The organism is Micrococcus sp. iso_26, assembly GCF_056172975.1.
In genome coordinates, this window is the sequence record NZ_CM149652.1 from 56,485 (window position 1) to 509,385 (window position 452,901).

392 protein-coding genes, 15 tRNA genes, 3 rRNA genes, 1 other RNA gene, 4 pseudogenes and 1 riboswitch (2 of these 416 cut by a window edge) are annotated in these 452,901 nt (G+C 73.5%); of the genes and pseudogenes, 237 read left to right on the plus strand and 178 right to left on the minus strand.

Annotation, left to right across the window (positions count from 1 at the left end):
- On the plus strand, positions 1–85 hold the 3' end of the coding sequence (locus AC0VX0_RS00270) for an Lrp/AsnC family transcriptional regulator (protein ID WP_206481390.1). The gene continues 374 nt to the left of window position 1, outside the view; the window shows 85 of its 459 coding nt (coding positions 375–459); its start codon lies off the left edge, out of view; the stop codon is at positions 83–85.
- Positions 86–216: 131 nt separating this feature from the next.
- A complete protein-coding gene (locus tag AC0VX0_RS00275) occupies positions 217–1,056 on the plus strand; it encodes a glycerophosphodiester phosphodiesterase family protein (protein ID WP_357013024.1) in 840 nt (279 codons plus the stop codon).
- 11 nt (positions 1,057–1,067) lie between these two features.
- Here the strand turns inward: AC0VX0_RS00275 and AC0VX0_RS00280 are convergent, their stop codons facing one another.
- The 3 genes from AC0VX0_RS00280 to AC0VX0_RS00290 all read right to left on the minus strand — a co-directional run bounded on the left by AC0VX0_RS00280 (position 1,068) and on the right by AC0VX0_RS00290 (position 4,981).
- Positions 1,068–2,573, minus strand: coding sequence for an aldehyde dehydrogenase family protein (locus AC0VX0_RS00280; RefSeq protein ID WP_061867219.1), 1,506 nt, complete (start codon positions 2,571–2,573; stop codon positions 1,068–1,070).
- A gap of 193 nt (positions 2,574–2,766) precedes the next feature.
- The gene (gene pgm / locus AC0VX0_RS00285; RefSeq protein WP_119217637.1) at positions 2,767–4,485 is read right to left on the minus strand and encodes a phosphoglucomutase (alpha-D-glucose-1,6-bisphosphate-dependent); all 1,719 of its coding nucleotides are present in this window, start codon (positions 4,483–4,485) and stop codon (positions 2,767–2,769) included.
- A 67-nt stretch (positions 4,486–4,552) separates the two neighbouring features.
- Positions 4,553–4,981, minus strand: a complete 429-nt coding sequence (locus tag AC0VX0_RS00290; RefSeq protein ID WP_119217636.1) for a Fur family transcriptional regulator — start codon at positions 4,979–4,981, stop codon at positions 4,553–4,555.
- 161 nt (positions 4,982–5,142) lie between these two features.
- Between AC0VX0_RS00290 and AC0VX0_RS00295 the strand changes: the two genes are divergently transcribed.
- From AC0VX0_RS00295 to AC0VX0_RS00305, 3 genes are all read left to right on the plus strand, one after another.
- Positions 5,143–6,261, plus strand: coding sequence for an acyl-CoA dehydrogenase family protein (locus AC0VX0_RS00295; RefSeq protein ID WP_221844566.1), 1,119 nt, complete (start codon positions 5,143–5,145; stop codon positions 6,259–6,261).
- Positions 6,258–8,381 (plus strand): PIG-L family deacetylase, encoded by a 2,124-nt coding sequence (locus tag AC0VX0_RS00300; RefSeq protein WP_041103514.1) that lies wholly within the window; start codon positions 6,258–6,260, stop codon positions 8,379–8,381. Before AC0VX0_RS00295 ends, AC0VX0_RS00300 begins: the two co-directional genes overlap by 4 nt.
- A 98-nt stretch (positions 8,382–8,479) precedes the next feature.
- Positions 8,480–9,049 carry a DUF4190 domain-containing protein gene (locus AC0VX0_RS00305; RefSeq protein WP_041103506.1) on the plus strand — a complete coding sequence of 190 codons (570 nt, stop codon included), beginning with the start codon at positions 8,480–8,482 and terminating at the stop codon, positions 9,047–9,049.
- 9 nt (positions 9,050–9,058) lie between these two features.
- On the opposite strand, the gene AC0VX0_RS00310 is transcribed toward AC0VX0_RS00305, so the two are convergent.
- A complete protein-coding gene (locus tag AC0VX0_RS00310; RefSeq protein ID WP_101965660.1) occupies positions 9,059–10,570 on the minus strand; it encodes an amidase in 1,512 nt (503 codons plus the stop codon).
- Positions 10,571–10,653: 83 nt separating this feature from the next.
- Here AC0VX0_RS00310 and AC0VX0_RS00315 point away from each other — a divergent pair, with 83 nt between their 5' ends.
- Entirely contained in the window at positions 10,654–10,980 is a 327-nt protein-coding gene (locus AC0VX0_RS00315; RefSeq protein ID WP_002858251.1) for a rhodanese-like domain-containing protein, read from the plus strand.
- Positions 10,977–11,927, plus strand: coding sequence for a prephenate dehydratase (gene pheA, locus AC0VX0_RS00320; protein ID WP_036316234.1), 951 nt, complete (start codon positions 10,977–10,979; stop codon positions 11,925–11,927). Before AC0VX0_RS00315 ends, pheA begins: the two co-directional genes overlap by 4 nt.
- Positions 11,928–12,304: 377 nt before the next feature.
- Here the strand turns inward: pheA and AC0VX0_RS00325 are convergent, their stop codons facing one another.
- Positions 12,305–13,483, minus strand: coding sequence for a diacylglycerol/lipid kinase family protein (locus AC0VX0_RS00325; RefSeq protein ID WP_377635957.1), 1,179 nt, complete (start codon positions 13,481–13,483; stop codon positions 12,305–12,307).
- A 43-nt stretch (positions 13,484–13,526) separates the two neighbouring features.
- Here AC0VX0_RS00325 and serS point away from each other — a divergent pair, with 43 nt between their 5' ends.
- Together serS and AC0VX0_RS00335 are read left to right on the plus strand one after the other, a co-directional pair.
- Positions 13,527–14,810, plus strand: a complete 1,284-nt coding sequence (gene serS / locus AC0VX0_RS00330; protein ID WP_020625280.1) for a serine--tRNA ligase — start codon at positions 13,527–13,529, stop codon at positions 14,808–14,810.
- Positions 14,811–14,933: 123 nt separating this feature from the next.
- Positions 14,934–15,743: an HAD family hydrolase gene (locus tag AC0VX0_RS00335; protein WP_113914111.1), complete on the plus strand. Its 810-nt coding sequence runs from the start codon at positions 14,934–14,936 to the stop codon at positions 15,741–15,743.
- A gap of 27 nt (positions 15,744–15,770) precedes the next feature.
- Here the strand turns inward: AC0VX0_RS00335 and AC0VX0_RS00340 are convergent, their stop codons facing one another.
- Together AC0VX0_RS00340 and AC0VX0_RS00345 are read right to left on the minus strand one after the other, a co-directional pair.
- On the minus strand, positions 15,771–16,400 hold the full coding sequence (locus tag AC0VX0_RS00340) for a hypothetical protein (protein ID WP_376173741.1): 630 nt from the start codon (positions 16,398–16,400) through the stop codon (positions 15,771–15,773).
- Positions 16,401–16,489: 89 nt separating this feature from the next.
- Complete coding sequence (locus AC0VX0_RS00345) at positions 16,490–17,077, minus strand: inorganic diphosphatase (protein WP_113914112.1); 588 nt, start codon at positions 17,075–17,077, stop codon at positions 16,490–16,492.
- A 220-nt stretch (positions 17,078–17,297) separates the two neighbouring features.
- Between AC0VX0_RS00345 and AC0VX0_RS00350 the strand changes: the two genes are divergently transcribed.
- From AC0VX0_RS00350 to hpt, 4 genes are read left to right on the plus strand one after another with little or no spacing between them, the layout of a single operon-like run.
- Complete coding sequence (locus AC0VX0_RS00350) at positions 17,298–18,608, plus strand: D-alanyl-D-alanine carboxypeptidase/D-alanyl-D-alanine-endopeptidase (protein ID WP_233490709.1); 1,311 nt, start codon at positions 17,298–17,300, stop codon at positions 18,606–18,608.
- Positions 18,609–18,642: 34 nt separating this feature from the next.
- Entirely contained in the window at positions 18,643–19,875 is a 1,233-nt protein-coding gene (locus AC0VX0_RS00355) for a zinc-dependent metalloprotease (RefSeq protein ID WP_020625286.1), read from the plus strand.
- Positions 19,862–21,043 carry a tRNA lysidine(34) synthetase TilS gene (gene tilS / locus AC0VX0_RS00360; protein ID WP_102708240.1) on the plus strand — a complete coding sequence of 394 codons (1,182 nt, stop codon included), beginning with the start codon at positions 19,862–19,864 and terminating at the stop codon, positions 21,041–21,043. The genes AC0VX0_RS00355 and tilS overlap by 14 nt, the downstream gene beginning before the upstream one ends.
- A gap of 49 nt (positions 21,044–21,092) precedes the next feature.
- A complete protein-coding gene (gene hpt, locus AC0VX0_RS00365) occupies positions 21,093–21,644 on the plus strand; it encodes a hypoxanthine phosphoribosyltransferase (protein WP_002858265.1) in 552 nt (183 codons plus the stop codon).
- A 35-nt stretch (positions 21,645–21,679) separates the two neighbouring features.
- Here the strand turns inward: hpt and AC0VX0_RS00370 are convergent, their stop codons facing one another.
- A complete protein-coding gene (locus AC0VX0_RS00370; protein WP_036316222.1) occupies positions 21,680–22,744 on the minus strand; it encodes a type IV toxin-antitoxin system AbiEi family antitoxin domain-containing protein in 1,065 nt (354 codons plus the stop codon).
- 394 nt (positions 22,745–23,138) lie between these two features.
- Between AC0VX0_RS00370 and ftsH the strand changes: the two genes are divergently transcribed.
- Genes ftsH through AC0VX0_RS00415 form a run of 9 tightly spaced genes read left to right on the plus strand, consistent with a single transcriptional unit; the run spans position 23,139 to position 31,466 of the window.
- Complete coding sequence (gene ftsH / locus AC0VX0_RS00375) at positions 23,139–25,229, plus strand: ATP-dependent zinc metalloprotease FtsH (protein WP_101965658.1); 2,091 nt, start codon at positions 23,139–23,141, stop codon at positions 25,227–25,229.
- Positions 25,230–25,246: 17 nt separating this feature from the next.
- A complete protein-coding gene (folE, locus tag AC0VX0_RS00380) occupies positions 25,247–25,867 on the plus strand; it encodes a GTP cyclohydrolase I FolE (RefSeq protein ID WP_010079671.1) in 621 nt (206 codons plus the stop codon).
- A gap of 26 nt (positions 25,868–25,893) precedes the next feature.
- The gene (gene folP, locus AC0VX0_RS00385) at positions 25,894–26,808 is read left to right on the plus strand and encodes a dihydropteroate synthase (RefSeq protein ID WP_144819847.1); all 915 of its coding nucleotides are present in this window, start codon (positions 25,894–25,896) and stop codon (positions 26,806–26,808) included.
- Positions 26,805–27,185, plus strand: coding sequence for a dihydroneopterin aldolase (folB, locus tag AC0VX0_RS00390; protein WP_144819848.1), 381 nt, complete (start codon positions 26,805–26,807; stop codon positions 27,183–27,185). The genes folP and folB overlap by 4 nt, the downstream gene beginning before the upstream one ends.
- Complete coding sequence (folK, locus tag AC0VX0_RS00395) at positions 27,182–27,826, plus strand: 2-amino-4-hydroxy-6-hydroxymethyldihydropteridine diphosphokinase (protein ID WP_357191113.1); 645 nt, start codon at positions 27,182–27,184, stop codon at positions 27,824–27,826. Before folB ends, folK begins: the two co-directional genes overlap by 4 nt.
- On the plus strand, positions 27,823–28,350 hold the full coding sequence (locus tag AC0VX0_RS00400; protein WP_475451733.1) for a DUF3180 domain-containing protein: 528 nt from the start codon (positions 27,823–27,825) through the stop codon (positions 28,348–28,350). Before folK ends, AC0VX0_RS00400 begins: the two co-directional genes overlap by 4 nt.
- Positions 28,331–28,843: a PH domain-containing protein gene (locus AC0VX0_RS00405; RefSeq protein WP_020625296.1), complete on the plus strand. Its 513-nt coding sequence runs from the start codon at positions 28,331–28,333 to the stop codon at positions 28,841–28,843. Before AC0VX0_RS00400 ends, AC0VX0_RS00405 begins: the two co-directional genes overlap by 20 nt.
- Positions 28,840–30,519 carry a PH domain-containing protein gene (locus tag AC0VX0_RS00410; RefSeq protein ID WP_221844703.1) on the plus strand — a complete coding sequence of 560 codons (1,680 nt, stop codon included), beginning with the start codon at positions 28,840–28,842 and terminating at the stop codon, positions 30,517–30,519. Before AC0VX0_RS00405 ends, AC0VX0_RS00410 begins: the two co-directional genes overlap by 4 nt.
- Positions 30,516–31,466, plus strand: coding sequence for a Rossmann-like and DUF2520 domain-containing protein (locus AC0VX0_RS00415; protein WP_020625298.1), 951 nt, complete (start codon positions 30,516–30,518; stop codon positions 31,464–31,466). The genes AC0VX0_RS00410 and AC0VX0_RS00415 overlap by 4 nt, the downstream gene beginning before the upstream one ends.
- 94 nt (positions 31,467–31,560) lie before the next feature.
- Here AC0VX0_RS00415 and AC0VX0_RS00420 read toward each other — a convergent pair whose 3' ends face one another.
- Positions 31,561–32,037 carry a low molecular weight protein-tyrosine-phosphatase gene (locus AC0VX0_RS00420; RefSeq protein ID WP_070708525.1) on the minus strand — a complete coding sequence of 159 codons (477 nt, stop codon included), beginning with the start codon at positions 32,035–32,037 and terminating at the stop codon, positions 31,561–31,563.
- A gap of 262 nt (positions 32,038–32,299) precedes the next feature.
- On the opposite strand from AC0VX0_RS00420, the gene AC0VX0_RS00425 reads away from it, so the two are divergent.
- The 10 genes from AC0VX0_RS00425 to AC0VX0_RS00470 all read left to right on the plus strand — a co-directional run bounded on the left by AC0VX0_RS00425 (position 32,300) and on the right by AC0VX0_RS00470 (position 43,144).
- The gene (locus AC0VX0_RS00425; RefSeq protein WP_020625300.1) at positions 32,300–32,749 is read left to right on the plus strand and encodes a DUF3806 domain-containing protein; all 450 of its coding nucleotides are present in this window, start codon (positions 32,300–32,302) and stop codon (positions 32,747–32,749) included.
- 95 nt (positions 32,750–32,844) lie between these two features.
- The gene (locus tag AC0VX0_RS00430) at positions 32,845–34,989 is read left to right on the plus strand and encodes an alpha/beta fold hydrolase (protein ID WP_290151080.1); all 2,145 of its coding nucleotides are present in this window, start codon (positions 32,845–32,847) and stop codon (positions 34,987–34,989) included.
- 171 nt (positions 34,990–35,160) lie between these two features.
- A complete protein-coding gene (locus tag AC0VX0_RS00435; RefSeq protein ID WP_144860635.1) occupies positions 35,161–36,387 on the plus strand; it encodes a glycerophosphodiester phosphodiesterase in 1,227 nt (408 codons plus the stop codon).
- A 158-nt stretch (positions 36,388–36,545) separates the two neighbouring features.
- On the plus strand, positions 36,546–37,361 hold the full coding sequence (locus tag AC0VX0_RS00440) for a hypothetical protein (protein ID WP_036380841.1): 816 nt from the start codon (positions 36,546–36,548) through the stop codon (positions 37,359–37,361).
- A complete protein-coding gene (locus tag AC0VX0_RS00445) occupies positions 37,358–37,825 on the plus strand; it encodes a phage holin family protein (protein WP_036314802.1) in 468 nt (155 codons plus the stop codon). The genes AC0VX0_RS00440 and AC0VX0_RS00445 overlap by 4 nt, the downstream gene beginning before the upstream one ends.
- Positions 37,822–38,520 carry a DUF3618 domain-containing protein gene (locus tag AC0VX0_RS00450; RefSeq protein WP_036380847.1) on the plus strand — a complete coding sequence of 233 codons (699 nt, stop codon included), beginning with the start codon at positions 37,822–37,824 and terminating at the stop codon, positions 38,518–38,520. Before AC0VX0_RS00445 ends, AC0VX0_RS00450 begins: the two co-directional genes overlap by 4 nt.
- 154 nt (positions 38,521–38,674) lie before the next feature.
- Positions 38,675–39,706: a pantoate--beta-alanine ligase gene (gene panC / locus AC0VX0_RS00455; RefSeq protein WP_135019701.1), complete on the plus strand. Its 1,032-nt coding sequence runs from the start codon at positions 38,675–38,677 to the stop codon at positions 39,704–39,706.
- Positions 39,703–40,401 carry a DNA-3-methyladenine glycosylase gene (locus AC0VX0_RS00460; RefSeq protein WP_036314811.1) on the plus strand — a complete coding sequence of 233 codons (699 nt, stop codon included), beginning with the start codon at positions 39,703–39,705 and terminating at the stop codon, positions 40,399–40,401. Before panC ends, AC0VX0_RS00460 begins: the two co-directional genes overlap by 4 nt.
- 47 nt (positions 40,402–40,448) lie before the next feature.
- Positions 40,449–40,931 (plus strand): SRPBCC family protein, encoded by a 483-nt coding sequence (locus AC0VX0_RS00465; RefSeq protein WP_036380856.1) that lies wholly within the window; start codon positions 40,449–40,451, stop codon positions 40,929–40,931.
- A gap of 149 nt (positions 40,932–41,080) precedes the next feature.
- A complete protein-coding gene (locus AC0VX0_RS00470; protein ID WP_144819850.1) occupies positions 41,081–43,144 on the plus strand; it encodes a M13 family metallopeptidase in 2,064 nt (687 codons plus the stop codon).
- A gap of 39 nt (positions 43,145–43,183) precedes the next feature.
- Here AC0VX0_RS00470 and AC0VX0_RS00475 read toward each other — a convergent pair whose 3' ends face one another.
- Entirely contained in the window at positions 43,184–43,693 is a 510-nt protein-coding gene (locus AC0VX0_RS00475) for a MarR family winged helix-turn-helix transcriptional regulator (RefSeq protein WP_036314817.1), read from the minus strand.
- Positions 43,686–45,560: an MDR family MFS transporter gene (locus tag AC0VX0_RS00480; RefSeq protein ID WP_355504069.1), complete on the minus strand. Its 1,875-nt coding sequence runs from the start codon at positions 45,558–45,560 to the stop codon at positions 43,686–43,688. The genes AC0VX0_RS00475 and AC0VX0_RS00480 overlap by 8 nt, the downstream gene beginning before the upstream one ends.
- A 168-nt stretch (positions 45,561–45,728) precedes the next feature.
- Here AC0VX0_RS00480 and AC0VX0_RS00485 point away from each other — a divergent pair, with 168 nt between their 5' ends.
- From AC0VX0_RS00485 to AC0VX0_RS00515, 7 genes are all read left to right on the plus strand, one after another.
- Positions 45,729–46,718, plus strand: a complete 990-nt coding sequence (locus AC0VX0_RS00485; protein ID WP_135019548.1) for a 2-hydroxyacid dehydrogenase — start codon at positions 45,729–45,731, stop codon at positions 46,716–46,718.
- A gap of 32 nt (positions 46,719–46,750) precedes the next feature.
- Positions 46,751–48,265, plus strand: coding sequence for a lysine--tRNA ligase (lysS, locus tag AC0VX0_RS00490; RefSeq protein ID WP_044658626.1), 1,515 nt, complete (start codon positions 46,751–46,753; stop codon positions 48,263–48,265).
- 1 nt (position 48,266) lies between these two features.
- Positions 48,267–48,506, plus strand: a complete 240-nt coding sequence (locus tag AC0VX0_RS00495) for a hypothetical protein (RefSeq protein ID WP_036384193.1) — start codon at positions 48,267–48,269, stop codon at positions 48,504–48,506.
- Between the two features lie 164 nt (positions 48,507–48,670).
- A complete protein-coding gene (locus AC0VX0_RS00500; RefSeq protein ID WP_036314827.1) occupies positions 48,671–48,973 on the plus strand; it encodes a histone-like nucleoid-structuring protein Lsr2 in 303 nt (100 codons plus the stop codon).
- Positions 48,974–49,129: 156 nt separating this feature from the next.
- The gene (locus tag AC0VX0_RS00505) at positions 49,130–51,685 is read left to right on the plus strand and encodes an ATP-dependent Clp protease ATP-binding subunit (RefSeq protein ID WP_102708231.1); all 2,556 of its coding nucleotides are present in this window, start codon (positions 49,130–49,132) and stop codon (positions 51,683–51,685) included.
- A 326-nt stretch (positions 51,686–52,011) separates the two neighbouring features.
- On the plus strand, positions 52,012–52,194 hold the full coding sequence (locus AC0VX0_RS00510) for an Rv0909 family putative TA system antitoxin (protein WP_036339128.1): 183 nt from the start codon (positions 52,012–52,014) through the stop codon (positions 52,192–52,194).
- Positions 52,195–52,290: 96 nt separating this feature from the next.
- Positions 52,291–52,806: an amino-acid N-acetyltransferase gene (locus AC0VX0_RS00515; protein ID WP_036314832.1), complete on the plus strand. Its 516-nt coding sequence runs from the start codon at positions 52,291–52,293 to the stop codon at positions 52,804–52,806.
- A 37-nt stretch (positions 52,807–52,843) separates the two neighbouring features.
- Here the strand turns inward: AC0VX0_RS00515 and AC0VX0_RS00520 are convergent, their stop codons facing one another.
- On the minus strand, positions 52,844–53,776 hold the full coding sequence (locus AC0VX0_RS00520) for an HhH-GPD family protein (protein ID WP_169577770.1): 933 nt from the start codon (positions 53,774–53,776) through the stop codon (positions 52,844–52,846).
- A 41-nt stretch (positions 53,777–53,817) separates the two neighbouring features.
- On the opposite strand from AC0VX0_RS00520, the gene AC0VX0_RS00525 reads away from it, so the two are divergent.
- Positions 53,818–54,681 carry a hypothetical protein gene (locus AC0VX0_RS00525; RefSeq protein ID WP_036339123.1) on the plus strand — a complete coding sequence of 288 codons (864 nt, stop codon included), beginning with the start codon at positions 53,818–53,820 and terminating at the stop codon, positions 54,679–54,681.
- Positions 54,682–54,694: 13 nt separating this feature from the next.
- Here the strand turns inward: AC0VX0_RS00525 and radA are convergent, their stop codons facing one another.
- Both radA and AC0VX0_RS00535 read right to left on the minus strand, forming a co-directional pair.
- A complete protein-coding gene (gene radA, locus AC0VX0_RS00530; protein ID WP_036384198.1) occupies positions 54,695–56,131 on the minus strand; it encodes a DNA repair protein RadA in 1,437 nt (478 codons plus the stop codon).
- A gap of 88 nt (positions 56,132–56,219) precedes the next feature.
- Positions 56,220–57,389, minus strand: coding sequence for an FUSC family protein (locus AC0VX0_RS00535; protein ID WP_136939889.1), 1,170 nt, complete (start codon positions 57,387–57,389; stop codon positions 56,220–56,222).
- 226 nt (positions 57,390–57,615) lie between these two features.
- Between AC0VX0_RS00535 and pstS the strand changes: the two genes are divergently transcribed.
- The 4 genes from pstS to pstB all read left to right on the plus strand — a co-directional run bounded on the left by pstS (position 57,616) and on the right by pstB (position 61,868).
- Positions 57,616–58,728, plus strand: coding sequence for a phosphate ABC transporter substrate-binding protein PstS (gene pstS, locus AC0VX0_RS00540; protein ID WP_115165531.1), 1,113 nt, complete (start codon positions 57,616–57,618; stop codon positions 58,726–58,728).
- 134 nt (positions 58,729–58,862) lie between these two features.
- Positions 58,863–59,819 carry a phosphate ABC transporter permease subunit PstC gene (pstC, locus tag AC0VX0_RS00545; RefSeq protein ID WP_044658633.1) on the plus strand — a complete coding sequence of 319 codons (957 nt, stop codon included), beginning with the start codon at positions 58,863–58,865 and terminating at the stop codon, positions 59,817–59,819.
- 1 nt (position 59,820) lies between these two features.
- Positions 59,821–61,002, plus strand: coding sequence for a phosphate ABC transporter permease PstA (gene pstA / locus AC0VX0_RS00550; RefSeq protein WP_036384203.1), 1,182 nt, complete (start codon positions 59,821–59,823; stop codon positions 61,000–61,002).
- An 86-nt stretch (positions 61,003–61,088) separates the two neighbouring features.
- Positions 61,089–61,868 (plus strand): phosphate ABC transporter ATP-binding protein PstB, encoded by a 780-nt coding sequence (pstB, locus tag AC0VX0_RS00555; protein WP_041103590.1) that lies wholly within the window; start codon positions 61,089–61,091, stop codon positions 61,866–61,868.
- A 92-nt stretch (positions 61,869–61,960) separates the two neighbouring features.
- On the opposite strand, the gene AC0VX0_RS00560 is transcribed toward pstB, so the two are convergent.
- The 3 genes from AC0VX0_RS00560 to AC0VX0_RS00570 form a co-directional block, all read right to left on the minus strand.
- Positions 61,961–62,986: an inorganic phosphate transporter gene (locus AC0VX0_RS00560; RefSeq protein ID WP_041103591.1), complete on the minus strand. Its 1,026-nt coding sequence runs from the start codon at positions 62,984–62,986 to the stop codon at positions 61,961–61,963.
- A gap of 15 nt (positions 62,987–63,001) precedes the next feature.
- Complete coding sequence (locus tag AC0VX0_RS00565) at positions 63,002–63,628, minus strand: hypothetical protein (protein ID WP_098471078.1); 627 nt, start codon at positions 63,626–63,628, stop codon at positions 63,002–63,004.
- A 139-nt stretch (positions 63,629–63,767) separates the two neighbouring features.
- Complete coding sequence (locus AC0VX0_RS00570) at positions 63,768–64,442, minus strand: hypothetical protein (RefSeq protein ID WP_041103592.1); 675 nt, start codon at positions 64,440–64,442, stop codon at positions 63,768–63,770.
- Positions 64,443–64,600: 158 nt separating this feature from the next.
- Between AC0VX0_RS00570 and AC0VX0_RS00575 the strand changes: the two genes are divergently transcribed.
- The 3 genes from AC0VX0_RS00575 (at position 64,601) to AC0VX0_RS00585 (ending at position 66,394) form a co-directional block, all read left to right on the plus strand.
- Positions 64,601–64,673 (plus strand) — tRNA-Lys (locus AC0VX0_RS00575).
- Between the two features lie 62 nt (positions 64,674–64,735).
- Complete coding sequence (locus AC0VX0_RS00580; RefSeq protein ID WP_036383543.1) at positions 64,736–65,461, plus strand: alpha/beta hydrolase; 726 nt, start codon at positions 64,736–64,738, stop codon at positions 65,459–65,461.
- Between the two features lie 33 nt (positions 65,462–65,494).
- Positions 65,495–66,394: a hypothetical protein gene (locus tag AC0VX0_RS00585; protein ID WP_102708221.1), complete on the plus strand. Its 900-nt coding sequence runs from the start codon at positions 65,495–65,497 to the stop codon at positions 66,392–66,394.
- 127 nt (positions 66,395–66,521) lie between these two features.
- Here AC0VX0_RS00585 and AC0VX0_RS00590 read toward each other — a convergent pair whose 3' ends face one another.
- Positions 66,522–67,799: a DUF445 domain-containing protein gene (locus AC0VX0_RS00590; protein WP_002856110.1), complete on the minus strand. Its 1,278-nt coding sequence runs from the start codon at positions 67,797–67,799 to the stop codon at positions 66,522–66,524.
- Between the two features lie 100 nt (positions 67,800–67,899).
- On the opposite strand from AC0VX0_RS00590, the gene AC0VX0_RS00595 reads away from it, so the two are divergent.
- The 5 genes from AC0VX0_RS00595 (at position 67,900) to AC0VX0_RS00615 (ending at position 74,547) form a co-directional block, all read left to right on the plus strand.
- Positions 67,900–68,823: a glycerophosphodiester phosphodiesterase gene (locus AC0VX0_RS00595; protein WP_102708220.1), complete on the plus strand. Its 924-nt coding sequence runs from the start codon at positions 67,900–67,902 to the stop codon at positions 68,821–68,823.
- 154 nt (positions 68,824–68,977) lie between these two features.
- Entirely contained in the window at positions 68,978–70,660 is a 1,683-nt protein-coding gene (locus AC0VX0_RS00600) for an ABC transporter substrate-binding protein (protein ID WP_376173710.1), read from the plus strand.
- Positions 70,661–70,796: 136 nt separating this feature from the next.
- Positions 70,797–71,801, plus strand: a complete 1,005-nt coding sequence (locus tag AC0VX0_RS00605) for an ABC transporter permease (protein ID WP_069941074.1) — start codon at positions 70,797–70,799, stop codon at positions 71,799–71,801.
- Entirely contained in the window at positions 71,798–72,790 is a 993-nt protein-coding gene (locus AC0VX0_RS00610) for an ABC transporter permease (RefSeq protein WP_036341535.1), read from the plus strand. The genes AC0VX0_RS00605 and AC0VX0_RS00610 overlap by 4 nt, the downstream gene beginning before the upstream one ends.
- Positions 72,791–72,792: 2 nt before the next feature.
- Positions 72,793–74,547 carry a dipeptide ABC transporter ATP-binding protein gene (locus AC0VX0_RS00615; protein WP_119217611.1) on the plus strand — a complete coding sequence of 585 codons (1,755 nt, stop codon included), beginning with the start codon at positions 72,793–72,795 and terminating at the stop codon, positions 74,545–74,547.
- 128 nt (positions 74,548–74,675) lie between these two features.
- On the opposite strand, the gene AC0VX0_RS00620 is transcribed toward AC0VX0_RS00615, so the two are convergent.
- On the minus strand, positions 74,676–75,824 hold the full coding sequence (locus AC0VX0_RS00620) for an acetate/propionate family kinase (protein ID WP_041103599.1): 1,149 nt from the start codon (positions 75,822–75,824) through the stop codon (positions 74,676–74,678).
- Between the two features lie 20 nt (positions 75,825–75,844).
- Positions 75,845–77,920, minus strand: a complete 2,076-nt coding sequence (pta, locus tag AC0VX0_RS00625; protein WP_020625363.1) for a phosphate acetyltransferase — start codon at positions 77,918–77,920, stop codon at positions 75,845–75,847.
- Positions 77,921–78,081: 161 nt separating this feature from the next.
- Here pta and AC0VX0_RS00630 point away from each other — a divergent pair, with 161 nt between their 5' ends.
- The 5 genes from AC0VX0_RS00630 (at position 78,082) to AC0VX0_RS00650 (ending at position 82,638) form a co-directional block, all read left to right on the plus strand.
- Positions 78,082–79,422, plus strand: coding sequence for an Nramp family divalent metal transporter (locus AC0VX0_RS00630; protein WP_041103600.1), 1,341 nt, complete (start codon positions 78,082–78,084; stop codon positions 79,420–79,422).
- 80 nt (positions 79,423–79,502) lie between these two features.
- A complete protein-coding gene (locus AC0VX0_RS00635) occupies positions 79,503–79,862 on the plus strand; it encodes a thiamine-binding protein (protein ID WP_020625365.1) in 360 nt (119 codons plus the stop codon).
- Between the two features lie 151 nt (positions 79,863–80,013).
- Positions 80,014–80,508: a GNAT family N-acetyltransferase gene (locus AC0VX0_RS00640; protein WP_020625366.1), complete on the plus strand. Its 495-nt coding sequence runs from the start codon at positions 80,014–80,016 to the stop codon at positions 80,506–80,508.
- 126 nt (positions 80,509–80,634) lie between these two features.
- Positions 80,635–81,603, plus strand: coding sequence for a spermidine synthase (locus AC0VX0_RS00645; protein ID WP_020625367.1), 969 nt, complete (start codon positions 80,635–80,637; stop codon positions 81,601–81,603).
- A 60-nt stretch (positions 81,604–81,663) separates the two neighbouring features.
- Entirely contained in the window at positions 81,664–82,638 is a 975-nt protein-coding gene (locus AC0VX0_RS00650; protein WP_070708964.1) for a universal stress protein, read from the plus strand.
- 7 nt (positions 82,639–82,645) lie between these two features.
- On the opposite strand, the gene AC0VX0_RS00655 is transcribed toward AC0VX0_RS00650, so the two are convergent.
- Positions 82,646–83,041, minus strand: a complete 396-nt coding sequence (locus AC0VX0_RS00655) for a metallopeptidase family protein (RefSeq protein WP_002856128.1) — start codon at positions 83,039–83,041, stop codon at positions 82,646–82,648.
- A 125-nt stretch (positions 83,042–83,166) separates the two neighbouring features.
- Between AC0VX0_RS00655 and AC0VX0_RS00660 the strand changes: the two genes are divergently transcribed.
- The 4 genes from AC0VX0_RS00660 to AC0VX0_RS00675 all read left to right on the plus strand — a co-directional run bounded on the left by AC0VX0_RS00660 (position 83,167) and on the right by AC0VX0_RS00675 (position 84,284).
- Positions 83,167–83,239 (plus strand) — tRNA-Glu (locus AC0VX0_RS00660).
- Positions 83,240–83,355: 116 nt separating this feature from the next.
- Positions 83,356–83,429: transfer RNA gene (locus AC0VX0_RS00665), tRNA-Asp, on the plus strand.
- Positions 83,430–83,501: 72 nt separating this feature from the next.
- Positions 83,502–83,577, plus strand: a tRNA-Phe gene (locus AC0VX0_RS00670).
- Between the two features lie 92 nt (positions 83,578–83,669).
- Positions 83,670–84,284: a cysteine hydrolase family protein gene (locus AC0VX0_RS00675; RefSeq protein WP_041103605.1), complete on the plus strand. Its 615-nt coding sequence runs from the start codon at positions 83,670–83,672 to the stop codon at positions 84,282–84,284.
- Positions 84,285–84,291: 7 nt separating this feature from the next.
- On the opposite strand, the gene AC0VX0_RS00680 is transcribed toward AC0VX0_RS00675, so the two are convergent.
- The gene (locus AC0VX0_RS00680) at positions 84,292–84,558 is read right to left on the minus strand and encodes a hypothetical protein (protein WP_002856131.1); all 267 of its coding nucleotides are present in this window, start codon (positions 84,556–84,558) and stop codon (positions 84,292–84,294) included.
- A 202-nt stretch (positions 84,559–84,760) separates the two neighbouring features.
- On the opposite strand from AC0VX0_RS00680, the gene AC0VX0_RS00685 reads away from it, so the two are divergent.
- Entirely contained in the window at positions 84,761–86,620 is a 1,860-nt protein-coding gene (locus AC0VX0_RS00685; protein ID WP_073116245.1) for a BCCT family transporter, read from the plus strand.
- Between the two features lie 84 nt (positions 86,621–86,704).
- Here the strand turns inward: AC0VX0_RS00685 and AC0VX0_RS00690 are convergent, their stop codons facing one another.
- The 6 genes from AC0VX0_RS00690 to AC0VX0_RS00715 form a co-directional block, all read right to left on the minus strand.
- Positions 86,705–88,171 carry an amino acid permease gene (locus AC0VX0_RS00690; protein ID WP_036383523.1) on the minus strand — a complete coding sequence of 489 codons (1,467 nt, stop codon included), beginning with the start codon at positions 88,169–88,171 and terminating at the stop codon, positions 86,705–86,707.
- A gap of 208 nt (positions 88,172–88,379) precedes the next feature.
- Complete coding sequence (locus AC0VX0_RS00695) at positions 88,380–90,203, minus strand: glycoside hydrolase family 13 protein (RefSeq protein ID WP_036383521.1); 1,824 nt, start codon at positions 90,201–90,203, stop codon at positions 88,380–88,382.
- A 113-nt stretch (positions 90,204–90,316) separates the two neighbouring features.
- Complete coding sequence (locus AC0VX0_RS00700) at positions 90,317–91,219, minus strand: DUF8083 family protein (RefSeq protein WP_069941067.1); 903 nt, start codon at positions 91,217–91,219, stop codon at positions 90,317–90,319.
- 18 nt (positions 91,220–91,237) lie between these two features.
- Complete coding sequence (locus AC0VX0_RS00705; protein ID WP_049147818.1) at positions 91,238–92,065, minus strand: exodeoxyribonuclease III; 828 nt, start codon at positions 92,063–92,065, stop codon at positions 91,238–91,240.
- Between the two features lie 44 nt (positions 92,066–92,109).
- Positions 92,110–93,018, minus strand: a complete 909-nt coding sequence (nadE, locus tag AC0VX0_RS00710; RefSeq protein ID WP_144786333.1) for an ammonia-dependent NAD(+) synthetase — start codon at positions 93,016–93,018, stop codon at positions 92,110–92,112.
- Positions 93,019–93,076: 58 nt separating this feature from the next.
- A complete protein-coding gene (locus tag AC0VX0_RS00715) occupies positions 93,077–93,523 on the minus strand; it encodes a MarR family winged helix-turn-helix transcriptional regulator (protein ID WP_123244200.1) in 447 nt (148 codons plus the stop codon).
- Positions 93,524–93,581: 58 nt separating this feature from the next.
- Between AC0VX0_RS00715 and pyrE the strand changes: the two genes are divergently transcribed.
- A complete protein-coding gene (pyrE, locus tag AC0VX0_RS00720; protein ID WP_123244201.1) occupies positions 93,582–94,178 on the plus strand; it encodes an orotate phosphoribosyltransferase in 597 nt (198 codons plus the stop codon).
- Positions 94,179–94,204: 26 nt separating this feature from the next.
- Here pyrE and AC0VX0_RS00725 read toward each other — a convergent pair whose 3' ends face one another.
- Positions 94,205–95,290 (minus strand): magnesium and cobalt transport protein CorA, encoded by a 1,086-nt coding sequence (locus tag AC0VX0_RS00725; protein WP_036316798.1) that lies wholly within the window; start codon positions 95,288–95,290, stop codon positions 94,205–94,207.
- Positions 95,291–95,359: 69 nt separating this feature from the next.
- On the opposite strand from AC0VX0_RS00725, the gene AC0VX0_RS00730 reads away from it, so the two are divergent.
- Positions 95,360–95,728, plus strand: coding sequence for a hypothetical protein (locus tag AC0VX0_RS00730; protein ID WP_020626754.1), 369 nt, complete (start codon positions 95,360–95,362; stop codon positions 95,726–95,728).
- Complete coding sequence (locus AC0VX0_RS00735) at positions 95,725–96,366, plus strand: TrmH family RNA methyltransferase (RefSeq protein ID WP_197458576.1); 642 nt, start codon at positions 95,725–95,727, stop codon at positions 96,364–96,366. The genes AC0VX0_RS00730 and AC0VX0_RS00735 overlap by 4 nt, the downstream gene beginning before the upstream one ends.
- A gap of 134 nt (positions 96,367–96,500) precedes the next feature.
- On the opposite strand, the gene AC0VX0_RS00740 is transcribed toward AC0VX0_RS00735, so the two are convergent.
- Both AC0VX0_RS00740 and AC0VX0_RS00745 read right to left on the minus strand, forming a co-directional pair.
- Positions 96,501–97,397: an SMP-30/gluconolactonase/LRE family protein gene (locus AC0VX0_RS00740; RefSeq protein ID WP_102708215.1), complete on the minus strand. Its 897-nt coding sequence runs from the start codon at positions 97,395–97,397 to the stop codon at positions 96,501–96,503.
- A gap of 51 nt (positions 97,398–97,448) precedes the next feature.
- Positions 97,449–98,804, minus strand: coding sequence for a lipase family protein (locus AC0VX0_RS00745; RefSeq protein ID WP_063189672.1), 1,356 nt, complete (start codon positions 98,802–98,804; stop codon positions 97,449–97,451).
- A gap of 196 nt (positions 98,805–99,000) precedes the next feature.
- Between AC0VX0_RS00745 and fbaA the strand changes: the two genes are divergently transcribed.
- Positions 99,001–100,023, plus strand: coding sequence for a class II fructose-bisphosphate aldolase (gene fbaA / locus AC0VX0_RS00750; RefSeq protein WP_063189670.1), 1,023 nt, complete (start codon positions 99,001–99,003; stop codon positions 100,021–100,023).
- Positions 100,024–100,081: 58 nt separating this feature from the next.
- Here the strand turns inward: fbaA and AC0VX0_RS00755 are convergent, their stop codons facing one another.
- On the minus strand, positions 100,082–101,548 hold the full coding sequence (locus AC0VX0_RS00755) for a helix-turn-helix domain-containing protein (protein WP_020626749.1): 1,467 nt from the start codon (positions 101,546–101,548) through the stop codon (positions 100,082–100,084).
- Between the two features lie 269 nt (positions 101,549–101,817).
- Here AC0VX0_RS00755 and aceA point away from each other — a divergent pair, with 269 nt between their 5' ends.
- Both aceA and aceB read left to right on the plus strand, forming a co-directional pair.
- Positions 101,818–103,125, plus strand: coding sequence for an isocitrate lyase (gene aceA / locus AC0VX0_RS00760; RefSeq protein WP_020626748.1), 1,308 nt, complete (start codon positions 101,818–101,820; stop codon positions 103,123–103,125).
- Positions 103,126–103,158: 33 nt separating this feature from the next.
- Complete coding sequence (gene aceB, locus AC0VX0_RS00765; protein ID WP_082067554.1) at positions 103,159–104,922, plus strand: malate synthase A; 1,764 nt, start codon at positions 103,159–103,161, stop codon at positions 104,920–104,922.
- A 65-nt stretch (positions 104,923–104,987) separates the two neighbouring features.
- Here aceB and AC0VX0_RS00770 read toward each other — a convergent pair whose 3' ends face one another.
- Positions 104,988–106,202: a hypothetical protein gene (locus AC0VX0_RS00770; RefSeq protein WP_036341081.1), complete on the minus strand. Its 1,215-nt coding sequence runs from the start codon at positions 106,200–106,202 to the stop codon at positions 104,988–104,990.
- 174 nt (positions 106,203–106,376) lie between these two features.
- Here AC0VX0_RS00770 and AC0VX0_RS00775 point away from each other — a divergent pair, with 174 nt between their 5' ends.
- Positions 106,377–106,820 carry a DUF3151 domain-containing protein gene (locus AC0VX0_RS00775; protein ID WP_060774573.1) on the plus strand — a complete coding sequence of 148 codons (444 nt, stop codon included), beginning with the start codon at positions 106,377–106,379 and terminating at the stop codon, positions 106,818–106,820.
- 8 nt (positions 106,821–106,828) lie between these two features.
- Positions 106,829–107,470 (plus strand): thymidine kinase, encoded by a 642-nt coding sequence (locus tag AC0VX0_RS00780; protein WP_010079593.1) that lies wholly within the window; start codon positions 106,829–106,831, stop codon positions 107,468–107,470.
- A 178-nt stretch (positions 107,471–107,648) separates the two neighbouring features.
- On the opposite strand, the pseudogene AC0VX0_RS00785 reads toward AC0VX0_RS00780, so the two are convergent.
- A pseudogene (locus tag AC0VX0_RS00785) lies at positions 107,649–108,881 on the minus strand (short-chain fatty acid transporter); the annotation flags it as partial.
- Positions 108,882–108,974: 93 nt separating this feature from the next.
- On the opposite strand from AC0VX0_RS00785, the pseudogene AC0VX0_RS00790 reads away from it, so the two are divergent.
- The 7 genes and pseudogenes from AC0VX0_RS00790 to bioD all read left to right on the plus strand — a co-directional run.
- Positions 108,975–109,180, plus strand: a pseudogene (locus AC0VX0_RS00790) (transposase); the annotation flags it as partial.
- Positions 109,181–109,243: 63 nt separating this feature from the next.
- Positions 109,244–109,837, plus strand: coding sequence for a GNAT family N-acetyltransferase (locus AC0VX0_RS00795; protein ID WP_257997764.1), 594 nt, complete (start codon positions 109,244–109,246; stop codon positions 109,835–109,837).
- Positions 109,838–109,947: 110 nt separating this feature from the next.
- The gene (locus tag AC0VX0_RS00800; protein ID WP_102708213.1) at positions 109,948–110,340 is read left to right on the plus strand and encodes a hypothetical protein; all 393 of its coding nucleotides are present in this window, start codon (positions 109,948–109,950) and stop codon (positions 110,338–110,340) included.
- Between the two features lie 107 nt (positions 110,341–110,447).
- Positions 110,448–111,683: a biotin synthase BioB gene (gene bioB, locus AC0VX0_RS00805; protein ID WP_396829693.1), complete on the plus strand. Its 1,236-nt coding sequence runs from the start codon at positions 110,448–110,450 to the stop codon at positions 111,681–111,683.
- A gap of 7 nt (positions 111,684–111,690) precedes the next feature.
- Entirely contained in the window at positions 111,691–113,079 is a 1,389-nt protein-coding gene (gene bioA, locus AC0VX0_RS00810) for an adenosylmethionine--8-amino-7-oxononanoate transaminase (protein WP_122054884.1), read from the plus strand.
- A complete protein-coding gene (locus AC0VX0_RS00815; RefSeq protein WP_223247495.1) occupies positions 113,076–115,547 on the plus strand; it encodes an aminotransferase class I/II-fold pyridoxal phosphate-dependent enzyme in 2,472 nt (823 codons plus the stop codon). Before bioA ends, AC0VX0_RS00815 begins: the two co-directional genes overlap by 4 nt.
- Positions 115,529–116,236 (plus strand): ATP-dependent dethiobiotin synthetase BioD, encoded by a 708-nt coding sequence (bioD, locus tag AC0VX0_RS00820; RefSeq protein ID WP_020624969.1) that lies wholly within the window; start codon positions 115,529–115,531, stop codon positions 116,234–116,236. The genes AC0VX0_RS00815 and bioD overlap by 19 nt, the downstream gene beginning before the upstream one ends.
- 21 nt (positions 116,237–116,257) lie before the next feature.
- Here bioD and AC0VX0_RS00825 read toward each other — a convergent pair whose 3' ends face one another.
- Positions 116,258–116,809, minus strand: coding sequence for a hypothetical protein (locus AC0VX0_RS00825; protein ID WP_122054886.1), 552 nt, complete (start codon positions 116,807–116,809; stop codon positions 116,258–116,260).
- Between the two features lie 136 nt (positions 116,810–116,945).
- Between AC0VX0_RS00825 and AC0VX0_RS00830 the strand changes: the two genes are divergently transcribed.
- Complete coding sequence (locus tag AC0VX0_RS00830) at positions 116,946–118,235, plus strand: adenylosuccinate synthase (protein WP_098094805.1); 1,290 nt, start codon at positions 116,946–116,948, stop codon at positions 118,233–118,235.
- 117 nt (positions 118,236–118,352) lie between these two features.
- On the opposite strand, the gene AC0VX0_RS00835 is transcribed toward AC0VX0_RS00830, so the two are convergent.
- Positions 118,353–120,572, minus strand: a complete 2,220-nt coding sequence (locus AC0VX0_RS00835; RefSeq protein ID WP_122054888.1) for a catalase — start codon at positions 120,570–120,572, stop codon at positions 118,353–118,355.
- Positions 120,573–120,742: 170 nt separating this feature from the next.
- Between AC0VX0_RS00835 and AC0VX0_RS00840 the strand changes: the two genes are divergently transcribed.
- Positions 120,743–121,528 (plus strand): carbon-nitrogen hydrolase family protein, encoded by a 786-nt coding sequence (locus AC0VX0_RS00840; RefSeq protein WP_098093794.1) that lies wholly within the window; start codon positions 120,743–120,745, stop codon positions 121,526–121,528.
- Between the two features lie 137 nt (positions 121,529–121,665).
- Positions 121,666–122,205 (plus strand): hypothetical protein, encoded by a 540-nt coding sequence (locus AC0VX0_RS00845; protein ID WP_036315779.1) that lies wholly within the window; start codon positions 121,666–121,668, stop codon positions 122,203–122,205.
- Positions 122,206–122,319: 114 nt separating this feature from the next.
- Here the strand turns inward: AC0VX0_RS00845 and AC0VX0_RS00850 are convergent, their stop codons facing one another.
- Positions 122,320–123,033 carry an IclR family transcriptional regulator gene (locus tag AC0VX0_RS00850; RefSeq protein WP_041104426.1) on the minus strand — a complete coding sequence of 238 codons (714 nt, stop codon included), beginning with the start codon at positions 123,031–123,033 and terminating at the stop codon, positions 122,320–122,322.
- Positions 123,034–123,183: 150 nt separating this feature from the next.
- On the opposite strand from AC0VX0_RS00850, the gene hutU reads away from it, so the two are divergent.
- From hutU to hutH, 4 genes are all read left to right on the plus strand, one after another.
- Positions 123,184–124,881: a urocanate hydratase gene (gene hutU / locus AC0VX0_RS00855; protein WP_041104428.1), complete on the plus strand. Its 1,698-nt coding sequence runs from the start codon at positions 123,184–123,186 to the stop codon at positions 124,879–124,881.
- Between the two features lie 117 nt (positions 124,882–124,998).
- A complete protein-coding gene (locus tag AC0VX0_RS00860) occupies positions 124,999–126,375 on the plus strand; it encodes a YjiH family protein (RefSeq protein WP_119217593.1) in 1,377 nt (458 codons plus the stop codon).
- Between the two features lie 47 nt (positions 126,376–126,422).
- Complete coding sequence (gene hutI, locus AC0VX0_RS00865; protein ID WP_036384398.1) at positions 126,423–127,628, plus strand: imidazolonepropionase; 1,206 nt, start codon at positions 126,423–126,425, stop codon at positions 127,626–127,628.
- 29 nt (positions 127,629–127,657) lie between these two features.
- Positions 127,658–129,271, plus strand: a complete 1,614-nt coding sequence (gene hutH / locus AC0VX0_RS00870) for a histidine ammonia-lyase (RefSeq protein WP_041104432.1) — start codon at positions 127,658–127,660, stop codon at positions 129,269–129,271.
- A 125-nt stretch (positions 129,272–129,396) separates the two neighbouring features.
- On the opposite strand, the gene AC0VX0_RS00875 is transcribed toward hutH, so the two are convergent.
- On the minus strand, positions 129,397–130,707 hold the full coding sequence (locus AC0VX0_RS00875; protein WP_041104434.1) for an MFS transporter: 1,311 nt from the start codon (positions 130,705–130,707) through the stop codon (positions 129,397–129,399).
- On the minus strand, positions 130,704–131,366 hold the full coding sequence (locus AC0VX0_RS00880) for a flavin reductase family protein (protein WP_144861869.1): 663 nt from the start codon (positions 131,364–131,366) through the stop codon (positions 130,704–130,706). The genes AC0VX0_RS00875 and AC0VX0_RS00880 overlap by 4 nt, the downstream gene beginning before the upstream one ends.
- A gap of 103 nt (positions 131,367–131,469) precedes the next feature.
- On the opposite strand from AC0VX0_RS00880, the gene AC0VX0_RS00885 reads away from it, so the two are divergent.
- Positions 131,470–132,147: a GntR family transcriptional regulator gene (locus tag AC0VX0_RS00885; protein ID WP_041104439.1), complete on the plus strand. Its 678-nt coding sequence runs from the start codon at positions 131,470–131,472 to the stop codon at positions 132,145–132,147.
- Between the two features lie 40 nt (positions 132,148–132,187).
- Here AC0VX0_RS00885 and hutG read toward each other — a convergent pair whose 3' ends face one another.
- From hutG to AC0VX0_RS00920, 7 genes are all read right to left on the minus strand, one after another.
- Complete coding sequence (gene hutG / locus AC0VX0_RS00890; RefSeq protein ID WP_376173683.1) at positions 132,188–133,234, minus strand: formimidoylglutamase; 1,047 nt, start codon at positions 133,232–133,234, stop codon at positions 132,188–132,190.
- A 73-nt stretch (positions 133,235–133,307) separates the two neighbouring features.
- Complete coding sequence (locus tag AC0VX0_RS00895) at positions 133,308–133,823, minus strand: CoA-binding protein (RefSeq protein WP_020625718.1); 516 nt, start codon at positions 133,821–133,823, stop codon at positions 133,308–133,310.
- Between the two features lie 3 nt (positions 133,824–133,826).
- Positions 133,827–135,155, minus strand: a complete 1,329-nt coding sequence (locus AC0VX0_RS00900) for an O-acetylhomoserine aminocarboxypropyltransferase/cysteine synthase family protein (protein WP_020625719.1) — start codon at positions 135,153–135,155, stop codon at positions 133,827–133,829.
- A gap of 225 nt (positions 135,156–135,380) precedes the next feature.
- The gene (locus AC0VX0_RS00905) at positions 135,381–136,313 is read right to left on the minus strand and encodes a hypothetical protein (protein ID WP_144819654.1); all 933 of its coding nucleotides are present in this window, start codon (positions 136,311–136,313) and stop codon (positions 135,381–135,383) included.
- Positions 136,314–136,522: 209 nt separating this feature from the next.
- A complete protein-coding gene (locus AC0VX0_RS00910) occupies positions 136,523–137,059 on the minus strand; it encodes a metallophosphoesterase family protein (RefSeq protein WP_144819653.1) in 537 nt (178 codons plus the stop codon).
- An 8-nt stretch (positions 137,060–137,067) separates the two neighbouring features.
- On the minus strand, positions 137,068–137,874 hold the full coding sequence (locus AC0VX0_RS00915) for a DUF1648 domain-containing protein (RefSeq protein WP_475451756.1): 807 nt from the start codon (positions 137,872–137,874) through the stop codon (positions 137,068–137,070).
- Between the two features lie 9 nt (positions 137,875–137,883).
- The gene (locus AC0VX0_RS00920; protein WP_063189894.1) at positions 137,884–138,768 is read right to left on the minus strand and encodes an EamA family transporter; all 885 of its coding nucleotides are present in this window, start codon (positions 138,766–138,768) and stop codon (positions 137,884–137,886) included.
- A 197-nt stretch (positions 138,769–138,965) separates the two neighbouring features.
- Here AC0VX0_RS00920 and AC0VX0_RS00925 point away from each other — a divergent pair, with 197 nt between their 5' ends.
- From AC0VX0_RS00925 to AC0VX0_RS00950, 6 genes are all read left to right on the plus strand, one after another.
- Positions 138,966–140,354, plus strand: a complete 1,389-nt coding sequence (locus AC0VX0_RS00925; protein WP_020624946.1) for an acyl-CoA dehydrogenase family protein — start codon at positions 138,966–138,968, stop codon at positions 140,352–140,354.
- A complete protein-coding gene (locus AC0VX0_RS00930) occupies positions 140,351–141,757 on the plus strand; it encodes an MFS transporter (protein ID WP_070709836.1) in 1,407 nt (468 codons plus the stop codon). Before AC0VX0_RS00925 ends, AC0VX0_RS00930 begins: the two co-directional genes overlap by 4 nt.
- Positions 141,754–143,121, plus strand: a complete 1,368-nt coding sequence (locus tag AC0VX0_RS00935; protein WP_020621427.1) for an LLM class flavin-dependent oxidoreductase — start codon at positions 141,754–141,756, stop codon at positions 143,119–143,121. The genes AC0VX0_RS00930 and AC0VX0_RS00935 overlap by 4 nt, the downstream gene beginning before the upstream one ends.
- Before the next feature lie 109 nt (positions 143,122–143,230).
- Positions 143,231–144,109 carry a siderophore-interacting protein gene (locus AC0VX0_RS00940; protein WP_020621428.1) on the plus strand — a complete coding sequence of 293 codons (879 nt, stop codon included), beginning with the start codon at positions 143,231–143,233 and terminating at the stop codon, positions 144,107–144,109.
- A gap of 138 nt (positions 144,110–144,247) precedes the next feature.
- Positions 144,248–145,045: a hypothetical protein gene (locus tag AC0VX0_RS00945; RefSeq protein ID WP_377636338.1), complete on the plus strand. Its 798-nt coding sequence runs from the start codon at positions 144,248–144,250 to the stop codon at positions 145,043–145,045.
- A gap of 51 nt (positions 145,046–145,096) precedes the next feature.
- Positions 145,097–146,386, plus strand: a complete 1,290-nt coding sequence (locus AC0VX0_RS00950) for a M20 metallopeptidase family protein (RefSeq protein WP_070708486.1) — start codon at positions 145,097–145,099, stop codon at positions 146,384–146,386.
- Here the strand turns inward: AC0VX0_RS00950 and acs are convergent.
- A complete protein-coding gene (acs, locus tag AC0VX0_RS00955; protein WP_134416790.1) occupies positions 146,335–148,539 on the minus strand; it encodes an acetate--CoA ligase in 2,205 nt (734 codons plus the stop codon). The two genes, AC0VX0_RS00950 and acs, sit on opposite strands and share 52 nt — an antisense overlap.
- Positions 148,540–148,749: 210 nt before the next feature.
- On the opposite strand from acs, the gene AC0VX0_RS00960 reads away from it, so the two are divergent.
- Positions 148,750–150,006, plus strand: coding sequence for an acyl-CoA dehydrogenase family protein (locus tag AC0VX0_RS00960; protein WP_069941514.1), 1,257 nt, complete (start codon positions 148,750–148,752; stop codon positions 150,004–150,006).
- Positions 150,007–150,037: 31 nt separating this feature from the next.
- On the opposite strand, the gene AC0VX0_RS00965 is transcribed toward AC0VX0_RS00960, so the two are convergent.
- Positions 150,038–150,862, minus strand: coding sequence for an ABC transporter permease (locus AC0VX0_RS00965; protein WP_069941513.1), 825 nt, complete (start codon positions 150,860–150,862; stop codon positions 150,038–150,040).
- Positions 150,863–151,130: 268 nt separating this feature from the next.
- Between AC0VX0_RS00965 and AC0VX0_RS00970 the strand changes: the two genes are divergently transcribed.
- From AC0VX0_RS00970 to AC0VX0_RS00980, 3 genes are read left to right on the plus strand one after another with little or no spacing between them, the layout of a single operon-like run.
- Positions 151,131–152,552, plus strand: coding sequence for an LLM class flavin-dependent oxidoreductase (locus tag AC0VX0_RS00970; protein WP_357013256.1), 1,422 nt, complete (start codon positions 151,131–151,133; stop codon positions 152,550–152,552).
- A 58-nt stretch (positions 152,553–152,610) separates the two neighbouring features.
- A complete protein-coding gene (locus tag AC0VX0_RS00975; protein ID WP_205805017.1) occupies positions 152,611–153,321 on the plus strand; it encodes a Tat (twin-arginine translocation) pathway signal sequence in 711 nt (236 codons plus the stop codon).
- Positions 153,318–154,064 carry a hypothetical protein gene (locus AC0VX0_RS00980; protein ID WP_069941510.1) on the plus strand — a complete coding sequence of 249 codons (747 nt, stop codon included), beginning with the start codon at positions 153,318–153,320 and terminating at the stop codon, positions 154,062–154,064. The genes AC0VX0_RS00975 and AC0VX0_RS00980 overlap by 4 nt, the downstream gene beginning before the upstream one ends.
- Before the next feature lie 63 nt (positions 154,065–154,127).
- On the opposite strand, the gene AC0VX0_RS00985 is transcribed toward AC0VX0_RS00980, so the two are convergent.
- From AC0VX0_RS00985 to purS, 4 genes are all read right to left on the minus strand, one after another.
- Positions 154,128–154,508 (minus strand): YtxH domain-containing protein, encoded by a 381-nt coding sequence (locus tag AC0VX0_RS00985; RefSeq protein ID WP_069941509.1) that lies wholly within the window; start codon positions 154,506–154,508, stop codon positions 154,128–154,130.
- A 235-nt stretch (positions 154,509–154,743) separates the two neighbouring features.
- Positions 154,744–157,050, minus strand: coding sequence for a phosphoribosylformylglycinamidine synthase subunit PurL (gene purL / locus AC0VX0_RS00990; protein ID WP_101965634.1), 2,307 nt, complete (start codon positions 157,048–157,050; stop codon positions 154,744–154,746).
- Positions 157,047–157,841 (minus strand): phosphoribosylformylglycinamidine synthase subunit PurQ, encoded by a 795-nt coding sequence (gene purQ, locus AC0VX0_RS00995; RefSeq protein WP_145950558.1) that lies wholly within the window; start codon positions 157,839–157,841, stop codon positions 157,047–157,049. The genes purL and purQ overlap by 4 nt, the downstream gene beginning before the upstream one ends.
- On the minus strand, positions 157,838–158,104 hold the full coding sequence (purS, locus tag AC0VX0_RS01000; RefSeq protein ID WP_002856633.1) for a phosphoribosylformylglycinamidine synthase subunit PurS: 267 nt from the start codon (positions 158,102–158,104) through the stop codon (positions 157,838–157,840). The genes purQ and purS overlap by 4 nt, the downstream gene beginning before the upstream one ends.
- Positions 158,105–158,280: 176 nt before the next feature.
- On the opposite strand from purS, the gene AC0VX0_RS01005 reads away from it, so the two are divergent.
- Entirely contained in the window at positions 158,281–158,445 is a 165-nt protein-coding gene (locus tag AC0VX0_RS01005) for a hypothetical protein (protein ID WP_155395521.1), read from the plus strand.
- The gene (locus tag AC0VX0_RS01010; RefSeq protein WP_357013247.1) at positions 158,442–158,888 is read left to right on the plus strand and encodes a YchJ family protein; all 447 of its coding nucleotides are present in this window, start codon (positions 158,442–158,444) and stop codon (positions 158,886–158,888) included. The genes AC0VX0_RS01005 and AC0VX0_RS01010 overlap by 4 nt, the downstream gene beginning before the upstream one ends.
- Before the next feature lie 40 nt (positions 158,889–158,928).
- On the opposite strand, the gene AC0VX0_RS01015 is transcribed toward AC0VX0_RS01010, so the two are convergent.
- The 3 genes from AC0VX0_RS01015 to AC0VX0_RS01025 all read right to left on the minus strand — a co-directional run bounded on the left by AC0VX0_RS01015 (position 158,929) and on the right by AC0VX0_RS01025 (position 159,884).
- Positions 158,929–159,084, minus strand: coding sequence for a hypothetical protein (locus AC0VX0_RS01015; protein ID WP_165381373.1), 156 nt, complete (start codon positions 159,082–159,084; stop codon positions 158,929–158,931).
- Positions 159,085–159,170: 86 nt separating this feature from the next.
- Positions 159,171–159,374 (minus strand): helix-turn-helix transcriptional regulator, encoded by a 204-nt coding sequence (locus AC0VX0_RS01020; RefSeq protein ID WP_002856639.1) that lies wholly within the window; start codon positions 159,372–159,374, stop codon positions 159,171–159,173.
- A gap of 3 nt (positions 159,375–159,377) precedes the next feature.
- Entirely contained in the window at positions 159,378–159,884 is a 507-nt protein-coding gene (locus AC0VX0_RS01025) for a hypothetical protein (RefSeq protein ID WP_020621444.1), read from the minus strand.
- Positions 159,885–160,499: 615 nt separating this feature from the next.
- On the opposite strand from AC0VX0_RS01025, the gene AC0VX0_RS01030 reads away from it, so the two are divergent.
- Positions 160,500–160,862: a VOC family protein gene (locus tag AC0VX0_RS01030; RefSeq protein WP_020621445.1), complete on the plus strand. Its 363-nt coding sequence runs from the start codon at positions 160,500–160,502 to the stop codon at positions 160,860–160,862.
- Between the two features lie 221 nt (positions 160,863–161,083).
- Here AC0VX0_RS01030 and AC0VX0_RS01035 read toward each other — a convergent pair whose 3' ends face one another.
- The 3 genes from AC0VX0_RS01035 to AC0VX0_RS01045 form a co-directional block, all read right to left on the minus strand.
- Positions 161,084–162,076 carry a GNAT family N-acetyltransferase gene (locus tag AC0VX0_RS01035; protein WP_357013714.1) on the minus strand — a complete coding sequence of 331 codons (993 nt, stop codon included), beginning with the start codon at positions 162,074–162,076 and terminating at the stop codon, positions 161,084–161,086.
- 201 nt (positions 162,077–162,277) lie between these two features.
- A complete protein-coding gene (locus AC0VX0_RS01040; RefSeq protein WP_060973599.1) occupies positions 162,278–164,155 on the minus strand; it encodes an alpha/beta hydrolase in 1,878 nt (625 codons plus the stop codon).
- A gap of 95 nt (positions 164,156–164,250) precedes the next feature.
- The gene (locus tag AC0VX0_RS01045; RefSeq protein ID WP_357013718.1) at positions 164,251–165,330 is read right to left on the minus strand and encodes a 3-methyladenine DNA glycosylase; all 1,080 of its coding nucleotides are present in this window, start codon (positions 165,328–165,330) and stop codon (positions 164,251–164,253) included.
- A gap of 268 nt (positions 165,331–165,598) precedes the next feature.
- Between AC0VX0_RS01045 and AC0VX0_RS01050 the strand changes: the two genes are divergently transcribed.
- A complete protein-coding gene (locus tag AC0VX0_RS01050) occupies positions 165,599–168,583 on the plus strand; it encodes a S8 family serine peptidase (RefSeq protein ID WP_357013721.1) in 2,985 nt (994 codons plus the stop codon).
- Positions 168,584–168,709: 126 nt separating this feature from the next.
- Here the strand turns inward: AC0VX0_RS01050 and AC0VX0_RS01055 are convergent, their stop codons facing one another.
- On the minus strand, positions 168,710–169,996 hold the full coding sequence (locus tag AC0VX0_RS01055) for an aspartate kinase (RefSeq protein ID WP_095347647.1): 1,287 nt from the start codon (positions 169,994–169,996) through the stop codon (positions 168,710–168,712).
- A 228-nt stretch (positions 169,997–170,224) separates the two neighbouring features.
- On the opposite strand from AC0VX0_RS01055, the gene AC0VX0_RS01060 reads away from it, so the two are divergent.
- Positions 170,225–171,238, plus strand: a complete 1,014-nt coding sequence (locus AC0VX0_RS01060; RefSeq protein WP_119217573.1) for an ABC transporter ATP-binding protein — start codon at positions 170,225–170,227, stop codon at positions 171,236–171,238.
- Complete coding sequence (locus tag AC0VX0_RS01065) at positions 171,235–172,491, plus strand: ABC transporter permease (RefSeq protein WP_144861895.1); 1,257 nt, start codon at positions 171,235–171,237, stop codon at positions 172,489–172,491. Before AC0VX0_RS01060 ends, AC0VX0_RS01065 begins: the two co-directional genes overlap by 4 nt.
- A gap of 43 nt (positions 172,492–172,534) precedes the next feature.
- Here the strand turns inward: AC0VX0_RS01065 and recR are convergent, their stop codons facing one another.
- Both recR and AC0VX0_RS01075 read right to left on the minus strand, forming a co-directional pair.
- The gene (gene recR, locus AC0VX0_RS01070; protein WP_002856659.1) at positions 172,535–173,134 is read right to left on the minus strand and encodes a recombination mediator RecR; all 600 of its coding nucleotides are present in this window, start codon (positions 173,132–173,134) and stop codon (positions 172,535–172,537) included.
- Between the two features lie 115 nt (positions 173,135–173,249).
- Entirely contained in the window at positions 173,250–176,735 is a 3,486-nt protein-coding gene (locus AC0VX0_RS01075; RefSeq protein ID WP_144861897.1) for a DNA polymerase III subunit gamma and tau, read from the minus strand.
- 78 nt (positions 176,736–176,813) lie between these two features.
- On the opposite strand from AC0VX0_RS01075, the gene AC0VX0_RS01080 reads away from it, so the two are divergent.
- Positions 176,814–177,479: a malonic semialdehyde reductase gene (locus AC0VX0_RS01080; RefSeq protein WP_070709156.1), complete on the plus strand. Its 666-nt coding sequence runs from the start codon at positions 176,814–176,816 to the stop codon at positions 177,477–177,479.
- Between the two features lie 39 nt (positions 177,480–177,518).
- Here the strand turns inward: AC0VX0_RS01080 and gluQRS are convergent, their stop codons facing one another.
- Positions 177,519–178,505: a tRNA glutamyl-Q(34) synthetase GluQRS gene (gene gluQRS / locus AC0VX0_RS01085; protein ID WP_145951203.1), complete on the minus strand. Its 987-nt coding sequence runs from the start codon at positions 178,503–178,505 to the stop codon at positions 177,519–177,521.
- A 16-nt stretch (positions 178,506–178,521) separates the two neighbouring features.
- Positions 178,522–178,618: signal recognition particle sRNA small type (ffs, locus tag AC0VX0_RS01090), an RNA gene on the minus strand.
- Positions 178,619–178,773: 155 nt separating this feature from the next.
- On the opposite strand from ffs, the gene AC0VX0_RS01095 reads away from it, so the two are divergent.
- A tRNA-Ser gene (locus AC0VX0_RS01095) sits at positions 178,774–178,859 on the plus strand.
- Positions 178,860–179,077: 218 nt separating this feature from the next.
- Positions 179,078–180,640: an alanine/glycine:cation symporter family protein gene (locus tag AC0VX0_RS01100; protein WP_145951204.1), complete on the plus strand. Its 1,563-nt coding sequence runs from the start codon at positions 179,078–179,080 to the stop codon at positions 180,638–180,640.
- A gap of 87 nt (positions 180,641–180,727) precedes the next feature.
- Here AC0VX0_RS01100 and poxB read toward each other — a convergent pair whose 3' ends face one another.
- Complete coding sequence (gene poxB, locus AC0VX0_RS01105; RefSeq protein WP_145951205.1) at positions 180,728–182,443, minus strand: ubiquinone-dependent pyruvate dehydrogenase; 1,716 nt, start codon at positions 182,441–182,443, stop codon at positions 180,728–180,730.
- Between the two features lie 129 nt (positions 182,444–182,572).
- Positions 182,573–183,469, minus strand: coding sequence for an HAD family hydrolase (locus AC0VX0_RS01110; protein ID WP_102708206.1), 897 nt, complete (start codon positions 183,467–183,469; stop codon positions 182,573–182,575).
- 114 nt (positions 183,470–183,583) lie between these two features.
- Here AC0VX0_RS01110 and AC0VX0_RS01115 point away from each other — a divergent pair, with 114 nt between their 5' ends.
- Together AC0VX0_RS01115 and AC0VX0_RS01120 are read left to right on the plus strand one after the other, a co-directional pair.
- Complete coding sequence (locus tag AC0VX0_RS01115) at positions 183,584–184,516, plus strand: tryptophan-rich sensory protein (RefSeq protein WP_145951206.1); 933 nt, start codon at positions 183,584–183,586, stop codon at positions 184,514–184,516.
- Between the two features lie 150 nt (positions 184,517–184,666).
- Positions 184,667–185,677: a thermonuclease family protein gene (locus tag AC0VX0_RS01120; protein WP_122054945.1), complete on the plus strand. Its 1,011-nt coding sequence runs from the start codon at positions 184,667–184,669 to the stop codon at positions 185,675–185,677.
- Between the two features lie 20 nt (positions 185,678–185,697).
- On the opposite strand, the gene AC0VX0_RS01125 is transcribed toward AC0VX0_RS01120, so the two are convergent.
- The 3 genes from AC0VX0_RS01125 to AC0VX0_RS01135 all read right to left on the minus strand — a co-directional run bounded on the left by AC0VX0_RS01125 (position 185,698) and on the right by AC0VX0_RS01135 (position 189,421).
- Positions 185,698–186,795 (minus strand): YihY/virulence factor BrkB family protein, encoded by a 1,098-nt coding sequence (locus AC0VX0_RS01125; protein ID WP_223247500.1) that lies wholly within the window; start codon positions 186,793–186,795, stop codon positions 185,698–185,700.
- Positions 186,796–186,902: 107 nt separating this feature from the next.
- Positions 186,903–188,321 carry an L-serine ammonia-lyase gene (locus tag AC0VX0_RS01130; protein ID WP_119217569.1) on the minus strand — a complete coding sequence of 473 codons (1,419 nt, stop codon included), beginning with the start codon at positions 188,319–188,321 and terminating at the stop codon, positions 186,903–186,905.
- A 242-nt stretch (positions 188,322–188,563) separates the two neighbouring features.
- A complete protein-coding gene (locus AC0VX0_RS01135) occupies positions 188,564–189,421 on the minus strand; it encodes an NUDIX hydrolase (protein ID WP_475451767.1) in 858 nt (285 codons plus the stop codon).
- A gap of 179 nt (positions 189,422–189,600) precedes the next feature.
- On the opposite strand from AC0VX0_RS01135, the gene AC0VX0_RS01140 reads away from it, so the two are divergent.
- From AC0VX0_RS01140 to AC0VX0_RS01150, 3 genes are read left to right on the plus strand one after another with little or no spacing between them, the layout of a single operon-like run.
- Positions 189,601–190,383 (plus strand): electron transfer flavoprotein subunit beta/FixA family protein, encoded by a 783-nt coding sequence (locus AC0VX0_RS01140; protein WP_063189076.1) that lies wholly within the window; start codon positions 189,601–189,603, stop codon positions 190,381–190,383.
- Entirely contained in the window at positions 190,380–191,417 is a 1,038-nt protein-coding gene (locus AC0VX0_RS01145) for an electron transfer flavoprotein subunit alpha/FixB family protein (RefSeq protein ID WP_063189078.1), read from the plus strand. Before AC0VX0_RS01140 ends, AC0VX0_RS01145 begins: the two co-directional genes overlap by 4 nt.
- Before the next feature lie 52 nt (positions 191,418–191,469).
- Positions 191,470–193,176, plus strand: coding sequence for a cytochrome b/b6 domain-containing protein (locus AC0VX0_RS01150; RefSeq protein ID WP_240968585.1), 1,707 nt, complete (start codon positions 191,470–191,472; stop codon positions 193,174–193,176).
- 133 nt (positions 193,177–193,309) lie between these two features.
- Here AC0VX0_RS01150 and AC0VX0_RS01155 read toward each other — a convergent pair whose 3' ends face one another.
- Positions 193,310–194,257 (minus strand): PaaI family thioesterase, encoded by a 948-nt coding sequence (locus tag AC0VX0_RS01155; RefSeq protein ID WP_119217946.1) that lies wholly within the window; start codon positions 194,255–194,257, stop codon positions 193,310–193,312.
- 165 nt (positions 194,258–194,422) lie between these two features.
- On the opposite strand from AC0VX0_RS01155, the gene AC0VX0_RS01160 reads away from it, so the two are divergent.
- Positions 194,423–195,556: an acyl-CoA dehydrogenase family protein gene (locus tag AC0VX0_RS01160; RefSeq protein ID WP_119217566.1), complete on the plus strand. Its 1,134-nt coding sequence runs from the start codon at positions 194,423–194,425 to the stop codon at positions 195,554–195,556.
- 87 nt (positions 195,557–195,643) lie between these two features.
- On the opposite strand, the gene AC0VX0_RS01165 is transcribed toward AC0VX0_RS01160, so the two are convergent.
- The 4 genes from AC0VX0_RS01165 to AC0VX0_RS01180 are packed head-to-tail and all read right to left on the minus strand — an operon-like array spanning position 195,644 to position 200,100.
- Positions 195,644–196,831 (minus strand): enoyl-CoA hydratase/isomerase family protein, encoded by a 1,188-nt coding sequence (locus tag AC0VX0_RS01165; RefSeq protein WP_144861902.1) that lies wholly within the window; start codon positions 196,829–196,831, stop codon positions 195,644–195,646.
- On the minus strand, positions 196,828–197,625 hold the full coding sequence (locus AC0VX0_RS01170) for an enoyl-CoA hydratase (protein WP_041102790.1): 798 nt from the start codon (positions 197,623–197,625) through the stop codon (positions 196,828–196,830). The genes AC0VX0_RS01165 and AC0VX0_RS01170 overlap by 4 nt, the downstream gene beginning before the upstream one ends.
- Complete coding sequence (gene mmsB, locus AC0VX0_RS01175) at positions 197,622–198,539, minus strand: 3-hydroxyisobutyrate dehydrogenase (RefSeq protein ID WP_144861904.1); 918 nt, start codon at positions 198,537–198,539, stop codon at positions 197,622–197,624. The genes AC0VX0_RS01170 and mmsB overlap by 4 nt, the downstream gene beginning before the upstream one ends.
- 34 nt (positions 198,540–198,573) lie before the next feature.
- Positions 198,574–200,100 (minus strand): CoA-acylating methylmalonate-semialdehyde dehydrogenase, encoded by a 1,527-nt coding sequence (locus tag AC0VX0_RS01180; RefSeq protein ID WP_119217564.1) that lies wholly within the window; start codon positions 200,098–200,100, stop codon positions 198,574–198,576.
- A 179-nt stretch (positions 200,101–200,279) separates the two neighbouring features.
- Here AC0VX0_RS01180 and AC0VX0_RS01185 point away from each other — a divergent pair, with 179 nt between their 5' ends.
- Positions 200,280–201,053: an SDR family NAD(P)-dependent oxidoreductase gene (locus AC0VX0_RS01185; protein WP_070708774.1), complete on the plus strand. Its 774-nt coding sequence runs from the start codon at positions 200,280–200,282 to the stop codon at positions 201,051–201,053.
- 29 nt (positions 201,054–201,082) lie between these two features.
- On the opposite strand, the gene AC0VX0_RS01190 is transcribed toward AC0VX0_RS01185, so the two are convergent.
- Both AC0VX0_RS01190 and AC0VX0_RS01195 read right to left on the minus strand, forming a co-directional pair.
- On the minus strand, positions 201,083–201,640 hold the full coding sequence (locus AC0VX0_RS01190; protein WP_036316148.1) for a MarR family winged helix-turn-helix transcriptional regulator: 558 nt from the start codon (positions 201,638–201,640) through the stop codon (positions 201,083–201,085).
- Positions 201,641–201,718: 78 nt separating this feature from the next.
- Positions 201,719–203,500 carry an AMP-binding protein gene (locus AC0VX0_RS01195; RefSeq protein ID WP_119217562.1) on the minus strand — a complete coding sequence of 594 codons (1,782 nt, stop codon included), beginning with the start codon at positions 203,498–203,500 and terminating at the stop codon, positions 201,719–201,721.
- Between the two features lie 150 nt (positions 203,501–203,650).
- Between AC0VX0_RS01195 and AC0VX0_RS01200 the strand changes: the two genes are divergently transcribed.
- Entirely contained in the window at positions 203,651–204,859 is a 1,209-nt protein-coding gene (locus tag AC0VX0_RS01200; protein WP_475451771.1) for an acyl-CoA dehydrogenase family protein, read from the plus strand.
- Here AC0VX0_RS01200 and AC0VX0_RS01205 read toward each other — a convergent pair.
- Both AC0VX0_RS01205 and AC0VX0_RS01210 read right to left on the minus strand, forming a co-directional pair.
- On the minus strand, positions 204,834–205,574 hold the full coding sequence (locus tag AC0VX0_RS01205) for a YoaK family protein (RefSeq protein WP_049146719.1): 741 nt from the start codon (positions 205,572–205,574) through the stop codon (positions 204,834–204,836). The two genes, AC0VX0_RS01200 and AC0VX0_RS01205, sit on opposite strands and share 26 nt — an antisense overlap.
- A gap of 83 nt (positions 205,575–205,657) precedes the next feature.
- On the minus strand, positions 205,658–206,029 hold the full coding sequence (locus AC0VX0_RS01210; RefSeq protein ID WP_020624813.1) for an ectoine synthase: 372 nt from the start codon (positions 206,027–206,029) through the stop codon (positions 205,658–205,660).
- Between the two features lie 201 nt (positions 206,030–206,230).
- Positions 206,231–206,347, plus strand: a riboswitch (glycine riboswitch).
- 161 nt (positions 206,348–206,508) lie between these two features.
- On the opposite strand from AC0VX0_RS01210, the gene gcvP reads away from it, so the two are divergent.
- The 3 genes from gcvP to AC0VX0_RS01225 all read left to right on the plus strand — a co-directional run bounded on the left by gcvP (position 206,509) and on the right by AC0VX0_RS01225 (position 211,576).
- A complete protein-coding gene (gene gcvP, locus AC0VX0_RS01215) occupies positions 206,509–209,445 on the plus strand; it encodes an aminomethyl-transferring glycine dehydrogenase (RefSeq protein ID WP_144861906.1) in 2,937 nt (978 codons plus the stop codon).
- A 13-nt stretch (positions 209,446–209,458) separates the two neighbouring features.
- Positions 209,459–210,625 (plus strand): glycine cleavage system aminomethyltransferase GcvT, encoded by a 1,167-nt coding sequence (gcvT, locus tag AC0VX0_RS01220; protein ID WP_044659070.1) that lies wholly within the window; start codon positions 209,459–209,461, stop codon positions 210,623–210,625.
- Positions 210,626–210,742: 117 nt separating this feature from the next.
- Positions 210,743–211,576 (plus strand): thermonuclease family protein, encoded by an 834-nt coding sequence (locus AC0VX0_RS01225; protein WP_002856692.1) that lies wholly within the window; start codon positions 210,743–210,745, stop codon positions 211,574–211,576.
- Positions 211,577–211,587: 11 nt separating this feature from the next.
- On the opposite strand, the gene AC0VX0_RS01230 is transcribed toward AC0VX0_RS01225, so the two are convergent.
- On the minus strand, positions 211,588–212,271 hold the full coding sequence (locus AC0VX0_RS01230; protein WP_061867535.1) for a response regulator: 684 nt from the start codon (positions 212,269–212,271) through the stop codon (positions 211,588–211,590).
- 151 nt (positions 212,272–212,422) lie between these two features.
- Here AC0VX0_RS01230 and AC0VX0_RS01235 point away from each other — a divergent pair, with 151 nt between their 5' ends.
- Together AC0VX0_RS01235 and AC0VX0_RS01240 are read left to right on the plus strand one after the other, a co-directional pair.
- Positions 212,423–212,596 (plus strand): hypothetical protein, encoded by a 174-nt coding sequence (locus AC0VX0_RS01235; RefSeq protein ID WP_002856694.1) that lies wholly within the window; start codon positions 212,423–212,425, stop codon positions 212,594–212,596.
- A gap of 21 nt (positions 212,597–212,617) precedes the next feature.
- Complete coding sequence (locus AC0VX0_RS01240; RefSeq protein WP_044659069.1) at positions 212,618–213,877, plus strand: sensor histidine kinase; 1,260 nt, start codon at positions 212,618–212,620, stop codon at positions 213,875–213,877.
- Between the two features lie 250 nt (positions 213,878–214,127).
- Here the strand turns inward: AC0VX0_RS01240 and AC0VX0_RS01245 are convergent, their stop codons facing one another.
- The 3 genes from AC0VX0_RS01245 to AC0VX0_RS01255 all read right to left on the minus strand — a co-directional run bounded on the left by AC0VX0_RS01245 (position 214,128) and on the right by AC0VX0_RS01255 (position 216,661).
- Positions 214,128–214,613: a hypothetical protein gene (locus AC0VX0_RS01245; protein WP_044659068.1), complete on the minus strand. Its 486-nt coding sequence runs from the start codon at positions 214,611–214,613 to the stop codon at positions 214,128–214,130.
- 90 nt (positions 214,614–214,703) lie between these two features.
- A complete protein-coding gene (locus AC0VX0_RS01250; RefSeq protein WP_475451775.1) occupies positions 214,704–215,759 on the minus strand; it encodes a hypothetical protein in 1,056 nt (351 codons plus the stop codon).
- Between the two features lie 56 nt (positions 215,760–215,815).
- Entirely contained in the window at positions 215,816–216,661 is an 846-nt protein-coding gene (locus AC0VX0_RS01255; RefSeq protein WP_020624820.1) for a hydroxymethylpyrimidine/phosphomethylpyrimidine kinase, read from the minus strand.
- A 131-nt stretch (positions 216,662–216,792) separates the two neighbouring features.
- Here AC0VX0_RS01255 and AC0VX0_RS01260 point away from each other — a divergent pair, with 131 nt between their 5' ends.
- The 3 genes from AC0VX0_RS01260 (at position 216,793) to AC0VX0_RS01270 (ending at position 218,312) form a co-directional block, all read left to right on the plus strand.
- A complete protein-coding gene (locus AC0VX0_RS01260; protein WP_020624821.1) occupies positions 216,793–217,257 on the plus strand; it encodes a DUF4126 domain-containing protein in 465 nt (154 codons plus the stop codon).
- Positions 217,254–217,577, plus strand: coding sequence for a putative quinol monooxygenase (locus AC0VX0_RS01265; protein WP_010079505.1), 324 nt, complete (start codon positions 217,254–217,256; stop codon positions 217,575–217,577). The genes AC0VX0_RS01260 and AC0VX0_RS01265 overlap by 4 nt, the downstream gene beginning before the upstream one ends.
- A 99-nt stretch (positions 217,578–217,676) precedes the next feature.
- Complete coding sequence (locus AC0VX0_RS01270) at positions 217,677–218,312, plus strand: GNAT family N-acetyltransferase (RefSeq protein WP_020624823.1); 636 nt, start codon at positions 217,677–217,679, stop codon at positions 218,310–218,312.
- 10 nt (positions 218,313–218,322) lie between these two features.
- Here the strand turns inward: AC0VX0_RS01270 and AC0VX0_RS01275 are convergent, their stop codons facing one another.
- A complete protein-coding gene (locus tag AC0VX0_RS01275; protein ID WP_036384906.1) occupies positions 218,323–218,928 on the minus strand; it encodes a TetR/AcrR family transcriptional regulator in 606 nt (201 codons plus the stop codon).
- Positions 218,929–219,054: 126 nt separating this feature from the next.
- Here AC0VX0_RS01275 and AC0VX0_RS01280 point away from each other — a divergent pair, with 126 nt between their 5' ends.
- Positions 219,055–220,269 carry an acyl-CoA dehydrogenase family protein gene (locus AC0VX0_RS01280; RefSeq protein ID WP_020624825.1) on the plus strand — a complete coding sequence of 405 codons (1,215 nt, stop codon included), beginning with the start codon at positions 219,055–219,057 and terminating at the stop codon, positions 220,267–220,269.
- A gap of 100 nt (positions 220,270–220,369) precedes the next feature.
- Here AC0VX0_RS01280 and AC0VX0_RS01285 read toward each other — a convergent pair whose 3' ends face one another.
- The 8 genes from AC0VX0_RS01285 to AC0VX0_RS01320 form a co-directional block, all read right to left on the minus strand.
- Positions 220,370–221,311 carry an endonuclease domain-containing protein gene (locus tag AC0VX0_RS01285; RefSeq protein WP_078025373.1) on the minus strand — a complete coding sequence of 314 codons (942 nt, stop codon included), beginning with the start codon at positions 221,309–221,311 and terminating at the stop codon, positions 220,370–220,372.
- A 248-nt stretch (positions 221,312–221,559) separates the two neighbouring features.
- Entirely contained in the window at positions 221,560–222,903 is a 1,344-nt protein-coding gene (gene tgt / locus AC0VX0_RS01290; RefSeq protein ID WP_230260190.1) for a tRNA guanosine(34) transglycosylase Tgt, read from the minus strand.
- A 41-nt stretch (positions 222,904–222,944) separates the two neighbouring features.
- Entirely contained in the window at positions 222,945–223,904 is a 960-nt protein-coding gene (locus AC0VX0_RS01295) for an ornithine cyclodeaminase family protein (protein ID WP_129867090.1), read from the minus strand.
- A gap of 30 nt (positions 223,905–223,934) precedes the next feature.
- On the minus strand, positions 223,935–224,729 hold the full coding sequence (locus AC0VX0_RS01300) for a glutamine amidotransferase (protein WP_063189935.1): 795 nt from the start codon (positions 224,727–224,729) through the stop codon (positions 223,935–223,937).
- Between the two features lie 74 nt (positions 224,730–224,803).
- Entirely contained in the window at positions 224,804–225,376 is a 573-nt protein-coding gene (locus AC0VX0_RS01305) for a GNAT family N-acetyltransferase (protein WP_063189932.1), read from the minus strand.
- Between the two features lie 117 nt (positions 225,377–225,493).
- Positions 225,494–226,393: a DUF6707 family protein gene (locus AC0VX0_RS01310; RefSeq protein WP_230297492.1), complete on the minus strand. Its 900-nt coding sequence runs from the start codon at positions 226,391–226,393 to the stop codon at positions 225,494–225,496.
- Positions 226,394–226,395: 2 nt separating this feature from the next.
- Positions 226,396–226,935 (minus strand): NUDIX hydrolase family protein, encoded by a 540-nt coding sequence (locus AC0VX0_RS01315; RefSeq protein ID WP_036316089.1) that lies wholly within the window; start codon positions 226,933–226,935, stop codon positions 226,396–226,398.
- A 56-nt stretch (positions 226,936–226,991) separates the two neighbouring features.
- Positions 226,992–228,119, minus strand: a complete 1,128-nt coding sequence (locus AC0VX0_RS01320) for an NADH:flavin oxidoreductase/NADH oxidase (RefSeq protein WP_073117197.1) — start codon at positions 228,117–228,119, stop codon at positions 226,992–226,994.
- 125 nt (positions 228,120–228,244) lie between these two features.
- Here AC0VX0_RS01320 and AC0VX0_RS01325 point away from each other — a divergent pair, with 125 nt between their 5' ends.
- Positions 228,245–228,568 carry a hypothetical protein gene (locus AC0VX0_RS01325; protein ID WP_101966093.1) on the plus strand — a complete coding sequence of 108 codons (324 nt, stop codon included), beginning with the start codon at positions 228,245–228,247 and terminating at the stop codon, positions 228,566–228,568.
- 12 nt (positions 228,569–228,580) lie between these two features.
- On the opposite strand, the gene AC0VX0_RS01330 is transcribed toward AC0VX0_RS01325, so the two are convergent.
- The 10 genes and pseudogenes from AC0VX0_RS01330 to AC0VX0_RS01375 form a co-directional block, all read right to left on the minus strand.
- On the minus strand, positions 228,581–230,917 hold the full coding sequence (locus AC0VX0_RS01330; protein WP_102708778.1) for a hypothetical protein: 2,337 nt from the start codon (positions 230,915–230,917) through the stop codon (positions 228,581–228,583).
- Positions 230,918–230,919: 2 nt separating this feature from the next.
- Positions 230,920–231,525, minus strand: coding sequence for a DedA family protein (locus tag AC0VX0_RS01335; protein ID WP_044659054.1), 606 nt, complete (start codon positions 231,523–231,525; stop codon positions 230,920–230,922).
- Positions 231,522–232,571, minus strand: a complete 1,050-nt coding sequence (locus AC0VX0_RS01340; protein WP_044659053.1) for a pseudouridine synthase — start codon at positions 232,569–232,571, stop codon at positions 231,522–231,524. The genes AC0VX0_RS01335 and AC0VX0_RS01340 overlap by 4 nt, the downstream gene beginning before the upstream one ends.
- Positions 232,572–232,627: 56 nt before the next feature.
- Complete coding sequence (locus AC0VX0_RS01345) at positions 232,628–233,089, minus strand: AMP-binding enzyme (RefSeq protein WP_406924915.1); 462 nt, start codon at positions 233,087–233,089, stop codon at positions 232,628–232,630.
- Positions 233,087–233,650, minus strand: a pseudogene (locus AC0VX0_RS01350) (AMP-binding protein); the annotation flags it as partial. The pseudogene AC0VX0_RS01350 and the gene AC0VX0_RS01345, both read right to left, overlap by 3 nt.
- Before the next feature lie 73 nt (positions 233,651–233,723).
- Positions 233,724–234,203: pseudogene (locus AC0VX0_RS01355) on the minus strand (AMP-binding protein); the annotation flags it as partial.
- Positions 234,200–234,667: a MaoC family dehydratase gene (locus AC0VX0_RS01360; RefSeq protein WP_020625414.1), complete on the minus strand. Its 468-nt coding sequence runs from the start codon at positions 234,665–234,667 to the stop codon at positions 234,200–234,202. The pseudogene AC0VX0_RS01355 and the gene AC0VX0_RS01360, both read right to left, overlap by 4 nt.
- 21 nt (positions 234,668–234,688) lie before the next feature.
- A complete protein-coding gene (fabG, locus tag AC0VX0_RS01365) occupies positions 234,689–235,444 on the minus strand; it encodes a 3-oxoacyl-ACP reductase FabG (protein WP_020625413.1) in 756 nt (251 codons plus the stop codon).
- Between the two features lie 55 nt (positions 235,445–235,499).
- Positions 235,500–236,714 (minus strand): acetyl-CoA C-acetyltransferase, encoded by a 1,215-nt coding sequence (locus tag AC0VX0_RS01370; protein WP_020625412.1) that lies wholly within the window; start codon positions 236,712–236,714, stop codon positions 235,500–235,502.
- A gap of 46 nt (positions 236,715–236,760) precedes the next feature.
- Positions 236,761–237,963, minus strand: coding sequence for an acyl-CoA dehydrogenase family protein (locus AC0VX0_RS01375; protein WP_036316076.1), 1,203 nt, complete (start codon positions 237,961–237,963; stop codon positions 236,761–236,763).
- A gap of 177 nt (positions 237,964–238,140) precedes the next feature.
- Between AC0VX0_RS01375 and AC0VX0_RS01380 the strand changes: the two genes are divergently transcribed.
- Positions 238,141–239,403: a PucR family transcriptional regulator gene (locus tag AC0VX0_RS01380; RefSeq protein WP_020627988.1), complete on the plus strand. Its 1,263-nt coding sequence runs from the start codon at positions 238,141–238,143 to the stop codon at positions 239,401–239,403.
- Here AC0VX0_RS01380 and AC0VX0_RS01385 read toward each other — a convergent pair.
- The 5 genes from AC0VX0_RS01385 to AC0VX0_RS01405 all read right to left on the minus strand — a co-directional run bounded on the left by AC0VX0_RS01385 (position 239,393) and on the right by AC0VX0_RS01405 (position 247,836).
- A complete protein-coding gene (locus tag AC0VX0_RS01385) occupies positions 239,393–240,643 on the minus strand; it encodes a glucose-1-phosphate adenylyltransferase family protein (protein ID WP_044659051.1) in 1,251 nt (416 codons plus the stop codon). The genes AC0VX0_RS01380 and AC0VX0_RS01385 overlap by 11 nt on opposite strands.
- Positions 240,644–240,720: 77 nt before the next feature.
- Positions 240,721–241,662 (minus strand): DNA-formamidopyrimidine glycosylase family protein, encoded by a 942-nt coding sequence (locus tag AC0VX0_RS01390; RefSeq protein ID WP_044659050.1) that lies wholly within the window; start codon positions 241,660–241,662, stop codon positions 240,721–240,723.
- Between the two features lie 14 nt (positions 241,663–241,676).
- Positions 241,677–242,189: a VOC family protein gene (locus tag AC0VX0_RS01395; protein ID WP_069941965.1), complete on the minus strand. Its 513-nt coding sequence runs from the start codon at positions 242,187–242,189 to the stop codon at positions 241,677–241,679.
- A 137-nt stretch (positions 242,190–242,326) separates the two neighbouring features.
- A complete protein-coding gene (locus AC0VX0_RS01400) occupies positions 242,327–247,381 on the minus strand; it encodes an ATP-dependent helicase (RefSeq protein ID WP_336638551.1) in 5,055 nt (1,684 codons plus the stop codon).
- Positions 247,378–247,836, minus strand: coding sequence for a 23S rRNA (pseudouridine(1915)-N(3))-methyltransferase RlmH (locus AC0VX0_RS01405; RefSeq protein ID WP_170721451.1), 459 nt, complete (start codon positions 247,834–247,836; stop codon positions 247,378–247,380). Before AC0VX0_RS01405 ends, AC0VX0_RS01400 begins: the two co-directional genes overlap by 4 nt.
- Before the next feature lie 105 nt (positions 247,837–247,941).
- Here AC0VX0_RS01405 and AC0VX0_RS01410 point away from each other — a divergent pair, with 105 nt between their 5' ends.
- Positions 247,942–249,030 (plus strand): alpha/beta hydrolase, encoded by a 1,089-nt coding sequence (locus AC0VX0_RS01410; protein WP_049147910.1) that lies wholly within the window; start codon positions 247,942–247,944, stop codon positions 249,028–249,030.
- Between the two features lie 66 nt (positions 249,031–249,096).
- On the opposite strand, the gene AC0VX0_RS01415 is transcribed toward AC0VX0_RS01410, so the two are convergent.
- Positions 249,097–249,187 (minus strand) — tRNA-Ser (locus AC0VX0_RS01415).
- A gap of 74 nt (positions 249,188–249,261) precedes the next feature.
- The gene (locus AC0VX0_RS01420) at positions 249,262–249,768 is read right to left on the minus strand and encodes a nucleoside deaminase (RefSeq protein ID WP_069941747.1); all 507 of its coding nucleotides are present in this window, start codon (positions 249,766–249,768) and stop codon (positions 249,262–249,264) included.
- Positions 249,769–249,894: 126 nt separating this feature from the next.
- On the opposite strand from AC0VX0_RS01420, the gene AC0VX0_RS01425 reads away from it, so the two are divergent.
- Positions 249,895–250,902 (plus strand): IS481 family transposase, encoded by a 1,008-nt coding sequence (locus AC0VX0_RS01425; protein WP_069941746.1) that lies wholly within the window; start codon positions 249,895–249,897, stop codon positions 250,900–250,902.
- On the opposite strand, the gene AC0VX0_RS01430 is transcribed toward AC0VX0_RS01425, so the two are convergent.
- Positions 250,899–251,793, minus strand: a protein-coding gene (locus AC0VX0_RS01430; RefSeq protein WP_136940265.1) for an IS5 family transposase whose coding sequence is annotated in 2 segments (ribosomal slippage) — positions 250,899–251,435 and positions 251,437–251,793 — 894 coding nt in all. Because the reading frame shifts where the segments join, the coding sequence is not laid out codon by codon here. The two genes, AC0VX0_RS01425 and AC0VX0_RS01430, sit on opposite strands and share 4 nt — an antisense overlap.
- 120 nt (positions 251,794–251,913) lie before the next feature.
- Here AC0VX0_RS01430 and upp point away from each other — a divergent pair.
- The 3 genes from upp to AC0VX0_RS01445 all read left to right on the plus strand — a co-directional run bounded on the left by upp (position 251,914) and on the right by AC0VX0_RS01445 (position 254,407).
- Positions 251,914–252,549 (plus strand): uracil phosphoribosyltransferase, encoded by a 636-nt coding sequence (gene upp, locus AC0VX0_RS01435; RefSeq protein WP_069941749.1) that lies wholly within the window; start codon positions 251,914–251,916, stop codon positions 252,547–252,549.
- A 474-nt stretch (positions 252,550–253,023) separates the two neighbouring features.
- Positions 253,024–253,812 carry a winged helix-turn-helix domain-containing protein gene (locus AC0VX0_RS01440; protein WP_036316068.1) on the plus strand — a complete coding sequence of 263 codons (789 nt, stop codon included), beginning with the start codon at positions 253,024–253,026 and terminating at the stop codon, positions 253,810–253,812.
- Positions 253,813–253,882: 70 nt separating this feature from the next.
- Positions 253,883–254,407, plus strand: a complete 525-nt coding sequence (locus tag AC0VX0_RS01445; protein WP_002854135.1) for a SixA phosphatase family protein — start codon at positions 253,883–253,885, stop codon at positions 254,405–254,407.
- A 79-nt stretch (positions 254,408–254,486) separates the two neighbouring features.
- On the opposite strand, the gene AC0VX0_RS01450 is transcribed toward AC0VX0_RS01445, so the two are convergent.
- Positions 254,487–254,560 (minus strand) — tRNA-Arg (locus AC0VX0_RS01450).
- Positions 254,561–254,804: 244 nt separating this feature from the next.
- Here AC0VX0_RS01450 and AC0VX0_RS01455 point away from each other — a divergent pair.
- Positions 254,805–256,649, plus strand: a complete 1,845-nt coding sequence (locus AC0VX0_RS01455) for a phosphoenolpyruvate carboxykinase (GTP) (RefSeq protein ID WP_036316066.1) — start codon at positions 254,805–254,807, stop codon at positions 256,647–256,649.
- Between the two features lie 68 nt (positions 256,650–256,717).
- Here the strand turns inward: AC0VX0_RS01455 and AC0VX0_RS01460 are convergent, their stop codons facing one another.
- On the minus strand, positions 256,718–257,908 hold the full coding sequence (locus AC0VX0_RS01460; RefSeq protein WP_069941745.1) for a globin domain-containing protein: 1,191 nt from the start codon (positions 257,906–257,908) through the stop codon (positions 256,718–256,720).
- A gap of 95 nt (positions 257,909–258,003) precedes the next feature.
- Positions 258,004–258,462, minus strand: coding sequence for an RrF2 family transcriptional regulator (locus AC0VX0_RS01465; protein WP_069941744.1), 459 nt, complete (start codon positions 258,460–258,462; stop codon positions 258,004–258,006).
- 71 nt (positions 258,463–258,533) lie between these two features.
- Here AC0VX0_RS01465 and AC0VX0_RS01470 point away from each other — a divergent pair, with 71 nt between their 5' ends.
- Positions 258,534–260,729 carry a RecQ family ATP-dependent DNA helicase gene (locus tag AC0VX0_RS01470; protein WP_101966090.1) on the plus strand — a complete coding sequence of 732 codons (2,196 nt, stop codon included), beginning with the start codon at positions 258,534–258,536 and terminating at the stop codon, positions 260,727–260,729.
- Positions 260,730–260,739: 10 nt separating this feature from the next.
- Here the strand turns inward: AC0VX0_RS01470 and AC0VX0_RS01475 are convergent, their stop codons facing one another.
- A complete protein-coding gene (locus AC0VX0_RS01475; protein WP_063189907.1) occupies positions 260,740–262,215 on the minus strand; it encodes a phosphomannomutase/phosphoglucomutase in 1,476 nt (491 codons plus the stop codon).
- A 141-nt stretch (positions 262,216–262,356) separates the two neighbouring features.
- Here AC0VX0_RS01475 and AC0VX0_RS01480 point away from each other — a divergent pair, with 141 nt between their 5' ends.
- Positions 262,357–263,508 (plus strand): MFS transporter, encoded by a 1,152-nt coding sequence (locus AC0VX0_RS01480; protein ID WP_257963025.1) that lies wholly within the window; start codon positions 262,357–262,359, stop codon positions 263,506–263,508.
- A 45-nt stretch (positions 263,509–263,553) separates the two neighbouring features.
- Here AC0VX0_RS01480 and AC0VX0_RS01485 read toward each other — a convergent pair whose 3' ends face one another.
- Positions 263,554–264,624 carry a polysaccharide deacetylase family protein gene (locus AC0VX0_RS01485; protein WP_240756393.1) on the minus strand — a complete coding sequence of 357 codons (1,071 nt, stop codon included), beginning with the start codon at positions 264,622–264,624 and terminating at the stop codon, positions 263,554–263,556.
- Positions 264,625–264,819: 195 nt separating this feature from the next.
- On the opposite strand from AC0VX0_RS01485, the gene AC0VX0_RS01490 reads away from it, so the two are divergent.
- Entirely contained in the window at positions 264,820–265,671 is an 852-nt protein-coding gene (locus AC0VX0_RS01490; RefSeq protein ID WP_475451783.1) for a hypothetical protein, read from the plus strand.
- Between the two features lie 77 nt (positions 265,672–265,748).
- Here the strand turns inward: AC0VX0_RS01490 and AC0VX0_RS01495 are convergent.
- Together AC0VX0_RS01495 and AC0VX0_RS01500 are read right to left on the minus strand one after the other, a co-directional pair.
- Positions 265,749–265,840, minus strand: a tRNA-Ser gene (locus AC0VX0_RS01495).
- Between the two features lie 196 nt (positions 265,841–266,036).
- Positions 266,037–266,915 (minus strand): PRC and DUF2382 domain-containing protein, encoded by an 879-nt coding sequence (locus tag AC0VX0_RS01500; RefSeq protein ID WP_049146144.1) that lies wholly within the window; start codon positions 266,913–266,915, stop codon positions 266,037–266,039.
- Positions 266,916–267,206: 291 nt separating this feature from the next.
- Here AC0VX0_RS01500 and AC0VX0_RS01505 point away from each other — a divergent pair, with 291 nt between their 5' ends.
- Complete coding sequence (locus tag AC0VX0_RS01505; protein WP_101966089.1) at positions 267,207–269,162, plus strand: FAD/NAD(P)-binding protein; 1,956 nt, start codon at positions 267,207–267,209, stop codon at positions 269,160–269,162.
- A gap of 84 nt (positions 269,163–269,246) precedes the next feature.
- On the opposite strand, the gene AC0VX0_RS01510 is transcribed toward AC0VX0_RS01505, so the two are convergent.
- From AC0VX0_RS01510 to AC0VX0_RS01520, 3 genes are all read right to left on the minus strand, one after another.
- Positions 269,247–271,991 carry an ExeM/NucH family extracellular endonuclease gene (locus AC0VX0_RS01510; protein WP_180951256.1) on the minus strand — a complete coding sequence of 915 codons (2,745 nt, stop codon included), beginning with the start codon at positions 271,989–271,991 and terminating at the stop codon, positions 269,247–269,249.
- A gap of 27 nt (positions 271,992–272,018) precedes the next feature.
- Positions 272,019–274,283: a bifunctional metallophosphatase/5'-nucleotidase gene (locus tag AC0VX0_RS01515; RefSeq protein ID WP_101966088.1), complete on the minus strand. Its 2,265-nt coding sequence runs from the start codon at positions 274,281–274,283 to the stop codon at positions 272,019–272,021.
- Positions 274,284–274,425: 142 nt separating this feature from the next.
- Positions 274,426–274,513 (minus strand) — tRNA-Ser (locus AC0VX0_RS01520).
- A 137-nt stretch (positions 274,514–274,650) separates the two neighbouring features.
- Here AC0VX0_RS01520 and AC0VX0_RS01525 point away from each other — a divergent pair.
- A complete protein-coding gene (locus AC0VX0_RS01525; protein WP_081097720.1) occupies positions 274,651–275,712 on the plus strand; it encodes an NAD(P)H-quinone oxidoreductase in 1,062 nt (353 codons plus the stop codon).
- A complete protein-coding gene (locus AC0VX0_RS01530; protein WP_049145163.1) occupies positions 275,709–276,158 on the plus strand; it encodes a hypothetical protein in 450 nt (149 codons plus the stop codon). The genes AC0VX0_RS01525 and AC0VX0_RS01530 overlap by 4 nt, the downstream gene beginning before the upstream one ends.
- Before the next feature lie 74 nt (positions 276,159–276,232).
- On the opposite strand, the gene AC0VX0_RS01535 is transcribed toward AC0VX0_RS01530, so the two are convergent.
- Positions 276,233–276,306, minus strand: a tRNA-Thr gene (locus AC0VX0_RS01535).
- A 182-nt stretch (positions 276,307–276,488) separates the two neighbouring features.
- Between AC0VX0_RS01535 and AC0VX0_RS01540 the strand changes: the two genes are divergently transcribed.
- The gene (locus AC0VX0_RS01540) at positions 276,489–277,223 is read left to right on the plus strand and encodes an HAD family hydrolase (protein WP_036316046.1); all 735 of its coding nucleotides are present in this window, start codon (positions 276,489–276,491) and stop codon (positions 277,221–277,223) included.
- A gap of 29 nt (positions 277,224–277,252) precedes the next feature.
- On the opposite strand, the gene AC0VX0_RS01545 is transcribed toward AC0VX0_RS01540, so the two are convergent.
- Positions 277,253–278,443, minus strand: a complete 1,191-nt coding sequence (locus AC0VX0_RS01545) for a DNA polymerase III subunit delta' (RefSeq protein ID WP_036316045.1) — start codon at positions 278,441–278,443, stop codon at positions 277,253–277,255.
- Complete coding sequence (gene tmk, locus AC0VX0_RS01550) at positions 278,440–279,099, minus strand: dTMP kinase (protein WP_036316043.1); 660 nt, start codon at positions 279,097–279,099, stop codon at positions 278,440–278,442. Before tmk ends, AC0VX0_RS01545 begins: the two co-directional genes overlap by 4 nt.
- An 81-nt stretch (positions 279,100–279,180) precedes the next feature.
- On the opposite strand from tmk, the gene AC0VX0_RS01555 reads away from it, so the two are divergent.
- Positions 279,181–279,477 (plus strand): DUF2516 family protein, encoded by a 297-nt coding sequence (locus AC0VX0_RS01555; RefSeq protein WP_036384680.1) that lies wholly within the window; start codon positions 279,181–279,183, stop codon positions 279,475–279,477.
- Between the two features lie 25 nt (positions 279,478–279,502).
- Here AC0VX0_RS01555 and AC0VX0_RS01560 read toward each other — a convergent pair whose 3' ends face one another.
- Positions 279,503–280,345 (minus strand): SAM-dependent methyltransferase, encoded by an 843-nt coding sequence (locus tag AC0VX0_RS01560; RefSeq protein ID WP_101966087.1) that lies wholly within the window; start codon positions 280,343–280,345, stop codon positions 279,503–279,505.
- A 49-nt stretch (positions 280,346–280,394) separates the two neighbouring features.
- Between AC0VX0_RS01560 and AC0VX0_RS01565 the strand changes: the two genes are divergently transcribed.
- Positions 280,395–281,153: a phosphoglyceromutase gene (locus tag AC0VX0_RS01565; protein WP_063189350.1), complete on the plus strand. Its 759-nt coding sequence runs from the start codon at positions 280,395–280,397 to the stop codon at positions 281,151–281,153.
- A 61-nt stretch (positions 281,154–281,214) separates the two neighbouring features.
- On the opposite strand, the gene phoU is transcribed toward AC0VX0_RS01565, so the two are convergent.
- On the minus strand, positions 281,215–281,883 hold the full coding sequence (gene phoU / locus AC0VX0_RS01570; protein ID WP_101966086.1) for a phosphate signaling complex protein PhoU: 669 nt from the start codon (positions 281,881–281,883) through the stop codon (positions 281,215–281,217).
- Between the two features lie 163 nt (positions 281,884–282,046).
- On the opposite strand from phoU, the gene AC0VX0_RS01575 reads away from it, so the two are divergent.
- Both AC0VX0_RS01575 and AC0VX0_RS01580 read left to right on the plus strand, forming a co-directional pair.
- Positions 282,047–283,276: a sensor histidine kinase gene (locus AC0VX0_RS01575; protein WP_036384686.1), complete on the plus strand. Its 1,230-nt coding sequence runs from the start codon at positions 282,047–282,049 to the stop codon at positions 283,274–283,276.
- On the plus strand, positions 283,273–283,953 hold the full coding sequence (locus AC0VX0_RS01580) for a response regulator transcription factor (RefSeq protein WP_041104721.1): 681 nt from the start codon (positions 283,273–283,275) through the stop codon (positions 283,951–283,953). Before AC0VX0_RS01575 ends, AC0VX0_RS01580 begins: the two co-directional genes overlap by 4 nt.
- A 91-nt stretch (positions 283,954–284,044) precedes the next feature.
- Here AC0VX0_RS01580 and AC0VX0_RS01585 read toward each other — a convergent pair whose 3' ends face one another.
- Positions 284,045–284,596: a hypothetical protein gene (locus AC0VX0_RS01585; protein WP_036384688.1), complete on the minus strand. Its 552-nt coding sequence runs from the start codon at positions 284,594–284,596 to the stop codon at positions 284,045–284,047.
- Between the two features lie 201 nt (positions 284,597–284,797).
- Between AC0VX0_RS01585 and AC0VX0_RS01590 the strand changes: the two genes are divergently transcribed.
- The 12 genes from AC0VX0_RS01590 to rrf all read left to right on the plus strand — a co-directional run bounded on the left by AC0VX0_RS01590 (position 284,798) and on the right by rrf (position 303,131).
- On the plus strand, positions 284,798–285,280 hold the full coding sequence (locus AC0VX0_RS01590; RefSeq protein WP_036384689.1) for a CarD family transcriptional regulator: 483 nt from the start codon (positions 284,798–284,800) through the stop codon (positions 285,278–285,280).
- A gap of 132 nt (positions 285,281–285,412) precedes the next feature.
- Positions 285,413–286,711: a 2-C-methyl-D-erythritol 2,4-cyclodiphosphate synthase gene (gene ispF / locus AC0VX0_RS01595; protein ID WP_101966085.1), complete on the plus strand. Its 1,299-nt coding sequence runs from the start codon at positions 285,413–285,415 to the stop codon at positions 286,709–286,711.
- A gap of 73 nt (positions 286,712–286,784) precedes the next feature.
- On the plus strand, positions 286,785–288,242 hold the full coding sequence (cysS, locus tag AC0VX0_RS01600; RefSeq protein WP_060973913.1) for a cysteine--tRNA ligase: 1,458 nt from the start codon (positions 286,785–286,787) through the stop codon (positions 288,240–288,242).
- Positions 288,243–288,316: 74 nt separating this feature from the next.
- On the plus strand, positions 288,317–289,306 hold the full coding sequence (gene rlmB, locus AC0VX0_RS01605) for a 23S rRNA (guanosine(2251)-2'-O)-methyltransferase RlmB (RefSeq protein ID WP_036382443.1): 990 nt from the start codon (positions 288,317–288,319) through the stop codon (positions 289,304–289,306).
- 233 nt (positions 289,307–289,539) lie between these two features.
- Positions 289,540–290,550 carry an ABC transporter substrate-binding protein gene (locus tag AC0VX0_RS01610; RefSeq protein ID WP_101966084.1) on the plus strand — a complete coding sequence of 337 codons (1,011 nt, stop codon included), beginning with the start codon at positions 289,540–289,542 and terminating at the stop codon, positions 290,548–290,550.
- Positions 290,551–290,680: 130 nt separating this feature from the next.
- A complete protein-coding gene (locus tag AC0VX0_RS01615) occupies positions 290,681–291,670 on the plus strand; it encodes an ABC transporter permease (RefSeq protein ID WP_101966083.1) in 990 nt (329 codons plus the stop codon).
- The gene (locus AC0VX0_RS01620) at positions 291,663–292,454 is read left to right on the plus strand and encodes an ABC transporter ATP-binding protein (protein ID WP_036382449.1); all 792 of its coding nucleotides are present in this window, start codon (positions 291,663–291,665) and stop codon (positions 292,452–292,454) included. Before AC0VX0_RS01615 ends, AC0VX0_RS01620 begins: the two co-directional genes overlap by 8 nt.
- A gap of 103 nt (positions 292,455–292,557) precedes the next feature.
- Positions 292,558–294,657 (plus strand): alpha-1,4-glucan--maltose-1-phosphate maltosyltransferase, encoded by a 2,100-nt coding sequence (locus AC0VX0_RS01625; protein WP_101966082.1) that lies wholly within the window; start codon positions 292,558–292,560, stop codon positions 294,655–294,657.
- 40 nt (positions 294,658–294,697) lie between these two features.
- Positions 294,698–297,028, plus strand: a complete 2,331-nt coding sequence (glgB, locus tag AC0VX0_RS01630; RefSeq protein WP_136940052.1) for a 1,4-alpha-glucan branching protein GlgB — start codon at positions 294,698–294,700, stop codon at positions 297,026–297,028.
- A gap of 743 nt (positions 297,029–297,771) precedes the next feature.
- A 16S ribosomal RNA gene (locus AC0VX0_RS01635) occupies positions 297,772–299,294 on the plus strand.
- 436 nt (positions 299,295–299,730) lie between these two features.
- Positions 299,731–302,822, plus strand: a 23S ribosomal RNA gene (locus AC0VX0_RS01640).
- A 192-nt stretch (positions 302,823–303,014) separates the two neighbouring features.
- A 5S ribosomal RNA gene (gene rrf / locus AC0VX0_RS01645) occupies positions 303,015–303,131 on the plus strand.
- The 16S, 23S and 5S rRNA genes sit together here, the layout of an rRNA operon.
- A 136-nt stretch (positions 303,132–303,267) precedes the next feature.
- Here the strand turns inward: rrf and AC0VX0_RS01650 are convergent.
- The gene (locus tag AC0VX0_RS01650; RefSeq protein ID WP_119217533.1) at positions 303,268–303,696 is read right to left on the minus strand and encodes a hypothetical protein; all 429 of its coding nucleotides are present in this window, start codon (positions 303,694–303,696) and stop codon (positions 303,268–303,270) included.
- Positions 303,697–303,827: 131 nt separating this feature from the next.
- Here AC0VX0_RS01650 and AC0VX0_RS01655 point away from each other — a divergent pair.
- Positions 303,828–303,904: transfer RNA gene (locus AC0VX0_RS01655), tRNA-Pro, on the plus strand.
- A gap of 65 nt (positions 303,905–303,969) precedes the next feature.
- Here the strand turns inward: AC0VX0_RS01655 and AC0VX0_RS01660 are convergent.
- From AC0VX0_RS01660 to AC0VX0_RS01680, 5 genes are all read right to left on the minus strand, one after another.
- Entirely contained in the window at positions 303,970–304,332 is a 363-nt protein-coding gene (locus AC0VX0_RS01660) for a GNAT family N-acetyltransferase (RefSeq protein WP_020625720.1), read from the minus strand.
- Positions 304,333–304,389: 57 nt separating this feature from the next.
- Positions 304,390–304,824: a carboxymuconolactone decarboxylase family protein gene (locus tag AC0VX0_RS01665; protein WP_475451787.1), complete on the minus strand. Its 435-nt coding sequence runs from the start codon at positions 304,822–304,824 to the stop codon at positions 304,390–304,392.
- A gap of 154 nt (positions 304,825–304,978) precedes the next feature.
- Complete coding sequence (locus AC0VX0_RS01670) at positions 304,979–306,538, minus strand: DUF5129 domain-containing protein (RefSeq protein WP_475451789.1); 1,560 nt, start codon at positions 306,536–306,538, stop codon at positions 304,979–304,981.
- A 61-nt stretch (positions 306,539–306,599) separates the two neighbouring features.
- Positions 306,600–307,343, minus strand: coding sequence for an NADPH-dependent F420 reductase (locus AC0VX0_RS01675; RefSeq protein ID WP_242934430.1), 744 nt, complete (start codon positions 307,341–307,343; stop codon positions 306,600–306,602).
- Entirely contained in the window at positions 307,330–308,232 is a 903-nt protein-coding gene (locus AC0VX0_RS01680) for a fumarylacetoacetate hydrolase family protein (protein WP_129867108.1), read from the minus strand. The genes AC0VX0_RS01675 and AC0VX0_RS01680 overlap by 14 nt, the downstream gene beginning before the upstream one ends.
- A gap of 65 nt (positions 308,233–308,297) precedes the next feature.
- On the opposite strand from AC0VX0_RS01680, the gene AC0VX0_RS01685 reads away from it, so the two are divergent.
- The 4 genes from AC0VX0_RS01685 (at position 308,298) to treZ (ending at position 314,394) form a co-directional block, all read left to right on the plus strand.
- Entirely contained in the window at positions 308,298–309,341 is a 1,044-nt protein-coding gene (locus tag AC0VX0_RS01685) for an aldo/keto reductase (protein WP_129867107.1), read from the plus strand.
- A gap of 36 nt (positions 309,342–309,377) precedes the next feature.
- Positions 309,378–309,863 (plus strand): hypothetical protein, encoded by a 486-nt coding sequence (locus AC0VX0_RS01690; protein ID WP_063190217.1) that lies wholly within the window; start codon positions 309,378–309,380, stop codon positions 309,861–309,863.
- A 62-nt stretch (positions 309,864–309,925) separates the two neighbouring features.
- A complete protein-coding gene (treY, locus tag AC0VX0_RS01695) occupies positions 309,926–312,406 on the plus strand; it encodes a malto-oligosyltrehalose synthase (protein ID WP_129867106.1) in 2,481 nt (826 codons plus the stop codon).
- The gene (gene treZ / locus AC0VX0_RS01700; protein WP_355504805.1) at positions 312,403–314,394 is read left to right on the plus strand and encodes a malto-oligosyltrehalose trehalohydrolase; all 1,992 of its coding nucleotides are present in this window, start codon (positions 312,403–312,405) and stop codon (positions 314,392–314,394) included. Before treY ends, treZ begins: the two co-directional genes overlap by 4 nt.
- Before the next feature lie 13 nt (positions 314,395–314,407).
- Here treZ and AC0VX0_RS01705 read toward each other — a convergent pair whose 3' ends face one another.
- Complete coding sequence (locus AC0VX0_RS01705; protein ID WP_475451793.1) at positions 314,408–315,709, minus strand: DUF4032 domain-containing protein; 1,302 nt, start codon at positions 315,707–315,709, stop codon at positions 314,408–314,410.
- Between the two features lie 107 nt (positions 315,710–315,816).
- Here AC0VX0_RS01705 and AC0VX0_RS01710 point away from each other — a divergent pair, with 107 nt between their 5' ends.
- The 5 genes from AC0VX0_RS01710 (at position 315,817) to AC0VX0_RS01730 (ending at position 320,970) form a co-directional block, all read left to right on the plus strand.
- A complete protein-coding gene (locus tag AC0VX0_RS01710) occupies positions 315,817–316,689 on the plus strand; it encodes a DsbA family protein (protein ID WP_036315925.1) in 873 nt (290 codons plus the stop codon).
- 119 nt (positions 316,690–316,808) lie between these two features.
- A tRNA-Thr gene (locus AC0VX0_RS01715) sits at positions 316,809–316,885 on the plus strand.
- A 276-nt stretch (positions 316,886–317,161) separates the two neighbouring features.
- A complete protein-coding gene (locus tag AC0VX0_RS01720) occupies positions 317,162–318,613 on the plus strand; it encodes a S8 family peptidase (RefSeq protein ID WP_257746877.1) in 1,452 nt (483 codons plus the stop codon).
- Between the two features lie 200 nt (positions 318,614–318,813).
- Positions 318,814–318,887, plus strand: a tRNA-Val gene (locus AC0VX0_RS01725).
- Between the two features lie 166 nt (positions 318,888–319,053).
- Positions 319,054–320,970: a threonine/serine exporter family protein gene (locus AC0VX0_RS01730; RefSeq protein WP_144820254.1), complete on the plus strand. Its 1,917-nt coding sequence runs from the start codon at positions 319,054–319,056 to the stop codon at positions 320,968–320,970.
- A 13-nt stretch (positions 320,971–320,983) separates the two neighbouring features.
- On the opposite strand, the gene AC0VX0_RS01735 is transcribed toward AC0VX0_RS01730, so the two are convergent.
- Positions 320,984–321,661, minus strand: coding sequence for a uracil-DNA glycosylase (locus AC0VX0_RS01735; RefSeq protein ID WP_036382484.1), 678 nt, complete (start codon positions 321,659–321,661; stop codon positions 320,984–320,986).
- Between the two features lie 36 nt (positions 321,662–321,697).
- On the opposite strand from AC0VX0_RS01735, the gene AC0VX0_RS01740 reads away from it, so the two are divergent.
- From AC0VX0_RS01740 to groL, 3 genes are all read left to right on the plus strand, one after another.
- Positions 321,698–322,042, plus strand: coding sequence for a DUF3263 domain-containing protein (locus tag AC0VX0_RS01740; RefSeq protein ID WP_205805498.1), 345 nt, complete (start codon positions 321,698–321,700; stop codon positions 322,040–322,042).
- Positions 322,043–322,045: 3 nt separating this feature from the next.
- Complete coding sequence (locus AC0VX0_RS01745) at positions 322,046–323,068, plus strand: LytR C-terminal domain-containing protein (protein ID WP_036315919.1); 1,023 nt, start codon at positions 322,046–322,048, stop codon at positions 323,066–323,068.
- 318 nt (positions 323,069–323,386) lie between these two features.
- Complete coding sequence (gene groL / locus AC0VX0_RS01750; RefSeq protein WP_036315916.1) at positions 323,387–325,018, plus strand: chaperonin GroEL; 1,632 nt, start codon at positions 323,387–323,389, stop codon at positions 325,016–325,018.
- A gap of 110 nt (positions 325,019–325,128) precedes the next feature.
- Here the strand turns inward: groL and AC0VX0_RS01755 are convergent, their stop codons facing one another.
- From AC0VX0_RS01755 to AC0VX0_RS01775, 5 genes are all read right to left on the minus strand, one after another.
- Entirely contained in the window at positions 325,129–326,061 is a 933-nt protein-coding gene (locus AC0VX0_RS01755; RefSeq protein ID WP_129867178.1) for a DUF4031 domain-containing protein, read from the minus strand.
- A gap of 67 nt (positions 326,062–326,128) precedes the next feature.
- Complete coding sequence (locus AC0VX0_RS01760) at positions 326,129–326,419, minus strand: WXG100 family type VII secretion target (RefSeq protein WP_010079419.1); 291 nt, start codon at positions 326,417–326,419, stop codon at positions 326,129–326,131.
- Between the two features lie 55 nt (positions 326,420–326,474).
- The gene (locus tag AC0VX0_RS01765) at positions 326,475–328,280 is read right to left on the minus strand and encodes a sensor histidine kinase (RefSeq protein ID WP_355504811.1); all 1,806 of its coding nucleotides are present in this window, start codon (positions 328,278–328,280) and stop codon (positions 326,475–326,477) included.
- 1 nt (position 328,281) lies between these two features.
- Complete coding sequence (locus tag AC0VX0_RS01770; protein ID WP_041103075.1) at positions 328,282–328,992, minus strand: response regulator transcription factor; 711 nt, start codon at positions 328,990–328,992, stop codon at positions 328,282–328,284.
- 78 nt (positions 328,993–329,070) lie between these two features.
- Entirely contained in the window at positions 329,071–329,334 is a 264-nt protein-coding gene (locus tag AC0VX0_RS01775; protein ID WP_041103073.1) for a hypothetical protein, read from the minus strand.
- A gap of 211 nt (positions 329,335–329,545) precedes the next feature.
- On the opposite strand from AC0VX0_RS01775, the gene AC0VX0_RS01780 reads away from it, so the two are divergent.
- Both AC0VX0_RS01780 and AC0VX0_RS01785 read left to right on the plus strand, forming a co-directional pair.
- Positions 329,546–329,929, plus strand: a complete 384-nt coding sequence (locus AC0VX0_RS01780) for a cold-shock protein (RefSeq protein WP_020628350.1) — start codon at positions 329,546–329,548, stop codon at positions 329,927–329,929.
- A 3-nt stretch (positions 329,930–329,932) separates the two neighbouring features.
- On the plus strand, positions 329,933–330,454 hold the full coding sequence (locus AC0VX0_RS01785; RefSeq protein ID WP_144820270.1) for a DUF3027 domain-containing protein: 522 nt from the start codon (positions 329,933–329,935) through the stop codon (positions 330,452–330,454).
- Between the two features lie 19 nt (positions 330,455–330,473).
- Here the strand turns inward: AC0VX0_RS01785 and serC are convergent, their stop codons facing one another.
- Positions 330,474–331,601 carry a phosphoserine transaminase gene (gene serC, locus AC0VX0_RS01790; protein ID WP_020628348.1) on the minus strand — a complete coding sequence of 376 codons (1,128 nt, stop codon included), beginning with the start codon at positions 331,599–331,601 and terminating at the stop codon, positions 330,474–330,476.
- A 128-nt stretch (positions 331,602–331,729) separates the two neighbouring features.
- On the opposite strand from serC, the gene AC0VX0_RS01795 reads away from it, so the two are divergent.
- The 3 genes from AC0VX0_RS01795 to AC0VX0_RS01805 all read left to right on the plus strand — a co-directional run bounded on the left by AC0VX0_RS01795 (position 331,730) and on the right by AC0VX0_RS01805 (position 335,051).
- On the plus strand, positions 331,730–332,452 hold the full coding sequence (locus AC0VX0_RS01795) for a metal-dependent transcriptional regulator (protein WP_020628347.1): 723 nt from the start codon (positions 331,730–331,732) through the stop codon (positions 332,450–332,452).
- Between the two features lie 159 nt (positions 332,453–332,611).
- Positions 332,612–333,106, plus strand: a complete 495-nt coding sequence (locus AC0VX0_RS01800) for an HNH endonuclease (protein WP_036382503.1) — start codon at positions 332,612–332,614, stop codon at positions 333,104–333,106.
- 76 nt (positions 333,107–333,182) lie between these two features.
- The gene (locus AC0VX0_RS01805) at positions 333,183–335,051 is read left to right on the plus strand and encodes an ABC transporter ATP-binding protein (RefSeq protein WP_290151119.1); all 1,869 of its coding nucleotides are present in this window, start codon (positions 333,183–333,185) and stop codon (positions 335,049–335,051) included.
- A 26-nt stretch (positions 335,052–335,077) separates the two neighbouring features.
- Here the strand turns inward: AC0VX0_RS01805 and AC0VX0_RS01810 are convergent.
- From AC0VX0_RS01810 to AC0VX0_RS01820, 3 genes are all read right to left on the minus strand, one after another.
- Positions 335,078–335,151 (minus strand) — tRNA-Arg (locus tag AC0VX0_RS01810).
- Between the two features lie 52 nt (positions 335,152–335,203).
- The gene (locus tag AC0VX0_RS01815; protein ID WP_036317981.1) at positions 335,204–335,851 is read right to left on the minus strand and encodes a hypothetical protein; all 648 of its coding nucleotides are present in this window, start codon (positions 335,849–335,851) and stop codon (positions 335,204–335,206) included.
- A gap of 184 nt (positions 335,852–336,035) precedes the next feature.
- The gene (locus AC0VX0_RS01820; protein ID WP_355504817.1) at positions 336,036–337,223 is read right to left on the minus strand and encodes an acyltransferase family protein; all 1,188 of its coding nucleotides are present in this window, start codon (positions 337,221–337,223) and stop codon (positions 336,036–336,038) included.
- 261 nt (positions 337,224–337,484) lie between these two features.
- Between AC0VX0_RS01820 and pcrA the strand changes: the two genes are divergently transcribed.
- The 3 genes from pcrA (at position 337,485) to sucD (ending at position 342,348) form a co-directional block, all read left to right on the plus strand.
- Entirely contained in the window at positions 337,485–340,046 is a 2,562-nt protein-coding gene (pcrA, locus tag AC0VX0_RS01825) for a DNA helicase PcrA (protein ID WP_336633873.1), read from the plus strand.
- A 184-nt stretch (positions 340,047–340,230) separates the two neighbouring features.
- Positions 340,231–341,400 (plus strand): ADP-forming succinate--CoA ligase subunit beta, encoded by a 1,170-nt coding sequence (gene sucC, locus AC0VX0_RS01830; RefSeq protein WP_036339919.1) that lies wholly within the window; start codon positions 340,231–340,233, stop codon positions 341,398–341,400.
- 27 nt (positions 341,401–341,427) lie between these two features.
- Complete coding sequence (gene sucD / locus AC0VX0_RS01835) at positions 341,428–342,348, plus strand: succinate--CoA ligase subunit alpha (protein ID WP_044659020.1); 921 nt, start codon at positions 341,428–341,430, stop codon at positions 342,346–342,348.
- A 126-nt stretch (positions 342,349–342,474) separates the two neighbouring features.
- Here sucD and AC0VX0_RS01840 read toward each other — a convergent pair whose 3' ends face one another.
- Positions 342,475–343,605: a VIT1/CCC1 transporter family protein gene (locus tag AC0VX0_RS01840; RefSeq protein ID WP_159227922.1), complete on the minus strand. Its 1,131-nt coding sequence runs from the start codon at positions 343,603–343,605 to the stop codon at positions 342,475–342,477.
- 105 nt (positions 343,606–343,710) lie between these two features.
- On the opposite strand from AC0VX0_RS01840, the gene AC0VX0_RS01845 reads away from it, so the two are divergent.
- Together AC0VX0_RS01845 and AC0VX0_RS01850 are read left to right on the plus strand one after the other, a co-directional pair.
- Positions 343,711–344,130 (plus strand): YidH family protein, encoded by a 420-nt coding sequence (locus AC0VX0_RS01845; RefSeq protein ID WP_159227924.1) that lies wholly within the window; start codon positions 343,711–343,713, stop codon positions 344,128–344,130.
- A gap of 4 nt (positions 344,131–344,134) precedes the next feature.
- Entirely contained in the window at positions 344,135–344,458 is a 324-nt protein-coding gene (locus AC0VX0_RS01850; protein ID WP_020626411.1) for a DUF202 domain-containing protein, read from the plus strand.
- Between the two features lie 75 nt (positions 344,459–344,533).
- On the opposite strand, the gene AC0VX0_RS01855 is transcribed toward AC0VX0_RS01850, so the two are convergent.
- Entirely contained in the window at positions 344,534–345,727 is a 1,194-nt protein-coding gene (locus AC0VX0_RS01855) for an alcohol dehydrogenase catalytic domain-containing protein (protein WP_336633874.1), read from the minus strand.
- Between the two features lie 210 nt (positions 345,728–345,937).
- Positions 345,938–347,434: a sodium:solute symporter family protein gene (locus AC0VX0_RS01860; RefSeq protein ID WP_159227928.1), complete on the minus strand. Its 1,497-nt coding sequence runs from the start codon at positions 347,432–347,434 to the stop codon at positions 345,938–345,940.
- Positions 347,435–347,616: 182 nt separating this feature from the next.
- Here AC0VX0_RS01860 and AC0VX0_RS01865 point away from each other — a divergent pair, with 182 nt between their 5' ends.
- From AC0VX0_RS01865 to AC0VX0_RS01880, 4 genes are all read left to right on the plus strand, one after another.
- On the plus strand, positions 347,617–348,186 hold the full coding sequence (locus AC0VX0_RS01865) for an XRE family transcriptional regulator (protein ID WP_036339896.1): 570 nt from the start codon (positions 347,617–347,619) through the stop codon (positions 348,184–348,186).
- A gap of 75 nt (positions 348,187–348,261) precedes the next feature.
- Positions 348,262–349,278 (plus strand): agmatinase, encoded by a 1,017-nt coding sequence (gene speB / locus AC0VX0_RS01870; RefSeq protein WP_061866960.1) that lies wholly within the window; start codon positions 348,262–348,264, stop codon positions 349,276–349,278.
- Entirely contained in the window at positions 349,275–350,993 is a 1,719-nt protein-coding gene (locus tag AC0VX0_RS01875; RefSeq protein ID WP_144786324.1) for a thiamine pyrophosphate-binding protein, read from the plus strand. Before speB ends, AC0VX0_RS01875 begins: the two co-directional genes overlap by 4 nt.
- 275 nt (positions 350,994–351,268) lie before the next feature.
- Positions 351,269–352,276 (plus strand): dioxygenase family protein, encoded by a 1,008-nt coding sequence (locus AC0VX0_RS01880; protein WP_144862171.1) that lies wholly within the window; start codon positions 351,269–351,271, stop codon positions 352,274–352,276.
- A 55-nt stretch (positions 352,277–352,331) separates the two neighbouring features.
- Here the strand turns inward: AC0VX0_RS01880 and AC0VX0_RS01885 are convergent, their stop codons facing one another.
- Both AC0VX0_RS01885 and AC0VX0_RS01890 read right to left on the minus strand, forming a co-directional pair.
- Positions 352,332–352,856 (minus strand): pyridoxamine 5'-phosphate oxidase family protein, encoded by a 525-nt coding sequence (locus tag AC0VX0_RS01885; protein ID WP_080981685.1) that lies wholly within the window; start codon positions 352,854–352,856, stop codon positions 352,332–352,334.
- A 67-nt stretch (positions 352,857–352,923) separates the two neighbouring features.
- On the minus strand, positions 352,924–353,829 hold the full coding sequence (locus AC0VX0_RS01890) for an inositol monophosphatase family protein (protein WP_020621600.1): 906 nt from the start codon (positions 353,827–353,829) through the stop codon (positions 352,924–352,926).
- Between the two features lie 83 nt (positions 353,830–353,912).
- Here AC0VX0_RS01890 and AC0VX0_RS01895 point away from each other — a divergent pair, with 83 nt between their 5' ends.
- From AC0VX0_RS01895 to AC0VX0_RS01905, 3 genes are read left to right on the plus strand one after another with little or no spacing between them, the layout of a single operon-like run.
- Positions 353,913–354,359, plus strand: a complete 447-nt coding sequence (locus AC0VX0_RS01895) for a DUF6508 domain-containing protein (protein WP_020621601.1) — start codon at positions 353,913–353,915, stop codon at positions 354,357–354,359.
- 27 nt (positions 354,360–354,386) lie between these two features.
- On the plus strand, positions 354,387–355,607 hold the full coding sequence (locus AC0VX0_RS01900) for an App1 family protein (RefSeq protein ID WP_207476101.1): 1,221 nt from the start codon (positions 354,387–354,389) through the stop codon (positions 355,605–355,607).
- Entirely contained in the window at positions 355,604–356,050 is a 447-nt protein-coding gene (locus tag AC0VX0_RS01905; protein WP_002853740.1) for an acyl-CoA thioesterase, read from the plus strand. Before AC0VX0_RS01900 ends, AC0VX0_RS01905 begins: the two co-directional genes overlap by 4 nt.
- A 140-nt stretch (positions 356,051–356,190) precedes the next feature.
- On the opposite strand, the gene AC0VX0_RS01910 is transcribed toward AC0VX0_RS01905, so the two are convergent.
- The 4 genes from AC0VX0_RS01910 to AC0VX0_RS01925 form a co-directional block, all read right to left on the minus strand.
- Positions 356,191–357,249, minus strand: a complete 1,059-nt coding sequence (locus tag AC0VX0_RS01910; RefSeq protein ID WP_101965717.1) for a hypothetical protein — start codon at positions 357,247–357,249, stop codon at positions 356,191–356,193.
- A 193-nt stretch (positions 357,250–357,442) separates the two neighbouring features.
- Positions 357,443–358,783: an NADP-specific glutamate dehydrogenase gene (gene gdhA / locus AC0VX0_RS01915; protein ID WP_020621604.1), complete on the minus strand. Its 1,341-nt coding sequence runs from the start codon at positions 358,781–358,783 to the stop codon at positions 357,443–357,445.
- Between the two features lie 157 nt (positions 358,784–358,940).
- A complete protein-coding gene (locus AC0VX0_RS01920) occupies positions 358,941–359,999 on the minus strand; it encodes an aldo/keto reductase (protein ID WP_020621605.1) in 1,059 nt (352 codons plus the stop codon).
- Between the two features lie 74 nt (positions 360,000–360,073).
- The gene (locus AC0VX0_RS01925; RefSeq protein WP_049145616.1) at positions 360,074–361,291 is read right to left on the minus strand and encodes a glycosyltransferase family 4 protein; all 1,218 of its coding nucleotides are present in this window, start codon (positions 361,289–361,291) and stop codon (positions 360,074–360,076) included.
- Between the two features lie 160 nt (positions 361,292–361,451).
- On the opposite strand from AC0VX0_RS01925, the gene AC0VX0_RS01930 reads away from it, so the two are divergent.
- A complete protein-coding gene (locus AC0VX0_RS01930) occupies positions 361,452–362,816 on the plus strand; it encodes a cell division protein PerM (RefSeq protein WP_230277850.1) in 1,365 nt (454 codons plus the stop codon).
- A gap of 10 nt (positions 362,817–362,826) precedes the next feature.
- On the opposite strand, the gene AC0VX0_RS01935 is transcribed toward AC0VX0_RS01930, so the two are convergent.
- Entirely contained in the window at positions 362,827–363,264 is a 438-nt protein-coding gene (locus AC0VX0_RS01935; RefSeq protein ID WP_070709856.1) for a hypothetical protein, read from the minus strand.
- A 22-nt stretch (positions 363,265–363,286) separates the two neighbouring features.
- Between AC0VX0_RS01935 and purN the strand changes: the two genes are divergently transcribed.
- Positions 363,287–363,850, plus strand: a complete 564-nt coding sequence (gene purN, locus AC0VX0_RS01940; RefSeq protein ID WP_020621609.1) for a phosphoribosylglycinamide formyltransferase — start codon at positions 363,287–363,289, stop codon at positions 363,848–363,850.
- Here the strand turns inward: purN and AC0VX0_RS01945 are convergent.
- Complete coding sequence (locus AC0VX0_RS01945) at positions 363,837–365,258, minus strand: MFS transporter (protein WP_020621610.1); 1,422 nt, start codon at positions 365,256–365,258, stop codon at positions 363,837–363,839. The two genes, purN and AC0VX0_RS01945, sit on opposite strands and share 14 nt — an antisense overlap.
- A 119-nt stretch (positions 365,259–365,377) precedes the next feature.
- On the opposite strand from AC0VX0_RS01945, the gene purH reads away from it, so the two are divergent.
- The 3 genes from purH to AC0VX0_RS01960 all read left to right on the plus strand — a co-directional run bounded on the left by purH (position 365,378) and on the right by AC0VX0_RS01960 (position 370,912).
- On the plus strand, positions 365,378–367,072 hold the full coding sequence (purH, locus tag AC0VX0_RS01950) for a bifunctional phosphoribosylaminoimidazolecarboxamide formyltransferase/IMP cyclohydrolase (protein ID WP_041102975.1): 1,695 nt from the start codon (positions 365,378–365,380) through the stop codon (positions 367,070–367,072).
- 67 nt (positions 367,073–367,139) lie between these two features.
- On the plus strand, positions 367,140–368,492 hold the full coding sequence (gene mgtE, locus AC0VX0_RS01955; protein ID WP_049145605.1) for a magnesium transporter: 1,353 nt from the start codon (positions 367,140–367,142) through the stop codon (positions 368,490–368,492).
- Between the two features lie 197 nt (positions 368,493–368,689).
- Positions 368,690–370,912, plus strand: coding sequence for an NADP-dependent isocitrate dehydrogenase (locus AC0VX0_RS01960; protein WP_100058387.1), 2,223 nt, complete (start codon positions 368,690–368,692; stop codon positions 370,910–370,912).
- Positions 370,913–371,073: 161 nt separating this feature from the next.
- On the opposite strand, the gene AC0VX0_RS01965 is transcribed toward AC0VX0_RS01960, so the two are convergent.
- The gene (locus AC0VX0_RS01965) at positions 371,074–371,667 is read right to left on the minus strand and encodes a methylated-DNA--[protein]-cysteine S-methyltransferase (RefSeq protein ID WP_095353386.1); all 594 of its coding nucleotides are present in this window, start codon (positions 371,665–371,667) and stop codon (positions 371,074–371,076) included.
- A 72-nt stretch (positions 371,668–371,739) separates the two neighbouring features.
- Here AC0VX0_RS01965 and AC0VX0_RS01970 point away from each other — a divergent pair, with 72 nt between their 5' ends.
- A complete protein-coding gene (locus AC0VX0_RS01970) occupies positions 371,740–373,338 on the plus strand; it encodes a TIGR01777 family oxidoreductase (RefSeq protein WP_036338179.1) in 1,599 nt (532 codons plus the stop codon).
- Between the two features lie 43 nt (positions 373,339–373,381).
- Here the strand turns inward: AC0VX0_RS01970 and AC0VX0_RS01975 are convergent, their stop codons facing one another.
- Positions 373,382–375,229 (minus strand): glutaminase, encoded by a 1,848-nt coding sequence (locus tag AC0VX0_RS01975; protein ID WP_044659000.1) that lies wholly within the window; start codon positions 375,227–375,229, stop codon positions 373,382–373,384.
- Between the two features lie 66 nt (positions 375,230–375,295).
- On the opposite strand from AC0VX0_RS01975, the gene hrpB reads away from it, so the two are divergent.
- The 5 genes from hrpB (at position 375,296) to AC0VX0_RS02000 (ending at position 382,560) form a co-directional block, all read left to right on the plus strand.
- Positions 375,296–377,977, plus strand: a complete 2,682-nt coding sequence (gene hrpB, locus AC0VX0_RS01980; protein ID WP_144818784.1) for an ATP-dependent helicase HrpB — start codon at positions 375,296–375,298, stop codon at positions 377,975–377,977.
- Between the two features lie 86 nt (positions 377,978–378,063).
- Positions 378,064–379,365: an extracellular solute-binding protein gene (locus tag AC0VX0_RS01985; RefSeq protein ID WP_070708748.1), complete on the plus strand. Its 1,302-nt coding sequence runs from the start codon at positions 378,064–378,066 to the stop codon at positions 379,363–379,365.
- Positions 379,362–380,333 (plus strand): carbohydrate ABC transporter permease, encoded by a 972-nt coding sequence (locus AC0VX0_RS01990; RefSeq protein WP_070708749.1) that lies wholly within the window; start codon positions 379,362–379,364, stop codon positions 380,331–380,333. The genes AC0VX0_RS01985 and AC0VX0_RS01990 overlap by 4 nt, the downstream gene beginning before the upstream one ends.
- Positions 380,330–381,232, plus strand: a complete 903-nt coding sequence (locus AC0VX0_RS01995; RefSeq protein ID WP_080695955.1) for a carbohydrate ABC transporter permease — start codon at positions 380,330–380,332, stop codon at positions 381,230–381,232. Before AC0VX0_RS01990 ends, AC0VX0_RS01995 begins: the two co-directional genes overlap by 4 nt.
- Positions 381,233–381,267: 35 nt before the next feature.
- Positions 381,268–382,560, plus strand: a complete 1,293-nt coding sequence (locus tag AC0VX0_RS02000; protein WP_144826111.1) for an ABC transporter ATP-binding protein — start codon at positions 381,268–381,270, stop codon at positions 382,558–382,560.
- Positions 382,561–382,587: 27 nt separating this feature from the next.
- Here the strand turns inward: AC0VX0_RS02000 and AC0VX0_RS02005 are convergent, their stop codons facing one another.
- The 3 genes from AC0VX0_RS02005 to AC0VX0_RS02015 are packed head-to-tail and all read right to left on the minus strand — an operon-like array spanning position 382,588 to position 385,099.
- The gene (locus AC0VX0_RS02005; protein WP_241251982.1) at positions 382,588–383,583 is read right to left on the minus strand and encodes a D-isomer specific 2-hydroxyacid dehydrogenase family protein; all 996 of its coding nucleotides are present in this window, start codon (positions 383,581–383,583) and stop codon (positions 382,588–382,590) included.
- A 33-nt stretch (positions 383,584–383,616) separates the two neighbouring features.
- The gene (locus tag AC0VX0_RS02010) at positions 383,617–384,138 is read right to left on the minus strand and encodes a gamma carbonic anhydrase family protein (RefSeq protein WP_036314590.1); all 522 of its coding nucleotides are present in this window, start codon (positions 384,136–384,138) and stop codon (positions 383,617–383,619) included.
- Between the two features lie 55 nt (positions 384,139–384,193).
- Entirely contained in the window at positions 384,194–385,099 is a 906-nt protein-coding gene (locus AC0VX0_RS02015; RefSeq protein ID WP_061866944.1) for a formyltetrahydrofolate deformylase, read from the minus strand.
- 178 nt (positions 385,100–385,277) lie between these two features.
- On the opposite strand from AC0VX0_RS02015, the gene AC0VX0_RS02020 reads away from it, so the two are divergent.
- Complete coding sequence (locus AC0VX0_RS02020; RefSeq protein WP_020625389.1) at positions 385,278–386,834, plus strand: hypothetical protein; 1,557 nt, start codon at positions 385,278–385,280, stop codon at positions 386,832–386,834.
- Positions 386,835–386,937: 103 nt separating this feature from the next.
- On the opposite strand, the gene AC0VX0_RS02025 is transcribed toward AC0VX0_RS02020, so the two are convergent.
- Entirely contained in the window at positions 386,938–388,452 is a 1,515-nt protein-coding gene (locus AC0VX0_RS02025; protein WP_020625388.1) for a catalase, read from the minus strand.
- A 227-nt stretch (positions 388,453–388,679) separates the two neighbouring features.
- Between AC0VX0_RS02025 and glyA the strand changes: the two genes are divergently transcribed.
- The 4 genes from glyA (at position 388,680) to AC0VX0_RS02045 (ending at position 393,889) form a co-directional block, all read left to right on the plus strand.
- Entirely contained in the window at positions 388,680–389,960 is a 1,281-nt protein-coding gene (glyA, locus tag AC0VX0_RS02030) for a serine hydroxymethyltransferase (RefSeq protein ID WP_010079361.1), read from the plus strand.
- Positions 389,961–389,967: 7 nt separating this feature from the next.
- On the plus strand, positions 389,968–390,879 hold the full coding sequence (locus AC0VX0_RS02035) for a bifunctional methylenetetrahydrofolate dehydrogenase/methenyltetrahydrofolate cyclohydrolase (RefSeq protein WP_020624736.1): 912 nt from the start codon (positions 389,968–389,970) through the stop codon (positions 390,877–390,879).
- A gap of 97 nt (positions 390,880–390,976) precedes the next feature.
- Complete coding sequence (locus AC0VX0_RS02040) at positions 390,977–391,957, plus strand: ABC transporter ATP-binding protein (protein WP_070709516.1); 981 nt, start codon at positions 390,977–390,979, stop codon at positions 391,955–391,957.
- 3 nt (positions 391,958–391,960) lie between these two features.
- On the plus strand, positions 391,961–393,889 hold the full coding sequence (locus tag AC0VX0_RS02045; protein ID WP_020624734.1) for an ABC transporter permease: 1,929 nt from the start codon (positions 391,961–391,963) through the stop codon (positions 393,887–393,889).
- Between the two features lie 16 nt (positions 393,890–393,905).
- On the opposite strand, the gene AC0VX0_RS02050 is transcribed toward AC0VX0_RS02045, so the two are convergent.
- Entirely contained in the window at positions 393,906–395,408 is a 1,503-nt protein-coding gene (locus tag AC0VX0_RS02050) for an MFS transporter (RefSeq protein WP_377636486.1), read from the minus strand.
- Between the two features lie 102 nt (positions 395,409–395,510).
- Between AC0VX0_RS02050 and AC0VX0_RS02055 the strand changes: the two genes are divergently transcribed.
- The 8 genes from AC0VX0_RS02055 to AC0VX0_RS02090 all read left to right on the plus strand — a co-directional run bounded on the left by AC0VX0_RS02055 (position 395,511) and on the right by AC0VX0_RS02090 (position 402,282).
- A complete protein-coding gene (locus AC0VX0_RS02055) occupies positions 395,511–396,074 on the plus strand; it encodes a hypothetical protein (protein WP_192592964.1) in 564 nt (187 codons plus the stop codon).
- Positions 396,074–397,000 (plus strand): exodeoxyribonuclease III, encoded by a 927-nt coding sequence (locus AC0VX0_RS02060; RefSeq protein ID WP_060973412.1) that lies wholly within the window; start codon positions 396,074–396,076, stop codon positions 396,998–397,000. The genes AC0VX0_RS02055 and AC0VX0_RS02060 overlap by 1 nt, the downstream gene beginning before the upstream one ends.
- A gap of 26 nt (positions 397,001–397,026) precedes the next feature.
- Positions 397,027–398,109, plus strand: a complete 1,083-nt coding sequence (trpS, locus tag AC0VX0_RS02065) for a tryptophan--tRNA ligase (RefSeq protein ID WP_144825423.1) — start codon at positions 397,027–397,029, stop codon at positions 398,107–398,109.
- 188 nt (positions 398,110–398,297) lie between these two features.
- Positions 398,298–399,059 carry an ABC transporter ATP-binding protein gene (locus AC0VX0_RS02070; protein WP_049145557.1) on the plus strand — a complete coding sequence of 254 codons (762 nt, stop codon included), beginning with the start codon at positions 398,298–398,300 and terminating at the stop codon, positions 399,057–399,059.
- The gene (locus AC0VX0_RS02075) at positions 399,056–400,339 is read left to right on the plus strand and encodes an ABC transporter permease (RefSeq protein ID WP_102708604.1); all 1,284 of its coding nucleotides are present in this window, start codon (positions 399,056–399,058) and stop codon (positions 400,337–400,339) included. Before AC0VX0_RS02070 ends, AC0VX0_RS02075 begins: the two co-directional genes overlap by 4 nt.
- A 58-nt stretch (positions 400,340–400,397) precedes the next feature.
- Entirely contained in the window at positions 400,398–401,054 is a 657-nt protein-coding gene (locus AC0VX0_RS02080) for a hypothetical protein (protein WP_102708603.1), read from the plus strand.
- Positions 401,055–401,132: 78 nt separating this feature from the next.
- Entirely contained in the window at positions 401,133–401,747 is a 615-nt protein-coding gene (locus AC0VX0_RS02085) for a hypothetical protein (protein ID WP_186299912.1), read from the plus strand.
- Positions 401,748–401,754: 7 nt separating this feature from the next.
- Positions 401,755–402,282: a hypothetical protein gene (locus AC0VX0_RS02090; protein ID WP_336574952.1), complete on the plus strand. Its 528-nt coding sequence runs from the start codon at positions 401,755–401,757 to the stop codon at positions 402,280–402,282.
- A 179-nt stretch (positions 402,283–402,461) separates the two neighbouring features.
- Here the strand turns inward: AC0VX0_RS02090 and AC0VX0_RS02095 are convergent, their stop codons facing one another.
- From AC0VX0_RS02095 to sdhC, 4 genes are all read right to left on the minus strand, one after another.
- Positions 402,462–403,253, minus strand: a complete 792-nt coding sequence (locus AC0VX0_RS02095) for a succinate dehydrogenase iron-sulfur subunit (RefSeq protein ID WP_010079347.1) — start codon at positions 403,251–403,253, stop codon at positions 402,462–402,464.
- Complete coding sequence (gene sdhA, locus AC0VX0_RS02100) at positions 403,253–405,040, minus strand: succinate dehydrogenase flavoprotein subunit (protein WP_002856580.1); 1,788 nt, start codon at positions 405,038–405,040, stop codon at positions 403,253–403,255. Before sdhA ends, AC0VX0_RS02095 begins: the two co-directional genes overlap by 1 nt.
- A 77-nt stretch (positions 405,041–405,117) precedes the next feature.
- Complete coding sequence (locus AC0VX0_RS02105; protein WP_475432612.1) at positions 405,118–405,597, minus strand: succinate dehydrogenase hydrophobic membrane anchor subunit; 480 nt, start codon at positions 405,595–405,597, stop codon at positions 405,118–405,120.
- Positions 405,598–405,600: 3 nt separating this feature from the next.
- Positions 405,601–406,005 (minus strand): succinate dehydrogenase, cytochrome b556 subunit, encoded by a 405-nt coding sequence (gene sdhC, locus AC0VX0_RS02110; protein WP_078025777.1) that lies wholly within the window; start codon positions 406,003–406,005, stop codon positions 405,601–405,603.
- A 246-nt stretch (positions 406,006–406,251) separates the two neighbouring features.
- Between sdhC and AC0VX0_RS02115 the strand changes: the two genes are divergently transcribed.
- From AC0VX0_RS02115 to ilvA, 20 genes are all read left to right on the plus strand, one after another.
- A complete protein-coding gene (locus AC0VX0_RS02115; RefSeq protein ID WP_396829845.1) occupies positions 406,252–407,403 on the plus strand; it encodes a mannose-1-phosphate guanylyltransferase in 1,152 nt (383 codons plus the stop codon).
- Positions 407,404–407,464: 61 nt separating this feature from the next.
- On the plus strand, positions 407,465–408,721 hold the full coding sequence (locus AC0VX0_RS02120; protein WP_036314553.1) for an amidohydrolase: 1,257 nt from the start codon (positions 407,465–407,467) through the stop codon (positions 408,719–408,721).
- Between the two features lie 144 nt (positions 408,722–408,865).
- Positions 408,866–410,023, plus strand: a complete 1,158-nt coding sequence (locus AC0VX0_RS02125; protein WP_036313327.1) for a BMP family lipoprotein — start codon at positions 408,866–408,868, stop codon at positions 410,021–410,023.
- 126 nt (positions 410,024–410,149) lie between these two features.
- On the plus strand, positions 410,150–411,748 hold the full coding sequence (locus AC0VX0_RS02130) for an ABC transporter ATP-binding protein (protein ID WP_036313325.1): 1,599 nt from the start codon (positions 410,150–410,152) through the stop codon (positions 411,746–411,748).
- The gene (locus AC0VX0_RS02135; protein ID WP_376173874.1) at positions 411,745–413,160 is read left to right on the plus strand and encodes an ABC transporter permease; all 1,416 of its coding nucleotides are present in this window, start codon (positions 411,745–411,747) and stop codon (positions 413,158–413,160) included. The genes AC0VX0_RS02130 and AC0VX0_RS02135 overlap by 4 nt, the downstream gene beginning before the upstream one ends.
- Positions 413,157–414,464, plus strand: coding sequence for an ABC transporter permease (locus AC0VX0_RS02140; RefSeq protein WP_101965731.1), 1,308 nt, complete (start codon positions 413,157–413,159; stop codon positions 414,462–414,464). Before AC0VX0_RS02135 ends, AC0VX0_RS02140 begins: the two co-directional genes overlap by 4 nt.
- Positions 414,465–414,466: 2 nt before the next feature.
- Entirely contained in the window at positions 414,467–414,898 is a 432-nt protein-coding gene (locus AC0VX0_RS02145; protein WP_102708602.1) for a cytidine deaminase, read from the plus strand.
- A 75-nt stretch (positions 414,899–414,973) separates the two neighbouring features.
- Complete coding sequence (locus AC0VX0_RS02150) at positions 414,974–416,308, plus strand: thymidine phosphorylase (RefSeq protein ID WP_078025770.1); 1,335 nt, start codon at positions 414,974–414,976, stop codon at positions 416,306–416,308.
- Between the two features lie 4 nt (positions 416,309–416,312).
- A complete protein-coding gene (locus tag AC0VX0_RS02155) occupies positions 416,313–416,960 on the plus strand; it encodes a DedA family protein (protein ID WP_102708600.1) in 648 nt (215 codons plus the stop codon).
- A gap of 24 nt (positions 416,961–416,984) precedes the next feature.
- Positions 416,985–418,196 carry an adenosine deaminase gene (locus AC0VX0_RS02160; protein WP_036336747.1) on the plus strand — a complete coding sequence of 404 codons (1,212 nt, stop codon included), beginning with the start codon at positions 416,985–416,987 and terminating at the stop codon, positions 418,194–418,196.
- A 7-nt stretch (positions 418,197–418,203) separates the two neighbouring features.
- Positions 418,204–419,010, plus strand: coding sequence for a MazG nucleotide pyrophosphohydrolase domain-containing protein (locus AC0VX0_RS02165; protein ID WP_119217515.1), 807 nt, complete (start codon positions 418,204–418,206; stop codon positions 419,008–419,010).
- Between the two features lie 177 nt (positions 419,011–419,187).
- On the plus strand, positions 419,188–420,465 hold the full coding sequence (eno, locus tag AC0VX0_RS02170; RefSeq protein WP_377636396.1) for a phosphopyruvate hydratase: 1,278 nt from the start codon (positions 419,188–419,190) through the stop codon (positions 420,463–420,465).
- A 136-nt stretch (positions 420,466–420,601) separates the two neighbouring features.
- The gene (locus AC0VX0_RS02175; protein WP_101965734.1) at positions 420,602–421,426 is read left to right on the plus strand and encodes an FtsB family cell division protein; all 825 of its coding nucleotides are present in this window, start codon (positions 420,602–420,604) and stop codon (positions 421,424–421,426) included.
- 50 nt (positions 421,427–421,476) lie between these two features.
- Positions 421,477–423,075: a DUF501 domain-containing protein gene (locus tag AC0VX0_RS02180; RefSeq protein ID WP_144868923.1), complete on the plus strand. Its 1,599-nt coding sequence runs from the start codon at positions 421,477–421,479 to the stop codon at positions 423,073–423,075.
- Positions 423,076–423,128: 53 nt separating this feature from the next.
- Positions 423,129–424,544: an NAD(P)/FAD-dependent oxidoreductase gene (locus AC0VX0_RS02185; protein WP_101965736.1), complete on the plus strand. Its 1,416-nt coding sequence runs from the start codon at positions 423,129–423,131 to the stop codon at positions 424,542–424,544.
- 91 nt (positions 424,545–424,635) lie between these two features.
- Positions 424,636–424,712: transfer RNA gene (locus AC0VX0_RS02190), tRNA-Leu, on the plus strand.
- Positions 424,713–424,896: 184 nt separating this feature from the next.
- Positions 424,897–425,772: a Bax inhibitor-1/YccA family protein gene (locus AC0VX0_RS02195; RefSeq protein ID WP_101965737.1), complete on the plus strand. Its 876-nt coding sequence runs from the start codon at positions 424,897–424,899 to the stop codon at positions 425,770–425,772.
- A 121-nt stretch (positions 425,773–425,893) separates the two neighbouring features.
- Positions 425,894–426,865, plus strand: coding sequence for an aldose 1-epimerase family protein (locus AC0VX0_RS02200; protein ID WP_060973858.1), 972 nt, complete (start codon positions 425,894–425,896; stop codon positions 426,863–426,865).
- The gene (locus tag AC0VX0_RS02205; protein ID WP_070709173.1) at positions 426,862–428,079 is read left to right on the plus strand and encodes an AI-2E family transporter; all 1,218 of its coding nucleotides are present in this window, start codon (positions 426,862–426,864) and stop codon (positions 428,077–428,079) included. Before AC0VX0_RS02200 ends, AC0VX0_RS02205 begins: the two co-directional genes overlap by 4 nt.
- Positions 428,079–429,410 carry a threonine ammonia-lyase gene (ilvA, locus tag AC0VX0_RS02210; protein WP_070709175.1) on the plus strand — a complete coding sequence of 444 codons (1,332 nt, stop codon included), beginning with the start codon at positions 428,079–428,081 and terminating at the stop codon, positions 429,408–429,410. Before AC0VX0_RS02205 ends, ilvA begins: the two co-directional genes overlap by 1 nt.
- Positions 429,411–429,420: 10 nt before the next feature.
- Here ilvA and AC0VX0_RS02215 read toward each other — a convergent pair whose 3' ends face one another.
- From AC0VX0_RS02215 to AC0VX0_RS02225, 3 genes are all read right to left on the minus strand, one after another.
- Positions 429,421–430,059 (minus strand): GPP34 family phosphoprotein, encoded by a 639-nt coding sequence (locus tag AC0VX0_RS02215; RefSeq protein WP_036316333.1) that lies wholly within the window; start codon positions 430,057–430,059, stop codon positions 429,421–429,423.
- A gap of 97 nt (positions 430,060–430,156) precedes the next feature.
- Entirely contained in the window at positions 430,157–430,651 is a 495-nt protein-coding gene (gene greA / locus AC0VX0_RS02220; protein ID WP_060973861.1) for a transcription elongation factor GreA, read from the minus strand.
- A gap of 258 nt (positions 430,652–430,909) precedes the next feature.
- Complete coding sequence (locus AC0VX0_RS02225) at positions 430,910–431,356, minus strand: DUF4307 domain-containing protein (RefSeq protein WP_098093465.1); 447 nt, start codon at positions 431,354–431,356, stop codon at positions 430,910–430,912.
- Between the two features lie 115 nt (positions 431,357–431,471).
- On the opposite strand from AC0VX0_RS02225, the gene mca reads away from it, so the two are divergent.
- Together mca and AC0VX0_RS02235 are read left to right on the plus strand one after the other, a co-directional pair.
- A complete protein-coding gene (gene mca / locus AC0VX0_RS02230; RefSeq protein ID WP_101965738.1) occupies positions 431,472–432,464 on the plus strand; it encodes a mycothiol conjugate amidase Mca in 993 nt (330 codons plus the stop codon).
- Between the two features lie 48 nt (positions 432,465–432,512).
- Positions 432,513–432,917 carry a hypothetical protein gene (locus tag AC0VX0_RS02235; protein ID WP_101965739.1) on the plus strand — a complete coding sequence of 135 codons (405 nt, stop codon included), beginning with the start codon at positions 432,513–432,515 and terminating at the stop codon, positions 432,915–432,917.
- Between the two features lie 156 nt (positions 432,918–433,073).
- Here AC0VX0_RS02235 and trhA read toward each other — a convergent pair whose 3' ends face one another.
- Entirely contained in the window at positions 433,074–433,793 is a 720-nt protein-coding gene (gene trhA, locus AC0VX0_RS02240) for a PAQR family membrane homeostasis protein TrhA (protein ID WP_101965740.1), read from the minus strand.
- Positions 433,794–433,896: 103 nt separating this feature from the next.
- On the opposite strand from trhA, the gene AC0VX0_RS02245 reads away from it, so the two are divergent.
- On the plus strand, positions 433,897–434,670 hold the full coding sequence (locus AC0VX0_RS02245) for an isoprenyl transferase (RefSeq protein WP_041105013.1): 774 nt from the start codon (positions 433,897–433,899) through the stop codon (positions 434,668–434,670).
- Here the strand turns inward: AC0VX0_RS02245 and AC0VX0_RS02250 are convergent.
- Positions 434,649–435,290: a rhomboid family intramembrane serine protease gene (locus AC0VX0_RS02250; RefSeq protein ID WP_230297415.1), complete on the minus strand. Its 642-nt coding sequence runs from the start codon at positions 435,288–435,290 to the stop codon at positions 434,649–434,651. The genes AC0VX0_RS02245 and AC0VX0_RS02250 overlap by 22 nt on opposite strands.
- Before the next feature lie 227 nt (positions 435,291–435,517).
- On the opposite strand from AC0VX0_RS02250, the gene AC0VX0_RS02255 reads away from it, so the two are divergent.
- Together AC0VX0_RS02255 and AC0VX0_RS02260 are read left to right on the plus strand one after the other, a co-directional pair.
- Positions 435,518–436,966, plus strand: a complete 1,449-nt coding sequence (locus AC0VX0_RS02255) for a PhoH family protein (RefSeq protein WP_036316323.1) — start codon at positions 435,518–435,520, stop codon at positions 436,964–436,966.
- A gap of 344 nt (positions 436,967–437,310) precedes the next feature.
- Positions 437,311–437,814 (plus strand): prepilin peptidase, encoded by a 504-nt coding sequence (locus AC0VX0_RS02260; protein WP_036316321.1) that lies wholly within the window; start codon positions 437,311–437,313, stop codon positions 437,812–437,814.
- A 90-nt stretch (positions 437,815–437,904) separates the two neighbouring features.
- Here AC0VX0_RS02260 and AC0VX0_RS02265 read toward each other — a convergent pair whose 3' ends face one another.
- The 3 genes from AC0VX0_RS02265 to AC0VX0_RS02275 are packed head-to-tail and all read right to left on the minus strand — an operon-like array spanning position 437,905 to position 440,640.
- Positions 437,905–439,326: a class II fumarate hydratase gene (locus tag AC0VX0_RS02265; RefSeq protein ID WP_044659622.1), complete on the minus strand. Its 1,422-nt coding sequence runs from the start codon at positions 439,324–439,326 to the stop codon at positions 437,905–437,907.
- A gap of 55 nt (positions 439,327–439,381) precedes the next feature.
- Positions 439,382–440,053 carry a carbonic anhydrase gene (locus tag AC0VX0_RS02270; protein ID WP_475451818.1) on the minus strand — a complete coding sequence of 224 codons (672 nt, stop codon included), beginning with the start codon at positions 440,051–440,053 and terminating at the stop codon, positions 439,382–439,384.
- The gene (locus AC0VX0_RS02275) at positions 440,050–440,640 is read right to left on the minus strand and encodes a DUF4245 domain-containing protein (RefSeq protein ID WP_002854501.1); all 591 of its coding nucleotides are present in this window, start codon (positions 440,638–440,640) and stop codon (positions 440,050–440,052) included. The genes AC0VX0_RS02270 and AC0VX0_RS02275 overlap by 4 nt, the downstream gene beginning before the upstream one ends.
- A 107-nt stretch (positions 440,641–440,747) precedes the next feature.
- Between AC0VX0_RS02275 and glpX the strand changes: the two genes are divergently transcribed.
- A complete protein-coding gene (gene glpX / locus AC0VX0_RS02280; protein WP_010079310.1) occupies positions 440,748–441,770 on the plus strand; it encodes a class II fructose-bisphosphatase in 1,023 nt (340 codons plus the stop codon).
- Positions 441,771–441,793: 23 nt separating this feature from the next.
- Here glpX and manA read toward each other — a convergent pair whose 3' ends face one another.
- The 4 genes from manA to AC0VX0_RS02300 are packed head-to-tail and all read right to left on the minus strand — an operon-like array spanning position 441,794 to position 446,453.
- A complete protein-coding gene (gene manA / locus AC0VX0_RS02285; RefSeq protein ID WP_101965741.1) occupies positions 441,794–443,038 on the minus strand; it encodes a mannose-6-phosphate isomerase, class I in 1,245 nt (414 codons plus the stop codon).
- A 42-nt stretch (positions 443,039–443,080) separates the two neighbouring features.
- Complete coding sequence (locus AC0VX0_RS02290) at positions 443,081–444,694, minus strand: LCP family protein (protein WP_044659620.1); 1,614 nt, start codon at positions 444,692–444,694, stop codon at positions 443,081–443,083.
- Positions 444,694–445,251: a 5-(carboxyamino)imidazole ribonucleotide mutase gene (gene purE, locus AC0VX0_RS02295; protein WP_095353424.1), complete on the minus strand. Its 558-nt coding sequence runs from the start codon at positions 445,249–445,251 to the stop codon at positions 444,694–444,696. The genes AC0VX0_RS02290 and purE overlap by 1 nt, the downstream gene beginning before the upstream one ends.
- Positions 445,248–446,453 (minus strand): 5-(carboxyamino)imidazole ribonucleotide synthase, encoded by a 1,206-nt coding sequence (locus AC0VX0_RS02300; RefSeq protein WP_044659618.1) that lies wholly within the window; start codon positions 446,451–446,453, stop codon positions 445,248–445,250. Before AC0VX0_RS02300 ends, purE begins: the two co-directional genes overlap by 4 nt.
- Before the next feature lie 162 nt (positions 446,454–446,615).
- On the opposite strand from AC0VX0_RS02300, the gene AC0VX0_RS02305 reads away from it, so the two are divergent.
- On the plus strand, positions 446,616–447,176 hold the full coding sequence (locus AC0VX0_RS02305; RefSeq protein WP_044659617.1) for a GtrA family protein: 561 nt from the start codon (positions 446,616–446,618) through the stop codon (positions 447,174–447,176).
- A 27-nt stretch (positions 447,177–447,203) separates the two neighbouring features.
- Here the strand turns inward: AC0VX0_RS02305 and AC0VX0_RS02310 are convergent, their stop codons facing one another.
- A complete protein-coding gene (locus AC0VX0_RS02310; protein ID WP_044659616.1) occupies positions 447,204–447,827 on the minus strand; it encodes a hypothetical protein in 624 nt (207 codons plus the stop codon).
- A 171-nt stretch (positions 447,828–447,998) separates the two neighbouring features.
- Here AC0VX0_RS02310 and AC0VX0_RS02315 point away from each other — a divergent pair, with 171 nt between their 5' ends.
- Positions 447,999–448,520 carry a WhiB family transcriptional regulator gene (locus AC0VX0_RS02315; protein WP_065423800.1) on the plus strand — a complete coding sequence of 174 codons (522 nt, stop codon included), beginning with the start codon at positions 447,999–448,001 and terminating at the stop codon, positions 448,518–448,520.
- Positions 448,521–448,575: 55 nt separating this feature from the next.
- Here AC0VX0_RS02315 and AC0VX0_RS02320 read toward each other — a convergent pair whose 3' ends face one another.
- On the minus strand, positions 448,576–449,121 hold the full coding sequence (locus tag AC0VX0_RS02320) for a hypothetical protein (protein ID WP_227717921.1): 546 nt from the start codon (positions 449,119–449,121) through the stop codon (positions 448,576–448,578).
- Between the two features lie 62 nt (positions 449,122–449,183).
- On the opposite strand from AC0VX0_RS02320, the gene AC0VX0_RS02325 reads away from it, so the two are divergent.
- Genes AC0VX0_RS02325 through AC0VX0_RS02335 form a run of 3 tightly spaced genes read left to right on the plus strand, consistent with a single transcriptional unit; the run spans position 449,184 to position 452,359 of the window.
- The gene (locus AC0VX0_RS02325) at positions 449,184–449,486 is read left to right on the plus strand and encodes a DUF3499 family protein (RefSeq protein WP_222959233.1); all 303 of its coding nucleotides are present in this window, start codon (positions 449,184–449,186) and stop codon (positions 449,484–449,486) included.
- A 45-nt stretch (positions 449,487–449,531) separates the two neighbouring features.
- A complete protein-coding gene (gene ahcY / locus AC0VX0_RS02330) occupies positions 449,532–451,091 on the plus strand; it encodes an adenosylhomocysteinase (RefSeq protein ID WP_205812408.1) in 1,560 nt (519 codons plus the stop codon).
- Positions 451,092–451,138: 47 nt separating this feature from the next.
- Positions 451,139–452,359, plus strand: a complete 1,221-nt coding sequence (locus tag AC0VX0_RS02335; protein WP_144862091.1) for a TIGR01906 family membrane protein — start codon at positions 451,139–451,141, stop codon at positions 452,357–452,359.
- A 78-nt stretch (positions 452,360–452,437) separates the two neighbouring features.
- Here AC0VX0_RS02335 and AC0VX0_RS02340 read toward each other — a convergent pair whose 3' ends face one another.
- Positions 452,438–452,901: the 3' end of an AMP-dependent synthetase/ligase gene (locus AC0VX0_RS02340; protein WP_144862089.1), read on the minus strand. The gene runs 1,375 nt beyond the window's last position; only the last 464 of its 1,839 coding nucleotides appear in the window; its start codon lies beyond the right edge, outside the window; its stop codon occupies positions 452,438–452,440.

The window sequence follows — 452,901 nt, forward strand, 5'->3', positions numbered from 1 at the left end:
GGCGTCGGTGTCCACCCGGACCATCGTGGTGCTGCAGACCTTCTACGAGCACCGCCCCATGCTGGAGTTGCCGGCGGAGGACTGAGGGCGGGCGCGTCGGCCCCACCTGTCACGTGAGTGGTCGGAATGAGGGCGGGTCTGACGCTCATTCCGACCTCTCGCGTTCCCGGCTGCGGCAGCGGGCACTCGGCCGTCCGTCCCCGCTACGGTGATCCCGTGCGTCCGACCTCGCCCCGTCCCGCCCCCGCCTACCTCACCGACTCCGTCCCCGCCCGTCGCGGCCACCCGCTGGGGTTCGCGCACCGGGGCGCCGCCGTCGACCGGGAGAACTCCCTGGCCGCGTTCGTGGACGCCCACGCCGCCGGGTTCACCTACCTCGAGCTGGACGTGCGCACCACGGCGGACGGCGAGCTCGTCGTGTTCCACGACGAGACCCTGGACCGCGTCAGCACGGGCCGCGGCCGGCTGCGCGACCACACGTGGGAGCGGCTGGCGGACGTCACGGTCGGCGGGGAGCCGCTGCTGCGCTTCACCGAACTGCTCACGGCGCTCCCCGAGGCGCGCCTCAACGTGGACCTCAAGGACCGCGCGTCGGCCCCGGCCCTGGCCCGCATCCTCGCCGAGCACGGCGCGTGGGACCGCGTGCTCGTCGCCTCGTTCCACGACTCGCGGCGCCGCCTCTTCCGGCGCGCCCTCGCCCGCCTCGGCCACCCCGAGCGGGCGTACGGGCCGGAGCGGGTGGCGACGTCGGGCGGGGCGGCCGCCATCGCGGCGCTCGTGACGCTGGGCCCGCTGGGACTGACCCGCTGGCTGCGCCGGTACGCCCTCGACGTCGACTGCGTGCAGGTGCCCGTCCGGCACGGCCGCGTGCCCGTGGCCACCGCCGACTTCGTGCGGCGGTGCCACGCGGCGGGCCTGCCGGTGCACGTGTGGGTCGTGGACGAGCCCGCGGAGATCGAGCGCCTGCTCGACCTCGGCGTCGACGGCGTCATGACCGACCGCGTCGACGTCCTCGCTGAGGTCTACGCCCGACGCGGCTTCTGGCCGCAGCGCTGATCCCCGCCCCCTCAGAGCATCTTCGGCAGCAGCGCCCGCTTCATCCGCCCGTACGGCGGGTACGCGGTCTTGAGCGTGTCCACCTGGTCCGACTTCGTGATGGACGGGCGCAGGTGGGAGAACGTCTCGAACCCGTGGATGCCGTGGTACGCGCCCATCCCGGACGCGCCGATCCCGCCGAACGGCAGCGTCGCGATGCCGGCGTGCAGCAGGCCGACGTCGTAGCCGAGGCCGCCGGCCTGTACCTGGTCGTCGAACGCGCGGTGGTAGCTCGGCCGGTCCGTGAAGAGGTAGGCGGCCAGCGGGTGCGGGCGCTCCGCGATGAAGTCCAGGGCGTCCTGGAAGGTGTCCACGGTCAGCACGGGCAGGATCGGGCCGAACAGCTCCTCCTGCATGAGCGCGCCGTCGGGCCGCACGCCCGTCACCACGGTCGGCGCCATGTACCGTCCTGCCACATCCACGTCGCCGCCGACGAGCAGCTCGGCGCCGGCGTCGAGGTCCGTCTGGAGCATCTCCCGCAGCCGCTCCGCGTGCTCGGCGGAGATGAGCCGGCCGTAGTCCTTCGACGCGCGGGGGTCGTCGCCGTAGAACTCGCGCAGGGTTGCGGGGAGCTCGGCGGTCACCTGGCGCAGCGCGGCCTCGCCGACGGCCAGCACGTAGTCCGGGGCCACGCACGTCTGGCCCGCGTTGGTGAACTTCGCCCACGCGATGCGGCGGGCCATCGCTCCCGTGTTCCGCGACGGCGTCACCACCGCCGGCGACTTGCCGCCCAGCTCGAGCGTCACGGGGGAGAGGGTCTTCGCCGCCGCCTCGTAGACGATCCGGCCCACGCGCTCCCCGCCGGTGTAGAGGATGTGGTCCCACGGCTCCGCCAGCAGCGCGGTGTTGCACTCCTTGCCGCCCGCCACCACGGAGACCAGCGCGGAGTCCAGGTACTGCGGCACCAGCTCCCGCAGCGCCGCCGCCGTGGCCGGGGCCTTCTCCGACGGGCTGAGCACCACCGTGTTGCCGGCCGCCAGCGCACCCACGACCGGGGCGAGCGCGAGCTGCACCGGGTAGTTCCACGCGCCGATGACCAGCACGAGACCCTTGGGCCGCGGCCTGACCTCCGCGCTCGCGGGCCGCAGGGCCAGCGGCAGCTTCACGGGCCGCGGCTCCATCCAGTCGGTCAGGTGCAGCAGCGCGTGGTCCACCTCGGAGCGCACCGAGACGATCTCCGTGATCAGCGCCTCGGTGGCCGGCTTGCCCAGGTCCGTGCCGAGCGCCGCGACGAACCGGTCCGCGTGCTCGGTCAGCATCCGCTTCAGGCCCTTGAGCTGGCGCACCCGCACCGCGCGCGGGTGGGCGGCGCGGGAGCGGGCGGCGGCGCGCAGCCGCTCGACGGCGGCCCGCGGCTCCTCGGGTCGGGGCCCGGCCGGCGCGATCGGCAGGGCCTCGGTGGGCAACGGCTCGCGGACCGGATCGTCGGCGGGGGAGTCGGGGGAGTCGGTGGTCAGACCGGGGGGCTGCGTGCTCATGCCGGCCACGCTACCGAGCGGCCCTGTGCGGCGGCAGGGCGGGGCGCCGTCGTCGTCCTCCGGCCGCTGGTGCCGCCCCGACGGGCGCCACGACGTTTTCGTTCGGGAAACGGCGCGCGCGCCCGGCCGTTTCCCGAACGAAAGCGGTGCGACACGCCGCCGTTTCCCGAACGAAAGCGGGCGGGGGTGGGGGTCAGCCGATGACCGCGTCCACCAGCCGCTGCGCCTCCGCCTGCACCTGCGTCAGGTGCTCGGGGCCGCGGAAGGACTCCGCGTAGATCTTGTAGACGTCCTCGGTGCCGGAGGGCCGCGCCGCGAACCACGCGTGCTGCGTGACCACCTTGAGCCCGCCGATCGGGGCGCCGTTGCCCGGGGCGTTGGTCAGCGTCGCGAGGATGGTCTCGCCGGCCAGCTCGGTCACGGGGACGTCGTCGGGGGAGAGGGTCTTCAGCTTCGCCTTCTGCTCGGCGGTCGCGGGGGCGTCGATGCGCGCGTACGCCGGGTCGCCGTGCAGGGCCACGAGGTCGCGGTACCGCTCGGACGGGGACTGGCCCGTCACGGCGATGATCTCCGCGGCCAGCAGGCACAGCAGCAGCCCGTCCTTGTCCGTGGACCATGGGCTGCCGTCGAACTGCACGAAGGACGCGCCCGCGGACTCCTCGCCGCCGAACACGCCGGTGCCCGTCAGCAGTCCCGGCACGAACCACTTGAAGCCCACCGGCACCTCCACGAGCTCGCGGCCCAGGTCCCCGGCCACGCGGTCGATCATCGAGGAGCTCACCAGGGTCTTGCCCACGCCCGCGCTCTGGGGCCACTGCTCGCGGTGGCGGTACAGGTAGTCGATGGCCACGGCGAGGTAGTGGTTCGGGTTCATCAGCTCGCCGTCCGGGGTGACGATCCCGTGCCGGTCCGCGTCGGCGTCGTTGCCGGTGGCGACGTCGAAGGGCACCTGCCCGTCCGCGTCCGGGGTCATCCGCTCGATCAGCGAGGCCATTGCGTTCGGCGACGAGCAGTCCATGCGGATCTTGCCGTCCCAGTCCAGGGTCATGAACCCGAATCGCGGGTCCACCTCCGGGTTCACCACGGTCAGATCCAGCCCGTGGCGGTCGGCGATCTCGCCCCAGTACGCCACGGACGCCCCGCCCATGGGGTCGGCACCGATGCGCACGCCCGCCTCGCGGATCGCCTCCACGTCGATCACCTGCGGCAGATCGGACACGTACCGGTCCAGGAAGTCGAAGCCGCCCAGCTTCGCGTGGCCGGCGACGTCGGCGCTCGCCACCCGGTGCACGCCCGCCAGCCCGGCGGCGAGCAGCTCGTTGGCGCGGTCGGCGATCCACGTGGTCGCCTCGGTGTCCGCGGGGCCGCCGTGGGGCGGGTTGTACTTGAAGCCGCCGTCCGCGGGCGGGTTGTGCGAGGGGGTGATCACGAGGCCGTCCACGAGGCCGGCGTTGTCCCCGTCCACCGCAAAGCCCGACGGCGACAGCTCGCGCCCGGCGTTCAGGTGCAGGATCGCGTGGGAGACGGCGGGGGTGGGCGTGTAGCCGCCGCGGGAGTCGACGAGCACCTCGACGTCGTTGCCGAGCAGCACCTCGACGGCGGTGTCCTGCGCGGGCCCGGACAGGGCGTGCGTGTCCTTGCCGACGAGGACCGGCCCCGTGATCCCGTGGTGCGCGCGGTACTCGACCACGGCCTGCGTGATGGCGGCGATGTGGTCGTCGTTGAACGAGGTCGTGAACGCGGAGCCGCGGTGGCCGGAGGTGCCGAACACGACCTTCTGCGCCGGATCCGTCACGTCCGGGTGACCGGTGCGGTACGCCTCCAGGAGGGCGTCGACGTCGATGAGGTCCTGCGGCAGGGCGGGGGTGCCGGGACGCTCGGCGGCGGGCAGGGCGGCGGTGTTCTCGGTCATGTGCCTCACCTTGGCACGGGCGGGCGGACGGGGGAAGACGCGCGGCCCAGCGGGACGACGCCGGCGGTCACTCCCGGCAGCCGGCGCACAGCCCCCAGTAGTAGACCTCGGCCTCGTCGACCGCGAAGCCGTGGCCCTCGGGGGCGTCGAGGCACGGGGCGGAGCCGGTGCGGCACGGCACGTCGACGACCGTGCCGCAGCCGCGGCACACGAGGTGGTGGTGGTTGTCGCCCGTGCAGATCTCGTAGCGGGCCGGGGAGCCGGCGGGCTGCAGGGAGCGCACGAGCCCGGCCTCGGTGAGCGCGTGGAGGCAGTCGTAGACGGCCTGGTGCGAGGTGCCGGGCAGGGCCCGACGCACGGCGGTCAGCACGGTGGACGCGTCCGCGTGGGGGTGGTCGGCGAGGGCGGTCAGCACCGCCAGGCGGGGCCGGGTCACGCGCAGGCCGACGCCGCGCAGCAGCGTGCGCTCGTCCTCATCCCGCGTCGTGGTCTCCATGCCAGTCGATCCCATCCGGTTCTCTGGAACATGTCAAGAAAGAGCGGGCCGCTTCGCCCCCGGCGCATCGGCCATTCCCCGCCGTGCCCGTGCTGACTACGGTGAATCCTCGACCCCGGGGCGCACCGGCCCGGGCGCCGTCGACGAGGAGGTCCCCACCCATGGCCCAGCCCGAGCCCGTCCGTCTCGTCCCGGGTGGAGCCGTGGACCGCCCGGCCGAGCAGGCCCTCCTCGCGGCCGCCGCGGCCTGCGACGGGGACGTCGACGCGATGGTCGAGCTGCTCCGTGCGGCGTCCGGCGCCGCGTCCGGCGAGGACGCCGCCCCGCTCGACCTGCCGCTGACCGGCGCGGGGCGCACCCGCGAGCAGTGGGAGCTGCTCGCCTCCGTCGCCGCGCAGGACCTCTCGGCCGCCCGCGTGCTCGAGCCCCATCTGGACGCGCTCTCGATCCTGTCCCAGGCCGGCGTCCCCGCCCCGGCCGGGCTGCTCGGCGTCTACGCCTCCGAGTCCGGCGGCCGCACCCCGGCCCTGCGCCCCGCCCCGGACGGCCCCGACACCGCCTGGCTGCTCGACGGTGAGAAGCCGTGGTGCTCGCTCGCGGACCGGTGCGCGGCCGCCGTCGTGACCGGCCGGGAGGCGGACGGCACCCGCCGTGCTGTGCTCGTGGACCTGTCCCACCCCGGTGTGGCCGAGACCGACTCGGCCTGGCCCGCGCTCGGCCTCGCCCCGATCCGCACGGTGGGCCTGGCCTTCGACGCCGTCCCCGGCAGTGCCGTCGGCGGCGCCGAGTGGTACCTGCGCCGGCCCGGCTTCGCGTGGGGCGGCATCGGCGTGGCGGCGGTGTGGTTCGGCGGCGCCGTCGGCATCGCCCGCACTCTGCGGAACGCCACCGCCGCCCGCGCGGCCGCCGAGGCCGAGGGCCGCGGACCGGGCCCGGACCAGATCGGCCAGGCGGCGCTCGGCCGCGTCGACCGGCTGCTCCATGCGATGGCCGCCCTGCTCGCCCGTGCCGCCGACGACGTGGACGCCGGCCGCCTGGACCACGGCCGCGGCATGGTCGAGGCCGACCGGATCCGCGGCACCGTGGCGCAGCTGTGCACCGAGGTGATGGACGTCGTCGGGCAGGCCACCGGCCCCGGCCCGCTCACCGGCAGCGCCGCGCACGCCCGCGCCGTCGCCGACCTGCAGGTCTACCTGCGCCAGCACCACGGACACCGCGACGACGCCCGGCTGGGCGCCGCGCTCCTGACCGGCGAGACCGACGGCGGCTGGACGTGGTGAGCTTCTCCCACACCGACGACGGCACGTCCGAGGCGGCCTGGGCCGAGGGCGGCGTCGGCGAGCTGCCGGAGCTGCGCCTGCCCGTCTGGGACGCGCAGACGCTGCTGCTCGTGGCCGTGGCGCACCCGGACGACGAGACCCTCGCCGCCACCGGCCTGATCCGCTCCGCCCTGCGCGGCGGGGCACGCGTGCACGTGCTGGTCGCCACCGCCGGCGAGGCCTCCCACCCGCACTCGCCCACGCACACGCCCGCGGACCTGGTCCGGCTGCGCCGGGACGAGATGGAGCACGCCCTCGACGCCCTCGCCGCCGGCCTGCCCGCCTCCGCAGGCCCCGGCTCCCCGGCGCGGGACCGGCTGACCTGGGCGTCCCTGGCCCTGCCCGACTCCGGCGTGGCCGAGCACGAGGACGCCGTGCGCGACGCCGTCGCCGCGGCCCTCGACGCCCACCCCGGCCCCGCCGTGCTCGCCTCCCACGACCCGGGCGACGGCCACGCGGACCACGAGGCCGTAGGCCGGGCCGTCGGCGCGGTCGCGGGCGAGTGCGACCTGCCGCTCTACGCCTTCCCCATCTGGTTCTGGCACTGGGCCGACCCGGCCGACCTGCCCGCCCGCCGCTACCGGCGGCTGCCGCTCACCGACGACGACCGTGCCGCCCGCCGTGCCGCCCTCGACGCGCACGCCTCCCAGGTCCGGCCCCTCTCCGCCGCGCCCGGCGACGAGGCGATCCTCGGCCCCGCCGTGCTCGCCCACCACGAGCGCCCGTTCGAGGCCCACCGCGTCTCCGGCCCCGACGACGCCGACGCCCACCGGGCCGCCGCCGTCTTCGACCGGCTCTACCGGGCCCAGGAGGACCCGTGGCGCTACCTCAGCTCGTCGTACGAGGCCCGCAAGCGGGCGCTCACCCTCGCCGCCCTGCCCCGGCCCCGCTACGGGACCGTGGTGGAGGCGGGCGCGTCCATCGGCGTGCTCACCGCGGACGTGGCCGCGCGCGCGGACCGCGTGGTCGGCCTCGAGGCGTCCTCCACCGCCGTCGAGCGCGCCGCCGCCCGGCTGGCCGGCACGCCGCACGCCGAGGTGCGCCGAGCCGTGCTGCCCGCGGACTGGCCGGCCGACGTCGCCGGCGCGGACCTCGTGATCGCCTCCGAGATCGGCTACTTCCTGCAGCCCGAGGAGCTCGACGCGCTGATCGACGACGCCGACGCCGCGCTCGCCCCCGGCGGCGAGCTGCTGCTGTGCCACTGGCGCCACCCCATCGAGGGCTGGCCGCTGGACGGGGACGCCGTGCACGCGCGCGTCGCCGCCGACCCGCGCTGGCGGCTGCGCACCGAGCTCGTGGAGGACGATTTCCGGCTCAGCCTCCACGTGCGGGCCGCCGCCGCGACCCACGCCGTCGTCGTGGTGCCCGCCAAGGACGAGCAGGAGCGGCTGCCGGCCGCGCTCGCGGCCCTCACCGCCGCCCTGGACCGCTGGGAGGAGCACCACGCGCAGGGCACGGCCGCGGTCGTGGTCGCCGCGGACCGCTGCGACGACGCCACGGTGGCCGCCGCCCTCGAGGCCCGCGCCGCCGACCCGCGCATCCACGTCCTCGAACTGGGGGAGCCGACCGCCGGGCAGGCCGGCGTCGGGCGGGCCCGCGTCGAGGGCGCCCGCCGGGCCCGCGCGCTGTTCCCCGACGTGCCCGCCGAGCGCCTCTGGCTCGCCTCCACCGACGCGGACAGCCGCGTCCCCGCCGACTGGCTGCTGGCGCAGACCGTGGCCGCCGGCCGCGACGAGGCGCTCGTGCTGGGCACGGTGGACGTGCGCCAGGGGCCGCTGCGGCAGGCCTGGCTCCGCGGCTACCGGCACGAGGAGGGGCACGCGCACGTGCACGGGGCGAACCTGGGGCTGCCGTGGTCGCTGTATGAGGCCGTGGGCGGGTTCCCGCCGGTGGCCGAGCACGAGGACGTCGGCCTGGCCGAGGCCGTGCGGGCCCTGGCGGGGGAGCGCGACGGCGGTGACGGCCGCCGGGTGCGCGTGATCGCCACCGACACCACCCGCGTGCTCACCTCGTCCCGCCTGGAGGGGCGGACCCCCGGCGGGTTCTCCGGGTACCTCAAGGCGGTGGGCCGGCCCGGGTGAGGCCGGCCGGGGAGCAGGGGTACGGGGCCGGGCCGGGTCCGGGGGGCACCGCCAAGACTCGGCACCGGACCGCGACGCCCCGAACCGGAAGGACCGTCATGACCGACCCCCACGCCTCCCACGACCCGCGCCGTGAGGCCGCCCGGCCGAGCTGGTACGGGTCCGAGGCCGGTGCGGGCTCCTCCGGCACCGGCTCCTCCGCCGCCGGCTGGCCCGACGCCCCGGCCGGCGACGCCGACCGCGCCGCCTGGGACCGGGCCCCCTCGTACGCCGAGCAGGAGGGGCAGACCCGCCCCGCCTACGGGCAGCCGTACGGCTACGGCCAGGACGCGAACACCGTCCCCGCCTACGGCTACGGGCAGGGCACGCCCGGCCACGGCTTCGGAGCCCCGCTGCAGCCCGGCCAGACCGACGGCGTCGGCCGCTCGGTGGCGTCCATGATCCTCGGCATCATCTCCGTGGTGGGCGGGTTCACGTTCCTCCTCCCGCCGATCGTGGGCGTGGTCCTCGGCCACATCGGCCTCAGGCGCGAGCCCCACGGCCGCGGCATGGCGATCGCCGGCCTCGTGATGAACTACGTGTCCCTCGCCCTGCTGCTGCTCGCCGTCGTGTTCCTCGTGATCCTGGTGATCGCCGGGATCTCCCTGGGCGACTACACCTCGACCTGACCGGCCGGCTCAGCCGGCCAGCAGCAGCTCGAGGTGCGCGGCCAGGGCGAGCAGGGGCGCGGACGTGCCGGGCCGGCCGATGAGCTGGACGGACCAGTTCAGGCCCCGCTCGTCCCGGAGCACGGGCACCGCGACCGCGGGCAGGCCGAGCACGTTGACCATCGAGGTGTAGGGCGTGAACGCGCACTGCGCCTCGTAGTTGTCCTCGGGCTCCATCGCCAGGAAGTGGCCGACCGGCGGGGGCGCGGTGGCCAGCACCGGGGTCATCACCACGTCGACGGCGGCGAACTGCGCCCGCACCCCGCGCGCCCACTCCTCGAGCCGGTGGGCGGCGTCGTCGAGCTCGGCGCGCCCTGCGGCCCGGGCCGTGCGCAGGAAGTGCGCGGCCACCGCGCCCACGTGGGCCTCGGCGTCCTCCGGCAGCGGCGCCCGGAGCAGGCCGGCGGTCCACACCGTGCGGAAGTCCCGGTGGTAGTCCTCGCCGTAGTAGGGGGAGAGGTCCTCGACCGCGTGGCCGCCCGCGTCCAGGGCGGCGGCGGCCTTCGTCAGGGCGGTGACGGCGGGCCGGGCCAGGGAGATCTCGAGGTCGGAGGCGAAGGGCGAGGCCGTGGTGACGCCGATCCGGCGGGCGTCGACGGCGCCCCCGGCCCGGGCGGTCTCCACGGTGCGGCGCAGGTCCGGCAGCACCCGGCCGGGCAGACCCTCGGGGGTGAGCATCACGTCGTAGAGCAGGGCGGCGTCCTCGACCGTGTGGGCCAGCGGGCCCGACACCGTGAGGTTGCGGACCGTGTCCGCGTGCTCGTCCATCGGCAGCTCCCCGCGACCGGGCTTGAGGCCCACGAGCCCGCACGCCGCGGCGGGGATGCGGATGGACCCGCCCCCGTCCGAGCCCGGGGCGAACGGCAGGATCCCCGCGGCGACGGCGGCCGCGGCCCCACCCGAGGAGCCACCCGCGGTGCGGGTGGGGTCCAGGGGGTTGCGGGCCGGCGCCGTGACGAGGTTCTCCGAGTAGGAGTCCAGGCCGAACTCGGGCACGGTCGTCTTGCCGAGGGTGACGGTGCCGGCCCCGCGCAGGCGGAGCGCGAGCGGGTCGTCCTGCGCGGCCGGCGGCGCGTCGGCCAGCAGGGCGGAGCCGAACCGCGTGGGCATCCCGCGCACGTCGATCAGGTCCTTGTACGCCAGCGGAAGGCCGTGCAGGGAGGCGGGGGCGCCGTCGTCGTCCGGGGCGGGGGAGGTGTGCGGACCGGGCACGGCCCGGGGCGCGACGCGCGGGTGGGCCGCGTCCAGCTCGGCCGCACGGGTCCGGGCCCCCTCGGCGTCGAGGAGGGCGAACGCGCCGAGGTCCGCGTGGGCCTGGGCCGCGGCGAGGGCGGCCTCCGTGACCTCCCGGGCGCTCAGCTCCCCGGCGGCGAGGTCCTCCCGCAGGCGCACGGCCGAGCGGTCCAGGAGCCGGGCTGGGCCGGGGGCAGAGGGGGTGCGGTCGTCGTCGTCGGCGGCGGGTGCGGCGTCGGAGGTCTGCATGCGGCCGAGCCTAACGGGCGTGGCCCGGGTCATGGACGGCGGGGCCTTCCTGGGACGTCCGGGCGGGTGGCTACGCTGAAGCCATGAGCGCCTTCGAGACCGTCGATGTGAACGAGATCCCCGCCGATGCAACCATCCTGGACGTCCGCGAGGACGACGAGTGGGCCCTGGGCCGCGCCGCCGGCGCCCAGCACATCCCGCTGGGCCAGCTGCCGGACCGGCTCGAGGAGCTGGACCCGGACACGGACTACTACCTGATCTGCCGCACCGGCGGCCGCTCCGCCCGCGCCGCCGAGTTCATGACCGGCCGCGGCTACTCGGCCATCAACGTGGCCGGCGGCTCCGGCGCGTGGCTCGAGGCCGGCAAGCCGATGGAGGCCGACGGCGACGCCGAGCCCACCGTCAAGTGACGGGGACGGGCTCCGCTGACGCGACGCCGTCGCGCCTGCGCTACGCCTTCCTCGGCCCGGCCGGCACCTTCACCGAGGCCGCCCTGCGCAAGGTGGCGGACCCGGCCGAGGCCGAGTTCGTGTCTGCGGGCTCCGTGCTGAGCGCCGTGGCGGCGCTGCGCAGGGGGGAGGTGGACCGCGCCGTCGTCCCCATCGAGAACTCGGTGGAGGGCGGCGTCTCCGCCACCGTGGACGAGATCGCCCTCGGGGAGACGCTGCAGATCCTCGCGGAGGTGCACGTGCCCATCAGCTTCGTGCTCGTGGGCCGGCCCGGCGTCGCGATGGAGGACGTGCGGCGCGTGACCACGCACCCCCACGCCTGGGCGCAGGTGCGCGGCTGGGCCGAGACGGCGCTGCCGGGTGTGGATTTCACGCCCGCCCCGTCGACGGCGGCCGGGGCCGGCCTCGTGGCCCAGGGCGACTTCGACGCCGCCGTGTGCGCCCCGCTCGTGGCCGAGCAGACCGGGTTGCCGGTGCTCGCCGAGCGGATCGAGGACGTGCCGGGCGCCGTGACGCGCTTCGTGCTGCTCTCCCGGCCGACGGCCCTGCCCGCGCCCACGGGAGCGGACAAGACCACGCTGGTGGTGCCGCTGCCGGAGGACCGGCCCGGCGCCCTCGGGCAGATCCTGGCCGAGTTCACCACGCGCGGGGTGAACCTCTCCCGCATCGAGTCCCGGCCGACCGGCGAGGGCATCGGGCGGTACTTCTTCTCCCTCGACCTCGAGGGGCACCTGGCGGAGGCCCGCGTGGGTGATGCGCTCGCGGCCCTGTACCGGGAGTACCCCGACCTGCGGTTCCTGGGCTCCTACGCCCAGGCCGAGCCCGTGCCCACGAGGGTGCCGGCCGAGTTCACCGACGCCGCGTATCGCTCCGGCCGCGCCTGGGTGGAGTCCCTCCGCTCCCGCTGAGGCGGTGCCGCACTTTCGTTCGGGAAACGGCGGCCCCAGGGTCACTTTCGTTCGGGAAACGGCGGTCCCCGAGGGACTTTCGTTGACGAAACGGGAGGTTCCTAGGCCCCTTTCGTGGCCGAAACGGGACAATCACCACGACGACGGGCCGTCGTCGCGCTTCCCGTCCGCGCGTCGCCCCGGCGCCCGTTTCCCGAACGAAAGCGCTGGGGAAGCCGCCGTTTCCCGAACGAAAGTGCTGGGGAAGCCGCCGTTTCCCGAACGAAAACGGTGGGGAAGCCGCCGCTTCCCGAACGAAAGTGCTGGGGAAGCCGCCGTTTCCCGAACGAAAACGGTGGGGAAGCCGCCGTTTCCCGAACGAAAGCGGGGACGGGGGGTCAGATGTGCGGGGCCGGTTCCGGGACGGGGGCGGCGGCGGAGACGCCGTCGTCGCGGACGGAGGCGTCGTCCTCGGCCACGAGCATCACGACGAGCGAGTCCGGCTGCACGCGGGCGTCGAGGGCGGTGATGACCCCGGTGGCGTCGCCGTCGAGCTGGGAGGGCATCGGCTCGGCGAACTCGACCTTCACGCGCTGGGCCTGCTCCGTGTGCATCGCGGGGACGGAGCTGCGGTGCCGGGTCACGGTCTTCACGGCGATCCGCGCCCAGTCGAGCGCGTGCCGGGGCGAGAGGACCATGACGTCGAGGAGGCCGTCGTCGAGCTTGGCCTGGGGCAGCAGCTCGACGCCGCCCGTGAGCATCCCGCAGTTGGCCACCATCACGGTGCGCACCTTGAACCGGCGGGGCTGACCGCCGTCGAGGGCCACGGTCACCTCGTGCCGCTTGCCGCGCAGGTGCCGTATGCCGGCCTCGCTGTAGGCCAGCCAGCCGGCCAGATCCTTCAGCTCATCCTTGGTGTCGCCCATGATGTCCGCGTCGTAGCCGGCGCCACCGATCACGGTGAAGGTCTGCCGGGTGACGCGCCCGTCCTCGTGCGTGCAGCGGACGTCCACGGTGTCGATGCGTCGCTGCCGGCCCCCCACGGCGATCCGCAGGCATTGCTCGACGTCGTTGATCGGCAGGTCCAGGTTGCGGGCCAGCAGGTTCCCGGTGCCCAGCGGCACCACGCCGAGGGCGACGTCGGTGCCGGCCAGCTGCTCGGCCACGGTGCGGACCGTGCCGTCGCCGCCCGCGGCTATCACGAGCCGGGCACCGGCGTCGAGGGCCTGCCGCGCCATGGCGGTGCCGGGGTCGTCCTCCTGCGTCTCGAGCACGAGCACCTCGCCGAGGCCCTCCGCCGCCGCGAGCCGCTCGAGCTCGCGCCGCACCCGGTCCGCGTGCGTCTTGATGGGGTTCAGCACCAGCGCGACCTCGTGGCGGCCCGTGCCGATGCCGGGCACCTCCTCCAGCCGGCGCTGCACGCCGCCCACCCGCGCGTCGAGGGCGTCCACCAGGAGACGCGTCCGCTCGTGCTGCACGCCGAGGCGGACCTGGCGCACCGCCAGCACCACCACGACGACGACCAGCAGGGCCAGGAGCACCAGGGCGGCCAGCGCCATCCACCACTCGGGAGTCATGCCCCGAGTCTAGGCGTCGGCCCCGCCCGCTAGGCTGGCGCACGTGATCGACGTCAAGGACCTCATCGAGCAGCCCGAGAAGTACCGCGCCTCCCAGGAGGCCCGCGGGGAGGACGCGTCCCTCGTGGACCGCGTGGTCGAGGCGGACGCGTCCCGCCGCTCGTCCATCGCGGGCTTCGAGCAGCTGCGCGCGGAGCAGAAGGCCTTCGGCAAGCGCGTCGCCCAGGCGAAGGGCGAGGAGAAGCAGGCCCTGCTGGCCGAGGTGAAGGACCTGGCCGCGCGCGTGAAGGAGGCCGAGTCGGCCGCCGGCGCGGCCGAGGCCCGCCTCGCGGAGCTGCAGCGCGCCTTCCCGAACCTGATCGTCGACGGCGTCCCGGCCGGCGGCGAGGACGACTTCGTGGTCCTCAAGGAGGTCGGCACCCCGCGCGACTTCGCCGCCGAGGGCTTCGAGCCGCGCGACCACCTCGAGCTCGGCGAGCTGCTCGGGGCGATCGACATGGAGCGCGGCGCGAAGGTGTCCGGCGCCCGGTTCAGCTTCCTCAAGGGCGTGGGCGCGCGTCTCGAGCTCGCCCTGATGCAGCTGGGCCTGGATCTGGCCCTGGAGAACGGCTTCGTGCCGGTCATCCCGCCCACCCTGGTGCGCCCGGAGACCATGCAGGGCACCGGCTTCGACGTCGAGCACGACGACGAGATCTACCGTCTGGAGCGCGACGACCTGTATCTCGTGGGCACCTCCGAGGTGGCCCTGGCCGGCTACCACGCGGACGAGATCATGGACGTGAGCGCCCCCGTCCGGTACGCGGGCTGGTCCACGTGCTACCGCCGCGAGGCGGGCTCGGCGGGCAAGGACACCCGCGGCATCATCCGCGTGCACCAGTTCAACAAGCTGGAGATGTTCATCTACGCCGCACAGGAGGACGCGGAGGCGGAGCACGAGCGTCTGCTGGCGTGGGAGGAGCGGATGCTCGCCGCGATCGAGGTGCCGTACCGGGTGATCGACATCGCCGCCGGCGACCTCGGCCTCTCCGCCGCCCGCAAGTTCGACTGCGAGGCCTGGGTCCCCACCCAGGGCACCTATCGCGAGCTGACGTCCACCTCGAACTGCACCACGTTCCAGGCCCGCCGCCTCAACATCCGCGAGCGGGTCCGCACGGCGGACGGCTCCAAGGGCGGGACCCGCATGGTGGCCACGCTCAACGGCACCCTGGCCACCACCCGCTGGATCGTGGCGATCCTGGAGAACCACCAGAACGCGGACGGCTCGGTCACCGTGCCCGCCGCGCTGCGCCCCTACCTCGGCGGGATGGAGCGCTTCGAGCTGGTCTGAGCGGACGACGTCGTCCCCGGCGGCGCCGGCCGTCCCGCCCGCCTGCCCCGCGGCGCCCCGGCGGTGCCCCGCCGTTCACCCGCGCGTCGCCGCCATGTCCGGGCCGTGTGGTTGGGTGGGGCCATGACGAAGAAGCTCGTATGCCTGGACGTGGACGGAACGATCGTGGACCATGACGGCCATCTGCATGAGCCTGTGCGGGAGGCCGTGCGGGCCGTGCTGGACGCCGGGCACCACGTGGTCATCGCGACGGGCCGCTCCCGCGGGGCCACCCTGCCCGTGGCCCGCTCCCTGGGGATCGGCGCCGGCTTCATGGTGTGCTCCAACGGCGGTGTCACGCTGCGCCTGGACCCCGAGCTGGAGGAGGGCTACGAGGTCACGGACCTGCGCACCTTCGACCCGCGCTCGGTCCTGACCCAGCTGCGCCACCGCCTGCCCAGCGCCAAGTACGCGCTCGAGCTGCCGGACGGCACCTTCCGCTCCACCGAGCGGTTCCAGGACATGTCCTTCGGCGTGGCCGCGGAGGGCGTCACGTTCGAGGAGCTGATGGACACCACGGCCGTGCGCCTCGTGGTGTTCTCCACGGACTCCTCCGCCGAGGAGTTCGGCCGCGCGGTGGAGGGCATCGGCCTGTCCGGTGTGACCTACTCCGTGGGCTGGACGGCGTGGCTCGACGTCGCCGCGGCGGGCGTGACCAAGGCGTCCGGGCTCGAGGCGCTGCGCACCGTGCTGAAGGTGGCCCCCGAGGACACCGTGGCCGTGGGCGACGGCCGCAACGACATCGAGATGCTCCGCTGGGCCGGCCGCGGCGTGGCCATGGGCCAGGCCGTGGAGGAGGTCGTGGCCGCCGCGGACGAGGTCACCGGGCACGTGGACGAGCACGGGCTCGCCACGGTGCTGCGCTCGCTCCTCGAGGAGCCGGCCGCGGTCTGAGCGGCGCGACCGGCCCGGGCCGCCCAGTCAGCCCCCCGCCAAGGTGAGCAGCCGCGCGGCGGCGGGGCGGCAGGCGTGCTCCTCGTTCCAGTAGGAGCGCTGCACCGCCTGCGAGACGGCCTGCGCCGTGATCCCGAGCGCGGCGGCCGCCGGCTTCTGCTGGCCGCGCACCCCGGGCACCAGCAGGTCCAGCACCGCCCACTCGGCGTCGGTCCGGGACCACACGAGCTGCCCGACGAGTCGCAGCACGGCCTCGGCCTCGGCGGCCGCCTCCTCGTCCCGGCCGCGCACGGCCAACGGGATCCGCGCCGTGGACACGGCCGCCGCCTCCACGGCCCGCCGCGCCGCCGCGAGACCTGGCCCGCCGGCGTCGTGCAGGTCCCCGGAGGCGGGCGCGCCCGCCGCACCGTCCGCGTGCGTCACCGTCCCGACGCCGACCCCCACGTTCCAGCGGCGCTGCCGCAGGGCGCGCAGCGCCACGTCCACGGCGACGCCCGGGTCCTCGACGGCGCCGATCAGCTCGTCGCCCACGGCGCGCTGGAACGGGAGCACGACGGCGTCGCCCAGCCCCGGCACGTCCTGGAGGGCGCGCAGGAACGTGTCCACGCGGTCGCCGGCGTCGAGGGTGTCCCGCTGGTTGATGGTGAGCACGAACATGGTCGTCGATTCTGCCAGCCCGCAGACGACGCCGGCCGCCCACCCCGAGGGGTGGGCGGCCGGCGTCGCGCGCGTGGGCGGTGCGGGGGTCAGCGGCCCTGGGGCTCGTCCGTCTCCTCGCCCTCCTCGGTGGCCGGCTGCGCCTCCTCGGTGTCCACCGCGCGGCCCTGGGGCTCGTCGGTCGGGGACTCCTCGCCCTCGGCGTTGAAGCGCTGGATGGAGGCCTCGAGCTCGGCCTCGGCCGCCGCGCGGCCCTCCCAGCCCTCGGCCTTGACCCACTTGCCCGGCTCCAGGTCCTTGTAGCGGGTGAAGAAGTGCTCGATCTCCTGCTTGAGGGACTCCTCCACGTGCTCGAGCTCGGTGATGTGGTCGTAGCGCTTGTCCGCCGGGACGCACAGCAGCTTGGCGTCGCCGCCGCCGTCGTCGGTCATGTTGAACACGCCGACCGGGCGGGCCTCGACGACGCAGCCCGGCACCAGGTCGAAGCCCGGCAGGTACACGAGGGCGTCCAGCGGGTCGCCGTCCTCGCCGAGGGTGTTCTCGAAGTAGCCGTAGTGCGTGGGGTACTGCATGGAGGTGAAGAGCACACGGTCCAGGCGCAGGCGGCCGGTCTCGTGGTCGAACTCGTACTTCACGCGGGAGCCCGCGGGGATCTCGATGGTGACGTCGTGCGCCATGACTCTCCTTCGCACAGAGGGTGGGGTGTCCGGGCGGCGCGGCGCCGACCGGCGGTGCTGCCGTCAGCCTACCGGGGGCGTCCGTCATGATGGACGCATGGGACAGGTGGACACGGGGCGCGCTGGGCGTCGGGATCGACGCACGGAACGCCCCCGGAGCCGCTCGCTCCCCGCCGTCCTCCTGGCCGCGCTCGCGGCCGTCCTGGTCGCCTGCGGGCCCGTGACCGCGCCGCCGGCCCCGTCGAGCACGTCCGCCTCGTCGACGACCGCCGGGCCGACGTCGTCGTCCCCGTCCACCGGCCCCACCGCGGCCCAGGTGGCGGCCGCCGTCGAGCCGGGGCTGGAGACGTCCCCGGGCACCGTCTCCGCTGAGTTCCGCGACCTGGCCACCGGCGAGGTGCTGTACGCGCGGGACGCGGACGAGCCCGTGGCCCCCGCGTCCTCGCTCAAGGTGCTCGCCGCCGCGGCCATCGTCTCCGCCCTGGGTCCTGAGACGACTCTGCAGACCACCGTGGTGGCCCAGCCCACCGCGGACGGCGCGGCCACCGAGCTGGTGCTCGTGGGTGGCGGCGACGTGCTGCTGGGCACGGGCGCCTCGGACTCGAAGCACGTCTCCGGCCGCGCGGGCCTGCGCACCCTCGCGGAGCGGACCGTGGCCGGGCTGGTCGAGGACGGCGTCACCGGGCAGGTGGTGGTCAGCACGGACCTGCGGCTCTTCACGGACCGGACGGCCCTGAACCCGCGCTGGACGTCGGACATCCCGGAGAGCGGCAACATCGCGCCGGTGCAGCCGTTGGCCACCTACGGCGGCCGTGAGGTCCCCGGCACCGGGGAGGACCGCATCGAGGCCCCGGCGCAGTTCGCCGCCCTCACCTTCCAGGCCGCGCTCGACGACGCGGTGGCCGCCTCCGGCGCCGACCTCGAGGTGGGTCTGCGGGACACGATCCCGGCCACCGAGGTGCCGCGCTCCACGGTCCTCGCCGCCGCCCCCGTCGCGGCGGTGGAGTCCGCGTCCGTGGGGGAGCAGGTCGCGTACCTGCTGGCCCACTCGGAGAACCAGGTGGTCGAGGCCCTGGCCCACACGGCCGCGCCCGCCGCCGACCTGCCCGCCACCCACGAGGGCGCCACGCAGCTGCTGACGGCCACCGCCGAGGACCTCGGCGTGGACACCGCCGGGATGGCGCTCGTGGACTCCTCGGGCCTGTCCCCGGACAACCGCGTCAGCGCGGGCCAGCTGGCCGGCGTCGTGGCCGGGGTGGCCCGCACACCCGCCCTGGGCACCGTGCTGGAGGGCCTGCCGCGGCCCGGCGAGGACTCCACCCTGGGCGACCGGTTCCCGGATGCCCCCGCGCGGCAGGCCGTGGCCGCGAAGACCGGCACGCTCGACCAGACGGTCTCCCTCACCGGCACCGTCACCACGACGTCCGGGCGGGTCCTCGCGTTCAGCATCATCTGCTCGGATCTGCAGTGGAAGTTGGAGCCCGCGCGCGCGGCGGTCGATGAGGCCGTCAGCGCCGTCGCCGGGCTCTGATCCGAGGTCCGGGGCCTGTGATCTGATGGAGCCCATGAGCGACGACCACGCGACCGACCGCCCCCGCGCCGCCGCGGACGCCGAGCCGGGCGCCCCCGCCGAGCCGGGCCCCGCCGTCGCCCACCCGGTGGACTGGGCCTTCGCAGCACGGACCGCACGGTCCCTCGCCGCCGCCGGCCCCCGGTTCACGCCGCGGGAGGCGACGCGCGAGGCAGAGGGCCTGCGCGCCGCCGCGGAGGCCGCCGTGCCGCACGTCCACCGCCTGACCGGGCTCGAGGCGGCACGGGACCTGCGCGACTCGCAGGTGCTCGTGGTGGACCGCCCCACCTGGTCGCGCGCCGCCACCCAGTCCTTCGCCACCCTGCTGGACCCCACGTTCGCGCATCTGCGGGACACCCGGCCCCGCGAGCACGCCGCCGCCACCACCCGCGTCACCCGGCACGCCACCGCCCTGGAGATGGGCGGGATCCTCGCCTGGATGTCCGGGAGGATCCTCGGCCAGTACGACCCGTTCATCGCGCTGCCCGGCCCCGGGGGGACGGCGGCCGGCCCCGCCGGCGGACGCCTGCTGCTCGTGGCCCCGAACGTCGCGCAGGTGCGCGCGGAGATCAACGTGGACCCGGCGGACTTCCGCCTCTGGGTGTGCCTGCACGAGCAGACCCACCGCGTGCAGTTCGCGGCCGCGCCCTGGCTGCGCGAGCACCTGCGGGCCGAGATCACGGCGCTCACCGTCGGCCTGTTCGACAAGGCCGAGTCCCTGCCCGAGCGCCTGCGCACCGCGCTCGCGGCGGCGAACCCGCTGGGTCGGGAGGCCGACGCCGGCCGGACTGGGGCGCGGGACGGACACGACGCGCAGGACGCGGCCCCGGCCCGCCCCACGCCGGGCCTGCTCGGTGCGATCCAGGACGAGGAGGACCGGGAGCGCCTGTCCCGGCTGACGGCCGTGATGTCCCTGCTCGAGGGGCACGCGAACGTGGTGATGGACGGCGTCGACTCCTCCGTCGTGTCCTCCGTCAAGACCATCCGCCGCCGCTTCGACGAGCGCGGCGACCGCCGCTCGCCCCTGGACCGCATGCTCCGCCGCGTGCTGGGCATGGACGCGAAGATGGCCCAGTACCGCGACGGCCAGAGGTTCGTGGCCGCCGCCGTGGCCCAGCTCGGCATGGCCGGGTTCAACGTGGTCTGGGACGCCCCCGAGCTGCTGCCGAGCGAGGCCGAGCTCCACGCCCCCGAGACGTGGGTGGCGCGCATCCGTGCCCAGGCCTGAGGCGCGGGACCCGGGGCCGACGCCGGCGGGCGGGGCCGGCGGCCTGCCCGCGGTCGGCGCATGGCCGCCGCGCACCCGCTGGCCCGAGCCCCTGCACCGGGCCGTCGCGGCGGTGCGGGAGGCCCTCGCGGGCGACGGGTCCTGTCGCGCGGATGCCGGGCCGGGCCGGGCGGGGAATCGCCCCCGCGGGCTCGTCGCCCTCTCCGGCGGCGCCGACTCCCTCGCGCTCGCCGTGGCCTGCGCCGTCCTCGTGGGCACCCGGGACGGTGCGCGGCTCGGCCCGATCGGCGCGGCCGTGGTGGACCACGGGCTGCAGTCGGGCAGCGACGCGGTGGCAGCGGCCGCCGCCGACGTCGCCCGCATCCTCGGTCTGACCCCGGTCACCGTCACGCGGGTCGAGGTGGCCCGCACCGGCGACGGCCCCGAGGCCGACGCCCGGCGTGCCCGCCGGGAGGCCCTCGCCGCCGCCGCCCGGGACGCGGGGCAGGGGCGCGCCGCCGTCGTCCTCACCGCCCACACCGCCGACGACCAGGCGGAACAGGTCCTCCTCGGGCTCGCGCGCGGCTCCGGCACGCGGTCCCTCGCGGGGATCCCGGCGCGCGGGACGCTGCCGGGCGGGGCCGCCGTCGCCCGCCCGCTGCTGGGCCTGACCCGGGCGGACACCGAGACGATCTGCCGCTGGGCCGGGCTGACCTGGTTCGAGGACCCGCACAACCGCGATCCCGCGCTGCTGCGTTCGCGGGTCCGCACCCGCGTGCTGCCCGCACTCGAGGACCCCGACGCCGGCCTCGGCCCCGGCGTGCGGGCCGGGCTGGTGCGCACCGCGGCCATCGCGGCCGAGGACGCCGCGGCCCTCGAGGCATGGGCCGGCGCCGAGGTCACCCGGCTGCGCGTCGACCCGCCCGCCCGGGACCCGCGCGTCGTCTCCCTGGATCTGGACGCCCTGGCCGCGCTGCCCGCCGCCGTGCGCCACCGCGTGATCGCGCGCGCCGCCCGCGCCGCGGGAGGGCAGGCCCCGCCCCGCGAACGGATCCTCGCGGTGGACGCCCTCGTGACGGGCGCCCGCGCGGGGTGCACGTCGGCCGGTCCGGTGGAGCTGCCCGGCGGGGTGGCCGCGCATCGGGCGTGTGCCAGACTGGACCTCATCCCCTGCCTGCCCGGTCCCTGACTGCGGCCCGGCCCGGCATTCCCGCACGAGCACTCACCAGGAGCGGCGCATGGACGCACAGGATGTCCAGAACGATCTCACCCACGTCCTCATGTCCCGCGAGGACGTGCAGGACACGATCACGGACCTGGCCCGCCAGATCGACCGCGACTACGCGGACAAGGACCTGCTCATCGTCGCCGTGCTCAAGGGCGCCGTGATGGTGGTCGCCGACCTCACCCGCGCCCTGCACTCCCACGTGGAGCTGGACTTCATGGCGGTCTCCTCCTACGGCTCCGGCACCAAGTCCTCCGGCGTGGTGCGCATCCTCAAGGACCTCGACGCGGACCTCACGGGCCGGCACGTCCTGATCGTCGAGGACATCATCGACTCCGGCCTGACCCTGTCCTGGCTCAAGGCCAACCTGGAGTCCCGCGGCCCGGCCTCGGTCGAGATCTGCACCCTGCTGCGCAAGCCGGAGGCCATGAAGGTGGACATCGACGTGAAGTACGTCGGGCGGGACATCCCCAACGAGTTCGTGGTGGGCTACGGCCTGGACTACGCGGAGAAGTACCGCAACCTGGACTTCGTGGGCACGCTCGCCCCGCACGTGTACAGCTGACCGGGGGCCCGGCGTGGCCCGGCGTGGCCGACCTGTCACGCGTGGTGTCGCTCTGATGCCGGATCTCCGCCCCATTCCGACTCCTTGCGTGACAGGCCGCCGGCGTCCCCGAGGTGACGGCGCACCTCCACGATCACGCGCGTGAATCCGCGGCGAGCGTCGGAGGAGGACACGGTGATGTTCCGGTAGCCCCGTCGCTCGAAGGCCGCGTTGCGCTGCACGTCGCGGTCGATCTGGCGATCCGCGCCGTGGTGGCCGCCGTCGTAGTGCAGGGCCACTCTCGCCTGCGGATAGCCCAGGTCCGCCGTCGCGGGGTGGTGCAGGGAGAACTCCGGGTCCCAGACCTCGAGCTGCAGTGCGGGCTCGGGGAGCCCGGCGGCCGTCAGCGCGAGCCGGAGCCGCGTCTCCTTCGGCGAGTGCGCCCCCACCCGGACCAGCGTGGCGGCGGTGCGGAGCCGTCGTCGCCGGTTGTGCGCGGACGGGCTGGTCTCGGCCGCCTGGGTCAGGGCCGCCCGGGTCCGCTCGGCAGCGTCGGGACCGCCGGACAGTTCCGCCCGGCGGACGAGATGGTCGCCGAGGATGACGAGCTCGTCGTCGTCGAGCAGGGCCGCGAGGTCGACCCAGAGACGGGGCGGGGCGGTGACGTACCAGGCCAGACCGCCGATCCGCACGCGCTCCACGTCCGCGGGCGGGAGCGCCGTCCGGTGGGAGGTGACGCCGGGGAGGGCGAGGCGGCCACGGTCCCGCGGGCGGCTCACGTGGACCTCGTCCCCCGCGTCCAGTCGCTCCGGCAGCCAGATCTCACGGGCGCGGGCCGCGGTCTGGTGCGACACCACCGTGGTGGCGCGGTGCCGGGCGAGTCGCAGCAGGAGCTCGTGTTGGGTGGCCGAGAGCGGGGTGCTCCACCGGTAGGGGGAGGAGCCGGCCGCGGGGCGCTCGACGGCGGCCGGGGCGGCCTCACGCCGGCGGTAGAGGCCCCGGGCGAGGCGTTCGACGTCGGAGCGACGCAGCCGGTTGTGGTCGATGCCGGCGGCCCTCGCCTGCGCGGCGGTGAAGGGGCCGTCCAGCAAGGACGCGGGAAGCGGGGTGGGGCGACGCATGGTGCCAGCCTGGCGCGGTGGGGCGGGCGGCGTCCTGGGCCGCCGTCGGCCTGGGGAGGAGTTCGGGTGCGCGGGGGTCTGTGCAGGCGGGGACGCAGGGGCGTGGCCGCAGCGCCGGCGACCTGTCACGCGAGCGGTCGCTCTGAGGTGCGATCCACGCGCCATTCCGACCTCTCGCATTCCCGGTGGGCGTCAAGACGGCGCTGGCCGACGTCGCCGCCGGCCGACCGCCCGCGCCCTGTCCACCTGACGCGAACAGTCAGCGGACACCCGGGCCGGGCCGGTACCGTGGGGGCTTGACCCGGGCGCGACGTCGGCCCTTCGCCGGCCCCGGCCGCACGGCGGCCGCCCCGGGCAGCCCGGCCCCCGCGGCAGACCAGGAGACACTCGGACCGTGAAGAAGCTGTTCAACAAGCCCTACGTCTGGATCCTGCTGGGCCTGCTGGTCCTCGCCGTCGCGATCCCGCTGACCACGTCGCAGAGCGGCCGCACCATGGTGGACACCAACGTGGGCATGGCCCTGCTGAAGGACGACAAGGCCGCGCAGGCTCGCGTGGTGGACGGGGACCAGCGCGTGGACCTCACCCTGCGTGAGCCCTACAAGCAGGACGACCGGGACCTCGGCAAGGAGGTCTACTTCTACTTCGCCAGCGCGCGCGCCACGGACGTGGTCACCGCGGTGGACGACTCGGCCCTGGACGGCTACACGGACGAGCCGGTGCGGAGCAACTGGTTCCTCTCGCTGCTCGGCTTCATGGTCCCGTTCCTGCTCATCGCACTGCTGTTCTGGTTCCTGATGTCCCGCATGCAGGGCGGCGGCGGCAAGGTGATGCAGTTCGGCAAGTCCCGCGCCAAGCTGATCAACAAGGACAACCCGGACGTGCTGTTCAAGGACGTCGCGGGCGCGGATGAGGCCGTGGAGGAGCTCCAGGAGATCAAGGAGTTCCTCACCGTGCCGGACCGCTTCCGCGCCGTGGGCGCCAAGATCCCCAAGGGCGTGCTGCTCTACGGCCCGCCCGGCACGGGCAAGACCCTCCTCGCCAAGGCCGTGGCCGGTGAGGCCGGCGTGCCGTTCTACTCGATCTCCGGCTCGGACTTCGTGGAGATGTTCGTGGGCGTCGGCGCCTCGCGCGTACGCGACCTCTTCGAGCAGGCCAAGTCCAACGCCCCCGCCATCATCTTCGTGGACGAGATCGACGCCGTCGGCCGGCACCGCGGCGCAGGCATCGGCGGCGGCAACGACGAGCGCGAGCAGACCCTGAACCAGATGCTCGTGGAGATGGACGGCTTCGACGCCTCCACGAACGTCATCATGATCGCCGCGACCAACCGCCCGGACGTCCTGGACCCGGCGCTGCTGCGCCCGGGCCGCTTCGACCGCCAGATCCCCGTGGACGCCCCGGACCTCGAGGGCCGCGCCAGGATCCTCGAGGTGCACGCGCAGGGCAAGCCGATCGCCCTGGACGTGGACCTGCGCTCCCTGGCCAAGCGCACCCCCGGCTACACGGGCGCGGACCTGGCCAACGTGATCAACGAGGCCGCGCTGCTCACGGCGCGCTCGAACAACAACGTGATCGACAACCACGCCCTGGACGAGGCCGTGGACCGCGTGATGGCCGGCCCGCAGAAGCGCACCCGCCTGATGAACGAGCACGAGCGCAAGGTCACCGCCTACCACGAGGGCGGCCACGCGCTCGTCGCGGCCGGGCTGCGCAACTCCGCCCCGGTCACCAAGATCACGATCTTGCCCCGCGGCCGCGCCCTGGGCTACACGATGGTGGTCCCGGAGGACGACAAGTACTCCGTCACCCGCAACGAGCTCCTGGACCAGCTCGCGTACGCGATGGGCGGGCGCGTGGCGGAGGAGATCGTGTTCAAGGACCCGTCCACGGGCGCCGCGAACGACATCCAGAAGGCCACGGACACGGCCCGCAAGATGGTCACCGAGTACGGCATGTCCGCCAAGGTGGGCGCCGTCAAGCTCGGCGGCGGCAGCTCCGAGCCCTTCGTGGGCGGCGCCGCCGGCGGCTCCTCCCGCGAGTACTCCGAGGAGCTCGCGTACCTGGTGGACGCCGAGGTCCGCACCCTGCTGGACCAGGCCCACGCCGAGGCCCACTGGGTGCTCACGGAGAACCGGGACGTCCTGGACCGGCTGGCCTACGAGCTGCTCGAGAAGGAGACGCTGACCCAGGAGGCCATCGCCGCCATCTTCGCGGACGTCCGCAAGCGGCCCGAGCGCGGCGTGTGGCTGGCCTCGGACGACCGGCTCCCGCAGGACATCCCGCCCGTCCTCTCCCCCTCCGAGCGCCGCTCGCGCCACGACGGCGGGGAGCAGACCCCCGTCGGCGTCGAGGGCACCACGGTGCCGGTGCGTCCGGAGGGTGCGCCGCCGTCGTCGCTGGGCGGGGACGCGGCCGGCCCCGGCCTGCCGCCGCACGGCGGTCCGAGCAACACGCCGGGCCCCGGCGAGGGACCGACCTTTTGACCGCGCAGGAGGCCCGCATGACAGCCCACACCCCCGACGACGCCGTCCCCGGCACGTTCGACCCGGACTCGACCGCGGTCGACCGGCCCCGCATCGAGGCGGCGGTGCGGGAGATCCTGCTGGCGATCGGCGAGGACCCGGACCGCGAGGGCCTGGCGGACACCCCGGCGCGGGTGGCCAAGGCGTACGCGGAGTTCTTCGCGGGCCTGCACCAGAGCCCGGACCAGGTGCTCGGCACCACGTTCGACATCGCGCACGAGGAGCTCGTGCTCGTGAAGGACATCCCGTTCTACTCGACGTGCGAGCACCACCTGGTGCCGTTCCACGGCGCCGCGCACATCGGCTACATCCCCTCCGCCGAGGGCCGCGTGACGGGGCTGTCCAAGCTGGCCCGTCTCGTGGAGCTGTACGCGCGGCGTCCGCAGGTGCAGGAGCGGCTGACCACGCAGGTGGTGGAGGCGCTCATGGAGCACCTGGCCCCGCGCGGGGCGATCGTGGTGGTGGAGGCCGAGCACATGTGCATGTCCATGCGCGGCGTGCGCAAGCCGGGCGCGAAGACCGTCACCTCGGCGGTGCGCGGCCAGCTGCGGGATCCGTCCACGCGCTCGGAGGCGATGAGCCTCATCATGCACGGCTGAGGACCACCGACGGCGGAGGAGGACACGTGGACGAGAGCATCGACGCGGCGGCGCGGGAGGCGAACCGCGCCCTGCTGGGGCGGCTGCCCGCGGACCGGACCCTGGTCATGGGCATCCTCAACGTCACCCCTGACTCGTTCTCGGACGGCGGGGAGCACGCCACCGTCCGCGCGGCCGTCGAGCACGCCCGGCGCATGGTCGCGGACGGCGCGGACATCGTGGACGTGGGCGGGGAGTCCACCCGCCCCGGGGCCCGCGCCGTGCCGCCGGCCGAGGAGCAGGAGCGCATCCTGCCCGTGATCGAGGCGCTGCTGGCCGAGGACGTCGTCCTCTCCGTGGACACGCGCCACACCGCCACCGCCCGGGCCACCCTGGCGCTGGGGCCGGTGATCGTCAACGACGTCTCCGGCCTCGCCCACGAGCCGGAGATGCCGGCGCTGATCGCCGCGTCGGGCGCGCCGTACATCCTCATGCACAACCGCGGGAACCCGCAGACCATGGACGGGCTGGCCGTCTACGAGGACACCGTCCCGGACGTCGTGTGCGAGCTGCGGGACGTGGCCGGCCGCTTCCTCGCCGCGGGCGTCGAGCCCGCGCAGCTGATCGTCGACCCGGGCCTGGGCTTCGCGAAGGCCGGCGAGCAGAACTGGGAGCTGCTGCGCGGCCTCGAGTGGCTCCGCGCCATGGGCCACCCGGTGCTCGTCGCCGCCTCGCGCAAGCGGTTCCTGGGTACGCTGCTGGCGGACGACGACGGCACCCCGGCCCCGCCCGCCGCGCGCGACGCCGCCACCGCGGCCATCTCCGCCCTCGCCGCCGCCCAGGGCGCGTGGGGCGTGCGCGTGCACGACGTGCGCGCCAGCGCCGACGCCGTCCGCACCGCCGCGGCCTGGGCCGGGGCGCACGCCCCGGGGGAGCCCGTCTCCGAGGACGTGCTGCCGTGAGCGCCCGGGACCGCATCCGCCTGGCCGGGCTGTCCGCCGTCGGGCACCACGGGGTCTTCGACCACGAGCGCCGGGACGGGCAGCCGTTCGTCACGGACGTGGTCCTCCACCTCGACGCCGGCCCCGCCGCGGCCGGCGACGACCTCGCCCGCACCGCCAACTACGCCGAGGTCGCGGACACGGTGGTCCGCCTGGTCACCGGGGAGCCGGTGGACCTGATCGAGAGCCTCGCCGACCGGATCGCCCGCGCCGTCCTCGCCGAGCAGCCCGTGGTGGCCGCCGTCGAGGTCACCGTGCACAAGCCGCAGGCGCCCATCCCGCACGACTTCGCGGACGCCGCCGTCACCGTGCACCGCACCCGGGAGGACCTCGCGTGAGCACCGTCGACTGGTCGCACCCGGCCGAGGGCCCCGCGCCCATCCCCGAGCTGGGCGCCCGCCCGGACGCGCCCGTCGCGGCCGTGCTGGCCCTCGGCGCCAACCTGCGCGAGCCCGCGCAGACGCTCGACGCCGCCGTCGCCGCCCTGTCCGCGCTGCCGCACATCACGGACGTCCGGGCCTCGCCCCGGGCCGTCACCACACCCGTGGGCGGGCCGCCGGGCCAGCCCGACTACCTCAACCAGGTGGTCACGCTGCGCACGGACCTCGCGCCGTGGGAGCTGCTCGCGGTGGCGCACCGGCTCGAGCAGGACCACCATCGGCGGCGTGAGGTCCGCTGGGGCGCGCGCACCCTGGACGTGGACGTGATCGCCTACGGAGACGTGCGCAGCGACCACCCGGACCTCACCCTGCCGCACCCCCGCGCGGCCGAGCGGGCCTTCGTGCTGCTGCCGTGGCTGTGGCTCGACGCGGACGCCACGCTCGCCGGCACGCCCGTCGCCGACCTCGCCGCCGTCGCCGCGGACGCCCCCGGGGTGCGCCGCCAGGAGCCCGAGCGGCACCGGCTGCTGGCCGGCTCCGACGACGTCGTCCCGCTCCGCCCGGCGCGCCCGGACGCCCTCGGGAGGGAGGCCACGTGATCGCGCTGCGCTCCGGGTGGACCCTGCTCGTGGTGCTGGTGGCCGCCGTGCTCGGCTGGCTGGCCGGGCTCGCCGCGCCGTCCCTGGGCTGGCCGGCGCCCGTGGTGGGCCGCAGCGGCCTGATCACCGTGGCCGCGGTCTCCGTGCTGTGCCTCGCGCTGGGCTGGCGGGTGCGCCGCGACCGGGAGAAGCCCGCCGCCGCGCGGATGGACCCGCTCGCCGCGGCCCGCACCCTCGTGCTCGGCCAGGCCTCCGGCTTCGCGGGAGCGGCCCTCGGCGGCTGGCACGCCGGGGTGGCGGTGCAGGTGCTGCTGCGGGCCGGCGTGGAGGCACCGACCGTGCGGGAGGCCGCCCTGCAGGCCGTCGGCGGTCTCGTCCTGCTGGTGGTGGGGCTGATCGTCGAACGGTGGTGCCGGATCCCGCCTGAGGAGGATGCGCCCGAGGGCGGTCGTGGGCAGGATGGGTCCCCGGGCCAACCGGCCCGTCCCGAGACGGAAGGAGGGTATGCCCGTGCCCGGCATTGACCTGAGCGGCGTGGCCTTCACGCCGGCCTCGCCGCGGCTGGCGACGGTGAAGCTCATCGCCACGACCATCGGCCACCTGATCTGGCTCGCCGCGTTCTCCGTGCCGCTGATCCTCAAGCTCACCGGCCCGTGGGCGGGGATGGCCGCGTGGGTCGCGTGGGGGCTGCCGGCCGTCGTCGTCGTGTCCTGGATCGTGGACCTGATCCTGATCCCGCGGCGCGTGCGCGCGATGGGCTGGGCCGAGCGCGAGGACGACGTCCTGTGGCGCGAGGGCATCCTGTTCCGCAGCGTGCATGCGGTGCCGTACGGCCGCCTGCAGTACGTGGACGTGTCGGACGGTCCGCTGCTGCGCCGGGTCGGGCTGCAGACCCTCACCCTGAAGACCGCCGCCGCGGGCGGGGACGTCACCCTGGAGGGCGTGCCCCGCGAGAGGGCCGAGGAGCTGCGCGAGGTCCTCATGGCGCGCGGCCAGGCGCGGCTGGCGGGCCTGTGAGCGCGGCCGCCCCGCCCCCCGCCGACGACGCCGGCTGGGTCCGCGTCCACCCCGCCTCGCCCTGGGTGCGGGGCTGGACCTTCCTGCTGCTGATCCTGTTCTTCGCGGGCCGCAACGCGGTGGAGGACTTCGCGGCGGGCCGGCTCAGCGGGGAGGACGCCCCGGGCGGCGGCGACGGCAGCCTGCTCGTGGCCGGCGGCATCCTGCTGGGGGTCACCCTGCTGATCAGCCTCGTGTTCTTCTTCTCCTGGTGGTTCACCCGGTTCCGCTGCGGGGAGGACCGGATCGAGCTGCGCCAGGGCTGGCTCTTCCGCAGCCGCCGGCAGATGCGCTACGACCGCATCCAGGCGGTGGACCTGCAGCACCCCCTCGTGGCTCGGCTGCTCGGGCTGGCCACAGTGAAGGTCGAAGCGGCCGACGGCGGCGAGTCCGCGCTCGAGCTGTCCTTCCTGCGCCGCGCCGAGGCCGAAGCGGTGCGCCGGGAGATCCTGGACCGCGCGTCGGGGATGCTCGGGGGAGCCGGGGCGGACGCGTCCGCGCCGGAGCGCGCGGCCGAGCCCGGCCTCCCCGACGCCGACGCCGCGGACGCCGGCGAACTCATGCTGCAGGTGCCCGCGGGGCGGCTCCTCGGCTCCGTCCTGCTCTCCGGAGGCGTGCTGGGGGTGCTGGCCGGGTCCCTGATCTGGCTGGGCGGCCTCGCCCTCGTGGTCGCGCTGCTGCCCGAGGCGGTGCTGGACGAGGGGGAGACCCTGACCGGGATCGGCGCGGCCGCGGCCCTGCCCGCCCTGTTCTCCGTGGCCGGCGTCGCGTGGTCCCGGCTGAACGCCGGCTGGGGTTTCCAGGTGCGCCGCTCCCCCGACGGGCTGCGACTGCGGCACGGGCTCACCGAGACCACCCACCAGACCGTCCCGCCGGGGCGGGTGCAGGGGGTGACCGTCTCCCAGCCCCTGTTCTGGCGGCCCTTCGGCTGGTATCGGGTGAACATGGCGGTGGCCGGGTACCTGCAGGAGTCCGACGGCGCCCGGGACGTCGCGCTGCCCGTCGGCCCGTGGGAGGACGTGCTCCGCGTCCTCACGGTCGTGGCCCCGGACCCGGGCCTGGAGGATGATCCGCGCGCCGCGCAGGGGCTGACCCCCGCCGGGCTCATGCACCTGGGCGTGCACGGCACCGGCACGGAGGGCGGCTTCCAGCACGTGCCGCGGCGCGGCAGGTGGTGGTTCAACTGGTTCGCCTGGCGGCGGACCGGCTTCACGACGACGCGGTCCCTGCTGGTGGTGCGCAGCGGCTGGTTGAACCGCCGGCTGCAGACCCTCCAGCACGAGCGCATGCAGGCGGCCGAGCTGGCGCAGGGCCCGGTGCAGCGACGCCTGGGTCTGGCCACGGTGCGCGTGTGGGTCGCGGGGGCGAACGCCGTGGTCCGCGACCTCGACGAGGACGTGGCCGTGGACCTGTACGCCCGGGAGGCCCGGCACGCCGCCGTCTCGCGTCGCCTCACCGACCGCGACCAGTGGATGCGCCCCGAGGAGCTGGCCCGCTTCGAGCAGCGCACGCGCGAGGTCGCGGCCACCGAGGTGGGCCGCCGCGAACTGGCCCGGGCCGGCGTCGGCGGCGGCGCCGTCGTCGGGGAGGAGAGCGGGGCAGACGTCCCCGCCGTGCGCGGCGAGGAGGAGCGATGACCGGCGGACTCGACCTGAGCCTGGACCCGCATGACCCGGCGCAGCGGCCCGGGCGGCTGGGCGTCGGCGTGGTGAGCGCGGGTCGTGTGGGGGCCGTGCTGGGCTCGGCGCTGCGGGCTGCGGGCCACACGATCACGGGCGTGCACGCCGTCTCCGAGGCCTCGCGGGACCGCGCGGAGATGCTCCTGCCGGGCGTGCCCGTCCTGGAGATCCCCGAGATCCTGCGCCGCTCCGAGATGGTCGTCTTCGCCGTCCCGGACGACGCGCTGGGCGAGCTCGTGGCCGGCCTGGCCGCCGCGGGCCACGTGCAGACCGGCCACCTGCTCGTGCACACCTCCGGCCGCTACGGGGTGGGGGTGATGGAGCCGGTGCGCGCGCACGGGGCGATCCCCCTGGCGATCCACCCGGCCATGACGTTCACGGGGCTGAGCCTCGACGTCGCCCGGCTGCAGGACTGCGTGTTCGGCGTGACCGCGGACCCCGTGGTGCTGCCCGTGGCCCAGGCGCTCGTGGTGGAGATGGGCGGCGAGCCCGTGGTCGTGAAGGAGGCCGACCGGGCGGCCTACCACCTGGCGCTGTCCCACGGGTCGAACCACCTGGTGACGCTGACGGCGCAGGCCCGTCAGATCCTCGAGACGATCGGGGTGGCCGACCCGGAGCGGGTGCTGCGCTCGCTCATGACCGCCGCGCTGGAGAACGCGCTCACCGACGGCGACGGCGCCCTCACCGGCCCCGTGGCCCGCGGCGACGTCGACACGCTGCGGACCCACCGTGAGACCCTCGGCGAGCTCGAGGCCGGGGGACTGTCGGCGGACGTGCGGGCCGTGTGGGAGACCCTCGCCCGCGCGACGACCGACCGCGCCGAGACCCGCGGCGCCCTGCGCGCGGACACGGCGGCGCGGCTGCGCGAGGTCCTCGACGACTCCGACGACCCCCACGACGACTGACCGACCCCCGCCGCCCCCGCTTTCGTTCGGGAAACGGCGGGTCCCGGGCCGTTTTCGTTCGGGAAACGGCGGGTCCGGGGCCGCGCCCCGGCCGTCAGAGGCGGCCGTCGCGGATCGCGGCGACGACGCCGTCTGCTGCGTCCTCGATCTGCCGGTACATCTCCTCGAACTGCGGCCGCGGACACCCGTACGGATCGGGGACCTCGCGCACCCCGGCGCTGTCCGCATCCGACGCGAACTCGCCCATCAGGTGGATCCGGTCCCGCTGCTCGTCCGTGGTCGCGAGCCGCCGCGCGTCGGCGAGGTTGGCCTCGTCCATCACCAGGATCAGGTCGGCCTCGTCCACGAGGTCGGCGGACAGCTGCACCCCCACCGTCGGGAACTCGTAGCCCAGTTCGCCGCCGACCTCGCGGGTGAGGTGATGCGGCCGGGCGCCCACGTGCTCGTCGGACGTGCCGGCGGAGGTGACCTCGACGTCGTCGAGACCGGCCTCCGCGAGCTTGCGGTTCAGCACGGCCTCGGCGGCGGGCGAGCGGCAGATGTTCCCCAGGCAGACGGTCATGATGCGCATGGGGCCAGTGTCTCAAGTCCGGTCGGGGGCGGCGGACGACGACGGCCCGCACGCTCGCCTCGTCGCTGGCGGCACGACATCGGGCGCGTCCACGAGTGCTCCCGCTGGGGGATCGCAGGCCTCCGGCGGTGTGTCCCCCCGGTTCCTCGCCGTTTCTCGAACGAAAGCGCTGCGACACGCCGCCGCTTCTCGAACGAAAGCGCGGCCGGCACCGTTTGTTCCGGCGACGGTGGCGCCCGGCGCGCCTGGCAGGATGGAGGCCATGACCGACCAGCCCGAGATGAGCCCCCTGACCGAGCCCGAGCGGGAGTGGGTACGCGTCCGCCGCGACTTCGCCGCGCAGGAGGGCGTGGACCACCTGGACCTGGACGCGGTCGCCGCCTACTACGACGCCGTGCTGGCCCGCTCGCAGGCCGAAGCCGAGGAGCTGGACCCCGAGGAGCTGGCGGTGCTGCTGGACGTCGTCGCGGTGCTGCTCGGCGAGCACCTGGGCGCGCGCCACGGCATGCAGTGGGTGACGGTCGCGGACGAGGAGGGGCCCGCCCTCGCGCTGCGGGATACCCTCTCGGACGCCGTCGTCTTCCCGCAGCCGGTGGTCGGCCAGAGCTGGAACCATCAGGCCACGGGGGAGTGGATGGGCGAGTACGTCGACTGGCTCGGCGAGCAGCTCCAGCAGATCCGGGCCGACGCCGGCACGCGGCCCGGCGCCTGAGGCGCGGCGGGCACCGGGGCGGCCCGCCGTCAAGGCCGCCACCCCGCCGTCCTCCGTGTTGCCCGGATCACGTGCGGGCCGATAGAAACGAACGCATGACCTCCACCCCGGACACCCCCTTCCACGACCTCGACGCCTTCACCGCCCTGCCGCGCGTCGCCGGTCTCACCCTCAGCCCGGACGGCGCCCGCCTGGTGACCACCGTCGCCACCCGGGACGCGAAGGGCACCGGCTACGCCACCGCCCTCTGGGAGGTCGACCCCGCGGGCGAGCGCCCCGCCCACCGCCTGACCCGCTCCCGCGAGGGCGAGGCCGGCGCGCAGTTCGCCGCGGACGGCACCCTCTTCTTCACCTCCGCCCGTCCCGACCCCGCCGACGCCGAGGCCGAGAAGCGCAGCGCCCTGTGGGCCCTGCCGGCCCGGGGCGGCGAGGCGCGCGTGGTGCTCTCCCGCCCGGGCGGCGTCGCCGCGGTCACGTGCGCCTCCGCGGCGGACCGCGTGGTCGTCACGGCGGACCGGCTGCTCGGTGCGACCACCGAGGCCGAGCACGCGGCCCTCGCGCAGACCCGCAGGGACGCCGGCGTGGACGCCATCCTGCACACCGGCTACCCCATCCGCTTCTGGGACCACGACCTCGGCCCCGCCCGCCCCGAGCTCTTCGTCCTCGAGCCCGGCCCGGACCCGCAGGGCGAGCCCGCCACGGACGCCGACGCCGCCGAGCCCGGCCCCGCCGCCTCCGGCCTGGCTCCCGAGGCCGACGACGTGGCGCACCACCTGCGCCACGTCTCCGGATTCCCGCGCTCCCACGCGTTCGGGATCGGCGCGCAGGTGGCCCCGGACGGCTCGTTCCTGCTCACCACGGCCGCCACCGCCGAGGCTCGCGGCAACGTGCGCGAGGGCACGGTGGTGCGCGTGGACCTGGCCACGGGCGAGCACCGCGTCCTGCACGACGTCCCCGGTGAGGACGTGGCCGTCGGCCCCGTCAGCCATGACGGCACGCGCGCCGTCGTCGTCCGCACCCCCGACTCCACCCCGCATTCCGCCGTGCACCCGCGCCTGTACGTGATGGACACGGCCACGGGCCAGACCACGCCCCTGGCCCACGGCTGGGACCGCTGGGCCGACGTCGTCGCGTGGCTGCCGGACGACTCCGCGGTGATCGCGCTCGCGGACTCGGAGGGTCGCCGCCCGGTGTTCCGCATCGAGGTGGCCACCGGCGCCGTCGCGCAGGTGACCCGGGAGGACGAGGCGTGGACCGACGTCGTGCTCTCCCCGGACGGGGCCACGGCCTACGGCGTCCGCTCCTCCTACCTGTTCCCGCCGGAGGTGGCGCGGATCGACCTGGCCACGGGCGAGGCCACGCGCTTGCCGAACCCCGTGGAGCGCCCCGCGATCCCGGGCACCCTCGAGGACGTGGAGACCGTCGCCGAGGACGGCACGCGCGTGCGCGGCTGGCTCGTGCTCCCCGAGGGGGAGGCGCCGGCCGGCGGTCACCCGCTGTTGCTGTGGATCCACGGCGGGCCGCTGGGCTCGTGGAACGCGTGGAGCTGGCGCTGGACGCCGTGGGTCATGGCGGCGCGCGGCTACGCGGTGCTGCTGCCGGACCCGGCGCTGTCCACGGGCTACGGCCAGGACTTCATCGAACGCGGCTGGGGCCGCTGGGGTCAGGCGCCCTACACGGACCTGATGGCGCTCACGGACGCCGTCGTGGCGCGTGAGGACGTCGACGGCGACCGCACCGCCGCCATGGGCGGCTCGTTCGGCGGCTACATGGCGAACTGGGTGGCCGGGCACACCGATCGGTTCCGGTGCGTGGTCACGCACGCCTCGCTGTGGGCGCTGGACGGCTTCGGCCCGACGACGGACGCCGCGTTCTACTGGGCCCGCGAGATGGACGAGCAGATGCAGCAGGAGAACTCTCCGCACCGGTTCGTGGGCGAGATCGTCTCCCCGATGCTCGTCATCCACGGCGACAAGGATTACCGCGTGCCGATCGGCGAGGGGCTGCGCCTGTGGTCGGACCTGCTGGCGAAGTCCGGGCGGCCGGCCGCCGCGGACGGCACCACCGACCACCGGTTCCTCTACTTCCCGCACGAGAACCACTGGATCCTCGCCCCGCAGCACGCGAAGGTCTGGTACGAGGTCGTCCTCGGCTTCCTGGGCGAGCACGTCCTCGGCGACGGCGCCCCGACGGCCCCGGAGACGCTGGGACTGACGCGGCCGTCGTCGACGGCGGGCTGAGCCGCCGGGCCCGGCGCCGCGCATCGTGACGGGCGGCTGAACCTCTCCGATCAGCCGCCCGTCACCGGCTGTTCACCGGACGGGCCGTCTGTGGCCGGAGGGGGGCCACCCGGCCGACACGCGGATCTGGCCCACTGGAGCGGTCATCCCCCTCCCGGAAAGGACCGTTCCATGACCTCCGTCCGTCGTCACGCCACCCGCGGCCTCGTGGCCCTCGCCGCCGCCGTCGCCGTCAGCGCTCCGCTGGCCGCCCCGGCCGTCGCCGCCCCCGCCGCACCGACGACCCCGGCCGCCGCGCAGTCCGTCACGGGCAAGCCCGTGGTGCGCCCCGACGTCGTGGGTCACCGTGGCGCCTCCGGCTACCGCCCCGAGCACACCCTGGCCGCCTACGAGCTGGCCGCCGCCCAGGGCGCGGACGTGATCGAGCCGGACCTGGTCTCCACGAAGGACGGCGTGCTCGTGGTCCGCCACGAGAACCTGATCGACGGCACCACGGACGTCGCCCAGCGACCCGAGTTCGCGGACCGCAAGACCACCAAGGTCGTCGACGGCGTGGCCCTCACCGGCTGGTTCACCGAGGACTTCACCCTCGCCGAGCTCAAGACCCTGCGCGCCAAGGAGCGCCTGCCGCAGGCCCGCCCCGAGTCCGCGTCCTACGACGGCCGGTACCAGGTGCCCACCTTCGAGGAGGTGCTCGAGCTGCGGGAGCGCCTCTCTGCCCGGTACGGCCGCGAGATCGGCGTCATCCCCGAGATCAAGCACCCCACCTACTTCGACTCCATCGGCCTGTCCATGGAGGAGCGCGTCGTCGAGCTGCTCGACGAGCACGGCCTGAACAAGCGCAACGCCCCCGCCACAGTGCAGTCCTTCGAGCTCGCCAACCTGCGCGATCTCAACGAGAACCTCGGCCTCAAGGCCGAGACGGTGTTCCTCTCCAGCGTCACCGGCGCGCCCTATGACTCCGTGGCCGCCGGCGACGGGCTCCGCGACTACGACTTCTACGGGACCGCCGCGGGCATGCGCGAGGTCCGCGCGGCCGGCGTCGACACGCTCGGCCCGGCCTTCGCGCAGATCATCACCAAGGAGAAGGACGGCTCGATGGGCGAGGAGACCGCGTTCGTCTCCCTCGCCCACCGCGCGGGCCTCGAGGTGGTGCCGTACACCTTCCGCGCCGAGAACCAGTTCCTCTACACGGAGTTCCGCTCCTCCGCGGACCGGAACGCGCAGGGCGACATGGTCGGCATGATCCAGCCGTTCCTCGACGCCGGCATCGACGGCTTCTTCACCGACCACCCCGACCTCGGCGTGCAGGCCGTGGACACCTGGATGCAGGACAAGAAGGAGCACCCGGGCCGGGGCGTCGGCAAGACCGCCCAGCGGGGCCTGAAGGTGCGCTGACCCCGTCCCGACCGGAGACGATCCCGGCGGACCCGAGGTCTTCCGGCACGTCCGTCGCGGTGCTTACCTTGGCCCTCAGGACCGGTGGACCCGGTGACGTGGACGGCCAGAAGGGCTGGCCATGAGGGGCCGCCGACCCGGACGAAGGAAGGCACAGCATGACGACGAACACGCCGAAGAACGCCCACGGCTCCTCAGCCGAGGGCCGTGACGCCAAGGACCAGGCGAAGGACAAGGCCCAGCAGGCCGCGGGCGAGGCCCAGGGCCAGGCGAAGGCCGTGGCCCAGGACGCCAAGGACAAGGCCCAGGACCTCGCGGCCACCGCCAAGCACGAGGCCGGCCAGGTGAAGGACGAGGCCGCTGACCAGGTGCAGTCGCTGGTCGGCTCCGCCCAGGAGCAGGTCGGCGCGCAGGTGCAGACCCAGCAGGAGCGGTTCGCGGGCCAGGTGCGCAGCTACACCGACGACCTGCACCGCGTGGTCTCCGGTGAGCAGCCGCAGACCGACCTGGTGCGCCAGGGCGTCGCCTCGGTGGCGGACCGTGCCGAGGCCCTGACGCAGCGCCTGGAGACCGCTTCCCCGCAGGACCTGCTGCAGGACGTGCGCGGCTTCGCCGCTCGCCGTCCGGGCACGTTCCTGGCCCTCGCCCTGGGCGCCGGGCTGGTGGCCGGTCGACTGACGCGCGGCATCCGCGACGCCGCCCAGCCCGACTCCGCCGCCTCCACCTCGCCGCGCCGTCACACGACCCGTCCGGACGCGGTGCACGCGGACGTGACCCCGCACCACCTGGACTCGCAGGCCCCGGCCTACTCGAGCGATTCGCTCTCCCAGGCCGACGGCCGCGTCGCGGACGGCGCCGGGCCCCGCCGCGCGGCCGGCGTCGGGGACACCCCGTATGGCACGCAGGCGCCGGTCCAGCAGGGCCTGACCGCCGAGCGGCCGTTCGACCAGACCCGGCCCGGGGGTGACGCATGAGCACCGCCCACGAACCGTTCCGCGACGCGACGCCGCACTCCGGCGCGCACACCCCGCCGCCCACGCAGGCGGAGTTCCGTGCCGAGCACGAGAGCCTCGGCGAGATGTTCCAGAGCCTGTCGGCCAAGCTGTCGACGCTGGTCAGCCAGGAGATCGCCCTGGCCAAGGCCGAGGCCACCGAGTCCGCGAAGAAGGCCGGCAAGGGGGCAGGCCTGCTGGCCGGCGCCGCCGTCGGCGGCTTCTTCCTGCTGATGTTCCTGTCCCTGGCCCTGATGCACCTGCTCGACGTATTCCTGCCGATCGGCTGGGCCGCGTTGATCGTGGCCGTGCTGTGGGGCGTCGTCGCGGCCGTGCTGGCCGTACAGGGCAAGAAGGACATCGAGAAGATCAAGGGTCTGCCGCAGACCCAGGAGACGCTTCAGGAGATCCCCGAGACCCTGAACCCCGCGAAGGAGACGCGATGACCACGAGCAACAACCCCGACGAGATCCGCGCCGACATCGAGCGCACGCGCCGCGAGCTCGGCCAGGACGTGGACGCCCTCGCCGAGAAGGTGAGCCCCACGAAGGCCGTGTCCCGGCAGACCAACCGCATCAAGGACGGCTTCATCCACGCGAAGGAGAACATCATGGGCTCCCCGGAGCAGCACCGCCACGAGCCCTCGCTGGGCGATCGCGCCCACGCGGTGGTCGACGACGCCCGGGCCTCCGCGTATGACGCGGCCGGCCAGGCCCAGGACCGCCTGGGCGACGCCGGCGACCGGGTGTCCGAGTGGGCCGACGACGCCCAGCACGCCCTGCACCAGGCCCCGGCTCAGCTGCGCGGCCGCACCGCGGGCAACCCGTTGGCCGCCGGGCTGATCGCCTTCGGTGCCGGCCTGCTGCTCAGCTCGCTGATCCCCGCCTCACGCGCGGAGCAGCGCGCCGCGGAGGGCCTCAAGGACCAGGCCGCCCCGCTGGTGGACGAGGCCAAGCAGGCCGCCCAGCAGCTGCGCGAGGACCTCGAGCCCGCCGCCCGCGAGGCCGCCGGGAGCGTGAAGGAGTCGGCCGCCGAGGCCGCTTCCCACCTCAAGGAGCAGGGCACGGACACGGCGCAGGGCCTCAAGGCGGAGTCCCAGGACGCCGCCCGCCAGGTGAAGGACACCGCGAAGGACGCCTGAGCCCGACTCGAGCACGACGCCGGCCGGTCCCGTTGACGGGACCGGCCGGCGTCGCGCGTGGCGGGGCCGAATCCGGCCCGCGGCTCAGGCCTTGGACCAGATGCGCGTGGTGAGGCGGAAGTCCTCCCCGAGGCCCCGTGCCTAGACTCGGAGGGTGACCCCTCTCGACCGCGTCCCCGACCAGCGCCCCGTCCCCGCCGGCACCGGCCTGACCCTCGAGGACGCCCTCCCCGCTCCCGTGACGCCCGAGGCTGACGGCGTCTCCGCGCGCCCGCGTCTGGCCCGGACCGTCGCCGAGATGCGCTCCGCTCTCCGTGAGCTCGTCGCCCACGCCACGGACGACGGCGACGCCGAGCCCGTCACCGTCGGCCTGGTCCCCACGATGGGCGCCCTCCACGGCGGCCACGCGGCCCTGGTGCGGCGGGCCCGCGCCGAGAACGACGTCGTCGCGGTCAGCATCTTCGTGAACCCGCTCCAGTTCGGCGATCCGGCCGACCTGGAGCACTACCCGCGCACCCTGGACGCGGACCTGGACCTGCTGGCGGCGGCGGGCGCCGACGTGGTGTTCGCCCCGGACGTGCAGGAGATGTACCCGGGCTACCCGGACGCGCCGATCGTCACCGTCTCCGCCGGCCGCATGGGGGAGGTCCTCGAGGGCGCCTCCCGCCCGGGCCACTTCGACGGCGTGGCCACCGTCGTGGCGAAGCTGTGGAACATCGTGCGCCCGGCGGTGCCGGTCCTGCGCAGCTACTTCGGCCAGAAGGACGCGCAGCAGCTCACCGTCCTGCGCCGCCTGGCCACGGACCTGGACATCGACGTCGACGTCCGCGCCGTGCCCATCGTCCGCTCGCCCGAGGGCCTCGCGCTCTCCAGCCGCAACACCCGCCTGGACGCCGCGGGCCTGGAACACGCGCTCGTCCTCAGCCGCGCCCTGCGCTCCCTGGCCGACGCCGCGGCGGCCGGTGAGCCCGTCGACGTCCAGGCCGCTCGCCGGATGGTCGAGGACGAGCCGGGCGTCGAGCTGGACCACCTCGTGGTGGTGGACCGGGACACCTTCGCCGAGCTCGGTCCGGAGCTGCTGTGCCAGCCGCTGCGCCGCGAGGCCCTCGCCCTCGTGGCCGCGCACGTGCCGCCCGTCCGGTTGATCGACAACATGGTGCTGCCCGCCGCGGGGCCGCTGCCGTGACCCCGGAGCGTCTCGCCGCCGCCTTCGACGGCCCCTCGCCCGCGCTCGCCGCGACGCTGCTGGGGTGCCGGCTGACCGTCGTCGCCCCGGACGGCGCCGTCACCGTGCGGCTGACCGAGACCGAGGCGTACGGGAACGCGGGCGCGGACCCCGGCGCCCACTCGTTCCGCGGTCGCACCGAGCGCAATGCCGCGCTGTTCGGGCCGCCGCGGCGCACGTATGTGTACCTGAACTATGGCATCCACCGCTGCCTGAACCTGGTGGGCCACCCCGAGGGGGAGGCCGGCGGTGTGCTGCTGCGTGCGGCCGAGGTGCTCGCGGGAGGGGACCTCGCGGTGGCCCGCCGTGGCCGGGACACCGGCCTCAAGCTGCTCTCCGGCCCGGGGAACCTCGGCCAGGGCCTCGGCATCACCCTGGAGATGGGCCACGCGCCCGTGGAGATCGTCGCCGCGCCGCCGGAGGTGGCCGACGACGGCGGCACCCCGGCCCGCCTCGCCGCGCCGGCCGCGCCCGCCCGCTTCCTCCTGGCCCCGCCCGCGCCCCGCGATCCGGCCGAGCCGCCGATCGAGGTCGTGACGGGCCCGCGCGTCGGCGTCTCGGGGGAGGGCGGCTCCGTGCGCTTCCCGTGGCGGTTCAGCGTGGCCGGCCACCGCAGCGTGTCCGCGTTCCGGCGTGGGCGCAACGTGCCGGACTGAGCCCCAGACCTTGTCGGCCGCCCCGGCCCCGTGCCTAGGTTGATCCCATGACCGAGATGAACAAGACCGCCCACGGCGAGACCCAGCAGACCGTCACCCGGACCATCGACGCGTCCGCCAAGGACGTGTTCGACTTCCTGACCCTGCCCGCGAACCACGCGAAGTTCGACGGCTCGGGCATGGTGCAGTCGGACGACAAGACCCAGCGCATCCAGAAGGTCGGCGACGTGTTCACCATGAACATGCACGCGGAGCACATGGGTGGCGACTACCAGACGGACAACCACGTGGTCGCCTACGACCCGAACAAGCTGGTCGGCTGGAAGACCGCCCCCGCCGGCACCGAGCCCAAGGGCTGGCAGTGGGTCTACCGGCTCGAGGACAACGGCTCCGGCAGCACGGTCGTGTCCCTCACCTACGACTGGACCGCCGTGACCGACCCGGAGCTGCTGGCGAAGAACCTCTTCCCGATGGTGTCCGAGGAGCAGATGGAGGAGTCGCTCGCGAAGCTGGCCGCCGAGGTCGGCTGACCCCCGCCTCCCGACGGCGGCCTCCGGGCTGGCCGTCCCCTCGACGACGGGCACGCACCCGGCCAGGGTGCGGTGCCCGTCGTCGTGTCCGGTGTCACGGCTAGAGTGCCGTGCGAGACCGTCCACCCCCACGTCCAGGAGGATCCGCCGTGACCGCCACCGCCGAGCCCGAAGTCCCGTCGCCGCGCGAGGACCTGTACCGCCACGTCAACGCCGGGTGGCTGGACACCCACGAGATCCCCGCGGACCAGGGCGCCTACGGCGCGTTCCTCGAGCTGCGGGACGCGGCCGAGCTCGCCGTCCGGCACCTGTGCGAGGACGCCGTGCGCGAGGTCGGCACGGGCTTCGACCCCGCCCAGGCGCGCGTGCAGGCCACGGCCGCGGCCGGCGCGCACCGGGACGTCCCGCTCGCCCCGCTGGACGAGGAGGACGCGGAGGGCACGGAGCATCCGGAGCTCAAGCGCCGGATCGCCGCGCTGTACGCCTCGTTCATGGACGACGAGACCGTGGAGGCCCGCGGCCTCGAGCCGATCGCCTCGGACCTGGCGGCGGTGGCCACCGTGTCCACCCCCGCGGAGCTGCTCGCCCTGTCCGGGCGACTGCAGCGCCAGGGCGTCTCCGGCCTCATCAACACCGGCGCCCTCAACGACGCCGGGAACCCGGACCGCATGCTCCTGCACCTGCTCCAGGGCGGCCTGGGCCTGCCGGACGAGTCCTACTACCGGGACGAGGCCTACGCCGAGATCCTCGAGCAGTACACCGAGCACACCGGCCGTCTGCTGGCGCTGGCCGGGATCGGCGCGGACCGGGACGAGGCCGCCGCGCTGGGCGCCCGGGTGGTGGAGCTGGAGAAGCGCATCGCCGCCCTGCACTGGGACGTGGTCCGCACCCGGGACGCCGTGGCCCGCTACAACCCCATGACCCACGACCGGCTGACGGAGCTCTTCCCCCTGGCCGACGCCTGGCTCGAGGGCGTGGACGCCGCCGGCGAGCGCGCCGCGGAGGTCGTGGTGTGGCAGCCGGACTTCCTCTCCGGTGTGCAGGGGCTGCTCGAGGGACCCGAGGCCGCCGACCTCGAGGACTGGCGTCACTGGCTGATCCTGCAGGTGCTGCGCTCCTTCGCCGGCTTCCTGCCGGACGCGTTCGTGCAGGAGAACTTCTCCTTCTACGGCCGCCGCCTGGCCGGCACCGAGGAGGTCCGCCCCCGCTGGAAGCGCGCGGTCGCGTTCGTCAACGGGGCGGCCGGCGAGGACGTGGCGCAGCTCTACGTGGCCCGCCATTTCCCGCAGGGCCACGTGGCCGCGATGGACGAGCTCGTGGGCCTGCTCCAGGAGGCCTATCGCCGGTCCATCGAGGAGCTCGAGTGGATGGGCGAGGAGACCCGTCAGCGGGCGCTCGAGAAGCTGGCGATGTTCCGCCCCATGGTGGGCTACCCCTCGAAGTGGCTGGACTACTCCGCCCTCGAGGTCCACGCCGGCGACCTGCTGGGCAACGCCCGCTCCTCCTCGGAGCTCGAGTGGGAGCGGGACCTGCGCAAGATCGCGGACGGGCCGGACCCGGAGGAGTGGCACATCACGCCGCAGACGGTGAACGCGTACTACTCCCCGCTCGAGAACGCCATCGTCTTCCCGGCCGCCATCCTGCAGCCCCCGTTCTTCGACCCCGAGGCCTCGATGGCCGCGAACCTGGGGGCGATCGGCGCCGTGATCGGCCATGAGATCGGCCACGGCTTCGACGACCAGGGTTCGCGGTACGACGGCGCCGGCCGGCTCGAGGACTGGTGGACCGAGGAGGACCGCGCGGCGTTCGCCGAGCGCACCTCCCGGCTGGTGGCCCAGTACAACGCGCTCTCCCCGGCCGAGGCCCCGGACCACCGCGTCAACGGCGAGTTCACCCTGGGGGAGAACATCGGCGACCTCGGCGGCCTGGGCATCGCCCACCGCGCCTTGGAGATCTGGCGGGACGAGGGCGACGGCGCCTCCCTCGACGCCGCGGCGGGGGACCGCGAGTTCTTCACCGCCTGGGCCACCGTGTGGCGTCAGCTCACGCGACCGGAGGCCATGGTCACCCGCATCGCCTCGGACCCGCACTCGCCCAACGAGTTCCGCTGCAACCAGGTGGTCAAGAACATCGACGCCTTCCACGAGGCGTTCGGCACGCGCGAGGGGGATCCCATGTGGCTGGCCCCGGAGGAGCGCGTCACCATCTGGTGATCCCGCCCGCCGGCCGGGCCCGCGGGTCCGGCCGGCGGCTCACTCGGACTCGGCGGGGTCCTGCATCCGGGTCTGACGCTCGGCGGCCAGCCGGTCCAGCAGGCGCGTCAGCGTCCGGATGTCCTCGCGGTCCCAGCGCGCCAGGTCGTCGCGCAGCCCGCGACCCGCCGGGCCGCCGCGCACCGCGTCGAGGCGGGCGAGCCCCTCGGGGCTGGCGCTCAGGAGGGCGGAGCGGCGGTCCCGCGGGTCCGGCTCTCGGGTGATCAGCCCGGCGGCCTCGAGGTCGCGGACCATGCGGGAGACCTGGGCGCGGTCCACCAGCAGGCCCTCGGCCACGGCCGAGGGCGTCATGGTCCCCTCGTTGGCCAGCATCATGAACGCCTTCATCGCCCCGACGGACAGGGCCGGGCTGAGGGCCGCCGCGTAGCGGACCATCACCTGGCGGTGCTGCAGGACCAGACGCGAGAACGCCTGCTCGAGCCCCTGGACGGCGGCCTCGAAGCCCGCGTCGTCGCCGCCTCTGCCCGGGTCCGGGGCGCCGTCAGCCACGGCGGGCCCGGACCAGCGCGGTGACGACGGCCGCCAGCAGGGCCGTCCCCGCCACGGCCAGCGCCGCGGGGACGACGGGCCGGCCGGCCACCGGCGACGCCGTCGCCGGGCGCTCGGCCGCCACCGCCCGGGACTCCTCCGGGTCCTCGGCGGGATGCTGCCCCTGCGCCGCGGTCACCACGGGGATCGGACCGGTCGCGGGCAGCGTCTGCATGGCCTCGGCCGTGGAGTGGGTGGCCAGGTCGGCGCGGGTGGCGTGGAGGCGCTCGGAGGTGGTCATGCGACCCAGCGGGATGTTCGGCAGGAACAGGATCGCGATCAGCGCGACGATTGCGAGGGGCACGCCCACGAGGAACGCGTGGGAGATGCCGGTGGCGTAGACGTCCTCGAAGATCGAGCGCAGGCCGTCGGGCATCTCTGCCACGCGTGGCAGGGTGCTGGACTGCAGGCTCTCGGACCACTCGGCGGCGTCCGGGCCCAGGCTGCGCAGGGCCGCGGCGAGGTCCGCGCGGCGCTCCTCGATGCGGTCCGGGACCACGTTGGAGACCACGGCGCCCATCACGGCGACACCGATGCTGCCGCCCAGGGTGCGGAAGAAGGTGACGCCGGAGCTGGCGACGCCCATCTGCCGCGGGTCGGTGGTGTTCTGCACCACGAGCACGAGGTTCTGCATGGTCATGCCGACGCCGGCGCCGAGCAGGAACATGTAGAGGGACACCAGCCAGAAGGAGGTGTCGTAGTGCAGGGTGCCGAGCAGGGCGGTGCCGGCGATCAGCAGGACGGCGCCGATCACGAGCCAGCGCTTCCACACGCCGGTGCGGGTGATGAGGCCGCCGATCACCGTGGAGGACACGAGCAGGCCGAGGATCATCGGGATGGTCATGAGGCCGGCCTGGGTCGGCGTCGCGCCGCGGGCCAGCTGCATGTACTGGGCCAGGTAGACGGAGGAGCCGAACATGGCCAGGCCCGTGGCGATCGAGGCGATCGTCGCGAGGGTGAAGGTGCGGTCGCGGAAGAGGGTGAGCGGGATGAGCGGCTCGGCGACGCGCAGCTCGGTCACGACGAACAGGACGGTGGCGACGGCGGCGCCGCCGAGCATCCACGCGGTGGTGGTGCTGGCCCAGTCGAAGTCGCGACCGGCGCTGGTGACCCAGATCAGCAGCAGCGCGGTGGCCGCGGTCAGGAACACGATGCCGAGGTAGTCGATGGACACCTTCTGGCGCTCGCGGTGCGGGAGGTGGAGGGTGCGCTGCACCATCACCAGGGCGACGACGGCGAAGGGCACCGCCACGAAGAAGTTCCAGCGCCAGCCCCACAGGTCGGTGATCACGCCGCCGGCGAGCGGGCCGCCCACCGTGGCCACGGCCATCACGGCGCCGAACAGGCCCATGTAGCGGCCGCGCTCACGCGGGCTGATGATGTCCGCCATGATCACCTGGCTGAGCGCGACGAGGCCGCCGCCGCCCAGGCCCTGCACGGTGCGGCAGACGATCAGGAAGGTCGGATCGTGGGTGAACCCGGCCGCCGCGGAGGCGGCGACGAAGATCGCCAGGGCGACCTGGAAGAGGACCTTGCGGTTGACGAGGTCGGCCAGCTTGCCCCAGATCGGGGTCGCGATGGCCGTGGCGAGCAGGGCCGAGGTGATGACCCAGGTGTAGGCGGTCTGGTCGCCGCCGATGTCGTGGATGATCACCGGCATCGAGGTCGAGACCACCGTGTTGGCGATCATCGAGACGAACATGCCCAGCAGGAGGCCGGTCAGGGCCTGGAGCACGGAGCGGTGGCGCGCGGCGTCGGCGGCGGCGCGCCCGAGCGAGGGGGCGCCGGCCGGCGCGACGGCCTCGGGGGCGGGGGAGGTTGGGGTCATGGGGTCCTTCGGCGGGAGGGGCGGCGCGGTGATTGACATGAGTCAATGATTGACGAGAGTCAATCATAAGGGGCGTCGCCCCGGGCTGCACCCGCCATCCGCGGTTAGCCTGGTCACGCCGGACGACGCCCCGTCCTCCCCGGCCCGATCCGAGAGTGAGGCCCTGCCGTGACCCCCCGTTTCCTGCTCATGACCCGCCTCCCCGAGCCCGGGCTCGGGATGCTGCGCGCGGCCGGAGAGGTGGTGGACGGCGCCGACGTCGGAGGGGACGCCGCGCTCGCGCGGCTGGTGGCCTCGGGGGACTACGACGTCGTCGTCGCGGCCCTGGACCAGAAGTTCACCGCCGACGTGCTCGCCGACGCGCGGATCAGGGGCATCGCCAACTACGCGGTCGGCTACAACAACGTGGACGTGGCCGCCGCGACGCGGCGGGGGATCGCCGTCGGCAACACCCCGGACGTGCTCACGGACGCCACCGCGGACATCGCGATGCTCCTGATCCTCGGTGTGACCCGCCGCGCCCCCGAGGGTGAGCGGATGGTGCGCGAGGGGCGGTTCCACGGCTGGGCGCCGGACCTGCTCGTGGGCCGGGACGTGCGCGGCGCGACCCTGGGCCTGGCCGGTTTCGGGCGGATCGGCAAGGCGGTGGCCGAGCGTGCGCTCGCCTTCGGCATGGACGTCGTGTTCGCGCCGCGGCCGCCCGCGCACCGGGAGGTCGCGGCCGCGGAGCTCGGCGACCTCGCCGGCCGCGTCCGTCAGGTCCGCTGGGAGGAGCTCGTCGAGGCCGCGGACGTCCTGTCCCTCCACGTGCCCCTGACGGACGACACCCATCACCTCGTGGATGCGGACGTGATCGCGAAGATGAAGGACGACGCCGTCCTCGTCAACACGGCCCGGGGGCCCGTGGTGGACGAGGCGGCCCTCGTCACCGCCCTGCGCGAGGGGCGGCTCTTCGGCGCCGGTCTGGACGTCTACGAGGACGAGCCCGCCCTCGCCCCGGGCCTGGCCGAGCTGGAGAACGTGATGCTCCTGCCGCATCTGGGCTCCGCCACCCGGGACACCCGCGCCGCGATGGCCGAGCTGGCCGCGCGCAACGCGATCGCCATGGCCACGGGCGCGGAGGTCCCGGCCCTCGTCAACCCCGAGGTGCGCGGCTGACCGGCGGGGCGCCGTCGGTAGACTCGGGGACCGTGACCACCCAGAACTCCGCCTCCGCCGCCGTCGACCACCACGATCAGCAGGCCGTCCGCGCCGCCAAGCGTGAGCAGCTGCTCGCCTCGGGCCGCGAGGCCTACCCCGTGCAGGTGCCGCGCACCCACGCGCTGGCCGAGGTGCGTGAGCGGTTCGACGGCCACGAGCCTGACTGGGCCTCGGGCGAGACCGTGTCGGTGACCGGGCGCGTCGTCTTCCTCCGCAACACCGGCAAGCTCTGCTTCGCCACCCTGCAGGAGTCCGGCGCGGACGGGGAGGCCGTCCGCCTCCAGGTCATGGTGTCCCTGGCCGCCGTCGGTGAGGAGTCCCTGGCCGACTGGAAGAAGGTCGTGGACCTGGGCGACTTCCTCTCCGTCACCGGCGAGGTGATCGTCTCGCGCCGCGGCGAGCTGTCCATCATGGCCTCGGCATGGGAGATGGCCTCCAAGGCGCTGCGCCCCCTGCCCGTGCTGCACGCGGACCTGAACGAGGAGACCCGCGTCCGCCAGCGCTACGCGGACCTGATCGTGCGCGAGGAGGCCCGCCGCATGGTCTACACCCGCGCCAAGGTCACCTCGGCGGTGCGGCGCACCCTCGAGGGCCACGGCTACGTGGAGGTGGAGACCCCGATGCTCCAGCTCGTCCACGGCGGCGCCCTCGCGCGTCCCTTCGAGACGCACCTCAACGCGTTCGACCAGCCGATGACCCTGCGCATCGCCACCGAGCTGTACCTCAAGCGCGCCGTCGTCGGCGGCATCGACCGCGTGTTCGAGATCGGCCGCGTGTTCCGCAACGAGGGCGTGGACTCGACCCACTCGCCCGAGTTCACCACCCTCGAGTCCTATGAGGCGTGGGCGGACATGCACGTCATGGCCGAGCGCATGCAGGAGATCATCCTCAACGCCGCGGACGCGGTGGGCGCCGGGCGTCGGCTCGAGACCGCGAAGGGCGTCATCGACCTCGACGGCGAGTGGGCCTGGGTCGCCGTGTACCCGGGGCTGTCCGAGGCCGTGGGCCGCGAGATCACCCCGGAGACGGACGCCGAGACGCTGCGGGCGATCGCCGCGGAGCACGAGGTCAAGGTGGACCCCGCGTGGGACGCGGAGAAGCTCGTGATCGAGCTGTTCGGCGAGATCGTGGAGCCCACCCTGATGAACCCCACGTTCGTGTACGACTACCCGCCGGCCGCCCAGCCGCTCGCGCGCCCGCACCGCTCGGACGACCGGGTCATCGAGGCCTGGGACCTGATCATCGGCGGCATGGAGCGCGGCACCGCGTTCTCCGAGCTGATCGACCCCGTCATCCAGCGCGAGCGCCTGACCGCCCAGTCGGCGATGGCGGCCGCCGGCGACGACGAGGCGATGCAGCTGGACGAGGACTTCCTGCGCGCCCTCGAGTACGGCGCCCCGCCCATGGGCGGCATCGGCCTGGGCATCGACCGCCTGGTGATGCTGTTCACGGACGCCGGCATCCGCGAGACCATCCTCTTCCCGCTGCTCAAGCCGGAGGCCTGACATGGCCGACTTCTGGGACTACTTCTCCGTCCTCGCCCCCTCGATCGGCCTCGGGCTCATCTTCTGGCTGGTGATGCGCTCCCTGCTGCGTTCGGACACGGGCGAGCGCGAGAGTCAGGCCCGCCGGCTCTCGGGCGCGGACGCGCGGGCGGCCCGCGAGGAGGCCGAGGCCCGTGAGTGGGCGGCCCGACGCCGAGCCGAGGGAGGGCCGGGGGCTGATCCGGAGGACCGCGCCCGGTGAGATTCCTTCCCCGGCGTTGAAGAATCCTTCTGCCCGGCTTTGTTGCGGTATTCTTGAATCACCACAAGTGCACGGCCGGAATCGTGAGCACGCGGGAAAGAACCCCGAGAGCGAAGACCGGAACCCAGGGACACGCGCACGAGAGAAGAAAGTGGGAATCACCGTTGGCACAGAAGGTAGAAGTGGTCCTCGTGGATGATCTTGACGGTTCGCCTGCAGATGAGACCGTGAACTTCGCATTGGACGGTCGCAATTACGAGATCGACCTGTCGAAGGAGCACGCTGCGGAACTCCGTGAGTTCCTGAAGCCCTACATGAAGAAGGGCCGCGCCGTGGCGCCGCCGTCGCCCAAGGTCGAGGCCGCCCAGATCCGCAAGTGGGCGGCCGAGAACGGCTACGAGGTCTCGAGCCGGGGCCGTCTGCACCGCGACGTGGTGGAGGCCTACCGCAACGCGAAGCGCAAGTGAGCGCCCCGCCCGGGTGCGTCGAGGGATCGGCGTCCCCGGGCCTCGTTCCGGCACCTCCCGACGACGGCCGGGCCGCTTCTCCCGCTGGCGAACAGTCGCGCGGCACGCGGCCCGGGTGCGTAGTCTCGACCACGACCGTACGCAAGGAGTGTGCCCATGTTCGAGAGATTCACCGACCGCGCCCGGCGGGTGGTCGTGCTCGCCCAGGAAGAGGCGCGCATGCTCAACCACAGCTACATCGGTACCGAGCACATCCTGCTCGGTCTGATCCACGAGGGTGAGGGCGTCGCAGCCAAGGCACTGGAGTCCATGGACATCTCCCTGGGCGCCGTGCGAGAGAAGGTGCAGGAGGACATCGGCCAGGGTCAGCAGAACCCGCCCGGCCACATCCCCTTCACGCCGCGCGCCAAGAAGGTGCTCGAGCTGTCCCTGCGCGAGGCGCTGCAGCTCGGCCACAACTACATCGGCACCGAGCACATCCTGCTCGGCCTGATCCGCGAGGGTGAGGGCGTGGCCGCCCAGGTCCTCGTGCAGCTCGGCGCGGACCTGAACCGCGTCCGTCAGACGGTCATCCAGCTGCTCTCCGGCTACCAGGGCGGTGCCCAGGGCGGCAAGGAGACCGCCGGCGCCGGGGTGGGCCAGGGTGGCGAGGCCGGCCAGAACGCCGGCTCCGTGGTGCTGGACCAGTTCGGACGCAACCTCACCGCGGCCGCGCACGACGGCAAGCTGGATCCCGTCATCGGGCGTGCGGGCGAGATGGAGCGCGTCATGCAGGTGCTCTCCCGCCGCACCAAGAACAACCCCGTGCTCATCGGCGAGCCCGGCGTCGGCAAGACCGCCGTCGTCGAGGGCCTGGCCCAGGCGATCGACCGCGGCGACGTCCCGGAGACGCTCAGGGACAAGCAGCTCTACTCGCTGGACCTCGGCTCCCTCGTGGCCGGCTCCCGCTACCGCGGCGACTTCGAGGAGCGCCTGAAGAAGGTGCTCAAGGAGATCCGCACGCGCGGGGACATCATCCTGTTCATCGACGAGATCCACACCCTCGTCGGGGCGGGTGCGGCCGAGGGCGCGATCGACGCCGCCAGCATCCTCAAGCCGATGCTGGCCCGCGGTGAGCTGCAGACCATCGGCGCCACCACGCTGGACGAGTACCGCAAGCACATCGAGAAGGACGCCGCGCTCGAGCGCCGCTTCCAGCCGATCCAGGTCGCCGAGCCGTCCGTCGAGGACGCCACGGAGATCCTGCGCGGCCTGCGGGACCGCTACGAGGCGCACCACAAGGTCTCCATCACCGACGGCGCGCTCAAGGCCGCCGCCGGCCTGGCGGACCGCTACGTCTCCGACCGGCACCTGCCGGACAAGGCCATCGACCTGATCGACGAGGCCGGCGCGCGTCTGCGCATCCGTCGCATGACCGTGCCGCCGGAGATCAAGGCCTACGAGTCCCGGATCGCGGAGGTGCGCACCCAGAAGGAGGCCGCCATCGACGGCCAGGACTTCGAGGGCGCCGCCCGCCTGCGGGACCAGGAGCAGCAGCTCGGGGACGAGCGCCGCGAGAAGGAGCAGGCGTGGCGCACCGGCGCGGACGCCGACGTCGCCACGGTGGACGAGGACCTCATCGCCGAGGTGCTCTCCAAGTCCACCGGCATCCCGGTGTTCAAGCTCACCGAGGAGGAGACGGACCGCCTGCGCAACATGGAGGACGAGCTCCACCGCCGCGTGATCGGCCAGGACGAGGCCATCAAGTCCCTGTCCCGCGCCATCCGCCGCACCCGCGCGGGCCTGAAGGACCCGAACCGCCCCTCGGGGTCGTTCATCTTCGCCGGCCCCACCGGCGTCGGCAAGACGGAGCTGGCCAAGTCCCTCGCGGAGTTCCTCTTCGGGGACGAGGACGCGCTCATCACGCTCGACATGTCCGAGTTCCAGGAGAAGCACACCGTCTCGCGTCTGTTCGGCGCCCCTCCCGGCTACGTGGGCTACGAGGAGGGCGGCCAGCTCACCGAGAAGGTCCGCCGCCGTCCGTTCTCCGTGGTGCTGTTCGACGAGGTGGAGAAGGCCCATCAGGACCTCTTCAACTCCCTGCTGCAGATCCTCGAGGACGGTCGCCTGACCGACTCGCAGGGCCGCGTGGTGGACTTCAAGAACACCGTGATCATCATGACCACGAACCTCGGCACCCGGGACATCTCCAAGGGCGTCATGACCGGCTTCCAGTCGGCCACGGACACCACCACCGGGTACGAGCGGATGAAGGGCAAGGTCAAGGAGGAGCTGCGCCAGCACTTCCGCCCCGAGTTCCTCAACCGTGTGGACGACGTGATCGTGTTCCCGCAGCTGCAGAAGCACGAGATCGTGGAGATCGTGGACCTGTTCGTCTCCCGCCTCGGCAAGCGCCTGGCGGAGCAGGACCTGTCCATCGAGCTCACCCAGTCCGCCAAGGATCTGCTCGCGGACCGCGGCTACGATCCGGCCATGGGCGCCCGCCCGCTGCGCCGCACCATCCAGCAGATGGTGGAGGACCAGCTCTCGGAGAAGATCCTCTTCGGCGAGATCCCGGCCGGCTCCCTCATCACCGTGGACGCCACGGGCGAGGGGGAGGGCGCCGAGCTGACGTTCACGTTCTCCGGCGGCCGGGAGGCCCTGGAGGGCGCGGACCTGGCCGAGCTCGAGCCCGGTGCCGGCGATCCGGTGGACGCCGACCGCTCCGCGTGACCCGCGGGGCCTGACCCACGACGCCGGACCGCGCGTCCGGTGCCCACGGCCCGCCGCCTCCTCCCCTCGGGGAGGAGGCGGCGGGCCGTCGTCGTGCCCCCGCGGGACGCCGGGGCCGAGGTCCGCGACACCGCCGTAGGCATCAAGGACGGCCTCTCGAAGGACCGCTGAACCGGACCGCCTCCCCGGAGGCACGAGAGGGGTTCCCTCGCGGCGGGATCGGTGCCAGCGTGGTCTGTGACCGCTCGACGGTGGTCCTGTCTCCGCTTCGACCCGGCGCTCGCCGGGACGGCCGCGGAGCAGCCCCGAGAAGAAGGAGGCCGCCCATGGGTATCGGTGACCTGAACAACCTCGCAAACCAGCACTCGGACAAGATCGACGAGGCCGTGGACAACGCTCAGGAGCAGCACGGTGACAAGCTCGGCGAGCACGCCGACACCGTGAACAAGGGTGTCGACGGCGCGCAGGAGAAGTTCCTGTCCGGGGACGAGGGCGAGCAGCAGGCCTGAGCCTGCCGTCGACGCCGCGGGAGCCCCCGCCCGGTCCGCCGGGACGGGGGCTCCCGTCTCTCCGGGGTCGGGATGTCCGTGCCTAGACTGGACCCCATGCCTGCCGACCGCCCCCTCACCCTCCGCTCGGCGCGGACCCAGGACGTCCCGGTCATCCAGGCGCTCGTGGAGCCACTGGCGCGGGAGCGCGTGCTGCTCCAGAAGGAGGCTGTGGCCTACTACGAGGCCATCCAGGAGTTCGTGGTCGCCGAGGAGGCGGACGGGACCCTGGCCGGCTTCGGCGCCCTCCACGTGATGTGGCAGGACATCGCCGAGGTCCGCACCCTCGCCGTCTCGGAGGCCCACCGGGGGGCCGGCGTCGGGCACCTGCTCATCGAGGAGCTGCTGGACCGTGCGCGGGCCGTGGGCGTCGAGCGGGTCTTCTGCCTGACCTTCGAGGTCGAGTTCTTCCGCCGGCACGGTTTCGAGGTGATGGCGGACCAGTCCGCCGTGGACCCGGAGGTCTATGCGGAACTGCTGCGCTCCACGGACGAGGGCGTCGCCGAGTTCCTGGACCTCGCCCGGGTCAAGCCGAACACGCTCGGCAACACGCGGATGATCCGCCGCCTCTGAGCCGCCGCACCGCGGGCCGCCCCGTACCCCGGCGAGGTCAGGCCGGGAAGGTGAGGCCGCCGTCGTCGTCCCGGGCCAGCAGCCCGTCCGACACGAGCCCAGCCACGCAGCGCGCCCACTGCGCGTCGTCGGGGCGGTGCGACCCGAGCCGCCCCCCGGTCACGACGACGGCGGGCACCTCCGCCTCGGCCACGCGCCCGTGCTCGCGGACGGCGGCCATCACGGCCCCGCGCACCTGACGGTCCGTGCCGGCCCAGGCCTGGCCGCGCGACACCTCCGCCGGCGGCGGGGAGCCCGCCGCGACCCACGCGCACGTCTCCGCCAGGGGGCAGCGGTCGCAGGCGGGGGAGCGGGCCGTGCAGACGAGGGCCCCGAGCTCCATGACGGCCGCGTTCCACGCGTTGGCGCGGGCAGGGTCCTCGGGCATCAGGTCCTGGGCGCGGCGCATCTCGGCGCGGGTCAGCGACCTGCCGGGCAGGGCCTCACCCGCGACCGCGCGCGCGATCACCCGGCGCACGTTGGTGTCCACGACGGTCTCGGGGATGCCGAACGCGAAGCTCGCGACCGCCGCGGCCGTGTACTCGCCGATGCCGGGCAGGGCGCGCAGGGCGGCGGGGTCGGCCGGCACCCGGCCGTCGTGGCGCTCGACGACGGCCCGGGCGGCCTCCTGGAGGCGCAGGGCCCGGCGCGGGTAGCCGAGCCGGTCCCAGGCCGTGAGCACGTCTGCGGTGGGGGCGACGGCCAGGTCCGCGGGGGTGGGCCAGCGCTCCAGCCACTCCCGCCAGCGGGGCAGCACCCTCACGACCGGTGTCTGCTGGAGCATGATCTCCGAGACGAGCACGCCCCACGGGGAGCAGTCCGGGCTGCGCCAGGGAAGGTCCCGGGCGTGGACGGCGAACCAGCCCAGCACCGCGTCGTGCAGGCGCGGCACGTCCACCGTGGGCGGGACGAGGGGGGCGGGCGCGGGCATGGCGTCCACTGTAGGGTGCGCCGCCGCCTACCCTGGATCGCATGCCGTCTCGTCCGACTTCCCCCGGGTCGAAGCCGTCCCCCGCCGTCTACCGCCGCCGGCGGCTCGTGGCCGCCCTGCTCGCCCTCGTGCTCCTGCTCCTGGTGGGGTGGGCCGTCGTGGCGCTCGTCCGCGCCGGGATCGGCGCCTTCTCCTCCGAGGACGCCGACCCCTCCGCCGCCCCGACGCCGGTGCACTCCCCGTCGCCCGCCCCGGCGACGGACGCCGAGTCCGGCTCCGCCTCGCCCACCGTGGCCCTCGAGGACGCGGCCGAGTGCCAGCCCTCGGACCTGCGGATCACCGCCTCCGCGGACCGGTCCGAGTACCAGCGGGGCGAGGAGGCCGAGCTGCGCCTGGGCATCACGAACCTCTCCTCGACCCCGTGCCGCACGGATGTGGGCACGGCCCGACAGGAGTTCAGGATCCGCACGGCCGAGGGCGACGACGTCTTCTCCACCCGCATCTGCCAGGCGGACCCCGCGGAGGCCCAGCGGGTGCTGTACCCGCACGAGGAGCTCACCGCCGTGTACCGCTGGTCCGGCCGTGCCTCGAGCCAGGACTGCGGCCGACTCGGCGCTCTCGCGGAGCCCGGACCCCATCTGCTGACGGTCAGCCTCGGCGACGTCACCTCCCGCCCCGTCGCGCTGAAGATCCTCGAGGAGCTCGCCCCGGGGGCCCAGGACGGCGGCTCCTCGGCCACCCCCTCCTCGGCCACCCCCTCCTCGAGCGGCAGCGCCTCCCCGTCGGCGTCCGCCTCAGCTCCGGCGTCGGCCTCAGCCTCGGCGTCCGCCTCAGCATCGGCGTCGGCTTCGCCGTCCGCGGCACCGGCCACGACCACCGACCCGTCGCCGTCGCCGTCCCGCTGAGCCGGGCGCGTCGTCAGCGGCCGGGGCCGACCTCCGGACGCGCGGCCGGGCCGCCGCCGGTCCACGTGGGGATCGTGGCGAGGGCCTCGCCGATTGAGCCGACCTCCGCCACCGTGAAGCCCGCCGGGACGTCCCCGAGCGGCTCGGGGGAGCGGGGGACCAGGGCGCGGGTGAAGCCCAGGCGGGCGGCCTCACGCACCCGTCGCCCGATGCCGGGCACGGGGCGCACCTCCCCGGCCAGCCCGAGCTCACCGACCGCGATCATCCCCTGCGGGACGGGGGCCGAGAGCTTCGCCGAGGCCACGGCGACGGCCACGGCCAGGTCCGAGGCGGGCTCCGAGAGTCGCACGCCGCCCACGGTGGCCACGTAGCAGTCGTCCTGGGCGAGGGCGAAACGGGCCCGGCGCTGGAGCACGGCCAGGAGCATGTTCACGCGCGCCGCGTCCACGCCGGAGACGGTGCGGCGCGGGCTGCCGCCGGCGGACGGGGTGAGCAGGGACTGCACCTCGGCCACGAGCGGGCGCCGGCCCTCGAGCGTCACCGTCACGCATGTGCCCTCGACCGGCTCCGAGACGCCCGAGAGGAACAGGCCGGAGGGGTCGTCCAGGGACTCGATGCCGTCCTCCCGCAGGTCGAAGCAGCCGACCTCGTCCGTGGGCCCGAAGCGGTTCTTCACCGCACGCACCAGGCGCAGCCGTGAGTGGCGGTCCCCCTCGAACTGGCAGACCACGTCCACGAGGTGCTCGAGCAGCCGCGGACCCGCGATGGTCCCGTCCTTCGTCACGTGGCCCACCAGGACCGTGGTGATCCCCTTCTCCTTGGCCGTGCGGATGAGGCTGGCCGCCACCTCGCGCACCTGGCTGACGCCCCCGGCGATCCCGTCCACCTCGGTGGACTGCAGGGTCTGCACGGAGTCCACGACCACCAGCTCCGGGTCCGTCCGCTCGATCTGCCCCAGCGCCCGGCCCAGGTCCGTCTCCGCCGTCAGACGCAGGGTGTCCGCGATCGCCCCGATCCGGTCTGCCCGGGAGCGCACCTGCGCCGCCGACTCCTCACCCGTCAGGTACAGCACCGAGCGCGGACCGCCGCCGCCCGCGCCGCGCGCCGTCTGGGCGGCCACGTCCAGCAGCAGCGTGGACTTGCCGATGCCCGGCTCGCCGGCCAGCAGGATCACCGCGCCCGGCACGAGGCCGCCGCCGAGCACGCGGTCCAGCTCGCGCACCCCCGTGGAGCGGAACGAGGCCAGCGTGGCGTCCACGTCCGCGATGCGCGGCGCGACCTCCGCGACCGTGGCCGCGCGCGTGCGGCCGGTGGTGGACGTCAGGCCGATCTCCTCGACCGTGCCCCACGACTGGCACTCCCCGCAGCGTCCGACCCACTTCACGGTGGTCCAGCCGCACTCGGTGCAGCGGTATCCGGGGGCGCGCTTCGGGGCGGTCTTGGTGGCCATGCGCCCACTCTAGGATCCGGGGCGGACGTGTTAACCGGCCCGCAGGCGGCCCGACGTCGACCGCCGGGGCCGCGCGCCGCCGTCGGGCTCAGACGCGGGGCAGGTAGGCCCGCGCCTCGTCGTGCTCGGCGCCCGTGGCCTCGATGAGGTCCACCATCATGGGCCGCAACAGCATCACGAGCGCCTCGCCGTGCACGGACCCGCCGCCCAGCTGGTGCGGGTCCAGTGCGGACGCGGCCGCCCCCAGGGCGTCCCGCGCCACGGACAGCGAGCGATGGCGGCCCTCGGCCTGCGGCTCCACGAGGGAGCGGTGCAGGATCTCGACGGCGTCCGCGGCGTCGTCGAACCAGGCGGCCAGGCGCTCGCGGTCGTCGTCGTCGAACACGCCCTCGTCCAGGACCGAGACCACGCGCCGGGCCACGATCCGCAGGGAGCGCACCGCCAGGTCCGAGCGGTCCGCCGCGTTCACCGCGTCGTCCACGAAGGAGCGCGAGGAGCGGTGCAGCGGGTTGAACACGGTCTGCTCATGCGTGACGCGCAGCTCCTTGCGCAGCGCCTCCAGCGTGGTGTGCGTGCCGCGGCTGGCCACGAGCGCCATCCAGGCGGTGCGGGAGTCGTCCTCCCGCAGGGCCCGGGAGAGGTCGCGCAGCACCGTGGCGATCGAGTCGTAGAGCCCACCCAGCTGACGCACCGCGGGACGGCGCACGTCCTGGGGCGAGAGGAACGTGACGAGCAGGGCCAGGACGCCGCCCACGATCGCGTCCTGGCTGCGGACGAACGGCCCTCCCGTGCCGATGGGCAGGAGGACCACGAGGACGGACTGCAGGGACATCTGCATCGTGAACGTGGCGCCGGAGTCCAGGAACCGGGCCACCATCACGGACACGAACACGACCACCGAGGCCTGCCACAGGCCGCGGCCGAGCCCGACCATGAGCAGGTCCCCGATCAGGATGCCGACGGTGCAGCCGACGGCGACCTCGGCCACCTTGCGCAGCTTCGGCTCCCGTTGGAAGCCGAGGGCGATCAGCAGGGCGGTGGAGGCGAACAGGGGCTGTTGGTGGCCCAGGACGGTCTCCGCGAACCAGTAGGCGCCCACCGCGCAGACCGCGACGAGGGCGGCCTGGCCCACGGAGGAGCGGACGCGGGACCAGCCCGCACGGGCGCGCCGACGCAGGAAGCGGCCGAGGCGCTCCCCGCGGGTCTGGGGGTCGACCATCGGCACCGTGCCCGTGGCGGTGGCGAAGCGGTCCGTCATGCGGCCAGCCTAGTCCGACGCCGCGGAGCCCCCACCGTGCGAGGCTCAACCAGGCATTGTGACCCACAGCACAGCACATTCCTGCGAATGCCGCTCCAGTTCACCATCTGTTCACCCCGGCCGAGCACTCGATTCACCTCTGGACCGTACGGTCGAGTGCGGTGCAGAACCGGGCCAGCCGGACGCTCTGCCCTCACCGTCGTCATCCGATTGAAAGAGGCTCTTCGTGAAGGCTCTCCGCTTCGGCCGCTCCGCCGCCCTCCTGTCCGTGGCCGCCATCGCCCTGACCGCCTGCTCCTCCGCGGACAGCGGCAACGGCGGCTCCGATGCCTCCGGCTCCGCCGGCGGCGAGCAGGGCACCACCTCCGAGGTCCAGGGCAACCTGGTCGGCGCCGGCGCCTCCTCGCAGGAGGCGGCCATGACCGCCTGGACCCAGGGCGTCACCGAGACCGCTCCGAACCTGACCGTGCAGTACTCCCCGGACGGCTCCGGTGCCGGTCGTGAGAAGTTCCTCGCCGGTGCCACCTCCTTCGCCGGCTCCGACGCCGCCCTCAAGGAGGAGGAGGCTGAGTCGGCCAAGGAGAACTGCGGCGACGAGGGCGCGTTCCACGTGCCGGCCTACATCTCCCCGATCGCCGTGGCCTACAACCTGCCGGGCGTCGATGAGGTCAAGATGGACGCCGAGACCATCGCCAAGGTGTTCTCCGGCGAGATCAAGAACTGGAACGACGAGGCCATCGCCGCGCAGAACGAGGGCGTCGAGCTGCCCGACACCCCGATCACCGTCGTGCACCGTTCCGACGACTCGGGCACCACCGAGAACTTCACCGCCTACCTCACCGAGGCCGCCGGCGATGCCTGGTCCTACGACGAGGTCGAGACCTGGCCGTCCGACATCACCGCCGAGTCCGCCCAGGGCACCAAGGGTGTCGTGGGCCTGGCCTCCCAGACCGAAGGCGCCATCACCTACGCCGACGCCTCCGCCGTGGGCGAGCTGGGCACCGTGTCCGTGAAGGTCGGCGAGGAGTACGTGAAGTACTCCGCCGAGGCCGCGGCCGCGACCGTCGAGAAGTCCGAGGCCAAGGAGGACGGCTCGATCGAGCTCGACCGCGCCACCGACGAGTCCGGCGTGTACCCCGTCGTGCTGGTCTCCTACCACATCTACTGCAACCAGTACGAGTCGCAGGAGACCGTGGACCAGGTCAAGGCCTTCGCCGAGTACGTCGTGTCCGAGGACGGTCAGAAGACCGCCGAGGAGTCCGCGGGCAACGCCCCGATCTCCGAGGACACCCGCAAGAAGGCCATGGAGCGCATCGAGGCCATCTCGGTCAAGGGCTGATGTCGCTTCTTGTCGGCTGACCCACCGCCGCTTCGGCCGCCGGGCCCCACGGGCCCGGCGGCTGAAGCCGCGTCAGGGCTCTCGTTCGTCGCGGCCCGTCCATCACCACGCACGTCGATCTGAGGGAAGGCACTGTGTCCTCAACCACCAACGAGGCGGCACCGAAGCCGTCCAGCCTGCGCGGCCCCCGCCGCGGAGCCGCCGGAGACAAGCTCCTCTCCGGCGGGGCCCTTGCGGCCGCCGTCCTGATCCTGCTCGTGCTCGCCTTCGTGGCGGTCTTCCTCCTGACGGAGGCATGGCCTGCCCTGCAGCCGGGCGCGGAGCTCGTGTCTGCGGACTCCTTCTTCCAGTACGTGTGGCCGCTCATGGCCGGCACCGTGATGGTGTCGATCATCGCTCTGCTCATCGCCACCCCGGTCGCGATCGGTGTCGCCCTGTTCATCTCGCACTATGCGCCCCCGCGCATCGCGCAGTCGGTGGGCTTCGTGATCGATCTGCTGGCCGCGATCCCCTCCGTGGTCTACGGCGTGTGGGGCTGGCTGACGCTCGCTCCGCTGATGGTGCCGATCTACGGCTGGCTCAACGAGAACCTGGGCTTCATCCCGTTCTTCGGCGGCTCGGCCACCACCACGGGCCGCACCCTGCTGACCTCGGGCGTCGTGCTGGCCGTGATGGTTCTGCCGATCATCACCGCGCTCTGCCGTGAGATCTTCACCCAGACCCCGAAGCTCCACGAGGAGGCCGCGCTCGGCCTCGGCGCCACGCGCTGGGAGATGATCAAGATGACCGTGTTCCCGTTCGCCCGGGCCGGCATCGTCTCCTCGATCATGCTCGGCCTCGGCCGCGCGCTCGGCGAGACCATGGCGGTCACCATGGTGCTCTCCGGCGGCGTCTTCTCCTGGTCGCTCGTGGAGTCCGGCAGGAACCAGACGATCCCGTCGGAGATCGCGCTCAACTTCCCCGAGGCGTTCAACATGCGCCTGCACGAGCTGATCGCTGCCGGTCTCATGCTCTTCATCATCACCCTGGCGGTGAACATGATCGCCCGCGCGATCGTGAACAAGCACAAGGAATTCTCGGGAGCCAACTGACATGAGCACTGTCTCGACTTCTCCCCGGGCCACCGAGGACAGCGTGACGCCGCGGCGTCACTCCCTGACCGAGGGTCAGAAGCCCGGCTGGACCTGGATGGCCGTCGCAGCTGCCGCGGCCGTCGTCGCCGCCGGCCTGACCGTGCTGCTCAGCGGCGCCTTCAACGTCGTCGGTTTCGTGATCATCGCCGCCATCCTCTACATCGCGGGGCTCTACGTGGCCACCCGCGTGATGGAGAACCGGCGCCGCGCCGCAGACGGCCTGTGCCGCAACCTCGTGTGGCTGGCGTTCCTCGTGGCCCTGGTGCCGCTGGTCTCCGTGCTGTGGTCGGTCCTCTCCGCCGGTCTGCCGACCCTGATCGCCAACCCGCAGATCATGGCGTACGACATGAAGGGCATCACCGGCATCGACGACTCGGCGTGGGTGGAGGACGGCAAGCCCGCCGGCGGGCTCGCGGGCGGTTTCGGCCACGCCCTGATCGGCACCGTCGTGATCACGATCATCGCGACCCTGATCTCCGTGCCGATCGGCATGCTCACCTCCATCTACCTGGTGGAGTACAGCCGCGGCGGCTGGTTCTCCCGCGCCATCGTGTTCTTCGTGGACGTCATGACCGGCATCCCCTCGATCGTGGCCGGCCTCTTCGCCTACGCCGCGATCACGTGGGTCCTGACCCTGGTCACCGGCAGCAAGTCCACCGCACTGCAGTCCGTGCAGATGGGTCTCACGGCCGCGATCGCGCTCTCGGTGCTCATGATCCCCGTGGTCGTGCGATCCACGGAGGAGATGCTCCGTGTGGTGCCCAACGAGCTGCGCGAGGGCGCCTACGCCCTCGGCGTGCGCAAGTGGCAGACCATCGCCAAGGTGGTCCTGCCCACCGCGATCTCCGGCATCGCCTCCGGCGTCACCCTGGCCATCGCCCGCGTGGCGGGCGAGACCGCGCCGATCCTCGTGACGGCCGGCTTCGCCACCAGCATCAACTGGAACCCGTTCGACAACTGGATGACCGCGCTGCCGGTGTACATCTACCGCCAGCTGGTCGCCCCGACCTCGCCTACGGCGGCGGACCCCTCGACCGCCCGCGCCTGGGCAGCCGCCCTGCTGCTCGTCACCATCGTCATGCTGCTCAACCTGGCGGCACGGTTCATCGCCAAGGCGTTCGCCCCCAAGAAGGGCCGGTGAGGCCCGGCCGCCCGGAATCCCCCGGGCGGCCGGCCCCGACCCCGTCGCACCCCCCCAGAGACTTCCACGAAGGAACAGAACCACTCATGTCCAAGCGCATCCAGGCCGTCGACGTCGATGTCTTCTACGGCAAGTTCAAGGCCGTCGAGGGCGTCAACATCGACATCGCCCCCCGCTCCGTCACTGCCTTCATCGGCCCCTCCGGCTGCGGCAAGACCACCTTCCTGCGCAGCATCAACCGCATGCACGAGGTGCTCCCCGGCGCCACCGTGGACGGCCAGCTCCTGCTCGACGGCGAGGACATCTACGGGCCCGGTGTGGACCCGGTCCGCGTCCGTTCCCAGATCGGCATGGTCTTCCAGCGCCCGAACCCGTTCCCCACGATGTCCATCCGCGACAACGTGCTGGCCGGCTACAAGCTCAACGGCACCCGCCTGAACAAGTCCCGTGCGGACGAGCTCGTGGAGAAGTCCCTGCGCGGCGCCAACCTGTGGAACGAGGTCAAGGACCGCCTCGACAAGCCCGGCTCCGGCCTCTCCGGCGGTCAGCAGCAGCGTCTGTGCATCGCCCGCTCCATCGCGGTGCAGCCCGACGTGATCCTCATGGACGAGCCCTGCTCCGCGCTCGACCCGATCTCCACCCTCGCCGTCGAGGACCTGATCAACGAGCTCAAGGAGGAGTACACGGTCATCATCGTCACGCACAACATGCAGCAGGCCGCGCGCGTGGCGGACAAGACCGCGTTCTTCAACATCCAGGGCGTCGGCAAGCCCGGCAAGCTGATCGAGTACGACGACACCAACGTCATCTTCAACAACCCCTCGAGCCAGCAGACCGAGGACTACGTCTCCGGCCGTTTCGGCTGAGCCGCCCCGCGCTCCGTCCCCGACCCCGTCCGGCCGCACGCCGGGCGGGGTCGCGGCGTCTGCGGGGCCGGGCGTCGTCGTCGGGCGCGGCCTCAGGCCAGCGGGAGGAGGGCCAGCGTGCCGAGGAGGCCGAGGAGGGCGCAGGCCACCGGCGTGAGCAGCCACCAGCCGACCACGCGCAGCACGGTGGGCCAGCGCACGGACGCGTAGGTCTGCGTCTGGCCGGCGCCCACGATGGCCGCCGTCGCCGTGTGGGTGGAGGACAGGGGCAGGTGGAACACCAGGGATCCGACGAACAGCAGGCCCGCGGGGATGACGGCGGCCACGGACGCCCGCAGGGGGTCGAGGCGCACGAGACGCTCGGTGAGGGTCCAGGCGATCCGCCAGGCGCCGCCTAGCGTGCCGAGCCCGACCGCGAGGGCGAACAGGAACGCGCCCCCCACGAACTCGGCCGTCAGGGCGTCCGGCGCCAGGACGGACCCGGACCCCACCAGCACGGCGGCCCACAGCACCCCCATGCGCTGACCGGCCTGCAGGCCGTGGCCCATGGCCATGGCGCTGGCGGAGATGCCCAACGCGACGCGGGCCCGGTGCTGGACGTTGACCGTGGTGCCGCGGGTGGCGAGCCGCGTGGCGGGCGCGGTGAGCAGGCGGGCGAGCGCCCACGCGATCAGGGGCGAGAGCAGCAGGCTGAGCAGCACCTCGGCGCGGACGAGGTCGAAGATGGTGTGGGCGACGTCGATGTGCAGGCTCAGGCGCACGGCGAGGTGGCTGCCCGCCAGCGCGGAGATCAGCGCGTGCGTGCTGGAGCCGGGCAGGCGCCGCCACCACAGCAGCAGACCCCACACGAGGGTCACCGCGCAGGACACGCCCACGGCCAGGGGGCCGATCTCGCTGCGCACCGCGGGCGAGGTGAAGTAGTGCACGCTCAGCGTGATGAGCCCGATGCCCAGCAGCGCGCCCACGGTGTTGACCGCTCCGGTCAGGAGGAGGGCCCCGCGCGGTGTCAGCGCCCGGTACCGGACAGGCAGCGCCGCGGCGTTGGGGGCGTCACGGAACCCCATCAGCGCGCCGACGGCGCACAGCAGCACGAGGACGACGGCGAGCCCCGCGGTCACGGCGCCTCCACCGGCTCAGGACTCACGGACGAGCACCATGCCCAGGTCCATGTTCACGCGGGAGAGAGCCTCGAGCGCCGCGTGCAGCGCCCAGGCGACCTCGCGCTGGCGGTTGTAGTCGCGCTGCAGCAGGTCCATGCCGAGATCGGCGAGCCACTCGACCATGATCCGCTCCGTGCGGCGGGAGGCGCGCAGCAGCTGCATCCACGTGGCCTCCAGGGCGTCGAGGTCGCGCATCTCGGCGGCGCCGCGGGCGAGCAGCTCGGCCTGACGACCCACGGTCTCGAGGACGTCGAGGGCGTGCGTCGGCAGCTCCTCGAGGTCGGCCCGTTGGATCAGCACGCCCGCCGACACGACGCGCCGGGTGGCCGCGTGCACGCCGCTGGCCAGCCGGTAGAGGTCCTGACGGGGCAGCGGAGTCACGTAGGCGCTGCGCAGCGCGGTGAGGAAGGCCATGAGGGTGGCGCTCGAGGACGAGTCGAGCTCCTCGAGCTCACGGGCGGCACGGTCCGCCTCGGGTCCGCGGGTCCCCGCGACCTGGGCCACCAGGTGCACCGCCCGGTGCAGGGCCTCGGCGAGGTCCGCCATGTGGCGCAGCGCCGGGGTGTCGCGCGTGACGAGCCAGGGCATGCGGGGGGACATGGGCAGCGGTCGCTCTCTCGTCGACGGGTGGCGAAGGGGTCGACGACGACGCCGGACCGGGAACGCCTCTCGGCGGAAGGCCGCTCGCAGCGGCTATGTGTTGGAGCCCGGGGTTACCAGCGGCCCGGCGCCGTCCCCATCAGTCTAGCGATCCGTCCCGAAACGCTCGACCCGCCGCCTCCAGGGCGTCGGCGGTGCTGACCAGGCGCGCGGCCCGGCGGGTGAGGGCGGCGGCGCGGTCCGGGGCGGCGGCCTCGGAGCCCTCGGCGTGCTCGACCTGGCCCAGAGCCACGACGCGGGCGTAGGCCGCGGCGCGCTCGAACGCGACGTCGATCTCGGAGCGGTAGGCGCCCGTGAGGATCGTGTCCGTGAGGCGGCGCAGCTCGGCCGGCCCCGGCGGCTCGACGGCGCCCGCCACGACGCGCGAGGCGTAGGCGGCATGCCCGGCGCGGTACCAGGCGGCCCAGCGCTCGCCGTCGCGGGTCGTCGCCTCCTGGAGCGCGTACAGGCGCCACAGGGCGCCGGCGAGCGAGACGGGCGGGGCGTCCGCCCACAGCTCGGCGAGCGTCTCGACGCCCAGCTCGCGGACCAGCCCGACCAGCCGCTCGACGATGGCCGGGTCCTCCTCCGCGCGGCCGCCGGCCACGAGGGCGTGGGCCAGGCGCGAGGCCGCCGCGGCCACTTCCTGCGGGTCTTCGCCGCCGGCGAAGTGCGTGAGCTCCTGCGGTTCCGAGAGGCGGGGCCGGTGGGGGCGCAGCACGCCCGAGGCGCTCGAGCTGGCGCCGCGGCCGGCGGGCAGGCGGTGACGTGCCATGGGCGGGCTCCCTTCGAGGGCGCATCGGGGTGGGGATGTGGTCGCCGGAGGCGGCGGCCCCGTCCACGGTAGTGCCCCGGACGCCTGGGCTACCATCGGAGGGCACCCGTGAGGGTCGCCGTCGTCGGCCGCGCGCCGTCGTCGTCGGCCGCGGGTGGGGGCCTTTAGCTCAGCTGGCAGAGCATCGGACTTTTAATCCGCCGGTCGCGGGTTCGATCCCCGCAGGGCCCACCGGAGAGCGGCCCCTGACCAGGCATGACGCCCGGTCAGGGGCCTCTCCCTAGGATGGAGCCATGAGCCCCACGCCCGCACCAGTCACCGAGACGATCAGCTCCGGCCACAGCGTGGTGTGGTCGCGCCCGCCGGCGGAGCGCGCGGGCACGGACCTGGTGCTCGTGTTCCACGGCTACGGCTCCAACGAGGTCCGCGCGGCGCGCCGCCACTTCCCGATGCTCCCGGAGCGGTGCACCGGCCTGGCGGTGCGCGGCGGCTTCGAGATCGACGAGACGGCCTCCGAGGGCCCGGGCGACCCCGGCGCGCACGGCTGGTTCCTGCTCGACCTGCTGCTGCAGTCCGACTTCGCCCAGGTGCTCGCCGCCGCCCACCGCGTGTTCGACGTGCTCTCCGCCGAGGAGGTCGTGGCGGCCGGCTTCCGCACGGTCTCGGTGCTCGGCTTCTCCCAGGGCATGGCCATGGCGACGACGGTCCTGCGTCTGCGCCCCGAGGCGTTCACCTGCGGTGTGGGCCTGAGCGGCTTCGCCGTCGACAACGAGCTGCTGGCCATGCTCGACTCCCCGGCCGAGGGACCGGGCCCGCGCCCGTTCTTCTGGGGCCGGGACGCCGAGGATCCCGTGATCCATCCGGACGCCGTCGCCCACACCCGCGCGTGGGCCGAGGAGCACACCCGCCTGACCGTGCGCACCTACCCCGGGATCTTGCACGGGACCGGCCCCGACGAGGTCCGTGACGTGCGCATCTTCCTCGAGCACTCCCTGCGCGCGGCGACGCCCGGGTCCTGACCGCGGGGGTCGCGCGCCGATACTGTGGCGCGCATGGCAAAGAACTCGACGATCGGCCGGTACGCGTCCGGGAAGGTGAAGGACTTCGGGCTGAAGTCGGCACTCGATGAGAACGGCGAGCCCACGGAGGGCTTCGAGAAGGCCCTCTCCACGGTGTTGGCGGTCCAGCGCCCCCTGGTCCTGAAGAACATCCAGCGCATGGCGGCGAAGCACCCGGGGGAGAGCCCGGAGCGTCTCGCCGAGCGGCTCGGGCAGCAGTACCTGACCACCGTCACGGGGGCCGGTGCCGCCGTGGGCGGCACCGCGATCGTCCCGGGCATCGGCACCGTGGCCGCGCTCGGCCTGTCCGGTGTCGCGGTCGCCGGCTTCATGGAGGCCACCGCCCTCTACGCGCAGTCCCTCGCCGAGCTGCACGGCATCACCACGCAGGACCCGCAGCGCGCCCAGGCCCTCGTCATGGGCCTCATGCTCGGCGACGACGCCAAGGAGCTGCTCCGCGAGGCCGCCGCCAAGGCCGGCCGTCCCTACGACCCGCAGTCCAGCCTCAACGCGCTCGCGGGCACCGCATCGGGCACCGGCATCAGCGCGTTCGTGGTGGATCGCCTCAAGAGGACGTTCATGCGCAAGATGCTCCTGCGGCAGGGTGCCGGCTTCGTGGGCCGCGCCGTGCCGTTCGGCGTGGGCGCCGTGATCGGCGGCGTGGGCAACCGCGCCATGGGCAAGGCCGTGATGGAGAACGCCGCGGAGCTCTTCGGCCCCCTGCCGATGGTGATCCCCGGCGAGATCCGCGAGGGCGCCGCACAGGGGCGCGCCGCGGGGGAGTCGGAGGGCACCAAGGACTACGGCGGCGTCTTCGGCGCGATCCGTCGCGCCCTGCCCGGCGGCAAGGACGAGAAGGACGACAGGCAGAAGAAGGGCAAGCCCGCCGCCTGACGGCCCCGCCCCCGCCGCCTGACGGCCCCGCCCCCGCGCTTTCGAACGTGAGAGAGGCCCTATCTCATGTTCGAAAGCGTCCATTTGCCCCATTTCACGTTCGAAAGTGCGGGGCAGGGGCCGCGTCTCAGAGGAACAGCGTGGCCACCCCGTGGATCGCCAGTCCCGCGAGCGCGCCGACGACCGAGCCGTTGATGCGGATGAACTGCAGGTCCTTGCCCACGAACAGCTCGAGGGTGCGCGCGGTCTGCTCGCCGTCCCAGCGGGCGACCGTCTCCTCGATCACCCCGGTGAGCGCCGGGCCGTAGGAGCTCAGCGCATAGGCCGCGGCGCGGCGGGCGTGGCCGTCCACGCGGTCGCGCAGCTCGGGGTCCTCCTGCAGGCGGGCGCCGAGGTCGCGCAGGGCGGCCACGAGCGCGCGATGCAGGTCGGAGGACGGGTCCTCGAGCGCGTCCAGGAGCGAGTCCCGCAGGGAGACCCAGGCCCGCCCGGCCCACGCACGCAGCCGTTCGTCCGCGAACAGGTTCCGCTTGAACCGCTCCACCGAGGCGCGGGTGGCCGGCTCGTTCCGCATCTCGTCGGCGAGGCGGTCGAGCCAGTCGTCGACAGCGCGGCGGGCCTCGTGCTGCCGGTCGCGGCGGATGCCGGCGAGATACTTGAGGGTCTCGGCGTGCAGTCGCTCGGCGAGGAGGCGGTCCACGAGGTCCGGGCTCCACTCGGGGGAGCGACGGCGCACCGTCTCGACGAACAGCTCGGGATGGGCGGCCACCCAGTCCCCGGTGTGGGCGACCACGAGGTCCACCACGCGCTCGTGGTGCCGGCCGGCCACCACGTCCTCCAGCACGCCCGCGAGCGTGGGGGACCAGTCCGGGGCCACCATGTGGCGTTCCATCAGCTGGCGCAGCAGCTCCTGGACGGCGTCGTCGTCGGCCGCGGCCATGGCGCCCCGGGCCGCCGTCGCGATCTCCCGGGCGGTGCGGGCCGCGTTCTCCTCACGGCGCAGCCAGCCGCCGGCGGCCTCGGCCACCTTCAGTCCGTCGACCTTCTCGTGGGCGACCTCCGAGTCCAGGAAGTTCTCCTGCACGAACTCGGTCAGCGCGGCGCCGAGCTGGTCCTTCTTCCGCGGGATCAGGGCGGTGTGCGGCACGGGCACCCCCATCGGGTGGCGGAACAGCGCCGTGACCGCGAACCAGTCCGCCAGCGCGCCGACCATGCCGCCCTCCGCGGCGGCGCGCACGTAGCCCCACACCGGGTGGGTGTCCTGCAACGGGAACGCGACCACGAACACCACGGCCAGCAGGATGAGCAGCCCCAGGGCGACGGCCTTCATGCGCCGCAGGCCCGCCGCGCGTTCGAGGGCGCCGGCGCTGAGCAGCTGCTGGGCGGGGTCGGGGGAGAGGGACACGGGAGGCTCCTGATCGCGCGCACCGAATGGTCCCCACCAGTTAACCAGCCGGGCACCCTGCGGTGACGTGGCCGGCACTCGCGCTCCCTAGCCTGGCCGCGTGCCCGCTCTCGTGATCGCCCACCGCGGTGCCTCCGCCGCCTTCCCCGAGCACACCCGCGCCGCCATGCTCCACGCCCTCGCCGTGGGCGCGGACGGTCTCGAATGCGATGTCCAGCTCACGCGGGACCGCGAGGTCGTCTGCTGGCACGACCCCACCGTGGACCGCACCTCGGACGGGCGCGGCGCCGTCGCGGACCACACGCTGGATCGTCTGCGCGGCCTCGACGTCGTCTCGTGGCACGCCCGGCGTCCGGGGGCCGAGCCCGCCACGACGACGGCGCCGCTCGCCGTGTACGGCGGCGCGGGGGAGCAGGTGCTCACCCTGGCCGACCTCCTGGCGATCGCGACGGCCGCGGGCCGGCCGCTGCGCCTGGCCGTGGAGCTCAAGCACCCCTCCCCGTTCGGGCACGAGCTCGAGGAGCGGGTGCTGCGGGAGCTGCTGCGGGCCGGTTGGGACCCGGAGACCGGCCGACTGGGTCAGGTGCAGGTGTCCCTCATGAGCTTCCATCCGGACGCGCTGCGCCACGTGGCGCCGCTGGCCGGCACGGACCCCCTCTGCCCCCTGATGGACCTCATGCCGACGGAGCTGCCGACCCGGCTCGCGCGGGGGCCGCTGAGCCGGGCGGCGGTGCGTGCGGCGGCGCGTCAGTCGCTGGCGGGGTCCGAGGCGCTCGTCTGGCGCGGCCGGGCCGGGATGGCGGGGCCCTCCGTGGCCTACGTGCGGGAGCACCTGGCGGACGTGAAGGCGTGGCTGGCGGCGGGGCGGCGGCTGCGGGTGTGGACCGTCGACGAGCGCGAGGACGCCGATTTCCTCCTCGCCCAGGGGGTGCAGGAGCTCACCACCAACCGTCCGGAGGACGTGCTGCGCTGGGTCCGCGAGCGGGCCGCCGCGCGTCGGGAGCGGGTGCCCACCGGGGCCTGAGGGCGCCGTGCCGCACGCGCAGACGCGGCCTGCGTTGCGTTCCTGCCCGCGCTTGTGGCTATAGTCACGTCCAGGAGCGTGCCCGAGGTCACACCCGACGGCGCGGTCCCCTCGCACCCGCGTCTCGGCTGAGACCTCTCCCGGAGGAGCCCCCATGGCCACCCGTCTGCGTCACCGACTCCTGTCCGCCGCCGCGCTCACCGCGGCCGGCGCCCTGCTCGTCACCGGCTGCGCCCAGAGCCAGCGCGACGGCGGCGGCTCCGGCGGCTCGGGCGGGGGCGACGCCGCCCAAGTGGACGGCTCGTTCATCTTCGCCGCCTCCTCCGACCCCAAGAGCCTCGATCCGGCGTTCGCGAGCGATGGCGAGACGTTCCGGGTCTCCCGTCAGATCTTCGAGGGCCTCGTGGGCACGAAGCCGGGCACCGCGGACCCCGCGCCGCTGCTGGCCGAGTCCTGGGAGTCCTCGGAGGACGGCCTGACCCACACGTTCCAGCTGAAGGAGGGCGTGACCTTCCACGACGGCGAGCCGTTCAACGGGGAGGCCGTGTGCGCCAACTTCGACCGCTGGTACAACTTCACGGGCATCCAGCAGTCGGAGACCCTCTCGTACTACTACGGCAAGCTGTTCCGCGGCTTCGCGGACAAGCCCGAGGACGCCGTCTACCAGGAGTGCGAGGCCACCGGCGAGCACGAGGTGAAGATCACGCTGGCGCAGCCGTTCGCGGGCTTCATCTCCTCCCTGTCCCTGCCGGCCTTCGCCATGCAGTCGCCGAAGGCGCTCGAGGAGTACAAGGCGGACGAGGTCGGCGGCACCGCCGAGTCGCCCCAGATGTCCGAGTACGCCCGGGCACACCCCACCGGCACCGGCCCCTACAAGTTCGAGTCCTGGAGCGTGGGCGAGGACGTCAAGCTCACCGCCAACGAGGACTACTGGGGCGAGGGCGGCGAGGTCACGGACATCACCTTCCGCGTGATCGACGACCCGGTGGCCCGCCGTCAGGCGCTCGAGGCCGGGGACATCGACGGCTACGACCTCGTGGCCCCCGCGGACACCGCGGCGCTGTCCGAGGCCGGCTTCAACGTGGTGGCCCGCGACCCGTTCACCATCCTCTACCTGGGCCTGAACCAGGAGAAGGAGGAGCTCCAGGACGTCAGGGTGCGCCAGGCGATCGCCCACGCGATCGACAAGGACGCCCTCATCGCGCAGACCCTCCCCGAGGGCACGGAGCCCGCCACCCAGTTCATCCCGAAGTCCGTGAACGGGTACAGCGAGGACGTCACCACGTACGAGCACGACCCCGCCAAGGCCAAGGCGCTGCTCGCCGAGGCCGGCTACCCGGACGGCTTCACGATCGACTTCAACTACCCCACCGGCGTCTCGCGCCCGTACATGCCGACCCCCGAGCAGGCGTTCTCCAACCTCTCGAGCCAGCTGGCCGAGGTGGGCATCACGGTGAACGCGAAGCCGGCCAAGTGGAGCCCGGACTACCTCGACCAGGTGCAGGGCACCTCGGACCACGGCATCCACCTGCTCGGCTGGACCGGTGACTACAACGACACGGACAACTTCGTGGGCGTGTTCTTCGGCCAGGAGAAGCCCGAGTTCGGCTTCACCGACGAGGAGCTGTTCTCCGCCCTCGAGGAGGCCCGCCAGATCCCGACGCTCGAGGAGCAGACGCCGAAGTACCAGGAGATCAACGAGCAGATCTCCGAGATCGTCCCGGCGGTCCCGCTCGCCCACCCGGCCCCGTCGCTGGCCTTCGACAAGCGCGTGGCCTCCTACCCGGCGAGCCCGGTCAACGACGAGGTCTTCAACGAGATCGACCTGACCGAGTGAGCCCGGCGGGCCGGGGACGACCCGCCCCACCGGCGACGACGGCGCCGCGCCCCGGCGCCGTCGTCGCCGGCCCGCCCGCCACCGCCCGTCCCTCGCACCGACCGGCCCGGCCCCCGCGCCGGCATGGAGGCCCCTCGTGCTCAGACTCATCGGCAAGCGCCTGCTGCTGCTGATCCCCACCCTGTTCGGACTGTCCGTCCTGCTGTTCGTGTGGGTCCGCAGCCTGCCCGGCGGCCCCGCCACCGCCCTGCTCGGCGACCGCGCCACCCCCGAGGCCGTGGCCCGCGTGAACGCGGCGTACGGCTTCGACAAGCCCCTGCTCGAGCAGTACCTCACCTACATGGGGCGGCTGCTGCGCGGCGACTTCGGCACCTCGACCATGACGAACCGGTCCGTGGTCGAGGAGTTCGCGGACCGCTTCCCGGCCACGCTGGAGCTCTCGGTCTTCGCGATCGTGTTCGCGGTGGCCATCGGCATCCCGCTCGGCTACTGGGCGGCCCGCCATGTGGGCCGGTGGCAGGACGACGTCGCCGTCGTGCTGTCCCTGGTCGGCGTGGTGGTGCCCGTGTTCTTCCTGGCGTTCATCCTCAAGTGGGTGTTCGCGGTGAAGCTGGGCTGGCTGCCCACGGACGGCCGGCAGGACCCGCGGATCGACGCCACCCACTACACGAACTTCTACGTGTGGGACGGCATCATCACCGCGGAGTGGGACGCGGCCCTGAACGCGCTGACCCACCTGGTGCTGCCCGGCATCGCGCTGGGCACCATCCCGCTGGCGATCATCGCGCGCATCACCCGTGCCTCCGTGCTGGACGTGCAGGACGCGGACTTCGTGCGCACGGCCCGCGCCAAGGGCCTGGCCCCGCGCCTGATCCGAAACCGGTTCATCATGCGCAACGCCCTGCTGCCGGTGAGCACCACGCTCGGCCTGCAGCTGGGCCTGCTGATCTCCGGGGCGGTGCTCACCGAGACGGTGTTCGCGTTCAACGGGATCGGCCGGTTCCTCGCGCAGGCGATCTTCCAGCTCGACTTCCCGGTGCTGCAGGGCTTCATCATCTTCATCGCCCTGCTCTACTCGCTGATCAACCTGGTCGTGGACGTCTCCTACGGCCTCATCGACCCGAGGGTGCGTGTCTCATGAGCGTGAACCTGCCCCCCAGCCCCGGCGGCGGACCCACCGAGCACGCCGTCGAGCACGCGCTGGCGCCCGTCGAGGCCGGGGCCACCCAGGCGACCACCGAGGCCGCCGCGGACACCCGCGGCACCTCCGTGTGGGGCGCCGCGTTCCAGCGGCTGCGCCGCAACCCGGCGGCGATCGCCGGCGCCGTGATCGTGCTGCTCTTCGTGCTCGTGGCCGTCCTCGCCCCGGTGCTGGCCCCGTACGCGGGCACGGCCACACCCGGCATGCGCGAGATCCGCCCCACCCACGTGCCCGGCCCCGGCGAGGTGGCCGGCTACCCGCTGGGCCTGGACCGCTTCGGCGGGGACGTGCTCTCCAAGCTGATCTGGGGCGCGCAGGCCTCGCTGCTCATCGGCGTCGTCTCGACGGCGTTCGGCCTGGCCGGCGGCATGCTGCTCGGCCTGCTGGCCGGCACGTTCGGCGGCTGGGTGGACTCCGTCGTGATGCGCGTCGTGGACATCCTGCTCTCGGTGCCGAACCTGCTGCTGGCGGTGTCCATCGCGGCGATCCTCGGACAGACCCCGTTCGCGGTGATGATCGCGATCGGGGTGGCGCAGGTGCCCGTGTTCGCGCGGCTGCTGCGGTCCTCGATGCTCACGCAGAAGGGGTCGGACTACGTGCTCGCGGCGCAGACCCTCGGCCTCTCGCGCGGACGGATCACGATGTCCCACGTGCTGCCGAACTCGCTGGGCCCCGTGATCGTGCAGGCCACGCTCACCCTGGCCACGGCCGTGATCGACGCGGCCGCCCTGTCCTTCCTCGGCCTCGGCGGCGGCCGCCCCGAGACCGCCGAGTGGGGCCGCATGCTCACCTACGCGCAGGCCGAGCTGGGCATCAACCCGTGGCTCGCGTTCCTGCCCGGCCTGTGCATCGCCATCACCGCGCTCGGCTTCACCCTGCTGGGCGAGTCCCTGCGCGAGGCCCTCGACCCGACCTCCCGGAGGCGCTGACCATGGACCCCAAGCACGACGACGGCGCACCCGGCCCCGGCGCGGCGCCCGCGGTCCCTGCGGCGGGCGCCCCCCTGCTGGAGATCCGCGACCTGGACGTGGAGTTCACCACCCAGCAGGGCACCGTGCAGGCCGTGGAGGGCGCGTCCCTCACGCTCCCGGCCGGCGGCACGCTGGCGATCGTGGGCGAGTCCGGCTCGGGCAAGTCCACCACCGCGATGGCCGCGATCGGCCTGCTGCCCGGCAACGGCCGGGTCACGGCAGGCTCCGTCCGCTTCGCGGGCGAGGAGCTCGTGGGCCTGCCCGAGTCGCGGATGCGCCGCATCCGCGGCCGCCGGATCGGGCTGGTGCCGCAGGACCCGATGTCCAACCTCAACCCCGTGACCCGGGTGGGTCAGCAGATCGGGGAGACCCTGCTGACCCACGGCATGGCGACGAAGAAGGACGTGGGGGCCGCCGTCGTCGAGGTGATGGAGCGCGCCGGCATCCCCGAGCCCGCGCGGCGGGCCAAGCAGTACCCGCACGAGCTCTCGGGAGGCCTGCGCCAGCGCGTGCTGATCGCCATCGGCCTGGCGTGCCGGCCGCAGCTGCTGATCGCGGACGAGCCGACCTCCGCCCTGGACGTGACGGTGCAGCAGGTGATCTTGGACCAGATCGACGAGATGACCCGCGAGCTCGGCAGTTCCGTGCTGCTGATCACCCATGACCTCGGCCTCGCCGCCGAGCGGGCGCAGCAGCTCGTGGTGATGCACCGCGGCCGCGTGGTGGAGTCCGGCGACGCGCGGGCCATCCTCGAGGACCCGCAGCACGCCTACACCCGCTCGCTCGTGGCGGCCGCGCCGTCGGTGGCGGCGGCCCGCCTGCTGCCCGAGGCCTTCGATCCCGCGCCTGCCGCACTGGCCGAGGACGACACCGCGGCCCTCACCACGGTGGCCCTGGCGAAGCAGGACCTCACCCCGCTGGTGGAGATCCGCGACCTCACCAAGGTCTATCCCGTGCGCGGGCACGAGGACTTCACCGCCGCGAAGGACGTCTCCCTGAAGATCCCGCGCGGCAAGACCGTCTCGATCGTCGGCGAGTCCGGCTCCGGCAAGACGACGACGGCGCGCATGCTGCTCAAGCTGATCGAGCCGACCTCGGGCGAGATCAGCTTCGAGGGCAGGGACGTGCTGGCGCTGAAGGGGGAGGGGCTCAAGGACTTCCGGCAGCGCGTGCAGGCCGTGTTCCAGGACCCCTTCTCCTCGCTCAACCCCTCGTTCACGGTGGGCCGGATCATCGAGGAGCCGCTGCAGACGTACCGGCGGGGCAACGCCACGCAGCGGCGGGCACGTGTGCTCGAGCTCATGGACCAGGTGGCCCTGCCCTCGCACTTCCACCGCCGGTACCCCGCCGAGCTCTCGGGCGGGCAGCGCCAGCGCGTGGCGATCGCCCGGGCGCTCGCGCTGAACCCGGAGCTGATCGTGTGCGACGAGCCGGTCTCCGCGCTGGACGTGCTCGTGCAGGACCAGATCCTCACGCTGCTGCGCCGCCTGCAGGACGAGCTGGGGCTGAGCTACCTGTTCATCTCGCACGACCTGGCGGTGGTGCGGCTCATCTCCGACTACGTGTGCGTCATGAAGGACGGCCGGGTGGTGGAGGCGGCCAGCTCCGAGGAGGTCTTCACCAACCCCCGACACCCGTACACGCGGCGGCTGCTCGCCTCGATCCCGGGCAACGAGCTGGGCATCGCCGTCGAGGCGGACGGCACCCACGTCTGAGCGCTGACCGGGCCGGACGGTCGGGTGCAGAAGCGCCCCGTTCGTGTCGACCGAGCCGCAGCGACATCACTGCCGGGCGGACCGGCGGCGATGTCGCTGGGCGTCGGTCGGACGGTCGGGCGCGGTGCTCAGCGGGCGAGCTCCCACGTCAAGCGGGCGATCGCCTGCTCCTCGTCCGTGGGGACCACGAGGACCGGGATCGCCGACTCCGGCGCGGAGATCGTGTGGGGCCCGGCCACGCGGGCGCGGTTGGCCTCGGCGTCGTAGGCCACCCCGAGCGCCCCGAGCCGGTCGAGCACGCGCGCCCGGAACGGAGCCGAGTTCTCGCCGATCCCGGCGGTGAACACGATCGCCTGCGCCCCGCCCACGGCCACGTGGTAGCCGCCCACGTACTTGGCCAGCCGGTAGGAGGCCACGTCCAGGGCGTTGCGGGCGCGGCCGTCCCCGGAGGCGGCGTTCTCCAGCACCTGGCGCATGTCCGCCTCCCCGGCCAGGCCCAGCAGGCCGGAGCGCCTGTTCATGAGGGTGTCCAGCTCCTCGGCGTCGTAGCCGTGGTTCCGCATGAGGTGGGTGACCACGGAGGGGTCCAGGTCGCCGGAGCGGGTGCCCATCACCAGGCCGGCCAGCGGGGTGTAGCCCATGGAGGTGTCCACGGAGACGCCGTCGCGGATGGCGGTGGCGGAGGCGCCGTTGCCCAGGTGCAGCACCACGGCCCGGAACTCCCCCCGCGGGATGCCCAGATGCTCCGCGGCGAGGCCGGTGACGAGGTCGTGGCTCGTGCCGTGGAAGCCGTAGCGGCGGATGCCGTGCTCCGTGTAGACCTCGTCCGGCAGGGCGTACTGCCAGGCCTCGCGGGGCATGGTCTGGTGGAACGAGGTGTCGAACACGACCACCTGGGGCATGTCCGGCCAGCGCTCGGCCATGGCGCGCAGCCCCTGGGCGGCGGCGGGGTTGTGCAGCGGGGCCAGCGGGGCGAGGCGCTCGATCGCGCGGATCACCTCGTTGGTCACCCGGGCCGGGGCGGTGAACCGCTCGCCGCCGTGGACCACGCGGTGGCCGGCGGCGTCGATGGTGCGCCCGCCGGTCGCCTCGGCCAGCTCGGCCTCCACCTGCTCGAGGGCGGCGGCGTGGTCCGGCACGCCGGAGCCGGGGACGCCGATGCGCTCCACCAGGCCCTGGGCGAGGACGGGCACCGGGGCGTCCGTGCCGTCGTCGGCCAGCTCACGGAGCTGGTACTTCAGGGACGACGAGCCGGAGTTGATGACAAGGACGAGCACGGGGGACTCCTTCCGGGGCGTCAGCCCTGGGCCTGGGCCTGGATGGCGGTGATGGCGACGGTGTTGACGATGTCCTCCACGGTGGTGCCGCGGGAGAGGTCGTTGACGGGCTTGTTCAGGCCCTGCAGCACGGGCCCGACGGCGACCGCCCCGGAGGACTGCTGGACGGCCTTGTAGGTGTTGTTGCCGGTGTTCAGGTCCGGGAACACGAACACGGTGGCCTGGCCGGCCACCTCGGAGCCGGGCATCTTCGAGGCCGCGACGGAGGCGTTGACGGCGGCGTCGTACTGCAGCGGGCCCTCCACCTTCAGCTCGGGGGCACGCTCCCTCACGAGCTCCGTGGCGGCGCGGACCTTGTCCACGGACTGCCCGGAGCCGGAGGCGCCCGTGGAGTAGGAGAGCATGGCGACGCGCGGGTCCACCCCGAACTGGGCGGCGGTGGCCGCGGACGCCACGGCGATGTCCGCGAGCTGCTGCGCGTCCGGGTCCGGGTTCACGGCGCAGTCGCCGTACACGAGGGCGCGGTCCGGCAGCAGCATGAAGAACACCGATGAGACGATCGAGACGCCCGGCTTCGTCTTCACGAACTCCAGCGCGGGGCGGATGGTGTTGGCGGTGGTGTGGGCGGCGCCGGAGACCATGCCGTCCACGTCGCCCAGGTGGACCATCATCGTGCCGAAGTAGGCGCCCTCCTGCATGACCTCGCGGGCGCGCTCGGCGTCCACGCCCTTGTGGGCGCGCAGCCGGGCGTACTCCTGCGCGTAGCGCTCCAGGTCCGGGGAGTCGGCGGGGTCCACGAGCTCGATCCCGCTCAGGTCCACGCCCTCGCGGGAGGCCAGCTCCCGCACGGCGGCGGCCGGGCCGAGCACCACGAGGTCGCAGACGTCGCGGCGCTGGAGGATCTCGGCGGCGCGCAGCACGCGGGCATCCTCGCCCTCGGGCAGCACGATCCGGCGGCGGTCCGCGCGGGCGCGGGAGATCAGCTCGTGCAGGAAGCGCAGAGGGGTGACGACGTCGGTGCGTGGCAGGTCGAAGCGGGCCAGCAGCTCGTCCCCGTCCACGCGCTGGTGCCAGGTGCCCAGGGCGGCGGCGGTCTTGCGGGGCTGGGCGCTGGAGAGCTCGGAGCGCACCCGGGAGACCTTCGCGGCGGTGGTGAACGTGTCGTCGTGGGTGACGAACACGGGGAAGGCCGCGCCCAGGTAGAGCCGCTGGAGCTGGCGGTTCGGGAGGATGCCGTTGGTGAGGATCATGCCGGAGGGGGTGGGGAAGTCCGGGGTCAGCGAGGAGGCCACGGTGGCCAGGATCGCGTCGGAGCGGTCGCCGGAGACGATCACGAGCGCGCCCTCGCGCAGGACCTCGAGGAAGTTGCCGCCCTCCATGGAGACGGCCTTGACCTCGGCGACGTCGCGGTCCAGCGTCTCCTGCCCGGCCATCTGCTCGAGCCCGAGCGCGTCCGCCACCTCGGCCACCGAGGGGTGCGCGAGCTCGGTCAGCTCGGGCAGCACGTACACGGGCCAGGCGTGGCGGCCGGGGCGCACGGCCGCGCCGACGGCGTCGAGGTCACGGGGGTCCGCGCGGTTGACCATGACGGCCAGCAGCTCGACGCCGGCGTCGTCGAGGGTGCGCCGGGCCAGGTCCACGACGTCGGCCGCCTGCTCGGGTGTCAGGTCCGCGCCGGAGACCACGGCGACCACGGGGGTGCCGAGGTTGCGGGCGAGCTGGGCGTTGAGGTCGAGGTCGGCGGCCGGGTCCGGGCTGATCAGGTCGGTGCCCTCCACCACCACGACGCCGCCCGCCGCCCGCATGGCGTCGTACTGCTCCACGCAGCGCTGCTGGACCTCGTCGCCGCGGCCCTCGGCCATGAGGGTGCGGGCCTCGGCCGCGGTGAGGCCGCCGCGGGCCTGCTCCGGGGAGAGGCCGTACTGCTCGCGCATCAGCAGCACCATGGGGTCGGTCTCCACGTCGTCGCCGGGCACCACGGGGCGGAAGTAGCCCACCGTGCCGGAGCGCCGGTACAGCGAGTCGGCCAGGCCCAGGCTGACGAGGGACTTGCCGGCGCCGGTGGACGTGGTGGAGACGAAGATTCCCTGGGGCATGGCGGACCTTCCGGTGGAGGACGGGGCTCGTCGTTCACGGTACCGAGGCCGCGGCGTCGGGGCCCGTCCCGGCCGACGCGGATCGACGTGAGTGAGGCGTGTCTCTCACGCGCGTAATACACATGACTGCACTCGCCCCGTCAAGCATTAAGGACCCTCCCATGGCAACGAGAGCCGACCGCGGCCGCCCCGTGCACAACCCCGACATCATCGGGTTCACGGACGCCGAGCTCAACGAGACCCCCATCCGGCCGAAGTGGAACTCGCTGGGACCCGGCATCGTGGCGGCCGCCACGGGCGTGGGCGCCGCGGACCTCGTGGCCACCCTCACCGCCGGCTCCCGCTACGGCTACATGCTCCTGTGGGCCGTGATCCTGGGCGTGATCTTCAAGATCGTGCTCGTGGAGGGCGTGGGCCGCTGGTACCTGTCCACCGGCAAGACGATCTTCCAGGGCTGGCGCTCGCTGGGCTCCTGGACCTCCTGGTACTTCGGCCCCTACATCCTGATCTGGGGCTTCGTGTACGGCGCCACCGCCATGAGCTCGGCCGCGCTGCCCCTGGCCGCGCTGTTCCCGGGCGTGGACATGAAGGTCTACGCGATCGGCCTGGGCCTCGTGGGCCTGGGCCTGGTGTGGCTGAACCGGTACGGGCTGATCGAGAAGCTCATGGCGGTGCTGATCGGCGTCATGTTCCTGACCGTCCTGCTCTCCGCGGCGCTCACCGCCCCCAACGTGGGCGACATCCTCGCCGGCCTGGTCCCGCGCATCCCGTCCGGCGACCCGGACGTCATGTTCTACGTGCTCGGCCTGGCCGGCGGCGTGGGCGGCACCATCACCCTCGGCGCGTACGCCTACTGGCTGCGGGAGAAGGGCTGGAACGTCCCGAAGTACATGCGGGTGATGAAGTTCGACAACGCGACGTCGTACATCCTCACCGGCATCTTCGTGATCGCCACCATGATCATGGGCGTCGAGCTGCTCCACTCGGCCGGCCTGGCGATCTCCTCCGGTGACCGCGGCCTGCTCGACGTCGGCAACGTGCTCGCCGAGCGCTACGGCCAGGCGTACTCCGTGGTGTTCCTGGTGGGCTTCTTCGCCGCGTCCTTCTCCTCGCTTCTGGGCGTGTGGCACGGCGTCTCCCTGATGTTCGCGGACTTCTGGACGAACTTCCGCCGCCCCGCGGACGAGCTCGACCAGGACGACGCCCCCTCGCTGGCCTCGAAGCCGGGCCGCTTCTTCCTGCTGTGGCTGACCTTCCCGCCGATGACCCTGCTGTTCCTGGATCGCCCGATCTTCCTGATCCTGCTCTACGGCACGCTCGGCGCCTTGTTCATGCCGTTCCTGGCCGTGACGCTGCTGTTCCTGAACAACAAGAAGGAGGTGCCGGCCCAGTTCCGCAACGGCTGGATCCGCAACACGCTGCTGGGCCTGACGGCCGCCGTGTTCGTGGCGATCGGCGTGAACGAGCTGTGGAAGGCCCTGCAGCCGCTGATCGGGGGCTGACCGGGTGGCCGGCCGGGTGGGCTCCGACTCGGCCGGCCCTGGCCGGTGACCACGGGCGGCGCAGCGGGCACACTGGTGCCATGATCGTCGCCTTCTCCGTCGCTCCCTCCGGCCAGCCCGCCGACTCCGCCCACCTGCCCGGGGACGCGGACACCGCCTCCGTGCACCGGGCGGTGGCCGCCGCCGTCGCCGTGGTCCGCGCCTCCGGCCTGCCCCACCGCACCTCCTCGATGTTCACGGAGATCGAGGGCGACTGGGACGAGGTGATGGAGGTCGTGCGCGGCGCCGTGGACGCGGTCTCCTCGTACGGCTCCCGGGTCTCGCTCGTGCTCAAGGCGGACATCCGCCCCGGCCACTCGGGCGAGCTGGACGGCAAGCTCGAGCGCCTCGAGGCGGCGCTCGCCGAGGACGGGAACGGGGACGCGGCGGACGCCCGCTGATCCCGGCTGACCCCCAGCCCCCCACCCCCGCCCACCCCCACTTCCGTTCGAGAAACGGGAGCCTCGGGAGGCACCTTCGTTCGAGGAACGGGAGGTCCCCCGACCGCTTTCGTTCGAGGAACGGGAGCCCCACATGCCCAGGAGGTCCGCCATGGCCGTCACCGTGCGACCGGCCACGTCCGACGACGTCGAGCCCCTGCTGCGCGTCAAGGCACAGGCCTGGCGCGAGGCCTACGGCGGGCTGCTGCCCGCCGCGCACCTGGACGCCGTGGACGCGGGCGTGCCGGAGCAGGTCCCGGGGTGGGCCGCGCTGGTCGGCTCGGACCGGGAGCTGTGGGTCGCCGACGACGGCGGCCGGCTGCTCGGCATGGCGCTCGCGGGCCCGCGGCGCAGCCAGGGCGGGGGCCTGCCCGACCTCGAGCTCATGGCGCTCTACGTCCTGGCTGAGGCGTACGGCACGGGCCTGGGTGCGCTCCTGCTGGACGCCGTCGTCGGGAAGCGTCCGGCGGTCCTGCGCGTGCTCGCCGAGAATCCGCGCGCGGTGGCCTTCTACGCGAAGCACGGCTTCGCGCCCGAGGGTGGGCCCGAGCCCATGACCGGGCCGTGGGCGGGCTTGCACGAGCAGTTGATGGTGCGTCGTGGCTGAGCGGCGGACTCGCTCCGGGCGGGCGTCGGGCTCCCGTTCCTCGAACGGAAGCGGTCGGGGGACCTCCCGTTCCCCGAACGAAGGCGCCTCTGGAGGCTCCCGTTTCCCGAACGAAGGCGTGGGGGCGTGAGCCGGCGGTCGGGTCGGTCGTCGGGTCGGTCGTCGGCGGCGTCCTCGTCGTCGCGGGGGTCGGCCGCCCGGCGCGGCCGGGCCGCGGAGCCGGAGGGGATCGTCCCCGGCGTCCACGAGATCAGCCACGGCACCGCGGAGATCCGCGAGGACCCGTACGAGCCCGGCGCGTTCGTGCTGTACGTCAACGGGGTCGAGTCCTCCCCGCTGGACCCCGACCACCCCGAGCGGATGGGCTTCGAGTACATGCGCTGGGCCGTCGCGGCCGTCCGCGCGCACTGGCCGGAGCCCACGCCGCTGCGGGCCCTGCACCTGGGCGGCGCGGGCTGCGCCCTCGCCCGCTGGGTGGACCACGCGCACCCCGGCTCCCATCAGACCGCGGTGGAGATCGACGCCGGCCTGGCCGCCCTCGCGCGTGAGCGCTTCGGCCTGCCCCGCGCCCCGGCCCTGCGCATCCGCGTGGCCGACGCCGCCGAGGTCCTGGCCACGGCCCACCCGGCCAGCCGCGACCTGATCATCCGCGACGTCTTCGCCCCGGACCCCACGGACCTGACGGGCGCCCGCCACATCACCCCGCCGGGCCTCACCGGCCTGGACGCGGCCCGCGCCGCCGCGCGGGTCCTCGCCCCCGGCGGGCTGTACGTGCTCAACGTGGGCGGCGGGCCGGACCTGACGTCGGTGCGGGCGGACGTGGCCGCCGTCGTCGCCGCGTTCGAGCACGTCGAGGTGATCGCGGATCCGCCCATGCTCAAGGGGCGGCGCCGCGGCAACGTCATCGTGGCGGCCTCGGACGCCCCCGTGGCCCGCCCCGCCGCGGACGCCCCGCCCGGCTCCGACCCCCGCGACCGCCTGGCCCGTGCCCTGCGCATGGACGCCTTCCCGGCCCGGCTCGCGGAGGATCCACGCGGCTTCCCCGCGGGCGTCGCGCCCGGGATCACGGGACTCGTCCCGGGCCCCGAGGCGTAGACTGGAGGCACTCGGCCGGGTCCGCCCGGGGCCCGTCGAGTCCGACTCGAGGAGGTCGCCATGTCCGCCCAGACCCAGCCCGCCGCCACCCGCCGTGAGGACGCACCGCTCGGCGTCCTGGTGGGTGTGGACGGCTCCGACCAGTCCGTCTCCGCCGCCCGCTGGGCCCAGCGCGAGGCCGGCCTGCGCGGCGAGCCGCTGACCCTCGTCACCGCCTACTCGATCCCCGCGTACTGGGGTTACGGCGCGGACGCCAGCGGCGCCGTCCTGGACGACTCCCGTCTCCGCGAGGGCGTGCAGGCCCTCCTGGAGGAGGTCGCCGGCAAGCTCGACGCCGACGGGGTGCGTCCGGAGCTGCGTGTGGAGATCGGGGACGCGGCCGGCGTCCTCGTGGAGCTCTCCGCCGAGGCCTCCCTGCTCGTCTCGGGCGCGCGCGGCCGCGGCGGCTTCATGGGCCGCCTGCTCGGCTCGGTGGCCGCCGCGCTGCCCGGCCACGCGCACTGCCCGGTCGCCATCATCCCCGCCGGGGTCGAGGCCAGCCGCGCGGGGGACAGGACCGCCGTCGTGGTGGGCGTCGACGGTTCCGAGCAGGGCCGTGCCGCCGCTCTCGAGGCCGCTGAGGAGGCCCGCCTCCGCCAGGCCCCGCTGAAGCTCGTGTGCGCCGTCCCGCCCCTGGGCGCGAATGCCGCGTGGCTGGCGGTCAGCCTGGACGAGGAGGCCCGCGAGCGGGAGCTGCGGGAGCGTCTCGAGGCCGGCGCCGCGTGGATCAGCTCCGAGTTCCCCGGTCTCGAGGTCCTCACCGAGCTCGTGGACGGCACCCCCGTGGACGTGTTGGTGGACCAGACCGCCACCGCCCGCCTCACCGTGGTGGGCACGCGCGGTCTGGGCGGCTTCGCCGGTGCGATCGTCGGCTCCACCAGCCGCGGCGTCGCGGACCACGCGAAGGGTCCGGTGCTCGTCGTCCCGTTCCGCGAGGACGTCCGCCTCGGCCGCCGCGCCTCGTTCGGCCCGGTCCAGGACCAGTCGGGGTCCTGACCGGCGCTCAGCCCCAGCCGAGCTCGTGGAGGCGCTCCTCGGAGATGCCGAAGAAATGCCCCACCTCGTGCATGACGGTGACGGTGATCTCGTCCTCGAGCTCGGCGCGGGAGGTGCAGTGGCGGGTGAGCGGGCCGCGGAACACCACGATCCGGTCCGGCATCTGCCACGCGAACTCGGCGCGCTCGGTCAGCGGCACGCCCTCGTAGAGGCCGAACAGCTCGGTGGCCGGGTCCTCCCAGCGCTGCGGCTCGTACTCGTCCTCCACCACCACGACGACGTTCGTCAGCAGCCGTGCCAGCTCGTCCGGGATGCGGGTGAGGGCCGCGGAGACGGCGTCGTCGAACTCCTGCTCGCTCATCCACGTGGCGGCGGGCTGCTCGGGCGACGGGCGGTGGTCCACGGCGGCTCCTGGGTGTGCGGGGCTCCGCGGCGCGGAGGGCGGCCGGCCGGCGGCCGGACTTGCCGGAGGGTCTGCGGCCACCATAGACTCCCAGGGTCCACCTCGGGAATCTCGACACCGGACCTGCCCCTATCGTCTAGAGGCCTAGGACACCGCCCTTTCACGGCGGCGACACGGGTTCGAATCCCGTTGGGGGTACGCAGAACAGCCGCCTTCGGCAGCCGGAACGGCACATGGAGCGTGGATTTGCACGACGCTCGGAGGCTCTGCTAGAGTTTCCACTCGTTGCGAAAGCGGCGAGAACAACAGAACATGGCCCTGTAGCGCAGTTGGTTAGCGCGCCGCCCTGTCACGGCGGAGGTCGCGGGTTCAAGTCCCGTCAGGGTCGCTCGGATCGTCCGATCACCGGCATTCGGAAACGGAGTCCGGTGACGCATGGTCCTGGTGACGAAGGTCGCCGGGCTCTGTAGCTCAGTTGGTAGAGCGTACGACTGAAAATCGTAAGGTCACCGGATCGACGCCGGTCGGAGCCACCACTTCGAGAAGGCCCCCCGCAGACGCGGGGGGCCTTCGTCGTCCGGGGCGACGAGCCACTGACAGGCGGCGACGCGGTGGGCACACTGGTTCGATGCCCGATTCCCCCTCCGCCCGCGCGACCGGCGGCGAGACCGCGCTTGTGGTGATCGACGTCCAGCACAGCTACTTCGAGCATCCCGCGCTGGCTGCCCAGCAGGCCGAGCTGACGGCGGCGGTCGTGGAACTGCTCCGGACCGCGCGCGAGGCCGGCCGTCCCGTCTTCCTGGTGCGGACCGAGCACGCGCGGGACCGCTCCACGTGGACGTTGAACATGCTGGCCGACGGCGAGGGCTTCGCCTTCCCGGGCACCCGGCAGGCGGCTCTGCTCGACGGGGTCGCGGCGGCCGCCCCGGACGCCGTCGAGGTCGTGAAGACCCGGGACTCCGCCTTCCACGGCACGGGACTGGCGGCCGAGCTGCGGGGCCGCGGGGTGGATCGGCTCCTGCTGTGCGGCGTCTCCACCCACAGCTGCATCGCCGAGACCGCCACGGCCGCGTTCGCCCTCGACTTCCACGCCGCGATCGCGACGGACGCGATCGCCTCCGAAGAGCCGGCGCTGGCCGCGGCGATGCTCGACTTCCTCCGCGACGAGATGCGTCAGCCGCTCCTCGGGCAGGACGAGGCACTCACCCTCCTGCGCACCGGCCTCGTCCCCGACCGGGGCTGAGGGGCGTTCACAGGATCTCGACGTCGCCCTCGTCCGCACGCGTGCGGTCCTGGGCGTCCTCCTCGATGTGCATGGCGGCGGACTCCGCATTGCGCAGGGAGTCCGGGGCACGTCCCTCCCCGGCCCAGTGCTGCGGGTCGTCCGAGCCGCCGCGCACGGGCTGGCCGTCGCGGCCGTCCTCCGGCTCGGGGTCGCCGGCGGCGTTGGGATCGGCGAGCAGGTCCGTCTCGAGCTCTCGTTCGTCCTCGCGGTCCTCGAAGGGGACGTCGGTCATGGTGCGGGTCCTTCCTCTCACGGGCGGGTCCGTCCGGCGCCGCCGTCGTCGTGGTGCCCCACACCCTAGTGAGGCCGCCCACGCGTCACCAGGGGGCGCCCGCGCCGGGGCCGTGGGCGCGGTCACCCGGCCGGGTGAGACCGTCCACTCGGCCGCGTCTCAGGCGGGGAGCCGGCGTGCGGGACCACGTAGGGTCGGGAGGATGAGCGATCCGACACCGCCCTCGACCGAGCCCATGATCCCCGAGCAACCCGGGAACCATCCGTCCTCGGCGACCGCCCCCGACGCCGGCGTCGCCCCTGCCACCTCCGCCGCGGCCGGCCGCGACCGCGTCCTGTTGCCGTGGGTGTTCTGGCCCTCTGCAGTCATCGTGCTCTCCTTCGTGGGGGCCACGCTGCTCGCCCCCGCGCAGATGACCGTGGGCATCGGCCTGGTCCAGCAGGCCATCATCACGAACTTCTCGTGGTGGTACGCCCTCGTCGCCCTGTTCTTCGTGCTGTTCTGCGGCTACCTCGCGTTCTCCCGCAAGGGCGACATCACCCTGGGCAAGCCCGATGAGAAGCCCGAGTTCTCCACGCTGTCCTGGTTCTCCCTGCTCTTCGCGGCGGGCATGGGCATCGGCCTCGTGTTCTTCGGCATGACCGAGCCGCTCATGCACTTCACCTCGCCGCGGCCCGACCTGGCGGCCGCCAACCCCACCCAGGCGGAGGCCGCCCAGTCGGCGCTGGCCACCACGTTCCTGCACTGGGGCCTGCAGCCCTGGGCGATCTACGCGGTGGTGGGCGTGGCGGTCGCGCTGGCCATCCACCGGCGTGGCCGTCCCCTCGCGCTGCGCTGGGCCTTCGAGCCGCTGATCGGCGAGCGCCGCGTGCGCGGCGGCTGGGGCCACCTGATCGACAACATCGCCCTCATCGGCACCGTCTTCGGCGTGGCCACCTCGCTGGGCCTCGGCGTCACCCAGATGTCCGCGGGCCTGCGTGCGCTGGGCATCGTGCCCGAGGACAGCCCCTGGCTCGAGTACGTCATGATCGGCGCGGTCACCTGCGTGGTGCTCTACACCGTGGTCTCCGGCGTGGAGCGCGGCATGAAGTGGCTGTCCAACACCAACCTGATCCTGGCCGCCGGCCTGCTGCTGTTCATCGCGATCGTGGGGCCCACCGCGTTCCTGTTCAAGGAGATGGTGCAGTCCCTCGGCTCTTACATGCAGTACTTCTTCGCGAACTCGCTCAACGTCTCCGCGTTCTATGGCGCCGAGGGCGACGCGTGGCAGGCTGGCTGGAGCGCGTACTACTGGGGCTGGTGGATGTCCTGGACGCCGTTCGTCGGCATCTTCATCGCCCGCATCTCGCGCGGTCGCACCGTGCGCGAGTTCATCGCCGGCGTGCTGCTGGTGCCCACCCTGGTCTGCGTGGTCTGGTTCGGCATCCTGGGCGGCACCGCGATCTTCCTCGAGACCACCCGCCCGGCCGGGTACACCTCCGTGGTGGGCGCGGACGGCGCCATCGACTCGAACACCGCGCTGTTCCAGGTGCTCGAGCAGCTGCCCGCGGGCATGATGCTCGTGGTCGGCGCCATCATCCTCTCGGGCATCTTCTTCATCACCTCCGCCGACTCGGGCTCGCTCGTGATGGGCATGCTCGCCACCGGCGGCGACGTGAACCCGAAGGCCACGGTGAAGATCTTCTTCGCCATCGCCACCTCGCTCATGGCCGCGGCACTGCTGGCCGCGGGCGGCCTGTCCGCGATCCAGGTCCTGGCCATCACCATCGGCCTGCCGTTCTCCGTGCTGATGCTGCTGATCTGCCTGGCCACGTTCCGCTCGCTCGGCTACTCCGTGGCGCGGGTGGAGGCGGTGCGCCGCCAGGCCATGCTGGCCTCCATCAAGGACCGCCTGGGCCTCGAGTCCGACGACGACGAGGTGGTCGACGCCGGCCCCGTGGCGGCCTCGCAGTGGTGGGCCTCGCTCAGCCGGGACCACCAGCAGCGGATCGCCGATGCGGCCGCCGGCGTCCCGGCCTCAGAGGGGCCCCGCCGCCCCCGGCTGCGCCGCCACGAGCACTGACGTCCGGCCTACCGGGCGACCTCCCGGCCCCGACGAGAACGGCCCCTGTCCCGCGCGGGACAGGGGCCGTCGTCGTCGTGGGGGTCAGTCCTCGTGGGACTGGCGGGTGCGGACCACCGGCAGGGTGCCGGTGCGGTCGTGGGCCGCGGCCGACGTGCGGGTGCCCGTGACGAACCAGGCGAGGGTCAGGACCGCGACCCACACGAGACCGATGATGAGCGCCTGGCGCGAATCCGGGATGGTGGCCATGGTGATCACCACGGTGGCCACGAACGCCAGGCCCAGGTAGGTGCCGACGCCGCCCAGCGGCATGGGGAAGGGGGACGGCTCCGCGCCCTGCTCCGCGACGCGCCTGCGCATGGCGCGGTGGGACAGGAAGATCATGGCCCAGGTCAGCACCACGGCGAACGAGGCGACGCCGGCCACCAGGCTGAAGGCGTTCGGGTCCACGGTGATCAGCACCGCGCCGAGCACCATCACGCCCAGCATCACGGCCACGGACAGCCACGGCACGCCGCCGCGGTTGGTGTGGGTGAAGGCCCGGGGTGCCTGGCCGTCGTGGGCCATCGCGTAGAGCAGGCGACCGGACGCGTAGATGCAGGCGTTGATCGCGGAGACGGCGGCGGTGAGCACCACGAAGTTCAGCAGGTGCGGGGCGAAGGGGACGCCGAGGCCCTCGAAGATCTGCACGAACGGGCTGGCCTTGCCGTCCACCTGGTTCCAGGGGACGAGGGCCATGATGACCGCCATCGTCAGCACGTAGAACAACAGGATGCGGATCGGCACCGTGTTGATGGCCTTGGGCAGCACCTTCTCCGGGTTCTTGGCCTCGCCCGCGGCCACGCCGAGGGTCTCGATGCCGCCGAAGGAGAACGTCACGATGGTGAGCGCGGTCAGCACGCCCAGGATGCCGTGCGGCAGGAATCCGCCGTGGTCCACGAGGTTCGCCAGGCTGGCCTGGGTGCCGTCCGCGGTGGAGGCGCCGGTGAAGAGCAGGATCACACCGCCGAAGATCATCGCCACGATGGCCCCGACCTTCACGAGCGTCAGCCAGAACTCGGCCTCACCGAAGTTGCCGACGTGCGTGAAGTTGATCAGGCCGACCACGAGGATCGTGGCCGCGACCCAGGCCCAGGCCGGGACCCCCGGGAACCAGAACGCCATGTACGTGGTGATGGCGGCGGTGTCCGCGACGATCACGACGGCCAGCTCGAAGACGAAGGTCCAGCCGGTCACGTAGCCGGCGAAGGGGCCGAGATAACGGGAGGCGTAGGCGGCGAAGGACCCGGAGACGGGCTCCCGGAGCGTCATCTCGCCGAGGGCGCGCATCACGAGGAACACGGCGGCGCCCGCGACGAGGAAGGACAGGATCACGCCCGGCCCGGCGGCCTGGATGCCGCCGGCCGAGCCGTAGAAGAGGCCGGTGCCCACCGCCGTGCCCAGGGCGATGAACATGATGTGCCGCTGGCTCAGGCCGCGGTGCAGCTGCCCGCGGTCCGCGGTGGCCGCGCCGGTCTCGGCGACGCGGGAGCCGGAGGGGGAGGTGCTCACGTGAAGTCTCCGCTCGAAGGGGGGGTGGATCAGGACACGCCATGGTGACTCGTGATACAGCGTTCATGCCACTTTGTCCGGTGTGATGCAAGTCATCGTGGACGTTACGTCGCGTTCGTCCGGCCGGGCCGGATGATGTGACCTCGCCCACCGCGGATTCCCCGCGGAAGGTCCGTGGCGCCCCGGCGGGTCCCGGGGCGCGCCGGGCTCAGTCCATGAGCAGCCACGCGGCGGCGTCGTGCGCGAGCCGCCCGTCCTGCACGGCCTCCGCCTCCTCGAGGGAGAACAGGGCCCGGGAATGGTTCGCGGGCAGGTCGACGGGCTCGGTCGACAGGTTCGCCATCACGAGCACGGTGCGCGCCGGGATCGGCTCGCCCGAGCCCAGGTGCCGGCCACCGCCCGAGGTGACCGTGAACGCCAGCACGCCGCGTGTGGGGTCGTGGTGCTCGGACCACGCGAACGTGCCCGTGCCCAGGTCGAGCTCGCCGCGGATCTGCAGCAGACGCCGGTACAGCTCGAACACGGAGCCCTCGACGCCAACCTGCCGGTCCGCCGCCAGCGCTCGGAAGGACGCGGGCTGGGGCAGCCACGGCGCGGCGACGCCCTCGGCGGCGGACGCGGGGCCGTCGTCGTCCGCGGGGGTCGAGAAGCCGTAGGACGGCTCGTCGGCGGCCCACGGCAGAGGGATGCGGCAGCCGTCGCGGCCGGGCTCCTTGCCGTCCGTGCGGAAGAAGTACGGGTCCTGGCGGTGCTCGGCGGCGAGGGTGGTGTGCTCGGGCAGGCCCAGCTCGTCGCCCTGGTAGATGTACGCGGAGCCGGGCAGGCCCAGCTCCACCATCGCGGCGGCGCGGGCCCGACGGCGACCGACCGCCTCGTCTGGCTGCTCGTCCTCGGCCGTGATGCCGGCGGGGTAGGAGCTCGGGTCGGCGAGGCCGTAGCGGGAGGCGTGGCGCACCGTGTCGTGGTTCGAGAGCACCCAGGTGTTCGGGGCGCCGACCCGGCCGGCCTGCTCGAAGGACCGGTCGATCGCGTGGGTCAGCGAGGCGGCGTCCCAGCCGGCCATGAGGTAGGTGAAGTTGAAGGTCTGGTGCATCTCGCCGGGGCGGACGTACCGGAACATCCGCGAGAGCGGGGCCACCCACGCCTCGGCCACCATCATCGGCTCGTGGTCGTAGGAGTCCAGGACCCGCCGCCAGTCCCGGTAGACCTCGTGGACGCGGTCCTGGTCCATGAACGGGGTGAGCGGCTCGAAGGTGTCCGGGTCGAACGTGGGGTCGGCGTCCTCGCCCGCGTCCGTGACCATGCCCATGCGGGAGTGCTCGGCGTCCGGGTAGCCGGGCTGCTTGATGAGCCCGTGGGCCACGTCCACCCGGAAGCCGTCCACGCCGCGGTCCAGCCAGAACCGCAGGATGGAGCGGAACTCCTCACGCACCTCCTCGTTCTCCCAGTTCAGGTCCGGCTGCGTGGTGTCGAACAGGTGCAGGTACCACTGGCCCGGGGTGCCGTCCGCCTCGGTCACGCGGGTCCAGGCCCCGCCGCCGAACGTGGACTCCCAGTTGTTGGGGGGCAGCTCGCCGTGCTCGCCGCGGCCCTCGGCGAAGTGGTAGCGGGCGCGCTCGGGGGAGCCGGGGCCGGCGGCCAGGGCGGCCTGGAACCACGCGTGCTCGGACGAGGTGTGGTTCGGCACGAGGTCCACGACCACGCGGATGCCGGCCTCGTGCGCGGCGGCGATCATCTCGTCCGCGTCCGCGAGCGTGCCGAACCGCGGGTCCACGGCGCGGTAGTCCGCGACGTCGTAGCCGGCGTCGTGCTGCGGGGAGAGGTAGAAGGGCGAGAGCCAGATCGCGTCCACGCCGAGCTGGGCCAGGTAGTCGAGGCGCGAGGTGACGCCGCGCAGGTCGCCCATGCCATCCCCGTCCGCGTCCGCGAAGGAGCGCGGGTACACCTGGTAGATCACGGCGTCCACCCACCACGGGGTGACGGGTCGGTTCCGGGCTTCCGAGGGCGGGGTGCTCAGGCGCTGCGTGGTCATGGGATCCACCCTAGGCCCGACGCCGGGGCCGCGCGCCCCGCGTGGGCGGCGTCGGCGGCGTGGTGTGCGTCTCGGGCGCCCGGGGCAGCCCCACCCCGGTGCGCCGGGCCGGCTCAGGTCAGCCGGGCCAGCATCCCGACGGTGGCCCAGCGACGGTTCAGCCGTTCCTGCGCGACGCCGGCGGTCGCCTCGTCGCCCTCCTCGAGGGCGTCGATGAGCGTCCACAGGTCGAAGACGGAGTCGTCCGGCCACACGTGCCGCGTGAGGCCGCCGTAGTCCAGCTCGACCCACGAGTCGGGGTGGAACGCGCCGAGCCACTCCACCATCACCGTGAGCTCGCCGATCAGCTCCGCGTCCGGGGCGTGGCGCGCGAGCACCGCCGCCGCGTGCCCGGCCCGCTCCCGGGCGGCCACGATCGGCGCGCGCCGGTACGCCGTGCGCTCGCCGTCCACGAGGCGCTGCACGGGCTCCTCGGGGTCGAACACCGTGAGCCAGCCGTGCGGCACACCCCACGTGGCCGTGCGCGTCTGCACGCGGTGGTGCTCCGGCGCACCGTCCTCGTCCTGCGGGTCCTCGACCGCCGCGTCCGGGTCGGGGGAGAGGCCCCACTCGTCCTCGAGCGCCACGAGCGCGCGGCCGCGGTTCATGGCGCGCGCCGCCGGCGGGATGGCGGCCGAGTGCAGCCGCGGCAGCATCGTCTCCTCGAGCATGGCTGCGGCCATCTCGGCGCGCAGGCCCCGCTCGTCCGGGCAGTAGAAGGCGGAGCGGTGCTCGTCCTGGAGGACCCGCACGAGGTCGTCCTCACCGGGCTCCGGGAACGGGTCGGCCACGGGCCGGGCCAGGCGACGCCGGGCCCGCTCCGCCGCCTCGGCCTCCACCTCGGCACGGGTGCGGTGGCCGCCGGCGATCAGCCGCGCCTGGACCGCGTCCGGGAACGCGGCCAGCGGCTGGAAGACGCGCAGGTGCGCGGTGCCGCGCGCGACACCCGGGGGCGGGCCGCCGTCGTCGTGGGTCATCGCGGGCTCGTCCGTGGTTCAGCCCAGCTCGACGACCACGGGCGCGTGGTCCGAGGCGCCCTTGCCCTTGCGCTCCTCGCGGTCGATCCAGGCGTCCGTGACCGTCCGTGCGAGGGCGGGGGAGCACAGCTGGAAGTCGATGCGCATGCCCTTCTTCTTGGGGAAGGCCAGGCCCGTGTAGTCCCAGTACGTGTACACGCCGGGGCCGGGGTGGCGCGGGCGCACCACGTCCACCAGCCCGGCGTCCTCGAACGCGCGGAACGCCGCGCGCTCGGGCGGGGAGACGTGCGTGTAGCCCTCGCGCTGGAACAGCTCGATGTCCCACACGTCCTCGTCCTGCGGAGCGATGTTCCAGTCGCCGGTCAGGGCGAGCCGGGTGTCCGGGTCCTCGGCGAGGCGAGCGGCCGCGTGCTCCTGGAGCACGCGCAGCCACTCGAGCTTGTAGCCCATGTGCTCGTTCTCCAGGCCGCGCCCGTTGGGCACGTACAGGCTCCACAGGCGCACCGGGGCGACGCCGTCGGCCGCCTCCGCGCCCACGGTCGCCCCGATGGCGCGGGACTCCTCCTGCGGGTCCACGCCGCCCTTGCCGAAGTGCGGCTGGCCGGGGAAGCCGCGCTGCACGTCGCTCAGGCCGACGCGGGAGGCGATGGCCACGCCGTTCCACTGCGAGGTGCCGTTGTGCACCACCTCGTAGCCGGCGCGCTCGAAGAGCTCCCACGGGAAGTTCTCGTCCCGGCACTTGGTCTCCTGGATGGCCAGGACGTCGATGTCATGGCGCTCGAGGAAGGCCTCGACGCGGTCGGCGCGGGCACGGAGGGAGTTGACGTTCCAGGTGGCGATCTTCACCCGGCCAGGCTATCGAAGGGCGCGGACACCGTGGGATCGGCGCCTCAGCGCCACCAGTCGTCGTGGATCGTCACCGGCGTGGTGCGCTTGTGGCGGCTGCGGAGCCAGATGCCCTCGAGCTTCTCCGCGACCTCGGTCGGGACGTCCTTGCCCTCGAGGTAGTCGTCGATGTCCTCGTACGTCATCCCGAGTTCGGCCTCGTCCGTCTGGCCCGGCGTGCCGTCCAGCAGGTCCGCGGTGGGCACCTTGTTCCACAGGGGCTCGGGGGCTCCGAGTTCGCGGCCCAGCGCCCGCACCTGCCGCTTGTTCAGGCCGGCCAGCGGCAGGACGTCCGCGCCGCCGTCGCCGAACTTCGTGTAGAACCCGGTGATGGCCTCCGCTGCCTGGTCCGTGCCGATCACCAGCTGCCCGTGGGCGCCGGCCACCGCGTACTGGGCCGTCATGCGGATGCGGGCCTTCACGTTGCCCTGGTTGTAGTCCGAGATCGGCTCCCCCACGGCCTCAGCGAAGGCGGCGGCCAGACCCTGCACGGCCTCCGCGATGTTCAGGGTGACGTCCTGATCCGCACCCACGAAGTCCAGGGCCGCCCGCGCATCCGCCTCGTCGTGCTGCACCTTGTAGGGCAGGCGCACGGCGGTGAACCGGGGGTTCTCGCGGGAGGGCACGACGTCGGCGCCCACCCCCGCCTCACCCGGCGGGGTGGTGCCGGGGCCGCCCAGGGCGACGGCGTCCGTGACGCCGAGCTGGGCGCGGCGACGCTCGACGGCGAGCTGGGCCAGCCGGCCGCCCACCGTGGAGTCCACGCCGCCGGAGATGCCCAGGACGAAGCCGGACGCGCCCGTGGCCGCGAGGTAGTCGGCGAGGAAGGCCACGCGCCGTTCGACTTCGGCCGCCGGGTCGATCTCGGGGAGGACGCCCTGCTGGGCGATGATCCGCTGCTGGAGTTCACGCATGCCGGTCAGCGTAGGACCGGCCCCGCGCACGGGGACAGGGGCGGTCGGCGACGACGGCTCACGCGTCCGGGTGCCCCAGGTTGCGGGCGATGCGGCGCAGGACGCGGACGGCGTCGTCGATCTGGTCCCGCGGGACGTCCGCCGTCGCCTCGGCACGCAGGGCCTCGACCGCCTCACCCACGCGGGCGCCCGCGGTGCGGCCCGTGGCGGTGAGGGTGTAGAGGTCGCCCTCGATCGTCACCCAGTGGGACTCGACCAGCTCCTCGATCTGACCGGACACCGCGCCGCGCTGCTCCTCCTCGAAGCCGGCCTCGAGCTCGGCGCGGGACTGCGGGGCCACCGTGAGGGTGTTCAGCAGCTGCCACTGGACGCGGGTCAGGCCGTGCTCCTCGAGGCTCTCGGCCACGCGCGCCGCGATCAGGCCCTCGGTGAGGGTGAGCCAGTGCGCCAGGGGCAGGCCGGAGGGATGCTGGACGGGGGCGTCGTCGTGCGGGATCTCGCTCATAACCCGAGCCTAGCCAGGCCGGGACGGAATCGGCAGGGGTGGCCGGGCTCGCACTAGCATGGGCGGCATGACCGACGCGCAGACCCCCACCGTCCCCACGCCCGAGCAGGACCGCGAGCGGCTCAAGCAGCTCATCCAGGAGCTGGCCGTGGTGCACGGCCGGGTGACCCTGTCCTCCGGCAAGGAGGCGGACTACTACGTGGACCTGCGTCGTGTCACCCTGCACCACGAGGCCGCCCCACTGATCGGCCGCGTGATGCTGCGCCTGCTCGAGGAGAACGGGATCGAGTTCGACGCGGTGGGCGGCCTGACCATGGGCGCCGACCCCGTGGCCACCGCGATGATGCATCAGGCCGGCACCGCGGGCCGCGCGCTCGACGCGTTCGTGGTGCGCAAGGCGCAGAAGTCGTACGGCATGGGCCGGCAGGTGGAGGGCCCGGGCGTGGACGGGCGCCGCGTCGTCGTGCTGGAGGACACCTCGACGACGGGCGGCTCCGCGCTGACCGCCGTCGAGGGCGTGCGCAACGCGGGCGGCGACGTCCAGGCCGTGGCCGTGATCGTGGACCGCGCGACCGGCGCCGCCGAGCGCGTGGCCGAGGAGGCGGGGGTGCCGTACCTGTACGCGTTCGGCAAGGACGAGCTCGGCCTCGACTGAGCCTCGGCCGGCCCCGCGCACCCGGCCTACAGCCAGTCCGCGCGCTTGAACAGCACGAACAGCGTGAGGGCCACCGCCAGCATGAGTCCCAGGGCGAACGGGTAGCCGAACGCCCAGTGCAGCTCGGGCATGCCGTCGAAGTTCATGCCGTAGACCGAGCCCACCAGCTGCGGCGCGAAGATGATCGCCGCCCAGGACGAGATCTGCTTGACCTGTTCGTTCTGGGCGATCGACTGCTCGGCCAGCCGCTTCGACGCCAGCGTCGAGTCCAGCTCGAGGGCGTTGTTGAGCATCTGGCGCATGGTCATCACGCGCTCGTTGATCTGGACGGCGTGGTCGTGGACGTCGCGCAGGCGGCGCAGGTTCTCCACCTCGAGGCGCGCCTGATCGCTGAGTTCCTCGTCCTCCCAGGCGTGGGCGTCGTCGCGCCGGGGCAGGCCGTCGGCGTCGAGGCGGCGGGTGTCCTCATGCAGGCGGGTGCGCACCTCCTCCTGGAGCTGCTCCACGATGGACGGCAGCGCGCGGATGGCGTGCTGGAAGTTCAGCACCTCGCGGGAGAGCTCGTAGATGCGCCGGGAGACGTGCCCGTCGCCGGCGAAGACCTGGTCCTCGATCTCCGCGATGTCCTGTTCGAGGCCGTCGGCCACCGGGAAGTAGTCGTCCACGACACGGTCCAGGATCTCCAGGGTGACCTGCCACGGCCCCATCGCGAGGCGCTCGCGGCCCTCCGTCTCCAGGGACCGTCGCACGGCGGCCAGGTCCGGCTCCTCCGCGTGACGCACCGTCACCACGTAGTGCTCACCGGTGAAGACGCTCAGCTCGCCGAACTCCACGGTCTCGGTGCGGTCGACGTAGCGGGCCGGGTGCAGGACCATGAACGAGTCCTCGCCGTAGCGGTCCAGCTTGGCGCGCTCGCCTCCGGCGAGGGCGTCCTCGACGGCGAGCGGGTGCAGGCGCAGCTCCTCCGCGACCGCTTGGAGCTCGGCCACGTCCGGGCGGTACAGGCCCAGCCAGGCCATGCCGCCGGTGCGCTCGCACTCCTCCCAGGTGTCCTCGAGGGTGGAGGGGGCGTGGACGCGCCGCCCGTCCACGTACACGGCGTTGTCGATCATGCTCACCAGGACATTCTCCCCGACGGTGGCCCCCGGCGTATTCCAGGATGCGCGCGCTACGGTGGCGCCATGAAGACTCCGCGCCATGCCCCGCCCGTCGTCCGCGACGGCAAGACCCTCCTCCCCGCCCACGCCGTCTCCACGGCCCCGGTCACCGCGTTCGGTCTGATCGGCGGCTACCTGACCGCCCGTGAGACCGGCATCCGCCCGCTCGGCGGCGTCGTGCTGGCCGCCGCCGGCCTGTACGCCGGGCGCACGTGGCTGGCCAAGCGTGGGCCCGCCGTCGCCGGTGGCCTGGCCGCCCTGTACCTCGGCGGCTTCGGCGCCTCCCACCCGCTGGCCAAGAAGATCGGTGCGTGGCCGGCGGTGCTCTCCGTGGCCGCGGTGTCCGCCGGGGCCGCCTGGGCGGCCGTCGACCGGTCCGAGGCCGGCCGCTGAGCGAGCCCGCGCCGGCCGAGGACGGCGCCGCGCCCCGCGAGGTCGGCGTCGGCCCGTGGACCGGCCCGTGGCCGGAGGACCCCCGCTACGACCCGGAGCTGCTCGCGCACGGCGACCGCCGCAACGTCCTCGACCGCTACCGCTATTGGCGCCTCGAGGCGATCGTCGCGGACCTCGACGCGCGGCGGCACCCGTTCCACGTCGCCATCGAGAACTGGCAGCACGACCTGAACATCGGCACCGTCGTGCGCACCGCCAACGCGTTCAACGCCGCCGGGGTGCACATCATCGGGCGGCGCCGCTGGAACCGGCGCGGCGCCATGGTCACCGACCGCTACCTGCACGTGCGCCACCACGAGACGGTGGCGGCGTTCACGGAGTGGGCGGCGGGGGAGGGGCTGCCCGTGCTCGGCGTGGACCTGTTCCCCGAGTCGGTGCCGGTGGAGACCTTCGACTTCCCGCGTGCCTGCGTGCTCGTCTTCGGGCAGGAGGGGCCGGGGCTCTCGGCGGAGGTGCGAGCGGCGTCGAGCGCGGTGCTGTCCATCGCGCAGTACGGCTCCACCCGCTCGATCAACGCGGGCGTGGCCGCCGGCATCGCGATGCACGCGTGGATCCGGCAGCACGCGGCCGTCCCCTGAGTCCGGCGCGAGCCAGACGATTCCGCGCTGAAAGGAGCCTCTGGACCGCAGATTCGTCTGGCTCGCGGCGCAGGACGGCGCAGAACGGCGCAGGACCGCGCAGGACCGCGCCGACGACGTGCGGTGTGACGGCCTCAGCCCGCGAAGGGCCGGGCCGGCAGACCCGTCACCCCCGGGCGGACGGCGAACAGGGCCCCGGCCAGCGGGTCCTCGCCGCGCTCCAGGTTCTCCCAGGAGGTGGTGATGTAGAGGGTGCCGAGGTCGTCGCCGCCGAAGGTGCACGCCGTCGTCTTCTGCACGGGCACCTCGACCACCTCGTCGAGCGTCCCCTCGGGCGTGTACCGGTGGATCTGCCCGTGGCTGATCACGGCCACCCAGATCCCGCCCTCGGCGTCCACGGTGAGCCCGTCCGGCTTGCCCTCGCCGTCGAGCACGTCCACGAGCACGCGCCGATTCGTCAGGCCCTCCTCGCGGGAGTAGTCGAACACGGCCACCTGCCGCGTGGGGGTGTCGTTGTAGTAGGCCAGCGTGCCGTCCGGGCTCCACTCCAGGCCGTTGGACGTCGTCGCGCCGGTCAGCACGACGTCCACCTCGCCGGCGCCGCCGTCGGGTCCGGGGGCGAGCCGGTAGAGGTTCGCGGCGCCGGGGGTCTTGGCGTACGCCATGGTGCCGCAGTGGAACCGGCCGTCCGGGTCGCAGCCGCCCTCGTTCATCCGGATCCCGGCGTCCGCGCCCCACAGCTCAGGCAGCGTCGTCAGCTCGCCCTCGGGCGAGATCAGGGCGAAGCCCCGCTCCACCGCGACGACGGCGCCACCCCCCGCACGCGGGCGCAGCGCGGCGGCCACGTCGCCGACGTGCGTGCGGTCCACCGTGCCGTCGGCGCGCAGGGACAGGACGTCCCCGGCGAGCATGTCCACCCAGCGCAGGCCGCCGCCGGCGGTCACGCCCTCGGCGGCGCTGCCCCACGAGGCGGCCCAGACGGGGCCCTCGCCGTGGTAGGCGATGGGATCGGTGACCTGCTCGGCGCGCATGACTGCTCCTTCGGTGGGCGGGACGGTCCTGGCCCCGACGCTAGCCGAGGCTCAGAACCACCCGCACGAGTCGGCGGTCCAGCGGTCGGCGAGGGTCGCGTCCAGGAACGCCCCCATCCGCGGCAGCGAGGCCACGTGGCCGCCCACGTGGGTCGGGGTGAGGAGCGGGTCGAAACGCACCCGCGCGCCCTCCGCGCACCAGCGGCGGCCCAGGTCGCGGCCGGTGCGGTACGGGATGACGTCGTCCGTGACGGAGTGCGCGATCATCACCGGCACGTCCGGACGGCGGCCCGGTGCGCCGATCCGCTGCTCGGCGAGGATCCCGGCCAGCTCGGCATCGGAGCGGACGAGCTCAGGGAAGTCCTGCCCCGTGTGGGTCAGTGTGGCGGAGTCGAGGTGCGCGTAGGCGAGGCTGCCCACCATGCAGGTCTCGGCCGCGCCGGCGAGGGCCGTCAGGCCGGTCTCGTTGAGATGCGTGGCCGGGTCCACGTCGTACGCGGCGAGCTGCCCGGCCATCGCGTAGAGCAGGAAGGCCGCGTACAGGCCGCCGTCGATCCGGTCCGCGACCTGCACGAGGTCGGCCGGCGGGGCGCCCACGTAGGCGCCCTTGAGGTCCAGCTCCGGGGCGTACTCCGACGCGAGCTCGGCCGCGGCCGCGGACGCCCCGCCGCCCTGCGAGTAGCCCGCGAGCGCGACCGGCGCGGTCGCGGCGACGCCCGACCCCGAGACCTGGGCGGCTGCGCGCACCGCGTCGAGGACGGCGTGCGCCTGGGCCTCCCGGACCATGTAGGTGTGAGCGCCCGGGGTGCCCAGGCCCTCGTAGTCGGTGACGACCACGGCGTGGCCGCGGCTCAGCAGGGACGTGATCCCGACGCCCTCGTACTGCACGCCGGTGGAGAGGGTGCGGGAGGGGGCGCAGCGGTCCGCCGCCCCCTGGGTCCCCACTGCGTAGCCGATCACGGGGCGCTCACCGCCGCCCGTCCACGGGGCGGTGGGGGTCAGCACGGTGCCGGTCACGGCGATGGGTCGGCCCTGGGCGTCCTGCGAGGCGTACATGATGCGCGTGGCGTGCGCCGGCACCTGCACCAGCCGCACCGGGTCCAGGTAGAAGGCGGTGGGCTCGGTGCGGATCAGGGCGCCGGGGGTCGCGGGCACGGTGGCGGGCGGCAGGTAGAAGGGGTCGTCGGCCGAGGCGGCCGCCAGGGCGTCCCGGGCCGCGTTCCAGCGGGCGTCCTCGGCCGTCGTGGCCGGCTGCGAGAGGTCCGCGACGGCGGAGCTCACCTCCGGCGCGTCCGGGGCTGGGGCGGACTCCTGGGCCAGGGCCGCGTGCGGCGCGCCGAACCCGGCGACGACAGCCAGGGCGGCGGCCAGGGCGAGGGGGCGGGAGGGGCGGTGGGCGGGGGCCATGGCGGTCTCCGGTCTCTCGGATGCGAATGTGACGCCGCTCACCCTAGGCAAACGGCGGGGTCGTGCCCAGGCCGGCGGCGCCGTCGGGTCCGGGACCCTGGGGCGGGTCCGGCCGCGCGGATAGGATGAGCCCGAGGGCGGCGCGTCCGCCGCGCTCCCCCGCCTGCCCGAGTCGACGACGCCTAGGAGCTGCAGCATGCCCATCGCATCCCCGGAGAAGTACGCCGAGATGATCGACGCCGCCAAGAACGGCGCCTTCGCCTTCCCGGCGATCAACGTCACCAGCTCCCAGACCCTGAACGCCGCCATCCGCGGCTTCGCCGAGGCCGGCTCGGACGGCATCGTCCAGGTCTCCACCGGCGGCGCCGCCTACTTCTCCGGCTCCTCCGTGAAGGACATGGTCGCCGGCTCGCTGGCCTTCGCCGCGTTCGCGCGCGAGGTCGCCAAGAAGTACTCCGTGAACATCGCCCTGCACACGGACCACTGCCCCCAGGACAAGCTCGAGGGCTTCGTCCTGCCCCTGCTGGACGCCTCCGAGGCGGAGGTGAAGGCCGGGCGCGACCCGATCTTCAACTCCCACATGTGGGACGGCTCCGCCGAGACCCTCGAGGAGAACCTGCGGATCGGCCGCGAGCTGCTCGCGCGCACCCACGCCAACAAGCAGATCCTCGAGGTGGAGATCGGCGTCGTGGGCGGCGAGGAGGACGGCGTGGCCCACGAGATCAACGAGAAGCTCTACACCACCGTCCAGGACGGCATCGCCACCGTGGAGGCCCTCGGCCTCGGGGAGCATGGCCGCTACCTCACCGCGCTGACCTTCGGCAACGTGCACGGCGTCTACAAGCCGGGCAACGTGAAGCTGCGCCCGGAGATCCTGCAGGAGATCCAGCAGGCCGTGGGCGAGAAGTTCGGCAGGGAGCGCCCGTTCGACCTCGTGTTCCACGGCGGCTCCGGCTCCGCCGCCCAGGAGATCGCCGACTCGGTGGAGTACGGCGTTGTGAAGATGAACGTGGACACGGACACCCAGTACGCGTTCACCCGCCCCGTGGCCGGGCACATGTTCGCGAACTACGACGGCGTCCTGAAGGTCGACGGCGAGGTCGGCGACAAGAAGCAGTACGACCCCCGCGTGTGGGGCGCCAAGGCCGAGGAGGCCATGGCCGCCCGCGTGGTCCAGGCCTGCACCGAGCTGAACTCGGCCGGCAAGAGCATCGGCTGACCCCGCCGTCCGCCGCGCCGGCCCGCACCCTCGCGTGAGGGTGCGGGCCGGCGTCGTTTCAGCCCTCCCGCTCCTCCTGGGCCTGGAGGAACTCGAAGACCTCACGCTCGTCCACACCGGGGAAGGTCTGCGTGGGCATGGCCGCCAGCAGATGCGCGTGCATGCGGGCCGCGGGCCACACGTGCCCGCCCCACGCGGCCTCGAGCTCGGGGTCGGGGCGGCGGCAGCAGCGCGGATCGGGGCACGTGGAGGTGACCCGGTGGCGGGTGTCCGCGCCGCGGAAGTACCGGGCATGCTCGAACGGGGTGCCCACGGAGAGGGCGAACAGCCCGTCGGGGCCGTTCTCGATCATCGAGGTGCACCAGAACGTCCCGTTGGGCGAGTCCGTGTACTGCGTGTGGGCGCGGAACCGGTCGTTGCGGGAGAAGGCCTGCCGTGCGCCCCACTTCCGGCACGCCTGCTGGCCCTCGATCGCACCGGTGTGGTCGGCGGGGAACACGATCCCGTCGTTCTCGTAGGCCTTGTGGATCACCCCGGTCTCGTGGACCTTCTGGAAGTGGCAGCGGATGCCCAGGTCCACGGTGGCCAGGTTGGTGAACCGGTGCGCGGCGGCCTCGTAGGAGACGCCGAACGCGTCCTTCAGGTCGTCCACGGACAGGTCCCGGCGCTTCTGGGCGGCCCGCAGCAGCGACGACGCCGCCCGCTGCGGCATGAGCAGCGCGCCCGCCAGGTAGTTCACCGCCACACGCTGGGCGAGGAAGTCCTCGTAGTCCCGCGGCTCGCCGTGGCCCAGGACGGCGGCGGCGAGGGCCTGGAGCACCACGGTGCGGCGGTCATGGTCTGAGGAGCGGGAGCCGCTGATGTGGATGCGCCCGTGCTTGAGGTCCGTGACGGAGCGCGTGGAGTGCGGCAGGTCCGGGACGAAGCGCAGGGTGAAGCCGAGGTGCTCGGCCAGCTCCGAGACCGCGTGCAGGCCCAGCGGCCCGCCCGTGTGGCCGATCGCGTCGAGCAGCCGATGCGCCTCAGCCTCGAGGTCGGGGTAGTGGTTGTCCACCGCGCGCATCCGGGCGCGCAGCTGGGCGTTGGCGCGGCGCGCCTCCTCGGGGGTGGCGGCCTGCTCCTCCAGGCGACGGCGCAGCTCGGCCTCCAGCCCCGCGATCACCTCGAGGACCTCGGTGGGGGTGCGGGGCCCGATGCGCAGCGGCGGCAGGCCGAGGGAGGCGTAGTGCTCCGAGCGCGCGAACCGTTCGACCTCGATCTCCAGTTCGGCCCGCCGGGTGGGGGCCCGGCCGGTGAGCAGGTCCTCGACCGGCACGCCCAGGACCTCGGCGATCCGCTGGACCAGCGAGAGCCGCGGCTCGCGGCGGGCGTTCTCCACGAGGGACAGGTGCGAGCCGCTCACTCCCGTGCGCTCCGCGAGCTGGTCCAGGGTGAGGCCGGCCTGCTTGCGCAGGTGCCGAACGCGGCGGCCCAGCGCGACGGCGTCCACGGTCGCGCTGTCCTCGGGAAGCGGGCGGGTCATCATGCGCGGAACTGTAGACGGAACCGGGGAGGAGATCACGTGTTTCGGAAAGAAAGTCACATTCTTGACAAGCGGGGGGCCGTTGCCGTGATCCAGGCCACATGGGGGCGCAAGGACTGTCACGTTCTGACCCAGTGGCAGGAACGGCCGGAGTTTCCACCGATTTTGTGCTCCAGAGGGCCTTGCCTGGGGCCAAGGTGGATGTCAACGGCAGCGACGGACACGTCGCACCGAACCCTTCACCGAACCGGACCGATCCTCAGGAGGACGTCATGACCACCCAGCCCCACCACTCCACTCCCGCCTCCGCCGAACAGCTCCAGCACGACTGGGACAACAACCCCCGCTGGGCCGGCGTCGAGCGCAGCTTCACCGCCGAGGACGTCGTCCGTCTCCGCGGCCGCGTCCAGGAGGAGCACACGCTGGCCCGCCGCGGTGCCGAGAAGCTGTGGACCCAGCTGAAGGACGAGAACGCCCGCGGTGAGTTCACCAACGCCCTCGGCGCCCTCACCGGCAACCAGGCCGTCCAGCAGGTCAAGGCCGGGCTGCGCGCCATCTACCTCTCCGGCTGGCAGGTCGCCGCGGACGCCAACCTCTCCGGCCACACGTACCCGGACCAGTCCCTGTACCCGGCCAACTCCGTGCCGCAGGTGGTGCGCCGCATCAACAACGCCCTGCTGCGCGCGGACCAGATCGAGCACGCCGAGGGCGTCAGCACCGTCGAGGACTGGCTCGTGCCGATCGTGGCCGACGCCGAGGCCGGCTTCGGCGGCCCGCTCAACGCCTACGAGCTCATGAAGTCGATGATCACCGCCGGCGCCTCCGGTGTGCACTGGGAGGACCAGCTGGCCTCCGAGAAGAAGTGCGGCCACCTCGGCGGCAAGGTGCTCATCCCCACCGGCCAGCACATCCGCACGCTCAACGCCGCCCGCCTGGCCGCCGACGTCGCCGACGTGCCCAGCGTGATCATCGCCCGCACCGACGCCGAGGCGGCCACCCTGATCACCTCGGACGTGGACGAGCGCGACGCCGAGTTCATCACCGGTGAGCGCACCGCGGAGGGCTTCTACAAGGTCCGCAACGGCGTCGAGCCCTGCATCGCCCGTGCCAAGGCCTACGCCCCCCACGCGGACCTGATCTGGATGGAGACCGGCACGCCGGACCTCGAGCTGGCCCGGAAGTTCGCCGAGGCCGTCAAGGCCGAGTTCCCGGACCAGATGCTGGCCTACAACTGCTCGCCGTCCTTCAACTGGAAGAAGAACCTCGACGACGACACCATCGCCAAGTTCCAGCGCGAGCTGGGCGCCATGGGCTACACCTTCCAGTTCATCACGCTGGCCGGCTTCCACGCCCTGAACCACTCGATGTTCGACCTGGCCAAGGGATACAACGAGCGCCAGATGTCCGCGTACGTCGAGCTGCAGGAGCGCGAGTTCGCCGACGAGGCCCGCGGCTACACCGCGACCAAGCACCAGCGCGAGGTCGGCACCGGCTACTTCGACGCCGTGTCCACCGCCATCAACCCGGACAGCTCCACGGTGGCCCTGGCGGGCTCCACGGAGTCCGGCCAGTTCCACTGATCCGCTCAGCCGAGACCGCGAGGAGGCAGTCCCATGAGCCCGCAGACCACGACCCCCACCCTGCACGAGATCCATGCCGACGACGTTCGGGAGCACACGCCCCTGCCGCATGACGTGAGCACCCAGGCCATCCCCGTCGTCATCCCCGAGGGCGCCGCCCCCGTGGTGACCGTCCACGGGCCGGTCGACGGGCGGCAGGCCGAGATCCTCACGGACGAGGCGCTGGCGTTCCTCGGCCGCCTGCACCGGCTGGCCGAGGACCGCCGCCGGCGGCTGCTCGAGGAGCGGGAGTACACCCGGCGCCGCATCACCGACGGCTGGAACCCGCACTACCTGCGGTCCACCCGCCGGGTCCGCGAGGACGACTCCTGGCGTGTGGCGCCGCTGGCCCCCGGCCTGCAGGACCGCCGCGTGGAGATCACCGGCCCCGTGGATCGGAAGATGACGATCAACGCCCTCAACTCGGGCGCCTCGGGCTGGCTCGCCGACTTCGAGGACTCCTCGACGCCGTCCTGGGACCGGATGCTGGACGGGCAGGTCAACCTGTTCGACGCGATCCGCGACCGGATCGACTTCACCTCCCCCGAGGGCAAGGAGTACCGGCTGCGCGAGCGCGAGCTCACGGACCGGCCGACCATCATCGTCCGCCCGCGCGGCTGGCACCTCCTCGAGGACCACATCCGTGTGGACGGCGAGCCGATGGCCGGCGCCCTCGTGGACTTCGGCCTGTACTTCTTCCACAACGCCGACGAGCTGATCCGCCGCGGCCACGGCCCGTACTTCTACCTGCCCAAGCTCGAGTCCCATCTCGAGGCGCGGCTGTGGAACTGCGTGTTCGTGGCGGCGCAGGACGAGCTGGGCATCCCCCAGGGCACCATCCGGGCCACCGTGCTGATCGAGACGATCACCGCGGCGTTCCAGATGGAGGAGATCCTGTACCAGCTGCGCAACCACGCCGCGGGCCTCAACGCCGGCCGCTGGGACTACATCTTCTCCATCATCAAGAACTTCCGGGACCGCGGGGCCGAGTTCGTCCTCCCGGACCGCTCGGAGGTGACCATGACCCAGCCGATGATGCGGGCCTACACGGAGCAGCTGGTCCGGGCCTGCCACCGGCGCGGCGCCTCGGCGATCGGCGGCATGTCTGCCGTGATCCCGGACCGCCGGAACGAGGAGGCCAACGCCGCCGCGCTGGAGAAGGTGCGCGCGGACAAGGCCCGCGAGGCCGGCGACGGCTTCGACGGCTCGTGGGTGGCGCACCCGGACCTCGTGCCGGTCGCCCGGGAGGAGTTCGACGCCGTGCTCGGCGAGGCCCCGAACCAGATCCGCACCCGCCGCCGCGAGGACGTGGTGCCGGACGAGGCCGCCCTGCTCGACGTCGCCGCGACCACGGGCTCGGTGACCGAGGCCGGCGTGCGGATGAACATCGAGGTCGGGATCCGCTACATCGAGTCCTGGCTGCGGGGGAACGGCGCCGCCGCGATCCACGGACTCATGGAGGACGCCGCCACGGCGGAGATCTCCCGGTCCCAGATCTGGCAGTGGGCACACAACGGCACCGGTGTGCAGCTGACCGAGGGCGGCGTGCGGACCGCCAACCGCGGCTGGATGGAGCAGCTGATCCGCGAGGAGCACGCTCGGATCCTCGCCGGCCCGCTGCCCGAGGGCCACCGGTTCGAGGACGCGGTGCGCGTGTTCTGCGAGTCGGCCCTGCCGCCGGAGTACCCGGCGTTCCTCACCCTGGGCGCGTACCGCCGGCACTTCGCCGGTCAGGACGACGCCGCGGCGAAGGCCTGATCCGCCGGGCCCCACGACGACGGCCGGTCACCTCACGAGGTGACCGGCCGTCGTCGTGCCGGGTGTCAGTCCCCGGACGTGGAGGGGGACGGGGAGGCCGAAGCCGACTTCGTCGGTGACGGGCTGGCCGACGCCGAGGCGGACGCCTCCGCGGCCCGCTGGGATTCGGCGGCCTCCCGCGCGGCGCCCTGGAACGGCCGCGGCGGCTGGCCGGGGGCCACGGGGCCGGGGGCGCCCTCGGGGCGGTCGATCGTGGACTGGTTGTTCAGCAGCTCGTCGGGCACGCGGCCGGTGGGGATCTCCCGGGCCTGGGCCAGGGTCTCCTCGTCCATCTGCGCGTTCAGGAAGAACGGCGAGCTGAGCTTGATGACCTCCTGGAAGTCCCCGGCGTCCTTCAGCACGGTGTCCGCGAGGTGGTCGCGGGTCTCGGTGACGAGGGTGGTGCTCTGCGCGACCGGCGAGTTCTTCACCTGGGTGAGGCCGCCGTTGGCGTCGCCGAAGCCCTCCATGGAGCCCATGGTCACGGAGACCATCTCGCTGCCGTCCTCGGAGCAGGCCCACGCGGTGCGCTGGGGCAGCAGGGGGGCGCCGTCCTGGCCGCCGACCATGCCGGGGCGCAGCAGGGCGAGCAGCCCCTTGCCGGTCTTCGGGTCGAACGTGTACTCGTCCGCCACGGCGGCGGGCTCCTCCTGGCACCACTCCAGGCGGGAGCCGTCGAGGTTGTGCTGGTAGTGGACCTGCGCCAGGGGCATGCCGGGGCTGTACTCGAAGTAGCCGTTGTAGACGCAGGTGAGGAACTCGTGGGTCTCGTCCTGCGAGGCGAACAGCTGCACGATCTCGATGTTCGAGCTGTCCGGGATGTGCGTGGCGACGGCGTCCAGGGTGCGCTGGTCCAGGACGTCGCGCGTGCAGTCCATCACGGAGACGGTGTCGTTGCGGACCGCGGCCGTGTTCTTCCAGGCCTCGGTGGCGGCGCCGTCCTTGATGCCCGGGCCGACGGTCTCGAACGCCTGACGCGGCTCGGCGCGCGGGGTGCCCTCGGCGGACTCCGACGCGAGGGCCTCACGGACGCGGGACGCCGCGGCGGACGCGGGGTCGGTGGGGCTCTCCGTGGCCGAGCCGGCCGCGGCCGAGGCCGCCGATCCGCTGGGCGCCGCGGCGGTCGACGAGGCGGGCTCACCGGACTGGCCGGCCGAGCCGCAGCCGGCCAGGGCGAGGGCGAGGGCGGCGACGCCGACGGCCAGCGGGGCACGGCGGCGGGCGGGCGCGGGGTGGGTCATGGAGGCTCCTTCGACGGCATCGGCGGCCCGGCCCCGGGAGCGTGGGGCTGCGGACGGACGCTGCGCCTACGGTACCGGACCGTCCTGGACGCGGGGACGGCGATCCGTCCGGCGTCCGGCGCCGTCGATAGACTCGGCCGCGACCGCATCGTCCGCGAGGAGAAGAGGCATCCCATGTCCGAGTCCCTGATCGGCAAGAACCTGATGGAGCCGCCGGCCACGCGCCTGCCGGAGGAGCCGGAGGTGCTGGCCCGGCTCGAGGCAGGTGACCTGCCCGAGGACATCGTGCCGGTGGCGCCCGAGTCCTCCCTGGTGTGGGCGCTCATGGCGGAGGACGCGTGGGCCGAGGGCCGGACCGTGGACTCCTATGCGTACGCCCGCGTCGGCTACCACCGGGGTCTGGACGCGCTGCGCCGGGCGGGGTGGCGCGGCGCCGGCCCGGTGCCGTACGCCCACGAGCCCAACCGCGGCTTCCTGCGCGCCCTGTACGCGCTGGGCCGCGCGGCCGCCGGGATCGGGGAGTCCGAGGAGGTCGAGCGCATCCGCACCTTCCTGCGGGACTCGGACCCCACGGCCGCAGAGCAGATCGAGGCCGACCAGGGCCGCGCCCGGGGCTGAGCGGAGCCGTGGCCAAGCTCTACTTCCGCTACGGGGCCATGAACTCCGGCAAGTCCACGGGCCTGCTGCAGGCCGCCTTCAACTACGAGGAGCGCGGTCAGCGGGTGCTGCTGGCCAAGCCGGAGGTGGACGTGAAGGGGGAGGGCGACGTCGTCTCCCGCCTCGGTGTGACCCGCGCCGTGGACTTCCTCGTCCCGGCGGGAGCGGACGTGCGGGAGCTGTTCCGCCGGCACGCCACCGGTGACGACCCGGACGCCCTCGTGGGGCACGTGGAGGCCCCGCCCGTGGCGTGCCTGCTCGTGGACGAGGCGCAGTTCCTCGAGCCGGCGCAGGTGGACGACCTGCTGCGCATCGCCGTGCTCGACGGCGTCCCCGTGATCGCCTACGGGCTGCGCACCGACTTCCGCACCCGCTCCTTCCCGGGCTCCGCACGGCTGCTGGAGCTGGCGCACTCCCTCGAGGAGCTGAAGACCATCTGCCGGTGCGGCCGGAAGGCGGTGTTCAACACGCGCAAGGTCGTGGACCCGGCCACGGGCGCCGAGCACTTCGTGTTCGAGGGGGACCAGGTGGCGATCGACGGTGTCCAGGTGACCTACGAGTCCCTGTGCGGCACGTGCTACCTGGCGGAGTCCGGCGGTGCCCTGGGCTGAGGCGGCCATTGCCAGGCAACTGCCAGGCTGCGTGACGGCTGCGCCCATGCTCGGTTCGTACGGTGGAACCACTTCATCGAGGTGCGAGTGATGAAGGTGCGAGTGATGACAGGCGAAGGGCCCCGGTGATCCCGGGGCCCTTCGTCTGTCCTGCCACGTCCGGCATCGGCCGATCGGGTCAGAGCGAGACGAGCAGGAGCGTGCCGCCGAAGACGAGCCCCGACGCGAGCAGCACGACCGTGGTGTACCCCAGGATGTCGCGCATCTTCAGCCCGGCGATCGCCAGAAGGGGGATTGCCCAGAACGGCTGGATCATGTTGGTCCACTGGTCGCCGTAGGAGACGGCCATGATGGTGATGGCCGGGTCCACGCCGAGCGCGTCGCCGGCCTGGAGCATGATCGGGCCCTGCACGGCGAACTGTCCGCCGCCGGAGGGGACGAAGAAGTTCACGAGGCCCGCGGCCAGAAATGCCAGCAGGCCGAACGTCACCGGGTTCGAGATCGCCACGAAGGCGTCCGAGAGCACCGCCACCAGGCCGGTGGTCGTCATCATGCCGAGGATGCCCGCGTAGAGGGGGAACTGCAGCAGGATCTCGCCCACGTTGGACGCGGCCGACTGGGTGAGGCCGATCAGCTCGTGCGGGCTGCGCACCAGCAGCAGGATCAGCGCGAGGAAGGACCAGTTGACGATGTCCAGGGTGAGGGTGCCGCCGCCGACGAAGTGCATCACCAGATAGACCACGAGCATGGCGCCCACGAGGAGCGTGGGGACACGGGAGGCGTCGAGGCGGTCCGCCGGCGTCTCGATCTCCGGTGCGGGCACGGCGTCCTGGTCCCGCGCGTCGATCTCCAGCTCCACGATCCGGTCCCCGGCGCGCGGGGCGACGAGGAACAGGGCCAGGGCCACGACGAGCACGGTCACCACGGCGGCGGTGATGTTCCACCAGGAGAAGGTGGTCTCCGAGACCGGGACCGTCCGGCCGTCCAGGCTCTCCGTGAGGAACGAACCGGGGGTGGCGGCCGTCAGCGGGCCGGAGCCCGAGTACCCCATGTGCCACACCACGAACCCGGAGAACCCGGCGGCCACCAGCATCGGGAAGTGCAGGACCAGCCCGCGCTCACGGGCCTGCGCCGCGACCTCCTTGGCCAGCAGCGCACCGACCACCAGGCCCAGGCCCCACGTGATGAGGGAGGCCGCCGCCGCCACCACGAACACGAAGATGTAGGCGGCCAGGGGCGTGCGGGGAATGCTGGCGAGCCTGGCGAGCAGACGGCGCACCGGGCCGGTGTTCGCCAGGATGTGTCCGAGCATGAGCACGAGCGCCATCTGCGTGATGAACGCCAGCAGTCCGGACAGACCGTCACCCCAGCCCACGACGACGTCGGCCGGCCCGGCCGGAGTGAGCAGCAGGACTTCCTCTGTTGTGAGGCGGGCCTCGGCGCTGGAGATGGCCTAGGGCGTGTCTGAGAATGGCTCCAGGGACCCGCTGAGATCCGGGGAGCCATGTCCCGGTTGCACGTCGCCTCCGACGCCCGATCGGAGCTGATCGCCCCGCTGCTCCAGACCGCACGGGCCGGCAGGGTCGACCCTTCTCGAATGTCCACACGATGGTCGAAGCGATCATCTGCCGGTGCAGGTGCGGGACTCCGTGGCGGGATCTGCCTGAGGTCAACGGGCCCTGGCAGACCGCGTGGAGTCGGCATCGACGCAGGGTGTGGGCACTGGTCTGTCCGGAGGCTGACTCGAGGACTCTTGTTCGTACCCTGTCTGTCATGGCCACCCCTCTCCTGGAGCTCGCCGCGAGTCGAGGCGTCTGCTTCCCGCTGCGGGCCCGCCGGCTGACCCTCACCCCGTTCCGGGGTCTCGATGCGCCCGCCGTATGGGGCTTCTGCCGTCTCGAGCAGGTGTGGACGTGGACCTCCGGCCGCCCGGAGAGTGAGGACGCGCTGCGAGAGTCCTATCTCGCGGCGGGGGACCGCCTCACCGTGCGGGCCGGAGACGTCATTGTCGGTGTCGGGAAGGTCGCGGTGCAGGACGCGTGGAGTCAGGGCGGCCCGCGGGAGGAAGCCCGGGACGCCCAGGCCGAGCTCGGCTGGACGATCGATCCGCGCCAGGCGGGGCAGGGCTATGGCACGGAGCTTGCTCGAGCCCTGCTGGGCTTCGCGTTCGACGATCTGGGTGTGCGACGCGTGGAGGCTCATGCCTTCGCGGACAACGCCCCGAGCCTGCGCATCATGGAGAAGGTGGGGATGCGTCACGAGGGCACGTTCAAGGAGGAGTCTCTGCATCTCACGCGCGGCTGGGTGGATGGCGCCACCTACGCGATGCTCGCCTCGGAGTTCCATTCGCCCCTTACGCAGGAGTGATCCCGCCGGCCGGGACCGCATGATCTGCCGCTCCGCCTCCGGGGGCCGTGTGTCAGCATGGGGCTGTGAGCAGGGTGGGGAATGAGTGTGAGTGGCGGTGGCGCATCGGTGTGGCGTCTGCCCTGGTGGGCTCGGCCGGTGTGTTCGCGGGACTGCGGCAGGACCTGGGACTGGGCTGGGGTCTGACGCTGGTGGCCTTCACGGCCCTCGGAGCGATGCTCACCCTGCGAGGGGTGCATCACCGGGTCGAGGCGGAGCAGGCTCGCCGCAACGTGTTCTACGCCGGGGCCGGCTCCACCGCGTGGGTGATGCTGCTGATGGGGGCCGCGCCCGTTCCGGGGCTGGTGCTGAACGCGATCGACGACGCCGGCGTCCGGGCGGTCGGGGCCGGTCTGCTCGGCGCGGTGCTCACTGCCGCCGCCCACGGCATCCTCGCGGCGACGACGACGCTCGAGGAGCAGCCCCGGCCCGAGCCGGTCCCTCTGGACCGGCGCAGGCGCTGACGTCGGGGTCATGGCCCCCCGCTCCTGAACACTGTTCAATGAACACTGTTAGAGTCCCTCGGGTCAGACCCGCCCGGGGCCGAGCCCCGCCCACCGGAGAGGCCATCATGACCGCCACCCAGGACGCCCCCGCCGTCGACCCCCGCCCCGCCGCCCTCGACCCCGAGGCCCTCGTGGACCGCGTCGAGGCGGGCCACCGCCTCACCGCTGAAGAGGCCGTCGCTGTGCTGGACGCCCCGGACGCGGACACGTTCCGCATCGTCGCGGCGGCCTCGCGCCTGCGCGAGAAGCACTTCGGCCGCACGGTCAAGGTCAACTACCTGGTCAGCCTCAAGACCGGCCTCTGCCCGGAGAACTGCACCTACTGCTCCCAGCGTCTCGGCACCGAGGCCGAGATCCTGCGCTACACGTGGCTCAAGCCGGAGGAGGCCGTCCGCCAGGCGGGCCTGGGCATCGCCGGCGGCGCCTCGCGCGTGTGCATGGTGGCCTCCGGCACCGGTCCCACGGACCGCGACGTCGACCGCGTGGCCGGCATGGTCGGCGACCTCAAGGCCCAGCACCCGGACGTCGAGGTGTGCGCGTGCCTCGGCTTCCTCAAGGACGGTCAGGCCGAGAAGCTCAAGGACGCCGGCGTCGACGCCTACAACCACAACCTCAACACGGCCGAGTCCCACTACGAGTCCATCTGCACCTCCCACACCTACGAGCAGCGCGTGGACACCGTGCAGCGGGCCGGCGCCGCCGGCCTGTCCTCCTGCAGCGGCCTGATCGCGGGCATGGGGGAGACGCACGAGCAGCTCGTCGAGGCCGTCCTCGCGCTCCGCGACCTGGACTCCGACTCCATCCCCGTCAACTTCCTCATGCCCTTCGACGGCACCCCGCTGCAGGGCCACCAGCAGCTCACCCCGCTCGAGTGCCTCCGGATCCTCGCCATGGTCCGCCTGGCCTGCCCGGACAAGGAGCTGCGCATCGCCGGCGGCCGCGAGATGCACCTGCGTTCCCTGCAGCCGGTCGGCCTGCAGGTGGCCAACTCGATCTTCCTCGGCGACTACCTCACCTCCGAGGGCCAGGACGCCGAGGCGGATCTGCAGATGATCGCCGACGCCGGCTTCACCGTGCTCGGCGCCGAGGAGCGTGCGCGGCGGGCCACGGCCGACGACGGCGCCCCGGCCGGCGGCTGCTGCGCCGGCACGGACGGCGCCGGCTCGTGCGGCTCCGGTGCGGCCGTCGCCTCGGAGGCCGGGGCCGCGGAGGACGCCCGACCCGACACGGGCGCCGAGGGCACCGTGAAGCCCGAGCTGCGCCGCCGGGGCGCGGGCACGGCCGAGCCCGCCAACGCCTGAACGCGCCGTGACCGCCCCCGCTGAAGCCGGCCTCCTCGACCGCGACGCCGCCCACCTCTGGCACCCCTACGGGGCCGCCGGCGCCCGCCAGCTCTACGCCGTGCGCGGTGCCCGGGGCGTCCACCTCGACCTCGAGGGGCCGGGCGGGGAGCGTCACCGCGCCATCGACGCGATGGCGTCCTGGTGGTCCGTGGTGCACGGGCACGGGCACCCCGCGCTCGTCGAGGCCCTGACCCGGCAGGCCGCGGCCTTCCCGCACGTCATGTTCGGCGGGCTCACGCACGCGCCCGCCGTCGACCTGGCGGAACGGCTCGTCGCGCACACCCCCGCCGCGCTCGAGCACGTGTTCCTCGCCGACTCCGGCTCGGTCTCGGTGGAGGTCGCGCTCAAGCTCGCCCTCCAGTACCAGGCGACGCGCGGCCGGCCCAGCCGCCGCCGATTCCTCACGGTCCGCGGCGGCTACCACGGGGACACCGCCGCGCCCATGGGCGTGTGCGATCCCGTGGACGGCATGCACGCGGCCTTCACCTCGCTCGTGGCTCGGCATCTGTTCCTGCCCCGCCCGCCGGCGGCACGCTGGGTGCCCGAGGGCTTCGCCGCGGCACCCACGGCACCCGACGCCGCTCCGGCCGGCCACTGGGAGGCCGACGACGCCGCCCTCGCCGCGTGGGAGGACGAGGCCCGCGCCTTCACCGCCGCGCATGCGGACGAGATCGCCGGCGTGATCCTTGAACCCGTGCTCCAGGGGGCGGGGGGCATGCGCGTCTACGACCCGCGCTGCCTCACCGTGCTGCGCGAGCTGTGCGACGAGCACGGGCTCCTGCTCATCGCCGACGAGATCGCCACTGGCTTCGGCCGCACCGGCCGCTGGCTCGCGTGCGAAGGGGCCGGCGTCGCCCCGGACGTGCTGTGCCTCGGCAAGGCGCTCACCGGCGGCACCATGACGGGCGCGGCCATGCTGTGCACCGCCGAGGTCGCCGAGACGGTCTCCCGGCGGGAACGGGGCATGCCCGGGGCTCTCCTGCACGGGCCCACGTTCATGGGCAACCCGCTGATGTGCGCGGTCGCCTCCGCGTCCCTCGACCTGCTCACCGACCCGCGCGACGGCTGGGCCGCCCAGGTGCCCCGCGTCGAGGCCGGGCTGCGCGCCGGGCTGGCGGCGGCCGCCGACCTGCCCGCGGTCACCGACGTACGGGTCCTGGGTGCGGTCGGCGTCGTGGAGCTGGACCGGACCGTGGACGTCGAGCCCGTCACTCGGGCCGCCGTCGCCCGCGGTGCGTGGGTGCGCCCCTTCCGGCGGCTGGTGTACGTGATGCCGCCCTACGTGAGCACCGACGACGACGTCGCCACGATCTGCGCGGCCGTCACCGGGGCCGTCGAGGAGGTCTGCGCATGAGCACCGCCGAGGCCGGCGCGGCCACGAGCACGCCCGCCGACCCCTGGTCCTCGTGGCTGGGCTCCCGGGCCGCCGTCCGCGCGCGCCGCGGCCTGGAGCGCCGCGCCGAACCGCCGGAGCCGGGCGCGCCGTCGTCGGACGTCGTGGACCTGGCCGCCAACGACTACCTGGGCCTGGCCGCCCACCCGGACGTGCGGGCCGCCGCCGCGCGCGTCGCCACCGAGGGACCGGTCGGGGCGCGGGCCTCCCGCGTCGTCACGGGGACGCATCCCGCGCACGCCGACCTCGAGTCCGCCGCCGCCGCGCTGGCCGGCGCGGATGCCGCCCTCGCCTTCTCCTCCGGCTACACCGCGAACCTCGGCGTCCTCGGCGCCCTGGCCGGGCCGGGCACTGCCTTCCTCCTGGACGAGCACGCCCACGCGAGCCTGCGCGACGGCACCGCCCTCGCCGCCACCGCCCGCTCAGGGGCGTTCGCCCCCCTGCCGGGCGCGTCGGTCACCACGGTGGAGCACAACAGCGTGCCCGCCTTCCGGGCCGCCCTCGGCCGGCTGCGCGCCGAAGGGCGGGCGCGACGGATCGTGCTGGTGGTCGAGTCCCTGTACTCCGTGCTGGGGGACGAGGCCGACCTGCCTGCCCTGGCCGCCCTGGCCGCCGAACACGGCGCCCTGCTCGTGGTGGACGAGGCCCACTCGCTCGGCGTGGTCCCCGGCGGCAGCCGCACGGGCGCCCTGGGACTGTGGGCGGGGCAGGCGCCCGTCGTGGTCACCGCCACCTGCTCGAAGGCCCTCGGCGGCCAGGGCGGTCTGGCCCTGTTCGGCGGGCCCGCCGCGCGGTCCTGGCGCGACCACGTGCTCAACACCGCCCGCACCTTCGTCTTCGACACGGCCCTGGCCCCCGTGCTCGCCGCCTCCGCGGCGGCCGCCTGCCGGATCGCCGCCACGGGGGAGCCCGCGGCACGGCTCGCGCGGGCCCGGGAGACGGCCGTGGACGTCTTCACCCGCCGGACCGAGCTGGCCGGGCACGTGGAGGTCGGGGCGGGCGCCGTCCACTCGATCCGCATGCCCGGACCGGAGCAGGCCGTCGCCGCGGCCGCGGAGCTGCGCGCGCACGGCGTCCTCGTGGGATGCTTCCGCCCGCCCAGCGTGCCCGACGGCATCGCCCGCCTCCGCGTGAGCGTGACCACCGCCGTCCCCGAGCCCCGGCTGCGGGCGGCGCTGGAGGCGGTGGCGAGCGTGGCCGCCCGGGCGTGGGGCGCGTCCACGGGCTGCCCGTTCGCCCACGGCGACCCGCGGCCGGAGGCCGTGCGCGGCGACCACCTGCGGATCTCCGATCCCGCCGACCTGCGGCGCGTGCTCACCGACCCCGGGACGTTCGCCTCGGACAACGCCCTCACGGCGGTCGTCCCGCTGAGCGGCCCGGCCCGCCGCATCCTCGCCGCCGCCCGCTTCCGGCTGCCGCCCGTGCTCGCCTCCGCCGGCGGGGAGGAGCACCGGGCGGTGCGTCGCGTCGTGGCGCCGTTCTTCTCCCCGGCGAAGGTGCGCGAAGCCCGCGGCCGGATCCTCGCGACCACCCGGACGGCCCTCACGGCCGCCCTCGCAGACACCGGCCGCGCAGGCGGGGCCGTGGACCTGGCGACCACCGTGGCGGCAGCGGTCCCGGCGCGCGTGATGTCCGCCCTGACCGGCGTGCCCAACCCGCCCGAGGCGCAGCTGCACCGCTGGAGCGCCGACTCCCTCGAACTGTTCTGGGGCTGGCCGGACGAGGACCGCCAGCTGCGGCTCGCCCGCTCCGCCGCCGACTTCCACCGGTGGCTGCGCGGGGCCGTCGTCGAGGCGCGCGGGGACGACGCACAGCCCGGCAACCTGTTCGCGGCGCTGCACGAGGCCGGCGTCGACGACGAGCGGATCGTCTCCCTCGGCTACTTCCTGGTGATCGCCGGGCAGGAGACCACCCGGCTGCTCATCTCCACCGCGCTCACCCGCGCCCTGGCCGACCCCGCCCGCTGGGCCGCGCTCGGCGCCGGGGCGGACGGGGGCGCCGGAGCCGATGCGGCGGAGGCGGCCGCGGCCGAGCTCGTGGCCGAGTGCCTCCGGACGAGCTCCTCGGTGCCCACCTGGCGGCGCCTCGCCACGGCGGACGTCCGCGTCGGCGAGCACGAGGTCCGCGCCGGCGACGAGCTCCTGCTGCACCTCAGCGGCGAACAGCACGACGACGCCCGGCTCGCCTTCGGCTTCGGCCTGCATCGCTGCCTCGGGGCCGGGCTCGCGGAGCTCGAGACCGCCCTCGTGGTCCGCGAGGTCGCCCGCCTGCTGCCGGACGCCCGGCTCACCGGGCCGCCGGCGACGTGGCTGCGCCTGCTCTCCTTCCAGGCGCCGCAGCACGTGCTCGTGACGCCCGGACCGTGGCACGGCGGCGAGGACATCCGAATCGAGCAGAGTGGAGTGGACACATGCGCATCGAGGTCGTGACCGGCACGGACACGGACGTCGGCAAGACGTGGGGCACCGCCGCGCTCGCGGCCCGTGCCCTGGTGGCCGGGCTCCGCGTGCACGTGGACAAGCCGGTGCAGACGGGCGTCGCACCGGGGGAGGCCGGCGACGTCGAGACCGTCCGGGACCTGGTGGCCGCGGCCGCCGCATCCGGCGCGCTCGACGCCGCCGCTCCGGCCCGCCTGACCGTGTCCGAGGGGGCGCGGGTCGGCCCCGCGATGGCCCCCGTGGACGCGGTCGCCCACGCGGGGGAGGGGACGCCCCCTCTGCCGCCTCTGGGTGAGCAGCTGGGCCGGTGGCGTGGCCTCGCCGCGGGCGTCGACCACCTGCTCATCGAGGGCGCCGGCGGGATCACCGTGGCGTGGACCGAGGCCGACGAGGGGCCTGTGGACGCCGTGCGCGCGCTGCGGGCGGCCGGGCTCGACGCGGGGTTGACGGTCGTGGCGCGCCCCGGGCTGGGCACGCAGAACCACGCGCGCCTCACGGTGGAGCACGCCGCCGCCCGTGGCGTGGCGCCGGAGCGGATCCTCGTCAGCGGCGTGGCCGCGGACCCAGACCCCGTCGAGCGGGCCAACCTCGTGTTCCTGGCCCGCCTGGCCGGCGCCCACGGGGCGGTGCTGGAGACGGTGCCGCGGGGCACCCCGCCGCGCGTCATGTCGGTGCGTTGACCGCCGTCGTCGGGAGCGTGCTCAGCGAACGGCGCGGATCCGCCGCACCACGCACACCACGATCACCGCGAGACCGGTGAGGGCGCTGACGGCCACGAGGGCGAGGCCGCCCACGAGGCCGACGTCCATCGCGGTGCTCTTGCCGAGCAGGTCCATGAGCACCGGGGTCGTGGCGCCGGAGTCCGGGTGGTCGCCGCCGTCGGGGAAGATGATCGCGGCCAGCGCGAAGGACCCCCAGGAGATGCCCAACAGCGTGTGCAGCAGGCGCCCCAGCCGGATGCCGCCCCGCTGCTCATCCTGCGGGTTCACGCGGGGCAGGAGGAACAGGCTCCCCACCATGAGCACGAGGGCGAGTTCGTGGGGCAGGGCGCCGAAGACCATGTAGATGACCGTCATCCAGCCGTTCGCGCCGAAGTTGGAGCGCAGGGCGAGCGCGATCAAGGGCAGCGCGAGGAGGGCCAGCGCCCACGGCAGCACGGCCCAGGGGCGCCACGTGCCCACGCTCGGGCCCTTGCGGGTGGGGGTCGGGGAGGCGAAGTCCGAGTGCTGGGTGCCGGGCGCTGCGGTGCTCATGGCGCCAGCGTAGCCAGGGGGTGGCATCCGTCACGCTGGTAGGATTCGGGGGTACGGCCTCCGTGCGCACCGCAAGGGGGCGTTTTCCATGTACGGGCCGGTCCGGGACGACCCGCGGCCCTGAGGAGAGATGCAGATGCCAGCGATCGCGATCGTCGGAGCCCAGTGGGGCGACGAGGGCAAGGGCAAGGCCACCGACCTGCTGGGCGGGCGAGTGGACTACGTCGTCAAGCCGAACGGCGGCAACAACGCCGGGCACACCGTCGTCGTCAACGGGGAGAAGTTCGAGCTCAAGCTGCTGCCCGCCGGCATCCTCTCGCCCAACGCGGTGCCGGTGATCGGCAACGGCGTGGTGGTGAACCTGGAGGCGCTGTTCGAGGAGATCGACGGGCTCGAGTCCCGCGGCCACTCGTGCGAGCACCTGAAGATCTCCGCCAACGCCCACCTCGTGGCGCCGTACCACCAGACCATGGACAAGGTGACCGAGCGGTTCCTGGGCAAGCGCGCGATCGGCACCACCGGCCGCGGCATCGGCCCCACCTACATGGACAAGGTGGCCCGCCTGGGCATCCGCGTGCAGGACATCTTCGACGAGTCGATCCTGCGCCAGAAGATCGAGGGCGCCCTGCGGCAGAAGAACGAGCTGCTGGTGAAGCTCTACAACCGCCGCGCCGTGACCGTGGACGAGATCGCCGAGTACTTCCTGGGCTACGCGGACCGCCTGCGCCCCATGGTCGTGGACTCCGTGAACCTGCTCAACGACGCCCTGGACGAGGGCAAGGTGGTGCTCATGGAGGGCGGCCAGGCCACCTACCTGGACGTGGACCACGGCACCTACCCGTTCGTGACCTCGTCCAACCCGACCGCCGGCGGCGCGGCCGTGGGCGCGGGCATCGGCCCCACCCGCTTCTCCCGGACCATCGGCATCGTGAAGGCCTACACCACGCGCGTCGGCGCCGGCCCGTTCCCCACGGAGCTCTTCGACGAGATGGGCGAGCAGCTGCGCACCACCGGCGGCGAGTTCGGCGTGAACACCGGCCGCCCGCGGCGCACCGGCTGGTACGACGCCGTCATGGCGCACTACGCCGCGCGGATCAACGGCTTCACGGACTACTTCCTCACCAAGCTGGACGTGCTCACCGGCATCGAGAAGATCCCGGTGTGCGTGGCCTACGAGGTGGACGGCGTGCGCCACGACCGCATGCCCATGACTCAGACCGAGTTCCATCACGCGAAGCCGGTCTACGAGCTCTTCGACGGGTGGACCGAGGACATCTCGGGCGCCCGCGCGTTCACGGACCTGCCGCTGAACGCCCAGCGCTACGTAGAGGCCCTCGAGAAGCTCTCCGGGTGCCGGATCTCCGCGATCGGTGTGGGCCCGGGCCGCGACCAGGTGGTCCAGGTCCGGGACCTCATCCAGGACTGACCCGGCCCACCGCCCCTCCCCCGCCTGCACTTTCGAACGTGAAAGAGGGCGAATGGGCGCTTTCGAACGTGAGATAGGGCCTATCTCACGTTCGAAAGCGCCCGGGGGTTCGCCGGGTCAGTCGGCCAGGCGGCCCGTGGTCGGGAAGCGCTCCCACACGCGGTGCGCGGGCAGCAGATCCGTCAGCCGGCTGACGGCGGAGGCGCCGTCCGCCGCGGACTCGACGCCCTTGCCGGACACCTGGGCGGCAGCGAGGACGGCCTCCGCCGGCTCGAGGGCGAGGATCGCCTTCGAGTGGCGCCACATCTCCTGCAGCACCTTGACGACGCGCGGGTCCACCGCCTCGGAGTCGGCGGCGCCGGCCTTCTGGTCCAGGCTGGGGGCGGCGTCTGCGGCGGGGGCCGCCGGCGAGGCCACGACCACGGCATCCAGCTCGATGGACGCGGCGGTCAGGTAGGTCCGCTGGGCCACGATCTCCCCGGCCACGGGGCCGCCCTTCGGTGCGATGACCAGCGGGACCATGCCCGCACCGTGGATGCCCTGCACGAGGGCGTCCAGCTCCTTCTCGTCCACGGACTCGCCCACCACGACGCCGACCTGACGGCCGTCGAGCGGCCACGCCCCGCCGATCTGGGACAGCACGGGGGAGGGCTGCACGTCGGCCGGGGTCTCGGTCGGCGCGGGGACGGGGATGCCCAGGCCGTCCGCGACCTGCTGGGCCAGTCGCGTGTCGATCGCGGCGAGGTGGGCCAGCTGGCGCTCGCGGATGGTCTGCTCGTAGCACTTGCCCAGCTCGAACGTGTACGCCTGCGCCACGTGCTCGCGCTCCACCTCGGAGAGGGAGAGGAAGAACAGGCGCGCCTGCGAGAAGTGGTCGTCGAAGGAGGCGGCGTGCGCGCGCTCCTTCACCGACGCCGGCAGCGGCTCCGGGTGCTCGATGAACGCGTGGTCGTCCGCGGGGGTCTCGTACGGCAGGCCGCCGTCGAGCGAGTTGGGCCGGTACGGCGCCACGCCGCGATGCACGGCGCTCTGGTGGAAGCCGTCACGCAGCATGTCGTTGACCGGGGCGTGCGGGCGGTTGATCGGCAGCTGGTTCCAGTTCGGCCCGCCGAGGCGGGTGAGCTGCGTGTCCAGGTAGGAGAAGAGGCGGCCCTGCAGGAGCGGGTCGTTGGTGACGTCGATGCCGGGCACGAGGTTGGCCGGGTTGAAGGCCACCTGCTCCGTCTCCGCGAAGTAGTTGGACGGGTTGGCGTTCAGCGTCATGCGGCCGAGGGGCTGCACGGGGGCGAGCTCCTCCGGGACCAGCTTCGTGGGGTCGAGCAGGTCGATGCCCTCGAACATCTGCTCCTCGTTGTCCTCGAACACCTGCACGCCGAGCTCCCACTCGGGGAAGGCGCCGGCCTCGATCGCGTCGGCGAGGTCACGCCGGTGGAAGTCCGGGTCCATGCCGTTGGTGAGCAGCGCCTCCTCCCAGGTCACGGAGTGCACGCCGAGCATCGGCTTCCAGTGGAACTTGACCAGCACGGTGGAGCCGTCCGCCGCGATCAGGCGGTAGGTGTGGACGCCGAAGCCCTCCATCATGCGGTAGGAGCGCGGGATGCCGCGGTCGGACATGTTCCACAGGGTGTGGTGCTGGGCCTCGGTGTGCAGGGACACGAAGTCCCAGAACGTGTCGTGCGCGGACTGCGCCTGCGGGATCTCGCGGTCCGGGTGCGGCTTCACCGAGTGCACCACGTCCGGGAACTTGATGGCGTCCTGCACGAAGAACACGGGGATGTTGTTGCCCACCAGGTCCCACGTGCCCTCGTCCGTGTAGAACTTGGTGGCGAAGCCGCGGGTGTCGCGGGCCAGGTCCATGGAGCCGCGGGAGCCGGCCACGGTGGAGAAGCGGACGAACACCTCCGTCTCCTTGTCCTTGGCGAAGAGTCCGGCCCGGCTGATCTTCGCGGCGGTGCCGTAGCCGCGGAACACGCCGTGGGCGCCGGCGCCGCGGGCGTGGACCACGCGCTCGGGGATGCGCTCGTGGTCGAAGTGGCTGAGCTTCTCCCGCAGGTGGTGGTCCTGCAGCAGGGTGGGGCCGCGGCGGCCGGCCTTGAGCGAGTGGTCCGAGTCCTGCAGGCGCACACCGTGCGCGGTGGTCAGGTACGGGCAGCCCTGCGCGGCGGTCGCGGGGTCGGCGCCGGTGTCCTGGCCGGTGGGGGAGACCTGTGCCGGACCGCGCTGGTCCGGGGCCGGGACGGCCACGGGCTGGTCCGGGTGGGTGAGGGCGGTGTGCTCCTCGAGGTCGGGGGTGATCGGCCCCGGCGTGCCGGGGATGTCGGGCTGCTGGGTGGTCATCGCGTCTGCTCCTGTGGTGTCGACGTGCCGCGCGGTGCCGCGCGGATCGGGGGCGGACGACGACGGCGGCCGATGCGGGCCGACGTCGTGCCCGGTCCCCAGCGTGGCGGCTGGCCGCGGCGCTGACCAGGGATGACGGCCACCGGCAGGGGCCTGGCTACCCTGGGGGCATGAGGATCAGCGTCGGACAGTTCGGACCCGTGGGCGACGTCGAGGCGAACCTGGCCGTGATGGCCCGCCTCGCCGCCCGCGCCGCGGGCGAGGGGGCGGACCTCCTGGTGCTGCCCGAGGAGGCCATGCTCGGGGCCCGCGAGGTGGGGGAGGAGTTCCCCGACGCCGTCGCCGCGGCCTGGGAGCCGTTCGCCGCGGGCCTGGCGGCGCTGGCGCGTGAGCACGGGATCGCCGTCGTCGCGGGCGGCTACGAGCCGGGACCGGACCGGCGTCCCTACAACACGCTGCTGGCGGTGGGCGCGGACGGCGCCCGGCTGGGCGCGTACCGCAAGCTCCACCTCTACGACGCGTTCGCGCACCGCGAGTCGGACCGGATCACCCCCGGCGACGGCGGCGTCGCGGCGATCGAGCTCGGCGGGCTCCGCCTGGGCCTGCTCACCTGCTACGACCTGCGCTTCCCCGAGCTGTCCCGGCGTCTGGCGGTGGAGGGCGCGGACGTGCTCGTGATCCCCGCGGCGTGGTTCTCCGGCGAGCACAAGGTGGACCACTGGCGCACCCTGCTCAAGGCCCGCGCGGTGGAGAACACGGTGTGGGTGGCCGCGGCCGACACGTGCTCGGACGGCACCGTGGGCCACTCGATGATCGTGGACCCGCTGGCGCTGCCCGTCGCCGAGCTCGCCGACGAGCGGGAGGCCGTGGTGACCGCGGAGGTCACCCGCGAGCGGATCGACGAGGTCCGGGAGTTCCTCCCCTCGCTCGCCAACCGCCGCACCGACGTCCTCTGAGCCGCCCCCCGCCCGGCGGACGGGTCACCATTACCCCCTCGGGCTGGGAAAAGCCTAAAATCACGTCAGACGTGCAACCAGACGGGCGCCCCGGCGCTCGGAACGCGCCCCGCCCGGGGCGGGACGGGAGATCAGAGATGACCATCAACGCCGACGGCAGCCACGCCGTCCAGCCCCACGCCGCGAACGCCCACACCGCCCCGGCCCGCCCCGTGCGCCACGCCGTGGTGGAGGAGGAGGTGCTCGAGCCGCTGGGCCCGGTGGAGGGCTGGGGCTTCACCAACCGCGTCATCCTCGTCTCGGTGCTCGTCGTGATCATCGGCAACGTCGTGCGCGTGCTCACCGGCGACCTGGGTGATCCGAACGGCTCCGTGGCGCTGGGCGAGACCGGCCACGGCTGGGTCGTGCTGGTGCAGTCGTTCATGTTCGGCCTGGTGGGCGGCGCCCTGGCGGGCGCGGCCGGCTACCTGGTCGTGCTGCTGATGGGCGGGGCTGCCCGCTCCGTCGTGCGCTACGTGGTCGGTGGCGTGGTCGGCGGCTTCCTCGGTGCCGTGGGCCTGTTCGCGGTGTTCTCCAACACCGTCCTCTACGGGGCGGGCCTGCACCTGTTCTGGATGCTGCCGGTGGCGGGCCTGCTCGGCGGCCTCTGGGCGGGCGTCGTCTCCTCCCGCCGCTGATCCCCGCAACCGGCGCCTCGGGCGCCGGCCGCAGAGAAAGGCCCCGGTTCCGGCTCTCGCCGGGCCCGGGGCCTTCTCCGTCATCACTCGCACCTTCGATGAGGTGGCTTCAGCCTACGAACTCGCCTTGGGCTTTCCAGGGGAGTCGGCTGGGCGTTCCCTGGGAGTGTCGGCCGCCCCGAGCAGGTGCGCGAGCTCGCCGGTGGCGGCGACGAGGGCCGCCCCGCACCGGTCCGCCAGCTCGTCCGTGCAGCGGTAGGCCGGCACGAGCGTGCTGAGCGCACCGACCACCGTGCCCGCCACGCTGATGGGGGCGGACAGCGAGGTGACGTCCTTCTCCACGGAACGGGTGCGCAGCGTGTAGTCCCCCGCGGCCACGCTGCCGCGCAGGGCGTCGCCCACGGCCGTGCCCGCCAGGGGGACGGTGCGTCCGACCCAGTTCGTGTGGCGGACGGAGTGCGTGCCCTCCACGATCGCCAGGTAGACGGCGGAGTCCGGAGGGGTCGTCACCGAGAGGTAGACGGATTCGCCCGTGGCGGCCACGACGTGGTCCATCGGCCCGCGGGCCAGCTGCACGAGCGAGTCTCGGGAGAAGGCCCGCGCCCCGAGCTGGATGAGGCGCACGCCGGGGCGGTAGGCGCCGTCGTCGTCGCGGGCCACGAAGCCGGATCCCTCGAGGCTGCGCAGCAGGCGCAGCGCCGTGGACGCCGGCAGCTCCGTGGCGCGGGCGGCCTCGGTCAGGCTCAGCCGGGGCTGCTCGGTGACGGCGGCGAGCAGGTCCAGGGCCCGGTCCACGGTGCGCGTCGAGGCGGTGGGGGTGGTGGTCATGAGAGGGAGCGTAACGGGTGCGGGACACGCGGATCGGGCTTGCGCGTGAGCCGAGTCACTGTTTCAATGTTCGGAAAGTGCATGCCGAGCCGTGAAATCACCGGGGCTACCCGTCCCGGCGGCGCACGCACCCCGTCGAGAGGAACTGCCATGGCCGAGGGCTTCACCCAGCACGACCCGTCCCGCACCATCCGCGCCCCGCGCGGCACCGAGCTCTCCGCCAAGTCCTGGCAGACCGAGGCCCCGCTGCGGATGCTCATGAACAACCTGGACCCCGAGGTCGCCGAGCGTCCCGAGGACCTCGTCGTCTACGGCGGCACCGGCCGCGCGGCCCGCTCCTGGGAGGCCTACGACGCCATCGTCGCCACCCTCAAGGACCTCGAGGAGGACGAGACCCTCCTGGTGCAGTCCGGCAAGCCGGTGGGCGTGTTCCGCACCAACAAGTGGGCCCCGCGCGTGCTGATCGCCAACTCCAACCTCGTGGGCGACTGGGCCACGTGGCCGGAGTTCCGCAAGCTCGAGGCCGAGGGCCTGATGATGTACGGCCAGATGACCGCCGGCTCGTGGATCTACATCGCCACCCAGGGCATCCTGCAGGGCACCTACGAGACCTTCGCCGCGATCGGCCGCAAGCGCTACGACGGCTCCCTCCAGGGCACCCTCACCCTCACCGGCGGCTGCGGCGGCATGGGCGGCGCCCAGCCCCTGGCCGTCACCCTCAACGGCGGCGTCTGCCTGATCGTGGACGTCTCGGAGGACCGCCTGCGCCGTCGCATGGGCAAGCGCTACCTGGACGAGGTGGAGACGGACATCGACAAGGCCGTCGAGCGCGTCATGCAGGCCAAGCGCGACGGCGAGGCCGTCTCCGTGGGCCTCGTGGGCAACGCCGCCGAGGTGTTCCCCGAGCTGCTCGAGCGCCAGAAGGCCGGCACCGTCGAGATCGACATCGTCACCGACCAGACCTCCGCGCACGACCCGCTGTCCTACCTGCCGATCGAGATCGACGAGAAGGACTGGCACGCCGAGGCCGAGGCCGACCCGGACACCTTCACCAAGAAGGCCCAGGAGTCCATGGCCCGCCAGGTCGAGGCCATGGTCGGCTTCCAGGACATCGGCGCCGAGGTGTTCGACTACGGCAACTCCATCCGCGACGAGGCCCGCAAGGCCGGCTACTCCCGCGCGTTCGAGTTCCCGGGCTTCGTCCCGGCCTACATCCGCCCGCTGTTCTGCGAGGGCCTCGGCCCGTTCCGCTGGGCCGCGCTCTCCGGCGACCCGGAGGACATCCGCGTGACCGACGAGGCCCTGAAGGAGCTGTTCCCCGAGAACGAGCACCTGCACCGCTGGCTCGACGGCGCCGCCGAGTTCGTGGAGTTCGAGGGCCTGCCGGCCCGCATCTGCTGGCTGGGCTACGGCGAGCGCCACAAGGCCGGCCTGCTCTTCAACCAGCTCGTGGCCGAGGGCAAGGTCAAGGCGCCGATCGTGATCGGCCGCGACCACCTCGACTCCGGCTCCGTGGCCTCCCCGTACCGCGAGACCGAGTCCATGCTGGACGGCTCCGACGCGATCGCCGACTGGCCGCTGCTGAACGCCCTGACCGCCACCTCCTCCGGCGCCACCTGGGTGTCGATCCACCACGGCGGCGGCGTCGGCATCGGCCGGTCCATCCACGCCGGCCAGGTGGGCGTTGCCGACGGCACCGAGCTGGCCGCGGCCAAGCTCGAGGCGCTGCTCACCAACGACCCCGGCATGGGCGTCATCCGCCACGTCGACGCCGGCTACTCCCGCGCCGTCGAGGTCGCCGCCGAGCGCGGCGTCCGTGTGCCCATGGAGGCCACGATCCGGGACTGACCCCGGTCACGTCGTCGGACGGCGACGGTGCCGCCGCGCCGTCGCCGTCCGACGGCTTCACCGCCGCGAGCCGGACGGGCGGACGCCCGTCCGGCTCGCGATCGAAAGGACACCACGATGGACTCGTCCCGCCCCGCAGACCACGAGCTGCACACCGACACCACCGCGATGGCCGCGATCGAGGCCGACGCGCCCCGCCCGCCGGCGCGCTGGCGCATGATCGTCTACTCGGCGATCGGCATCGTCATGTTCTTCGTGCCCGTCACGATCAACGGGGCGAGCTCCATCCCGCTGGACCACCTGGTGACCTGGGTGCGCGGGCTGCTCGGCCCGGCCGACCGCTGGGTGGGCATGGCCATCATCGCCGCCGGCGCCGTGTACCCGTTCGCCTCGGGCCGCTGGCGCACCAGCACCACCCGGACGGTCTTCGCCTTCCTCGCCGTGCTCGGCCTGGTCGCCTCGGCGATGGTCGTGTTCGGCGTGGGCCCGAGCTGGATCCTGGACGAGAGCATCGGCCCGTTCCTGATGGACAAGCTCGTGGTGCCCGTGGGCCTGATCGTCCCCATCGGCGGCGTCTTCCTGGCCCTCGTGATCGGCTACGGCCTCATGGAGTTCGTGGGCGTCTACCTGCACCCGGCCATGCGGCCGATCTGGCGCGTGCCCGGCCGCGCCGCCGTCGACGCCGTCGCCTCCTTCGTGGGCTCCTACGCCCTGGGCCTGCTGCTGACGAACCGCATGTACACCGGCGGCCGCTACACGGCCCGCGAGGCGGCGATCATCGCCGTCGGCTTCTCCACGGTGTCCGCGACCTTCATGGTGATCGTGGCCAAGACGCTGGGCCTGATGGACATCTGGCTCTGGTACTTCTTCGGCACCCTCGCGGTGACGTTCGCGGTCACCGCCATCACGGTGCGCATCCCGCCGCTGAGCCGCATCCCGGACGAGTGCTACCCGGGCGTCACCCACTCGCCCGAGCAGGCCGTCACCCGGGACCGCTTCCGCGTGGCCCGTCGCGCCGCCGAGCAGACCCTCGCCGAGGCCCCGTCCCTGCCGAAGAACATCTGGGTCAACTTCCGGGATGGACTCGTGATGGTGCTCCAGATCCTGCCGTCCATCATGTCCGTGGGCCTGATCGCCCTGGTCCTGGCCACGTACACGCCCGTGTTCGAGTGGATCGGCGTGATCTTCTACCCGCTGTTCTGGGCGCTCGGCTACTCCGACCCCGGCCTGCTGGCCTCGGCCTCCGCCACCTCGATCGCCGAGATGTTCATCCCGGCCACGATGGCGGCCGGTCACGAGGACCTCGTCGCCCGGTTCGTGATCGGCGTCGTCTGCGTCTCCGCGATCATCTTCTTCTCCGCGGTGGTTCCTGCCATCCTGGCCACGGACATCCCCGTGAAGATGTGGCACCTCCTGGTGATCTGGGTCGAGCGCGTGGCGCTCACCATCGTGCTGGCCACGCCGCTGGCCCACCTGGTGGCCGCGCTCACCTGAGGCCCGCCCCACCGGCCCACCCCCGTCCGTCCCGCAGAGAGGCCCCCATGCGCTCCACGCTCATCACCGACATCGCCGAGCTGACCACCGTCGACCCCGAAGGGCGGGTGCTCACGGACGCGGCCGTCGTCGTCGAGGACGAGCGCATCGCCTGGATCGGCCCCGCCGCGGACGCCCCGGAGGCGGACGACCGGGTGTCCGTCGAGGGCCGCGCCGTGCTGCCCGGCTGGGTGGACTCCCACACGCATCTCGTGTTCGACGGGGACCGCTCCGCCGAGTTCGAGGCCCGCATGGCCGGCGAGTCCTACGCGGCCGGCGGCATCGGCGTGACCACCTCCGCCACCCGCGCCGCCTCGGACGCTCGCCTGGCCGAGCTGGTCCGCGGCCGGGTGGCCGACGCGGTGGCCGGCGGCACCACCTACCTCGAGACCAAGACCGGCTACGGGCTCACCGTGGAGGAGGAGGCGCGCCACGCGCGCCTGCTGGCCGGGCTGCGCGAGGAGGGCCTCGTGGACGAGGTGACCTTCCTCGGCGCCCACCTCGTGCCCCCGGGCCGGGATGCGGAGGACTACCTGGACGACGTCGTCGGGCCGATGCTCGCGGCCGTGCGGGAGCACGTGGGCTGGGTGGACGTGTTCTGCGACACCGGCGCCTTCGACGCCGAGCAGACCCGCCGCGTGCTCGCCGCGGGTGTGGCGGCGGGCCTGGGCGTGCGCCTGCACGGCAACCAGATCGAGCAGGGCCCGGGGGTGGGCGTGGCCGTGGAGTTCGGCGCCGCCTCCGTGGACCACGTCAACCACCTCTCCGACGCGGACGTCGAGGCCCTGGCCGGCACCTGGGCCGACTGGGACCGCGCCTCCGCCACCGGGACGCCCGGCACCGTGGCCGGCTGCCTGCCCGCGTGCGACCTGTCCACCCGCGCCCCGCTGGCGCCCGCGCGTCGTCTGCTCGACGCCGGCATCGAGGTCTCCCTGGCCTCGAACTGCAACCCGGGCACCAGCTACACCACGTCCATGAACTTCAACGTGGGCACCGCCGTGCTGCAGATGCACCTGACCCTCGCCGAGGCCGTGCGCGCCGCCACCCTCGGCGGGGCCCTCGGCCTGCGCGCGCAGGACCGCGTCGGCAGCCTCGAGGTCGGCAAGCGCGCCGACCTGCACGTGCTCGACGCCCCCGCCGCCATCCACCTGGCCTACCGCCCCGGCATGCCGCTGACCCACGCGGTCTGGCGCGCGGGCCGCCGGGCCGTCTGATCGACCGACAGCAAGGAGAACGCATCACCATGACCACCCCTCCCGTCACCGTCACGCTCGGCACGTCCGGGGCCACCCTGGACGACGTCGTCGCCGTGGCCCGCCACGACGCCCGCGTGGTGCTCGCCGACGACGTGCTCGAGACCGTCGGCGCGGTGCGCCGCCACGTCGAGGCGCTGGCCGAGGCCGAGACGCCCACCTACGGCGTGTCCACCGGCTTCGGCGCGCTCGCGGACAAGCACATCCCGCTCGAGTCCCGCGCGCAGCTGCAGAAGTCCCTGATCCGCTCCCACGCCGCCGGCATGGGCCCCGTGGTGGAGCGCGAGGTCGTCCGCGCGCTGATGTTCCTGCGGGCCACCACGCTGGCCTCCGGCCGCACGGGCGTGCGCCCCGTGGTGGTCGAGACCTTCGTGGCCATGCTCAACGCGGGCATCACCCCCGCCGTGCGCGAGTTCGGCTCCCTGGGCTGCTCCGGTGACCTCGCCCCCCTCTCCCACGTGGCCCTGGCGCTGATGGGCGAGGGCGACGTCGTCGGGACGGACGGCGCGCTGCGTCCGGCCGGCGAGGCGCTCGCCGAGGCCGGGATCGAGCCGGTCGAGCTGCGGGAGAAGGAGGGCCTGGCCCTCGTCAACGGCACCGAGGGCATGCTCGGCATGCTGATCATGGCGCTGGCCGACCTCGAGGAGCTCGCCGACACCGTGGACCTCACCGCCGCGATGTCCGTGGAGGCGCTGCTCGGCACCGACCGCGTGTTCGTGCCGGAGCTGCACCTGCCGCTGCGCCCCCACCCGGGCCAGGCGACCTCCGCCGACCGGATGCTGAAGATCCTGGCGGGCTCGCCGATCGTGGCCAGCCACAAGGAGGGCGACTCCCGCGTGCAGGACGCCTACTCGCTGCGCTGCGCCCCGCAGGTGGCCGGCGGCCTCCGCGACACCCTCGCGTACGTGCGCACCGTGGCCGAGCGCGAGCTCGCCGCGACCGTGGACAACCCGGTGGTGCTCGACGACGGCCGGGTGAGCTCGAACGGCAACTTCCACGGGGCGCCCGTGGCGTACGTGCTGGACTTCCTGGCCATCCCGGTGGCCGACGTCGCCAGCATGTCCGAGCGCCGCACCGACCGCATGCTGGACCCGGCCCGCTCGCACGGGCTGCCCGCGTTCCTCGTGGACGACCCGGGCGTGGACTCCGGCATGATGATCGCCCAGTACACGCAGGCCGGGCTCGTCTCGGACATGAAGCGCCTGGCCGTGCCCGCGTCCGTGGACTCCATCCCGTCCTCCGCGATGCAGGAGGACCACGTCTCCATGGGCTGGCACGCCGCCCGCAAGCTGCGCTCGGCCGTGGAGAACTTCCGCCGGGTGCTCGCCGTCGAGCTCGTGGCCGCCGCCCGCGCGATCGAGCTGCGCGCCCCGCTGCAGCCCTCCGCCGCGACCGGTGCCGCCGTCCGCGTGATCCGCGAGGCCGGTGTCCCCGGCCCCGGCCCGGACCAGTACATGGCCCCGCAGCTGGCCGCCGCCGAGCAGGCCCTGCGCGACGGGTCCGTGCTGGCCGCCGTGGCGGAGGCGCTCGCGGGCGTGTCCGCCGACGCCGAGCCGCAGGACCTGGCCGAGGAGTCCGAGGGCGCCGAGGCCGAGGGGCACTGACGCCACAGCGTCATCCGACGCCGCAGAGTGGTCACGACACGCCGCGTGCGTCTGCGCGAGACGGCGTGTCGTGACCACTCTGTGTGTGGAGGGGCGGCCTGCGGGTCGGGTCGGTTGGCCCCGGCTCAGGCCGCCAGGTCCACGTCCTTCGTCTCCTTCATGAACAGGCCGGTCAGGCCGGTGAGGCCGCCGACCACCATGAGGTAGATCGGGAACGCGCTGGTCCACCCCTGCGCCGTCAGCCACGTGATCAGGTACGGCGCCGTGCCGCCGAAGATCGCGGTGGCCAGTGAGAGCATGGTGGCCACGCCCTTGGCGCGCACCGCCGTGGGCAGCGCCTCGGACCAGACGGCGCCGTTGACGCCGAACAGCAGCGCCACGGCCAGCAGGGCGATGGTCTGCACGAGCAGGAACGAGGCGAAGGTGCCGTCCAGCATGCCGAACAGCGGGAACGGCAGCACCACGAAGAGCAGGCCGAAGGCGATGACCAGCGGGCGGCGGCCGACCCGGTCGCCCAGCAGGCCCGCCCCGAGGATGGCGACCAGGAAGATCACCTGGGCCACGAGCGAGGCCGAGAGGGTGGTGGACTTGTCCATCTGATGGGCCACCTGCGCGTGCGTGGGCAGGTAGATCAGCCACGTGTAGAACATCAGGGAGCCGCCCGCGGAGACCAGGAAGATCGTCAGCAGGCCGCGCCACACCGCACCCGGCTCCCGGCGGGGAGCGTCGTCGGCGGTGGGCACCACCTGCTGCGCCGCCGTGAAGTGCTCCGACTCCGTCAGGCTCCGGCGCAGGTACAGCGCGTAGAGGCCGAGGACGCCGCCGATGCCGAACGCCACGCGCCAGCCCCAGGACGCCACCTGCTCGTGGGAGAGCAGCGTGTTGACGGCCAGGCCCACGAGTGTCGCCAGGATCGTGCCCACCACCACGGACACCCACGACGTCGCCCCGAACAGCCCGCGCCGGCCCTGCGGCGCCCGCTCCACGAGGTAGGTCACGGAGGTGCCCATCTCGCCGCCGTGCGCCAGGCCCTGCAGCAGACGGGCGATGACGAGGATCACCGAGGCGAGGACGCCCACCGTGCCGTAGGTGGGGGTGAAGGCGATGATCAGGCTGCCGAGCGCGGTGATCATCATCGCCGCGAAGAGGCTGCGCTTGCGGCCCACCCGGTCCGCGTAGGCGCCGAACACGTAGCCGCCGATGGGGCGGGCGACGAAGCCCACCGCGAAGACGGCCAGGGTGGCGAGCAGCTCGGAGGTGGGGTTGTCCGCGTGGAAGATCTGCGCCGCGAAGACCGGGGCGAAGATCGTGTAGACGTTCCAGTCGTACCACTCCAGCGCGTTGCCGAAGTTCACGGCCAGCATGTCCTTCAGGCTCCGGGGGCGGGCCCCGGGCACGGGAGCGGGCCGGGCCGCACCGGTGGCCGCGGTGCTCATGACCGCCCCTCGAGGCCGGCCTGGGCATCGCCGTCGGCGCCGGGCACCCGCATCTCGAAGGTCTCCCGCACCACGGTGTAGTCGAAGTAGCCCAGGCGGGCGATCGGCTGGATGCGCGGGATGTCGAGGCGGCCGTCGGAGGTGATGACGTCGTCGTCGATGTGGATGGTGTCCACGTGGGCGAAGACCACGTCGATGGTGCCGACGTTCGAGTCGCCCTTGATGCGGTGCGTCGAGTGGTAGCGGCACTCGAAGCGCACGGGGGACTCGGCGACCATCGGGATGGGGTGGGCGTCCGCGTAGACCTTGGTGACGCCGTGCTCCGCGATGCGGTCCCACTCGCTCTCGCCCGGCTCCAGGGCCATGGCGGAGACGTTGACGGCCTCGCGCAGGTCGTAGGTGGCCATGTTCCACACGAACCAGCCGGTCTGCTCCGCGTTGAGGACGGTGTCCTTGCGGCGTCCGTCCGGGTACTGGTTCGCGGAGAACATCACCATGGGCGGGTCGAAGGTGAGGTTCTGCCACTGGCTGTAGGGGGCGATGTTCTCCCGGCCGTCCGTGCTCACGGAGGACAGCCAGCCGATGGGCCGCGGCACGGTGGAGCTCTTGAAGGGGGAGAAGGGCAGGGGGTTGGCCTCGTGCTGCGGGCGGTACTTCACGGGTCCTCCATGTGATGCCGGTAACAGGATGTGGGCCACGCTACGCCGCATATTCCGGATATATCAAGCGGAGGGGGGGAAGATGACTGCCTAGGCTGGGCCCATGAACAAGTCGGAGGAGGCCTACGCCCGCCTGACGCAGAAGATCGAGACCGGGGAGCTGCCACCGGGCGCCATCCTCAGCGAGGCGGCCCTCATCGACGCCGCCGAGACGGGGCGCACGCCCCTGCGCGAGGCCGTGCAACGCCTCATCCGAGACCACTGGCTCCTGGCCGGTGGGGGACGTGGCCTGCAGGTGCCCCCGATCTCCGTGGACGACCAGCTGGAGAGGCTGGAGGTGCGGCGGTCGCTCGAGGCGCTGGCCGTGGGACTGGCCTGCGCACGGGCGGACGAGGAGCAGCTGGCCGCCGTCGCGGCCCACGTGCGGCACCTGCGCACGGTGGAGGACCTGCCGGCGTACGTCGCCGCCGTCGGGCGCTCGCACGAACTCCTGCGCACGATCGCGAACAACCGCTATCTCGCCGATTCCCTGGTCCCGCTCCAGGGGTTGTGCCGCCGGTTCTGGCTCGCCACCACGAAGGGCCTGCCCGACGAGGTCGAACGCGGCCGGGCGTTCTACGTCCCGGCGCTGGAGGCGGTGACCCGGAGGGACTCGGCAGGAGCCCGGGCCGGGGTGCTGGCCCTGCACGACTTCCTGGCACGCTCGGCACTGGACTACGCCGCCCGACGCGCGGCCCACGGCAGCGCCGAGCCCCCGGCCCCGTGGGCGGAGGGACGCTGACGCCCGCGGCCCCCCGCGCCGGAAGGGACCCCCGGCCCGCTCAGGCCAGCAGCGACGCGTCCGTCCGGTGACGGCTGACGACCGTGTGGATCAGCCGGGCCGCGGCCTTCGCCGTGCGGCCGTCCACGTCCAGGGCGGGGTTGAGCTCCACGACGTCGGCCAGGGCCAGCTTCCCGGACTGGGTGGCCTCCAGCGCGCACGCGTGGATCACCTCGTACGGCACGCCGAAGCCGGCCGGTGCGCTCACCCCCGGGGCGACGGCGGCCGGCAGCACATCCAGGTCGATCGTCAGGTAGAGCACGTCCACCGCGTTGATGAACGAGCGCACCCAGCGGCGGACGCCGGTGACGTCGGCGGTCTGGGCCTGCTCGTCGGTCACCCACGTGACCCCGCGTTCGCGCGCGGTGTCGAACAGGGCCCGGGTGTTGTTTGCCTCGCTGATGCCCACCACCGCGTAGGAGAGCTGATGCTCCGCCCCCTCGGCGTCCCGCAGCGCCTGCAGGAACGGGGTGCCGGAGCTGGGCCGCGGCGCCTCGCGCAGGTCGAAGTGCGCGTCCAGGTTGAGGATGCCCACGCGGGTGCCCGCGCCCACGCGCGTGGAGCCGGTCAGGCCCGTGATCGATGCGTAGGCGGTCTCGTGTCCGCCGCCGAGCACCACGGCCAGGTCGTGGGCGTTCAGCAGCCCGCTGACCACCGTGCCCAGCTCGGCCTGGCCCGCCTCGAGCTCGCCCGGGGCGTCGTCGTCTCCGCGGTCCACGGACACGTCGCCCGCGTCCACGAGCGCGCCCGTGCCCTCGAGATACGCGAGCGAGGCGAGCGCGCCGCGCAGCGCCTCCGGGCCGTCCTCGGCGCCCACGCGGCCGTGGTTCCGGCGCACGCCCTCGTCCGAGGCGAAGCCGATGAGCGCCGTGGACCGCGCGCCCGACGTCGGAGCACCGGCACCGGGGTGGCGCTGCGGCGTCGTGGGCTCGCCGCGGCCGTCGGCGGGGCGGACGACCTGGTGCCAGCGTAGGTGCTCGGGGGCGTCGCCGTCGGTGCGGCCGGTCCAGGCGGAGGAGAGGGACGAGGAGGGGAGCTCGGAGGTCATGGGACCATCCCACGCCATCGACGGCGGGTGCGCAACGCGGGCCGGACGACGCCCGACACGGGGCGTCGTCCGCCTAGCGGTCCAGTTCCTGGCGCCGCGAGCTGATCACGCCGGTGACGAAGCCGGCGAGGTTGAGCCCGCCATGGAAGCGGGCGTGCTCGATCTTCACACAGCGGTCCATCACGATCTCCAGGCCCGCGGCCCCGGCCTGACGCGCGGCGTCCTCGTTCCAGATGCCCAGCTGCAGCCACACGGTCCGGGCGCCCACGCGGGCGGCGTCCGCCACCACCTCGGGGGCGTCGGAGGACTTGCGGAACACCTCCACGAGGTCCGGGATGACGGGCAGGTCGTCCAGCGAGGCATACACGCGGTGGCCGAGGATCTCCTTGCCGGCCGCGGCGAGCACGGGATTCACGAAGTAGACGTGGTACGTGGTCGAGCTCAGCAGGTACGTGGCCACGAAGTACGACGCGCGGGCCGGCTTGTCCGAGGCGCCGACGATCGCGATCGACCGGGTGCGCCGCAGGATCGCCAGGCGCTCGGGGGCGCCGGGGCCGGTCCAGGTGCGCTCGGGGTGGGTGGTGCTCATGGCTCAGGCCTCCTGCTCTGCGGGGACGACGGCGCCGTCACGGGTGCGGCCGGTGGCCTCGGTCAGGGCCTGGTCCAGGTCCCAGAGGATGTCCTCGAGGTCCTCGATGCCCACCGAGATGCGGATCAGGTCCGCCGGGATGCCCGCGGCCACGAGCTGCTCGGCGGTGAGCTGCTGGTGCGTGGTGGAGGCCGGGTGCAACACGAGCGTCTTCGCGTCGCCGATGTTCGCCAGGTGGCTGGCCAGCTGCAGGGCGGAGATGAACGCGGCGCCGGTCTCGCGGCCGCCGACCACACCGAAGCTGAACACCGAGCCGACACCCCGGGGCAGCAGCTGCTGCGCGCGGGCGTGGTGCGGGTGGTCGGGCAGGCCGGCGTAGCGCACCCAGGAGACGCGCGGGTCCTCGTCCAGCCAGGTGGCGACGGCGCGGGCGTTGGCGAGGTGGGCATCCATGCGCGGGGCCAGCGTCTCGACGCCGATCATCAGCTGGAACGCCGACTGCGGGGCCAAGGACGGGCCGAAGTCACGCAGCTGCTCGGAACGCAGCTTGGTGAGGAACCCGTACTCGCCGAAGTTGCCCCACCAGGACACGCCGCCGTACGAGGGCACGGGCTCGGTCATGGACGGGAACTTGCCGTTGTCCCACGGGAAGCGGCCGGACTCCACCACGACGCCGCCCAGAGTGGTGCCGTGCCCGCCCAGGAACTTGGTGGCCGAGTGGATCACGATGTCCGCACCGTGCTCGATCGGCCGGATCAGGTAGGGCGGGGTGAGCGTGGCGTCCACCACGAGCGGGATGCCGTGCCGGTGGGCGACGTCGGCCAGACCCGGCAGGTCCACGACGTCGCCGGAGGGGTTGGCGACGATCTCCGTGTACACGGCCTTGGTGTTGTCCTGGATCGCGGCCTCGAAGTCCGCGGCCTCGGTGGAGTCCACGAAGGTGGTCTCCACGCCGAAGCGGCGCAGGGAGACGTCGAGCTGGGTGATCGTGCCGCCGTACAGCTTCGAGGAGGCCACGATGTGGTCCCCGGCCCCGGCGAGGGCCGCGAAGGTGATGAACTCGGCGGCCATGCCGGACGCCGTCGCGACGGCGCCGATGCCGCCCTCGAGCGTGGCGATGCGCTCCTCGAACGCCGCGACCGTGGGGTTGCCGATCCGCGAGTAGATGTTGCCGTACTTCTGCAACGCGAAGAGGTTGGCGGCGTCCTCGGCGGACTCGAACACGAAGGAGCTGGTCTGGTGGATCGGCACCGCACGGGAGCCGTGGACGGCGTCCGGGACGGCGCCCGCGTGCAACGCCTGGGTGCGGAAGCCGAACTCGTGGTCAGCCACGGGGGTCCTTTCGATGGAGGCTTCGGGACAGTCCGACCCATTGTCCCGGGCGAGGCGCGCCGAGTGCAGGGTGGGCGCGTCGCAGAGCGTCACGCGGGGCCGGCCGGTGGCGTGCAACGCGGGTTGAGTTATCACCGGTTACGCGGGCCTGGACCCGTGACAACTCAACCCGCGTTGGTCTGGACCCGTGACAACTCAACCCGCGTCGGGACGGGCGGGGGCGGATCAGCGCGTGCGGGCGAGCCGACGCCGGACCAGCCCCACGATCCGCCCGAACCCAGCGCGCTGGTCCTCCCAGGTGCAGCGCAGGGTCGTCCATTCCCGCTCGAGGCAGTACGCGTCCCGACGGGCGTCCCTCGCCTGCTGCTGAGCCGTGCGGTGGCCGGCGCCGTCGTACTGGAGGGCCAGGCGCGCCCCCCGGTACCCGAGGTCCACGACGGGCGAGGCCGGGTCGGCCGGGTCGACGGCGACCTGCAGCTCCGGCTCCGGCAGCCCGGCCCGGATCAGCGCGAGCCGGAGGAAGGTCTCGGGCGGGGAGTCGGCCCCGACGCGCACCTCGGCCAGCGCGGCACGTGCGAGACGGACACCCGGCCGGCCACGGCAGCGGGCGAGCACCTCCGACAGCCCGGGCACGGTGGCCACGGGGTGCGCCCGGCCCGTCGGCGTCCACGGCGGACACACCAGGTGGTCGCCGGCCGCGATGAGCCAGTCCACCTCGTGGGGGCGGAGCATCCCGGCGAGGTCGAACCAGGTGCGCGCCGCCGTCGTGACGCGCTGGCCGTCGGGAAGCTCGAGCACGTGGTCGGAGGGCAGTCGCACCCGGTGGCTGACGACGCCGCCCAGGTCGGTCCGGTGCGTGCGCGCGGACCGGTCGAAGGTCAGGTGCAGTCCGGCTGGCCGCGCGAGGCGGGGCGGCAGCGGCAGTCCGTGCCAGAGGGCGGCAGAGACGTGGGAGACCACCCCGCCCGTGAGGCGGACCAGCGCGGCCGCGCCGTCCGGGGCGCACGGGTCGGGGATGCCCGCGGTGTGCACGCCGCGGCAGATCCGGGCGAGGTCTGCCGCGAGGGTGCGGCGCCACGGCAGGCCGGCGGCGTGCAGCTCGGCCGTCGTGAAGGCGCCCGCGGCGAGGGTGGACGGCAGGGGCGTGCGCGCGGTCATGGGGTGAGCCTGCCGCCCCCGGGCCCTGCGACGGACCGGACCGACGCGCCCTGGGGAGGGCCGCCGTCGTCGTGGTGGCTGTGCAGGAGCGGCCGACCCGCCGGTCATGGTGGCACCGGCGCGACGCGGGTTGAGTTATCACGGGTGCAAGCCGCCTGGACCCGTGATAACTCAACCAGCGTTGCAGGGGGGAGCGGCCGGCCCGTCGGTCACGGCGTGCGGTCGACCGGCACCAGCTCCACGTCCTCGAGCCGTCCGTCCCGCGCCACCGCGCGCATCAGCGTGCACACCGGCTGCCGTCGCCGGTCCGTGCAGGAGCCGGGGTTGAGCAGCCGCAGGCCCGGGTTCGCGGTCTCCGGGCCGGCCACGGTGTCCCACGGGATGTGGCTGTGCCCGAACACCAGCACGTCCGCGTCCGGGAACGCCGCGGCCATGCGGCGCTCGCGGCCGGCCGCCGGGCCCGTCTCGTGGACCATCGCGATCCGCACCCCGCCGATCTCCACGCGCGCCACCTCGGGCAGCCGCGCCCGCAGCCCCGGCCCGTCGTTGTTGCCCCACACGCCCACCAGCCGGGCGGCCCGTGCGTCGAGGTCGTCGAGCACGTCCTCGGTCACCCAGTCGCCGGCGTGGAGCACGACGTCGGCCCGCGCCACCCCGGCCCACACCTGCGCGGGCAGGGCGCGGGCACGCCGCGGGATGTGGGTGTCGGCGATCAGGAGCAGGCGGACGGCGACGTCGTCGGACACGGTCCGCCTCACCGCGCGGCGAACGCGCCGAGCCAGAGCGCCAGCGGCAGGCCGACGATGAACACCGCCACGAATCCGCGCACCAGCCACCGGCCCGCCGGGGTGGCGAGGTTGACCGTCACACCCACGCCGTAGCCGGGGCGTTTGGCGGGGAAGACGGCCGGGTCCTCGGGGTCGCGCTTGAGCCCCAGGGGCGTCCACACCTCGTCCTCGGCGAGCTCCGCGGCCGTGGGCCGGTGCCCGAGGTCCGCGGCGACGCGGTCCGCCCAGCGCGTCCACCACCGGGTGCCGGCCCGCATCGCCGGGAAGATGCCCACCATGAGCACGGTCAGCGTGAGGGGCAGGAGCCACCAGGCCATCGTCCACGCCCCGGCGGCGAGCACCTCGGCCGTCGTCGGGGCCAGCACCAGCACGATGAGCACGCACGACCACCCGAGGCACGCCTGGACCCCGCGGTGCACCCCCGGCTGGCGCACGCGCCGCCACGGGGACAGCCCCGGATCCATGGGAACCAGGGCAGTGACCATCGCGGAGACCAGGGCCAGGAACCCCGTCATGCCGAGGCCGATCAGCGGCCCCGTCGCCACCGTGCCGAACGAGGCGTCCTCCCACGCATCCGGTCGCCCGTCGACGCCCCAGTGCGTGGGCACGCGCTCCGGCAGGCCCGGCAGGGCGACGAGGGCCCACCCCAGCAGCGCCAGGCACAGCGCGGCCGCGAGCAGGAACGGCAGCCACGGACGCAGCCGGCCACGGCGCAGGGCGGCGCGCTCGGCGGCGGGGACGTCGGCGGGGACGGGATGGGGCGGGTGGGTCATCGACCCAGGCTAACTTCGGCCCCCGCCCGCCACACCGGGTGACCGGCCCGTCCAGACGGCGGCCGCGCACGCCGCGATCACCAGCAGCATCCCCGCCAGGTCCAGCGGGGTGAGCTCCTGCCCGCGCACGGCCCACGCGGTCAGCGCCGCCGCGATCGGCGAGAGGCACGTCAGCAGGGAGAACAGTGCGGTCGGCATGTGGCGCAGCACCTGCAGGTCGATCCCGTACGGCACCGCCGTGGACAGCAGCGCCACGGCCAGTCCCACGCCCAGCACCACGGGAGAGAGCAGGGCCGTACCCGCCGTCGCGACGCCGACCGGCAGCGCCACGAGGGACCCGGCCGCCGTCGCCAGGGCCAGCCCCTGCACCCCCGGCAGATGAGTCCCCGCACGCCGGGAGAGCAGGATGTACGCCGCCCAGCACGCCGCCGCGGCCAGCGCGAGCGCCACCCCCACCGGGTCCAGCCCCGCGCCGCCGATCCCGCCGTCCGCGCTGAACCCCTCCCGGCCGAGCACCCCGATCCCGACGAGCGCGAGGGCCGCCCACGCCGCCGACCGCCATGACGGCCGCGCCGCCACGGACAGCGCCAGCGGCCCGAGCACCTCGAACGTCACGGCCACGCCCTGCGGGATCCGCGCGAACGCCTCGTAGATGGCCAGGTTCATGCCGGTCATGGCCGCACCCAGCCCGACGACGGCGGCCCACCCCCGGGGACCCAGGCCGGCGAGGGCGGCGCGGCTCGGCCGGGTGACGAGCAGCAGCACGGCCGCGGAGAACACCACGCGCAGGGCGACCATGGCGGACGCGCCGACGTCGTCGAACAGCAGGCCCGCCACGGACGCGCCGAGCTGCTGACTCAGCAGCGAGAGCAGGACGAGCAGGACGAGACGCACGGGCTCAGCCTAGGGCCGCGCCGCGTCACCCCGGCCCCGGCCGGAGCCCTCCCCGCGACCGGCCCGCCGAATGTGACGGCCGCCGGCACACCGCCCCGGAACCGTTCCTAGCGTGGGCCTCCATACGACCCAGCGACCCCCACGACCCGCGGCACCGCGCCCGGCGGGCCGCCCGCCTCCGGACCGAGGAGATCGACATGCCGCTCACCGACCCGACGGACGCGTCCGCGCCGCCCGCCGCCACGCCCGTCCCGCTCGGCGCCGTCCCGCCGCTCGAGCGCCCCGCAGACCTGCCCCGCGACCTGGCCGGCCTGCGCCGCCACTTCGCCCCGGTGTTCGCGCGGATCGCCGAAGGCTCCCGCGAGCGCGACCGCCGCCGGATCCTCCCGTTCGAGGAGGTCCGTGCCCTCAACGAGGCCGGCTTCGCCACGCTGCGGGTCCCCGCGGAGGCCGGTGGGCCCGGTGTGGACGTGCGGACCGCCGTGGCCCTGCTGATCGACCTGGCGGAGGCGGACGCGAACGTCGCGCACCTCTACCGCTCGCACCTGGGATTCCTCGACTCCCTCCGCTTCCAGCCCGAGGCCGTCCGCGAGCGCTGGCATGCCCGGATCCTGGCCGGCGCCACGGTCGGCAACGCATCCACCGAGAAGGGCGGCAACGCGCTGGGCACGCTCAACACGGTCCTCACCCCGGCACCCGCGGGCGACGGCCCGTGGACCCTGACTGGCACCAAGTTCTACGCGACCGGCTCGATCTTCTCCTCGCACACGCGCGTCTCCGCCGCCCAGACCGACGCGGACGGGCGACCGGCCCCGGGCCGGCGCTTCGCCGTCGTGCCGGTGGAGGCCCCGGGTGTGCGTCTGGACGACGACTGGGACGGCTTCGGCCAGCGCCTGACCGGCACCGGCACCGCGGTGTTCGACGGCGTCGCCGTGCCGCCGCAGGACGTGCTCGACCGGGCACCCGGCAGCGCCGAGGCGGTCTACGAGGCGGCGTGGTTCCAGCTCATCCTGCTCGCCGTCCTCGCCGGGATCGCCCGGGCGGCCCGTCGGGACGCCGCCGACGCCGTGGCCGTCCGCGTGCGCACCTTCAACACGGGCCTGGGCCTGCCGTTCCGGGAGGACCCGCTGATCCAGGAGGCCGTCGGGCGGATCGCGGCCAAGGCGTTCACGGCCGAGGCCGCGGTGCTCTCGGCGGCGGACGCCCTGGATGCGGCGCTCGCGGACCACGAGGCCGGCCGCACCGGCTCCGGCGCCCCCGAGGAGGTGCCCGCCTCCTTCACGTGGGCCGAGCTGGCGGTGGAGCACGCCCAGGTGACCGTCCCGGAGCTGGCCCTCGGCGCCGCCCAGGAGCTGTTCCTCACCGGTGGGGCCTCCGCCACGAGCACCGCCAAGGGCCTGGACCGGCACTGGCGCAACGCGCAGACGGTGGCCACGCACAATCCCATCGCGTTCCGCGCCCGGGCGATCGGCGACTTCTGGATCAACGGCACCGTGCCCGAGGGCCTCAACGCGATCGGCGACGCCCCGGCCGCCTCCGCGCCCCTCGGCGCCGACGCCCCCGCCTCCGGGGAGGCCGCCCGATGAGCACCCTGCGCACCCACCGTCGCCGGGCCGTGCTCGGCTCGTTCATCGGCACCACCATCGAGTGGTACGACTTCTACCTCTACGGCCTGGCCGCCGCGCTCGTGTTCAACGTGCAGTTCTTCCCCGGCCAGACCGCGTTCGGGGCGACCCTCGCCTCGTTCGCCACGCTCGCCGTCGGCGTCGTGCTGCGCCCGCTGGGCGGGATCGTGGCCGGCCACTTCGGGGACCGCGTGGGCCGCAAGGCCCTGCTGGTCATCTCGCTGCTGCTGATGGGCGGCGCCTCGATGCTCATCGGCGTCCTGCCCACGTTCGCCCAGGCGGGCTGGTGGGCGGTGGCCGGGCTCGTGCTGCTGCGCTGCCTGCAGGGCCTCTCCGCCGGCATGGAGTGGGGCGGCGCCGCCCTGATGTCCGTGGAGCACGCCCCCGCGGACCGGCGCGGCCTGTTCGGCTCGTTCACGCAGGTCGGCTCCTCGGCCGGCATGCTCCTGGCCACCGGCGCGTTCTCCCTGGTCAAGCTGGCCACCACCGACGAGCAGTTCGCCGCGTTCGGCTGGCGCCTGCCGTTCCTCGCCTCGGGTCTGCTCGTGGTGGTGGGCCTGGCCATCCGCCTCGGCGTCGAGGACTCGGCCGAGTTCCGCGTGCACCGGGACGCCGGGACCGTCAGCCGCGCGCCCGTCGTCGAGCTGCTGCGCCATCACGCCCGCCCCGTGCTCGTGACCGCCGGCCTGCGTCTCGGCCAGAACGGCCTCTACTACCTCGTCACCGCGTACCTGGTCAGCTACCTCGTGCTCCGCGGCGCCGACGACGGCGTCCTCGTCTCCGCCATCATGGTCGCCTCGGCCATCGGGCTGGTGAGCACCCCCTTCTGGGGCGCGGTCTCGGACCGGGTGGGCCGTGCCCGGGTGTCCCGGGTCGGGTACGCGCTCACGGCGGTGGCGGGCTGGGTGCTGTTCGCCGTCGTGGATGCCGGCGCGCTGGCGGTGCTGCCGCTCGTCGTGGTGCTGGTGATCAACGTGGCCCACGACAGCGTCTACGGTCCGCAGGCCGCGTGGTTCGCCGAGCAGTTCCCGGTGCGCGTGCGGTACTCGGGCGTGAACCTGGGCTATCAGCTCGGCACGGTGGTGGGCGGCGGGTTCGCCCCGTTCATCGCGGCGCTGCTGTACGAGGTCGGCGGCCACACGCCGTGGCTGATCGCCGCGTACCTGACGCTGCTGGCCACGCTCTCGCTGATCGCCTCGCGCTTCGCCCGTGACCCCGTGGCCCGCCCCGAGACGGACCTCGTGGCCGACGACGCCGCCATCCTGGCCGCACAGGCGGACGGGCCGGCCGTCGATGCCGCCCCCGGTGCCGCCGCGGTGACCGCCCGCCCCGACCGTGCCCCCGTGACCCTGGAGACCCGATGACCGCGACCCCCGCCCCGTTCATCCTCAGCGCGTTCGACATGGTGACGCCCGTGCACCAGTCGCCCGGGCTGTGGCGGCACCCCGAGTCCCGCGCCCACGAGTTCGACCGGCTGTCCTTCTGGACGGACCTGGCCCGCACCGTGGAGGAGGGCGGGTTCACCGCCGTGTTCCTCGCGGACATCCTCGGGCTGTACGACGTGCACGGCAGCGGCGTGGACGCCACGGTGCGCGGCGGCGTGCAGTGGCCGCTGCTGGACCCGTTCACGGTGGTCTCGGCGATGGCCGCCGTCACCGAGCGGGTGGGCTTCGGCGTCACCGCGTCCGTCACCTACGAGCAGCCCTACCTGCTGGCGCGCACGCTGACCTCGCTGGACCACTTCACGGAGGGGCGCATCGCATGGAACGTGGTGACCGGCTACCAGGACTCGGCCGCACGCAACCTCGGCCTGGACCGGCAGCCGGGCCACGACGAGCGCTACGACCGCGCCGACGCCTACCTCGACGCCATGTACCGCCAGTTCGAGGGGTCCGTGGAGCGGGACGCCGTCGTGGCGGACCGCGAGTCCGGGGTGTTCGCGGACCCGGCGAAGGTGCACCCGATCGGCGTGGAGGGCCCGCACGTGCGCCTGCCCGGCGTCGCGCTCGCGCACCCCGGGCCGCAGGGCACCCCGTTCCTGTTCCAGGCCGGCGCGTCCTCGCGGGGGCGACGGTTCGCGCTCGAGCACGCGGAGGCGGTCTTCTACATCGGCCCGACGACGGCGCACGTGCGGCGGTTCGTCGAGCAGACCCGCGAGGGCCTGCGGGAGGCCGGCCGCCCCGAGGACGCGATCCGCGTGCTGGCGATGGTGACCGTCGTCGTCGCGGACACGGACGAGGAGGCGCAGGCGCGGCTGGCCGAGTACCACGAACACGTGGACGTGGAGTCCGCGCTCGCGCTGTTCGGCGGCTGGACGGGGGTGGACCTGTCCGGCCTGGACCCGGACGCCGAGCTGGAGCACGTGGAGAGCGAGGCCTCGCGGACGGCGCTGGCCGCGTTCACCACCCAGTCGCCGGACCGTCGCTGGACGGTGCGCGAGGTGGCGGAGTTCGTGAGCGTGGGCGGGCGGGGGCCGGTGATCGTGGGGTCCCCGGCCACCGTGGCCGATGAGCTCGAGCGCTGGCACCGCGAGACGGGCGTGGACGGCTTCAACATCTCGGCGGCCGTGCGCCCGACGGACCTCGAGCGGTTCGCCCGGCTCGTGAGCCCCGAGCTGCGGCGGCGCGGCCTGCTGCGTGAGCCCGAGGCGGGGCGGACCCTGCGCGAGAACGTGGCCGGCGGGGGACCGCTGCTGCCGGAGGACCACCGGGGGGCCCGGTTCCGCTGACCCCGACGCCACGGGAAAACGTCACGCTGACGTGCGCTAATCCGTCTCGTCGTGGGAGAGTGGGGGACGCGTACCCGCGCAGACCCCGCCCCGACCCCAGGAGGCCCGCATGGCCCGGCCCCAGACCGTCCTCACCGTGGTGGCCGCCCGCCGGCTCACCCCGCACCTCGTGCGCCTGACCCTCGGCGGTGAGCAGTTCGACGCCGTCCATGCCCGCTGGGCGGAGAAGGGCGCCACGGACCAGTACGTGAAGCTGCTCTTCGCCGACCCCGCGCTCGGCCTCGAGCCCCCGTACGACCTGGACGCCCTCCGCGAGCGCCTCGCCCCGGAGCAGCTGCCGGTCCGCCGCACCTACACGGTGCGCCACATGGACGCGGCCGCCCGCACCATGGATGTCGACTTCGTGGTCCACGGTGCGTCCGACGGCGGCGCCGCCCCCGGGCACGACGGTGGCCTGGCCGGGGCGTGGGCGGCGTCCGAGCCGGTGGGGCAGCAGGTCGCGTTCCTGGGTCCCGGCGGCGCCTACCGGCCCGACCCCACCGCCGACTGGCACCTGCTCGCCGGCGACGAGGCCGCGCTGCCGGCGATCGCCGCCGCCCTCGAGGACCTCGCCGCCACGGACGCCGCGGCGGCCGGCGTCGCGCTGATCGAGGTGACCGACGCCGGGGACGAGGTGCCCCTGACCGCGCCGGCCGGCGTCGAGGTGCGCTGGCTGCACCGCGGCGGCCCCTTCACCCCGGAGACGACGAGGTTCGCCGCCGCCGTCGAGGGCGCGGCGTGGCGGGACGGACGGGTGCACGCGTTCGTGCACGGCGAGCGGGAGCAGGTCAAGCGCGTCCGGGCGTACCTCACGGACGTGCGCGGCGTGGACCGGCGACAGCTGTCGGTGAGCGCGTACTGGGCCTACGGCCGTGCCGAGGATGTGTTCCAGGCGGAGAAGCAGACCCCGGTGGGGCAGATCTTCGAGGACGGCGCCACCGGCGGCTGACCCGCACAGGTTCGGCACAGCAGCAGCTTCGCCGCCCCTCAGGGCCTGACGGGCCAGGGGTGACGTGAGACGGTCGAGGGGTCATCGTCCGGCGGTGCCCGGCCGCCGGCACGTCCGCACCTCTGTGAAGGAGTCCCCATGAAGACGCCCGCACGCCTCGCCGTCGGCATGCTCGCCGCCTCCGGTCTGCTGCTCACCGGCTGCGCCTCCGACCCGACGCTGGACGAGAGCTGGCCCGAGATCCGCCAGAAGGTCGTGGACGCCGAGAGCCTGCGCCTGAGGGTGGAGGGCACCGCCGCCGACAAGGAGGAGGAGAAGGACGACGCGTCGGCCTCGGCGGCGCCCTCCGCCTCCCTGGGCACGGACGCCAGCCAGTCCCTGAACGTGGACCTCGCCGGCGCCACCGACGACTCCCACCTCAAGGGCACCATGAACATGGACATGGGGGCGGCCACCATGGACATCGAGGTCCTGCGCCGGGACGCCGACGTGTTCTTCAAGCTCAAGGCCGACGGTGACGACCTGCCCCAGGAGATGGGCATGTTCTCCACCCTCGTGGGCGACCGCTGGATCAAGACGAGCGCCGATCAGGCCGCGCAGATGGACATCTCACTCCAGGAGATCATGTCCGACCTCGAGGAGGACATGCCCGCCGCGGACGCCTTCGACGGCAAGGACCTGAAGGCCGAGGAGGTGGAGCTCGAGGGCAGGACGTACCTCAAGTACGCGCTGCCCGAGGAGCACCACGAGTTCGGCCGGACGATGCTGATCGACCCGGAGAGCACGACCCTCTACCGTCTCGAGGACGTGAACTCGGAGGACGAGGACGTGGACGCGAACGCCACCTTCACCGAGTGGAACGCGGTCGAGGCGCCCGAGGCCCCCGCCTCGGAGGACGTCTTCGACCTGGCCGAGCTGCAGGAGCTGGCCGGTTGACCCGCTGCGCGATCCGGGTGGGCCGGCGGGCCGCCACGGCATGATGTCCTGATGGACCGCACCGCCCCCACCCCGCCCGCGAACGCCCTCGCCCCGGACCTGCCGGAGGACATCGCCCGGGAGGCGATCGCCTTCCGCCGCCGCCTCCACGGGCATCCGGAGCTGGACCTGCACCTGCCCCGCACCCAGGCCGCCGTCCTCGAGCGGCTCGAGGCCCTGCGCGCTGAGGCGGGGGAGGATGCCGCCACCGGCCGCCCCGCGCTGGAGACGAGCGTGGGCCGGGCGCTGAGCTCCGTCGTCGTGGTGCTGCGCGGCGGGGCCCCGCTGCCGGAGGGGGCCCGGCGGCCGGTCGTGCTGCTGCGGGGGGACATGGACGCCCTGCCCGTCACGGAGGAGACCGGGCTGGAGTACGCCCCCGCCGTGCCGGGCACCATGCACGCCTGCGGCCACGACCTGCACACCGCCGGCCTCTACGGCGCCCTGGCGTGGCTGGTGCGCCGTCGCGGGGAGCTCGCCGCCGACGTGGTGGCCATGTTCCAGCCCGGGGAGGAGACCGGCGGCGGCGCCCTGCACATGATCCAGGAGGGGCTGCTGGAGGCGGCCGGGCGACCGGTGGACGCCGCCTACGCGATCCATGTCTCCTCGGGCACGTACCCGCGCGGCGTCCTGCTCAGCCGCCCGGGGGCGATCCAGGCCGGCTGCGACGACCTGGTGGTGACGGTGCACGGTCGAGGCGGGCACGGCTCGGTGCCGCACCTGGCCCAGGATCCGGTGCCCGTGGCCGCCGAGATGGTGCTGGCGCTGCAGTCCGTGGTCACCCGGCAGTTCGACGCCTTCGACCCGGTGGTCGCGACCGTCGGGCACCTGAGCGCGGGCACGGCGGCCAACATCATCCCGGACAGCGCCACCCTCGCCCTCACCCTGCGGACCTTCTCCGCGCCCTCCCGAACCCGGCTGCTCTCGGCCGTGGAGCGCATGGTGCACGGGATCGCCGCGGCGCACGGCATGAGCGCGCAGGTCCGGACGGACTGCGCGTTCCCGGTGACGGCCAACGATCCGGACGCAGTGGCTTTCGTCCGCCGGACCGTGGAGGACCTGTACGGGGCCGACGCCTACCGGGAGCTGCCCGAGCCCGAGCCCGGCAGCGAGGACTTCTCCGAGGTCCTCCAGCGGGTGCCCGGCGCCTACGTCCTGCTCGGGGCGGTCCCGGAGGGCGTGGACCCGGACGAGGCCCCGGTCAACCACTCCCCGCAGGCCGTGTTCGACGACGCCGTGGTGCCGCGGGCCGCTCAGGTGCTGGCCGAGCTGGCGCTGCGGACGGCGCCGGTGCCGGCGTCCTGAGCGCGGCGACCGGCCCGGAGCACCTCGGCGATCTGCCCGACGCACGGCTCGTTCTGCAGGCTCGTGGTGTCCCCGAGCGCGGTGCCCTGGTGCAGCTGCGTCAGCAGCCGCCGCATGATCTTGCCCGAACGGGTCTTGGGCACGTCGGGGACGAAGACCACCTCGGCGGGCTTGGCCACCGGCCCGATCACCCGCCCCACGTGCCGCCGCAGCTCCTCGGCGCGGTCGGCGGCGGAGGCGCCGGGGCCGTCGTCGCCGGCCAGCCAGCTCTCGTGCGCCACCACGAAGGCGACGGCGGCATGCCCGGTGGTCTCGTGCGGCACGGGGCACACCCCCGCCTCGATCACCTCCGGGTGCGCCACGAGGGCGGACTCGATCTCGATGGTGCTCAGCCGGTGCCCGGAGATGTTGATGACGTCGTCCACGCGCCCGAGGATCCAGACGTCGCCGTCCTCGTCCCGCTTGGCGCCGTCGCCGGCGAGGAACCAGCCCGCCTCGCCCTGGTCCGCGTAGTCCTCCCAGTACGAGTGGAAGTAGCGGGCCGGGTTCCGCCACACGGTCCGCGCCATCGCCGGCGAGGTGCGGGTGACCACGATCCGGCCCTGCAGGCCCTCGGGCGTGGGGGCGCCGTCGTCGTCGACCACGGCCACGTCCACCCCCGGCAGGGGCCGGGAGCCGCAGCCCGGCTTGAAGGCCGTGTCCGTGGGGCGCGGGGAGAGCACGGTGGCGCCCGTCTCGGACTGCCACCACGTGTCCACCATCGGCAGGTCCGGGGTGTCCCGGCCGATCTGGGTCCGCGCCCACGTCCAGGCCTCCGGGTTCACGGACTCGCCCACGGTGCCGATCAGGCGGATCGAGGACAGGTCCGGGCCGCCGTCCGCGTGCGCCGGGATCCCGTCCGGATGCCAGCCCTTGAGCGAGCGGATCAGGGTGGGCGCCGTGTAGTAGCTCGTCACCCGGTAGCGCTCGATCACCTCGAAGTGCCGGCCCGGGTGCGGGGCGTTCGGCACACCCTCGTAGATCACCTGCGTGACCCCGTTCGAGAGTGGACCGTAGATCTCGTAGGTGTGCGCGGTGACCCAGGCCAGGTCCGCGGTGCACCAGTGGACGTCGTCGTCGCGCCGTGCCGGGTCCGGGTGGGAGAACAGGAAGTCGTGCGTCCACGAGGCCGCGGCGAGGTACCCGCCGGAGGTGTGCACGAGCCCCTTGGGCTGTCCCGTGGTGCCGGAGGTGTACATGATGAACAGCGGGTGCTCCGCGTCGAAGGCGCGCGGGGTGTGGGTGTCCGGCTGGCGGTCCACGACGTCGTGCCACCACAGGTCCCGCCCCTCGGTCCACGGGATGTCCCGGTGGCCCGTGCGGTCCAGGACGAGGACGTGCTCGATCGCGTTGTCCCCGGACACGGCCTCGTCCGCGTTGGCCTTCACGGGGACGGCGGTGCCGCGGCGGAACTGGCCGTCGGTGGTGACGAGCAGCTTGGCGCCCGTGTCCTCCACGCGGAACCGCAGCGCCTCCGCCGAGAACCCGCCGAACACGAGCGAGTGCACGGCGCCGATCCGCGCGCACGCCAGCGTGATGACGATCGTCTCGACGAGCACGGGCAGGTACACGACGACGCGGTCGCCCGCCTCGATGCCCAGCTCCTCGAGGGCGTTCGCGGCCTGGGCGACCTCGCGCTGCAGCTGTGCGTAGGTGACGGCGCGGCGGTCGCCGGGCTCGCCCTCGAAGTACAGGGCGACCTTCTCCCCGCGCCCCGCCGCCACGTGGCGGTCCACGCAGTTCACGGCCACGTTCAGGGTGCCGTCCTCGTACCAGCGGATCTCCGGGCCGCGCTCGGCGGCCGGGTCCGGGGCGGTGAGGGAGCGCGTCCGGGTGAAGGGTCGCTCCCAGCTCAGACGTCGGCCGGCCGCCTCCCAGAACGCGAGCCGGTCCGCCTCGGCCACCGGGCGGCCGTCGCCGCGCCCGCCGTGCAGCCGGTCCGCCGGGCGGCCGGGGTGGACGTCCGGGTCGGCGGCGTCGACGAGCGCCTGCGGGAGGGGGCCGGGCAGCGTGGCGAGGGCCGCGGCGGGCACGCCGTCGTTCGGTCCGCGGACGGCCCCGGAGGCGCCCTCCTCGGCCGGGTCGGGGCGGGCGGGGTCCTCGGTGGGCGTCATGGGCGGCGGTCCTCCTGGTCGGCGGGTCCGACCAGGCTAGGGACGACGACGACGGCGCCCCGCCCGCCGTCGTCACCGGCGGTCATGCTCGGCCCGCCGGACCCCCGCGGGCGCCCGGCGCGGGCCAGGGCGACGGCGGCCGGTGTGGATCCCGTCCCACGGCCGGGTCGCCCCGGCCGCCGGCCCGCCCGCGCGTGTCAGAGTAGGGCCATGACCACCTACGCCACCCTCGCCGCCCGGTACGCCGACGCCTTCGACTCCGTCGCCCACGGCGAGCGGGCCCGCGAGGCGGGCCGGCACCTGCCGTTCGCCGCCCTCGGGGAGCTGCAGGCCGCCGGGTTCGGCAAGGTCGGTGTCCCCGAGGACGCGGGCGGCGAGGGCGGCGGCAGCGAGACCGTGCTGCGCCTGCTCATGGACCTGGCCGCCCGGGACGTGAACACCGCGCACGTCTGGCGCTCCCACCTCGTGTTCATCGCCACGGCCATGGACCAGGCGCCCGCCCGTCGGGAGCGGTGGCTGCGGCACATCGTCGACGGGGACTGGGCCGGCTCCGCCCTGGCCGAACGCGCCGGCGGGGCCGCGCCGGGCCGTGCCGCCACCCTGGCCAGCCGGGACGAGGGCGGCACCTGGGTCGTGCGGGGGCAGAAGTACTACGCGACCGGCTCGGCCTTCGCCACGTGGACCGCCGCGACCGTGGGCATCGAGGGGGCGGACCTCGTCTCCCGCCGGAACTCCAAGCGGGCCGGGGGCGCGGTCCGCGAGCCGGACCGGGCCGTCGCCGTCGTGCGCGTGCGTCAGCCGCGCGTGGGCATCAAGGACGACTGGGACGGCTTCGGCCAGCGCCTGACCGCCACCGGGTCCGTGGTGCTCGACGACGCCGCGGCCGAGGAGCTGCTCGAGGTGCCGCGGCAGGACGGACCGGTGCCCGTGCTCATGGAGGCGACCCTGCTGGCGCTGCAGGCCGGGATAGGCCGGGCGGCGCTCACGGAGGGCACGCAGCTGCTGCGGCAGCGGCGCCGCACCTTCAACACCGGCACGGCCGCGCTGCCCAAGGACGACCCGCAGCTCCTCGAGATCATGGGGCAGCTGGCCGGGCGGCAGGCCGCGGCCGAGCTGATGGTGCGCGAGATCGGGCGTCTGCTCGACGAGGGGCAGGACGGCGCCGACGGGGCCGGCCCGGCGGAGGCCGACGTCGTGGCGGCGTCCGCCGAGGCGATGGCGGCCGCGTACCGGGCCCAGGCCGTGGTGCCGGAGGCCGTCCTCGAGGTGTGCACCCGCATCTTCGACACGCTCGGCGCGTCGGCGACGTCGGCCACGCTGCGGCTCGACCGGCACTGGCGCAACGCCCGCACCCTCGCCACCCACGACCCGGCGGTGTTCAAGGTGCGCATGGCCGGCGACTGGCTCGTGAACGGCACCCCGCCGACCGCCTACACGTCGGCCGGCGAGGTCCCCGAGGAGGGCTGACCCGGCGACTGGGCGGCCGGAGGCGCCGGGCTCAGGCCCAGCGGCGCAGGGCCCGGCGCTCCAGCAGGCCGAGCAGCCAGTCGGTGAGCTTGCCGAGCACGGCGAGCAGGATGATCGCCAGGATCAGGCGGTCCGTGCGTCCGTTGTTCTGCGAGTCGGTGAGCAGGAAGCCCAGGCCCATCGAGGAGGCGATCAGCTCCGCGGCCACCAGGAACAGCCAGGCCTGGGCCAGGGCCAGCCGCAGGCCGGAGAACACGGCCGGCACCACGGCGGGCAGCTGCACCGTCCGCAGCAGGGACAGCCCGTGGTAGCCGAAGGCCCGTCCGGCCTCCACCAGGTGCGGGTCCACGTGGCGCAGGGCGGCGTAGACGGTGGTGAACACCGGGAAGAACGCGCCGATCGCGATGAGGGTGACCTTGGACTCCTCGCCGATCTGCATCCACAGGATCAGCAGCGGCACCCAGGCCAGCGAGGGCACCGCGCGCAGCGCCCCGATCAGCGGGGCGAACAGCGCGTCCGCCCACCGGGACAGCCCGAGCGCGGATCCCACGGCCAGCCCGAGTGCGGCGCCGAGCAGGAAGCCCAGCAGCACGCGCTGGGTGGAGATCCCCACGTGCAGCCACAGGTCGCCCCGCTCCAGCAGGTTGACGCCGGCGCTGAGCACCGCGCCGGGGGAGGGAAGCTGCACCGCGGAGAGCAGCCCGGCGGCCGTCACCGCCCACCACAGCACCAGGAGGACGGCGGGCGCGGTCAGCCCCACCACCGCCCGGGCGCCGGGCCGGTCCAGCACCCGGGGCCGGGCTGGGCCAGCGCTGAGCCAGACGTTTCGGTCGTCTCCGCGGGGTGGATGCAGCAGATTTCTCTGGCTCAGCGCTGGTGCGCCGCTGGCTCAGCGCTGGGGTGCCGCTGAGTCGCCGCAGGGCCGCCACCCACGGACGTGTCCTCCGTCATGGTCAGGGCATGTCACGAACCGGGCGCCGGACGCGTGGCCGGGCCCGGCGGGGCCGTCATGAACCCCTGGGCCGGACCCACTTCCACCGCCGGCCGCGTCGGCGTTGCATGGTGCGGGACCGTCGCCCGCCCGGCCGCGCCCCTGCGACCGGGCGGCCCTGGAAAGGAGACCCATGAGCACCGCCGAGAACGCCGGGGCCGGAGCACCCACCCGCCCGGACGAGCACCGCGAGATCCTCTTCAACGCATTCGACATGAACTGCGTCGCCCACCAGTCCCCGGGGCTCTGGCGTCACCCCGACGACCACGCCCGCGACTACAACACCCTGGGCTACTGGACGCACCTGGCGCAGACGCTGGAGAAGGGCCTGTTCGACGGCCTGTTCATCGCCGACGTCCTCGGCCCGTACTCCGTGTACGGCGGCACCTCCGAGGCCGCCATCAGGACCGGCGCGCAGACCCCCGTGAACGACCCGTTCCTGCTCGTCTCCGCGATGGCCGCGGTCACCGAGCACCTCGGCTTCGGCGTCACCGCCGGCACCGCCTACGAGCACCCCTACCCGTTCGCCCGCCGCCTCGCCACGCTCGACCACCTCACGGGCGGCCGCGTGGGTTGGAACGTGGTCACCGGCTACCTGCCCTCCGCTGCCCAGAACATGGGCCAGGACGACCAGATGGAGCACGACGAGCGCTACGAGCACGCCGACGAGTACCTCGACGTCGTCTACAAGCTCCTCGAGGGCTCGTGGGAGGACGACGCCGTCGTCTACGACAAGGAGTCCGGCGTGTTCGCGGACCCGGCCAAGGTCCACGACATCGCCCACGAGGGCACGTGGTTCAAGGTCCCCGGCCACGCCGTCACCGAGCCGTCCGTGCAGCGCACCCCCGTGATCTACCAGGCCGGCGCCTCGACACGCGGCCGCGCCTTCGCCGGCAAGCACGCCGAGGCCGTGTTCATCAACTCCCCCACGAAGGAGCTGGCGGCCGCCACCGTGAAGAAGATCCGCCAGGCCCTGGTGGACGCCGGCCGTGACCCGTACGACGTGAAGATCTTCGCGATGCAGACGATCGTCACCGGGGCCACCGACGAGGACGCGCGGGCCAAGTACGACGACCTGGCGCAGTACGTGGACCCGCTGGGCGGCCTCGTGCTCATGTCCGGCTGGATGGGCATCGACCTGTCCCAGTACGACCTGGACGAGCCGATCGGGGACGTGAAGTCGAACGCCATCCAGTCCACCGTGGAGACCTTCCAGAAGGCCTCCGGAACGGACGAGGAGTGGACCGTGCGCAAGCTCGCCGAGTGGGTGGGCATCGGCGGCTTCGGCCCCGTGATCGTGGGCGGCGGCGAGTCCGCGGCCCGCCAGCTCGTCGAGTGGGCCGACGAGACCGACGTGGACGGCTTCAACCTCGCCTACCACATCACCCCGGGCACCTTCGAGGACGTCGTGGAGTTCGTGGTGCCGGAGCTGCAGAAGCTCGGCCGCTACAAGACCGCGTACACGGACGGCACGCTGCGCCACAAGCTCTTCGGCCGCGGCGACCACCTGCCGCAGAACCACCACGGCGCATCCTTCGCCCTGCGCCGCCGGTAGGGTGACGCCAGTGGCCGCGGCGCCCTGCCTCGGCCGGCAGCAGCCCCAGGAGGAGAACATGCAGCGCAGACGTGCCGTCCGCGCGGCCGGGCTCGGCGTCGTGGGCGCCCTGGCCTTGGCCGGGTGCGCATCCGAGCCGCAGTCGGCGGGGGAGGCCTGGCATCAGGCCCGCACCCAGTTGGACGAGGCCGAGACCGTCCGACTCGAGACCGCCTACACCACCGGCCGTCAGGGCCCGCAGTCGGTCCGCTGGGACATCGCCGGCCGGCTCGACGGCGGCGACGCCGAGTCGAAGGGCGTCATGCAGGTCGGCCGCGACTCGCACATCACCATGGAGTCGCGCCAGGTCGGCGAGGACGTGTTCGTGCGGGTCGACGTGGACGGGTCCGACGTCCCGGACGACGTCCAGATGATGTACTCCGACCCACAGTGGCGCCGTGTCTCGGCCGGCGAGGGGCAGGAGCCGCCCCTGAAGTCCCTCCTCGACCAGGTGGGCCTCCCCGCGGCGGACGCCCTCGACGGCGCCCAGGTGCGCGCCGAGGAGGTCGACTGGGACGGCGGCACGGCCTACCGCTATGCCGTGCCCGAGGAGGTCGCCGACGCCGCAATGGCCGAGGGCGACGCCACCCGGGTGCACTCCTTCACGGTGGACGACGACGGCGAGCTGGTCGCGCTCACCGTCGACGACGGCCGGGCCACCCAGCAGTACGCCCTGAGCGACTGGAACCAGATCGAGCCGGCCGAGGCGCCGGAGGAGGTGGCCGAGTGAGGCAGCGCCAGACCCAGACCCGCCGCACCCGCCGCGGCCTGTCCCTCGCCGCCGTCGGGGCGGCCGCCCTGCTGCTGACCGGCTGCGCCTCGGGCGACGACGCCCCCGGCGCCTGGGACCGCGCCCGCACCCAGCTCGAGGAGGCCGACTCCGTCCGCATGGTCACCGAGCTGCGGTCCGAGGCCCCGAGCAACGGCCGCGCGGTCCCGGACTCGGTGGACATCTCCGGTCCCGTGGACGGCTCGTCCATGCGGTACGTGTCCGTGTACCAGGACGACGGTCTGATCACCCGGGACGAGTCCCGGATCGTGGATGGCACCGCGTACTCCCGATTCACGGTGGAGCGCGCCGGCGCGAGCGGCGAGGACCGCCCCGCGTATGTGGAGCGCTGGACCGCCACCCCGTACGAGAGCGATCCCCGCGCCACCGGCATGGGCGCGATGGTGAGCTCGCTGCTGGGCTCCCTGCCGGAGTCGGGCGGCCTGGACGACGTCGAGGCGGACGCGGACGGCATCCGCCGCAGCGGTCAGGACGCGATCCGCTACGTGCTGGACGAGCCCGTCTCGGGCCCGCAGGAGGGCGTGGCGCTGACCGCGTTCACGGTGTCCAAGGAGGACGGCCGCCTGCTCACCGTGGAGACCGAGTCCGCCGGCACGAAGGCCGTGGTGACCCTCTCCGAGATGGGCGGGGTGGATCCGGTGCAGGCCCCGCCGGCCGACGAGGTCCTGAAGCAGGACGGCTGATCCGGCCCACGACGACGGCGGCCCGCCTCCCCTCGGGGAGGCGGGCCGCCGTGTCTGCGCGGGTCAGCGCGTCAGCGGACCCTCGTCACCCAGCGGGGTGGACGGGTCCGAGATGGTGTCCGGCTCGGCACCGTGGCGGGCCGCCGAGGTGACGTTGTCGTTGTTGGACTCGGTCACGCGATCTTCGCGGGCGTCGTTCTTCTTGTCGTTGCCCTGCATGGCATCCTCCACCTTCGTCGTGGCCTTCTGCACCGGATCGGACTTCTTCACCTCAGCGAACTTCTGCTGGGCGGTCTCCTGGACCTGGCCGACCTTCTCCTGGGTCTTGGGGTCGTTCCAGAGCTTCTGGGCGTTCTGGGTCATCTTCTCGAGGTTCTTGCGGCCCTCGGCGGAGCCGAGCAGGTAGCCGAGTGCGGCGCCGAGGCCCAGGGTGATGAGGCGCATGGGTGGTCTCCTTCGTGTGTCGGGACCGCGCCGACCCTCTTGGACGGGCCGGGCGGCGCGCTGGCGCGCTGTCCTGGGATCACTCTGGTCACCGGAGCCCGCCGCGTCAACGGTTGAGGCGCACGGCCGTGCGAGGGTCGGCGGCGTTCGTCCCCGCCGTCCCGCCCCACGACGACGGCCGCCCACCCCGGAGGTGAGCGGCCGTCGTCGTGCCGGGGCCCGTGGGCCCACGGGGTCAGCCGAAGTGCTTCGGCAGGGTGGCCTCCCAGGCCTCGCGCAGCTCCGCGATCGGCAGGGTGAAGGCGTCCTGGACCTCGAGGGCCGCGGAGTCGGCGTCCACCACGCCGATGCGCACGGCCGCGTAGCCGCGGGCCGTGGTCATGTCCGTGAACCGGACCTCCTCGGTGCGGGGCACGGCCACGACGGCGCGCGCCTGCGTCTCGGAGAACAGTGCGGTGAACAGGTCCACGCCGGCGCGGCGCAGCACCTCGTCCAGCACCACGCGGGCGCCCACGCCGAAGCGCAGCACCATCTCGGACAGGGTGGCCGCGAGGCCGCCGCCGGAGACGTCGTGGGCGGCGTCGATCATGCCGTCCCGGGACATGTTGACCAGCAGCTCGCCGAGCAGGCGCTCCTTCTTCAGGTCGACCTTCGGGGGCAGGCCGCCGAGGTGGCCGCGCAGGCGCGCGAACTCGGAGCCGTCCAGCTCGTCCGCGGTCTCGCCCAGCAGGTAGATCGCCTGGCCGTCCGCGTCCGGGGCGAAGCCGGACGGGGTGCGGCGCAGGACGTCGTCGAGCTGGCCGAGCACCGCCACCGTGGGGGTGGGGTGGATCGGGGTGCTGCCCGTCTGGTTGTACAGGGACACGTTGCCGCCGGTCACCGGGATGCCGAGGGTCTGGCAGCCGTCCGCCAGGCCGCGCACGGCCTCCGCGAACTGCCACATCACGTCCGGGTCCTCGGGGGAGCCGAAGTTCAGGCAGTCGGAGACGGCCAGGGGCACGGCCCCGGCGGTGGTGACGTTGCGGTACGCCTCGGCCAGGGAGGCCTGCGCGCCCGTGTACGGGTCCAGGTAGGTGAACCGGTCGTTGCAGTCCGTGGCCAGGGCCACGCCCATGCCGGTCTCCTCGTCCACGCGCACCACACCCGCGTCGTCCGGGGCCGCCAGGGCGGTGTTGCCGCGGACGTAGCGGTCGTACTGGCGGGTGATCCAAGAGGTGTCCGCCAGGTTCGGGGAGCTCATCAGCTCCACGACGGCGGCGCGCAGCTCCTCGCCCGTGGCGGGCAGGTCCTGACCGGCCTCGGAGGAGCGGAACGTGTCCGCCTGGAGCTCGTCCTGCCAGGCCGGACGCGCGTACGGGCGCTCGTAGACCGGGCCGTCGTGGGCCACGGTGCGCGGGTCCACGTCGACGATGACCTCGCCGTCCCAGGTGATGATCAGGCGGCCGTCGCCGGTGACCTCGCCCAGCCAGGAGTACTCGACGTCCCACTTTGCCATGACGGCCTCGAACGCGGCGACGTTCTCCGGCGTCACCACGGCCATCATGCGCTCCTGCGACTCGGACATGAGGATCTCGCCCGGGGTCAGCGTGGAGTCGCGCAGCAGCACGTCGGTCAGCTCCACGCGCATGCCGCCCTCGCCGTTGGAGGCGAGCTCGGAGGTGGCGCAGGAGATGCCGGCGGCGCCGAGGTCCTGGATGCCCTCGACGAGGGAGTCGCGGAACAGCTCGAGGCAGCACTCGATGAGCACCTTCTCGGAGAAGGGGTCGCCGACCTGCACCGAGGGGCGCTTGGCGGGCTTGCCGTCGCCGTCGAAGGACTCGGAGGCCAGCACGGAGGCGCCGCCGATCCCGTCACCGCCGGTGCGGGCGCCGAACAGAACTACCTTGTTGCCCACGCCGGAGGCGTTGGCCAGACGCAGGTCCTCGTGCTTGAGCACGCCCACGGCGAGGGCGTTGACGAGCGGGTTGCCCTGGTAGATCGGGTCGAAGCGGGTCTCGCCGCCGATGTTCGGCAGGCCCAGGGAGTTGCCGTAGCCGCCGATGCCGGCCACCACGCCGTGGAACACGCGGGCGGTGTCCGGGTGGTCGATCGCGCCGAAGCGCAGCGGGTCCATCACGGCCACCGGGCGGGCACCCATGGAGATGATGTCGCGCACGATGCCGCCGATGCCCGTGGCCGCGCCCTGGTAGGGCTCCACGTAGGAGGGCGAGTTGTGGGACTCGACCTTGAACGTCACGGCCCAGCCGTCACCGAGGTCGGTCACGCCGGCGTTCTCGCCGATGCCCACCATCATGTGCTGCTTCATCTCGTCGGTGAGCTTCTCGCCGAACTGGCGCAGGTGCACCTTAGAGGACTTGTACGAGCAGTGCTCGGACCACATGACCGAGTACATGGCCAGCTCGGCCGCGGTGGGGCGGCGGCCGAGGATCTTCTTGATCTCGGCGTACTCGTTCTCCTTCAGGCCCAGCTCGGCCCAGGGCTGCTCGACGTCCGGCGTCGCCTGGGCGTCCGCGACCGTCTCGATGTTGAACTGCTGGCTCATGCATGGCCTCCACGGCTGGCGAGGGTGGTCAGGACGGAGGTGAAGAAGCCGAGGCCGTCCACGCCGGAGCGGGGGCCGGCGGCGGTGTCCGGGCCGAAGCCCGTCTCCACGGCGTGCTCCGGGTGCGGCATCAGACCGACGACGTTGCCGGCCGGGTTCGCGATGCCCGCGATGTCCCGGCGCGAGCCGTTCGGGTTCCAGCCCTGATAGCGGAACACCACGCGGCCCTCGGCCTCGAGGGCGTCGAGGGTCGTCTCGTCCGCCACGTACTGGCCGTCCTGGTTCTTCAGGGGCACGGTGATGGTCTGGCCCTGCTCGAAGTCGCGGGTCCACACGGTGTCCGCGCTCTCCACGACCAGCTCCTGGTCGCGGCAGATGAAGTGCAGGTGGTCGTTCTTGATCATCGAGCCCGGCAGCAGGTGTGACTCGGTGAGGATCTGGAAGCCGTTGCAGATGCCGAGCACCGGCAGGCCGTCCGCCTCGCCCTCGGGGCCGCCGGCCGCCGTCGCCACCGCGTCCATCATGGGGGCGAAGCGCGCGATCGCGCCGGCGCGCAGGTAGTCGCCGTAGGAGAAGCCGCCCGGGATCACGACGGCGTCCACGCCGGCGAGCGTCCGCTGCGGGTCCGCGTCGGCGTGCCACAGGGAGACGGGCTCGGCGCCGGCGAGGCGGACGGCGCGCAGCGCGTCCACGTCGTCCAGGGTGCCGGGAAAGGTGATGACGCCGATGCGCGCGCCGCTGAGCGGCGTCGTCGGCGTCGAGTAGTCGCCGATGAGGGGGAGCTCGGTCATCGGGCGCCCTCGGCCTCGTCCAGGACGGCCACGTTCACGACGTCCTCGATGACGGGGTTGGACAGCATCTCCTCGGCGGCCGTGCGCGCCTGGGCGAGGATCTCGTCGGTGACCTCGCCCTCCACGGTGAGCTCGAAGCGCTTGCCCTGGCGGACCTGGCTGAACTCGGTGAAGCCGAGGCGGGGCAGGGCCCCGTTGATCGCCTTGCCCTGCGGATCGAGGATCTCGGGCTTGGGCATGACGTCGACGACGATGATGGGCATGAACACGCTCCTGGGTGCGGGACGATGCCGCGGAGCAGGACGGTGTAGATGCCGTCTCACGCCCGGCCCTGGGCGCTCCGCGTGCTTGCCCGCCCAGTCTACTCGGCCGCCCGGACGCGGGATCGTGGGTGTGATGGGGGCGGCACGCGGCAGCCGGCCCGGCGTAGCCTGGCGGCATGAGACCTCAGCAGACCCGTGTGTCCCCGCTCGGCCGACGCCGGCCGATCAGCCCGCTCGGCCCCGCGCTGCTCGCCGCGGCGGCCGGCGTCGTGCTGACGGGAGTGCGCCGCATCAAGGCCCGCTCCGCCCGGCGTCGCGCGACCGGACGCCCGCGCCGGTGACCCGCCCCGAGCCCTGCCCCTGCGGGTCCGGAGCCGGGCTCGCGGCGTGCTGCGGTCGCCTGCACGCGCGTTTCGCCCGGGACGGCGCCCTGACCGCGCCCACCGCCGAGGCGCTCATGCGCTCCCGGTACACGGCGTTCGCGCGGCTGGGCGAGGCCGGGCCGGCAGAGGTCCGGGCGATGGCCGACTACCTCGCCGCGACCTGGGCCCCCGAGCATCGACCCACCGCGGCCGAGCTGCTGCCGGCCGCGGGGGAACCGGCGCCGCGGTTCACCCGCCTGGCGGTGCTGGACGTGCGGGACGGCGGGCCGTTCCAGGACGCCGGGACCGTGGAGTTCGTGGCCGTCGGCACGGGGGCCGAGGGGCGGTTCCGACTCCATGAGGTCAGCCGGTTCCGCCGTGAGGACGGGATCTGGCGCTACGTTAACGGCGACGTGCGCTGAGGCCGGGGCGGCGCGTCGGACGGCGGCCGGCAGTGACGCGTCAGAAGGCGGAGAAGATCCCGGCGCCCACGCTGAGGACCAGGCCCAGGATGGCGATCCACGCCACCAGGGTGACGATCGGGCGGGGGCGACGCGGGGCGCCGTCGTGCCAGTCCACGCCCTCCAGCTCCGGAGGGGTGCGCAGCTCTCGATCCATGGCCCCAGCCTCTCATGCCCCACGCCGCCCCGGGCCCAACGCGGGTTGACTTGTCACGGGTGCTGGGCGCCTGGACCCGCGAGAACTCAACCCGCGTTGCCGTCCGGGGTGAACAGGTCCTCGATCCGCCGCCCGAACACGGCCGCGAGGCGGAAGGCGAGCGGGAGCGAGGGGTCGTAGCGGCCCTTCTCGAGAGAGATGACGGTCTGCCGGGAGACGCCGAGCTCGTCGGCGAGCCGCTGCTGCGACCAGCCGAGGCGGGCACGCTCGTCGGGGATGGTGTTCTCCACGGCTCAGCCCCGGCGCTTCTGGAGCGCGTAGCGGACGGCCACCGAGGCGCCCGCGAAGAGGAGCAGCCCGGCGCCCACGAGGGGGAGGCTGGGCTGCCACCCCGCCAGGGCGACGACGAACGTGCCCAGGCCCAGCACCACGAGCAGGTCGCCGAACGCGCCGGACTGCGCCTTCTCGAGCCACCGGCCTTCGATGGTCTCCTCGGTGTCCCGGACGGCGCCGCGCAGGGTGGTGCGGTCCACGAGGAACAGCCAGGCGAGGGCTGCGCCGACCGGGAGCGCCGACGCCGCCATGACCGCGCCCGTGACCGCCGGGAAGCGGGGACCGGCGTCGCCCTGGCTCGAGGCCAGACCGTAGGACGCGGCCCCGATCAGCAGGGCGATGACGACGCCGGCCACGAGGCTGACGAGGATCAGTCGCCCGGACCCGCCGCCCAGACGGGCGGAGCGGCCCCAGCGGGGGCGGCGGTCGCGGGCGAGGTCGGTGGTGGTGTGCGGCGTGGTGGCCATGGCGGTCCCTCCGGGGCGGGGCCGGGGTTTGTCCCCGTCGTGTGAAGCAAGCTTGACAGTAAAGAGAGTTTGACGTCAAGTCTGCTTGACGGTGGCCCGACAGGGCGGCGGCGGAGCTGGGCCTCGCCGTGGACGCCTCCACCGCCGCCCACGATGCTGGCCGCATGGCCTTCGAGGTGCACCCGCTCACCGCCGACCGCTTCGACGACTTCGCGCACGTCGTCAACCCGAACCGCCGCGCCACGCACTGCTGGTGCCTGTCCCCCCGGCTCTCAGCGCCGCAGAGGCACGCGCCCGGCGACCCCCGCGAGGACACCATGCGGGCGCTCGCTGCGGGGGAGCCTGCGCCCGGCGTCGTCGGTACTCGGACGGCGAGCCCGTCGCGTGGTGCAGCATCAGCCCGCGCAGCGCGATCCCGCGGCTCGTGATGCGACACATCCGCGGGTGACCCGGCCCTCCGCCGTCCGTCCGCCCGTCCGGCCAACGCGGGTTGACTTGTCGCGGGTCTGGGCGGTGAATACCCGTGACAAGTCAACCCGCCTTGCCCGGGGTGCCGCGCCCTTGGCTCGCGTGGAGTCGTCCCCGCCCGCCCCGGCCCGTTCCTGAGGAGCCGCCATGTCCCTCCGTCTCTCTCACACCACGTGGGACGCGCTGGACCCCCACGCCATCGCCGAGTTCTGGCGCGCGCTGCTCGGCTGGGAGGTCGACGAGCCTCACCTCTACCGCCCGGGGTCGGACGAGTGCTCACTCGTCGGCCCTGACGGGCAGGTCGTCCTCTTCTTCCGCGTCCCGGACGCCAAGCGCGTGAAGAACCGCGCCCACATGGACCTGCGCGCGGCCGCCGGCTCGACGCGCGACGCCGAGATCGAGCGGGCGCTCGCCCTCGGCGCCGCGATGGTCGACGACCGCCGCGTCGACCTCGGCTGGGCCGTCCTCGCCGACCCCGAGGGCAACGAGTTCTGCATCCTCGACGGCTGAGCCGACCCCACGACGGCCCGGCGTCTCCGCGGGGGAGTCGCCGGGCCGTCGGGGCGGACCGGGTACCGGGTGCCCGGGCCGTCCGCGGCGGCGGTGGTGTGGCGGGAGTGGTTCGTGGTCATGGGGCCCTCCTGTGGTCGATGCCCTGGGCCGGTGGCCCGGCCCGCCTCGGAGGCTCTGTGGGGGCCGTCCGACCGGACGTTGTGAAGCAAGCTTGACAGTCAAGTGACCTTGTCGTCAAGGGAGCTTGACGCCGGGGCCCGCGCGAACTCCTCCCACGTCGTGGGCGGGGTCAGCCCGAGCCAGGCAGGCTCGAGACGGAACCCGAGGGCCGCGTTCATCCGCAGGGACGCCGCGTTGGACTCGGCGCCGCCGGTTCCCCACTCGCGCCCACCGCGGGCATGGGTCGCCAGGACAGTCGCCGCCTTGACGGCCTTCGCCACGCCACGGTTCTCGTGCTCGGACGCGACCGCGGTGCGGTCGACCTCCCACCGGTCAGGGGAGCGGAACGTCAGGGTGAATCCGATGAGCACTCCTCCCTCGAAGGCCCCCACGGCAAGCCCCGCTGGGGTGGACAGTCGGGCCTCGAGGTCGTCCGGCAGCGGCTCGTGACGGGAGCCGTCGGTGCGCGGGAATCGGGGAGCCGCTTCCTCGTCGAGGGCGCGCAGGGCAGGCAGGTCGACGGCGGTCAGTCTCCGCACCTCGATTCCCCGCGCTTCGGCCGCCGCGACGTGGCCACGGTAGGGCGCCAGGTCGGCGTCGTCGTCGAGGTGGAGGCGCGCGCCCCAGGAGCGGGAGCGCACGCTCCACCCGGCGTCGAGCAGCGCAGCGGCCTCGGCCGAGTCTTCGCGGTGCACGCGGGCGTCCGCCCGTGGGTCGGTCACGGGGGTGAGCATCGACCACGGGATGTGCCCGGAGACGGCCTCGCCCGGATAGACGTGCGGGAACTCGGCCGAGTGGGGATCGGAGGGGTCTCCCGGCTCACGCCGCACCCGCAGGCCGGCCCCCGCCAGTTCGTCCTCGTCCAGGCCGACGACGAACGCGTCCGGCCGGTCCGGGTAGATCGCCGCGCCGACCATTCCCACCTGGGCGGCGTCGTCGGAGGCGTGGAGAAAGCCGACGTCATCGATCGAGGCGCCGCGCGTCGATGCCGTGTAGCGGCCGGTGCGACGCGCGGCGGCCCAGTCCTCCGGGAGGGTGATGTGCAGGATCATGGCGCGAGGCTATCGGCCTCGGCGTCGACGCCACCCCTCCGGCTGCCCATCGCGGGTTGAGTTGTCGGGGGTGTGGGGCGGCGGCACCCGCGACAACCCAACCAGCGTTGCAGGGCCTCCCCGGGCATGACGACGGCCCGGCGTCTCCGCGGGGGAGTCGCTGGGCCGTCGGGGCGGACCGGGTGCCGGGTGCCCGGGCCGTCAGTCCTCCAGGAAGGCCTCGACGTCCGGGGTCACCGCGCGGGAGTCGATCAGCTGACGCTCGATCGCGTCGTGGGTGATCCGGTTGGCCTCGCGCACGGCGTCGGTGCGCATCGAGATCTTGATGTCGCCCTTGTGCGTCGGGGTCCCGGCCACCTGGACCGGCTGGGTCTCGAGCGGCAGCGGGACGGCGTCGCACAGCGACTTCTCGGCCGGCTGGGCGCCGGTCAGGAAGTAGTCACGGATGGGCGCGTCCACGCACTCGGTGCCGTACGGGAACAGGCCGTGGGTGCCCTCGTTGTCCACGGAGATGAGGGACGTGTTGCGCAGCACGCCGGCGGCGCGGTGGCCGCCCTCGTACGGGGTCGCCGCGTCCAGCTCGGACTGCACGATCACGGTGTTCGGGGCGCCCTTGCCACCGGGCTGGGCGGGCATGGAGGTCTGGGCGGGCCAGTACATGCACTCCGACGGGCCCATCAGCACACCGATCCACGGGGCCTTGCGGCCGAGGTCGTCCACCCACGAGGTCCAGTATCCCTGCGAGGTGTTCCACTGGCCGTCCTGGCAGCGGATCGCCGAGAACGCGCCCTCGAAGGTGACGGCGTCACCGGCCTGGGTGGCGGCGACGAGCTGCTCGCGCTCGCCCACGGTCTCCAGGCCGCGGGCGGCGAAGCGGTCGAAGGAGTCGCGCTCCTCGGCCGGCAGCGACGCACGGGCCTCGGCCAGGATGCGCTCGATCTGGGTGCGCTGCCCCGCGGGGTCCGTGGCCGCGGCCTCGGACTCCATGATGCGGATGTAGGCGGCGATGACGGACCCGGCGTCGAGGTACTGGGACGTGTCGTACATGGCCGGCAGCAGGAACGAGCCGGCGACGATCATGCCGAGCTGGGTGCGGGTGCCGCCCACGTCCTCCCAGCGCTGCCGGATCTGCATCGGGTTGTCCCCGAGGCCGAAGATCTCGTCGTGCCGGGCCACGTAGGGGAGCATCGCGTCCTGGAACTGGCGGTCGCGGGAGCGCGGCTGCAGGTCCCAGGTGGTCTGGAGCCCGTCGCGGGAGATGTCCACGGCGGAGTCCAGCAGGAACCGGTGCGCGTGCTGGGGGAAGACGCGCTGGTACCAGCTGCCCAGCCACGTGCCGTACGAGTAGCCGATGTAGGAGGTCTTCTCCTCGCCCAGGACGGCGCGGATGAAGTCCATGTCGTACACGGTCTGCTCGGTGGTGATGTAGGGGGTGAGCTCGTTCTCGAGGCACGCGTCGACCTGGGCCTTCGTGTCCTGCCACACGTCGTGCTCGGGGTTCGGCGTGTAGGTGCACTCCAGGGCGGTGGACTGGCCCACGCCGCGGGGGTCGAAGCCGATGAAGTCGTACTGCTCGGCGAGCTCCGGGGCGCGCTCGGCCATGGCGGGGCCCCAGGGCAGACCGGAGCCGCCCGGGCCGCCGGGGTTCACCAGTGCGATGCCCTGGCGCTCCGGGTTGCCCTTCGAGGTCTCGGTCTTGGCCACGCGCAGGGTGATGGTGTGGCCGTCCTCGGGGTTCTTCCAGTCCCGCGGCACCGTGACGTCGGCGCACGCGGTGCCGGGGATCGCGTTGAACCGGGCGTTGAGGCGCTCGCTGCCGAAGTCGCAGGCCTCCCAGTCCAGCGTCTGGCCCACGAGGTGCGGCGCGAGCGCGGCGGCGTCGTTGACCTTGTTGCCGCGCGTGGCGGAGAGGTCGTTGGAGCGGGCCTGACCCTGCGATGCGGACCCGTTGCCGTTGCCGTTGCCGTTGCCGTTGCCGGGCGCGGAGAGCGCGGGGGCGGCGGCCGTGACGGCGAGCGAGACGGCCGCGACGGCGGCGGCGAGCGTGGTGCGGCGGCGAGCTGGAACGGTTCTGGTCACGTCAGGTCCTCGAGTCGTTCGGTGCGGAGAGGGCCGGGGCGGTCACCGGATGACGCGAGTGATGCGCCTCACAGCCTGTAGAGCGGCCATCCTAGTCATGGACGTGCGCTGGTAGTCCACTCGGCGTCCGGCCCGGTCCCGGGGGCCGCCCCCGCGGCCGCGTCCAGCACCGCCAGCAGCCGCACCCGCAGCGACTGGCCCCGCGCGGCGAACTCGCGCTGTCGCCGCGCGTACTCGGCACGCCCGGCCGGCTCCTCGATCCGCACGGCCGCGTAGCCGCCGCGCCCGTCGGAGAGGTCGTCCACTCCGGTCAGGTCGTACGGCGAGGCCTCCATGTCCAGCCGGCGGATGTCCCACGCGAGGTCGAAGCAGTCCGCGAGCAGGTCCGAGTCGACCACCGGCACCAGCTTGTACGCCCACTTGTACAGGTCCATCCCCGCGTGCAGGCAGCCGGGCTGCTCCATCTCCCGCATCCCGGCGCGCGTGGGCAGGACGCCGTCGTCGCCCTCGTTGCGGTCGCGCGCCTCGGGTGCGAAGAACCGGAACGCGTCGAAGTGCGTGCACCGGATCCGCGAGCCCTCCACCACCGCGTCCGTCCCCCCGGCCCCGAGCCGCAGCGGCAGCTGGGAGTGCCGCACCCCGTGCACGTCCGAGCGGTACGCCATCGCCCACTCGTGCAGCCCGAAGCAGCCCAGGCGCGGCGCCCGCCCCGCCGTGCGCGCGAGCAGTTCCCGCGTGAACGCCACCCCCGACGCGCGGTCGGCCAGCACCGCCGCCACGTCCACCAGCCAGCCGCCCACCGGGCGGCCGTCGACGACGGCGCCTGCCACCTCGCCGGCCTCGACGCGCCGGTAGTGCTTCCACTCGCCCCGCGGGGTCGTGCCCAGCTCGGCCGCCTCGGCGCGGGCCGCGGCGCCGTCGTCGTCCGCGAGGAGGACCCCCGGCCCGGGGTGCCAGCGCTGCAGCGCGGCGGGGGAGTGCGTGTAGTAGCCGAAGAGGAAGTCCTGCACCGGGTGCTTCTCGCCCCGCATCCGCAGGGCCACCAGCGGGTCCGTGCGTCGGGCGATGCGCTCGCGGTGCGCCAGCGCGTGGGCCCGCCACACGTCGGCGGGCAGGGCGACGACGGCGGGCGGCAGGGTCTCGGAGGGCGCGGGGGCGGTGCGTGGCTCGGGCATGACCCCACCATCCTCCCCCGTGGCGCCCCTCGGGAGCGAGCGGGCCCACGTGATGCCGACGCGAGGAGCGCACTCCGGCGGCCCCAATTCGACGGTCCTGGACGTTGCCTGGCAAAGATCTGGTCAAACGCCCTACCGGACGGTAGATTGCACATGTCTCGCTGTGGTGCCCATCACATGGGCGCCGATCTCCCCGTCCCCCGGCGTCATCCCCGCCGGCGTGCCACGGGTGAGAGCTGGGCGGACCTTGATGAGAAAGGCGGAGGCAATGCCTCAGAACCCCACCCCAGCCCGGCGCCGTCGGGCCCTGGCCGCGGCCGTCGCCGGCGCGAGCCTCGTGGCCGCTCCCGCGCTCGCGGTGTCGGCCACCGCCGTCGAACTGCCCGACGGCAGCACCGTCTCCAGCCCGCAGGGCGAGGTGCAGGTCCAGCAGCAGTTCGAGGACGGCCGCTACTTCGTGGTCCTGAAGGACCAGCCGTCGGTGACCGCCCCCGAGGCCGGCGCCGTTCCGGGCGCCGCCCCGAAGGCGAAGTTCGACCCCTCGCACCCGCGCGTGAAGAACTACGAGGCCAAGCTCCAGCGCCAGCAGGCGAAGGTCGCGAAGACCCACGGCGCCAAGGCCGAGATCTCCTTCCAGCGCGCCGTGAACGCGTTCGTCGCCGAGCTGACCGCCGAGGAGGCCCAGGCGATCGCGAAGGACCCGGCCGTGCTCGGCGTCGCACCGGACGAGCAGGTGGCCCCGGACTACAGCTCCACCGAATTCCTCGGCCTGCCCGGCAAGAAGGGCACCTGGAAGTCCGTGTACGGCAAGGCCGAGAACGCGGGCAAGGGCGTGGTGGTCGGCGTCATCGACTCCGGCATCCACCCGGACAACCCGTTCATCGACGGTCAGCCCGTCCAGCCGCTCAAGGGCAAGGCCAAGGTCGGCGTGCCGTACCGCACCGCGGACGGCCAGATCGCCGTGCTCAAGGCGGACGGCACCACCGCCACGGCCGAATGCGAGACCGGCCCGGACTTCCCGGCGTCGTCGTGCGACTCCAAGCTGATCGGCGCCTACGCCTTCTCCGACGACTTCGAGCGCTTCGTCCCGGTGGACGAGCGGGCCCCGGAGGAGCGCATCTCCCCGCTGGGCGTGTTCTCCCACGGCACCCACGTGGCCACCACCATCCTCGGCAACACCGGGGTGGAGCAGACCATCGACGGCGACTCCTTCGGCGAGGGCGCGGGCGTGGCCCCGGCCGCCCACCTGATCTCCTACAAGATCTGCTGGGAGGACACCGATCCGGACACCGGCGGCTGCTACACCTCCGCCTCCGTGGCCGCCGTCGAGCAGGCCATCGAGAACAACGTGGACGTGCTGAACTACTCGATCTCCGGCTCCAACACCTCGATCGTGGACCCGGTGGCCATGGCCTTCAAGTCCGCCGCCGAGGCCGGCATCTTCGTGGCCGCCTCCGGCGGCAACTCCGGCCCCGGCCCGAACACCGTGAACCACGGCTCCCCGTGGCTGACCACCGTGGCCGCGGAGACGTTCTCCAACGAGCTCACCGCCACCGTGCAGTTCTCCGACGGCACGCAGCTCCGCGGCGCCTCCTCGGCCCGCACCGGCGTGGGCCCGGCCGAGGTCATCCACGCGTCCGAGGCCGCCGCCGGCGACGCCGAGGCCGCGCGTCTCTGCCTGCCCGGCGGGCTCACCGAGGAGGCCGCCGGCAAGATCGTGCTCTGCGAGCGCGGCGTGAACGCCCGCACCGAGAAGTCGCAGGTGGTGGAGGAGGCCGGCGGCGTCGGCATGATCCTCGTGAACACCCCGTCCGGCTCGCTGGACGCGGACATCCACGCGGTGCCGACCGTGCACATGAACGACAACGGCGTGATCGAGAAGGTGAAGTCCTCCGACCTCACCGCCACGATCGTCCCGGGCGACACCACCGGCCTGCCGGAGGACCCGCTGCCCCAGATCGCCGGCTTCTCCTCCCGCGGCCCGGCCAACGCCGTGAACCAGGAGCTCCTGAAGCCCGACCTCGCCGCCCCCGGTGTGAACGTGATCGCCGGCGTCTCCCCGCTGGACCCCGACTACCACGGCAACACGTTCGGCCTGATGTCCGGCACGTCCATGGCCTCGCCGAACCTGGCCGGCATGGCCACGCTGCTGATCGGCAAGTACCCGGCCTGGTCCCCGATGGCCGTGAAGTCCGCCCTCATGACCACCGCCGGCGACGTGTACAACGCCGACGGCACCGTGAACACGGACAACTTCGCCACGGGTGCCGGCTCCGCCGATCCGGCCGCCGCCGCCCGTCCGGGCCTGGTCTACGACTCCGGCAAGGAGCAGTGGGACGCGCTGCTGCGCGGCGACATCGCCGGCCGTGACGTGAACGTCCCGTCCCTGGCGATCCCCGACGTCGTCGGCTCGGCCACCGTGACCCGCACCGTGACCGCCTTGGAGAACGGCCGCTGGCAGTTCTCCGCGAACGTGCCCGGCTTCGAGGTGACCGCCTCCCCGGCCGTGCTGGACCTGAAGGCCGGCCAGTCCGCCGACGTCGAGCTGACCGTCACCCGCACCGACGCCGCCGTGAACACCTGGACCCACGGCTCCATGTCTTGGACCACCGCCAAGGGCAAGGCCGTCCCGGCGGTGACCTCCCCGGTCACCGTCAAGGCGAAGTCCGCGACCGTCACCTCCGCCGTCGAGGGCTCGGGCGCCACCGGCTCCGCCAATGTGGAGATCACCCCCGGCGTGACCGGTGAGCTGACCCCGCAGGTCCTGGGCCTGGGCAAGGTGGACTCCACCGTGGCCGCCGCCACCGCGAGCAACTCGCTCGTGTCCAGCGCACTGGCCGTGTCCACGGTGACCGTGGAGGAGGGCACCAAGTCCCTGGTGGCCTCGATCAACGCGGGCGCCGCCGGCGCCGACTGGGACCTGTACGTGATCACCCCCGAGGGCAAGCAGCTCTCCCGGGCGACCGCGGACGAGTCCGAGACGCTGACGATCGCCAACCCCACCCCGGGCGCCTACACCGTGGTCGGCCACCTGTACGCGGCCAACGGCGGCAAGGACACCGGCACCCTCGAGACGCTCAAGCTGCGCGAGGACGCGGGCAACCTCACCGTCTCCCCGAACCCGGTCCCCGTGACCTCGGGCAAGGCCACCGAGGCGACCCTCTCCTGGTCCGGCCTGACCTCGGGCACCTGGAAGGGCCTCGTCACCTGGGACGCGGGCATCACGACCGACGTGACCGTCCAGGTCCCGTGACCGCCGACCCCCTCCGTCCTCGCTGACGGAACGGGAGGAACCGCCCACCACGACGCCGGCCCCGCACCTTCACGCTGAAGGTGCGGGGCCGGCGTCGTGGTGGGTGGGGCAGCGGCGGGTGCGGCGTCAGCGGCCGGTGCCGCCGTAGACCGTGGCCTCCTCCTCGGCGTCGAGGCCGAAGGCGGCGTGCACGGCGCGGACGGCGTCGTCGAGCTTGTCCTCGGCGGTGACCACGGAGATGCGGATCTCCGAAGTGGAGATGAGGTCCACGTTCACGCCGGCGTCGGCGAGCGCCTTGAAGAAGGTGGCGGAGACGCCCGGGTTGGAGCGCATGCCCGCGCCGATCAGCGAGAGCTTGCCGATCTCCGGGTCCGAGACGATGTCCTGGAAGCCGATCCGGTCCTGGGCGGCGCGCAGGGCGGCCATGGCGTCCTTGCCCTCCACGATCGGCAGGGTGAAGGAGATGTCCGTGCGGCCCGATCCCTCGCGGGAGATGTTCTGCACGATCATGTCGATGTTCACGTTGGACACGGCGATCACGCGGAAGATCTCGGCGGCCTTGCCGGGCACGTCGGGGACGCCGACGATCGTGACCTTGCCCTCGGAGCGGTCGTGGGCGACGCCGGAGACGATGGGCTGTTCCATGGGAGCGCCTTCCTGAAGGGTGATGGTGTCGTTCGGGTCGGGCATGATCCAAGTGCCCTCATGGTCGGAGAAGGAGGAACGCACGTGCAGCGGCACGCCGAAGCGGCGCGCGTACTCCACGGAGCGCAGGTGCAGCACCTTGGATCCGGAGGCCGCCATCTCGAGGGTCTCCTCGGAGGAGAGCTCGGTGAGCTTGCGGGCGGTCGGCACGACGCGCGGGTCCGCCGAGTAGACGCCGTCCACGTCCGTGTAGATCTCGCACACGTCCGCGCCGAGCGCGGCGGCGAGGGCGACGGCCGTGGTGTCCGAGCCGCCGCGGCCCATGGTGGTGATGTCCTTGGACTCGGGGCTCATGCCCTGGAACCCGGCCACGATGGCCACGCGGCCGGCGTCGAGGGCCTCCTGCACGCGGTGGGGGTTGACCTTGACGATCCGGGCCCGGCCGTACGAGGTGTCCGTCAGCATGCCGGCCTGGGAGCCGGTGTAGGAGCGGGCCTCGACGCCCTCGGCGTGGATCGCCATCGCCAGCAGGGACATGGAGATGCGCTCGCCGGCCGAGAGCAGGATGTCCATCTCGCGCGCGGGCGCGTCCTGCGTGAGCTCGGCGGCGAGGTCGAGCAGCTCGTCCGTGGTGTCGCCCATGGCCGAGACCACGACGCACACGCGGTTCCCGGCCCGGACCGTGTCCGCGACGCGGCGGGCCACGCGCTGGATGCCGGCGGCGTCGGCCACGGAGGAGCCGCCGAACTTCTGGACGATGAGACTCATGGGTCGCTCCGGACGGGATCGAGGGTCGGTTCGGGCCAAGTCTAGGGGCGCGCACCCGCGCGAGTCCGCCAGGTGAACCCCTGTTCCGGATGCTGGACCCGGCGCCCGTGGTCGGTCAGGACGACGGCGCCCGCGGCCCTGCCTGCGACCCCGGTCGGGCTGGGACCGGCGCCGGGATCATCCCCCGGGTGGATCCGCGTCCGAGCACGGCCCGGCAAGGATGGGGCCATGACCGCTCCAGCACCCCCGCCCGCCTCACCCGTCCTGGGGGCGGCCGCCCACGACGGGATCGTGGCCCACGGCCTCGCCCGCTCGTTCGGCGCCGTCCATGCGGTGCGGGACGTCTCCCTCACCGTGCCCGCCGGCTCCGTGACGGCCCTCGTCGGCCCGAACGGCTCGGGCAAGACCACGCTCCTGCTGATCCTGGCCACCCTGCTGCGCCCGGACGCCGGCGCCGTGTCCGTGGCCGGGGTGGACGCGGTGCGCGAGCCCGTCGAGGCCCGGCGACGGCTCGGCTGGATGCCCGACACCCTGGGCGTGTGGGAGGAGCTGACCTGCCACGACATCCTCGCCAGCCTGGGCCGGCTCTACGGCATGGGGAAGGCGGAGGCGTCGGCGCGCGCGGACGAGCAGCTCGCGTGGGTCGAGCTCACGGAGTTCGCCCACCGGCCCGCCCGCGTGCTCTCCCGCGGCCAGCAGCAGCGCCTGTCCCTGGCTCGGGCCACCGTGCACCGGCCCTCCGTCCTGCTCCTGGACGAACCCGCCAACGGCCTCGACCCGGCCGCCCGCATCCGGCTGCGGGACGACCTGCGCGCCATGGCCGCAACCGGCACCGCTGTGCTCGTCTCCTCCCACGTGCTCGCCGAGCTCGAGGAGATGTCCGATCGCGCCGTGTTCCTCCATGAGGGCGCCACGGTGGCCACCCAGGAGTTCCGCGCCACCGACGACCTCGCCCGCCCCTACCGGATCGCCGGACCCGACCCGACGGCCCGGGACACCCTCGTCCGCGCCCTCGAGACCCGCGGCCTCACCGTCACCGCGGCCACCGGCGCCGGCGCGGGCCAGCGCCGGGACGGCGTCGTGGTGCAGCTGCGGGGCGAGGCCGCCGCGGCCGCGCTGCTCGCGGACCTCGTGCGCGAGGGTGTGCTCGTCAGCCACTTCGCCCCGGAGGGCTCCCGCCTCGAGAACGCCTACCTGGGCCTCCATCTGGAGGGCCCCCGCACCGAAGGAGACCGGCCGTGAGCACCGCCGTCGCGACCTCGATCCACGACCGCCGCCCGCCTCAGCCGCAGCCGGGGGGACGCCTCGGCGCGGCCCAGGCCGTGGCCACCGTGGTGGGCATGGAACTGCGTCAGCGGCTGCGCTCGCGCGGCTGGTACGTGCTGCTGGGCGTCTTCTTCGCGGTGGTGGGGGCGGTGACCCTCGGCGCCCTCGGACTGCGAAGCCTGGGCGTGGCGGAGATGGAGGCGTCCGGCATGGAGCCGGAGCTGGCGGAGCAGCAGATGCGCGCCCTGGGGCGGACGCTCTTCGACGGCGTCCTGCTCTTCGTCCTCACCCTCTCGCTGCTGGTCTCGCCCGCCCTGGCGGCCAACGCGATCTCGGGCGACCGTGCCGGCGGCACCCTGGCCATCACCCAGGTCACCCTGCTGCGGACCGGGCACCTGATGGCGGGCAAGTGGCTGGCCGCGTGGATCGCCTCCGCCGCGTTCCTCGCGGCCGCGCTGCCGTGGCTGGCGGTCGCGGCCGTGGTGGGGCGCGTGTCCCCGTGGGCCGTGCTGGTGGGGCTCGTGATGATCCTCGTGGAGTTCGGCATGATCGCGGGGATCGGCGTGGCCGTCTCGGCGATCACCGGGCGCACGCTGTTCGCCGTCGTGGTGACGTACCTGATCGTGGCGGCGCTGACGATCGGCACCCTGGTGGCCTTCGGGCTGTCCCTGCAGTTCCTGCAGACCGAGGTGCGGGCCAGCGACGCCGAGTACGGCTCCATGACGGCGGAGCCGTTCACCGAGGCGGAGCTCGAGAAGATGACCCCGGAGGAGGCGGAGCAGGCCTGGGCCGAGTGGGAGGCGGCGCACCCGGAGCTGTACGACGGGATCGCCGACCGGTGCGTCGGCCCGGTGACCACCCGGACGATCCCCGACCCGCGGCGCAGCGGATGGCTGCTCGCGGCGAACCCGTACGCCGTGCTCGCGGATGCCTCCCCCTGGGAGGGTGGGCTCATCGAGGACGGGACCCGGGCGGAGCCCGGGCCGCTCAACCTGCTGTCCGTGGGCCTGCGCTGGACCCAGCGAGACCCCGTCCGGGACGTCGAGTGCCTCGACGGCGAGCTGCGCGGTCTCGACAGCACCGGCGTGCCGGACCGGCAGGGCACCTGGCCGGTGTGGCCGCTCGGTCTGGCGATGCAGGGTGTGCTGGTGGCCGGGCTGAGCTGGTGGGGCCACCGTCGCCTGGACACCCCGGCCGGGCGGCTGCCCGCCGGCACGCGCGTGGCCTGAGCCGGGCCGGCGTCGGGCGGGACCTGCTCGACGCCGGCCGGAGTCAGCCGCTGATCAGGCGGCGTCCCTCGAAGGCACGGCCGAGGGTGACCTCGTCCGCGTACTCGAGGTCCCCGCCGACGGGCAGACCGGAGGCCAGGCGCGTGACGCGGATGCCCGTGGCGCCGAGGAGCCGGCCGAGGTAGGTGGCCGTGGCCTCGCCCTCGAGATTGGGATCCGTGGCGAGGATGACCTCCTGCACGGCCTCGTCCTGCAGCCGGGTAAGCAGCTCGCGGACGTGCAGCTGCTCGGGGCCGATGCCGGCGATCGGATTGATGGCGCCGCCGAGCACGTGGTAGCGGCCCTGGAAGGCGCGGGTGCGCTCCATGGCCATGACGTCCTGCGACTCCTCGACCACGCAGATCTGGGAGCGGTCCCGGCGCTCATCCCGGCAGAGCGAGCACACCTCGTCCTCGGAGACGTTGAAGCAGACCGAGCACAGCCGCACCCTGTCCTTGACCGTGCGGATGGCGTCCGCCAGCCGCAGCATGTCCTCCCGGTCCGCCTCCAGCATGTGGAAGGCGATGCGCTGGGCGGACTTCGGCCCGATGCCCGGCAGGCGGCCGAGCTCGTCGATCAGGTCCTGCACCGCGCCCTGGTACATCCGTCTCCCTCGTCCGATGGTGCGTCTCGTGGTCCGTGCGCCCCGACGCGGCGCCGTGGTCCGGCGCCGCGTCCATCATGCCCGCGGCCCCGGACGGCGTACGGGCGCGTTCGCCTCAGGCGTCGTTGGGGCGTTCCTCGAGCAGACGGCCGCCGAGCACCCGTTCGACGACGGCTCGGCCCACGAGGCCCGAGTCCTCGAGCGGGACGTCGTCGTCGCTGGCGACCTCGTCCTCCCACCCCACACCGGACGTCGCCGGGGCGGCGGGGCCGGTGTCGGCGGGCCGGGCCGGGCCGCGACCCTGGGCGGCCTCGCGGGCGGCACGGATGGCCGCGGCCCGCGCGTCCAACGACGGCAGCGCCGAGGCTCCCCCGGCGGGCTCGACGTCGGCGGGGCGCGCCCCGAGCGAGGCCGCGCTCGGCCGGCCCCCGGCGGGGGAGCCCGGCGAGGCGTCCGGGTCGGGGCCACCGGGAGCGCCGGGGCCGCCGCCCGTCCCGCCGCCGCCGCTCGAGCCCGCGTTCACCGGAGGCTCGAGGGGCCCACCGGCCCGCAGCCGCTCCATGAGCCGCGGGTACATGCTCGCCGGATGGCCCGAACCCGGGAAGTCCGAACCGGTCGGGCCGGCAGCCGCGCGCGGCGCGGCGTCTGCGTCGTCGGCGGGCACGCCCGGGTCAGGGGTCGCGTCGGCCGTGGGCGAGCCCGTGGGGCGCCGCTCCTCGTCCGAGGACGGGCCGGCGCCCGAGGCGGCCGGGTGGAGATCGCGTCGCTCCGTGGCCGCTGCGTCGTCGTCCGGGGCGGGCGACGGCGTGGCAGGCCGGGCGGAGTCACCGTCCGCGGCCGCGCCCGCGCCGTCGTCGAAGCCGGCGGGACGGGTCGCGCCGAAGCGCTTCGCGAACTCCGCGCGCAGCTCCGCCTCCGGACGGGCGAACACGGGGATCGAGTGCTCCTCCTCGCGGACCAGCGGCCCCGGGTCGTAGGCCCGACGGACCTCCTCGGCGCTCGGCTCGCTCTCGCCGGGGGTCGGGGCGTCAGGCCGGGCCGGGGGGCCCTGGCCGGCCTCCGGCGCGGCGCCGCCGGGGGCCGGTGCGGGCTGCGGCGGCGCCCCCCAGTCCTCGACCGACGGCACGGGGCCGTCCCAGCCGGCGGCGCCGACGGGCCGCTCCTCGGCGTCGCGGGCCGGCGGGGTCCAGCCCTCGGGGCCGTCCGAGTCGTCCTGCTCCGCGTCCGGGTCGAACGCGGGCAGCGAGTCCCACGGGTCCTCCTCGGGCGGGGGAGCGTCGTCCCAGGCGGGCGGCTCCTCGTCCGGGCCGCCCCAGCCGTCCGCCGGCGGGGCGGGGGCGGGCGTCGTCGACGACGTCGGCGCCGGCCCCCAGGAGGTGGCGGGAGCCGCGGGCGTCCAGGCGGGGGACGGCTCCGGCGTCTGACGCTGCTGCGTGGCCCGGGGCGGAGCGGCCGGCGGCGCCGGATCGTCCTCCGCGGTGGAGGGTGCGGCGGAGCGCGGCGGGGTGGGGCGGGAGGACTCCGGCTCGCGTGGGGCCTGCCCCGGTGCCGGAGCGGGCCGGTTCGGCTGCGCCGTCGGTCGGTCGGGCCGGCCCTGCTGCGGGGCCGGACGCTCAGGCCGGTCCGTCCGCGCCGGGCCGGCCGGGCGAGCGCCGGACTGTGCGCGGGCGTCCCCGGTCGGCGCGTCCCCACCGAGGATCAGATCGAGCCGCGGGCGGATGCCGAGCACCTGGTGGACGGCCTCGCCGAGCACGCGGTCACCGCCCCGGCCGAGCAGCGACTGGCGGGGCCCGTCCTGCTGGAAGCCGATCGTCAGCAACGAGCCGTCGTAGCCCGCGACGCTCGCGTTGTCCTTCACCAGCATCCACACCAGGCGTGAGGCGTCCTCGAGGGCCGTGAGGATGTCCGGCCAGGCCCGGCGGATCATCTCCACCTGGCTCGCCGCCGGGGCGGGCGTGGGGCTCGACGGCGCGGCCGTCTCCTCCGGCCCGTGGGCGGGGGCCGGCGCGGCACCGGTGCGCTCCTGGGCCTGGGACCGGCCCTCGGGCTCGGGCCGGCCCTCAGGCTCGGCGCGGCTCCCGGCCTCCGGGCGGCGCGTGTCCCCGGAACGGGCCCCGACCTCAGCCGGTTCGGGCCGCCCGGGCTGCGGCGCCTGCTGCGGACGCTCGGACCCCGTGGCCCCGGCGGCGGCGTCCCCCTCCGGCGCCTCTGCCGCGGACTGCGGGGCAGGCGGCGTCCAGCGCTCCGGCGGGGCGGTGGACGCGGTCGGCGCGGGCTCCTCCGGCCGCCGCATGGCGGCCCGGGCGAGCGCGGCACCGGTCAGAGTGCCGGAGCCCTCCGCGTTCTCGGCCGATCCGCCGCCGTCCGCGGCGGGCGTGCCGGACCGGGCCGGCGTCGTCGTGCCCTCCGGGGCGCCGTCCTCGACGGGCGCGGCGCCACCGAGCTCCAGGCGCCGTTCGAGGGCCTCGAGGCGGGCGGCCAGGCCGCGGTGCGTCTCGTCCGAGGCAGGCAGCAGCAGGCGCGCCATGAGCAGCTCGAGGTGCAGGCGGGGACTGGTGGCCCCCACCATGTCCGTCAGCGCGAGGTTGGTGACGTCCGCGAGGCGGGAGAGCTCCGCGCGGGAGAGCTGCGCGGCCTGCGCCGACAGACGCCGCACCTGGTCCTCCGGCATGCCGTGCAGGATCGCCCCGGCCTCCTCCGGCAGGGCACGGGCGATCACGAGGTCGCGGAAGCGGTCCAGCAGGTCCTCGACGAAGCGGCGCGGGTCCTGGCCGGACTGCACCACGCGGTCCACCACGCGGAACACGGTGGGGGTGTCGTCCGCGGCGACGGCGTCGATCACGTCGTCCAGCAGGGCTTCCGGGGTGAAGCCGAGCAGGCTCACCGCGAGCTCGTAGGAGACCTGGCCCTCCTGGGCACCCGCGATCAGCTGGTCCAGCACGGAGAGCGTGTCACGCACCGAGCCCGTGCCGGCGCGCACCACGAGCGGCAGCACGCCCTTCTCCACGGACACGCCCTCCTCCGCGCACAGCTGCTCGAGGTAGGCGATGAGCGGCTCCGGCGGCACGAGCCGGAACGGGTAGTGGTGGGTGCGGGAGCGGATGGTCCCGATGACCTTCTCCGGCTCCGTGGTGGCGAAGATGAACTTCAGGTGCTCCGGCGGCTCCTCCACGATCTTGAGCAGCGCGTTGAAGCCCGCCGCGGTGACCATGTGCGCCTCGTCGATGATGAGGATCTTGTAGCGGTCCCGGACCGGGGCGAACGTGGCCCGCTCGCGCAGGCCGCGGGCGTCCTCCACACCGCCGTGCGAGGCCGCGTCGATCTCCAGCACGTCCAGCGAGCCCGGCCCGCCGGTGGCCAGGTCCCGGCACGAGTCGCACTCGCCGCACGGCGTGGGCGTGGGGCCTTGGGCGCAGTTCAGGCAGCGCGCGAGGATGCGGGCGGACGTGGTCTTGCCGCAGCCGCGCGGGCCGGAGAAGAGGTAGGCGTGGTTCACGCGGTCCTTCGCCAGTGCGGTGCGCAGCGGGACCGTGACATGGTCCTGCCCGATCACGTCCTCGAAACGGTCCGGGCGGTAGCGGCGATACAGGGCGGTGCTCACCCTCGAAAGCCTATCCGGCGGGCGGACGGGCTAAGGGAGCCGGGGAATGCGCACGCCCGCCGGCCCGTTCCCTGGCCCATGACCACCACGCACATGCACACCGACGCCGAGGACACGATCCACCCCACGCAGCCGGCCCCGGACGCGGGACCGCTGAGTCAGGCCGAGATCGACCGCCTCTTCGCGGACCGCCACACGACGCAGCTCTTCTCGGACGAGCCCGTCGACCTCGCGCTGATCGAGCGGGCCTACGCGGACCTCCGCTGGGCGCCGACCGCCATGAACAACCAGCCGCTGCGGCTCGACGTCGTGGACAGCCCCGAGGCCCGCGCCCGCCTGGCCCCGCTCATGATCGAGTTCAACCGGGAGAAGACGGAGCGCGCCCCGCTCACAATGATCGCCTCCTACGACCTCGACTGGCACCGCCACATGGGCCACCTCGCCCCGTTCCGGGAGGGCTTCGAGGAGGATGCCGAGGGCAAGCCGGGCATGCGCGAGGGGATGGGCCGCACGAACGCGCTCATCCAGGTGGGCTACCTGCTCGTGGCCCTGCGCGCGCACGGGCTCGAGGTCGGCCCCATGGCCGGGTTCGACGCCGCCGCCGTGGACGCCGAGTTCCATGCGGACCGTGCCTGGAAGTCCCTCCTGGTGATCAACGTGGGCCACGCCGCCGCAGACGACGAGAAGGCGCAGCAGCCCCGCCAGGGCCGCCTCGACTTCGACCAGGCCGCCCAGGTCCTCTGACCGGGGCCGGGCCTGCGGCGGATCAGGGCGCCGGCCCGCTCAGAGCCCGGTGAACACCCACGGATCACGCGGCAGGGCGGCCGGGTCGAACGCGGGCACGGCGGCCGCCAGCGGTCCCGCGGGCAGGCCGAGGGACTCCAGCAGCCGGTCCCGCACCCGCTCGGGGGTCCACGCCGGGTCCTGCGCGGCGAGGTCCTCGAGCGTCACGGCGCCGTCCCGCTTGGCCAGCCGCCGCCCCTCCGCATTCAGCACGAGCGGCACGTGCAGGTACTCCACCGCGGGCGTCGGCTCCCCGCGCCCGGCGCACAGCGCCTCGGCCAGCCAGCGCTGACGCGGGGCCGAGTCGAGCAGGTCGTCACCGCGGACCACCTGGTCCACGCCCTGCGCCAGGTCGTCCACGACGACGGCCAGGTTGTACGCGTACGCCCCGTCGTTCCGGCGCAGCACCAGGTCGTCGACCAGGCCCGTGACCTCGCCGTGCAGCACGTCCACGGCGGTGGCGCGGGGGATCCCGCCCGCCGGCAGGCCCGCAACCTTCGCCGCGTCGATCCGCAGGGCGGCGGGACGCACCCGCCGTCGCTCGGCCCGCTCGGCCTCCGTCAGGTCCCGGCAGGTGCCCGGATAGAAGCCGGGCGGACGCAGCGGCACGGTGCCACCGGGGGCGGGGGCGCCGTCGTCGGGCCTCGGGTGTGGGGCCGACGTCGCCTCGGCGATGTCCTTGCGCGAGCAGAAGCACTCGTAGACCGCGTCCGCGCCGTGCGCGGCGCGCAGGGCGGCCACGGCGGCGTCGTACAGGCCGGTGCGTTCGGACTGACGCACCGGCTCGGCGTCCCAATCCAGCCCGACGGCGGCCAGGTCCGCCCGCTGGTCGGCCTCGGCCCCGGAGCGGACGCGGTCCAGGTCCTCGATCCGCAGCAGGAAGGCGCGGTCCGTGGCGCGCGCCGCGAGCCACGCGACGAGCGCGGTGCGCAGGTTGCCCAGGTGCAGGCTTCCCGTGGGGGAGGGGGCGTAGCGTCCGGCGGGCATGGGATCTCCTGGGGAAAGCGAAGACCCCTCACGCACCTGCCAGAGCCCACCTACCCTTGCTACCTTCCGGTCCTGGGGGAGTTCAGCGAGATGACACCACGTGAGGGGCCGCCGACGACTCTACCAGGGCGGCGGCGGGCGCGGCGATTCGGGCCGCGGGGAGGCCCAGGCCGAGCTCGCGCCTCCCGCGGAGGATTGGCGCGGCCCAGGACGATCTGGTTATGATGGAGCCTGCCCTCGCGCGGTCCGCCGCCTGAGGGCGCACCAAGGAGGATTCGCCTAGCGGCCTATGGCGCACGCCTGGAACGCGTGTTGGGTTAACAGCCCTCGGGGGTTCAAATCCCCCATCCTCCGCGGGTAGGCCCCGGGACCCCAGTGGTTCCGGGGCTTTTCGCATGTCCGGGGCTGCTGTCGTCGCGGGCCGCGCGCCCGACGGCAGCGGCCCGCCGCGCTGGATGCGAGACGCGGGTCACATTTGCGCGTATCCTTCTCCCCAGTCGTCCGGGACCGCCGGCGGCCGCCGCTCGGAGCTCGCACCGCACCGGCCATCCCCACCCCGATCTGGAGACCCCATGTCCTTCGCAGATCTCATCACCGCCGTGAACGACGTCATCTGGTCCCCGGCCCTGATCTGGCTCTGCCTGATCGTCGGCCTCTACTTCACCATCCGGACCATGTTCCTGCAGTTCGTGAACATCCCGGACATGGTGAAGCAGCTCCGCGAGGGCCAGGACTCCGCGGACGGCACCTCGTCCCTCCAGTCCCTCATGATGTCGCTCGCCGGCCGCGTCGGCATGGGCAACATCGGCGGCGTCGCCACGGCCATCGCGTTCGGCGGCCCCGGCGCCGTGTTCTGGATGTGGGTCATGGCCCTGCTCGGCGCCGCCACATCCTTCATCGAGTGCACGCTCGGCCAGATCTACAAGGAGCGCGACCCGGACACCGGCGAGTACCGCGGCGGCCCGGCGTACTACCTGGAGAAGGCCTACAAGCACACGGCCGCCGCCCCCGCGTTCAAGGCGTACGCGATCCTGTTCGCCGTCGTCACCGTCTTCGCCACCAGCTACTTCCTGCCGGGCGTGCAGGCCAACGGCGTGGCCGCGGCCGTGGGCGAGGCGTGGGCCGTGCCCGCCTGGGTCGTGGCCCTGGCCATGGTCATCCTGTTGGCCTTCATCGTCCTGGGCGGCGTGAAGCGCATCGCGACGTTCGCCGTCTACGTGGTGCCCGTGATGGCCGTGCTGTACATCGTCCTCGCGCTGATCGTGCTGTTCCTGAACTTCGACCAGATCCCTGAGGTCTTCGGCTCCATCTTCTCCAGCGCGTTCGGCGTGCACGCCGTGTTCGGCGCGATCCTCGGCCTCGCCATCCAGTGGGGCGTGAAGCGCGGCGTCTACTCCAACGAGGCCGGCCAGGGCACGGGTCCGCACGCCGCCGCGGCCGCCGAGGTCTCGCACCCGGCCAAGCAGGGCTTCGTGCAGGCGTTCGCCGTGTACATCGACACGCTCTTCGTCTGCTCGGCCACCGCGTTCATCATCATCTCCACGGGCGCCTACCGGGTGTACTCGGACGGGTCCGGCTCCGGCCTGCTGTTCGAGGGCATCGTCTCGCCGACGGCCTCCGAGGGCCCGGCCTTCGTCCAGACCGGCTTCGACGCCATGTTCTCCGGCTTCGGCCCCACGTTCGTGGCCGTGGCGCTGGCGTTCTTCGCCTTCACCACGATCGTGGCGTACTACTACATGGCCGAGGTCAACCTCGTGTTCCTCACGCGCAACCTGCGCAACGGCATGGTCCGCCGCGTCGCGCTGCGCTTCCTGCAGGCTCTGATCCTCGTGTCGGTGGCCTACGGCGCCGTCGCCACCACGGGTGCGGCCTGGGGCCTCGGCGACATCGGCGTGGGCTCCATGGCCTGGCTGAACATCCTCGGCATCCTGGTGCTGCAGGGCCCGGCCCTCAAGGCCCTCAAGGACTACCGCGCACAGAAGCGCCAGGGTCTCGACCCGCAGTTCGATCCGCGCCCGCTCGGCATCCGCAACGCGGACTTCTGGGAGCACCGCGCCGACGGCCTGATCACCCAGGGCGTCGCCGGCACGGCCGAGCACCCGATCGTCGCCGAGGGCGGCGCCCACCGCGCCTGACCTGCCGGCGGGGCTGGGCTCTCCCCGCCCCACCACGACGACGGCCCGGACGCCGCCAGCGTCCGGGGCGTCGTCGTGCGCGGCAGGTCAGAAGAGCTGGCGCAGGTTCGCCTTCGCGAGGTCGAGCAGCTTGGTGCCCTTGCCGTCCAGGACGGTGCGCATGGCGTAGAGCGCGAAGCCCTTGGCCTGCTCGAACTCGATGCTCGGCGGGATCGTCAGCTCCTGACGCTCGGTCTTGACCACCAGCAGCGCCGGCCCGTCGTGGGCGAGGAACTCGCGCATCACCGCGGGCAGGTCCGTCGTGTGGTCCGCGCGGAAGCCCTTGATGCCGATCGCCTCCGCGATCGCCGCGAAGTCCGGGTTCTCCAGGCTCGTCCCGTAGGGGACGAACCCGGCGGCCATCATCTCGAGCTCCACGAAGTTCAGCGAGTCGTTGTCGAACACGAGCGTCTTCACGGGCAGGCCGTTCTGCACGAACGACATCAGCTCGCCGAGCATCATGGCCAGCCCGCCGTCGCCGGCCATCGCCACCACCTGGCGGGTGGGGTCGACCGCCTGGGCGCCGACCGCCTGGGTGACCGCGTTGGCCATGGAGCCGTGGGACAGGGAGCCGATGATCCGGCGGCGCCCGTTCATCGTCAGGTACCGGGAAGCCCAGATCACGGGGGAGCCGACGTCGGGCAGGAACACCACGTCGTCGTCGGCCAGCTCGTCGAGGAGGCGGGCCACGTACTGCGGATGCACGCGTCCGCGTCCCGGGGAGGCCAGCTGGTCGAGGTCCTTGCGGGTCTTGGCGTAGTGCTTGAGCGCCTTGTCCAGGAACGCCGACGACGAGTTCCCGCGCAGCAGCGGCAGCAGGGCCTGGGCCGTCTCCTTCACACCGCCCACGAGCGGCACGTCCACGGCCACCCGTCGGCCGATCTGCTCGCCGCGCACGTCCACCTGGATGACCGTGGCGTCCTCGGGGTAGAACTGCCGGTACGGCAGGGAGGAGCCGAGGATCAGCAGCGTCTTGGCCTCCTTGAGCGCGTGGTAGCCGGAGGCGAAGCCGAGCAGGCCGGTCAAGCCGACGTCATACGGGTTGTCGTACTCGATCCGGTCCTTGCCGCGCAGAGCGTGGACGATCGGGGCCTGCAGCCGCTCTGCCAGGGCCACGACCTCGTCGTGGGCGCCGGCCGCACCCGCGCCGGCCAGGATGGTGATCCGCTTGGACGAGTCCAGGGCCTCGGCGGCCTCGCGCAGCACGGAGTCGGCCGGGATGACGCGGGACGGCGTGTGACGGATCACCTCGGGCTTCGCGGAGAGCTCGGTGAGGGCCACGTCGCCCGGGATCACGAGCACGGCCACGCCCCGCTGCTCGACGGCGGCCCGCATCGCGGTGCGCAGCATGCGGGGCATCTGGTCCGCCGAGGAGACGTGCTCCACGTAGACGGAGCACTCGCGGAACAGGTCCTGTGGGTGGGTCTCCTGGAAGTAGCCCGAGCCGATCTCCTCCGAGGGGATGTGCGCGGCGATCGCGAGCACCGGAGTGCGGGAGCGCTGCGCGTCGAACAGGCCGTTGATCAGGTGGAGGTTGCCCGGACCGCACGAGCCCACGCAGACCGCGAGCTCATCCGTGAGCTGGGACTCGGCGGAGGCGGCGAAGGCCGCGGTCTCCTCGTGCCGGGTGTGCACCCACTGGATGCCGCCGTGGGAGCGCAGGGCCTCGGTCAGCCCGTTGAGGGAGTCCCCGGGCACGCCGTACATGCGGCGCACGCCCGAGGCGTGGAGGGTCTCGACGATGTTCTGGGCGACAGTGGCCACGGTGGAACCTCTTCTCTGGTCGGGAGGCGCCCGGGCCGGTTCGGCAGGGGCGCCGCTTTGCCTTCCACGCTAGGGGTCGAGGTCCAGGCCCGGGGAGGGTCGGCCGCCCAGAGGGGGCGTCCGGCCTGGTCAGCGCAGCAGGTCGCGCTCGACCCAGCGCAGCAGGGACTCGCCCGCCCGCTCGTGGATGTCGTCGGCGTCGCCGATGCCGCGTTCGGCGAGGATCGCCGCCGTCACCACGCCGTAGGGCTTCTCGGGGACGCCGTCGGCGGGGCGCACGTCCATGTGCTCCACGGTGAGTCCGCGCTCGTGCAGCCGGTCGGCCATGGCGTAGTCGCTGCGCGAGTCGCCCGCGGTGAGCCAGCGTTCGGGCACCGGGGTGCCCGCCTCCGCCAGCAGGTCGAAGCAGCGCTCGACGCCCAGGTCCTTGCCGGAGGAGCGGTGCTCGACGTCCACCGAGATCACCGAGGGGGCCACGCGCACCTCCTCGGCGAGTCCGCGCTCGGCGAGCAGGCCCTCGACGCCCGCGGCGACGTCGTCGCGCACCCGCTCGTACTCCGTCTGGTCCGCGCCCACTGTCTTCTCGAGGGAGACCATGGCCAGCTTGGTGTGGTCCGTGAACTGCAGGTCCCCGGCGCGCTCATCGTTGAGGGCCCAGATTGCGTCACGGGTGTCCGCGTCGATGGCCATGTCCGGGTCGGTGCGGAGCCAGTCCGGGGCGGTGCCGTCCACGGTGACGTCGGGCAGGTCCCCGGAGGGCACCGCGGAGAACGGGAACCACACGGCGCCCTTCTCACAGACCGCGTGGAAGGGGGCGTCGTCTGGGAGGCCCGCGTCGCGCAGCGGGGCGATCACGCTGTGCAGGAGGAAGTCCGTGGAGCGGCCCGTGTTGAAGCCGACCGGCACCCCGCGCCGCGCGAGGCGGACGAGCACGTCGATGATCCCCTCCGGCACGGTCCGGGTCTCGGTGGAGGCCACGGGGCCGTCCACGTCCAGCAGGAGTCCGATCGGGGAGGGAGTGCGCATGCCCCCACCCTAGGCCGCGGTGGCCCGTGCCCGCGATGGGCCCGGCGGCTACGCTGACCCTGAGACCCGCCCCGCCCGGGGCGCACCCCCGACGATCACCCCACGGGAGCACCCATGAGCACCGCCACCGACCTCGGCCCGTCCCGCAGCCCCTTCGGCCCCGACGCCGCGGCGCGCGTCCCCAGCTCGGGGACGGGGCTGTCCTCGACGGGCGGCCGGGTGGCCATGCTCGTGGTCGTGATCCTCGCGGTCGTGGCCGCGTTCCTGGGCTCCGGCGTCGTCGGCGGCCTGACCCCCGTGGCCGAGGCCGCGGGCGGCTGGCTCGGCCCGGACGCCACCTGGGTGTCCCCGGCGACCCCCGCGTTCGGCATCTGGTCCGTGATCTACGCGGGCCTGTTCGCCTACGCCGTGTGGCAGTTCCTCCCCTCGGCCCAGTCCGCCCGTCACGACCGCCTGCGACCGTGGATCCTGGTCTCGGTGCTGCTCAACGCCGCGTGGATCTGGACGGTGCAGGCCGGGCTGCTGGGGCTGAGCGTCGTGGTGATCGCGCTGCTGCTGGCGTGCCTGGCGTGGATCCTGGTGCTCCTCGAATCCGTCCGCGCGCACAGCTGGGGTGAGCGGATCCTCCTGGACGGGGTGCAGGGCCTGCATCTGGGCTGGGTCTCGATCGCCGCCGTGGCGAACCTGGCCGCGTGGCTGGCCTCGACCGGCGTCGTCGGCGATCCGGGGCAGTCGTCCCTCTGGGCGAAGGTGATGCTCGTGGTGGCCGTGCTGATCGGTGCGTTCACGGCCGTGTACAACGGCGGCCGCCCGGCTCCGGCGTTCGCGCTCGCGTGGGGTCTGGTGTGGATCGGCGTCGGCCGCGCGGACGGCACGGGGCTGCTCTCGGGCAGCCTCGCCCTCCTGGCGTGGGGCGGCGCGGCGATCGTCCTGCTGTGCTGGCTGGCCGCGCTGCTGCTCTCCCGCCGGTCCGCGACGGGCGAGGCCCGCGACCTCGTCCTCGACGCCCTCGACGGCGGCGGCGACCCCATCGACGGCCGCCGCTGACCCCCGTCGTCGTTGACGGAACGGGGGACGAGGCTGTTGTGACGTGCAGCAACCCCTGTGCCTCCCACATGCGATGATGTGGTGATCCGAAGGCCCCGCCTCACGGCGGGGCCTTCGTCATGTCCCCGTCCCTTCCCCTCCAGGATCCTCGTGCCCCTTGCCCGTCTGCGCGCGGCGCTCCCCGCGGCCGCACTGTCTCTGCTCCTGCTCACCGGCTGCACCGCCACCGACGACGGCGTCACCCCGGAGAGCGCCGCCGACACCTCCGCGTCGGTCAGCACGATGCCGACGACGCCCACCCCGTCCGTCGACGCGGCCGCGACGAGTCGCGCCGCTGCGTCGTCGCTGGCCGCCTCATCCTCCGCCGCGCAGAGCTCGCGCGCCGCAGCGTCGTCCTCGAGCGGGGCCGCCGAGTCGCGTGCCGCACGTGCCGCGGAGGAGTCGCGTACTGCTGAAGGCTCCCGCAGTGCCGAGCCGGCGGCGCCCGCCGCCCCGGCCGACGTCGAGGGAGACGTGGTCACGGTCGAGTCGATCTCGGACGGCGACACGCTCCGCGTGACCCTCGGCGAGGTGTCCACGCGGGTGCGCCTGCTCAACATCGACACCCCCGAGACCCGTCACCCCTCGAAGCCGGTCGAGTGCATGGGCCCGGAGGCGACGGCGGCGCTGAAGTCGATGATCAGCCCCGGCGACACGGTGGTGCTGCGGTACGACCGCCGGCTCTACGACCGCTATGACCGCCTCCTCGCCGGCGTGTACGCCGACGGCGTCCTGGTCAACGCCGAGATGGCCCGCCTGGGCTATGGCGAGCCGGCGGTCTTCGACGGCAACGACCGTTTCCTGCCCGAGGTCGAGGCGGCGTGGGAGCAGGCCCGGGCGAACGGCGTCGGCAGGTTCTCCGGGGAGTGCGGCGCCGCGGCAGAGCCCATCCCGGAGGCGGCCCCGGCCCCCGCCCCGGAGGCGGCCCCCGCGTCCGGCGACGCGGGGCCGGTGCGCGGAGCCGACTCCGTGTGCCCGGACTCCCACCCGGTCAAGGCCAACGACAACTCGGGCATCTACCACATGCCCGGTCAGCAGCACTACGGCAAGACCAACGCGCGCAACTGCTACGCCTCCGCCGCCGCGGCCCAGGCGGACGGCTACCGGGCGGCCCGGCGCTGAGGGCCCCGCGTCGGGTGCGGTCAGCGGCCCTCGTGGACCGCCCGCAGCTCGTAGCCGCGCTCCTCCACGGCCGTCTGCTTCTCGGCGCGCTTCTCCACCCCGGCCACGTCCTTCGGGGGCAGCTGCACCCGAGCCTCGGCGGGCAGGCCGGCCTCGAGCTGGCGGGCACGCTCCACCTCGGCGTCGACCTCCAGGCCGAGCAGCAGCACGATGTTGAAGATCCACAGGGCGAACAGCAGCGCCATGATCGTGCCGATCGCGCCGTACGCCGAGTAGCCGGCGAACTGCGTGAAGTACACGGACAGGGCCACCGCGGCCAGCACCATGCCCACCAGCGCCACGATGTTGCCGGGGCCGAAGAGGTGGAAGCGCGGCTTCTGGACGTTCGGGGTGGTGTAGTACAGGGTCGCGATCAGCAGCAGCAGGATCAGGACGACGACGGGCCACTTCACCCACGCCCACACCGGCAGGAACGTGTCCGAGAGGAAGTTCACCACGCCGGTCATGCCGAGCGGGCCGGCGATCGGCTGGAGGAAGCCGTCCACGAGTGAGCGGTTCAGCGCCAGCGAGATCAGCACGACCACGATGCCCACGATCAGGATGAGCGTGGTGAGCAGGTTGGTCAGCGTCAGCTTCACCAGGCCGCGGCCCTCCTCGTAGCCGTACACCGTGTTGGCCGAGCGATTGAACGCCTTCACGTACGCGGAGGCGGACCACAGGGCGGTCGCGATGCCGATGACGAGGGCGATGATCCCGCCGCCTGAGGCGGCCGAGTCGCTCATGGTGGTCACCAGGTTCGTGACGAGCGCCTGGTAGTCGCTCGGGACCAGACCGGTCAGCTGCCCCAGCAGATCGTCGATGGCTCCGCGGTTGGAGGCGAGCACGAGGGACAGGATGGAGAACACGGCCAGCAGCGAGGGGGCCAGCGAGAGCACCAGGTAGTAGGTGAGCTTCGCGGCCAGGTCGGTGCCGCCGTCGTTGCCGAACTCCTTGAGCGCGCGCGTGAGCGCGTACTTCCAGCCGGCGCCGTCGAGCTTCACCCCCTTGAGCCGCTCGGCACGCTGGTCGGGATCGATCTTCGCGGCCTCCAGGGTCGCGTCCACAGGATGAATGGCCACGTCGGTCCTCTCGCGCTCGGGGGCAGGGGGCGGATCGGGCCCCACGGTAGCGGACGGGTGCCCCGTCCGTCCCGACCGGAGCGGCGCTGGGCCGCGGACCCAGGCGATCAGCACTCGATGACGTTCACGGCCAGGCCGCCGCGCGAGGTCTCCTTGTACTTGGACTTCATGTCCGCGCCGGTGTCGCGCATGGTCTTGATGGCCTGGTCCAGGGTCACCCGGTGCGAGCCGTCCCCGAGCAGCGCCAGCCGGGCCGCGTTGATGGCCTTCACCGACGCGATCGCGTTGCGTTCGATGCACGGCACCTGGACCAGGCCGCCCACGGGGTCGCACGTCAGCCCGAGGTTGTGCTCGATCCCGATCTCGGCCGCGTTCTCCACCTGGTCCACGGTGCCACCGAGCACGGCGCACAGCGCGCCCGCCGCCATGGAGCAGGCCGAGCCGACCTCGCCCTGGCAGCCGACCTCGGCGCCGGAGATGGAGGCGTTGCGCTTGTACAGGATGCCGATCGCCGCCGCGGTGAGCAGGAACTCGACCACCTTGTCGTCCCGCTCCTGCTGAGTGGCGCCCTCGGGGAGCACGAAGCGCATGTAGTAGAGCATGACGGCCGGGATGATGCCCGCGGCGCCGTTCGTGGGCGCGGTGACGATGCGCCCGCCCGAGGCGTTCTCCTCGTTCACCGCGAGCGCGAAGAGGTTGACCCACTCCATGGCCCACATGGGGTCGGTGCGGTCGGTGGTCTGCAGCAGGTGCTCCCGCAGCGCGGGGGCCCGACGGCGGACCTGCAGTCCGCCGGGCAGGATCGGCTCGGTGCGGGACACGCCGTTGTGGACGCATTCCTCCATGACGGCCCAGATGGCCAGCAGCCGGGTGCGCAGCTCGTCGAGGTCGTGCCGGGTGGCCTCGTTGGCGAGCATGAGCTCCGCGATGCTCAGGCCCGCCTCGTGGCAGCGGGCGGCGAGCTCGGCGCCCGTGGAGAAGGGGTACGGTTCGCCGGTGTCGCCGTCGTCGGTGCGGTTGACGTCCTTGGTGGCGTCCAGCTCGGCCTCGAGCTCGTCCGAGGTGACCACGAAGCCGCCGCCCACCGAGTAGTAGTCGCGGGTGTGAAGCTGTTCGCCGGCGTCGTCGTAGGCGGTCAGACGCATGCCGTTCGGATGCCCGGGCAGGGACTCGCGCATGTGCAGCGTCAGGTCGCCCTGCCGGTCGAAGGCGATCTCGTGGCGCCCGTCCAGGGGCAGTCGGCCGCCCGTGACGATCTCCTCCACGAGCCCGGTGCAGGCGTCCGGGTCGATGGTCTCGGGGTCCTGGCCGGCCAGGCCAAGCAGCACCGCGGTGTCCGAGCCGTGGCCCACGCCGGTGGCCGCCAGCGAGCCGAACAGCTCGGCGTGCACGCGGGCGGTGCGCTCGAGGACGCCGTGCTGGCCCATGCTGTCCGTGAAGCGGCGGGCAGCACGCATGGGCCCCACGGTGTGGGACGAGGACGGGCCGATGCCGATCGAGAACAGGTCGAGGACGCTGAGCGCCATGCAGTGCTCCTAGGGTGCGAGCGGGACGCGCGGCGGCCGGGGGTGCGGGCCGGACGCGCGGAGCCGGGAGATCCAGTGCAGACCAGACTAGGGGCACGGGGCCCTGCAGGCCATGGGGTCGCGGCTCGCGGTCCGCGCTGCTCTCCGGCCCGTCACCCACCGCACGGCCCGGAGCCGGGAGCGCTCAGAGGATGTTGTCCTTGGACTCCTCCACCTGCGCGGCCGCGCGGAACGCCATCAGGTCACGCAGAATACTCGTCCGCGTGGGGGAACACGGGCCCCTGCCCGGCCACGAGCATGACCCCCTCGAGGGGCTCGAACCGGGAGCGGCCCGCGTGGATGTCCTCGCCGGCGTCGACCAGGGTGCGCAGCTGCCACCATGTGGGGGCCATTAGGTTGACCTCGCCGGCCCGGAAGCGGCGCAGCAGCTCGGCGGGGGACGCCCAGCCGTGGCTGGCCGCCTCGGAGGACATCCGCTCGGGGGACTGGCCATGCGGCAGGTGGACGGCGAAGAAGAACGTGTCGTAGCGGCGCGGGCCCCCGTGCGGGGTGATCCACCGGGACCACGGCACGAGCGCGCCGGCGTCGGGGCGCAGCCCCTCGCGGTCGAGCAGCTCCCCGAAGTCCACCTCGTGGCGCTCGACGGCGTCGCGCAGCTCGTCGGGGAACGCGGCCACCCGGGCCGGGTCCACGGGAGTGCCGGTGACGGCGTCCCGGGCCAGGAGCACTCCGGTCTCCTCGAACGTCTCGCGGACGGCGGCGGCCAGCACGCGGCCGGCGCCCTCGGCGGGGTCGAGCTCCGTGAGGGTGCCGTGGGCGTCCACGGGCTCGTGCGGCAGCCCGAGGCGCCGGCCCCAGTCGGCCAGATCCGTGCCCTCCCACAGCCGGTCCGGCAGGTCGTCCGCGGGGTCCACACGGCCGCCGGGGAAGGCCGTGGCGTGGGCGCTGAAGGCCATGGTCCCGGCGCGGCGGACGGTGAACACCGAGGTCTCGCCGCCGGCCCCGGGCCGGACCAGCACGAGGGAGGAGGCGGGCACCGCCGGGACCCGGGGCCGGTCCTCGGCGGCCGGCGGGGCGGTGGGCGGGGCGGCGGGGCTCACGGTGCCTCCTCGGTTCGGGCGATCATGGTCCGGACGCACGGGCCGACGACGGCGGCCCCGGCCGCTCCCGCGCGCGGGTCATGCGGCCCGGACGTGCGCGGACCCGTAGTCTGTAGCGTAAGTCACCGTGCTCGGGGCGGAGGCCCCGGGGCGAGACCGCGACCCAAGGAGGAGAGGCCGTGAAGATCCTGGTGCTGGCCAAGCAGGTGCCGGACACGTGGCAGGAGCGTGAGCTGAGCCTGGAGACCGGCTGGGTGGTGCGCGACGGCGCGGCCGAGCCCGTGCCGGACGAGATCAGCGAGCGCGTCATGGAGGTCGCCCTGGGCTGGCGGGACGCCGGCGCGGACATCGAGGTCGTGGCCCTGACGGTGGGCCCCGAGGACTCCTCGAAGACCCTGCGCAAGATGCTGGCCATGGGCGCGGACTCCGCCGTGCAGATCACCGACGACGCACTCGTCGGCTCGGACGCCGTGCAGACAGCTCGCGTGATCGCCGCGGCCGTCGAGAAGGAGGGCGCCGACCTCGTGCTCGCCGGCACGCTGTCCACGGACGGCGGCACCGGCGTGGTGCCCGCCATGGTCGCCGAGCTCCTGGAGCGGCCCTACCTGCCGCACGCCGAGGCCCCCGAGCTGGCCGACGGCGAGCTGACCGGCACCGTGGCGACCTCGGACGCGGACGTGCGCGCCGCCGTCGCCCTGCCCGCCGTGGCGGGCCTGACGGAGAAGACCGCGGAGCCGCGGTTCCCGAACTTCAAGAACATCATGGCGGCCAAGAAGAAGCCGCTCACCGTGCTGTCCCTGGCCGACCTCGGCATCGCCGCGGGCCCGGCCGAGGCCGCCTACCGCTCCGTGATGGTCTCGGCGGACACGCGTCCCGAGCGTGCCGCGGGCGAGAAGGTTACCGACGACGGCACCGCCGCCGAGCGGCTGGTGGAGTTCCTCGCGGGTCGGGGGCTCGTGTGAGCGCGAACGTGGAGGAGACCGAGATGACGACGCAGACCGACGCCGCGAACAGCGGCCAGACCGTGCTGGTGCACGCCGAGATCGGCGCGGACGGAGCGCTCCGCCCGATCGTGGCCGAGCTCCTCGGCGCCGCCGCCACCGTGGGCGTGCCCGAGGCCGTCCTCGTGACCGGCGCGGAGGGCAGGGACGCCGCCGTCGCCCGTCTGGGGGAGTACGGCGCCACGCGCGTCCACGTCCTCGTGGCCGACGACGCCGCCACCACCCTGGGCGACGCCGCCGTGCAGGCCCTCGCCGCCGCGACCGCCCGCACCGCGCCCGTGGCCGTGCTGCTCTCCGGCAGCCCCGAGTCCCGCGCGGTGGCCGGCCGCCTGTCCGTCCGCGCCCGCGGCCCCGTCTGCGCGGATGCCGTGGGGCTGCGCTGGGCCGACGACGAGGTCATCGCCCGCCACTCCGTGTTCGGAGGCGACTACCTCAGCGAGTCCACCGGCGAGGGCGGCCCCCGGATCATCACCGTGCGCCCCGGCGCCGTCGCGGACCGGGCCCCGGCCGTCGAGGCGCCCGAGGTCGTGGAGCTGGCCGCCGCCGAGCTCGGCCCGGTGACCGCCGGCGCCCGGGTGCTCGAGGTGAACGCCCGCACGCAGAACTCCGCCCGTCCGCCCCTGCGCGGCGCGAAGACCGTCGTCGCCGGCGGTCGCGGCGTGGGCTCCGAGGAGGGCTTCGCGATCGTCGAGCAGCTCGCCGACGAGCTCGGCGCCGCCGTGGGCGCCTCGCGTGCCGCCGTCGACTCCGGCTACACCGCGGCCGAGCGCCAGGTGGGCCAGACCGGCGTGATCGTGTCCCCGAACCTGTACATCGCCCTCGGCATCTCCGGCGCCATCCAGCACCTGGCCGGCATGAAGACCGCCAAGACCATCGTGGCGATCGACAAGAACGAGGACGCCGAGATCTTCGAGCACGCCGACTTCGGCGTGGTCGGGGACATCTTCCAGGTGGTCCCGCAGGTCATCGAGCAGCTGCGCACCCGCCGCGGCTGAACCGGTGCGGGCGCGGTCCGCTGCGGACCGCGCCCCTCGGACGAGGAGAAGCATGCCCAAGCAGCGAATGGCCGGCTACGTCCCCCTGAAGGGCGCCCCGGCCGAGACCGAGCCCGCCCCCGCCCCGGCGCAGGACACCACGACGGCGGCCCCCGCCTCGGCCGCGGCCGCCGTCCCGGTGGCGCCGACCGCGCCGACGTCGGGCCTCACGCCCCTGTCCGCGCGACGCCGCATGGCCGGGTACGTCCCGTTCGCCCGCGAGGCCGAGTGGCTCGGCGGCGCCCCCGCCCCGGCCGCGGGATCGATCCCGGCCGCCGCCCCGGCGCGGTCCGTCGCGCCCGAGCCGATCGCCGCCTCGGCGTCCCCGACGCGGGCCCCCGCACCCGCGGAGACCGAGCCCGTCGTGCCGGACGTGGCGGCCGTCGTCGCCTCCGCGACCGGTGCGCCGGCCGCGGCCGGGGTGGGCGCTCCCGTGGAGTCCGACCTCGTGCCGCTCGCGAAGCGGCGACGCATGGCCGGGTACGTGCCGTTCGCCCGGGAGGGGGAGTGGTTCACCGAGCTCGCCGCCGTGGGCGGCCCCACCGCGCCGGAGATGGTGGCGCAGGAGGTCGTCGCCGAGCCGGCCACCGCCGAGCCCGCCGCCGCGGAGCCGGCCGATGCGGAACCGGCCGATGCGGAACCGGCCGTCGCCGCCCCCGTGGCCGCGGCGCCGGCTGCGGAGCCGGCTCCCACCGCGCCGGACACCCGTTCGGCCCCGCCGGCCTCCACCGCGCAGCCGCCCCGGGCCGTCCCCGGGGCCGCCACCGGCACGCCCGCTCGGGCCGCGGAGACGGACGCCGCCGAATCCGCCGCCCCGTCCCGCCTGCGCAAGGCGCTGCCGGCGGTGGCCGGCGTCGTCGTGCTGGCGCTGCTCGCAGTGCTGGCCGGACGCTGGCTGCGGAGCCTCGACCCGGTGGCGGACTTCATCGCGACCTACGACGGGCACCCGGTCCTGCCCGAGGGCACCCCCGAGGGGATGCCCTGGTGGATGGGCTGGCAGCACTTCCTGAACATGTTCCTGATGGTGCTGATCATCCGGACGGGCCTGCAGATCCGTCACGAGACGCGGCCTCCGGCCAACTTCACTCCGACGAAGGACGGCCTGTTCTCCGCGCGGGGCAACACCCCGAAGAAGTTCTCGCTCACCATCTGGACGCACCAGGCCCTCGACGCGCTGTGGCTGCTCAACGGCGTGATCTTCGTGGTGCTGCTGATCGTCACCGGCCACTGGGCGCGGATCGTGCCCACGGACCCGCACGTGTTCCAGCACGCCCTGTCCGCCGGCATCCAGTACCTGTCCCTGGACTGGCCCACGGAGAACGGCTGGGTGCACTACAACGCGCTGCAGATGCTCTCCTACGCGCTGGTGGTGTTCGTGGCCGCCCCGCTCGCCGCCCTCACGGGCTGGCGCATGTCCTCGTGGTTCCCCACGGAGGCCAAGGGACTGAACAAGGCGTTCCCCATGGAAGTGGCCCGCAAGGTGCACTTCCCGGTGATGGTCTTCTTCGTGGCGTTCATCGTGGTGCACGTGTTCCTCGTGGCCTTCACGGGCCTGCTGACGAACCTGAACCACATGTACACCTCGCGCGGCGGGGCCACCGACGCGTGGGGCCTCGTGGTGTTCCTCGTGAGCGTGGCGGTCACCGCCGCCGCGTGGTTCTTCCTGAAGCCCGCCTTCACGGCCCCCGTGGCCTCCCGGTTCGGCACCGTGGGCCGCTGAGCCGGCCGCACGACGACGGCCCCTCCTCCTCCCGGGACTTTCGAACGTGATGTCGGGGGAATGAGCGCTTTCGAACGTGAGATAGGCCCTTTCTCACGTTCGAAAGCGCTCGGGTGCTCGGGCGGGCGGGGCGTCAGCTCCGGGCAGCGCGGAAGGTGACCTGCACCTGGACCATCGGCTTGTCGGCCACGGGGACGCCGTCGGCGCCGACCGGCACGAGGTCCACCTCCACGAGGCGCAGGGACCGGCCGGCGTGTCGCACCCGTGTGAGGGCGACCATCTCGCCATGCCCCGGGCGCACGAACACCACGTGCACGGCCTGGACGTCGTAGCGCACGCGGTCCGGCATGGCCGCCTGCGCGGCGATGACCGCCCGCAGCGTCATGGCCCCGCCGTGGACCGCGCCCGACGGGTTGGCCAGCTCCGGCTTCGGGGCGAAGCGGGCGCCCGCGCTCGCCGCCGCGGCGACGGCGGGGCGCGTGTCCGGATCGGCCGTCGGCAGCGACTCGGGGCGGGCGGCGAGCAGCTCCGGCATGGGCACACGGGTCTCGGCCCCGCGGGGCAGCCGTCCGGCGGCGACGAACTCGGCCATCCGCTCCGGCGCTCCGGCGGGCACCGACTGGAACCAGCCGGTCGCCTCGACCACGCGACGCCCGTCCGCGTCCTCGAGCCACGCGCGGGCCACGCCGCCGCCGGCATCCCAGGCCAGCGGGCGGGTCCAGCACTCCAGCAGCGGGCCGTCCTCGTCCCCGGCCGTGACCGCCGCCGCGTCGAAGGCGGGCAGCGGGCCGAGCACGTTGACCTGCAGCTCGGTGGTGACCACGGTCTCGATGTCCCGTGCCGCGTGGTGCACGGCCACCGCGGTGGCGTTGTCCATGATCACGGTGGCCGCCGCGCCGGTGGGCCGGCCGTCCAGGTCGAGGCACCACGGGCCGACCTCGAACGCGGCCGGGTTGAGGGCGCCGTCCCGCTCGGTCATCAGCGCGTGGCGGCGGATGCCGAACAGCTGTTCCGTGCGGCCGGAGGGGTGGGAGCGGGGGCCGGTGGGCGAGTCCGCGGTGGGGCTGGTGGTGGTCTGCACGGGGAGCACGCTAGCCCACGGCCCGGCGGCGACACGGCTGATCATTGGATGTCCTATTATCATGGTGACGACAGTCACACCCTGTCGCCGCCCGCAGTGTCACCCCCGCACCACCCCGTCGTGGACCGCCCGCCCGGCCGGCCCGAGTCCCAGGAGGACGAACCCATGTTCCCCATCACCGACGACCAGAAGGCCCTGGTCGACGCCGTCCGCGACTTCACCGAGCAGCGCGTCGCCCCGCACGCCCTCGACTGGGACGCCGAGAAGCACTTCCCGGTGGACGTCCTCGCCGAGGCCGGCGAGCTCGGCCTGGGCGGCATCTACGTGGGGGAGGAGCACGGCGGCACCGGCCTGGAGCGCACGGACGCGATCCTGATCTTCGAGGAGCTCGCCAAGGCGGACCCGGCCTTCGCCGCCTACATCTCCATCCACAACATGGTCGCCTGGATGATCGACTCCTTCGGCAGCGACGAGCAGCGCGCCCGCTGGATCCCCGACCTCGCGGGCATGGAGCACCTGGCCAGCTACTGCCTCACCGAGCCCGGCGCCGGCTCGGACGCGGCCGCGCTGAAGACCCGCGCCGTCCGCGACGGCGACCACTACGTCCTCAACGGCGTCAAGCAGTTCATCTCCGGCGCCGGCGCGTCCGACTGCTACGTGGTGATGTGCCGCACCGCGGACACGGGCGCCCGGGGGATCTCCGCCGTCGTGGTCCACAAGGACACCCCCGGCCTGTCCTTCGGCCCCAACGAGAAGAAGATGGGCTGGCACACCCAGCCCACGCGCCAGGTGATCTTCGAGGACGTCCGCGTGCCCGTGGCCGGCCGCCTCGGCGAGGAGGGCGACGGCTTCCGCATCGCCATGAAGGGCCTCAACGGCGGCCGCCTGAACATCGGCGCCTGCTCCATCGGCGGCGGCCTGGCCGCCCTGGACAAGGCCACCCGGTACCTCAAGGAGCGCAGCGCGTTCGGCGAGCCGCTCACCACCAAGCAGGCCCTCGTCTTCGAGCTCGCGGGCATGTCCGTGAAGCTGGAGACCGCCCACACGATGCTCATGCGCGCCGCGGACGCCCTGGACCGCAACGACCCGGACACCGTGCGCCTGTGCGCCATGGCCAAGCTCGTGGCCACCGAACACGGCTACGAGGCCGCCGACACCGCCCTGCAGCTGCACGGCGGCTACGGCTACCTGCACGAATACGGCGTGGAGAAGCTCGTCCGGGACCTGCGCGTGCACCGGATCCTGGAGGGCTCCAACGAGATCATGCGCATGATCGTGGGTCGCGGCCTGATCGGCTGAGACCGGGGGCCCGCCCGGTCGCCCCCCACAGCACGGCGCCCCGCGGCCACCACACGGGACCACGGGGCGCCGTCCGTCGGGGCGGGCTCAGCCGAGCTCGAGCGGGTCCACCCCGGGCACGGGCTCGAAGTGCCCGGCCACGTCCTCGGCCGAGACGTCCTCGAGCCGGGCCGGACTCCACGTCGGATCCTTGTCCTTGTCCACGAGCAGCGCGCGGATGCCCTCGGCCATGTCCGGCTCGCGCATCAGGTGGGTGCCGATCGTGAACTCCTGGCGCAGCGCGTCGGCCACGGCCAGGTCCGCTCCGCGCGCGGCCAGCCGGCGCTGGGCCTCGTGGGCCACGGCGACGGCGGTCGGGGACTTGGTGCGGATGGCCTCGGCGGCCTGCCCCGCGGCCTCGGCGTGCTCCCCGCCCGCGGCGGCGCGCTCGTCCAGGGCGGCGAGGACCTCGGCGGCCGTCTCCCGGCCGTAGGCGTCCTCGATCCACTCCCGGCCGGCCACCAGCGCGGAGGCGGGCCGTCCGTCCTCGGCCACCGCGAACCGGGCCAGCACCCCGTCGGCGGCGGCGAAGGCGGCCTCGTCGCGCGCGCCCCCGCCCTCGGCCGGGCCGAGGGCGCCGAACGCCGCGGCGAGGGCCTGCTCGAGCTCGTCCAGCCGGGCGGACTCCACGAAGACGTCCGCCAGGCCCAGGGCCACCGCGTCGGACCCGGAGGCGTGCGCCGAGGTCGCGGCCAGGTGCCGGCCCGCCTGGAAGGGTGCGCGGGCGAGGTGGAACGAGCCGCCGACGTCGGGGGTGAACCCGATCGCCGTCTCGGGCATGCCGGCGCGCGTCCGCTCGGTGGCCACACGGTGCGAGCCGTGCGCGGACACGCCCATGCCGCCGCCCAGGACGACGCCGTCCATGAAGGCCACGTACGGCTTGGGGTAGGCGGCGATGCGCTCGTTCATCGCGTACTCGTCGCGGAAGAACTCCTCGGCCTCCGCGAACCGCCCGGCCAGGAGCGAGGAACGCAGGGAGACGACGTCGCCGCCCGCGCACAGCCCCTTCTCCCCGGCGCCGCGGATCAGCACGCCGCGCACGGCGGGGTCCGCGGCCCAGTCGGTCAGGGCCGCGTCGATCGCCCGGACCATGTCCTGCGTCAGCGCGTTCAGGGCGCGCGGACGGTTCAGCGTGATGCGGCCGAGGCCGTCGCGGACCTCGAGGAGCACCTCGTCCGCCGCGCCGTCCTGCCCAGCCGCGGGGGCCGTCGTCGCCGTGGTCTGCGCGTCGCTCATCGGTGCTGCCACCCCGCCTCGCGCTTGGCCGCGAAGGCGTCCATGCCCTCCTTCTGGTCCGCCGTGGCGAACGCGGCGTGGAACACGCGGCGCTCGAAGGCGATGCCCTGGGCGAGCGTGGTCTCGAACGCGGCGTTGACGGCCTCCTTGGCCATCCAGGAGGCCGGCTTGGACTTGGACGCGATGGTCGCGGCCACCTCCAGCGCCTCCTCGAGGGCATTCTCGTCGGCCACCACGCGGGAGACGAGTCCGATGCGCTCGGCCTCCTCCGCCCCGATCATGCGGCCGGTGAGGATCATGTCCATGGCCTTCGCCTTGCCCACGGCGCGGGTCAGGCGCTGGGAGCCGCCCATGCCGGGGATGACGCCGAGGTTGATCTCGGGCTGGCCGAACTTCGCGCCCTCGCCGGCCACGAGCACATCGGCCATCATGGCCAGCTCGCAGCCGCCGCCGAGGGCGTAGCCGGTCACGCACGCCACGATGGGGGTGCGGGCACGGGTGAGCCCGTCCCAGCCGGCGAACCAGTCGGCCGCGTACATCTCGGAGAACTCCTTGGTGGCCATCTCCTTGATGTCCGCGCCGGCGGCGAACGCCTTGGGGGAGCCGGAGAGCAGGATCGCCCCGATCTCCGGGTCGGTGTCCAGCTCCTGCACCGCCGCGACGACGGCACGCATCGTCGCCTCGTTCAGCGCATTCAGGGCCTTCGGCCGGTTCAGGCGGATGTGGCCGACCCGGCCCTGCCGCTCCACGATGATCGGCGACTCGGCGCCGTCCGGGGTGGTCTGCTCGCTCATGCCTCGCTCCTGTCCGTGTGTGATGCTCGGATGTCCTCGATGATGCCGGAAAAGTCGCGGGCGGCGCCTTCTCCGGCGGCGTACTCGGCGTATTTGGCCTGCGCGAGGCGGCCCAGGTCGGCCGCCACGCCCTGCTCGTCCAGGGCCGCGAGCGCGAGCCCGAGGTCCTTGGCCATCAGGGCGCCGGCGAAGCCGGGCTGGAAGTCCCGGTTCGCGGGGGAGCCGGGGACGGGGCCGGGCACCGGGCAGTTGGTGGTCAGGGACCAGCACTGCCCGGAGGCCTTGCTCATCACGTCGTACAGGGCCTGGTGCTGCAGGCCCAGGCGCTCGCCCAGGACGAAGGCCTCGGCGACGGCGATCTGCGTGACCCCCAGCACCATGTTGTTGCAGATCTTCGCGGCCTGGCCCAGGCCGGCGGCCCCGCAGTGCACGATCCGCGCGCCCATGACCTCGAGCAGCGGCAGCACCTCGGCGTACACCTCGTCCGAGGCGCCCACCATGAAGGCGAGGGTGCCGGCCTCGGCGCCCACCTGGCCGCCCGAGACCGGCGCGTCGGCCGCCCGCATGCCCGCCGCCTCCGCCGCCGCGGCCGCCTCGCGGGCCTCGGCGACGTCGATGGTCGAGCAGTCCAGGAACACGGTGCCGGGGCGGGCGGCGGCGAGCAGGCCGCCGTCGCCGTCCTCACCCCGGTAGACGTCCAGCACCAGGCGTCCGTGGGGGAGCATGGTCAGCACGACGTCGGCCTCCGCGGCCGCCGCGGCCGTGTCCGTGACGGTCTCGACGCCGGCCGCGCGGGCCTTCTCGAGGGCCTCGGGGACGAGGTCGAAGCCGAGCACGCGGTGACCCGCGGCGCCGAGGTTGGCGGCCATGGGGCCGCCCATGTGGCCGAGGCCGAGGAACAGAACGGTGGTCATGGGGTCCTCCTGGTCAGGACGGGCTGCGGGGCGGTCAGGAGCCGGCCGGCATCACGAAGCTGGCGCCCTCGCGCACGCCGGAGGGCCAGCGCGTGGTGACGGTCTTCGTCTTGGTGTAGAACTTCAGCCCGTCCGTGCCGTGCTGGTTCAGGTCGCCGAAGCCGGAGGCCTTCCAGCCGCCGAAGGTGTAGTAGGCGATCGGCACGGGGATCGGCACGTTCACGCCGACCATGCCGGTGTCCACGCGGGTGGAGAAGTCGCGGGCGGCGTCGCCGTCGCGGGTGAAGATGGCCACGCCGTTGCCGAACTCGTGCTCGTTCACGAGCGTGAGCGCCTCCTCGTAGTCCTTCGCGCGGACCACGGAGAGCACCGGGCCGAAGATCTCCTCGCGGTAGATGCTCATCTCCGGGGTGACGCGGTCGAACAGGGTGGCGCCCACGTAGAAGCCGTCCTCGTGGCCCTCGACGACGACGCCCCGGCCGTCCTCGACCAGGTCGGCGCCCGCCTCGACGCCGGCCGCGATGTAGCCCTCGATGCGCTCCTTCGCGTCCTTCGAGACGACGGGGCCGAAGTCCGAGGACGCCTCGAGCGACGGGCCGACCCTGAGGTCCTTCACGCGCTCGCGGAGCAGCGCGATCAGGCGGTCGGCGGTCTCCTCGCCGACCGGGACGGCCACGGAGATCGCCATGCAGCGCTCGCCGGCGGAGCCGAAGGCGGCGCCGACCAGGGCGTCGGCGGTCATCTCGAGGTCCGCGTCCGGCATGACCACGGCGTGGTTCTTGGCCCCGCCGAAGCACTGCGCGCGCTTGCCCATGCGGCCGGCGTGGGCGTAGATGGACTGCGCGATCGGGGTGGAGCCGACGAAGCCGACGGCCTTGACGCGCGGGTCCTCGATGAGCGCGTCCACGGCGGCCTTGTCGCCGTGCACCACGTTGAGGGCGCCGGCGGGCATGCCGGCCTCGAGGGCCAGCTCGGCCAGGCGCACCGGGACGGAGGGGTCGCGCTCGGAGGGCTTGAGGACGAAGGCGTTGCCCGCCGCCAGGGCGATGCCGGCCTTCCACAGCGGGATCATCGCCGGGAAGTTGAAGGGCGTGATGCCCACGGCCACGCCGAGCGGCTGGCGCATGGAGTGCACGTCGATGCCGGTGCCCGCGTCGGCGGTGAACTCACCCTTGAGCAGGTGCGGGGCGCCCGCGGCGAACTCCACGACCTCGATGCCGCGCTGGATGTCGCCCTTGGCGTCCGGGAAGGTCTTGCCGTGCTCCTGGGCGAGCACGGTGGCCAGCTCGTCCATGTTCTCGTTGATCAGGTCGACCCAGCGCAGCAGGATGCGGCCGCGGCGCTGCGGATTCAGCGTCGACCACGCTGCGAAGCCCTCCTCGGCGGAGGCCAGGGCGGCGTCGATCTCCTCGGCGGAGGCCAGCGCCACGCGGCCCGCCACGCGGCCCGTGGCCGGGTGGTAGACGTCGCTGTGCCGACCGGAGGCGCCCTCGCGCCGCTCGCCGTGCACGAAGTGGGGGATCACGGGGGCGGTCTCGGTGGGCGCGGTCTTCTCGGACATGGGGGCTCCTCGCGGGTCCAGGCGGAAGGCGGACGCCGGGCGGCGCCGCCCACGGCGGGCGGGGCGGGCCCGGCCGTGCGTGTGATCTGGGTTACTCGTCCGCTAATCTAGGATGAGAACGTAGGACATGCAACTATCGAAATCGGGGGGTATCCCGAGGAGGAAGGGAGGGTCCGCCCATGGACCTGTCGAACCAGAGCGCGATCGTCACCGGCGGGGCCTCGGGCCTCGGCCATGCCACCGCCCGCCGCCTGGCGGACGCGGGCGCCGCCGTCGTGGTGGTGGACCTGCCGGACCGCGAGGGCGAGACCGTCCGCGCGGACGCTGTGGCCGCCCTCGGTCCCCGTGCGCGCTTCGTGACGGGCGACGTCACCGCCGAGGACACCGCCCGGGAGGCCGTGGCCGCCGCGCTGGAGGCCGGGCCGCTGCGGGTGCTGGTCAACTGCGCCGGGGTGGCGACGCCGGGCAAGCTCGTGGGTCGCGACGGGCCGCTGTCCGCCGAGGTGCTGAGCCGGGTTCTGGCGATCAACGCGGTCGGCACCGTGTCGATGATGGCCCAGGCCGCCGCCGCGATGAAGGCGCAGGAGCCGCTCGGCGAGGACCGCGGCGTCATCGTCAATACCGCCTCCGTGGCGGCCTACGACGGGCAGATCGGCCAGATCGCGTACTCCGCCTCCAAGGGCGCCGTGGTCGCGCTGACCCTGCCCGCGGCCCGCGAGCTCGCCTCCTCGCAGATCCGCGTGGTCACGATCGCCCCCGGTCTGATGGAGACGCCCATGATGGCCGGCCTGCCCGAGGCCGCCCGCGAGGCGCTGTCCACCAAGACCCCGCATCCGGCCCGCCTCGGCCGGCCCGAGGACTACGCGCTGCTCGTCGAGCAGATCGTGTCCAACCCGTTCCTGAACGGCGAGGTCATCCGGCTCGACGGCGCCGTGCGCCTCGAGCCCCGCTGAGTCGGACGGTCCGGAGGCCGGAGGGCGCGTCAGGAGGAGGTGTGCTCCGCCGTCGCGGGCGCGCCGGCGTCGGGGCCGTCGGCCTGGAAGTCGCCGGCCTCGGCGCGGAACCGGCCGAGGACGTCGATGAGGGTGTCCACGTCCGCCGGACCGAAGCCGGAACGGCCGAAGACCTCGGCGTTGAGCGTCTCCGTGGCGGCGACGGCGACGCGCCGGCCCTCGTCCGTGAGGGCGAGCACGAGCGCGCGGCGGTCCGACTCGTGGGGGGTGCGCTCCACCAGCCCGGCGGCCTCGAGCCGGTCCACCGCATTGGTCACCGAGGTGGGGTGGACCTGCAGGAGCGCGGACGCCTTGGACATCCGCATCCGCTTCTCGCGCGAGAAGTTCAGCAGCGCCAGCAGCTCGTACCGCGCGAAGGTGAGCCCGTAGGGCTTGAGCGCGGCCTGCGCCCGACCCAGCAGGATCTGCTGGGCCCGCATGATCGAGGTGATGGCGGCCATCGGGCGGGCGACGTCACCCCATCCGTGACGCTCCCAGTTCCGGGCGGCCTCCCGGATGGGGTCCTGGGCGAGGGGTGGCTTCTTCATGGCGCTCCAGACTAGCGGCGCACCGGGGGTCCCCCGCCACCGCCGGACACGGACGGGGCGGTGGCGGGGAACGGCCGGTCAGCGCTGCAGGTCCAGGTCCTCCTCCCGGAACTCGGTGCCGTAGCCGTCCGGGGCGGCGCCCGTCTGGGCGCGCTCGACCTCGGCCTTGCGCAGCTCCACGCGGCGGATCTTGCCCGAGATGGTCTTCGGCAGCTCGAGGAACTCGATGCGGCGGATGCGCTTGTACGGGGGCAGCTGGGTGAGCGTGAACTGCAGGATCGCCCGGGCGGTCTCCGCGGTGGGCTCATGGCCCGGGGCGAGGGTGACGAAGGCCTTCGGCACGGCCAGTCGCAGCTCGTCCGGGGTGGGGACGATCGCGCCCTCCATCACGGCCGGGTGCTTGACCAGCACCGACTCCAGCTCGAACGGGGACACCTTGTAGTCCGAGGACTTGAAGACGTCGTCCGCGCGGCCCACATAGGTCAGCACGCCGTTCTCGTCGCGGCGGGCGATGTCACCGGTGTGGAACACGCCGTCGCGGAACACCTCGTCCGTCTTCTCCTGATTGCCGTAGTAGGACTTCAGCAGGCCCACCGGACGCGGGTCCAGGCGCAGGCAGATCTCGCCCTCCTCGGCCTCCTGGCCCGTGAGCGGGTCGAGCAGGGTGACGTCCATGCCGGGCAGCGGGCGGCCCATGGAGCCGATGACGACCTTCTGGCCCGGGGTGTTGGCGATCTGCAGGGTGGTCTCGGTCATCCCGAAGCCGTCGCGGATCGTGGTTCCCCACGCCTTGTGCACCTGGTCGATCACCTCGGCGTTGAGCGGCTCGCCCGCGGAGATGGTCTTGGTCGGCGGGGTCGTCAGCTGCGCCAGGTCCGCCTTGATGAGCATGCGCCACACGGTGGGCGGGGCGCAGAAGCTCGTGACGCCGTAGCGCTCCATGTTGGCCATCAGGGCCGCGGGGTCGAACTTGCGGGCGTTGTGCACGAAGATCGTGGCCTCCGCGATCCACGGGGCGAAGAAGTTGGACCACGCGTGCTTGGCCCAGCCCGGGGAGGCCACGTTGAGGTGCACGTCGCCCGGCTCCAGACCGATCCAGTAGAGCGTCGTGAGGTGGCCGACCGGGTACGAGGTGTGGGTGTGCTCCACGAGCTTCGGCTTCGAGGTGGTGCCCGAGGTGAAGTAGAAGAGCAGCGTCTCGTCGGCGGGGGTCGGCTCGGCCGGGGTCAGCTCGGTGGCGGCGTCGTCGGCGTCGTCGTAGGAGAGCACGGTGTGGCCGGCGACCTCGGGGGCGCGGCGCGCCGGGCCCTCCGCGAAGACGCCCGGCACGTGCACCAGGTGCAGGTCCTCGCCGACTCCGGCGAACTTGGCCAGGTCCTCGGCGCCGGCCACGGCCCACGCGGCGCCGGCGCGCGTCACGCGGTCCTCGAGGTCCCCGGAGGTCATCTGCGTGGTGGTGGGCACCATGACCACCCGCAGCTTGATGCAGGCGAGCATGAACTCCCACAGCTCCACCTGGTTGTTCAGCATCAGGATGAGGCGGTCGCCGCGGCGCAGGCCCTGCGCGGAGAGCCAGTTCGCCACCCGGCTGGAGGCCGCGGAGAGCTCGGCGAAGGTGCGTTCGGTGCTGCGCCCGTCGTCCTCGGCGATGATCAGCGCCGGCACGTCCGCGCGGGCCGGGTCCTGGGCCAGGCGGTCGAACCAGTCGAAGCCGAAGTTGAAGTGCTCGAAGCGGGGCCACTCGAACTCGGCGCGGGCGCGCTCATAGTCGGTCTGGCACTCGACCAGCAGGTCGCGGGCCGCGCGGAACACCTCCGTCGGCGACGGGGCGGCGACGGCGGTGGGGTCCTGGACGGTCATGGGTCCCTCCTCGGGATGGCTGCTGAACGGATCCTTGGCCGGGGGTCTGTGATCTGGAACACTACTGGCAGACCTGGATAGTTGGAAGTCCTACAGTCGGATTCGCGGCGAAACCGCCCGCCGTCGTCGGACCGCCCCCGAAGGAGAGCCATGACCGCCATCGCCAACCGCCCCGTCCCCGCCTCCGGCGCGCCCGCCGTCACCCCCGGCCTGCCCCACGTGGACCTGCTGCGCCTGCGGGACCGCCTCGAGCCGGCCGAGCGTGCCCGGCTCGACGCGATCGAGGACCACCTCCAGACCCGCGTGCGGCCGCACCTGACCCGGTACTGGGACGCCGAGGAGTTCGCGTTCGACCTGCTGCCGGGCCTGGCCGAGCTGGGTCTGGGGCGCCTCGTCCTGGACGGCTCGTCCTCGCTGTTCCAGCAGCTCGTGCACGCGGAGATCGCCCGCGTGGACCTGTCCCTGTCCGCCCTCGTGGGCATCCACAACGAGCTCAACCTCGGCATGATCGCCGGCCTGGGCTCGGAGCGGCAGAAGGCCACGTGGCAGGGGCGCCTCGAATCCTTCGACGCCCTGGGCGCGTTCTGCCTCACGGAGCCGGACCACGGCTCGGACATCGCCGGCGGCCTCGCCACCACCGCCACCCGCGACGGCGACGAGTGGGTCATCCGCGGTGCCAAGCGCTGGATCGGGGCCGGCACGATCGCCGACGTCGCGCTCGTCTGGGCGCGCGACACCGCCGACGGCGAGATCAAGGGCTTCGTGGTGCCCACCGACACCCCCGGCTACGAGGCCACCAAGATCAGCGGGAAGATGGGCCTGCGGATCATGCAGAACGCGGACATCACCCTGGACGTGCGCCTGCCCGCGGACGCGATCCTGCCCGGCGCCACCACCTTCGCCGCCACCCGTGCCTTGCTGCGCGACTCGCGCATGTGGGTCGGCTGGCAGGGCGTCGGCGCGCAGATGGGCGTGTTGGACGTGCTGCGCTCCTATGCGCTGCGGCGGGAGCAGTTCGGCCGCCCGCTGGCCGCGTTCCAGCTGATCCAGGCCCAGATCGCCGAGGTCGCCGGCAACCTGGCCGCCTCCGCCGGGATGATGCTTCAGGTGGACGCCCTGCGGCAGGAGGGGCGGATGGAGATGATGCACGCGGCGATGGCCAAGGCCACCTCGACCCGGCTGGCCCGGTCCTCGGCGGCGCTCGCCCGCGACGCCCTCGGCGGCAACGGCCTGCTCACGGAGCACGAGATCGCCAAGATCATGGGGGACGTGGAGGCCATCTACTCCTACGAGGGCTCCTACGGCATGAACACCCTGATCGTGGGGCGGGCCCTCACCGGTGTCTCGGCTTTCGTGTGAGCCACGCGTCCTGCAGGTCCTGGATCAGCGGGCGGTGGGCGATGAGCAGCAGCACGCCGGCCACCGGGATGACCACCTCGAAGCCCAGCCAGAGGTAGCCGGCCGCGCCCGCCACCCCGCCCAGGAAGAACAGGGCCACGAGCAGCGCCAGCAGTCCCACGCGCCGCGGTTCCCCGACGACGGGGGCCGCGGCCCCGGGGCCGTTGCGGTACAGGATCTTGCCGAGCTCGACGCCGATGTCCGTGACCATGCCCGTCACGTGCGTGGTGCGGATCGGCCACGCCCCGATGCGGGTGATCAAGGCGTTCTGCAGGCCCATGGTGAAGCACAGCACGGCCACCACGACCAGCGGCCGGTGCGCATCGCGGACGTGCTCGGCGAGCAGGCCGAACACCAGCATGCCGACGCCCTCGAGCAGGAGGATGTTGGCGTACCGCGACCGGAGGCCGTTGACCCGGCCCCAGTTGAACACCAGCGCGCAGACGACCGCGCCCAGGATGAACATGGCCAGCGCGAGCAGGCCCGTGCCGACCAGACCCGGGGCGTGGAGGACCGCCGCGTCCGCCATGGACGCCACGATCCCCGTCATGTGGGACGTGTACGTGGCCACGGCGACGAAGCCCACGGAGTTGAGGATCCCCGCGATCGCGGTCAGCACCAGCGCCAGGTGGGTGTTGCGGCGCACGGTGCGCTCGGGGGCGCACAGGTTGAGCACCCCGCCACCCTACGACCGGACGCCGCCGTCGGCGCCGACGCGGGAGGCGCCGTCGTCGACGCCTCCCGTCACCGTGCCCGGGCTCAGTAGCTGGAGTAGCCGTCCTCCGACAGGGTGTGCTTCTCGTCGCCGGTGATGGCGGGGTTGAACACCGAGATCAGGTGCATGTCCTCGGTGCCGCCGCGCAGGTCGTGCGGCTCGTGGTCCGGCAGGACGTAGATGACACCCGGCGTGATCTCGTGGACGGTGCCGTCCGGCTCCACCACGGAGCCGTTGCCCGCGATGCAGTAACAGGCCTCCTGGTGGTTGCGGTACTGGAGCTTCGAGGACGATCCGGCGCGCACGATCGTGTGGGCGACGGCGAAACCCATCTCGTCCTTCGCGGTGATGAGGCGTTCGGAGGTGCCTCCGCCCCACTCGACCTTCTCGACGTCGTTCCGGCTGCGGGTGTACATGGGTGGATCGCTCCCTCGGTCGGCTCCGGGGCGGAGGAACACGTCCGCCCGTCCTCGCCACGGTAGGCACGGGCGCGTGGGGCGACTCAACCCCTCCCGGGCGCCCGTTTCATCAACGAAAGCCTTCGACACGCCCCGTCCGGCCCCTCCCGGGCGCCCTGTGACGCGGCCTACACGTGTGGGATACTGACGGCACGCCGCATGCCCCGCGCGGGAGAGCGTCGGCGCGCGTCCTGCCCCGGCCGGCCGCGTGAGCAGGCCGCCGAAGGAGCAAACCCTCCCCGGGAATCTCTCAGGCATCCGTACCGCGTGGGGTCAGGCGCTCTGGAAAGCGTCTCACTCCGCCGCGCCCGCGTCCGGACCGAGACCACCGACGGTGCAAGCCGCCCACCCGGGCGTCGGAAACTCTCAGGTCCATGACAGAGCGGGGAGGAGCAGACCCACGCCGTGACCACGGCAGGATCCCCCGGAGGTACCCCGTGACCAGCCCCCAGACCACCGAGAGCACGACCGCGCTGCCCCACGAGCGCGTCGAGCCCAAGGACACCGCCTCGGCCCCCTTCGTGGCCCGCCACATCGGCCCGCGCCCCGCGGACGTCGAGCACATGCTGCAGACCCTGGGCTACGACTCGCTCGAGGCCCTCGTGGACACCGCCGTCCCCGCCGGCATCCGCCAGCCGAAGCCCCTCGAGCTGCCCGCCCCGCTGACCGAGTCCGCGGTCCTGGAGCAGCTGCGCGAGATCGCCGGCCGCAACGTCATGAAGACCCAGATGATCGGGCAGGGCTTCTCGGACACCGTCACCCCGGGCGTCATCCTCCGCAAGGTGCTGGAGAACCCGGCCTGGTACACGGCCTACACGCCGTACCAGCCGGAGATCTCCCAGGGCCGCCTCGAAGCCCTCCTGAACTACCAGACGATGGTCCAGGACCTCACCGGCCTGGACATCGCCAACGCCTCTCTGCTGGACGAGGCCTCCGCCGCCGCCGAGGCCGTGCTCCTCATGCACCGCGCCAACCGTCGCAGGACCGACGGCGTCACCCTCCTCGACGCGGACCTCTTCCCGCAGACCCTCTCCGTGGTGCGCCTGCGTGCCGAGGCCGTGGGCATCGACGTGCGCGTGGCCGACCTCTCCGCAGGCATCCCGGAGGACGTCCGCGCCGAGGTCGAGGAGAAGGGCCTGTGCGGCGTCGTGCTGCAGCAGCCCGGCGACTCCGGCCGCATCCACGACCACGCCGCCGTCATCGCGCAGGCCAAGGAGGCCGGCGCCCTCGTGACCGTCGCGGCGGACATCCTCTCCCTCGCCCTGATCACCCCGCCCGGGGAACAGGGCGCGGACATCGCCGTCGGCTCCACGCAGCGCTTCGGCGTGCCCCTGTTCTTCGGCGGCCCCCACGCCGCCTACATGGCCGTGAAGGAGGGCCTGCAGCGCAGCATGCCGGGCCGCCTCGTGGGCGTCTCCCACGACGACGCCGGCAAGCCCGCCTACCGCCTCGCCCTCCAGACGCGCGAACAGCACATCCGGCGCGAGAAGGCCACCTCCAACATCTGCACCGCCCAGGCGCTGCTCGCGATCGTCGCCTCGATGTACGCCGTCTACCACGGCCCCCAGGGCATCGCCCGCATCGCCCGCCACGCCCACGCCCAGGCCGTCCGCCTGGCGGAGGCGCTGCGGGCCGGTGGCGTCGAGGTCGCCGAGGAGCACTTCTTCGACACGATCACCGTCCGCGTGCCCGGCCGGGCCGAGCAGGTCCTGCAGGCCGCCGAGGAGAACGGCGTGAACCTGCGCCTGGTGGACGCGGACACCCTGCGGATCGCAGCCGATGAGACCACCGTCGACGCCGACCTCGTGGCCGTCCTGACGGCGTTCGGCCTGGACGCGGGCTCCCTGCCGGCCTCTGCGCACGAGGGCGCCGTGGCCACCCCGGCCGTGCCGGAGTCGCTGCGCCGCTCCTCCGCGTTCATGATGCACCCGGTGTTCAACACCCACCACTCGGAGACGAAGATGCTGCGCTACCTGCGCCGCCTCTCCGGCTACGACCTGGCGCTGGACCGCACCATGATCCCGCTGGGCTCGTGCACCATGAAGCTCAATGCCACCGCGGAGATGGAGGCCATCTCCTGGCCCGAGTTCTGCTCCATCCACCCGTTCGCGCCCGACCACCAGACCGAGGGCTGGCGGTTCCTGATCGCGGATCTGGAGGCCAAGCTCGCCGAGATCACCGGCTACGCGGGCGTCTCGGTGGCCCCGAACGCCGGCTCGCAGGGCGAGTTCGCGGGCCTGTGGGCCATCCGCCAGTACCACCTGGCCCGCGGTGAGGGTGAGCGGGACATCTGCCTGATCCCGGCCTCCGCCCACGGCACCAACGCGGCCTCGGCCGTGCTGGCGGGGCTGAAGGTCGTCGTCGTCGCCACCGCCGACGACGGCACGATCGACGCCGCCGACCTGGACGCCAAGATCGCGGCGAACGAGGGCCGCATCGCGGCCATCATGATCACCTACCCCTCCACGCACGGCGTCTACGACGCCGACGTCAAGGAGGTCTGCGCCACGGTGCACGCCGCGGGCGGCCAGGTGTACATCGACGGCGCCAACCTCAACGCGCTCGTGGGCCTGGCCCAGCCGGGCGAGTTCGGCGGAGACGTCTCCCACCTGAACCTGCACAAGACGTTCTGCATCCCGCACGGCGGCGGGGGCCCGGGCGTGGGCCCCGTGGCGGTGGGCGAGCACCTGGTGCCGTACCTGCCCTCCCGCGAGGCCCTGATGACCGCGGCCCCGCACGGCTCGGCCGGCGTGCTGCCCATCTCCTGGGCCTACATCCACCTGATGGGCGCCGAGGGCCTGCGCTCCGCCACCGCGCACGCGCTGCTGGGCGCCAACTACATCTCCCGCCGCCTCGCGCCCCTCTACCCGACGCTGTACACGGGCAACGACGGCCTCGTGGCGCACGAGTGCATCCTCGACCTGCGCGAGCTCACGGCCCGCACGGGCGTGACCGCCGAGGACGTCTGCAAGCGCCTCATCGACTACGGGTTCCACGCCCCCACCCTGGCGTTCCCCGTGGCCGGCACGCTCATGGTGGAGCCCACCGAGTCCGAGGACCTCGAGGAGATCGAGCGGTTCATCGAGGCCATGGAGGCCATCCACGCCGAGATCACCGCCGTCACCCCGGAGACCGTGGCGGACTCCGTCCTGCGCCGCGCCCCGCACACCCTCAACGTCCTGATGGCCGACGAGTGGGACCGCCCCTACTCGCGCGCCCAGGCGGGCACGCCGGTGCCGGGCCTGCGTCTGGACAAGTACCTGCCGCCGGTGGGCCGCATCGACGGCGCCTACGGCGATCGCAACCTCGTGTGCTCGTGCCCGCCGCCCGAGGCGTTCGAGGGCGCCGTGGCCGACACCGCCGACGAGGACTGAGAGGATCACCCCCATGAGCGATTCGACGCGCAACTCCCCGCTGCACCCGGTCCACGAGGCCGCGGGCGCCACGTTCACGGACTTCGGCGGCTGGAACATGCCCCTGAAGTACGGCTCCGAGCTGGCCGAGCACAAGGCCGTGCGCACCTCCGCAGGCCTGTTCGACCTCTCCCACATGGGCGAGATCCGGGTCACCGGCCCGGAGGCCGGGGCCATGCTGGACCACGCCCTCTCGAGCGTGCTCTCCACGTTGAAGCCCGGCCGCGCCAAGTACGCCCTGTGCCTGACGGACGCCGGCACCATCCTCGACGACACGATCGTCTACCGGATGGACGACGGCGAGGCCGGCTCCGAGCCCGACTACCTGGTGGTGCCCAACGCTGGCAACATCGCCGCGGTCCACACCGCCCTGAACCAGCGGGCGTCGGGCTGGGACGCCGTCGTCGAGGACGAGTCCTCGACCACCGCCCTCGTGGCCGTGCAGGGCCCGCAGGCCGAGAGGATCCTCGCCCGGGCCATGCCGGAGGCCGCGGCGCAGCTGGCCGAGCTGAAGTACTACGGCCACCTGACCCTGACCGTGCCCACGGACGCCGGTGACGTCATCGCCGTCGTCGCCCGCACCGGCTACACCGGTGAGGACGGCTTCGAGCTGTTCCTGCCCGCCGCCTCCACCGCCGAGGCCGGCGACCGCGGCTCCGCCGTGTGGAACACGATGCTCTCGGCCGCGGACGAGGCGGGCGTGGAGCTGACGCTGTGCGGGCTCGCCTCGCGGGACTCGCTGCGCCTCGAGGCGGGCATGCCGCTCTACGGCAACGAGCTGGACACCGGGCACCAGCCGCACGCCTCCGGCGTCGGCTTCGCGGTGCCCGCGAGCAAGGAGGCCGACTTCGTCGGACGATCCGCGCTGGTCGGCAGGGACGACGTCGAGGAGGTCCTCGTGGGGCTGCAGGGCGCGGGTCGGCGTGCCGCCCGGCACGGTTACGCCGTGCTGGACGAGTCCGGCGAGCGGGTGGGCGAGGTGACCTCGGGCGCCCCCAGCCCGACCCTCGGACACCCCATCGCCCTGGCCCGTGTCCGCCGCGACGTGGCCGCCGAGGGCACGTCCCTGCAGGTGGACCTGCGCGGCCGCGGCGAGCCGTTCACCGTGGTGGCCACGCCGTTCTACCGCCGGGAGCGCTGAGCCCGACGCAGCCGTCCCTCGGCCCGCCGCTCGGCGGTCCCGGGGCCCTTCGCTAGACTCGGGCTCCGGGCCGTCGTCGCGGCCCCCCGTCCCGCCGTCCACCTGCAGGAAGTCCGCATGACTCACGTCGCCGCCCGTGCCCGGGTCCCCCTGAAGGGGCTGCTGGTCTTCCTCGCCGTCGCCGCCGTCCTGCTCCTGCTGGGCATCGTCACCGTCCTCCGCGGCGTGGCCGCCGACGCCGCCCGCGTGGACATCGTCACCGTGCTGGACGGCAACACCGTGGTGGTGAACCAAGGCGGCACCGAGCGGACCGTGGTCCTCGCCGGCGTCACGAGCGCGGGCCGCAACCCCGAGGGCCTCAAGGTCGGCCCCAACCTCTGCATGGGGGAGGAGTCCTACGCCTGGCTGCGTGATCGGCTCCCGCAGGGGGCGACCGCGAGCATGACCACCTCGGACGAGGGCGCGCCCGAGGGGATGGAGAGCGCGGTCATCTCGATCGGCGGCGGCACCGTCAACGTGGCCATGGCGGAGGCCGGCATGGCCGCCCCCACGGAGGTCGCCGTCGGCAAGCGCCTGGCGGAGGAGATCGCCCAGGCCAATCAGGAGGCCGTGGGTCGCGGCGTGGGGCTCTACGACATCGAGGAGCCCTGCACGTACCAGAACCGGCTCTACGAGGCCCAGTTCGCCCTGGAGCAGATCCCGGAGGACGCGGAGGCGTCCCTGACGAAGATCGACGAGCGAGCGGTGGAGTACGCGGCCGGCCTGGACCAGGTGCGCCTGGTGCAGCAGGAGATCCGGGCCCTCGACCCGGAGAACGGCACGTTCGCCGACCTCGCCTACGGGCCGGCCAAGGAGTCGCTCCTGGCCGAGGCGGACCCGGTGGTGGAGCACGGGATGCAAGTCCTGAAGGACCTCAACACGCGGCGCAACGAGATCGCGGCCCGTGGCTGACCCCGCCGCGCTCAGTCCAGGGCGAGGGTGACGAGCCCGAGCTGGGCCGCCCGGATGATCAGCTGGACGCGGTCGCGGACCTCCAGCTTGGCCATGATCCGCGTGAGGTTGGCCTTGACCGTGGACTCGGAGACGAAGAGGTTCGCGGCGATCTCCGGGTTCGACTGACCCCTGGCCAGCAGCCGCAGCACGCCCAGCTCCCGCTCGGTGAGGTCGGAGCCGTCGGGGCTGCCGGGCTGCACCGAGGTGGGGCCCACCGTCGGCCGGTCCCGCTCGATCGAGACGAGCAGCTTGGTCGCCACGGCGGGGGAGAGCACGGACTCGCCGCGATGGACGGCCTGAATGGCGCCCAGGATGGCCGGCGGCTCCGCGTCCTTGAGGAGGTAGCCGCCCGCTCCGGCGCGCAGGGCCGGCACGAGGTAGTCCTCGGACGTGAACGTGGTGATCGCCAGGACCCGGATCGCGGGGTGGGTGTCCTTGATCCGGCGTGTGGCCTCCACCCCGTCCATCAGGGGCATCTGCATGTCCATCAGGACCACGTCCGGCTCGATGGCGGCGCACGCCTCCACGGCTTCGACGCCGTTGGCGACCACACCCACGCAGGTCATGCCGGGGGCAGAGTCGACGAGCACGCGGAGCGCGCCGCTCATGAGCGGCTGGTCGTCGGCGATCAGGATGCGCAGCTCTTCGGACACGCAGGTCAGCGTAACCGGTGCTGTGGCGCATGCCACCTTGTCGGCGTCGGGGCGAGGCCGGGGTGCCCGCCGGCCGTCATCTGCGCCATGCCGCGGCGCGGCCTGTGCGCGGCGTGCACCATTTGTGACGGGCGTCATACATACTGGGGCCATGAAGACTCGCGCTCTCCTCGCTTCCGCTCTCCTTCTCGCCTCCACCCTCGTCGGCGCTCCGGCCGCCGCCGCCTCGGCGGCCTCGGCCGAGGACGACGTCGTCACGACCCTGGGCCTCGGCAAAGGCACTGCGGAGTGGACGTGCCGCCACTTCGGCATCTGGTGCGACTGACCCCGGGGCGGTCCGCCCCCGATGCCTGATTCGAGCCCATCGACCCCCTCCGTCCGGAGCGGCGCGCCCTCCCGGGCGCGCCGCTCTTCGGCGTGGCGTCAGGCGCGCAGCCTGCGGTGGCGCGCGTTCTGGGCCGCGGCGCCGCTGAGCCGCGTCTATCTCGCCTTCGGGTCGGCGTTCCTGCTCGCCTCGACCGCGTCCGACATCGGTCTGTTCGGCCCGGGCCACGGCGTCATCCCGGTCCTGGACGGGATCGCCATCGCGTCGGCGACCAGCGCCTTCCTCGCCCAGTGGTGGCGCAGCACGGTGGGCTTCGCCCTGCTCCTGCCCGGGGCCGTCGCGACCGTCGTCGGCGGTTCCGAGGTGCTCTTCGCCGTCGTCGCGCCCGTGGTCCTCGGGGCCGTCGCGGCGACCGCCCGTTCCTGGGGGTTCGTCGTCACGGCCGCCGTCCTGGCGCTGACCTGGGGCGTCGCCCAGCCGTTCGCGGTGGGTCAGGCGAACGCGACGTGGTTCATCCTGCTGCTCATGTCCATGGGCCTCGGCGGCGGGCTCTTCATCCGCGAGAGCCTGACCCGGCGGGAGCGGGATCGCCGCCGGGTGTTCGAGGCGGAGGAACGGGCCCGGCTGGCTGCCGAGGCCGAGCGTCGCTCCCTGGCCCGCGACCTGCACGACGTGGTCGCGCACAACCTCACGATCATCTCGATGCAGGCCCGGACGGCACGCTACCTCGGCACCCCGGAGGCGGCTCAGAGCGTGCTGGACGTGGTGGGGGACTCCGCGAAGGACGCGCTGCGGGACCTGCGGCGCATGCTCTCCGTCCTCCAGGAGGACGGGATCGTGGACCCGAGCGGTGAGCCGGGCGCCGCGGGGGACGCGGACGGCGCGACGTCCGCGGATCCGGTCCTGTCCGTGGCCCGCCTGGCCGAGGAGCTGCGCAGTCTCGGAATGACGGTGGAGACGGACGTCCGCTGCGACCAGAACGCGATGCCGATCTCCGTGCGGTCCACCCTGCACCGGGTGCTCCAGGAGGCCACCACGAACGTCGCCAAGCACGCCGGCGAGGGCGCGCGCGTGCGCATCGAACTCCGCGACGCGGGGTCGGACGTGGTGCTCGCGGTGGAGAACACCGTCGCCGAGCGGTCCGGCCCGCCGCAGTGGAACTCCTCCGGTGTGGGCCTGAACTCCATGCGGGATCGCGTGGCCACCTTCGGCGGCGCGATCGAGGCCGGGCCGGGGGGCTGGGGGTGGCGGGTGCGCGCGGTGCTCCCCCGGTCCGTCTGACTGAGGCCGGCGCCGGCACCGTCATGGACCACGTCCATGTGAGCTGCCTCACATCATCGCCCGAAAGTCTGCACCATCCGCCACTGTCGGGGGCGCCGTCGTCCCTCCTAGAGTGGGTCATGCCCCATTGAGACGGTGCACAGTGCGAATCACGAGCCGGGATACATGCCTGAGGGGATGCGGGCCCCGGACGCGGTTCCGAGAAGGACGATGGCCATCCGGCCATCGTCCTTTCTCGTTGCGGGCGTGCTCAGGCCGGCTCGGTGCGCGACGGCTCCGGGGTGACCGTGCGGACGAGGGGACGGGCCGCCGTCCGGCCCAGGGCCATGAGCACGGCGGCCGGGAATCCGATCACCGGGATGAGCATCGGCAGGATGCCCGCCGCGCCCTGCGTGAGCACCACCAGGCCGTAGAGCATGCCGATCAGCGCGTACGCCAGCACGTGGACCCACTGGTTGAGCACGTGCCGGAACGCCCAGTTCACGAGCAGGCACAGCGGCAGCCCCACCACCAGCCCGGCGACCCCGACCACCGTCAGCAGCGGTGTCAGGCTGCCGAAGGCCTGCAGGCCCGGGACCACGGCCAGGACCGCCACCACGGCGGCCATCACGAGGTTGGGCAGCAGCCAGGCCACGAGGAACCCGTTCAGTCCCATGCGCAGCTGCGGGCAGGGGCCGGAACGGGCCGCGCGGCGACGGGCACGGGCGGCGGACGCGACCGGGGCGGGGGTGGTCATGGCGGGAACTCTCCGGGAGGGGGATCGACGACGTCGGGCGGGTCCCCACTGTAGTGGGCCGGGCTGGACGGGCCCCGGGAGAGTTCCCGGTCAGGCGCGCCGGTCGCCGTCCACGTGGAAGGCCAGGTCCTCGACGCCGGGGAAGGACTCGATCTCCTGGAACGCGTCCCAGGCGTCGCTGTCCGCCTCGGCGTCCGCGGGCAGGGTCACCGTCAGGGCGCCGATCTCCCCGTCGATCACCTGCAGGCGCAGCTCGAGCTCGTGTCCTCCGGCGGATCCGGAGGCGAAGCGGCCGCGGACGGGCCAGACGCAGTCGTTCGGCACCGCGCGCCGGACGTCGTCGTCGGTCTGGACGACGAGCGGCACCCAGTCCGGGACCTCGCCGGCTTCACGGATGGCCTCGGCCACCGAGGTGACGGTGCGGGCGTGCGGCAGCTGGGAGCGCAGCGCCTCAGCCCCGGGCAGGTCCCGGCCCTCGGCCAGCGCCGGGTCGAGCAGGGTCTCGAGCAGGACGCGCACCTCGACCGGCAGCTCGGCGGTGGCCTCCGGCTCGACCTCGTCGACCGTGTCCTCGTCCAGGCCGGCGGGTCCGGTGACGGCGAGTTCGACGGCGTCGCGGCGGGTCCGGCGGGCGTCCTCGTTGGCCAGCAGCATCGCCAGGGAGGCCGCTGCGGCCAGCGCGACGCGCGGGGCGGGGACGCCGGCCCGCTGGAGCCCGCGCACCACGGCGCCGTCGACCCGGTCGTTCAGGCCGGTGGTGCGCAGCGCGACCGCCGCGACCGCGCCGCCGACGGCCAGTCCGCCGAGCCCGCGCAGGGCACGCGCGGCGGGGGAGGGGGCCACCTCGCCGTCGGCGATCGCGGCGGTGTGGAGGGCGTTGGCGGTCTCGGCCGCGAGAAACGTGCCGCTGACGGCGGCCTCGAGCTCTGCGAGGGCCCGACGCTCGCGCCCTCGGCGGGCGTGCGGATCCAGCAGGGTGAGCCCGCCGACCGCGGCCGCCGCCGCCAGCCCGTAGAGCCGGCCGCCCGGGGCGAGGGCGCGCTGGCGCAGCGCGGGGAAGACGGCCTCGACGCCGTCGACGGGAACGGACGACGCCGAGTGGTGGACCTCGCCGGGGGCGGAAGGGGCGGGGGAGGGGAGCTTCATGCCCCCAGTGTGGCGCACCGCCCGGCTCAGGACGAGTCAGCGGCCCACGTGCGCGCTCAAGCGGAGCGCAGGCCGCCCTGCCACAGGGCGGCGAACGGCGTGCGGCCCTCCACCGCCTGCGCGATGCCGGCTCGCACGAACTCCTTGGCGCGGCGCGCGGCCTCGAGCGTGGTGGCACCCTTGGCCAACTCGGCGGTGACGGCGGCGGCGAGCGAGCAGCCCGCACCAGAGACGCCGGACTGGCCGATCTTCGGGGCGGAGAGCACCTCCACGGTGTCCCCGTCCACGAACACGTCCACGGCGTCCGGGCCGGGCAGGTGCATCCCGCCCTTGGCCAGGACGGCCGCGCCGGAGATCTCGTGGATGCGCCGAGCGGCCGCCGTCAGGTCCTCGACCGAGCGCACGGTCATGCCGGAGAGCTGCTCCGTCTCGAAGTGGTTCGGGGTGGTGAAGGTGGCCAGCGGCAGCAGCTCGGCCTTGAGCGCCTGGTCCGTGTCCAGGGCGTGGCCCGGCTCCTGGCCCTTGCAGATGAGCACGGGGTCCAGGACCACGTGGTCCCACTCGGCGCGGCGCAGGGCCGCGGCCGAGGTGCGGATGACCTCCGGGGAGCCCTGCATGCCCAGCTTCACGGTGCGCAGCCGCTCCGGGTAGTCGCCCTGGATGGCGTCGAGCTGCTGCTGGAGGATCTCGGTGGGCACGGGGAAGAAGCGGTGGTTCCAGTCGTCCTCCGGGTCGAAGGAGACGATGCAGGTCAGCGCCACGATGCCGAAGACGCCGAGTTCCTGGAACGTCTTGAGGTCGGCCTGGGCGCCGGCGCCGCCGGTGGCCTCGGACCCGGCGATGGTCAGGGCGAGCGCGGGGGCGGAGGCGGAGTGCTGGGGGGAGTGAGCGGTCTGGGGCATGCGCCCATGGTAGGACCGACCCCGGACGGGAAGCGCCCGACGGCCGGCGGTGTTCACCGGGGAACGAGGGTCCTCGGACCCGGAGCGTCCGCCCGGGCGCCCCGAGCGACCCGCGAAGGACGGGGACGGACGTGCTCGCGTTCCTCACCGGCACGGGCCTGGCCACCTCGGCCGGGCTCAACGCCTACATCCCCCTGCTCGCCCTGGGTCTGCTGGACCGGTTCACGGGGCTCGTCGACCTGCCCGCGGGGTGGACGTGGCTCTCCGCCGACGCCTCCCTCTGGATCCTCGGCGCCCTGCTCGCGCTCGAGCTCGTCGCGGACAAGATCCCCGGGGTGGACGCGGTCAACGACGTCGTCCAGACGGTCGTGGGAGCCGACACGGTCACGGTGGGGGCCGCCGCGCCCGTGCTCTCGGCGGCCGAGGACGTCTCGGCGGCCGGCCTCGTCGCGGCCGCGCTGTTCCTGCCGGTGCTGGTCGCCGTGCTGGTGGTCGCCGTCGTCGTGGGCCTGTGGCTGCTGGCCCGGCGGTTCCGCGCGCGGCGGACGCGAGGCCGTGCCGCGGCCGTGCCGGGTGGACCAGAATGGACGGCATGATCCTCATCAACCTGAAGTTCACCGTCCAGCCCGAGCGTGCCGACGAGTGGATGGACGCCGTCGCGAAGTACACCGCGGACGTGCGCTCCGAGCCCGGCAACCTGTTCTTCGAGTGGTACCGCCCGGTGGAAGGCGGCCCGAACGAGTACTTCCTGCTCGAGGGGTTCACGGACGAGGGTGCGCAGGCCCACGTCGCGTCCCCGCACTTCCAGGAGGGCCTGGACGCGATGCGCCCGCTGCTGGCGAGCACGCCCCAGATCATCTCCGAGCAGGTCGGTGCGGAGGGCTTCGGCCCGATGGGCGAGCTGCAGATCGACTGAGCCCGCCCCCGGCCGGAGGAGGCGACGGCGCCCGCGTCACGAGCGTGACGCAGGGCGCCGTCCCTGTATCCGGGGTCACACCCTGGCTACGGTGAGCGCATGAGCGCCGAGCAGAACAGCATCCAGACCCCCGGCTACCGCGCCGCCCACGTCCCCGCCGGCCAGGATCTCGGTCACCGCTGGTCCACCCGCGAGGCCGATCACGACGATCCGGCGGACCGCCGCGCCGTCCGCCAGATCGCCGAACTCGCCTTCGCGTCCACGGCCGAGGCCGACCTCGTCGAGGCGCTCGCCGGCGGCGCGGAGGGCTGGCTGCCCCAGTACTCCCTCGTGGCCATGACGGCCGCGATCCCCGGCACGGACCTGCAGTCGGACCCGATGGGCTACGGCACCCTGGTCCGGGCCCACATCGACGACGCCGAAGTGCTCGCCCTCGCCCCTCACGGCGTCCTGCCCGAGCATCAGGGCGAGGGCGCCGGCACCGCGCTCGTCAACGCCCTGCTCCAGAAGGCCCAGGCCGACGGCGAGGAGGTCGTGGTGGTCTACGGCTGGCCCGAGTACTACGCGAAGTTCGGCTTCCACCGGGCCTCCGAGCACGGCGTGCACGCGGCCTTCGCCCGGCAGCCCGAGGCGCTGCAGGTCCTCACGCTCCAGGACGGGGCCGAGGTGCCGGCCGGCGAGTTCCGCTACCCGCCCGCGTTCGGGGCGGAGAACGCGCAGGTCGCCGGCCGCTGAGGGCGGGGCGTCAGCCCAGGAGTCGGCGCACGGCGGCGAGCGTTCGTTCGGCCTCGGCCGGCTCGGCCGTGAGCCGCGCGATGACCTCCGCGAGGTCCGCGCGCAGGCCGGCCTCGGCGTCGTCGGCCGGGGCGTGGAGCCACGCCCGCAGGGCGCGGTTGTGGACGGCCACCACGGCCGCCGCCAGCCCGACGGCGACCCCGCCGCGCGCGGGCGTGTCCGGCAGGGCCGTGGCGAGCCAGCCGGAGAACAGCTCCGTGTAGCGGTGCGAGGTGAGCAGCTCGCGCGTGCGCAGCGACTGGGAGCCGCGCAGCAGGCGGGAGCGCGCCCGGGCCCGGTCCGGATCGGCGGTGTGATGCCGGAAGACCTGGAGGACCGCCTCCTCCAGGGCCTCCCGCACGCCGAGGGAGGTGCCGCGCAGGAAGTCGTCCAGGCGGGCGAGCAGCGCCGCGTGGTCGGCGAAGACCACCTCCTCCTTCCCGCCGAGGTGGCGGAAGAAGCTGGCCCGGCTCATGCCGGCCTGGCGGGCGAGCTGGTCGGCCGTGACGGCGTCGTAGCCCTCGCGGTCCAGCAGGTGGATCAGGGCGGTGAGGGTGTCCTCGGCGGGCGTCGTCATGCGGGCCATGGTGCCACGGGCGCGGAGAGGAGGTGAGACTGCGTCTGATTCTGTGAGATGGCGTGTCAGTCGGTGTAGGGTGATGACGGACACACCCATCTCTCCGACCCCGCCCGGGAGGCCACCATGACCGAGACCCTGCCCACCGTCGAGCCCGAGTACGACGTCGCCACGCCGCTGGACACCGACTTCTACCTCGCGCTCGCGGACGTCTCCGACGCCGAGAAGGACGTGTGGCGTCGGGCCCGCGCCTTCGCGCTCGAGCCGGACGTGCTGCCCCGGATCCGGGAGGCGTGGGACCGTCACGAGTACCCGCTCGACCTCGTGGCCCGCCTGGGCCAGGCCGACCTGCTGCGCGACGGCGTCCCCGTGGACGGGCTGCCCGAGATCTCCCGCGTGGCCGCGGGCCTGGCCATGATGGAGCTCTCGCGCCTGGACGGCTCGATCGCCACGATGACGGGCGTGCAGGGCGGTCTGGCCATGCGCTCGATCCAGCTGTGCGGCAGCGAGGAGCAGCGCGCCGAGCACCTGCCGGCCATGGCGCGCGGCGAGCTCTACGGCGCCTTCGCGCTCACGGAGCCGACCCACGGCTCCGACTCGGTCTCGCTGGAGACCCGCGCCGAGCGCGTCGACGGCGGCTGGCGGCTGCACGGGCACAAGAAGTGGATCGGCAACGGGGCCGCCGGCGGGGTGACCGTGGTGTGGGCGCGCAGCGCCGAGGACGAGAAGGTCCGCGGGTTCATCGTGCGCCAGGAGTCCGAGGGCTACACGGCCGAGGTCATCAAGGGCAAGGTCGCGCTGCGGGCCATCGACCAGGCCCACATCACCCTCGACGGCGTGTTCGTGCCCGACGCCGACGTCCTGCCCGAGGCCCGCTCCTTCAAGGACACCTCCCGCGTCCTCTTCGCCACGCGCGTGGGGGTCGCGTGGTCCGCCCTCGGGAAGGCCGTGGGCTGCTACGAGGCGGCGGTGCACTACGCGGGGCAGCGCGTCCAGTTCGGCCGACCGCTGGCCGCCGCCCAGAGCGTGCAGACCCGCCTGGCCGAGATGCTCTCCCAGCTCACCCAGGTGCAGCTGCTCGTGCTGCGTGCGACCCGGCTCGAGGACGAGGGACGGCTCACCGGGCCGATGGCGTCCATGGCCAAGTACTCGGCGACGCGCGCCGCGCGGTCCATCGCCGCGAACGCGCGCGACCTGCTCGGTGGCAACGGCATCCTCATCCAGAACGAGGTGGCCCGCCACTTCGCGGACATCGAGGCGATCCACACCTACGAGGGCACCGAGACCGTGCAGGGGCTGATCATCGGCCGCGAGATCACGGGGGTCGGCGCGTTCGTGTGAGATGACGCGAGCGGGGGCGGCGGCGTGAGCCAGAGATTTCTGCTGGTGCGCACGCCCCCCTGCCGCCGATTCGTCTGGCTCGGCGGCCGATTCGTCTGGCTCACGCAGGCAGAGGGAGCCGCAGGTGGGCGGCGAGGTCGCGCAGCAGGGCGTCGAGACCGCGCCGAGTGAAGACGCTGGCGGTCACGCGCAGCACGATCCACCCCTCGGCCTGCATCCGGCGGTCGCGCTCGATGTCACGGCGCCACTGCCGCGGGTCCGTCCGGTGATGATCGCCCTCGTACTGCACGCAGACGTGGGCCTCGCGCCACACCAGGTCCGGCCGGACGGTGGACCCGTCGCTCAGCATCAGCAGCGGATTCACCTCCGGCTCCGGCACACCCGCGTCGGCCAGCGCCAGTCGCAGGAGCGTCTCGGCCCGCGAATCCGCGCCGTCCCTGAGCAGCGGCAGGGCCGCCCGCAGGGTCCGCGTCCCTCGCCGCCCACGCACCCGGAGCACCTCCGCCTCCAGATCACGCACGGTGCACCGTGGATGGTCGCCGGGACGACGTCGGCCCGCCGGGCCGTCAGCCCGTTGCAGCAGGCTGTCCCCGGCGGCGACGACGTCGGCCAACGGCAGACCCAGCTGCGCCAGCGCCGCCCAGGTGGCGGCCGGCGTCGTGATCCGCACCCGGGCACGCACCAGCACGGGGTCCTGCGGGTGCAGTTCATGCCCGACGACGCCGCTGCGGCGCGGCGCCCCGCCCTCGGCCCGCGTGCGCGCCAGATGGATGGGGCCGCGCTCCCACTGCCGCGGCAGCCACATCCCCCAGAGGCGAGCGGCGGTGGCGTGGGTGGCCGCGGTGCCGGGGTTCGTCCGCTGGAGGGCGCGGACGACGTCGGCCAGTGAGGGCTGACCCCCGGCGGTGTGCCGCAGCCCGTGGTGCGGGGCGTCGAATCGGGGGCCGCGCAGCTGCGAGGCCGTCAGGCCGGCCTGCAGCCCCGCGGCGACCGGGAAGACGGGGCTGGGGGCGGCGTCGTGGTGCGGAGGAGGGGCGACCATGCCGCCAGCCTCCCCTTCCACCAGCGGACCCGGCGCCGCGACCGCGAGGGCCGTGGAGGGCGAGCTGCGCCCGCGGCCCTGTGCAGGAGCCGCTGAATCGTCTGGCTCACGTCCCCCACGCGTCCGAGCGGCGCTGAGCCAGACGAATCGGTCGAGACAGCCCCCTCAGAACAGCAGAAACGTCTGGCTCGCGCCCGTCGCAGCGTGCTGGCTCCCCCCCCGCAGCGTGCCGGCGGACCCAGCACCCCTCAGCCCTTCGGGGCGTAGTACCGGCCGAGGGTCTCGGCCTTGAGCTCCGCGAGCGTGCCATCCTGCATGGCCGCACGGATCCGGTCCACGAGCGAGACCGTGAACCGCTCGTTGTGGATGGAGAGGAGCGTGTGCGCCACCATCTCCTTCGCCTTGAACAGGTGCCGCAGGTACGCGCGGGAGTAGTGGGCGCACGTATAGCAGTCGCACTCGGGGTCCAGCGGGCCGAAGTCGCGGCGGTACTTCGCCCCGGGCAGGTTGTAGCGCCCGTCGCGGGTGTAGAACGCGCCGGTGCGGGCCACACGGGTGGGGGAGACGCAGTCGAAGGTGTCGGCGCCGTTCTCGACGGCGGTGAACAGGTCATCGGGTTCGGAGATGCCCAGCAGATGGCGCGGCTTGTCCTCGGGCAGCTCCTGCGCGCACCAGCCCACGATGGTCCCGAGGTTCTCCTTCTCCAGGGCCCCGCCGACGCCGTAGCCGTCGAAGCCGGAGGTCACGCCGTCGAGCTCCCCCGCGGCCGGGAACTCTGCCCGCATCGCTGCGAGGTCGCGGCAGGCCTTGCGGCGCAGGTCCTCGTACTGGGCCCCCTGGATCACGCCGAACAGCGCCTGGTACGGCCGCGCCGCGCGGACCCCGGTGAGGCGGGCGTGCTCGTCGAGGCAGCGCTGGGCCCAGCGGCGGGTGCGCTCGAGCGCCTCCTCCTGGTAGCCGCGGGAGTTGTGCAGGGTGGTCAGCTCGTCGAAGGCGAACATGATGTCCGCGCCGAGGTTGTGCTGGATGCCCACGGACACCTCGGGGGTGAACCGGTGTCGGTCCCCGGTCAGGTGGGACTTGAACCAGACGCCGTCGTCGTCGACGTTGGCCAGGCGCTCCTTGCCGGGGGCGACGGCGTCGTCGGCGCCCTGCCCCTCGGGCGCGCCGGGGCCCTTCATGTCGATGACCTTCTTGAATCCCGAGCCCAGGGACATCACCTGGAAGCCGCCGGAGTCCGTGAAGGTGGGGCCGGGCCAGTTCATGAACGCGCCGAGGCCGCCGGCCTCGTCGAGGAGGTCGTCCCCGGGCTGCAGGTACAGGTGGTAGGCGTTGGCCAGGAGGGCCTGCGCGCCGAGCTCGGCCATCGACTCCGGCAGCACCGCCTTGACCGTGGCCTGTGTGGCCACCGGGATGAACGCCGGCGTCTGGATCCGCCCGTGCGGGGTGGTGATGACGCCGGTGCGGCCGAGCGGGGCGCCGTCCGCACCGCCGGTCTCCAGCCGGTGCGTCACCTCGAAGCCGAACTGCGAGGGATGCGCGGGGGCACCGGAGGCGGGCTGCGGCGTCGGGGCGGCGGGGGTCTCAGGCATGGGACCCAGGGTAGTGCGCAGGCACCGCAGGCCGCCCCGGCTCAGCCCAGCACCTCCCGCGCCACCGCGCTCGCCACCACCAGGTCCTGCCAGGGCATGCCGGTGGTGACGAACAGGGCGGGCGCGCCCTCCCGACGACGCGCGGTCCCGGCCACGAGCTCGGCCAGCGTCACCGTGTCCTCGATCCCGGCGAGGGCGCCGGAGTCGATCGCGAGGGTGACGTCGCCGGCCTCGCGGGCGGCCGAGTCCCGCGACTCCACCGCCACGGTCGCGCGGCGGGCCAGGGCGTCGTCGGTCTCGCGGGCGTCCGTGGTGTGCGAGCCCATCGCCACGACCGTCGCGTGCTCCGGCACGAGCGTCCCGTCGAACAGCGGGGCCGTCGCGGCCGTGCACGTCACCACGACGTCCGCCTCCGCCACGGCCTCCGGGCCCGCGGCGCTCGCGGTCACGCCCAGCTCCGCTTCGATGCGCGCGGCCAGGGCGGCGGCCCGGTCGGCGTCGCGGCCCACCACGGACACCCGTTCCAGCCCGAACACGTCCTGGAAGGTGAGCGCGTGCTCCCACGCCTGCACGCCCGTGCCGACCACGACCAGGTGCCGGGGCGAGGCGTCCGCGAGCAGCCGCACCCCGAGCGCGGACACCGCGGAGGTGCGCAGGCCCGTCAGCTCGACGCCGTCCAGCACGGCCCGCGGTGCCTGGCCGGGGGTGCCCGGGGCGCCGAACAGCACGTAGACGCCCTGGATGACGGGCAGTCCGCGCTCCGGGTTGTCCGGCGTGAGGGTGAGCAGCTTGGTGCCGACCTCGGTCCCGCGCGTCGAGGGCATCTGCAGCAGCTGCCCGGCGGCGGTGGCCACGCGGGTGCGGGGGGCGTCGGCCTCCGGGTCCAGGCCGGCGGCGAGGGCCGCCTCCAGCGCGTCGACGGCGGCGCGCGGGCTCAGGGCGGCGCGCACGGCGGGGCCGTCGATCCAGGGCAGGGAAGCGGTGGCGCGGTGCGTGTCCATGCAGCCACGCTACGGGGTGGGCCGCGCGGCTCAGCCGAACAGCGTGCGGAAGTTCGCCAGGATCCGGCGGGGGTGCTCGGGGTCGACGGCGGCCAGCCCCGCCACCGTGGGCTCGTACTCGCCCGGGGCGAAGTACCCGTGCTCGCGGTAGATCTCAAGGCGCTCGAGGATACCGGCCTGGTCCAGCTCCGGGTGGAACTGGGTGGCGTACTGGCGGGTGCCGAGCCGGAACATCTGCACGGGACAGTCGGCGCCCGCGGCGAGCAGCACCGCGCCGGGCGGCAGCGCGCTCATCGCCTCCTTGTGGCCCACGTACGCCGCGAACGTGCGCGGCACCCCGGCCAGCACCGGATCCGCGACACCCTCGTCGGTGAGCGTGACCTCGACGGGCGCGGCCGATTCGCCGTACGCGTTGTCCACGACGCCGCCGGCGTGCCGGCCCAGCGTGCCGACGCCGTAGCAGCAGCCGAGGAACGGCAGGTCGCGGCGCCGGACGACGTCGAGCATCCGGCCCAGCTCCGCCTCCACGGCGCGCTGCACGGGGGACTTGGTCTCCTCGGGATCGGAGCCCGTGAACGGGCTGCCGGGCAGGATCACGGCGGCGACGTCCGCGAGCTCCGCCTCCCAGTCCAGGCCGTGCGTGGCCACGTCCGGGCGCTGCACGACGCGGTCCAGGCGCAGCACCCGCAGCCGGCCCTCCGGATAGCCGCCCAGTCGCTGGACGGCCTCGACCTCGGCGGCCGCGGCGTCGTCTTCGGGGCGCGTCTGGACGAGGAGGAACGGCCGCGGATGCGGGCTCGGGATGGCGCCGGTCGGGGTGGTCATCTCGGCAGACTAGCGGGGCATCGGGCCGGGAGGGCGTGACGGCGTCGCGGGGCGTCGTCGGGGGCGGGTCGCGGTCAGCGGTCGGCCCAGGGGCGGGCGTCGGAGGCCCACGGCAGGGGACGGACGCGTTCCTCGGGCAGCGGGTCCGCGGCCAGCCGGCCGTAGAGGTGCACGTCGAGCCGCCGCCCGCCCGTGCGGAGGCGGCCGCGCTGCGTGCCTTCGTGACGGAGCCCAGCGGCCCGGGCGACGGCCCCCGCCGTCGGGCTGTCCGCCCGGTGGGCCAGTTCGATCCGTTCGAGCCCGCCCTCGGCCAGTTCGGCGTCCGCCACGGTGGTCGCCGCCCGCGACATGATCGCGTCCCCGCGCCAGCCCTGATGCAGCCAGGCGGTGAGCGCGCCGGTGCCGTGCGCCTCGTCGCGCACGACGGCGACCAGGCCGATCAGCGTGTCCGTCCCGCGCTCCACCACGGCGACGGCGTCCGTCCCCTCCGCCTGGACCAGTCCGTCGACGTAGGCGCGGGCGGAGGCGTCGTCGGTGACCTCTGCGGGATCGGCCATGCCGACGGTGCCCGCGTGGAAGGCCGCCAGGACGGCGGGCGCGTCCGTGGCGCGGAGGGGGCGGAGCTGGGCGGGTGCGGAGCCGGTCATGCCGGGAGCATAACCCCGGCAGGGGCTGGAGAGTGAGGTGCGCCACACGAGCCGGACCCCGGAGGGCGTGTCACCGGGGACGGGGCCGGCTCTCGACGCCCGTCCCGCGGCTGGGCCTCACCGGCGCGTGGCTGCCTTCGCCTCGAGCTCGTCGGCGAGGGTGCGCAGCGCGCCGAGCTCCCGGGCGATCCGGGAATCCAGGTCGGCGTCCGTGAGCGTCTCCGAGCCGCCGCGGGCACGCAGGTAGAGCAGCTGGCCGAACCGGGCCCGGCGCCACTGATACTCGGCCTCGGCGTCGCGGGCCTGCAGGGCGCGGGAGATCTCCCGGTCGTAGAGCGGCGGCTCGTTGAGCTGACGCTGGCGCACTTCGAGCACGCGGGACGCCCGGCCCGGCTCGGAGGGGACCTCGTCCGCCTCGAGCAGGCGCCGACCGAGGTTGGCGGCGGCGATGTGCTCGCCCTCCTCGCGCAGGATCAGCGACGCCAGGGACAGCGCGGCCTGGATGGACTTCCACCGCCCCACGGCCCCGTCCCACGGCAGGTTCGTCAGCAGGCCCAGGGTGGCGAGCGTGCCCTCGGTGTCCTCGTGCAGCAGGTAGAGCCGCTCGGCCATGCCGAACACGTCCTCCAGCTGGGAGCCGGAGCGCAGGTTCAACCCGTGGGAGAGCCGGGCCGCGGTGGCGGTCAGCTCGGTGTCGTCGAGGTGGCGCTTGCCGACGGCGACGATCCGCTCCTCGGGGGACCCCGCGTCCACGGGGGAGAAGGTGGTGTCCGGGACGGCCCTGCGCTCCTCCGGGCGGTCCGTGCGGACCCGGATCACGGAGCCGTGGGCGATCTTGACCTCCCGGCCGCCCTCGAGGGTGGCGATCACGAGCGCGGGGGTGCCGAAGTCGTCCCGCATCACCCGGGTCGAGGCCACGGGCGGGGCGGGCTCGCCGCGGCGGGTCAGGAAGCTGTCCCCGGGCTGCACGTCCTGGGACTTCAGATGGCGGAGGTAGCCGCCGACGACCGGTGCCATGCTCAGCGCCCCCATCCCACGTGGGCGAGGGCCTGGCGCACCAGGTCCCCGCGGCCACCGATGAACTCGGCCTGGATGTCCTCGCCGAGGGCCTCCTCGGGGGTGAGCCAGGTCAGCTCGAGCGCGTTCTGGCGCGGCTGGCACTCACCCGTCACCGGCACCACGTACACCAGGGCCACGGCGTGCTGGCGGTCGTCCGTCAGCCCGGTCTCGGACGGCGCCGGGAAGTACTCGGCGACGGTGCAGGGGACCACCGATGGCGGCAGCTGCGGGAACGCGAGCGGGCCGAGGTCCTTCTCCAGGTGGCGCATCAGCGCGGCGCGGATGGTCTCCCGGTACTGGACGCGTCCGGAGACGAACGTCCGCTGGAACGTGCCGGTCTCGTCCGCCACGTAGAGCAGGCCGATCTCGGTGACGTAGCCGAGGGAGTCCAGCCGCACCGGGATGGCCTCCACATACACCATGGGCAGCCGGCGCCGGGCCTCGTAGAGGTCCTCGTCGGACAGCCAGCCCGGATTCGGGTCGGGGGTGCGCACGCTCATGGTTCTGTTCTACCGGAGTTCCGCGCCGGGGGCACACCGGGTCCCGCGTGTTCCGCTCACCACTTGGCTCGGAAGTACTGCCGGGCCATCGGCACCTGCTCCGAGGGGACGTCGAGCGCGAGGGCGGCCGCGGTCGGCCAGTTCGGGTTCGCCAGGGCGGCGCGGCCCACGCAGACGGCGTCGGCGCGGTCCTCGTCCACCACGGCCGCGACCTCCTCGGCGCCGGTCAGCGAGCCGACGGCGGACACCACGATCCCCTCGGTGCCCTCCTTCACGGCGGTGGCCAGCGGCACCTGATAGCCCGGGCCCTGAGGGCCCTCGTAGGTGTCCCCGATGCCCGCGGAGGACAGGTCGAACCAGTGCACCTGCCCCTGCAGCTCCTGCGCCAGGCGGACGGTCTCCTCGATGCTCCAGCCGCCCTCGACCCAGTCCGAGCCGGAGATGCGGATGCCGAGGACCTTGTCCGCGGGCCACACCTCGCGCACGGCCGCCACGACCTCCTTGAGGAAGCGGGTGCGGCCCTCGAAGTCCCCGCCGTACTCGTCGGTCCGGGTGTTGGTCAGCGGCGAGAGGAACTGGTGGATGAGGTAGCCGTGGGCGGCGTGCAGCTGCACGGCGCCGAAGCCGGCACGGTCGGCGCGCTCGGCGGCGTCGGCGAAGGCCTGGACGGTCTCCCGGATCTCGTCCACCCGCATCGCGTGGGTGCGGATCTCCATGGAGTTGGTGGCCACGCCGGAGGGGGAGAGGGTCTCCCAGGAGTCGGGGCCCTCGAGGATCGGCTGCCCGGCGAGCGCGCCCGGGTGCATGGGGACGGTCGAGGCCTTGGCGCCGGCGTGACCGAGCTGGATGGCGGGCAGGGCGCCCTGGGAGGCGATGAACTCGGCGATCGGCGCCCACGCGTCCCGCTGCTCGTCGTTCCACAGGCCGGTGTCCCACGCGGAGATGCGTCCCTCGGGGGTGACGGCGGTGGCCTCGGCCACCACGATCCCGAAGCCGCCGGCCGCGCGGGCGCCCAGGTGCTGGAAGTGCCAGCCGTGGGGGACGCCGTCGCGCGCCTCGCACGAGTACTGGCACATCGGCGGCAGGATCAGGCGGTTGCGCACGCGCACGCCGTTGATCTCAATCGGTTCGAAGATCGCGGGCACGGCGGGGGCGTCGGTCTGCGGGGTGGCGGTCTGAGTCATGCACCCCACCCTACGAGCGGGTCCGGACACGGGAGGGCTCGCGTCCGCCGCGGGCGGAAGGGCGGGCCGGCCCGTGCGACGAGAGAAGTCGTCACCGCTGCTGCGTCCACCCCTACCCTGGGCCCATGCCCTCCTACCGCGCCCGCCTGCAGATCGGCGACCTCCTGCCCGGCCACCGGCCCGAAGAGGTCATGGACCTGGCCGAGGCCGCCGTCCAGGCCACGCACGTGCTCGCGGCCAAGGACATCGAGGTCGTCGCGCGCGTCCCGCGGATCGTGCTGCGCTTCACGGTGCCCGGCTCGCACCGGGCCGGCGAGGACGCCGAGGCCGCCGAGGTGGCGCGGCGGATGGCGGAGGCGGTGTCCGGCGTCGCCGTGACGGGCCGGCTGGACGTGCTCCGGCGCGACGGCGGTCGGTGGGTCCCGGTGCCCGCTGGGCCCGGGCGCTGAACGGGGCCGGGCTCAGGCGCCGGCCGGGTGCGGCCGGCGGGCGGCGTCGCGCTCGATCTGGCGGGCCCAGGAGCGGCGCACGGCCGCGGCCGTGACCAGCAGGAGCGCCCCGAAGGCGGCCGCGAGACCCACCCATGCGCTCTGCTGCGCCCCGAGCGGGCTGGGCAGCAGGCGGGGCAGGGCGAGGCAGAGCAGGGTCCAGGCCATGCCCAGGGCCACACCCAGGCGGCCGCGCCCACCGAGCACGAGGCGCAGGGCCGCCAGCAGCAGGGCCATCAGCACCAGCAGGGCGAGCAGCTCGGTCGGGAACCAGTCGACGTGCACGCCCCAGGCGTGGAGGGCGGCGCCCACCGCAGTGGGCGCGCCGGCGAGGAGGGTGCCCAGCAGCACGCCGAGCGCGCCGTCCTCGGCCACCCGTGCGAGGCGGCGGGCCGCCGGGCGGGCGCCGAGCCGCCGGACCACACGGAGCATGAGGACCAGGGCGAGCAGCCACGGGACGACGTCGAGGCCCCCGGGGGCCAGGACGGCCAGGGGGAACCACAGCGCCAGCGCCAGCAGGGTCCCCGCGACCGCGCCCCGGATGCGGCGGTGCCGCGGCGACGCGCCCTGGCCAGGCCCCCACTGCCGGAGCACGTACATCCCGGTCAGCAGCCACAGCACCGGCCAGATCGCCGGGTGCAGCGGGGACAGCCCGAACACGCTCGCGCCGGGGCCGTGTCGGCCGTCGGCGGTGAGCGGGTACGCGCCGGCATCGAGGGCGCCGAGCCCCGGGACGCGGCCGGCCAGACCGAGGCCCCACGCACCGGAGAGCACGAACAGCGCCCACGCGACGGTCAGCAGCGTCTGGCCGCGCCGGTCCGCGCGGGTCGGTGAGCCGGCCGGCTCCTCGGGCGGGGCGGGGGTGTAGCCGGGGATCAGGGGAAGGGCGCCCGTGACCGGCCCCGCCGAGGAGTGGGCGGTGGCCTCGGCCTGGACTGCCTGCGCCTTCGTGGAGAGCCGCTGCCGCCGCCGCCACTCGGGCAGGGCCACCCGGGCCCGGGCGAACAGCTCCTCATCGGTGAGCCGCTCCTCCGGGTCGGACAGCAGCGGCCGGTCGGCGGCGGCCGGGAAGACCTCGGGGCCCTCGAGCTCGCGCGCAGCCCGGGCGAGCGCGCGGGACTCCCGCTCCTCGTGCTCGCGACGGCGGCGGGCGGCGTCCTCCGCCGCACGGCGCTCGGCCTCCCGGGCGCGGTCCTCGAGGAGCCGGGCCTGGGCGAGGGCGCGTTCGGCGTGCAGCACGGTGTGGGCGCGGACGCGGGCGGCCTGGCGACGACGTCGCTCGGCCTCGAGGCGGGCGGCCTCCTCCGCCTCCCGACGGCGCCGCTCGGCCTCCTCGGCCCGACGGCGCCGCTCGGCCTCGACGCGTTCGGCCTCGAGGCGACGGCGTTCGGCCTCGGCCGCCTGCCGACGGCGCTCCGCCTCCGCCTCCGCCTCGAGCCGCAGCCGCTCCCGCTCGGCGAGCGCGGCCTCCTCGCGGGCCCGCCGCTCCGCCTGCACGCGGGCGCGCTCGGCGGCGACCTCCGCCTCCCGGCGGCGCCGTTCCTCCCGCTCCCGGCGGCGGGCCTCCGCCTCGGCGGCGGCACGTGCCTTCTCCTCGGCCGCCACCCGACGGCGCCGCTCGGCTTCACGCCGACGGCGCTGCTTCTCCTCCTCGCGGCGGCGGCGGGCCACCCGCGCGGCCTGGGCCCGGCGGGCCTCCTCGTCGAGGCGGGCCTGGAGGGCGGCGGCGTCGCGAGCCCGGGCGGCGTCGCGGGCCTGTGCGGCGGCGGCGGCCTCGGCGGCGAGCCGCTCGTGCTCGGCGGCCCGGCGACGGGCGACCTCGGCGGCGCGCTCCCGGCCGGCTCGCAGGCGCGCCCGCCGGCGCTCCTCGGCTGCAGCGCGGCGACGTGCGGCCTCCGCGGCCTTCTCCGGGTCCCGCCCCGGGGCGGGGAGGATGCGCTCGACCGTGCCGACGAGCGGATCGGCGAAACGGGCGAGGTCCGGGCTGCCGAGGCGGTCCAGGATCTCGCTGAGGTCCCGGCGTGGGCGCTGTTCGGCGGGAGCGCCCGGAGTGCGCAGGCGGTCCATGGCGCGGTGCACGTCCGCGCGGCGGTCCTCGCGCACGCGGCGCTCGGCGGCGGTCTCGGGTCGGCCCGAGCGCAGGGCGCGCTCGTGACGGCGCAGATCGCGGCGGGAGATCTCCCCGGGCGCGGCCAGGGCGCGGCGGGGGCGCGCGGCGGGGGCACGCGTCGCGTCGTCGTCGGGACGGGGCGCCGAGGCGCCCCGGAGGCGCTCGAGGGCGGCGCGGGACTCGGAGGACGCGTCCTGCATGCTCACCCCTTCCGGCCCCGGCGACGGTGGGCCATGATCCCCGCGATCATCAACCCTGCAAGGGTACCGAACACCATGCCGACCACCGCGGACGCCCACCACGGCAGGCCGGTGGCCCGGCCGGTGATCCAGCCGAGCCCCACCATGGACCCGGACCACGCAAGCGAGCCCGCCCCGGACAGCCACAGGAACACGGGCCAGCGGATCCCGCCGATCCCGGCCGCCGCCATCGACGCCGTCCGCCCGCCCGAGACGAACCGCAGCACGGACAGCCCCGCCAGGCTGCCCGCCGGGCCCACCCGCACCAGCAGGCTCCGGATCCCCCGGTGGATCCGACGCCACCACGCCCAGCGGTCCAGGCGGTCGGCGAGGCCGTGGCGGAACAGCGCGTAGAGGCCGACGTCCCCGGCCCAGCAGCCCAGCCACGCCGCCAGCACCGCGGCCACGGGGGAGACCCGGCCCTCGGCCGCGAGCGCCCCCGAGCCGATGACCACCACCTCCGACGGGACGGGTGGGATCGGGGCGTCCAGGGCCACGAGCAGCGCGGTGAGCGGGTGGAACCACACTCCGAGCGCGTCCATCAGGGCGGCCGGGTCCCCGCCCGTCACCGCGGTCGCTCCTGCAGCTCAGCGGGGGAGGTGAACTCCCGCTCCTCGCCCGTCACCGGGTCCGTGAAGCGCAGCGACCGGGAGAGCAGCTGCAGGGGACGCGTGACGTCGTCCGGGGCGAGGTCGAGCAGGTCCGGGTAGAACGGGTCGAACGCGATGCCCAGGCCCAGGGCGGCCAGGTGGATGCGCAGCTGGTGGGTGCGGCCCGTGCGCGGGGTGAGCCGCAGGTGCGCCACGCGCCGCCCCGCCAGCGTCCCGGCGGAGACGCCGACGCCCAGCAGCTCCACCCGGGACTCCGCGTTCGCCCCGGCGTGGGGCCGGTTCGACCGCCGGGTCCGCACCGGCGCGCCCGCCCGGCGTCCCGAGGCGGCCGGCGGGATCTCCTCCACCACGGAGCGCAGGATCCCCTTGTCCTTGCGGATCCGGCTGCGCACGGTCAGCGGGAATCGCCCCAGGACGGGGTCGGCCGGGGCGCCGGGGCGGCGGGCGCCGTCGTCGGGGGCGTCCGGCAGGAGCGCCACGGCCTCGTAGGTCTTGGCCACGGCACGCCGCTCGAAGAGCAGGTGGTAGGCGCCGCGGGTGGCCGGGTTCGCGGAGAACATCACGACGCCGGCCGTCGCCCGGTCGAGCCGGTGCAGGGGCACGAGGTCATCGAGGCCGAGCTCGTTGCGCAGCCGCACCAGCGCGGTCTCCTGGACGAAGCGGCCGCCCGGGGTGGTGGGCAGGAAGTGCGGCTTGTGGATGACCACGAGGTGCTCGTCGCGGTGCAGGAGCGTGTGCGTCACGGGCAGCGGGGCCTCGTCGGGGACGTCCCGGTAGTACCAGAGGTCGTCGTGCACGCCGAGCGGCGTGTCCGCCGGGATGGGGGCGCCGTCCGCGGCCACGACCTGCCCGGAGGCGAAGCGCCGCCGGATGCCGTCCGGGTCCACGTGGCCGAAGCGGTCCAGGACGTACTCCTGGACGGACGCCCAGGGTCCGGAGGCGGGCAGGCGCAGGCGGGTCGCGTTGACGCCGTTACGCAGGGGAAGGGGGGAGGGGACGGCCACGTTCCCGATTCTCCCAGGAGGGGAGGACAGGGAAGCGCGGCCGTCGTCGCGGGCGGCTACGGCGTCGCGGAGTGCGACTCGGGGGAGGCCGGCTCGGCCAGCGTGGTCGCCAGGTCCCGCTTGCGGATCTTGCCGGTGGCGGTCTTGGGGAGGCTGTCCACCACGACCACCTCGCGCGGGTACTTGTACGCCGCCAGGGAGACCTTGGCGTGCTCGATGACCCCCGCCGGGGTCACGCTCATGCCCGGCCGGGTGCTCACGACCGCCACCACCTCGCTGCCGAGGGAGGGGTGCGGACGCCCCACCACGGCCACCTCGGAGACCGCCGGGTGCGTGGCGATGACCTCCTCCACCTCGCGGGGGTACACGTTGTACCCGCCGCGGAGGATGAGCTCCTTCTTGCGGTCCACCACGTAGATGAACCCGTCCTCGTCCCGGTACCCCATGTCCCCGGTGCGCAGCCACCCGTCCACGAGGGTGGCCGCCGTGGCCTCGGGGTTGCGGTAGTAGCCCTTCATGATGGTGGGGCCGCGGAAGAGCAGCTCCCCCACCTGGTCCTCCCCGGGGCCGAGCAGGTGTCCCTCCGCGTCCACCACGCGGCACTCGGTGCCCCACAGCGGCTTGCCGATGGACATGACGCGGCGCTCCTCCCGGGAGACGTTCACCGCCACCGAGCTGGTCGACTCGGAGAGGCCGTACCCCTCCAGGATGGTCGCCCGCGGGAACTTCGCCTCGAAGCGCCGCAGCACCTCCTGGGGCAGGGCCGAGCCTCCGGAGACCACCTGGCTCACGGACGAGAGGTCCCGCCCGGTGTCGGGGTCCTCCACCATGCCGATCAGCATGGTCGGCACGGCGGAGATGCGGGTGATCCCGTGGCGCTCCACCAGGTCGAGCGCGGCGGCGGCGTCGAAGCGGGGGAGCAGGACCATGGTGCAGGCGTGGCGGACGCAGATGTTCAGCACGCTCGTGAGCCCGTACACGTGGAAGAAGGGCAGCACGGCCAGGACCACGTCGTCGGGCCGGATCGGGATGCGCGCGCCGGAGACCGTCGTGTTCATGTAGATGCCGAAGTGGGTGAGCTCGGCGCCTTTGGGGGGGGCCGGTCGTGCCGCTCGTGTAGATGATCACCGCGGTGTCGTCGGCCTGGGTGGGGGCCATGTCCACCGAGGGGCCGGGGGCCAGCAGCTCCGCGAAGTCCCGGGTCCCCGCGGGCCGCTCCCCGGCGCCCGTGGAGACCACGTACACCGTCGGACCGCCGTCGGACCCGCCCGCCTGGGCCGCGCCCTTGACCGCCGCCTCGGCCGCCGTATCCACGGTGATGAGCACGGCCGTGTCCGAGTCGGACAGGTGATGGGCGATCTCGCGCGGCGTCAGCAGGGGGTTGAGGGGGACCATGACGAAGCCGGCACGGACGAGGCCGAAGTAGGCGAACAGGAACTGCGGGATGTCCGGGAGCTGCACCGCCACCGAGGTGCCCGGGGCCAGGCCCAGCCCGCTGAGGTTCGCGGCCACCAGGTCGGCGGCGGCGTCCACCTCCGCGTAGATCCAGGCACGGTCGCCCAGGATCACGCAGGGGCGGTCCGGGTGCTCGGCGGCGCTCTCGCGCAGGAGCACGGAGATGTTGAACGTCATGACGCGTCCTTTCCCGGGCGGAGGAGGAAGAGCGAGTCCGACACGCAGGCCGGCTTCGCCACTCCCTCGATCTCCACGGTGGTGGTCACCATGGCCAGCGCCCCCTGGGGGCCGCGGTCCAGGCGGGTGAGCTCGGCGCCGGCGCGGATGCGCGCGCCGACGGGGGTCGGATGGGGGAAGCGGACCCGGTCCGATCCGTAGTTGACGACCATGGCCATCCCCTCCACCCGGTAGATCTCCCGCACCATCGAGGGCAGCAGCGCGAGGGTGAGGAAGCCGTGGGCGACCGTCGAGCCGAAGGGTCCCCGGGCCGCCCGCTCGGGGTCCACGTGGATCCACTGGTGGTCGTCGGTCGTGTCCGCGAACAGGTCCACCTGCTCCTGGGTGACGGTGCGCCAGCGGCTGTGGCCCAGGTGGGTGCCCACGGCCCGCTCGAACTCGTCCAGTCCGTCGAAGGTCTGCATGGCGTTCTCCTCGTGGGGGGCTCAGGCCTTGGGTCCGCCGGCCACGTAGAGGACCTGGCCCGAGATGAAGGAGGCCTCCTGGCGGGCGAAGAAGGAGGCCGCGGCGGCGATGTCCTCGGGGGTGCCGGTGCGGGCGACGGGGATCTGCTCCGCCGCCTTGGCCACGTACGTCTCGTAGGGGACGCCGATCCGCTCGGCGGTGGCCCGGGTCATGTCCGTCTCGATCAGGCCCGGCGCGATGGCGTTCACCGTGATCCCGAAGCGGCCCAGCTCGATAGCGACGGACTTGGTGAAGCCCTGGATCCCGGCCTTGGCCGCGGCGTAGTTCGCCTGCCCCCGGTTGCCCAGCGCGGACGTGGAGGAGATGTTCACGATCCGCCCCCACCCCTGCTCCGTCATATGGCGCTGGGCGGCGCGGGTCATGAGGAAGTGCCCGCGCAGGTGCACGTCCATCACCGTGTCCCAGTCCTGGGCGCTCATCTTGAACAGCAGGTTGTCCCGGAGCACGCCCGCGTTGTTGATCAGCACGGCGGGCGCACCCAGCTCGGCGACGACGGCGTCCATCACCTGGGCGACCGACTCCTCCCGGGCGACGTCGGCGGCGAAGGCGCGGGCCGTCCCGCCGGCCTCCTCGATCTGCCCGACGACGTCGGCGCACGCCTCGGCCGAGAGGTCGACGGCGGCGACGGCGAAGCCGTCCTCCGCCATGCGTCGGGCCAGGGCGGCGCCGATGCCGCGCGCGGCTCCGGTGACGACGGCGATGCGGGGCTCGGTCATGGGGTTCCTCCGGGAGGGTCGGTGCGGGTGCGGGTGCGGACGGGGCGGGAAGGACTCAGGACAGGCGCTCGATGACCATCGCCATGCCCTGGCCGCCGCCGACGCACATGGTCTCGAGGCCGATGTGCTTGTCGTGCTCGCGCAGCGAGTTCAGCAGGGTGGCGGTGATCCGGGCTCCGGTCATACCCCAGGGATGGCCCAGCGCGATTGCCCCGCCGTTGACGTTGAGCTTGTCCAGGGGGATCCCCAGGTCCTCGGCGGAGGGGAGCACCTGCGCCGCGAACGCCTCGTTGATCTCCACGAGGTCGACGTCGTCGATGCTCATCCCGGCCCGCGCCAGCGCCTGCCGGGACGCCTCCACGGGGCCCAGGCCCATGATCTCGGGAGAGAGGGCGGAGAGGCCCGTGGACACGATCCGGGCGAGCGGGGTCAGCCCCAGCTCGGCGGCGCGAGTGTCGCTCATGACGACGAGCGCCGCGGCGCCGTCGTTGAGGGGGCAGGCGTTGCCGGCGGTGACGGTGCCGTCGGGCCGGAAGACGGGGTTCAGCTGGGAAACGGCCTCGAGCGTGGTGCCCGCGCGCGGGCTGTCGTCCCGGGTGACCCGGATGCCGTCGGGCAGGACGAGCGGGGAGATCTCCCGGTCCCAGAAGCCGGAGGCCTGGGACTTCTCCGTGAGCTGCTGGGAGCGCACGGCGTACTCGTCCTGGGCCTGGCGGGAGACGCCACGCAGCTGCGCCACGTTCTCAGCCGTCTGGCCCATGGCGATGTAGACGTCCGGCAGCTCGCCCTCCTCGGCGGGGTCCGTCCACACGGGGGCGTCGCCCTCGGCCCGGCGGGCCGAGCGCTCCCACGCGGAGCGGAACGCCGGGTTGCGGGTGTCCTCGTCGGAGGCGCCGCGGTCCAGCCGGCTGGCCGACTCGACGCCGGCGGAGACGAACACGTCCCCCTCCCCGGCGCGGATGGCGTGGAACGCCATGCGGGTGGACTGCAGGCTGGATGAGCAGAAGCGGGTGATGGTGGTGCCGGGCACGGAGGGCAGGCCGGCCAAGACCGCGACCACGCGGCCGAGGTTGCCGCCCTGCTCCCCGCCGGGGGCGCCGCAGCCCAGGATGAGGTCCTCGACCTCGGCGCGGTCCAGCTCGGGGACCCGGTCCAGGGCGGCGGTGACCATCTGGGCGGCCATGTCGTCGGCGCGCAGGTCGCGGAGGGACCCCTTGCGGGCGCGGCCGATGGGGGAGCGGACGGCGGAGACGATGACGGCTTCAGGCATGGTGGTGCTCCTTCGGGAAGGGGGGCGGGGAGAGGGCGGGGAGGTCTCAGGCGAAGGCCGACACGCCGGTGATGGCGCGGCCGACGATCAGCGACTGCATGGAGTCGGTGCCCTCGTAAGTGTAGACGACCTCCATGTCCGTCAGATGGCGGGCGACGTGGTTCTCCAGCAGCAGCCCGTTCCCTCCCAGGATGTCCCGGGCCATGGAGGTCACCCGGCGGGCCTGGCGCGCGGCCGACATCTTCGCGAGCGAGGCCATCGGGCCGGTCAGGCGACCCTGGTCCTGCAGCTCCAGGAGGCGGAAGCACGTGAGCTTGATGTTGGTGACGTCGGCCAGCATGGTGGCCAGCTGCCCCTGGACCAGCTGGTGGCCGGCGATCGGCTTGCCGAACTGGACGCGCTGCCCGGCGTAGGCGACGGCGGCCTCGTACGCGGCGACGGCGTGGCCGAGCGTCTCGACGGCCACGCCGCCGCGGGTCGTGCTCAGGACGCGGTTGACGTCCTTGAAGGAGGAGCAACCGGGGAGCCGGTCCGCCTCGGGGATGCGCAGGCCGGAGATCACGATGTCCGGCTGGAGGATCGCGCGCTTGCCGATCTTGCCGGTGATCACGGTCGGCTCGAAGCCGGCGGGGAACTCCGTGTCCGGCTCCCGCTCCAGCACGAACGCCTTCACCTGGCCGTCGGCCACGTCGCGGGCGTAGATGACGATGACGTGGGCGTAGGAGGCGTTGCCGATCCAGCGCTTCGCGCCGTCGAGCACCCAGGTGTCGCCCTCTCGGCGGGCGGTGGTCTCGAGGGCCACCGAGTCGGACCCGTGGTCGGGCTCGGTGAGCGCGAAGGCGCCGATCATCTCCATCCGGGCCATCCGGGGCAGCCAGCGCTCCTTCTGCTCGTCCGAGCCGAAAGCGTTGATCGAGCCCATCGCCAGCCCGGAGTGCACCCCGAAGAAGGTGTTGAAGGATCCGTCCCCGCGGGCCAGCTCCATCGACACCAGGGCTCCGGCCATGCGGCTCATGCCGGGGCAGCCGTACCCCTCGATGACGGTGCCCGCCACGTTCAGCTCCGCCAGCTTGGGCACGAGCTCGAACGGGAACTCGGCGCGCTCCCAGTAGTCGTTGATGACGGGCATGAGCTCGGCGTCGACGAACGCGCGGACGCGGTCGCGCACCTCGCGCTGCTCCTCCGTCAGCTCGTCGTCGAGGAGGTAGATGTCGTGGTCGGGCAGGACGCCCGAGCGGGTCTCGCTCATGTCGGCTCCTCTGGGGGGGCTCGGGTGGGATGGGTCCGGGTGCGGACGAGGTCTCCGCCCACCGTATGACCGGCGCCACAGTGGCACTATGGGCACGGAGCACAGAGTCGGTTGTGCAGCCAGGACACGAGTCCCGCCCGGCCGGACGCCGCCGGCGGGGGCGGCGAGGAGGACGGCATGGTGCAGGAGGCAGGGGTCCCCGAGGAGTCCGGGGACGCGGAGCGCCGTCTGCGGGAGGCCTGGTCGGCGCTGCTGGAGGACGCCGACCGGATCGCCGACGAGATCGCCGCCGCCACGCTGGGCGGCGACCAGGGCGGGGCGTGGTCCACGCCGGAGCTGCGGGCCAGGCTGCGTCGTAGCACGCGGGAGCACGTCCGTCGGGGCCTGCGGGGCCTGGCCGGCGTGCCCTCCGGGGAGGGCGCGGGAGGGCGCCTGGTCGACACGTGGCGGGCCACCGGCGTCGAGCGCGCCCGCCAGGGGGTGCCCCTGGAGACCGTGATCTCCACCTACACCTCGGGCAACCGGCTGCTCTGGGAGGAGCTGGGACGGCGGGTCCGCGAGGGCAGGCTCGACATCACGACCGAGGAGCTCCTCGAGGCGGGGCGCCGGCTGTGGGAGGACCTGAGCGTCACGGGCGAGGTCCTCAGCGCCGCCTACCGGCGGGAGACCGCGCGCCTCACCCTGCGCGACCTGCGCCGTCAGGAGGACTGCCTGGCCGGGCTGCTGGAGGGGAAGGGCGCGGACCCCGTCTACGCGGAGCAGGCCGAGGAGATCCTGGGCGTCCGGGCGACCGCCCCCCTCGCCTGCGTCGTCGCCCTCGCCGAGGACCCGGGGAGCGACGTGCTCCATCACCCCGAGGACCGCATGGGGCGACTCGGGGCGACGTCCCGCTGGGCTGTGCGCGAGGGGGCGCTCTACGGTGTCGTCGAGCCTCCCTCGACGGACGAGGAATGGCTCACGGAGGCGCTGGGCCCGCTGGTCGAGGGCCAGGTGGGAGTGGCCTGGGCCCGGCAGGGGATCCCCGAGACGGCGGCGGCGTTCCGGCTGGCGACGCGGGCGGCGCACACGCTCCCGCCGGGCGAGCGGCGGCTCGCCTGGGCCTCCCATCGGCTGCCGGAGGTGCTGCTGGAGTCCAGCCCGGAGGTCGCCGCGCTGCTGGTGGAGGAGGTGCTGGGACCGCTCCGGGCGCTGCCCGCGGACCAGCGCGCCACTCTGATGGAGACCCTGCGGGCGCTGCTGCGCCGCTCGGGCTCCGCGACCCTCGCCGCGGAGGACCTGATCTGCCACCGCAACACCGTCATCTACCGCACCAAGCGCCTGGTGGAGCTGACGGGGTGCAGCCTGCAGGACCCGCGGGGACGCCTGATGCTGGAGCTGGCCGTGCTCGCCGCAGACCGGGCCGGCGGGCCGGTCCGGAGGGCGCGGCCGATCAGTCCCTGACGGGGGCGCCCGAACCGGTGGTCTCGTCCGAGGAGGCGGGCCCGCGCTCGCCCGGCTCGAGGACCACGACCTCGTCGGCCGGCTCCGCGCGCCCCGTGGCGCCCTCGGCCGGGATGGCGGCGCCGACGTCGGCGATCACCGTGTCCAGCACCGCGCCCGAGGGCACCGTGCACTCGCCCAGCAGGATGCTCCCGCGCACCACGGCGCCGGCCTCGACCACCACGCTGGGGCCCACGACCGAGTCGGTCACCTCGCCCGCGATCCGGCAGCCGGGGCTGAGCAGGGAGCCGGTGACGGTCGCCTCGGGGGCGACCCAGGCCGGCGGAGCGGCGTGCGGATTGGTCAGCAGCGGCCAGCCTTCGGCAGCGACGTCCAGGCCGGTGCCGTCGAGGATCTCCCGGTGGGCGCGGACGTACGCGTCCAGGGTGCCGATGTCCCGCCAGTACCCGACGAGGCGGTGCTCCCGCACGCGCCCCCGCGCCACGAACGCCGGGATGATGCTCTCCCCGTAGTCGCCGAGGGAGGAGCCCACGGGGTCGCCGTCCTCATCGGTCTCGCCCTCGTCCTTGGTGGCCGCCTCGTCCTCGCCCGCCACGAGGTCGCCGACCACCTCGGAGAGCGCGGCGACGTCGAACACGAACACCTCGGTGGCCACGAGCGTGCCCGCCGGGTCCTCCGGCTTGTAGGCGTAGTCGGTCACGGCGCCGTCGTCGTCCACCTGGACGACGCCGAAGCGCGAGGGGTCCTCGTCCGTCTCGGTGGTGACCACGGTGAGCTCGGCGCCGGAGCGGGTGTGCTCGGCCAGCACGGGGCGCAGGTCCAGCTGGTACAGGTGATCGGCGGAGAGCACGACGACGGTCTCGGCGCCGAACTGCTCCAGCAGCGGCAGCTGCTGGGCGATCGCGTGGCCGTTGCCGCGGGCGAAGCCCTCCTCGGCGCGGCCCTGCGCGGGGGGCAGGAGCCGCAGGCCGTGGCGGGTGCCGTCGAGATCCCACGGCCGGCCGCCGGCCAGGTGCTGGTTGAGCGTGAAGGGGCGGTACTGCTCCACGACCCACACGTCCCGCAGGCGCGAGTGGGCCAGGTTGGACAGGACGACGTCGATCAGCCGGTACTGGCCCGCCAGCGGCACCATCGGCTTGGCGCGGGCCGCGGTGAGCGGCATGAGGCGGCCGCCGGTGCCGCCGGCCAGCACGAGCGCGACGACGGCGCCCTCCGGGTCCTTCGGGAACGGGTCGGCCATGACTTCTCCTCGGGTCGGGGGCGGGTTCAGCGTAGGGAACGGGGACGACACGCGGCCACCGTTGGGGCGCGTCCGGCTCAGCGCTGGCAGTGCGGGCACCACCACAGCCGCCGCGCATCGTCCTCGGGGGAGCCGTAGTCCTCCTGGCGGACGGGGCCGCGGCAGCGCAGGCACGGGGTGCGGTCGTGCCCGTAGACCCAGTACGACGGCGTCCCGCCGCCGCGCGCGCCGGGCGTCCGGCCGGGTGCCGTGTCGGGTGACGGACCGGCCGGGACCAGCACCTCGACCCCGAAGGGTCGCGCCGGGTTCGGACGCACGCCCGTGGTCCGGCGCCGGGCGCCCGCGGCGGGGGCGGCGGGCGGGACGTTGGCGCGCAGCAGGTCCCGGGCGAGCAGCACGAGTCCGGCGACGTCCTCGACCTCGCCGATCGGCCGGTGCGGGTCGATGCCGGCCAGCAGGAGGGTCTCGCAGCGGTAGATGTTGCCGATCCCGGAGACGAGCCGCTGGTCGAGCAGGGCCAGGCCGACCGGCCGCTCGGGCCGGGCCGTGAGCCGCCGCACGCCCTCGGCGAGCAGCGCGGCGCCGTCGTCGGGCGTGTCCCAGGCCGGGTCCAGCAGGTCGGGGCCGAGGTGGCCGAGGACGGCGGCCTCGTCGGCGGTGGGCACGAGGGTGAGCAGGCCCAGCTGGGCGCCGAGCACGCGGTGCTCCGCCGTCTCCAGCACCGCCCGCACCTGCCAGGCGGGGGCGCCCCACCGGGCGTCGATGGCCGAGACGAGCCAGCGGCCCTCCATCTTCAGGTGCGAGATCAGGGTGAGCGGACGGGCCCCGGGGCGGGCCGTGGGCGGGGTCAGCCGCATCAGCAGGTACTTGGCGCGCGGCAGGACCTCGGCCACCGTCCAGCCGGTCAGGTCCGCGGTGGCGTGGCGGGGCACGCGCAGATCCGCGTGCGTCAGGACCCGGCCCTCGAGCACGGGGCGGAGCCGGTGCGCGACGCGGACGAGGGAGTCGCCTTCAGGCACGGGCCGTCACCGGCTCAGGCCGCGTTGAGCTGCCAGGTCACGCCGAAGCGGTCCCCGACCCATGCGAAGCGGCGGGAGAAGCCGTCGTCGTCGGGCGGCATGCAGTCACGGCCGCCGCCGGCGAGGAGCGCGTCGTGGATGGCGTCCACCGCGGTGGCGTCCGGCAGCTCGACGAACAGGCTGATGGCCGGGGTGAACGTGAACCCGTGCGGGGTGAAGGAGTCGAAGAAGCGCAGCCGCTGGCCGGCGATCTCGAGCTCGCCGTGCAGGACCTTGCCCGCCCAAGCGGCGCCGCGCGGGGAGGATTCGTCGAAGAGGTCGCGGCGGACCTCGGTGACCGGCAGGTGCTCCACGAACGCGGTGAGGTAGGCGTCCATGGCCGCACCGGCGTCACCCTCGAACAGGAGGAACGGGGTGACGGAGGGGTCTGAGGGATGCGGCAGGGAGTCCTCCAGGGCCTCGGGGGCGGGGGACGTGCCCGTGGGGGCGGTGCCCACGTCCTCGGGCGGGGCGGCGTCGATGCTCATGGGCCGAACCTACCCCCGGGCCCCGCCTCCGCGACAGGGCCACCCCGGGCAACGCGGGTTGAGTTGTCGCGGGTGTCCGACGGCGGGACCCGTGACAACTCAACCCGCGTTGCGGACGGGCGGACGGGCGTGGGTTCTCAGTTCCGGAACCGAATGCCCGATGGGCTCGAGTAGAACCCCGCGGCCAGCAGCGCCTCGGCCAGCGGCGTGCCGAGCACGGGCCCGCCGTTGACCTTCTCCAGGCTCAACCGCTCGGTGCGGCCGGTGCGCAGCGCCCACACGAGCGCCTCCGCCGCGGCCCGCAGCTCGCCCGGATCCTCCGTGAACGCGAGCAGCGTGCGCCCGCCGCGCTCCATGTAGAGCGCCAGCCGCCCCGCGATCAGCACGACGACGGCGCCCGCCTTCCGGCCCGGGCGATGGCCCGTGGGCACGACGCCGTCCGGCCCGGCCGGCACGGACGGCCAGTCCAGCGCGGCGCCGTAGGGATTCGCCGGATCCGTCGCGGCCAGGGCGAGCGCGAGCGGGGCGGTGTCGACGGCGGCGTCCTCCTCGTCCCGCTGGAACCCGCGCAGCCGGTCCACGACGGCGCCGGTGGAGAACTGCGCGCCGCCCAGCCCGTCGACGAAGTGGCCGCGGCGCACCTGGCCCGCGTCCTCCATCCGGGTGAGCAGCCGGTACTGCCCCGCGAATCCGCCGGGGACCTCCTCGGCCACCACGGAGCCGCGCGTGATCACGCCGTACCGGTCCAGCAGCAGCTCGGCGGTCGCGTGGGCGCGGATCGTGGGGTCCTGCTCGGCGGCGGGCAGCAGGGACCAGCGGCCGGCCGAGCGGGCCTGCTCGGCGGCCGAGAGCCCGACGGTCCCCGCCGTGAGGCCGGCCGAGCCCCGGGCGCCGCCCTCGGGCGAGGTGAGCCCCGCGTACCGGCCCCGCCCGCGCACCCCGGCCAGCCGCCCGCCGAGCCCGCGCCCGGCCGCCGCCCCCGCGGCCCCGCCCGTCCGCGCGGTGCGGGCCCGCGGCGTCTGCCGGCCGGTGCGGTGCGCGGTCTTGCCGAGCGAGAGCAGGCCGCGGACGGGGGCGAACGTGTCGTTGCCGACCCGGCCGTCCCACACCAGGCCCCACAGCGCGCCCAGCACCGCGGGGCCGCGGGCCAGGTCGGCCGGGTCGCGGTGCGGGTCGGGGCCGCCCGCCCCGCCTGCGCCACCCGCGTCGCCGTCGTCGCCCGCCGCCTGCGCCGCCCGCACCCGCTCCACGAGCTGGGGGAAGAACCAGGCCCCGCCGCCGGCGAGCACCTCGAGCACGGCCGCGCGCAGGGCGGCGTCGGCCGGTGTCTCCTCCGCGGGCTCGGGCAGGCGCAGCGTGAGGTCCACGGCGTCGGCGGGGTGCAGGGCCACCCAGCCGTCGTTGCCGGTGGCCTCCCCGACGCCCGACCACACGTATTCGCCCGTGGCCAGCAGCTCGTCGAGCAGGGCGGGGGCGTAGTCCCGCACGCGGGCGGGCAGCACGAGGGACTCCCACGCGCTCGCGGGCAGGGGGGTGCCGGCCAGCTGGTCCAGGACGGTGGCCACCCCGTCCACGCCCTCGAGCGTGGCCGGCGGCCGCCAGGCCCCGTCGCGCCCCGTCCGCGGCCGCAGGTGCTGCCAGTCGGCGAGGAACCGGGCGTACGCGGCCTGGTCCACCGGCTCGACCTCGGCGCGCAGCGCGGCGAGGGAGCGCATGCGGATCCGCCGCAGCACCTCGGCGTCGCACCACTCGGCGTCCAGGCCGGTGGCCCCGGGGGTGCCCTCCGGCCGGAACGCGCCCGTGCTCACGCGGCGCTCGGTGGCCAGGCGCTGCAGCACCGAGAGCACGACGGCGCCCCCCAGCCCCAGCGCGGCCCCCGCCTCAGCGGCGGTGAAGGGACCGTGGGTGCGGGCGTAGCGGCCCACGAGGTCCCCGAGCGGGTCCTCGACCGGGTCGAGGAACGCGGTGGGCACTCCGTGCGGGATCGGCGTGCCGAGCGCGTCCCGCAGGCGGGCGGCGTCCTCGGCGGCGGCGAACCGCTCGACCCCGTCCTGGCGCAGGCGGAACGCGCGGCCGGCGCGCTCGAGCTCCGCCAGCATCCCGGCGACGGCGTCCTCGTCCGCGGACTCCTCCGTCTCCCCCTCGGGGCGTGTGCGCCGCGCGGCCTCCGCCACGGACAGCGGTCCCAGCAGGCGCAGCAGGTCCGCCACGCCCTCGGTCCCGCGGGCGCGCCGGTCGGGCGCGAGCCGCTGCAGCTGGGCCTCGACCTCCGCGATGACCTCGGCGTCGAGCAGCTCACGCAGCTCCTCCGTGCCCAGCAGCTCGGACAGCAGTGCCGGGTCGAGGGAGAGCGCGGCGGCGCGGCGCTCGGCCAGCGGGGAGTCGCCCTCGTAGATGAACTGGGCGATGTAGCCGAACAGGATGGACTGGCTGAACGGCGAGGGCGCCGTCGTCGTGACCTCCACGAGCCGGACGGCCCGCGAGGACACCCGCCCCGCGAGCTCCTTGAGCGCAGGGAGGTCGTAGACGTCCTGGAGCACCTCGCGCACGGTCTCCAGGATCACGGGGAACCGCGGGTGCTTCCGTGCCACGTCCAGCAGCTGCGCGGACCGCTGCCGCTGCTGCCACAGGGGGGTCCGCCGCCCGGGATCACGGCGCGGCAGCAGCAGGGACCGGGCCGCGTTCTCCCGGAACCGGGCGGCGAACAGCGCGGACCCGCCGACCTCCGCCGTGACGATCTCGTCCAGCTCCTCGGCCGTGAACTCGAACAGCTCCGCGCCCGGCGGCTCCGCGTCCATCAGGGGGATGCGCAGCACGATCCCGTCGTCGGCGGCCATCGCCGCGCCCGAGCCGGTCTCCAGCCCGTACCGCTGCGCCAGCCGCGCCCCCACCGCGAGCGCCCACGGGGCGTGCACCGCCATGCCGTAGGGGGAGTGCAGCACGACGCGCCAGTCGCCGAGCTCGTCCGTGAACCGCTCCACCACGAGCGTCTGCTCGGTGGGCAGCACCCCGGTGGCCTCGCGCTGGTCCTTCAGGTAGGCCAGCAGGTTGTCCTGCGCCCACGGGTCCAGGCCCGCGGCGGCCAGGCGGGTGCGGCCGGCCTCGGGGTCCGCGTCCAGCTCGCGGCGGAAGCGCCCGACGGCGTCGCCCAGCTCCGCCGGCCGGCCCGCGGCGTCGCCCCGCCAGAACGGGAGCTTGCCGGGCTGCCCGTAGGCGGGCAGCACCAGGACGCGGTCCGCGGTGATGTCCACGATGCGCCAGCTCGTGGCGCCCAGCAGGATGACGTCCCCCACGCGGGACTCGTAGACCATCTCCTCGTCGAGCTCGCCGACCCGGCGCCCGCCGGAGCGGGCCGAGCCCGCGGACGCGGAGCCCGCCGACTCGGCCGTGTCCCCGGCCGCCGCGCCGCCGGGGGTGCCGTCCGCGCCGCCGTCGGAGGCCAGGAACACCCCGAACAGGCCGCGGTCCGGGATGGTGCCGCCCGAGGTGACTGCGAGGCGCTGCGCGCCGGGGCGGGCGGCGAGCGTGCCGTTCTCCCGGTCCCACAGGATGCGCGGGCGCAGCTCGGCGAACTCGTCCGAGGGGTAGCGGCCGGCCAGCAGGTCGAGCACGGACTCGTAGGCGGAGAACGGCAGCGTCGCGAACGGCGCGGACCGGCGCACGAGGTCGAACCACTCCTGTGCGTCCAGGTCCGCGACGGCGACGGCGGCCACGGTCTGCTGGGCGAGGATGTCCAGCGGGTTGGCGGGGATCCGCAGCGACTCGATGCGCCCGGCCGTCATGCGCTCGGCCACGACGGCGGTGTCCACGAGGTCGCCCCGGTGCTTGGGGAAGAACACGCCGCGGGAGACCTCGCCCACCTGGTGGCCGGCGCGGCCCACGCGCTGCAGACCGGAGGCCACCGAGGGCGGCGACTCCACCTGGATCACCTGGTCCACCGCGCCCATGTCGATGCCCAGCTCGAGCGAGCTCGTGGCCACGACGCAGCGGATCTGGCCGGTCTTCAGCGCCTCCTCGACGATGGCGCGCTGCTCCTTGGACACGGAGCCGTGGTGGGCGCGGGCGAAGTCGGAGACGGTGCCCGATCCGGTGCCGGTCTGCCCGGCCACCTGGGCGGGTCCGTGGAAGCCGGTCGGGTCCGGTGTGCGGAAGCCGGGGACGGCGTCCGGGTGCTCGGCTGCGGCGGCCGCCTCGGCGCGGGCCTCCCAGATCTCGTTGAGGCGGCCGGTGAGGCGCTCGGCCAGGCGCCGGGAGTTGGCGAACACGAGTGTGGAGCGCCGCTCGGCCACCAGGTCCACGATCCGCTCCTCGACGTGCGGCCAGATGGACCCGCCCGTCACCGCGCCCTCGTCGCCGAGCCCGCCCGTCGAGGAGCCGGGGCCCAGGTCGTGGACGGCGGCGGGGGAGGAGAGGTCCGTCAGGTCCGGCACCGGCACCGTGACCGTCAGGTCCCAGCGCTTGGCCGAGGCGGGCCGCACCACCGTCACCGGCTGCGTGCCGCCGAGGAACCGGGCCACCTCGGCGGCCGGCTCGACCGTGGCGGACAGGCCGATCCGCTGCACCGGCGTGTCCAGCAGGGTGTCCAGGCGTTCGAGGGAGACGGCCAGGTGGGCGCCGCGTTTGGTCCCGGCCACGGCGTGCACCTCGTCCACGATCACCGTGCGGACCCCGGCCAGCGCCGCGCGGGCCTGCGAGGTGAGCATGAGGTACAGCGACTCGGGCGTGGTGATGAGGATGTCCGGCGGATCCTGCTGCAGGCGCCGTCGCTCGGCCGCCGGGGTGTCTCCGGAGCGCACACCCACCCGGACGCGCGGCACGGGCCTGCCCTGGTGTGCGGCGGTCTGTGTGATGCCCACCAGCGGGGCCCGCAGGTTCCGCTCCACGTCCACGCCGAGCGCCTTCAGCGGCGAGACGTAGAGGACGCGGGTGGCCGCCGTCCCCTCGGCGGCGGGCTCGCGCACGAACGAGTCGAGCGCCCAGAGGAAGGAGGAGAGGGTCTTGCCTGAGCCGGTCGGCGCGATCACCAGTGCGTGCCGCCCGGAGGAGATCGCGTCCCACGCGCCGAGCTGGGCCGGCGTCGGGGCCTCGAACGCGCCCGTGAACCAGGCGCGCGTGGGCTCGGTGAACCGGCCCAGGACGACGTCGGCCGCGGGCGTGGCCGAGCCCGCTGCGGTCTCCGCGGGCCCGCTCATGCGTGGTGGTATGGTCGGCCGGCGGAGATCTCCTGGGCTCGGTAGACCTGCTCCGCCAGGATCAGCCGCACGAGCTGGTGCGGGAAGACGAGCGGGGACAGGGACCAGACGCGGTCCGCGCGGGCGTGGACCCGGGCGTCCACCCCGTACGCGCCTCCGATCACCATCGTCACCGGGGCGCCGACGTCGAACCGGCTCTGCAGGTGCCGCGCCAGACCCGGCGAGTCGAACGCCGGCCCCCGCTCGTCCAGCAGGATCAGGTGCTCGTCCGCGCCGACCGCGCCCAGGATCCGGTCCGACTCCTCCGTGCGCGCCGCCTCCTCCTGCCGCGCGGAGTGCGGCAGCAGGCGCCACGAGAGGTCGTAGGGCCTCTTGAGGCGCCGCTCGTAGCGGTCGATCCCGTCGACGACCCACGCCTCATGCTTCTTGCCGATGGCCAGCACCCGAACAGACATGGCCCCATGATCGCACCGGCGGCGGACAGGGTACGGGGGTCGGCCCCCGCCGCTCGGTTACGCTCGCCGGGGCGGGGTGCCCGGCCCCGCACCGGAAGGGGGCCCATGACGTCGACGGCTCGCTCTGCGCGGGTGTCCCGCCGCGCCGCGCTCGGCCTCGGGGTCGGCGCCCTCGCGGTGGGCGGGGTGGCCGTCGTCACCGACCTGGCCGGCGCGCCCGCCGGGCCGCTGGGCGCCAACGCGACGGCCCTGTACGGCATGCGCAGCTCCACCGGCCATACGTACGCGGCCCTGCCCGGGCGCGCCGGACGCATCGACGTGTACCGGCCGCCGGGCCAGGGGCCGTTCCCGGTCCTCGTGTGGAACGCGGGTTCCGGCTGGCGCAGCGACCGCGGCTACAGCGACGGCGCCGACGTCGCCCGCGGCCTGGTCCCGCACGGCTACGCCGTCGCCGCGTTCTCGGTGCGCAGCTCGAAGCAGGGCACGTTCCCCGCCCAGGTGGAGGACGCGACGGCGGCGGTCCGCTGGGTGCGGCGCAACGCCCCGGGCCTGCAGCTGGACGCGGGGCGGGTGGCCGTGGCCGGCTCGTCGTCGGGCGGCTGGAACGCCCTCATGGCCGGCCTCACGGGTGGCCAGGACCTGGACCGGGAGCAGGTGCCGCCGCCCGGCCGGGAGGTGCCCGACGGCGGCCACGCGATCCCGGAGGAGGACCGCGTCCAGGCGATCGTGGACTTCTTCGGCCCCACGGACTTCCTGACGATGAACCGCCAGATGCTCCCGGGCGCGTGCGCGGACTACAACCGCGCGAACCGGCTGAAGCACTGCCACCTCGACGACCGCAGCACCAAGTCGGACATGCTGGGGGTGCCGGTCCTGGCTTCGGGCGGCCTGACCCGGCTGGCCTCCCCGATCACCCACGTGCGCCCGGACTCGCCGCCCCTGCTGGTCGTCCACGGGCGCAAGGACGTCACGGTCCCGTGGGGGCAGAGCCTCGAGCTGTACCGGGCCGCCGAGGCCGCCGGACTGCGCACCGCGTTCTACTCGGTGGCCGAGGGCGGCCACGACCTGGGCATGATGACCGCGAAGACCCGCAGCGCGGAGGTGCTCCGCAACGGTGTGCCGGCCAGCGCCGTGCACGCCACCATCTCGTGGTCCGCGGTGGCCTCGTTCCTGGACGCCGTCCTGCCGCGCTGAGCCGGCGGCCGGACCCGCCCCGGCATGGCGAAAGCCCGGGAGCACGAGGCTCCCGGGCTTCACATCTGGCGGTGACGGTGGGATTTGAACCCACGGTACGGGGTTACCGTACACAGCATTTCGAGTGCTGCACCTTCGGCCGCTCGGACACGTCACCAGACCAGGACACCCTACCCGAGCCGCGGCGGCGCGCCCAAACCAGCCGCCCGCCGTCGTCGGGCGCGAGCGCGTTCAGTCGCGCTGGGCGGCGAAGAACCCCCGCAGCAGCGCCGCGCTCTCCTCGGAACGGACGCCGGCGCGGACCTGCACCTGGTGGTTGAAGCGGGGGTCGCGGACCACGTCCAGCACCGAGCCGCACGCGCCCGCCTTCGGGTCCCACGCCCCGAATACGACGCGCGGGATGCGGGCCAGCAGCAGCGCACCGGCGCACATGGGGCAGGGCTCGAGGGTCACCACGAGGGTGCAGTCCGTCAGGCGCCAGCCGTCGCCCGCCCCGGCGGCGGCCCGCAGCTCCGCCCCGCGGCGCAGAGCGAGGACCTCGGCGTGGGCGGTGGGGTCGTGGTGCTGCTCGCGCTCGTTCCCGACGACGGCCAGGACGGTCCCGTCGCCGGCCACGAGGGCGGCACCGATCGGCACGTCGCCGGCCGCTCCGGCCGCGCGGGCGGCCCGGAGGGCCAGGCCCATCCACACGTGCTCCTGCTCGGCCGAGGGCGCGGGGGAGGGGACGGGGGAGGACACGCGGCCAGCCTAGCTGTTGTGGGTCATGAGGTTCTTGACATGGGTACCGGGCTGAGATGAGACGAGTGGGCCTCTCCCGCAGGATGGAAGTTCCTACACCACCGACCTGCCCGAAAAGACCCACTCATGACTCACGCTAACGCACCCCTGACCCCCACCGGCCGACTCAGGATGGTCCACCGCCACCTGCACGACGGGATCCCGCAGGCACACGTGGCCGCCGAGTTCCGGGTGAGCCGGCCCACGGTGGCCACCTGGGTCGCCCGCTTCCGCGCCCAGGGAGAAGCCGGCCTTCAGGACCTGCCCAGCCGGCCGCACCGTTCACCTGCCCAGCTCGATCCGGTCCTGGTCGCCCAGATCCACGCCCTGCGGCGGGAGCGCAAGTGGTCCGCACGGCGCATCCATCACCACCTCGTCTCCGAAGGCCACCGGGTGTGTCTTCGTACCGTGGGACGGTGGCTGCACCGACTCGGGATCTCCCGCCTACGGGACCTGACCCCGGCCGGAGAAGACCTGCGCCAACGACCCCAGAAGATCACCGCGAGAGGGCCGGGGCACATGGTGCACCTGGATGTGAAGAAGATCGGGAAGATCCCAGACGGGGGCGGCTGGCGCACCCACGGACGTGAAAGTGAAGCAGGCCGTGCTTCCAAGCGTGGTGCAGGCCGGCGGGTCGGCTACACCTACCTGCACTCGGCGATCGACGGGTTCACCCGGCTGGCCTACACCGAAGCGTTGGAGGACGAGCGGGCGGCCACGACCGTGAGCTTCTACTGCCGGGCGAGGGCGTTCTTCGCCGCCCACGGCATCACCGTGGACCGGGTGATCACGGACAACGGAAACAACTACCGGGCTGCGGACTTCACCGCGAAGGTGGTCTCGCTCGGAGGCCGGCATCACCGGATCCGACCCTACACCCCGCGCCATAACGGGAAGGTGGAGAGGTACAACCGGCTGATGGTCGATGAGGTCCTCTACGCCCGCCCGTATACCTCAGAGACAGCTCGGCGTGAGGCCCTGGCGGTGTGGGTGAACCACTACAACTACCATCGGCCTCATACCTCCTGCGGGGACGCCCCGCCGACCTCGTTGGCACCGGCCCGAGTCAACAACGTCATGCCCTCCTACACCTAGGGCATGTCTGACAATCGTTTTGACCATGCGAGCACAGCATTCAGGACCACAGCGGCCCTGTAGATGATCGCGTACTTGTCATACCGGGTCGCCAGACCCCGCCACTGCTTCAGGTGAGCGTACTGACGCTCGATGACGTTGCGGCCCTTGTAGGCGTCCGCGTCGAGGCTGACGGGGCGCCCGCCGCGGGCACCGCGCCGTCTGCGGTGGCCCTGCTGGTCGGCCGGTTCGGGGATGACCGCTTTGATCCCACGGGCACGTAGGTGAGTGCGGATCGCCCGGGAGGAGTACGCCTTATCGCCCAGCACCGCCGCAGGGCGGGTCCGGGGCCGCCCTACTGGCCGGGTCACGCGCAGCTGCTCCAGAAGAGGAAGCAGCATCGGGGAGTCCCCTGCCTGGCCGGGGGTGATCAGGCTGACCAGCGGCAGCCCGGTCCCGTCCACGAGCTGATGGATCTTCGTGCTCAGCCCGCCACGGGAGCGCCCGATGCCGTGATCGGCCGGCTCCTCACGCGGATTCTTGTAGTTCGACCCATCCCCCTGTGAGGCGGGTGATGTTCGTCGCGTGCTGATGCGCGCGGGCGATCGTGGAGTCCACCGAGACCGACCAATCGATCAGGCCTTCGGCGTCAGCGGCGGCGGTCAGCGTGGCCAGCACCGTGTCCCATGTGCCTTCTTCGGCCAAGCGCCGATGCCAGGTCCACACGGTCTGCCAGGGCCCGTAGACCTCGGGCAGATCCCTCCAAGCGATTCCGCACCTGTATCGGTAGATGATCGCCTCCACCATGGTGCGGGCGTCGGCGAACGGCCTGCCGGCGCGGCCGGTCCGGGTCGGGAGCATCGGGGCGATCAACTCCCATTGGGCGTCGGAGAGCATCTGGAACCGGGACATGTCCCCAGGGTCTCAGCTGACTCGTGCATCTATTCTCAGACACGCCCTAGCGGCGGTGTCGGCGTCCCCGCGGGCGCGGGGACGGGCGGAGGGGCACGCGTGGGCGGTACCGTGGGCGCCATGCGCGTCCACATCGTCGACCACCCGCTCGTGGCCCACAAGCTCAGCGTCCTGCGGGACAAGAAGACCCCGTCCATGATCTTCCGGCAGCTCACGGAGGAGCTCGTGATGCTGCTCGCCTACGAGGCGACGCGCGACGTGGCCATGGAGGAGGTGCGGATCGAGACCCCGGTGACCGCGACCACCGGCTTCCGCCTGGCCCGCCCGCGTCCGCTGGTCGTGCCGATCCTGCGCGCGGGACTCGGGATGCTGGAGGGGATGACCAAGATGGCGCCGTCCGCCGAGGTCGGGTTCCTCGGCATGGCCCGCAACGAGGAGACGCTGGACATCGTCACCTACGCGGAGCGGCTGCCGGCCGACCTGTCCGGGCGTCACGTGTTCGTCCTGGACCCCATGCTGGCCACGGGAGGCACGCTGATCGAGGCCATCCGCTTCCTCTACCAGCGCGGCGCGGCGCGGGTCACCTGCCTCTGCCTGCTCGGAGCGCCCGAGGGCATCGAGCGGTTGGAGGCCTCGCTGGGCGACGTCGAGGTGGACCTGTACCTGGCCGCCGTCGACGAGCGCCTGGACGAGCGGTCCTACATCGTCCCCGGCCTCGGTGACGCCGGCGACCGGCTCTACGGCCTGGCGGAATGACCTGATCGGACCTCCGCGTCCGCCGCGAGACGACCACGGTCCCCGCCCCCACCGGGCGGGGACCGTGGTCGTCTCACGGGAGCGTCTCCGGCGGGGACGTCAAGCGGAGCCGCGAATGTGTCGTCCATTTAGTGGACGTCATGGCCCGCTGTGACCCGTCATCATCGCGTCATATGGAATGCCTGGAAGTCGCCTGCATAAATATTCCGCATAATCACTCGTCCTGTGGCGCGTCCTGCCGTGTTGAACAATGAAAGAGTCACGCGGGCGAGCCGACCGTCCTCGCGACGCTATTCCGATCCGCGAATAGTGATGTTGAGCACATTCAGGACTCTTCTTCTCAAATAATGAGACAAAAGTGCGAACGTTACTTGCCAGTCCCCTCGGTGAAGTCACATTCTTGTCATGTGACGCCTCGTCCGCCGCACCGACCGAGCGGTGGAGGGGCCATGAGCCGAAAGAGGAGTGGTGGCCATGGGTCAGTCCGCCGGATACGTGCACATCTCCGTCCGCAACGCGCAGCGCCGGGCCGACGGCATGTCCCGCCGAGGCCAGGCCCGCGCAGGCCTGCGCCTGGCCGGTGGCACCGACGCCCCCGACTCCCAGACGGCGCCGACGCCGGTCCTGGCGCCGAACGGCATCCCGGGTCCCCAGGCGGTGGCCCGGGAGAACGAGGCCCGTGGGTTCGTCATCTACGTGGGCATGGACGAGCTGGCCGCCTCGGCCGCCGGCACCTCCCTCACGCGGCTGGCCAATGAGCTGCGCCACTACGTGGAGTCCCTCGTCCCCGGGGCGGAGTCGCACGCCGCCGTCGCCCTGGCCCCCGCCGGCGCGGAGGGCCGCGACATCGAGGTCGTGCGCCAGGTGCTCGGCGACCCGACCGTGCAGGGCGGCACCCGTCCCGACCTGGCGCAGGCGCCGGCCCCCGTGTCCACGCGCCAGCCCGGTGTGCTGATCGATCTGTCCCGGCGCGAGGTGCAGCTGGACGGTGAGTCGCTGAACCTCACCTTCAAGGAGTTCGAGCTCCTGAACTACCTCGTGGAGAACGGCGAGCGCACCGTCGGCCGCGAGGAGCTGCTCGACGCCCTGTGGCGCAACGCCGACGAGGTGCCCAACGAGCGCACCATCGACGTGCACATCCGCCGCCTGCGCGCCAAGCTCGGCCGCCTCGCGAACACCGTGCGCACCGTGCGCGGCCAGGGCTACCGCTTCTACCGCCACCCCGAGGTGGTCGTGTGGGCGGCGCCGGAGTACAGCATCTGACCCGCGCCCGCCCGTGTCCGACGACGGCCCCCGCTCACCCGAGCGGGGGCCGTCGCCGTAGCCTGGCCGCATGAGCACCGCCGACGCGAAGACCCTGATCGTCCTCCGGCACGCCAAGGCCGGCTGGCCCGACGCGGCCGACGACCATGCCCGCCCGCTCGCCGAGCGAGGCCACGCCCAGGCGCCCGCCGCCGGCGACTGGCTCCGCGAGCACGACCTCGTCCCGGACGCCGTCGTGTGCTCCGATGCGCTGCGCACCCGTCAGACGTGCGTGTGGGTGTGCGAGCGCCTGGGCGAGCTGGCACCCACGCCCTACCTGGACCCGCGGCTCTACGGCGCCGACGCGGCGCGGGCCCTGGCCGTCGTCAACGAGACGGAGGAGACCACGCGACGGCTGCTGGTGGTGGGCCACATGCCGTGGGTGCAGGAGCTGGGCATGCGGCTGATGAGCCTGGACTCGGACCAGGACGCGGCGCTGCGCATGAGCGAGCACTACCCGACGCTCGGGATGCAGGTGTTCCGGGTGGAGAAGCCGTGGGCCGAGCTCGACGGCCGCGACGCCGCCCTGACGCACTTCGTGGTTCCGGGGCGCTGACCTCCGCGGCGGCGCGCGTGGCAGAGGCGCGCCGACATGACGAAGGCCCCGCTCCAGCAGGAGCGGGGCCTTCCGATCGTGCGCCCAAAGGGATTCGAACCCCTGACCTTCTGTTCCGTAGACAGACGCTCTATCCAGCTGAGCTATGGGCGCATCATCCGATCCGCCGGAGCGGCTCGAACTCGTAGAACACTACAGGACCTCTCCGGCGAAGTGCAAATCGACGGTCTGCGGTGGTCTGAGTCGGGGGTGTGGCGGGGGCGCGGCCATGATAGCCGGGCTCGGGTACCATGGCAGGACCGTGCGGCCACAACGATGTGGTGCGCGCTTCGGCGGTGCACGCATCGGAGTGGACGGGACGGAACGGCCCCGGACCCCAATGGGAGGACTCTCCACCATGGCTGACAACGCCACCACCTCGTTCGCGGATCGCGCCCTGGCGGACGCGCCCACGGACTACGCCCAGCTGCGCGAGTGGGTCGCTCAGATCGCAGAGCTGACGCAGCCGGACTCCGTCCAGTGGGTCGACGGCTCCGAGGAGGAGCGCGACCGTCTCGCGGACGAGCTCGTGGCGGCGGGCACCCTGACCCGCCTGGCCGAGGACAAGTTCCCCCACTCCTTCGCCGCGTTCTCCGATCCCGCCGACGTCGCCCGTGTGGAGGACCGCACCTTCATCTGCTCCGAGAAGGAGGAGGACGCCGGCTTCACCAACAACTGGATGGACCCGGCGAAGATGCACGGGATCCTCGACGACGCGTTCACCGGCGCCATGCGCGGCCGCACCATGTACGTGATCCCGTTCGTGATGGGCCACCTCGACGCCGAGGACCCGAAGTACGGCGTGGAGATCACCGACTCCGCCTACGTGGTCCTGTCGATGCGCATCATGGCCCGCATCGGCCAGGACGTGCTGGACAAGATGTCCCGCGAGCAGGCCTTCTACGTGCCGGCCGTGCACTCCGTGGGCGCCCCGCTGGAGCCGGGCGAGCAGGACGTGCCGTGGCCGTGCAACGAGACCAAGTGGATCGTGCACTTCCCCGAGGAGCGCTCCATCTGGTCCTTCGGCTCCGGCTACGGCGGCAACGCCCTGCTCGGCAAGAAGTGCTACGCGCTGCGCATCGCCTCCGTGATGGCCCGGGACGAGGCCTGGCTCGCCGAGCACATGCTGATCCTCAAGCTGACCAACCCCGAGGGCCGGTCCTACCACATCACCGGCGCCTTCCCCTCGGCCTGCGGCAAGACCAACCTCGCCCTCATCGACCCCACGATCGAGGGCTGGAAGGCCGAGACCCTGGGCGACGACATCACCTGGATCCGCGCCGGCAAGGACGGCGAGTTCCGCGTGATCAACCCGGAGACCGGCTACTTCGGCGTCGCCCCCGGCACCGGCTGGTCCACCAACCCGAACGCCATGCGCGCGATCTCCAAGGGCAACTCCATCTTCACCAACGTCGCCCTCACCGACGACGGCGGCGTGTGGTGGGAGGGCATGACGGACGAGGTCCCCGAGCACCTCACCGACTGGCGCGGCAACGACTGGACGCCCGAGTCCGGCACCCCGGCCGCCCACCCGAACTCCCGGTTCTGCACGCCCATCGAGCAGACGGACATGCTGGCCGACGAGTACCGCGACCCGCGGGGCGTGAAGCTGGACGCCATCCTGTTCGGCGGCCGCCGCAAGACCACCGTGCCGCTGGTGACCGAGGCCTTCGACTGGGAGGACGGCATCCTCAAGGGCGCCACCCTCTCCTCGGAGACCACCGCGGCCGCCGCCGGCGCCGTGGGCGTCGTGCGCCGCGACCCGATGGCCATGCTGCCGTTCCTCGGCTACGACGCCGGCGACTACCTGGCCCACTGGGTCAGGGAGTCCGGCAAGGCCGACCCGGAGAAGCTGCCGCGCATCTACCTGGTCAACTGGTTCCGCCGCAACCGCGACGGCGGCTTCGCCTGGCCCGGCTTCGGCGAGAACTCCCGCGTCCTGAAGTGGGTCGTGGAGCGCCTCGAGGGCAAGGCCGAGGCCGAGGAGACCCCGATCGGCCTCGTGCCGGCCGCGGGCTCGCTCGACCTGTCCGGCCTCGAGGTGTCGGCTGAGGACCTCGAGGACGCCCTCAAGGTCGACGCCGCGGAGTGGGCCGAGGAGAACGAGCTCATCGAGGAGTGGCTCGGCCGGTTCGGCGAGTCCCTGCCGCAGGCCATCCGCGACCGCTTCGAGGCGCAGAAGCAGCGCTTCGCGCAGGCCTGAGCCCCGCCGCACGCGGAACGGCCCGCACCCCGTGAGGGGTGCGGGCCGTTCCGCGTTCCGGGGCCGGATCAGGCGGCGAGCCAGAGGTCCGGGCCGAAGATCTCGTAGCGGATGGACGTCGCGGGCACGCCGGCGTCGATCAGCTTCGAGCGGGTGGACTGCATGAACGCGAGCGGGCCGCACAGGATGTAGTGCCCGTCGCGGGGCAGTTCGACGTCGTCGAAGTGCATCACACCCTCGACGGTCGTGACGCCCTCGGGGTCCTGCTCGGGTCGCACCCCGAGGAAGAGGCGGGCGTCGCCGTGCGGCAGCGCCGCCAGGGACTCCGTCACCTGTTCGCGCAGGGCCACCGCCTCCCAGGACGCGTCGCCGTGGAAGAAGAGGACCTGGCGGTCCGAGCCCTGCTGGGCGAGCGCGTCCAGGATCGCGGCGGCCGGGGTGATGCCGATGCCGGCGGTCGCCAGGACCAGGGGAGCGGTGGAGTCCTCGTCCTCGAGGGTGATGTCGCCGTAGGGGTTGGACAGCTCGATGACGTCGCCGACCTCCACGTTCTGGATGAGCATGGGCGAGACCTCGCCGCCCTCGTCCAGCTTCACGGTGATGACACGTTCGGTGGTGGACTCGGCCTTCTCGGAGAGGGAGTACTGGCGGCACTGGCGCAGGCCGTCCTCGACCTTCAGGCGCACGGACACGTAGCCACCGGCCCTGCCGCGGGACTGCGGGGTGTCGTCGGCCGGCTCGAAGCGGAAGGTGACGGCCGCGTTGCCGGTGGGCTCCTTCGCGACGACCCTCCAGTCCGTCCACATCCTGTCGTTGGCCTGCTGGGCGTAGAGGCCCTTCTCGATCTTGATGAGGGCGTCGGCCATGAGCCAGTAGACCTCGGTCCAGGCGTCGGCCACCGCGGGCGTGACGGCGTCGCCGAGCACCTCGCCGATGGCCCAGAAGAGGTTCTCGTAGACGATCGGGTACTGCTCCTCGACGATGCCGAGGGCGGTGTGCTTGTGGGCGATGCGGGACAGGACGGCCTCGGGCAGGGTGCCCGGGTTCTCGAGCAGGTGCACCGCGAACCTCACGATGGAGCCGGCGAGGGCCTGGGCCTGCTCGCCGTTGCGCTGGTTGGCGCGGGAGAAGACGCCGTCGAGGAGCTCGGGGTGGGCCTCGAACATGTGGGCGTAGAACAGGGGCGTGATCTCCGGCATGTGCTCGGCGACGACGGCGGCGGTGGCCTCGATGACGGGGCGGGACTTCTCGGACAGCACGGGGGTCTCCGTCTCCTCGGTGGCGAATCTTGCGCTGGTTTTGCCAGATTACACCCGGCCGTCGCCGTCGGGAACTCGCCCCCCGGCCCGTTCCCTCAGCGCGCCACGGGGATCTCCGGCAGGCCCAGCAGCACGGGCCCGCCGACAGGCCCGGCGCTCACCAGATCCCGGATCCGCACGGTGTCGAGCTCGGCGAGGAAGGCCTCGCGCGCCCGGTGCAGGGCGCCGCGCAGGCGGCAGTCGCCGGCGTAGGGGCACGCCACCCCGGAGTCGCGCCCGGCGCAGTCGATCACCTCGTCGCGGCTGCTCAGCGTGCGCACGAGCTCGCCCACACGCTGGTCCAGACCGGCCGCGGCGATCATGGCCCCGCCGTGCCGACCGCGCAGCACCTCGATGGTCCCGCGGCGGCGCAGCTCGGCGACCGCCTTGATCACGTGGTTGTAGGGCACCTGGATCCGGTCCGCGATCTGCTGGCTGGTGAGCCGTTCCCCCTCGGCCGCCGCGAGCGTCATCAGCACGCGCAGGCAGACGTCGGTGTAGGCGCTCAGCTTCATCCCGCCATCATCCCACCGGTGCACGGCGCCGCCGCGCCTGCGGTGTCCGGGCCGGTTGGCATACTGACGCCATGGACGCCACCTCGCACCCCGACGCCGGCCCCCGCCTCCCCGAGACCTCCGCGCCGGGGGGCGACGCCGCGCTGCACGAGGAGGCCCTGGCCGTCCTGCGTCGGCTCGTGGACCGGCCGGACGCGCGATTCAAGGACGGGCAGTTCGAGGCGATCGAGGCGCTCGTGGCCCACCGCCGCCGCGCCCTGGTGGTGCAGCGCACCGGCTGGGGCAAGTCCGCCGTGTACTTCGTGGCCTCCCTGCTGCTGCGCGCCCGCGGCGCGGGGCCCACGCTGATCGTCTCCCCGCTGCTCGCGCTCATGCGGGACCAGGTCGCGGCCGCCGCCCGGGCGGGCGTGCGCGCGGTGTCCGTGAGCTCGGCGAACGCCACGGAGTGGGACGAGGTCCGGGCCCGGCTCGCGGCGGACGAGGTGGACGTGCTGCTGATCTCGCCCGAGCGCCTCACGAACCCCCGGTTCCGGGACGAGCAGCTGCCGGACCTCGTGGCGCGCATGGGTCTGCTCGTGGTGGACGAGGCCCACTGCATCTCCGACTGGGGCCACGACTTCCGGCCGGACTACCGCCGCATCCGGGACCTGATCGGGCTGCTTCCCGCCGAGGGGCCGCGCGCGGTGCCCGTGCTGGCCACCACCGCCACGGCCAACGCCCGTGTGGTGGCGGATGTGGTGGAGCAGCTCGGCGTCGCCTCCGAGCAGGACGTGTTCGTGCTCCGCGGCCCCCTGGCCCGCGCCTCGCTGCGCCTGGGCGTGCTGCGCATGCCCAGCCCGGCCGCGCGCCTGGCCTGGCTCCTCGACCACCTCGGGGACCTGCCGGGCTCCGGGATCGTCTACGCCCTCACGGTCTCCGCCGCCGAGGACACGGCGCGCGCCCTGCGCGAGGCGGGGCACGAGGTGGTCGCCTACACGGGCCGCACGGACCCGGAGCGTCGCGCCGAGATCGAGGAGGACCTCAAGGCCAACCGGGTGAAGGCCGTCGTGGCCACCTCGGCGCTCGGCATGGGCTTCGACAAGCCGGATCTGACGTTCGTGGTGCACCTCGGTGCGCCGGGCTCGCCCGTGGCGTACTACCAGCAGGTCGGCCGCGCCGGCCGCGGGACGGACCACGCGGACGTGCTCCTGCTGCCCGGGCCCGAGGACCGTCGCATCTGGGAGTACTTCGCCACCGCCTCCATGCCGGACGAGGGGCAGGCGCGCGCCGTGCTGGGGGCGCTCGCGGACCACGGCGGGGCCCTCTCCGTGGCGGCGCTCGAGCCGTCCGTGCGGATCAAGCGCACCTCCCTGGAGCTGCTGCTCAAGGTCCTCGCCGTGGACGGGGCGGTCGAGCGGGTGGGCGGCGGCTGGCGCGCCACCGGGCGGGAGTGGACGTACGACGCCGAGCGGTACGCCCGCGTGGCCGAGGCCCGCCGGGCCGAGGAGCGGCTCATGCTCGACTACCAGACCACGGACCGGTGCCGCATGGAGTTCCTGGCCCGCACCCTGGACGACCCCACCGCGGCGCCGTGCGGCCGCTGCGACGTCTGCGCCGGCCCCTGGTACCCGACGGGATCGGACGGGGCGGCGCGTGAGCGCGCGGAGGCCGCCCTGCGCCGCACCGGTGTGCCGATCGAGCCCCGTCGCATGTGGCCCTCGGGCATGGACCGGCTGGGCGTGCCCGTCAAGGGGCGCATCGCGTCCGAGTCGCAGGCCGAGGAGGGCCGCGCGCTCGCCCGCCTGACGGACCTCGGGTGGGGCACCGTCCTGCGGGACCTGCTGGACCGGGAGGACGCGCCGGTGCCGGAGGAGGTCCTGCGGGGCGCCGTCGACGTCCTGGCCGGCTGGGGGTGGCGGACGCGGCCGATCGCCGTCGTCGCGATGCCCTCGCGCACCCGCCCGCAGCTGGTGGGGTCGTTCGCCGAGGGGATCGCCCGGATCGGCCGGCTGCCGTTCCTCGGCTCGCTTGAGCACGCGCGCGGCGGCCCCACGGCCGGGCCGGGCGGCAACAGCGCCTACCGGCTCGGGTCCGTGTACGGCCGGTTCGCCGTCCCCGAGGCGATGGCGCAGATGTTGCGCACCGCCCCGGACGCCGGCCGCCACGGCCCCGTGCTGCTGGTCGACGACCTCGTCGACTCGCGGTGGTCGCTCGCCGAGGCTGCGCGGGTGCTGCGCGAGGCCGGCGCCCAGGGGGTGCTGCCGCTCGTCCTGGCCCAGGCCGGATGAGCCGCCGAGGTCAGCGCTCCGCGCGGACGATCGCCAGCACGGCGTCGCGGAGCGCCTCCATGGTGGCGGCCGTGCGGGCCTCGCCGTTGTAGCGCAGGAACGGCTCCGTGTTGGACGGGCGGAGGTTGAACCACCACGTGCCGTCCTGGGCGGCGACCGTGGTGCCGTCCATGCGGGTCACCGTGGTGGCCACCCCGGCGAAGTCCTCGTGCACGGCCTGGCCCTCGCCGACGCCCTCGCCCACGGCGGGGGCGAACTGCGCCACCACCGCGGCCACGGCGGCGTCCTTGTCCGCGACCTGCGAGTTGATCTCTCCGGAGGCCACGTACGGCTCGTACTCCTCGGCCAGCTCGGACAGCGGCTGCTCCTGGCCGCCCAGGGCCGCCAGCACGTGCATGGCCGCGAGCATGCCGGTGTCCGCGTTGAAGAAGTCGCGGAAGTAGTAGTGCGCGGAGTGTTCGCCGCCGAAGACGGCGGACTCGGCGGCCATGACCGCCTTGATGAAGGAGTGGCCCACGCGGGTCTCCACGGCCCGGCCCCCGTCGGCCGCCACGAGCTCGGGGACGGCGCGGGAGGTGATCAGGTTGTGGATGACCACGGGGGTCTGCTCGCCGTCGGCCTTCGCGCGGGCGATCTCGCGGCGGGCCACCAGGGCGGTGACCGCGGAGGGGGAGACCGGGGCGCCCTGCTCGTCGATCACGAAGCAGCGGTCGGCGTCGCCGTCGAAGGCCAGGCCGATGTCCGCGCCGTGCTCCACGACGGCGGCCTGCAGGTCCCGCAGGTTCTCCGGTTCCAGCGGGTTGGCCGGGTGGTTCGGGAAGGTGCCGTCCAGCTCGAAGTAGAGCGGCTCGATCTCCAGCGGCAGGGCGGCCAGCTCGGCGTCGCCGAGGACGGCCGGGGTGGTCTTGCCCGCCATGCCGTTGCCCGCGTCCACCACGACCTTCAGGCGGCGCACCCCCGTCAGGTCCACGAGCGAGCGCAGGTATGCGGCGTAGCCGGGGAGGATGTCCTCCTCCGTCACGGTGCCGGCGGTCTCGGCGGCGGGGATCTCACCGGCGTCGAGGTAGGCCTGGGCCGCGTCGCGGATCTCGAACAGCCCGGTGTCCGAGGAGACCGGCACGGCGCCGGCCTGGGCCATCTTCATGCCGTTGTACTCGGCCGGGTTGTGCGAGGCGGTGAACACCACGCCCGCGGCCTGCTTCACGCCCGCCGCGTAGTAGAGCATGTCCGTGGAGATCAGCCCCAGGGTGACGACGTCGGCGCCGCGGCGCGTGGCACCCTCGGCGAAGGCCGTCATGAACGCGGGCGAGGAGGGGCGCATGTCCCCGCCGACCAGCACGGTGTGACCGGCCAGGCCCAGCACGTCCACGAAGGCCGCGCCCACCGCGCGGACGCTCTCCGCCGTGATGGACTCGCCCACGATGCCGCGGACGTCGTACGCCTTGAAGGAGTCGTGCAGGTCGAGGGAGGGGGTCGAGGTAGTCACCCGACCGATCGTAGTGGACAGCCTGGATACAGTGAGGGCGTGCCCCCGACCACTCCGCCCCCGAGCGCGGGGCCCCCGGCCGTCCCGCCGTCGGGACCCGCGCCGGCCGCTCCCGGGGAGCCCGCGTACCGCAGGCTGCTGATCAGGCTGTTCCTGGCGGGGGTGGCCACGTTCGCCCAGCTCTACTCCCCGCAGGGTCTGCTGCCGCTGGTCAGCGACGACCTGGGCGTCCCCGCGGACCGCGCCGCCCTGCTCGTCTCCGCCAGCACACTCGGCCTCGCCCTGTCGGTGGTGCCGTGGTCCGTGGCCGGGGACCGGTGGGGCCGCCGACGCGCCATGGTGGTCTCGATGGTCTCCGCCAGTGCGTGCGCGCTCACGGGCGTCCTCGCACCCACGTTCGAGGCCATGCTGGGCCTGCGCCTGCTCGAGGGCATGGCGCACGGGGGTGTCGCGGGACTCGCCGTGGCGCTGCTGGCGGAGGAGGTGGTCCCGCACGCGGTCGCGGCGGCCGCCGGCACCTACATCGCCGGCACCACCCTCGGCGGGCTCTCCGGCCGGCTCCTCGCCCTGCCCGTCGCGGAGGCGTCCTCGTGGCGCGGCGGGATGCTGGCCGTCACCGTGGTCGGGGTGCTGTGCACGGTCGGCTTCCTGGCGATCACGCCGCGTGCCCGACGTTTCACGCCGTCGCCCACCTCCCCGGCGACGCTCGTGCGCATCGTGCGCGGTCACCTGCGCTCGCCGGAGCTCGTCGCCGTCTACCTGCAGGGGGCGCTGCTGATGGGCGGGTTCGTGGCGCTGTACAACTTCGTGGGGTACCGCCTGCTCGACCCGCCGTTCTCCTGGACGCCGACGGCGGCCGGCCTCGTCTTCCTCGCCTATCTCGCGGGCACGTGGTCGTCGCCGCGCGCGGGTCGGCTGGCCGCGCGGGTGGGCCGGCTGCCCGTCCTGGCCGGTGCGACGGCGGCCATGGCGGCAGGCGTCGCCCTCACGTCGGTCCCGCATCCGGCGGTGCTGGTGCCCGCCCTCGTGCTCGTGACGGGCGCGTTCTTCGCCGCCCACGCCGTGGCCTCCGCGTGGTCTGGGACGGCCGCCCCCACGGGCCGCGCCCAGTCGACCTCCCTGTACAACTTCGCGTACTACGCCGGCTCGAGTCTCTTCGGCTGGCTGGGCGGCGTGTTCCACGAGTCCCACGGGTGGCCGGGGACGGTGCTGATGGTCCTGGCCCTGGTGCTGACCGCCCTGGCGAGCGCCGTCGTCGTGCTGCGCGGGCGCGGGACGGCCCCGGCGCGCTGAGCCGGGGCCGTCGTGGGGGCGGGTGTCAGGGGGCCGACCCGCGGGTCACCAGCCGAGGGCCTCGGCATCCGTGCCGGTGGCGGACCGGGCCTGGTCGCGCCAGGCGGCGAGGACCTCCGGGTCCTGCAGCTCGAGCCACGCGATCATCTGCTGGTAGGTCACGCAGTAGGTGTCCTCCTCGACGCAGACCTCGCGCATGACCTTCTCCACAGCCGGGTTGAACGCGTTGAGACCCCAGTCGTTGAAGTGGTTGCCGAAGACCAGCGGGGCGCGGTTGCCCGCGAACGCCGAGTCGTACATGTAGCGGTAGGTGCGGTACTGGAAGTCGGTGAGTCGGGCGACGTCCTCCGGGATGTCCTTGCCGCCGTTGCCGGAGATCCAGAAGTTGTAGTCCATCGCCATCACGAACGGGCTGGCCGCGTCCTTCTCGGCGAGCACGGGGGACCAGGTCATCGGCATCTCGAACTCCCAGATCCCGTCCTCCTGGTAGGGCCAGGCGACGCCGGAGGCGGCCGCGGCACGCGACGTGTCGTACTCGAGTCCGTTGTCCTTCCACATCGGGACGAGCTGGTCCCACTCCCCGTCGAGGCAGGGCAGACGTCCGCCCTTGACGTCGTCGGGGGTGACCTCCAGCGCCGGCAGGGAGCTGCCCGGGTTGTAGGTGCCGGGGTCGGAGAGGATGTCCGTGAACGAGCCGTACTCCTGCTTCCATTCGGCCGTGGACCAGTGGTCTGCGCCGTACCTCGTGGGCGCGCACAGGTGGCCCGCGTAGTGGGTGCCGATCTCGTGGCCGGCGGCGTGGGCCGTGTTGATGTTCTCGATGCGCTGCGCCACCTCGGCCTCGTCGCCGCCGAACTCCGTGCCCACGTAGCCGGGCTCGTTGCCGGGCGCCGTGTAGTTCTCCCGATTGGCGGTCTCGATGAGGTTGATCGCGGACTGGAACACCGTGAACTTCGCGTCGGAGTCCGCGGCCGCGTCCAGGAAGGTCTTCCAGCGCGCGTCCTGACGGCCGCCGTCGAAGGAGAAGAGGACGAACTGCGGCGGGCGTTCCTCCGCCGTGAAGGCCCGCATCGGCACGCCCTCATGGGAGCGGGCGGACGGGCGGGGGAAGGACATGCGGTCTCCTGGCTCGGTCGAGTGGCGGGCGGAGTGTCTCCTCCATGGCCGCCGTGTCCAGACACGGAGGACTCCGCATTCCACCGTAGGCGAGGCCCTCGGTGGCTCTGGGGCCCTGGCAGAACTGTGACCAGGTTGTGATGTGGCGCCGCGGCCGTCGGCATGGCCCTCGCGGGCCACACCTAGACTGGAGGCATGGAATATCTCGTCCCTGTCCTCGCGGTGGTCGTCATCGGCGCCCTCGCGTTCGCCGCCGCCCGGTGGATGTCGGCCGGTCGAGCGCGTCAGGCGGCGGATCAGCGCACGCCGTCCGGTCGCGGGCTGGACATCGGACCGGAGCGGGCGCGTCTGGCGGCGGGGCTGCTGGACGAGGACGCCCATCGGCGCGTGTACGGGCACATCGCCCAGAGCCGCGTGATGGAGGCCGTGCGCGACTACCGCGCCCACACGGGACGCGGCCTGAAGGACGCCGTCATGGACGTGCAGTCCCTCGCCGTGCATCCGCAGGTCTACTCCGAGCCGGTGCAGGAACCGGACGCCACGTCCGCCGGAGTCGCGGGGCCCGTTCCCGACGACCATGGAGAGCCCCACCGGGACGACGCGGTCCCGGCCGAGACCCCCGGGCCGAAGCGGCCCGGACAGGATTTGAGCGGGCGGAGGGAGCCGGACGCCCAGACGACCGAACGCGAGACCTCTGACGCTGTGGCCGAGGACGACGCCCAGCAGGACACCGACCACGCCTCAGCTGCGCCGCGTCCGACGGCGACGCCCGCCGATGAGCTGACCACCCTGACCGTCCCGGCCGAGTGGACCGCCGCCTCCGCCGAGGAGGAGCTCCCCTTCGAGGTCGAGGTGATGCGGGGGACGGACTCCGTCCGCCTCTCCTCGCAGGACCTGCCGCCGTGGCTGCGCGACCAGCTCTCCGCCATGGTGCGGGACGGCAACCTCGAGTCCGCCGCCGTCCAGCTGTCCAGCCACTCGGAGCTCTCCGTCCCGGAGGCGTACGAGCTGCTGCGCCGCATGCGCGAGCGCCGCGGGGAGGGCTAGTCACCAGCCGGTCGGTATGTCAGGTCCCCGCGTACAGACGCGAAGAGGGCCGGAATCGCGTGGATTCCGGCCCTCTCTGGCGGAGACGGGGGGATTTGAACCCCCGGCCCAACTTTCGTCGAGCCCTTCATTAGCAGTGAAGTCCATTCGGCCGCTCTGGCACGTCTCCTCCATCCGGCGCGCCTCGCACGGGGCGACGCGCGGTCAGACCGGTTCAGTTTAGCGCGCCAGGCCAGGGCAGGGCAAAGGAGCGGCGTGCTCACGGACGGATCACCATCGCGCACGAGCGGGGCCCCGGATCCATGGATCCGGGGCCCCGCGTGATCTGTCAGCCGTCCGGCCTGAGGCCGACGCGTCCGTTCAGATCAGATGCGATCCTTGCGGTCGTTGCGGCCGTCGAGGTCGCGATCGGTGGCGTCGCCGTCGACCTTGACGTCCTCGTGGCGGACCTCCTCGGTCACCGTCTCGGTGTCCTGCACCTGGCGCTTGCCCAGGGAGACCTTCTCGGCGTCCACGGTCTTGTTGACGACCGGGGTCTCCTCGTAGGTGGTGACCTCGACGTCGCCGTCGCGGCCGGCGGTGCGGGCCTCGGCGGAGTTCGGGTCGACGGACTCGCGCTCCACCACGACCTCCTCGCGGGTGACGGGCACCTCGACGGTCTCGGTGGTGGTGTAGGCCTGCTTGCGCAGACGGACGCGGCCGGAGGCGCGGCGCTCGGTGCCGACGTTCAGGTGCTCGTCCTTGACGACGACGGAGTCGGCGTCGGTCACGTCGCGGCGGTCACGGTCGGTCACGTCGCGGCGGTCGCCGTCCACGACGGCCTCGTCGCGGCGGTCGGCCACGCCGGCCACACCCGCGGTGCCGGCCACGCCGGCGGCGCCGGCGTCGGTGCGCACGTCGTCACGACGCACGTCGCCGTCGTGATCCGCGGCGGAGTACTCCATGGAGTAGTACTCGTAGATGCGCTGCTCCTCCTCGGGGGTCAGCGAGCCGTCCGCGTCCACGTTCGGGGCGTCCTTCACGAAGGACTTCTCGAAGGGCACCGTGATGCCGTCGGCGGTGGTCTGGGCCTGCTGCAGCGGCACGAAGGTCTCGCGGGCGCCGAACAGGCCGGTCTTCACCGTGACGAAGGTGGGCTCGTTGGTGACGTCGTCGAGGTAGACCTGACCGACGGAGCCGATCTTGTCGCCGTCGGTGGCGAAGACGGTGGAGTTCTGCAGCTGGTCGAGAGCGTTGCGGTCCATGAGGAATTCTCCTTCTGAATTGGTGTTTTGTTGCCTTACGCTCATTCACAATTCCCCATGGGCCCGAGTGGCGTCAACCATCGGCCCCCCAGATTCCCAATTCCCAGACTTCTCCCAGAATCTCGGTGTGATCCGCATGATTCCGCGGATTCTTCGTCCGGGCCTGCTGTGGATCCTGGGGGATCGGTGGGAGTGTGGCGCATGCGGTCCGCGACCCTTGACGGCCACCGATATTGTGTGGAATACGCGCGCCGCAGGCGTGAAAACGATCCCGAGGAGAGTGGAGGCCCCATGTCCGAGCCCCTGGTGGCCGAGCGCCGCCTCGCAGTGGTGGGAGCCGGCCCCCGCGGCGTCATGCTGCTGGAGCGGATCCTCGCCCGACTCGAGGGCGCGGCCCCGGACGCACACCCCCGGCGGCTGCGCATCGACGTCGTGGACCCCTATCCGCCCGGGCCAGGGCGGGTGTGGCGCACGGACCAGTCCGAGCTGTACCTCATGAACACCCCCGCGTTCTTCCCGACCGCGTGCGCCGCCGACAACCCCGGTCTGCGCCCCTCCACCGCCGCGCAGACCTTCGACCAGTGGCGTCGCGTGCACCCGGAGGCCAGCCTCGGCGTGCGCCGCCACCAGTACCCGGCCCGAGCGGTCTACGGGCGCTACCTCCGGCACCTGTACAAGGACGTCGTCGCGGGGCTGCGCGCCCGCCCCGAGGTCGTCGAGGTCGTCGAGCACCGCGCGGAGGCCACCGCCCTGCACCCCCGGCCCGACGGCGGCGCCCGCCTGGAGCTGCGGGACGCCGACGGTGCGGTCTCCGCGCTCGACGCGGACGCCGTCGTGCTCTGCCTGGGCCATCAGCCGGCGGAGCTCAGCCCCGGCCAGAACCGGATGGCCGCCGCCGCGCGGGGCAGGGACGAGCTGCACTACCAGGGCCCGCAGATCCCCTCGGACGTGGACTGGGAGACCGTGGAGGCCGGGGCGGACGTCCTCGTGCGGGGCATGGGCCTGAACGCGTTCGACCTGCTGGCCCAGCTCACCCAGGGCCGGGGCGGGGTGTACCGCCGCACCGGCGACGGACCCGGCCGGGCCCTGCGGTACGAGCCGTCGGGGGACGAGCCGCGCCTGCACCTGATGTCCCGCCGCGGCATCCCGTACCTGCCCAAGGCCGAGGTGGACGCCTTCGTGCCCCGCGGCGTCACCCTCAGCTACCTCTCCGACGCCGCCGTGGACGCCCTCGCCGCCCGGCACGGGGCCCTGGACCTCGCCGAGCACCTCTGGCCGCTGCTGCACCGCGACGTGGTCCGGCACTACTACGCCACGCTCGTCCGGGCCCAGCCCGAGATCCTCGGCGGCCCCGTCGAGGCGCGCCGATTCCTCGGGGAGCTCGTCGGCCAGCTCGAGGAGGCCGGCCGCGGCGCCCCCGTGACCTCCGCGCACGCCGAGGAGCTCCTCCAGCGGTACGCCCCCGGCCGCCGCTTCCTGGACATCCTGGCCTATGGATCCCCGTTCGAGGACGCCGTGTTCGCCTCCCATGAGGACTATCAGCGGGCCGTCGCGGACCTCATGGAGCAGGCCTGCGTGGAGGCCGCCCTCGGGGAGGAGTCCCCGTTCATGATGGCCGTCGGCGCGCTCCATGCCGGCCGACTGCGGATCAAGGCGTGGATCGCCGAGGGTCGGATCGCCGAGGCCTCCCGCATCCGGGACGTCCAGGGCTGGTTCGAGCCGCTGGTCGAGGGCCTCGCCTCCGGCCCGCCCCTGTGGCGCGTCGAGCAGATGCTGGCGGTGCACCGGGCCGGCCTGCTCACCTGGGCCGGCCCCGCGCCCGTGGTCGAGGCCGAGGACCACGGGTTCACCGCCCACAGCCCCCAGGTGGGAGCGCAGGACTCGCTGGGGCCCGCCGTCGTCGAGGGGGCCTGGCTGGTGGAGGCGATGATGCCGCCCAACCGCGTGCAGGCCGCCGCCTCCCCGCTGGTCCGTCAGATGCTGGCGGACGGCGTCGCCGCGGCCGGGACGTGGGAGGACGAGGAGGGCGTGCGCGTGCCCGCCACCGGCTTCGACGTCACGGCCCGCCCGTACCGGCTGCGGGCCGCGGACGGCACGGCCCACGCGGACGTGTTCGTGCTGGGCCTGCAGCTCTCGGGCGTGCAGTGGGGCACCGCGATCGCGGCCGAGGCCGGGGCCGATCCGGCCGGACGAGCCCTCTTCCTCGCCGACGCCGACGCCGCCGCGGCGGCCGTGCTCGCCGGCTGAGCCCCCACGACGACGGCGGGGCCGCCCGGGTGGATCCCGGACGGCCCCGCCGTCGTCATGCCGGGTGCGGCGCCCCGCGTCCCGTCAGGGACGGACCGGCCCGCGGCCCTTGCCGGGGTGCTCCGGGCCGTGGCCCTTGCCCGGGTGGTCGCCGCCGTGACCCGGGGTCGCGCCGACGCAGCGCAGCCACTCGCGCACGGAGTTCGCGGGCTTGCCCGGCACGCCGCGCGGATCGGTCACGCCGTCGCAGGTCTCGCCCGGGGAGGGCTCCGGCTCCGGGGTCGGCTCGGTCACGGGCGCGTCGAGCTGGAGGCCCACCAGGATCGGGTTGTGGTCCGAGGACCGCCACTGGTCCGCGGAGTACAGGTCCTCGGCCACGTAGTTGTGGCGCGAGTACTCCAGTGCCACGGATTCGTTCGCGTTGATCATCCAGATGTCCTGGCCGGTGATCGCCGTCGCCGCCGACGGCGAGGCGTAGATCCCGTCCAGGCTGCCGACGGCGCCGCCGAACGCGTACGAGTACTCGCCCGTGAGCGCGCCCTGCGAGAGGTACCCGGCCGCCTCGAGCACGCGGATCGGGTCCTCCTTCTCGTAGGCGTTGAAGTCGCCCATCAGCAGGACGCGGTCGGTGCCGGTCTCGGCCTTCATGCGCTCGGCGAAGGCCACGAGGGCCTCGGCCTGGCCCACGCGGTCCGCGTTGTACGCGCCCTGGCCGTCGCCCGCGTCCACGTTGTCCCCGGTCGCACCCGAGCCGCCCTTGGACTTGAAGTGGTTGGTGATCGCCACGAAGTCGGTGCCGGCCGCCCCCTCGGACGTGCCGTCGGCGGCGCGGAACAGCTGGGCCATCGGCTCGCGGGCGTTGTCGAAGTTCGTCTGGTCGTCCAGGATCACCGACTCGCCCACCGGGGTGACCTCGGCCGGCTGGTAGATGAACGCGGAGCGGATGACGTCCTCGTCCGCGAGCGCGGGACGGGTGGCCGGGGAGGCCACGTAGGCCCAGCGCTGCTCGCCGGCCTGCGCGTTGAGGGCCTCCACGAGGTGGGCCAGCGCGTGGTCCCGGTCGAGGCCGAACTTCTCGGAGTTCTCGATCTCCTCGAGCGCGACCACCGAGGTGCCGAGGCCGTTGATCGCGGCCGCGATCTTCTCCTGCTGGCGGGCGAACGCCTCGGAGGTGTAGGCGCCGCGCGGCAGGCAGCCGTTCGTGGTGACGGGGGTGCCGGCGCGGTCGCGGTAGGCGCTGCAGCCGGCCACGTCCTGACCCAGGGTCGTGAAGTAGTTGAGCACGTTGAAGCTGCCGACGGTGACGTTGCCGCCGACCGCCTCGGGGGCGGCCTCGGCCGGGCGGGTGTCCTCGATCGTCACGGGCTGGACGGCGGCCGCCGTGGCGTCGGTGAGGTGGCCCAGCGGCTGGAAGGACCACGCGTCGAAGCGCCAGTCGAGGATGACTCCGGTGGTGAACTCCAGGCCCGCGCCCACGCGCACCGGCTGGTCTGCGTCCAGGTACGGCAACGGGTTCTGGTTGCCCGGCGAGCGCATGAAGTTCGTGGTGGCCCCGTCGTCGAGCACGATCAGCTGCTGCGCGTTGGCGGCCGCGACGGCCTGGGCCTCGGCGCCGGGCCGAGCCACGGACGTCGGGTTGTCCAGCGGCGTGGTGCCGGGGACGATGCCGAGGGAGCCGTACTGGTTGAGGGAGTAGTTGTCCGTGACCGTCCAGTCGCCCTGCGGGGCGAGGACCATGCCCTCGAGCGCCTCACGGTCGGCCTCCTCCAGCGGGAACTCCACCGGCGTGGGGGCCACGGCGCCGGGCTCGGCGACCGGCAGCACGCCGCCGGCGGCGACCTTGATCTGCGTGAGGCCGTAGTGCTCGGCCGCTTCGCCCGTGACCTGGACGTGGTCGCCGAGCGTCACGGAGCCGACCGTGTCCGGCGAGTACACGAACACGCCGTCGGAGGCGCCCGGGGTGGCGTCGGGGGTGTCGCCGCCGGTGCCGGCGGTCTGGATGTAGTAGCCGTCGTAGCCGCCCGTGGAGTACACGGCGGTGACGACGCCGGTGGTGGTCACCTGGCGCCCGGCGTACGGGGTGGCCGTGCCGGTGCCCTGGAGCTGGGCGATGGTGATCCGCTCGGCCGGGGTCGGCTGCGGCTCGGGCTCCGGGGTCGGCTCGCCGCCGGTGGCGGCGGCGTTGGTCGGGGTGACCTGGTCGGTGACGGTGAAGTCGGCGCTGTTGTCGTCCGTGTCCACGCCGTTCGTGCGGGTGAGGGACTTCGGGTCCGAGTTGGCCGAGGGGGCGCCGGCAGCCGCTGTTTCGAAGGTGTTCGTGGCTCCGTAGCCGAGCACGTCCGCGACGCCCGGCACCTGGCCGGTCACCACGGAGCCGACCGGCAGGTCCGTCACGGTGCCCGCCTGGCGCGCGAGCACGATCGTGCCCTTGGTGCCCGCGGGGTTGAACGCCCCGCCGGCCACGAGGTCTGCCTGCGGCAGGGCCGCGCCCGCGGTGCCGTTGGAGCCGCCGGAGACCAGGAAGTGGCCCTTCGCGTGCACCGTGCCGGACAGCGCGACCGTGCCCTGGGTCGCGGCCGTGCCGGCGGCGGAGCGGTACTGCAGGGACCAGCCGTCGAGGTTGATCGGCTGGTCGGTGGGGTTGTAGAGCTCCACGAACTTGTGGGTGTACACGGCGTTCGCGGAGCCGCCGTTGGTGTATGCCTCGTTGATGACGAGGGAGTCGCCGGCCGGGCTGGCCTGGGAGGGCAGGGCCACGGCGGGGGCGAGCAGGGCCAGGGCGGCGGTGGTCACCGCGGTGCGCGCGGCGAAGCGGGGCAGGGGGGTCATGTCGTCCTCGGTCTCGTTCTCGATGGGTCAGCGCGGCAGGCCCGCGGCGGTCAGCCAGGCATGGGCGGAGAAGACGGGGTGCGTGGCGGCGCCGCGCTGCACGCCGCGGCCCTTGCCCGGGTGGTCCTCGCCCTTCACGCGGCCCTTGCCCGGGTGGTCGGCGCCCTTGTCATGGCCCTTGCCATGACCCTTGCCCGGGTGGGTCGGGGCGGGCTGCTCCGGCTCGGTGGGGGACGGGGCCGCGGTGACCTCGAGGGCATGGCGCACCACGGTCGTGCTGCCGTCGGCGTAGCGCACGGTCATCACGAGCTCGCCCGTGCCCGCCGCGGCGGGGGCGGTGATCCCGGAGAGCGTGACGGTCTCGGAGCCCGCGGGGACGGCCACGGTGCCCAGGGCGGTCTCGGTGCCGTCGGCCGTGCGGAAGGCGACGTCGACCGCGGTCGCCGCGGGGGCGCCGTCGGAGTCCACCACGAGGTCCCCGAGGGTCAGGCCGACGGCCTGCCCGGCCTCGACCGAGGCGGGGGCGTCGGTGACCGGCACGCCGTTCTTGCCGAAGTCCGGGGCGACGGCGCCGTGGGCCGCGTCCTGGGCGCGGGCGTAGTCCGTGATCGCCTGGGAGTCCAACAGGCCCATGTTCACGAAGTTCTGGCGGCCGGTCGCGAAGGCGGTGTAGCCGTCGGGGGCCTTGGTCGGGTCCCCGAGCGTCGTCCAGGTGTCGTCGGCCAGGAACGACTGGCTGGCCACCGTGTACATGCGGTCCGCCTGGAGCGGCTCGCCGTCGATCCACACGCCGGTCACCTTGTCCCCCTGCGGGCGGGACTCGTCGTAGGTCCAGGTCAGCTCCTCGGACCAGCCGAGGGTGAACTTGCGCACGTCGTTCCGCCAGTTCTCCTCGAGGGCCAGCTTGATGGAGGAGCCCGGGATGTCGAAGTAGGTGATGGTGTTGCCGAACGGCGCCATGTCGAGCAGCTCGCCCAGGGTGAGGCGACCGACGAGGTCGGCCGGCTTGGCCGGGAACGCGCCGCCGTCGGTGAAGCGGTCCGTCAGCAGCTCGGAGCGCAGGCCGCCGGGGTTGGTCACGCCGAGGTCCACCTCGGGGTTCGCCTGCTCGGCGGCGTGCTTGACGGCGTCGCCCACCCAGGTGCCCAGGGTGGTCTCGGCGGCGCGCGTGCCGCCGGCCTTCCAGGAGCCGCCGGCGTCGATGAGCTTCTGGTAGTCGGTGGTGATGGAGGCGGACAGGTCGGCCACGACCTCGCCCTGCAGGTCCTCGAAGACCGCGACGGCCTCCTGCTCGATCGCGTACACCTGGGCGGTGACGGGGGATTCCGCGGCGGCCTCGGCGGGGGCCTGCGTGGACCGGGCCAGCAGGCGCGGGGTGAGCCCGGTGACCTCGCCGTCGGCGCCCACGGTCAGCTCGACGGCGGCCAGGTGGCTGCCGGAGGCGCCCGCCTGGATCACGGGGCGGTGGGCGCCGCCGGCCGTGGTGTCGTACTGGTAGAGCTGGTGGGTGTGGGCGTTGAAGATGACGTCCACGGCGGAGGAGGTCTCGCCGACGATGCGGTCGAACTCGGCCCGGGCCGCCCGCTCGGCGGCCAGCTCGCCCGCCCCGGCGGCGCCGTCGTGGTACGAGGCCACGATCACGTCGGCGGCGTCCTGGGCCTCCAGCTCGTCCGCGACCGCGTTCACGGCGGCGACCTCGTCGAGGACCTCGTTGCCCTTCAGTCCCGCGCCGGTGGTGGTCGCGTACAGCTCGTTGGGGGAGGCGCCGATGACCGCGACGCGCACGCCGTTGACGTCGAAGACGGCGTGCGAGGTGAGGACGGGCTCCTTGCTCGTCGGGTCCACCAGGTTGGCGGAGAGCACCGGGAACTGGGCCCGGGACTCCACGCGGCCCTGCAGGTCGTCCAGGCCCTTGTCGAACTCGTGGTTGCCGGCGGTCAGCGAGGCCAGGCCGAGCGCGTTCATCACGTCGATCGTCGGGTTGTCCTGCTGCACGTTGGACACGGACTTCGAGCCGCCGATCAGGTCGCCGGCGCTGGTCAGCAGCGTGGAGCCGGCGCCGTGCTCGGCCTCGAACGCGGTGCGGTAGTCCTCCACGGTGTCCGCGAACTGCGTGCCGATGTAGTCCGCGGACAGCGCGCCGTGGAAGTCGTTGAAGGACAGGATCGAGATGGTGGTCTCGTCCGCGGCGGCCGTCTCCACGGCCAGGGCGGGCGCCGCGCTCGCGGGCGCGAGGACGAGGACGGTGCAGGCGGCCGTGGTGACGGCACGGCGGCGGAACAGGCTGGGCATGGCTCTCCCCGGGATGCGTGATGACAGAGGTGCGCCGCCGGTGGACGGCGGGGTGACGCGCGGAGTCCATCACATCCAGGTGGCCCCCAGGTGAACGAGAGGCGGCGGGCCGTCCGGCCCGCCGCCTCTCGTCGTGTGCACGCGGATGGTGAGGGATTCGAACCCTCGGCACGGGGTCACCGCACACCGGTTTTCAAGACCGGCTCCTTCGGCCGCTCGGACAACCATCCCGGGCCTGACCGCGACGGCGTGGGCCGCCGCGTCGAGGACCCACTCTAGCCCGTGGCCCGGCGGGCGACCGGTGGCGAGTCCGGCCCCCCGCGCGCGAGGATGGACCCTCGACCCCCGACCAGAGGAGGAGACCCCCATGGACGTCCCCGCACAGATGCGCGCCGTGCGATTCACCGGCGCCGGCGACAACGGCGTCGTCCGCGTGGGCCACGAGCCCGTGCCGGACCCCGGCCCGGGCGAGGTGCTGGTGCACGTGGCCGCCGCGGGTCTCAACCGCGCGGACATCGCGCAGCGCGAGGGCCGCTACCCGCCGCCGCGCGGCGCCTCCGAGATCCCCGGGCTCGAGGTCTCCGGCACCGTGGCGGCGCTGGGACCCGAGGCCGGGATGCCGGGTGAGGGGCGCTTCGCCGTCGGTGACCGGGTGTGCGCGCTCCTGGCCGGCGGCGGCTTCGCCGAGTACGTCGCCGTGCCGGCGGGCCAGCTCATGGCCGTCCCCGACGGCGTCGGCCTCGTCGAGGCGGCGGCCCTGCCGGAGGTCGCCTGCACGGTGCACTCGGCGCTCGTGGGCCGGGCAGGCGTCCAGGCCGGGGACCGGGTGCTCGTGCACGGCGCCACCGGCGGCATCGGCTCCTTCGCCGTCCAGTTCCTCGCCGCGCTCGGTGCACGGGTGCTGGGCACCGCCGGCGGCCCGGAGAAGGTGGCGCTCGGCCGGCGGCTGGGCGCCGAGCACATGTTCGACCACCGCGCCGCCGAGTCCGGTGCCTTCGCCCCGTGGGTCAAGGAGGTCACGGACGGCCACGGCGCGGACGTCATCCTCGACGTCGTCGGCGCCCCGTACCTGGCGCCCAACGTGTCCGCGCTCGCCCCCGAGGGACGCATCGTGACGCTCGCGGTCCAGGGCGGCGCCGTCCCGGAGGACTTCAACATCATGAAGCTGGTGGTCAAGCGCGGCTGGCTCACGGGGGCGACGCTCCGCTCCCGCTCGGTCGTGGACAAGGCCGGGATCGTGGCCGCGGCCGAACGTGCCGTGTGGCCCCTGGTGGCGGCGGGCCGCATCGACGCGAGCGTCGGGGCGTGCTTCCCGCTCGCCGAGGCCGCCGAGGCGTTCGACTGGTTCGACTCCGCCACCCGCACGGGCAAGGTCGTGCTCGTCACCGACCCCGCCGACGCGCGCCGGCCGTCCGGCGACCGCGCATGAGGGGGCCCTTCGCACGCTTCCGTCAGGAGCGTGCCGACGACCGCGAGCTCGGCACAGGGCTGTGGCGCCGTGCCCACGACCGCCTCGGCCGGGCCCTGGACCGCTACTGGCAGGTGCTGGAGGGCCAGCGGGGCACGGACGTGCTGAGCCACGAGGAGCGCAACGGCGTGGTCCACGCCGGCAACGTCCTCACGGAACGGCTCCCCGCGGTCCGTGCCCTGTGCGTCCGCCTGCACCGGGACCACGAGGGCGACGGCGAGCACATCCCGGCCGAGGCCGCCGACGTCCACCGTGAGCTCTCCCGCGCCGCACACGAGCTGGCCGCCACCGCCCAGGCCCTCGCCCTGTACCGGCTCGGCCAGGGCTCGGCGGAGTCGGTCGGCCGGCACGCCGAACGCACCCTCGGCCACCTGGACCGGGCGGAGGAGCTGGGAGCCGGGCTCTGACGGCGGCGCGCCCCGGAGGGCCGGCCCGGAGACGAGAGGACCCCGCCGCGTGGTCACGCGGCGGGGTCCGGGGGAGCCCCCTGCCGGATTCGAACCGGCGACCTGCTCTTTACGAGGGAGCTGCTCTGGCCAGCTGAGCTAAGGAGGCACGCGACCGTGAACGGCCACGGCTGACGAGCATACCGGTTTCGCGGCCCCGATTCCACCGCGCGGCCGGGTGCGCGGGCCACCGAGTGTGGCCCGCCCCTTCCGCGGGCGTTCACCCCCAGGCCATGCCGTGGCCAGACGAGGACGGTTCCCTGGTGGGCACACACCGTCGACGGGAGACGCATGAGCCTGCCCCACGCCCCTCGCACCCCGGCACCCCCCGCCGCGGCTTCGTCGGCCGTGCCCCTCCGCCTGGCCGTGGTGGACATGTCCGGCACGTCCATCGTGGAGCACGGGCTCCAGGACACGGCGTTCGCCCGCTCGTTGGACCAGCACGGCGTCCCGGCGGGCACGCCGGAGCACGACGACGCCGCGCGGCGGTTCCGCGCGCTCCGGCCCACCTCGCGCACGGCCGTTTTCCCCCGCGTGTTCGCCGACCGGGCGGTGGCCGCGGCGGCGACCCGCACGTTCGAGGCGACCTTCGACGCGCTGCTGGCTGAGCACGGCGTCCGGGCCGTGCCGGGCGCGGAGGAGGCGCTCATCCGCCTGCGCGCCCTCGGCCTCCACGTGTGCCTGTGCACCGGCTACGCCCGCCACACCCAGAACATGATCCTCGAGTCGCTGGGGTGGATGGGCCTGGCGGATCTCAGCCTCTCCCCGGACGACGCCGGCCGCGGCGTCCCCTACCCGGACATGATCCTCACCGCCCTGCTCGGTCTCGACCTGGAGGACGTCCGCAGCGTCCTCGTGGTCGGGGACACCGCGGAGGACATGACGGCCGGGCGCCGCGCCGGGGCCGGACTCGTGGTCGGCGTGCGCACGGGTCGCGACGCGGACCACGTCCTGCTGGCGGCGGGCTCGGACCGGGTGGTGCCGGGCCTGGCCGACGTGCCGGACCTGGTGGTCCGCACCCGCTGAGCCGGCGCCGGTCCACCCGGCGCGGCCGCTCAGCGACGTCGCGGGGTGCGCACCCGGCGGGGCAGCAGGGCCAGCATCATGGCTTCGAGGGCCAGCTGCTCCGGCACGTTGGCGGCGATGCGCTCGCGGGCCGTGGTGACGGCGTCGATCCGGGCGAGCACCTCGGCCGAGTCGCCGGCGGTGCCGCGGGCGTACGCCTCGATCTCGTCCCGACGGTGCTCGTTGATGAGCTCGCCGTCGGCCCCCAGCTGCACGCGCAGCACGTCCCGGAACAGGCCCATGACGTCGATCATGGCCCGGTCCAGCGAGTCTCGGACGGCGCGGCGCCGCCGGCGGGTCTGGTCCTCCTCGAGCCGTTTGACGTGGTGGCGGAGCTTGGGCGGGACGGGCTCGCCGGGCTCGAGGCCCAGGGAGCGGCGCAGTGCCTCGAGCTCCTCGGCGTCCCGGGCTTCGGCGGCGGACTCGGCCTCGGCCTTGGACACCTCGGCCAACGTGGCGGCCAGGGCCATCGCGTCGGAGACGGCGGTGGCCTGGAGCGGCAGGGAGAGGATGCGCTCGCGGCGTTCGAGGGCCTCCGGGTCCCGCGCGAGGCGGCGGGCCATGCCCACGTGCGACTGGGAGATCCGGGCGGTGGTGAGCGCCGTCTCGCGGTCCAGCCCGTCGCGGCGGTGCAGCAGCTCCGCCACCTGCTCCACGGCGGGGATGCTCAGCGTGATCAGCCGGCAGCGGGAGCGGACGGTGGGGAGCACGTCCGCGGGGGACGGGGCGCACAGCATCCAGATCGTGCGGGCCGGCGGCTCCTCGATGGCCTTGAGCAGCACGTTCGTGGCGCGCTCCGTCATGCGGTCCGCGTCCTCCATGAGGAAGATCCGCCAGCGCCCGGTGGCGGGGGTGGACTGGCCGGCCTCCACGAGGGCGCGGACGTCCTCGATCCGATAGCTCACCGCCTCGGTGGCCAGCACGGTCACGTCCGGGTGGGTGCCGCCGAGGACGGTGCGGCACGCGTGGCACTCGCCGCAGCCGCGCGCCGCCGGGTCCGCGACCTCGCACTGCAGGGCCGCGGCGAACGCACGCGCCGCCGTCGACCGGCCGGAGCCGGGCGGGCCCGTGAACATCCAGGCGTGGGTGGGACGGTCCTCGGCCGCGGCGCGGCGCAGCTGGGCCACCGCGGCCTCCTGGCCCGCGAGGTCCGCGAACACGGCGGGGGCGGGGGCCGTCATCGGTCGGCCGCCTGGGCGGTGACGCGGGCCAGCGCGCGGGCGGTGAGCTCCTGCGGCGGCAGCGCGCCGTCGAGCACGAGGTACCGCTCGGGCGCGGCCGCCGCGCGCGCGAGGAAGGCGGCGCGCAGGGCCTCGTGCCGGTCCGCCGTCTCCCGCTCCATGCGGTCGGGGGTGCCCTCGCCCTCCGCCGCGCGCCGGTCACGCCGGTCCGCGGCGGTGGCCGCGTCCACGTCGATCAGCACCGTCAGATCGGGGACGAGGCCGTCCGTGGCCCACTCGTTCAGGGCGGCGATCCGCGCCTCGCCCAGCCCGCGCGCCGCGCCCTGGTAGGCCACGGACGAGTCCACATACCGGTCCGTGACGACGACGGCGCCCCGGGCCAGCGCGGGGCGCAGCGTGCGGACGGCGTGGGCGGACCGGGCCGCGGCGAACAGCAGCGCCTCGGTGCGGGGGTCCACGGGGGCGTGCCCGGGGTCCAGCAGCAGCTCCCGCAGCGTCTCGCCCAGGTCCGAGCCGCCGGGCTCGCGCGTGAGCACCACCTCGTGGCCCGCGGCGCGCAGGGCCTCGGTCAGGGCGCGGGCCTGGGTGGACTTGCCGGATCCGTCCGGTCCCTCGACGGCGACGAACAGGCCGCGATGCTCGGTCTGGGTGCTCACGCCTCGAGCCTAGACGCCGCCCCGGACGGGGAGGGAACCCGTCCGGGCCGACCGCCTAGACTGACCGGCATGAGCGCCCCCATGCACTTCGCCCTGCTCGTCGACCACTGGCTGTTCCGCGTCCTGGCGATCGCCGCGCTCGGGCTCGAGGTCTGGGCGCTGGTGGACGTCGTCCGGCGCCGCCCCGACGACTTCGCCCGCATCGGGGGCCGGGACAGGAGCTTCTGGCTGATCCTCACCGGCGTCGCCGCCGTCGTCGGGCTCCTCGGCGTGCTCGCCGGCGGCGGGATGGGCATGTTCGGCCTCGTGGCCGCGTGCGTGGCGTGCGTCTACCTCGCCGGCCCCCGCCAGGACATGGGCCCGGCCCTGCGCCGCTGAGGGTCCCGCGCCGTCGGCGCCGCCCTCATGACGACGGCGCCACCGCCGCCCAGCGCACGCTCAGCTCCCCGCGCCGCCACTGGTGCGGGCCGCCCAGCACGGGCCAGCCCGCCGCGCGGAGCGTGCCGACCGTCGCCAGCCACCGCTGCCGCGTCCCGTAGGCCGCGAGCGGGGCGTGCGCGGCCCACGCGGCGTCGGCCTCCGCCAGGAGCCGATGGACGGGCTCGCCGGGTACGTGCCGGTGGATGAGGACCTTCGGCAGGCGCGCCGCCACGTCCGAGGGGCGGGCGAAGGACCCCAGCCGGAGGGCCACGGTCAGGCTCGCGGGCCCGTCCCGACGCAGGTCCACCCAGGCCGCCCGCCGGCCGTCCTCGGAGCAGGTGCCCTCCACGAGGACGCCGTCGTCGGCGAGCCCCGCGCACAGCAGGGACCAGATCGCGGGCACGTCCTCCTCCCGGTACTGGCGCAGCACGTTGAACGCGCGCACCACGGTGGGCGGCCGCGGCACGGGCAGCTCGAAGCCGCCGACCGCCCAGGTGACCCCCGGCAGGTCGCCGGCCCGCTCCCGGGCCCGGGCCACCCGAGCGGGGTCGATCTCGAGGCCCACCAGCTCGAGGGCCGGGTTCTGCACGCGCAGCCGCTGGGCCATCTCGACGGCGGTCACCGGCTCCGCGCCGAAGCCCAGGTCCACGGCCAGCGGGCGGGGAGTGCGCCGCAGCAGGGGGCCGTGCACGTCCGTGAGCCAGCGGTCCACCCGGCGCATCCGCTGCGCCGCCGTCGTGCCGCGGGTGATGTGGCCCTGCGGGCCCCGTGCCGGGACTGGGCCGGGCGTCGTGCGCGCGCGCAGCCGCCGGGCCTTCTCCACCATGGGCTCCAGCGTAGGGGAGCGGCGGGACGGGTCCGCCTAGGATGGTGACATGGCGAACACCACGTACACGCTGGTCCTGCTGCGGCACGGTCAGAGCGAATGGAACGAGAAGAACCTGTTCACCGGCTGGGTGGACGTCCCGCTGACCGAGAAGGGGCGCGCCGAGGCCGCCCGCGGCGGTGAGCTGCTGGAGGCGGAGGGCATCCGCCCGGACGTGGTCCACACGTCCCTGCTCAAGCGCGCCATCACCACGGCCAACCTGGCCCTCGAGGCCGCGGACCGCCAGTGGATCCCGGTCAAGCGCAGCTGGCGCCTGAACGAGCGCCACTACGGCGCCCTGCAGGGCAAGGACAAGGCCCAGGTGAAGGAGGAGTTCGGCGAGGAGCAGTTCATGGTCTGGCGCCGGTCCTTCGACACCCCGCCGCCCGCCCTGGACGACGACTCCGAGTTCTCCCAGATCGGCGACGAGCGCTACGCGGACCTGGGCAAGGACGCCCCCCGCACCGAGGCCCTCAAGCAGGTCATCGACCGCCTGCTGCCCTACTGGGAGGAGCAGATCCTGCCCGACCTCAAGGCCGGCAAGACCGTGCTGATCGCCGCGCACGGCAACTCGCTGCGCGCCCTGGTCAAGCACCTGGACGGCATCTCGGACGAGGACATCGCGGGCCTGAACATCCCGACGGGCATCCCGCTGGTCTACGAGCTGGACCAGAACTTCAAGCCGATCACCGCGAACGGCCGCTACCTCGACCCGGAGGCCGCCGCCGCCGGCGCCGCCGCCGTGGCCGCCCAGGGCTCCGCGCACTGACGCGTCCGACGACGACGGGCCGGGACCCCGCCGGGGGCCCGGCCCGTGGCGTCGGGGACGGTCAGGAGCCGGTGGCGTCCGGGCGGTGGGTCGCCCACTCGCCCGTGACGAGGTAGCGCACCTTGGCGGCCACGGACAGGCCGTGGTCCGTGAACCGCTCGAGGTAGCGCGAGGCCAGCGTGACGTCCGTGGTGGTGGCCGGCGTCGCGCTCCAGTCCGGGGCGGCGATCGCGCGGAAGACGGACAGGTGCAGCGCGTTGACGTCCTCGTTGAGGGCGTCGATCCGGTCCCCGTGCGCCAGGTCCTGGGGCTCGAGCAGCAGGACGACCTCCTCGGCCACCTCCACGGCGGCGTCGCACATCGCGGTGATCACGGTCCGGACCTGTTCCGGGATGACGTGCTCGGGGTAGCGCAGCCGGGTCAGCTGGGCCACGTGGCGGGCGAGGTCGCCCATGCGCTCGAGCGAGGAGCTCATCCGCAGCGTGGCGACGACGGTGCGCAGGTCCGTGGCCACGGGCGCCTGCAGCGCCAGGATGCGCACGGCCTGCTCGTCGAGGGACTCCTGCAGCTGGTCGATCCGCGCGTCCTCCGAGATGACCCGTTCGGCGCCGTGCACGTCGGCCGCCTCGAGGGCGGCCTGCGCGTCCATCATGGCGCGGTGCACGAGGCGGGCGATCTCGCTCAGGTCGCGGCCCAGCCGCTCGAGGTCGGCCCGGTAGAGCTCGCGCATGGTCTCCTCTCCCCGGCGACGCCCGTGCGCCGCCGACCCCGACTCCCCGGGGCAACGGTCCACCCTGGCAGGGCAAGATGAACGGCCCATGAACGCCGATCGTCCGGCGTCTGGCGGTGCCTGGGCAGCCCGTCTCCGGGCCGCCAGAGGCTAGTCTGGTGCCGTGGATCCCGTCATCATCGGCCTGCTGTGCGGAGCGGTCGGACTGTTCACCGGAGTGGCCTCCATGCTGGCCTTCCGGGCGTCCGAGCGCTCGCGGACGGTGGACCTGACGGTCGGCGAACCCACCCTCGCCCCGGGCGCCGCCGAGGTCCTCTCCGTGGTCGGCCGCGCGTACGCGGTGGTGGACGACGTCGACGGCGTGGTGCGCGCGAACCCCGCGGCCTACGCCCTGGGCCTCGTGCGAGGGCACTCGCTCGTCCAGGACCAGCTGCGGGAGCTCACGCGGACCGTGCGGGCCGACGGCGTCATCGTCGAGCGCCGCATGGAGCTGCCCCGAGGACCCCTCGGGCAGTCGAGCCTCGTCGTCGAGCTGCGCGTGGCCCCGCTGGACGAGGAGTACATCCTGATCCTCGCCGACGACCGCACGGACGTGACCCGCACCGAGGCCATGCGCCACGACTTCGTCGTCAACGTCTCGCACGAGCTCAAGACGCCGGTGGGCGCCATCTCCCTGCTCTCCGAGGCCATCGGCGACGCCGCGGAGGACGAGGAGGCGGTGCGTCGCTTCGCCGCACGCCTGGGCGTCGAGTCCCGCCGGCTCTCGGCCCTCGTGCAGGACATCATCGAGTTCTCCCGGCTGCAGGCCAAGGACGTGGTCCAGGACGGGGGGCCCGTGGACCTCAACGCCGTCGTCGCCGACGCCGTGGACCGCCTGCGCCTGACCGCCGAGGACCGCGGCATCGCGCTGCGCGTGGGCGGCCGCGTGGACGCGGTGGTGCACGGGGACCAGGACCAGCTGATGACCGCGGTGCGCAACCTGGTGGACAACGCGGTGCGCTACTCCCCGGAGGGCACCACGGTGGGCATCGGCCTGAGCTCCGTGGACGGGCTCGCCCAGGTCACCGTCACGGACCAGGGCATCGGCATCAGCCCGGAGGAGCAGGAGCGGGTCTTCGAACGCTTCTACCGCGTGGACGCGGCGCGGTCGCGTCAGACGGGCGGCACGGGCCTGGGGCTGAGCATCGTCAAGCACGTCGTCATCAACCACGGAGGGGAGGTCACCCTCTGGTCCCAGCCGGGCCGCGGGTCGACCTTCACCATCCGCCTGCCCGAGTGGGGGGACGGTGTCGCCGTCGACGGCGCGCCGGGTGCCGCCCACGTCACCGAGCGGCGCGGTCACCGGGTGACCGCCTCGGCCGCACCCCCGACCCGGAAGGAGACGAGCGCATGAGCCGCATTCTGATCGTGGAGGACGAGGAGTCGTTCAGCGACCCCCTGTCCTACCTCCTGGAGAAGGAGGGGTTCGAGGTCACCGTCGCCGCCGACGGCAACGAGGCGCTGAGCGTCTTCGAGCGCGACAGCGCGGACCTGATCCTCCTGGACCTGATGCTCCCGGGGATGTCCGGCACCGAGGTGTGTCGTCAGGTGCGCCAGCGCTCCAACGTCCCCGTGATCATGCTGACCGCGAAGGACTCGGAGATCGACAAGGTCGTCGGCCTCGAGCTCGGGGCGGACGACTACGTGACCAAGCCGTACTCCTCGCGTGAGCTGGTGGCCCGCGTCCGCGCCGTGCTGCGCCGTCAGGGGGACCAGGAGGAGCCGATGTCGGCGACCATCAGCGCCGGCCCCGTGCGCATGGACGTCGAGCGGCACGTCGTCTCCGTGGACGGCGAGCAGGTGTCCCTGCCGCTCAAGGAGTTCGAGCTGCTGGAGATGCTGCTGCGCAACGCCGGGCGCGTGCTCACCCGCGGCCAGCTGATCGACCGCGTGTGGGGCTCCGACTACGTGGGGGACACCAAGACCCTCGACGTGCACGTGAAGCGCCTGCGCTCCAAGATCGAGCCCGATCCCTCGAGCCCCCGCTACCTCGTCACGGTGCGCGGCCTGGGCTACAAGTTCGAGGCCTGACCGGCGCGCTGCACCCGGGACGACGACGGCCCCGGCTCCACCTCGCGGTGGGGCCGGGGCCGTGGCGTGCCGGGCGCAGGCCCGGCGGAGGTCAGTGCTCCTCGCCGTAGTGGTGGGTCTCCTCGTGGAGGTGCCCGACGAGATCCTCCTCCGAGGGCTCGACTCCCTCGGGGAGCAGGTCACGGTACTGCTCCTGGGTGGCGCTCAGCAGCGGGACGGCCAGGTCGGCGGTGCCGCCGTTGCCGGAGACGGTCACGGGCAGGTTCTCGCCGACCCACACGCCCTCGCGCTCCAGGACGGTTGTGTTCGCCTCGTCCTCGAGCTTGCGGCTCTCGCCGGCGGGGACCTTCAGGGTCGCGGAGCCGCCGCCCTCGGCCTGGAAGGTGTAGGTCTGATCCTGGCCGGAGGTGTTCTCCACGGTGCCGATCAGGCGGGCGGGGCCCGACTCGCCGTCGCCGACGAGGGCGAGGTTGCGGTAGCTCAGGAAGTCCTGCTCCTGGCCGTTGATGCCGTCCGAGGGGGAGTACTGGATGGCGGTGGCGATCGGGCTCACGGCGGAGCAGCCGGTGGCGCCCAGCAGGGCGACCGCGGCCAGCGCACCTGCGGCGAGGTGGCGCCGGGCGGGCCGGGATGCGTTCTTCACAGAGGTCTCCTCAGGTGCGATGACGTGCTCAGGAGCCCCGAGGCAGGGGTCCTGCCAGGTCAGGCTACCGCATCCCGGGACGCCGGCCGGCCCGTGGCGCCGGGTCGTCCACTATCACATCCGGAGGCCGAAGATGTGACGGCGCGCGCGGCATGACGAGGCCGCATGATAGAATGAGACGACTGAAAGGGGCACAACAACATGGTTTTTGAGGTCGGAGAGACCGTCGTCTACCCCCATCACGGTGCTGCGCGGATCGAGGAGATCAAGATGCGCACCATCAAGGGGGAGGAGAAGATGTACCTCAAGCTCAAGGTGGCGCAGGGAGACCTGACCATCGAGGTCCCTGCGGAGAACGTCGACCTCGTCGGCGTGCGTGACGTCGTGGATGCGGAGGGGCTCGAGCACGTCATGGAGGTCCTGCGCGCCGAGCACGTGGAGGAGCCGACCAACTGGTCCCGCCGTTACAAGGCGAACCTGGAGAAGCTCGCCAGTGGCGACGTCAACAAGGTGGCCGAGGTCGTCCGCGACCTGTGGCGCCGCGACCAGGACCGCGGCCTGTCCGCCGGTGAGAAGCGCATGCTCGCGAAGGCTCGCCAGGTGCTCGTGTCCGAGCTGGCGCTGGCCAAGAAGGTCACCGAGGAGGAGGCCGAGGGTCGCCTGGACAAGGTGCTCGAGGGCTGACGGGCAGCACACGGCAGGGGAGGGGTCCGCGTCCACGACGCGGGCCCCTCCCCTGTCTCGTCCCCGGCCCGTCCGGCGCCGCCGGAGGGGGTCCCGGGCCACGGGCACCGGCGCGCTCCCTAGGATGAGGCCATGCCCACCGCCCTCGTGATCGCTGCCGCCGGCGCCGGCACCCGCCTCGGCGCCGGGCTGCCCAAGGCCCTCGCCCCCCTCGCGGACGGCCGCACCCTCCTGCGCCACTGCCTGGAGTCCGTCGCCGCCGCGCGCGCCGCCGGGCTCGCCCTGGACGCCGTCGTGGTGCTCACCCCGCCGGTGGAGGCCGATGCCGGCCGCGTGGCCGCCGAGGTCGACGCCGGCCCGCGCCTGGACGTGCCCGTGCACTGCGTGCCCGGCGGCGCCGAGCGCGCGGACTCGGTCCGCGCCGGACTCGCCGCGGCCTCCGGCGCTCTGGCCGACCTCGCCCCGGCGGGGGCGCCCCGCTGTGTCCTCGTCCACGACGCGGCCCGCGCGCTGACCCCGCCGAGCGTGTTCGGGGCCGTGACGGCGGCGCTCGGGACCGGCGCGGTCGCCGCGGTCCCGGGCCTGCCGCTGACGGACACCGTCAAGCAGGTCACCCCCGGACGGGGCGGCGTCGACGTCGTCGCGGCCACGCCGGCCCGCGCCGGACTGCGCGCGATCCAGACGCCGCAGGGCTTCGACCTGGACACCCTGCTGGCGGCCCACGAGGCCGTGCGCACGGACCCCACGCTCGACGCCGCGGCGCTCACCGACGATGCGATGGTCATGGAGGCCGCGGGGCACGAGGTCGTGGTGGTGCCCGGCGACCCGGCCGCGTTCAAGGTCACCGCCCCCGCCGACCTCGACCTCGCCCGCCTCGAGCTCGCCCGCCGCGCCCCCCAGGGGGCCTCCATGCGCCAGCCCACCCGCCCCGCCGTCGCGGCCGCCCCCCTGCCGCGCGTGGGGATCGGCACCGACGTGCACGCGTGGGCACCCGAGGATGCCCCCCGGCCCCTGTGGCTCGGCGGCATCCACTGGCCCGGCGAGCGGGGGGTGGCCGCGACCTCGGACGGGGACGTGGCCGCCCACGCGGCGTGCAACGCCCTGCTCTCCGCCGCCGGCCTCGGCGATCTCGGGGCCGTGTTCGGCGTCGACCGGCCCGAGATGGCGGACGCCTCCGGCGCGGACATGCTCCGCGAGGTGCTGCGCCTGCTGACGGAGGCGGGCGTCGCCGTCGGGAACGTGGCGGTCCAGGTGGTCGCACCCCGGCCCAAGGTGGGCACGCGCCGCGCGGAGATGGAGGCCGCCCTGTCCGCCGCCCTCGGCGGGGCCCCCGTGTCCGTCTCCGCCGCCACGACGGACCGGCTGGGCTTCATCGGGCGCAGGGAGGGGCTGGTGGGGATCGCGACCGCGCTCGTCGTCCCCGCGGCCTGAGCCCGCGTCGGCGCACCGACTAGGCTGGCAGAGCCCCGTCAGGACCCCGCCCCTCCGGAAGGACCGCGCCCCCATGGCCCAGCGCTTCTACGACACCCGCACCGCGCAGATCCGGGACTTCGAGCCCCTCGTGCCCGGCGAGGCGTCGGTGTACTACTGCGGGGCCACGGTGCAGGGCATGCCGCACGTGGGCCACGTGCGCAGCGCGATCGTGTTCGACATCCTCATCCGCTGGCTCGAGGCCACCGGGCTGCGCGTCACCTCGGTGCGGAACGTGACGGACATCGACGACAAGATCCTCGACCGCTCGGCCGCCTCCCACGAGGCCGGCTTCGAGGCCTCGGACCTCTACCCGGCCCGCGAGCCGTGGTGGGCCCTGGCCTACCGGTTCGAGAAGGCGTTCGACGCCGCCTACCTCGCCCTCGGCGTCCGCCGTCCCACCTATGAGCCGCGCGCCACCGGCCACGTGCCCGAGATGTTCGCGCTCATCGAGCGCCTGATGGAGCGCGGCCACGCCTACCCCGCGCAGGACGGCTCGGGCGACGTCTACTTCGACGTCCGGTCCTGGGAGCGCTACGGCGAGCTCACCCGCCAGCGCGTCGAGGACATGCAGGACGCCCCCGACGCCGACCCGCGCGGCAAGCGCGACCCCCGCGACTTCGCCCTGTGGAAGGGCGCCAAGCCCGGCGAGCCCGCCACCGCCGTGTGGGAGTCGCCCTGGGGCGCCGGCCGCCCCGGATGGCACCTGGAGTGCTCGGCCATGTCCACGAAGTACCTCGGCGCCGAGTTCGACATCCACGGCGGCGGCCTGGACCTGCGGTTCCCGCACCACGAGAACGAGCTGGCCCAGTCGGCGGCCGCCGGTGACGGCTTCGCCCGCTTCTGGCTGCACAACGGGCTCGTCACCTACGGCGGCGAGAAGATGTCCAAGTCCGTGGGCAACACGATCTCCCCCGAGGAGATGCTCGGCATGGCCCGCCCGACGGCGGTGCGCTACTTCCTGGGGCAGGCCCACTACCGCTCCCAGCTCGACTACCGGCCCGGCGCCCTCGACGAGGCCGAGGCCGCCGTCGAGCGCATCGAGGGCTTCACGGCCCGCGCCCGGGCCGCGGGTGCCGTCCCGCCCGCCCCCGACGGGGCGCTCGCGGACCGCGTGCCCGCCGCCTTCCGCGCCGCCATGGAGGACGACCTCAACGTGCCCCAGGCGCTCGCGGCCCTGCACGAGGCCGTGCGCGCCGGCAACTCGGCGCTGGCCGGGCAGGACCTCGACGCCGCGGCCGCCCGCCTGGCCGAGGTGGAGGCCATGACCGCGGTGCTGGGCCTGGACGACGTGCCCGAGGGCGACGACGCCGCGGCCGGCCCGGTGTCGGACGCCCTCGACTCGCTCGTCCGGTCGCAGATCGAGGCGCGGGCGCAGGCCCGCGCGGACAAGGACTGGGCCACCGCGGACCGCATCCGCGACGCGTTGGCCGCGGCCGGCGTCGTGGTGGAGGACGGCGCCGACGGCGCCACATGGCGCCTGGCGGACTGACACCTAGACTGGAGGGCGATCCGGCGGCGCCCCGCGTGCCGCCGCCCCCGTCCCCGGCCCGCAGGAGTCCCGCCATGTCCACCGCACCCCGCTCCGGCGGATCCCGCAAGCCCAAGGGCAAGAAGGGCCCCATGAAGGGCACCGGCGGCCACGGTCGCAAGGCGCTCGAGGGCCGCGGACCCACCCCCAAGGCCGAGGACCGGGTCTACCACAAGGCGCACCGCGCCAAGCAGCTGGCCGAGCGCTCGGCCGCCAAGCGCGGTCCCGTGAAGGACCAGGTCCGCGGCCGCGTGAAGCTCACGGATGAGACGGTCTCCGGTCGCAATCCCGTGCTCGAGGCGCTGCGCGCGGGCATCCCGGCCAAGGCGCTGCACGTGGCCGTGCGCATCGAGATGGACGACCGCGTCAAGGAGGCCCTGCGCCTCTGCCTCGAGCAGGGCGTGCCGGTCCTGGAGAACACCAAGCCGGAGCTGGACCGCCTCTCCGGCGAGGCCGTGCACCAGGGCATCGTGCTGCAGATCCCGCCCTATGAGTACGCGGACGCCACGGCCCTGGCCCTCGACGCGCTCGCGAAGCACGAGAAGGGGCACCTGCGGACCCCGCCGCTGCTGATCGCGCTCGACGGCATCACCGACCCCCGCAACCTCGGCGCCATCATCCGGGCCGGCTCCGCGTTCGACGCGGACGGCGTGATCGTGCCCGAGCGCCGCTCCGTCGGCGTGACCGCCACCGCCTGGCGCACCTCGGCCGGCGCGGCCGCGCGGGTGCCCGTGGCCCAGGCCGGCAACCTGAACACCACCCTCGTCGACCTGCACAAGGCCGGCTACTTCGTGCTGGGCCTCGACGGCGGCGGGGACGTCTCGCTGCCCGGGCTCGCCCTGGCCACGGAGCCGCTCGTGCTCGTGGTGGGGGCCGAGGGCAAGGGTCTGTCCCGCATGGTGCGGGAGCACTGCCAGCAGATCGTGTCCATCCCGATCGACTCGACGATGGAGTCCCTCAACGCCTCGATGGCGGTGGGCATCTCCCTGTACGAGATCTCGGTGCAGCGCGCCGGCGGGCGCTGACCTCCACGGCGCCCCCGCCCGGGATGACGGCCAGGCGGGGACGCGGGTGTCGCACACGGCGCCGACGCGGGCAGAGTGTCTACAGTGACGTCGATCACATGGCAGGATGTCGCGTGGATACGCGCACGTCTTGCCTGTGATGCGTGTCACCGCGCACAGTGTCTGCACTGTGTCCGACGGGCCCCCGTCGGCGAGCGCATCCCGCACCGCACCATCAGAACGAGGTCCGTCTCATGAAGCACCGCTCCCTCTCCCTCACCGCCGCCCTCGCCGTCGCCGCCCTCGGGCTCACGGCGTGCGGTGACTCCGGCTCCGGCGGCTCCGGCTCGTCCTCCGCCGCCGGCGGCGACGGCTCCTACACCGTGGGCATCAACCAGCTCGTCTCCCACCCGGCGCTCGACGGCGCGGCCGAGGGCTTCAAGGAGGCGTTCAAGGACGCCGGCCTGGACGTGACGTTCGAGGAGCAGAACGCCCAGGGCGAGCAGGCCACCGTCACCTCGATCGCCTCCACCTTCGCCAACGACGGGGACGTGGACCTCGTGGCCGCGATCGCGACCCCCGCCGCACAGGGCACCGTCTCGGCCGTGAAGGACAAGCCGGTCGTGTTCATGGCGGTCACCGACCCGAAGGGCGCTGAGCTCGTGGCCTCGGACGAGGCCCCGGGCGGCAACGTCACCGGCGTCTCGGACCGCAACCCGGTCAAGGAGCAGCTGCAGCTGCTCAAGGACGTGAAGCCGGACGCCACGACCGTCGGCATCGTCTACAACTCCGGCGAGGCCAACTCCAAGGTCCAGGTGGACCAGGCCAAGGAGGCCGGCAAGGAGCTGGGCCTCGAGGTCAAGGAGGCCACCATCACCAACTCGTCCGAGGTCCAGCAGGGCGTGCAGTCCCTGTCCGGCGTGGACGGCATCTACGTGCCCACGGACAACGCCGTCGTCTCGGCGTTGGAGACCGTGGTCGGCTACGGCAAGGAGCAGCGCATCCCCGTCATCTCGGCGGACATCGACTCCGTCGAGCGCGGCGCCCTGGGCACGTACGGCATCGACTACACGGCGCACGGCAAGCAGGCCGGCGAGATGGCTGTGAAGATCCTCAAGGACGGCGCGAAGCCGGCCGAGCTGCCCGTGGGCTACGCCGACCCGGCCAACCTGCAGCTCGTGCTGAACCCGCAGGCCGCCGAGGCCTACGGCGTCGAGATCCCCGCCAAGCTCAAGGACAGGGCCGACCAGCTCGTCGAGGGCTGATCCCGCGCCTGCCCGCCTCCGCGGCGGCCCGGACCACGGGGTCCGAGCCGCCGCGGAGCACGTCGGCGGCCGGCCCACCCCGTCCCGCCGTCGTCCGTCCCCCTCGCCCCGCCCGAAAGGCACCCACCCCATGCTGACCGCAGTGGAACTGGGTCTGATCTACGCCGTCGTCGCGCTCGGCGTGTACCTGACCTTCCGCATCCTCGACTTCCCCGACCTCACGGTGGACGGCTCGTTCACCACCGGCGCCGCCACGGCCGCCGTGCTCATCACGGGCGGCACGCCGGTGCCCCTGGCCATGCTCGCCGCCTTCGTGGCGGGCGCGCTCGCGGGCCTCGTCACCGGCCTGCTGCACACCAAGGGCCGGATCGACGGCCTGCTCGCCGGCATCCTCACGATGATCGCGCTCTACTCGATCAACCTGCGGATCATGGGCAAGGCCAACATCCCCTTGCTCGGCCAGGACACCCTGTTCACGTGGCTCGACGACCTGGGCCTGGCCCGGAACTGGGGCTCGATCCTCGTGCTCTTCCTCGGCGTGTTCGTGGTGAAGCTGATCCTCGACTGGTTCCTGCACACGGACCTGGGCCTCGCCCTGCAGGCGACCGGTGACAACGAGGAGATGATCCGCTCGTACGGCGTCTCCACGGACCGGATGAAGATCCTCGGCCTCATGATCTCCAACGGCCTCGTGGCCCTCGGCGGCTCCCTGCTGGCCATGTACCAGGGCTTCGCGGACATCTCCATGGGCATCGGCCTCATCCTCGTGGGCCTGGCGTCCGTGATCGTGGGCCAGGCCGTGTTCGGCCAGCGCACGGTCTTCTGGGCGACGCTCGCCGTGATCGTCGGCGCCGTGCTCTACCGCCTGATCATCCAGTTCGCCCTCAACGCGGGCCTGAGCCCGAACGACATGAAGCTGATCTCCGCGGCCCTCGTCGTCGTGGCCCTGCTGCTGCCGCGCTTCGGCTTCGCCAGGCGCCTGAGCCTGCGCACGCGGGGCACGGCCGCGACCCCGGCGCCGGCCGCCGCCGCTCCGGCCACCGCCGGCATGCCCCTGACTGGCGAGCCGGGCGGCGCCACCCCCGCCGCATCCGTCTCCGAGGAGGCCCCCCGTGCTTGAGATCTCACAGGTCTCCAAGACCTTCTTCCCGAACACCGTCAACGAGCGGCGCGCCCTGCAGGGCATCGACCTGCACCTGGCCGAGGGCGACTTCGTCACCGTGATCGGCTCCAACGGCGCCGGCAAGTCCACGATCCTGAACACGATCGCCGGCAAGCTGCTCCCGGACACCGGCACCGTGGCCGTGGGCGGCAAGGACGTCACCCGCATGCCGGACCACCGCCGCGCGGCCTCGATCGGCCGGGTGTTCCAGGACCCGACGGCGGGCACGGCCCCGAATCTCACGATCGAGGAGAACATGGCCCTGGCCTGGCGACGCGGGCACGCCCGCGGGCTCTCGCGGGGCGTCTCCCGCGCCCGGCGCGCGATGTTCCGCGACGAGCTCACGAAGCTCGAACTCGGCCTGGAGAACCGCCTCACCGCCAAGGTCGGGCTGCTCTCCGGTGGCCAGCGTCAGGCGCTCAGCCTGCTCATGGCCACGTTCTCCGGACCGAAGATCCTGCTGCTGGACGAGCACACCGCCGCCCTGGACCCGTCCCGGGCGGAGCTGGTGACCCGCCTGACCCGGCAGGTGGTGGCCGAGCACCGGCTCACCACGCTGATGGTCACGCACAACATGTCCCAGGCCCTCGAGGTCGGCAACCGGCTGATCATGATGCACGACGGCCGGATCATCCTCGAGCTGGACGAGCAGGAGAAGGCCGGGCGCACCCCGGCGGACCTGCTGGCCGAGTTCGGCAAGATCAAGGGCGCCGTCGTGGACGACAAGACCATGCTGTCCTGAGCGTCCCGTCCGGCGCCCCGTCCCCGGCCCGCCCCTCCGCCCCCCACGGCGGGCGGGCGGGCCGGCCGTTCTCACCGGCGCGGCCGCGGGGTAGCGTCGTGGCGTGAGCACCGTGAAGCCCGACACCCAGAGCGCCACCGCAGCCGATGTCCGCCTCCAGACCGTCACGGGGCGTATCCCGGTGACGGACGTGCAGCCCGTGGTGCTGGACGGCCGGTTCCCGGCGAAGGCCGTGGTCGGCGAGGACATCCCCGTCCGCGCGACCGTGTTCCGCGAGGGCCACGACTCCGTGCGCGCCACCGTCCGCCTGCTCGACCCGGCCGGCGCCGAGGTGCAGCGCGTGCAGATGCGTCCGGGCCGGCCCGGCCTGGACGAGGTCGTGGCCACGCTGCGGCCCGCCGAGCCGGGCCTGCACCAGTTCGTGGTCGAGGGCTGGGACGATCCGGTGGGCACGTGGAAGCACGCGGCCACCGTCAAGATCGCCGCCGGCGTCGACGTGGAGCTGATGCTCGCCGAGGGCGCCGCCCTGTTCCGCCGGGCCGCCGAGGACGCGGAGCGCTCGGCCGAGGACCGCGCCGTGTTCGAGGAGGTCGTTCGCGGCCTCGAGGACGAGTCGCTCATCCCGGCCCAGCGCCTGGCCTCCGCCGAGTCGGCGGAGGTGTCCGCCGTCCTCCACGCCCGCCCCGTGCGGGAGCACCTCACGAGCTCCGAGCTCTACCCGCTGGACGTGCAGCGTGAGCTCGCCGGCCGCGGCGCCTGGTACGAGTTCTTCCCCCGCTCCGAGGGCGCCCGCTTCGACGAGGCCTCCGGCACGTGGTCCTCCGGCACCTTCGCGACGGCGGCCGACCGGCTCCCGGCGGTCGCCCGGATGGGCTTCCAGGTGGCCTACCTGCCGCCGATCCACCCGATCGGCACCACGCACCGCAAGGGTCCGAACAACACGCTGACGGCCGGGCCGCAGGACCCGGGCTCGCCGTGGGCGATCGGCGGGCCCGAGGGCGGGCACGACGCCGTGCACCCGGACCTGGGCACCGTCGAGGACTTCGAGGCGTTCGTGGCCGCGGCCGCGGACGAGGGCCTCGAAGTGGCCCTGGACCTGGCCCTGCAGTGCTCCCCGGACCACCCGTGGGTCGCCGCGCACCCGGAGTGGTTCACCACCCGCGTGGACGGCACCATCGCGTACGCGGAGAACCCGCCGAAGAAGTACCAGGACATCTACCCGCTGAACTTCGACAACGACCCGGGCGGCCTCGCCCAGGCGGTGCTGGACGTGGTGCGGGGCTGGGTGGCCCGCGGCGTGCACATCTTCCGCGTGGACAACCCCCACACCAAGCCCCTGTGGTTCTGGGAGTGGCTGATCGCGAAGGTCCGCGCCGAGGAGCCGCGCGTCGTGTTCCTCGCCGAGGCCTTCACCCGTCCCGCGATGATGCACGCCCTGGGCAAGGTCGGGTTCCAGCAGTCCTACGGGTACTTCACCTGGCGGAACACGGCCGAGGAGCTTGCGGAGTACCTCCAGGAGATCTCGCACGAGACGCCGGCGTTCTATCGCCCCAACCTCTTCGTCAACACGCCGGACATCCTCACGGAGTACCTGCAGCACGGCGGCCCGGGCGCGTTCCGGATCCGCGCCGTCGTCGCCGCCACGGCCAGCCCGCTGTGGGGCGTCTACGCCGGGTTCGAGCTGTTCGAGCACGTGGCCCGGCCGGGCGCGGAGGAGTACATCGACAACGAGAAGTACGAGTACCGCCCCCGGGACTGGGAGGGCGCGGAGGCCGCGGGTGCCTCGCTCGCCCCGTACCTCACCCGGCTCAATGAGATCCGCGCGGCGCACCCGGCGCTGGGCGACCTGCAGAACCTGACCCTGCACGCCTCGACGCACCCTGACCTGCTCGTGTTCTCGAAGACGCGCTCGGCCCGGCCCGAGGGTGCGCACCGGGACGCCGAGGCGGTCACCGACGCCGGTCCCGCGGAGGACACCCTGATCGTCGTCGTCACCACGAACCCGCACGACGTCGTCGAGGCGACCCTGGACCTGGACCTCGAGGCGCTGCGTCTGCGCCCCGAGGACCGCGACGCGTCCGGGGCCGTCGAGGTGGAGGACCTGCTCACCGGCCAGCGCTGGCGGTGGGGCCGCACCCCGTACGTCCGCCTGGACCCCCACGTCGAGCCCGCCCATGTCCTGCGGGTCGTCCGGAACGGCTGAGCCGCTCCCGACGCCCGCCGTCCCCAGAACAGGAATCGCCATGACCCCGTCCGCCGCCCCCCGTCCCGCCGTCGCCCCGCTCGCCGTGGACCCGGAGGTGCTGGCCGCCGTCGCGCAGGGCCGGCACCACGATCCGCACACCGTGCTGGGCGCCCACCCGCATCCCGACGGCGCGGCGGTCACCTACCGCGTGCTGCGCCCGCTGGCGCGCACGGTCACGGTGGTCCGCGCCGGCGACGGGCAGCGGGTGGAGCTGACGCACGAGCACGACGGCGTGTTCGCGGGCGTGGCCCCGACGCCCCGCGTGGCCGGGGCTGCCGCGGGCGACTACCGCGTCGAGGTGGCGTACGAGACCGAGGACGGCACGACCGGCCCCGTCCAGGAGCAGGACGACGCGTACCGGCACCTGCCCACGCTCGGCGAGCTGGACCTGCACCTGATCGGGGAGGGCCGGCACGAACGGCTGTGGGAGGTGCTGGGCGCCCGCGTGGTCCGCACCTCCGCGGGCGAGGCCGTCGGCACGGCCTTCGCGGTCTGGGCGCCGAACGCGCGGGCCGTGCGCGTGGTGGGCGACCACAACGGCTGGGACGGCCGGACCCATGCCATGCGGTCCCTCGGCTCCTCCGGCGTGTGGGAGCTGCTGGTGCCTGGCGTCGGTCACGGCGACCGCTACAAGTTCGAGATCCTCGGCCGGGACGGGCTCTGGCGGCAGAAGGCGGACCCGATGGCCCGCTGGACGGAGGTCCCGCCGGCCACGGCCTCGCGTGTGCTCGAGTCCGACTACGCCTTCGGGGACCGCACCTGGATGGAGCGCCGCCGTCTCACGGACCCGCACGAGCGCCCGCTGAGCATCTACGAGGTGCACCTGGGCTCGTGGCGGCCCGGGCTGGACTACCGCGAGCTGGCCGAGCAGCTCGTGGAGTACGTGCAGTGGCTCGGGTTCACGCACGTGGAGTTCCTGCCGGTCGCGGAGCATCCGTTCGGCGGGTCCTGGGGCTACCAGGTGACCGGCTACTACGCCCCCACCTCCCGGTTCGGCTCCCCGGACGAGTTCAAGCACCTGGTGGACGCGCTCCACCGGGCGGGGATCGGCGTCATCGTGGACTGGGTGCCGGCGCACTTCCCGAAGGACGAGTGGGCGCTCGCGCGCTTCGACGGGACCGCCCTGTACGAGCACCCGGACCCGCGGCGGGGCGAACATCCCGACTGGGGCACCCTCGTGTTCGACTTCGGCCGCACCGAGGTCCGCAACTTCCTCGTGGCCAACGCGCTCTACTGGCTCGGCGAGTTCCACATCGACGGGCTGCGCGTGGACGCCGTCGCCTCGATGCTCTACCTGGACTACTCGCGCGAGGACGGGCAGTGGGAGCCCAACGTGCACGGCGGCAACCACAACCTCGAGGCCATCGACTTCCTGCGCGAGGTCAACGCGACCGTGTACCGCCTGCACCCCGGCGTCCACATGATCGCGGAGGAGTCCACGGCCTTCTCCGGGGTGAGCGCTCCCGTGGACGCGGGCGGTCTCGGCTTCGGCAAGAAGTGGAACATGGGCTGGATGCACGACACCCTGGCCTACCTGTCCCAGGACCCGGTCAACCGCCGGTGGCACCACGAGCAGTGGACGTTCTCCATGGTGTACGCCTACTCGGAGAACTACGTGCTGCCGCTGTCCCACGATGAGGTCGTCCACGGCAAGGGCTCCCTGCTGGGCCGCATCCCGGGCGACCGACGGCAGCAGCTGGCGACCCTGCGCGCCTACTACGGGTACATGTGGGCGCACCCCGGCAAGCAGCTGCTGTTCATGGGCGGGGAGTACGCGCAGCCGAGCGAGTGGTCCGAGGGCGAGGGCCTGGACTGGCCCGTCTCGTGGGATGAGGCGCACCGCGGGGTCCAGCTGACGATCCGGGAGCTCAACGCGCTCTACCGCAGCAAGCCGGCGCTGTGGTCGCTGGACCACAGCCCGGAGGGATTCTCGTGGGTGGACGGCGGCGACGCCGACGGCAACACGCTCGTGTTCCTCCGCATGCCCGCGGCGCAGGTGGTGCCGGAGACACGGATCGACGACGACGGCGCCGCGGTCCCGGCCGCTGAACCGGGCGGCGCCCCGCTGCTGTGCATCACCAACCTCTCGGGGTCGCCGCGTCAGGGGCTGCGCGTGGGGGTGCCGTCCGCGGGGGAGTGGACGGTGGTGCTGGACACCGATGCGACCGACTTCCACGGTGACGGCTGGCGGGAGCAGACCGGCCAGTCCGAGGTGATCGCGGCACACGAGGGCCAGTGGCAGGGCCAGCCGGCCCGCGTCACGGTGAACGTGCCGGCGCTGACCACCCTGTGGCTCCAGCCGACCCTGGACACGACGGCCACGCCCTGAGGAGTGGTGCACGTCACGGCCGGGGGTGACGGCGCTGGAGCGTCGAACGGGGCGGGCCAGGCCGAAGGAATCCGCGAGAACAGGCGGAAACCGGCCGCCCACCCTTGACCGCACGCCGGGTGCCGCCCCTGATTTTGTGTTCGGTGGGATTCGTGTGTAGAGTTCCATCTCGTGCTCAAGACGCCGACCGGGTGACCGGGAGGCGGGGTGAAGAACACAGAATCCGCGGATTCATGCCGAGAATGGCAGGTCCAGGGCGGGTGGTGCTCACCGGGTGCGCGGCCGGCAGTGATGCGGGTCGGGATTCCTGAAGAAGATGATCTGGTTTGACAGCCGGGAATCATGTGGTAAGCTTTTCAAGGCCTTCCACGTGGATGGTCCGGTGAGTGTCTGACACCGCGTTGAGCGGAGTTGACATGGTCGGATCACGTGGTAAGGTTTTCTAGCCCGGCCATGTGAACGGACGGTGAATGCTTCGGACACGGAGTTGACACGGTCGAAACGGATGGTCTAGGATGGAGAAGTTGCTCCAGAGCGAAACGGCCCGCGGAGCGGGTCGCTGAAGCTGGAAGCGCCTGTTGTTTGAGAACTCAATAGTGTGCCAAGTTTGTTGATGCCAATTGTTTTAACACATATTGGTTGATCATCGCCTGCCACCCCCGTGGTGTGGTGATGGTCTGCCAGGTATTGAATGGATGTCGTGGTGGTTATTTCCGGCTGCCACGGTGTTGTTCTGTAATTTTTTTACGGAGAGTTTGATCCTGGCTCAGGATGAACGCTGGCGGCGTGCTTAACACATGCAAGTCGAACGATGAAGCCCAGCTTGCTGGGTGGATTAGTGGCGAACGGGTGAGTAACACGTGAGTAACCTGCCCTTAACTCTGGGATAAGCCTGGGAAACTGGGTCTAATACCGGATAGGAGCGTCCACCGCATGGTGGGTGTTGGAAAGATTTATCGGTTTTGGATGGACTCGCGGCCTATCAGCTTGTTGGTGAGGTAATGGCTCACCAAGGCGACGACGGGTAGCCGGCCTGAGAGGGTGACCGGCCACACTGGGACTGAGACACGGCCCAGACTCCTACGGGAGGCAGCAGTGGGGAATATTGCACAATGGGCGCAAGCCTGATGCAGCGACGCCGCGTGAGGGATGACGGCCTTCGGGTTGTAAACCTCTTTCAGTAGGGAAGAAGCGAAAGTGACGGTACCTGCAGAAGAAGCACCGGCTAACTACGTGCCAGCAGCCGCGGTAATACGTAGGGTGCGAGCGTTATCCGGAATTATTGGGCGTAAAGAGCTCGTAGGCGGTTTGTCGCGTCTGTCGTGAAAGTCCGGGGCTTAACCCCGGATCTGCGGTGGGTACGGGCAGACTAGAGTGCAGTAGGGGAGACTGGAATTCCTGGTGTAGCGGTGGAATGCGCAGATATCAGGAGGAACACCGATGGCGAAGGCAGGTCTCTGGGCTGTAACTGACGCTGAGGAGCGAAAGCATGGGGAGCGAACAGGATTAGATACCCTGGTAGTCCATGCCGTAAACGTTGGGCACTAGGTGTGGGGACCATTCCACGGTTTCCGCGCCGCAGCTAACGCATTAAGTGCCCCGCCTGGGGAGTACGGCCGCAAGGCTAAAACTCAAAGGAATTGACGGGGGCCCGCACAAGCGGCGGAGCATGCGGATTAATTCGATGCAACGCGAAGAACCTTACCAAGGCTTGACATGTTCTCGATCGCCGTAGAGATACGGTTTCCCCTTTGGGGCGGGTTCACAGGTGGTGCATGGTTGTCGTCAGCTCGTGTCGTGAGATGTTGGGTTAAGTCCCGCAACGAGCGCAACCCTCGTTCCATGTTGCCAGCACGTCGTGGTGGGGACTCATGGGAGACTGCCGGGGTCAACTCGGAGGAAGGTGAGGACGACGTCAAATCATCATGCCCCTTATGTCTTGGGCTTCACGCATGCTACAATGGCCGGTACAATGGGTTGCGATACTGTGAGGTGGAGCTAATCCCAAAAAGCCGGTCTCAGTTCGGATTGGGGTCTGCAACTCGACCCCATGAAGTCGGAGTCGCTAGTAATCGCAGATCAGCAACGCTGCGGTGAATACGTTCCCGGGCCTTGTACACACCGCCCGTCAAGTCACGAAAGTTGGTAACACCCGAAGCCGGTGGCCTAACCCTTGTGGGGGGAGCCGTCGAAGGTGGGACCAGCGATTGGGACTAAGTCGTAACAAGGTAGCCGTACCGGAAGGTGCGGCTGGATCACCTCCTTTCTAAGGAGCATCAGTGCCCGTTGCATCACCGCGTGTGTGATGGCGGGTTGCTCATGGGTGGAACATCAATGAATGGTGCCAGTGGTGGTGCCGGCAGTGCTCGAGTACGTCATGCCTGTGAGGGTGTGGTTGGAATGGGTGGTGTTGGTGGCTGCGAGCTGGTGTTGGCACACTGTTGGGTCCTGGAACAGCAGGCACCCTGATCTGTGAGGGTTGGGTTGTTGTTTCTGGTCTCCGTATCTTGTGAAGCTGGCCTTGTGGGTTGGTGGATGGGGTGTGGGTTGTTGTTTGAGAACTGCATAGTGGACGCGAGCATCTTATTTTTTGTTGCTGCATCGTTGATCGCACTGTTCCCCCTGGGGTGGTGTGTGAGGTGTGGTGATGCCGAGAATGACATCTTAGTTAGATATTGCTCATTTGAGGACTTTCATTGTGTGTGAAAGTTTCCAAGGGCGCATGGTGGATGCCTTGGCAACAGGAGCCGAAGAAGGACGTGGGAATCTGCGATAAGCCTGGTGGAGTCGATAACCGGACGTTGAGACCAGGATTTCCGAATGGGGAAACCCCGCACGACGTGTCGTGTGACCCCCGGTTGAACACATAGACCGGGTGGAGGGAACGTGGGGAAGTGAAACATCTCAGTACCCACAGGAAGAGAAAACAAAAGTGATTCCGTTAGTAGTGGCGAGCGAACGCGGATGGGGCTAAACCGTATGTGTGTGATACCCGGCAGGGGTTGCATGTGCGGTGTTGTGGGCCCCTCCTTGTCATGTCTGCCGGCATGGCGCAGTGAGGTGCGGGCATATAGACGAACCAGTGTGGATGCTGGACCGTAGAGGGTGAGAGTCCCGTAGTCGAAATGTGTTCCGCCGCTGTTGGGGGGTTGCCCGAGTAGCACGGGGCCCGAGGAATCCCGTGTGAATCTGCCAGGACCACCTGGTAAGCCTGAATACTACCTGTTGACCGATAGCGGATCAGTACCGTGAGGGAATGGTGAAAAGTACCCCGGGAGGGGAGTGAAATAGTACCTGAAACCATGTGCCTACAAACCGTTGGAGCCTCCTTGTGGGGTGACAGCGTGCCTTTTGAAGAATGAGCCTGCGAGTTAGTGATACGTGGCGAGGTTAACCCGTGTGGGGAAGCCGTAGCGAAAGCGAGTCTGAATAGGGCGATTGAGTCGCGTGTCCTAGACCCGAAGCGGAGTGATCTACCCATGGCCAGGTTGAAGCGCGTGTAAGAGCGCGTGGAGGACCGAACCCACTTCAGTTGAAAATGGAGGGGATGAGCTGTGGGTAGGGGTGAAAGGCCAATCAAACTCCGTGATAGCTGGTTCTCCCCGAAATGCATTTAGGTGCAGCGTCACGTGTTTCTTCCCGGAGGTAGAGCTACTGGATGGACGATGGGCCCTACAAGGTTACTGACTTCAGCCAAACTCCGAATGCCGGGAAGTGAGAGCGTGGCAGTGAGACTGTGGGGGATAAGCTTCATAGTCGAGAGGGAAACAGCCCAGACCACCGGTTAAGGCCCCTAAGCGTGTGCTAAGTGGGAAAGGATGTGGAGTTGCTGAGACAACCAGGAGGTTGGCTTAGAAGCAGCCACCCTTGAAAGAGTGCGTAATAGCTCACTGGTCAAGTGATTCCGCGCCGACAATGTAGCGGGGCTCAAGTACACCGCCGAAACCGTGGCATTCAGTTTTGCTGGATGGGTAGGGGAGCGTCGTTCACGAGGTGAAGCCAGCGGGTAACTTCTGGTGGATTGTGGACGAGTGAGAATGCAGGCATGAGTAGCGAAAGACGGGTGAGAAACCCGTCCGCCGGATGACTAAGGGTTCCAGGGTCAAGCTAATCTGCCCTGGGTAAGTCGGGACCTAAGGCGAGGCCGACAGGCGTAGTCGATGGACAACGGGTTGATATTCCCGTACCAGTGAAGAACCGTCCATGTTGAGCCGGTGATACTAACCGCCCGAACCATCCCGAACCCCGTCTTTGACGGGGTCGGTGGTGGGGAGCGCGGGACCTGAACCGGGGAGGCAAGCGCATTAACGGGTGTGACGCAGGAAGGTAGCCGGGCCGGGCAATGGAAATGACCTGGTCTAAGGGTGTAGGGCTGCCGGTAGGTAAATCCGCCGGCTGTATGCCTGAGACCTGATGGGCGCCCACGTGGTGGGTGATCCGGTGATCCTATGCTGCCTAGAAAAGCATCGGCGCGAGGTTCAAACTGCCCGTACCCTAAACCGACACAGGTGGTCAGGTAGAGAATACTAAGGCGATCGAGAGAATCATGGTTAAGGAACTCGGCAAAATGCCCCCGTAACTTCGGGAGAAGGGGGGCCCCAACCTTGAGCACCACGTGCTGGTGTGAGGGGATCGGGGCCGCAGAGACCAGGGGGAAGCGACTGTTTATCAAAAACACAGGTCCATGCGAAGTCGTAAGACGATGTATATGGACTGACTCCTGCCCGGTGCTGGAAGGTTAAGGGGACCTGTTAGCTTCGGCGAAGCGGAGAACTTAAGCCCCAGTAAACGGCGGTGGTAACTATAACCATCCTAAGGTAGCGAAATTCCTTGTCGGGTAAGTTCCGACCTGCACGAATGGAGTAACGACTTCCCCGCTGTCTCAACCATGAACTCGGCGAAATTGCATTACGAGTAAAGATGCTCGTTACGCGCAGAAGGACGGAAAGACCCCGTGACCTTTACTATAGTTTGGTATTGGTATTCGGTGTGACTTGTGTAGGATAGGTGGGAGACTGTGAAGCGGGCACGCCAGTGTTCGTGGAGTCGCCGTTGAAATACCACTCTGGTCACTCTGGATATCTAACTTCGGCCCGTGATCCGGGTCAGGGACAGTGCCTGATGGGTAGTTTAACTGGGGCGGTTGCCTCCCAAAATGTAACGGAGGCGCCCAAAGGTTCCCTCAGCCTGGTTGGCAATCAGGTGTCGAGTGCAAGTGCACAAGGGAGCTTGACTGTGAGAGTGGCAGCTCGAGCAGGGACGAAAGTCGGGACTAGTGATCCGGCGGCTCGTTGTGGAACGGCCGTCGCTCAACGGATAAAAGGTACCTCGGGGATAACAGGCTGATCTTGCCCAAGAGTCCATATCGACGGCATGGTTTGGCACCTCGATGTCGGCTCGTCGCATCCTGGGGCTGGAGTAGGTCCCAAGGGTTGGGCTGTTCGCCCATTAAAGCGGTACGCGAGCTGGGTTCAGAACGTCGTGAGACAGTTCGGTCCCTATCCTCTGCGCGCGTTGGAAATTTGAGAAGGTCTGTCCTTAGTACGAGAGGACCGGGACGGACGAACCTCTGGTATGTCAGTTGTACCGCCAGGTGCATGGCTGATTAGCTACGTTCGGGATGGATAACCGCTGAAAGCATCTAAGCGGGAAGCCGGCTTCGAGATGAGATTTCCTTGCCCCTTTGAGGGTGTGAGGCCCCCAGCTAGAACACTGGGTTGATAGGCTGGATGTGGAAGCGAGGACTGAAGACTCGTGAAGCTGACCAGTACTAATAGGCCGATGACTTACACACACTCTTATCCTATTGCTTGCTTCAAGGTGATGGGTTGGTGTTCGCGTCCACTGTGCGGTTGTCTGATTGCAACCGGCTGTCTGCTTGTTGGTGGGTGGTTGAGGTGTTTTGAGTTGAATAGTGTCACTGTTGTGTGACCCGTAGGTTTCCCTGCTGTTGCCCGTGTTGAGGGTGGTGGTGTGGGGTTAGGGTTACGGCGGTCATAGCGTGGGGGAAACGCCCGGTTCCATTCCGAACCCGGAAGCTAAGGCCCACAGCGCCGATGGTACTGCAGCCGGGAGGTTGTGGGAGAGTAGGTCGCCGCCGGACATTCTTTGAGGGAGGGCCTCGCACCGTTGTGTGCGAGGCCCTTCCCGCATTCCCGGGAGGATTCACCGGGCGGCCCCGTGCGATCTGCACGGGGCTTTCTGCGTTCCGGGGTGCCTCCCCCCCCCCCCCGCGGCGCTCAGAGCTCCTCGCCGGCCCGCAGTCGTGCCGTGAGCGCGCGGGTGAGTCGGCGGCGCAGCCGGCCGTGCTCCGTGCCCTGCTCCCGAAGGCGCGCGTGCACGGCGTCGGCATGGGCCGGCTTCTCCGAGTCGGGGAGTGCGAGGAAGTCGCGCAGCAGCGGCTCCAAGCGCCCGGTGAGGGCGATCACGAGCTCCTGGGTCTCCACGGGCCGTGTGCGCTGCAGGCGAGTCCAGGCTGGCGCGTACTCGGCGGCGTGCTCGACCATCTCCCACGCGAGGGCCCAGCTGTCCGGGCGCAGTCGGTGCCGCTCCGCGCGCAACAGCTGTCGCAGGGCGGCCACGGCCTCCTCGAGCTCGGCGGCGGCCGGGGCGCCGTCGTCGTCGGGGGAGGGGCTCGCGGAGGAACGCGGGAACGGCCACCAGCTCATGCCGGCCTCTCTCGGATTCGCGGGGTGCGCAGAGGTCTCACGCGTGAGATTCTGCCCCGCATCTCGGTTTGGCGGCACCCGGTGTGGCTGGTATAGTCGCTCTCTGTTGGATTCAGGTCTGAGACCTCCAACGGGGTGTGGCGCAGCTTGGTAGCGCGCGTCGTTCGGGACGACGAGGCCGCAGGTTCAAATCCTGTCACCCCGACCAGAAAGAGCCCCCGCCGGATCGGCGGGGGCTCTTCTCGTCTCCGGGTGCTCACCGGGTGCGGTGCGTCAGTCCTGGCGGGACTCCAGGAACCGGAGATGCTCGGGGCGCGCCGGGTCCACTTCGCCGGCCACGTCGTCGTGTTCGTCCACCCAGTCCTTCACGTACGGGCAGACGGGGACGACCCGGCGGCCCGCGGCCACGGTGTCCTTCAGCGCCTCGCGCACGAGGGTCGAGGCCAGGCCCCGGCCCTCGTACTCGTGGTCGACCTTGGTGTGCGGGAAGATCCGCTGGGCCGGGCCGTCGGCGGTGTCGTCGTCGATCGCCGTCGTGAAGCCGGCCACCGTGCCCGCGTCATCGACGACGATCTCGTACCTCTCCCCGTTCTTGCGGACCTGCGGGTGCTCCAGGCTGGGGGTCTGCTCGGTCATGGTCGGTCCTCTCGTTCCTGGGTGGACCCCGCCGCCGGGCCGGCGACGGGGAAGGGGTCAGCCGTCCCGGCGCCGCACGGGGTGATGGGACAGGATCGAGATGCGGTTCGTCAGGTTCATCACGATCGCGACCCACTGCACGGCCGCGTACTGGGCGTCCGTGAGCGCGGCGGCCGTGGAGGCCTGCACGTAGTTCAGCTGCTCCTGCTCGGGGAGGTCCGTGACCGCCTCGGCGAGCTCGAGCGCAGCGCGCTCCTGCTCCGAGTACACGGCCCCGGCCTCACGCCACGCCGGCAGCAGCCCCAGGCGCTGCACGCTCAGACCGGCGTCGGCACCCTGGCGGGTGTGCCGGTCCAGGCAGAACACGCAGCCGTTGAGCTGGGAGACCCGGAGGTTCACGAGCTCCACGAGCTGCCGGTCCAGTCCGGCCTGCTCGGCGGCGCCGCGCGCGGCCGAGGCCAGCGGCCCGACCGCGTGCCATGCCTCGGGCACGGCCTTGTCGAGGAAGAACGCGAGGGGGCCTGGCGGGGTGCGGGGGTGTCAGCGGCGGTCATGGTCCTTCACTGGCTCGCAGAACGGGGCGGTGGGCCAGGGGCCGGGTGCCGGCCCCGGACGAGCTTCCGGCTCAGATCCGGCCCCGGCCGGCTCAGAATCGGCCGGACGAGCCCGCCCCGGAGAACGAGCCGCCCGAGGATCCGTAGCCGGTCCCGGAGGAGCTGGACTGCGCCTGGCGGTGGTCCTGGACGGACCGCTCGCCGGCCTGGTGGCCCGTGGTGAAGGCCACCACCGTCCAGTAGGCATCCGCCGGCAGCGCGGAGTCCAGGATCGAGCCGCGCGCGGACCGGGCCGGGCCACGGTGCGTGCGCAGCTCGTCGCGCAGCAGCTCACGCTCGGCCTCGTCCTTGCCGAAGGCCGCCACCTCGGCGTCGGCGAGGGCGGAGACCAGCCCGGTCAGGCGACGCCGCAGCGCATCCAGCTCGCCCAGCGCCGTGGCCGGGGTCAGGCGCTCGTCCTGCAGGTCCGCGCCCAGCGCCTCGAGCCGGTGCTGCGCCTCGGCGCGGAAGGACTCCAGCGCCGCGACGGCGGAGCCGACGGGTCCGGCGGAGCCGACGGAGGAGGCCAGCGTGCCGACGGCGTCCAGGTCGGCCCGCAGCGGGGCGGTCTGCTGGTCCCACGCCGCCGGCCACCCCGCGTGGCGGTTGAGGAAGGTGTTCGCCGCGGCCACGGCGTCGTCGAGGCGGTCGAGCTCACGGGCGCGGTCCCGGACGTCCTCCGCGGCCCGGGCGTGCTCTGTGCGATGCAGGCTGCGCTCCGGCAGGGCCTCGAGGCGGTCCAGTTCCGCCGACGCATCGAGCGCCTGGCGCCGGAAGTTGCGGAAGCGCTCCATCAGCGCGGCCGCGTGGGGCGAGTCCTCGGGCACCGTGGACGCGTTCACCTCGGTGGTGTCCATCTCCAGGGTGACGGGGGTCAGGTGGGTGCGGGCCTCGGCCAGCAGGTCGGCCGTCCGGCGGCGGCGACGCCGTCGGCTCGCGAGCGCCGCGGCCGCGGCGCCGCCGCCCGCCACACCGACGATCCCCGCGCCGAACCACAGTTCGGGAGCCTGCCACCAGGGGCGCCCGATCAGCTCTGCGGCGGCGTCCGTCACCTCCACGACCGTGTCCGTCCACCGGGCCGCACGGGCCGCCTCGTGTCCGGCCTCGCGCACCTCCCGCAGCCGGTCCGTGCTGAGCATCCGGTCCTCGCCCACGTACACCCCGATCAACCGGTTGTCCGGGTCGAGCGCCACGATCACGAGGCCGTCGGCCCATTTCTGGCCGTCCGCGCTGAGCCAGTCCGGGTGCTCCGCGCGAGCCCGCTCGAGCACCCGCCCGTTGAACGCCTGAGACGCGCGGTCGTCGTCCAGTGCGGACAGGTCCGGGCCGCGCTCGGTGACCACGGCGACGCGGGTCGGCTCCCGGAACTCGATCCCCGCCAGGTCTCGGCGCAGCTGGGCGGGGTCGATCACGCCCGCGTCATCCACGAGCTCCACCTGGTCCCAGGCCACGGCGTGGGCCTGCGGCGCGGCGGCGACGACGGCGCCCGTCACCCCCGCCGTGACCGGCAGGGCGACGACGGTGGCGGACGCCGCCGGTCCGGTGAGGGCGGCGGCGGACAGGGCGACCGCGGTGAGCGTGCGGCGGGCGATGCGGTGCGGCGGACGGGTCACGGGGCCTCCTGGACGGGTCGGCGGTCCCGCCCAGCCTAGGTACCGCCGGGCGGGTGGCGCCTCAGCCGGTGGGCGCGTCGGCGAGCAGCGCGGCGAGCCGGCCGGCATCGTGCGCGGTGCCGAACCCCGCCGCCCCCGGCTCGAGGACCCCGGCCCGGTCGAGGCCCGTGTAGGGGACCGCGTCGAAGCCCATCGCGGTGACGAGGGCGACCACCGTGTCGCGCGCGGCGGCGACCGCGGCCGGCTCGGGCGCCGCGTCAGTCCGCTCGGTGCCCACCGCGAGGGCGCGGCGCGGGGCCGTGGCGCGCCCGGCATCCTCCAGGTCGTGGTGCGAGATCTCCGAGAACGCGCGCACGACGGGCACGCGCAGTCCCGCGGCGGCCCAGCGCGCGGCGATCCGGACGGAGCCGGGCGAGCCGTCGTCGTCGTCGAGCCACGCCGGGACGGGCTCGCCCGGCCACGTGTTGGTCAGGTCCACCACGGCGCGCGTGGCCGGCCCGGCGAGGGCGAGCGGGTCGACGTCGTCGAGCGCCTCGCGCGGCACGGCCACGACGACGAGCTCCGCCTCCGCCGCCAGGTCCTCGGCCGACACGGCGACGGCCTCGGGCGCGTAGATCGTCAGGTGACGCTGGACCGCCGCGGGGCGCCGCGTGCCCGCGACCATCACCCGCGGGGCGGCCATGCCCGGGGAGAGGCGGGGGATGCGCGCGATCGCCCGTGCCAGCGCGGTGCCCGCCCGCCCCGCACCGAGGATGCCGACGACGCGGGGCAGGGCGTCCGCCGGCGCCGCCTCAGACGAGCTCATTGCGCTGGCGTCCCAGCCCGGTGATCTCCACCTCGACGACGTCGTCGGGACGCAGCCACGGGCGGCGGCCCTCGGCGTCCCGGCGGGCCAGGGCGACCCCCGCGGGCGTGCCGGTCAGGATCAGGTCACCCGGGTTCAGGGTGATCAGCTGTGAGGCGTAGGAGACCAGCTCGGCGGGGGAGAAGACGACGTCGGCGACCCTGTCCTCCTGACGCAGCTCACCGTTGACGTGCGTGAGGACGCGCGCGTCCGCCGGGAACTCGTCCGGGGTGACCAGCCACGGACCCACGGGCGTCGAGGCCTCCCACACCTTGCCCTGCAGCCACTCGGAGGTGCGGCCCTGGAAGCCGCGCATGGAGATGTCGTTGGCCACCGCGTAGCCCGCGATGTGCTCCGGGGCGTCCTCGACGGCGATGCGTCGGCCCGGATCCCCGACCACGATGCACAGCTCGCCCTCGTAGTCGACCCGGTGGTCCTCCTCGGGGACCTCGATCGGGTCCAGTGCACCCGTGAGGGACTGCGGGAACTTCGCGAACAGCGTCGGATGCTCGGGGCGATCCAGGCCCGTCTCGTCGATGTGGTTCGTGTAGTTCAGGCCCACGCAGAACACCTTGGTGGGGAAGGGCACGAGCGTGTCGTAGACGAGGCCGGAGGTGTCCAGCAGGAGGGACCGGTCGGCCTGCGCCGCGCGGAGGGCACCCTCCACCATCTCCCGCTGCTCCTCCGGCGTGGCGGTGAGGTACTCGCCGACGTCGCGACAGTCCGGCAGGGCGACGGCGCGCACGGCGACCTCGGGGTCCTCGGGGTGCACGGAGGTGATGACCGCGGCGAACGTGGCGCCGGGGTAGGCGGCGTCGGAGTCGGGCTGGCGGAACGTGGCGAGCTTCATGGACCCATCCCATCACAGGGCGGCGGGTCCGGACCCGGGGCGGGCGGACGTGAGACGGTGAGGCCATGAGCACAGCCCCCACGCATCCGCCGCTCGACCTCGACCCGACTCCGGCCACCCCGATCGTCCTCGGGACCATGGCCTGGGGGTCCGTTCCCCCGCCGCCCCCGGACGCCGACCCGGGGGCGAGGCCGGAGGGGCCCGCGGGCGCAGCGCAGGCCGAGGCGGCCGTGGAGCGTGCCCGCCGCGCCCTGCGCGCCGGGATCGAGGCCGGCGTCGACCTGCTGGACACCGCGGACATCTACGGGGCCGGCCGCTCCGAGGAGACCGTCGGCCGGCTGCTGCACGAGCTGCCCTACGAGGAGCGCTCCGCCCTGAAGGTGCAGACCAAGTGCGGGATCGTCCTGCACGAGACGGACCCGGCCGGGCGGCGTCTGACCCGCTACGACTCCTCGCCCGAGCACGTGCGCGCCTCGCTGGAGGGCTCGCTGTCCCGCCTCGGCGAGCAGCGCGTGGACACCCTGATCATCCACCGGCCCGACGTCCTCACGCCCGTGGCCGACACCGTGCGCGCCTTCCTCGACGCGCGGGAGGCGGGCCTGGTCGGCAAGCTGGGCGTCTCCAACCTCGGCGTGGGCCGCGTCCTCGAGTTCCAGCGCGAGCTCGAGAGCCAGGCGGCGGACGGGACCGGGCTGGCGTGCGTCCAGGTCGAGCTCGGCCTGCACCACCGCACCCTCGTGGAGTCGGTCGTGCTCGCCAACCACCCGGACGCCCCCGCGGACGCCGACGCCGGGCGCCTCGGCCCGGTGTGCGCCGCGGAGGGGATCGAGCTGCAGGCCTGGGGTCCGCTGGGGCAGGGTCGGTTCAGCTCCGGCGACGACGGCGCGGCCGGCGTCGTCGGCGAGGTCGCAGCGGAGCTGGGCGTCAGCCGGGAGGCCGTGGTGCTCGCCTGGCTGCTGCGCCTGCCGTGGGGCGTGCGGCCCGTGATCGGCACCCAGGACCCGGAGCGCGTCGCCGCGTGCGCCGAGGCGGCCGCCGCGGCCGAGGCGATGGACTCCGCGCAGTGGCACCGCCTGTGGACCGCGGTGCGCGGTGCCGGCCTGCCCTGAGCGGCCCGCGGACGTGAGGGATGTCACACTGGGGGCATGACCTTCGCGCCCGTCAACCTCTTCACCCCCTGGCTCGCCTACTGGGCGGCCGCCCTCGCGCTCGTCGTCGGCGGCATCCTGCTGGCCGCCGGGATCTGGCGCGAGCGCCGGCACCGGCGGCACGCTGACGAGCACGGACGCAACACCGAGGTGGACGTCCTGGACAACACCCGGCTGCAGCGCCGGGTGGGGGCCGTGATGCTGGCGGTCGCGGCCGTGCTGGCCAGCGTGGGTGTGGGGACGCACCTGGCGGGGCTGGACACGCTGCGTCAGAACCTGACGGCCAAGTACGGCTACACCTCGATCGAGCGCATCCGCCAGTCCGGCACGGGGTTCATCATCGACCTCACCCAGCCGGACGGGACCGTCCTGCGGGACGAGATGGTCCTGGTCGACCCCTCGGGCGAGCCCTTCGTCGGCGAGGACATCTTCCACAACCCGCCGGAGAAGTACGAGGACCTGCCGCTGCGTCCGGCCCCGTGACCGCGTCCGCCGCCGTCCGTCGGGCCTGATGCCGCGTCGGGGGCCTCTGTTAGCGTCGCCGCGTGAGCACCTCGACCGTCCGTTCCGCCCCCGCGTCCACCTACCGGCTCCAGGTCAGCCCGGATCTGCCGCTGGAGTCCGTGGCCGGGCTCGTGCCCTATCTGCGGCGCCTGGGCGTGGACTGGCTCTACCTCTCGCCGCTGCTCGAGGCCGAGCCCGGCTCCGACCACGGGTACGACGTCGTGGACCCCACGCGGCTGGACGCCGCCCGCGGCGGGGCCGAGGGGCTGGATGCGGTCGCGCACGCCGCGCACGAGGCGGGCATGGGCGTGCTTGTGGACATCGTGCCGAACCACGTGGGCGTGGCCACGCCCCGGGCCAATCCGGCGTGGTGGGACGTGCTCACCCACGGTCCCGAGGCGGCGCATGCGGCGTGGTTCGACGTGGACTGGGCGGCCGGCGGCGGGTCTCTGCTCATCCCCGTCCTGGGGGACGGTCCTGACGGGGACGCGGACGCGGAGCTGGACCGTCTCGTCGTCGACACCGAGGGCGGCCGTCTGCGCTACTGGGACAACGTCTACCCCCTCGCCCCCGGATCGCTCGAGGCGGCCGAGGCGGAGACCGGGCTGCGCGCCGCGGAGGTCTTCGCGGAGGCGGACCCGGCGAAGGAGCCGACCCCGGAGCGGTCCCGCCTGGCCCGCGCCGTGCACGACCGTCAGCACTACCGGCTGGTCGGCTGGCGCCGCGGCGACGCCGAGCTGAACTACCGCCGGTTCTTCACCGTCACCACGCTCGCGGGCGTCCGGGTGGACGAGCCCGAGGTCTTCGACGCCGTCCATGCCGAACCCGCCCGCTGGGTCCGCGAAGGGCTCGTGGACGGGCTGCGCGTGGACCACCCGGACGGCCTGGCGGACCCGGCCGGCTACGCGCGGCGCCTGCGCTCCCACGTCCTGCCGGAGGGTTACCTCGTGGTGGAGAAGATCCTCGAGCCCGGTGAGGCGCTGCCCGCGGACTGGCCCGTGGACGGGACCACCGGCTACGACGCGCTCGGCGAGGTCGAACGCGTCTTCATGCACCCCGAGGCCGCCGGCGATGCGGCCGAGGACGCGCGCCGTCGTCGGGAGTGGGACGAGGCCGTGGTGCGGGCCAAGCACGACGTGGCCACCGGCCCCCTCGCGGCCGAGACCGCCCGGCTGGTCCGGGAGGTCCGCGCCGTGCACGCCCTCGGTGCCCACCCGGACGAGGACGTGGCCGCCGCGTTCGCCGCTGTGCTGGCCCGGCTGCCCGTGTACCGCACCTACCTGCCCGTGGGCCTGGCCGTGCTCGAGGGCGCGCTGGCGGACGCGGCCGAGGCGGAGCCGGGCCTCGCCGACGTGCTCGGCGACCTGCGGCCCGAGCTGACCGACCCGGACTCGCCCGTGGCCCGCCGGTTCCAGCAGACCTCCGGCATGGTGATGGCCAAGGGCGTCGAGGACCGGTCCTTCTACCGGTACACCCGGTGGGCCAATCTGAACGAGGTCGGCGGAGACCCCTCCCACGTCGCCCTGTCCCTGGCCGACTTCCACGCCGCCCAGCAGGCGCGCCAGGCCGCCTGGCCGACGGCCATGACCACCCTGAGCACCCACGACACCAAGCGCGGCGAGGACGTGCGCGCCCGCATCGCCGTGCTCGCCGAGGAGCCCGACCGCTGGGCCGCCGAGCTCGCGGAGCTGAGGCGCCTCCACCCGCTCGGCCACCCCGACGCGGAGCGGCTGCTCTGGGAGTCCATCGTGGGGGTCTGGCCCACGGACGGCACCACGCCGGAGGAGGAGCGGATCCTCGGCTTCCTGCAGAAGGCCTCCCGCGAGGCGGCCCTGGCCACCACCTGGACGGACCAGGACCCCGAGTTCGAGGCCCGGCTCGCCGCACTCGCCGCCGCCGTCACCTCCCCCGAGGGGCCTGCCCGGGGCGTGCTCCAGGCCGTCGCGGACCGCATCGCCGAGCCCGGCCTGGTGGTCCAGCTCGGCCACAAGCTCGTCCAGCTCGCCGCCCCCGGCGTCCCCGACGTCTACCAGGGCACGGAGGTGCCCTTCCCCACCCTCGTGGACCCGGACAACCGCCGCCCCGTGGACTTCGCGGCCCGGGCCGACCTGCTGGACCGCCTCGACGCCGGCCACACGCCCGGCCTCGACGACCCCGCCGCCGCCAAGCTGGCCGTCGTGGCCGGCGTGCTGCGCGCCCGCCGCGACCGGCCCGAGCTGTTCACCGGCCACCGCCCGCTCGACGTCTCCGGCCCCGCCGCCGAACACGCGATCGCGTTCGACCGGGGCGGGGCGCTCGCCGTGGCCACGCGCTGGCCCGTCCGCCTCGCGGCCGCGGGTGGCTGGGGCCAGACCGTCGTGACCGTGCCGGCCGGGCGGTGGGAGGACGCCGTCACCGGCCACCCCGTCCACCCGGACGCGCGCGGCGCCGTGCGCCTCGACGAACTGCTCAGCACCCTGCCCGTCGCGCTGCTCGTCCCGGCGCACGCCCCGTCCGACCGCCGAGAGAGGACCGCCCCGTGACCGAGCCCCGTCCGGCCGACGCCCCCGCCCCGGGCCTGCACCCGATCGGCTCCGACCCCGTGGACCCCGCCGCGGCCGAGCGGGCCGCCGTCGACGCCGCGCGCGCCATCCCCTACGCCGTCTGGGCGCCGCACGCCGAGAGCGTCGACCTCGTCCTCGTCGACACCGAGCCCGGCGCCCTGCACGACGCCGAGGACCGCTGGCCCGTCGCCGCCGTCGTGGCCATGGCCCCCGCCGCCGGAGGCTGGTGGACGCCCACGGAGGACCCGCTGGCCGCCCTTGGCCTCGACGCCGCCCAGCCGCCGGCCGACCCCGGCTACGGCTACCGCGTGGACGGGGCGGACCCCGTGCCGGACCCCCGCTCCCGCCGCCAGCCCGACACGGTCCACGGGCCCTCCCGCCGCGACGTCGCCGGCCGCGTCTTCGCGTGGCCGGACGAGGGCTGGGCTGGGCCGCCCGGGGTGGAGTCCGATCCGGCCGCGCCCCAGGGCGGCGGCCTGCGCGGCGCCGTCCTCTACGAGCTGCACGTGGGGACCTTCACGGCGGAGGGGACCCTCGACGCCGCCATCGCCCGCCTGCCGCACCTGAGGGACCTCGGGGTCACCCACGTCGAGCTGCTGCCCGTGAACTCCTTCTCCGGCCCTCGGAACTGGGGCTACGACGGGGTGGCGTGGTTCGCCGTCGACGAGTCCTACGGCGGCCCCGCCGCCTACCGCCGCTTCGTGGCCGCCGCCCACGCCGCCGGCCTCGGCGTGGTCCAGGACGTCGTGCACAACCACCTGGGCCCCTCCGGCAACTACCTGCAGGTGTTCGGGCCGTATCTGGGTCCGGGCGGCACCGGCTGGGGCGACGGCCTGAACCTGGACGGCGCCGACTCGGACGAGGTGCGCCGGCTCGTCCTGGACAACGTCCGCTTCTGGCTCGAGGAGATGCGCGTGGACGGGCTGCGCCTCGACGCGGTGCACGCCCTGCGGGACGCCCGCGCCGTGCACCTGCTCGAGGAGATGGCCGCGCTCGCGGACGGGATCGCGGCCCGTGCCGGCCGACCCGTGCCCCTCGTGGCCGAGTCCGACCTCAACGACCCGCGTCTGGTGCTGCCCCGCGAGGCCGGCGGGCTCGGCCTCGCCGCGGCCTGGAACGACGACGTCCACCACGCCCTGCACGTGGCCGCGACGGGGGAGACCCACGGCTACTACGCGGACTTCGCCCCGCTGGAGGCGGTGGCCAAGGTCATGGAGCGCACCTACTTCCACGACGGCACCCGATCCACCTTCCGCGGCCGCGACCACGGGCGCCCCGTGCCGGACGCCCTCCCCAACCATGCGTGGGTGGCCAGCATCCAGAACCATGACCAGGTGGGCAACCGCGCCGGCGGCGACCGCACCGCGGCCGCCCTGTCCGAGGGCGCGCTCGCGGCCGAGGCCGCCCTGCTGCTGACCGGCCCGCACGTGCCGATGCTCTTCATGGGGGAGGAGTTCGCGGCCTCGACGCCGTGGCCGTTCTTCACCTCGTTCCGCGAGCCCGAGCTCGGGGACGCCGTCCGGCAGGGACGTCGCCGCGAGTTCGCTGCCCACGGCTGGGACCCGGCCGACGTCCCCGACCCGCAGGACTCCGCCACGCGGGACGCGGCGGTGCTGGACTGGGCGGAGGCCGCGGGCGGCGCGGACGGCCACGGCCGCGGGGCGCGCGTGCTCGCCGCCTACCGCACCCTGATCGGCCTGCGCCGCACGCTGCCCCAGCTCACCGACCCTCGCCGCGACCGCGTCCGGGCCGAGGTGGACGCGGCCCGGCGCCACGTGCGCCTCACCCGCGCCGGCGAGGACGCCGACGTCATCCTGCTCGTCGCCCTCGGCGCGGAGCCGCTGCCCGTGCCCGCGGACCTGACGCGGGCCGAGCTCCTCGCCGGCCACGGCGACGACGGCCCCCTCGGCCCCGGCGCGGTGCCGGCGGCGGTCCCGGCCCCCGGCTTCCTGCTCCTGCGCCGCTGAGCCGCGGCCGGCGTCAGTCCGCGTCCGCGGGTGGGACGGCGCGCAGCATGGTGGTCGTGGGGTGCAGCGCCACCGCGTCCTCGTCGCGGCGGGTCCGCAGCACCGTGTCCACGTAGGAGTCCACCGCCTCCTGCAGGGGCACGGCCTGGCCGCGGGCCTCGGAGAGGTACCAGCGGTGCTCGAGGAGCTGGTGCATCACCTCGGCGGGCTCGAGCTTGGCCCGCAGCTCGAGGGGCACCGAGTGGACCACGGGGTCGAACACCTCCACCACCCAGCGGTGCGCCGCGCTCTCGATGTCCATGTACGGGTCCCACTCCCGGCGGGCGGCCTCGATGTCGACGAGCAGCCGCCGGGCCTGGTTCTCCTGGACTTCGAGTCCCGTGAGGCGGGTCAGCCGACGGCGGTGGTAGCCCGCGTGGATCTCGACGGGTCGGGCGATCATCATCCCGGGGGCGTCGGCGGCGCGCAGCGAGTACTCGGCCAGCTCGAAGCCGAGCACCTGCAGGCGGCGGACGCGGCGGTCCAGGCGCCACGGCTCGGCGCGGGGGAACAGCAGGGGCCCGGTCAGCTCGTCCCACAGCCGGCGGTAGGAGGCCACGAGCAGGTCCGGCGTGGTGACGGGGTCCACCTCCGGGTCCAGCAGCCCGCTGGCCTGCAGGTCCAGCAGCTCGCCGCCCACGTTCACGGCGGCCACGTCCAGGTCGTGCTCGCGCTGCCCGGTGGACAGGCGCTGCCGGAGCTCGCCGGTCTCGGCGTCCACCAGGTGGGCGGCGAACCCGCCCGCGTCGCGCCGGAACAGGACGTTGGACAGGGAGACGTCACCCCAGAAGAACCCCTCGAGGTGCAGCTCCACGAGCAGGGTCGCCAGCGCGTCCATGAGCCGCACGAGGGTGCGGCGCTCGAGGCGCTCCGAGAACACGGCGCGGTACGGCAGGGAGAAGCGCAGGTGCCGGGTGACGAGGGCGGCGGGCAGCGGCGTGCCGTCGTCGTGGGTGCGCCCGGTGACCACGGCCACCGGCACCACCGACGGCGCGGGGCCCCGCTCGAGCCGGCGCAGCAGCCGGTACTCGTGGAACGCGAGCTCCTCCGTGGTCTCCTTCACCGCCACGATGCCCCCGCCCATGCGGGCGAAGCGCACCACGTGACGGGAGATGCCCCGCGGCAGAGCCGCCAGCACCTCACGCGGCCACGTCTCGAGGGGGAGCGCCCAGGGCAGGGCGAGTAGCGACGTCGCCGGGTCCTCGGAGGCGTCCCCCGAGGGGGCCCCCGTGATGGTCAGTCGATCGACGGGGGAGGGGGTCTCGACGGTGTCCATGGTCACGATCCTTCCAGACAGGGCCGCTATGCTCGCCTGGCGCGGCGCGCCCGCTGCCCGCCGGCTCCGGTGCTCGACCCGGACCGACTGCCCCACGAGGAGGACCCTTGGCCCGGAACACGTCAGGCTCGCACACCTCGGCGAAGGACGCCCGTGCGCGTGCCCGCCAGATCCAGGAGGAGCAGCGCAGGAAGGACCGCCGCCGCCGCACCGGCGTCATCTGGGGCTCGGTCCTCGCGGCGGTGCTCGTGATCGGCCTCGTCGTCGCGTTCGTGCTCAACCGCAACGGCGACGACGCCGCGGCCGCCGGCCCCATCCCCGCCGTGACGAACGAGCAGGGCGGCATCGAGTTGACCTCGGCCACGGGCCTGGCGGAGGGCGCGGGAGAACGCGAGGTCGACCCCTCGAGGATCGAGGTGCCGAAGCAGTCCGCGAGCTCCCAGCCCGAGACCCTGCCGGACACCGAGGCCCGGGCGGACGGCGAGCCGACGCGGATCGTGCTCTACGCGGACTTCAACTGCGTGCACTGCGCGGACTTCGAGACCTCCAACGCGGACCAGATCGAGCAGTGGCTCGAACAGGGCGAGGCCACGGTCGAGTACCGGATGGTGGACTACCTGAGCGCCCCGAACAACCAGAACTACTCGGCCCGCGCCGCCAACGCCGCGTACTGCGTGGCGGACCAGAAGCCCGAGGCCTACAACGGCTTCGTGGCCGCCCTGTTCGCCACCTACGACGAGCACCAGGGCAAGGGCCTGGACAACGCGGCGATCACGCAGCTCGCGCAGGAGCACGGCGCGGACATCGCCTCCTGCGTCGAGGACGGCACGTTCCGCTCCGCGGTCGAGCACACCACCCGCCAGGCGCGCGTCGCCGGCGTGGCCGGCACCCCCACCGTGTTCGTGGACGGGAAGAACTGGGCCCTCGACGGCGAGGACAAGACCTTCGCCGATTGGGCGGGCGCCAAGATCGCCGGCTGACCCGGCTGACCCGTCGCCGAGGTCCGCGGGGCGTCCCCACGCAGGGGGCGCCCCGCGCCGTCCGCCCGGGCCTTGTACGCTGAAAGGGCCGGCCGCGGCGCCCCGGGCGCCGGCCGCAGGCCTCCTTAGCTCAGCTGGCCAGAGCAGCTGCCTTGTAAACAGCAGGTCGCCGGTTCGAATCCGGCAGGGGGCTCCACCCCACCGCGGGCCCGACGGCGCCGCGCACCTCCGCCGGGAGGGCGCGGCGCCGTCGTCGTGTCCGGCGCGGGCCGACGCTGGGGCGCCGCTGTGCGCGCCCGTGGCCATCCGCCGGGCTCGGCTGGCGGATCCGCCAGAGATGCCTCGACCATCCGCCAGACTTCGACCCTGGGCCTCGTCGTGACGGAATCGTGACCTTACCGTGATCCCAGTCACCCCGGCCCGAGCCCCTCGGGCACCCGCGTCCGGTGGCCCAGAACTCCGAGGAGATCCCGTGCAGTCCTCCCCACTCCGCAGCACCCGCCGCCGCATCGGCGCCCTCGTGGCCGGCGCCGTCCTCGCCGGCGGGACCCTGACCTCGTCCCCCGCGCTCGCGGCCCCCTCCGGCGACGCCCCCGCCGCACCGGCAGCCACCCCGACCGCCGCCTCGCCCCTGGCGGCGGCGCAGGTCGAGGACCCGAACGCCGACGGCTACGACTCCTTCATCGTCACCTACAAGGAGACCGCCGCCACCGCCCACGCGAAGGGCCGAGCCAACGCCTGGGGCAAGGCCGCGAAGGAGGCCGGCGTCTCCGTGAAGGAGCTGCGTGAGACCGCGCTCGGCTCCCGCGTGGTCACGGCGGACCGCAAGCTGGATCAGGCCGAGTCCGCGAAGTTCATGGCCGACCTGAAGGCCTCCGGGGCGGTCGAGGCCGTGGAGCCGGACGCCATCCTCACCGCCACCGGCCTGAGCCCCGTGGACGCCCTCTACTCGCAGCAGTGGGGCTTCACCGGCACCCACGGCATGCGGGTCCCCGGGGCGTGGGACCGCACGACGGGCTCCGGTGCGACCGTGGCCGTCATCGACACCGGCATCACCTCCCACCCGGACCTCGACCGCAACGTCGTGCCCGGCTACGACTTCATCTCCGACGGCAGGGCGGCGCGCGACGGCGGGGGCCGCGACTCCAACCCGCGCGACGAGGGCGACTGGTACGCCGCTGGCGAGTGCGGCACCGCCGGTGCCTCCGACTCCTCGTGGCACGGCACCCACGTGGCGGGCACCGTCGCGGCCGTGGCCGACTCCCAGGGTGTCGTCGGCGTGGCCCCGAACGCGAAGATCCAGCCCATCCGCGTGCTCGGCAAGTGCGGCGGTTCGCTGTCCGACATCGCCGACGCGGTCGTGTGGGCCGCCGGCGGCACCGTGGCGGGCGTGCCGGCCAACCCGAACCCGGCGGACGTCATCAACATGTCCCTCGGCGGCTCCGGCACGTGCGGCACCACCTACCAGAACGCGATCAACGCGGCCGTCTCCCGCGGCGTGCCCGTCGTCGTGGCGGCGGGCAACGAGAACCAGCCCGCCGCCAACGTGCGCCCGGCCAACTGCCGGAACACCATCGTGGTGGCCGCCTCCACCCCGCAGGGCGCCCGCGCCTCGTTCTCGAACTACGGCTCCGCCGTGGACGTGACCGCCCCGGGCGCGAACATCATCTCGACCGTGAACAACGGCGCCACCACCCCGACGACGGCCGGCCACGCCGCCTACAACGGCACCTCGATGGCCACCCCGCACGTCGCGGGCCTGGCCGCCCTGCTGCTGGCCGAGCGGCCGAGCCTCACCCCGGCCCAGGTCGAGTCCACCCTCAGGTCCACGGCCCGGTCCATGCCCGTGTCCTGCTCCGCGGGCTGCGGCGCCGGCCTGGCGGACGCCGCCAGGGCGGTCTCCTCCCTCGGTGGCAGCTCCTGACCGGAGCCCGCCCCGGGCGCCGGGACCTCGTTGGTCGCCCAGGGCGGTTTCGAGCCCGGCGCCACGCTGACCGACGCCTGACGTGCTCGTCGGCTCTCGATGGCCGCTCCGCCGTGCGCGGGGTGGCCGTCGCCCGGGTGGACAGGCGGCGCCGCCTGAGGTATCGTTTTTCGAGTTGTCACCCCCATGGGGCGACGCCCGGATCTTTAGCTCAGTTGGTTAGAGCGTTCGCTTCACACGCGAGAGGTCGCTGGTTCGAGTCCAGTAAGATCCACCGCAGCAGGGCCCTCCTCCGGGAGGGCCCTTTCGCGTCCCCGGGCCGCGGTGCCGACGGCCCCGGCGGGGGAGGTGCCGGCGTGGTTGGATGGACGCGTCGGCGGGGCTCGGCCCACCGCCGTGGCGCGTCCAGCGCCCGCACACGGAAGGAGAGGGTGAGCCGCATGGAGCAGGAGGGCACCCAGGAGCCGGCGCGGTTCGACCCCCGCATCGCGGAGCCCCCGGCCGTCCCCACGCTCATCCCCGTGCTGCGCCCGGCCGGCGCCGAGGATGCCGCGGCTGCCGGCGACCTCGCACTCGACCCGGAGGACCCCGGCCTGCTCGACCTTGACCCGGCGGAGTCCGCCCACCCGGCCGCGGTCGCCGTCGAGCCGACGGAGCCGCTGCCGCCCGTGGTCCGCCCCGCCGCCGCCGATCCGGTCCCGGAGCCGGAGCCGGAGCCGGAGGAGCCGGCAGAGCCGGAGGCGGAGACGCTGCCGGAACCGGCCGCGGACGCGCCCCTGACAGAGCCGCCGCTGTCCGAGCAGGTGCCCACCTCCGTCCTGGCCCCCGCGGACGCCGACGGCGCCCTGCCCGCCCCGGACGTGATCCCCGCGCCGGACATCACCGTCCCGGACCCGGTGGTCCCCGTGGGCCCGCCCGAGAAGCGCGGGCGTCGGCCGGGCCGACGCTCCCGTGAGGTCTTCGTCGAGAACCTGCCGACGCAGGCGCTCGTGCTGGCCGACCGCCTGCACTCCTCGCCGTATGGGCGCCGCATGCGCTCCACGCTGCAGCAGCGTCGCGCGGAGGCGCAGGCCCTCGAGGCCCGCACCACCCTGGACTTCGCCCTCAAGCTGGGCGAGACCATGTTCAGCTTCGGGGCGGCCTCGCTGGACGTGGAGACCTCGATCATCGTGGCCACGCAGGCCTACGGGATCCTCGAGACCGAGGTGGACCTGACCAACCAGTCCATCTCCCTGAACTACGCGCCCGACTCCTCACGCGGCGAGGCCCCGTTCACCCTCCAGCGGGTGGTCCGCTCGTCCTCGGTGAACTTCGAGGGGCTCGTGGCCGTCCACCGGCTCGTCGAGGAGATCGCCGCGGGCGAGGTGGACCGGGCCGAGGCCCAGCGCCGGCTCGTGGAGATCCGGCATCAGCCCAAGCCGTTCCCCGCCGTCTTCGAGGTCCTCTTCTCCGGCGTGTTCGTGGCCTGCTTCGTGCCGTTCATCGGCGGGACCTGGACGGGCGCGGCCCTGGGCATGGTCTCCACCTGGCTGGTCTTCTGGCTCAAGGTCCAGGCGGACAAGGCGCGCTTCCCGGAGATCTTCTCCACGATGTTCGGGGCGATCACGGCCACGGTGATCGCGCTGATGGCCCACGCCCTCGACCTGCCGGTCAACCCGGCGCTGGTGATCGCCGGCGGCATCATGATGCTCCTGCCCACGGCGAGGTTCGTCACCGCGGTGCAGGACGCCATCCACGGCTTCCCGGTGACCGCCGCGGGCCGCTTCCTCTCCGCGCTGCTCGTGTTCGCCGGCGTGATGGCCGGGATCATGATCGCCGTGGGCATCGGGGATCTCGTGGGATTCGAACAGCTGGACCTGGCCGAGGCGGGGACGCTGAGCTATCCGCCGCTGCTGCTGCTGGGCCTCGTGATGGCCGCGGGCATGGCGGACGCGGTGGTGGAGCAGTCGCGGTGGCCCCAGATCCTGGCCTGCGGTCTCGTGTCCGGGGCCGGCTTCGGCGCGTACCTGGCAGCGCAGCAGATCGGGGTCAGCGACCGGCTGGTGCCCGCGGTCGCCGCGGCGGCGGTCGGGTTCCTCGGCCGCCTGGTGGCCCAGCGGCTCGCGGCCCCGGCGCTCGTGATCGTCCTGCCGTCCATGCTGTTCCTGCTTCCCGGACTCACCATGTTCCGGTCCGTCTACGGGTTCACCGTGGAGACCGGGGCCACGCTGCTGGGCGTCGAGGGACTCTTCAACGCCGCGGTCATCGTCGTGGCAATCGCGGCCGGCGTCGCCTTCGGCAACACCCTGGCCAAGCCGATCACCGACCGGATGGGCACGCTGCTGCCCACCGAACTCGTGATGCACCAGCGCGGCTGACCGGCGGCCCGGCTCAGTCGGGCAGGCGCCAGTCCACCGGGGCCGCGCCGGCCGCCTCGAGGAGCCGGTTCACCCGGCTGAACGGCCGGGAGCCGAAGAACCCGCGGTGGGCGCTCAGGGGCGAGGGATGCGGGGACTCCACGACGCCGGCCCCCGCCGCCGTCAGCAGCGGCGCCATGCGCCGCGCGTCGGCTCCCCACAGCAGCCCCACGAGCGGGGTGCCGCGCGCGCAGAGGGCCCGCACCGCGGCCTCCGTGATCTGCTCCCAGCCGAGGCCGCGGTGGCTGCCGGGTGCGCCGGCCCGCACGCTGAGGGCGCGGTTCAGCAGCAGCACGCCCTGGTCCGTCCACGCGGAGAGGTCCCCGTGGGCGGGCGGGGTGATGCCGAGGTCGTCGTGCAGCTCCCGGTGGATGTTGGCCAGGGAGCGGGGCAGCGGCCGCACGTGGCGGTCCACCGCGAAGCTCAGGCCGATCGGATGGCCCGGCGTCGGGTAGGGGTCCTGGCCCAGCACGAGGACGCGGACGTCCGCGAACGGCTGACGGAACGCCCGCAGGATGTGCTCCGGCGCCGGCAGCACCTGCTCTCCGGCCGCCCGGCGGGCACGCAGGGCCTCGCCGACCTGCTCGAACGCGGCGGCCTGCGGGGCGAGGGCCGCCTCCCAGCCCGGATCCAGGGGCGCGATGAACTCCATGCCCCGAGGGTAGACCGGGTGGGTACAGTGGCCGCCATGTCCCACCCCACGCCCGTCTCGCCCGATCCGGCCCCGGACGAGGGTGCCCGCGCGCGTGCGCGACGGGACGAGCTGACGGACCTGGAGCGTGCGGTCCTGGACCTGGAGGCCGCCACCTGGCGGTACGGCGGGGCCAAGGACCACGCCGTCCGAGAGCGTCTGGGGCTGTCTCCGACCGCCTATTATCAGGTGTTGAACGGATTGCTGGACCGTGAGGCCGCCCTGGCCTACCGACCCCTGCTGGTCACGCGGCTGCTGCGCAAGCGCGGCACCCGCAGCCGGGCCCGGAGGGGACCCGCGGATCCGGCGCCGTCCACGCCCGCTTCCCGCCAGGAGAACTGACCCATGGCCTACCAGCCCGACCGCTTCGACGAGGTCCCCGAGTACACGGACCAGCGCGGCGCGCACCGCGAGTCCTTCGCCGCTGCCGGCGCGACCGCCGCGGGCGGGGGTCGCCGCCTGAGCCCGCTGCTCTGGGTGGCCGGCCTCGTCCTGCTCGCCGGCCTGTTCGTGGGCGTCGTCCTGCCGTGGCTCACCGGCGACCGCTCCGAGCCCGTCGCCGCCGAGAGCTCGACGACGGCCCCGGCTGCCGCGCCGTCGACGTCGGCGTCGTCCGTGTCCTCCTCGGCGTCCTCCGCGTCGGCGTCGACTGCGTCCGCGACCGAGTCCGCCACCCCGTCCGAGGACGCGGCGGAGGCGTCCCGTTCCGCGGCCGCGGCCGAGTCCTCGCGGGCGGCGCAGGAGGCGGCTGCCGCCGAGGCCGCCGAGTCGTCCCAGGCTGCCGCGTCGTCCCGGGCCGCCGCGGAGGCACAGGCGGCGGAGGCCTCGCGTTCCGAAGCCGCCGCGCAGTCCGCCGAGTCGTCCCGTGCCGCCGCCGAGGCACAGGCGGCGGAGGCCTCGCGTTCCGAGGCCGCCGCGCAGTCCGCAGAGGCGTCCCGGTCGGCGGCGGCCGTCCAGGCGGCGGAGTCCTCGCGCGCCGCCGCGTCCCGTTCGGCCGCCGCGGCGGAGGCCTCGCGCTCGCAGTCCGCGGCCGCGTCGAGCTCTCGTGCGGCCGCGCAGTCTGCGGCCGCGTCGAGCTCTCGTGCAGCCGCGCAGTCCGCGGCCGTGCGCGGCACCCACGTCACCGTGTACAACGCGACCCGCACCCAGGGCCTCGCCGCCTCCTACGCGCAGCGGCTCACGGGCGCCGGCTACACCTCGGTGGACGCGAAGAACTGGAGCGGCTACGGCATCCAGTCCTCCACCGTCCTGTACAACGGCTCGGCCAACAAGGCCGCCGCCGAGGCGGTCGGCAAGGAGCTCGGCTTCCCGGTCATGCAGACCCCGAACCTGCAGGTGAACGGTATCGCGGTGGTCGTCACCAGCTGATCCGCCCGTCGTGCGGCCGTGCCGGCCGCGCACCCTTTCCGGCCCCCGGCGGGGCGCCTTCCGAGGCGTTCTGCCGGGGGCCGTCCGCCGTCCGCGGAAGGGCGGGCCCCGCACTGCGGACCCTTTGCACTCTCCCGGTGCGAGTGCTCATAATGGGGTTAGCACTCCGAAGGCGCGACTGCCAGCCGTACCCCGGTTGGCCCGGCGCCGTGGAGGAGGACCTGTCCACCGGTGAGGCCCCCAGGGGCCGTCCGTCGCGGGCACCGGCGCGGGTCAGCCACCAGCAGTAGGAAGCCGACGTCCAGAAAGGACCTGCACATGGCCAAGACCATCGCATTCGACGAAGAGGCCCGCCGCGGCCTGGAGAAGGGCCTGAACACCCTGGCCGACGCCGTGAAGGTGACCCTCGGCCCCCGCGGCCGCAACGTGGTGCTGGAGAAGAAGTGGGGCGCCCCCACCATCACCAACGACGGCGTCTCCATCGCCAAGGAGATCGAGCTCGAGGACCCGTACGAGAAGATCGGCGCGGAGCTCGTCAAGGAGGTCGCCAAGAAGACCGACGACGTCGCCGGCGACGGCACCACCACCGCCACCGTGCTGGCCCAGGCGCTGGTCCGCGAGGGCCTGCGCAACGTGGCCGCGGGCGCCGACCCGCTGTCCCTGAAGCGCGGCATCGAGAAGGCCGTGGAGGCCGTCACCTCCGAGCTGCTCTCCGCCTCCCGCGAGATCGAGACCAAGGACCAGATCGCGGCCACCGCCTCGATCTCCGCCGCGGACAAGCAGATCGGCTCCCTCATCGCCGAGGCCCTGGACAAGGTCGGCAAGGAGGGCGTCATCACCGTCGAGGAGTCCAACACCTTCGGCCTCGAGCTCGAGCTCACCGAGGGCATGCGCTTCGACAAGGGCTACATCTCCGGTTACTTCGTGACCGACGCGGACCGCCAGGAGGCCGTCCTCGAGGATCCCTACATCCTCATCGTCAACTCGAAGATCTCCTCCGTGAAGGACATGGTGGCGATCCTCGAGAAGGTCATGCAGTCGGGCAAGCCGCTGCTGATCATCGCCGAAGACGTCGAGGGCGAGGCCCTGGCCACCCTCGTGGTCAACAAGATCCGCGGCACCTTCAAGTCCGTGGCCGTGAAGGCCCCGGGCTTCGGTGACCGCCGCAAGGCCATGCTCGCCGACATCGCCATCCTCACCGGCGGCCAGGTCATCTCCTCCGAGGTGGGCCTGTCCCTGGAGAACGCGACCCTCGACCTGCTGGGCACCGCCCGCAAGGTGGTCGTCACCAAGGACGAGACCACCATCGTGGAGGGTGGCGGCGACGCCGAGCAGATCGCCGGCCGCGTGGCCCAGATCCGCTCCGAGATCGAGAACACCGACTCGGACTACGATCGCGAGAAGCTGCAGGAGCGCCTCGCCAAGCTGGCCGGCGGCGTGGCCGTCATCAAGGCCGGCGCGGCCACCGAGGTGGAGCTCAAGGAGCGTAAGCACCGCATCGAGGACGCCGTGCGCAACGCCAAGGCCGCCGTGGAGGAGGGCATCGTCGCCGGCGGCGGCGTGGCCCTGATCCAGGCCGGCGCCAAGGCGTTCGGCGGCCTGCAGCTCGAGGGCGACGAGGCCACCGGCGCGAACATCGTGAAGGTCGCCATCGAGGCCCCGCTGAAGCAGATCGCCTTCAACGCCGGCCTGGAGCCCGGCGTCGTGGCGGACAAGGTCAAGACCCTCGACGACGGTCACGGCCTGAACGCCGCCACCGGCGAGTACGAGGACCTGCTGGCCGCCGGCATCAACGACCCGGTGAAGGTGACCCGCTCGGCCCTGCAGAACGCCGCGTCCATCGCGGGCCTGTTCCTGACCACCGAGGCCGTCGTCGCGGACAAGCCCGAGAAGGCCGCCGCCGGCGCCGAGGGCATGGACCCGATGGGCGGCATGGGCGGCATGATGTGATCAGCCGCTGAGCCGGCCCGGCCCGTTCGGGCGCCCAGCCAGCGAGGCCCGTCTCCCCGTCCGGGGAGGCGGGCCTCGCCGCGTCCGGGGCCGGCACCGGGGCGCCCCGCTCAGGCCGACAGCGCGGCTCGTTCCGCCGCCAGGTTGCGGCGGGCGGCGGCCTCCCAGCGCGTTCGGCCGGGCGCGGTCCGATACAGCCGCTCGGCGTCCAGCAGGGCGTCCAGCACCGCGCCGCGACCGCGGGCCCAGTCCGCGTCGGACACGTGCGCGTAGTCCTGCCGGACCGCGGCCACGTAGCGGGCGTAGGCCTCGGGGGAGCGGCCGAGGACCTCGAGGTCCGCGTCCGAGAGCACCGCCCCGGCCGCGTCGTGCGGGGCGGGGTCGTGGGCGGCGGTGAGCAACACGAGGCGCGCCACCTCGTCGACGACGTCGGCCGGCACCGCCAGCCGCGGGTCGGTGAGCACGTCCCGGGCCAGGGCGGCCGAGTCCGCCTCGTCCTGGCCGGCGGGCGCGGCGGGGTCCCCGACGTAGACGGCGTCGTGGAACCACGCGGCCAGGCGGACCGCACGCGGATCCGGCCCGGCCTTCGCCCCCGCCCGCTCGAGCAGGTCCACGGACTCGAGCACCGCGAGCAGGTGGGCCGGGTCGTGGTAGTGCCGATGCGGCTCCGCCCAGCGGGCCAGCAGGTCGCGTCCCGCCGTCGTCACCGCGTCCGGGCTCGCCGCCGTGCCCTCGAACAGCCGCGCCCAGCGCCGGGCGAGGACGACGTCGCGCTTCTCGGCGCGGCTCCGGGCGGGCACGTGCAGCCCCGAGGCGGCGAGGCGGCGCACCAGCTCCCGTCCGGTGACGGGCACCGCCCCGCGGGCCACGAGCTCGGCGCGTCGGTGCGCGGGCACGTCGTAGTGGTCCCGGTCGAAGGCCCGCTCCGAGAGCCCCGCCGCCCGCGCGAACGCGTGGAGCTCCTCGAGGGAGGCGTCGGAGACGAGGTGGGAGAACACGGTGCCGTGGGCGGGCCACGCGGGCGGGTCGATCAGGACGGTCATGCCCCCACTCTAGGAAGCACGGACCGGGGCGCGGCCGGCCGGCCGCACCCCGGACCGTTCCGGGCGCTCAGAACCGGAACATCGCGGCGTTGGCGGTCTCCGCGTCCTGGTACTGGGTGGCGGCGGCGTCCATCGCGCGGCGGATGCCCGCCAGGGACTCCTCCACGCGCTGCTGGGTGGCGCGCCACTCGGTGAGCACGCCCTGGAAGTTCGCGGCCGCCTGGCCGCGCCAGGTGTCCTGCAGCTGGCGCAGGTTGGCCTCCATGGTGCTCACCTCCGCCTGGAGGCGGCCGATGGAGCCCTCCACCGCCCCGCTCTTGGCCCGCAGGTCCTCGACGTCGATCTGCACGATGCTCATGTGACTGTCCCCTCTGGTGAGTCCTGATGGGCGGCGGGTGCCGCCGGGCACCACGCTAGGGACGGGCGTCCCGCTCCGCTGCTGGGTCGTCCCCGCCTGGGGACGGGGCGGCGGTCTGAGGCGCCTGTGCAGGAGCAGACGCCCGACGGCGGCGCTCGGCCGAGGCGCGACGGAACCGCTCCGCCGCCCGCAGCAGGCGGCTGCTCCGGGCGGCGTCCGCGGCGCTGGCGCCGGCGCCCGACGGCGCGGTCAGGGCGAGGGGGCCGGTGGGCGGACCGGCCGCGTCGTCGTCGGTGTCCCGTGCGGGCGGGCACTCGTCCTCGAAGTCCTCGTCCGCCTCGTCCTCGAACGGTGCCCACGGCAGGTGGACGGAGAAGGTGGCACCGCCGCCCTCCGTCTCAAGCAGCCGGACGGAGCCGCCGTGCTGGGCCACGATCGCCGCGACGATGGCCAGGCCGAGCCCCGTGCCGCCCGTCTCGCGGTGCCGGGAGGTGTCCGCGCGGTAGAAGCGCTCGAAGATGCGGGCGCGGTCCTCCTCGGACACGCCCGGCCCGTGGTCACGGATCTCGATCACGGAGCTGCGGCCCGCGCCGTCGGCCCCGGCCTGGCCGCCGAGGTGGTCGACGGTGCCGACCGCGATCTCGATGGGGGTGCCGGCGGGGGTGTAGCGCAGAGCGTTGGCCATGAGGTTCACCACCACCTGGCGCATCCGGTTCTCGTCGCCGAGGATGGGCGCCGGGGCCGCCCGGTCGTCGTCGGGGCCCACGAGGGTGACCCTGCGGTCCGGGGCGTTCACGGAGGCGTCCATCATGGAGTCCATCGCGAGGATGAGCAGGTCCACCGGGGCGTGCTCGAGGGGGCGCTGCTCGTCGAGGCGGGCCAGGGTGAGCAGGTCCTCCACGAGGCGGGTCATGCGGGTGGCCTCGGACTCGATGCGCTGCATGGCGGCGGCGACGTCCTCCTCCTCGCGCAGCCCGCCGTGCCGGTACAGCTCGGAGAATCCGCGGATGGTGACCAGGGGGGTGCGCAGCTCGTGGGAGGCGTCCTGCACGAAGCGGCGCATCTTGTCCTCGGAGATCTCCTTGTCCCGGAACGCGGACTCGATGTGCGCGAGCATGGCATTGAGGGAGCGGGAGAGCCGGCCCACCTCGGTGTCGGGCGCCGCGCTCTCCACGCGCTGGCTCAGGTCGCCGGCGGCGATCTTGGCGGCGGTGCGCTCCACGCGGTTCAGGGTGCGGAACGCGCGCTGGACCGCCAGGTTGGCCACGATCACGGTGCCCGCCGTCGCGAGCAGGCCGATGGTCACGACGATCGAGGTGACGCGCTCGACGGAGGAGGTCACGCTCTGCAGGGGAAGGGCCACGGCCATGGTGCCGTCGCCGCTGCTGAGCCCGTACAGCTGCACGCGCCAGCCGCTCGAGTCCGGCTGTGTGCCGGGCACCTCGAAGGAGGCGGAGCCGCGCTCCAGGGCCTCGGCCGGGGTGATGTCCGGCAGGGCCGGCTCGTCCGCACCCGGCATCACCGGGGTCTGGACGACCCGCGCGCCCTCGTTGTCCCACACGACGCCGTAGAAGCGCAGGATGGGCAGCTGCGGCATGTAGTACTCGCCGGTCTGGGCGACGTTGGCCAGGTACATCGAGACGGTGTCCCGGTTGGCGGCCATGTCCTCGTCCAGCTGGCGCACCGCCTCCTGGCGGAACAGCACCGCGGTCGCCACGGCGGTCACGGCGACCAGGGCCAGCATGAGCGCCGCGATCATCACGACCAGCTTGGTGCGCAGGGACTGCCCCTGCCACGCGCCCCTCAGCCAGGCGCGCGGATGGCGGACGCGGGCCGCCGCGGCGTCGAGCCGCGCACGCACGTCAGCGCTTGTCCGCGGTGCGGAGCATGTAGCCGACGCCGCGCTTGGTGTGGATCATCTTCTCGCGGCCGCCGACGTCGATCTTGCGGCGCAGGTAGGAGATGTAGGACTCGACGATCGAGGCGTCCCCGTTGAAGTCGTACTCCCACACGTGGTCCAGGATCTGGGCCTTCGAGAGCACCCGGTTCGGGTTCATCATGAGGTAGCGCAGCAGCTTGAACTCGGTGGGGGAGAGCTCCACGACCTCGCCGCCGCGGCGGACCTCGTGCGCGTCGTCGTCGAGCTCGAGATCGTCCACGCGCAGCACCGCCGCGTCGTCGTCGTCGAGGGAGGCAGTGCGGCGCAGCACGGCGCGGATGCGGGCGACCACCTCGTCGAGGGAGAACGGCTTGGTCACGTAGTCGTCACCGCCGACCGTCAGGCCGGTGATCTTGTCCTCGGTGCCGTCCCGCGCGGTGAGGAACACGACGGGGAAGTGACGGCCGGCGGAGCGCAGGCGGCGGGTCACGGTGAAGCCGTCCATGTCCGGGAGCATCACGTCCAGCACGGCCAGGTCCGGCTGGAACTCCTCGGCGGCGTCCAGGGCCTCCCGGCCGTTGGCCGCGGCCGTGACCTCGAAGCCGGCGTAGCGCAGGGACGTGGAGAGCAGCTCGCGGATGTTGGGCTCGTCGTCCACCACCAGGAGGCGTGCTTCGGGGTTCTGAGGCTGCATGGGGCCCAGTCAACCGCCCCGACCTGGGAACACCCTGAAAGGGTGCTGGATGTCACGGGGCGTCGTTGGCCCGACGGCTCAGGGGCGCGAGCGCCGGACGGCGCCCAGCACCACGTGCAGCAGCATCAGGCCGAAGCCGACGGGCAGGCCGAACAGCGCGAGCGCGAACAGCGCCGGGGACGCCGGCCACGCCAGGAAGTACGCGACCAGCAGGGCCACCAGGGCCAGAGCGGACACCGCCGTCACGGCCACGCCCAGCACCAGGACGACGCCACGACCGCCCCGGTGATCGGCGGGGTCGGCGGCGGGCGCGGAGGCGGGGAGGGTGGAGGTCCGAGGCATGCCCGCCACTCTAGTCGGGCTATCCTGGGAGGTCATTGACGACCACGTCCTCCGCCGTCCCCTCCGGGCGCACGGCCAGGCTGGTCCCACCGATGCCGCGGCGCACCGCCACGCCGGTGCCGGACCCCGCCGACCCGAGACGAGAGCACGGCCGCCCCTGCGGCGCCGGCCCGACGCGGTGGACCCATATGACGAGGAGCAGGTGACGCACATGCCCACCGGGCGCATCAAGTTCTACGACTCGACCAAGGGCTTCGGGTTCGCCCAGACGGACGAGGGCGAGGAGGTCCACGTGCCCGCCTCGGCCCTGCCGGCCGGGGTGACCGAGCTGCGCGGAGGCACCCGCGTGGAGTTCGGCGTGGCCGAGGGCCGCCGCGGCAAGCAGGCGCTCTCGCTGCGCGTGCTCGACGCCGCACCCTCGGTGGTCCGCAACCACCGACCCGGCGCCACCGAGATGGCCGTCCTCATGGAGGACCTCATCACGTGGCTGGACCAGACCTCCAACGGCCTGCGCCGCGGCCGCTACCCCCAGCGCGCCCAGGCGCAGAAGATGGCGCAGGTGCTGCGCCGTGTCGCCGACGACCTGGAGGCCTGAGCCATGACCACCCACGACGACGCCCCGCGCGTCGACCACCGGAGCCCCGACGCCGAGCCCGCGCCCGCCGAGGAGAGGACGGCCGCGCCGCCCGCGCGTCGCCGGGCCCCGCGCCGCGACGAGCTGCTCGCCGCCGCCGTGGACGCCGCCCGCGCGGGGCTGGCCGGGCTGGCCGCCCCGGACGAGGTGGGGGAGCACGTGGACGTGCTCGTGGACGACGACCGGCTCCTGACGCACCGCTTCGCGTGCCGCATGCCCGGCTACGCGGGCTGGCTCTGGTACGTGACGATCGCCCGGGCCCCACGCGCCAAGCAGGTCACCGTGTGCGAGACCGGCCTCATGGCGGGGGAGGGTTCGCTCGTGGCGCCCCCGTGGGTGCCGTACGCCGAGCGCGTGAACGAGGAGGAACGCGAGCGGCACAAGGCCGTGGCCGAGGGCCGCGTGCCCGGCGCCCCGGCGCCCGAGGCCGCGCCGGACGACGCCGCCCAGACGGCCCCCGAGCCCGCGGCGGCCGACCGCGGCTGAGCCGGCGCACCCCGGCGGCTCAGGCCAGGCGCTCGACCACGTGGTCGATGCAGCGCAGCAGCGCCGCGACGTCCTCGGGCTCGGTCGCGGCGAAGGTCGCGATCCGCAGCTGGTTCCGGCCGAGCTTGCGGTAGGGCTCCACGTCCACCACGCCGTTCGCGCGCAGGGCCTGGGCGACCGCCGCCGCGTCGACGTCGTCGGAGAAGTCGACGGTGCAGACCACGGCGGAGCGGTCCTCGGACCGGGCCACAAACGGCGTGGCGAACGACGACGCCTCGGCCCACGCGTACACGCGCGAGGAGGAGTCGGCGGTGCGGGCGGTCATCGCGTCCAGCCCGCCCTGACCGTTCATCCAGCGCAGCTGCGCGTCCAGCATGACGAGCGTGGCCAGCGCGGGCGTGTTGTAGGTCTGGTCCTTGAGGGAGTTCTCCACGGCCGTGGCCAGGTCCAGGAACGCCGGGATCCAGCGGCCGGACTCCTTGATCTCCGCGACCCGCGCCAGGGCCCGCGGGGAGAACAGCGCGAGCCACAGACCGCCGTCGGACGCGAAGTTCTTCTGCGGCGCGAAGTAGTACACGTCCGCCTCGGACACGTCCACCGGCAGGCCGCCCGCGGCCGAGGTGGCGTCGACGACGACCAGGGCGTCCTCGTCGATGCCCGCGGGGCGGACGACGGGCGCCATCACGCCGGTCGAGGTCTCGTTGTGCGGCCACGCGTACACGTCGACCCCGGCCACGGCCTCCGGCTCGGGGCGGGTGCCCGGCTCGGAGGTGCGGATGTCCGACGGGGCCAGGAACGGCGCCTGGTCGGTGGCCTTGGCGAACTTCGAGCCGAACTCGCCGAAGCTCAGATGCTGGGCGCGCTCGCGGACCAGGCTGAAGGCGGCCGCGTCCCAGAACGCGGTGGAGCCGCCGACGCCGAGGATCACCTCGTAGCCCTCCGGCGCCGAGAACAGCTCGGCGACGCCCGACCGGACGCTCGCCACCAGGTCCTTGACCGGCTTCTGACGGTGCGACGTGCCGAGCAGCCCGGCTGCGTCCTGGAGCGCGCTCAGCTGCTCGGGGCGGACCTTGGAGGGGCCGGCGCCGAAGCGGCCGTCGGCCGGCAGCAGGTCCTGGGGGATGGTGATCTCGGCGGGGGAGGTCATGCGTGCTCCTGACGCTTCGGGGTCGCGGGTCGCGCCCATTCTCCCGCGCCCGGGACCACCGGCCGTCCACGTGACTCACGCCTCGCTAGGATGTCCGGGACGAAGAGCCCGAGGGAAGAGGACGTGCCATGACGGATCTGATCGACACCACCGAGATGTACCTGCGCACGATCCTCGAGCTCGAGGAGGAGGGCATCCCCCCGCTGCGCGCCCGCATCGTCGAGCGTCTGGAGCACTCCGGCCCCACCGTCTCCCAGACCGTGGCCCGCATGGAGCGGGACGGGCTGGTGCACGTGGGCGCGGACCGTCGGCTGGAGCTGACCGTGGCGGGCCGCGAGCGGGCCGTGTCCGTGCTGCGCAAGCACCGCCTGGCCGAGCGCCTGCTCGCGGACGTGATCGGCCTCGAGTGGGAGCTCGTCCACGAGGAGGCCTGCCGCTGGGAGCACGTGATGAGCGACCAGGTGGAGCGCCGCCTGCTCACGCTGCTGGAGAACCCCACCGAGACCCCCTACGGCACCCCGATCCCGCCCCGGCCCGAGCAGGCCTCCGCCGAGGACTGGAGCCGCGACATGGGCCTGGCGGGCGCCCGGCTCTCCGAGGAGGCCGCCACCGCCGGCCGGTTCCGCGTCCGCGGGCTGGCCGAGGGCGTGCAGACCGACCCCGAGCTGCTGGCCCAGCTGGCCGGCGCCGGCGTGACCCCCGGCCGTGTGGTGCGTGCCGAGGCCGCCCGCGACGCCGGGTACATCCGGGTCGAGGGCGAGGCGGAGGACGGCGCGGCCGCGGACGGCGGGGCCCTCGAGCTGGCCGAGGCCACGGCCGCGCACGTGTGGGTCGAGCGTCTCGACGGCTGAGGCGCGGCGCGCCGTCGTCGTGCGTGACGGGGGCGTGATGGCCCGGTGACGGGCCGGTGAACCTCTTCCGCCGCCGCAGGCGACACGCCGCGCGCCGATGCACCCGCGTCTAGCGTGGGGACACGACGCCCCTGTGTCCCCACGCTTCCGAGGCCCCCGATGCGCACACTCGTCCTCAACGCCGGCTACGAACCCCTCTCGGTCGTCTCCGACCGCCGGGCGCTGCTGCTCGTGGCCACCGGCAAGGCGAGCGTGCTCGAGGACGCCGGTGACCCGATGCGCAGCCCCACCCGCGCGTGGGGCCGGCCCCTCGTGATCCTGCTGCACCAGTACATCCGGGTGCCCCACACGGACGCGGCCCCGGTCTCCCGCAAGGGCGTGCTGCGCCGGGACGGACACCGCTGCGCCTACTGCGGCGCCCACGCCACCACCGTGGACCACGTGCGGCCGCGCTCGCGGGGCGGCGAGAACACGTGGGAGAACCTCGTGGCCTGCTGCCTGCGCTGCAACGGGGCGAAGGCGGACCGCTCGCTCGAGGCCCTGGGCTGGCGGCTGCGGGTGGAGCCGGTGCGCCCGCGCGGGGCCCAGTGGCGGATCCGCGAGCTGGAGCGGCCCGCCGAAGCGTGGCGGGACTACCTGCGCCTGGCCGCCTGACGCCGGAAGCGGAATCGCGCCCGCCCGTGCCCGCCGGTTCCTAGACTCTCGAACGGTCGAGAGAGCGGAGGGGCCCATGAGCATGGAGTCGGCGGCACGGATGTCCATGATGCGGATGACCCGCGGACAGTCCGACGCCCAGCAGAGCCTCGCCCGCGGCACGGTGCGCCGGACCATCGCGTTCGCGGGCCGGTACCGCACCCGACTGATCGTGTTCGTCGCGGCGTCCATCGTGGGCGCGGTGCTCGGCGTGGCCTCGCCCGTGCTGGCCGGCGACGTCGTCAACGCGATCACCGGCGGCGCGGACCGCGGGCTCGTGGTGCGGCTGGCCCTGCTGATCGCCCTCGTGGCCGTGCTCGACGCGGCGCTGTCCGTGTTCACCAAATGGCTCTCCTCCGGGCTGGGGGAACGCGTCATCTACGACCTGCGCACCGCCGTGTTCGACCACGTGCAGCGCATGCCGGTGGCGTTCTTCCAGCGCACCCGCACCGGCGCGCTCGTCTCGCGCCTGAACAACGACGTGATCGGGGCGCAGTCGGCGATCTCGCGGACGCTCTCCGGCGTCGTCGCGAACGTGGTGTCCGTGGTGCTGACCCTGGGCGTGATGGTGGCCACCAGCTGGCAGGTCACCGTCCTGTCCCTCGTGATGCTGCCGCTGTTCCTGGTGCCGGCCCGGGCGGTCGGCTCGAAGCTGGCGGACCTGTCCCGCGAACGGGCCGGGCACAACGCGGCCATGGGCGACCAGATGACCGAGCGGTTCTCCGCTCCCGGCGCCACACTCATCAAGCTCTTCGGCCGCCCCGCCGCCGAGTCCGCCGAGTTCGCCCGCCGCGCGGACCGCGTGCGCGCCACCGGCGTGGACATCTCCGTGCGCCAGGCGGTCTTCACCACGCTGCTCACCCTGGTCTCCGCGCTCGCGCTCGCGGCCGTGTACGGCGTGGGCGGGCTCCAGGCGATCGCGGGCACCCTCGACGCCGGCGACGTCGTCACCCTCGCCCTGCTGCTGACCCGCCTCTACGCGCCCCTGACCGCGCTGGCGAACGCCCGCGTGGAGATCATGAGCGCGCTCGTGAGCTTCGAGCGCGTGTTCGAGGTCCTGGACCTGGAACCCCTCATCACGGAGCCCGCGCGGCCCGCAACCCTGCCGGAGGGGCCCCTGTCCGTGCGGCTGCGGGACGTGCGCTTCGCCTACCCCACCGCGGAGCAGGTGTCCCTGGCCTCCCTCGAGGAGGTCTCCGTGCTGGACACGCGCGGCGGCGAGGAGGTGCTGCACGGGATCGACGTGGCCGTGCCCGCCGGGGCCACGGTGGCCCTCGTGGGCTCCTCGGGTGCGGGCAAGTCCACCATCGCCTCGCTCGTCACGCGCCTGCACGACGTCACCTCCGGCGCCGTCGAGATCGGCGGTGTGGACGTGCGGGACCTCGCGTTCGCGGACCTGCAGCGGGCCGTGGGCATGGTGACCCAGGACGGCCACCTCTTCCACGAGACCGTGCGCGCCAACCTGACGCTGGCCCGCCCCGACGCGACGGACGAGGAGCTGTGGGACGCCGTCGAGCGGGCCCGCCTGCGCCCCGTGGTCGAGGCGCTGCCGGACGGGCTGGACACCGTGGTCGGCGAGCGCGGCTACCGCCTCTCCGGCGGCGAGCGGCAGCGCATGACGATCGCGCGGCTGCTGCTGGCGGCCCCGCGCGTCGTGGTGCTGGACGAGGCGACGGCGGCGCTGGACTCCACCAACGAGCGCGCCATCCAGGAGGCGCTGGGGGAGGCGCTGGCCGGGCGGACCGCGATCGTGATCGCGCACCGGCTCTCCACCGTGCGCAACGCGGACGAGATCCTCGTGGTCGAGGCCGGGCGGATCGTGGAGCGCGGCACGCACGCCGAGCTGCTCGCGGCGGACGGACGGTACGCGGAGCTCTACACCACGCAGTTCGCCGACGCGGAATGAGGCGGCGGCCGGACCGGCCACCCGGGTGCCCCAGGCCGGAATCGAACCGACGGCCTACCCTTTAGGAGAGGGTCGCTCTATCCAACTGAGCTACTGGGGCGCGGACCGCGCGTCGCGCGCGCCGGTCCGGTGAGCGAGTCTAGCCGAGCCTTTCAGGCCGCCCGCGCGGCGCGACCACGACGGCGCCGCCCGGCCCACAGCATCACGGCCACCGCCAGCGCGAGCAGCGCCAGCAGGACCCAGCGGGTCAGCGTCAGGGCGGCGGCCAGGCCGGTGCCCGGGCCGCCGGCGGCGATCGCCTGCTCGATCGCGATGTTCTCGCAGATGTCCACGACCGCGAACAGCACGCCCAGCCCGAAGACGGCCCACTTGGCGCCGACGGGACGCAGGCGCCATGCGCCGACCGCGGTGACCGTCAGTGCCACGGCGATCGGGAAGATCACGCCGGCCGTCTTGTGCACCCAGTTCAGCTGGCCGCGGGCGTCCTCGTCCATGACCGCGGAGAGCGCGCGGATGTGGTCCTGCCCGTAGAACAGCAGGGAGTCCGGCATCGCCAGGCCGCCGCTGAGCTGGGTCATCTGCTGCAGCACCAGCAGATGGAGGTACGCGCCCACGAGCAGGGTGGTCACGATCAGCGCGCTCACCGGGATCGCCGGGCTGCCCTCGCGCTCAGCGGCCGCGGCGAGGTCCTCACGGACGTTGACGTCCCGCAGCGTGGGACGGGAGCGCGGGGACTCGGCGACCGGGCGCGCGGCGGGCCGCGACGGGCGCGGACGGGACTTGCGGGACTTCTGGGACACGGGGCACCTCCGCGGTCCATCCTCCCAGACCGTCCGAGCCGGCCCGGCCCCGCGCCGCCCAGCTCACTTTCGAACGTGAAATCGGGGTCATGGGGACTTTCGAACGCGAGACAGGCCCTCCGTCACGTTCGAAAGTGCGGGGGTGGCGGGGATGCCGGGGTGGCGGGGTCGGGGCCGGGGCTGCTCAGTCCGCGTGGCGAGGCCGCGGGCGGGGGGCCCGGACCCGGGCGGGTGCGCCGGCCGCCGGCTCGGCGGCCGGGGTCGGCCCCGCGGCGGGCTGCGGCGGGGACGCCGGCTCGACGACCGGCAGGGGCGCCGTCGTCGAGGCGGGCTCGGCGGTCTGTGCCGGCACGGCGTCCGCCGCTCCCGGGACCGTGGCCCGGGTGCGAGGACGCGCCCGGACGCGTCCCGCCGTCGGGAATTCGAAGAGCCAGCGAACCCGTCGGTAGCCGAGCGCGAGGGCGAGCGGGACGAGGAACGTGAACGACGCGATGGCCACGTAGAAGTCGACCGGGCGGACCGCGGCGAGGTCGCGGAAGGCCGCCACCGCCAGGATCAGCACCGGCATGTGGGCGACGTAGAGGACCATCGAGCGGCGGCCGCAGAACTCGAGGAACGGCAGACGGGGCAGGCGCGGGCCGAGCCACAGCACCACGAGGATCCCCGGCAGCGCGGCGAACACGGACCAGGGCTGGCGCTCCGCCACCACGAGCGCGCCGGTGCGCGTGGCCGTCACGGTGAGCACCATGAGGATCACCGCGATCACGCCCAGGGCGGCCGGCGCCGTGCGGATCCGGGGGAGCAGTCGCGCGGAGGCGGCACCGAGGAAGAAGTACACGCCCCAGTACAGGGGACGCACCCAGTCGCGGGGGCCGCTGACGAACTCGAGGAGCAGCACGAAGAGGACGGCCGCGACCACCAGCGCCGGGACGCGACGGATCACCGGGCCGATGAGGTAGCAGAGCATGAGCACCCACAGGAACCACAGGTGCCACGCGCCGCCGCGCCAGAACTCGACGGACAGCAGGGATCCGGGCTTGCCCGTGGCCAGCGCCAGGACGACCATCCAGACGAGGAACGGCCACAGGATCCGCTCCGCCTTGCCGCGGTAGTACGTGCCCAGCGGCTTGGACACGGAGCGGGGCAGCAGGACGCCGGACAGGAACACGAGCATCGGCATCCGCCACGACTGGAACACCTGCACCACGTTCGCGAACGCCACGGAGCTGAAGGTCGCGTCGAGGCCCTGCGGCATCGTGTAGGTGTGGGTGAACATCACCAGCAGCACGGCGAATCCGCGCATCGCGTCCATCCAGGTCATCCGGCTGGGGGTGGACCCGTGGGACATGGGCGGGGTCGGCGTGGTGGACATGGCGGCTCCGGGGTGACGTGGCGGGGCAGGGGAAGGAGGCTCCGCCGCCACATCGCGCGGAACGCCCAGAAGACCATAGCGGGCCGTTCGATTCCCGCCGGTTTTCGAACGTGGAATCGGGGTCTTGGGGACTTTCGAACGCGAGATAGGCCCCACATCACGTTCGAAAGTGCGGGTGGGGTGGGGCGGGGCGGCGCGGTGGGGGATGGCGACGACGGCGCCCGCTGTCGCGTCCGGGGCCACGCCTAGACTGGGTCCGCCATGGCTGACCTCTTCTCCGCGCTCGGACGCACGCCCCTGAACCTCGACCGCACCCGCCGCCCGGCGGACCCGGAGACCGCCCTGCCCGGGCTCGTGCCCCCGGCCGTCACGCGCGCGGCCGCGGACCCCGAGGCCTGGGGCCAGGACGTCCGGCCGGCCGCGCCGGCGCACACTCCGGAGTCGCTCGTGGCGGGGCTCAACCCGCAGCAGGCAGCCGCGGTGACCCACACGGGGGCGCCGCTGCTGATCGTGGCGGGCGCCGGCTCGGGCAAGACCCGGGTGCTGACCCACCGCATCGCGTGGCTGCTCGCCACCGGCCGGGCGCGGCCGCACGAGATCCTCGCCATCACCTTCACGAACAAGGCCGCCGCGGAGATGCGCGAGCGCGTGGCCGGGCTGATCGGTCCCACCGCCCAGCGGATGTGGATCTCCACGTTCCATTCCTCCGCCGTGCGGCTGCTGCGCAACGAGGCCGCCAACATCGGGCTGAAGTCCACGTTCACCATCTACGACTCGGCGGACAGCCTGCGCCTGGTCACCACCGTCGCCAAGCAGCACGAGCTGGACCCGAAGCGCTTCGCGCCCAAGGCCCTGCTGAACCGCATCAGCTCCCTGAAGAACGAGCTCGTGGAGGCGGACGACTACGCCGCCACCGTGGCCGAGGGGGACCCGTGGGGCCGCGCCGTCGCCGCCGTCTACCGGGACTACACGGCCCGCCTGCGCCAGGCCAACGCCCTGGACTTCGACGACCTGATCGGCATGACGGTCCACATGTTCGAGGCGTTCCCGCGCGTGCTGGACAACTACCGCCGCCGGTTCCGCCACGTCCTCGTGGACGAGTACCAGGACACCAACCACGCCCAGTACCGCCTGATCCGGCTCCTCGCCGGCCCGGCGGGCGACCCCGAGGGCGTGGAGACCCCCGGCGGCGAGCTGACCGTCGTCGGCGACTCGGACCAGTCCATCTACGCGTTCCGCGGCGCGGACATCCGCAACATCGTCGAGTTCGAGCAGGACTTCACGGACGCCGTCACCATCAAGCTCGAGCAGAACTACCGCTCGACGCAGACCATCCTGGACGCCGCCAACGCGGTGATCGAGCGCAACCCGGACCGCCGTCCCAAGCGCCTGTGGACGGCCGAGGGGGAGGGCCCGGCGATCGTCGGCTACGCCGCGGAGAACGAGTCCGCCGAGGCGGAGTGGATCGCCACCACCATCGACCGGCTGCAGGACGAGGACGGGATCCGCCCGGCCGACGTCGCCGTGTTCTACCGGACCAACGCGCAGTCCCGCGCGCTCGAGGAGCGGCTGGTGACGCGCGGCATCCCGTACCGCGTCATCGGCGGCACGCGCTTCTACGACCGCAAGGAGATCAAGGACGCGCTCGCCTACCTGCGGGTGATCGTCAACCCCGACGACGACGTCAACGTGCGCCGCATCCTCAACGAGCCCAAGCGGGGCATCGGGGACCGGGCCGAGGGCGCCATCGCCGCGTGGGCCGAGCGCAACCGCTCCACGTTCTCCGCGGCCCTGCGCGACGCCGAGAACGCCCCCGGCATGGCCGCGCGCTCGCTCAAGGCCGTCCGTGGCTTCGTGCAGATGATGGACGACCTCGGCCAGGTCGCCGAGTCCGCCGGCCCGGCCACCGTCCTGGAGGCCGTCCTCGAGCAGTCCGGCATGCTGGCCGCCCTCCGCGAGTCCGAGGACCTGCAGGACGAGTCCCGCGCGGACAACCTCGGCGAGCTCGTCGCCGTCGTCCGCTCCTTCGAGACGTCGCACCCGGACGGCACCCTGTCCGACTTCCTCGAGCAGGTCGCGCTCGTGGCGGACGCGGACCAGCTGCCCACGGCCCCGGACGTGGAGGGCGAGGCGCTCGCGGAGCAGCAGGGCCAGGTCACGCTCATGACGCTGCACACCGCCAAGGGCCTCGAGTTCCCCGTGGTGTTCCTGACGGGCATGGAGCACGGGGTGTTCCCGCACGCCCGCTCGATGACGGACGAGAAGGAGCTCGCGGAGGAGCGTCGCCTGGCGTACGTGGGCCTGACGCGCGCCCGCCGTCGCCTGTTCCTGACGCGCGCCGAGGCACGCTCGCTGTGGGGCCAGCACCAGTTCAACCCGCCCAGCCAGTTCCTCGGGGAGATCCCGGAGACGCTCATCGACTGGGAGCGGGAGGGCACCACGCGCTCGGCCGGGTCGTTGAGCCTGACCGGCGCCGGCACCTCGCGGTACGCGGGGCGGTTCGGGGGCGGCCGGCCGGCGTGGCGGTCCCGGGACGACGACGGCGCGCGACCCCAGCGCCTCACCCGCGGGGACGAGCCGGCGGACCTCACGGTGCCCTCCGGCGTGGTGCGCGGGAAGGCGCCGAGCCGGGTGCAGCCGCAGAAGGAGATCGTGGCGCTCAGCCCGGGCGACCGCGTCTCCCACGCCACGTTCGGCGAGGGGCGCGTGGACGCCGTCGCGGGCGCGGGGGACAAGACCGTCGCGACCGTCACCTTCGACGCCACCGGGGCGCAGAAGCGGCTGCTGCTGCGCTACGCCCCGCTGACGAAGGTCGAGGGCTGACGGGACCGGCCCGCCGACCCCCCGGTCGCCCCGGGGCGTGGACTACAGTGAGCCGTGGAACGCCGCCGTCCGCCGCCCCGCCGTGCCCCCGCGCCCGGCCCGGCCACGGAGGGGGCGTCGACGTCGGCCGCGCCCGCGGGCGAGGCCGGCAGACCCTGTCTTCGACCAAGAAGGACACACCACCGTGGACCTGTATGAGTACCAGGCGCGCGATCTGTTCGAGGCGCACGGCGTCCCCGTGCTGGCCGGCATCGTTGCGCAGACCCCGGACGAGGCCAAGGCGGCCGCGGAGAAGATCGGCGGCGTCACCGTCGTCAAGGCGCAGGTGAAGGTCGGCGGCCGCGGCAAGGCCGGCGGCGTGAAGGTCGCCAAGACGGCCGACGAGGCCTACGAGCACGCCAAGGCCATCCTGGGGATGGACATCAAGGGCCACACCGTGCACCAGGTCATGATCGCCCAGGGCGCCGACATCGCCGAGGAGTACTACTTCTCCGTGCTGCTGGACCGCGCCAACCGCACCTACCTGGCCATGTGCTCGGTCGAGGGCGGCATGGAGATCGAGCAGCTCGCCGAGGAGCGCCCCGAGGCCCTCGCCAAGGTGCCCGTCTCCCCGCTGACCGGCATCGACGCCGAGACCGCCCAGAAGATCGTCACCGAGGCGGGCTTCCCCGAGGAGCTGCGCGCCGACGTCGCCGAGGTCATCCAGAAGCTCTGGGAGGTCTTCGAGAAGGAGGACGCCACCCTCGTCGAGGTGAACCCGCTGGTGAAGACCGGCGACGGCACGATCCTCGCCCTGGACGGCAAGGTCTCCCTCGACGACAACGCGGCGTTCCGCCACGAGGGCCACGCCGCCCTCGTCGACGAGCGCACCGAGGACCCGCTGGAGGCCAAGGCCAAGGCCAACGACCTCAACTACGTGAAGCTGGACGGCCAGGTCGGCGTGATCGGCAACGGCGCCGGCCTCGTGATGTCCACCCTCGACGTCGTCGCGTACGCCGGCGAGCAGCACGGCGGCGTGAAGCCGGCCAACTTCCTGGACATCGGCGGCGGCGCCAACGCCGAGGTCATGGCCAACGGCCTCGACGTCATCCTGGGCGACGAGCAGGTCAAGTCCGTGTTCGTGAACGTCTTCGGCGGCATCACCGCGTGCGACCAGGTCGCGAACGGCATCGTCAAGGCCCTCGAGATCCTGGGCGACACCGCCACCAAGCCGCTGGTCGTGCGTCTGGACGGCAACGCCGTGGAGGAGGGCCGCCGCATCCTGCAGGAGGCGAACCACCCGCTCGTCACCCTGGCCGCCACCATGGACGAGGGCGCCGACAAGGCCGCCGAGCTCGCCCACTCCGCGAACTGACCGTTCGGAAAGACTGAGGAAACAGCTATGTCGATCTACCTGAACAAGGACTCCAAGGTCATCGTCCAGGGCATCACCGGCGGCGAGGGCACCAAGCACACCCGCCTCATGCTCAAGGCCGGCACGAACATCGTGGGCGGCGTGAACGCCCGCAAGGCCGGCACCACCGTGTCCCACGAGGACAAGGACGGCAACGCCGTCGAGCTGCCCGTCTTCGGCACCGTCAAGGAGGCCATGGAGAAGACCGGTGCGGACGTGTCCGTGGCCTTCGTGCCGCCGGCCTTCGCCAAGGACGCCGCCATCGAGGCCATCGAGGCCGAGATCCCGCTGCTCGTGGTCATCACCGAGGGCATCCCGGTGCAGGACACCGCCGAGTTCTTCGCCCTGTCCCAGTCGAAGACCGGCGAGGACGGCAAGCCGAAGACCCGCATCATCGGCCCGAACTGCCCCGGCGTCATCACCCCGGGCGAGGCCCTGGCGGGCATCACCCCGGCCACCATCACCGGCTCCGGCCCCATCGGCCTCGTGTCCAAGTCCGGCACGCTGACCTACCAGATGATGTACGAGCTGCGTGACTTCGGCTTCTCCACCGCCATCGGCATCGGCGGCGACCCGATCATCGGCACCACCCACATCGACGCCCTCGAGGCGTTCGAGGCCGACCCGGACACCCAGGCCATCGTGATGATCGGTGAGATCGGCGGCGACGCCGAGGAGCGTGCGGCCGAGTTCATCAAGGCCAACGTCACCAAGCCGGTCGTCGGCTACGTGGCCGGCTTCACCGCCCCGGAGGGCAAGACCATGGGCCACGCCGGCGCCATCGTCTCCGGCTCCGCCGGCACCGCGCAGGCCAAGAAGGAGGCCCTCGAGGCCGCGGGCGTGAAGGTCGGCAAGACCCCGTCCGAGACCGCCCAGCTCATGCGGGAGATCCTGCAGGCCCAGGCCTGATCCCGCGGTGGGGGGCGCCGATGCCGGCGCTCCGCACCGGCAGGCGGATGCACCACGGCCCCTGTCCCTCGTCCTGAGGGGCAGGGGCCGTGTGCTGTGCGGGGCGGAGCAGGCGGTGGGCGCCCGTCAGCCCACGTTCGCGCCGAAGAGCAGGCCGAGCACGTACGTCACGGCGGCGGCGCCGAAGCCGATCGCGAGCTGGCGCAGGCCCCGGGCCAGCGGTGAGGAGCCGGACAGCAGCCCGACCACACCGCCGGTGAAGAGCAGGGCCGCGCCCACCATCGCCGCAGCCAGGCCCAGGGCCCACGGCCCGGACATGCCGAAGATGTACGGCAGGATCGGGATGAGCGCGCCGGAGGCGAAGAACGCGAAGCTGGACAGGGAGGCGCTCCACGCCGAGCCGATCTCCGCGAAGGAGTTCGAGTGGTCCACGGGTCCCTGGGAGCCGTCGGGACGGGCGGAGAACCGCGGGTTGCAGTCGCACGTGAGATAGCCGAGGCGCTCGAGCGCGCGGTGCTCGGCGTCCTCGGGCGTCATGCCGCGGGCCAGGTAGACGAGCGTGAGCTCGTTGTGGTCCAGGTCCAGGTGCTGGGCCGCCTCGAGGGTGATCTGGGTGGGGGAGGATGCCTCGAGCAGCTCCCGCTGGGACCGCACCGAGACGTACTCGCCGGCCGCCATGGACAGCGCGCCCGCCAGCAGGCCGGCCACGCCCGTGAACAGCACGACGGACGGCGCCACGCCCGTCGCGCCGATGCCCATCACGAGCGCCAGGTTGGAGACCAGCCCGTCGTTCATGCCGAAGACGGCGGCACGGAAGTTGCCTGCCAGCTGCTCGCGACCCCGGGCGGCGAGGCCGCGCACGACCTCCTCGTGGATGGCCTCGTCCGCCACCATGCCCTCGGGGGCGTCCTGGTCCTCCGCGTAGGGAGTGTCCGACTCGGCGCGCTGGGCCAGGGCCAGCACGAACACGGAGCCGAAGATCCGTGCGAGCCAGCGCAGCAGGACGCGGTGCAGGGAGGGGCGCGGCGGGTTCTCGGCGTGCTCGCCCAGGAGGGCCCGCCAGTGCTGTTCGTGGCGGCGCTCGGCCTCGGCGAGGCCGAGCAGGATGTCGCGCTCCACGCCGTCCTTGCGAGCGGCGATGTCGCGGTAGATCTGGCCCTCGGCGATCTCGTCGGCGAGGTAGCGGCGCCAGCGTCGGACCTGTTCGCGGGTCGGCTCGGGGCGTGCCGCGGGCGTGGCGGTGTGGGCGGGGCTCATGGGGCTCCATCGGATGGGCAGGCGGAGACGGGCGCCGCCGCCGCGGACCACGGCGGCCGGGCGCGCGCCCGACCCGCCAGTCTACGCCGTCGCTACCATGGCCGCATGGACGCAGCAGAGACCCCCGACGGCCCCGAGGCCGCCGCCCACGACGGCGGCCGGCCGGCCTGGCAGCACCGCCTCCTGGCGGGCGGGGTGGAGCCGGACCCCCGGTTCACGCTTGCCAATGAGCGCACGTTCCTGGCCTGGGTCCGGACGGCGCTGGCGCTGCTGGCCGGCGGGGTCGCGGTGGAGGCGTTCACCGGCGCCCTCTTCGCGCCGCCGGTCCGGGTGGTGCTGAGCACGGTGCTGCTCGTCCTGGCGGCGCTGCTCGCCCTGGGCGCGGGCGCGCGCTGGCTCCGGGTGGAGCGGGCGATGCGCCGCGGCCGTCCGCTGCCGCTGCCGCTGATCGTCCCGGTCCTGGCGGGGGGCGTCGTGCTGGCCGTCGTGGTGCTGATGCTCGCCGTCGTCCTGCCGCGGGGCTGAGGCGATGCGTCTGCATCACGACCCGGGGCTGCAGCCCGAGCGCACCGTGATGAGCTGGGGCCGCACGGTCCTGGCGCTGAGCGTCCTCAGCCTCACGTTCCTGAGGTGGTGGCCGGCCGTCGGCGCCTGGGCGTTCGGGCCTGCGGTGGTGGCGGCCGTCGGCGGGGCGGCCGTGCTGGCCACGCAGCGCCGGCGTTACGTGGCGCAGGCGGACGGGATCGCGCGGGAGCAGGCCCGGCCGGCGCTGGCGTCGGTGGCCTGCATGGTCGCGCTGGTGGTGGGCCTGGCGGCCCTCGGGATCACCGCCACGCTGCTGCACGCGGCCTGATCCGCGGACGACGACGGCGCCCCTCACCTGCGCGGGCAGGTGAGGGGCGCCGTCGTGCTTCCGGAGGCGGACCGCTCAGCGGGCGATCATGCCGTGGGGGTCGATGACGAACTTGTCCACGGAGCCCTGGTCGAACTCCGCGTAGGCCTGGGGTGCCTCGTCCAGGCTGATCACGCGCGGGTTGACCATCTCCGTCAGGTACGGCATCCGGTCCCACAGGATCGACATCATCAGCTGGCGGTTGTAGCGCATGATGGGCGCCTGCCCGCCGATGATGTGGGGCGACTTGATCCAGGCCTTGCCGAAGTCCACCGGGAAGGTGCCCTCCTGCTCGGCCTTCGTCTCCGCGATCGGGTCCGGCCCGTAGATGCCGATGATGCCCGTGGCACCGCCCGGACGGGTGACGTCCAGGACCTGGTTCACGGCGGCGATCGGCTGCATCTCATCAGACGCGGAGCCCAGGCCATGGGCCTCGGAGCCGACGCAGTCCACCGCGCAGTCCACCATCGGCTCGCCGAGGATGTCGTTCACGGCGTCCTGCAGGTTCTCCGTGGTGGAGAGGTCGATGGTCTCGCAGCCGTGCTTGCGCACCAGCTCCAGCCGCGAGGCGTCTTGATCGCCCACGATGATGCACGAGGCGCCCAGCAGTCGAGCGGCGGCCGCGGCGCACCGGCCCACGGGGCCGGCACCGGCGATGTAGACGGTGGAGCCGGGCTTGGCGCCGGCCTCCATGAGACCGTGGAACGCCGTGGGGAGGATGTCCGAGAGCACGGCCAGATCCAGGATCTTCTCCATCGCCTGCTCCTGGTCCGGGAAGCGCAGCAGCTGGAAGTCGGCGTACGGCACGAACAGGTACTCGGCCTGTCCGCCCTGGAAGTTGCCCAGATTGAAGCCGTAGGCGGCGCACGCCTGCTCCGGGTTGGTGGTCTCACACACCTCGGTGCGGCCGGCGCGGCAGTTGCGGCAGCGGCCGCAGGCCACGTTGAACGGCACGGAGACGAGGTCGCCCTCCTGCAGGAACTGGACGTCGCTGCCGACCTCCAGCACCTGGCCGGTCATCTCGTGACCCAGCACCATGCCCTCGGGTACGGGGAAGGAGCCGCGGTAGATGTGCAGGTCGCTGCCGCAGATGTTGGTGGCGACGATCTTGAGGATGACGCCGTGCGGGGCGGCGGAGCCGTTGGGCATCTCCAGCTTGGGGAAGTCCAGCTCGTCGACGCGCACGTCCTTGATGCCGTGGAATGCCACGGCGCGGTTCTTGGTGGTCATGAAACCGTTGCCTTTCTGTCTCCAGTGAGGCCCCAGGGGGCGAGAGACGGGGCGAACCCGAGGGGGGGTCCCAGTCCCGGGCTGTATGCACACAGTAGGGGGCCGGGAAGATCCCGGCCAAGGGGTGGCCCGCCACCGCACCGCCTGGCCTCGGCCATCGTGCGGGCGTCGGAGGATCACAGGCCCCGGGGTCATCGGCCAGGGGCACTCTCAGACCGCGGCGTCGACGCCGTGGCGGGAGCGCACCCGCCAGGCCTCGAGGACCGCGGGGTCGGTGGGCCGGGTCATCAGGCTGAGGAGGACGTACACGACGGCGGAGGCGGCCAGACCGACGTAGATTGGCTCGTTCGCGAAAACACCCTCGAAGGGCTCGGCCGCGTTCAGCTCGAGCCAGCCCATGGTGCCGAGGGTGCCCACCGTCCCGACCACCATGGACCACAGGGCCGCCGTGCCGGTGCCGCGCTGCCACACGAGGCCGCCGACGATCGCAACGAACAGGCCGCCCACAAGGATGTCGTACGCGATGGTCAGGGCCGCCACCACGTTCGGGACGACGATCGCCAGCCCCAGCACGACGGCGCCGAGCAGCAGCACCCAGCCGCGGTTCGAGGCGAGCTCCGCCGCGGTCTCCGGGATCTCGTCCTCGGCGGTGGCGCCGTCCTCGGAGGCGGTGGCCTCACCACGGAAGATGGGCAGGATGTCCGTGCGCATCACGGTCGAGGCCGCGATGATCGCCCCCGAGGCGGTGGACATCATGGCCGCGACGGCGGCCGCCAGGGCCACACCGCCCACGCCGACGGGCAGCAGGTTCTGGGCGACCCACGCGAACACGTCGTCCGTGGTGGCGATGTCCGCGGTCACCGTGCGCGCGGCCATGCCGATCACGGCGCCGGCGACGCCGTACACGATGCAGTACAGCCCCGCGGTGGCGCCGCCGATCTGGGCCACACGCGGGGAGCGGGCCGTGAACACGCGCTGCCAGACGTCCTGGCCGATCAGCAGGCCGAGGGTGTAGATCACGAAGTAGGTGACGATCGACTGCACGCCGATCCCGTCCCAGCTGAAGAACTCGGCGCCCAGGCGCTCCTTCAAGGCACTCCAGCCGCCGGCGTTGGCCAGGGAGAGGGGGAGCATGAGGGCGAACAGGCCGATGGTCATGATGAGGAACTGCGCCATGTCGGCCAGGGTGATGGACCACATGCCGCCGAGCACGGAGTAGGCCAGCACGATGCCGCCGCCCACCAGGACGGACAGCCAGCGGTCCCAGCCGAAGAGCACCACGAAGATCGACGCGTAGGCGCCCGTGGAGGTGGCGGCGAGCATGAGCGTGTAGGCGAGCATCACGAAGGAGGAGGCGTGGGAGGCCCCGCCACGGCCGTACCGCAGGCGGAGCATCTGCGAGACGGTGTAGATCTTCAGACGGGCCAGGATCGGGGCGAACGCCACCGACAGGATGAGCACGCCGACGCCGATGGCGGCCACGAGCCACGCGCCGGAGAGCCCGAACTCGTACCCCAGGCCGACGCCGCCCACGGTGGCGGCGCCGCCGAGCACGACGGCGGCCATGGTGCCGGTGAACAGCACCGGCCCGAGGCGGCGGCCCGCCACGAGGTAGTCCTCCGAGCTGGCGGCGCGGGTCTTGCCCCACCAGCCGAAGGCGAGCATGCCGACCAGGTAGACGGCGACGATGGTCAGGTTGAGGGTCACGGGTGGTCCTTGGGGCGAGGGGATCCAGGGCGCCGGGATGCGGGGGCGCCGCGGGCGGGACAGGAGAGATCGGCGTGTTGCCGATCACACGATCTGGGTCTACGGTAAACACATGTTGCATCGCAGGCAACATGTCATGCAGGATGACATCGCGACGTCGCACGACGCGAGGAAGGAACGCGATGAAGGCCCTCCCGCTCGAGACCGCGCCGGGCCAGGCGCTGATCGGCCGCCGGCTGCGCGCGCTGCGCGAGGCGCGGCGGCTCACCGTGGCCCAGCTGGCCGAGGCGGCCGGCGTCAGCAAGGGCTTCCTCTCCCGCCTCGAGCGGGACCTGACCAGCCCGTCCGTGAGCACGCTCGTGACCCTGTGCCAGGTGCTCGGTGCGAGCCCGGGCGACGTCCTGGACGCGCCCGAGGTGACGGTCGTGCGCCTCGCCGACGCCCCCGCGGTCAGCCTCGGCGGCGAGGGCATCCGCGAGCGCCTGATCACTCCGCGCGGCAGTCGTGACCTGCAGATCCTGCGCGCTGACATCGCGCCGCGCGGCCGCGGGGAGGCGGAGCTGTACACCGTGGACTGCCGCGTGGAGGCGGTGCACGTGGTCACCGGCCGCCTCGAGCTGCGGACCACCGAGGCCGTGCACCTGTTGGAGGAGGGGGACACCGTCACCTTCCCCGGCCGCGAGCCTCACTCGTGGGCCAATCCGGACGACCGCCCCGCCGTCGTGCTGTGGACCCTCGTGGGCCACGCGTGACCCCGTCCGGCGCGCCCACACCGGACAGACCAGACCGACCAGACCGAACCGAACCGCCCAGAGAGGACATCCCAGATGCTCGAGATCCCCCGCGTCGAGGACAACGGCCGCCTCGGCCCCGTGAACTCCGCCCTCGTGCCCCGCTACGGCGGCGCCCCCACCTACGCGCTGCTGCCGCGCCTGGACGAGGCGGCCGCGGCCGGCGTCGCCCCGGAGATCAAGGTGGTCGGCGTCCCGTTCGACGCCGGTGTCTCCTACCGCCCCGGTGCACGCTTCGGGTCCGGCCACGTGCGGCAGTCCTCGCGGCTGCTGCGCCCGTACAACCCCGCCACGGACACCTCGCCCTTCGCGCAGGCCCAGGTGGTGGACGCCGGGGACATGGCGGTGAACCCGTTCACCATCGGCGAGGCCATCGAGGCGATCCAGCAGGACGCGATGGACCTCACCGAGGACGGCTCCTCGCTCATGACCATCGGCGGCGACCACACCATCGCGCTGCCGCTGCTGCGCGCCGCCTCCGCCCGGGCGGGTGAGCCCGTGGCCCTGCTGCACTTCGACGCCCACCTGGACACGTGGGACACCTACTTCGGCGCCGAGTACACCCACGGCACGCCGTTCCGCCGCGCCGTGGAGGAGGGGATCCTGGACACCGAGGCCATCTCGCATGTGGGCACGCGCGGTCCGCTCTACGGCAAGAAGGACCTCGACGACGACCACCGCATGGGCTTCGGCATCGTCACCTCCTCGGACGTGTTCCGTCAGGGCGTGGACGAGATCGTGGACCAGCTGCGCGAGCGCATCGGGGGTCGGCCGCTCTACATCTCGGTGGACATCGACGTCCTCGACCCCGCGCACGCGCCGGGCACCGGCACCCCCGAGGCCGGCGGCATCACGAGCCGCGAGCTGCTCGAGATCCTCCGCGGCCTGCGCGGGCTGGACATCGTGGGCGCGGACCTGGTGGAGGTGGCCCCGGCCTACGACCACGCCGAGCTGACCGGCGTCGCCGCCTCCCACGTGGCGTACGACCTCATCTCCCTGATGGCCGACCGCCGCGCCACCCGCGCGGCCGCCGGTGAGGAGCCGGGCCGATGACGGACGAGCAGACGACGACGGCGGCGGCCCCGCGGCGCAACGGCGGCGACCTCGCCGTCGAGACGCTCCACGCCCTGGGTGCACGGACGGTCTTCGGCATCCCGGGCCAGCACGCCCTCGGCCTCTTCGACGCCCTGTCCCGCTCCCCGCTGGAGTTCGTCTCGAACCGCGTGGAGAACAACGCCGCCTTCGCCGCGGACGGGTACGCCCGGGCCACCGGCGAGGTCGGCGTCCTGTTCCTGTCCACCGGCCCGGGCGCCCTCACCTCGCTGGCCGGCCTGCAGGAGGCCTACGCGACCGGTGTGCCGATGCTCGTGATCGCCTCGCAGATCCCGCTGTCCGGGCTCGGTGCCCGGCGCAAGGGCATGCTGCACCAGCTGGACGACCAGAAGGCCTCGGCCCGCAACGTCACCAAGGCCCAGTTCACGGTCCACCACGCCTCGGGCATCCCCTCCGCCATCCAGGACGCGTGGGCCGAGGCCATCACCGTGCCGCAGGGGCCGGTGTGGGTCGAGATCCCGCAGGACGTGCTGCTCGGCGAGGTCATGGTGCCCCCGGTCGAGGACGCCCTGGCCGTGCCCTACGACCACCCGCCGCGCGCCGAGCTCGTGGCCGAGTCCGTGCGCTGGCTGCGCGGGGCCGGGCGGGTGGCGATCGTGGCCGGCGGCGGTGTGCGCCGCTCCGGCCGGGCCGCGATGGAGAGCCTGCAGGAGGTCGCGGAGCTGCTCCAGGCGCCCGTGGTCTGCTCGCCGGGCGGCAACACCGCCTTCCCGTGGGAGCACCCGCTCAGCCTCGGCGGCTGGGTGGAGGACCGCCTCGTCACGGACCTGCTCGAGGACGCGGAGGTGCTGCTCGTGGTGGGCTCCTCGCTCGGCGAGGTCACCTCGAACTACTTCACGCTCGAGCCGCGCGGCCGCCTCATCCAGGTGGACGCGGAGCCGCGCGTGCTGGAGACCAACCACCCCACGCTGGGTGTGCGCGCCGACGCCGGCCAGGCGCTCGACGCCCTCGCCGCGGCGCTGCGCGAGTCGGGCTCGGTGGCGCAGGACGCCGCCGTCTGGCACGGCCGCACCCCGGCCGAGGTGGTCGCCGACGTCAACGCGCGCATCACCGCCCGGCTCGACGCCCAGGACCTCGGCGTGGAGCGCCGGCTCCTGGCGGACATCCGGGCCGCCGTCCCGTCGACCATGCAGACGTACTGGGACATGACCATCGCCGCCTACTGGGCGTGGAACTGCTGGGACGCGCAGGACGGCGAGTTCCACTCGGCGCAGGGCGCCGGGGGGCTCGGCTACGGGTTCCCGGCCGCGTTCGGCGGCGCGGTGGGCCTGGCACACCAGGGCCGCACCGGGATCGACGGGCGCGTGCTCGCCGTCGCCGGCGATGGCTCGGCGATGTACTCCCTCGCCGAGCTCGCGGCCGCCAGGCAGCACGGCGCGGCGGTGACGTGGCTGATCATCGACGACGGCGGGTACGGCATCCTGCGCGAGTACATGGAGGGCGCGTTCGGCAAGGCCACGGCCACCGAGCTCGACCGGCCGGACTTCCAGGCCCTCGCCGCCTCCTTCGGCGTGCCCGCCGAGACGGTGGGAGTGGAGGACGTGCGCGGCGCGCTCGAGCGCGCGTTCCAGGCGGACGGGCCGAACGTCGTCGTGGTGCAGACCCGCCTGGCGATGTGGGCGCCGAGCCACCTGGGGGAGGCCCCGGAGGTCTGACGCGGCCCGGCGCCGGAATCGCTGACTCGACCCTGAGAGTGTGCGCCACCTTTCCAGGTGCATGTTTCAGCAACGGAGCTGGACCGGCAGGTAGTTGAGACGTCGACCGAGGCGCCGGCGGTCCCGCCCGTGTCAGAAACCGCCCAGGAGATGTCCTGGAACCATCCCGCCGATCTCACGAAAACGTCCGGCATCCGTTGCCATGCTGGCCTCTCGACGCGGTCCGCCACCCGGCGGGCGCCCCACGAGAGGAACTCCATGGCCCCTGGCTCTCGATCCGCTCCCGCCGTCCCTTCCCCCAGGTCTCCGAGGGAGGCGAGGCCCCCGCCGTCACGCCCACCTTCGAGGGCCGGGCCTTCCACCGCCCGGCCGAGGACGTCGAGGACCAGGGCGCCGCCTTCGACGTCGGCACTCTCGTCTCCCGCCGCAACGCGCTGGGCATCTTCGGCGCGGGGGCGGGAGCCCTCGTCCTCGCCGCGTGCGGTGTCCAGGAGGGCGCCTCGTCCTCCTCCGGCTCGACGTCGGCGAGCGCCGGCTCCTCGTCACCCGCGGCCTCCTCCTCGTCGGCGGCGAGCGCCTCGCCGTCCGCCACCCTGACCGAGATGGTCACCGAGACCGCAGGCCCGTACCCGGGCGACGGCTCCAACGGCCCGGACGTGCTCGACGCGTCCGGCATCGAACGTTCCGACCTGACCACGAGCATCGACACGGGCACCGCCGCCGAGGGCGTCCCGCTGACGGTGACGATGAACGTGATCGACATGGCCAACGGCGACGCCGCGATGACCGGCGCCGCCGTGTACCTCTGGCACGCCGACGCGCAGGGCCGCTACTCGATGTACTCGGACGGCATCACGGAGGAGACCTACCTGCGCGGCGTCCAGGTGGTGGGCGACGACGGCACGGTCACCTTCACCACGGTGTGGCCCGGCTGCTACGACGGCCGGTGGCCCCACCTGCACTTCGAGGTGTTCCCGGACAAGGCGTCCATCACGGACGCGACGAACAACGTCCTCACCTCCCAGATCGCCATGCCCGAGGAGCAGTCCGCGCAGGTCTACGCCACCTCGGCCTACGACGGGTCCACGGAGAACTTCGCCGACGTCAGCCTCGAGACGGACAACGTCTTCTCGGACGGCTACGAGACGCAGCTGCCGCAGATCACGGGCTCCGTGGAGAAGGGCTTCGCCATCACCATCGACGTCCCGATCGACACCACCACCGAGCAGGAGCAGGGCGGGATGGGCGGGCCCGGCGGTGGCCAGCCCCCGGCGCGTCCTTAAGTCCTGCGGACGTGGGCTGAGCCGTCCGGCCCAGCCCACGCGTCCTGCCGGCGGCTCAGTCGGTCTGGGACTCGTTGCGCTCGGGGTGCGGGCCGAACACGAAGTGGCGGCCGGACACGCGCTGGACGTCCACGCGGACGTAGAAGTCCTTCAGCGTCGGCACCCACGGCTCGATGCCGAGGGACTCGGCCTCCGCGATCTCCGCCTCCGTGTCCAGGCGGCGCGCGGTGCCGTGGACGAGCACGGACCAGGCCTGGTCGGCCAGGATCCCGTCGGCCTGCACCACGACGTGCGGGTTCACCGTGAGCTCGGCGAGCTTCGAGCCGGGCGCGGTGCGGAAGTAGATGGCGCCGTCGTGAGCCCGCACGTTCACCGGCACGATGTCCGGCCGCCCGTCCACGGCCAGCCCGAGGCGCGCGTGGCCCACGCGGCCCAGCAGTCGCCAGACCTGGTCCTCGTCCAGCACCAGGACGGCCTCGCCGTCCGGGTGCTCGAACATCAGGTGGTCCCCGGGCTCCGCGACCGGATCGGGGCGCTGCATCGACGGGGCGTCGTCGGTGTCATGGTGCTGCTGGGTCATCGGGGCCTCCTGGCATGCCGGGACGGGCGCCGTCTGGCGCGGCGCTGAGATCGGGCTCACATCCACTCTATACATGGTCGGTCGCCCGCGAGGCGACGATGTCACCCAGCACCGCCGCCGTCGTCGGCGCCTCGCGGCCCGGGGCGACGGCGAGCGCGAACGGGCACGTGTGGGCGCGCGGGCCGTCGTCGACGAGCCGGCCCGACGACGGCGCGGCCGGGTCCGGCGTGAGCCACCTGCCCCCGGCGCGGCGCAGGATCAGCTGCCCTGCCGCGACGTCCCAGGGCTTGGTGTCCACGTACAGCGCGGCGTCGGCCCAGCCCGCCGCCGTGTGGGCGAGCTCGAGGGCGCCGGAGACGGTGCGGCGCACGGTCGCGTGGGCGGTCACGAGACGTCCGAAGCGGCGCAGCGCGTCCTCGCCCTCGCGCGCGAGCGCCTCGCCCGCCGGATAGGAGGTCACGAGGTTCTGGGCGCGCTCGCCGCCGGCCGGCGCCGGCCGGCCGACCTCGGCCAGCGGGCGCTCCGGCCCGTCGCCGCGGGTGAGGTAGGCGCCGTCCGCGTCGGCGGAGAACGCCAGCCGGCCCACGGGGTCCAGCACGACGCCGGCCACCACCTCGCCGTCGACCTCGGCGGCCAGGGACACCGAGAACATCGCGAAGCCGTGTGTGAAGTTGGAGGTGCCGTCGATGGGGTCGACGATCCAGGTCAGCCGGGCGGCCTCACCGGTGCCGGCCTGCGCCCCGAGCTCCTCGCCGAGCACGCCGGAGCCGGGGACCGCCGTCGTGAGCGCGGCGACGAGCCGGGCCTCGGTGTGTCGGTCGTGCACGGTGACGAGGTCGTGGTGCGTGGTCTTGGCCTCGGGCCCGATGGCGGTGGGGGAGCGGAAGGCGGCGGCGAGGTCGCCGACGACCGCGCGGGCGGCGTCGAGGGCGATCGCGCGCAGCTCGGCGGGGCGGGGCAGGGCGGGGCTCATGCCCCGAGCCTAGGCGGGGGCCCGGACACGTCGGACCGCACGCGAGACAATGGGGCCGACCCCCCCCGAGCAGAGGAGCCGCCATGACCGAGCACCCCCTCCCGACCCCCGACGACGACGCCACCCTCACCGGCCCGCAGACCCCCACGCCCCAGCGCGTGGCCGCCGTGCGTGCGCTGCGCGAGCTGCTCGCCGCCGGCTACGGCACCGAGGCCCGGCCGATCGCCTCCTACGGCGCCCCCGCGCCCGGCACCCTCGGCGGCGTCTACCCGGACTACGACGACCGCGTGTTCCCCGGCCTCGTGGCCGCGCAGGAGCTGGCGGGCATCGACGTCGACTACCTGCGGAACGTGGACCGGGTGAGCGAGGCCGGCATCGCCGAGGCGTCCCTGGCCGACCTCGGCACGCTGTTCACCTACCTGGTGCGCGGCGAGCGGTTCGCGGACGGGCACGTGGCCGCCGCGATCGAGAACGGCAAGGTCGGCCGCATGCTGGACCGCCTGACCGCGCTGGTCCCCGAGATCCGCTGAGAGCGCACGGTGCGGAATACTGGGCGCATGCCCGCAGCCTCCGACGCCCCCACGCCCGCGCCCCGGCGCGGCCGCCTGGCCCCTTCCGGTGACCCCACTCCCGTGGAGAACGTCGCCACGCACCTGCAGGAGGGGTGGAACCGTTGGCACCGCGCCCGCGCGCTGCGTGCCGGCAACGTGCCGACGGTCATGGCGTTCACGGGCTACGGCAGCACCAGCTGGGTGCGGATCCTCTCCCGTGTGGTGATCGCCTCCGACGAGGAGTTCATGAACGGCCGTCGGCTGTCGAAGGTGGTGGCGGACGGCGTGCGCGGCTGGCGCAACTTCGTGGCCCCGCCCATGGCCTACGCCGAGGTGGAGGTGCAGGTGGGGGACCTGCGCACCACGGTGCGCACGGACCGGATGGGCGTCGTCGACGTCGTGCTGGACGTCGAGCTGGAGCCCGGCTGGCAGACCGCCACCCTCCACGTCGGCGGCCAAGAGGAGCACGCCGTCATGGACCTGTACATCTGCGAGCCGGGCGCGCGGATCGGCCTGGTCTCGGACATCGACGACACCGTGGTGGTCACCTCACTGCCCCGCCCCCTGCTGGCGGCCTGGAACTCGTTCGTGATCGACGAGCACGCCCGCACGCCCACTCCGGGGATCGCCGTGCTGCTGCGCCGGATCGCCGAGCTCGAGCCGAAGGCCCCCGTGCTGTACCTGTCCACGGGCGCGTGGAACGTGGCGCAGACCCTCACCCGCTTCCTGGGCCGCAACCTCTACCCGCTCGGCGCTCTGCTGCTGACCAGCTGGGGGCCCACGAGGGACCGCTGGTTCCGTTCCGGTCAGGAGCACAAGAGGGTCCAGCTCGAGCGCCTCGCCGAGCAGTTCCCGGACATCCAGTGGATCCTGGTGGGCGACGACGGCCAGCACGACCCCGAGATCTACGCCGAGTTCGCGCAGCGCCACCCCGATCGGGTCAAGGCGATCGTCATCCGGCAGCTGACCCCCTCCCAGGCGCTGCTCGCGGGCGGCCGGGCGGAGGACACCCGCCATTCCACCCCGGGCATCCCGTGGTGCTACGGCCCGGACGGGGCCACGCTGTCCAATCAGCTCGAAGACCTGGGCATCCTGCCCGTCGAGTTCGTGGACGTGCAGCCCGAGGCCTGGCGTGAGGACATCCTCGGCGACGACGAGGCGCCGGCGGCCCTCGACGCCGCGGCGCAGCGCGACGGCCGGTCCACGGATGAGGAGGCCGCCCGTTGACCGCCTCGCGCTCCGTCGAGGTCCGCATCCCGCTGCGCTGGGCGGACATGGACGCCTACGGCCACGTGAACAACATCGCCGTGGTGCAGCTGCTGGAGGAGGCCCGCGTGGCGGCCTTCGGCGTGCCCGCGAACACCGGCGCCGGTGGCGGGCAGGCCCCGCCGATCGACCTGCTCGAGGGGGTGGCCCCCGGTGTGCGGACGTTCATCTCCGAGCACACCGTGAAGTACCGGGCCCAGATGCCCTACCGCCCCGTGCCGCTGCGCGTTGTGGTGAGCGTGGACGCCGTGAAGGCCGCCTCGGTGCACGTGGGCTACGCCCTGCACGACGGCGTCGACGACACCCTCTGCGCCACCGCGACGTCCGTCATGGTGTTCGTCGACGGGCAGACGGGCCGCCCCGTGCGCATCAGCCCCGAGCAGCGGGCGGCGCTGGCCGGCTGAGGTGGGCCGAGGTGGGCTGCTGACCGCCCGACAGCCGCCCAGCGACATCACCGCCGTGCAGAGTGGCTGCGATGTCGCAGAGCGGAGGTCCGCCGCTCGGGCTCGCCGAGTCGAGACAGGGCCCGTGGGACGGCCGCGGATCAGACCGAGCGGGGGACGCCCGCGGCGGTGAGGATCCGCGCCAGCCGGTCCGGCCGCAGGAGGTCTCCCCACGTCCAATGCGCGCCCGCCCGGGTGACCAGCTGCAGGGCCACCTCCCGTTCCTTCTCCCGGCGGATGCTGGCGCGGCGGGCCGTGTCGTCACCGTCGAAGAACGACAGGTCGTACTTGCCCAGCCCGTCGAACTCCCCGTACACCCGCACCTGCTCCCACCAGAAGTCCGTGCGGGCCACCGCGCGTCCGTTCGCATCCCGGTGGCGATGCTGCAGCGCCGTGGGCGGGACGAAGCCGAGCTCGTGGATGCTGGCCCGGCTGTAGGACTCGCCGGCGGATTCCGCCCGCGCGTCCGCGAAGTGCCAGGCCCGCTCGAATCGGCGGAGGGCGGCCGCGGATTTGAGTCGGCTCTCCGCCTGCCTCGCCCAGCGTGCGGCCTCCTCGGGCCGGGCTCGGACGAGCGCGTCCAGCGGGGCCACGGCGTCGCGGAACGGGGTGGCCGCTCCGAGCACCAGCAGCACCGTGGGCAGCGGATCCGCCAGGACGGTTCCGAGGCTCTGCCCGTCCGACAGGACGGCCTCGACCGGCTGAGGCGCGGCGGGGGCCGCCTCCGGCAGCCCCCACCGGGGTCGGCGGCGCGGCGGGACGGGAAGCCGGCGATCGTGGGCCACCACGGAGGGGGCGAAGGGACGGCGGGTCAGCGGACCGGCGCCGTGATGCCCGGGCGAGGGGGCGCGCAGCTCGAGCACGGGCGGCTCGACGGCCGGCCCCAGACCGTGCAACCGGGCCGCGGTCAGGCCCGTGAACACCGTCGCGGGGCGGGCGATCGAGAGGGCGACGGCGGACACGACCGCCCTGTCCCACGGACGCAGCGCGGCCCAGTCGCTGACGCTGATGTAGACGCGCGGGCAGAGCCGCACGAGGACCCCGCGGGTCCAGGCGCGTTCGAGACGGCGCCGCGCCGCCCCGTCGTGAGGGTCCGCCGCGCTGAGCAGGGGCCCGCGTCCCGGGAGCAGCGCACGCGAGTGGTCGGAGAGCAGGGTCATGCGGCCCAGTCTCGTGGGCCCGTCGGGGGCGCGACGGGTCGGCCGCGCCGGCGGTGGAGGGCACCCGACGTCGGGGGGCCTGTGCAGGAGCCGGGCGCCCTTGAGCGACCGCCGCCCTGCGACATCACCGCGCGTCAGAACGGCGGTGATGTCGCAGGGCGGCGGAGGATCACGGAAGGGACAGGGCCGGGCCTCAGACCACGCCCTGGGCGATCATCGCGTCGGCGACCTTGATGAACCCGGCGATGTTCGCCCCCGCCACGTAGTTGCCGGGCGTGCCGTACTCCTCGGCGGTCTCCACGCAGCGGTCGTGGATGTCGCGCATGATCTGCTCGAGCCGGTCGTGGGTGTAGTCGAAGCTCCACGAGTCCCGCGAGGCGTTCTGCTGCATCTCCAGCGCCGACGTCGCCACGCCGCCCGCGTTGGCGGCCTTGCCCGGGCCGAACAGCGTCCCGGAGTCGACGAACAGGTGGGCGGCCGCCTCGGTGCAGGGCATGTTCGCGCCCTCGGCCACGGCCTTCACCCCGTTCTTCAGCAGGGTCCGCGCGGCGGACTCGTCGAGCTCGTTCTGGGTGGCACACGGCAGGGCCACGGTGCCCTCGACGTCCCAGACGCTGCCGCCGGTCACGTAGCGGGACCGCCCGCCGCGGCGCTCGGCGTACTCGGAGATGCGGGCACGCTCGACCTCCTTGATCTGCTTGAGCAGGTCCAGGTCGAGGCCGTCCGGGTCCACGATGTAGCCCGAGGAGTCGGACGCGGTGAGCACGGTGGCCCCGAGCGCGGCGGCCTTCTCCGCGGCGTAGATGGCCACGTTGCCGGAGCCGGAGATCAGCACCTGCTGACCGTCCATGGATTCGCCGCGCGTGCGCAGCATGGAGTCGACGAACATCACGGCGCCGTAGCCGGTGGCCTCAGTGCGGACCAGCGAGCCGCCCCACGTCAGGCCCTTGCCGGTGAGGGCGCCGGCCTCGAAGCGGTTGGTCAGTCGCTTGTACTGGCCGAACATGTAGCCGATCTCGCGGGCGCCCACGCCGATGTCACCGGCCGGCACGTCCGTGTGCTCACCGATGTGGCGATGCAGCTCCGTCATGAAGGACTGGCAGAACCGCATGATCTCGCGGTCGGACTTGCCGGCGGGGTCGAAGTCCGAGCCGCCCTTGCCGCCGCCGATCGGCATGCCGGTGAGCGAGTTCTTGAAGATCTGCTCGAAGCCCAGGAACTTGACGATCCCGAGGTACACGGAGGGGTGGAAGCGCAGCCCGCCCTTGTACGGGCCGAGCGCCGAGTTGAACTCCACGCGGAACCCGCGGTTGACCTGCACGACGCCGGCGTCGTCGATCCACGGGACGCGGAAGATGATCTGGCGCTCCGGCTCGCAGAGGCGGTGCATGACCCCGGCCTCGACGTACTGGGGGTGGCGCTGCACCACCGGCCCCAGCGCCTCGAACACCTCGGACACCGCCTGGTGGAACTCGGCCTCGCCGGGGTTGCGCGCGAACACTTCGTCGCGCAGGGTCTCCAGAGACTCATTCATGGTGTCCTCCTCGGACGTCGGGGTAGAGACGCCCCGCGGTGCCCCCGCCGTGGCGCGCCGCGGTCGGAGGAGGCCGCGGTGCCTGACGCCCATCCTGACAGGGAGTGCGCTCTGTTGCCGAAATGAGACGCGGGCCACCCCGGGCCCCGCGTTCGGCTCAGCGCGGCGGCGCCGCCTCGGTGTCGATGCTGGCCTGCTGGCTCTCGCTGTAGCGCGGGCCCGCCACGGTCGCGTCGTTGACGAGGTCGTCCAGCCGGGCGACGTCGGCCGGGGTCAGCCGCACCTCGTGCGCGCCCCGGTCCTCGAGCCAGTGCTCCCACGAGGTGGTGCCCGGGATCGCCAGGACGTCCTTGCCCTGGGCCAGGACCCAGGCGACGGCGAGCCCCGCCGTGCTCGTCCCGAGCCGGACGGCCTCGGCCGAGAGCGCCTCGCGCAGCGTCAGGTTGGCCTCGTAGTGGCCCTCGGCGAAGCGGGGCAGCCGGTGCCGCAGATCTCCCGCGTCCAGCCCGCCCAGCCGCGGCGGCGCGTCCGTGAGCAGGCCGCGGCTGACGGGGGAGAAGGCCACGAAGGCGGTCCCATGGCGGCGGCACGCCTCGAGCACGCCCCACTCGGGGTTGCGGGTGGCGAGGGAGTACTCGGACTGCACGGCCGCGATCGGGTGGACGGCCACGGCCCGGGTCAGGGTGACGGCCGAGACCTCGGACAGGCCGATCGCCCCGATCTTGCCCTCCGTGACGGCCTCTGCGAGCGCCCCCACGGACTCCTCGACGGGGACCTCCGGGTCCAGCCGGTGCAGGTAGTACAGGTCGATCCGGTCCTGGCCGAGCCGGCTCAGGGAGGCGTCCACGTGCGCGCGCAGCGTCTCCGGGCGGCCGTCGATCCGCCGCTGCCCGTCCCGCACGAGCCCGCCCTTGGAGGCGAGCAGCACGCGCTCGCGGACGTCCGACCCCGCCCGGGCGAGCGCGCGCCCCACGAGCTCCTCGCTGCGGCCGCCGCCGTAGAGGGTGGCGGTGTCCAGGTGGTCGGTGCCGTCCTCCAGCACGCGGGTGAGCAGGTCGACGGCGGCGTCGTCGTCGAGGAATCCGGAGTAGCCGTGCACGATGTTCATGCACCCGAGGCCGACGGGGTGCACGTCCTTGCCGGCGAGGCGGCGGGGCGCGGCGGGATCGGGCAGGGGGCCGGGCTCGGCGGGTCGGGGGTGCGGGGTGGCGTCCATGCCCGCCACCCTAGCCACGGCTCCGGACGCGAGACCCGGACCGCCGGGCGCCCGCCCGGCGTCCGGCCCGGGGTTCAGCCGAACACGCGCGCGGCCAGCAGCGACGGCGCCGTCAGCAGCCGGCGGGCCAGCTCCACGCGGCGGCGCTCCTGCACCGCGATCGCCTTCTCGTAGTAGCCCACGAGCTGTTCGCACAGCACCGGCCAGGTCCGGCCCTGCACCGACGCCCACGCCGCGTCGGCGAACGCGGCCCGCTTGACGTCGTCGTACACGAGGTCCGCGACGTGGCGGCGCAGCTCGTCCAGCTCGCCGGGCGGGTAGAGCCAGCCGGTGCGGGAGGCGTCCACGATGTCGAGGGGGCCGCCGCGGCCGACGGCGACGACGGGCACGCCCGAGGCCATCGCCTCCTGCAGTGTCTGGCCGAAGGTGTCGGACTCGCCGGGGTGCACGAACAGGTCCAGGCTCGCCACGTGGCGTGCGAGGTCCTCGCCGCCCTGGAAGCCGGCGAAGTGCGCGCCGGGCAGCTCCCGCTCGAGCTGTTCGCGCAGCGGCCCGGAGCCGATGACCACGAGGCGGGTGCCCGGCAGGTCCGAGAGCACGCGCAGGTCCCCGACCTGCTTTTCGTGCGCCAGCCGCCCCACGAAGCCCACGAGCTTCTCGCCGTTCGGGGCGAGCTCGGCGCGCAGCGCCTCGTCCCGCTTGGCGGGATGGAATCGGCGGGAGTCGACGCCGCGGCCCCACAGGTGCACGCGTCGCACCCCCTGGCGGTGCAGCTGCCGGACGGTGAACGACGACGGCGCGAGCGTCAGCGTGGCCATGTTGTGCAGGCGCGCCACGTGGCTCCACAGCACGTCCTCCAGCCACGGGGCGCCGTACCGGGCCGCGTAGCCGGGGACCTCGGTCTGGTAGACGGCCACGGAGGGGATGCCGAGCTCCTCGGCCGCCTGCACCGCGCGCCAGCCCAGCACGAAGGGGGAGGCGATGTGCACCACGTCCGGGGCGAAGTCGGCGAGCATGCCGCGCAGCCGGCCCACCGTGCCGGCGGCCACCCGCACAGAGGCGTACCCGGTCAGGGGCACGGAGGGCAGGGTGCGCACGGGGAAGCCCTCGACCTCGCGGGGGGCCTCACCGGCGCCCGCGCGTTGGGTCCACCCGGCGGACCACGAGGCGGCCGGGGCGATCACCATCGCCTCGTCGCCCCGCTCCCGCAGGTGGCGCAGCACCTGGAGGATGGAGTTGGTGACCCCGTTCATATGGGGCAGGAACGATTCGGCGACCACGACGACACGCACGTGGCCGACGCTAAGGACCCCGGACCACGGCCGGGGCACCCGCCGACGACGGCCCGGTGACCCCGCGATGAACTCTCGGGTCCGGTGACGGTCGTCGCACCGGCCCGCGCGGCCCGCCCCCGTCCAGGCGCCGCCCGGAGTCGGGTGGCACCATGGACGGGTGAGTTCCCGCCCCGCTGCGCCCCGTCTGCTGCGCCCCGTCCCCCTGCCGCTGTGGCTGCAGGGGGTGGTCGAGGCGCTCGTCACGGCGATGATCAGCCTGCTGGCGGTCATGGTCCCCACCCTCGCGGTGTGGGCCACGGGCGGGTTCGAGCGGCCGACCATCGAGGGTGCCGTCCAGGTGGGCGGCGTCCTGTGGCTGGCCCTGCACGCGGTGCCCGTCACCGTGGCCACGGCCATGCCCACCGCGCCGGATCACCTCATCACCGGCACGGCGTGGCTCGTGCCGTGGGGCCTGACCCTGGTCCCGCTCGCGCTGTCGTGGCGGGCCGGCCGGCGCCTGGCCCGCGCGTCCTACCGGGACCAGGCGTGGCAGGCCTTCGTGGGCGCGGTGGGGGCCTACGCCCTGGTGGGGCTGGCCGTGGCGTTCCTGCCCGGCACGGACGAGCTGACGGTCCACCCCGCCCCGGCGGCGCTGCTGCCCGCCCTGCTCTTCGGCGTCGCCGCCCTCGCGGGGGCCCGGCGCGAGGCGGGCACCTGGGCCCACCTGATCGGCCTGGACCTCACGGAGCGGATCTCGCGGCGCTCGCAGTACGAACGCTGGGCCGGTTCGTACGCCTGGTCCGTGGTGCGCGCCGCGGTCCTCGCCGTGCTCGCCCTGACGGGCCTGAACGCGCTGCTCGTGGCGGGGCGGCTGGCCGTCGAGTGGACCGCCGTCGTCACCGTGGCCGAGGCGATCGGGGGCGGTCCGCTGGGCGGCCTGCTCCTGGCGCTGCTGCAGATCGGCTGGCTGCCCACGTTCACCGCGTGGTCGATCGCGTGGACGGCGGGCCCGGGGTTCTCCGTGGGCGCGGACAGCCTCTACTCGGTGTTCGGCGCGACGCCGGCCACCGCGCCTGCCCTTCCGGCGCTGGGTGCGCTGCCCGTGACGTGGTCGCCGTGGCAGCTGCTCCTGCTGGCCGTGCCGATCGGCGCCGGCGCCGTGGCCGGCGTGTGGCTGCTGCGGGAGGGGGAGAACCACCTCGACGACTGGCTGCACGCCCGCCACGGCAGCCGCGCGGTGTCCCTGACGCTGTCCACGCTGGCCCTGGCCGTGCTCACCGGACTGCTCGCCGGGCTGCTGCTGCTCGTGCCGCTGGCCCTCACCTCCGGGACGCTCGGGCTCGGCACGCTGACGGACATCGGCTCCCACGTCTGGGCGGTGTGCGCCGCCGTCGCCGGGTGGGTCGCGCTGGGCTGCGCGGCCGGCTACCTCACGGCCCTGGCCGTGGCCGGGCACCGGGACGGGACGACGACGGTGCCGCGGTCCGGCGACCGCGCCTCGGGCCTGCGCGACCGGCCGTCCCCGCGCCGGGCGCGGGACTGACGCCCGCGGCTCAGGGCCGCAGCTGGGGCACCCCCGTGCGCTCCTCCACCTGACGGGTGAACTCGTCCGCGCACGCCTGCTGCGCCCGCACGGTGAGCGCGGAGGCGCCGCACTGCTCGAGCTGGACCGTCGCGTCCCACGCGAGCAGCGGCAGCGCCGCCGTCGTCATGCCCATCAGCGCCATCGCCATGCCGGCGGACGCCACCGCGCGGGGCAGCCCCGAGCGCTCGGCGCCGCGGCTCGTGACCCACACGCGCACGCCGAGCACGAGGGCGACCAGCCCCAGCGCGAGGGCGATCAGCTTCCACGGCAGCACGAGGGAGAAGGAGAGCACCATCCCCAGCAGCGCCACGGACTGCCACAGCAGGGCACGGCCGGTGCGCACGCGGCCGGGATCCGGGGCGCCCTGCGGCGGGCGGGGCGGGGAGGAGGGAACGGGGGCGGACACCCCCTCACCCTACGATGGGCGCATGCGCATCGTTGCCCTCGTCTCCGGTTCCGGCACCAACCTGCAGGCCGTCCTCGACGCCGTCGCCTCCGGCGCCCTGGACGTGGAGATCGCCGCGGTGGGCGCCGACGTCGCCGACGCCGGCGGCCTGGAGCGTGCCCGCGCCCACGGGATCGAGACGTTCGTGGTGTCCCCGAAGGACCACGCGGACCGGCGCGCGTGGGACGAGGCGCTCGCGGACGCCGTCGTCGCCTACGCGCCGGACTGGGTGGTGTGCTCCGGGTTCATGCGGATCCTGGGCGCCCCGCTGCTCGAGCGGTTCGAGGGCCGCATCCTCAACACCCACCCGGCCCTGCTGCCCTCCTTCCCGGGGGCCCACGGCGTCCGGGACGCGCTGGCGCACGGGGTGAAGGTCACCGGCTGCACCGTGCACGTGGTGGACGCGGGCGTGGACACCGGCCCGATCCTCGCGCAGGCCGCGGTGCCCGTGCTGGACACGGACACCGAGGCCGAGCTGCACGAGCGCATCAAGGTCCAGGAGCGGGCCCTGCTGCTGCGCGTGCTCGGCGAGCTCAGTCGGCGCTGACCTCGAGGGTGCGGCCGCGGGTCTCCGGGGCCAGCGCCAGCATCGCCGCGCAGGCCAGGACCACGAGCCCGCCGGTGACGGCGAACGCCGCCGGCAGCCCGAGGGCGGGGACCAGCGTGCCCACGAAGAGCAGCGGGCCCAGGCCCGCGCCCACCCGCGAGGCCGCCGACGCCCAGCCGAAGCCGGAGGCGCGCAGCGTCGTCGGGTACAGCTCGGAGACGTACGTGTAGAGCACCGGGATCGCGACCTGCACCACGAAGCCGAACGTCAGCACGAGCGGCAGCACCGCGGCGGGCACGTCCAGCACGCTCGCCAGCCAGACGGTCAGGGCGCTCGCGACGACGGCGCTGACGGCCAGCAGCCAGCGGCGGCCGGTGACCTCGATCAGCACGGTGGCCACGACCACGCCGAGCAGGCCGGCCGCGGCCATGCCGGAGGTCATGATGAAGGCGCGGCCCTCCGCGTAGCCGGCGTCGATGAGGAACGTCGGCAGCCACTGCAGCGCGATGTAGTAGACGAGCATGATGGCCACGAACAGGGCCCAGGCGACCGCGGTGATGCGCGGGGAGAACCGCCAGACCGCGGCGAGCTGTGCGCCGACGCCGCCGGAGCGGGCCGGCTCGGCCGGGGGCATCGTGTAGGGCCGGCGGGGTGCGCCGGTGGCCGCCACCATGCGGTCGATGACGGCGCGGGCCTGTGCCTCGCGGCCCCGGCTCATCAGGAACAGCGGGGACTCGGGGATGCCTAGGCGCACGACGAACACGAGCAGGGCCGGCAGGACCATGGCCAGCAGGGGCAGGCGCCAGTCGCCCCACGTGCCCACGAGCCAGGCGGAGACGAGGCCGCACAGCGCGGCGCCGACGGGCCACCAGCCGTCCATCGCGGCCAGGACGCGGCCGCGCAGCCGGCGCGGGGTGAACTCGCCCACGAGCGCGTAGTCCACGGGGATCGTGCCGCCCAGGCCCATGCCGGCCACGAACCGGAACAGCGCGAACCACAGCAGGGAGTCCGTCAGCGCGCCCGCGATCGTGAACACGGAGAAGATCGCGAGCGTCCACGCGAACGCCGCCTTGCGGCCGATGCGGTCCGCGATGGTGCCCCACAGGAACGCGCCCACGGCCATGCCGATGAGGTTGGCGGTGCCGATCCACGCGGCGTCGGCCTTGTCCAGGGCCCACTCCTCGCGCAGCAGCGGGATCATCACGCCGTTGAGCGTGACGTCCCACGCGTCGAACATGAAGCCCAGGCCGCCGATCAGGAAGATGCGGCCCTGGACGGACCAGCGCCACGGCAGCTCCTGGACGACCGCCTCACCGGTGGGCAGGGCGGCGTCGGGGGCGACGACGTCGGGCGCGGGCCCGGGGTGCGCGCCGTCGGCGCTGGGGCGGGGCGGGGTGGCGGAGGACATGGTCGGCTCCCGTTCGTCGGGTGGAGTGGGGGCGGTCCGTCACGCGGACGCCTGGGCCATTATGCGGCCCGGCCTATGCTGGGGGACGCACCCGGACCCCCTCGAAGGAGCGCCCCCTCGTGACCTCTGCCCAGCCCACCACCACCACCGTCCTGGACACGGTGCCCCTGAAGCGGGCCCTGATCTCCGTGTACGACAAGACCGGCCTCGAGGAGCTCGCCACAGGGCTCCACGCCGCGGGCGTGCAGATCGTCTCGACCGGCTCCACCGCCCAGCGCATCGCCGCCGCCGGTGTGCCCGTCACCGAGGTCGCCGAGGTCACCGGGTTCCAGGAGTGCCTGGACGGCCGCGTGAAGACGCTGCACCCGCGCGTGCACGCGGGCATCCTGGCCGACCGTCGTCGCGAGGACCACGTGACCCAGCTGCGCGAGCTCGAGGTGGAGCCGTTCGACCTCGTCGTCGTGAACCTCTACCCGTTCGTGGACACCGTGAACTCGGGCGCCGCGGAGGACGCCGTCGTCGAGCAGATCGACATCGGCGGGCCGTCCATGGTGCGCGCGGCCGCGAAGAACCACGCGTCCGTGGCGATCGTGGTGGACCCGGCCCGCTACGGCGAGGTGGTCCAGGCCGCGCAGTCCGGCGGCTTCGACCTGCGCGCCCGCCGGCGCCTGGCCGCCCTGGCCTTCGCCCACACCGCCGGGTACGACAACGCCGTGGCCGCCTGGACCGCCGCCCACTTCGGCGAGGACACGGACGCGGACGAGATCCCCGTGTTCCCGCCCTACGCCGGCTTCTCCCTCGAGCGCGCGCAGATCCTGCGCTACGGCGAGAACCCGCACCAGCCCGCGGCGCTGTACCTGGACTCCTCGGCGGCCCCCGGCATCGCGCAGGCCGAGCTGCTGCACGGCAAGCCGATGAGCTACAACAACTACGTGGACGCCGACGCCGCGGTGCGCGCCGCCTTCGACCACCCGGTCCCGGCCGTGGCGATCGTCAAGCACGCCAACCCGTGCGGCCTGGCCGTCACGGATGAGGGCACGGACATCGCGCAGGCGCACGCCAAGGCCCACGCGTGCGACCCGGTCTCCGCGTTCGGCGGCGTGATCGCGGCCAACCGCCCGGTCACCGCCGCCATGGCCGCCCAGGTGAAGGACGTGTTCACGGAGGTCGTCGTGGCCCCGGCGTTCGAGCCCGAGGCCCTGGAGATCCTCTCCGCCAAGAAGAACCTGCGTCTGCTGAGCCTGCCCGAGGGCTTCCTGCGGGATGCGGTGGAGGCCAAGCAGGTCTCGGGCGGCATGCTGCTGCAGATCGCGGACGCGGTGGACGCGGACGGCGACGACCCGGCCACCTGGACCCTCGCCGCCGGCCCCGCCGCCGACGAGGCCGTCCTGGCCGACCTGGCCTTCGCGTGGCGCGCCGTGCGCGCGGCCAAGTCCAACGCCGTGCTGCTGGCCCACGACGGCGCCACGGTGGGCGTGGGCATGGGCCAGGTCAACCGCCTCGACTCCTGCCGCCTGGCCGTCGAGCGCGCCAACACCCTGGGCGCCGCGCAGACCGGCGGGCAGGACGTGAGCAGCGCCGGCGGCGCGGAGAACGTCTCCGGGGAGGGCGCCCCCGAGCGGGCCCGCGGGTCCGTGGCCGCCTCGGACGCGTTCTTCCCGTTCGCGGACGGGCTGCAGATCCTCATCGACGCCGGCGTGAAGGCCGTCGTCCAGCCGGGCGGCTCCGTCCGGGACGAGGAGGTCGTGGCCGCGGCCGAGGCCGCCGGCGTGACCCTGTACCTGACCGGGGCGCGCCACTTCTTCCACGGCTGAGCGCGGCGCGCCGCTGCCGGACGGGGGCCCGGACCGGGCCCCCCGACCCCCAGGAGGTGACGAGGTGATGACCCGCCGCGAGGTCGAGAGCGTCGAGGACCGCATCCGTGAGCACCTGCGCAGGGACGACCTCGACAGCGCGGTCGAGCTGCTGCGCGCGCTGTCCCCGGGCGACGCGCTCGACCTCCTGGACCGCTCCGAGCCGCGCATGGCCCCGATGCTGTTCCGCCTCCTGGACAAGACGACGGCGGTCCAGGTCTTCGCGGCCATGGAGACGGGCCAGCAGTCCGACCTGGTGCGCAAGCTCCAGGACGGTCAGGTCCAGGACCTCTTCGCCGAGCTGCGGGTCTCGGGCCAGGCCCGGCTGCTCGACGAGATGCCGGCCAACGTGGCCCGCAAGATGCTCGCCGGGCTCGACGCGGAGGCGAGCGGCAAGGCCGGCCGGCTCCTGGGCTACCCGGCGGACTCGGTGGGACGGCGGTTGCGCATGGCGCCCGTGCGCCTGCGCGAGGACTGGACCGTGTCCACCGCGCTCGAGAACCTCCGGGAGCACGGGGGGCAGGAGCAGGCCGCCATCGTCTCCGTGCCGGTGGTCAGTCCCCAGGCGCGTCTGACGGGCGTCGTCGACGTCTCCGTGCTGGTCACGCAGCCGCTCGATGCGCGAGTCTCGGAGATCATGCGGGAACCGGTGTCCGCCGTCGCCACCGAGGACGCCGAGGAGGTGGCCCGGCTCTGCGCGGACCGCCGTCTGTGGACCGTGCCGGTGACGGACTCGGAGGGTCGCCTGATCGGGGTGTTCACGGTGGCCGACGCCCTCGAGGTCCTCGACGAGGGGTCGACCGAGGACTCCGCCCGCGCCGGCGGCGTGGAGCCGCTGGGTCGTCCCTACCTGGCGACCTCCGTCCTGAGCCTGATGCGCTCGCGGATCACGTGGCTGCTCGTGCTCGCGATCGGGGCCACCCTCACCGTGCAGGTGCTCGGCGTCTTCGAGGACACGCTCGAGGAGATGGTCGTCCTCTCCCTGTTCATCCCGCTGATCATCGGCACCGGCGGCAACACGGGCAACCAGGCGGCCACCACGGTCACCCGGGCGCTCGCCCTCGACGACGTCCGGCCCCGCGACGCGCCGCGCGTGATGTTCCGCGAGCTGCGCGTCGGCATGGCCCTGGGCGGGTGCATCGGCCTGCTGGGCCTCGTGCTCGCCGGGCTCGTGTTCTCGTGGCCCGTCGGTCTCGTGATCGGGGCGACGCTGTTCACCGTGTGCGCCTTCGCCGCCACCGTCGGCGGCCTCATGCCGTTGGCGGCGCGCACGATCGGCGCCGACCCCGCCGTGTTCTCGAACCCGTTCATCTCGACGCTCGTGGACGCCCTCGGCCTGGTCGTCTACTTCTTCATCGCCCAGGCCGTGCTCGGCATCTGAGCCGGCCACGACCCACGACGCCCTTCCCGCCTCGGCGAGGCGTTCCGGGGCGGGCCCGCCGGACCGGCCGCGGGCGCTGACGCCGAGCCACACACGGTGTGGCGCGTCCGAGGCGCCGGGTAGATTGGCGGGGAGTCACCCGTTCCCTGCCGACGAGGGCCGCGTCTCGAGTGCGGCCAGAAGGAGAGATCATCCGCATGTCGAAGATCATCTACACGCTCACGGACGAGGCGCCCATGCTGGCCACCGCGTCGCTGCTGCCGATCGTGCGCGCCTACGCGGGCACCGCCGGCGTGGAGCTGGAGACCCGTGACATCTCGCTGGCCGGCCGCATCCTCGCCGCGTTCAAGGACGTCCTGCCCGAGGACCAGCGCACCGCGGACGCCCTCGCCGAGCTCGGCGAGCTCGTGAAGACCCCCGAGGCCAACGTCATCAAGCTGCCGAACATCTCCGCGTCCGTGCCGCAGCTGCGCGCCGCGATCAAGGAGCTGCAGGCGGACGGCTACGCGCTGCCGGAGTACCCGGACGAGCCGAAGACCGATGCGGAGAAGGACGCGAAGGCGCGCTACGACTCGGTCAAGGGCTCCGCCGTGAACCCGGTGCTGCGCGAGGGCAACTCGGACCGCCGCGCCCCGAAGGCCGTGAAGGCGTACGCCAAGCGCTTCCCCCACTCGATGGGCGAGTGGACCCCGGACTCCAAGACCGCCGTCGCCACCATGGGCGCGGACGACTTCCGCGCCAATGAGCAGTCCGTGACCCTGCCGGCCGCCGACGTGCTGACGATCGAGTTCACCGACGAGGACGGCAAGACCACCGTGCTCAAGGAGGGCCTGAAGGTCCTCAAGGGCGAGGTCGTGGACGGCACGTTCATGTCCGCCAAGGCCCTGGACGCGTTCCTCGCCGAGCAGGTCAAGCGCGCCAAGGAGGAGGGCATCCTCTTCTCCGCGCACCTGAAGGCCACCATGATGAAGGTCTCCGACCCGGTGATCTTCGGCCACGTCGTGAAGGCCTACTTCTCCGAGCTGTTCGAGAAGTACGGCGAGCAGCTGGCCGCCGCCGGCCTGTCCGCGAACAACGGCCTCGCCGCGATCGAGGGCGGCCTGGACAAGCTCGACGCCGAGACCGCCGAGGGTGTGCGCGCCGCCATCGCCGCCGCCTACGAGAACGGCCCGGACGTGGCCATGGTGAACTCCGCCAAGGGCATCACCAACCTCCACGTGCCCTCCGACGTGATCGTGGACGCCTCCATGCCCGCCATGATCCGCACCTCCGGCCGCATGTGGAACAAGGACGACCAGACCCAGGACACCCTGGCCGTCATCCCGGACTCCTCCTACGCCGGCGTCTACCAGGCCGTGATCGACGACTGCAAGGCCAACGGCGCCTACGACCCCACCACCATGGGCACCGTCCCGAACGTGGGCCTCATGGCGCAGAAGGCCGAGGAGTACGGCTCGCACGACAAGACGTTCATCATGGACGCCGCGGGCACCGTGGCCGTGAAGAACTCCGCCGGGGAGACCCTGCTCTCCCACGAGGTCGAGGCCGGCGACATCTGGCGCGCCTGCCAGACCAAGGACGTCCCGGTGCGCGACTGGGTGAAGCTGGCCGTGACCCGCGCCCGCGCGTCCCAGACCCCGGCCGTGTTCTGGCTGGACGAGACCCGCGCCCACGACCGTGAGCTCATCAAGAAGGTCGAGGAGTACCTCAAGGAGCACGACACCGAGGACCTGGACATCCGCATCCTCTCCCCGGTCGAGGCCGCCAAGCTCTCGGTGGAGCGCATCCGCCGCGGCGAGGACACCATCTCCGTGACCGGCAACGTGCTGCGTGACTACAACACGGACCTGTTCCCGATCCTCGAGCTGGGCACGTCCGCGAAGATGCTGTCGATCGTCCCGCTGCTCAACGGCGGCGGCCTGTTCGAGACCGGTGCGGGCGGCTCCGCCCCGAAGCACGTGCAGCAGCTGCTGGAGGAGAACCACCTTCGCTGGGACTCCCTCGGCGAGTTCCTCGCGCTGGCCGTGTCCTTCGAGCACGAGGCGGTCGCGAACGAGAACCACCGCGCGCAGGTCCTGGCGGACACCCTGGACGCCGCCACCGGCACCCTGCTGATCGAGGGCAAGTCCCCGAAGCGCAAGGTCGGCGAGCTGGACAACCGCGGCAGCCACTTCTACCTGGCGCTGTACTGGGCCCGCGAGCTGGCGAAGCAGACCGAGGACGCCGAGCTGGCGGCCGCGGCGAAGCCGATCGCCGAGGAGCTGGGGGCCCAGGAGGAGACCATCCTGGCCGAGCTCAACGGCGTGCAGGGCTCCCCGGTGGACCTGGGCGGCTACTACTGGCCGGAGCTGGAGAAGGTCACCTCCGTGATGCGCCCGTCCGCGACGCTCAACGCGATCGTGGACAAGCTCTCCGTCTGAGCGACTGAGCGACTGAGCGGCTGAGCGCCGGGGGCCGGGTCGCGTGCGTGGAGCGCGCGGCCCGGCCCCTTCTCGTGTCCGCAACGCGGGTTGAGTTGTCACGGGTGTGCGTGCCCGGGACCCGTGACAACTCAACCGACGTTGCCGTGGGGAGGGGCCGGTCAGCCCGCGCGCGCCGCCTCGTGGGCCAGCAGGGCCTGCTTCGCGGCGGTGCCGTAGAGGTAGTGGCCCGCGGCGCCGTCGGCGCGCACCACGCGGTGGCAGGGCACGACGACGGCCGCCAGGTTGGCGGCGCACGCCCCGCCGGCGGCGCGCACGGCCCGCGGGGCCCCGCACCGTTCGGCCAGGCCGCCGTAGGTGGCGGGGGAGCCGGGGGCGATGCCGCGCAGCTCCCGCCACGCCCGCTGCCGGAACGCGGTGCCCGGCTGGGTGACGTCGAGGGCGTCGAGCGCGGCCACGTCCCCCGCGGCGTAGGCGGCCAGGGCGTCGGCGACGGGCTGGGACGCACCCGGACGCGGTTCCACGGGGCGCGGGTTCATCTCGCGGTCGGCGGTCTCCGGGTCCAGGGCCACGAGCCGGTCCATGAGCGTCTCGAGGAGGCGCCCGATCGCGGCGGCGGGGGGCTCCGAGTCCTCCGGCACGGCCACGCCGGAGGCGCGCACCGTCTGGTCCTCGGGGGAGAAGACGGCCACGAGGGTGAGCTCGGTGGCGGGCAGGGCGGCGGCGGTCCAGCGCAGCTCGGGAAGCAGGTCCATCCCCTCATTGTCCTGCACGGCCCGGCCCGGACAGGTGTTCGCGCGTCCCCTCCCTGTGTCAGGCTGGCGTCCATGACCGAGATCCGCGTCTTCGAGCATCGCACCCTCCTGCGCCACCCGCGTGAGGTCGTCTTCCGCTGGCTGGAGAACCCCGGCGCGCTGGAGCGGCTCACCCCGCCCTTCGCCGGCGAGGTGGTCCAGGGGCCCACGGACGGCCTCCGCGTGGGCTCCGAGTCGCGGCTGCGCATCCAGGCCCCCGGGGCGGCCGGCCTGTTCGCCGGCGCGGCCCACGGGATGCTCACCGGCCTGCTGCCGGACGCCGTCGCCTCCCGCCTGCCCGGTGGGGCCGCGCCCGCGGTGCCGTGGCGAGCCCGCCACACGGCCTACGAGGAGGGCCGCATGTTCCGGGACGAGATGGTCTCCGGTCCCCTCGCCTCCTGGCGGCACACCCACCTGCTCGACGACGCCGCGCCCGGTGAGGCGGACACGGCGGACGGCCGGCGCGGCACGGTCGTGACGGACCACATCGAGTACGCCCTGCCGGGGGAGTCCCTGGTGTCCCGCGTGCCCGGTCTGGGCGCCGCGGCCTCGCGCCGCACCCACGAGGCGTTCGAGGCGGAGCTGGGCCGCCAGTTCGCCTACCGCGCCCGCGTGATGGCCGATGACCTGGACTTCCACGCCGCCCACCCCGGCCCCCTCGTCGGCGGGCCGGCCCGCACGGTCGCCGTGACGGGGTCCGGTGGACTGATCGGTCGGCAGCTCTGTGCCCTGCTCACCACCGGCGGCCACCGCGTCATCCGGCTCGTGCGGAGCCCGAAGAGGGCCGGTGCGCTGGACGCGGCGCTGTGGGACCCCGGCCGGGAGACCGTGGATGAGGACGCCCTGGCCGAGGCCGACGTCGTCGTGAACCTGGCGGGCGAGCCCATCGCGGGCCGGTTCACGGACGCGCACAAGGAGGCCGTGCACGACTCGCGCGTCCGCGGCACGCGCACCCTCGTGGACGCGCTCGCCCGGATCGCCGCACGGGAGGGGGACGACGCGCGGGTGCGGGCACTCGTGAACGGCTCGGCGATCGGGTACTACGGGGCGGACGCGGGCACGGGCCCGTTCGGCAGCGGCCTCGTCGAGGATCTGGAGCCCGGGGACGACTTCCTCGCCGAGGTCGTCGCGGACTGGGAGGCGGAGGCCCGGCGCGCCGAGGCGGCCGGCATCCGGGTGGCGATGCTGCGGACCGGCGTGGTGCTGAGCCCGGCCGGAGGCATGCTGCAGCAGGTGCTGCCGCTGTTCCTCGCGGGCCTCGGCGGCCCGGTCGCGACCTCGGGCGGGGAGAGCCACGACGGCAGCCCGTGGCTGAGCTGGATCGGTGCCGATGACATCGCCGGCGCCTTCGCCCACGCGGTGATCGACGACGGCGTCACCGGCCCGGTGAACGCGGTGGCGCCGGAGCCGGTCACGGCCCGGGAGTTCGCCACCGTCCTCGGGCGGGTGCTGCACCGGCCGGCGGTCATCCCGGTGCCCGACGCCGGGCCGCGCCTACTGTTGGGTGAGGAGGGCCGGGTGGAGACCGTGGCGGCGGACCAGAAGGTCGTGGCGGACCGACTGGTCGCCTCCGGCTACGACATGCGCGACCCCGAGCTGGAGGGCGCGTTGCGCCACGTGCTCGGGCGGTGACGGGGTGGGGCGGCGTCCCCCGGGACGCCGCCCCCGCGGGTTGTCAGTCCTGCAGCGCGCCGGTCTCCCGGATGAGCTGGCTCAGCGCGGTGAACGCGTCGCGGGCCAGCGCCTCCCAGAGGGCCAGGGCCAGCTGGGGGAAGCCCTCCTGGAGCGCGACCATCACCTGGGCGGTGAGGACTCGCGCCGTCACCGGCCCGCGCGCGCGAACGGTGGAGGGCTGACGGCCCGGCTGGCCGAGGGCCATCTCGCCGAACGTCATCCCCGGGGTGAGCAGGGTGCGGCGCACACGACGGCTGCCCGTGCCCTGGCCCGAGAGCTCCACGGTGCCGGAGACGATCACGTAGATGCCGCCGAACGGCTGGCCGGCGCGACGGATGATCTGGCCGTCCGAGTAGACCCGCTCGTCCATCATGGACTCGAGCAGGCGCGCATCGTCCGCGGAGAGGTGCTGCAGCAGGGGTGCTACGGCCGCCTCCTGGGCGTCCCGCGGCAGCAGGTGGGGGGCGTGCCGGGAGAGCAGCCGCTGCTCGGCCCACTGGGCGGCCCGCGAGCGGGAGTCGAAGAACACGAACTGCGCGCCCTCGGCGGCGGGGTCCACCCCCTCGGCCTCATCCTGCAGCGGCTCGGGCAGGTCCACCTCCACGGACTCCTCGACGGCCGACATCAGCTCCTTCATCTCGGCGGCGTCCCGGTCCACGACGACGACGTCGAGCCCGTTGCCCAGCGCGCGGGCGAACCACTGGGCCACCAGCAGGCGGGCCGGGCGGGAGATGGAGCTGACCGAGCGCATGTCCACCACGAGCGTCTCGAGGGCCTCCGGCAGACCGCGGCTGACGCGGGCGATCGCGTCCACCTGGCTGAAGCCGAGGTGACCGCCCAGCTCCATGACGTGCACGGTGTCCGCGAACCGCCCGAGCGCCTCGAGGACGACGGCGCTGCGCACCGTGCCCGAGGGCGCCTGATCGATCCGGTAGTGGGTGCGCAGGGCCGCGCGCGGGGAACCGGTGACCACCGACGGGTGCAGCTCGAAGTCCTCGACGATAGTCCGCAGGGCGGCCATCGCCGCGGCGCCGAGCCCGTTCTCGTCCGTCGTGTCCGACTGCAGCGCCAGACCGAGGTGGCCCGGCACCACCACGAGCACCGTGCCGCCGCGGGTGGACGCCCAGCCAGGCTGACCGACGTCGTACGCCCACCGGGAGTCCCGGGTGTCCATGCCGCAGGAGTCCATCACCGAGAGCACGCCGCGGACCGTCTCCTCGCTCAGCACCCGGTCCCCGGTGACGGGGTGGACGCCGCCGTGCGCGAGGGTGCCGGCGAGCAGGGCGAGGTCCTCCACGGTCACGGCGGCGGCACGCACCGTGGCGATGTCCTCGAGCAACGTCTCGGGGTCGGCGTCCAGCGTGTCGAGGGACTTCATCAGCCACGCAGCCGACCGGGTGTGATGCTGGGCGCGGTTCTCCGCGCGGGCGGCCGACTCCGTGACGGTGACCTCGCGGTCGAACAGTGCGGAGAGCAGCTGCATCATGCGTGCGGTCCGGTCGCGGCCACCGCGGCCCTTCACGAGGGAGGCGGTGGCCACCGCGCCCGCGTTCTGCAGCGGGTTGTGCGGCAGGCCCGTGACGGCGTCCACCTCGACCCGGTGGTCCAGGTCGCGCACGGGGGCGGCTCCCACTCGCTCGCCCACCCGCACCGCGCCGAGGTCCTCGAGGGCCTGCGCGTGGAACAGGGGAGAGGCGAGCGTGGCCAGGGGCACGGCCGTCATGGATCCGGAGACGTAGCGGTGCCCGTCCACCAGGAGCATCGCGACGCCCAGCCCGTCCGGGACCTCCCCCTCACCCGCGTGGGCCGACGTGAGGCGATCGAGGTGCTCCTGGACGGGTGTGGTCATGGGTCACAGCCTAGTCAGTGGGGCGGCCCCGGGACAGCGCGACGGAGGCGGGCACAATGGGTCCCGATGCCCACCCCCGTCGATCCCGTCTCCGTCCCCGCCTGCCTCTCCGCCGCTCTGGGCCGCCTCAGCACCGGCCTGACGTTCGCCGCCGCCCTGCCCGAGCTCGAAGACGCACTGGACGCGCGCGGGGCGGCCGTCGTCGAGGCGCCCCCGGGCACGGGCAAGACCACCGTGGTCCCGCCCGCGCTCGCGGTCCGGCTCGCGGACCACGGCGGCGGGCGCGTCCTGGTCACGCAGCCGCGGCGGGTCGCGGTGCGCGCGGCCTGGCGGCGGCTGCGCACGGCGGTGCTGGCCGCCGCGGCCGACGCGCAGCCCGGCGCCGACCCCGACGCGCAGGCTCGGCTCGCGGACGCCGCCGTCGGGTACGCCGTGCGCGGCGACGCGGTGGGCGGCGGGGCCTCGGCCGTCGAGTTCGTGACCCCGGGCCTGCTGCTGCGCCGCCTCCTCGCCGACCCCGGGCTCGACGGCGTGGGCGCGGTGGTCCTGGACGAGGTCCACGAGCGGGACCTGGACACGGACGTGCTCTTCGCCCTCCTCGCCGACCTGCGGCAGCTGCGCCCCGAACTCGTGCTCGTGGCCATGTCCGCCACCGTGGACGCGGCGGCCCTGGCCGCCCGCTGGGCCCGCGGCATGGGGGAGGAGGCGCCCCTGCCCGTGGTCTCCACCCCGGCCGTGCTGCACCCGCTGCGCGAGGAGCACGCCCCCTTCCGCGGCCACCGCCTCACCGCCGAGGGCCGCGTGGACCGGGCCTTCCTCGACCACGTCGCGGCCACGGCCGCACGCGCCCACGCCGAGGCGCTCGAGGCCGACCCGACCGTGGACGCCCTCGTCTTCCTGCCCGGCGTGGCCGAGGTCGAGGCCGTCGCGGGGCGCGTCGCCGCGCTCGCCCCGGACACCGAGGTCCGCGTCCTGCACGGCCGCCAGGAACCCGCTGACCAGGACGCCGCGCTCGCCGGCCGCGCCGACCCCGCCGTGCCGCGCGTCGTCGTCGCGACGGCGGTCGCCGAGTCCTCGCTGACCGTGCCGGGGGTGCGCCTCGTCATCGACTCGGGCCTGGCCCGCGAGCCGCGCCGGGACCGGGGGCGCGGCATGGCCGGGCTCGTCACCGTCCAGGCCTCGCGCGCGGCCGCCGGCCAGCGCGCGGGCCGCGCCGCCCGCCTCGGCCCCGGCACCGTGGTCCGCTGCCACACCGCTGCAGCCCTGGGCACCGCGCCCGCAGCCCCGACGCCGGCCCTCGCCGTCGTCGACCTCGCGCCGGTGGCCCTGGCGTTCGCGGCGTGGGGTGCCCCAGGTGGGCGCGGGCTGACCCTGCCCGAGGACCCGCCGGCCGACGCGATGGCCGCAGCCGAGCGCACGCTCGCCTCCCTCGGCGCGGTGGACGAGGACGGGCGCATCACCCCGCACGGCGCCGTCCTGGCCGAGCTGCCCCTGGACCCGCCCCTCGGCCACGCCCTCCTGCGCGCGGCACCGTGGACGGGGCCCCGCCCCGCGGCCGAGGTGACGGCGGCCCTCACCCTGGACCTGCGCGCCCCCGGGGCCGACCTCGAGGCGCTGGTCGCGGCCGTGCGGGCCGGCCGGCACCCGGAGGCCGGGCGCTGGCGCCGGGAGGCGGACCGACTGGAACGACTCGCCCGTCGGCACGCACACCACGCCCCGGATGAGCCCGGGCCCGAGGCGACGGCGGCCGCGCGACGGCACCCCGCCGGCCTCGTGGCCGCCCTGGCCTTCCCCGCGTGGATCGCCCGACGCGCGGGGGAGGCGGGCGCGTACCTGCTCGCCTCCGGCACCCGCGCGGCCCTGCCCCGCGACGCCGCCGGCGGCGGCCTGGCGGGGCAGGAGTGGCTGGCCGTGGCCGAGGTCGCCCGCATCGCCGGGGACGCGGCCGGCACGGGTGCCGCGATCCGCTCGGCCGCGCCGATCGACCGGACGCTCGCCGAACTCGCCGGCGCGGGCCTGCGGCGCACCGAGGACACCGCCGACTGGCGCGGGGACCGGCTCACCGGCCGCCGCGTGGACCGGCTGGGCGCGCTCGTGCTGGCGGAGACGCCGGCCCCCGTCGCCCCCGACGCCGCCGCGCAGGCCGTGTGCGCCGCACTCGCCGCCGACGGCCTCGCCCGGTTCGACCCGAGCGGTCGGACCGAACGCCTGCGCCGCCGGGTGCACCTGCTCCACCGCGTCCTCGGCGCCCCGTGGCCGGACCTTTCGGACGCGGCGCTGCCCGGCCTGGACGCGCTGGTCGACGGGCTCGCGGCCGACCTGGCCGCGGGGCGGCCCCTCGCGCGCCTGGACGCCGAGGCGCTGCTGCGCGGTGCCCTGCCGTGGCCGGAGGCGGGGCGGCTGGACGAGCTCGCCCCCGAGCGCCTGCCCGTGCCGAGCGGGCGCGCCGTCGTCGTGGACTATCCGGCCGTCCACGAGGACACCCCGCCCGTGGTCGCCGCCAAGCTGCAGGAGTTCTTCGGGGCGCATGTCACCCCCGCTGTGGCGGACGGTCGTGAGCCGGTGGTCCTGCACCTGCTCTCCCCGGCAGGTCGCCCGCTCGCCGTGACCGCCGACCTGCCCTCCTTCTGGGCCGGCCCCTACGCGCAGGTCCGCGCTGAGAACCGGGGGCGCTACCCCAAGCACCCGTGGCCCGAGGATCCCGCCGCCGCGGAGCCGACCGCCCGGACGAACCGCCGCGCCCGCTGAGAAAGGGGTCCGCGAAACGTGCAGGAATCGCTGTGATGCGTGATGATGGCCGTCACATCCGACTCGCATCGATTGAGGTTCCACTTGTGAGACACGACACGCGGGCACGTCAACGGCGCCGGGCCACGCTGGCCGGCGCCGTCGCCGCGGGCGCGCTCCTGGCCGGGTGTGCTCCGGCCGAGCAGACGCCCACCCTGACCTGGTACACCAACCCCGACGACGGCGGGCAGGCGAAGATCGCCGCCCAGTGCACCGACGCCGCGAACGGCCGGTACAGAGTCGAGACGTCCATGCTTCCGACGGACGCCGCATCCCAGCGCGAGCAGCTGACCCGCCGCCTCGCCGCAGGCGACACGTCGATGGACATCATGTCCCTCGACCCGCCGTTCGTCCCCGAGCTCGCCGAGCCCGGGTTCCTGGCCCCCGTGCCGGAGGAGATGCAGGCGTACGCGAAGGACAACGCCCTGGAGGGCGCGCTCGCGGCCGCCAGCTGGAAGGACGAGCTCGTCACGGTCCCGTTCTGGGCCAACACGCAGCTGCTCTGGTACCGCAAGTCGGTCGCCGAGGCCGCGGGGCTGGACATGTCCCAGCCCGTCACGTGGGACCAGCTGATGGAGGCCGCCCGCAGCCAGGACAAGGACCTGGCCGTCCAGGGCGCCCGTGCGGAGTCCATGACCGTGTGGCTCAACGCGCTCATCGAGGGCGGCGGGGAGCAGATCGTCCCCAACGCCGAGGCGCCCACGGACGAGGTCACCACGAACCTCGACTCCGAGGCCGGCCGCACGGCCGCCCGGATCATCTCCACCATCGGCAAGGAGGGTCTCGGCAGCGCCGGCCTGCCGACCCAGGACGAGAACGCCTCCATGCTGCTCTTCCAGGGCAAGAACGGCTCGTTCATGGTCAACTGGCCGTTCGTCTGGCCGGCCACCCTCGGCTCCGTGGAGGAGGGCTCGCTGCCGGAGGACCTGCCCGAGGACATCGGCTGGGCCGTCTACCCCCGCACCGTCGAGGGCAAGGACGCCGCGCCGCCCGTGGGCGGCATCAACCTGGGGGTGGGCGCGAAGTCCGAGCACCAGGACCTCGCCTGGGACGCGATCTCCTGCATCACCACCACCGAGCACCAGAGCCAGTACTTCGTCGAGAACGGCAACCCGCCCGCCGACCCGGCGGCCTACGACGCCCCCGAGGTCGCCGAGAAGTACCCCATGGCGGACACCATCCGGGAGTCCCTCGAGCTGGGCGCCCCGCGGCCGCAGACCCCGTACTACAACGAGGTCTCCACCGCGATCCAGCAGCGCTACGCGCCGCCGTCGGGCGTCACCGAGTCCACCCCGGCCGAGACCGACGACTTCATCCAGGAAGTCCTGAGAGGGGAGCGTCTGCTGTGAGCCACGTCGACACCGCACCCGCCGCATCCACCCCGCGCGCCGCCGAGGGTCGCCGCCCCCGCCGGGTGAAGTCCCAGCGCGCGAAGTCCGAGGCGCGTCTCGGCTGGCTCCTGGCCGGCCCCGCGTTCTTCGTGATGCTGTTCGTGGTCCTGTACCCGATCCTGCAGGCCCTCTACGACTCGCTGTTCACGTACCGGCTCACCGCGCCGGGCGACCGCGAGTTCGTGGGCCTGGGCAACTACGGCGTGATCCTCACGGACCCCGTGTTCTGGAAGGACCTCGGGGTGACCCTGCTGATCACCGTGGTGACCGTGGTGGTCGAGCTCATCCTCGGCTTCCTGCTGGCCCTGGCCATGCACCACGCCATCAAGCAGACCCGCGGCCTGATCCGCACGATCATCCTGGTGCCGTACGGCATCATCACCGTGGTCTCCGCGTTCGCGTGGTTCTACATGTTCTCGATCGACTCGGGCTACATCAACGCCTGGTTCGAGTGGCTGCCGGGCGTCGACGCGGACCTGAACTGGTTCGCGCAGGGCAGCACCGCGCTGTTCGTGATCATGCTCTCCGAGATCTGGAAGACCACCCCGTTCATCTCCCTGCTCCTGCTGGCCGGCCTGGCCCAGGTGCCGGGCGACCTCACCGAGGCCGCCGCCGTCGACGGCGCCTCGTGGTGGCAGCGGATGAAGCTGGTCATCCTGCCGAACATGAAGGCCTCGATCATGGTGGCCGTCCTGTTCCGCGCGATGGACGCGTTCCGCATCTTCGACTCCATCTACATCATGACCAACGGCGCCTACGGCACCGAGGTCCTCTCGCTGCTGGCCTACCGCACGTCCATCGGCCGGCTCGAGATCGGCATGGGTTCGGCGGTCTCCGTGATCCTGTTCCTGTGCGTGGCCCTCATGGCGGTCATCGCCGTCAAGGGCTTCAAGGTGGACCTGGCCGACCGAGGAGGTTCCAAGTGAGCACCGCCGCATCCGCTCCCGCCCCTGAGGGCCGCGCGCCTGAGGGCCGCGCGCCCCACCGTCGCGGCACCGGGAAGGCCACCGCACTGTGGTGGATCCTCACCGTCGTGATCGGCGTGTGGTGCCTCTTCCCGCTGTTCTCGATCTTCGCGACCAGCTTCAAGACGCCCGCCGACCTCGCCAACGGCAAGCTGCTGCCCACCCAGTGGTCCACGGTGAACTACGAGGAGATCTTCGTGGGCGGCTCGCGCGAGCTGTTCCTCACGGCGCTGCGCAACTCGATCGGCATCACCGTGATCGCCACGATCATCGCCGTCATCCTGGCCACGCTGTGCGCCTACGCGATCGCCCGCCTGGACTTCCCGGGCAAGCGGATCGTGCTCACGGTGTCCCTGATGGTCTCGATGTTCCCCGTCATCTCCCTGGTGACGCCGCTGTTCAACATGTGGCGCACCCTCGGGCTGTACGACACGTGGGTCGGCCTGATCATCCCCTACCTGTCCCTGACCCTGCCGATCTCCATCTGGACCCTGGCCGCGTTCTTCCGCCAGATCCCGTGGGAGCTCGACCAGGCCGCGCAGGTGGACGGCGCCACCCCGCTCGAGGCGTTCCGCAAGGTGATCGTCCCGCTGGCCGCCCCCGGCGTCTTCACGACGGCGATCATCGCCTTCTTCATCGCCTGGAACGACTTCGTGTTCGGCATCTCCCTGACCTCCACCGAGACCGCGCGCACCGTGCCCGCCGCCCTGGCCTTCTTCACCGGCGCCTCGCAGTTCGAGTCGCCGACCGGGGCCATCTCGGCGGCCGCGATCATCGTGACCATCCCGATCGTGATCCTGGTGCTGGCGTTCCAGCGTCAGATCGTGGCCGGCCTGACCAACGGCGCGGTGAAGGGCTGAGGCCCGCACACGAGACCTCCCGAAAGGACCCCCCGATGGCCTCCATCACCCTGAACCACATCGACAAGACCTACGACGACGGCTTCCACGCCATCAAGGACGTGAACCTGGAGATCGAGGACGGCGAGTTCGTCATCCTCGTGGGCCCCTCCGGCTCCGGCAAGTCCACGCTGCTGCGCATGATCGTGGGCCTCGAGGACATCACCGACGGCGAGATGCTGATCGACGGCCGCCGCGTGAACGAGGCGGCCCCCAAGGACCGCAACCTCGCGATGGTGTTCCAGAACTACGCGCTGTACCCGCACCTGACGGTGTACGAGAACATCGCCTTCCCGCTGCGGCTGATCAAGGACAACAAGCCCTCCGATGAGGAGATCGACCGCAAGGTGCGCGACGCCGCCCGCGTGCTCGAGCTCGAGGACCACCTCGAGCGCAAGCCCGGCAACCTCTCCGGCGGCCAGCGTCAGCGCGTGGCCATGGGCCGGGCGATCGTGCGCGAGGCGGACGCGTTCCTCTTCGACGAGCCGCTGTCCAACCTGGACGCCAAGCTGCGCGGGCAGATGCGCGCGGAGATCTCGCAGCTGCAGCGCCGCCTGGCCACCACCTCCGTCTACGTGACGCACGACCAGACCGAGGCCATGACCCTGGGCGACCGGGTGGCCGTGCTCAAGAAGGGCGAGCTGCAGCAGGTGGCCAGCCCGCGCGAGCTCTACGAGCAGCCGCTCAACCTGTTCGTGGCCGGCTTCATCGGCTCGCCGTCGATGAACTTCCTGCCCGCCTCGCTGAAGCAGAAGGAGGGCGGCCACGTGCTGTCCTCGCCGATCGGTGACATCCCGGTGCCGCCCGAGAAGGCCCGCGCCGCCGAGGGGCGGGACATCGTGTTCCTCGGCCTGCGGCCGGAGTTCTTCGAGGACGCCGAGCTGGTGGAGGACAGCCGCCGCGGCCAGGGCTCCACCTTCGACGCGACGCTCACGCACCTGGAGTGGCTGGGCCACGAGCAGTACGGCTACATCGAGTTCGATCCGGACCCGGCCGTGGCCGAGATGCTCTCCGCGCTGGCCAAGGACCTGGATGCGGATGAGCTGCGCCCCGTCGTCGTGGCCACCCTCTCCGGCGAGTCCCGCGCCCGGCCGGGCACGCCGACCCGCCTGTGGGTGGACACCACGCGGGTGCACCTGTTCGACCCGACCACCGGTGAGAACCTCACCCGCGACCCCGAGGTCGGCGCCGAGCTGACCCGCCGGGCCGCCGAGGAGCGCCGCCGCCAGATCGAGATGGCGGCCGAGCGTGACGCCGCCGAGCACGAGGCGGACGCGCCGCGCCGCTGAGCCGGCGCCGGGGACGCCGGGGGCGGGTCAGTACCCGCCCTCGGCGTCCACCAAGCCCTCCAGCTCCGTCCCGGCCGCGCGGGCCCGCAGGTTCCGCTCGACCCGCGCGTGGAGCAGCGGGACGCACATCTCCGGGGTGTCCGCCGTGTGCGGCGTGATGAGGGCGCGCTCCTCGGTCCAGAGCGGGTGGCCGTCCGGGAGGGGCTCGGGGTCGGTGACGTCCGTGCCGTAGCCGTGCAGCCGACCCGCCGCGAGGGCCTGGACGACGGCGTCCGTGTCCACCAGCGCCCCGCGGGCGACGTTCACGAGCACGGCGTCCTCATCCAGGAGGGCGAGGCGGTCGGCGTCGACCATGCCGCGGGTCTCCTCGGTGGCCGCCGCGGCGATCATCACGACCTGCGCGCCGGGCAGGACCTCGTCGAGGCGGTCGGTCGTGACGGTGCGGTCCGCGCCGGGCACGTCGCCCGCGCGTCGGCGGACCGCGGTGACGTGCACGTCCCAGGTCTTGAGCAGGCGGATGTACTCCTGTGCGATTCCGCCGCCGCCCACGACCACGGCATTCAGGCCGTTCAGGGTGCGCCCGGAGGAGGGACCCCATGTGGTGGCGCGGACGCGCGCGGGCAGGTCCCGCAGCAGGGCCAGGGTGAGCAGCAGCGCGTGTTCGGCCACCGGCGGCGCGTATGTGCCCTTGGCGGACGTCCACACGATGTCCGGGCGGCTGCGCACGAGGGGGACGAACGGCTCGATCCCGGCGAACGGGAGCTGCACCCAGCTCACGTGGGGGTGGGCGGTCAGGGCCGCGGCGAGCGCATCGACCGGGATCGGGCGGACCATCAGCAGGGCCGTGGCAGAGGTGTCGCCCTCGGCCACGGCGGCGCCGCCGACGTCGGCCACGGCCTGCTCGGCCAGCCGACGGGCGTGGGCGTAGGGGGTGCCGGCGACGTCCTGCGCCGCGGGGAGGACGAGCAGGCGCTCGGGGACGTCGTCGGGTCGGGTGCGGGGGAGAGCGGAAGAGGTGGGCATGGTGCCCACCGTCCCACATCCTCCGGGCCCGGTTCAGCCGGCGACGGCGTCCCGGTGCGCGGCGGACAGCCGCAGGTAGGTGGCCGCGTTCTTCTTGAGGCCCTCCCGCTCCTCGTCCGTGAGGGGGCGGCGGACCTTCGCGGGGACGCCCGCCACGAGAGAGCCGGCCGGGACCTGCGTCCCCTCGAGCACCAGGGCCCCGGCGGCCACGAGCGAACCGGCCCCGATCACCGCGCCGTTCATCACCGTGGCGGACATGCCGATCAGGCAGTCGTCCTCCACGGTGGCCCCGTGCACCACGGCGGAGTGGCCCACGGAGACACCGGCGCCCAGGGTGCACGGGAAGCCCTCGTCCGCGTGCAGCACCACGTTGTCCTGCAGGTTGGTGCCCGCCCCGACGCGGATGGGGGCGGAGTCACCGCGGGCGGAGACGCCGTAGAAGGCCGAGGAGCGCTCGGCCATCTCGACGTCGCCGGTGATCGCGGCGGTCGGGGCGAGGAAGACGGACTCGTGGATGCGCGGGGTGGCACCCGCGACGGTGATGATGTGGGCCATGCCACCAGCCTAGGCGGGCAGGACGACGGCGCCGCGTGGCGCCGTCGTCCCGGGCTCAGCTGAAGACGACGGTCCGCCGGCCGTCCGCGAGGACGCGGTGCTGGGCGTGCCAGCGCACGGCCTGCGCGAGCGTGGAGCCCTCGACGTCGCGGCCGCGGGCCACGAAGTCGGCGGCGGTCTGGGCGTGGGTCACCGGCTGCACGGACTGCGCGATGATCGGGCCCTCGTCCAGGTCGGCGGTCACGTAGTGGGCGGTGGCGCCGATGAGCTTCACGCCGCGTTCGTGCGCCTGGTGGTAGGGGCGGGCGCCCTTGAAGGAGGGCAGGAACGAGTGGTGGATGTTGATGGCCATCCCGGCCAGGTCCCGGCACAGCTCGTCCGAGAGGATCTGCATGTAGCGGGCCAGGACGACCAGCTCGATGTCGAACTGGGCGATCAGGTCGCGCAGCCGGTCCTCCGCGGCCTCCTTGGAGTCCCGGCTCGAGGGGTCCTTGGAGACGGGCACGTGGATGAAGGGCACGCCGTAGAAGGAGGCGAGCGGCTGCAGGTCCAGGTGGTTCGAGACCACCACGGGGATCTCGATGGGCAGGGTGCCGGCGCGCTGCTGGAAGAGCAGGTCGTTGAGGGTGTGCCCGTCCTTGGAGCACATCACGAGGGTGCGCATGCGGTGCGCCGCGTCCCACAGGCCCATGCGCATGCCGAACTCCTCGCGCACCGGCGCGAGCGCCTGCTCGATGTCCTCCCGCGTGGCCGGGGTCACGAACTCCACGCGCATGAAGAAGTCGCCGGTGTCCGGGGAGTCGTACTGCTGCGACTCGGTGATGTCCGCCTCCACGCCCAGCAGGGCGCCCGTCACGGCGTGCACGATGCCCTTGCGGTTCGTGCAGGCCAGCGTGAGCACGCGGGCGTGCTCCGCGCCGGAGGCGGGGGAGGGGCTGGGGGAGAGGGCTGCCGTGTCCATGGCGTCGATGGTAGGCGGTGCCGGCCGCGCGGAACCGCGGGATGACGGGGCTGATCCCTGGTCGGGGGGCCGGGCCCCGTGTCATTCTCAAGACCAGGTTCCCCGCCGCGCGGCGGCGCGGGAAGCACGACGCGGCGCCCGGCCCGGCCGGTCGCCCCAGACGACCGAGGAGCACCCCATGCCAGAGTCCACCCTCTACTGGATCATCGCGGCCATCATCGTCGTGCTGCTGATCCTGATCATCCTCTCGGTGATCGCCTCCCGCCGTCGTCGTGAGGCCGAAGCCGAGGCCGCCGAGACCCGGCTCGAGCGTCGGGGTGTCACCGCGGACACCGCGGGTGAGCAGGCGGCCGCCCCCGCGGCCCCGACCCGCCTCTCCCGCCTGGACGAGGTGGCGGCCGAGGAGGACGCGCGCCCCGTGGCCGCGGTGAAGCCCGCCGGGGGTCTGGCTGCGTTCGACACCGCCGCGGCGGACCGCGAGACCGACGAGTCCGTCGCCGGCGTGGCCGGCGGTGCGGGGGTGACCGTGGACCAGCAGGGCGCCCCGAGCACCGAGGCCACCGCTGAGACCCACCGTCGCGATGCCGCGGCTCCGACCACCCGGGGAACGCTGCGCCCCGTTGCGGCGGCGCCGAGCACGGCGCGCGAGGCGGACACCGTGGGCCTGGGCGCGGCCGGTGTGGCCGGCGGCTCCGGCGTCACCCTGGACGAGCAGACGCCCGCGGCCGACGTCCCGGCGACCCCGGCCTCCCCGTCCCCGGTGACCGAGACGACCGCCCCGGCGGCACCGGCCGCCGAGGCTCCGCAGCACAGGAGCCACCTCACCCCGGCTCCCGAGCACGTGCACGGGACCGTCCCCGCCGACGAGGTCGCCGCCGAGCACACCCCTACCAAGGAGTTCGCCACGGAGGCGATCCCCGTCCCTCAGGGCGAGCACCTCGAGACGCACACGGTCGCCACCACCGCGCACGGCTCGGTCACCGTCGTGGCCACCGAGTCGGACCAGGCCCAGCAGAACGGCGCCGACGGGGCGGAGCGCTCGGCCGCCGGGGCCCTGCGCATCGACGGCACGCCCGGGGTGCCCGGGCGCGTGGCCGAGGCGGACCGCGAGCCGGCGCGTACCGAGGACCATCGCGTGGACGCCGCGCAGCCGGCGGCGGTCGAGCCCGCGGCTGAGCGCCCGTCCCTCGAGGCCGCGGCCGAGCGCCCGTCCCTCGAGGCCACCCCGGCCACCCGACGGGCCGAGGCCCCGGAGACCCACGCCGGCACCACGCCGGCCACGCCCCTGGGCGGCGCCCCGGAGCTGGATCCGACCGCGGCCTCGTCCGGCCGTGCGGAGGACGCCACTCCGGCGACCCGCCGCGAGGCCCGCGCCGCGCAGTCGGCGGCAGCCGCCGGGACCGCCGCGCCGACGTCGTCGACGCCCACGACCGTGGCCCCGGACACCTCCACCTCCTCCGCCCCCACGGATGAGGAGCCCGCCGAGGACGACACCGAGGGCGCCGCCCTCCCGGACCTGCGGGCGGACCGCGACCAGACCCGAGGCTCGGACGCCGAGGGCGAGTCGAAGCTGGCCCAGGCCGGCGCCGTGGCGGCCTCCGCGTTCGAGACCGTGCGTGACAAGGTCGCCGTCCCGCTGCGGGACAACGTGGCCGTGTCCGCCAAGGACAAGGCCGTGAAGGTGATCAAGGACAAGCTGGCCCAGGCGCAGGAGCGCCGCTGGGGCAAGCGCTGACCTGGGCATTCGCCCCACGACGACGGCGGCCGCCCCCTCGTGCGAGGGAGCGGCCGCCGTGCGTTCAGCGGAGCGCGCGGGCGCCCGCCGGGGGAGGGAGCCGTCAGATGCGGGCCTCGCCGCCGGCCTCGACGCCCGGGATGCCGTCGCCCTCGTGGCGCTTGACCTCGTCCTCGATGCGCTGGCCGATCGCGGTGTCCACGTTCTTCCAGTACTCGAAGGCGCGGGCCTGGACGTCCTGGCGGACGCCCTTCAGCGCGCCGGCCACGGTCTCCACGAAGTCCTCGCGCTCCTGGGCCGAGAAGACCTCCCGGACGAGGGTGCCGGCCTGGCCGAAGTCGTCGTCGTCCGCGCGCAGGGCCTGGGCCTCGCGGGTCAGGGTGCCGTCGGCCTCCCAGCCGTCGTCCACCGGGCCGGTCTCGTCCGACCAGGAGTCGCCGTTGGAGTTCGGCGCGTAGGTGGAGCGGTCGCCGGTGTGGTCGTACCACATCTGGCCGTCGAAGGCGTAGTTGTGCACCGCGTTCTTGGGACGGTTCACCGGCAGCTGGTTCACGTGGGCGCCCACGCGGTACAGCTGTGCGTCGTGGTACGCGAAGGCGCGGCCCAGGAGCATGCGGTCCGGGGAGAGGCCGATGCCCGGCACGGTGTTGCTCGGGCTGAACGCGGCGGACTCGATCTGCGCGAAGTGGTTCTCCGGGTTGCGGTTCAGGGTCAGCGTGCCGACCTTGATGCGCGGGTAGTCCTTCTTGGAGATCGTCTTCGTCAGGTCGAAGGGGTTGAACCGGTAGGTCTTGCCCTCCTCGTAGGGGATCGCCTGGATGTAGAGGTCCCACTTGGGGTGGTCGCCCTTGGCGATGGACTCGAACAGGTCCTGGCGGTGGAAGTCGGCGTTCTCGCCGGCGATCTTGGTGGCCTCGTCGTTCGAGAGGTTGTGCACGCCCTGCTGGGAGATGAAGTGGTACTTCACCCAGTGCTTCTCGCCCTGGGCGTTGACCCACAGGTAGGTGTGGGAGCCGTAGCCGTTCATCTCACGCCAGGTGCGGGGCAGGCCGCGCGGGCCCATCAGGTAGGTCACCTGGTGCGCCGACTCGGGGTTGTTGGTCCAGAAGTCCCACTGCATGGTGGCATCGCGCAGGCCGGAGTCCGGCAGACGCTTCTGCGAGCGGATGAAGTGGGTGAACTTCATCGGGTCGCGCAGGAAGAAGATCGGGGTGTTGTTGCCGACGATGTCGTAGTTGCCCTCCTCGGTGTAGAAGCGCAGTGCGAAGCCGCGCACGTCGCGCCAGGTGTCCGGGGAGCCGAGCTCGCCGGCCACGGTGGAGAAGCGCAGGAGGGTCTCGGTCTTCGTGCCCGGCTGGAACACGAGGGCCTTGGTGTACTTCGACACGTCCTCGGTCACCTCGAACTCGCCGAAGGCGCCGGAGCCCTTGGCGTGCGGGCGGCGCTCCGGGATGTTCATGCGGTTGAAGTGCTGGTGGGTCTCCAGCAGGTGGGTGTCGTGCAGGACGATGGGCCCCTCGCTGCCCACGGTCAGGGACTGGCGGTCGCTGATGGCCGGGGCGCCGTTCTGGCGGGTGGAACCGGTCGCGTGCGGGGTCTTCTTCTGGTACTCCGTCATGGAACTCTCCTTCGTCGATCGACGTCGGCCGCGCACCGATCGGCGCGGTGGGCGGCGTCATCCCCGATCTTGGCATATTTCTGAATCAGTCAAAAGAACCGGGTGCCGGGGTCGGTCGCCGGGGCCGCGGGCCGCCGTCGCGCAGGCCCGACGACGGCGCCTGGTCACTAGGATGGAGGGCACCGGAGCCTTCCGGCCGCACAGACCCCCGTTCGAAGGGAACCCCCGTGACGCAGACGCCCGACATCAACACCCAGCCCCTCGCCGAGGTGGACCCGGAGATCGCCGCGGCGCTCGCGGACGAGCTCGGCCGCCAGCGGGGCACGCTCGAGATGATCGCCTCGGAGAACTTCGTGCCGCGCGCCATCCTCGAGACGCAGGGCTCGGTGCTGACCAACAAGTACGCGGAGGGCTACCCGGGCCGCCGCTACTACGGCGGCTGCGAGTTCGTGGACGTGGCCGAGAACCTGGCCATCCAGCGCGCCAAGGACCTGTTCGGCGCCGAGCACGCCAACGTCCAGCCGCACGCCGGCGCTCAGGCCAACGTGGCCGTGATGACCTCGCTGCTGGACCACGGGGACACGATGATGGGCCTGTCCCTGGCGCACGGCGGCCACCTGACGCACGGCATGAAGCTGAACTTCTCCGGCAAGAACTACAGCATCGCCGCGTACGAGGTGGAGCCGGACACCCACCGCATCGACATGGACAAGGTGCGCGAGAAGGCCCTCGAGGCCCGGCCGAAGGTGATCGTGGCCGGCTGGTCCGCCTATCCCCGTCAGCTCGACTTCGCCGCCTTCCGCTCGATCGCGGACGAGGTCGGCGCCCGGCTCTGGGTGGACATGGCCCACTTCGCCGGCCTCGTGGCCGCCGGCCTGCACCCGAACCCGGTGCCGCACGCCGACGTCGTCTCCTCCACCGTGCACAAGACCCTCGCCGGCCCCCGTTCGGGCTTCATCCTCTCCACCGAGGAGCTGAAGAAGAAGATCGACTCCGCCGTGTTCCCGGGCCAGCAGGGCGGCCCGCTGATGCACGCGATCGCGGGCAAGGCCGTGGCCTTCAAGATCGCCGGCTCCGCGGACTTCAAGGAGAAGCAGGAGCGGACCCTGGCCGGCGCGCAGATCCTGGCCGAGCGCCTGACCGCCCCGGACATGGCCGAGCACGGCATCTCGGTGCTCACCGGCGGCACGGACGTGCACCTGGTCCTGGTGGACCTGCGCGAGTCCCAGCTGGACGGCAGGCAGGGCGAGGACATCCTGCACGAGGTCGGCATCACCGTGAACCGCAACTCGGTGCCGTGGGACCCGCGTCCGCCGATGACCACCTCCGGCCTGCGCATCGGCACCCCCGCGCTGGCCTCCCGCGGCTTCGGCGAGGCCGAGTTCCGCGAGGTGTCCGACGTCATCGCCGAGGCGCTGAAGCCGAGCCCGGACGTGGAGGCGCTGCGCGCCCGCGTCGTGAAGCTCACCGAGGACTTCCCGCTGTACGACGGCCTCGAGGGCTGGTGAGCCGCCGATGACCGCGAAGGTCCTGGACGGCAAGGCCACCGCCGCCGCGATCAAGGAGGAGCTGCGCGGCCGCGTGGCCGCCCTCGCCGAGCGCGGGCACACCCCCGGCCTCGGCACCCTGCTCGTCGGTGAGGACGCCGGCTCGCAGAAGTACGTGGCGGGCAAGCACCGCGACTGCGCCGAGGTGGGCATCGAGTCCATCCAGCGTGAGCTGCCCGCGGACGCGACGGAGGAGCAGATCCTCGACGTCGTGCGCGAGCTGAACGAGGACCCGGCCTGCACGGGCTACATCGTCCAGCTGCCGCTGCCGAAGCACGTGGACACCCAGAAGGTGCTCGAGGCCATCGACCCGGACAAGGACGCGGACGGCCTGCACCCCATGAACCTGGGGCGGCTCGTGGCCTCGGTCGGCGGCGAGCTGGACTCGCCGCTGCCGTGCACCCCGGCCGGCTGCGTCGAGCTGTTGCGCCACCACGGTGTGGAGCTGGCCGGCAAGCACGTGCTCGTGATCGGCCGCGGCGTGACCATCGGCCGGCCCGCCGGCCTCGTGCTCACCCGCCGCGAGGTCAACGCCACCGTGACCCTGGCCCACACCGGCACCACGAACCTCGACGAGCTGCTGGCGAGCGCCGACGTCGTGATCGCCGCCGCCGGCTCCGCCCACATGGTGAAGCCGGAGCAGGTCAAGGAGGGCGTGATCGTCCTGGACGTGGGCGTCTCCCGCGTGACCGGGGAGGACGGGACGTCGCGCGTCCTGGGCGACGTGGACCCGGCCGTGAAGGAGAAGGCGGCCTGGATGGCGCCGAACCCGGGCGGCGTCGGGCCGATGACCCGCGTCATGCTGCTGGCGAACGTCGTCGAGGCCGCCGAGCGCGCCGCCGACGGCGAGGACTGGGCGGGGGAGCGGGCCGGAGCCTGACCTCTCCCCGCCCCGCGACGAACCCTGCGAATCGCAGGGTTCGTCGCCGAGGGGGCGGCGCGCGTCCGGGCGGGTGGTGCGCCTATGCTGTCGCCTTGTGAGTCACACCACTCTGCACGCGGCCCCCGCCTCCGTCATCCGTGCCCGTGGGCTGCGCAAGCAGTACGGCGAGTTCCACGCTGTGAAGGGCATCGACCTGGACGTGCGCCCCGGGGAGTGCTTCGGCCTGCTCGGCCCCAACGGCGCGGGCAAGTCCACCACCATGCGCATGCTCGCGGGCACCTCGCAGCGCACCGCGGGCGAGCTGACCATCCTGGGCATCGACCCGGAGGAGGACGGGCCGGCCGTCCGTGCGCGCCTGGGCGTGGTGCCGCAGCAGGACAACCTGGACGAGGAGCTCACCGCCCGGGAGAACATCCTGATCTACGGCCGCTACTTCGGCCTGCCCTACTCGTACCTGCGGCCCAAGGCCGAGGAGCTGCTGGCCTTCGCCCAGCTCACCGAGAAGGCGGACGCCAAGGTCACCGACCTCTCCGGCGGCATGAAGCGCCGGCTCGTGATCGCCCGCGCCCTGGTCAACGAGCCGGCCCTCTTCCTCCTCGACGAGCCCACCACGGGCCTGGACCCGCAGGCCCGCCACATCCTGTGGGACCGCCTCTACCGGCTCAAGGAACGCGGCACCACGCTGCTGCTGACCACGCACCACATGGACGAGGCGGAGCAGCTGTGCGACCGGCTCGTCGTGGTCGACGGCGGCGAGATCATGGCCGCCGGCACCCCCGCCGAGCTCATCCGCGAGCACGCCTCCCGCGAGGTCCTCGAGGCGCGCTTCGGCGCGGACCGCAACGAGGCCGCGGCCCGCACCGTCCAGGCCCACGCAGGTGACGGCGTCGTGCACCGCGTCGAGGTCCTCCCGGACCGCGTCCTCGTCTACGCCCGACGCGCGGACGACCTGCACGACGTCGTGCAGCGCCTCGTCGACGAGGGCGCCCTGCCCGCCCCCGCCACCACGCTGACCCGCCGCGCGAGCCTCGAGGACGTGTTCCTCATCCTCACCGGCCGCACCCTGGTGGACTGACCCGTGCCGTCCCCCACCACGACGACGACCCCCGGCCCCGCCTCGCCCGGCCCGCGGTCCGGGACCTCGGCTCCGTCCGCCACGCCCGCCGAGCCGCTGCGCCCGCCGGTCACCGCGGCGGCGTCCGCGGAGCGTGTGAGGCGCCGCGGCGTCCTGCTCTACGCCGAACACCAGCTGCGGAACATGCGTCGCTACGGCGCGGTGCTGCTCGTCGGGGCGCTCGGCGAGCCCGTGCTCTACCTGCTGGCCATGGGCCTGGGCCTGGCCCAGCTCATGGGCGGGGGGATGCCGCAGGACGCCCTGGGCGGGGTCTCCTACGTCGCGTTCATCGCCCCGGCGCTGCTGGCCTCGGGCGCGCTGATGACCGCGTCCGTCGAGTTCTCCTACCCGGTGATGGGCGGGTTCCAGTGGCAGCGCACGTACTACGCGGCGCAGGCCACTCCGCTGTCTCCGGCGCAGATCGCCCTGGGCCACCTCGCGGCCGTGAGCCTGCGGTTCGTGTTCCAGGCTGCCGTGTTCCTGCTGGTGATGCTGGCGTTCGGCGTGGTCTCCAGCCCGTGGGCGTGGGTGCAGGTCCTCACCGCCACGCTCGGCGGACTCGCCGTCGGCGCGCCGATCATGGCGTTCGCGGCCTCCCTGAAGGAGGACAAGGGCCAGTTCGCCACCCTGCAGCGGCTCGTGGTCATGCCCCTGTTCCTGTTCTCCGCCACCTTCTACCCGCTCGAGGCGCTGCCGGTGTGGCTGCGCTGGATCGGCTGGCTCTCCCCGCAGTGGCACGCCGCCCAGCTCGGCCGCGTGCTCTCCTACCGGATGGTCGAGCCGGCCTGGCTCACCGTGGTGCACGTGGCGTTCCTGCTGGCTCTCGCGCTCGGCGGGGCCTGGCTCGCGGTGCGGATCTACACGCGCCGCCTCGGCTGGGTCCGCGGCACCCCGGACCGCGACGCCGTCACGGCCGCCCGTCGCGACCGTGCCCCGCGCCTGGGCCGCCGTGCCCCGCGCCTGGGCCGCCGTGCCGCGCGCACCGGGGCCGCCCGCGCCGACGTCGCACCCGCCGCCGCGCAGGCGGACCCGGCTGCGCCGTCGTCCTCGGTGGTGCGGGAACACGCCGTCGCCGTGCCGCCCATGCCCGAGATCCCCGTGCGCCGCGGCCCGCTGGCCGGCGCGTACTCGGGCAACGTGCGCGCGGTGATGGAGCGGGCGTTCCTCTCCCTGAAGTCCAACAACTGGGTGGTGTTCTTCTCCGGGTTCTTCGAGCCCGTGCTCTACCTGGCCTCCCTGGGGCTCGGGCTCGGTGCGCTGGTCGGCGACGTGGCCGGCCCGGATGGCACCCCCGTCCCGTACGGCATGTACCTCGCCCCCGCACTGCTGGCGGTCTCGGCGATGAACGGCGCCATCTACGACTCCACGTGGAACGTGTTCTTCAAGCTGCGCTACGCGAAGACGTACCAGACCATGCTCTCCACGCGGTTGGGCCCGCTGGACGTGGCACTCGGGGAGATCGCGATGGCACTGCTGCGCGGGCTGATCTACGCGGTCGGCTTCCTGATCGTCATGACCGTGGCCGGTCTCGTCACCTCGTGGACGGCGCTGCTCATGATCCCCGGCGCCCTGCTCGTGGCGCTGGGCTTCGCCTCCCTCGGCATGGCGGTGACGAGCTGGATGAAGACGTTCCAGCACATGGACTGGGTCCAGATCGTGCTGATGCCCATGTTCCTGTTCTCGGCCACGTTCTTCCCGCTCGCGGTCTACCCGGAGCCGATCCAGTGGGTGATCCGCGTGTTCCCGCTGTGGCACGCGGTGGAGATGATGCGCGCGCTCGCGGTGGGGGCGCTGAGCTGGGCGACCGCCGGCCACGTTCTCTACTTCGTGGTGATGGCCGGCGTCGGGGTGTGGCTCGCCGCCCGCCGGCTCGGCGCGCTGTTCCTGCGCTGAGGCCCCCGCGGGCCGGTCAGGCCGCGCGCACCGCGCGGCGCCGCCGGACCACGTCCAGGGCCGCGACCACGGCGGTGAGCGCCCAGCACACGGCCACCATGCCCATGGCGGTCGAGGCCGCGTGCGCGTACGCCGCGGCCGACGGTGGCCCGGCGCTCTCGGCTGCGGCGCCGGCCAGGGCCGCGAAGAACGCGCCCGTCACCACGGACAGGCCCAGGGCGGTGCCGAGGCGCTGCGCCGTCTGGGCGACGCCGCCGGCCGCCCCCGCCTCGTGGCCGGCGACGTCGTCCATCATCAGCACCTGCGTGCTGGTGAGCAGCAGGGCCTGCGAGGCCGACTGCACGATCAGCCCCACCCCCACGATCCACGGCGACCACGCGCCGGCTGCGCTGCGCTCGAACGCGAGCGCGAGCACCCCCAGCGACACGAGGCCCACCAGAGCGCCGAGCAGCACGAGCACGGGCCCGCGCCGCTGCACCATCGAGCCCACCCACGGGGACAGAGAGGCCACGACGACGGCGCCGGGCAGACCCACGAGGCCGGCCTCGAGCGGCGTGAACCCCATGCCGCGCTGCAGGAAGATCGCCACGATCGCGAACACCGCCGGCATGGTGGCCAGGTAGATCGTGGACTCGAGCGCGCCGATCGTGAAGGACGGCCGCCGGAACAGGGCCGGGTCCACCATGGGCTGCACGCCGGTGGCCGACGCCCGGGCCTTCACGCGCTTCTCCCACAGCCACCACGCCGTCACGAGCGCGGCGGCGAGCACCAGCAGCCAGGCGGTGCCCGGGACGATGAACGGCACCATGAGGCTCACCCCGCCGGCGCCGAGCAGCAGGGCGCCCACCGGGTCGAGCGCGGCGATCCCGCGTGGTCCGGGGGCGGGGGGCAGGCCGTGCACGCGGGTGGGCGGCGGCAGCCAGAGGGCGCCCATCGCGACGGCGGCCAGGCCCACGGGCACGTTCATGAGGAACGTGGAGCGCCAGCCCCACTCGGGGCCGAACGCGCCGAGGAACAGCCCGCCGAGCAGGGGCCCCACGGCCACGCCGAGGCCCACCACGGTGCCGAAGAGCCCGTAGGCCCGCCCGCGGGCGCGGCCGTGGAAGTTCGACTGGATGAACCCGATGACCTGGGGGTTGAACACGCCCGCGCCCAGGCCCGTGAGCAGGCGCCCCGCGTTGAGCAGCAGAGTGTCCCCGGCCAAGCCGGAGAGCAGGGAGCCGAGCATGTACAGCGTGATGCCCGCCAGGAACAGGTTCTTGCGCCCCCACAGGTCGCCGGCGCGGCCCGCGGCCACGAGCACGGTGCCGAACGTCAGCGTGTACCCCGCCAGCACCCACTGCAGATCCGCGCTCGTGGCGTCCAGGCCCGACTCGATGGCCGGCAGCGCCACGTTCACCACGGACATGCTCATCAGCGCGAGGAAGAGCGGCATGAGCAGTGCGATGAGGATGCGGTGCTGGTCAGGGGTGAAGGCCCCGGACACGGGGTCGGCGGGGTGTGGGGGCCGGGGGGTCATCGCCTCAGGATAGGCGCCGATGCGGGCCGCCCGATTCGGAGCGCACCCCACGATGCGGGATGATGGAGGGCAGACCCCACGAGCCCCTCCGGAGGAGCACCCATGTCCCAGTCCCTGACCCCCGGTCCCGACGGCGCGCGCCGCGGCCCCCGCGCCGGCCTGCGCGTGGGATCGCTCGGCTTCGTTGCGATGATCGTCATCCTGATCGTGGCGATCATCTTCGCCGCGAACCAGAACGACGTGATCGGGTGGCTCGTGGTCGCCGTCGCCGCCGGCTGGCTCGTGTTCGCGGTGGTCGTGTACCTGCAGATGCGCCGCGGCGTCCAGGCCGCGGGCCGCAAGGTGGACACCGCCATGCAGAACGCCCGCGCCGACGTCGCCGCCCTGCGCGGCCGGGACACCGACGCCGCCGCCCCCGCGGTGGCCCCGCCGGCACCGGCCGCGGACCCCCTGCGGGACACCAAGCTGGACCACTCGTTCAAGATCGCCCAGGTGCAGGTGCGCGTGGTGCGCGAGCAGCTCGCCGCAGGCGAGGGCATGGACCGCGAGATGGTGGACCGCGCCCTGGAGACCATCGACATCACGGCCTCCAACGCCCGCGACATGATCAAGGAGTCCCGGGCCGGCGGCGCCGAGGGCCCGGTGAGCGGGACGGTGATCGGCTGATGACGGCGCTGCCCGAGAAGGACCCCGTCACCGGGAAGTACCCCGAGCCCGCCGAGGGCGAGCCCGTGGTGCACGCCCACGCCGGGGCGCCCAAGGCCGACGGCGCCGTGCGCGTGGCCACCGTGAACGTCAACGGCATCCGCGCCTCGCACCGCAAGGGCATGCGGGAGTGGTTCGCCGGCCGCGGCGTGGACGTGCTCACCCTCCAGGAGGTGCGCGCCCCCGCGGACGTCACGGCGCAGCTGGTCCGCGAGATCGTGGGCGAGGACTGGGACGAGGTGCACCTGGCGGACGCCGTGGCCGCCGCCAAGGGGCGGGCCGGCGTCGCGATCGCCTCGCGGTTCCCGCTCGGCGAGGTCCGCACGGGCATCGCCGACGCCGACGGGTACTTCGACGACGCCGGCCGCTGGATCGAGGCCGACCTGCGCCTGCCGGACGGCTCGCCGCTGACCGTGGTCTCCGCGTACGTGCACTCGGGCGAGGTCGACACCCCGAAGCAGGTGGACAAGTACCGGTTCCTCGACGAGATGGTCCGCCGCCTCTCCGAGCTGGCCGCGGGGGAGGGGCATGCCCTCGTCACGGGCGACCTCAACGTGGGCCACACCGAGCTGGACATCAAGAACTGGAAGGGCAACGTGAAGAAGGCCGGCTTCCTGCCCGAGGAGCGCGCCTACTTCGACCGGTTCTTCGGCGAGCTCGGCTTCACGGACGTGCACCGCGCCCTCGCCGGGCCGGTGCCGGGCCCGTACACGTGGTGGTCCATGCGCGGCAAGGCCTTCGACAACGACGCCGGGTGGCGCATCGACTACCACATGGCGACCGCGGGCCTGGCCGAGCGGGCGACGACCGCCGTCGTGGACCGCGCCCCCAGCTGGGGGACCCGCTTCTCCGACCATGCCCCGCTCGTGGTCGACTACCAGTTCTGACCGTGCAGGAGAGACCCGAGGCTGAGATGACCATGAAGAAGAACTCCGTGCAGGACGTGCTGGCCCAGGACGCCGCCGCCACCGCCCACCTGGCCGGCGCGTCCGCCCGGCACCGCGTGCTCTCCGGCATGCAGCCCTCGGCGGACTCCCTCCACCTGGGCAACTACCTCGGCGCCCTCGTGAACTGGGAGCGCACCCAGGCCGACTTCGAGGCGTTCTTCTTCATCCCCGACCTGCACGCCATCACCGTGCCGCAGGACCCGGCCGCGCTCGCGGAGCGCACGCGGGTGGCCGCCGCGCAGTTCATCGCCGGCGGCATCGACCCCGAGCGCTCCACGCTGTTCGTCCAGTCCCAGGTGCCCGAGCACGCGCAGTTGGCGTGGGTGCTGACCTGCATGACCGGCATGGGCGAGGCCATGCGCATGACCCAGTTCAAGGACAAGTCCGCCAAGCAGGGCGCGGACGCGGCCGGGGTCGGCCTGCTCGCGTACCCCATGCTCATGGCCGCGGACATCCTGCTCTACCAGCCGCATGGCGTGCCCGTGGGCGACGACCAGCGCCAGCACGTGGAGCTCACCCGCGACCTCGCCCAGCGCTTCAACCACCGCTACGGCGAGACGTTCGTGGTCCCGACCGGCTTCTACCCGGAGACCGGCGCGCGCATCTACGACCTGCAGGACCCCACGTCGAAGATGTCCAAGTCCGCGGCGTCCCCGAACGGGCTCATCAACATCCTCGAGGAGCCGAAGAAGACCGCCAAGAAGATCAAGTCCGCGGTCACCGACGACGGCACCGAGGTGCGCTTCGACCGTGAGCTCAAGCCCGGCGTCTCCAACCTGCTGACCATCCTCTCCGCGGTCTCCGGCACGCCGATCCCGCAGCTCGAGGAGGAGTTCGTCGGCAAGATGTATGGGCACCTCAAGGTCGCGGTGGCGGACGCTGTCGTCGAGCGCCTGGCCCCCGTGCGCGAGCGCGCCCTCGAGCTGCTCGCCGACCCCGCTGAGCTGGACCGCATCCTCGCCTCCGGAGCCGAGAAGGCCCGCGCCGTGGCCACGCCCGTGCTCGAGGACGTCTACGCCAAGGTCGGCTTCCTGCCGCCGCTGCGCTGAGCCGGGCCGCACCGGCCCCGCGGCCTCCCGACGATGGCCCGCGCCCCCGACCTGCGGGGGACGCGGGCCGTCGTGTTCTCCGACTCGAGGTGGAGGCGGCGGCGCGTGCGCGGCTGTCAGGATGGAGGCACTGCCTCCGCTCCTGCCGCAGCGGGGGCGAGCCCCACCGACAGAGGAGTGCCGGAGCCATGTCCACCGCTGTCCCCATCCCCGCCGTCGCCGAGGTCCCGCCCGGCGCCGAACCCGTCCTGGAGACGGAGAACCTCGTCAAGGTCTACGGTCGCGGGGCGTCCCGCTTCGACGCGCTGAAGGGCATCACCCTGCAGATCCAGCGCGGCGAGTCCCTGGCCGTCGTCGGCAAGTCCGGCTCCGGCAAGTCCACCCTGATGCACCTGCTGGCGCTGCTGGACCAGCCCTCCGCCGGCGTCGTCGCGATGGACGGCCGTCCCGTCTCCCAGCTCAAGGCCGCGGAGATCTCCCAGCTGCGCAACGAGCGGTTCGGCTTCGTGTTCCAGCAGTTCTTCCTGAACCCGAACCAGACGGTCCTGGAGAACACCGTGCTGCCGCTGAAGATCGCCGGCGTGGGCCGGGCCCAGCGCACCCGCCGCGGCATGGCGGTGCTCGAGCGGCTCGAGCTCGCGGACAAGGCGAAGAACAAGGCCACGGACCTCTCCGGCGGCCAGAAGCAGCGCGTGTGCATCGCCCGTGCGCTCGTGAACAACCCGACGGTGCTGTTCGCGGACGAGCCCACGGGCAACCTGGACTCCGCCACCTCGGCGGCCGTGGAGGACATCCTCTTCGGCCTGCACCGCGACGAGGGCATCACCCTCGTGGTGGTCACGCACGACGACGACCTGGCCGCGAAGTGTGACCGTCGCGTCGAGCTGCAGGACGGCGTGGTCATCGCCGACGAGCGCGTCGGCACCGAGCGGGACGGAGCGCGGGCATGAAGGCCACCGACGTCGCGGGCACGGCGCTCGCCAACACGATGCGCTCCAAGCTGCGCACCTTCCTCACCGTCGTCGCGATCGTGATCGGCGCATTCACGCTGACCCTCACCACGGGGCTCGGCGCGGGCATCAACAAGTACGTGGACAACGTGGTCGAGGGCTTCGGCAAGCCCGGCGAGCTGACCGTGATGAAGCAGCAGGACATGTCCTCGGCCGGTGCGGCGAGCGGCTCGCCCCAGGAGTACACGGAGCAGGACGCCGCCGGCGGCGAGATGTTCGGCATGCCGCTGCTCACGCAGGAGGACCTCGCCGCGATCGAGGACACCGAGCACGTCACCGAGGTGAAGACCTATCGGGTGGCCGAGCCGGAGTACATCCAGGGCCCGGACGACCGCAAGTGGCAGACCGGCTTCATGGGCAGCTCCGGCGAGATCGACATGCTCACCTTCTCGGCCGGCCGTGCCCCCGAGGCCGGCGCCGCGGAGATCGTCATGCCCGAGTCGTGGGTGGAGGACCTGGGCGCCGGCGACGCCGAGGACCTGGTCGGCACGGAGCTGACCGTCGTGGCGGCGACCCCGCTGCAGGAGCACAAGTCCGTGACGGCCACCGTGGTCGGTGTGACGAAGGCGGCCGCGTCCGGTGCGGGCACCGCCCCGACGCCGTCGGAGTCGCTGGAGCAGGCGATCTACGACATCACGACGGAGGGCCTGCCGGAGTCGCAGCGGAACACCTACTTCCAGGCCACGGCGATCGTGGAGGACCCGGAGGCGAACGAGGACGCCGTGAAGCAGGCGCTGGCCGACCAGGGCCTGCTGGCGCAGACCCTCGAGGAGCAGCTCGGCGTGATCCGCGGCATCATCGACGCCGTCACGTGGGTGCTCACCGGCTTCGCGCTCATCGCGCTGCTCGCCGCCAGCTTCGGCATCATCAACACCCTGCTCATGGCGGTGCAGGAGCGCACCCGGGAGATCGGCCTCATGAAGGCCCTCGGCATGACCGGCGGGAAGATCTTCGGCCTGTTCACCATGGAGGCCGTCGTGATCGGCCTGCTCGGCTCGCTGGTCGGCATCGGCCTGGGCGTCGCCGTCGGACTCATCGCGAACCAGGTGTTGACCACCGGCCCCCTCAGCGGCGTCACCGGCCTGGTCCTGTTCGCGGTCAACCCCCTCGCCCTGCTGCTGATCCTGCTGCTGATCGTGGCCATCGCGTTCATCGCCGGCACCTTGCCCGCCCTGCGTGCGGCCCGCAAGGATCCCATCGAGGCACTGCGGCACGAGTGATCCTGCCGCCGCGCCCGTCATCACCACCACCCGCACCCCCGACACCGAGGAGCACACCATGACCACCGATCGACCGAACCCGGACCCGAACCCGGAGCAGCCCGCCGCGGGCGGCCCCGGCCCGTACCCGGGCCAGAACCCCGCATACGGCCAGCCCGCCGCGGGCTCCCGCTACGGCACGCAGCCCTACGCGGCCCCGGGCCATGGTGCCCAGCCGGGCAGCTCGTACGGCATCGTCCCGGAGCCGGCCGCGTTCCCCGCGCTCCTGACGCTGACGCTCACGTCGCTCGCGCTGTACGTGCTGTCCTCCCTGCCGGCCCTGTTCGGCGGCGAGGAGAGCATCGAACGCATGCGGGACTCCCTTCGCCAGAGCGGCCTCACCCCCGAGCAGGTGGAGGAGATCGCGCCTGTCGTGGGCGCCTCCGTGACGGTGGGCACGATCATCGTCCTGCTCATCGGCGTGGCCCTGTACGCCCTGGTGTACTTCAACCTCCGCGGGGCCAAGAACTGGGCCCGCATCCTCGGCATCGTCGTCGCGATCCTGGGCACCCTCAGCGCCGTCGGCGGCATCTTCTCCTTCGTGACCTACCCCGGCATCGGCGGCGTCCTGGCCTCCGTGCTGAGCCTGGCGCTGGTGATCGTGAACATCCTGTGGCTGGTCAAGGCCTTCAACCCGCAGGTCGCGGCCTACACCCGTCAGGGCCGCCGCGCCTGATCCCGACGCCGTTCGCCGGCGGCGAGTCCGGGGTCGCCAGCCCTCGCCCCGGCGTCGGCCAGCGGAGACCATGACGACATGGCCTCCGATCATCGACCCCCGCATCCCGTGTCCCCCCACCCCGACGACCTGGACGGCGGCGGGCGGCCCGTGGTGGGCCCGGATGAGGCGCGGCGGCGCATCGCCGGGCACTCCGGCCCGGACGCCCGCCCGCTGATCCGCCCCGACGCCCGCACCCCCGGCGTGTTCCGGGCGCTGCTCGGACTGACGGTCGCGTCCGCGGTCCTCTACGCCGCGTCGATCCTGCGCAACCTCCTCCCGGGCGCGGCCCAGGACATCGCGGACTCGCTGCCCGAGGGCAGTGCGCAGTCGCCCGCGATGACCGCCGAGGCGATCGAGGGCGCCCTCACCGGCAGCGTCTGGTTCGCGACCCTGCTGGGCCTGGCGGTCTACGCGATCGTCCTCGTCGGCCTGACCCGGCGCAGCAACGCGGCGCGCATCATGGGCGCCCTGTTCGCCTCGATCGCCATCTTCGTGACTCTGCTGGGGACCATCCGCCTGTTCGTCTTCCCCGCCGGGGACGTCGTGCTGCCCCTGGTCCTGGGCGGGCTGTTCGCGCTCGTGAACGCGGCCTGGCTCGTGTGCGCCTTCAACCCCGGCCTCGCGACGACCTTCCTGCGCCGCCGGGCATGATGGGGGCATGCACCCCCTCGACGACGATCCCCACGCCGCCACGGACCGCGACCCCGCCCCCGATCGCGCGGCCCTGCGTCCCCTGCGCCTGTTCCAGACCGTCACGGCGGTCACGGGTGCACTGAGCGCGGCTGGCGTGGCGGGCGTGCTCGCCCTGCAGTCGACGCCCGGCTACGCCCGCGCCGTGCTGGAGGCGCGCTCCTGGGGCGCGAGCGAGGTCACCGACGCCGACGTCGCCGCGTTCGTCACCCCGGCGGGGGCGTGGCCGGTGGCCGCCGCGGCGGTGGTCCTGCTGGCCGTGGTGCTCCTGGCCGGCATCACCCGCCGGATCCGGGCCGTGCGCCCCGTGGGCAGCGTGCTGGTGGTGCTGGGGATGCTCACGGCGGCCTTCTGGATGGTCGACGGCGGGCGGATGGTGCAGGCCGGGGGAGGGGGCCCGGTCGTGCTGGGGGCCGTCGTCGGGATGCTCGTGTCCAGCGCGATGTGGCTGCGTGTGGCGCACCGGCGGGAGACGCGCGACGGCTTCGACAGCTGAGCTCGGACCGCCTCCGCCTCCGCCTCCGGTCCCGTCCCCACGCCGAGGCCCGCAGACACGCCGCGACACCGGGCCGGTGACGGCGCGTCTGCGGGCCTCGGCGGGAGGGGCACCCCTCCACGACGACGGCGGCCCGCCTCCTCGAGCGAGGAGACGGGCCGCCGTCGTGGTGCGGGGGATCAGAACTGGCGGGCCAGGATGGCCCGCTTCACCTCGGAGATCGCCTTGGTCACCTGGATGCCGCGGGGGCACGCGTCGGTGCAGTTGAAGGTCGTGCGGCAACGCCACACGCCCTCCTTGTCGTTCAGGATCTCCAGGCGCATGTCGCCGGCCTCGTCACGCGAGTCGAAGATGAACCGGTGCGCGTTGACGATGGCGGCCGGGCCGAAGTACTGGCCGTCCGTCCAGAACACCGGGCAGGACGAGGTGCACGCGGCGCACAGGATGCACTTCGTGGTGTCGTCGTAGATCGCCCGGTCGGCCTGGGACTGGTAGCGCTCCTTGGTGGGCGCGTGGCCCTCGGCGACCAGGAACGGCATGATCTCGCGGTAGGACTGGAAGAACGGGTCCATGTCCACGATCAGGTCCTTCTCCACCGGCAGGCCCTTGATGGGCTCCACCAGGATGGGCTTGGACAGGTCGAGGTCCTTCAGGAGCGTCTTGCAGGCCAGGCGGTTGCGGCCGTTGATGCGCATGGCGTCGGAGCCGCACACGCCGTGGGCGCAGGAGCGGCGGAACGACAGGGTGCCGTCGTGGTCCCACTTGACCTTGTGCAGGGCGTCCAGCACGCGGTCGGTGCCGTACATGGTCAGGCGCCACTCGTCCCAGTAGGACTCCTCGGAGGACTCCGGGAGGTAGCGGCGGACCTTGAGCACGATGTCGAAGCTCTCGACCTCGCCTGCGCCGCCACCGGCGGACTGGGTCTGCGCCTGGGCCACGGGGGCCTCGGTCTCGGTTGCTGAGTGGCTCATCAGTACTTACGCTCCATCGGCTGGTAACGGGTCACGACGACGGGCTTGGTCTCGAAGCGGATGCCCTTGACGCCCTCCATCTCCGCGGTCTCGTCACGGTAGATCATGGTGTGCGCCATGAAGTTCTCGTCGTCGCGGTCGGGGTAGTCCTCGCGGTAGTGCCCGCCGCGGGACTCCTTGCGGCCCAGGGCCGCGAGGGTCATGGCCTCGGCGATGTCCAGGAGGTAGCCCAGCTCCATGCCCTCGAGCAGGTCGAGGTTGAAGCGGTGGCCCTTGTCCTGGACGGACACGTTCTCGTAGCGGCCGCGCAGCTCCTCGATCTTGGCCAGTGCGCGGCGGATCGAGTCCTCGTCGCGGAAGACCTGCATGTCCGCGTCCATGGACTCCTGGAGCTCGGCGCGGATGTCCGCGACGCGCTCGGACCCGGTGGCGGAGCGCAGGTTCTCGATGTGCTCCACGGTCGGCAGCTCGCCGCCCTCGGGCAGCTCCACCCAGTCCGCCTGCACGGCGTACTCGGCGGCGTAGATGCCGGCGCGGCGGCCGAACACGTTGATGTCCAGCAGCGAGTTGGTGCCCAGGCGGTTGGACCCGTGCACGGACACGCAGGCCACCTCGCCGGCGGCGTACAGGCCCGGCACGACGGTGTCGTTGTCCTGGAGGACCTCGGCCTGGATATTCGTGGGGATGCCGCCCATGAAGTAGTGGCAGGTGGGGAACACCGGCACCGGCTCCGTGTAGGGCTCGACACCCAGGTAGGTGCGGGCGAACTCGGTGATGTCCGGGAGCTTCTCGTCGATGTGCGAGGGCTCCAGGTGCGTCAGGTCGAGCAGCACGTAGTCCTTGTTGGGGCCGGCGCCGCGGCCCTGACGGACCTCCTCGGCCATGGACCGGGCCACGATGTCGCGCGGGGCGAGGTCCTTGATGGTGGGGGCGTAGCGCTCCATGAAGCGCTCGCCGTCCGCGTTGCGGAGGATGCCGCCCTCGCCGCGCGCGGCCTCGGAGAGCAGGATGCCCAGGCCGGCCAGGCCGGTCGGGTGGAACTGCACGAACTCCATGTCCTCCAGCGGCAGGCCCGCGCGGTAGGCGATGGCCATGCCGTCTCCGGTGAGCGTGTGGGCGTTCGAGGTGGTCTTGTACACCTTGCCGGCGCCGCCGGTGGCGAAGATGACCGACTTGGCCTGGAAGACGTGGATCTCGCCGGTGGCCAGCTCGTAGGAGACGACGCCGGCGGTGCGCTTCTGCTTGTAGGCGGTGCCGTCCTCGCGCACGGCGTCCTCCTCCACCAGCAGCAGGTCGAGCACGTAGAACTCGTTGAAGAACTCCACGTTGTGCTTGACGCAGTTCTGGTACAGCGTCTGGAGGATCATGTGGCCGGTGCGGTCCGCGGCGTAGCAGGCGCGGCGCACGGGCGCCTTGCCGTGGTCACGGGTGTGGCCGCCGAAGCGGCGCTGGTCGATCTTGCCCTCGGGGGTGCGGTTGAAGGGCAGGCCCATCTTCTCGAGGTCCAGCACCGCGTCGATGGCCTCCTTGGCCATGACCTCCGCGGCGTCCTGGTCCACGAGGTAGTCGCCGCCCTTGACGGTGTCGAACGTGTGCCACTCCCAGTTGTCCTCCTCGACGTTGGCGAGGGCCGCGCACATGCCGCCCTGGGCCGCGCCGGTGTGGGAACGCGTGGGGTAGATCTTGGTGAGGACGGCGGTGTGCGCGCGCTGACCGGCCTCGATGGCCGCGCGCATGCCCGCGCCGCCGGCGCCGACGATCACCACGTCGTACTTGTGCACCTGCATTCAGGTCTCTCTTTCTGGGTGTCTGTGACGCGGCGGCCGCTCGGGCCGGCCGCACCGCAGGGTGAGCGTTTCCGAGGTCAGCCGCAGAAGGCCGGGGAGCCCTCGAGCAGGGCGCCGGAGGCGTCCACCATGCAGGGATCGAAGGTGAAGATCACCAGGGTGCCGAGGATGATGATCACGGCCGTGGCGATGTACAGGATCATCGTCAGCCAGAAGCGGGCGCTGCCGCAACGGGTGTAGTCGTTGATGATCGTGCGCACGCCGTTGGCGCCGTGCAGCATGGCCAGCCACAGGAGGGCCAGGTCCCAGAACTGCCACAGCGGGTGCGCCCACTTGCCGGCCACGAAGCCGAAGTCGATGGCGTGGATGCCGTCGCCCACCAGCAGGTTGGTGGTCAGGTGCACGGCGATCAGCACGACGAGGAAGACGCCCGAGATGCGCATGAACAGCCAGGCGAGCATCTCGAAGTTGCCGCGGCCGCCGCCGTCGCGCGTGTACTTGGGGTCCAGACGGCGGCTGCGGGGCGCCGCGATGGTGGTCTCAGCGGTGGTGCTCATGGCTCAGTGACCTCCGAGTGCGAGGCTGAAGTGACGGATGGCGAAGCCCAGGGTCAGGACGACCCACAGCCCCAGCACGATCCACAGCAGGGTCTTGTGGTGCTGGGTGCCGCCCTTCCAGAAGTCGACCAGGATGATGCGCAGGCCGTTCAGGGCGTGGAAGATGATCGCCGCGACGAGGCCGGCCTCGCCGAGCGCGAAGTACCACGTCTTGTACGAGCCGATCACGGCGTTGTAGGCCTCGGGGGAGACCCGGACCAGGGCCGTGTCCAGCACGTGGACGAGCAGGTAGAAGAAGATGACGACGCCGGTGACGCGGTGGCCCACCCAGGACCACATGCCGCCGTGGCCCCGGTACAGGGTTCCGCGGCCGTTCTTGGCCGGGGCCTGCGCAGTGGCGCTAGACACGGTTGATACCTCCAGGGGGAATGCACGATCCCGGTCCTCCGCCGTGGGACGACGACGGGCAGGGGCGTGTGCGAGTGGATTCCTCCACCTAGGGTAGACCCTTCCCGCGCCTCCGTGCCCGACCGGGACCCGGGCGACCACTGTGACGCGTGCGGCGCCCCGCCGCCGTCCTGTTCGGTCTGGGCTGTGCCCCGCCTGGGACGCGTCGAGTGGTCCCCCGTCCGGACGGTTCCGTAGTCTGGCCCGGTGAGCACCGATCCGAACCTGACCGATGCCCCGCGCGAGGCCGCGCCGGGCACGGCCCTGTCCCGCTTCCACGCCGTGATCCCCGCCGGGGGCGTGGGCACCCGCCTGTGGCCCCTCTCGCGGGCCGCCGCGCCGAAGTTCCTCCACGACCTCACCGGCTCGGGCCAGACCCTGATCCGTGCCACGTGGGACCGTCTGGCGCCCCTGGCCGCGGGCATGCTCGTGGTGACCGGGGAGGCCCACCGGGAGGCGGTGTGCACGCAGCTAACGGCCCTGGCGGAGACGGATCTGGTGCTCGAGCCCTCGCCCAAGGACTCCGCGGCCGCCATCGGCCTGGCCGCGGCGATCCTCTCCCTGCGCGACCCGGACACGATCATGGGCTCGTTCGCGGCGGATCAGGTGATCTCCCCGGTGGAGGTCTTCCAGGACGCGGTGCGGCAGGCCGTCGAGACGGCGGCCACGGGCCGGATCGTGACCATCGGCATCGAGCCCACGCACGCGGCCACGGGCTTCGGCTACATCCGCCGGGGCCGCCGTCTCCGCGTGGCCGGCGCCCCGGACGCGCACGACGTCGCCGCGTTCGTGGAGAAGCCGGACCTGAAGGTCGCCCAGCAGTACGTGAAGTCCGGCCGCTACCTCTGGAACGCGGGCATGTTCGTGGCGCCCGTGGGCCTCATGCTGGCCCACCTCGAGGAGAACGAGCCCGCGCTGCACGCCGGCCTGATGGAGATCGCCCGCGCGTGGGAGACGCCGGAGCGGGACGAGGTCATGGCCCGGGTGTGGCCCGAGCTGACGAAGACCGCCATCGACTACGCCGTGGCCGAGCCCGCCGCCGCCGTCGGCGACGTGGCCGTGATCCCCGGCTCCTTCACGTGGGACGACGTGGGGGACTTCGCGGCGATCGCCCGCCTGAACCCGGTCAAGGACGCCTCCGGCATCACGGTGATCGGCGACACCCCGCGCGTGTACTCGGACGACGCGTCCGGCGTCGTGGTGACGGACACGAAGCGCGTCATCGCGCTGATCGGCATCGAGGACGTCGTCGTGGTGGACACCGAGGACGCGCTGCTGGTCACCACCACGGAGCACGCCCAGGAGGTCAAGAAGGCCGTCGAGGCGCTCAAGGCGGAGGGTGTGGACGAGGTCCTCTGACCGCGCCCTGGGCCGGGTCCGGCCCGCATCGACCGGCACCCCCGGAGTAGGGTGCTGGGCCATGACCACCTCCGACTCCGTGCTGACCGGGCCCCGTCCGACCTCCGTCCCCTCGGTGGGCCCCGTGGTGGCCGAGCTCGAGGACGAGATCGTGTCCTTCCGCCGGGACCTGCACCGGCATCCCGAGCTCTCCTATGAGGAGTACCGCACCACCGACCGCATCGTGGAGCTGCTCTCCGGCTACGGGCTCTCGCCCGTGCGGATGGAGTCCACGGGCGCCTACGTGGACGTCGGGGAGGGGCCGGTGGTGCTGGCCCTGCGCGCGGACATCGACGCGCTGCCGGTCGAGGAGGAGACCGGCCTGCCCTACGTGTCCGTCAATGACGGCGTCGCGCACGCGTGCGGCCACGACATGCACACCGCCGTGATGGCGGGTGTGGCCGTCGCCCTCGGCCGCATCCTCCGCGGGGCCACCGCCGACCCCGACCTGCGCGCGGTCGGCGAGCGGGTCCACGGCACGGTCCGCGTCATCTTCCAGCCCGCGGAGGAGCGGCTGCCCGGCGGCTCCCTGGCCGTGCTGCGGCAGGGGATCCTCGACGACGTTCCCCGCATCCTGGCGGCGCACTGCGACCCCCAGGTCGACGTCGGCTCGATCGGCACCCGCATCGGCGCCATCACCTCGGCGGCGGACACGATCCGGATCACCCTCACCGGACGCGGGGGGCACACCTCGCGGCCCCACCTCACCGAGGACATGGTCTTCGCCCTGTCCCAGATCGCCGTGAACGTGCCCGCCGTGCTCTCCCGGCGGATCGACGTGCGCTCGGCCGTCTCCGTGGTGTGGGGGCAGATCGCCGCCGGCAGCGCGCCCAACGCGATCGACAACACCGGCTACCTGGCCGGGACCATGCGCTGCCTCGACGCGGACGTGTGGGAGGAGGCCGGCGCGCTGCTCGACGAGGTGGTCCGACAGGTGGCCGCGCCGTACGGCGTGCACGTGCAGCTCGAGCACGTGCGCGGCGTCCCGCCGGTGCACAACACCGAGGGCGAGACGGCGCTGATCGAGACCGCGGCGCGGCGGGAGCTCGGCTCGCGGGCGATCGTCCTGACCCCGCAGTCGATGGGCGGCGAGGACTTCGCCTGGATGACCCAGAAGGTGCCCGGCTCCATGCTGCGCCTCGGCACCCGGTCCCCGGGTGGCCCCATCTACGATCTGCACCGCGGGGACTACGCGCCGGACGAGCGGGCCATCGGCGTGGGCATGCGGGTCTTCACCGCCGCCGCGCTGCAGGTGCTCACGGGCGAGGACCACCACTGACCCCACCGCCCGCCCCCGCCGGAGGGGACGGGCCCACCGTTCGGTAGACTCGCGCTCATCCGGACGGGGCCACCCGCACGGGCCCCGTCTTTCCGCGGCCACCGGCCGCGGGCCTCGCACCGTGCCTTCCGAAATGAGGACCCCATGGGCATCGCCACCCCGTCGGCCGCGCGCCGCCGTCGTCTCCTGCTCCCCGCCGCCGCGCTCGGCGTCTCCGGCCTGCTGCTGACCGCGTGCGGCGCCCCGCCGGAGCAGTCCGAGGCCTCGGGCTCCGGCGCCGCCGAGAGCGAGGCCATCGCCACCGTGGACGGCGTCGGCTCGGACAACAAGGACTACAAGGCCTGCATCGTCTCGGACGAGGGCGGCTTCGACGACCGCTCCTTCAACCAGTCCTCCTACGAGGGCCTCAAGGCCGCCGAGAAGGCCTACGGCATCACCACCAGCGAGGCCGAGTCGAACGAGCCCAGCGAGTTCACCCCGAACGTGACCGCCATGGTCAACGCCGACTGCGACGCCGTCATCGGCGTGGGCTTCCTCCTCGGCGACGCCATGAAGCCGATCGCCGCGCAGCACTCGGACACCCACTTCTTCGGCGTGGACGTCACCGCGGAGGGCTTCTCCGACAACGTCCAGAAGCTCACCTACGACACGGCGCAGGCGGCGTTCCTGGCCGGCTACCTGGCGGCGGGCACCACCGAGACCGGCACCGTGGCCACCTATGGCGGCATGGAGATCCCCACCGTCACCATCTTCATGGACGGCTTCGCCCGCGGCGTGGAGCACTACAACGAGGTCAAGGACAAGGACGTCAAGGTCCTGGGCTGGGACAAGGACGCGAAGACCGGCTCCTTCACGGGCGACTTCAAGAACGTGGCCAACGGCAAGACGAACACCGCCAACTTCATCAACGAGGGCGCCGACATCGTGATGCCGGTGGCCGGCCCCGTGGGCCTGGGCACCCTGGACGCCGTCCGCGAGGCGAACCAGGGCGGCAAGGACGTCAAGGTCATCTGGCCGGACTCGGACGGCTACGAGTCCACCAAGGACGGCAACCTGATCCTCACCTCGGTGAAGAAGAACATGGGCCAGTCCGTCGCCGACGTGATCGCCGCGGACCTGAAGGACGAGTTCTCGGCCGAGCCCTACGTGGGCACGTTGGAGAACAAGGGCGTCGAGCTGGCCCCGTTCCACGACTTCGAGGACACGGTGCCGCAGGAGCTCAAGGACGAGCTCAAGGATCTCGAGGCCAAGATCGTCTCGGGCGAGCTGAAGGTCGGCTCGGAGTACTCCCCGGAGGCCTGACCCGCCTCGCCACCGCCGCAGGGCCGGCCCGGACCCCTCCGGACCGGCCCCGCGGCGCGCGGGCGCCCGGCCCGCCCCCGCCGCCGAGCGCGGCACCACGAGCATCGACCAGACGGAAGGCCCTCGATGAGGCTCGAACTGCGCGGGATCACCAAGCGCTTCGGCTCGTTCGCCGCGAACGAGGACGTGAACCTGACCGTGGAGTCGGGGCGGGTGCACACCCTCCTCGGCGAGAACGGCGCCGGCAAGTCCACCCTGATGAACGTCCTCTTCGGGCTCTACGAGCCCACCGAGGGGGAGATCCTGCTCGACGGCGAGCCCGTCCGGTTCTCCGGCCCCGGCGAGGCCATGCGCGCGGGCATCGGCATGGTGCACCAGCACTTCATGCTCGTGCCCGTCTTCACGGTGGCCGAGAACGTGGCCCTCGGCGACGAGCACACCCGCGCCCTGGGCGTGCTCGACCTCGAGGCCACCCGCCGGCGGATCCGGGAGATCTCCGCGCAGTACGGCTTCGACGTGGACCCGGACGCCGTCGTCGAGGACCTGCCCGTGGGCGTGCAGCAGCGCGTCGAGATCATCAAGGCCCTCGTCCGCGACGCGCGCATCCTCATCCTGGACGAGCCGACCGCCGTGCTCACCCCCCAGGAGACCGACGAGCTGCTCGGCATCATCCGGCAGCTGCGGGCGGACGGCACGGCGATCGTGTTCATCTCCCACAAGCTGCGCGAGGTCAAGGCCGTCTCGGACGACATCACCGTGCTGCGCCGCGGCCGCGTGGTCGGCACGGCGGAGCCCTCCGCCGAGGCCGCCGAGCTGGCCGCCCTCATGGTGGGCCGGAACGTCGTCCTCGAGCGGCGCAAGACGGCCCCGACCCTGGGGGAGGAGACGTTCCGCGTCGAGGACCTCTCCGTCGTCTCGCCCACGGGCCAGGTGCTGCTGGACGCCGTGTCCTTCGCCGTCCGCCAGGGCGAGGTCCTCGCCGTGGCCGGTGTGCAGGGCAACGGGCAGACCGAGCTGACCGAGGCGATCATGGGCCTGGTCAAGGCCACCGGCTCCGTCACCCTGGACGGTCGGGAGCTGATCGGCCGGTCCACCCGCCAGATCATCCGCGCCGGCGTCGGCTTCGTGCCCGAGGACCGCTCCACGGACGGGCTCGTCGGCCCGTTCTCCGTGGCGGAGAACATGGTGCTCAACCGGTACGACGTCGCCCCGGCCGGCAACGCCGTGCAGATGCGCCCCGCCGCGGTGCGGGCGCTCGCCGAGCGCCGCGTGGCCGAGTTCGACGTCCGCACCCAGGGCGTGGACCTGCCGGTCTCCTCCCTCTCGGGAGGCAACCAGCAGAAGGTCGTCATGGCCCGCGAACTCGTGGACGGGCTGCGCCTGTTCATCGCCTCGCAGCCCACGCGCGGCGTGGACGTCGGCTCGATCGAGTTCCTGCACGACCGGATCATCGCCGAGCGCGACGCCGGCACCCCCGTGCTGATCGTCTCCACCGAGCTGGACGAGGTCCTCGAGCTGGCGGACCGGATCGCCGTGATGTACCACGGGCGGATCGTCGGCATCGTGCCGGGGGACACCTCGCGCGAGACGCTCGGCCTCATGATGGCCGGCCAGACCCCCGACGACGCGGCCCTCGCCTCCGGCGCAGACGTCGCCGCGGGCACGCCCGGCACCGCCGGTGAGGCGCCCGCCGCCCACCCCACCACGGAAGGAGAGCGCCCGTGAGCACCGCCGCCCCGCAGCGCCCGGCCCCCGCGTCCGACGCGGCCGCCCGGCCCGCCCCCGCCGACTCCGCCCTGCGCCGGATCCTCTCGGGCAACGGCACGGTCACCGCCCTGGCGATCCTGCTGTCCCTGCTGATCTCCGGCCTGCTGATCATCGCCGTGGACGAGGACGTCCGCGACGCCGCCGGCTACTTCTTCGCCCGCCCGGGCGACCTGCTCTCCGCCGCCTGGGCCGCGTTCGCCGGAGCCTTCGCGGCCCTGTTCCGCGGCGCCGTCTTCAACTACCGGGCCTCGGACGCGACGGGCATGCTCTACCCGCTCACCGAGACCCTCACCGTGGCGACCCCGCTGATCATCATCTCGCTGGGCATCGCCATCGCCTTCCGGGCGGGCCTGTTCAACATCGGCGGCCAGGGTCAGTTCATCTTCGGCGCCATGTTCGCCGCGTGGTTCGGCGTGCACCTGCACCTGCCGGCCGGCGTGCACCTGCTGCTCGTCGTCGTGATGGGCGTGCTCGGCGGCGTGCTGTGGGGCTCCGTCGTCGGCGTGCTCAAGGCCTGGACGGGCGCGCACGAGGTGATCCTCACGATCATGCTCAACTACGTGGCGGTGAACCTGCTCGCCTACCTGTTGAACACCCCCGTCCTGCGGGCGCCCGGCACCACGAACCCGGTGTCCGCGCCGCTGGACCGCTCCGCCATGTTCCCGCGGCTGCTGGGGACCGACTTCCGGCTGCACTGGGGCTTCTTCGTCGCGCTGCTGGCCGTGCTCTTCACGTGGTGGCTGATGCAGCGCTCCACCCTCGGCTTCCGCCTGCGGGCCGTGGGCGCCAACCCGGACGCCGCCCGCACGGCCGGCATCTCCGTCAAGGGCTCCTACCTGGCCGCCATGGCGATCTCCGGCGGCCTCGCCGGCCTGGCCGGCGCCACCCACGTGGCCGGCACGGAGAGCACGCTGAACACCTCCGTGGCCGGGTCCTTCGGCTTCGACGCGATCACGGTGGCGCTGCTCGGCCGGTCCCACCCGGTGGGCGTGCTGTTCGCGGGCCTGCTCTTCGGCGCCCTGCGCGCCGGCGGCGTGACCATGCAGACCGAGACCGGGGTGCCGGTCGACATCGTCCTCGTGGTGCAGTCCGTGATCGTGCTGCTCATCGCGGCCCCGCCGCTGGTGCGCGCCATCTTCCGGCTGCCCGCCCCGGGCGCCGCGCGCGCCCGCCGCGCGGCCGACCCCGTGACCCAGCCCGCCGTGGCCGGCGCCGCGCTGACCGGCGCCGGCGGCCACGCCGCCGCCCCGTCCACGGGCGTCCAGGAGGCCGCGGCCGCCGCCGTCGCGGACCCGCAGGCCCCGACCACGCAGCCCACGGACACGGCCCCGACCCACCGCCCGCACGAGCAGAAGGGGGACGCCCGATGAGCGCGACCGCCGCCCGGCCCCACGCCGACGTCGTCCGCCCCGAGGCCGCCGAGCCCGCCCGGGTCGTGGTCCGGCACTGGACCACCCCGATCGCCCTGACGATCCTGACCCTGCTGGCCCTGGCCGTCTTCGCCCTCGGCGCCCCCGAGGCGACGGCGACCTTCCGACTCTCCCACGCGTCCGACGCCGTCGTGCTCCCGGACCTGACCGCCGACCCCGTGCTGGGGGGCTGGCTGCTCGTCGGGCTCATGGCGGTGCTGACCGCGGTGGCCTGGCTGGCGACCCTGCGCTCGGGGCGCACCCCCGGCTGGGCCGCGGCCCTGTTCGCCGTCGCGTTCGTGGCCGCGTTCCTCATCTGGGTGATCGGCTCGGCGGACAACACCACCGTGTTCCTCACCGGCCTGATCGCCGGCTCGTTCGCGCTGGCCGTCCCGCTGATCTTCGGCTCGATGGCCGGCATCCTGGCCGAGCGCTCGGGCGTGGTGAACATCGCGATCGAAGGTCAGCTGCTGGCGGGCGCGTTCACGGCCGCCGTCGTCGGCACCGCCACCGGCTCGCCCTGGGCGGGCCTGGCCGCCGCGATCGTGGCCGGCGTCCTCGTGTCCTGGCTGCTCGCCGTGTTCTCGATCAAGTACCTGGTCAACCAGGTGATCGTCGGCGTCGTGCTCAACGTGCTCGTGGCCGGCTTGACGAGCTTCCTGTACTCCACCGTCCTCACGGGCGGGGACACCGAGCTCAACGCGCCGCCGCACTTCCCGAACCTGCGGATCCCGGGCCTGGCGGACATCCCCGTGCTCGGGCCCATCCTGTTCGACCAGACGATCCTGGGCTACGCGATGTACCTGCTCGTGATCGCGCTGTGGTTCGCCCTGTTCCGCACCCGCTGGGGCCTGCGCGTGCGCGCCGTGGGCGAGCACCCCAAGGCCGCGGACACCGTGGGCATCGACGTGAACCGCACGCGGTACGCCGCCGTCCTGCTGGGCGGCGCGGTGGCCGGCATGGGCGGGGCGTTCTTCACGCTCGTCTCGGCGTCGTCCTTCACCAAGGAGATGACGGCGGGCCAGGGCTTCATCGCGCTCGCGGCCGTGATCTTCGGCCGCTGGAACCCGATCGGCGCGTTCTTCGCGGCGCTGCTGTTCGGCTTCGCCACCAACATGCAGTACGTCCTGGCGATCCTCGGCACCCCGGTGCCGAGCCAGTTCATGGCGATGCTCCCGTACCTCGTCACGGTGTTCGCCGTGGCCGGCCTCGTGGGCCGCTCGCGCGGCCCGGCCGCCTCGGGCGTGCCGTACGTGAAGGAGTAGCCGTGGCGGACGGGCAGCACACGACGACGGCGCCGCGTGTGGACTGGGACCGGCTGCGGGCCGCGGCCCTGGCCGCCACGGAGCACGCCTACGTGCCCTACTCGGGGTTCCGGGTGGGCGCCGCCGCGCTCACCGACGACGGCCGCCTCGTCTCGGGCTGCAATATCGAGAACGCGTCCTACGGGCTGACGCTGTGCGCCGAGTGCGCGCTGCTGGCCGACCTGCGCATGGGCGGGGGCGGCCGGCTGGCCGCGTTCGTGTGCGTGGACGGCGCGGGCGTGCTCACCATGCCCTGCGGGCGGTGCCGCCAGCTGCTGTACGAGTTCCGCGCCCCCGGGCTCGTGCTGCTCACCCCGGCGGGGGAGCGGGGGATCGAGGCGGTGCTGCCGGACGCCTTCGGCCCGGCCGACCTGGAGCGGGCGGACCGTCCCTGACCTGCGGCGCGCTCCCGGGCCCGCTCGCTAGAGTCGGAGGCTGACCGTCGCAGCCGTCCCCCCGAGGAGAACCCCATGACCGCGCAGCCGCAGGCCGAGCCCTTCGACGCCGTCGAGGTGATCCGCACCAAGCGGGACCGGGGGACGCTGTCGCCCGAGCAGATCGACTGGGTGGTGGACGCGTACACCCGCGGCGTGGTGGCGGACGAGCAGATGTCCGCCCTGGCCATGGCGATCCTGCTCAACGGCATGGACCGCGCCGAGATCGCCCGCTGGACGGACGCGATGATCGCCTCGGGCGAGCGCATGGACTTCGGCGGGCTCACCACCCCGGACGGCCGCCCCCTGGCCACCGCGGACAAGCACTCCACCGGCGGCGTGGGGGACAAGATCACCCTGCCGCTGGCCCCGCTCGTGGCCTCCTTCGGGGTGGCGGTGCCGCAGCTGTCCGGCCGCGGCCTCGGCCACACCGGCGGCACCCTGGACAAGCTCGAGGCGATCCCCGGGTGGCGGGCCGACCTCAGCAACGAGGCGATGCTGCGCCAGCTCTCCGAGGTGGGCGCCGTGATCTGCGCGGCCGGCTCGGGCCTGGCCCCGGCGGACAAGCGCCTGTACGCCCTGCGCGACGTCACCGGCACGGTGGAGGCCATCCCGCTGATCGCCTCCTCGATCATGTCCAAGAAGATCGCCGAGGGCACCGGCGCCCTCGTGCTGGACGTCAAGTGCGGCTCGGGCGCGTTCATGAAGGACGAGGCGTCCGCCCGCGAGCTGGCCCGGACCATGGTGGACCTCGGCCGGGACGCCGGGGTGGACACCTCGGCGCTGCTCACGGACATGTCCGTGCCCCTGGGCCGGACGGCCGGCAACGCCCTCGAGGTCCGCGAGTCGGTGGAGGTGCTCGCCGGCGGCGGCCCGGCCGACGTCGTGGAGCTCACCGTGGCGCTCGCCGCCGCGATGCTCGCAGGCGCCGGGGTCACGGACGTGGACCCGGCCGAGCACCTGGCCAACGGCCGGGCGATGGACGTGTGGAACCGGATGATCGAGGCCCAGGGCGGCGACCCGCGCGCGGCCCTCCCGACGGCGGCCCACACCGAGGACGTCGTCGCGGAGACGGACGGCGTCCTCACCGAGCTGGACGCGATGGCCGTGGGCCTGGCCGCGTGGCGCCTCGGCGCCGGGCGGGAGCGGCAGGGCCAGGCCGTCCAGGCCGCGGCCGGCGTCGAGGTGCACGTGCGCCCCGGCGAGCGCGTGGCCCGGGGCCAGAAGGTGCTGACCCTGCACACGGACACGCCGGAGCGCTTCGAGCGGGCGAAGGCCGCGCTCGCCGGCGGCTGGGCCGTCGGCGAGCTCGACGACGCCGCCGCCCGGACCCTGCGCGAGCGCTCCGTGATCCTGGACCGGATCGGCTGACCGGATGCTCGCGTGGCTCGAGGGGGCGATCCTCCACGCCTCCGCGCAGTGGTGGGTCCTGCCGCTGACGCTGCTGCTGTGCCTGCTCGACGGCATCGTGCCGATCTTCCCGTCGGAGTCGGTGCTGGTGGCCCTCGGTGCGATCGTCCGCGACGGGCATCCGTTCTCCCTGTGGGCGCTGTGGGGGGTCGGCTTCGCGGGCGCGTTCCTGGGGGACGTGGCCGCGTACGCGATCGGCCGTGCCGTGGGCGTGGAGCGGTTCCGGTGGATGCGGCTGCGGCGGGTGCGGGCCACGGTCGAGGTCGCCCGGCACCACCTGCACAGTCACGGCGCGCTGCTGCTGTTCACCGCCCGGTTCATCCCCGGCGGCCGCGTGGCCCTGAACTTCACCGCCGGCGCCACCCGCTATCCGCCGGTGCGGTTCGTGGCGCTGGACCTGCTCTCCACGGCCAGCTGGGCCGCGTACTCGATCATGATCGCGCGCCTGACCGCGGGCTGGCTGGAGAACCCGGTGCTGCAGATCGCCGCCTCCGTGACGGGCGCGGCGCTCGTGGGCCTGCTGCTGGACCGTCTGCTCAAGGCCCTGCTGCGCCGCCGGCTGGGCGCCGGGGTGAAGGGCCTCACCCTGGCCGAGCAGGAGGCCCTGCGCTGAGCGCCCTGCCGTAGAGTGACGCCCGTGACGACGACGCAGCTTCCGGACACCGCATCCCCCTCCCCGCTCGAGGTCGACCTGGCCGTCCTGCCCAAGGTCTCCCTCCACGACCACCTCGACGGCGGCCTGCGCGTGGGCACCGTCCTCGACCTGGCCCGCGAGGCCGGCGTCGAGGTCCCCGCGGACACCGTCGAGGGCCTGGCCGAGTGGATCGCCGAGCACGCCAACGGCGAGTCCCTCGAGAAGTACCTGCAGGTCTTCGCCCTGACCACCGCCGTGATGCAGACCCGCGAGCAGCTGCGCCGCGTGGCCCGCGAGTTCGTCGAGGACCTGGTCGCCGACGGCGTCGTCTACGGCGAGATCCGCTGGGCCCCCGAGCAGCACCTGGCCGGCGGGCTGAGCCTGGACGAGGCCGTCGAGGCCGTGCAGGCCGGCCTGGACGAGGCGGTCGAGGCCGCCGACGCCGCGGGCCACGTGATCCGCGTGGGCCAGCTGGTCACCGCGATGCGGCACGCCGACCGGGCCCAGGAGATCGCCGAGCTGGCCGTGCGCCACCGCGAGGCCGGCGTCGTGGGCTTCGACATCGCGGGCGCCGAGGCCGGGTTCCCGCCCTCCCGCTTCGCCGACACCTTCACGTGGCTGGCCGCCCACCACCTGCCCGTCACCGTGCACGCGGGCGAGGGCGACGGCCTGGACTCCGTCCGCTCGGCCCTCGTGGACGGCCGCGCCCTGCGTCTGGGCCACGGCGTGCGCCTGGCCGAGGACATCTCGGTGGAGTACGGCGGTGTGGACGAGGACGGCGAGCAGCTGGACGAGCTGACCGGCCTCGTGGACCTGGGCGAGACCGCCGCGTGGGTGCGGGACCGGCAGATCGCCCTGGAGGTCTGCCCGTCCTCGAACCTGCAGACCGGCGCGGTGGACGCCGCGGCGGGCATCGCGGGCCATCCCATCGACCTGCTCGTGCAGCTCGGCTTCCGCGTCACCGTGAACACGGACAACCGGCTCGTCTCGGACGTGTCCCTGACCGACGAGCTCTACCTGCTCGCCGAGACCTTCGGCTACTCGCTCTCCGAGCTGCTGGACCTGCAGCTCAACGCCGCCGAGGCCGCCTTCCTGTCCGTGGACGAGCGCGAGGACCTCGCCGAGATCCTCGTGGCCGGCTGGGGCGAGGTCATCTCCGGCGACGCCGTCGGCCCTGTCCTCGAGGAGCTGGACGACGAGGACGAGGACGACTGATCCGCCCGTGAGCGCGAGTGTGGACCGTCTGGTGGCGGTGGTCGAGGCCCTGCGCGACCACTGCCCCTGGACGGCCGCGCTCACGCATGCCGACCTCGCCGAGTACCTCGTGGAGGAGGCGTACGAGGCGGTGGCGGAGATCGAGTCCCGCGACGCCGCCGCGTGGGCCGACGTGCCCGCGCGTCGGGCCGACGGCGCGTACCCCGCCCTGGCCGCCGAGCTCGGGGACGTCCTGTTCCAGGTGGTCCTGCACGCCGCCGTCTCCCGGGCGCCGGGCGCCCCGGCGGAGACGGCCGGGTTCCGCGTGGACGACGCCGCCGACGCCCTCACGGCCAAGATGATCCGGCGCAACCCGCTCGTGCTCACCCCCGAGGGCGGCCTGCGCCCGGCCGGGGAGCTCGCCGCCGTCACGCCGGAGGCCGTCGAGCTGGCCTGGGAGCGGGTCAAGGCGCAGGAGCGGGCGGCCGCGGGGCTCTCGCCCGCCGCCCCGGCCCACGACGACGGCGGCACCGGCCCGGGCCTCGACGTCGGCGACATCCCGGCCCGGCTGCCGGCGCTGGCCGCCGCCGCGAAGGTGGTCGACCGCGCGGCCCGGCAGGAGCCGGACCCGCTCGCCGCGCACGTCCCGGCGCCGGCCGCCGAGGCGGGGGAGCGCCCGGCGGCGGGGTGGCCCGACGAGGCCGCGCTCGGGGCGGAGCTGTTCGCGCTGGTGCGCCGGGCCCGGGCGGCGGGGCTCGACCCCGAACGGGCCCTGCGCACCACGGTGGCGCGGGTGCGTGCGGGGGACTGGTCGGCCCTGCGCCCGTCCGGCTGACGCGACGCCGCTTCGGCCCGGCCGCAGTTCCGACCGCGCCCCAGCGACATCGCAGCCGGGGGGAACGGCGGTCTTGTCGCCGGCGCGCGGCCGACTGGAACCTGAGGTCCCCGCTAGGCTGAGGCCGTGTCCACGCCGCGGGCACGACTTCCGACTTCGATTGAAGGAGACCCGTCCATGGCCCTGATCGACGCCATCCACGCTCGCGAGATCCTCGACTCGCGCGGCAACCCCACCGTCGAGGTGGAGGTCCTGCTCACCGACGGCTCCCTGGGCCGCGCGGCCGTGCCCTCGGGCGCGTCCACCGGCGAGTTCGAGGCGGTCGAGCGCCGTGACGGGGACAAGAAGCGCTACGGCGGGAAGGGCGTGCTGGACGCCGTCGCCGCCGTCGGGGGCATCGCGGAGGAGCTCGAGGGCGAGTTCGCCGCGGACCAGCGCGCCGTGGACCGCGCGATGCGGGACCTGGACGGCACCCCCAACAAGGGCAATCTGGGCGCGAACGCGATCCTGGGCGTGTCCATGGCCGTCGCCGCGGCCGCCGCGCAGGCCTCCGACCTCATGCTCTACAAGTACCTGGGCGGCCCGAACGCCCACGTGCTGCCCGTGCCGATGATGAACATCCTCAACGGTGGCGCCCACGCGGACTCCAACGTGGACATCCAGGAGTTCATGATCGCCCCGATCGGCGCCCCGTCCTTCCGCGAGGCCCTGCGCTGGGGCACCGAGGTCTACCACGCCCTGAAGACCGTGCTGCAGGAGAAGGGCCTGTCCACCGGCCTGGGCGACGAGGGCGGGTTCGCCCCGTCCCTGGAGTCCAACCGGGCCGCCCTGGACCTCATCGCCGAGGCCGTGACGAAGGCCGGCTACCGCCTGGGCGAGGACATCGCGCTGGCGCTGGACGTCGCCTCCTCCGAGTTCTTCGACAAGGGCTCCTACACCTTCGAGGGCCAGCAGCGCTCCGCCGAGGAGATGGCCGCCTACTACACCGAGCTGGTGGACAACTACCCGATCGTCTCCATCGAGGACCCGCTCGACGAGGACGACTGGGAGGGCTGGCAGCACCTGACGGCGCAGCTGGGCGATCGCGTCCAGCTGGTGGGCGACGACCTGTTCGTCACCAACGTGGAGCGGCTGCAGCGCGGCATCGACGAGAAGGCCGGCAACGCCCTGCTCGTGAAGGTCAACCAGATCGGCTCCCTGACCGAGACCTTCGACGCGATCGCCCTGGCCCAGCGCCACATGTTCCACTGCATGATCTCGCACCGCTCGGGCGAGACCGAAGACACGTTCATCGCGGACCTCGCGGTGGCCACCAACGCCGGCCAGATCAAGACCGGCGCCCCGGCCCGCTCGGACCGCGTGGCCAAGTACAACCAGCTGCTGCGCATCGAGGAGGACCTGGACGACGCCGCCGTCTACGCGGGCCGCTCCGCCTTCCCGCGCTTCCGCGGCTGACCGTCCCCGACGACGACGCGCGGGCCCGCCCGGATCCCTCCGGGCGGGCCCGCGCCCGTCCCGGCGCGACCAGGATCCTGCCAGGGGCGGGCAGTAGGCTGGGAGGGTCCCCGCCACGCGTCCGAAGGAGTCCGCGATGAGTCCGCGCCGCCCCCGCGTGCCCCGTGTCGACCCGACGACGGGCGCCCCGCGCCGGACCGCCGTCGCGGCCCCGGCGGCCCCGACGACGGCCTCCCCGAAGGCGGACACGCCCACGCCGACCCCCGCGGCCCCTGCGGCCCCCACGCCGGCGCCCGCGGCGACGGACGCCGAGGTCATCGACCTGCAGAGCATCCAGGAGCGCCGCCAGGCCGGTCACCCCGACGTGGACCGGGCCGACACGGCCCCCGCCGAGGACACCGCCGCCCCCGCATCCCCGTCGGCACCCCCGCGCCGGACGGCACCGGCCCGCCCGGCCGGGCGTCGGCCCCGGCCCGCCCCCCGCCGCGCCGCATCCGCCGCCGCCACGGCCGCCCGCCGTCGGGCCCCGCTACCGGAGCCGGTGCCGGCCCGGCAGATCACGGGCCGCTCGCTCATCGTCGTCGCCGTGCTGCTGGTGGCCGCCGTCCTGGTGGCGCCCACGCTGCGCGCGTTCCTGAACCAGCAGCTGGAGATCTCGGCCGCGCGCGAGGAGATCGCCGCCATGCAGGCCCAGCGCGAGGACTACGAACGGCGGATCCAGCTGTGGGACGATCCCGCCTACGTGACCCAGCAGGCGCGTGAGCGTCTCGAGCTGGTCATGCCGGGGGAGACCCTGTACTCCGTGACGGGACGACCCTCCGAGACCGAGACCGAGACCGAGACCGAGACCGACACCGAGGCCGAGGACACGCCCGCCGCCGGCGCGGACGAGGTCGTCAACACCCGCCTGCCGTGGGCCGAGGGCCTGTGGGACTCGGCCGTCCGCGCCGGGCTCGAGTGAACCCCGCGTCCCGCCCCCGCCCGCACCACCCCCGCACCCCCGAGGACACCATGACCGTCAGCCCCCGCCCCGCCCAGGACCGCACCGTCACCGAGCAGGACCTGGACACCCTGTCCCGCCAGCTCGGCCGCCCGGTCCGGGACGTCGTGGAGATCGGCGCCCGCTGCGTGTGCGGCAACCCCCTCGTGGCCACCACCGCGCCGCGGCTCTCCAACGGCATCCCGTTCCCCACGACCTTCTACCTGACCCACCCCGTGCTGACGGCGGCGGTCTCGCGCGTGGAGGCGGACGGGGAGATGGCGCGCATGAACGACCGCCTCGCCCAGGACCCCGCGCTCGCGGCCGCGCACCGCGCGGCGCACGAGGCCTACATCGCCGAGCGGGACCGGGTCGGGGCCGAGGCCGGCACGGGGCCCGTCCCGGAGATCGCCGGGGTCTCGGCCGGCGGCATGCCCGAGCGCGTGAAGTGCCTGCACGCCCTCGTGGGCCACGCGCTCGCGGCCGGGCCGGGGGTGAACCCGCTCGGGGACGAGGCGATCGCCCTGGTGGCCCCGTGGTGGACGCCCGAGGTCTGCGCGTGCGAGGGCGCGTGGGACGAGGCCGCGGCGGTGCCCACGAAGGACCTCTCCCGGCACGTGAAGCACCTCGAGCGCGTCGCCGCGCTGAAGGAGGTGACGGTGGCCGGCGTGGACTGCGGCACGAACTCCATCCGCCTGCTGATCTCCCGGCCGGCCGGGACGGACGAGACCACCGGCGCCGGGGCCGACCCGGCGGCGCCGCTGGCCGACGTCGTGCGCGAGATGCGCGTGGTGCGCCTGGGCGAGGGCGTGGACGCCACCGGCGCGTTCTCCGACGCCGCGCTGGAGCGCACCTTCGCGGCGGTCGACGAGTACGCCCGCCTGGTCCAGCGCCACCACGCCGGCCGGGTCCGGTTCGTGGCCACCTCCGCCAGCCGGGACGTCTCCAACCGGGCCGCGTTCGTCGACGGCGTCCGGGAGCGGCTCGGCGTCGAGCCGGAGGTCGTCTCGGGCGCCGAGGAGGCCGGCCTGTCCTTCGCGGGCGCCGTCTCCGCCGTCGAGACCGCGGACCTGGGCCCGGAGGACCTCGTGCTCGTCGTGGACCTCGGCGGCGGCTCCACCGAGCTGGTCGTCGGCACGCCCGCGGGCGAGGTCGTGGGCGCGGTCAGCCTGGACATGGGCTGCGTGCGGTTCACCGAGCGTCATCTGCGCTCCGACCCCCCGACGTCGGATGAGGTCACCGCGGCCCGCGCAGACGCGCTCCGTCTCCTCGACGACGCCGCCGCCCGCCTGCCGCTGGAACGCGTGGCGCGCGTGGTCGGCGTGGCCGGCTCGGTGACCACCGTGACCGCCGAGGCCCTCGGGCTCAGCACGTACGAGCCCGAGGCCATCCACGGTGCGCGCCTGCCGATCGCCGAGTTCCGCGCGGCGGCGGAGGGCCTCGTGGCGGCGACCCGGGCCGAACGCGCCGAGCGGGGGTTCATGCACCCGGGACGGGTGGACGTGATCGGCGCGGGCGCGCTGCTGTGGAGCACCGTCCTGGAGCGGGTGGCCGAGGTCGCGGGCGTCACCGAGGCCTGGGCGAGCGAGCACGACATCCTGGACGGGATCGTGCTCTCGCTGCGGTCCTGACCACGACGGCGGAGAGTGGAGGGGCCGGGCCCGTGCGTGCGTAGACTGGCGGTATGTCTCTCACCCCTGAACTGTCTCCCAAGCCGCGCCTGCTGATCGTCGGCGGCGGCTACGCCGGGTTCCATGTCGCCCGCGAGCTGCAGAAGAAGGTCGCCGAGCGCGGCGGCGTCGTGACCGTCGTCGACCCCCGCCCGTACATGACGTACTACCCGTTCCTGCCCGAGGTCGTGGGCGGCCACATCGAGGGCCGCCACGTGAACGTGGACCTGCAGACGCACCTCAAGGACGCCGAGGTCGTCCGCGGCGCCGTCGTGTCCGTGGACCACGCCGGCCGCACCGCCGTGGTGCGCGGCGAGGGCGGCGACGAGTTCGAGATCCCGTACCAGGACATCGTGATGACCGCGGGCGCCGTGACCCGCGTGTTCCCGATCCCGGGTCTGGGCGAGCAGGGCATCGGTCTGCGCTCGGTCGAGGAGGCCGTCCAGCTGCGCAACCAGATCCTGGAGCGCCTGGACGCCGCCTCCCTCATGGTGGACGCCGAGGCCCGTCGTCGCGCCCTGACCTTCGTGGTGGTCGGCGGCGGCTTCGCCGGGATCGAGGCCATCGCGGAGATGGAGAACCTCATCCGCAACGCCGTGGAGCGCAACGAGCGCCTCTCCCAGTCGGAGATCCGGATCGTCCTCGTCGAGGCCATGGGCCGCATCATGCCCGAGGTCTCCGAGGAGCAGGCCCAGGGCGTGGTGGAGCATCTGAAGTCCCGCGGCGTCGAGGTCCTGCTGAACACCTCGCTGGGCGACGCCACGGACGGCGTCATGAAGCTCGTGGCCATGCCCTCCAAGGAGGAGGCGGAGACCTTCGCGGCGGACACCCTCGTGTGGTGCGCCGGCGTGGTGGCCAACTCCGTGGTCAAGAGCACCGACTTCCCGGTGGACGACCGCGGCCGCGTGGAGGCCACCCCCACCCTGCAGATCAAGGACGGCGAGGCCGGCGCGCTCGAGGGTGCGTGGGCCTGCGGCGACGTCTCCGCCGTGCCGGACCTGACCGGGGCCGGCCCGGGCGGCTTCTGCGTCCCGAACGCCCAGCACGCCATCCGTCAGGCCAAGCGTCTGGCCGCCAACTACATGGCCGTGCGCCACGGCGAGGGCGAGGTGCAGGAGTACGTGCACAAGTCCCTGGGCACCGTGGCGGGGCTGGGCTTCGGCCGCGGCGTGGGCAACCCGCTGGGCACCAAGATCGCCGGCATCCCGGCGTTCCTGGCCCACCGCGGCTACCACGGCTACGCGATGCCCACCCTGGAGCGGAAGTTCCGCATCCTGTCCGGCTGGGTCGCCGAGACCCTGTTCGGCCGCGACTCCACCTCGGTGGCGGGCCTGGACACCCCGTTCAACCCGTTCCGCCGCGCCGCGGGCGTCGAGCTCGAGCCCGGCCGCTTCGAGCGGCAGCGGGCCCTCGAGTCCTCGAAGGGCTGATCCCGCAGCCAGCGGGCCGCCGGCCCCGTCCGAGCGCATCGGGCGGGGCCGGCATCGTCCGCACCCGGGCCCGCGTCCACGGGCCCGCCACGCCCCCGTAGCCCAACTGGCAGAGGCGGCCGACTTAAAATCGGCGTGTTGCGGGTTCGAGTCCCGCCGGGGGCACCACGCGTCTCCCCGCGCGCCTCGCTTCTGCGCCCACCGTGAACAGCCGGTGAACCGGCGCGGATCCACGCTCCGACCCCGCGCGCGGACACAGACCTCCCGATAGGATCGTGCTGAACCCCGGGGCACGAGCGCTGCTCACTGCGGCGGCGTGCGACCGGGCCGACTCGACCCGAAGGAGTGAGCCGTGGCGAATCCGGTCATGAACTCTCAGAACTTCCAGCAGCAGATGCAGGGCGGCGGACAGGCGCAGCCCGGTTGGTACCAGGGCGGGCAGCAGTCCGCGCAGTCCCCGTACGGCCAGCAGCAGAGCCCGTACGGCCAGGCCCAGGCGTTCGGCGTCGGCCAGGCGGCCCAGCAGTACGCGCACCAGCAGTCCATGGAGGACGCCTTCCGCGCGCCCTCCGCCGGCCCGGAGCAGACCGGCCGGATGACCTTCAACGACGTCGTCGGCAAGACCGGCCTGATGCTCGTGCTCGTCGTGGTGGCGGGCGCCGTGGGCTGGTTCTCGCCGGGCCTGATGATCATCGGCGCGATCGCCGGCCTCGTGCTGGGCCTGGTCAACGCGTTCAAGCGCGAGCCCTCGCCCGTGCTGATCATGGCCTACGCCGTGGCGCAGGGCCTGTTCCTGGGCGGCATCTCGGCGTTCTTCGAGGGCGCCTACCCGGGCATCGTGGTGCAGGCCGTGCTCGGCACCTTCTCCGTGTTCGCGGTGATGCTGGCGCTCTACACCTCGGGCAAGTTCCGCCCGACCCCGCGCATGACGAAGATCGTCATGGGCGCCATGATCGGCTACCTCGTCTTCATGCTCGTCAACCTGGTCCTCACCTGGACCGGCATCGGCAACATGCGTGAGGGCGGCCTGGGCCTGATCATCGGCGCGATCGCCGTGCTGCTCGCCGCGTACTCGCTGACGATGGACTTCGAGATGGCCGCCGTGGGCGTGAAGAACGGCGCCCCGCAGAAGTACTCCTGGTCCGTGGCCTTCGGCCTGACCGTGACCCTGATCTGGCTGTACATCGAGATCCTGCGCATCGTCGCCATCCTGCGCGGCAACGACTGACCGGCGCCCCGTCCCCGCACGGAGACCCGCACCGCCGCCCCGGTCCTGCACAGGGCCGGGGCGGTCTGCGTCCGCGAGGGCGTAGATTGAGGGGGTCCCTCGCCGTCACCCAGGAGGTCCCGTGACCGAGACCAGCGACCTGCCCGCCTTCGGGGCCCCGGACGCCACCGGCACCCAGCACCGCCTGCACCGCGGGTCCGCGGAGGCCGTCGTCGTCGGCCTGGCCGGTGCCCTGCGCAGGTACCGCGTGTCCGGCGTGGACCTCACCGAGCCGTACGGCCCGGACGTGGTCCCGCCCGCCGCCAACGGCATCCAGATGAGCCCCTGGCCGAACCGCGTCGCCGGCGCCCGCTGGATCCTGGACGGCGTCGAGCAGCGCCTGGACGTCACCGAACCCGCGCGCGGCCACGCCAGCCACGGCCTGCTGCGCAACACCCACTTCGTCACCGAGACGTTCTCCGCCCACGCGGTGACCCTGCGCGGTGAGATCCACCCCCAGCACGGCTGGCCGTTCCGGCTCACCCACCGCGTCACGTACGAGCTCGAGGCGGACGGCGGCCTCACCGTCACCGCCGAGGTGCAGAACCACACGGACGCCACCGTGCCCGTGGCGGTCGGCGCCCACCCGTTCCTGCGGATCGGGGACGTCCCGACGGCGGAGCTGAGCCTGCGCGTGCCCGCGGACGCCTGGATCCGCACGGGGGAGGACCTCATCCCCGTGGAGACCCTGCCGGTGGACGGCACCGACCTGGACTTCCGCCGCGGCCGGGCCGTGGGCGAGGCCGCCCTGGACGTGTGCCTCACCGGCCTGACCCCGGACGCCGACGGCCGGCACCGCCAGACCCTGCTCGCCGCGGACGGCCGCGCCGTGACCCTGTGGACCGACCACGCGTTCGCCTACACCCACGTCTTCGTCACGGACCGGCTGCCCGGCCGTGACACGGCACTAGCGGTGGAGCCGCTCACCGCTCCCGCGGACGCCCTGAACTCGGGGGAGGGCCTGCACCGGCTCGCCCCGCACGCCCGCTGGAGCGTCCAGTGGGGTCTGACCCCCCATGTCCCCGACCACCCACACGAGGAGGATCGCGCGTGAGCTCGACCCTGGCGGCCCAGACCAAGATCAACAAGGACGTGCCCTATGGGCTGACGGTGGCCGCGGCCTGGTCCTGGCGGCTGGTGGCCGTCGTCATCGGCATCGGCGTCGTGGTGTACCTGCTGGGCTTCGTGAGCCTCGTGGTGATCCCGATCCTCGTGGCCGCGCTGCTGGCCACCCTGCTGGCCCCGGTGTTCCAGGCGATGCGGCGCATCAAGGTGCCGGGCGTCGCGGCCGCCCTGCTGTGCGTGCTGCTGCTGGTCGTCGTCGTGGTGGGCCTCATGGGGCTCGCCGGTCAGCAGATCGTCCAGGGCTTCGCCCAACTGGGCGACCAGCTGGGCCAGGCCGTCGACGACGCGATCGCCTGGCTGGCCGGCGTGGGCGTGGAGATCCCCCGTTCCGGTGCCGGGCTGGAGGGCCTGTGGCAGACGCTGCGGGACAACTCCGCCACGGTCATCAACAGCGCCGTCTCGTTCGGCTCCACGGCCGTCAACATCGGTGCGGGCCTGTTCATCGCCCTGTTCTCCCTGATCTTCTTCCTCTACGACGGCGACCGCATCTGGCGCTTCCTGCTGATCTTCGTGCCGAAGGCGCACCGGGCCACCGTGGGCCGCGCGGGCCGCTCGGGCTGGCAGTCGCTCGGCTCCTACGTGCGGGTCCAGATCTTCGTGGCGTTCATCGACGCCGTCGGCATCGGCATCGGTGCCCTGATCCTGGGCGTGCCGCTGGCCATCCCGCTGGCCGTGCTCGTGTTCCTGGCCTCGTTCATCCCGATGATCGGCGCCACCCTGACCGGCGCGATGGCGGTGCTCCTGGCCTTGATGTCCAACGGCCTGGTCAACGCGCTGCTCATGCTGGGCGTGGTGCTGCTCGTGCAGCAGATCGAGTCGAACGTCCTGCAGCCGCTCGTGATGGGCAAGGCCGTCGCGCTGCACCCGCTGGCCGTGTTCCTGGCCGTCGCCGCCGGGTCCACCGTCTTCGGGCTGGCGGGCGCCGTGTTCGCCGTGCCGGTGCTGGCCTTCGTGAACAGCTTCGTCCGCGCCCTCACCGCGGACGTGCCGGAGGAGCTCACGGAGCGGACGGACCACGCCCTCGAACCGGGCGGCGCGGAGGACGAGGCGGCCGGCTCCCACCGGTACCGCCCCTCGACGCACGAGGACGCCGCCCTCGCCTCCGAGGCCGACGCGGGCACCCGGCACGGGGACGACGCCTGATGGGCGCGGCGCAGGCCACGAACACCCCGGACCGGACCGGACCGACGCCGTCGCCCCGGTGGGTGCGGCCCGCCGACGGTCCGCCGGCCCCGGCAGAGCTGCCCGTCACCCTCGAGGAGATCGAGCGGGCGCGCGAGACGCTGCGCGGGATCGCCGAGCGCTCCCCGCTGCAGCACTCCCGGGCGCTCTCACGGGCCGTGGGCACGGACGTGCACCTGAAGTGCGAGAACCTGCAGCGGGCCGGCTCGTTCAAGGTCCGCGGCGCCTACGTGCGGATGGCGCAGCTGAGCGAGGAGGAGCGCGGCCGCGGCGTCGTGGCCGCATCGGCCGGCAACCACGCCCAGGGCGTCGCCCTCGCGGCCGCCAAGCTCGGCATCCGCGCCCGCATCTTCATGCCGCACGGCGTGGCCCTGCCCAAGCTGCAGGCCACCCGGGACCACGGTGCCGAGGTCGTCCTGCACGGCTCCACCGTGGATGAGTCCCTCGCCGAGGCGCAGCGGTGGGCCACGGAGACCGGTGCCGTGTTCATCCCGCCGTTCGACGACCCGGCCGTCATCGCGGGCCAGGGCACCGTCGGCCTCGAGATCCTCGACGTGCTGCCGGACGTGGACACCGTGATCATGGGCATCGGCGGCGGGGGACTCATCGCCGGCACGGCCGTGGCCCTCAAGGAGGCCGCCCGGCGTCGTGGGCGCACGGTGCGGGTCATCGGGGTGCAGGCGGCCACCGCCGCCGCGTTCCCCGGCTCCCTCGAGGAGGGCCGCGTCCAGGTGCTGGAGAGCGTGTCCACCATCGCGGACGGCATCGCCGTTGGCAAGCCCGGGGCCCTGCCGCTGCGGATCGCCGCCGAGCTGGTGGACGCCGTCGTGACCGTCACGGACGACGAGATCGCCGCGGCCCTCGTCCACCTCCTCGAGCGCTCCAAGCTCGTGGTGGAGCCGGCGGGCGCCGTCGGGGTGGCCGCCCTGCTGGCGGGCCGCACGGCGGACCTGGGCTTCGAGCTCGGCACCACCGCCGTGATCCTCTCCGGCGGGAACATCGATCCGATGCTCATGCTGAAGTCCATCCAGGCCGGACTGTCGGCCGCGGGGCGCTACATGACCGTGCGCATCCCGCTGCGGGACCGCCCGGGCGAGCTGGCCACGATCTCACGGATCATCGCGGACACGGACGCCAACGTGGTGCGCGTGGACCACACCCGCGTCGGCCCGGAGCTGTCCATGGGCGGCGTGCACATCACGATCGACATGGAGACCCGCGGCGCCGAGCACTCCGCCCAGGTCCTGGAGGCGCTGCGCGGGGCCGGCTACAGCCCGGCCCCGCTGCCCTGACCGGGCCGGCTCAGGCCACGGAGCCGGCGGCGGCCGCGGTGATGGTGCCGCAGGTCCCGCCCACCGCGCGGCGCACGGCCTGGACCAGGAGGTCCTCGCGCGTCAGCGTCTCGATGCGACGGACCATCTCGCGACGGTCATAGCGCTCGTGGGCGCCCGGCAGCAGGCGCCGGGCCAGGTTGAGGTGCTGCAGCACGCCGAGCAGGAGCACGTCCTCGTCGGAGGGCTCTGCCTCGTCCAGGACGACGGCGGTCAGGTGCGCGAGCAGCTCGGCGCGCTCGGTGCCGCGGGGGACGTGCCGGGTGGCCAGGAAGGCCTTGCGCTCGGTGAGGCGGCCGGTCTCGGTCAGATGGGCGACGACGGCCTTGCGCAGGTCCGGCTTGCCGGCCGCCACGGTGGCCACGAGCGGTCGGCCGGCCAGGGCGTCGACCTGTCCGAGGGAGGAGTCCAGGACGGGGTCGCCGGTGGTGCCGGCCGCGGTCACGAGCACGCGGGCCCGGTCCACGGGGACGTCCTCGAGGGTCACGATCCCGGCGGACCGGTGGTCGGCCAGCGCGGCGGCCGCGAGGGCAACGCGGTGGTGGGAGGGGCTCTCGGAGCACCCGTCCTCGCGGGTGAGCAGCAGGTGTGCCTTCTCGACGGTCAGCATGGGGCCAGAGTAGCAACGGGGGCGCGGTGGGGTCCGGGACGGACGGCGGCCGCGGTCCCCTCGGGGGGACCGCGGCCGCCGTCGGAGCCGGGCAGGGTCAGCCGGAGTAGGGCTGGACGTCCTTGACCTCGACCTTGATGTCCTTGCCGTTCGGGGCGGTGTAGGAGACCTTGTCGCCCTTCTTGGCGCCGTTGATGGCCTCACCGAGCGGGGAGCGCTCGGAGTAGACCTCGAGCGACTCGTCGTCCGCGGCGATCTCGCGGTTGCCGAAGAGGAAGGTCATCTCGTCGCCTGCGACGACGGCGGTCACCACGGTGCCCGGGTGCACGGCGCCGTCGTTCTCGGCGGCCTCGCCCACGCGGGCGGTCTCGAGCAGGTGCTTCAGCTCGGCGATGCGGCCCTCGTTCTTCGACTGCTCCTCGCGGGCGGCGTGGTAGCCGCCGTTCTCCTTGAGGTCGCCCTCATCGCGGGCGGCCTCGATGCGCTCGATGATCTCCTGACGGCCGGGACCGGAGATGTACTCGAGCTCCTTGGAGAGGCGATCGTACGCCTCCTGGGTCAGCCACGGGGCGTCGGACTGGCTGGTGGTCATGCTCTGTTCCGCCTTTCTGTCTCGGGTGATGCGGAGTCCGGGGCGCGGCGCACCGGGTCTGGCGCGCGATCCGCGTCCGGCGGACGCGCCCGCATGCGAAAGACCCCGCCGATCAGGAGGACGCGCGTGACCCGAGGGCTCCGTGCGACGCCTGCCTGACTCACCGGCGGGGCGGGAATGCTCCGACGAGTCTATCCGGGCGGCGTGCGTCACACCAACGGCGGCCGCTTCGCCGAGGGCGGAGCACTCCGGGAGGGGTCAGACCTTGCGGCAGGTCTCGACGACGCCGGAGTCGCCCCGCACCACGGTGCGCACGTCCACGGTGTAGCGCTGCTGCGCGTCCGAGGGGGAGTCCCGCCGGTCGGCCGGCAGGGTCTCCAGGCGGACGGTGCGGAAGCCGACGGGGGCGGCGTGGGAGTCGGTGACGAGCACATCGCATTCGGCCTGGACGCCCTCCGGGACGGAGGCCTGGAAGGTGACGGTCGCGTGGCCGTCGTCCTCGATGGTGAAGCCGACGTCCTTGTACTCGATGGCGCCCACGGACATGTTCAGGCCGATCCACACGGACAGCAGCACGGCCACGACCAGCCCGAGCCCGCCGAGGCCCGCCCACAGCCGACGACGGTCCGGACGCGTGTGGTCCGTGCCGTACCGGTTGGCTAGTGTGGGGTCCTGCGCGCGGACCGCGGGGGCGTGGTGGGACATCCCCTCCACCCTAGCCGCTGCCCGCCGCCGGAGGCCGATAAGGACGTCGGCCTGGACCCCTCACGCCGTCGCCCCCGCGGCGGCCCCGCCATCCGGACAGGAGTGTGCGATCCCCGTGGCCGATCAGACCCCCCAGGCCCAGCCCGCCGCAGGCACCGCCCTGCCGCCCTCCACCGGGCTGCGCCTCATGGCGGTGCACGCCCACCCGGACGACGAGTCCTCGAAGGGGGCCGGCACCATGGCCGCCTACGCGGCGGCCGGGGCCGAGGTCATGGTCGTCACGTGCACCGGCGGCGAGGCCGGCACCCTGCTCAACCCGTCGTTCGGGGACACCACCCGGGCCGACCGGGACATCGCGGCCGTGCGCCGCGAGGAGATGGCGGAGGCCGCGCGCATCCTCGGCATCCGGCACGCCTGGCTCGGCTTCCTCGACTCGGGCCTGCCCGAGGGGGATCCGCTGCCGGCCCTCCCGGCGAACTGCTTCGCCGAGATCCCGCTCCGGGATGCGGCGGCCCCGCTGATCTCGCTCGTGCGCCGGTTCCGCCCGCACGTGCTCATCTCCTACGACGAGGTCGGCGGCTACCCCCACCCGGACCACCTGCAGGCCCACGCCGTGACGATGGAGGCGTACCGGGCCGCGGGCCTCGCCGACGAGTACCCCGAGGCCGGGCCCGCCTGGGAGGTCTCGAAGGTCTACTACGACTGCGGCTTCAACCCGCGGAAGTTCCGCACGATGGCCGCGGTGGCCGAGGCCGACGGCGAGGACGTGCCGTTCGCCCGACGCCTGATGATGTTCGACGCGATGGACGCGATGCGCGAGGTGCTGCGCCGCCGCGAAGCCGGGGAGGACGTGCCCGACCCGGAGGTCATCCCGCCGTGGGTCACCGCGGACCACGACGTCACCACGCAGGTGGACGTCACCGGCTTCCTCGACGAGCGCGACGCCGCCCTGCGGGCGCATCGCACCCAGATCGACCCCGACGGCATGTTCTTCGACGCCCCCCATGATCTGCAGCGGCGCGCCTGGCCGTGGGAGGACTTCGCGCTGATCGACTCGCGCGTGCCCTCCGAGCTGCCGGAGCACGACCTCTTCGCCGGCCTGCGCTGAGCCGACCCGGCTCGGGCCGTGCGGCCGGGGCCGGTAGAGTGGGGCGGCGTGACACCCCTGTCTGGCCTTCCCCTCGTCCTCACCGCGCTCGCGGCCGCGAGCCCCGCGCCGGTGCCCGCCGTCCCGGAGCCGACGCTGCGCCCCGGGCTCGAGGAGGCGGAGGTCACCCCCGGCATCGAAGGGTTCCTGTTCACCGCGCTCATGGTGGTCATGGCGATCATCGTCTTCCGCGTCATGGTCCGCTCCGTGCGCCGCGTCCAGCAGCGCTCCCCGCAGGCCGAGGCCATGCTCGTGGAGCGCCATCAGCAGCACCTGCCGGACGAGGCGCGCGCGGGCGGCGAGCACCTGGACGCGGACTCCGAGGACCGGCTGCGCCGCCTGCAGGAGAAGTACCCCGGCTACCTCCAGGAGCCGGCCCCGGAGCCCCAGGCCCCGGACACCGGACGCGACTGACCGCCGTCGGGCCCGCGCACGCCCGAGACTCGACGCCGGAGACTCCACGCCCGAACCCTTGAGGCCCGCAGACGCGCCGCCACCTCCATGCCGTAGCGGCGCGTCTGCGGGCCTCGGCGCTGCCCGGCGGGGCGCAGACCCCCGTCGCCGACACGCTCAGGCGACGACGAGCACCGCCCGGTAGATGGCGACGGCGTGGCACACGAAGCCGGCCACCGTGAAGGCGTGGAACAGCTCGTGGAAGCCGAACCACTCGCGGTGGATCGTGGGGGCCTGCAGCGCGTAGCAGACCGCGCCCGTGATGTACGCGATCCCACCGGCCACGATCAGCCACCCCGCCGCCGCATCCGCGGCGAAGAAGTCGCCCAGGTAGAGCAGCGCCGCCAGCCCGAGCACCACGTACACCGGCGTGTAGAGCCAGCGCGGCGCGTCCGTCCACAGCACCCGGAACGCGACGCCGGCCACGGCCCCCACCCACACCAGGGTGAGCAGCACACGCGCCCGGTCCGGAGGCAGCAGGGCCAGGGAGAGCGGCGTGTAGGTGCCGGCGATGACCAGCATGATGTTCGTGTGGTCCAGCCGCTTGAGGACACGGGAGACCACCTCGTTCCACTGCACCAGGTGGTACGTCGCCGAGACCGCGAACAGCAGCAGGCCCGTCACGGCGTAGACCGCGCTGGCCCACCGCAGCGTTGCGGTCGGCGCGAGCACGATGAGCACGATGCCGGCCGCGAGCGTCAGCGGCGCCATGACCGCGTGGATCCAGCCGCGCAGTCGGGGCTTGTACAGCGGATGGTCGGGGTCGCGGACGCGCTCGACGCGCCAGCGCAGGCGGCGGGTGGCGTCGGCGTCGCGGAGGGGTGTCACAGGGTCCATGCGTCCATTGTCGCCGGTCGGGTCGGGGCCCGTGCGGGATGGTCGCTGTGTGCCGCGCGCGTATCCTGGAGGCTCGCAGGACCGTCCGAGAGGGGAGCGCGCCGTGGGTCGACCCGAGGCCTTCTACCGCCTGTACGAGCGGCGGCTGACGCGCGGCCTGGACCCGGAGCGGCTGCCCCGGCACATCGGCGTGCTGGTGGACGGCAACCGTCGCTGGGCCCGCGCGTTCGGGGCGTCCACGCAGCAGGGCCACCAGGCCGGCGCCGAGCGCATCCTCGACTTCATCGGCTGGTGCGACGAGGCCGGCATCCCCGTGGTCACGCTCTACATGCTCTCCACCGAGAACCTGCGGCGCCCGGCGGAGGAGCTCGCCCCGCTCCTGGAGATCATCCAGACGACGGCGGAGCGCCTCGCCCAGCCGGCCGAGGGCCGCGCCCCCGTCTGCGTGCAGCCGGTCGGCGCGGTGGACCTGCTCCCCGAGCCCATGGCGCGACGGCTCGCCGAGGTCGCCGAGCAGACCAAGGGCCACGACGGCGTGCACGTGAACGTGGCCGTGGGCTACGGGGGCCGCCAGGAGATCCTCGACGCCGTGCGCGAGCTGCTGCGGGACGAGCACGCCCTGGGCCACAGCGCGGCGGAGGTGGCCGAGTCCGTCACCGTCGAGCAGATCGCGGACCGGCTCTACACGCGCGGCCAGCCGGACCCGGACCTGGTCATCCGCACGTCCGGGGAGCAGCGGCTCTCCGGGTTCCTGCTCTGGCAGTCCGCGTACTCGGAGTTCTACTTCTGCGAGGCCATGTGGCCCGCGTTCCGCAAGGTCGACTTCCTGCGTGCCCTGCGCGACTACGGCAGCCGTCAGCGCCGGTTCGGCACCTGACGGTCGGCGCGGCCCCACCACAGGCCCAGCAGCACCCCGACGACGGCCCCGGCCAGGTGGCCGGTCCACGAGATGCCGGGTGCCGGCAGCAGGCCGATCAGGCTCGAGCCCAGGTGCGTGAGCGCGACGAGCACGGAGACGACGACCGCCCCGATCCGCCGCACCGCGATCCCGTAGACGATCAGGAACGCGATCAGCACGTACACGATCCCGGAGGCGCCGATGTGCACGCCCGGGGTGCCGATCACCCAGGTCAGCAGGCCCGAGCCCAGCCAGGCGCAGACGAGCAGGGCCACCGGCCGACGCGAGACCAGGGCGGCCAGCGGACCGAGGACGAGCAGCGCCGTCGTGTTGCCGATCAGGTGGGCCCAGCCGGCGTGCAGCACGGGGGAGAACAGGACCCCGTCGAGGCCGTCGAGGCGTCGGGGGATCAGGCCCACGCCGGGGATGATCACCCGGCCGAGGAAGATCAGCACGACCTGCGCGACCCACATGGCCGCGATCAGCACGGCGGTGGGCGCGACGGCGCCCAGCAGGCGGCCCCCGGCGCGCTCGGCCAGGGTCGGGGCGGGGGCCGGGCCGCCCGGCAGATCGGGCAGGCCGGGGGACGGGCGGTGCATGCTCAAGGGCCCTCCTGGGGACGGGGAGCGGGCGGCCGTCGGGACGTCGGCGGCGCGCCTCCAGTGTAGGGAGCGCGGGACGCCGGGGCCGTGGCGGAGCCCGGACGGACCGTCACCGCGACTTCATCCCGGGTTCACCGTGCCGGGCCCCGGCGGACGACGCCGCTTCCTAGCGTGGCCCGTGGGCGGACCCCCGCCCGCATGGTTCACCGGCACAGGAGGCAGACATGGTGGCAGAGCTCGTGGAGCACGCGCAGACCCGGCAGGAGCCGTCGAGCCGGCCGGGCCAGGCGCGTGCCGAGGCGGGGCCGGCGGACGCGACCGGCCTGCGGACCTACGTGGTGGACACGTCCGTGCTGCTCTCGGACCCGCGCGCCCTGCTGCACTTCGCCGAGCACGAGGTGGTCCTGCCGCTCGTGGTGGTCTCGGAGCTCGAGGCCAAGCGCGCCGACCCCGACCTCGGCTACTACGCGCGCACGGCCCTGCGCCTGCTCGACGACCTGCGCGGCCGCCACGGCGCGCTGGACCAGCCCGTGCCGATCACCCCCGAGGGCGGCACGCTGCGGATCGAACTGAACCACGTGTCCGTGGACGTGCTGCCCCTGGGCATCCGCGGCACGGACAACGACTCCCGCATCCTCGCCGTCGCGAAGGCGCTCGCGGACGAGGGCGCCACGGTCACGGTCGTGTCCAAGGACCTGCCGATGCGCGTGAAGGCGGCGGCCATGGGCCTCGCCGCGGACGAGTACCGCCACGAGCTCGTGCGTGACTCGGGCTGGCGCGGCACCGTCTCCCTCAGCGTGGCGCAGGAGCGGCTGGACGCCCTCTACGACGACGGCGAGGTCGACCTGGCCGGCGTCCCGCTGGGGACCCTGACCGGCACGGGCGTCGAGACCGGGCCGGAGGAGGCCCCGGCCGAGGCGGACCGCCTGCCGGTCAACACGGGGCTGGTGCTCACCGCGCCCCGGGGCTCCGCCCTGGCCCGGGTCGGCGAGGGCGGCCGAGCCTGCCTGGTGCGCGGGGACCGCGACGTGTTCGGCCTGCACGGCCGTTCCGCCGAGCAGCGGCTGGCCATCGAGCTGCTGACGGATCCGAGCGTGGGCATCGTCTCCCTCGGCGGCCGCGCGGGCACCGGCAAGTCCGCGCTGGCGCTGTGCGCGGGCCTCGACGCCGTGATGGAGCGCCGCGAGCACCGCAGGGTGGTCGTGTTCCGCCCGCTGTACGCCGTCGGCGGCCAGGACCTCGGCTACCTGCCCGGCTCCGAGGGCGACAAGATGGGCCCGTGGGCGCAGGCCGTGTTCGACACCCTGGGTGCGCTGGTCTCCCCGTCCGTGGTGGACGAGGTGGTGGACCGCGGGATGCTGGAGATCCTGCCGCTGACGCACATCCGCGGCCGCTCGCTGCACGATGCGTGGGTGATCGTGGACGAGGCGCAGTCGCTCGAGCGGAACGTGCTGCTCACGGTGCTGAGCCGGATGGGCCGCAACTCGAAGGTCGTGCTGACCCACGACGTCGCCCAGCGGGACAACCTGCGCGTGGGCCGGCACGACGGCATCGCGGCCGTGGTGGAGCGCCTCAAGGGCCACCCGCTGTTCGGACACGTGACGCTGACCCGTTCCGAGCGCTCCCCGATCGCCGCGCTGGTCACGGACCTGCTGGAGGAGGGCCGGGCCTGAGCCGGGCGGCGGGGTCGGTCATGAAAAAGGGGCCGCTGCCGAAGCAGCGGCCCCCGGCGGGGGTGCTCGGCCCCGCGGAGGGGGGGATGGGGGACCGAGGAAGCCCGCCACCATGGCCCCTTTGAAACGGGATTGAGGCCATGGGGTCTGTGTGAGCCCCGTACGTCCATGAGACGGCTGGAAGCTCGTGACTTCAGAGTAGACCCGTGCCCGGGGTCGTCGCAATGGGCGGCCCCGGTTGCGCTGTCGGCAGAACACCGGGTGGCCGGACCGTGAACGCGAGGTGGCCTGATCGCCTGTGGACGGCGGCCCGGCGGGTGCGCCGCCCGGCCTAGGCTGGGCGCATGAGCGGAGTGGGATGGGCGTGGACGCACGGCGCGCCGGCGACGGCGGTGCTGTGGACCCTGGGGCTGGCGTGGTTCGCGGTGTGCTCGGGCGTGCTCGTGCGCACGGACCTGCGGGAGCATCGGCTGTCGAACCGATGGACGCTGCGGCTGGCGCTGGGCGGGTTGGCGATGATGACCGGGGGAGCGCTGCTGGCGGGCCGGGGTGACCTGGCCCTCTGCAGCCTGCTGGGCGGTCTCGGCTACACCGTGGCGATGCTCGCGCTGCACGTGCTCAGCCGCGGCGGCCTCGGGATGGGGGACGTGAAGCTCGCCGGCGGCCTGGGCGTGTACACGGGGGTGCTCGGTCCGACGGCGGTGCTCGCCGCCGGGGTGGGCGCGATCCTGCTCGGCGGCGTCGTGGCGGGGCTGCTGGTCCTCGCGGGCCGGGCGACGGGGCGAACGGCGCTGCCGTTCGGGCCGGCGATGGTGGCGGCGGCCGCCGGAGTGCTGGTGCTGGCGTGAACGACGAGCGGCCGCCCTCCGCACGGGAGGACGGCCGCTCGGCGTCGTGGCCCGGGAGGCGGCGTCGCGCCGCTCACCGAATCCGCCGGATCACTCCGGGTGGGTCATGGACATGGTGTCCAGGGCCTTGTCCAGCTGCTCCTCGGTGATCTCGCCGCGCTCGACGTAGCCGAGGTCCACGACGGCCTCGCGCACGGTCATCTTGTTCGCGACGGCGTGCTTGGCGATCTTGGCGGCGGCCTCGTAGCCGATCACCTTGTTCAGCGGGGTCACGATGGACGGCGAGGCGCCGGCGAGGAAGGCGCAGCGCTCCTCGTTGGCCTCGATGCCGTCGATCATCTTGTCCGCCATGACGCGCGTCGTGTTGGCCAGCAGGCGGATGGACTCGAGCAGGTTGGCGGCCATCACGGGGATGCCCACGTTGAGCTCGAACGCGCCGTTGGTGGAGGACAGGGCGACGGTGGTGTCGTTGCCGATCACCTGGGCGCACACCATGATCGCGGCCTCGCAGATCACGGGGTTGACCTTGCCCGGCATGATCGAGGAGCCCGGCTGCAGGTCCGGGATGGCGATCTCGCCGAGGCCGGTGTTCGGGCCGGAGCCCATCCAGCGCAGGTCGTTGTTGATCTTCATGAGCGAGAACGCGATGTTCCGCAGCTGGCCGGAGGCCTCCACGAGGCCGTCACGGTTGGCCTGGGCCTCGAAGTGGTTGCGGGCCTCGGTCAGCGGCAGACCGGTCTCCTCGGCGAGCAGCTCGATCACGCGGGCGGAGAAGCCCTTCGGGGTGTTGATGCCGGTGCCCACGGCGGTGCCGCCGAGCGGGACCTCGGCCACGCGCGGCAGCGCGGACTGGATGCGCTCGATGCCGTAGCGGACCTGCGCGGCGTAGCCGCCGAACTCCTGGCCCAGGGTCACCGGAGTGGCGTCCATGAGGTGGGTGCGGCCGGACTTCACGACGCCGGCGAAGGCCTCCGCCTTCTTCTCGAGGGAGACGGCCAGGTGGTCCAGCGCCGGGACGAGGTCGTTCACGAGGGCGGCGGTGACGGCCACGTGCACGGAGGTCGGGAACACGTCGTTCGAGGACTGGGAGGCGTTGACGTGGTCGTTGGGGTGCACCTCGTCCTCGGAGCCGGCCTCCTTCAGTGCGCGGGTGGCGAGGGTGGCGAGCACCTCGTTGGTGTTCATGTTGGAGGAGGTGCCGGAGCCGGTCTGGAACACGTCGATCGGGTACTGGTCGTCGTGGTCGCCGGCGATGACCTGGTCCGCGGCGGCGACGATGGCGTCCGCGCGCTCCTGCGAGATGATGCCCAGCTCGGCGTTCGCCTTGGCCGCGGCCTTCTTGACCTGCGCGAGGGCGTGGATGTGGGCGGGCTCGAGGCCCTTGCCGGAGATCGGGAAGTTCTCCACGGCGCGCTGGGTCTGTGCACGGTAGAGCGCGTTCACCGGCACCTTCACCTCGCCCATGGTGTCGTGCTCGATGCGGAACTGCTGATCGGTGTTCTCTGCGGTCATGGTCACATCCTAGGACGGCGTGGGCGCCCGGTGCCGCACCGGACGCCCGACGTCGTCAGACCGCCAGGTCGCCGTGCACGCGGCCCGGTCGCGCGGTGCCCTCGGACAGCGAGTAGGTGAGCCCGACGACGGCGGTGCGCCCGGACTCGACGGCCGCGCGGACGGACTGCGAGGTCTCCAGGAGGTGGTCGCAGGTCTGGTCCACGTGCTCGGCCACGAACTCGTCGACCTCCTCCAGCCCGCGGCGACGCCCGGCCAGCACGGACGGGATGATGCGCTCCACGAGGGGGCGCACGAAGCCGCGCGGCATGGTGCCGGAGATGTAGGACTCGACCGTCGCCGTGACGGCGCCGCACGAGTTGTGGCCCAGGACGATGACGAGCGGGATCTCCAGCACGTCCACGCCGTACTCGATGGAGCCCAGCACGGCGTCGTCGATCACGTGGCCGGCCGTGCGCACCACGAACACGTCGCCGAGGCCGAGGTCGAAGATGATCTCGGCCGCCAGGCGCGAGTCGGCGCAGCCGAAGATCACGGCGACCGGGGCCTGACCGGCGGTCAGGTCGCTGCGCCGCTCGGCGTTCTGGTTCGGGTGGCTCGGCTCGCCCGCCACGAAGCGGCGGTTGCCCTCGGCGAGGACCTCCCACGCCTCGGCGGGGGTCAGGTCGGAGGTGGGGACGACGACGTTGGGGGCCGGCGTCGTCTCGGGGCGGGTGTGGGGGGTCATCGGGTCTCCTTCGCGACGCCGTGCGCCAGGTCTTCGAGGACGGCCTGGTCGCCGGTGGTGGTCAGCACCACGGTGCTGCCGTCCACCTCCGCCACGAGCCGTCGCTCCGGCTTCTTCGGATCGGCGTGGAGGTCCCACGCGATCCCGTCGATCTCGATCGTCTCCGACGTCGGGACCTGGTCCACCCGCAGGCTCACCCAGGTGGGGTCGACGTCCTCGGCCTGCTGCAGGCCCGCGAACACCGTGTCCGTGACCACCCAGCCGACGTCCCACGTGGAGACGCCGTCCAGCTTCTGCAGGCGGGCGTAGTTGGCGTACCAGGACTCCGGTACCTCGGGCGCCAGGGCCGGCAGGTCGCCGTCGTCGTGGGGGATCGTGGCGGCCTCGGCGGCGACGTCGACGCGGTCCTCACGGGGCCGCTGCGGCGGCTCCGGGTTGAGCAGGAGGACCACGGCCACGATCGCCAGCAGAGCCGCCAGGGAGAGCACCATGGCCATCCACGGCTGCCGGGCCCGCTGCGCCTGCGTGGCGGTCAGGACGGGACGGGGGGCGGGGGCGTGGGGGTCGGCGGAGCTCACGGTCAGCATTGTGCCACCCACGGGAGGCCGCCCCCGTAGGATGAGGACCGGGGCAGAGCCGCCCTCACGCCCCGTCTCGTGCGGACGGAGCGCCGCGAGCAAGGATCGGAGCAGCGATGACCAGCGCGTCCTCGGAGAAGACCGGCTACGAGAATCACGTCCCGGACCGCAACCTGGCCATGGAGTTGGTGCGAGTGACCGAGGCGGCGGCCATCGCCGCGAGCCCCTGGGTGGGTTACGGGGACAAGAACAAGGCGGACGGCGCCGCGGTGGACGCGATGCGCGCGTTCATGGACACCGTGGCCATGGACGGCACCGTGGTGATCGGCGAGGGCGAGAAGGACGAGGCCCCCATGCTGTTCAACGGCGAGCAGGTCGGCGACGGCTCCGGCGCCGCCGTGGACGTGGCCGTGGACCCGATCGACGGCACCCGCCTGACCGCCATGGGCTACAACAACGCGCTCTCCGTCTTCGCGGTGGCCGAGCGCGGCACCATGTTCGACCCGTCGGCCGTGTTCTACATGGACAAGCTCGTGGTGGGCCCCGAGGCCGCCGACTTCGTGGATATGCGCCTGCCGGTGAAGCAGAACGTGAACCTCGTGGCCAAGGCCCTGGACAAGCCCGTCTCCCAGGTGACCGTGTGCGTGCTGGACCGTCCCCGCCACGAGGGCCTGGTCAAGGAGATCCGCCAGGCCGGCGCCCGCGTGAAGTTCATCCTGGACGGCGACGTCGCCGGCGCCATCGCCGCCGCCCGCCCGGGCACCGGCGTGGACATGATGATGGGCATCGGCGGCACCCCCGAGGGCATCGTCACCGCGTGCGCGATCAAGGCCACCGGCGGCATCATCCAGGGTCGCCTGGCCCCCACCGACGACGCCGAGAAGCAGAAGGCCCTCGACGCCGGCCTCGACCTCGACGCGGTGCTGACCACGAACGAGCTGGTCACCTCCGACCACTGCTACTTCGCGGCCACCGGCATCACCGACGGCGACCTGCTGCGTGGTGTGCGCTTCGCCGACGGCCGCGTGCACACGCAGTCCATCGTGATGCGCTCGTCGTCCGGCACGGTCCGCACCGTGGACGCCGAGCACGACGTGAAGAAGTGGTCCAAGTGGCTGGGGGACCGCGACGCCCGCTGAGCCCGCGGGCCGGTCTGCCGGGCTCAGCCCCGCGGCAGGCCGGCCACGTGCACCGTCGCCGGGGCGCCGGCCGCGGCGCGGACGGCCAGCGGGCCGGACGCCGTCTCCGCGGCGGGCAGGAACACGGCCTCGCCCGGGCCCAGCTCGATCTCCTGGCCTGCCAGGACCAGGCGCGCCGTGCCGCGGGTGACCACCGCGATCCCGGGCCCGTGCACGTCGAGCCCGTGGACAGCGTCGTCCTCGAGGGTGGCCTGGAGCAGCTCGAACTCCTCGAACGGCGGGCGGAAGGCCACCACGGAGTCGGCCACGCGCTCGGGCTCGGTGGAGGGCACCGGCAGCGCCTCGAAGGTGACCACGCGGCGCAGCTCGGGCACGTCCACGTGCTTCGGGGTGAGCCCGCCGCGCAGCACGTTGTCCGAGGCCGCCATGACCTCCACGCCCAGCCCGTGCAGGTACGCGTGCACGTTGCCGGCGGGCAGATGGATGGCCTGACCCGGGGCCAGGTCCACGCGGTTGAGCAGGATGGCCACCACCACGCCGGGGTCGTCCGGGTGGTGCTGGGCGGCCTCGAGGGCCGTGGCCAGCGAGGGGTCGCGCTCGGCCAGGTCCGGCGCGGCCCGCAGCACGTCCACGACCTGCGCCACGGCGCCGGGGGCGCCCCACACGGAGTCGGGGTCGAGGATCGAGGTGAACGCGTCCTCGAGGTCCCCGGCGGCGAGGGCCTGGCTGATCCGGGCGGCGGCGACGGCGACGGCGGACGTGTCCCCGTCCGCCCGCTCCGTGAGGGCGCGGGCCAGGGCCTCGAAGCTGTCCGAGGAGACCTCGGGGGAGCGGAAGCCGCACATCGCCGCGAAGGGGGTCAGCGCGAGCAGCATCTCCGGCTTGTGGTTCGCGTCCTTGTAGTTGCGCTGCGGGGCGTCGACCGGCACGCCGGCCGCCTCCTCCGCGGCGAAGCCCGCGCGGGCCTGCTCCAGGGTGGGGTGCGCCTGGATGGACAGCGGGGCGCCCGCGGCGAGCAGCTTCATGAGGAAGGGCAGACGGCCCTCCGGCGCGGCGGGCCCGAGGCAGCGCTCCGGGTCCGCGGCCACCACCTCGTCCAGGCCGACACGGGCGCCGTCCGCCGCGACGGCGACGCACGGGGCGCCCGGATGGTCGCCCAGCCACAGCTCGGCCTCGGGGCGGCCGGTGGGCTCGCGTCCCTGCAGGTCGGCGAGGAGCGTGGGGGAGCCCCAGGCGTAGTCACGGATCACGGGCTTCAGGACGTGCATGCGCCCCAGCCTAGGTCAGCCCGTCGGCCCGCGCGCCGCGCCTCACGGGGCGGGGACGCACAGCCCGTTCGTCGAGGACGCGTGGTTCAGCACGTCCTCCTGGCCCAGGTCCTCGGCCGTCATCAGGTCCTCAGCGGTGAAGGGCTCGCCGTCGGTGCGGGTCGGCGGGGCCGGCCACGTGGCCGGGTCGTCCTCGTCGACGTCGGGGGCCTGCGTCTCCTGCGCGACGACGGCCAGCACGGTGAGCAGCGGCGTCGCCGAGACCCCGGTCGGCTCCGATCCGGCGGTCACGGACTTATCGGCCAGCATCTCGTCCACGCGGCGGTGGACGAGGTCGTAGTCGGGGTAGGTGGTGAAGTGGGTGCCCGTGTCGCCGAAGTCGGGCGGGCCGATGGTCAGCCGCCGCATCTTCTGGCCGCGCGAGCGCTCGGCGAGGTCCACGAACGTGCCGAGCTGGGACTGCGGCAGGTCGGTGGTCACGATCTGCTGGCCCGCCGCGAGGATCCCCTCGAAGCGGGTGAGCACGGTGGCAGGGCTGAACTGCTCCAGCATCGCCGCCTGCATGCACTGCTGCCGGCGGATGCGGGCGTAGTCGGTGGACCAGTGCCGGGAGCGGGCGAAGGCGAGCGCGTCGTCGCCGTTGAAGTGGTGGGTGCCCGGCTCCCACCAGATGTTGCCCCAGGCGCCGTCGGGTCGGACGCCGCGGTGCACCACATAGCCGCCGCTGACGACGTCCACCCCGCCCATGGCGTCGATCAGCTGGGCGAAGCCGCCCATGTCCATGAGGGCGTAGCCGGAGACGTCCAGGCCGAGGATGCCGCCGGCGGCGTCCTTCATGGCCTCGGCACCGGGGTGTTCGGCGTCCGGGTAGAGGTCTGCGTGGTGCTCCTCCACGTCCGTGTAGAGGGCGTTGAGGATGCACTCGTCGCCGCAGTCGAAGCCGTTGGGGTACACGTCCCACAGCGGGGAGCCCTCGACGAACGGCGCGTTCTGGAGGTTGCGGGGCAGGGAGAACATCACGATGGCGCCGGTGCGGGCGTCCACGGAGACCACGTGCATGGAGTCCGGGCGCAGCCCCTGGCGGCCCTCGCCGGCGTCCGCGCCCAGGACCAGGATGTTGTAGCGGCCCTCGGCCTCCGGGACGGCCGGCCCCTCCCGGAAGACCTCGCCGAGCGCGCCGCGGCTCGTGTTCGCGGCCCAGCCGCCGTAGAGCAGGGCGCCGCTGGTGAGCACGAGCGCGAGCGCGGCGACCGTCGCCGTGATCTTCCGCGCGCCGGGGGCGAGCAGGTGCAGCCGGATCAGCCGGAACGTGTCCACCCACAGCACCGCCCAGCCCACCGCCAACGCCGCCAGGACCACCGCCAGCCCGAGCAGCACGCCGTCCCGGGCCATGAGCGAGATCAGGCTCGCGCGGGAGACCAGCCACCACAGCAGCCCGAGGATCAGCACGGCCCACACGGTGACGGTGACCCGCAGCGCCACGCGGCCGAGCCGGCGGCTGCCGGCGACGAGCTGGGCGCCGCCGGGGACCAGCAGGGTCAGGGCGGTGAGGATCAGCGCCCGGCGGGTGCGCTCGGTGGGGGAGGCGACGCGCGGATCCCGGAGCGGGTCGGGCTGCGCGTGACCGGCGGGGACGGATCCGGTGGCGGGCGACATCAGCGGTCGGCGGCCATCCGCTCGCGCAGGCGGGTCCCCTTGGCCCGGGCCTGGGCGTTGAGCTCGTCGGCGTGCTCGGTTAGGGCGGCGCGCAGGCGGTCGCCCTCCGCGGTGTCGGCCGAGGCGAGGATGCGGGCGGCCAGCAGGCCGGCGTTGCGGGCGCCGTCGATGGAGACGGTGGCCACCGGCACACCGGCGGGCATCTGGACGATCGAGAGCAGGGAGTCCATCCCGTCCAGGCTCTTGAGCTTCACGGGCACGCCGATCACGGGCAGGGGGGTGACGGCGGCGAGCATCCCGGGCAGGTGCGCCGCGCCGCCCGCGCCGGCCACGATCACGCGGATGCCGCGCTCGTGCGCGCGGGCGCCGAACTCCACCATCTCGTGGGGCATGCGGTGCGCGGAGACCACGCCGACCTCGACGGGCACGTCGAGCTCGCGCAGGGCCTCGGCGGCCGCGCTCATCACGGGCCAGTCGGAGTCGGAGCCCATCACGACGGAGACGACCGGGGCGTCGTCCTGCAGGGGCTGGGCGGGGGTCTGGGGCGTGGCGGTCATGGGCGGGCCTCCGTCTCGGTGCCGGTGGTGGGGGCGTCCTCGCGCAGCAGTACGGCGGCGGACTCGGCGGTCCGCACGGCCTCCTCGAGGCTGAGGCCGTGGTCCGCGACGACGTTGACGTGACCGACCTTGCGGCCCGGGCGCACGTCCTTGCCGTAGAGGTGGACCTTGGCCTGCGGGTGGGCGGCGAGGGCCGCGACGCTGCCGGCGTGCAGGTCCTCGCGGGCGCCGCCGAGGACGTTCTTCATCACGACGCCGGCCCCGCGGGGGGTCGTCTCGCCCAGCGGCAGGTCGAGCACGGCGCGGACGTGCTGCTCGAACTGGCCGGTGACGGCGCCGTCCATGGACCAGTGGCCGGAGTTGTGGGGGCGCATGGCCAGCTCGTTCACCTGGAAGCCCGGGCCGACCCCCGGCGTCTCGAACAGCTCGACCGCGAGCATGCCGGTGACGTCCAGCTCCTCGGCGAGGCGGACGGCCGCGGCGGTCGCGGCCGCGGCGACGGCCGGGTCGAGGTCCTGGGCCGGGGCGACCACGAGGTCGCACACGCCGGCCACCTGGACCGAGTCGACGACGGGGTAGACGGCCACCTCACCGGAGGGGGTGCGCGCCACCTGCGCGGAGAGCTCACGGGAGAAGGGGACGAGGGCCTCGGCCAGCAGCGGGGTGATGCCGGCGCCGAGCCACGCGGCCAGGGTGCCGTCCGCGGCGGAGGCGCGGGCGTCGTCGGCGTCGTCGAGCGTGAGCACGCCCTTGCCGTCGTAGCCGCCGCGGGCGGTCTTGAGGATCATCGGCCAGCCGTGCTCGTCGCCGAAGGCGAGGACGGCCTCGAGGTCATCGACCGGCGCCCACGCCGGGTTCGGCAGGCCCAGCCGCTCGACGGCGGCGCGCATGACCAGCTTGTCCTGGGCGTGCTGCAGCGCCTCGGGGCCGGGGCGCACGGCGACGCCGGCCTCCTGCAGGGCCCGCAGGTGCTCGGTGGGCACGTGCTCGTGGTCGAAGGTGACCACGTCCACCGTGGCCGCGAACGCACGCAGGTCCGCCAGGTCCGCGTGGTCGCCGACCACGTGGGGGGCGACCTGGGCCGCTGACGCGTCCGGGGCCTCCGCGAGCACGCGGAAGGGCACGCCGAGCTCCGCGGCGGCGCCCGCCATCATGCGGGCCAGCTGCCCGCCACCGATCACACCGAGTCGAGGGGAAGTCACCCGGACAGGGTAGTCGGACCGGCTGAGAACTCCGTCACGGAGGGGTGGCCGATGCCGGATCCGAGGAGGGCGCGCGCCGGGGGCGCGGCTACAGTGTTCCCCAGCCCTGCGCGGGTCCGCCCCGCGTGCACACCCCCGTCCCGAACCGAGGAGTCCACGCCCATGCTGTCCGATCTCTGGGGCCGCCTGACCGGGATGGTCTCCCTGCTGTGGCGGGAGGTGGCCAAGTTCGGCACCGTCGGTGCGGCCGCGTTCGTGGTGGACTCGCTCGTCTTCTGGTGGATGATGACCGGCCCGCTCGAGGGGTCCAACGTCAAGGCCAAGATCGTGGGCGGCGTCGTCGCCACCCTGTTCAGCTGGGTCGCCAACCGCTACTGGACGTTCCGGGACAAGCGCTCCTCGAACAAGACGCGCGAGCTCGTGATGTTCCTGATCATGAACGCGATCGGGCTGGGCATCCAGGCCGGCTGCGTGGCGATCGCGCAGTACCTGATGGGCGTGACCGACCCGACCGGCCTGTTCATCGCCGGCAACGTGATCGGCCTGTTCTTCGGCACCGTGTTCCGCTACTTCGCCTACCGGTTCTGGGTGTTCAAGGAGAAGCTGGACGTGGAGCCCGGCTTCGCCAACGACCTCGCGATCATCACCGGCCAGATGCCCGTGCTGCGCGAGGATCAGATGCCTCCGCACGGCCGGCACCGTACCCCCGACGCCGGGGTCTGAGCGCCCCGGCCTGACCCCGCCGCCCCGTCAGGGGCGCACGGTCACCGCCCGGCCCGCGTCCCACGCCTCCAGCGCGGCCCGCACTCCCGCCCACGTCAGGCGGGGGCGCGGGCCGTCGTCGTCCGGGGCGACGTCGGTCCCGGCCGGGATCGACGCGGGCCGCACGTGATCCACGGGGCCGGGCAGGGCATCCGGCTGGGCGCGGATCTCGGCGGCCACGTCCACGACGGCCGGATCGGTGGCCGGGCCGTCGAACTCGGGCTCGAGGCCGCGCGGCAGGGCCACGGCGAACACGGCCACGGACGGGTCCGGCCACGCCTCGGGCCGGTCCGTGAGGACGGCGGCGGGGGAGTCGCCCTCGAGGGCGGGCTCGGCCTCGGCGCAGAGCACCCCGAGGGCGAGGGCGTGGGAGAGCCAGTGGACGGGCAGGTCCAGGGCGACGGCGTCGCCCGCGCCGATGCCCTCGGCGCCGAGCAGGCCCGTGAACTTGGCGGCCCAGTTCACGGTCACGCGACCCGAGAGCTCGATGCGCTGGTCCACCGCGCCGGGCTCGTCCGGGGCCCCCGGCTCCTGGACGAGCGCGGGCCGCGGGGAGGAGGCGAGGCGGAGCACGAGGGGGCCGGTGGACCGGGGTGCGGAGAGGGAGACCATGGGCCCAGTGTGGCACCCGTTCGGTTTGACTCGGCATGAATCACACCGCTGTAATGAACCCGGGCCAACGGTCCCGCCAGGAGGGGCCCGCCGGCGTGCCCGGCACCCGCGCGGACCGCATGATCACCCGGCCCACAGCCGCCACGTCGATCCCGGGAAGAGGCGTCACACATGGAGCAGACCCAGCGAGTCGAGGACACGCACCGCGCCGATCCCGCGCCGGCGCCTCGTCCGCGGAGCGTTCCCAGCGACTGGTTCCTCGACCCCGCCGACCCGCAGGCCGGCGTCTCCGGCGCGAGCCTCGAGGACCAGGCGACCGCCTTCCTCACCGCCCACGACCTCGACGGCGAGACCGGCACCCCGGCCGCCACCGTCACCGCCCTCTTCCCCGGTGACGCGCGTCCGGTCGAGGCCGTGCCCGTCTCCCAGGACTGGGCCGCCATCCCGGGCGTGACCACCGAGCCCGTCGAAGGCGAGCTGGCCTGGCAGGCGGACGCCCTGTGCGCGCAGACGGACCCCGAGGCGTTCTTCCCGGAGAAGGGCGGCTCCACGCGGGACGCCAAACGCGTGTGCGAGGCCTGCACCGTCAAGGACGCGTGCCTGGAGTACGCCATGGCGAACGACGAGCGCTTCGGCATCTGGGGCGGGCTCTCCGAGCGCGAGCGTCGCCGCCTGCGCCGCGCCCGCGCCTGACGCACCGCGCTCATCCGCCGGGCGCGGTGCCCGGCGGGGACCGCCCGGTCCGGGCTCAGCCGCGGCCCCAGCTGGGGTCGAGCACCTGCGGGTCCACGCCCAGCGCGTCGGCGCAACGGCTCAGCGCCACCCCGTAGACGGCCCCCTCGAGGTCGGCCGGGTCGGCCGCGTCCCGCAGCGGCCGCTCGAACAGGGTGATCAGCACCCCGTCCCGGCCCTGCCGCTCGGCCCGCGCGAACAGCGCCTCCTCATCCCGTTCCCGGCCGGCGTGCAGCTCGCGCAGCCGTTCGTCGAGCCGGTCCGGGATGCGCTCCACCCGCGCGGTCACGTGCCGCAGCCCGGGCGCGTCCAGGGAGCCCAGCCGGTCCACCGCCTTCTCGACGGCGGTCAGCAGCGCCTCGCCCCGGCCCCGCTCCGAGCGTGCACCGAACGGGCGCGGATGCCGCAGCCCTCGGCCACGGCGGTCCCGGCCGCCGCGCCCCGCGGGGGAGGAGACGCCGGCCTCGGCCGGGCCGCCCTCGACGCCCGGCTCGGCCCCCGCGGCGTCGCCCGCCCGGAACGGCAGGGGGTCGAGGGGATCGGAGGAGGCGGACGCGGTCATGCGCGCCATGGTAGGCCACCGCTCCGGGCCGTCCGCCGAGTAGGGTGGCGGGCGTGGGACCCATGCGACGCTGCAGCAAGACCGGATGCCAGAGCCCTGCCCTGGCCACGCTGACGTACAACTACGCGGACTCGCAGGTGGTCATCGGGCCCCTGTCGCGCCGGGCGGAGCCGCACACGTACGACCTCTGCGGCGAGCACGCTCGGCGCACCACGGCCCCGCGCGGTTGGGAGGTGCTGCGGCTGGAGCTGCCCGAGCACTACGAGGCCGTCGACGCGGACGGCGGCGTGCGCACGGTCCCCACCCGGCCCGTGGCCGTCCCGCCGGCCCGCCCCGGGCTGCGCGTGGTGCGTGACGGGGACTGACGCGGCGCGTGTCGTGCCGTCCGGGGCATCGCTAGGCTGGAGGGCATGACTGAGACCTCCGCAGAGTTCCGCACCCCCGACGTCGACCCGGCCTTCGCCAACCGCACCACCGTGCCCGGTGCCTCGTTCGACTTCACGGTCCGGGACCTGTCCCTGGCTGAGGCGGGCCGCCACCAGATCCGCCTGGCCGAGCACGAGATGCCGGGGCTGATGTCCCTGCGCGAGGAGTACGGGGAGGCCCAGCCGCTGAAGGGCGCCCGCATCGCCGGCTCCCTGCACATGACCGTGCAGACTGCCGTGCTCATCGAGACCCTCACCGCCCTCGGCGCCGAGGTCCGGTGGGCCTCCTGCAACATCTTCTCCACGCAGGACGAGGCCGCGGCCGCCGTCGTCGTGGGCTCGGGCACCCCCGAGGACCCGCAGGGTGTGCCCGTGTTCGCCTGGAAGAACGAGTCCCTCGAGGACTACTGGTGGACCGCCTCGCAGATCCTCACCTGGCCGGGCGCGGACGAGGATCCGGAGCGCGGCCCCAACATGATCCTGGACGACGGCGGCGACGCCACCCTGCTGGTGCACAAGGGCGTCGAGTTCGAGGCCGCGGGCGCCGTGCCCAGCGCCACCGAGGACGACCCCGAGGAGTACCGGATCATCCTCGAGACGCTGCGCCGCTCGCTGGCCCGCGACCCGCAGCACTGGACCCGGACCGCCGGCACCCTGCGCGGCGTCTCCGAGGAGACCACCACGGGCGTGCTGCGCCTCTACCAGCTGGCGCAGGAGGGCCGCCTGCTCTTCCCGGCGATCAACGTGAACGACGCCGTGACCAAGTCCAAGTTCGACAACAAGTACGGCATCCGCCACTCCCTGCCGGACGGCATCATGCGCGCCACGGACGTGCTGATCGGCGGCAAGGTGGCCGTGGTCTGCGGCTACGGCGACGTCGGCAAGGGCGCCGCCGAGGCCCTGCGCGGCCAGGGCGCTCGCGTGATCGTCACGGAGATCGACCCGATCTGCGCGCTGCAGGCCGCGATGGACGGCTACCAGGTGGCCCGCCTCGAGGACGTGGTGGGCGAGGGCGACATCTTCGTCACCACCACCGGAGGCAAGGACATCATCATGGCCGAGCACATGGCCGCCATGAAGGACAAGGCCATCGTGGGCAACGTGGGCCACTTCGACAACGAGATCGACATGGCCGGCCTGGCCCGCATCCCCGGCGTCGTGAAGACCGAGATCAAGCCGCAGGTCCACGAGTGGACCCTGGACGGCGGCACGGAGGCCGAGCGCAGCATCATCGTGCTCTCCGAGGGCCGCCTGCTGAACCTCGGCAACGCCACCGGCCACCCCTCGTTCGTGATGAGCGCGTCCTTCACCAACCAGGTGATGGCGCAGATCGAGCTCTTCGGCGGCTCCACGGGCACCGGCGCCCTGACCGGCGAGCACTACGAGAAGCGCGTCTACACGCTGCCCAAGGTGCTGGACGAGAAGGTCGCCCGCCTGCACCTGGACGCCCTCGGCGTCGGGCTGACCGAGCTGACCAAGGCCCAGGCCGAGTACCTCGGCGTGGACGTGGCCGGCCCCTACAAGGCCGACCACTACCGCTACTGATCCCCGGCGCCCGCGGGCGGACGGACCCACTCGAGAGAGGCACGAGCATGGCTTCCCATCAGGCCGGCCGCGGGCGCGACGAGCGCGCCGGGGCGGAGGACTTCGAATCCGGGCTGGACTACGGCGCGTTCGTCGAGGACGACGCCGCCGACGATCCGAACCGCACCCAGGCGCTGCCCGCCATGGGCCGGGACGACGACGGCGGCGCCCAGCACACCTCGGCGCTCAGCCCCGAGGACCTCGCCGCGCTGCGCGGCGGGGACGCGGCGGCCGCGGACCGACGCGACGCCGGCCGCCCGGCCGCGGACGCCGACCGCGACATCGTCGCCTCCCGGGCCGTGCCCGAGGGCGGCCGGCGGCCGCTGCCCGGCGCCGACGAGCTCGGCCCGCTGAGCGCCGCCGTCGGGGCCCGCGCGGCGGGGTCGAGCGCCGCCGCCCCGGTCGACCGCTACCCCGAGGACGGCACGGCCGCCCCCGTGGCCCAGGCGGCGGCCCTGCAGGGCCCCACGCCGGAGGAACGCGCGCGCCTGCCCAAGGCGGGCCCGCGCCTGGCGCAGGTGCTGCTGGCGATCCTCGCCCCGCTCGCCCTGCTGCTGGCCACCGTCCGCCTCGTGGCGAGCCCGGTGTTCCTGTGGCTGGAGTACCACCGGCCCGGGTTCCCCGCGGACCGGTTCGGCTTCACCCTCGCCGACCGCATGCACTACGGCTCCGCCGGGCTGGACTACGTGACCAACCTGGCCGGGCCGCGGTATCTCAGCAGCCTCACGCACCAGGGCGCGCCGCTCTTCACCGAGGTCGAGGTCGACCACATGACGGATGTGAAGACCGTGCTGTGGATCGCCGCCGCGGCGCTCGTGGTGCTCCTGGTGGTGTGCGCCCTGCTCATCGCGTCCCTGCTGCGCACCAGCCCCGGCGGGGTGCGCCGCGCCCTGTTCGCCGGTGCCGTGTGGCTGCCGCTCGCGGTGATCGCGCTCGCGGTCCTGGCGGTGCTGGGCTGGGAGACGTTCTTCGCTGGCTTCCACTCGCTGTTCTTCGCGGACGGCACGTGGACGTTCTCCGTGCGGGACGCTCTCATCCGCCTCTACCCCCAGCAGTTCTGGGTGGACGCGGCCGTGGTGGTCGGGCTGGTGACCCTGCTGGCGTCCCTCGTGACGCTCGTGCTCACGTGGCCCACGCGCCGCCGTCGTGAGCTGAGCGCGGACCGCCGCGAGCAGCTGCTGCGCACCCGCCTGCGCTGGGCTCGGGAGGACGACGCCGTGGTGCGCTGACCGCCGCCGGACGGCACCGGGTACGGGCCGGGAGGACGAGGCGTCCTCCCGGCCCGTCGTCGTCCGGGGGGCGCGGGGTCAGCGGCGGTAGAGGGCCTCGACGTCCTCGGCGTGGTCCTCGATCACCTGGGCCCGCTTGAGCTTCTGGGACTGGGTGACGTGCCCGGAGTCCTCGGTGAACGGGTGGTCCAGGATGCGGAAGCGGCGGATGGACTCGGCGCGGGAGACGCCCGCGTTGACCTGGTCCACCGCCTCCTGGATCGAGGCCAGCACGGTGGGGTCCGTCGCGGCCTCGGCCGGAGTGAGGGTGAGCTCGCGGTCCAGGGCCCACTGGGTGAAGGCCTCGGCGTCCAGGGTGATGAGGGCGCCCACGAACGGACGGTTCTCCCCGACCACCACGACGTGCTCGATGAGCCGGTGCTGGCGCAGCGCCTCCTCCATGGGCGTCGGGTACACGTTCTTGCCGCCGGCGGTGATGATCACGTCCTTCTTGCGGCCGGTGATCCGCAGGAAGCCGTGCTCGTCCAGCGCGCCGATGTCCC

Coding starts and splice junctions, on each gene's coding strand:
- AC0VX0_RS00280 (WP_061867219.1), bottom strand. CDS start 2,573: ATGAGCACGCAGCCCCCCGGTCTGACCACCGACTCCCCCGACTCCCCC.
- pgm (WP_119217637.1), bottom strand. CDS start 4,485: ATGACCGAGAACACCGCCGCCCTGCCCGCCGCCGAGCGTCCCGGCACC.
- AC0VX0_RS00290 (WP_119217636.1), bottom strand. CDS start 4,981: ATGGAGACCACGACGCGGGATGAGGACGAGCGCACGCTGCTGCGCGGC.
- AC0VX0_RS00295 (WP_221844566.1), top strand. CDS start 5,143: ATGGCCCAGCCCGAGCCCGTCCGTCTCGTCCCGGGTGGAGCCGTGGAC.
- AC0VX0_RS00305 (WP_041103506.1), top strand. CDS start 8,480: ATGACCGACCCCCACGCCTCCCACGACCCGCGCCGTGAGGCCGCCCGG.
- AC0VX0_RS00310 (WP_101965660.1), bottom strand. CDS start 10,570: ATGCAGACCTCCGACGCCGCACCCGCCGCCGACGACGACGACCGCACC.
- AC0VX0_RS00315 (WP_002858251.1), top strand. CDS start 10,654: ATGAGCGCCTTCGAGACCGTCGATGTGAACGAGATCCCCGCCGATGCA.
- AC0VX0_RS00325 (WP_377635957.1), bottom strand. CDS start 13,483: ATGACTCCCGAGTGGTGGATGGCGCTGGCCGCCCTGGTGCTCCTGGCC.
- AC0VX0_RS00335 (WP_113914111.1), top strand. CDS start 14,934: ATGACGAAGAAGCTCGTATGCCTGGACGTGGACGGAACGATCGTGGAC.
- AC0VX0_RS00340 (WP_376173741.1), bottom strand. CDS start 16,400: ATGTTCGTGCTCACCATCAACCAGCGGGACACCCTCGACGCCGGCGAC.
- AC0VX0_RS00345 (WP_113914112.1), bottom strand. CDS start 17,077: ATGGCGCACGACGTCACCATCGAGATCCCCGCGGGCTCCCGCGTGAAG.
- AC0VX0_RS00355 (WP_020625286.1), top strand. CDS start 18,643: ATGAGCGACGACCACGCGACCGACCGCCCCCGCGCCGCCGCGGACGCC.
- hpt (WP_002858265.1), top strand. CDS start 21,093: ATGGACGCACAGGATGTCCAGAACGATCTCACCCACGTCCTCATGTCC.
- AC0VX0_RS00370 (WP_036316222.1), bottom strand. CDS start 22,744: ATGCGTCGCCCCACCCCGCTTCCCGCGTCCTTGCTGGACGGCCCCTTC.
- folE (WP_010079671.1), top strand. CDS start 25,247: ATGACAGCCCACACCCCCGACGACGCCGTCCCCGGCACGTTCGACCCG.
- AC0VX0_RS00405 (WP_020625296.1), top strand. CDS start 28,331: ATGCCCGTGCCCGGCATTGACCTGAGCGGCGTGGCCTTCACGCCGGCC.
- AC0VX0_RS00415 (WP_020625298.1), top strand. CDS start 30,516: ATGACCGGCGGACTCGACCTGAGCCTGGACCCGCATGACCCGGCGCAG.
- AC0VX0_RS00420 (WP_070708525.1), bottom strand. CDS start 32,037: ATGCGCATCATGACCGTCTGCCTGGGGAACATCTGCCGCTCGCCCGCC.
- AC0VX0_RS00425 (WP_020625300.1), top strand. CDS start 32,300: ATGACCGACCAGCCCGAGATGAGCCCCCTGACCGAGCCCGAGCGGGAG.
- AC0VX0_RS00430 (WP_290151080.1), top strand. CDS start 32,845: ATGACCTCCACCCCGGACACCCCCTTCCACGACCTCGACGCCTTCACC.
- AC0VX0_RS00435 (WP_144860635.1), top strand. CDS start 35,161: ATGACCTCCGTCCGTCGTCACGCCACCCGCGGCCTCGTGGCCCTCGCC.
- AC0VX0_RS00440 (WP_036380841.1), top strand. CDS start 36,546: ATGACGACGAACACGCCGAAGAACGCCCACGGCTCCTCAGCCGAGGGC.
- AC0VX0_RS00445 (WP_036314802.1), top strand. CDS start 37,358: ATGAGCACCGCCCACGAACCGTTCCGCGACGCGACGCCGCACTCCGGC.
- AC0VX0_RS00450 (WP_036380847.1), top strand. CDS start 37,822: ATGACCACGAGCAACAACCCCGACGAGATCCGCGCCGACATCGAGCGC.
- AC0VX0_RS00465 (WP_036380856.1), top strand. CDS start 40,449: ATGACCGAGATGAACAAGACCGCCCACGGCGAGACCCAGCAGACCGTC.
- AC0VX0_RS00480 (WP_355504069.1), bottom strand. CDS start 45,560: ATGACCCCAACCTCCCCCGCCCCCGAGGCCGTCGCGCCGGCCGGCGCC.
- AC0VX0_RS00495 (WP_036384193.1), top strand. CDS start 48,267: ATGGCCGACTTCTGGGACTACTTCTCCGTCCTCGCCCCCTCGATCGGC.
- AC0VX0_RS00505 (WP_102708231.1), top strand. CDS start 49,130: ATGTTCGAGAGATTCACCGACCGCGCCCGGCGGGTGGTCGTGCTCGCC.
- AC0VX0_RS00510 (WP_036339128.1), top strand. CDS start 52,012: ATGGGTATCGGTGACCTGAACAACCTCGCAAACCAGCACTCGGACAAG.
- AC0VX0_RS00515 (WP_036314832.1), top strand. CDS start 52,291: ATGCCTGCCGACCGCCCCCTCACCCTCCGCTCGGCGCGGACCCAGGAC.
- AC0VX0_RS00520 (WP_169577770.1), bottom strand. CDS start 53,776: ATGCCCGCGCCCGCCCCCCTCGTCCCGCCCACGGTGGACGTGCCGCGC.
- AC0VX0_RS00525 (WP_036339123.1), top strand. CDS start 53,818: ATGCCGTCTCGTCCGACTTCCCCCGGGTCGAAGCCGTCCCCCGCCGTC.
- radA (WP_036384198.1), bottom strand. CDS start 56,131: ATGGCCACCAAGACCGCCCCGAAGCGCGCCCCCGGATACCGCTGCACC.
- AC0VX0_RS00535 (WP_136939889.1), bottom strand. CDS start 57,389: ATGACGGACCGCTTCGCCACCGCCACGGGCACGGTGCCGATGGTCGAC.
- pstA (WP_036384203.1), top strand. CDS start 59,821: ATGAGCACTGTCTCGACTTCTCCCCGGGCCACCGAGGACAGCGTGACG.
- pstB (WP_041103590.1), top strand. CDS start 61,089: ATGTCCAAGCGCATCCAGGCCGTCGACGTCGATGTCTTCTACGGCAAG.
- AC0VX0_RS00565 (WP_098471078.1), bottom strand. CDS start 63,628: ATGTCCCCCCGCATGCCCTGGCTCGTCACGCGCGACACCCCGGCGCTG.
- AC0VX0_RS00570 (WP_041103592.1), bottom strand. CDS start 64,442: ATGGCACGTCACCGCCTGCCCGCCGGCCGCGGCGCCAGCTCGAGCGCC.
- AC0VX0_RS00580 (WP_036383543.1), top strand. CDS start 64,736: ATGAGCCCCACGCCCGCACCAGTCACCGAGACGATCAGCTCCGGCCAC.
- AC0VX0_RS00585 (WP_102708221.1), top strand. CDS start 65,495: ATGGCAAAGAACTCGACGATCGGCCGGTACGCGTCCGGGAAGGTGAAG.
- AC0VX0_RS00600 (WP_376173710.1), top strand. CDS start 68,978: ATGGCCACCCGTCTGCGTCACCGACTCCTGTCCGCCGCCGCGCTCACC.
- AC0VX0_RS00610 (WP_036341535.1), top strand. CDS start 71,798: ATGAGCGTGAACCTGCCCCCCAGCCCCGGCGGCGGACCCACCGAGCAC.
- AC0VX0_RS00615 (WP_119217611.1), top strand. CDS start 72,793: ATGGACCCCAAGCACGACGACGGCGCACCCGGCCCCGGCGCGGCGCCC.
- pta (WP_020625363.1), bottom strand. CDS start 77,920: ATGCCCCAGGGAATCTTCGTCTCCACCACGTCCACCGGCGCCGGCAAG.
- AC0VX0_RS00630 (WP_041103600.1), top strand. CDS start 78,082: ATGGCAACGAGAGCCGACCGCGGCCGCCCCGTGCACAACCCCGACATC.
- AC0VX0_RS00635 (WP_020625365.1), top strand. CDS start 79,503: ATGATCGTCGCCTTCTCCGTCGCTCCCTCCGGCCAGCCCGCCGACTCC.
- AC0VX0_RS00640 (WP_020625366.1), top strand. CDS start 80,014: ATGGCCGTCACCGTGCGACCGGCCACGTCCGACGACGTCGAGCCCCTG.
- AC0VX0_RS00650 (WP_070708964.1), top strand. CDS start 81,664: ATGTCCGCCCAGACCCAGCCCGCCGCCACCCGCCGTGAGGACGCACCG.
- AC0VX0_RS00675 (WP_041103605.1), top strand. CDS start 83,670: ATGCCCGATTCCCCCTCCGCCCGCGCGACCGGCGGCGAGACCGCGCTT.
- AC0VX0_RS00680 (WP_002856131.1), bottom strand. CDS start 84,558: ATGACCGACGTCCCCTTCGAGGACCGCGAGGACGAACGAGAGCTCGAG.
- AC0VX0_RS00685 (WP_073116245.1), top strand. CDS start 84,761: ATGAGCGATCCGACACCGCCCTCGACCGAGCCCATGATCCCCGAGCAA.
- AC0VX0_RS00695 (WP_036383521.1), bottom strand. CDS start 90,203: ATGACCACGCAGCGCCTGAGCACCCCGCCCTCGGAAGCCCGGAACCGA.
- AC0VX0_RS00700 (WP_069941067.1), bottom strand. CDS start 91,219: ATGACCCACGACGACGGCGGCCCGCCCCCGGGTGTCGCGCGCGGCACC.
- nadE (WP_144786333.1), bottom strand. CDS start 93,018: ATGCGTGAACTCCAGCAGCGGATCATCGCCCAGCAGGGCGTCCTCCCC.
- AC0VX0_RS00715 (WP_123244200.1), bottom strand. CDS start 93,523: ATGAGCGAGATCCCGCACGACGACGCCCCCGTCCAGCATCCCTCCGGC.
- pyrE (WP_123244201.1), top strand. CDS start 93,582: ATGGGCGGCATGACCGACGCGCAGACCCCCACCGTCCCCACGCCCGAG.
- AC0VX0_RS00725 (WP_036316798.1), bottom strand. CDS start 95,290: ATGATCGACAACGCCGTGTACGTGGACGGGCGGCGCGTCCACGCCCCC.
- AC0VX0_RS00730 (WP_020626754.1), top strand. CDS start 95,360: ATGAAGACTCCGCGCCATGCCCCGCCCGTCGTCCGCGACGGCAAGACC.
- AC0VX0_RS00740 (WP_102708215.1), bottom strand. CDS start 97,397: ATGCGCGCCGAGCAGGTCACCGATCCCATCGCCTACCACGGCGAGGGC.
- AC0VX0_RS00745 (WP_063189672.1), bottom strand. CDS start 98,804: ATGGCCCCCGCCCACCGCCCCTCCCGCCCCCTCGCCCTGGCCGCCGCC.
- fbaA (WP_063189670.1), top strand. CDS start 99,001: ATGCCCATCGCATCCCCGGAGAAGTACGCCGAGATGATCGACGCCGCC.
- AC0VX0_RS00755 (WP_020626749.1), bottom strand. CDS start 101,548: ATGATGACCCGCCCGCTTCCCGAGGACAGCGCGACCGTGGACGCCGTC.
- aceA (WP_020626748.1), top strand. CDS start 101,818: ATGACCACCCAGCCCCACCACTCCACTCCCGCCTCCGCCGAACAGCTC.
- aceB (WP_082067554.1), top strand. CDS start 103,159: ATGAGCCCGCAGACCACGACCCCCACCCTGCACGAGATCCATGCCGAC.
- AC0VX0_RS00770 (WP_036341081.1), bottom strand. CDS start 106,202: ATGACCCACCCCGCGCCCGCCCGCCGCCGTGCCCCGCTGGCCGTCGGC.
- AC0VX0_RS00775 (WP_060774573.1), top strand. CDS start 106,377: ATGTCCGAGTCCCTGATCGGCAAGAACCTGATGGAGCCGCCGGCCACG.
- AC0VX0_RS00795 (WP_257997764.1), top strand. CDS start 109,244: ATGGCCACCCCTCTCCTGGAGCTCGCCGCGAGTCGAGGCGTCTGCTTC.
- bioB (WP_396829693.1), top strand. CDS start 110,448: ATGACCGCCACCCAGGACGCCCCCGCCGTCGACCCCCGCCCCGCCGCC.
- AC0VX0_RS00815 (WP_223247495.1), top strand. CDS start 113,076: ATGAGCACCGCCGAGGCCGGCGCGGCCACGAGCACGCCCGCCGACCCC.
- bioD (WP_020624969.1), top strand. CDS start 115,529: ATGCGCATCGAGGTCGTGACCGGCACGGACACGGACGTCGGCAAGACG.
- AC0VX0_RS00825 (WP_122054886.1), bottom strand. CDS start 116,809: ATGAGCACCGCAGCGCCCGGCACCCAGCACTCGGACTTCGCCTCCCCG.
- AC0VX0_RS00830 (WP_098094805.1), top strand. CDS start 116,946: ATGCCAGCGATCGCGATCGTCGGAGCCCAGTGGGGCGACGAGGGCAAG.
- AC0VX0_RS00835 (WP_122054888.1), bottom strand. CDS start 120,572: ATGACCACCCAGCAGCCCGACATCCCCGGCACGCCGGGGCCGATCACC.
- AC0VX0_RS00840 (WP_098093794.1), top strand. CDS start 120,743: ATGAGGATCAGCGTCGGACAGTTCGGACCCGTGGGCGACGTCGAGGCG.
- AC0VX0_RS00845 (WP_036315779.1), top strand. CDS start 121,666: ATGACCATCAACGCCGACGGCAGCCACGCCGTCCAGCCCCACGCCGCG.
- AC0VX0_RS00850 (WP_041104426.1), bottom strand. CDS start 123,033: ATGACCACCACCCCCACCGCCTCGACGCGCACCGTGGACCGGGCCCTG.
- hutU (WP_041104428.1), top strand. CDS start 123,184: ATGGCCGAGGGCTTCACCCAGCACGACCCGTCCCGCACCATCCGCGCC.
- AC0VX0_RS00860 (WP_119217593.1), top strand. CDS start 124,999: ATGGACTCGTCCCGCCCCGCAGACCACGAGCTGCACACCGACACCACC.
- hutI (WP_036384398.1), top strand. CDS start 126,423: ATGCGCTCCACGCTCATCACCGACATCGCCGAGCTGACCACCGTCGAC.
- hutH (WP_041104432.1), top strand. CDS start 127,658: ATGACCACCCCTCCCGTCACCGTCACGCTCGGCACGTCCGGGGCCACC.
- AC0VX0_RS00875 (WP_041104434.1), bottom strand. CDS start 130,707: ATGAGCACCGCGGCCACCGGTGCGGCCCGGCCCGCTCCCGTGCCCGGG.
- AC0VX0_RS00885 (WP_041104439.1), top strand. CDS start 131,470: ATGAACAAGTCGGAGGAGGCCTACGCCCGCCTGACGCAGAAGATCGAG.
- hutG (WP_376173683.1), bottom strand. CDS start 133,234: ATGACCTCCGAGCTCCCCTCCTCGTCCCTCTCCTCCGCCTGGACCGGC.
- AC0VX0_RS00895 (WP_020625718.1), bottom strand. CDS start 133,823: ATGAGCACCACCCACCCCGAGCGCACCTGGACCGGCCCCGGCGCCCCC.
- AC0VX0_RS00905 (WP_144819654.1), bottom strand. CDS start 136,313: ATGACCGCGCGCACGCCCCTGCCGTCCACCCTCGCCGCGGGCGCCTTC.
- AC0VX0_RS00915 (WP_475451756.1), bottom strand. CDS start 137,874: ATGACCCACCCGCCCCATCCCGTCCCCGCCGACGTCCCCGCCGCCGAG.
- AC0VX0_RS00925 (WP_020624946.1), top strand. CDS start 138,966: ATGCCGCTCACCGACCCGACGGACGCGTCCGCGCCGCCCGCCGCCACG.
- AC0VX0_RS00930 (WP_070709836.1), top strand. CDS start 140,351: ATGAGCACCCTGCGCACCCACCGTCGCCGGGCCGTGCTCGGCTCGTTC.
- AC0VX0_RS00935 (WP_020621427.1), top strand. CDS start 141,754: ATGACCGCGACCCCCGCCCCGTTCATCCTCAGCGCGTTCGACATGGTG.
- AC0VX0_RS00940 (WP_020621428.1), top strand. CDS start 143,231: ATGGCCCGGCCCCAGACCGTCCTCACCGTGGTGGCCGCCCGCCGGCTC.
- AC0VX0_RS00945 (WP_377636338.1), top strand. CDS start 144,248: ATGAAGACGCCCGCACGCCTCGCCGTCGGCATGCTCGCCGCCTCCGGT.
- AC0VX0_RS00950 (WP_070708486.1), top strand. CDS start 145,097: ATGGACCGCACCGCCCCCACCCCGCCCGCGAACGCCCTCGCCCCGGAC.
- acs (WP_134416790.1), bottom strand. CDS start 148,539: ATGACGCCCACCGAGGACCCCGCCCGCCCCGACCCGGCCGAGGAGGGC.
- AC0VX0_RS00960 (WP_069941514.1), top strand. CDS start 148,750: ATGACCACCTACGCCACCCTCGCCGCCCGGTACGCCGACGCCTTCGAC.
- AC0VX0_RS00970 (WP_357013256.1), top strand. CDS start 151,131: ATGAGCACCGCCGAGAACGCCGGGGCCGGAGCACCCACCCGCCCGGAC.
- AC0VX0_RS00975 (WP_205805017.1), top strand. CDS start 152,611: ATGCAGCGCAGACGTGCCGTCCGCGCGGCCGGGCTCGGCGTCGTGGGC.
- AC0VX0_RS00985 (WP_069941509.1), bottom strand. CDS start 154,508: ATGCGCCTCATCACCCTGGGCCTCGGCGCCGCACTCGGCTACCTGCTC.
- purL (WP_101965634.1), bottom strand. CDS start 157,050: ATGAGCCAGCAGTTCAACATCGAGACGGTCGCGGACGCCCAGGCGACG.
- purQ (WP_145950558.1), bottom strand. CDS start 157,841: ATGACCGAGCTCCCCCTCATCGGCGACTACTCGACGCCGACGACGCCG.
- purS (WP_002856633.1), bottom strand. CDS start 158,104: ATGCCCATCATCGTCGTCGACGTCATGCCCAAGCCCGAGATCCTCGAT.
- AC0VX0_RS01005 (WP_155395521.1), top strand. CDS start 158,281: ATGAGACCTCAGCAGACCCGTGTGTCCCCGCTCGGCCGACGCCGGCCG.
- AC0VX0_RS01015 (WP_165381373.1), bottom strand. CDS start 159,084: ATGGATCGAGAGCTGCGCACCCCTCCGGAGCTGGAGGGCGTGGACTGG.
- AC0VX0_RS01025 (WP_020621444.1), bottom strand. CDS start 159,884: ATGGCCACCACGCCGCACACCACCACCGACCTCGCCCGCGACCGCCGC.
- AC0VX0_RS01030 (WP_020621445.1), top strand. CDS start 160,500: ATGTCCCTCCGTCTCTCTCACACCACGTGGGACGCGCTGGACCCCCAC.
- AC0VX0_RS01035 (WP_357013714.1), bottom strand. CDS start 162,076: ATGATCCTGCACATCACCCTCCCGGAGGACTGGGCCGCCGCGCGTCGC.
- AC0VX0_RS01045 (WP_357013718.1), bottom strand. CDS start 165,330: ATGCCCGAGCCACGCACCGCCCCCGCGCCCTCCGAGACCCTGCCGCCC.
- AC0VX0_RS01050 (WP_357013721.1), top strand. CDS start 165,599: ATGCCTCAGAACCCCACCCCAGCCCGGCGCCGTCGGGCCCTGGCCGCG.
- AC0VX0_RS01055 (WP_095347647.1), bottom strand. CDS start 169,996: ATGAGTCTCATCGTCCAGAAGTTCGGCGGCTCCTCCGTGGCCGACGCC.
- AC0VX0_RS01060 (WP_119217573.1), top strand. CDS start 170,225: ATGACCGCTCCAGCACCCCCGCCCGCCTCACCCGTCCTGGGGGCGGCC.
- recR (WP_002856659.1), bottom strand. CDS start 173,134: ATGTACCAGGGCGCGGTGCAGGACCTGATCGACGAGCTCGGCCGCCTG.
- AC0VX0_RS01080 (WP_070709156.1), top strand. CDS start 176,814: ATGACCACCACGCACATGCACACCGACGCCGAGGACACGATCCACCCC.
- gluQRS (WP_145951203.1), bottom strand. CDS start 178,505: ATGCCCGCCGGACGCTACGCCCCCTCCCCCACGGGAAGCCTGCACCTG.
- AC0VX0_RS01100 (WP_145951204.1), top strand. CDS start 179,078: ATGTCCTTCGCAGATCTCATCACCGCCGTGAACGACGTCATCTGGTCC.
- AC0VX0_RS01110 (WP_102708206.1), bottom strand. CDS start 183,469: ATGCGCACTCCCTCCCCGATCGGACTCCTGCTGGACGTGGACGGCCCC.
- AC0VX0_RS01115 (WP_145951206.1), top strand. CDS start 183,584: ATGAGCACCGCCACCGACCTCGGCCCGTCCCGCAGCCCCTTCGGCCCC.
- AC0VX0_RS01130 (WP_119217569.1), bottom strand. CDS start 188,321: ATGGCGCTCAGCGTCCTCGACCTGTTCTCGATCGGCATCGGCCCGTCC.
- AC0VX0_RS01150 (WP_240968585.1), top strand. CDS start 191,470: ATGCCCAAGCAGCGAATGGCCGGCTACGTCCCCCTGAAGGGCGCCCCG.
- AC0VX0_RS01160 (WP_119217566.1), top strand. CDS start 194,423: ATGTTCCCCATCACCGACGACCAGAAGGCCCTGGTCGACGCCGTCCGC.
- AC0VX0_RS01165 (WP_144861902.1), bottom strand. CDS start 196,831: ATGAGCGACGCGCAGACCACGGCGACGACGGCCCCCGCGGCTGGGCAG.
- AC0VX0_RS01170 (WP_041102790.1), bottom strand. CDS start 197,625: ATGAGCGAGCAGACCACCCCGGACGGCGCCGAGTCGCCGATCATCGTG.
- mmsB (WP_144861904.1), bottom strand. CDS start 198,539: ATGACCACCGTTCTGTTCCTCGGCCTCGGCCACATGGGCGGCCCCATG.
- AC0VX0_RS01180 (WP_119217564.1), bottom strand. CDS start 200,100: ATGTCCGAGAAGACCGCGCCCACCGAGACCGCCCCCGTGATCCCCCAC.
- AC0VX0_RS01185 (WP_070708774.1), top strand. CDS start 200,280: ATGGACCTGTCGAACCAGAGCGCGATCGTCACCGGCGGGGCCTCGGGC.
- AC0VX0_RS01190 (WP_036316148.1), bottom strand. CDS start 201,640: ATGAAGAAGCCACCCCTCGCCCAGGACCCCATCCGGGAGGCCGCCCGG.
- AC0VX0_RS01195 (WP_119217562.1), bottom strand. CDS start 203,500: ATGACCGTCCAGGACCCCACCGCCGTCGCCGCCCCGTCGCCGACGGAG.
- AC0VX0_RS01200 (WP_475451771.1), top strand. CDS start 203,651: ATGACCGCCATCGCCAACCGCCCCGTCCCCGCCTCCGGCGCGCCCGCC.
- AC0VX0_RS01210 (WP_020624813.1), bottom strand. CDS start 206,029: ATGTACACCCGCAGCCGGAACGACGTCGAGAAGGTCGAGTGGGGCGGA.
- gcvT (WP_044659070.1), top strand. CDS start 209,459: ATGAGCGATTCGACGCGCAACTCCCCGCTGCACCCGGTCCACGAGGCC.
- AC0VX0_RS01225 (WP_002856692.1), top strand. CDS start 210,743: ATGACTCACGTCGCCGCCCGTGCCCGGGTCCCCCTGAAGGGGCTGCTG.
- AC0VX0_RS01235 (WP_002856694.1), top strand. CDS start 212,423: ATGAAGACTCGCGCTCTCCTCGCTTCCGCTCTCCTTCTCGCCTCCACC.
- AC0VX0_RS01240 (WP_044659069.1), top strand. CDS start 212,618: ATGCCTGATTCGAGCCCATCGACCCCCTCCGTCCGGAGCGGCGCGCCC.
- AC0VX0_RS01245 (WP_044659068.1), bottom strand. CDS start 214,613: ATGACCACCCCCGCCCCGGTCGCGTCCGCCGCCCGTGCCCGTCGCCGC.
- AC0VX0_RS01250 (WP_475451775.1), bottom strand. CDS start 215,759: ATGAAGCTCCCCTCCCCCGCCCCTTCCGCCCCCGGCGAGGTCCACCAC.
- AC0VX0_RS01255 (WP_020624820.1), bottom strand. CDS start 216,661: ATGCCCCAGACCGCTCACTCCCCCCAGCACTCCGCCTCCGCCCCCGCG.
- AC0VX0_RS01265 (WP_010079505.1), top strand. CDS start 217,254: ATGATCCTCATCAACCTGAAGTTCACCGTCCAGCCCGAGCGTGCCGAC.
- AC0VX0_RS01270 (WP_020624823.1), top strand. CDS start 217,677: ATGAGCGCCGAGCAGAACAGCATCCAGACCCCCGGCTACCGCGCCGCC.
- AC0VX0_RS01275 (WP_036384906.1), bottom strand. CDS start 218,928: ATGACGACGCCCGCCGAGGACACCCTCACCGCCCTGATCCACCTGCTG.
- AC0VX0_RS01280 (WP_020624825.1), top strand. CDS start 219,055: ATGACCGAGACCCTGCCCACCGTCGAGCCCGAGTACGACGTCGCCACG.
- AC0VX0_RS01285 (WP_078025373.1), bottom strand. CDS start 221,311: ATGGTCGCCCCTCCTCCGCACCACGACGCCGCCCCCAGCCCCGTCTTC.
- tgt (WP_230260190.1), bottom strand. CDS start 222,903: ATGCCTGAGACCCCCGCCGCCCCGACGCCGCAGCCCGCCTCCGGTGCC.
- AC0VX0_RS01295 (WP_129867090.1), bottom strand. CDS start 223,904: ATGGACACGCACCGCGCCACCGCTTCCCTGCCCTGGATCGACGGCCCC.
- AC0VX0_RS01300 (WP_063189935.1), bottom strand. CDS start 224,729: ATGACCACCCCGACCGGCGCCATCCCGAGCCCGCATCCGCGGCCGTTC.
- AC0VX0_RS01305 (WP_063189932.1), bottom strand. CDS start 225,376: ATGACCGGCTCCGCACCCGCCCAGCTCCGCCCCCTCCGCGCCACGGAC.
- AC0VX0_RS01310 (WP_230297492.1), bottom strand. CDS start 226,393: ATGGCACCGGTCGTCGGCGGCTACCTCCGCCATCTGAAGTCCCAGGAC.
- AC0VX0_RS01315 (WP_036316089.1), bottom strand. CDS start 226,935: ATGAGCGTGCGCACCCCCGACCCGAATCCGGGCTGGCTGTCCGACGAG.
- AC0VX0_RS01320 (WP_073117197.1), bottom strand. CDS start 228,119: ATGACTCAGACCGCCACCCCGCAGACCGACGCCCCCGCCGTGCCCGCG.
- AC0VX0_RS01325 (WP_101966093.1), top strand. CDS start 228,245: ATGCCCTCCTACCGCGCCCGCCTGCAGATCGGCGACCTCCTGCCCGGC.
- AC0VX0_RS01330 (WP_102708778.1), bottom strand. CDS start 230,917: ATGCAGGACGCGTCCTCCGAGTCCCGCGCCGCCCTCGAGCGCCTCCGG.
- AC0VX0_RS01345 (WP_406924915.1), bottom strand. CDS start 233,089: ATGAAGGGCTACTACCGCAACCCCGAGGCCACGGCGGCCACCCTCGTG.
- AC0VX0_RS01360 (WP_020625414.1), bottom strand. CDS start 234,667: ATGCAGACCTTCGACGGACTGGACGAGTTCGAGCGGGCCGTGGGCACC.
- fabG (WP_020625413.1), bottom strand. CDS start 235,444: ATGACCGAGCCCCGCATCGCCGTCGTCACCGGAGCCGCGCGCGGCATC.
- AC0VX0_RS01370 (WP_020625412.1), bottom strand. CDS start 236,714: ATGCCTGAAGCCGTCATCGTCTCCGCCGTCCGCTCCCCCATCGGCCGC.
- AC0VX0_RS01375 (WP_036316076.1), bottom strand. CDS start 237,963: ATGAGCGAGACCCGCTCGGGCGTCCTGCCCGACCACGACATCTACCTC.
- AC0VX0_RS01380 (WP_020627988.1), top strand. CDS start 238,141: ATGGTGCAGGAGGCAGGGGTCCCCGAGGAGTCCGGGGACGCGGAGCGC.
- AC0VX0_RS01385 (WP_044659051.1), bottom strand. CDS start 240,643: ATGGCCGACCCGTTCCCGAAGGACCCGGAGGGCGCCGTCGTCGCGCTC.
- AC0VX0_RS01395 (WP_069941965.1), bottom strand. CDS start 242,189: ATGAGCATCGACGCCGCCCCGCCCGAGGACGTGGGCACCGCCCCCACG.
- AC0VX0_RS01400 (WP_336638551.1), bottom strand. CDS start 247,381: ATGAGCGGGCCCGCGGAGACCGCAGCGGGCTCGGCCACGCCCGCGGCC.
- AC0VX0_RS01405 (WP_170721451.1), bottom strand. CDS start 247,836: ATGTCTGTTCGGGTGCTGGCCATCGGCAAGAAGCATGAGGCGTGGGTC.
- AC0VX0_RS01410 (WP_049147910.1), top strand. CDS start 247,942: ATGACGTCGACGGCTCGCTCTGCGCGGGTGTCCCGCCGCGCCGCGCTC.
- AC0VX0_RS01425 (WP_069941746.1), top strand. CDS start 249,895: ATGACTCACGCTAACGCACCCCTGACCCCCACCGGCCGACTCAGGATG.
- upp (WP_069941749.1), top strand. CDS start 251,914: ATGCGCGTCCACATCGTCGACCACCCGCTCGTGGCCCACAAGCTCAGC.
- AC0VX0_RS01440 (WP_036316068.1), top strand. CDS start 253,024: ATGGGTCAGTCCGCCGGATACGTGCACATCTCCGTCCGCAACGCGCAG.
- AC0VX0_RS01445 (WP_002854135.1), top strand. CDS start 253,883: ATGAGCACCGCCGACGCGAAGACCCTGATCGTCCTCCGGCACGCCAAG.
- AC0VX0_RS01455 (WP_036316066.1), top strand. CDS start 254,805: ATGGCTGACAACGCCACCACCTCGTTCGCGGATCGCGCCCTGGCGGAC.
- AC0VX0_RS01465 (WP_069941744.1), bottom strand. CDS start 258,462: ATGAAGCTGAGCGCCTACACCGACGTCTGCCTGCGCGTGCTGATGACG.
- AC0VX0_RS01470 (WP_101966090.1), top strand. CDS start 258,534: ATGGACGCCACCTCGCACCCCGACGCCGGCCCCCGCCTCCCCGAGACC.
- AC0VX0_RS01485 (WP_240756393.1), bottom strand. CDS start 264,624: ATGTCCTTCCCCCGCCCGTCCGCCCGCTCCCATGAGGGCGTGCCGATG.
- AC0VX0_RS01490 (WP_475451783.1), top strand. CDS start 264,820: ATGGAATATCTCGTCCCTGTCCTCGCGGTGGTCGTCATCGGCGCCCTC.
- AC0VX0_RS01500 (WP_049146144.1), bottom strand. CDS start 266,915: ATGGACCGCAACGCTCTCGACCAGCTGCAGAACTCCACCGTCTTCGCC.
- AC0VX0_RS01505 (WP_101966089.1), top strand. CDS start 267,207: ATGTCCGAGCCCCTGGTGGCCGAGCGCCGCCTCGCAGTGGTGGGAGCC.
- AC0VX0_RS01510 (WP_180951256.1), bottom strand. CDS start 271,991: ATGACCCCCCTGCCCCGCTTCGCCGCGCGCACCGCGGTGACCACCGCC.
- AC0VX0_RS01515 (WP_101966088.1), bottom strand. CDS start 274,283: ATGCCCAGCCTGTTCCGCCGCCGTGCCGTCACCACGGCCGCCTGCACC.
- AC0VX0_RS01525 (WP_081097720.1), top strand. CDS start 274,651: ATGGACGTCCCCGCACAGATGCGCGCCGTGCGATTCACCGGCGCCGGC.
- AC0VX0_RS01530 (WP_049145163.1), top strand. CDS start 275,709: ATGAGGGGGCCCTTCGCACGCTTCCGTCAGGAGCGTGCCGACGACCGC.
- AC0VX0_RS01540 (WP_036316046.1), top strand. CDS start 276,489: ATGAGCCTGCCCCACGCCCCTCGCACCCCGGCACCCCCCGCCGCGGCT.
- AC0VX0_RS01545 (WP_036316045.1), bottom strand. CDS start 278,443: ATGACGGCCCCCGCCCCCGCCGTGTTCGCGGACCTCGCGGGCCAGGAG.
- AC0VX0_RS01555 (WP_036384680.1), top strand. CDS start 279,181: ATGCACTTCGCCCTGCTCGTCGACCACTGGCTGTTCCGCGTCCTGGCG.
- AC0VX0_RS01560 (WP_101966087.1), bottom strand. CDS start 280,345: ATGGTGGAGAAGGCCCGGCGGCTGCGCGCGCGCACGACGCCCGGCCCA.
- AC0VX0_RS01565 (WP_063189350.1), top strand. CDS start 280,395: ATGGCGAACACCACGTACACGCTGGTCCTGCTGCGGCACGGTCAGAGC.
- phoU (WP_101966086.1), bottom strand. CDS start 281,883: ATGCGCGAGCTCTACCGGGCCGACCTCGAGCGGCTGGGCCGCGACCTG.
- AC0VX0_RS01580 (WP_041104721.1), top strand. CDS start 283,273: ATGAGCCGCATTCTGATCGTGGAGGACGAGGAGTCGTTCAGCGACCCC.
- AC0VX0_RS01590 (WP_036384689.1), top strand. CDS start 284,798: ATGGTTTTTGAGGTCGGAGAGACCGTCGTCTACCCCCATCACGGTGCT.
- ispF (WP_101966085.1), top strand. CDS start 285,413: ATGCCCACCGCCCTCGTGATCGCTGCCGCCGGCGCCGGCACCCGCCTC.
- cysS (WP_060973913.1), top strand. CDS start 286,785: ATGGCCCAGCGCTTCTACGACACCCGCACCGCGCAGATCCGGGACTTC.
- rlmB (WP_036382443.1), top strand. CDS start 288,317: ATGTCCACCGCACCCCGCTCCGGCGGATCCCGCAAGCCCAAGGGCAAG.
- AC0VX0_RS01610 (WP_101966084.1), top strand. CDS start 289,540: ATGAAGCACCGCTCCCTCTCCCTCACCGCCGCCCTCGCCGTCGCCGCC.
- AC0VX0_RS01615 (WP_101966083.1), top strand. CDS start 290,681: ATGCTGACCGCAGTGGAACTGGGTCTGATCTACGCCGTCGTCGCGCTC.
- glgB (WP_136940052.1), top strand. CDS start 294,698: ATGACCCCGTCCGCCGCCCCCCGTCCCGCCGTCGCCCCGCTCGCCGTG.
- AC0VX0_RS01650 (WP_119217533.1), bottom strand. CDS start 303,696: ATGAGCTGGTGGCCGTTCCCGCGTTCCTCCGCGAGCCCCTCCCCCGAC.
- AC0VX0_RS01660 (WP_020625720.1), bottom strand. CDS start 304,332: ATGACCGAGCAGACCCCCAGCCTGGAGCACCCGCAGGTCCGCAAGAAC.
- AC0VX0_RS01675 (WP_242934430.1), bottom strand. CDS start 307,343: ATGAGCTCGTCTGAGGCGGCGCCGGCGGACGCCCTGCCCCGCGTCGTC.
- AC0VX0_RS01680 (WP_129867108.1), bottom strand. CDS start 308,232: ATGAAGCTCGCCACGTTCCGCCAGCCCGACTCCGACGCCGCCTACCCC.
- AC0VX0_RS01685 (WP_129867107.1), top strand. CDS start 308,298: ATGAGCACAGCCCCCACGCATCCGCCGCTCGACCTCGACCCGACTCCG.
- AC0VX0_RS01690 (WP_063190217.1), top strand. CDS start 309,378: ATGACCTTCGCGCCCGTCAACCTCTTCACCCCCTGGCTCGCCTACTGG.
- AC0VX0_RS01705 (WP_475451793.1), bottom strand. CDS start 315,709: ATGGACACCGTCGAGACCCCCTCCCCCGTCGATCGACTGACCATCACG.
- AC0VX0_RS01730 (WP_144820254.1), top strand. CDS start 319,054: ATGGAGCAGGAGGGCACCCAGGAGCCGGCGCGGTTCGACCCCCGCATC.
- AC0VX0_RS01735 (WP_036382484.1), bottom strand. CDS start 321,661: ATGGAGTTCATCGCGCCCCTGGATCCGGGCTGGGAGGCGGCCCTCGCC.
- AC0VX0_RS01740 (WP_205805498.1), top strand. CDS start 321,698: ATGTCCCACCCCACGCCCGTCTCGCCCGATCCGGCCCCGGACGAGGGT.
- AC0VX0_RS01745 (WP_036315919.1), top strand. CDS start 322,046: ATGGCCTACCAGCCCGACCGCTTCGACGAGGTCCCCGAGTACACGGAC.
- groL (WP_036315916.1), top strand. CDS start 323,387: ATGGCCAAGACCATCGCATTCGACGAAGAGGCCCGCCGCGGCCTGGAG.
- AC0VX0_RS01755 (WP_129867178.1), bottom strand. CDS start 326,061: ATGACCGTCCTGATCGACCCGCCCGCGTGGCCCGCCCACGGCACCGTG.
- AC0VX0_RS01760 (WP_010079419.1), bottom strand. CDS start 326,419: ATGAGCATCGTGCAGATCGACGTCGAGGACCTGCGGGCCAAGAGCGGG.
- AC0VX0_RS01770 (WP_041103075.1), bottom strand. CDS start 328,992: ATGCAGCCTCAGAACCCCGAAGCACGCCTCCTGGTGGTGGACGACGAG.
- AC0VX0_RS01775 (WP_041103073.1), bottom strand. CDS start 329,334: ATGCCTCGGACCTCCACCCTCCCCGCCTCCGCGCCCGCCGCCGACCCC.
- AC0VX0_RS01780 (WP_020628350.1), top strand. CDS start 329,546: ATGCCCACCGGGCGCATCAAGTTCTACGACTCGACCAAGGGCTTCGGG.
- AC0VX0_RS01785 (WP_144820270.1), top strand. CDS start 329,933: ATGACCACCCACGACGACGCCCCGCGCGTCGACCACCGGAGCCCCGAC.
- serC (WP_020628348.1), bottom strand. CDS start 331,601: ATGACCTCCCCCGCCGAGATCACCATCCCCCAGGACCTGCTGCCGGCC.
- AC0VX0_RS01795 (WP_020628347.1), top strand. CDS start 331,730: ATGACGGATCTGATCGACACCACCGAGATGTACCTGCGCACGATCCTC.
- AC0VX0_RS01800 (WP_036382503.1), top strand. CDS start 332,612: ATGCGCACACTCGTCCTCAACGCCGGCTACGAACCCCTCTCGGTCGTC.
- AC0VX0_RS01805 (WP_290151119.1), top strand. CDS start 333,183: ATGAGCATGGAGTCGGCGGCACGGATGTCCATGATGCGGATGACCCGC.
- AC0VX0_RS01820 (WP_355504817.1), bottom strand. CDS start 337,223: ATGTCCACCACGCCGACCCCGCCCATGTCCCACGGGTCCACCCCCAGC.
- pcrA (WP_336633873.1), top strand. CDS start 337,485: ATGGCTGACCTCTTCTCCGCGCTCGGACGCACGCCCCTGAACCTCGAC.
- sucD (WP_044659020.1), top strand. CDS start 341,428: ATGTCGATCTACCTGAACAAGGACTCCAAGGTCATCGTCCAGGGCATC.
- AC0VX0_RS01840 (WP_159227922.1), bottom strand. CDS start 343,605: ATGAGCCCCGCCCACACCGCCACGCCCGCGGCACGCCCCGAGCCGACC.
- AC0VX0_RS01845 (WP_159227924.1), top strand. CDS start 343,711: ATGGACGCAGCAGAGACCCCCGACGGCCCCGAGGCCGCCGCCCACGAC.
- AC0VX0_RS01850 (WP_020626411.1), top strand. CDS start 344,135: ATGCGTCTGCATCACGACCCGGGGCTGCAGCCCGAGCGCACCGTGATG.
- AC0VX0_RS01855 (WP_336633874.1), bottom strand. CDS start 345,727: ATGACCACCAAGAACCGCGCCGTGGCATTCCACGGCATCAAGGACGTG.
- AC0VX0_RS01865 (WP_036339896.1), top strand. CDS start 347,617: ATGAAGGCCCTCCCGCTCGAGACCGCGCCGGGCCAGGCGCTGATCGGC.
- speB (WP_061866960.1), top strand. CDS start 348,262: ATGCTCGAGATCCCCCGCGTCGAGGACAACGGCCGCCTCGGCCCCGTG.
- AC0VX0_RS01875 (WP_144786324.1), top strand. CDS start 349,275: ATGACGGACGAGCAGACGACGACGGCGGCGGCCCCGCGGCGCAACGGC.
- AC0VX0_RS01885 (WP_080981685.1), bottom strand. CDS start 352,856: ATGACCCAGCAGCACCATGACACCGACGACGCCCCGTCGATGCAGCGC.
- AC0VX0_RS01890 (WP_020621600.1), bottom strand. CDS start 353,829: ATGAGCCCCGCCCTGCCCCGCCCCGCCGAGCTGCGCGCGATCGCCCTC.
- AC0VX0_RS01895 (WP_020621601.1), top strand. CDS start 353,913: ATGACCGAGCACCCCCTCCCGACCCCCGACGACGACGCCACCCTCACC.
- AC0VX0_RS01900 (WP_207476101.1), top strand. CDS start 354,387: ATGCCCGCAGCCTCCGACGCCCCCACGCCCGCGCCCCGGCGCGGCCGC.
- AC0VX0_RS01910 (WP_101965717.1), bottom strand. CDS start 357,249: ATGACCCTGCTCTCCGACCACTCGCGTGCGCTGCTCCCGGGACGCGGG.
- gdhA (WP_020621604.1), bottom strand. CDS start 358,783: ATGAATGAGTCTCTGGAGACCCTGCGCGACGAAGTGTTCGCGCGCAAC.
- AC0VX0_RS01920 (WP_020621605.1), bottom strand. CDS start 359,999: ATGGACGCCACCCCGCACCCCCGACCCGCCGAGCCCGGCCCCCTGCCC.
- purN (WP_020621609.1), top strand. CDS start 363,287: ATGCGCATCGTTGCCCTCGTCTCCGGTTCCGGCACCAACCTGCAGGCC.
- AC0VX0_RS01945 (WP_020621610.1), bottom strand. CDS start 365,258: ATGTCCTCCGCCACCCCGCCCCGCCCCAGCGCCGACGGCGCGCACCCC.
- mgtE (WP_049145605.1), top strand. CDS start 367,140: ATGACCCGCCGCGAGGTCGAGAGCGTCGAGGACCGCATCCGTGAGCAC.
- AC0VX0_RS01960 (WP_100058387.1), top strand. CDS start 368,690: ATGTCGAAGATCATCTACACGCTCACGGACGAGGCGCCCATGCTGGCC.
- AC0VX0_RS01965 (WP_095353386.1), bottom strand. CDS start 371,667: ATGGACCTGCTTCCCGAGCTGCGCTGGACCGCCGCCGCCCTGCCCGCC.
- AC0VX0_RS01970 (WP_036338179.1), top strand. CDS start 371,740: ATGACCGAGATCCGCGTCTTCGAGCATCGCACCCTCCTGCGCCACCCG.
- AC0VX0_RS01975 (WP_044659000.1), bottom strand. CDS start 375,229: ATGACCACACCCGTCCAGGAGCACCTCGATCGCCTCACGTCGGCCCAC.
- hrpB (WP_144818784.1), top strand. CDS start 375,296: ATGCCCACCCCCGTCGATCCCGTCTCCGTCCCCGCCTGCCTCTCCGCC.
- AC0VX0_RS02000 (WP_144826111.1), top strand. CDS start 381,268: ATGGCCTCCATCACCCTGAACCACATCGACAAGACCTACGACGACGGC.
- AC0VX0_RS02005 (WP_241251982.1), bottom strand. CDS start 383,583: ATGCCCACCTCTTCCGCTCTCCCCCGCACCCGACCCGACGACGTCCCC.
- AC0VX0_RS02010 (WP_036314590.1), bottom strand. CDS start 384,138: ATGGCCCACATCATCACCGTCGCGGGTGCCACCCCGCGCATCCACGAG.
- AC0VX0_RS02015 (WP_061866944.1), bottom strand. CDS start 385,099: ATGGACACGGCAGCCCTCTCCCCCAGCCCCTCCCCCGCCTCCGGCGCG.
- AC0VX0_RS02020 (WP_020625389.1), top strand. CDS start 385,278: ATGCCAGAGTCCACCCTCTACTGGATCATCGCGGCCATCATCGTCGTG.
- AC0VX0_RS02025 (WP_020625388.1), bottom strand. CDS start 388,452: ATGACGGAGTACCAGAAGAAGACCCCGCACGCGACCGGTTCCACCCGC.
- AC0VX0_RS02035 (WP_020624736.1), top strand. CDS start 389,968: ATGACCGCGAAGGTCCTGGACGGCAAGGCCACCGCCGCCGCGATCAAG.
- AC0VX0_RS02050 (WP_377636486.1), bottom strand. CDS start 395,408: ATGACCCCCCGGCCCCCACACCCCGCCGACCCCGTGTCCGGGGCCTTC.
- AC0VX0_RS02055 (WP_192592964.1), top strand. CDS start 395,511: ATGTCCCAGTCCCTGACCCCCGGTCCCGACGGCGCGCGCCGCGGCCCC.
- AC0VX0_RS02060 (WP_060973412.1), top strand. CDS start 396,074: ATGACGGCGCTGCCCGAGAAGGACCCCGTCACCGGGAAGTACCCCGAG.
- trpS (WP_144825423.1), top strand. CDS start 397,027: ATGACCATGAAGAAGAACTCCGTGCAGGACGTGCTGGCCCAGGACGCC.
- AC0VX0_RS02070 (WP_049145557.1), top strand. CDS start 398,298: ATGTCCACCGCTGTCCCCATCCCCGCCGTCGCCGAGGTCCCGCCCGGC.
- AC0VX0_RS02075 (WP_102708604.1), top strand. CDS start 399,056: ATGAAGGCCACCGACGTCGCGGGCACGGCGCTCGCCAACACGATGCGC.
- AC0VX0_RS02080 (WP_102708603.1), top strand. CDS start 400,398: ATGACCACCGATCGACCGAACCCGGACCCGAACCCGGAGCAGCCCGCC.
- AC0VX0_RS02085 (WP_186299912.1), top strand. CDS start 401,133: ATGGCCTCCGATCATCGACCCCCGCATCCCGTGTCCCCCCACCCCGAC.
- AC0VX0_RS02090 (WP_336574952.1), top strand. CDS start 401,755: ATGCACCCCCTCGACGACGATCCCCACGCCGCCACGGACCGCGACCCC.
- AC0VX0_RS02095 (WP_010079347.1), bottom strand. CDS start 403,253: ATGAGCCACTCAGCAACCGAGACCGAGGCCCCCGTGGCCCAGGCGCAG.
- sdhA (WP_002856580.1), bottom strand. CDS start 405,040: ATGCAGGTGCACAAGTACGACGTGGTGATCGTCGGCGCCGGCGGCGCG.
- AC0VX0_RS02105 (WP_475432612.1), bottom strand. CDS start 405,597: ATGAGCACCACCGCTGAGACCACCATCGCGGCGCCCCGCAGCCGCCGT.
- AC0VX0_RS02120 (WP_036314553.1), top strand. CDS start 407,465: ATGACCACCTCCGACTCCGTGCTGACCGGGCCCCGTCCGACCTCCGTC.
- AC0VX0_RS02125 (WP_036313327.1), top strand. CDS start 408,866: ATGGGCATCGCCACCCCGTCGGCCGCGCGCCGCCGTCGTCTCCTGCTC.
- AC0VX0_RS02130 (WP_036313325.1), top strand. CDS start 410,150: ATGAGGCTCGAACTGCGCGGGATCACCAAGCGCTTCGGCTCGTTCGCC.
- AC0VX0_RS02140 (WP_101965731.1), top strand. CDS start 413,157: ATGAGCGCGACCGCCGCCCGGCCCCACGCCGACGTCGTCCGCCCCGAG.
- AC0VX0_RS02150 (WP_078025770.1), top strand. CDS start 414,974: ATGACCGCGCAGCCGCAGGCCGAGCCCTTCGACGCCGTCGAGGTGATC.
- AC0VX0_RS02155 (WP_102708600.1), top strand. CDS start 416,313: ATGCTCGCGTGGCTCGAGGGGGCGATCCTCCACGCCTCCGCGCAGTGG.
- eno (WP_377636396.1), top strand. CDS start 419,188: ATGGCCCTGATCGACGCCATCCACGCTCGCGAGATCCTCGACTCGCGC.
- AC0VX0_RS02175 (WP_101965734.1), top strand. CDS start 420,602: ATGAGTCCGCGCCGCCCCCGCGTGCCCCGTGTCGACCCGACGACGGGC.
- AC0VX0_RS02180 (WP_144868923.1), top strand. CDS start 421,477: ATGACCGTCAGCCCCCGCCCCGCCCAGGACCGCACCGTCACCGAGCAG.
- AC0VX0_RS02185 (WP_101965736.1), top strand. CDS start 423,129: ATGTCTCTCACCCCTGAACTGTCTCCCAAGCCGCGCCTGCTGATCGTC.
- ilvA (WP_070709175.1), top strand. CDS start 428,079: ATGGGCGCGGCGCAGGCCACGAACACCCCGGACCGGACCGGACCGACG.
- AC0VX0_RS02215 (WP_036316333.1), bottom strand. CDS start 430,059: ATGCTGACCGTCGAGAAGGCACACCTGCTGCTCACCCGCGAGGACGGG.
- greA (WP_060973861.1), bottom strand. CDS start 430,651: ATGACCACCAGCCAGTCCGACGCCCCGTGGCTGACCCAGGAGGCGTAC.
- AC0VX0_RS02225 (WP_098093465.1), bottom strand. CDS start 431,356: ATGTCCCACCACGCCCCCGCGGTCCGCGCGCAGGACCCCACACTAGCC.
- trhA (WP_101965740.1), bottom strand. CDS start 433,793: ATGGACCCTGTGACACCCCTCCGCGACGCCGACGCCACCCGCCGCCTG.
- AC0VX0_RS02250 (WP_230297415.1), bottom strand. CDS start 435,290: ATGCACCGCCCGTCCCCCGGCCTGCCCGATCTGCCGGGCGGCCCGGCC.
- AC0VX0_RS02255 (WP_036316323.1), top strand. CDS start 435,518: ATGGTGGCAGAGCTCGTGGAGCACGCGCAGACCCGGCAGGAGCCGTCG.
- AC0VX0_RS02260 (WP_036316321.1), top strand. CDS start 437,311: ATGAGCGGAGTGGGATGGGCGTGGACGCACGGCGCGCCGGCGACGGCG.
- AC0VX0_RS02265 (WP_044659622.1), bottom strand. CDS start 439,326: ATGACCGCAGAGAACACCGATCAGCAGTTCCGCATCGAGCACGACACC.
- AC0VX0_RS02270 (WP_475451818.1), bottom strand. CDS start 440,053: ATGACCCCCCACACCCGCCCCGAGACGACGCCGGCCCCCAACGTCGTC.
- AC0VX0_RS02275 (WP_002854501.1), bottom strand. CDS start 440,640: ATGCTGACCGTGAGCTCCGCCGACCCCCACGCCCCCGCCCCCCGTCCC.
- glpX (WP_010079310.1), top strand. CDS start 440,748: ATGACCAGCGCGTCCTCGGAGAAGACCGGCTACGAGAATCACGTCCCG.
- manA (WP_101965741.1), bottom strand. CDS start 443,038: ATGCACGTCCTGAAGCCCGTGATCCGTGACTACGCCTGGGGCTCCCCC.
- AC0VX0_RS02290 (WP_044659620.1), bottom strand. CDS start 444,694: ATGTCGCCCGCCACCGGATCCGTCCCCGCCGGTCACGCGCAGCCCGAC.
- purE (WP_095353424.1), bottom strand. CDS start 445,251: ATGACCGCCACGCCCCAGACCCCCGCCCAGCCCCTGCAGGACGACGCC.
- AC0VX0_RS02305 (WP_044659617.1), top strand. CDS start 446,616: ATGCTGTCCGATCTCTGGGGCCGCCTGACCGGGATGGTCTCCCTGCTG.
- AC0VX0_RS02310 (WP_044659616.1), bottom strand. CDS start 447,827: ATGGTCTCCCTCTCCGCACCCCGGTCCACCGGCCCCCTCGTGCTCCGC.
- AC0VX0_RS02315 (WP_065423800.1), top strand. CDS start 447,999: ATGGAGCAGACCCAGCGAGTCGAGGACACGCACCGCGCCGATCCCGCG.
- AC0VX0_RS02320 (WP_227717921.1), bottom strand. CDS start 449,121: ATGACCGCGTCCGCCTCCTCCGATCCCCTCGACCCCCTGCCGTTCCGG.
- AC0VX0_RS02325 (WP_222959233.1), top strand. CDS start 449,184: ATGCGACGCTGCAGCAAGACCGGATGCCAGAGCCCTGCCCTGGCCACG.
- ahcY (WP_205812408.1), top strand. CDS start 449,532: ATGACTGAGACCTCCGCAGAGTTCCGCACCCCCGACGTCGACCCGGCC.
- AC0VX0_RS02335 (WP_144862091.1), top strand. CDS start 451,139: ATGGCTTCCCATCAGGCCGGCCGCGGGCGCGACGAGCGCGCCGGGGCG.